This window comes from Plantibacter sp. CFBP 8775 (assembly GCF_014839505.1).
Lineage (GTDB): Bacteria > Actinomycetota > Actinomycetes > Actinomycetales > Microbacteriaceae > Plantibacter > Plantibacter auratus.
Map to the genome: position 1 here is coordinate 798,834 of NZ_JACYNV010000002.1, position 461,373 is coordinate 1,260,206.

The 461,373-nt window shown below is 69.1% G+C and carries 404 protein-coding genes, 7 tRNA genes, 1 other RNA gene, 2 pseudogenes and 1 riboswitch (1 of these 415 cut by a window edge); of the genes and pseudogenes, 162 read left to right on the top strand and 252 right to left on the bottom strand.

Annotated elements, in window-relative coordinates:
- Positions 1-56: 56 nt before the first annotated feature.
- On the top strand, positions 57-722 hold the full coding sequence (locus tag IFR14_RS16225; protein WP_137243694.1) for a hypothetical protein: 666 nt from the start codon (positions 57-59) through the stop codon (positions 720-722).
- An 89-nt stretch (positions 723-811) separates the two neighbouring features.
- Here IFR14_RS16225 and IFR14_RS16230 read toward each other — a convergent pair whose 3' ends face one another.
- From IFR14_RS16230 to IFR14_RS21585, 3 genes are all read right to left on the bottom strand, one after another.
- Positions 812-1,705, bottom strand: coding sequence for a DUF4231 domain-containing protein (locus tag IFR14_RS16230; RefSeq protein ID WP_137243695.1), 894 nt, complete (start codon positions 1,703-1,705; stop codon positions 812-814).
- Positions 1,706-1,796: 91 nt separating this feature from the next.
- Entirely contained in the window at positions 1,797-2,381 is a 585-nt protein-coding gene (locus tag IFR14_RS16235) for a TIR domain-containing protein (RefSeq protein ID WP_137243696.1), read from the bottom strand.
- 280 nt (positions 2,382-2,661) lie between these two features.
- Positions 2,662-2,952 (bottom strand): helix-turn-helix domain-containing protein, encoded by a 291-nt coding sequence (locus IFR14_RS21585; RefSeq protein WP_428844509.1) that lies wholly within the window; start codon positions 2,950-2,952, stop codon positions 2,662-2,664.
- A 283-nt stretch (positions 2,953-3,235) separates the two neighbouring features.
- On the opposite strand from IFR14_RS21585, the gene IFR14_RS16240 reads away from it, so the two are divergent.
- From IFR14_RS16240 to IFR14_RS16260, 5 genes are all read left to right on the top strand, one after another.
- Positions 3,236-5,224 (top strand): serine hydrolase domain-containing protein, encoded by a 1,989-nt coding sequence (locus IFR14_RS16240; protein ID WP_161578649.1) that lies wholly within the window; start codon positions 3,236-3,238, stop codon positions 5,222-5,224.
- Between the two features lie 374 nt (positions 5,225-5,598).
- On the top strand, positions 5,599-6,543 hold the full coding sequence (locus IFR14_RS16245) for an L-threonylcarbamoyladenylate synthase (protein ID WP_240044066.1): 945 nt from the start codon (positions 5,599-5,601) through the stop codon (positions 6,541-6,543).
- A 135-nt stretch (positions 6,544-6,678) separates the two neighbouring features.
- Positions 6,679-7,197, top strand: a complete 519-nt coding sequence (locus tag IFR14_RS16250; RefSeq protein ID WP_124769876.1) for a hypothetical protein — start codon at positions 6,679-6,681, stop codon at positions 7,195-7,197.
- A gap of 533 nt (positions 7,198-7,730) precedes the next feature.
- Positions 7,731-7,937, top strand: a complete 207-nt coding sequence (locus IFR14_RS16255; protein ID WP_197977590.1) for a helix-turn-helix domain-containing protein — start codon at positions 7,731-7,733, stop codon at positions 7,935-7,937.
- Positions 7,938-8,137: 200 nt separating this feature from the next.
- Complete coding sequence (locus tag IFR14_RS16260) at positions 8,138-9,088, top strand: site-specific integrase (protein WP_274598651.1); 951 nt, start codon at positions 8,138-8,140, stop codon at positions 9,086-9,088.
- Positions 9,089-9,275: 187 nt separating this feature from the next.
- On the opposite strand, the gene IFR14_RS16265 is transcribed toward IFR14_RS16260, so the two are convergent.
- The 6 genes from IFR14_RS16265 to topA form a co-directional block, all read right to left on the bottom strand.
- A tRNA-Thr gene (locus IFR14_RS16265) sits at positions 9,276-9,351 on the bottom strand.
- A 35-nt stretch (positions 9,352-9,386) separates the two neighbouring features.
- Positions 9,387-10,022 (bottom strand): TetR/AcrR family transcriptional regulator, encoded by a 636-nt coding sequence (locus IFR14_RS16270; protein ID WP_191941608.1) that lies wholly within the window; start codon positions 10,020-10,022, stop codon positions 9,387-9,389.
- A gap of 19 nt (positions 10,023-10,041) precedes the next feature.
- Complete coding sequence (locus tag IFR14_RS16275) at positions 10,042-11,667, bottom strand: alpha/beta fold hydrolase (protein ID WP_191941609.1); 1,626 nt, start codon at positions 11,665-11,667, stop codon at positions 10,042-10,044.
- A 9-nt stretch (positions 11,668-11,676) separates the two neighbouring features.
- A complete protein-coding gene (locus tag IFR14_RS16280; protein ID WP_137243700.1) occupies positions 11,677-12,810 on the bottom strand; it encodes a DNA polymerase III subunit delta' in 1,134 nt (377 codons plus the stop codon).
- A 179-nt stretch (positions 12,811-12,989) separates the two neighbouring features.
- Positions 12,990-13,625 (bottom strand): dTMP kinase, encoded by a 636-nt coding sequence (gene tmk / locus IFR14_RS16285; protein ID WP_191941610.1) that lies wholly within the window; start codon positions 13,623-13,625, stop codon positions 12,990-12,992.
- Positions 13,622-16,477: a type I DNA topoisomerase gene (gene topA, locus IFR14_RS16290; protein WP_191942116.1), complete on the bottom strand. Its 2,856-nt coding sequence runs from the start codon at positions 16,475-16,477 to the stop codon at positions 13,622-13,624. Before topA ends, tmk begins: the two co-directional genes overlap by 4 nt.
- Before the next feature lie 161 nt (positions 16,478-16,638).
- On the opposite strand from topA, the gene IFR14_RS16295 reads away from it, so the two are divergent.
- Positions 16,639-16,884 carry a hypothetical protein gene (locus IFR14_RS16295; RefSeq protein WP_191941611.1) on the top strand — a complete coding sequence of 82 codons (246 nt, stop codon included), beginning with the start codon at positions 16,639-16,641 and terminating at the stop codon, positions 16,882-16,884.
- Between the two features lie 19 nt (positions 16,885-16,903).
- Here the strand turns inward: IFR14_RS16295 and IFR14_RS16300 are convergent, their stop codons facing one another.
- From IFR14_RS16300 to IFR14_RS16310, 3 genes are read right to left on the bottom strand one after another with little or no spacing between them, the layout of a single operon-like run.
- A complete protein-coding gene (locus IFR14_RS16300; RefSeq protein ID WP_191941612.1) occupies positions 16,904-17,326 on the bottom strand; it encodes an Rv3654c family TadE-like protein in 423 nt (140 codons plus the stop codon).
- On the bottom strand, positions 17,323-17,634 hold the full coding sequence (locus tag IFR14_RS16305) for a TadE family type IV pilus minor pilin (protein ID WP_191941613.1): 312 nt from the start codon (positions 17,632-17,634) through the stop codon (positions 17,323-17,325). The genes IFR14_RS16300 and IFR14_RS16305 overlap by 4 nt, the downstream gene beginning before the upstream one ends.
- 45 nt (positions 17,635-17,679) lie before the next feature.
- Positions 17,680-17,892: a DUF4244 domain-containing protein gene (locus IFR14_RS16310; RefSeq protein WP_191941614.1), complete on the bottom strand. Its 213-nt coding sequence runs from the start codon at positions 17,890-17,892 to the stop codon at positions 17,680-17,682.
- Positions 17,893-18,067: 175 nt separating this feature from the next.
- On the opposite strand from IFR14_RS16310, the gene IFR14_RS16315 reads away from it, so the two are divergent.
- Both IFR14_RS16315 and IFR14_RS16320 read left to right on the top strand, forming a co-directional pair.
- A complete protein-coding gene (locus tag IFR14_RS16315; protein WP_079706884.1) occupies positions 18,068-18,418 on the top strand; it encodes a PadR family transcriptional regulator in 351 nt (116 codons plus the stop codon).
- Positions 18,415-18,978, top strand: a complete 564-nt coding sequence (locus IFR14_RS16320) for a hypothetical protein (RefSeq protein WP_249407031.1) — start codon at positions 18,415-18,417, stop codon at positions 18,976-18,978. Before IFR14_RS16315 ends, IFR14_RS16320 begins: the two co-directional genes overlap by 4 nt.
- A gap of 45 nt (positions 18,979-19,023) precedes the next feature.
- Here the strand turns inward: IFR14_RS16320 and IFR14_RS16325 are convergent, their stop codons facing one another.
- Positions 19,024-20,079: a type II secretion system F family protein gene (locus IFR14_RS16325; protein ID WP_249407082.1), complete on the bottom strand. Its 1,056-nt coding sequence runs from the start codon at positions 20,077-20,079 to the stop codon at positions 19,024-19,026.
- Positions 20,024-20,501: pseudogene (locus tag IFR14_RS16330) on the bottom strand (ATPase, T2SS/T4P/T4SS family); the annotation flags it as partial. The gene IFR14_RS16325 and the pseudogene IFR14_RS16330, both read right to left, overlap by 56 nt.
- Before the next feature lie 73 nt (positions 20,502-20,574).
- Here IFR14_RS16330 and IFR14_RS16335 point away from each other — a divergent pair.
- The 3 genes from IFR14_RS16335 to IFR14_RS16345 all read left to right on the top strand — a co-directional run bounded on the left by IFR14_RS16335 (position 20,575) and on the right by IFR14_RS16345 (position 24,942).
- Positions 20,575-21,768 carry a tyrosine-type recombinase/integrase gene (locus IFR14_RS16335; RefSeq protein ID WP_191941616.1) on the top strand — a complete coding sequence of 398 codons (1,194 nt, stop codon included), beginning with the start codon at positions 20,575-20,577 and terminating at the stop codon, positions 21,766-21,768.
- A 1,118-nt stretch (positions 21,769-22,886) separates the two neighbouring features.
- Positions 22,887-24,359 (top strand): tyrosine-type recombinase/integrase, encoded by a 1,473-nt coding sequence (locus IFR14_RS16340; protein ID WP_191941617.1) that lies wholly within the window; start codon positions 22,887-22,889, stop codon positions 24,357-24,359.
- A complete protein-coding gene (locus tag IFR14_RS16345; protein ID WP_249407032.1) occupies positions 24,352-24,942 on the top strand; it encodes a DUF6262 family protein in 591 nt (196 codons plus the stop codon). The genes IFR14_RS16340 and IFR14_RS16345 overlap by 8 nt, the downstream gene beginning before the upstream one ends.
- Positions 24,943-24,973: 31 nt before the next feature.
- Here IFR14_RS16345 and IFR14_RS16350 read toward each other — a convergent pair whose 3' ends face one another.
- A complete protein-coding gene (locus IFR14_RS16350; RefSeq protein WP_191941619.1) occupies positions 24,974-25,291 on the bottom strand; it encodes a helix-turn-helix transcriptional regulator in 318 nt (105 codons plus the stop codon).
- Positions 25,292-27,099: 1,808 nt separating this feature from the next.
- Here IFR14_RS16350 and IFR14_RS16355 point away from each other — a divergent pair.
- Positions 27,100-29,703 carry a TrlF family AAA-like ATPase gene (locus IFR14_RS16355; RefSeq protein WP_191941620.1) on the top strand — a complete coding sequence of 868 codons (2,604 nt, stop codon included), beginning with the start codon at positions 27,100-27,102 and terminating at the stop codon, positions 29,701-29,703.
- Between the two features lie 259 nt (positions 29,704-29,962).
- Here IFR14_RS16355 and IFR14_RS16360 read toward each other — a convergent pair whose 3' ends face one another.
- Positions 29,963-30,910 (bottom strand): hypothetical protein, encoded by a 948-nt coding sequence (locus IFR14_RS16360; RefSeq protein WP_191941621.1) that lies wholly within the window; start codon positions 30,908-30,910, stop codon positions 29,963-29,965.
- Between the two features lie 199 nt (positions 30,911-31,109).
- A complete protein-coding gene (locus tag IFR14_RS16365; RefSeq protein WP_191941622.1) occupies positions 31,110-32,051 on the bottom strand; it encodes a hypothetical protein in 942 nt (313 codons plus the stop codon).
- Between the two features lie 240 nt (positions 32,052-32,291).
- Here IFR14_RS16365 and IFR14_RS16370 point away from each other — a divergent pair, with 240 nt between their 5' ends.
- The 3 genes from IFR14_RS16370 to IFR14_RS16380 all read left to right on the top strand — a co-directional run bounded on the left by IFR14_RS16370 (position 32,292) and on the right by IFR14_RS16380 (position 34,549).
- The gene (locus IFR14_RS16370; protein WP_191941623.1) at positions 32,292-32,930 is read left to right on the top strand and encodes a hypothetical protein; all 639 of its coding nucleotides are present in this window, start codon (positions 32,292-32,294) and stop codon (positions 32,928-32,930) included.
- Positions 32,931-33,339: 409 nt separating this feature from the next.
- Entirely contained in the window at positions 33,340-34,023 is a 684-nt protein-coding gene (locus IFR14_RS16375) for a hypothetical protein (RefSeq protein ID WP_191941624.1), read from the top strand.
- Between the two features lies 1 nt (position 34,024).
- A complete protein-coding gene (locus tag IFR14_RS16380) occupies positions 34,025-34,549 on the top strand; it encodes a restriction endonuclease (RefSeq protein WP_191941625.1) in 525 nt (174 codons plus the stop codon).
- Positions 34,550-34,836: 287 nt separating this feature from the next.
- Here IFR14_RS16380 and IFR14_RS16385 read toward each other — a convergent pair whose 3' ends face one another.
- The 3 genes from IFR14_RS16385 to IFR14_RS16395 form a co-directional block, all read right to left on the bottom strand.
- Positions 34,837-36,243 carry an ApeA N-terminal domain 1-containing protein gene (locus IFR14_RS16385; protein ID WP_191941626.1) on the bottom strand — a complete coding sequence of 469 codons (1,407 nt, stop codon included), beginning with the start codon at positions 36,241-36,243 and terminating at the stop codon, positions 34,837-34,839.
- A gap of 146 nt (positions 36,244-36,389) precedes the next feature.
- On the bottom strand, positions 36,390-36,983 hold the full coding sequence (locus IFR14_RS16390; RefSeq protein ID WP_191941627.1) for a DUF1643 domain-containing protein: 594 nt from the start codon (positions 36,981-36,983) through the stop codon (positions 36,390-36,392).
- Between the two features lie 91 nt (positions 36,984-37,074).
- Positions 37,075-37,581, bottom strand: coding sequence for a hypothetical protein (locus IFR14_RS16395; protein WP_191941628.1), 507 nt, complete (start codon positions 37,579-37,581; stop codon positions 37,075-37,077).
- A 215-nt stretch (positions 37,582-37,796) separates the two neighbouring features.
- Between IFR14_RS16395 and IFR14_RS16400 the strand changes: the two genes are divergently transcribed.
- Positions 37,797-38,630, top strand: coding sequence for a hypothetical protein (locus IFR14_RS16400; protein WP_191941629.1), 834 nt, complete (start codon positions 37,797-37,799; stop codon positions 38,628-38,630).
- Between the two features lie 214 nt (positions 38,631-38,844).
- Here the strand turns inward: IFR14_RS16400 and IFR14_RS16405 are convergent, their stop codons facing one another.
- Together IFR14_RS16405 and IFR14_RS16410 are read right to left on the bottom strand one after the other, a co-directional pair.
- Positions 38,845-39,594, bottom strand: coding sequence for an ATPase, T2SS/T4P/T4SS family (locus IFR14_RS16405; RefSeq protein ID WP_191941630.1), 750 nt, complete (start codon positions 39,592-39,594; stop codon positions 38,845-38,847).
- Positions 39,595-39,706: 112 nt separating this feature from the next.
- A complete protein-coding gene (locus IFR14_RS16410) occupies positions 39,707-40,786 on the bottom strand; it encodes a LacI family DNA-binding transcriptional regulator (protein WP_342365724.1) in 1,080 nt (359 codons plus the stop codon).
- 151 nt (positions 40,787-40,937) lie between these two features.
- On the opposite strand from IFR14_RS16410, the gene uriH reads away from it, so the two are divergent.
- The 3 genes from uriH to IFR14_RS16425 are packed head-to-tail and all read left to right on the top strand — an operon-like array spanning position 40,938 to position 44,252.
- On the top strand, positions 40,938-41,885 hold the full coding sequence (uriH, locus tag IFR14_RS16415) for a uridine-preferring nucleoside hydrolase UriH (RefSeq protein WP_079003118.1): 948 nt from the start codon (positions 40,938-40,940) through the stop codon (positions 41,883-41,885).
- Entirely contained in the window at positions 41,882-43,318 is a 1,437-nt protein-coding gene (uriT, locus tag IFR14_RS16420) for a uridine transporter UriT (protein WP_446728098.1), read from the top strand. The genes uriH and uriT overlap by 4 nt, the downstream gene beginning before the upstream one ends.
- A 10-nt stretch (positions 43,319-43,328) precedes the next feature.
- On the top strand, positions 43,329-44,252 hold the full coding sequence (locus IFR14_RS16425; RefSeq protein ID WP_191941631.1) for a ribokinase: 924 nt from the start codon (positions 43,329-43,331) through the stop codon (positions 44,250-44,252).
- A gap of 43 nt (positions 44,253-44,295) precedes the next feature.
- On the opposite strand, the gene IFR14_RS16430 is transcribed toward IFR14_RS16425, so the two are convergent.
- On the bottom strand, positions 44,296-45,093 hold the full coding sequence (locus IFR14_RS16430; protein WP_191941632.1) for a hypothetical protein: 798 nt from the start codon (positions 45,091-45,093) through the stop codon (positions 44,296-44,298).
- Positions 45,090-45,734 (bottom strand): SatD family protein, encoded by a 645-nt coding sequence (locus IFR14_RS16435; protein ID WP_191941633.1) that lies wholly within the window; start codon positions 45,732-45,734, stop codon positions 45,090-45,092. The genes IFR14_RS16430 and IFR14_RS16435 overlap by 4 nt, the downstream gene beginning before the upstream one ends.
- A gap of 411 nt (positions 45,735-46,145) precedes the next feature.
- On the opposite strand from IFR14_RS16435, the gene acs reads away from it, so the two are divergent.
- Both acs and IFR14_RS16445 read left to right on the top strand, forming a co-directional pair.
- On the top strand, positions 46,146-48,137 hold the full coding sequence (acs, locus tag IFR14_RS16440) for an acetate--CoA ligase (RefSeq protein ID WP_191941634.1): 1,992 nt from the start codon (positions 46,146-46,148) through the stop codon (positions 48,135-48,137).
- A 170-nt stretch (positions 48,138-48,307) separates the two neighbouring features.
- Positions 48,308-49,138, top strand: a complete 831-nt coding sequence (locus tag IFR14_RS16445) for an endonuclease domain-containing protein (RefSeq protein WP_191941635.1) — start codon at positions 48,308-48,310, stop codon at positions 49,136-49,138.
- Between the two features lie 83 nt (positions 49,139-49,221).
- On the opposite strand, the gene IFR14_RS16450 is transcribed toward IFR14_RS16445, so the two are convergent.
- Positions 49,222-49,692: a RidA family protein gene (locus tag IFR14_RS16450; protein ID WP_175117467.1), complete on the bottom strand. Its 471-nt coding sequence runs from the start codon at positions 49,690-49,692 to the stop codon at positions 49,222-49,224.
- Between the two features lie 23 nt (positions 49,693-49,715).
- Positions 49,716-49,871: a hypothetical protein gene (locus IFR14_RS16455; RefSeq protein WP_162852301.1), complete on the bottom strand. Its 156-nt coding sequence runs from the start codon at positions 49,869-49,871 to the stop codon at positions 49,716-49,718.
- A 108-nt stretch (positions 49,872-49,979) separates the two neighbouring features.
- Between IFR14_RS16455 and IFR14_RS16460 the strand changes: the two genes are divergently transcribed.
- The 3 genes from IFR14_RS16460 to IFR14_RS16470 all read left to right on the top strand — a co-directional run bounded on the left by IFR14_RS16460 (position 49,980) and on the right by IFR14_RS16470 (position 56,128).
- Positions 49,980-52,331, top strand: a complete 2,352-nt coding sequence (locus IFR14_RS16460) for a transglycosylase domain-containing protein (RefSeq protein WP_191941636.1) — start codon at positions 49,980-49,982, stop codon at positions 52,329-52,331.
- A 121-nt stretch (positions 52,332-52,452) separates the two neighbouring features.
- On the top strand, positions 52,453-55,005 hold the full coding sequence (locus IFR14_RS16465) for a transglycosylase domain-containing protein (protein ID WP_191941637.1): 2,553 nt from the start codon (positions 52,453-52,455) through the stop codon (positions 55,003-55,005).
- A gap of 148 nt (positions 55,006-55,153) precedes the next feature.
- Complete coding sequence (locus IFR14_RS16470; RefSeq protein ID WP_249407033.1) at positions 55,154-56,128, top strand: metallophosphoesterase; 975 nt, start codon at positions 55,154-55,156, stop codon at positions 56,126-56,128.
- Between the two features lie 390 nt (positions 56,129-56,518).
- On the opposite strand, the gene IFR14_RS16475 is transcribed toward IFR14_RS16470, so the two are convergent.
- From IFR14_RS16475 to IFR14_RS16490, 4 genes are all read right to left on the bottom strand, one after another.
- Positions 56,519-56,592 (bottom strand) — tRNA-Pro (locus tag IFR14_RS16475).
- 123 nt (positions 56,593-56,715) lie between these two features.
- Positions 56,716-57,255: a hypothetical protein gene (locus tag IFR14_RS16480; protein WP_191941638.1), complete on the bottom strand. Its 540-nt coding sequence runs from the start codon at positions 57,253-57,255 to the stop codon at positions 56,716-56,718.
- Positions 57,256-57,527: 272 nt separating this feature from the next.
- Positions 57,528-58,073: a hypothetical protein gene (locus IFR14_RS16485; RefSeq protein ID WP_064296099.1), complete on the bottom strand. Its 546-nt coding sequence runs from the start codon at positions 58,071-58,073 to the stop codon at positions 57,528-57,530.
- A 123-nt stretch (positions 58,074-58,196) separates the two neighbouring features.
- Positions 58,197-59,996 carry a DUF4012 domain-containing protein gene (locus IFR14_RS16490; protein ID WP_191941639.1) on the bottom strand — a complete coding sequence of 600 codons (1,800 nt, stop codon included), beginning with the start codon at positions 59,994-59,996 and terminating at the stop codon, positions 58,197-58,199.
- A 179-nt stretch (positions 59,997-60,175) separates the two neighbouring features.
- Between IFR14_RS16490 and IFR14_RS16495 the strand changes: the two genes are divergently transcribed.
- On the top strand, positions 60,176-60,613 hold the full coding sequence (locus IFR14_RS16495; protein ID WP_191941640.1) for a VanZ family protein: 438 nt from the start codon (positions 60,176-60,178) through the stop codon (positions 60,611-60,613).
- On the opposite strand, the gene IFR14_RS16500 is transcribed toward IFR14_RS16495, so the two are convergent.
- The 6 genes from IFR14_RS16500 to IFR14_RS16525 all read right to left on the bottom strand — a co-directional run bounded on the left by IFR14_RS16500 (position 60,589) and on the right by IFR14_RS16525 (position 67,430).
- Complete coding sequence (locus IFR14_RS16500) at positions 60,589-61,899, bottom strand: UDP-glucose dehydrogenase family protein (protein WP_079003131.1); 1,311 nt, start codon at positions 61,897-61,899, stop codon at positions 60,589-60,591. The two genes, IFR14_RS16495 and IFR14_RS16500, sit on opposite strands and share 25 nt — an antisense overlap.
- Positions 61,896-62,543, bottom strand: a complete 648-nt coding sequence (locus IFR14_RS16505) for a thymidine kinase (protein ID WP_191941641.1) — start codon at positions 62,541-62,543, stop codon at positions 61,896-61,898. The genes IFR14_RS16500 and IFR14_RS16505 overlap by 4 nt, the downstream gene beginning before the upstream one ends.
- 72 nt (positions 62,544-62,615) lie before the next feature.
- Positions 62,616-64,082, bottom strand: a complete 1,467-nt coding sequence (locus IFR14_RS16510) for a malate:quinone oxidoreductase (RefSeq protein WP_191941642.1) — start codon at positions 64,080-64,082, stop codon at positions 62,616-62,618.
- Between the two features lie 115 nt (positions 64,083-64,197).
- Entirely contained in the window at positions 64,198-64,929 is a 732-nt protein-coding gene (locus IFR14_RS16515) for an SGNH/GDSL hydrolase family protein (protein WP_191941643.1), read from the bottom strand.
- Between the two features lie 34 nt (positions 64,930-64,963).
- Positions 64,964-66,031 carry an aspartate-semialdehyde dehydrogenase gene (locus tag IFR14_RS16520; protein WP_191941644.1) on the bottom strand — a complete coding sequence of 356 codons (1,068 nt, stop codon included), beginning with the start codon at positions 66,029-66,031 and terminating at the stop codon, positions 64,964-64,966.
- A 112-nt stretch (positions 66,032-66,143) separates the two neighbouring features.
- On the bottom strand, positions 66,144-67,430 hold the full coding sequence (locus IFR14_RS16525) for an aspartate kinase (protein ID WP_079706865.1): 1,287 nt from the start codon (positions 67,428-67,430) through the stop codon (positions 66,144-66,146).
- Between the two features lie 212 nt (positions 67,431-67,642).
- Between IFR14_RS16525 and IFR14_RS16530 the strand changes: the two genes are divergently transcribed.
- Positions 67,643-68,395 carry a GNAT family N-acetyltransferase gene (locus IFR14_RS16530; RefSeq protein WP_191941645.1) on the top strand — a complete coding sequence of 251 codons (753 nt, stop codon included), beginning with the start codon at positions 67,643-67,645 and terminating at the stop codon, positions 68,393-68,395.
- 321 nt (positions 68,396-68,716) lie between these two features.
- Here the strand turns inward: IFR14_RS16530 and recR are convergent, their stop codons facing one another.
- The 7 genes from recR to IFR14_RS16565 form a co-directional block, all read right to left on the bottom strand.
- A complete protein-coding gene (recR, locus tag IFR14_RS16535) occupies positions 68,717-69,316 on the bottom strand; it encodes a recombination mediator RecR (protein WP_056014479.1) in 600 nt (199 codons plus the stop codon).
- 3 nt (positions 69,317-69,319) lie between these two features.
- Positions 69,320-72,064, bottom strand: coding sequence for a DNA polymerase III subunit gamma and tau (locus tag IFR14_RS16540; protein ID WP_191941646.1), 2,745 nt, complete (start codon positions 72,062-72,064; stop codon positions 69,320-69,322).
- Between the two features lie 134 nt (positions 72,065-72,198).
- Positions 72,199-76,182 (bottom strand): family 43 glycosylhydrolase, encoded by a 3,984-nt coding sequence (locus tag IFR14_RS16545; protein WP_191941647.1) that lies wholly within the window; start codon positions 76,180-76,182, stop codon positions 72,199-72,201.
- A gap of 283 nt (positions 76,183-76,465) precedes the next feature.
- On the bottom strand, positions 76,466-78,223 hold the full coding sequence (locus IFR14_RS16550; RefSeq protein WP_191941648.1) for a glycoside hydrolase family 35 protein: 1,758 nt from the start codon (positions 78,221-78,223) through the stop codon (positions 76,466-76,468).
- 117 nt (positions 78,224-78,340) lie between these two features.
- Positions 78,341-79,693: an ABC transporter substrate-binding protein gene (locus tag IFR14_RS16555; RefSeq protein ID WP_191941649.1), complete on the bottom strand. Its 1,353-nt coding sequence runs from the start codon at positions 79,691-79,693 to the stop codon at positions 78,341-78,343.
- A gap of 138 nt (positions 79,694-79,831) precedes the next feature.
- The gene (locus IFR14_RS16560) at positions 79,832-80,782 is read right to left on the bottom strand and encodes a carbohydrate ABC transporter permease (protein WP_085512471.1); all 951 of its coding nucleotides are present in this window, start codon (positions 80,780-80,782) and stop codon (positions 79,832-79,834) included.
- Complete coding sequence (locus IFR14_RS16565; protein WP_086475054.1) at positions 80,782-81,705, bottom strand: carbohydrate ABC transporter permease; 924 nt, start codon at positions 81,703-81,705, stop codon at positions 80,782-80,784. The genes IFR14_RS16560 and IFR14_RS16565 overlap by 1 nt, the downstream gene beginning before the upstream one ends.
- A 150-nt stretch (positions 81,706-81,855) precedes the next feature.
- On the opposite strand from IFR14_RS16565, the gene IFR14_RS16570 reads away from it, so the two are divergent.
- On the top strand, positions 81,856-82,896 hold the full coding sequence (locus IFR14_RS16570) for a LacI family DNA-binding transcriptional regulator (RefSeq protein WP_240773772.1): 1,041 nt from the start codon (positions 81,856-81,858) through the stop codon (positions 82,894-82,896).
- Positions 82,897-83,280: 384 nt separating this feature from the next.
- Positions 83,281-87,189 carry a glycoside hydrolase gene (locus tag IFR14_RS16575; RefSeq protein WP_191941650.1) on the top strand — a complete coding sequence of 1,303 codons (3,909 nt, stop codon included), beginning with the start codon at positions 83,281-83,283 and terminating at the stop codon, positions 87,187-87,189.
- Between the two features lie 86 nt (positions 87,190-87,275).
- On the opposite strand, the gene IFR14_RS16580 is transcribed toward IFR14_RS16575, so the two are convergent.
- On the bottom strand, positions 87,276-87,842 hold the full coding sequence (locus IFR14_RS16580) for a GlcG/HbpS family heme-binding protein (RefSeq protein WP_191941651.1): 567 nt from the start codon (positions 87,840-87,842) through the stop codon (positions 87,276-87,278).
- A 192-nt stretch (positions 87,843-88,034) separates the two neighbouring features.
- On the opposite strand from IFR14_RS16580, the gene IFR14_RS16585 reads away from it, so the two are divergent.
- Positions 88,035-89,231 (top strand): sensor histidine kinase, encoded by a 1,197-nt coding sequence (locus IFR14_RS16585; RefSeq protein WP_191941652.1) that lies wholly within the window; start codon positions 88,035-88,037, stop codon positions 89,229-89,231.
- Complete coding sequence (locus IFR14_RS16590; protein ID WP_191941653.1) at positions 89,225-89,860, top strand: response regulator; 636 nt, start codon at positions 89,225-89,227, stop codon at positions 89,858-89,860. The genes IFR14_RS16585 and IFR14_RS16590 overlap by 7 nt, the downstream gene beginning before the upstream one ends.
- A gap of 295 nt (positions 89,861-90,155) precedes the next feature.
- Here the strand turns inward: IFR14_RS16590 and IFR14_RS16595 are convergent, their stop codons facing one another.
- The 7 genes from IFR14_RS16595 to IFR14_RS16625 all read right to left on the bottom strand — a co-directional run bounded on the left by IFR14_RS16595 (position 90,156) and on the right by IFR14_RS16625 (position 105,112).
- Complete coding sequence (locus IFR14_RS16595) at positions 90,156-90,425, bottom strand: HPr family phosphocarrier protein (protein ID WP_056014456.1); 270 nt, start codon at positions 90,423-90,425, stop codon at positions 90,156-90,158.
- A 79-nt stretch (positions 90,426-90,504) separates the two neighbouring features.
- Positions 90,505-92,547 carry a PTS fructose transporter subunit IIABC gene (locus IFR14_RS16600; RefSeq protein WP_191941654.1) on the bottom strand — a complete coding sequence of 681 codons (2,043 nt, stop codon included), beginning with the start codon at positions 92,545-92,547 and terminating at the stop codon, positions 90,505-90,507.
- 102 nt (positions 92,548-92,649) lie between these two features.
- A complete protein-coding gene (locus IFR14_RS16605; RefSeq protein WP_191941655.1) occupies positions 92,650-93,651 on the bottom strand; it encodes a 1-phosphofructokinase family hexose kinase in 1,002 nt (333 codons plus the stop codon).
- Entirely contained in the window at positions 93,648-94,436 is a 789-nt protein-coding gene (locus IFR14_RS16610) for a DeoR/GlpR family DNA-binding transcription regulator (RefSeq protein WP_191941656.1), read from the bottom strand. Before IFR14_RS16610 ends, IFR14_RS16605 begins: the two co-directional genes overlap by 4 nt.
- Before the next feature lie 363 nt (positions 94,437-94,799).
- Positions 94,800-95,825 (bottom strand): HTTM domain-containing protein, encoded by a 1,026-nt coding sequence (locus tag IFR14_RS16615; protein ID WP_191941657.1) that lies wholly within the window; start codon positions 95,823-95,825, stop codon positions 94,800-94,802.
- Entirely contained in the window at positions 95,822-96,811 is a 990-nt protein-coding gene (locus IFR14_RS21005; protein WP_191941658.1) for a DUF5819 family protein, read from the bottom strand. The genes IFR14_RS16615 and IFR14_RS21005 overlap by 4 nt, the downstream gene beginning before the upstream one ends.
- 117 nt (positions 96,812-96,928) lie before the next feature.
- The gene (locus tag IFR14_RS16625; RefSeq protein ID WP_191941659.1) at positions 96,929-105,112 is read right to left on the bottom strand and encodes a choice-of-anchor G family protein; all 8,184 of its coding nucleotides are present in this window, start codon (positions 105,110-105,112) and stop codon (positions 96,929-96,931) included.
- A gap of 649 nt (positions 105,113-105,761) precedes the next feature.
- Between IFR14_RS16625 and IFR14_RS21265 the strand changes: the two genes are divergently transcribed.
- From IFR14_RS21265 to IFR14_RS16650, 5 genes are all read left to right on the top strand, one after another.
- The gene (locus IFR14_RS21265; RefSeq protein ID WP_191941660.1) at positions 105,762-108,515 is read left to right on the top strand and encodes a helix-turn-helix transcriptional regulator; all 2,754 of its coding nucleotides are present in this window, start codon (positions 105,762-105,764) and stop codon (positions 108,513-108,515) included.
- Between the two features lie 197 nt (positions 108,516-108,712).
- Positions 108,713-109,357: a SipW-dependent-type signal peptide-containing protein gene (locus tag IFR14_RS16635; RefSeq protein WP_194719003.1), complete on the top strand. Its 645-nt coding sequence runs from the start codon at positions 108,713-108,715 to the stop codon at positions 109,355-109,357.
- 20 nt (positions 109,358-109,377) lie between these two features.
- Positions 109,378-110,025, top strand: coding sequence for a SipW-dependent-type signal peptide-containing protein (locus IFR14_RS16640; protein WP_191941661.1), 648 nt, complete (start codon positions 109,378-109,380; stop codon positions 110,023-110,025).
- A gap of 10 nt (positions 110,026-110,035) precedes the next feature.
- Complete coding sequence (locus IFR14_RS16645; protein WP_342365725.1) at positions 110,036-111,349, top strand: signal peptidase I; 1,314 nt, start codon at positions 110,036-110,038, stop codon at positions 111,347-111,349.
- On the top strand, positions 111,349-111,927 hold the full coding sequence (locus IFR14_RS16650; RefSeq protein WP_191941662.1) for a hypothetical protein: 579 nt from the start codon (positions 111,349-111,351) through the stop codon (positions 111,925-111,927). Before IFR14_RS16645 ends, IFR14_RS16650 begins: the two co-directional genes overlap by 1 nt.
- On the opposite strand, the gene IFR14_RS16655 is transcribed toward IFR14_RS16650, so the two are convergent.
- Positions 111,917-112,930: a LacI family DNA-binding transcriptional regulator gene (locus IFR14_RS16655; protein WP_191941663.1), complete on the bottom strand. Its 1,014-nt coding sequence runs from the start codon at positions 112,928-112,930 to the stop codon at positions 111,917-111,919. The genes IFR14_RS16650 and IFR14_RS16655 overlap by 11 nt on opposite strands.
- 221 nt (positions 112,931-113,151) lie before the next feature.
- Here IFR14_RS16655 and IFR14_RS16660 point away from each other — a divergent pair, with 221 nt between their 5' ends.
- From IFR14_RS16660 to IFR14_RS16680, 5 genes are all read left to right on the top strand, one after another.
- Positions 113,152-114,093: a carbohydrate ABC transporter permease gene (locus tag IFR14_RS16660; RefSeq protein ID WP_191941664.1), complete on the top strand. Its 942-nt coding sequence runs from the start codon at positions 113,152-113,154 to the stop codon at positions 114,091-114,093.
- Positions 114,086-115,015 carry a carbohydrate ABC transporter permease gene (locus IFR14_RS16665; protein ID WP_191941665.1) on the top strand — a complete coding sequence of 310 codons (930 nt, stop codon included), beginning with the start codon at positions 114,086-114,088 and terminating at the stop codon, positions 115,013-115,015. The genes IFR14_RS16660 and IFR14_RS16665 overlap by 8 nt, the downstream gene beginning before the upstream one ends.
- Positions 115,016-115,189: 174 nt before the next feature.
- Positions 115,190-116,518 carry an ABC transporter substrate-binding protein gene (locus IFR14_RS16670; RefSeq protein WP_191941666.1) on the top strand — a complete coding sequence of 443 codons (1,329 nt, stop codon included), beginning with the start codon at positions 115,190-115,192 and terminating at the stop codon, positions 116,516-116,518.
- A gap of 38 nt (positions 116,519-116,556) precedes the next feature.
- Complete coding sequence (locus IFR14_RS16675) at positions 116,557-117,885, top strand: ABC transporter substrate-binding protein (RefSeq protein ID WP_191941667.1); 1,329 nt, start codon at positions 116,557-116,559, stop codon at positions 117,883-117,885.
- 213 nt (positions 117,886-118,098) lie between these two features.
- On the top strand, positions 118,099-119,961 hold the full coding sequence (locus IFR14_RS16680; protein ID WP_191941668.1) for a glycoside hydrolase family 2 protein: 1,863 nt from the start codon (positions 118,099-118,101) through the stop codon (positions 119,959-119,961).
- 139 nt (positions 119,962-120,100) lie between these two features.
- Here IFR14_RS16680 and IFR14_RS16685 read toward each other — a convergent pair whose 3' ends face one another.
- From IFR14_RS16685 to IFR14_RS16705, 5 genes are all read right to left on the bottom strand, one after another.
- Entirely contained in the window at positions 120,101-120,970 is an 870-nt protein-coding gene (locus IFR14_RS16685; protein WP_191941669.1) for a type II CAAX endopeptidase family protein, read from the bottom strand.
- The gene (locus IFR14_RS16690) at positions 120,967-121,401 is read right to left on the bottom strand and encodes a hypothetical protein (RefSeq protein ID WP_159879719.1); all 435 of its coding nucleotides are present in this window, start codon (positions 121,399-121,401) and stop codon (positions 120,967-120,969) included. Before IFR14_RS16690 ends, IFR14_RS16685 begins: the two co-directional genes overlap by 4 nt.
- A gap of 485 nt (positions 121,402-121,886) precedes the next feature.
- Positions 121,887-122,432 carry a hypothetical protein gene (locus IFR14_RS16695; RefSeq protein ID WP_191941670.1) on the bottom strand — a complete coding sequence of 182 codons (546 nt, stop codon included), beginning with the start codon at positions 122,430-122,432 and terminating at the stop codon, positions 121,887-121,889.
- A 142-nt stretch (positions 122,433-122,574) separates the two neighbouring features.
- The gene (locus IFR14_RS21015; RefSeq protein WP_191941671.1) at positions 122,575-124,335 is read right to left on the bottom strand and encodes a DUF4012 domain-containing protein; all 1,761 of its coding nucleotides are present in this window, start codon (positions 124,333-124,335) and stop codon (positions 122,575-122,577) included.
- A gap of 161 nt (positions 124,336-124,496) precedes the next feature.
- Positions 124,497-125,198, bottom strand: coding sequence for a CPBP family intramembrane glutamic endopeptidase (locus IFR14_RS16705; RefSeq protein WP_191941672.1), 702 nt, complete (start codon positions 125,196-125,198; stop codon positions 124,497-124,499).
- A gap of 202 nt (positions 125,199-125,400) precedes the next feature.
- Between IFR14_RS16705 and IFR14_RS16710 the strand changes: the two genes are divergently transcribed.
- The 4 genes from IFR14_RS16710 to IFR14_RS16725 all read left to right on the top strand — a co-directional run bounded on the left by IFR14_RS16710 (position 125,401) and on the right by IFR14_RS16725 (position 130,097).
- Entirely contained in the window at positions 125,401-126,783 is a 1,383-nt protein-coding gene (locus IFR14_RS16710; protein ID WP_191941673.1) for a polysaccharide biosynthesis tyrosine autokinase, read from the top strand.
- Entirely contained in the window at positions 126,780-127,379 is a 600-nt protein-coding gene (locus IFR14_RS16715) for an arsenate reductase/protein-tyrosine-phosphatase family protein (protein WP_191941674.1), read from the top strand. The genes IFR14_RS16710 and IFR14_RS16715 overlap by 4 nt, the downstream gene beginning before the upstream one ends.
- The gene (locus IFR14_RS16720) at positions 127,376-128,383 is read left to right on the top strand and encodes a hypothetical protein (protein ID WP_191941675.1); all 1,008 of its coding nucleotides are present in this window, start codon (positions 127,376-127,378) and stop codon (positions 128,381-128,383) included. The genes IFR14_RS16715 and IFR14_RS16720 overlap by 4 nt, the downstream gene beginning before the upstream one ends.
- Positions 128,384-128,699: 316 nt before the next feature.
- Positions 128,700-130,097, top strand: coding sequence for a sugar transferase (locus IFR14_RS16725; RefSeq protein ID WP_249407034.1), 1,398 nt, complete (start codon positions 128,700-128,702; stop codon positions 130,095-130,097).
- A gap of 61 nt (positions 130,098-130,158) precedes the next feature.
- Here IFR14_RS16725 and IFR14_RS21485 read toward each other — a convergent pair whose 3' ends face one another.
- Genes IFR14_RS21485 through IFR14_RS16740 form a run of 3 tightly spaced genes read right to left on the bottom strand, consistent with a single transcriptional unit; the run spans position 130,159 to position 133,703 of the window.
- Complete coding sequence (locus tag IFR14_RS21485; RefSeq protein WP_342365726.1) at positions 130,159-131,283, bottom strand: glycosyltransferase; 1,125 nt, start codon at positions 131,281-131,283, stop codon at positions 130,159-130,161.
- 49 nt (positions 131,284-131,332) lie between these two features.
- Positions 131,333-132,661 (bottom strand): oligosaccharide flippase family protein, encoded by a 1,329-nt coding sequence (locus IFR14_RS16735; RefSeq protein ID WP_191941678.1) that lies wholly within the window; start codon positions 132,659-132,661, stop codon positions 131,333-131,335.
- 4 nt (positions 132,662-132,665) lie between these two features.
- Complete coding sequence (locus IFR14_RS16740; RefSeq protein WP_191941679.1) at positions 132,666-133,703, bottom strand: glycosyltransferase; 1,038 nt, start codon at positions 133,701-133,703, stop codon at positions 132,666-132,668.
- 152 nt (positions 133,704-133,855) lie between these two features.
- On the opposite strand from IFR14_RS16740, the gene IFR14_RS16745 reads away from it, so the two are divergent.
- The 4 genes from IFR14_RS16745 to IFR14_RS16760 all read left to right on the top strand — a co-directional run bounded on the left by IFR14_RS16745 (position 133,856) and on the right by IFR14_RS16760 (position 139,262).
- Positions 133,856-135,148, top strand: a complete 1,293-nt coding sequence (locus IFR14_RS16745) for a hypothetical protein (RefSeq protein ID WP_191941680.1) — start codon at positions 133,856-133,858, stop codon at positions 135,146-135,148.
- Between the two features lie 95 nt (positions 135,149-135,243).
- On the top strand, positions 135,244-136,293 hold the full coding sequence (locus tag IFR14_RS16750) for a glycosyltransferase (protein WP_191941681.1): 1,050 nt from the start codon (positions 135,244-135,246) through the stop codon (positions 136,291-136,293).
- Entirely contained in the window at positions 136,283-137,176 is an 894-nt protein-coding gene (locus IFR14_RS16755) for a glycosyltransferase family 2 protein (RefSeq protein WP_191941682.1), read from the top strand. The genes IFR14_RS16750 and IFR14_RS16755 overlap by 11 nt, the downstream gene beginning before the upstream one ends.
- A 319-nt stretch (positions 137,177-137,495) precedes the next feature.
- Positions 137,496-139,262, top strand: a complete 1,767-nt coding sequence (locus tag IFR14_RS16760; RefSeq protein WP_191941683.1) for an alkaline phosphatase family protein — start codon at positions 137,496-137,498, stop codon at positions 139,260-139,262.
- Between the two features lie 190 nt (positions 139,263-139,452).
- Here IFR14_RS16760 and IFR14_RS16765 read toward each other — a convergent pair whose 3' ends face one another.
- A complete protein-coding gene (locus tag IFR14_RS16765) occupies positions 139,453-139,806 on the bottom strand; it encodes a hypothetical protein (protein WP_191941684.1) in 354 nt (117 codons plus the stop codon).
- 152 nt (positions 139,807-139,958) lie between these two features.
- Between IFR14_RS16765 and IFR14_RS16770 the strand changes: the two genes are divergently transcribed.
- Positions 139,959-141,557, top strand: coding sequence for an HNH endonuclease signature motif containing protein (locus tag IFR14_RS16770; RefSeq protein ID WP_191941685.1), 1,599 nt, complete (start codon positions 139,959-139,961; stop codon positions 141,555-141,557).
- Positions 141,558-142,081: 524 nt separating this feature from the next.
- Here the strand turns inward: IFR14_RS16770 and IFR14_RS16775 are convergent.
- The 3 genes from IFR14_RS16775 to pta form a co-directional block, all read right to left on the bottom strand.
- A complete protein-coding gene (locus tag IFR14_RS16775; RefSeq protein WP_191941686.1) occupies positions 142,082-143,188 on the bottom strand; it encodes a hypothetical protein in 1,107 nt (368 codons plus the stop codon).
- A 471-nt stretch (positions 143,189-143,659) separates the two neighbouring features.
- Positions 143,660-144,883, bottom strand: coding sequence for an acetate/propionate family kinase (locus IFR14_RS16780; protein ID WP_191941687.1), 1,224 nt, complete (start codon positions 144,881-144,883; stop codon positions 143,660-143,662).
- Between the two features lie 12 nt (positions 144,884-144,895).
- Positions 144,896-147,064: a phosphate acetyltransferase gene (pta, locus tag IFR14_RS16785; protein ID WP_191941688.1), complete on the bottom strand. Its 2,169-nt coding sequence runs from the start codon at positions 147,062-147,064 to the stop codon at positions 144,896-144,898.
- Positions 147,065-147,282: 218 nt separating this feature from the next.
- On the opposite strand from pta, the gene IFR14_RS16790 reads away from it, so the two are divergent.
- Positions 147,283-148,635: an LPXTG cell wall anchor domain-containing protein gene (locus IFR14_RS16790; RefSeq protein WP_191941689.1), complete on the top strand. Its 1,353-nt coding sequence runs from the start codon at positions 147,283-147,285 to the stop codon at positions 148,633-148,635.
- A gap of 197 nt (positions 148,636-148,832) precedes the next feature.
- On the opposite strand, the gene ffs is transcribed toward IFR14_RS16790, so the two are convergent.
- Positions 148,833-148,929: signal recognition particle sRNA small type (gene ffs / locus IFR14_RS16795), an RNA gene on the bottom strand.
- A 154-nt stretch (positions 148,930-149,083) separates the two neighbouring features.
- On the opposite strand from ffs, the gene IFR14_RS16800 reads away from it, so the two are divergent.
- From IFR14_RS16800 to IFR14_RS16835, 8 genes are all read left to right on the top strand, one after another.
- Positions 149,084-149,734, top strand: coding sequence for an SDR family oxidoreductase (locus tag IFR14_RS16800; RefSeq protein WP_191941690.1), 651 nt, complete (start codon positions 149,084-149,086; stop codon positions 149,732-149,734).
- A gap of 1,459 nt (positions 149,735-151,193) precedes the next feature.
- Complete coding sequence (locus IFR14_RS16805; RefSeq protein ID WP_191941691.1) at positions 151,194-151,820, top strand: hypothetical protein; 627 nt, start codon at positions 151,194-151,196, stop codon at positions 151,818-151,820.
- Positions 151,817-152,860 (top strand): AAA family ATPase, encoded by a 1,044-nt coding sequence (locus IFR14_RS16810; RefSeq protein ID WP_086475010.1) that lies wholly within the window; start codon positions 151,817-151,819, stop codon positions 152,858-152,860. Before IFR14_RS16805 ends, IFR14_RS16810 begins: the two co-directional genes overlap by 4 nt.
- A gap of 62 nt (positions 152,861-152,922) precedes the next feature.
- The gene (locus IFR14_RS16815) at positions 152,923-154,314 is read left to right on the top strand and encodes a DUF58 domain-containing protein (RefSeq protein ID WP_191941692.1); all 1,392 of its coding nucleotides are present in this window, start codon (positions 152,923-152,925) and stop codon (positions 154,312-154,314) included.
- Complete coding sequence (locus IFR14_RS16820; protein WP_191941693.1) at positions 154,301-156,790, top strand: transglutaminase family protein; 2,490 nt, start codon at positions 154,301-154,303, stop codon at positions 156,788-156,790. The genes IFR14_RS16815 and IFR14_RS16820 overlap by 14 nt, the downstream gene beginning before the upstream one ends.
- Positions 156,791-156,933: 143 nt before the next feature.
- A tRNA-Ser gene (locus IFR14_RS16825) sits at positions 156,934-157,021 on the top strand.
- A gap of 299 nt (positions 157,022-157,320) precedes the next feature.
- On the top strand, positions 157,321-157,764 hold the full coding sequence (locus tag IFR14_RS16830; RefSeq protein ID WP_086475007.1) for a MarR family winged helix-turn-helix transcriptional regulator: 444 nt from the start codon (positions 157,321-157,323) through the stop codon (positions 157,762-157,764).
- A gap of 236 nt (positions 157,765-158,000) precedes the next feature.
- Positions 158,001-159,497: an MATE family efflux transporter gene (locus IFR14_RS16835; protein WP_191941694.1), complete on the top strand. Its 1,497-nt coding sequence runs from the start codon at positions 158,001-158,003 to the stop codon at positions 159,495-159,497.
- A gap of 170 nt (positions 159,498-159,667) precedes the next feature.
- Here IFR14_RS16835 and IFR14_RS16840 read toward each other — a convergent pair whose 3' ends face one another.
- Both IFR14_RS16840 and IFR14_RS16845 read right to left on the bottom strand, forming a co-directional pair.
- Entirely contained in the window at positions 159,668-160,168 is a 501-nt protein-coding gene (locus IFR14_RS16840; protein ID WP_191941695.1) for a GNAT family N-acetyltransferase, read from the bottom strand.
- Between the two features lie 46 nt (positions 160,169-160,214).
- A complete protein-coding gene (locus IFR14_RS16845; protein WP_191941696.1) occupies positions 160,215-160,574 on the bottom strand; it encodes a DUF4406 domain-containing protein in 360 nt (119 codons plus the stop codon).
- 56 nt (positions 160,575-160,630) lie between these two features.
- On the opposite strand from IFR14_RS16845, the gene IFR14_RS16850 reads away from it, so the two are divergent.
- Complete coding sequence (locus IFR14_RS16850; RefSeq protein WP_191941697.1) at positions 160,631-161,395, top strand: DeoR/GlpR family DNA-binding transcription regulator; 765 nt, start codon at positions 160,631-160,633, stop codon at positions 161,393-161,395.
- Here IFR14_RS16850 and IFR14_RS16855 read toward each other — a convergent pair.
- From IFR14_RS16855 to IFR14_RS16875, 5 genes are all read right to left on the bottom strand, one after another.
- Positions 161,380-162,084, bottom strand: a complete 705-nt coding sequence (locus IFR14_RS16855; RefSeq protein WP_342365727.1) for a glycosyltransferase — start codon at positions 162,082-162,084, stop codon at positions 161,380-161,382. The genes IFR14_RS16850 and IFR14_RS16855 overlap by 16 nt on opposite strands.
- Before the next feature lie 23 nt (positions 162,085-162,107).
- Positions 162,108-163,544 carry a bifunctional PIG-L family deacetylase/class I SAM-dependent methyltransferase gene (locus IFR14_RS16860; RefSeq protein WP_191941699.1) on the bottom strand — a complete coding sequence of 479 codons (1,437 nt, stop codon included), beginning with the start codon at positions 163,542-163,544 and terminating at the stop codon, positions 162,108-162,110.
- Entirely contained in the window at positions 163,544-164,566 is a 1,023-nt protein-coding gene (locus tag IFR14_RS16865; RefSeq protein WP_191941700.1) for an acyl-CoA dehydrogenase, read from the bottom strand. Before IFR14_RS16865 ends, IFR14_RS16860 begins: the two co-directional genes overlap by 1 nt.
- Before the next feature lie 328 nt (positions 164,567-164,894).
- Positions 164,895-165,905: a 1-aminocyclopropane-1-carboxylate deaminase gene (locus tag IFR14_RS16870; RefSeq protein ID WP_079706802.1), complete on the bottom strand. Its 1,011-nt coding sequence runs from the start codon at positions 165,903-165,905 to the stop codon at positions 164,895-164,897.
- 66 nt (positions 165,906-165,971) lie between these two features.
- Positions 165,972-166,640, bottom strand: coding sequence for a GntR family transcriptional regulator (locus IFR14_RS16875; protein WP_191941701.1), 669 nt, complete (start codon positions 166,638-166,640; stop codon positions 165,972-165,974).
- Between the two features lie 179 nt (positions 166,641-166,819).
- Between IFR14_RS16875 and IFR14_RS16880 the strand changes: the two genes are divergently transcribed.
- Positions 166,820-167,353, top strand: coding sequence for a hypothetical protein (locus tag IFR14_RS16880; protein WP_191941702.1), 534 nt, complete (start codon positions 166,820-166,822; stop codon positions 167,351-167,353).
- A 102-nt stretch (positions 167,354-167,455) separates the two neighbouring features.
- Here the strand turns inward: IFR14_RS16880 and IFR14_RS16885 are convergent, their stop codons facing one another.
- Positions 167,456-168,058, bottom strand: coding sequence for a GNAT family N-acetyltransferase (locus IFR14_RS16885; protein ID WP_191941703.1), 603 nt, complete (start codon positions 168,056-168,058; stop codon positions 167,456-167,458).
- Positions 168,059-168,309: 251 nt separating this feature from the next.
- Here IFR14_RS16885 and IFR14_RS16890 point away from each other — a divergent pair, with 251 nt between their 5' ends.
- The gene (locus IFR14_RS16890; protein ID WP_342365728.1) at positions 168,310-169,185 is read left to right on the top strand and encodes an aminoglycoside phosphotransferase family protein; all 876 of its coding nucleotides are present in this window, start codon (positions 168,310-168,312) and stop codon (positions 169,183-169,185) included.
- Positions 169,186-169,265: 80 nt separating this feature from the next.
- On the opposite strand, the gene IFR14_RS16895 is transcribed toward IFR14_RS16890, so the two are convergent.
- From IFR14_RS16895 to IFR14_RS16960, 14 genes are all read right to left on the bottom strand, one after another.
- Positions 169,266-171,299, bottom strand: coding sequence for a helicase HerA-like domain-containing protein (locus tag IFR14_RS16895; protein WP_191941704.1), 2,034 nt, complete (start codon positions 171,297-171,299; stop codon positions 169,266-169,268).
- A 67-nt stretch (positions 171,300-171,366) separates the two neighbouring features.
- Positions 171,367-172,881: a cryptochrome/photolyase family protein gene (locus IFR14_RS16900; RefSeq protein ID WP_191941705.1), complete on the bottom strand. Its 1,515-nt coding sequence runs from the start codon at positions 172,879-172,881 to the stop codon at positions 171,367-171,369.
- A 102-nt stretch (positions 172,882-172,983) separates the two neighbouring features.
- The gene (locus IFR14_RS16905; protein WP_191941706.1) at positions 172,984-174,171 is read right to left on the bottom strand and encodes a Gfo/Idh/MocA family protein; all 1,188 of its coding nucleotides are present in this window, start codon (positions 174,169-174,171) and stop codon (positions 172,984-172,986) included.
- The gene (locus tag IFR14_RS16910) at positions 174,171-175,013 is read right to left on the bottom strand and encodes a sugar phosphate isomerase/epimerase family protein (protein WP_191941707.1); all 843 of its coding nucleotides are present in this window, start codon (positions 175,011-175,013) and stop codon (positions 174,171-174,173) included. The genes IFR14_RS16905 and IFR14_RS16910 overlap by 1 nt, the downstream gene beginning before the upstream one ends.
- Positions 175,014-175,101: 88 nt before the next feature.
- Positions 175,102-176,463: an MFS transporter gene (locus IFR14_RS16915; protein ID WP_191941708.1), complete on the bottom strand. Its 1,362-nt coding sequence runs from the start codon at positions 176,461-176,463 to the stop codon at positions 175,102-175,104.
- A 304-nt stretch (positions 176,464-176,767) separates the two neighbouring features.
- Entirely contained in the window at positions 176,768-177,361 is a 594-nt protein-coding gene (locus IFR14_RS16920) for a TetR/AcrR family transcriptional regulator (protein WP_191941709.1), read from the bottom strand.
- A 202-nt stretch (positions 177,362-177,563) separates the two neighbouring features.
- On the bottom strand, positions 177,564-179,072 hold the full coding sequence (gene arfA / locus IFR14_RS16925; protein ID WP_191941710.1) for an arabinosylfuranosidase ArfA: 1,509 nt from the start codon (positions 179,070-179,072) through the stop codon (positions 177,564-177,566).
- Positions 179,069-179,221 carry a hypothetical protein gene (locus IFR14_RS16930; RefSeq protein ID WP_191941711.1) on the bottom strand — a complete coding sequence of 51 codons (153 nt, stop codon included), beginning with the start codon at positions 179,219-179,221 and terminating at the stop codon, positions 179,069-179,071. Before IFR14_RS16930 ends, arfA begins: the two co-directional genes overlap by 4 nt.
- On the bottom strand, positions 179,218-180,138 hold the full coding sequence (locus tag IFR14_RS16935; RefSeq protein ID WP_138945098.1) for a carbohydrate ABC transporter permease: 921 nt from the start codon (positions 180,136-180,138) through the stop codon (positions 179,218-179,220). Before IFR14_RS16935 ends, IFR14_RS16930 begins: the two co-directional genes overlap by 4 nt.
- On the bottom strand, positions 180,138-181,094 hold the full coding sequence (locus IFR14_RS16940) for a carbohydrate ABC transporter permease (protein ID WP_191941712.1): 957 nt from the start codon (positions 181,092-181,094) through the stop codon (positions 180,138-180,140). Before IFR14_RS16940 ends, IFR14_RS16935 begins: the two co-directional genes overlap by 1 nt.
- A 96-nt stretch (positions 181,095-181,190) precedes the next feature.
- Positions 181,191-182,528, bottom strand: coding sequence for an extracellular solute-binding protein (locus IFR14_RS16945; RefSeq protein WP_191941713.1), 1,338 nt, complete (start codon positions 182,526-182,528; stop codon positions 181,191-181,193).
- Positions 182,529-182,658: 130 nt separating this feature from the next.
- The gene (locus IFR14_RS16950) at positions 182,659-183,681 is read right to left on the bottom strand and encodes a LacI family DNA-binding transcriptional regulator (RefSeq protein ID WP_191941714.1); all 1,023 of its coding nucleotides are present in this window, start codon (positions 183,679-183,681) and stop codon (positions 182,659-182,661) included.
- Between the two features lie 43 nt (positions 183,682-183,724).
- On the bottom strand, positions 183,725-184,777 hold the full coding sequence (locus tag IFR14_RS16955) for a substrate-binding domain-containing protein (protein ID WP_191941715.1): 1,053 nt from the start codon (positions 184,775-184,777) through the stop codon (positions 183,725-183,727).
- Between the two features lie 262 nt (positions 184,778-185,039).
- A complete protein-coding gene (locus IFR14_RS16960; RefSeq protein ID WP_228501947.1) occupies positions 185,040-185,825 on the bottom strand; it encodes a phosphatase PAP2 family protein in 786 nt (261 codons plus the stop codon).
- Between the two features lie 164 nt (positions 185,826-185,989).
- Here IFR14_RS16960 and IFR14_RS16965 point away from each other — a divergent pair, with 164 nt between their 5' ends.
- A complete protein-coding gene (locus IFR14_RS16965) occupies positions 185,990-186,418 on the top strand; it encodes a YchJ family protein (RefSeq protein WP_086474988.1) in 429 nt (142 codons plus the stop codon).
- A gap of 242 nt (positions 186,419-186,660) precedes the next feature.
- Here the strand turns inward: IFR14_RS16965 and IFR14_RS16970 are convergent, their stop codons facing one another.
- Positions 186,661-187,902: a multidrug effflux MFS transporter gene (locus IFR14_RS16970; RefSeq protein ID WP_205858686.1), complete on the bottom strand. Its 1,242-nt coding sequence runs from the start codon at positions 187,900-187,902 to the stop codon at positions 186,661-186,663.
- Between the two features lie 331 nt (positions 187,903-188,233).
- Here IFR14_RS16970 and IFR14_RS16975 point away from each other — a divergent pair, with 331 nt between their 5' ends.
- Together IFR14_RS16975 and IFR14_RS16980 are read left to right on the top strand one after the other, a co-directional pair.
- Entirely contained in the window at positions 188,234-190,123 is a 1,890-nt protein-coding gene (locus IFR14_RS16975; protein ID WP_191941716.1) for an HSP90 family protein, read from the top strand.
- On the top strand, positions 190,120-193,002 hold the full coding sequence (locus IFR14_RS16980; protein ID WP_191941717.1) for a hypothetical protein: 2,883 nt from the start codon (positions 190,120-190,122) through the stop codon (positions 193,000-193,002). Before IFR14_RS16975 ends, IFR14_RS16980 begins: the two co-directional genes overlap by 4 nt.
- A gap of 55 nt (positions 193,003-193,057) precedes the next feature.
- Here IFR14_RS16980 and IFR14_RS16985 read toward each other — a convergent pair whose 3' ends face one another.
- On the bottom strand, positions 193,058-194,038 hold the full coding sequence (locus IFR14_RS16985) for a cyclase family protein (RefSeq protein WP_191941718.1): 981 nt from the start codon (positions 194,036-194,038) through the stop codon (positions 193,058-193,060).
- A gap of 225 nt (positions 194,039-194,263) precedes the next feature.
- On the opposite strand from IFR14_RS16985, the gene IFR14_RS16990 reads away from it, so the two are divergent.
- From IFR14_RS16990 to IFR14_RS17010, 5 genes are read left to right on the top strand one after another with little or no spacing between them, the layout of a single operon-like run.
- Positions 194,264-195,616 (top strand): extracellular solute-binding protein, encoded by a 1,353-nt coding sequence (locus tag IFR14_RS16990; RefSeq protein WP_191941719.1) that lies wholly within the window; start codon positions 194,264-194,266, stop codon positions 195,614-195,616.
- On the top strand, positions 195,613-196,524 hold the full coding sequence (locus IFR14_RS16995) for a carbohydrate ABC transporter permease (protein WP_124769977.1): 912 nt from the start codon (positions 195,613-195,615) through the stop codon (positions 196,522-196,524). The genes IFR14_RS16990 and IFR14_RS16995 overlap by 4 nt, the downstream gene beginning before the upstream one ends.
- Entirely contained in the window at positions 196,521-197,405 is an 885-nt protein-coding gene (locus IFR14_RS17000; RefSeq protein ID WP_191941720.1) for a carbohydrate ABC transporter permease, read from the top strand. The genes IFR14_RS16995 and IFR14_RS17000 overlap by 4 nt, the downstream gene beginning before the upstream one ends.
- The gene (locus tag IFR14_RS17005; protein ID WP_342365729.1) at positions 197,402-198,718 is read left to right on the top strand and encodes an alpha-L-fucosidase; all 1,317 of its coding nucleotides are present in this window, start codon (positions 197,402-197,404) and stop codon (positions 198,716-198,718) included. The genes IFR14_RS17000 and IFR14_RS17005 overlap by 4 nt, the downstream gene beginning before the upstream one ends.
- Positions 198,719-198,755: 37 nt before the next feature.
- Positions 198,756-199,847, top strand: a complete 1,092-nt coding sequence (locus IFR14_RS17010) for a hypothetical protein (protein WP_191941722.1) — start codon at positions 198,756-198,758, stop codon at positions 199,845-199,847.
- Positions 199,848-199,877: 30 nt separating this feature from the next.
- Here IFR14_RS17010 and IFR14_RS17015 read toward each other — a convergent pair whose 3' ends face one another.
- The 9 genes from IFR14_RS17015 to IFR14_RS17055 all read right to left on the bottom strand — a co-directional run bounded on the left by IFR14_RS17015 (position 199,878) and on the right by IFR14_RS17055 (position 211,989).
- Positions 199,878-200,198 (bottom strand): hypothetical protein, encoded by a 321-nt coding sequence (locus IFR14_RS17015; protein WP_191941723.1) that lies wholly within the window; start codon positions 200,196-200,198, stop codon positions 199,878-199,880.
- A 150-nt stretch (positions 200,199-200,348) separates the two neighbouring features.
- Positions 200,349-201,866, bottom strand: a complete 1,518-nt coding sequence (araA, locus tag IFR14_RS17020) for an L-arabinose isomerase (RefSeq protein ID WP_056014267.1) — start codon at positions 201,864-201,866, stop codon at positions 200,349-200,351.
- Positions 201,867-201,999: 133 nt separating this feature from the next.
- The gene (locus tag IFR14_RS17025; RefSeq protein WP_071258853.1) at positions 202,000-202,707 is read right to left on the bottom strand and encodes an L-ribulose-5-phosphate 4-epimerase; all 708 of its coding nucleotides are present in this window, start codon (positions 202,705-202,707) and stop codon (positions 202,000-202,002) included.
- Positions 202,704-204,401, bottom strand: coding sequence for a ribulokinase (araB, locus tag IFR14_RS17030; protein ID WP_371413698.1), 1,698 nt, complete (start codon positions 204,399-204,401; stop codon positions 202,704-202,706). The genes IFR14_RS17025 and araB overlap by 4 nt, the downstream gene beginning before the upstream one ends.
- A gap of 232 nt (positions 204,402-204,633) precedes the next feature.
- Positions 204,634-206,370 carry a hypothetical protein gene (locus IFR14_RS17035; protein WP_191941724.1) on the bottom strand — a complete coding sequence of 579 codons (1,737 nt, stop codon included), beginning with the start codon at positions 206,368-206,370 and terminating at the stop codon, positions 204,634-204,636.
- A gap of 41 nt (positions 206,371-206,411) precedes the next feature.
- Entirely contained in the window at positions 206,412-207,665 is a 1,254-nt protein-coding gene (mmsB, locus tag IFR14_RS17040; RefSeq protein ID WP_085512640.1) for a multiple monosaccharide ABC transporter permease, read from the bottom strand.
- A gap of 32 nt (positions 207,666-207,697) precedes the next feature.
- Positions 207,698-209,206 carry a multiple monosaccharide ABC transporter ATP-binding protein gene (mmsA, locus tag IFR14_RS17045; RefSeq protein ID WP_064295024.1) on the bottom strand — a complete coding sequence of 503 codons (1,509 nt, stop codon included), beginning with the start codon at positions 209,204-209,206 and terminating at the stop codon, positions 207,698-207,700.
- Positions 209,207-209,343: 137 nt separating this feature from the next.
- Positions 209,344-210,456, bottom strand: a complete 1,113-nt coding sequence (chvE, locus tag IFR14_RS17050) for a multiple monosaccharide ABC transporter substrate-binding protein (RefSeq protein ID WP_079706775.1) — start codon at positions 210,454-210,456, stop codon at positions 209,344-209,346.
- Positions 210,457-210,969: 513 nt separating this feature from the next.
- Positions 210,970-211,989: a serine hydrolase domain-containing protein gene (locus tag IFR14_RS17055; protein ID WP_191941725.1), complete on the bottom strand. Its 1,020-nt coding sequence runs from the start codon at positions 211,987-211,989 to the stop codon at positions 210,970-210,972.
- A 134-nt stretch (positions 211,990-212,123) separates the two neighbouring features.
- Between IFR14_RS17055 and IFR14_RS17060 the strand changes: the two genes are divergently transcribed.
- On the top strand, positions 212,124-213,143 hold the full coding sequence (locus tag IFR14_RS17060) for a LacI family DNA-binding transcriptional regulator (protein WP_064294998.1): 1,020 nt from the start codon (positions 212,124-212,126) through the stop codon (positions 213,141-213,143).
- 229 nt (positions 213,144-213,372) lie between these two features.
- On the opposite strand, the gene IFR14_RS17065 is transcribed toward IFR14_RS17060, so the two are convergent.
- The gene (locus IFR14_RS17065) at positions 213,373-214,569 is read right to left on the bottom strand and encodes an ROK family protein (RefSeq protein ID WP_342365730.1); all 1,197 of its coding nucleotides are present in this window, start codon (positions 214,567-214,569) and stop codon (positions 213,373-213,375) included.
- A 90-nt stretch (positions 214,570-214,659) separates the two neighbouring features.
- Between IFR14_RS17065 and IFR14_RS17070 the strand changes: the two genes are divergently transcribed.
- Positions 214,660-215,097 (top strand): GNAT family N-acetyltransferase, encoded by a 438-nt coding sequence (locus IFR14_RS17070; protein ID WP_191941726.1) that lies wholly within the window; start codon positions 214,660-214,662, stop codon positions 215,095-215,097.
- Between the two features lie 134 nt (positions 215,098-215,231).
- Here IFR14_RS17070 and IFR14_RS17075 read toward each other — a convergent pair whose 3' ends face one another.
- Positions 215,232-215,843 (bottom strand): hypothetical protein, encoded by a 612-nt coding sequence (locus IFR14_RS17075; protein ID WP_079706772.1) that lies wholly within the window; start codon positions 215,841-215,843, stop codon positions 215,232-215,234.
- Between the two features lie 132 nt (positions 215,844-215,975).
- On the opposite strand from IFR14_RS17075, the gene IFR14_RS17080 reads away from it, so the two are divergent.
- Positions 215,976-216,479 (top strand): metallophosphoesterase family protein, encoded by a 504-nt coding sequence (locus IFR14_RS17080; protein WP_191941727.1) that lies wholly within the window; start codon positions 215,976-215,978, stop codon positions 216,477-216,479.
- 32 nt (positions 216,480-216,511) lie between these two features.
- Here IFR14_RS17080 and IFR14_RS17085 read toward each other — a convergent pair whose 3' ends face one another.
- From IFR14_RS17085 to IFR14_RS17115, 7 genes are all read right to left on the bottom strand, one after another.
- Positions 216,512-217,666: a Gfo/Idh/MocA family protein gene (locus tag IFR14_RS17085; protein WP_342365731.1), complete on the bottom strand. Its 1,155-nt coding sequence runs from the start codon at positions 217,664-217,666 to the stop codon at positions 216,512-216,514.
- Complete coding sequence (locus IFR14_RS17090; protein ID WP_064295003.1) at positions 217,651-218,346, bottom strand: ThuA domain-containing protein; 696 nt, start codon at positions 218,344-218,346, stop codon at positions 217,651-217,653. Before IFR14_RS17090 ends, IFR14_RS17085 begins: the two co-directional genes overlap by 16 nt.
- Positions 218,347-218,395: 49 nt before the next feature.
- The gene (locus IFR14_RS17095) at positions 218,396-219,349 is read right to left on the bottom strand and encodes a carbohydrate ABC transporter permease (RefSeq protein ID WP_191941728.1); all 954 of its coding nucleotides are present in this window, start codon (positions 219,347-219,349) and stop codon (positions 218,396-218,398) included.
- Positions 219,349-220,275 carry a carbohydrate ABC transporter permease gene (locus IFR14_RS17100; protein WP_071258845.1) on the bottom strand — a complete coding sequence of 309 codons (927 nt, stop codon included), beginning with the start codon at positions 220,273-220,275 and terminating at the stop codon, positions 219,349-219,351. The genes IFR14_RS17095 and IFR14_RS17100 overlap by 1 nt, the downstream gene beginning before the upstream one ends.
- A 7-nt stretch (positions 220,276-220,282) precedes the next feature.
- Entirely contained in the window at positions 220,283-221,593 is a 1,311-nt protein-coding gene (locus IFR14_RS17105) for an extracellular solute-binding protein (protein WP_137243854.1), read from the bottom strand.
- Positions 221,594-221,643: 50 nt separating this feature from the next.
- Positions 221,644-222,834 carry a Gfo/Idh/MocA family protein gene (locus tag IFR14_RS17110; RefSeq protein ID WP_249407037.1) on the bottom strand — a complete coding sequence of 397 codons (1,191 nt, stop codon included), beginning with the start codon at positions 222,832-222,834 and terminating at the stop codon, positions 221,644-221,646.
- Positions 222,835-223,050: 216 nt separating this feature from the next.
- Complete coding sequence (locus IFR14_RS17115; RefSeq protein WP_137243855.1) at positions 223,051-224,097, bottom strand: LacI family DNA-binding transcriptional regulator; 1,047 nt, start codon at positions 224,095-224,097, stop codon at positions 223,051-223,053.
- 188 nt (positions 224,098-224,285) lie between these two features.
- Between IFR14_RS17115 and xylA the strand changes: the two genes are divergently transcribed.
- From xylA to IFR14_RS17130, 3 genes are all read left to right on the top strand, one after another.
- A complete protein-coding gene (gene xylA / locus IFR14_RS17120; RefSeq protein WP_064295008.1) occupies positions 224,286-225,476 on the top strand; it encodes a xylose isomerase in 1,191 nt (396 codons plus the stop codon).
- Positions 225,477-225,605: 129 nt separating this feature from the next.
- Entirely contained in the window at positions 225,606-227,039 is a 1,434-nt protein-coding gene (gene xylB, locus IFR14_RS17125; RefSeq protein ID WP_191941729.1) for a xylulokinase, read from the top strand.
- Between the two features lie 565 nt (positions 227,040-227,604).
- The gene (locus IFR14_RS17130; protein WP_191941730.1) at positions 227,605-228,648 is read left to right on the top strand and encodes an NADPH:quinone reductase; all 1,044 of its coding nucleotides are present in this window, start codon (positions 227,605-227,607) and stop codon (positions 228,646-228,648) included.
- Positions 228,649-228,673: 25 nt separating this feature from the next.
- Here IFR14_RS17130 and IFR14_RS17135 read toward each other — a convergent pair whose 3' ends face one another.
- The 4 genes from IFR14_RS17135 to IFR14_RS17150 are packed head-to-tail and all read right to left on the bottom strand — an operon-like array spanning position 228,674 to position 234,021.
- Positions 228,674-229,786 carry a glycerate kinase gene (locus IFR14_RS17135; protein WP_191941731.1) on the bottom strand — a complete coding sequence of 371 codons (1,113 nt, stop codon included), beginning with the start codon at positions 229,784-229,786 and terminating at the stop codon, positions 228,674-228,676.
- A gap of 4 nt (positions 229,787-229,790) precedes the next feature.
- A complete protein-coding gene (locus tag IFR14_RS17140; RefSeq protein WP_194719004.1) occupies positions 229,791-230,843 on the bottom strand; it encodes a M24 family metallopeptidase in 1,053 nt (350 codons plus the stop codon).
- Entirely contained in the window at positions 230,840-232,000 is a 1,161-nt protein-coding gene (locus tag IFR14_RS17145) for a Gfo/Idh/MocA family protein (RefSeq protein WP_191941732.1), read from the bottom strand. Before IFR14_RS17145 ends, IFR14_RS17140 begins: the two co-directional genes overlap by 4 nt.
- Positions 231,997-234,021 carry a DUF6807 family protein gene (locus IFR14_RS17150; RefSeq protein ID WP_191941733.1) on the bottom strand — a complete coding sequence of 675 codons (2,025 nt, stop codon included), beginning with the start codon at positions 234,019-234,021 and terminating at the stop codon, positions 231,997-231,999. Before IFR14_RS17150 ends, IFR14_RS17145 begins: the two co-directional genes overlap by 4 nt.
- Before the next feature lie 126 nt (positions 234,022-234,147).
- Between IFR14_RS17150 and IFR14_RS17155 the strand changes: the two genes are divergently transcribed.
- The 4 genes from IFR14_RS17155 (at position 234,148) to IFR14_RS17170 (ending at position 238,943) form a co-directional block, all read left to right on the top strand.
- Positions 234,148-235,116 carry an NAD-dependent epimerase/dehydratase family protein gene (locus IFR14_RS17155; protein ID WP_191941734.1) on the top strand — a complete coding sequence of 323 codons (969 nt, stop codon included), beginning with the start codon at positions 234,148-234,150 and terminating at the stop codon, positions 235,114-235,116.
- A gap of 14 nt (positions 235,117-235,130) precedes the next feature.
- Entirely contained in the window at positions 235,131-236,072 is a 942-nt protein-coding gene (locus IFR14_RS17160; protein ID WP_191941735.1) for a 5-dehydro-4-deoxyglucarate dehydratase, read from the top strand.
- 2 nt (positions 236,073-236,074) lie between these two features.
- On the top strand, positions 236,075-237,169 hold the full coding sequence (locus IFR14_RS17165; protein WP_191941736.1) for a mandelate racemase/muconate lactonizing enzyme family protein: 1,095 nt from the start codon (positions 236,075-236,077) through the stop codon (positions 237,167-237,169).
- 82 nt (positions 237,170-237,251) lie between these two features.
- Positions 237,252-238,943 carry an aldehyde dehydrogenase (NADP(+)) gene (locus IFR14_RS17170; protein WP_191941737.1) on the top strand — a complete coding sequence of 564 codons (1,692 nt, stop codon included), beginning with the start codon at positions 237,252-237,254 and terminating at the stop codon, positions 238,941-238,943.
- Between the two features lie 681 nt (positions 238,944-239,624).
- Here the strand turns inward: IFR14_RS17170 and IFR14_RS17175 are convergent.
- The 6 genes from IFR14_RS17175 to IFR14_RS17200 form a co-directional block, all read right to left on the bottom strand.
- A complete protein-coding gene (locus tag IFR14_RS17175; RefSeq protein WP_191941738.1) occupies positions 239,625-241,082 on the bottom strand; it encodes an acetylesterase in 1,458 nt (485 codons plus the stop codon).
- The gene (locus tag IFR14_RS17180) at positions 241,079-242,440 is read right to left on the bottom strand and encodes a Gfo/Idh/MocA family protein (protein ID WP_191941739.1); all 1,362 of its coding nucleotides are present in this window, start codon (positions 242,438-242,440) and stop codon (positions 241,079-241,081) included. The genes IFR14_RS17175 and IFR14_RS17180 overlap by 4 nt, the downstream gene beginning before the upstream one ends.
- A complete protein-coding gene (locus tag IFR14_RS17185; protein WP_191941740.1) occupies positions 242,437-243,447 on the bottom strand; it encodes a DUF6807 family protein in 1,011 nt (336 codons plus the stop codon). The genes IFR14_RS17180 and IFR14_RS17185 overlap by 4 nt, the downstream gene beginning before the upstream one ends.
- Positions 243,448-243,502: 55 nt before the next feature.
- Positions 243,503-244,816: an ABC transporter substrate-binding protein gene (locus IFR14_RS17190; protein ID WP_191941741.1), complete on the bottom strand. Its 1,314-nt coding sequence runs from the start codon at positions 244,814-244,816 to the stop codon at positions 243,503-243,505.
- Between the two features lie 117 nt (positions 244,817-244,933).
- Entirely contained in the window at positions 244,934-245,860 is a 927-nt protein-coding gene (locus IFR14_RS17195; protein ID WP_079003233.1) for a carbohydrate ABC transporter permease, read from the bottom strand.
- Entirely contained in the window at positions 245,853-246,809 is a 957-nt protein-coding gene (locus tag IFR14_RS17200) for a carbohydrate ABC transporter permease (protein ID WP_079706748.1), read from the bottom strand. Before IFR14_RS17200 ends, IFR14_RS17195 begins: the two co-directional genes overlap by 8 nt.
- Positions 246,810-247,167: 358 nt before the next feature.
- Here IFR14_RS17200 and IFR14_RS17205 point away from each other — a divergent pair, with 358 nt between their 5' ends.
- The 4 genes from IFR14_RS17205 to IFR14_RS17220 are packed head-to-tail and all read left to right on the top strand — an operon-like array spanning position 247,168 to position 251,586.
- Entirely contained in the window at positions 247,168-248,337 is a 1,170-nt protein-coding gene (locus tag IFR14_RS17205) for a Gfo/Idh/MocA family protein (RefSeq protein ID WP_191942129.1), read from the top strand.
- The gene (locus tag IFR14_RS17210) at positions 248,334-249,521 is read left to right on the top strand and encodes a dihydrodipicolinate synthase family protein (RefSeq protein ID WP_191941742.1); all 1,188 of its coding nucleotides are present in this window, start codon (positions 248,334-248,336) and stop codon (positions 249,519-249,521) included. The genes IFR14_RS17205 and IFR14_RS17210 overlap by 4 nt, the downstream gene beginning before the upstream one ends.
- Positions 249,518-250,477, top strand: coding sequence for a sugar phosphate isomerase/epimerase family protein (locus IFR14_RS17215; RefSeq protein ID WP_191941743.1), 960 nt, complete (start codon positions 249,518-249,520; stop codon positions 250,475-250,477). Before IFR14_RS17210 ends, IFR14_RS17215 begins: the two co-directional genes overlap by 4 nt.
- A gap of 59 nt (positions 250,478-250,536) precedes the next feature.
- Positions 250,537-251,586, top strand: coding sequence for a LacI family DNA-binding transcriptional regulator (locus tag IFR14_RS17220; protein WP_085512707.1), 1,050 nt, complete (start codon positions 250,537-250,539; stop codon positions 251,584-251,586).
- A 296-nt stretch (positions 251,587-251,882) separates the two neighbouring features.
- On the opposite strand, the gene IFR14_RS17225 is transcribed toward IFR14_RS17220, so the two are convergent.
- The 6 genes from IFR14_RS17225 to IFR14_RS17250 all read right to left on the bottom strand — a co-directional run bounded on the left by IFR14_RS17225 (position 251,883) and on the right by IFR14_RS17250 (position 258,471).
- The gene (locus IFR14_RS17225; protein WP_191941744.1) at positions 251,883-252,770 is read right to left on the bottom strand and encodes a DarT ssDNA thymidine ADP-ribosyltransferase family protein; all 888 of its coding nucleotides are present in this window, start codon (positions 252,768-252,770) and stop codon (positions 251,883-251,885) included.
- 116 nt (positions 252,771-252,886) lie between these two features.
- A complete protein-coding gene (locus tag IFR14_RS17230) occupies positions 252,887-253,453 on the bottom strand; it encodes a DUF1648 domain-containing protein (RefSeq protein WP_164486837.1) in 567 nt (188 codons plus the stop codon).
- Between the two features lie 171 nt (positions 253,454-253,624).
- Positions 253,625-255,130, bottom strand: coding sequence for an MFS transporter (locus IFR14_RS17235; protein WP_191941745.1), 1,506 nt, complete (start codon positions 255,128-255,130; stop codon positions 253,625-253,627).
- A gap of 160 nt (positions 255,131-255,290) precedes the next feature.
- Entirely contained in the window at positions 255,291-256,469 is a 1,179-nt protein-coding gene (locus IFR14_RS17240) for a cystathionine gamma-synthase (RefSeq protein WP_191941746.1), read from the bottom strand.
- 133 nt (positions 256,470-256,602) lie between these two features.
- Entirely contained in the window at positions 256,603-257,967 is a 1,365-nt protein-coding gene (locus IFR14_RS17245; protein ID WP_064295706.1) for a cystathionine beta-synthase, read from the bottom strand.
- A 195-nt stretch (positions 257,968-258,162) separates the two neighbouring features.
- Positions 258,163-258,471, bottom strand: coding sequence for a hypothetical protein (locus tag IFR14_RS17250; protein WP_191941747.1), 309 nt, complete (start codon positions 258,469-258,471; stop codon positions 258,163-258,165).
- Positions 258,472-258,642: 171 nt separating this feature from the next.
- Between IFR14_RS17250 and IFR14_RS17255 the strand changes: the two genes are divergently transcribed.
- On the top strand, positions 258,643-259,320 hold the full coding sequence (locus IFR14_RS17255; protein WP_079706739.1) for a metal-dependent transcriptional regulator: 678 nt from the start codon (positions 258,643-258,645) through the stop codon (positions 259,318-259,320).
- A 51-nt stretch (positions 259,321-259,371) separates the two neighbouring features.
- Here IFR14_RS17255 and IFR14_RS17260 read toward each other — a convergent pair whose 3' ends face one another.
- A complete protein-coding gene (locus tag IFR14_RS17260) occupies positions 259,372-260,625 on the bottom strand; it encodes an Nramp family divalent metal transporter (protein ID WP_191941748.1) in 1,254 nt (417 codons plus the stop codon).
- A gap of 166 nt (positions 260,626-260,791) precedes the next feature.
- On the opposite strand from IFR14_RS17260, the gene IFR14_RS21490 reads away from it, so the two are divergent.
- The 3 genes from IFR14_RS21490 (at position 260,792) to IFR14_RS17275 (ending at position 262,616) form a co-directional block, all read left to right on the top strand.
- Complete coding sequence (locus IFR14_RS21490; protein ID WP_124767330.1) at positions 260,792-261,496, top strand: DUF3105 domain-containing protein; 705 nt, start codon at positions 260,792-260,794, stop codon at positions 261,494-261,496.
- A gap of 4 nt (positions 261,497-261,500) precedes the next feature.
- Complete coding sequence (locus IFR14_RS17270) at positions 261,501-262,289, top strand: DUF305 domain-containing protein (RefSeq protein ID WP_236555538.1); 789 nt, start codon at positions 261,501-261,503, stop codon at positions 262,287-262,289.
- Positions 262,290-262,406: 117 nt separating this feature from the next.
- Positions 262,407-262,616, top strand: coding sequence for an antitoxin (locus tag IFR14_RS17275; RefSeq protein WP_079706736.1), 210 nt, complete (start codon positions 262,407-262,409; stop codon positions 262,614-262,616).
- A gap of 93 nt (positions 262,617-262,709) precedes the next feature.
- Here IFR14_RS17275 and IFR14_RS17280 read toward each other — a convergent pair whose 3' ends face one another.
- The 6 genes from IFR14_RS17280 to IFR14_RS17305 all read right to left on the bottom strand — a co-directional run bounded on the left by IFR14_RS17280 (position 262,710) and on the right by IFR14_RS17305 (position 270,647).
- Positions 262,710-263,219: a hypothetical protein gene (locus IFR14_RS17280; RefSeq protein ID WP_164486839.1), complete on the bottom strand. Its 510-nt coding sequence runs from the start codon at positions 263,217-263,219 to the stop codon at positions 262,710-262,712.
- Positions 263,220-263,376: 157 nt separating this feature from the next.
- On the bottom strand, positions 263,377-264,168 hold the full coding sequence (locus IFR14_RS17285; protein ID WP_124767332.1) for an aquaporin: 792 nt from the start codon (positions 264,166-264,168) through the stop codon (positions 263,377-263,379).
- 122 nt (positions 264,169-264,290) lie between these two features.
- Complete coding sequence (locus tag IFR14_RS17290) at positions 264,291-264,905, bottom strand: GntR family transcriptional regulator (protein WP_191941749.1); 615 nt, start codon at positions 264,903-264,905, stop codon at positions 264,291-264,293.
- 86 nt (positions 264,906-264,991) lie between these two features.
- Entirely contained in the window at positions 264,992-266,413 is a 1,422-nt protein-coding gene (locus IFR14_RS17295) for a mechanosensitive ion channel domain-containing protein (RefSeq protein WP_124767334.1), read from the bottom strand.
- Positions 266,410-268,647, bottom strand: coding sequence for an adenylate/guanylate cyclase domain-containing protein (locus IFR14_RS17300; protein ID WP_198425066.1), 2,238 nt, complete (start codon positions 268,645-268,647; stop codon positions 266,410-266,412). Before IFR14_RS17300 ends, IFR14_RS17295 begins: the two co-directional genes overlap by 4 nt.
- 110 nt (positions 268,648-268,757) lie before the next feature.
- Positions 268,758-270,647 (bottom strand): ABC transporter ATP-binding protein, encoded by a 1,890-nt coding sequence (locus IFR14_RS17305; RefSeq protein ID WP_191942131.1) that lies wholly within the window; start codon positions 270,645-270,647, stop codon positions 268,758-268,760.
- A gap of 502 nt (positions 270,648-271,149) precedes the next feature.
- Between IFR14_RS17305 and IFR14_RS17310 the strand changes: the two genes are divergently transcribed.
- Positions 271,150-271,767, top strand: a complete 618-nt coding sequence (locus IFR14_RS17310) for an endonuclease domain-containing protein (protein WP_191941750.1) — start codon at positions 271,150-271,152, stop codon at positions 271,765-271,767.
- Positions 271,768-272,110: 343 nt separating this feature from the next.
- Here IFR14_RS17310 and IFR14_RS17315 read toward each other — a convergent pair whose 3' ends face one another.
- The 3 genes from IFR14_RS17315 to IFR14_RS17325 form a co-directional block, all read right to left on the bottom strand.
- Entirely contained in the window at positions 272,111-273,085 is a 975-nt protein-coding gene (locus IFR14_RS17315; protein ID WP_079706730.1) for a carbohydrate ABC transporter permease, read from the bottom strand.
- A complete protein-coding gene (locus IFR14_RS17320; protein WP_137243882.1) occupies positions 273,082-274,215 on the bottom strand; it encodes a carbohydrate ABC transporter permease in 1,134 nt (377 codons plus the stop codon). The genes IFR14_RS17315 and IFR14_RS17320 overlap by 4 nt, the downstream gene beginning before the upstream one ends.
- Positions 274,216-274,342: 127 nt before the next feature.
- A complete protein-coding gene (locus IFR14_RS17325) occupies positions 274,343-275,656 on the bottom strand; it encodes an ABC transporter substrate-binding protein (RefSeq protein WP_137243883.1) in 1,314 nt (437 codons plus the stop codon).
- 298 nt (positions 275,657-275,954) lie between these two features.
- On the opposite strand from IFR14_RS17325, the gene IFR14_RS17330 reads away from it, so the two are divergent.
- Positions 275,955-277,004, top strand: coding sequence for a LacI family DNA-binding transcriptional regulator (locus tag IFR14_RS17330; protein WP_191941751.1), 1,050 nt, complete (start codon positions 275,955-275,957; stop codon positions 277,002-277,004).
- A 113-nt stretch (positions 277,005-277,117) separates the two neighbouring features.
- On the opposite strand, the gene IFR14_RS17335 is transcribed toward IFR14_RS17330, so the two are convergent.
- From IFR14_RS17335 to rplJ, 5 genes are all read right to left on the bottom strand, one after another.
- The gene (locus IFR14_RS17335) at positions 277,118-278,416 is read right to left on the bottom strand and encodes an MFS transporter (protein ID WP_191941752.1); all 1,299 of its coding nucleotides are present in this window, start codon (positions 278,414-278,416) and stop codon (positions 277,118-277,120) included.
- Positions 278,413-278,874 (bottom strand): MarR family winged helix-turn-helix transcriptional regulator, encoded by a 462-nt coding sequence (locus IFR14_RS17340; RefSeq protein WP_064294532.1) that lies wholly within the window; start codon positions 278,872-278,874, stop codon positions 278,413-278,415. Before IFR14_RS17340 ends, IFR14_RS17335 begins: the two co-directional genes overlap by 4 nt.
- A gap of 140 nt (positions 278,875-279,014) precedes the next feature.
- Positions 279,015-279,158, bottom strand: a complete 144-nt coding sequence (locus IFR14_RS17345; RefSeq protein ID WP_153303516.1) for a hypothetical protein — start codon at positions 279,156-279,158, stop codon at positions 279,015-279,017.
- A 329-nt stretch (positions 279,159-279,487) separates the two neighbouring features.
- Positions 279,488-279,871 carry a 50S ribosomal protein L7/L12 gene (gene rplL / locus IFR14_RS17350; protein ID WP_056014124.1) on the bottom strand — a complete coding sequence of 128 codons (384 nt, stop codon included), beginning with the start codon at positions 279,869-279,871 and terminating at the stop codon, positions 279,488-279,490.
- A 78-nt stretch (positions 279,872-279,949) separates the two neighbouring features.
- On the bottom strand, positions 279,950-280,468 hold the full coding sequence (gene rplJ, locus IFR14_RS17355; RefSeq protein WP_079706724.1) for a 50S ribosomal protein L10: 519 nt from the start codon (positions 280,466-280,468) through the stop codon (positions 279,950-279,952).
- Positions 280,469-280,788: 320 nt separating this feature from the next.
- Here rplJ and IFR14_RS17360 point away from each other — a divergent pair, with 320 nt between their 5' ends.
- Positions 280,789-281,946, top strand: a complete 1,158-nt coding sequence (locus tag IFR14_RS17360) for an AAA family ATPase (RefSeq protein WP_191941753.1) — start codon at positions 280,789-280,791, stop codon at positions 281,944-281,946.
- A gap of 24 nt (positions 281,947-281,970) precedes the next feature.
- Here the strand turns inward: IFR14_RS17360 and IFR14_RS17365 are convergent, their stop codons facing one another.
- The 4 genes from IFR14_RS17365 to IFR14_RS17380 all read right to left on the bottom strand — a co-directional run bounded on the left by IFR14_RS17365 (position 281,971) and on the right by IFR14_RS17380 (position 285,481).
- Complete coding sequence (locus tag IFR14_RS17365) at positions 281,971-282,381, bottom strand: DUF5684 domain-containing protein (RefSeq protein WP_079706722.1); 411 nt, start codon at positions 282,379-282,381, stop codon at positions 281,971-281,973.
- Positions 282,382-282,482: 101 nt separating this feature from the next.
- Complete coding sequence (locus IFR14_RS17370; protein WP_124767341.1) at positions 282,483-283,103, bottom strand: phosphoribosylanthranilate isomerase; 621 nt, start codon at positions 283,101-283,103, stop codon at positions 282,483-282,485.
- A 27-nt stretch (positions 283,104-283,130) separates the two neighbouring features.
- Positions 283,131-284,726 (bottom strand): sensor histidine kinase, encoded by a 1,596-nt coding sequence (locus IFR14_RS17375; RefSeq protein WP_274500401.1) that lies wholly within the window; start codon positions 284,724-284,726, stop codon positions 283,131-283,133.
- Positions 284,723-285,481 carry a response regulator transcription factor gene (locus IFR14_RS17380; RefSeq protein WP_124767343.1) on the bottom strand — a complete coding sequence of 253 codons (759 nt, stop codon included), beginning with the start codon at positions 285,479-285,481 and terminating at the stop codon, positions 284,723-284,725. The genes IFR14_RS17375 and IFR14_RS17380 overlap by 4 nt, the downstream gene beginning before the upstream one ends.
- A 235-nt stretch (positions 285,482-285,716) precedes the next feature.
- On the opposite strand from IFR14_RS17380, the gene IFR14_RS17385 reads away from it, so the two are divergent.
- The 4 genes from IFR14_RS17385 (at position 285,717) to IFR14_RS17400 (ending at position 290,499) form a co-directional block, all read left to right on the top strand.
- Positions 285,717-287,240, top strand: a complete 1,524-nt coding sequence (locus IFR14_RS17385) for an ABC transporter permease (RefSeq protein WP_191941754.1) — start codon at positions 285,717-285,719, stop codon at positions 287,238-287,240.
- Positions 287,241-287,329: 89 nt separating this feature from the next.
- Positions 287,330-288,010: an ABC transporter ATP-binding protein gene (locus tag IFR14_RS17390; RefSeq protein WP_191941755.1), complete on the top strand. Its 681-nt coding sequence runs from the start codon at positions 287,330-287,332 to the stop codon at positions 288,008-288,010.
- A gap of 222 nt (positions 288,011-288,232) precedes the next feature.
- Positions 288,233-289,990: an MDR family MFS transporter gene (locus IFR14_RS17395; RefSeq protein ID WP_191941756.1), complete on the top strand. Its 1,758-nt coding sequence runs from the start codon at positions 288,233-288,235 to the stop codon at positions 289,988-289,990.
- A gap of 17 nt (positions 289,991-290,007) precedes the next feature.
- Positions 290,008-290,499, top strand: coding sequence for a MarR family winged helix-turn-helix transcriptional regulator (locus IFR14_RS17400; RefSeq protein WP_191941757.1), 492 nt, complete (start codon positions 290,008-290,010; stop codon positions 290,497-290,499).
- Positions 290,500-290,574: 75 nt separating this feature from the next.
- Here the strand turns inward: IFR14_RS17400 and IFR14_RS17405 are convergent, their stop codons facing one another.
- Positions 290,575-291,414 carry an NAD-dependent epimerase/dehydratase family protein gene (locus IFR14_RS17405; RefSeq protein WP_191941758.1) on the bottom strand — a complete coding sequence of 280 codons (840 nt, stop codon included), beginning with the start codon at positions 291,412-291,414 and terminating at the stop codon, positions 290,575-290,577.
- 109 nt (positions 291,415-291,523) lie between these two features.
- Between IFR14_RS17405 and IFR14_RS21025 the strand changes: the two genes are divergently transcribed.
- A complete protein-coding gene (locus IFR14_RS21025; RefSeq protein WP_159879909.1) occupies positions 291,524-291,784 on the top strand; it encodes a thioredoxin in 261 nt (86 codons plus the stop codon).
- A gap of 86 nt (positions 291,785-291,870) precedes the next feature.
- On the opposite strand, the gene IFR14_RS17415 is transcribed toward IFR14_RS21025, so the two are convergent.
- The 4 genes from IFR14_RS17415 to IFR14_RS17430 are packed head-to-tail and all read right to left on the bottom strand — an operon-like array spanning position 291,871 to position 295,869.
- Positions 291,871-292,905 (bottom strand): sugar phosphate isomerase/epimerase family protein, encoded by a 1,035-nt coding sequence (locus IFR14_RS17415; protein WP_191941759.1) that lies wholly within the window; start codon positions 292,903-292,905, stop codon positions 291,871-291,873.
- A complete protein-coding gene (locus IFR14_RS17420) occupies positions 292,902-294,020 on the bottom strand; it encodes a Gfo/Idh/MocA family protein (protein ID WP_191941760.1) in 1,119 nt (372 codons plus the stop codon). Before IFR14_RS17420 ends, IFR14_RS17415 begins: the two co-directional genes overlap by 4 nt.
- Complete coding sequence (locus tag IFR14_RS17425) at positions 294,017-295,126, bottom strand: Gfo/Idh/MocA family protein (protein WP_191941761.1); 1,110 nt, start codon at positions 295,124-295,126, stop codon at positions 294,017-294,019. The genes IFR14_RS17420 and IFR14_RS17425 overlap by 4 nt, the downstream gene beginning before the upstream one ends.
- A complete protein-coding gene (locus tag IFR14_RS17430) occupies positions 295,123-295,869 on the bottom strand; it encodes a TIM barrel protein (protein ID WP_191941762.1) in 747 nt (248 codons plus the stop codon). The genes IFR14_RS17425 and IFR14_RS17430 overlap by 4 nt, the downstream gene beginning before the upstream one ends.
- Before the next feature lie 154 nt (positions 295,870-296,023).
- Between IFR14_RS17430 and IFR14_RS17435 the strand changes: the two genes are divergently transcribed.
- Both IFR14_RS17435 and IFR14_RS17440 read left to right on the top strand, forming a co-directional pair.
- Positions 296,024-296,686: a YqaJ viral recombinase family protein gene (locus IFR14_RS17435; RefSeq protein ID WP_138945159.1), complete on the top strand. Its 663-nt coding sequence runs from the start codon at positions 296,024-296,026 to the stop codon at positions 296,684-296,686.
- 42 nt (positions 296,687-296,728) lie between these two features.
- A complete protein-coding gene (locus tag IFR14_RS17440; protein ID WP_191941763.1) occupies positions 296,729-297,955 on the top strand; it encodes an ROK family transcriptional regulator in 1,227 nt (408 codons plus the stop codon).
- Here IFR14_RS17440 and IFR14_RS17445 read toward each other — a convergent pair.
- Both IFR14_RS17445 and IFR14_RS17450 read right to left on the bottom strand, forming a co-directional pair.
- On the bottom strand, positions 297,922-298,695 hold the full coding sequence (locus tag IFR14_RS17445) for a DUF998 domain-containing protein (protein WP_191941764.1): 774 nt from the start codon (positions 298,693-298,695) through the stop codon (positions 297,922-297,924). The two genes, IFR14_RS17440 and IFR14_RS17445, sit on opposite strands and share 34 nt — an antisense overlap.
- A complete protein-coding gene (locus tag IFR14_RS17450; RefSeq protein ID WP_159879921.1) occupies positions 298,692-299,321 on the bottom strand; it encodes a Pr6Pr family membrane protein in 630 nt (209 codons plus the stop codon). Before IFR14_RS17450 ends, IFR14_RS17445 begins: the two co-directional genes overlap by 4 nt.
- 301 nt (positions 299,322-299,622) lie before the next feature.
- Between IFR14_RS17450 and IFR14_RS17455 the strand changes: the two genes are divergently transcribed.
- Complete coding sequence (locus IFR14_RS17455; RefSeq protein WP_191942133.1) at positions 299,623-300,579, top strand: NADP-dependent oxidoreductase; 957 nt, start codon at positions 299,623-299,625, stop codon at positions 300,577-300,579.
- A 50-nt stretch (positions 300,580-300,629) separates the two neighbouring features.
- On the opposite strand, the gene IFR14_RS17460 is transcribed toward IFR14_RS17455, so the two are convergent.
- The 9 genes and pseudogenes from IFR14_RS17460 to IFR14_RS17500 all read right to left on the bottom strand — a co-directional run bounded on the left by IFR14_RS17460 (position 300,630) and on the right by IFR14_RS17500 (position 308,442).
- The gene (locus IFR14_RS17460; RefSeq protein ID WP_191941765.1) at positions 300,630-302,681 is read right to left on the bottom strand and encodes a hypothetical protein; all 2,052 of its coding nucleotides are present in this window, start codon (positions 302,679-302,681) and stop codon (positions 300,630-300,632) included.
- Positions 302,682-302,856: 175 nt separating this feature from the next.
- On the bottom strand, positions 302,857-303,408 hold the full coding sequence (locus tag IFR14_RS17465; protein ID WP_191941766.1) for a GNAT family N-acetyltransferase: 552 nt from the start codon (positions 303,406-303,408) through the stop codon (positions 302,857-302,859).
- A 73-nt stretch (positions 303,409-303,481) separates the two neighbouring features.
- Positions 303,482-304,103 (bottom strand): annotated as a pseudogene (gene rplA / locus IFR14_RS17470) (50S ribosomal protein L1); the annotation flags it as partial.
- A 114-nt stretch (positions 304,104-304,217) separates the two neighbouring features.
- Positions 304,218-304,649 carry a 50S ribosomal protein L11 gene (rplK, locus tag IFR14_RS17475; protein ID WP_056014074.1) on the bottom strand — a complete coding sequence of 144 codons (432 nt, stop codon included), beginning with the start codon at positions 304,647-304,649 and terminating at the stop codon, positions 304,218-304,220.
- A 93-nt stretch (positions 304,650-304,742) separates the two neighbouring features.
- Positions 304,743-305,705, bottom strand: coding sequence for a transcription termination/antitermination protein NusG (nusG, locus tag IFR14_RS17480; protein WP_079706703.1), 963 nt, complete (start codon positions 305,703-305,705; stop codon positions 304,743-304,745).
- A gap of 139 nt (positions 305,706-305,844) precedes the next feature.
- Positions 305,845-306,117 (bottom strand): preprotein translocase subunit SecE, encoded by a 273-nt coding sequence (gene secE, locus IFR14_RS17485; RefSeq protein WP_079706702.1) that lies wholly within the window; start codon positions 306,115-306,117, stop codon positions 305,845-305,847.
- Between the two features lie 41 nt (positions 306,118-306,158).
- Positions 306,159-306,231, bottom strand: a tRNA-Trp gene (locus tag IFR14_RS17490).
- Between the two features lie 174 nt (positions 306,232-306,405).
- Positions 306,406-307,761: a signal peptidase I gene (locus IFR14_RS17495; RefSeq protein WP_191941767.1), complete on the bottom strand. Its 1,356-nt coding sequence runs from the start codon at positions 307,759-307,761 to the stop codon at positions 306,406-306,408.
- Positions 307,762-307,842: 81 nt separating this feature from the next.
- Complete coding sequence (locus tag IFR14_RS17500) at positions 307,843-308,442, bottom strand: hypothetical protein (RefSeq protein ID WP_191941768.1); 600 nt, start codon at positions 308,440-308,442, stop codon at positions 307,843-307,845.
- Positions 308,443-308,582: 140 nt separating this feature from the next.
- On the opposite strand from IFR14_RS17500, the gene IFR14_RS17505 reads away from it, so the two are divergent.
- Positions 308,583-309,143 (top strand): DUF805 domain-containing protein, encoded by a 561-nt coding sequence (locus tag IFR14_RS17505; RefSeq protein WP_137243902.1) that lies wholly within the window; start codon positions 308,583-308,585, stop codon positions 309,141-309,143.
- Here IFR14_RS17505 and IFR14_RS17510 read toward each other — a convergent pair.
- Positions 309,118-310,386: a low temperature requirement protein A gene (locus tag IFR14_RS17510; protein WP_191941769.1), complete on the bottom strand. Its 1,269-nt coding sequence runs from the start codon at positions 310,384-310,386 to the stop codon at positions 309,118-309,120. The genes IFR14_RS17505 and IFR14_RS17510 overlap by 26 nt on opposite strands.
- Before the next feature lie 237 nt (positions 310,387-310,623).
- On the opposite strand from IFR14_RS17510, the gene IFR14_RS17515 reads away from it, so the two are divergent.
- The gene (locus tag IFR14_RS17515; RefSeq protein WP_191941770.1) at positions 310,624-311,697 is read left to right on the top strand and encodes an alkene reductase; all 1,074 of its coding nucleotides are present in this window, start codon (positions 310,624-310,626) and stop codon (positions 311,695-311,697) included.
- Positions 311,698-311,757: 60 nt separating this feature from the next.
- On the opposite strand, the gene IFR14_RS17520 is transcribed toward IFR14_RS17515, so the two are convergent.
- Positions 311,758-313,251 (bottom strand): helix-turn-helix transcriptional regulator, encoded by a 1,494-nt coding sequence (locus IFR14_RS17520; protein WP_191941771.1) that lies wholly within the window; start codon positions 313,249-313,251, stop codon positions 311,758-311,760.
- Positions 313,252-313,402: 151 nt separating this feature from the next.
- On the opposite strand from IFR14_RS17520, the gene aceA reads away from it, so the two are divergent.
- The 4 genes from aceA to IFR14_RS17540 all read left to right on the top strand — a co-directional run bounded on the left by aceA (position 313,403) and on the right by IFR14_RS17540 (position 318,565).
- Positions 313,403-314,749 (top strand): isocitrate lyase, encoded by a 1,347-nt coding sequence (gene aceA / locus IFR14_RS17525; protein ID WP_191941772.1) that lies wholly within the window; start codon positions 313,403-313,405, stop codon positions 314,747-314,749.
- Between the two features lie 93 nt (positions 314,750-314,842).
- Positions 314,843-316,498 carry a malate synthase A gene (gene aceB / locus IFR14_RS17530; protein ID WP_191942134.1) on the top strand — a complete coding sequence of 552 codons (1,656 nt, stop codon included), beginning with the start codon at positions 314,843-314,845 and terminating at the stop codon, positions 316,496-316,498.
- 168 nt (positions 316,499-316,666) lie between these two features.
- Complete coding sequence (locus IFR14_RS17535) at positions 316,667-317,293, top strand: hypothetical protein (RefSeq protein ID WP_191941773.1); 627 nt, start codon at positions 316,667-316,669, stop codon at positions 317,291-317,293.
- Positions 317,294-317,353: 60 nt separating this feature from the next.
- Entirely contained in the window at positions 317,354-318,565 is a 1,212-nt protein-coding gene (locus IFR14_RS17540) for an aminotransferase class I/II-fold pyridoxal phosphate-dependent enzyme (RefSeq protein ID WP_191941774.1), read from the top strand.
- A 46-nt stretch (positions 318,566-318,611) separates the two neighbouring features.
- Here the strand turns inward: IFR14_RS17540 and IFR14_RS17545 are convergent, their stop codons facing one another.
- The 8 genes from IFR14_RS17545 to IFR14_RS17580 all read right to left on the bottom strand — a co-directional run bounded on the left by IFR14_RS17545 (position 318,612) and on the right by IFR14_RS17580 (position 323,304).
- Complete coding sequence (locus IFR14_RS17545; RefSeq protein WP_191941775.1) at positions 318,612-319,748, bottom strand: UDP-N-acetylmuramate dehydrogenase; 1,137 nt, start codon at positions 319,746-319,748, stop codon at positions 318,612-318,614.
- An 11-nt stretch (positions 319,749-319,759) separates the two neighbouring features.
- Positions 319,760-320,191, bottom strand: coding sequence for a MaoC family dehydratase (locus tag IFR14_RS17550; protein WP_229940084.1), 432 nt, complete (start codon positions 320,189-320,191; stop codon positions 319,760-319,762).
- Positions 320,188-320,637 carry a MaoC family dehydratase N-terminal domain-containing protein gene (locus tag IFR14_RS17555; RefSeq protein WP_191941776.1) on the bottom strand — a complete coding sequence of 150 codons (450 nt, stop codon included), beginning with the start codon at positions 320,635-320,637 and terminating at the stop codon, positions 320,188-320,190. Before IFR14_RS17555 ends, IFR14_RS17550 begins: the two co-directional genes overlap by 4 nt.
- 63 nt (positions 320,638-320,700) lie before the next feature.
- Positions 320,701-321,498 (bottom strand): sulfite exporter TauE/SafE family protein, encoded by a 798-nt coding sequence (locus IFR14_RS17560; protein ID WP_191941777.1) that lies wholly within the window; start codon positions 321,496-321,498, stop codon positions 320,701-320,703.
- Positions 321,495-322,085: a histidine phosphatase family protein gene (locus IFR14_RS17565; protein WP_079003262.1), complete on the bottom strand. Its 591-nt coding sequence runs from the start codon at positions 322,083-322,085 to the stop codon at positions 321,495-321,497. The genes IFR14_RS17560 and IFR14_RS17565 overlap by 4 nt, the downstream gene beginning before the upstream one ends.
- 9 nt (positions 322,086-322,094) lie before the next feature.
- A complete protein-coding gene (locus tag IFR14_RS17570) occupies positions 322,095-322,448 on the bottom strand; it encodes a DUF3253 domain-containing protein (RefSeq protein ID WP_191941778.1) in 354 nt (117 codons plus the stop codon).
- Between the two features lie 21 nt (positions 322,449-322,469).
- Positions 322,470-322,916, bottom strand: coding sequence for an ImmA/IrrE family metallo-endopeptidase (locus IFR14_RS17575; protein WP_191941779.1), 447 nt, complete (start codon positions 322,914-322,916; stop codon positions 322,470-322,472).
- Positions 322,861-323,304, bottom strand: a complete 444-nt coding sequence (locus IFR14_RS17580) for a helix-turn-helix domain-containing protein (protein WP_085512825.1) — start codon at positions 323,302-323,304, stop codon at positions 322,861-322,863. The genes IFR14_RS17575 and IFR14_RS17580 overlap by 56 nt, the downstream gene beginning before the upstream one ends.
- 157 nt (positions 323,305-323,461) lie before the next feature.
- Here IFR14_RS17580 and IFR14_RS17585 point away from each other — a divergent pair, with 157 nt between their 5' ends.
- From IFR14_RS17585 to IFR14_RS17600, 4 genes are all read left to right on the top strand, one after another.
- The gene (locus IFR14_RS17585) at positions 323,462-323,842 is read left to right on the top strand and encodes a hypothetical protein (RefSeq protein ID WP_191941780.1); all 381 of its coding nucleotides are present in this window, start codon (positions 323,462-323,464) and stop codon (positions 323,840-323,842) included.
- Between the two features lie 109 nt (positions 323,843-323,951).
- The gene (locus tag IFR14_RS17590) at positions 323,952-324,638 is read left to right on the top strand and encodes a M23 family metallopeptidase (RefSeq protein ID WP_191941781.1); all 687 of its coding nucleotides are present in this window, start codon (positions 323,952-323,954) and stop codon (positions 324,636-324,638) included.
- A gap of 125 nt (positions 324,639-324,763) precedes the next feature.
- Positions 324,764-325,537 carry a M23 family metallopeptidase gene (locus IFR14_RS17595; protein WP_191941782.1) on the top strand — a complete coding sequence of 258 codons (774 nt, stop codon included), beginning with the start codon at positions 324,764-324,766 and terminating at the stop codon, positions 325,535-325,537.
- 80 nt (positions 325,538-325,617) lie between these two features.
- Positions 325,618-326,307, top strand: coding sequence for a M23 family metallopeptidase (locus IFR14_RS17600; RefSeq protein ID WP_191941783.1), 690 nt, complete (start codon positions 325,618-325,620; stop codon positions 326,305-326,307).
- Positions 326,308-326,409: 102 nt separating this feature from the next.
- Here the strand turns inward: IFR14_RS17600 and IFR14_RS17605 are convergent, their stop codons facing one another.
- Positions 326,410-327,111, bottom strand: coding sequence for an SDR family oxidoreductase (locus tag IFR14_RS17605; RefSeq protein ID WP_191941784.1), 702 nt, complete (start codon positions 327,109-327,111; stop codon positions 326,410-326,412).
- 92 nt (positions 327,112-327,203) lie between these two features.
- Here IFR14_RS17605 and IFR14_RS17610 point away from each other — a divergent pair, with 92 nt between their 5' ends.
- Positions 327,204-327,602, top strand: coding sequence for a MerR family transcriptional regulator (locus tag IFR14_RS17610; RefSeq protein WP_191941785.1), 399 nt, complete (start codon positions 327,204-327,206; stop codon positions 327,600-327,602).
- Between the two features lie 142 nt (positions 327,603-327,744).
- The gene (locus IFR14_RS17615; RefSeq protein WP_191941786.1) at positions 327,745-328,308 is read left to right on the top strand and encodes a hypothetical protein; all 564 of its coding nucleotides are present in this window, start codon (positions 327,745-327,747) and stop codon (positions 328,306-328,308) included.
- Positions 328,309-328,339: 31 nt separating this feature from the next.
- Here IFR14_RS17615 and IFR14_RS17620 read toward each other — a convergent pair whose 3' ends face one another.
- Positions 328,340-328,711, bottom strand: a complete 372-nt coding sequence (locus IFR14_RS17620) for a PH domain-containing protein (protein ID WP_191941787.1) — start codon at positions 328,709-328,711, stop codon at positions 328,340-328,342.
- Between the two features lie 129 nt (positions 328,712-328,840).
- Here IFR14_RS17620 and IFR14_RS17625 point away from each other — a divergent pair, with 129 nt between their 5' ends.
- Together IFR14_RS17625 and IFR14_RS17630 are read left to right on the top strand one after the other, a co-directional pair.
- Positions 328,841-329,368 (top strand): hypothetical protein, encoded by a 528-nt coding sequence (locus IFR14_RS17625; protein ID WP_191941788.1) that lies wholly within the window; start codon positions 328,841-328,843, stop codon positions 329,366-329,368.
- A gap of 34 nt (positions 329,369-329,402) precedes the next feature.
- On the top strand, positions 329,403-329,903 hold the full coding sequence (locus IFR14_RS17630; protein ID WP_191941789.1) for a DUF3592 domain-containing protein: 501 nt from the start codon (positions 329,403-329,405) through the stop codon (positions 329,901-329,903).
- A 39-nt stretch (positions 329,904-329,942) separates the two neighbouring features.
- On the opposite strand, the gene IFR14_RS17635 is transcribed toward IFR14_RS17630, so the two are convergent.
- Positions 329,943-330,248 carry a nucleotidyltransferase family protein gene (locus IFR14_RS17635; RefSeq protein ID WP_191941790.1) on the bottom strand — a complete coding sequence of 102 codons (306 nt, stop codon included), beginning with the start codon at positions 330,246-330,248 and terminating at the stop codon, positions 329,943-329,945.
- Between the two features lie 113 nt (positions 330,249-330,361).
- Here IFR14_RS17635 and IFR14_RS20635 point away from each other — a divergent pair, with 113 nt between their 5' ends.
- Positions 330,362-330,574 carry a trehalose-phosphatase gene (locus tag IFR14_RS20635; RefSeq protein WP_198425067.1) on the top strand — a complete coding sequence of 71 codons (213 nt, stop codon included), beginning with the start codon at positions 330,362-330,364 and terminating at the stop codon, positions 330,572-330,574.
- Between the two features lie 220 nt (positions 330,575-330,794).
- Here IFR14_RS20635 and IFR14_RS17645 read toward each other — a convergent pair.
- The 4 genes from IFR14_RS17645 to IFR14_RS17660 all read right to left on the bottom strand — a co-directional run bounded on the left by IFR14_RS17645 (position 330,795) and on the right by IFR14_RS17660 (position 332,427).
- Positions 330,795-330,871: transfer RNA gene (locus tag IFR14_RS17645), tRNA-Met, on the bottom strand.
- Positions 330,872-330,913: 42 nt separating this feature from the next.
- Positions 330,914-330,985: transfer RNA gene (locus IFR14_RS17650), tRNA-Thr, on the bottom strand.
- 80 nt (positions 330,986-331,065) lie between these two features.
- Positions 331,066-331,818, bottom strand: a complete 753-nt coding sequence (locus tag IFR14_RS21270) for a lytic transglycosylase domain-containing protein (RefSeq protein ID WP_342365733.1) — start codon at positions 331,816-331,818, stop codon at positions 331,066-331,068.
- A gap of 231 nt (positions 331,819-332,049) precedes the next feature.
- The gene (locus tag IFR14_RS17660) at positions 332,050-332,427 is read right to left on the bottom strand and encodes a PGPGW domain-containing protein (protein WP_191941791.1); all 378 of its coding nucleotides are present in this window, start codon (positions 332,425-332,427) and stop codon (positions 332,050-332,052) included.
- Between the two features lie 218 nt (positions 332,428-332,645).
- Between IFR14_RS17660 and IFR14_RS17665 the strand changes: the two genes are divergently transcribed.
- Positions 332,646-334,430 carry a glycoside hydrolase family 13 protein gene (locus IFR14_RS17665; protein ID WP_191941792.1) on the top strand — a complete coding sequence of 595 codons (1,785 nt, stop codon included), beginning with the start codon at positions 332,646-332,648 and terminating at the stop codon, positions 334,428-334,430.
- A 201-nt stretch (positions 334,431-334,631) separates the two neighbouring features.
- Here IFR14_RS17665 and treZ read toward each other — a convergent pair whose 3' ends face one another.
- The 4 genes from treZ to IFR14_RS17685 all read right to left on the bottom strand — a co-directional run bounded on the left by treZ (position 334,632) and on the right by IFR14_RS17685 (position 341,968).
- Positions 334,632-336,407 (bottom strand): malto-oligosyltrehalose trehalohydrolase, encoded by a 1,776-nt coding sequence (treZ, locus tag IFR14_RS17670; RefSeq protein WP_191941793.1) that lies wholly within the window; start codon positions 336,405-336,407, stop codon positions 334,632-334,634.
- Positions 336,408-336,412: 5 nt separating this feature from the next.
- Complete coding sequence (gene treY / locus IFR14_RS17675; protein WP_191941794.1) at positions 336,413-338,767, bottom strand: malto-oligosyltrehalose synthase; 2,355 nt, start codon at positions 338,765-338,767, stop codon at positions 336,413-336,415.
- Positions 338,764-340,812 (bottom strand): glycogen debranching protein GlgX, encoded by a 2,049-nt coding sequence (glgX, locus tag IFR14_RS17680; RefSeq protein ID WP_191941795.1) that lies wholly within the window; start codon positions 340,810-340,812, stop codon positions 338,764-338,766. Before glgX ends, treY begins: the two co-directional genes overlap by 4 nt.
- A 94-nt stretch (positions 340,813-340,906) precedes the next feature.
- A complete protein-coding gene (locus IFR14_RS17685) occupies positions 340,907-341,968 on the bottom strand; it encodes a serine/threonine-protein kinase (protein WP_159453425.1) in 1,062 nt (353 codons plus the stop codon).
- A gap of 244 nt (positions 341,969-342,212) precedes the next feature.
- Here IFR14_RS17685 and poxB point away from each other — a divergent pair, with 244 nt between their 5' ends.
- Positions 342,213-343,949 carry a ubiquinone-dependent pyruvate dehydrogenase gene (poxB, locus tag IFR14_RS17690; protein WP_191941796.1) on the top strand — a complete coding sequence of 579 codons (1,737 nt, stop codon included), beginning with the start codon at positions 342,213-342,215 and terminating at the stop codon, positions 343,947-343,949.
- A gap of 73 nt (positions 343,950-344,022) precedes the next feature.
- On the top strand, positions 344,023-345,021 hold the full coding sequence (gene rfbB, locus IFR14_RS17695; protein WP_071258697.1) for a dTDP-glucose 4,6-dehydratase: 999 nt from the start codon (positions 344,023-344,025) through the stop codon (positions 345,019-345,021).
- A gap of 383 nt (positions 345,022-345,404) precedes the next feature.
- On the opposite strand, the gene IFR14_RS21495 is transcribed toward rfbB, so the two are convergent.
- From IFR14_RS21495 to IFR14_RS17720, 5 genes are all read right to left on the bottom strand, one after another.
- Positions 345,405-346,607 carry a peptidoglycan DD-metalloendopeptidase family protein gene (locus IFR14_RS21495; protein WP_191941797.1) on the bottom strand — a complete coding sequence of 401 codons (1,203 nt, stop codon included), beginning with the start codon at positions 346,605-346,607 and terminating at the stop codon, positions 345,405-345,407.
- Between the two features lie 260 nt (positions 346,608-346,867).
- Positions 346,868-347,695, bottom strand: a complete 828-nt coding sequence (locus IFR14_RS17705) for an inositol monophosphatase (protein ID WP_191941798.1) — start codon at positions 347,693-347,695, stop codon at positions 346,868-346,870.
- A gap of 567 nt (positions 347,696-348,262) precedes the next feature.
- Entirely contained in the window at positions 348,263-349,534 is a 1,272-nt protein-coding gene (locus IFR14_RS17710) for an HNH endonuclease signature motif containing protein (protein WP_191941799.1), read from the bottom strand.
- A gap of 386 nt (positions 349,535-349,920) precedes the next feature.
- A tRNA-Tyr gene (locus IFR14_RS17715) sits at positions 349,921-350,002 on the bottom strand.
- Between the two features lie 105 nt (positions 350,003-350,107).
- Complete coding sequence (locus IFR14_RS17720) at positions 350,108-350,872, bottom strand: lytic transglycosylase domain-containing protein (protein ID WP_124767385.1); 765 nt, start codon at positions 350,870-350,872, stop codon at positions 350,108-350,110.
- A gap of 53 nt (positions 350,873-350,925) precedes the next feature.
- Here IFR14_RS17720 and IFR14_RS17725 point away from each other — a divergent pair, with 53 nt between their 5' ends.
- Positions 350,926-351,414 carry a YajQ family cyclic di-GMP-binding protein gene (locus IFR14_RS17725; RefSeq protein ID WP_056014685.1) on the top strand — a complete coding sequence of 163 codons (489 nt, stop codon included), beginning with the start codon at positions 350,926-350,928 and terminating at the stop codon, positions 351,412-351,414.
- A gap of 296 nt (positions 351,415-351,710) precedes the next feature.
- Here the strand turns inward: IFR14_RS17725 and IFR14_RS17730 are convergent, their stop codons facing one another.
- From IFR14_RS17730 to IFR14_RS17765, 8 genes are all read right to left on the bottom strand, one after another.
- Positions 351,711-352,748: an alpha/beta hydrolase gene (locus IFR14_RS17730; protein WP_191941800.1), complete on the bottom strand. Its 1,038-nt coding sequence runs from the start codon at positions 352,746-352,748 to the stop codon at positions 351,711-351,713.
- A gap of 72 nt (positions 352,749-352,820) precedes the next feature.
- Entirely contained in the window at positions 352,821-353,897 is a 1,077-nt protein-coding gene (locus IFR14_RS17735; protein WP_191941801.1) for a hypothetical protein, read from the bottom strand.
- Between the two features lie 96 nt (positions 353,898-353,993).
- Positions 353,994-355,379 (bottom strand): FAD-dependent oxidoreductase, encoded by a 1,386-nt coding sequence (locus IFR14_RS17740; RefSeq protein WP_079707009.1) that lies wholly within the window; start codon positions 355,377-355,379, stop codon positions 353,994-353,996.
- 113 nt (positions 355,380-355,492) lie between these two features.
- On the bottom strand, positions 355,493-356,554 hold the full coding sequence (locus tag IFR14_RS17745; protein ID WP_079706663.1) for a polyprenyl synthetase family protein: 1,062 nt from the start codon (positions 356,552-356,554) through the stop codon (positions 355,493-355,495).
- Between the two features lie 102 nt (positions 356,555-356,656).
- The gene (locus IFR14_RS17750; RefSeq protein ID WP_079706662.1) at positions 356,657-357,094 is read right to left on the bottom strand and encodes a hypothetical protein; all 438 of its coding nucleotides are present in this window, start codon (positions 357,092-357,094) and stop codon (positions 356,657-356,659) included.
- A 116-nt stretch (positions 357,095-357,210) separates the two neighbouring features.
- A complete protein-coding gene (locus tag IFR14_RS17755; RefSeq protein ID WP_085514037.1) occupies positions 357,211-358,770 on the bottom strand; it encodes an APC family permease in 1,560 nt (519 codons plus the stop codon).
- 150 nt (positions 358,771-358,920) lie between these two features.
- Positions 358,921-359,625, bottom strand: coding sequence for a demethylmenaquinone methyltransferase (locus tag IFR14_RS17760; protein WP_191941802.1), 705 nt, complete (start codon positions 359,623-359,625; stop codon positions 358,921-358,923).
- Positions 359,626-359,688: 63 nt separating this feature from the next.
- The gene (locus IFR14_RS17765) at positions 359,689-360,369 is read right to left on the bottom strand and encodes an SDR family NAD(P)-dependent oxidoreductase (protein ID WP_191941803.1); all 681 of its coding nucleotides are present in this window, start codon (positions 360,367-360,369) and stop codon (positions 359,689-359,691) included.
- A gap of 101 nt (positions 360,370-360,470) precedes the next feature.
- Between IFR14_RS17765 and IFR14_RS17770 the strand changes: the two genes are divergently transcribed.
- Positions 360,471-361,313 carry a helix-turn-helix transcriptional regulator gene (locus IFR14_RS17770; protein ID WP_079706658.1) on the top strand — a complete coding sequence of 281 codons (843 nt, stop codon included), beginning with the start codon at positions 360,471-360,473 and terminating at the stop codon, positions 361,311-361,313.
- Between the two features lie 88 nt (positions 361,314-361,401).
- Positions 361,402-362,640, top strand: a complete 1,239-nt coding sequence (locus tag IFR14_RS17775) for an isochorismate synthase (protein ID WP_274500354.1) — start codon at positions 361,402-361,404, stop codon at positions 362,638-362,640.
- 16 nt (positions 362,641-362,656) lie between these two features.
- On the opposite strand, the gene IFR14_RS17780 is transcribed toward IFR14_RS17775, so the two are convergent.
- From IFR14_RS17780 to IFR14_RS17790, 3 genes are read right to left on the bottom strand one after another with little or no spacing between them, the layout of a single operon-like run.
- Positions 362,657-363,520, bottom strand: coding sequence for a polyphosphate kinase 2 family protein (locus IFR14_RS17780; RefSeq protein WP_191941804.1), 864 nt, complete (start codon positions 363,518-363,520; stop codon positions 362,657-362,659).
- Between the two features lie 56 nt (positions 363,521-363,576).
- Positions 363,577-365,313 (bottom strand): 2-succinyl-5-enolpyruvyl-6-hydroxy-3-cyclohexene-1-carboxylic-acid synthase, encoded by a 1,737-nt coding sequence (gene menD / locus IFR14_RS17785; RefSeq protein ID WP_191941805.1) that lies wholly within the window; start codon positions 365,311-365,313, stop codon positions 363,577-363,579.
- On the bottom strand, positions 365,310-365,732 hold the full coding sequence (locus tag IFR14_RS17790; protein ID WP_191941806.1) for a PLD nuclease N-terminal domain-containing protein: 423 nt from the start codon (positions 365,730-365,732) through the stop codon (positions 365,310-365,312). Before IFR14_RS17790 ends, menD begins: the two co-directional genes overlap by 4 nt.
- Positions 365,733-365,803: 71 nt before the next feature.
- Here IFR14_RS17790 and IFR14_RS17795 point away from each other — a divergent pair, with 71 nt between their 5' ends.
- Complete coding sequence (locus IFR14_RS17795) at positions 365,804-366,148, top strand: DUF4229 domain-containing protein (protein WP_191941807.1); 345 nt, start codon at positions 365,804-365,806, stop codon at positions 366,146-366,148.
- Here the strand turns inward: IFR14_RS17795 and IFR14_RS17800 are convergent.
- From IFR14_RS17800 to IFR14_RS17820, 5 genes are all read right to left on the bottom strand, one after another.
- Positions 366,089-367,123, bottom strand: coding sequence for a 1,4-dihydroxy-2-naphthoate polyprenyltransferase (locus IFR14_RS17800; RefSeq protein ID WP_191941808.1), 1,035 nt, complete (start codon positions 367,121-367,123; stop codon positions 366,089-366,091). The two genes, IFR14_RS17795 and IFR14_RS17800, sit on opposite strands and share 60 nt — an antisense overlap.
- Positions 367,124-367,162: 39 nt before the next feature.
- On the bottom strand, positions 367,163-369,304 hold the full coding sequence (locus IFR14_RS17805) for an acyltransferase family protein (protein ID WP_342365736.1): 2,142 nt from the start codon (positions 369,302-369,304) through the stop codon (positions 367,163-367,165).
- Positions 369,305-369,410: 106 nt separating this feature from the next.
- On the bottom strand, positions 369,411-370,571 hold the full coding sequence (locus IFR14_RS17810) for an AMP-binding protein (RefSeq protein ID WP_191941810.1): 1,161 nt from the start codon (positions 370,569-370,571) through the stop codon (positions 369,411-369,413).
- A gap of 57 nt (positions 370,572-370,628) precedes the next feature.
- Complete coding sequence (locus tag IFR14_RS17815; RefSeq protein ID WP_064294597.1) at positions 370,629-371,555, bottom strand: 1,4-dihydroxy-2-naphthoyl-CoA synthase; 927 nt, start codon at positions 371,553-371,555, stop codon at positions 370,629-370,631.
- Positions 371,556-371,571: 16 nt separating this feature from the next.
- Complete coding sequence (locus IFR14_RS17820) at positions 371,572-373,059, bottom strand: hypothetical protein (protein WP_191941811.1); 1,488 nt, start codon at positions 373,057-373,059, stop codon at positions 371,572-371,574.
- A 62-nt stretch (positions 373,060-373,121) separates the two neighbouring features.
- Here IFR14_RS17820 and IFR14_RS17825 point away from each other — a divergent pair, with 62 nt between their 5' ends.
- A complete protein-coding gene (locus IFR14_RS17825) occupies positions 373,122-374,099 on the top strand; it encodes an o-succinylbenzoate synthase (protein ID WP_124767396.1) in 978 nt (325 codons plus the stop codon).
- 16 nt (positions 374,100-374,115) lie between these two features.
- Here the strand turns inward: IFR14_RS17825 and ccsB are convergent, their stop codons facing one another.
- The 5 genes from ccsB to IFR14_RS17850 are packed head-to-tail and all read right to left on the bottom strand — an operon-like array spanning position 374,116 to position 378,802.
- The gene (gene ccsB / locus IFR14_RS17830) at positions 374,116-375,171 is read right to left on the bottom strand and encodes a c-type cytochrome biogenesis protein CcsB (protein WP_191941812.1); all 1,056 of its coding nucleotides are present in this window, start codon (positions 375,169-375,171) and stop codon (positions 374,116-374,118) included.
- Positions 375,168-376,832 (bottom strand): cytochrome c biogenesis protein ResB, encoded by a 1,665-nt coding sequence (gene resB / locus IFR14_RS17835; RefSeq protein ID WP_079003290.1) that lies wholly within the window; start codon positions 376,830-376,832, stop codon positions 375,168-375,170. Before resB ends, ccsB begins: the two co-directional genes overlap by 4 nt.
- On the bottom strand, positions 376,816-377,562 hold the full coding sequence (locus IFR14_RS17840) for a cytochrome c biogenesis CcdA family protein (RefSeq protein WP_124767397.1): 747 nt from the start codon (positions 377,560-377,562) through the stop codon (positions 376,816-376,818). Before IFR14_RS17840 ends, resB begins: the two co-directional genes overlap by 17 nt.
- Positions 377,559-378,167 (bottom strand): TlpA family protein disulfide reductase, encoded by a 609-nt coding sequence (locus IFR14_RS17845; RefSeq protein WP_079706646.1) that lies wholly within the window; start codon positions 378,165-378,167, stop codon positions 377,559-377,561. Before IFR14_RS17845 ends, IFR14_RS17840 begins: the two co-directional genes overlap by 4 nt.
- Complete coding sequence (locus IFR14_RS17850) at positions 378,167-378,802, bottom strand: histidine phosphatase family protein (RefSeq protein WP_124767398.1); 636 nt, start codon at positions 378,800-378,802, stop codon at positions 378,167-378,169. Before IFR14_RS17850 ends, IFR14_RS17845 begins: the two co-directional genes overlap by 1 nt.
- Positions 378,803-378,887: 85 nt before the next feature.
- On the opposite strand from IFR14_RS17850, the gene aspS reads away from it, so the two are divergent.
- From aspS to IFR14_RS17865, 3 genes are all read left to right on the top strand, one after another.
- On the top strand, positions 378,888-380,228 hold the full coding sequence (aspS, locus tag IFR14_RS17855) for an aspartate--tRNA(Asn) ligase (RefSeq protein ID WP_124767399.1): 1,341 nt from the start codon (positions 378,888-378,890) through the stop codon (positions 380,226-380,228).
- Positions 380,229-380,246: 18 nt separating this feature from the next.
- The gene (locus tag IFR14_RS17860; protein ID WP_191941813.1) at positions 380,247-380,699 is read left to right on the top strand and encodes a flavodoxin domain-containing protein; all 453 of its coding nucleotides are present in this window, start codon (positions 380,247-380,249) and stop codon (positions 380,697-380,699) included.
- Positions 380,700-380,788: 89 nt separating this feature from the next.
- The gene (locus IFR14_RS17865; RefSeq protein ID WP_191941814.1) at positions 380,789-381,565 is read left to right on the top strand and encodes a putative protein N(5)-glutamine methyltransferase; all 777 of its coding nucleotides are present in this window, start codon (positions 380,789-380,791) and stop codon (positions 381,563-381,565) included.
- An 18-nt stretch (positions 381,566-381,583) separates the two neighbouring features.
- Here IFR14_RS17865 and IFR14_RS17870 read toward each other — a convergent pair whose 3' ends face one another.
- Positions 381,584-381,892 carry a Dabb family protein gene (locus tag IFR14_RS17870; RefSeq protein ID WP_079706641.1) on the bottom strand — a complete coding sequence of 103 codons (309 nt, stop codon included), beginning with the start codon at positions 381,890-381,892 and terminating at the stop codon, positions 381,584-381,586.
- A 40-nt stretch (positions 381,893-381,932) separates the two neighbouring features.
- Positions 381,933-382,193 (bottom strand): glutaredoxin family protein, encoded by a 261-nt coding sequence (locus IFR14_RS17875; protein ID WP_137243972.1) that lies wholly within the window; start codon positions 382,191-382,193, stop codon positions 381,933-381,935.
- Between the two features lie 192 nt (positions 382,194-382,385).
- On the opposite strand from IFR14_RS17875, the gene IFR14_RS17880 reads away from it, so the two are divergent.
- Complete coding sequence (locus IFR14_RS17880; protein ID WP_191941815.1) at positions 382,386-382,685, top strand: helix-turn-helix domain-containing protein; 300 nt, start codon at positions 382,386-382,388, stop codon at positions 382,683-382,685.
- 42 nt (positions 382,686-382,727) lie between these two features.
- Here the strand turns inward: IFR14_RS17880 and IFR14_RS17885 are convergent, their stop codons facing one another.
- From IFR14_RS17885 to IFR14_RS17900, 4 genes are all read right to left on the bottom strand, one after another.
- Complete coding sequence (locus IFR14_RS17885; RefSeq protein ID WP_191941816.1) at positions 382,728-383,036, bottom strand: hypothetical protein; 309 nt, start codon at positions 383,034-383,036, stop codon at positions 382,728-382,730.
- 246 nt (positions 383,037-383,282) lie between these two features.
- Entirely contained in the window at positions 383,283-383,381 is a 99-nt protein-coding gene (locus IFR14_RS17890) for a 30S ribosomal protein bS22 (RefSeq protein ID WP_003792170.1), read from the bottom strand.
- A 139-nt stretch (positions 383,382-383,520) separates the two neighbouring features.
- Entirely contained in the window at positions 383,521-383,715 is a 195-nt protein-coding gene (locus tag IFR14_RS17895; protein WP_079706638.1) for a helix-turn-helix domain-containing protein, read from the bottom strand.
- 127 nt (positions 383,716-383,842) lie between these two features.
- Positions 383,843-384,247, bottom strand: coding sequence for an ArsR/SmtB family transcription factor (locus IFR14_RS17900; protein ID WP_064294613.1), 405 nt, complete (start codon positions 384,245-384,247; stop codon positions 383,843-383,845).
- A gap of 72 nt (positions 384,248-384,319) precedes the next feature.
- On the opposite strand from IFR14_RS17900, the gene IFR14_RS17905 reads away from it, so the two are divergent.
- Positions 384,320-385,762, top strand: a complete 1,443-nt coding sequence (locus IFR14_RS17905; RefSeq protein ID WP_079003294.1) for a TrkH family potassium uptake protein — start codon at positions 384,320-384,322, stop codon at positions 385,760-385,762.
- Entirely contained in the window at positions 385,755-386,426 is a 672-nt protein-coding gene (locus IFR14_RS17910) for a potassium channel family protein (RefSeq protein ID WP_056013885.1), read from the top strand. Before IFR14_RS17905 ends, IFR14_RS17910 begins: the two co-directional genes overlap by 8 nt.
- Before the next feature lie 7 nt (positions 386,427-386,433).
- On the opposite strand, the gene IFR14_RS17915 is transcribed toward IFR14_RS17910, so the two are convergent.
- Complete coding sequence (locus IFR14_RS17915) at positions 386,434-386,892, bottom strand: GNAT family N-acetyltransferase (protein ID WP_191941817.1); 459 nt, start codon at positions 386,890-386,892, stop codon at positions 386,434-386,436.
- Positions 386,893-386,955: 63 nt separating this feature from the next.
- Between IFR14_RS17915 and IFR14_RS17920 the strand changes: the two genes are divergently transcribed.
- Together IFR14_RS17920 and IFR14_RS17925 are read left to right on the top strand one after the other, a co-directional pair.
- Positions 386,956-387,555: a TetR/AcrR family transcriptional regulator gene (locus IFR14_RS17920; RefSeq protein WP_191941818.1), complete on the top strand. Its 600-nt coding sequence runs from the start codon at positions 386,956-386,958 to the stop codon at positions 387,553-387,555.
- Positions 387,552-388,055: a GNAT family N-acetyltransferase gene (locus IFR14_RS17925; protein ID WP_191941819.1), complete on the top strand. Its 504-nt coding sequence runs from the start codon at positions 387,552-387,554 to the stop codon at positions 388,053-388,055. Before IFR14_RS17920 ends, IFR14_RS17925 begins: the two co-directional genes overlap by 4 nt.
- A gap of 16 nt (positions 388,056-388,071) precedes the next feature.
- Here the strand turns inward: IFR14_RS17925 and proC are convergent, their stop codons facing one another.
- The 3 genes from proC to tadA form a co-directional block, all read right to left on the bottom strand.
- Complete coding sequence (gene proC, locus IFR14_RS17930) at positions 388,072-388,914, bottom strand: pyrroline-5-carboxylate reductase (RefSeq protein ID WP_191941820.1); 843 nt, start codon at positions 388,912-388,914, stop codon at positions 388,072-388,074.
- 48 nt (positions 388,915-388,962) lie between these two features.
- Positions 388,963-390,150, bottom strand: a complete 1,188-nt coding sequence (locus tag IFR14_RS17935; protein WP_191941821.1) for a MarP family serine protease — start codon at positions 390,148-390,150, stop codon at positions 388,963-388,965.
- Positions 390,151-390,303: 153 nt separating this feature from the next.
- Complete coding sequence (gene tadA, locus IFR14_RS17940; protein WP_249407040.1) at positions 390,304-390,780, bottom strand: tRNA adenosine(34) deaminase TadA; 477 nt, start codon at positions 390,778-390,780, stop codon at positions 390,304-390,306.
- Positions 390,781-390,831: 51 nt separating this feature from the next.
- Here tadA and upp point away from each other — a divergent pair, with 51 nt between their 5' ends.
- Both upp and IFR14_RS17950 read left to right on the top strand, forming a co-directional pair.
- Positions 390,832-391,464, top strand: coding sequence for a uracil phosphoribosyltransferase (gene upp, locus IFR14_RS17945; RefSeq protein WP_064294620.1), 633 nt, complete (start codon positions 390,832-390,834; stop codon positions 391,462-391,464).
- A 502-nt stretch (positions 391,465-391,966) separates the two neighbouring features.
- A complete protein-coding gene (locus tag IFR14_RS17950; RefSeq protein ID WP_079706629.1) occupies positions 391,967-392,674 on the top strand; it encodes a winged helix-turn-helix domain-containing protein in 708 nt (235 codons plus the stop codon).
- 22 nt (positions 392,675-392,696) lie between these two features.
- Here the strand turns inward: IFR14_RS17950 and IFR14_RS17955 are convergent, their stop codons facing one another.
- The 4 genes from IFR14_RS17955 to IFR14_RS17970 form a co-directional block, all read right to left on the bottom strand.
- A complete protein-coding gene (locus IFR14_RS17955; protein WP_191941822.1) occupies positions 392,697-393,119 on the bottom strand; it encodes a hypothetical protein in 423 nt (140 codons plus the stop codon).
- 52 nt (positions 393,120-393,171) lie between these two features.
- Positions 393,172-393,492 carry a hypothetical protein gene (locus IFR14_RS17960; protein ID WP_191941823.1) on the bottom strand — a complete coding sequence of 107 codons (321 nt, stop codon included), beginning with the start codon at positions 393,490-393,492 and terminating at the stop codon, positions 393,172-393,174.
- A gap of 406 nt (positions 393,493-393,898) precedes the next feature.
- The gene (locus IFR14_RS17965; protein ID WP_124767411.1) at positions 393,899-394,906 is read right to left on the bottom strand and encodes a DMT family transporter; all 1,008 of its coding nucleotides are present in this window, start codon (positions 394,904-394,906) and stop codon (positions 393,899-393,901) included.
- A complete protein-coding gene (locus tag IFR14_RS17970; RefSeq protein ID WP_198425068.1) occupies positions 394,906-396,180 on the bottom strand; it encodes an AI-2E family transporter in 1,275 nt (424 codons plus the stop codon). The genes IFR14_RS17965 and IFR14_RS17970 overlap by 1 nt, the downstream gene beginning before the upstream one ends.
- A gap of 165 nt (positions 396,181-396,345) precedes the next feature.
- On the opposite strand from IFR14_RS17970, the gene IFR14_RS17975 reads away from it, so the two are divergent.
- The 3 genes from IFR14_RS17975 to IFR14_RS17985 are packed head-to-tail and all read left to right on the top strand — an operon-like array spanning position 396,346 to position 397,896.
- Positions 396,346-396,921, top strand: coding sequence for an RNA polymerase sigma factor (locus tag IFR14_RS17975; protein ID WP_229940005.1), 576 nt, complete (start codon positions 396,346-396,348; stop codon positions 396,919-396,921).
- Positions 396,918-397,535 (top strand): Asp23/Gls24 family envelope stress response protein, encoded by a 618-nt coding sequence (locus IFR14_RS17980; RefSeq protein ID WP_191941824.1) that lies wholly within the window; start codon positions 396,918-396,920, stop codon positions 397,533-397,535. Before IFR14_RS17975 ends, IFR14_RS17980 begins: the two co-directional genes overlap by 4 nt.
- Positions 397,528-397,896, top strand: a complete 369-nt coding sequence (locus tag IFR14_RS17985) for a hypothetical protein (protein WP_191941825.1) — start codon at positions 397,528-397,530, stop codon at positions 397,894-397,896. The genes IFR14_RS17980 and IFR14_RS17985 overlap by 8 nt, the downstream gene beginning before the upstream one ends.
- A 61-nt stretch (positions 397,897-397,957) precedes the next feature.
- On the opposite strand, the gene IFR14_RS17990 is transcribed toward IFR14_RS17985, so the two are convergent.
- Positions 397,958-401,635, bottom strand: a complete 3,678-nt coding sequence (locus IFR14_RS17990; RefSeq protein WP_191941826.1) for an SdrD B-like domain-containing protein — start codon at positions 401,633-401,635, stop codon at positions 397,958-397,960.
- A 397-nt stretch (positions 401,636-402,032) separates the two neighbouring features.
- Here IFR14_RS17990 and IFR14_RS17995 point away from each other — a divergent pair, with 397 nt between their 5' ends.
- From IFR14_RS17995 to IFR14_RS18010, 4 genes are all read left to right on the top strand, one after another.
- A complete protein-coding gene (locus IFR14_RS17995) occupies positions 402,033-402,464 on the top strand; it encodes a MarR family winged helix-turn-helix transcriptional regulator (RefSeq protein WP_064294625.1) in 432 nt (143 codons plus the stop codon).
- 88 nt (positions 402,465-402,552) lie between these two features.
- A complete protein-coding gene (locus IFR14_RS18000) occupies positions 402,553-404,055 on the top strand; it encodes a DNA-3-methyladenine glycosylase 2 (protein WP_249407041.1) in 1,503 nt (500 codons plus the stop codon).
- Positions 404,052-404,612 carry a methylated-DNA--[protein]-cysteine S-methyltransferase gene (locus IFR14_RS18005; RefSeq protein ID WP_079706621.1) on the top strand — a complete coding sequence of 187 codons (561 nt, stop codon included), beginning with the start codon at positions 404,052-404,054 and terminating at the stop codon, positions 404,610-404,612. The genes IFR14_RS18000 and IFR14_RS18005 overlap by 4 nt, the downstream gene beginning before the upstream one ends.
- 772 nt (positions 404,613-405,384) lie before the next feature.
- Positions 405,385-406,755 (top strand): cryptochrome/photolyase family protein, encoded by a 1,371-nt coding sequence (locus IFR14_RS18010; protein ID WP_191941827.1) that lies wholly within the window; start codon positions 405,385-405,387, stop codon positions 406,753-406,755.
- 161 nt (positions 406,756-406,916) lie between these two features.
- Here IFR14_RS18010 and IFR14_RS18015 read toward each other — a convergent pair whose 3' ends face one another.
- Together IFR14_RS18015 and IFR14_RS18020 are read right to left on the bottom strand one after the other, a co-directional pair.
- A complete protein-coding gene (locus IFR14_RS18015) occupies positions 406,917-407,573 on the bottom strand; it encodes a LuxR C-terminal-related transcriptional regulator (protein ID WP_191941828.1) in 657 nt (218 codons plus the stop codon).
- On the bottom strand, positions 407,566-408,831 hold the full coding sequence (locus IFR14_RS18020; protein WP_191941829.1) for a sensor histidine kinase: 1,266 nt from the start codon (positions 408,829-408,831) through the stop codon (positions 407,566-407,568). Before IFR14_RS18020 ends, IFR14_RS18015 begins: the two co-directional genes overlap by 8 nt.
- A gap of 176 nt (positions 408,832-409,007) precedes the next feature.
- On the opposite strand from IFR14_RS18020, the gene IFR14_RS18025 reads away from it, so the two are divergent.
- The 3 genes from IFR14_RS18025 to IFR14_RS18035 all read left to right on the top strand — a co-directional run bounded on the left by IFR14_RS18025 (position 409,008) and on the right by IFR14_RS18035 (position 411,312).
- Positions 409,008-410,093: an ABC transporter permease gene (locus IFR14_RS18025; RefSeq protein ID WP_191941830.1), complete on the top strand. Its 1,086-nt coding sequence runs from the start codon at positions 409,008-409,010 to the stop codon at positions 410,091-410,093.
- 61 nt (positions 410,094-410,154) lie between these two features.
- Complete coding sequence (locus IFR14_RS18030; protein WP_191941831.1) at positions 410,155-410,859, top strand: ABC transporter ATP-binding protein; 705 nt, start codon at positions 410,155-410,157, stop codon at positions 410,857-410,859.
- A gap of 51 nt (positions 410,860-410,910) precedes the next feature.
- Positions 410,911-411,312, top strand: a complete 402-nt coding sequence (locus IFR14_RS18035; RefSeq protein WP_191941832.1) for a hypothetical protein — start codon at positions 410,911-410,913, stop codon at positions 411,310-411,312.
- A gap of 680 nt (positions 411,313-411,992) precedes the next feature.
- On the opposite strand, the gene IFR14_RS18040 is transcribed toward IFR14_RS18035, so the two are convergent.
- The 6 genes from IFR14_RS18040 to thiM all read right to left on the bottom strand — a co-directional run bounded on the left by IFR14_RS18040 (position 411,993) and on the right by thiM (position 416,967).
- Complete coding sequence (locus IFR14_RS18040) at positions 411,993-412,685, bottom strand: hypothetical protein (RefSeq protein ID WP_137243988.1); 693 nt, start codon at positions 412,683-412,685, stop codon at positions 411,993-411,995.
- Entirely contained in the window at positions 412,682-413,059 is a 378-nt protein-coding gene (locus IFR14_RS18045) for an ArsR/SmtB family transcription factor (protein ID WP_198425069.1), read from the bottom strand. Before IFR14_RS18045 ends, IFR14_RS18040 begins: the two co-directional genes overlap by 4 nt.
- A 440-nt stretch (positions 413,060-413,499) precedes the next feature.
- A complete protein-coding gene (gene ppnP, locus IFR14_RS18050; protein ID WP_191941833.1) occupies positions 413,500-413,796 on the bottom strand; it encodes a pyrimidine/purine nucleoside phosphorylase in 297 nt (98 codons plus the stop codon).
- A gap of 47 nt (positions 413,797-413,843) precedes the next feature.
- Positions 413,844-415,412 carry a bifunctional hydroxymethylpyrimidine kinase/phosphomethylpyrimidine kinase gene (locus IFR14_RS18055; RefSeq protein ID WP_191941834.1) on the bottom strand — a complete coding sequence of 523 codons (1,569 nt, stop codon included), beginning with the start codon at positions 415,410-415,412 and terminating at the stop codon, positions 413,844-413,846.
- On the bottom strand, positions 415,409-416,119 hold the full coding sequence (thiE, locus tag IFR14_RS18060) for a thiamine phosphate synthase (RefSeq protein ID WP_342365737.1): 711 nt from the start codon (positions 416,117-416,119) through the stop codon (positions 415,409-415,411). Before thiE ends, IFR14_RS18055 begins: the two co-directional genes overlap by 4 nt.
- The gene (thiM, locus tag IFR14_RS18065) at positions 416,116-416,967 is read right to left on the bottom strand and encodes a hydroxyethylthiazole kinase (protein ID WP_191941835.1); all 852 of its coding nucleotides are present in this window, start codon (positions 416,965-416,967) and stop codon (positions 416,116-416,118) included. The genes thiE and thiM overlap by 4 nt, the downstream gene beginning before the upstream one ends.
- Positions 416,959-417,059, bottom strand: a riboswitch (TPP riboswitch). Its footprint overlaps the gene before it by 9 nt.
- A gap of 60 nt (positions 417,060-417,119) precedes the next feature.
- On the opposite strand from thiM, the gene IFR14_RS18070 reads away from it, so the two are divergent.
- Positions 417,120-417,644, top strand: a complete 525-nt coding sequence (locus IFR14_RS18070; RefSeq protein ID WP_191941836.1) for a DUF1622 domain-containing protein — start codon at positions 417,120-417,122, stop codon at positions 417,642-417,644.
- A gap of 66 nt (positions 417,645-417,710) precedes the next feature.
- Complete coding sequence (locus IFR14_RS18075) at positions 417,711-417,917, top strand: hypothetical protein (protein WP_191941837.1); 207 nt, start codon at positions 417,711-417,713, stop codon at positions 417,915-417,917.
- A gap of 40 nt (positions 417,918-417,957) precedes the next feature.
- Here the strand turns inward: IFR14_RS18075 and IFR14_RS18080 are convergent, their stop codons facing one another.
- From IFR14_RS18080 to IFR14_RS18090, 3 genes are all read right to left on the bottom strand, one after another.
- Entirely contained in the window at positions 417,958-418,641 is a 684-nt protein-coding gene (locus IFR14_RS18080) for an HAD family hydrolase (RefSeq protein ID WP_137243990.1), read from the bottom strand.
- 80 nt (positions 418,642-418,721) lie between these two features.
- Positions 418,722-419,999: a CDP-alcohol phosphatidyltransferase family protein gene (locus IFR14_RS18085; protein ID WP_191941838.1), complete on the bottom strand. Its 1,278-nt coding sequence runs from the start codon at positions 419,997-419,999 to the stop codon at positions 418,722-418,724.
- Positions 420,000-420,103: 104 nt separating this feature from the next.
- A complete protein-coding gene (locus IFR14_RS18090; protein ID WP_191941839.1) occupies positions 420,104-422,353 on the bottom strand; it encodes a carboxypeptidase regulatory-like domain-containing protein in 2,250 nt (749 codons plus the stop codon).
- Positions 422,354-422,615: 262 nt separating this feature from the next.
- Between IFR14_RS18090 and IFR14_RS18095 the strand changes: the two genes are divergently transcribed.
- The 3 genes from IFR14_RS18095 (at position 422,616) to IFR14_RS18105 (ending at position 424,787) form a co-directional block, all read left to right on the top strand.
- Positions 422,616-423,065: a stage II sporulation protein M gene (locus tag IFR14_RS18095; protein ID WP_191941840.1), complete on the top strand. Its 450-nt coding sequence runs from the start codon at positions 422,616-422,618 to the stop codon at positions 423,063-423,065.
- A gap of 115 nt (positions 423,066-423,180) precedes the next feature.
- Positions 423,181-424,152 carry a DMT family transporter gene (locus tag IFR14_RS18100; RefSeq protein ID WP_229939939.1) on the top strand — a complete coding sequence of 324 codons (972 nt, stop codon included), beginning with the start codon at positions 423,181-423,183 and terminating at the stop codon, positions 424,150-424,152.
- Positions 424,149-424,787 carry a GntR family transcriptional regulator gene (locus IFR14_RS18105; protein ID WP_191941841.1) on the top strand — a complete coding sequence of 213 codons (639 nt, stop codon included), beginning with the start codon at positions 424,149-424,151 and terminating at the stop codon, positions 424,785-424,787. Before IFR14_RS18100 ends, IFR14_RS18105 begins: the two co-directional genes overlap by 4 nt.
- Positions 424,788-424,973: 186 nt before the next feature.
- Here IFR14_RS18105 and IFR14_RS18110 read toward each other — a convergent pair whose 3' ends face one another.
- Together IFR14_RS18110 and IFR14_RS18115 are read right to left on the bottom strand one after the other, a co-directional pair.
- Complete coding sequence (locus tag IFR14_RS18110) at positions 424,974-426,605, bottom strand: sensor histidine kinase (RefSeq protein WP_191941842.1); 1,632 nt, start codon at positions 426,603-426,605, stop codon at positions 424,974-424,976.
- Positions 426,602-427,393 carry a response regulator transcription factor gene (locus tag IFR14_RS18115; protein ID WP_446728099.1) on the bottom strand — a complete coding sequence of 264 codons (792 nt, stop codon included), beginning with the start codon at positions 427,391-427,393 and terminating at the stop codon, positions 426,602-426,604. Before IFR14_RS18115 ends, IFR14_RS18110 begins: the two co-directional genes overlap by 4 nt.
- Positions 427,394-427,503: 110 nt before the next feature.
- Between IFR14_RS18115 and IFR14_RS18120 the strand changes: the two genes are divergently transcribed.
- The 5 genes from IFR14_RS18120 to IFR14_RS18140 all read left to right on the top strand — a co-directional run bounded on the left by IFR14_RS18120 (position 427,504) and on the right by IFR14_RS18140 (position 432,529).
- The gene (locus IFR14_RS18120; protein WP_191941843.1) at positions 427,504-428,268 is read left to right on the top strand and encodes a GNAT family N-acetyltransferase; all 765 of its coding nucleotides are present in this window, start codon (positions 427,504-427,506) and stop codon (positions 428,266-428,268) included.
- Positions 428,269-428,555: 287 nt separating this feature from the next.
- The gene (locus IFR14_RS18125) at positions 428,556-430,286 is read left to right on the top strand and encodes a dihydroxyacetone kinase family protein (protein WP_191941844.1); all 1,731 of its coding nucleotides are present in this window, start codon (positions 428,556-428,558) and stop codon (positions 430,284-430,286) included.
- A gap of 162 nt (positions 430,287-430,448) precedes the next feature.
- Positions 430,449-430,910 (top strand): ribose-5-phosphate isomerase, encoded by a 462-nt coding sequence (locus IFR14_RS18130; RefSeq protein WP_071258616.1) that lies wholly within the window; start codon positions 430,449-430,451, stop codon positions 430,908-430,910.
- Positions 430,911-430,936: 26 nt separating this feature from the next.
- Positions 430,937-431,713 carry a triose-phosphate isomerase family protein gene (locus IFR14_RS18135; protein ID WP_342365738.1) on the top strand — a complete coding sequence of 259 codons (777 nt, stop codon included), beginning with the start codon at positions 430,937-430,939 and terminating at the stop codon, positions 431,711-431,713.
- A 102-nt stretch (positions 431,714-431,815) separates the two neighbouring features.
- Positions 431,816-432,529: a GntR family transcriptional regulator gene (locus tag IFR14_RS18140; protein WP_236555263.1), complete on the top strand. Its 714-nt coding sequence runs from the start codon at positions 431,816-431,818 to the stop codon at positions 432,527-432,529.
- Between the two features lie 210 nt (positions 432,530-432,739).
- On the opposite strand, the gene IFR14_RS18145 is transcribed toward IFR14_RS18140, so the two are convergent.
- The 6 genes from IFR14_RS18145 to IFR14_RS18170 all read right to left on the bottom strand — a co-directional run bounded on the left by IFR14_RS18145 (position 432,740) and on the right by IFR14_RS18170 (position 438,400).
- The gene (locus tag IFR14_RS18145; RefSeq protein ID WP_228501934.1) at positions 432,740-434,113 is read right to left on the bottom strand and encodes an MFS transporter; all 1,374 of its coding nucleotides are present in this window, start codon (positions 434,111-434,113) and stop codon (positions 432,740-432,742) included.
- Positions 434,114-434,327: 214 nt separating this feature from the next.
- Positions 434,328-435,101, bottom strand: coding sequence for an SDR family NAD(P)-dependent oxidoreductase (locus tag IFR14_RS18150; RefSeq protein WP_124767434.1), 774 nt, complete (start codon positions 435,099-435,101; stop codon positions 434,328-434,330).
- A 75-nt stretch (positions 435,102-435,176) separates the two neighbouring features.
- On the bottom strand, positions 435,177-436,130 hold the full coding sequence (locus IFR14_RS18155; RefSeq protein ID WP_191941845.1) for a 3-hydroxyacyl-CoA dehydrogenase family protein: 954 nt from the start codon (positions 436,128-436,130) through the stop codon (positions 435,177-435,179).
- A 27-nt stretch (positions 436,131-436,157) separates the two neighbouring features.
- Positions 436,158-437,111, bottom strand: a complete 954-nt coding sequence (locus tag IFR14_RS18160; protein ID WP_191941846.1) for a sugar phosphate isomerase/epimerase family protein — start codon at positions 437,109-437,111, stop codon at positions 436,158-436,160.
- A gap of 272 nt (positions 437,112-437,383) precedes the next feature.
- A complete protein-coding gene (locus tag IFR14_RS18165) occupies positions 437,384-438,079 on the bottom strand; it encodes an LON peptidase substrate-binding domain-containing protein (protein WP_249407042.1) in 696 nt (231 codons plus the stop codon).
- 99 nt (positions 438,080-438,178) lie between these two features.
- On the bottom strand, positions 438,179-438,400 hold the full coding sequence (locus IFR14_RS18170) for a hypothetical protein (RefSeq protein WP_191941847.1): 222 nt from the start codon (positions 438,398-438,400) through the stop codon (positions 438,179-438,181).
- 221 nt (positions 438,401-438,621) lie between these two features.
- Here IFR14_RS18170 and IFR14_RS18175 point away from each other — a divergent pair, with 221 nt between their 5' ends.
- The gene (locus IFR14_RS18175; RefSeq protein WP_124767435.1) at positions 438,622-438,831 is read left to right on the top strand and encodes a hypothetical protein; all 210 of its coding nucleotides are present in this window, start codon (positions 438,622-438,624) and stop codon (positions 438,829-438,831) included.
- A 75-nt stretch (positions 438,832-438,906) separates the two neighbouring features.
- Here IFR14_RS18175 and msrA read toward each other — a convergent pair whose 3' ends face one another.
- From msrA to IFR14_RS18190, 3 genes are all read right to left on the bottom strand, one after another.
- Positions 438,907-439,455 (bottom strand): peptide-methionine (S)-S-oxide reductase MsrA, encoded by a 549-nt coding sequence (gene msrA, locus IFR14_RS18180; RefSeq protein ID WP_191941848.1) that lies wholly within the window; start codon positions 439,453-439,455, stop codon positions 438,907-438,909.
- 150 nt (positions 439,456-439,605) lie between these two features.
- On the bottom strand, positions 439,606-440,253 hold the full coding sequence (locus tag IFR14_RS18185) for an MOSC domain-containing protein (protein ID WP_191941849.1): 648 nt from the start codon (positions 440,251-440,253) through the stop codon (positions 439,606-439,608).
- 82 nt (positions 440,254-440,335) lie between these two features.
- Entirely contained in the window at positions 440,336-441,442 is a 1,107-nt protein-coding gene (locus IFR14_RS18190) for a LacI family DNA-binding transcriptional regulator (RefSeq protein ID WP_079706597.1), read from the bottom strand.
- 96 nt (positions 441,443-441,538) lie between these two features.
- Between IFR14_RS18190 and IFR14_RS18195 the strand changes: the two genes are divergently transcribed.
- Positions 441,539-443,530 carry an aldo/keto reductase gene (locus tag IFR14_RS18195; RefSeq protein WP_191941850.1) on the top strand — a complete coding sequence of 664 codons (1,992 nt, stop codon included), beginning with the start codon at positions 441,539-441,541 and terminating at the stop codon, positions 443,528-443,530.
- Between the two features lie 326 nt (positions 443,531-443,856).
- On the opposite strand, the gene IFR14_RS18200 is transcribed toward IFR14_RS18195, so the two are convergent.
- Genes IFR14_RS18200 through IFR14_RS18215 form a run of 4 tightly spaced genes read right to left on the bottom strand, consistent with a single transcriptional unit; the run spans position 443,857 to position 448,812 of the window.
- Positions 443,857-444,948: an ABC transporter permease gene (locus tag IFR14_RS18200; RefSeq protein ID WP_191941851.1), complete on the bottom strand. Its 1,092-nt coding sequence runs from the start codon at positions 444,946-444,948 to the stop codon at positions 443,857-443,859.
- Entirely contained in the window at positions 444,945-445,958 is a 1,014-nt protein-coding gene (locus IFR14_RS18205; protein WP_191941852.1) for an ABC transporter permease, read from the bottom strand. The genes IFR14_RS18200 and IFR14_RS18205 overlap by 4 nt, the downstream gene beginning before the upstream one ends.
- Positions 445,955-447,781, bottom strand: a complete 1,827-nt coding sequence (locus IFR14_RS18210; protein WP_191941853.1) for a sugar ABC transporter ATP-binding protein — start codon at positions 447,779-447,781, stop codon at positions 445,955-445,957. The genes IFR14_RS18205 and IFR14_RS18210 overlap by 4 nt, the downstream gene beginning before the upstream one ends.
- Complete coding sequence (locus IFR14_RS18215; RefSeq protein WP_124767443.1) at positions 447,778-448,812, bottom strand: sugar ABC transporter substrate-binding protein; 1,035 nt, start codon at positions 448,810-448,812, stop codon at positions 447,778-447,780. The genes IFR14_RS18210 and IFR14_RS18215 overlap by 4 nt, the downstream gene beginning before the upstream one ends.
- A gap of 279 nt (positions 448,813-449,091) precedes the next feature.
- Between IFR14_RS18215 and IFR14_RS18220 the strand changes: the two genes are divergently transcribed.
- Positions 449,092-449,763, top strand: a complete 672-nt coding sequence (locus IFR14_RS18220) for a FadR/GntR family transcriptional regulator (RefSeq protein WP_124767444.1) — start codon at positions 449,092-449,094, stop codon at positions 449,761-449,763.
- 34 nt (positions 449,764-449,797) lie between these two features.
- On the opposite strand, the gene IFR14_RS18225 is transcribed toward IFR14_RS18220, so the two are convergent.
- The 3 genes from IFR14_RS18225 to IFR14_RS18235 all read right to left on the bottom strand — a co-directional run bounded on the left by IFR14_RS18225 (position 449,798) and on the right by IFR14_RS18235 (position 452,960).
- A complete protein-coding gene (locus IFR14_RS18225) occupies positions 449,798-450,730 on the bottom strand; it encodes a carbohydrate ABC transporter permease (protein ID WP_082455639.1) in 933 nt (310 codons plus the stop codon).
- A complete protein-coding gene (locus tag IFR14_RS18230) occupies positions 450,723-451,667 on the bottom strand; it encodes a carbohydrate ABC transporter permease (protein WP_082455641.1) in 945 nt (314 codons plus the stop codon). Before IFR14_RS18230 ends, IFR14_RS18225 begins: the two co-directional genes overlap by 8 nt.
- A 72-nt stretch (positions 451,668-451,739) precedes the next feature.
- Complete coding sequence (locus IFR14_RS18235) at positions 451,740-452,960, bottom strand: ABC transporter substrate-binding protein (protein WP_191941854.1); 1,221 nt, start codon at positions 452,958-452,960, stop codon at positions 451,740-451,742.
- 224 nt (positions 452,961-453,184) lie between these two features.
- Here IFR14_RS18235 and IFR14_RS18240 point away from each other — a divergent pair, with 224 nt between their 5' ends.
- From IFR14_RS18240 to IFR14_RS18250, 3 genes are all read left to right on the top strand, one after another.
- A complete protein-coding gene (locus tag IFR14_RS18240) occupies positions 453,185-454,534 on the top strand; it encodes an alpha-L-fucosidase (RefSeq protein ID WP_056777107.1) in 1,350 nt (449 codons plus the stop codon).
- A gap of 44 nt (positions 454,535-454,578) precedes the next feature.
- Positions 454,579-455,646, top strand: a complete 1,068-nt coding sequence (locus IFR14_RS18245) for a hypothetical protein (protein ID WP_124767445.1) — start codon at positions 454,579-454,581, stop codon at positions 455,644-455,646.
- A 118-nt stretch (positions 455,647-455,764) separates the two neighbouring features.
- Positions 455,765-456,220, top strand: coding sequence for a hypothetical protein (locus IFR14_RS18250; protein WP_124767446.1), 456 nt, complete (start codon positions 455,765-455,767; stop codon positions 456,218-456,220).
- Between the two features lie 64 nt (positions 456,221-456,284).
- On the opposite strand, the gene IFR14_RS18255 is transcribed toward IFR14_RS18250, so the two are convergent.
- Positions 456,285-457,457 (bottom strand): sensor histidine kinase, encoded by a 1,173-nt coding sequence (locus tag IFR14_RS18255; protein WP_124767447.1) that lies wholly within the window; start codon positions 457,455-457,457, stop codon positions 456,285-456,287.
- A complete protein-coding gene (locus IFR14_RS18260) occupies positions 457,454-458,149 on the bottom strand; it encodes a response regulator transcription factor (RefSeq protein WP_191941855.1) in 696 nt (231 codons plus the stop codon). Before IFR14_RS18260 ends, IFR14_RS18255 begins: the two co-directional genes overlap by 4 nt.
- A 196-nt stretch (positions 458,150-458,345) precedes the next feature.
- Here IFR14_RS18260 and IFR14_RS18265 point away from each other — a divergent pair, with 196 nt between their 5' ends.
- On the top strand, positions 458,346-459,020 hold the full coding sequence (locus IFR14_RS18265; protein WP_191941856.1) for a M15 family metallopeptidase: 675 nt from the start codon (positions 458,346-458,348) through the stop codon (positions 459,018-459,020).
- A 42-nt stretch (positions 459,021-459,062) separates the two neighbouring features.
- On the opposite strand, the gene IFR14_RS18270 is transcribed toward IFR14_RS18265, so the two are convergent.
- Entirely contained in the window at positions 459,063-459,734 is a 672-nt protein-coding gene (locus tag IFR14_RS18270; protein WP_191941857.1) for a metalloregulator ArsR/SmtB family transcription factor, read from the bottom strand.
- A gap of 108 nt (positions 459,735-459,842) precedes the next feature.
- On the opposite strand from IFR14_RS18270, the gene IFR14_RS18275 reads away from it, so the two are divergent.
- The 3 genes in view from IFR14_RS18275 to IFR14_RS18285 are tightly spaced (at most 23 nt apart) and all read left to right on the top strand, a layout consistent with a single transcriptional unit that may run on beyond the window.
- Positions 459,843-460,103, top strand: coding sequence for a DUF6458 family protein (locus IFR14_RS18275; RefSeq protein ID WP_191941858.1), 261 nt, complete (start codon positions 459,843-459,845; stop codon positions 460,101-460,103).
- Positions 460,104-460,126: 23 nt separating this feature from the next.
- Positions 460,127-461,362 (top strand): serine/threonine-protein kinase, encoded by a 1,236-nt coding sequence (locus IFR14_RS18280; RefSeq protein ID WP_191941859.1) that lies wholly within the window; start codon positions 460,127-460,129, stop codon positions 461,360-461,362.
- Positions 461,359-461,373: the 5' portion of a hypothetical protein gene (locus IFR14_RS18285; RefSeq protein WP_191941860.1), read on the top strand. It continues 459 nt past the right edge of the window; only the first 15 of its 474 coding nucleotides appear in the window; it begins with the start codon at positions 461,359-461,361; its stop codon lies off the right edge, out of view. The genes IFR14_RS18280 and IFR14_RS18285 overlap by 4 nt, the downstream gene beginning before the upstream one ends.

Here is a 461,373-nt window from a genome sequence, read left to right on the forward strand (position 1 = left end):
CCCCCCAGACCGCAGGAGATTGCCCGATGCGGCGTCCAGGGCGACAGAATGGATCCATGGAAACGTTCGTGGCTCTATATGGCGCGGCGCTGGCAACGATTCTTGCGATCGCACAAGGGATCAGCTTCCTCCGACGAAGAGCTCGGATCGGCGTCACCACCGGGTTGCGCTACGAGGGTATGGAGGAGAGCGAGCGTGACACATCTCATGGAACACCAGTACTCACGCGCCGCGGTCGCGATGTCGAGTTGCAGGAGGTCCTTGTCCAAATGACCATCAGAAACGAGGGCGGGGTGCCAGTTCAGGTGGTCGCAGTCGTCATCGAGTCTCTCACGCCTTCCGGCGACCTGACCATAAGCCAATTTTCTCCGGAACCGCTCCCCCACGTCCTCGAGCCGGGCACGCGCATCGAGATAATGATGCAAAAAGAACCGCTCGACATGCTCGACAACGTCACGTTCTTCGGAGTCTCGGACGCTCTCGGACGTCGTTATGCATCGAACTCAGACGACGTCCGGGACGTCGTTCTGCAGAGCTGGAACTTGCCCACCAGGGTGGCTAAGTTTGTCCGTCGGGATGACATATCAGCTCCACCGGTACTCGCCTACCAAAGTCGGGAGGAGAGCGCGCTCGTAGAAACTACACGAGTCAGAAAGGGGGTTCGCCCCCTGGTGCACCGCGCGCCCCTGTTGGACGCGCCTCCACCATCAGCCCAGCATTGAGGCGATCACATCGCCGAGGGTCAACCTGCCCGGCCGTCACGTTCATGCCGAAATAGGCAGGAATGCAGGCTGGTCTATGACGGTGCCCGTCACAAGCGCTCGTTTACCTCACCTCGCGAGGCGAGCCACATCGTGTGTTCACGGCTGATCGCTTCCTCAGCGTCTGCCACCGCCTCGGGCCAGTTCTCCTCCGATGTTCGACCCAAGGCACCGACCTGCTCACCAAGCTCAATCGCCGTTAGAGCGTAAGCGGCTCGAAGCGTGGAGTGCTGCTTGAAACTGAGCCAGGCCGCCCCCGCGCCAATCATCGCTGCGAGAACACCCCCAGCATCGATTTCCCAGCCGGCGAATGCAACGCATCCAGCCAGGATAACTGCCACGACCTCAGCGGCGATGAGAAGCGTCCGCCATACTCGGGCGTATTTCTCATTCTCGTCAGCTTTCTTCACGTACCAATCGCGCTGCTTGCCGGTTCGCTCGGCCAAGTAAACTCGTTTTCGATCGACAAATGGGAGAGCGCGTAAAGCAAGCATCTCAGCGGTCGGAGCACTAGCATCTCCGGCAGGAGTTGCAACAGATGCCGAGATCTGCCTAGCGACGTCAGATATGCGGGAGCGAAATAGATCAACCACGTCGTCGTGAGCGAGGTGAATGAAGAATGGGTCAGCGCCAACCGCAAAACGCCAGGACAAGGTCTTGAATGACTCCGCACCGGCGCGCGCCTGATACCAACGCTTCTCCGGGGCACTCTTCGCAAGATACAACTCGGCCATGAGCGCTACAGCGAACGCAAGAAACGCCGCTAGTGCACACCAGTCCATCGAACCAATGATCACGGTGGTCGCTCCAGCTAGCGCAGCCACCACTGCGGAAACTAGTCGTGCACGAACCGCGAACACAGCACTACGCTGCCCCTTAGCCGACGACTTATCGGAAGCAACAAAAAACTTCACAAGAGCATTGTCTGGCAACATATCAGTCATTCCGGATCCTCAGTGCTCTAACCTTGTGTGCGAGAACCGTACCACCACGATCTAGCGCTTTGACACCAGACGTTTTAATACGGGAGGGGCTTCACGGTCGAACGCGCGTCTTTGAGGCAATCGCTGACCCTCGCTTAGCGAACGCCTTCTCGATGTACACTTCCGGCGTTTCGACAAAGTCAGCCCAACGAACCAGGACACAGTAACGGTCATCTTCGGAGTGCGAGCACTTCGAATTTGGAATGTAGTAGTTGTATCCAAACTCCCGGACTACACGGCTGTCGTCAACTCTGACAACGTTGTGCACGCCTCCACATTGCTGACAAGTGTACGTGCCACCATAAATCGAATCATCCATAGAGGGCAAAACAACCCCCAGGATGCCGCTTTTACCGCTAAGCGACGAGGTGGCCAGCGACGCCTGGAGCTCACGCTTGATGAAACGCTGCTCGACTTCCCCCAGGACCTCAGCGCTATGCGTTCCGATCAAAAAAATGGTCACTGTCGAGTCATGTAAATACTGCTCGCGAATAACCCGCATGATGTAGTCATCATCGCTTGAAGCTATTGGCTCGTTGAGCGACTTGTCAACATAATCCAACCCGGGCATCGCTTGAATGGCCTGTTTGAACTCTATATCTTCTGTCTTGAACGAGATGTATACCTTGCGGCCCATAGGTCCCCCTGGTCTTGGTATCTCCCACTGTAGAGACTCTCGACGGGCGGCGTTGACACCCATTGCGGGGTATAGTGCGCTCCTGAGCAGAACCACGACCGCTGAGCTGTTTCGACCGCTTCGGGGTGAATCGTTCCTCGACGCCATGCCTGCCAACACTTCTTTCCGTACGACGGTGTAGCGGCGGGCAAGAGTCACAGCACCAAAACCGTCAGGCCCAGCACCCACGCTAAGCGGGTCCCGTCACGACGTTCTGAAGAATCTGGACGCGACCTCCTCCTCAACGACCAGGTCGCGGACGGAGCCGCACGCCCTCCGCGATCAGCACCCGATGGACCGCACCAAAACTCGAGCCAAGCCGGTCAGCGACAGGCTTGATCGCCAGGCCAGATGTGTAGAGATCAACCGCCTCGGTCCGCTGCTTCGGCGTGAGCGGTTGCCGGCGCATCTGCACCCCCTGCGCGTGAAGCAGACTGAGCATGCTCGGTTTCGAGATGCCATAGTCCAGGCACAGTTGCGGAGTTCCCCGCCCCAGCGCGGTACTTCGACACGATCTCGGAGCCGAGCTCATCGTTGAGCCGTCGACGCACCAGCCAGGACTTCCCGGCTGCCGCCATATCCACTTGTTCCGGTGCTTCGCGGGCCAGATCTGCCAGCTTTTGCAGCTGCTCCAGGGCAGTTGACCCCTGTAGGACTTATTCGAGTACGAGTCACCATGGCCCTGCCTACCCCGACGTCGGACGCTCTCGTTTTGGTGCTGAGGGATGAATGATGGTCGACTGGCTTCTGTGAACGACACCCATCGCGGATCCGGCCGCCCTGTCCTGACGGCTCCTCGATCCCGGGGATGGCGGATGCTCGCCCTCGCGGTCGCGGGGGCGATCGCCTGCGGTGCCGCACCGGCCGCCGGATCGGCACTGGCGGTGGAACCGGCCGAGGCGACGCCTCAGAGTGCGGCGGCGTCCTTGACCTCGCAGGACACGAACGCGTGGCTCGACGGGATGCTGCCCGCCGCCCTCGAACGCGAGGGGATCGCCGGTGCCGTGGTGTCGGTGGTGAGCGGCGGTGAGATCCTGGCTGAGCGCGGCTACGGCGTGTCGAAGGCCGCCACCGGGACGGCCGAGCCCACGACGGTCGACGTCGACCGGACGCTGTTCAGGATCGGCTCCGTGTCGAAGCTGATCACGGCGACCGCGGTCATGCAGCAGGTCGAAGCGGGTGCCGTCGATCTGGACGAACCCGTCCAGTCCTACCTCGACTTCACCCTGCCGGTGACGTTCGACACCCCCGTCACCCTCCGTCACCTCCTGACGCACACCGCCGGCTTCGAGGACCAGCTGGGCGGCCTCATCGCCTCGGCGCCCGCCGTGCCGAAGCCCCTCCGCGACACGGTGTCCATCGATCCACCCGTGCAGCTGTTCGAGCCGGGCACCACGCCGTCCTACTCCAACTACTCCAACGGGCTCGCCGCCTACGTGGTCGAACGCGTCACCGGACGACCGTTCGAGGAGTACGCCACCGAGCACATCCTCGAGGCAGCCGACATGGACGGCGCGACGTACGAACAGCCGCTTTCACCCGAACGGCAGCAGGACATGTCGGCCGGGTACCGGTTCGCCGGATCACCGGAGGTGCCCTTCGAAGTGGTTAGTCCGTCGCCGGCGGGTGCCGTCACCGGAACCGCCGGAGACCTGGCGAACTTCATGAACGCACAGCTCGGTCACCCCGCCGCCGACGGGCGCACCCTCCTCGCCCCTGAGACGCTCGACGAGATGCATGCCCCGGCGCTCGGCGAGGAACAGTTGGGGAACCTGGCGAACGGTCCACAGATGACCCTCGGTTTCTTCGAGCGGGACCGCAACGGACACCGCGTCCTCAGCCACGCCGGCGACCTGACCGCCTTCCACGCTCAGCTCGAGATTTACCCCGACGACGACGCCGGGATCTTCATCTCCCTCAACAGCACCGGTGTCAACGGTGACTCGACGACGGCGATCCGCGATGCGATCACGACCGGGTTCGCCGATCGGTACTTCCCCGAGGATCGCCCGACCTCCGGGGCCGTCGAGACGGCGGCGGACCACGGCGCCGCACTGGCCGGTACGTATCAGCTGTCGCGACGTGGCGAGTCGACGTTCGTGCGCCTGTTCTACATCCTCTCGAGCGTGGAGGTCACCGCCGAGCAGGACGGGGTGGTCATGATCTCCGCGATCACCGACAGCGCCGGGACGCCGCTCCGCTTCACCGAGGTCGAGCCGTGGGTCTGGCAGGAGATCGGCGGTCAGCGCCGGGTCGCCGTTGCGACGGACGGGGACGTCGTCACGGCAGTCGGGTTCGATCCGGCGTTCACGATGCAGCCCATGCCGACCGAGCGCGCGCTGGTCCCGACCGTCGCCGCCCTGTCGCTGATCATCCTCGTCCTCGCCCTGATCGCGTGGCCGCTCGGAGCCCTGCGTCGCGCGGGCCGCGATCAGCCCATATCCTCCGATCGACGTGGACGCGTGCTCACCTGGTGGACGCGGGGATCGATCCTCGCTCTGATCGCCGCGGCACCGTTCTGGGCCGTCGTCGCGCAGGCGCTCATCTCTGACGGACCGGCGCCGTCGGCGATCGTCATCCGGATCGCGCAGATCCTGACCGTCTTCGCGGTGCTCGGGTGTGTTCCGAGCGCTTGGCGGGCGATCCGGGCGGCGCGCGGCGTCGGGTCGCTCGAGGACCGTCGTCACCGTCGGACGTCGACGCTGCTCCGCGTGATCGGCGCGACGCTCGTCTCGCTCGCCTTCATTGGCCTCGGCTTCGTCGCGATCGTCGGAGGGCTCCTCCTCCCCGACCTCAGCTACTGACCACGGCACTCACCAACGAGGTTGGCCTGCCACTCGATGATCCTGAACCATCGGACGTCTGGACAACCGCCGCTGGTCACCGCTCCGTCCCAGTGATGTGAGGCTTCGTCGACAGCTGAATGAAACCCGTTGCGCGACGGTTGGGAGCGAGTCACCCGGAACGACCGTGCGCGGGGTCGACTGGAGCCTGCGCTCGCTCGACGGGCCAGGGTCTCTTGAACCTCTACGAAACGGCGCTCGGGACACCGGCCTGATCTCTCGTTCATCCGAATGCGTCAGCCGAGATGGATGGACCCTCGAAGCACTCGGGGTCCATCAGGGTGTCGTGGGTCTCCTGTCCGTCACAGCACTCCCGGCGAACCTGGGGCTGTGCCATGAAGGACCTGGAGATCCCCCGGCATCACCCTCGCTCTCAGATTGTTGGGATCGACTCAGCCATACGATCGTCTAGCTCAGACGATCGTCTAAGCAAGCCGTATGAGATCAGGAGCATCCGCTCCTGGCCATCCGACGATTCATTGCATATCGAACGGAGCCTCATGAGCACCACGCCAATCCACTGGGCCGGCGGCACCCCAACCGAAGCGGTCGAGCTTCTGTCGGGAGCAGGCGGTATCGCGGTCGTCCCAACGAAAGTCGGGTACATCATCATGACGAGCGATCGTCGAGGGCTCGACCGCAAGTTCGACGCCAAGGAGCGCCACCGGAACAAGCCGGGCGTCGTCCTGGTGAGCTCACTCGACATGCTTCGCGAACTCGCCCAGCTCACCCCGGAGATCGACTCCCTCTACGAGCGGTGCTGGAACGAGGACGTGCTGCTCGGCTGCATTCTCCCGTGGAGCGACGCCGGGAAGAAGGCCATTCCGTCCGATGGGTCCCACCAGCTCATGATGGACGCCCGCGGCACGTCCTGCTTCGTCATCAAGTTCGGTGTTCCCGCCGAGAACGTGGCCCGCCAACTCTACGAAGACCACGGCAAGATCGCATTCGCCAGCTCCGCGAACCCGTCTGGCCAAGGGAACCGCGGGCTCGTCGAAGGAATCGGTGATCGCATCACGGAAGCTGCCGACGTGATCATCGAAGCCGACGACTACGTCGCCTCGATCCAACCGGACACGAGCGTGGACACTCGCTATGAGCAAGGCGTCATGGTGTCCATGGTCGACCCGTCGGGCGCCCTTGTACCCGAACAGAACGGCCAGCGATCGATCGCTCCCTGCCCGACGCTCATTCGCAAAGGACTCGCCGTCGACCGCATCATGATGCTTCTGGCCGACAGCTTCACCAGCTGGGACTATCGCCAAGGCGAGTACTACTAGGCCTGGAACAACGCGGGCCCTTCCGCTCCAGACGACTTACCCATGCGCAGCACATCCGACCATCCTGAGGAGTTCCATGCGACGCTGCAGCCTGCGATCACGAACCGCCGGGATCACCCCGTTCCGGTGGATGGCATGACCGAACCTCAGGTGCCCTCGGGGCCGAGGCTGTCTCGGGAGGACGCCTCCAGCCGGATCACGGCCTACGTCTACGGCAACATCGTGATCCTCGCCACGATCGCACCCCTCACGGCGGTGAACGCCGAGAACGGCGGCAGCTTCTGGTACGTGCTCGCTACGGCGTTCACCACCTTCCTGGCGCACACGTTCGCCGAATCGATCGGGCGACGCGCCAGGAGCGACGAGCGGTTGACGCCTGCGATCATCCGCGCTGAGCTGCGCGACTCCCTCCCGGTGCTGACGTCGGCCTTCTTCCCGGCGGCGGTGTTGGGCCTGGCCTGGGTGAGCAACGTCTCCGGCTTCGTGGCGGAGGTCACCGCCCTGGCTTACCTGATCGTGCGGCTTGCGCTGATCGGCCCGGTCGTCGCTCGGATCCGGCAGGAGCGCCCGTCGTTCCGCACCTTCGCTGCCGGGATCCTGCTCGCCATGGTGGGTGCCGCGGTGGCGCTCGTCAAGGTCGTTCTCGGGTCCTGACCATCGGCTCCCCGATCACGAGCAAGGTTGGATGCCTCGGTATCGCATGTGGTCATGGACCGGCATCGCCGAAAGGGGGTCGCTGTGAGCCTCGGTGACCATCTGAGACGAACGCCGCGGCGCCCCCAGGGCATATACTGACCCGTTCGGACTGAGAACGCACCTCGGCGGGTCAGTGTCCTGACTCTGCGGCACTCGCGCTGCAGTCAGCGCTCGGATCGGCGCGGACGGAGGCAGCGGGCCCAGTCCGCTTTGTGATCCGCCCGGCCAGGAATCGGAACTGCTGCCGGCGATGCCGTCGGTGCATGAGGTTCCGGCAACCTGCCGGAACCGCTGGCGCGCAGCCGCGCGAAGGGCCGGGCGGAACGGCATTCGGTCGAGCAGTCGACTCGATTTAGGCAGCTTCCCCGGAGAAATCGTCTTCGGAGTGGAAGTGGCGTCTGAACGCTCACTAGCTGACGCAATCCGCTGAAGTCCGCCGCTTCGTTCGCTAGGCAGCAAGAGCAGCCAAAGGGCATCCACTCGGCAGCCCAATGACTGATCGGATCATGATGCCAATCGACAAGCTCTTGCTCACCGCCGAAGAAGCAGCGGAATCGCTCGGAGTGGGACGATCCACCGTCTACGACCTCATGAGGTTGGGTCACCTTTCCAGCGTCAAGATCGGTCGCGCCAGACGCATCCCCGTCGCAGCGCTGCACCGCTTTGCCCAGCACCTCGCAGGTGAAGACCAGGCGTGAGTCAGCGGGCAAACGGCGAGGGGTCGATCTACAAGCGCACCGATGGGAGATGGACAGGTGCCACCTATGTGTTGGCGCCGGACGGATCACAGAAGCGCCGACAGGTCTACGGTCGCACCAAGGCAGAGGTCGCGGCCAAGGTCCGTGACCTCATCACGCAGACAGACAGCGGTGTGCCGACGGCAGTGTCGGGCTGGACGATGCAGACGTACGCGGCGCACTGGATGCAGCACGTCGCTCCGACCGCGCTCCGCCCGACGACACGCGCCAACTACGAATGGATCCTTGGGAAGCACATACTGCCCGCGCTCGGGACAAAGAAGCTCGAGCAGATCACGCCAGCGCACGTGCGCGAGATGCACACCGCCATCGCCCGCACCGGCGTATCAGCGCACACCGTGCGACTCGCCCACGCAGTGCTGAGAAGCATCCTCGCCGAGGCAGCCAGAGAACAACACATTGCTCGGAACGTCGCCTCGCTTGTCCGAGCACCGAAACTCGATGACTCAGAGGTTGAGCCCTGGACTGCCGAGGATGCCTCGACCTTCCTCGAGTCCAGTCGTGAGTCGCAGTTCGCCGAGATCTATACCCTGGCGCTCACCCTCGGTCTGAGGCGAGGCGAGCTCTTGGGCCTGCGCTGGATTGACATCAACGCCGAACGAACAGAGCTCCGGGTTCGTCAGACGGCACATCGCGCCGGCGTCGGCCAGGGCATGAGCATCGGCCCCACCAAGACCAAGCGCTCCCGACGAACACTCCCCCTGCCCGAACGTGCCGCCGATGCACTGAGACGGCGGCACGCGATCCAAGACGGCGACCGCCGAGCCGCAGGACCAGCGTGGGACGACACGGGGCTGGTCTTCACGACGAAGATCGGCACACCGATCGAGCCCAGCAACCTGCGTCGAACCTTCGACAAGGACATCGCGGCCGCGGGCGTCCGCCGCATCCGTTTTCACGACATGCGCCACACCTGCGCATCCCTGCTCCTCTCGCAGGGCGTGCAGATGCGAGTCGTCATGGAGATCCTTGGACACTCGAACATGGCGATCACCTCCGACATCTACTCGCATGTTGCCCCGGCGACACTGAAGAGCGCTTCTGCGGCGATGAACTCCGCGCTCACCGACCGAGGCCCGAGCCTCGACTGACCACTGTCGTGCGCCGCGGTTCGTCGGCGTCCGTGGGCGTTGCTGTCAGCCGTTGCTGTCAGCGTTGCTGTCAATCGGGCCCAAAACCACACCTGCCCGCCAGAATTGCGAGGCGATCGTGGATAGATCGAGGCAAGAAAAAAGCCGCTGACCTGGGTTTTCCAGGACAACGGCCGGGTGATGCTAGTGGAGCCGCCCAAGGGAATCGAACCCTTGACCTTCTCATTACGAGTGAGATGCTCTGCCGACTGAGCTAGGGCGGCGCGTGCGCTGGTCGCCCGGCGCACGAGTATCCATGTTAGCGCAGCTTTTGGACCGTCGTGTACAGCTCGGCGAAAGAACGACGGATCCGCTCGGCGAGGGACCCTGGCGTCGGCGCATCGGCCCAGCAGCGCCAGGCGTGACGCAGGCCGGCGAAGCCCACCATCGTCACCATCCAGCAACGGTCGAACAGTGCCTCGGCGTCCTCCGCGAGCGTCGGGTCGTCGTTCAGAACCCGACGCTCGACGACCTTGTAGAGGCCCTCCTCGAAGCCGCGCATGCTCGCGATCCGCGCGCCGAGCAGGTGCGGATGGTCGCGCAGCACGTCCTTGCGGAGATGGTGGATCTCGACGTCCTCGTCGGCGTCACCGACGGTCCTGGCCAGAAGCTCCCCCAGATCGGTGAGCACGTCGGTGGCGGGGCCGGCGGTGAGGAAGGCGTGCAGGGCGTCGCCGTCGGGGATCAGCGGGATGTCGCCGATCAGCGCCTCCTCCTTCGTCCCGAAGTAGTTGAAGAAGGTCCGCGGCGAGACCTCCGCCCGACGGCTCACCTCCTCGACCGTCACGTTCTCGAGCCCCTGCTCACTCGCGAGCGTCAGCACAGCGTGCTGGATCGCCCGACGCGTCGCGAGCCGCTTCCGCTCGCGGAGCCCGAGTTCAGGCGGCGCCGTCATGGTCATCAGGATCCCGCCGTCAACTGCACATCGGGTCCTTCGACGGCACCGTGCCGTCGATGAGGTACTGATCGACCGCCTGGTTCACACAGTCGCTGCCCTTGTTGTAGCCCGTGTGACCCTCACCCTTGTAGGTGATCAGCTGACCCTTGTCGAGCTGCTCCGCGAGGTTCTGCGCCCAGACGTACGGCGTGGCCGGGTCGTTCGTCGTTCCGACGACGAGGATCGGCGCAGCACCCTTCGCGTGGATCTCCCCACGCTCGGTCCGCGTCTGGTACGGCCAGTTGGCGCAGAACGTGTCGCCGTAGGCCATGTACTCGCCGATCACGGGAGCCGCCTCCTCCAGCTGCTTCGCCTCGTCGGCCATCTTCGTCTTGTCGTCGTCGTAGCTGTAGTCGAGGCAGTTGATCGCGTTGAAGGCCTCGGTCTGGTTGTCGGCGTACTTGCCGGACTCGTTGCGACCGTTGTAGCCGTCGGCGAACTGGAAGGCGATGTCGGTCCCGCCCTGCATGACCTCGTCGAACATCTGGCTGAGGTAGGGCCAGGCATCGGCCTGGTACAGCGGGTAGATGATCGCCGTGAGCAGGGTGTTGCCGCCCAGCTCACGTCCGTCGTCGCCGGGGATCGGGTTCGCGTCGACCTCGTCGAGGAGCGTCTTGATCTCGGTCATCGCGCTGTCGACGGAGCCCTTGAACGGGCAGTCCTTGCCCGTCATGCAGTCCTCGAGGTAGGCGCGCAGAGCACTCTCGAAGCCCTTGGCCTGCTCCTTGACGACCTCGAAGTTCGACGTCGACGGGTCGATCGCACCGTCGAGCACGAGGCGCCCGACGTTCTTCGGGAAGAGCTCCGCGTACGTCGCGCCGAGGAAGGTGCCGTACGAGTAGCCGAGGTAGTAGAGCTGCTTGTCGCCGACGGCGGCGCGCAGCATGTCGAGGTCCTTCGCGGCGCTCTGCGTGTCGACGAATTCGAGCATCTTGCCCGTCTCCTCCGCACACGCGTCTCCGAAGTCCTTCGCGGCCTTCTCGTTCGCGGCGATCCACTCGTCGGAGCCGCGCTTCCCCGGCGTCACGTCGTACAGGTACGCGTCCATCTCGGAGTCGGTCAGGCAGGTCACCGGCGTCGACTTGCCGACACCGCGGGGATCGAAGCCGACGACGTCGAAGTTCTCCTGGAGGTCCTTGTCGACCGCGAAGTCGAGGCTTTCGGCGACGAGGCTGTAGCCGGAACCACCCGGTCCGCCGGGGTTCATGAAGAGCGAGCCGATCGGCTTGCCGTTCGTCGCCTGGTGACGCACGAGCGCCAGGGAGAGTTCGCCGTCCGAGGGGTTGTCCCAATCGATGGGCGCCTTCGCCGTGGCGCACTCGAAGCCGTCGGCACAGCCGCTGGTCTTCCAGTCGAGCTTCTGCTCGTAGAAGGGCTTCAGCTCGGCGTCGACGTCGCTCGTCGCCGGCGAGGAGGACGACGTCGTCGGCTCGGCGGCCTTCGGCGGCAGGAAGGCCGTCACGCACCCGCTCAGGGTGAGCGCCGCGACCGCGAGACCGGCCACCAGGGCGACCCGCGCCGTACGGCGCGCACCGGGACCCCTGCGACGGGGTGCACCGGTCGATCCCGTCGAGTCCGACGGCTGCTGCCTGGGCGAAGTCACAGAGGCTCCCTACCGGACCGCCGACACGAGCATGGCCTCCAAGGCCAGCGCCGGGGCGACGTTCCCTTCGATTCGTGTGCGGGCGACGGAGATCGCCTCCAAGGTTTCGATCGTAACCGCAGGCGTCGTCCGGCGAGCGGCTTCCTCGAGTTCCGGACGCAATTCACGGTTGATGATCGTGGCGTCGTGCCCCAGCTGCAGGAGCACGATGTCGCGGTACAGCGAGAGCAGGTCGACCATGATCCGGTCGAGCCCGTCGCGCAGGCTGCGGGTGGCGCGCCGCTTCTGGTCCTCCTCCATCGCCCGCACCTGCGAGCGGAGGGCCGGCGGGACCGACTGACCGGGCTCGACGCCGAGTGAGCGCAGGGTGCTCTCCCGCTCGGCCTCGTCGCGGAGCGAGGTGTACGCCTTCGCATCGTCGCCCGCCAGCTCCAGGAGGCGACCAGCGGTGACAACAGCCTGCCCCGCACTCCGGATGTCGAGCACGGCACGGAGCGTGGACTCGCGGCGCTGCCGTGCGCCGGGGTCGGTCGCGAGGCGGTGGGCCATGCCGACGTGGCTCTGCGCCTCGCGGGCGGCGCGTTCGGCGAGTTCGGGCGCCACGCCGTCGCGCCGTTCCAGCAGCTCGGCGACGTCGTCGATGGTGGGGACGCCGAGGCGGACCGAGCGGACGCGCGACCGGATGGTGGGCAACAGGTCGGCCTCGCTCGGCGCGCACAGCACCCAGATCGTGCTGCTCGGCGGTTCCTCGAGCGACTTCAACAGCAGGTTGGAGGTGCGCTCGGTCATGCGGTCGGCGTCCTCGACGACCATGACGCGGAAGCGACCGACGGATGGCGCGCGGTAGGCGTTCCGGACGAGGTCGCGGACCTCGTCGATCGTGATGATGACGCGATCGGTGCTCAGCGCGGAGAGGTCGGGGTGGGTGCGCGCCTCCACCTGACGACGGGTGACGTCGTCGCCCCCGGGCTCGCGGCTGAGGAGCGCGGCGGCGAACGCGTAGGCGAGGGTAGACCGGCCCGATCCTGGCGGCCCGGTGATGAGCCAGGCGTGGGTGAGGCCCTTGGGCGTGACCGGGTCCGACGCCGACTGGAGGAGCTCGATCGCGTCGCGTTGACCCGTCAAGTCGGTCCAGGAAGCCATGCGTCCAGGATACCGGGCGGCACCGACCTGAGCCGGCGGGCCCTTCGACAGGCTCAGGGACCGGGAGGATGTGCGCTCAGGGACTGGAACGGTGTGGGCTCAGGGACCCGGGAGGGTGTGCCCTTCGACAGGCTCAGGAACCGGAGTGGGGTGCGCTCAGGGACCGGGAGGGCATGCGCTCAGAGGAGCGGCGCGATGCGGGCCTGGATGTCGGCGGCGAGCTGCTCAGGTGGGAGCGCAGCATCGACGACGAGGAACCGCTCGGGCTCCGCTGCCGCGAGGGCGAGGAACGACTCCCGCACCCGGGTGTGGAAGTCCTGCGCCTCGGCCTCGAGCCGGTCGAACCGCTTGTTGGCGTTGTCGAGACGACCACGGGCGACCGCGACGTCCAGGTCGAGGAGCACGGTCACGTCGGGCAGGAGGTCCTCGGCGGCCCAGAGCGAGATGCTGCGGATCTGCTCGGCGTCGAGCACGCGTCCGCTGCCCTGATAGGCGACCGACGAGTCGAGGTACCGGTCCTGCAGGACGACCTCGCCCCTCGCGAGGGCCGGGCGCACCACGGTGGCGATGTGGTGAGCACGGTCCGCTGCGTAGAGCAGGGCCTCGGCACGCGGGCTGATGTCGCCTCGGTGATGCAACACGATCTCGCGGATCTCGACACCGAGCTCACTGCCGCCCGGCTCACGGGTTCGGACGACCGTCCGCCCCTGCTGCTCGAACCAGTCGCTCAGGAGTCGAGCCTGCGTCGACTTCCCGACACCGTCGCCGCCCTCGAGGGTGATGAACAGGCCCCGAGGGCGTTCTCCCTCGCTCACGTGACGGCGTCGGCCTTCGCCGCAGCCGCCTTGTTCGCGGCGCGGGTCGCGGCAGCCTTCTTCGCCGCTTCCGAACGGGCGGTCGACGTGGCCGTCGCGGACTTCGTGGCCGCCGTCTTGGCGGTCCCCGTCTTCGCCGCGGCGGTCTTCTTGGCCGGAGCCTTCTTCGCAGGGGCCTTCTTCGCGGGAGCCTTACGACCGGCCTTCGGCTTCGCCGGGCCCTTCGCGCGCTTGTCCGCGAGGAGCTGGACCGCTCGCTCGAAGTCGACGTCGTCGACCTCCTCGCCACGCGGGATCGTCGCGTTGGTCACGCCGTCGGTCACGTAGGCGCCGAAGCGGCCGTCCTTGATCTTGATCGGCTTCCCGCTCTCGGGGTCGGCCTCGAACTCCTTGAGGGCGCTCGACGCCTTCCGGGCTCCGTACTTGGGCTGTGCGAACAGCTCGACGGCACCGGCGAGGTCGACCGCGAAGATGTCGTCCTCGGAGGTGAGCGACCGGGTGTCGGTGCCCTTCTTCAGGTACGGACCGTAGCGACCGTTCTGCGCGAGGATCTCCTCGCCCGACTCGGGGTCGGCGCCGACGACGCGAGGCAGGTCGAGGAGCTTGAGCGCGGTCTCGAGGTCGATGGTCGCGAGGTCCATCGACTTGAAGAGCGACGCGGTGCGGGGCTTCTCGGCCGCCGCCTTCTTCTTGGCGGGGGCCTTCTTCTTGGCACCCGCAGCAGGCTCGGTCACCTCGCCGGTCGCCGTGTCGACGGAGAGCTCCGCCTCGGGCTCCGGGTCGACCTCGGTGATGTACGGGCCGAAGCGTCCGTCCTTCGCGACGATCTCCTTGCCGGTCGTCGGGTTCACGCCGATGACGCGATCGCCGACGACGGGTGCGTCGATGAGCTCGTGCGCCTTCGCTGGTGTCAGTTCGTCGGGCGCGAGATCCTCGGGCAGGTTGACCCGACGCGGCGTCGGGGCTTCCTCACCCTCGGCCGGCGGCGGACCGTCGGGCGTGACCTCGAGGTACGGGCCGTACTTGCCGATGCGGAGCGTGACCCCGTCGTCGATGACGATCGAGTTGATGCGGCGGGCGTCGATGTCGCCCAGGTTGTCGATGACCTGACGCAGGCCGCGACCCGAGTCGTCACCGAAGTAGAAGCCCTTGAGCCAGTCGACGCGGTCGACCGAGCCGCCGGCGATCCGGTCGAGGTCGTTCTCCATCTCCGCGGTGAAGTCGTACTCGACGAGCTCCTCGAAGTACTCCTCCAGGAGACGGACGACGCTGAACGCCACCCAGCTGGGGATGAGCGCCTGGCCGCGCTGCGTCACGTAGCCGCGGTCGATGATCGTGGAGATGATCGATGCGAACGTGGATGGTCGCCCGATGCCGAGCTCCTCGAGTCGCTTCACCAGGCTGGCCTCGGTGTACCGCGGGGGCGGCGAGGTCTCGTGCCCCTTCGCCTCCGGGTCCTCGATGCCGAGCTGCTGGCCTTCGGTGAGGGGCGGCAACTTCGCCTCGGACGCGTCGTCCTGCGAGTTGCGGTCCTCGTCCTGGCCCTCTTCGTAAGCGGCGAGGAAACCACGGAAGGTGATGACGGTGCCGGACGCGGTGAACTCGGCGCGGCCCACGTCGGTCTTCGACTCGAGCGTGATCGTCGCGGTGGAACCCTTCGCGTCGGCCATCTGGCTTGCGACGGTGCGCTTCCAGATCAGGTCGTACAGCTTGAAGTCGTTGCCGCGGAGCGTCGAGGCGAGCGAGGACGGCGTGCGGAAGGTGTCGCCCGAGGGACGGATCGCCTCGTGCGCCTCCTGCGCGTTCTTGCTCTTGCCGCTGTAGAGGCGAGGCTTGTCGGGCACCGTCTCGGCACCGTAGAGGGCAGCAGCCTGCATCCGGGCCGCGTCGATCGCCTGCTTGCTCAGCGAGGGCGAGTCGGTACGCATGTACGTGATGTAACCGTTCTCGTACAGCGACTGCGCGACACTCATCGTCTGGCGAGCGGAGAACCGGAGCTTGCGACCGGCCTCCTGCTGGAGCGTGGAGGTCGTGAAGGGAGCCGCCGGCCGGCGGGAGTACGGCTTGGACTCGACGGAGAGGACGGTCGCCTTGGACTGCTCGAGTGCTGCGGCGAGCGCCGTGGCCCGCTGTTCGTCGAGCGGGACGGCACTGCCCTTGAGCTGTCCGAGGTCGTCGAAGTCGCGGCCGGTGGCGACGCGGTCGCCGTCGAGCCGGACGAGACGTGCGGTGAAGGGCGCTCCGGTGGCGTCGGCTTCGGGGAGGAAGCGGGCGATGACGTCCCAGTAGGAGGCTGCGCGGAAGGCGAGGCGCTCGCGCTCCCGGTCGACGACGAGTCGGGTGGCGGCGGACTGCACGCGTCCGGCGCTCAGTCCGGGGCCGACCTTGCGCCAGAGCACGGGCGAGATCTCGTACCCGTACAGACGGTCGAGGATCCGGCGGGTCTCCTGGGCGTCGACGAGGTCGGTGTCGAGGGGCCGCGTCTTGTCCTTCGCGGCGAGGATGGCGTCCTTGGTGATCTCGTGGAAGACCATGCGGCTGACGGGGACCTTGGGCTGCAGGACCTGCAGGAGGTGCCACGCGATGGCCTCGCCTTCGCGGTCCTCATCAGTCGCGAGGAGGAGTTCGTCGGCGTTCTTGAGCGCGCGCTTGAGGTCCGCGACGGTCTTCTTCTTCGCGTCGGAGACGACGTAGTACGGCTCGAAGCCGTTGTCGACGTCGACCGAGAACTTGCCGAGCGAGCCCTTCTTGAGCTCGGCGGGAAGGTTCTTCGGCTCGATGAGGTCGCGGATGTGACCGACCGAGGACAGCACCTCGTAGTCGTCACCGAGATATCCGGCGATCGACTTCATCTTGGTCGGTGACTCTACGATCACGAGTTTCTTGCCTGCCACGAGGCTCCTTCCATCAGGCACACCATACACACGTGCACAGCAGGCTTGTCCAATCGTGGGGCGGCCACGCGCGTGTCCATCCCCTTGCGTTCTGCGGCGTTCGGAGCAGAATGTCTGCCATGAGTACCCAGACGAGTTACACCGTGAAGTTGACCGACGGTCCACTGGAGGGCAAGACGATCAGCGCCCGACTCAGCGACCACGGATCACCGACGCCCACCGTCGACGTGCCGAGCGGCACCGCCGGCAAGGTCTACCGGTACGCCCGGACGACCGGCGAGGAGTACGACGACTCCGGTGCCCCGAGCGCCGTCGACTACCGCTTCCTGGAGGCGGTCTTCACAACCGACTCCGGTCAGGACTGACCGTTCGCGCCGCTACCTCTTAATAGGTGGCGGTCACGGGCACCCCGACGACGGCACCGGACGCCGCCGGAGGAGGTCCGGCTCTCGCGGCGACCGTGATGGCGCCGAAGGCCGTGTCGACAGTGGCGTCGACGAGGACGGTGACGCCCTCCACACTGCAGGTGCCGAGCGACGCGTCATTGCGCGCCGCGACCATGCGAGCAGTTTCGCAGGGGAAGCCTGGGAGGCGGCCGGACGCGGTGTCGGCTGCCGCCAACGCGGCTGCGTCGGCCGCGTTGGCCGCTCGCTGATGAGCGGCGAACAGCGTCACGACGGGCAGAATCGCCAGGAGGACGGCGACCAGGGCGCCGAGGATGCCTACCGCGAGAACCGACCCGGCCCCGGTCTCGTCGCGCACGGCTCGCGCCGCGCGGAGGACCAGGCGGCGCCACCTCACGCTCATCGGCCGCCGCCCATGGCGCACGAGGATGCCGACACCGGGACGACGCCGGCCAGGCCGGACCCGCCGACGGCGTCGACGCGCACGCAGACGAGGTCGCCCTCCACGCCACTCGTCATGGTGGCCCCCGGCAGGACGCGCGCGACCCGACTCGCCGCGGTCCCGGCGTCGTCGCCTCGCCCCAGGCTCCGGGCGGCGTCCGCCGCGGTGTCGGTCGCACGGAGCTGGGTCAGCCCCACCTGCACCGCGGAGAGCCCCATCGCCAGCACGAGGACGACGGCCGGCACGACGACTGCGAACTCCGCCGTCACCGCGCCGTCCTCCGAACGCCATGCCGGCACCTGCAACCGCACGGCTCAGCCGTTCGCTGTCAGGGCTCGTCGGATGAGGTCGGTGAGGATGCCCCGTACCTCGTCTCCGCGGAGGATGGCGACGAGGAGCCCGGCGAACCCGACGGCCGCCATCGTGGCCACCGCGTACTCCGCCGTGGCGGATCCCCGTTCGTCCTGCAGGACGCGCCGAACCTCGCGCCTGACGCTGTGCTCGACTCGTCGACCGATCGTGATCATGGTGTTCCTTCCCCGCACCGGAGTGCTGCGCTCGTGGCACGAACACCTCCATGTTCGGCGAACGCGTCCAGCGACGCGCGAGCGGAGCCGACGTCGGTGACGGGCCGCATCGACCGGCCGGTTGTGGAGCGATCTCGCCTTGCATCCAACCGCTATTCATGCTTGAGTAATAGTCATGGATGAACAGTTGGCGGCGCGCGACTCGCAACTCCTCCGGGGCGTGTTGCCGATGCTCATCCTGTCCACCGTGCACCGCGGTGAGACCTACGGGTATGAGCTCGTCGAACGGCTCCGAGCCCTCGGTCTCGCCGATCTGGCGACCGGAGTCGTGTATCCAGTCCTCAGCCGGTTCGAACGCGACGGACTGGTGACCGCGCGTCGGGTCGCCTCCTCGGGCGGCCCTGCTCGGAAGTACTACGCGATCACCGAACGAGGAGACGCGGCGAGGCTCGACGCCATCGCTCGCTGGAGGGCGATGACCGACATCGCCGAACGAGGAATCGACCCTGAAGGAGCATCAGCATGATCGACCAGAAGCACCCGACGGCAGATGACCTGCTCGCCGAGCGCGCTGCCCGTGGATTGAGCCTCGCGGACCGCTGGCGACGCGACTCGTACCTGCAGCGCCTCGACTGGCACCTCGAAGCTGTGGTCACGGGGCGGGAACGCCGCTCGATCATCCGCTCACTCCGCGACGAACTCTCGGTCGATCGGCGACCGATGACGATCGCCCTGGCCGACCTCGGCTCACCACGCGCCCTGGCCGCCCGTTACGCCGACGACCCGGCCAGGTTGCGACCGACCTGGTCGATCGGGGTCATCTGGGGCGGCGTCGCGATCCTCGCCTACTGGTTCTCGTTCGCCCTGTTCACCCTCGGGATGCTCGCGGTGGTCGAGCAGTCGGCGCTCGATGAGGCGCACGCACGGTTCTTCTTCGTCGATGTGCTCGCCTTCGCGAACGAGGACGGCATCGGCGTCGGCTGGTCCGGTGACGTCGCGTGGATCCTCGTGCCGATCGTGATCATCGCCGTCGCCGTGCTCGTCGGAGCGCGCTGCTGGCGCGCACTGCCACGCTCCCGCGACTGAAGCAGTCCCGCGACGGAAGCAGGCAGGTCGGCGTCGAACAGTTCGTCAGAGGCCGAGCGTCGTCGACGTGACGACGCTGAGGAGGAGCGGAGCGACACCGACGAGGAGGAAGGCCGGCAGGATGCAGACCCCGAGCGGGATCATGAGGCGGGTCGCGAGGATCGCCGCAGCCCGCTCGCCGTCGGACCGCGCCTGATCACGCTGCTGCTCCGCCTCGCTGCGCAGCAGCTCACCGGCGGGGATGCCCGCCCTGGCCGACAGGGCGAGGACGCTCGTGATCGTGGCACCGTCGTAGGGGACGGCGAACCGCTCGCACGCCTCCTCGACGATCGACCGGGCCGCCGGCGCCGCTCCCCCACCAGCCATCGCCACCGCGACGAGGTCGAGCGACAACCCCGGTGCGGGGTCGCGCCTGGCCGCCCGTGCGCTGAGCGCCGAACTCCAGCGCGCACCGACGATGAGGAACGCCACGCCGGCCGCGAGACAGCAGAGCCCAGGAGGCGTCGCGAAGAGCGTCCGCAGCGTGTCGAAGCCGAGGGCCATCCCGAGGAGGACGGCGACGAGCGGCAACCAGAGCACCAGCCTCGCCGTCGCGGACGGTCCGGCGAGCGCCGTGCCGACGTCGCGACCGATGCGGTCCAACTCGCGCAGCGACCCGGCGAGGTCCCGCAGACAGACACCGAGTGGTGCACCGCTGATCGCAGCGACCTGCCAAGCGGCGGCCAGGCCCGCCCAGGCCGTCCGGGCGCCAGCACCCGTCTCCTGATCAGCGATGGCGGCGATCGCCGCCGGCAGGTCGCCCCCGTGCGCTGCAGCGTCGGCCACCGCTGACAGCACCGTCGCGTCGGCCCGCTGATCGCTCGTCGGGCCGCCTTCGTCGTCCGGTTCATCCGTCGCGAGGCCGACGGACACCGTGGCGGATCGGGTCCGCGCATCGGCGTCCGCTTCCAGGGCGAGATGCCTCCAGGCGCTGCCGGGTGCGACGCCGGCACCCAGCAGCACGGCCAGACGACGCGTGGTGCGCGCCACGCGGGCGGGACCGTCGTCATCGGGCGGAGCCGCGCCGGGAAGCGCCGCGATCACCCGCCGCAGGACCCGCAGCCGGCTCACGGCAACTCCTCGACGGAGAGGCGGTCGTGTTCGTCGATCAGGAGACGGCCGACGGCGACCACCTGCCGGCCGACCGGGAGCCGTGCCAGATGCACGACGAGTCCGATCGCGCTCGCCGCCTGACGAGCGACGGCCTCCTGACTCATGCCGGCGAGCGCACCGAGCGCCTCCAATCGGGCGGGCACGTCGGTCACGGAGTTCGCGTGGAGGGTACCGGCACCACCGTCGTGTCCGGTGTTGAGCGCCGACAGCAGCTCGCGCACCTCGGGCCCCCGGCACTCGCCGAGGACGAGCCGGTCGGGACGCATGCGGAGGGCCTCGCGCAGGAGGCGTTCGAGGTCGATGCCGCCGGCCCCCTCCAAGTTGGCCTGGCGCGACTGGAGAGCGACGACATGCGGGTGGAGGATCCGCAGTTATCTTTAGGTCGAGCCTGATCACGAGGCATGGGAGATACAGCCCGCGAAGCCTAGGTGCCTCGGAAGTATCATGACCCAACGAGACACGGAGGTGCAATTGACCAGGTACCGCACCGAGCGAGCAGTGCTGCCCCTCACCGGCCGGTCAGTATGGCTGGTCCTGGATGACGAAACCCTCGAGATCATGCCGGAAGCGCGAGACTTCGCTCTCCACCTCAACGGTGCAGGTAAATCTGAAAACACCATTCGTACCTACCTGCCGCGAGTGGCCGTGTTCCTCAACTGGGCAGACACCTCGCCGGGCTGCGACTGGCGGACCGTGACGGTGAAACAGCTGGCTCGCTTCAAGTGGCATTTGGAGGCGAGGCCCGCCCTGGTCGAGGCTGCGACGATAGGGGGGCGTGGTGAAAGAAGTACGCGATCCGCAGGCACGGTCAATCAGTACTTGACTGCTGTGTTCGAGTTCCTCCGGTACTGCGGGCGAGCTGGGCTCATCGATCAAGCCGTGTCGAAGCGTCTCGTCGAACCGCGCCATCTCCGTCATATGCCTGCATCTTTCGATGCAGGAGAGCGAGGTCAGTTCCGTTTTGCGCGTGTCAAAGAACTTCGAGCACGCGAGACCTCCCGGCCCCCAGAGACGCTCACGGCAGCCCAGGTTGGACACACCATTTCTGCTGCGATCCGAATCCGTGATGCCTTCTTGCTGCTGCTCCTCAGCGAAACGGGCATGCGGATCGGAGAAGCGCTTGGGCTGCGGCGCTCTGACATGCACTTCCTCCCTGACTCGACCACTCTCGGATGTGAATTGGCCGGCGCACACGTGCACGTCGTCCGACGTGAAGACAATGCGAATGGCGCTCTAGCGAAGTCAAGCCACGGCAGGCACGTGCCGGTCGGCGGCGAGGTCGTTCGTGCGTACCGAGACGCTCAGATAGAACGAGAGTCTGTGGCTCATGCCACCGACTCAGATTACGTTTTCGTAAACCTGTGGGCGGGGGAGATCGGCGCACCGATGAAGTACTCTGCAGCGTACGGCTTGGTGCAGCGCGCCGGCCGCAGGGCTGATGTGAACCACTTGCACCCACATTTGTTTCGCCACACTGCTGCCACCCATTGGATAGAGAACGACACGCCGATCGATGTCGCTCAAACTCTCCTCGGACATGCGAGCCCCGCCTCGACGAGCAGATACACGCATACGTCTAACGAACGTATGCGTGCAGCCGTCGAGAGGGGCGCGGCGACCGTGAAGGTTGTCGAATGAACACAGCAGCGCAGCCCTGGCTGCCGAAACCCAATGCTGCCGCATCCTCGGCGCCAACGTGGTTGGGCTATCTGCATGATCGTACCGATCCCAACTGGCGTAGTGGCGAATGGACGGCCGCAACTTGGTTGTTCGTGGGCAACCCCGACGAACCAAGCACACGGATCTATCGCTGCTCGACTCGGGGGTGCAAGCTCTTCACCGATGTTCGGAACGGGGGGAGGTGCGCTGGATGTTCGACGTTCCTCCGGACTCACGGCCGGGACGTCAAGCTGCTAGAGGAAGAGATCGAGAGACGTGCCGCGCTTCCCGATCCAAGGCTTCAAAGACCGCAGGGACTGCACCCGGGGCGCTGCAGCGTCGTGCGAGACGAGAAGCAATGCGAGCGCGAATCGCGGTCGTACGGGCTGTGTCATAACCACTACAGGTGGTGGCTCAGGGACGGTAAACCGTTCGGCACACCTGTCTCTGCCTACTTAGCGACCGCCGACCTCGCCCCTCGCCCAGCGCTCGATAAGTGTGTTGTCCCAGGATGCGACCGCGAGCGGAACACATCGGCAACCGTCCTCTGTTACAGCCACGGCAGCCGTCACAAGACTTCAGACCCGAACGCGGAGCTAACAGAAGAGGACTTTGCATCGCAGGTGCCCTCGCTTCGAGTCCTCGGTACATTCTCTCTGGCACCACTGCCCGAACCACTTCGATCAGAGGTCCTGTTTGCTCTTCAGGTTGAGGACCGCGCAGGCTACGGGATTAATCCACGCTTGGTGACCTGGATGGGGCGCCACCTTGCGCGGTCAGGATCGTCGTCCCTGGAACCTGGGTATGTGGAGCGGGCGCTCGGCTCCCTCCATCCAACACGGCAGACCGTCGCAATATCATTCGTTCGCCGGATCGCCGCCTGGGTCCGATACGGGCACGCAGATTACCTGCAAGTCGACCCCACAGAAGGCGATCTTTGGGACACGTTTCAGATTGGCCTTCAGTCGACCAAGCATCGAAACGGCCAGCGGAATGGAGGCAATGAGGCCAAGTTTTCAACGCAACGACCGCCCGCCGATTTCCGACCGATCCGTCAGAACTGGTTGCGAGAACTAGTGAAACAGTGGGCCAGAGACATGATGCCCACGACGGACGAGCTGTTCGTGCACATCCGTGCCTTCACGGTGCTGAGCCGCGCGCTCTCACTGCGTCGCGATGGCGACGACCCCACCACCGCGAAGGGGCGGGACATTCAGAAAATGCTCGACCTGCTGAACGGCCTCAAGCAGGACAACGGGGAACCCTACAGCGGTGTACAGCGCTCCCGGTACCTGACAGCGATTAGGCGAACCCTCCACTACCTGCGGGATGCGGAGCTCATGGAGGTGGTTCCGCCCAGTTTCACAGTTACGCCGGATCATGCGGTACGACGCTCGTACAAGTTGATCGACGACGAGCCGGGCCGGGCTCTTCCGTATCGTGTCGTTGCTGAACTCTCGCGTGCCGTCGGATCTATGCCTGAGTCAAAAGGCCAGACGGGCGCATTGATCAACGGGTACCAGCTCACGCTGCTGCACAAAGCGGCGTTGAGGGCCCTGATCGACACGGGGCGCCGGCCAAGCGAGATTTGCTCTCTGAAGGTCGGATGTGTGTCGCGCTCTGTTCCCGCCGGTGGCGACGGGACAGTTATCGACTACACACTCGAGTACGACAACCACAAAGCGGGCAGGGAGAGGCGGAAGATACCGATCACACGCGACACCGGTGAGGCCCTCCTCGAGTGGGAAAAGGTGAGGCAGACTCTCGATCTGCCGTCCGCGTTCGACAAGTGGTTGTTCCCGTCTCCGTCAGCAGGCAGAATCGACGCCGACCGTCATCTCACTCCAGGTGGTCTAGCGCGTGCAGTTGACACGTTGGTCGCGAGCGCAAACCGTCTCGACGACGATGTGCCCGACCTCGCAAACGGCGGTTACCTCGTGTACAACGCGAAGATCGAGCCATACTCTTTCCGTCACTCGTACGCGCAACGTCACGCCGACGCCGGAGTGGATCCGGATACCCTCCGCGAACTGATGGACCATCGAAGCCTCATGACAACGATGGGCTACTACGTGGTCTCAGCGAAACGAAAACGTGCGGCTATCGCGAAACTGTCACCCATGTCAGTCGATTGGCATGGAAAGCCGGCTCCCATGCTCTCAACCGCCTCCTACGAGGTGGGCTCCGTCGCCGTCCCTTGGGGGAACTGCACAGATCCGTCTAACGTCAAGGCGGGTGGGCACGCCTGCCCTATTCGGTTCCGCTGCTCGGGTTGCAGCATGTACAGGCCTGACCCGTCCTTTCTTCCAGGGATGCTCGAACACGTCACACAACTTCGCGCTACTCTGTCCATGATTGAGATTGCCGGTTCAGCTGCGCCGTGGGTTCTAGCAAGCATGCGAGAAGAAATAGCTGGCTACGACGAAATCATCCGTGCGATGAAAGCACAGGTGGCGACGCTCCCGGACGACGAACGGGAGGCGGTCAACGAGGCGAGCGTTGCACTACGTAAGGTTCGCGCGAACCGACCCATGATCCCCATGACAGTCGTTCGGAGTCGAGATGTCTAATCGGATCGCCGGTCGGGTTGATCGGATAGACCGCTTGCGCGCAGCACGGGCTCAAGACTCCGAAGTGAAGCGATCCCGCGCGCTGCTCACCATCGCGGATCTCCTCGGGGCAGGAATCCGTGTCTCCGTCGCCCGCGTGGCTAGAGAAGCCAGGGTGTCGACCTGGCTGATCTACAACGTGCCAGACCTTCGGAGTGCGACCGAACGCGCGATAGCTCAACAACAGCGGGATGGGATCGTTCCAGCCAATCCGGTGCAGGCACCCGACCGAACCGCAGCCTCACTCCGCACCGATCTTGCTCTTGCGCGTGAAGAGTTGAGAGAGCTCAGACAAGAACTTGCCAAGCTGAAGGCGCGCCTGCGAGCGAAACTGGGCGCAGAAGCGGAAGGCAGCACGGTTGGCGAGCTGATCCCCAGACTGCGCGAGCTCGAGGAGGTCAACTCGAAACTCCTTACCGGGATGGACGAGCGAGACCGACGCATCGCAGCGCTGGTCGAGACTCGGGACACGCTCGAAGCCGAAGTTGAAGGAAAGACCGAGGCCTTGCGTCGACTGATGTTCTCGAAGAACGTGCAGAGCTGATCACGACCATCCGGACGAACCAGATGCGGGATCAGCGACGGCGCAGATCCGGAGCGTCGTCGGGAATCAGGTCGCTCAGGCTGACATCGAGGGCTTGAGCGAGCCCAAGAAGGGACCGCAAGGAGGGGTTGACGGGAGTGCCCGGCCTCGACTCCCCTTTCTCGTACATCTGATAGGTGTATCGCGTGAGGCCGGCACGGTACGCAACATCCTCCTGAGTGAGGCTCCGGCGCTCGCGAGCTGCACGCAACGACGTCGCAAACTGCTGGGCAAACAGTGCCCAGTCAGCCCTCTGTTCCGTTCGTCGCCGTGCCACCGTCCAAGCGTTTCGAAGAGCACGACCGATCATGGCCTAATCCGTATGGCATAATTCCGTTGGCCATACGAAACAATCGACCCTCCGCCGGATCTCCTCCACTCTGCACGTGTGCTGCCCGCCTCACGACGCCGGTCGCACCGTGGAGCGGGCCCAGCGCGTGCGACCTCGATTGTGACGGCGAGAATGCAGACAACGGCATTTCCTATCTGGTGGGCGGCTACCGCGTGCTCTCCTCCAGGCCCATGGAAGTACATCTTCGAGCAGTTCACCGATGATGACACTGCAGATGAATGGGGTCTCGGAGCTTCGATCTTCGTCGCTCACTATCGGCGTCGCCACGCCCATGGTCCGACTTTTCGAGAGCTCTTTGAGCACCTCCTGCCAGACGCGGGAGGACTCCCGTCGCTCCTCCCGCCAGACTGGGACAAGGCCGAACGACGTGATGCAAGCGGCAGGTTCCGCGGGCACGTGACCATCGAATGGCGTCGACGCGGGTACATCGGTTTCGAAAAGCACGTCACCCGGAGCCTCCGGGTTGGTCCGCGTTTCCGTGAGAGGTCTCGCCAGCTACAGACAGCTCGGAAGACCGAAGCTGGGGCCAATTTGCTCGATCATGCAGGTGCGTTGAGGCCGATCGCGAACCTTCCCCCGGCGCCTGAGCTGCGGCCGCCGAGAGCGCCGGGATCGGGTGAAGACTCACCGACCGCGCTGAGCAGCTCCCAGCTGGTATCTCTAACTGCACAGGAGGTCACTACGAGGCTCGGCCTGACGCCCTCCGCCTTGAAACGATTTAGCAACGCTGGCTACCTGCACAGTGTGGATCACGACGGTGAGTTGCACTTCCCCGACTGGCAATTCTCAACTGAACCAGACAGGCCGGTAGTACCGGGCATTGCAATCGTGCTGGCGGCGATGCCTCACGATTGGTCACTCGAGCGAATCCACCGGTTCATGCGCACGCCACGGGTATTCGCTCCGCATCACGGTGCACCGCTGACTCCTGTGCAATGGCTCACTGACGGTGGCGACCCCGAGCTGGTCGCGGCTGCACTTCGAGCAGCCTGACCGCGATGACGTCAAATCGCTCGCGAGACAGTTCACCTTCTTCAAACCCCGGTTTCGAGTCAGGAAGCGAAGCGGCGCTGGCTGCCGCATTTGTCCGCCTCTTCGAGGCGTCACTCAGGCAAGGTCGGGATGCGAAGCTGATAGTCGCCATACTCCGATCCCTCTCCGCCGCCATCGATGACCCTCTGGTCGGACCCATGTTGATGCGACTCCCTGCTCCGACGAAGAGCGCATCGAAACGGCACCTGCGGAAGGCAGCACCACACGCCGCCCTGACAGCGATTCTGCACGCGGTCGTGGGCTCGATGAGTGACGACGAGTTAGCAGTCTTCCTCGGCGTCGGGCTTCGCCAAGTCCGTCGTCGTGCGCAAGCCGGCGACCTCTACTTCTTCTCAGTTGGAGGGAAACGCAGATATCCGTGTTGGCAGTTCGGTCAGGATCGCAGCACACTGCCGCACCTACGCAGCCTGACCGTCCTGTTTCCGACAGGTTGGAGTGGGGCCGACGTACATACCTTCATGACCACGCCAACGCAGCAGCTCCAGATCAATGGCCACCGACGTTCTCCGCAGATGTGGCTAGCACAGGGTGGGTCGACAGCGCGGGTCCAGCAGTTAGTCGAGAATGGATCAGAGTAGCAGCGGAGATTGCTGGCTCCTCCAGAGTGCACAGCCCTCATTGTCGACACCAGTCAATTCAACTTCTCCAGCGCCAGATATGATCGCCGCAGGTGCACTGCCGCACTCACAGAGCGACATTCAGGGGGAAATGCGATGGCGTCACTAGGTGCTCAGTGGATTCGAGCCGCACTTCAGGTCAACCCGTTCAGCTACCAGGGGCGGAGCAGTCCAAGCGACTACTTTGAGACCGAGGACGCGTATAACACCGCACTCATAGACGAGTGCGAAGTCCTTGGCATAACGGTCATAGCTGTGACGGATCACTGGCGAGTGGACTCGGCTAAGAGCCTCATCGCTGCCGGTGAGGCCCGAGGCCTCGTTGTACTTCCAGGGTTTGAAGCTAACTCTTCCGAGGGCATCCACATCCTCGTGCTATTCGAAGCAGGGACACCGTTCGACGCCATCAATGCATCCATCGGCGGATGCGGTGCTCGCCCGGGGTGCGACAACGGAACGGTTGGCCACTCTTTCGCGGACATCATGGACAAGATGACGGCGGACGGAGCGCTACCGATCCCCGCGCACGTCAACACGAATCCAGCCGGTTTGTTGACGACCAGATCAGGTCAACCGCTCGCGACCATGATCCGAAACGACAATCTTCATGCGATCGGGGTCTCGCCGGGCGCCGACGAGACCCGGGACCAACAAGCTGTGATCGACGGAACCGGGATGTTCGAGCGCGTCCATCCGCTGGCGATACTTCACGCGGACGACGTAATGGGCCCACGCCAATTGCGAACCCCAGGAGCAAGTTCGTGGTTCAAGGTGAGCTCCCCGTCATTGGAGAGCCTGAAATTGGCGGTACGCACACCCCAAACGCGCGTGTCACTCGAAGACCCAGTTGCCGTTCCACGCGCGCGCATCACGGGCGTGTCCTGGGTTGGAGGATACTTGGACGGCGTCACCGTCCCTGTGTCATCCGACCTCACTACGCTCATCGGCGGCAGAGGAGCAGGCAAATCCACGGTGATCGAGAGCATCCGCTACGCGCTCGGCATCAAGCCGCTGTCAAGGCAGATGGCGAAGGACCACCAGAGCATGGTCGACCATGTCCTCAACGCTGGAACCATCGTGCGAGTGGAAGTCGAGAGCGTCTCTCCCACCGTCCAGAGCTTCACCATCGAGCGCGAGGTGCCACATTTGCCCGTTGTTCTTGATGCTTCGGGTCAACGTACGAAACTCACTCCGACCTTCGCGATCGGAGCGGTCGAAGTCTTCGGCCAGCATGAACTGGCAGAGCTCGCGAGCGACTCCCAAAGCATCGCGCAACTCGTGCGACGCTTCGACGGGTCAGAGGTTCAGGACGCCGAGTTGCCTGACCTTCGAGCTCGCCTACAGGAAAATCGCGAAGACCTGCAGCGAGCCGAGAAATTGGCTTCCACACTGGAAGCAGATCTTGACCGCGCGGATCAGCTGGAAGAACAGGTTGGGCACTACGAGCAGACCGACGTCCCAGCCAAGCTAGCGGGCCAGCAACGGCTAGCTGAGGATGAAGCAGTCTTCGTGGAGGGGCACAAGCGACTTGCAGCCGCGCAGGCAAGTCATGACACGTACATCAAGTCATCAGCAGTGGCGGAGCTCACCGCGGCAGTTGACAACATCGACGGGACGCCGCAGAGCGACAAACTGAAGAGAGTCAGCGGCGCCCTCACGAAACTCTCGAAGACGCTCTCCGACCTGCAGAAGGGGGCAGACGCGGCCTTCACCGCGGCGCAGGCCGAAGTGACCGCTGCGAAGGTCGAGTGGGAGGAGTCGACTCGAGAGGAGAAAGCGAGCTACGGGGAGGTCCTGCGCGACCTCACCGAGCGAGGTCTTGATCCTGGTCGGTTTGTGGCGACAAAGTCCGAGCTGGCAACGCTGAAGGCTTCCAAACCGCGACTTCGAACACAGAAGGCAGAAATCAAGAGACTCGCGGCCGAGCGCGACTCGCTGCTCGGGGAGCTTCGCGCGTACGAGACTCGCTCGACGGAGCATCTTCACAGATCGGTGCGCGCCGCAAACGACGCGACCGGCGGTGTCGTAGTCGTAAGCCCCACCCCTTCGTCCGACCGAGACCACATTCTCGATCTGATCAAGGAACACGTCAGCGGCCAACGAACCCAGATCACAGCTGCGATTCAAGCTGCCGGTTTTTCGCCGCGCGTCCTGGCCAACGCCATCCGAAGTGGCACTACAGAATTGTCAAAGCTCGACATCAAAGGCGCTCAAGCCAACAACCTCGCTACCGCAGGAGAGCCGCTCGCGAGGGAGCTTGAGGAGCTATCCGTCGGCCTCGCTGTCGAAGTGCGGTTGAAGGTAGATGAGACGGCTGGCCTCCGCACCATGGACCAGCTCTCGAAGGGCCAGCGCGCAACGGCACTACTGCTGCTCCTGCTGGGAGCCTCGGACGCCCCACTGATCATCGACCAGCCCGAAGACGACCTAGACAATAACTTCGTGTACAAGGGCGTGGTGAAGCATCTCCGAGCGCTGAAGGGCAAGCGGCAAGTCATCGCAAGCACTCACAACGCCAACGTTCCAGTCCTAGGCGATGCCGAGCTGATCGTCGTGCTCGAAAGCGATGGGGCCCACGGCAAACCGGCGGAAGACGGAATCGGTTCGTTGGATGATCGATCAATTCGAGACCTCGCAGAGAACATCCTCGAAGGTGGACCTGCCGCGTTCAACGCACGCCACCACCTTTACGGCTTCTAGAGAGCACATGAAGAGGCTCGTCGACGCTGGGCTCACCACCTCCGAGTCGCGGGGTCGGTGGTCGCGCCCCGCGTCATAGGGGACGGACTAGAACGCGCCTCTCAAGCGATCCGCCCGTAATCCGCACGGCCACGGGCGGATCGCTTGATGCCGCCGGCTGGTCCGCGGTGCTCACGAACGACGCGCGTCCACAGAGGCGGTGACACGCGTCACATCGCAAATGCTTGGCGCATCTCCGCGCGCTGTCTTGAGTCTGTGCTCAGCGATATGGCGTGGAGCTCCGCAGAATCTCCACGTGACCGTAGCCGTGCGCGTCAAGCAGGGCGCGCAATGTCACTTCTGCATCGTCTTCGCCACGGGTGGGGCCAATACGAACAGAGCGAATCGGCAGCAGTCCTACCTCGTCTTGGGTGATACCGCGCCAGAGGTGTAGCGGTTGTGTCCCCCTCTTCGCTGAAACTTCCACGTAGGGGGCGATCCCAAACCGTCCTACGCGGTACAGCACAAACCGCCACCATGGCTCAACTCGCCATGTTGACCGCACTTCATTCTCGTCACTGAAACCGGGTTGCTTGAAGAAGACGGTGGGATCGAGCCCTTGCTGGTAATCCGAGAACATGACGTAGAAGGAGTCCTCATGAGGCTTCTTCAGACCGTCAATGATCTCTTGGAGTTCGTCTTCGACGACGCGGCTAGTGTCGCCCAGATACTCCACCTTCCCCCAGCCGCTTGCGAGAACGGACGCCGCGTCGGGATCGTACAGCTGGGCGAAGTGCCCGGTCTCAACTTCCTCCCGGGCGTCCTCGTAGTAGCCGGGTGGCGGTTCGGGGTGCTGCTCTGCTTCGTTCTGCACCACGGGCCACATGGAGACGATCGGGTCGAAGTCGATGGCGTACTCCGCCTCGCCGCCGGCGCCGTAGCTTCTCCACAGTGTGAGCGAGTCCCCGTCGAGGGCGGCAGAAAGCAAGAAGACTGAGATCGGTGTTGGGTCGCTATCGATCCCGATTTCGGCGAGCTGCTTCAGCTGCCAATCCTCGAGCTGAGGCCTTCGCTTCTCCAGGGCGCGACGTATCGCATCCCGCCCCTCTCGGATCTCATTGCGGTCGTTCATATACGCCGCGGAAGTTGCCCAGATGCGGTGGCGTCTGACGATCTCTAGGAGGCCATGTGCAGTTGTATAGTGCCATGCATGCTCAGGAGTTTCCACGCTGACAGCCTAGGTCGCGAGCTTCGGTCGACCGATACCCCATCATCAAGATTGCGAGCGCCCCTCCGCGCCTTTGCCGCCGCCGGCTCGACCATCGCGCCGTGCCCTCGGGCCAGCCGAGAGCAGCGCATGGTCTAGATCAGACCCAGGAGCACGTCCGGAGGAGTTCGCTGTCGGTCATGACGCGTCAGCCTGGTCGCTACTGGGCGTCGTTGAAAGTAGTGTGCGTCGCTCCAGGGGATGGATAGCCAGCGACATCCTCGAGTCGCTCGGGCGCTCCCGCGACCTTTGGGATGCACTCGTACCAGCGTCGAGATATCGACCGGAGACGCTCAGCGAGTTGCGGCTCATGGCCGGAGTAGTCGATGAACCGGAGCACACCATACTGCGTGATTTTATCCGCGAGCACGAGGATCGCGGACATTGCGTCGGCGTCTGGGAACGAGAAGGGTTGCCCGCCGATCTCGACGGTGACCCGCAGCTCGAGCGATGGCCACATCTTTCCGTGGGCTGACCCAGCAGATGTGCGCCATAGGCGCTCCACCTGCACGGGGTCACCGAGGTCACCGTCAGAGAAGCTAGTCCGCACCTCGTGCGCCGCCGCTGTGACGAGCGTTAGGTAGGACGGATCGTCGACTTTGATGCCGTGGCTTTGAAGAATGTCGAGCAAGTCGAGCCGTTGCTGTTTGAGCGCCGTCTTTCGCGCCGGGTCAACCTCGGCTTTCCGCTGCTCGGCCCAGTCTGCGAGAACTAGCGACATGTGCCGCCGCAGCACCTCACGCGGATCGCGAGATGCCATCACCCATACGGCTTGAGACGCTGACTCGAGCGCCGCGCGTGCGAGCGTCTGAGCCGGACGCGCATCGTGACGTATGACCGCGTCGGGGTGGAAAGTCATCGGCGCGACGAAGTCAGCCCACATGCCGAGGTGTTCGAGTGCTGAGGTTAGATACGAGCGGCACCATGTCTCGCACGACTGCGGCAACCCGTGATCGATCACTCTGAATGGTGATCCGTCGATTGCTGGTGGCGTTTCGGCCAAGAGATCGCGCATCAGTCGAGCAGATTGCGCCACTTCAACCCAAGATCGAGACTGCTCCCGATCGATCTCGATACGTCCGGCAACATCGTCAACATTCACAACGCGAGCGTATCGCCACCCGGCCAACGAACTCCGACCTCTCGCAATCCTCACTTACTTGAGCCCGTCTAGCAGTCGGCGCGAATGCCCGCTTCGAGATCGATGAGGCCTCCGGTCGTCTCTCAAACCGCGGCGCCGAGGATCCTGCATGCAGTCGACCTGAGCCCGAAGCTTCCGCAACCCGATGACGTGCGCATGTCGTGACCGGCTGCTATCTTGCAACAGCATCGAAGGAGAGAAATGAGTCCCCTGATCAACCAGATGTCGTTCAAAACGGAATACTTCCAAGCCCAGGCCGATGGTGCCGTGGAGTACTACGCCGATCAGGAGCAGGCGGAGGCGGCTCTTCGAGATGCTGCACCGCAGACCATCTTGAAGGAGAAAGAGCTCATCGACAGTCTTCTTCAATCTGGTCGGCAGTTCGTGGCAAACCGTGGAAGCGGTGAGTACGGGCCTTACGTCATTCACGCCCCCACGTGCAGCTCAATTCGGCATCAGATCGACCGTGATGAGGCTTGGGCCTATTGGCTCGCTGATCAAAGCGGGCGATCCGAGATCGGTGCGATGCCCAACCTTCTCGATCGACGCGACGTGGAGGCACTGCCTACCTACCGGGCTTGCTTGGTCTGCAACCCCGACGACATTCAGCGCGAAAAGAAGCGCACGCCCTCGAGTCGACCTACTCTCTTGGGGAGCATCACACGACACCATCTTGGGCGCTCGTTCGTAACGATCGAAGAAAAGCTACTCGGCGTCCTGCTCTCGTTCACGGTTGCACCCGACAGGGTCTCCCTGAATTTCGCCGCCGGAGACTTTGCGGGCGGCTATGATCTTCCGGTCATCATGTTGCCGAAGCAAGCACTGCCACCGAGCATCTAGCTCCGAATCCCCGCGAGTAGCTCTTGTTTGCCAGCGGCACGAAATGCCCTACAACCGTCTGTAGGGGTGACGAACACTCTCAGAGAAGCAAATGGGAGCCGAATCTCCGACTCGCAGCCCACTCAAGCGGCGATCTGTGGCTGGCGCCGCGACTCCCTGTCCTGGAGCGTCAGCCAAACGATGCGGCTGGCGGCTTTCGCGCAGTAGTCGCTAGTGCGATAGCTTCCTCGTAGGAGGTAATTCGGTGAGACCACGACACGTATATGTAGCAGCTTCGAGGGGCGCGAATCTCCGACGACTGCTCGATCTACTTCAGGAGGCTGGGCTCCAACCGGTGTTTCCCAGTGACGACGTTGATGCGGGCGAGTCAGGGATCACTGCTGCACGGAGAGCTATCTCCAAGTCGGACGTGTTGCTCCTCGTCCTGACCGAGGGCAATTCCACTGGCGCTGCGTTCGAGGCCGGCCTGGCGGTCGCAATGGACATCCCGATCCTCGTTGCCAAGACGCCACGTGCGACTGTGCCAGCGAACCTTCGTTCGTTTCCCGTGGTCTCGTTCAAGCTCGCAGACCCCTCGCGGATCCTGGATGCGCTCAGGGTACTGTCTCTCACGACGCTTGAGAATATCAAGACCCCGCAGGATACGGCACTGGGCGACAGCGTGAAACACTACCGGAGCAGCGCTGCGAACGCATCGGCAGCAGATCGAATCCGAGCGCTGACGGGCGCGATTGAAGCGACGGGCGCGATTGTCGCGCGCACCGAAGGCGCCGAAGATGAGGGCTTCGACATCGCAGTCTGGTCGAATGATCTCATCAACTCAATTGGCGCACCGGTTCTTATCGAAGTAAAGAAATTTTCAGGCGCCGCCGAACTGAAGCAAATTCGCTCAGCACTGCGGAGTCAACCCAATGGGGCAATCGGCTTACTCGTTTTTCAGGCACGTACAACTAGTAGCAGGGAGCGGACATACGACCCACAAGTGCTTGCGATTCAGGAGGAAGCGCTTCTGCGGGATCTAGAGAAGTACTCGTTTGCCGAGATCGTTATGCGATTGCGGAACTCCGCAGCACACGCGAGGAGTGAGTACTAACGTGTACGACTCGCAGCGGATTCAAGGGTTCTGGCAGCAGAGCGCGGCCGCAACGACGACAAAGGCGAAGGGCGATGCCCTCGAGGACTTGATCGAGTATGTATTCCAAGAGATCCCCGGGTTGATCTTGCCTACACGCAATTCGCGCGGCCCGGGTGGAGTTGCTGAGATCGACATAGCTTTCTGGAATGACGGTCATACCGACGGCCTGCGACAGTTCGACCGGCTCATCGCTATAGAGTGCAAGAACTGGGATGCAGCAGTCGGTTATGTAGAGATTGTCATGTTCAAAGAGAAGTTGCGTACGCGCGGACAGAACTTTGGCGTAATGGTTGCCGTTTCGGGGGTCACCGGCACGTCGCAAGCTCAAACTGCGGCGTATAAGGCACTCTTCGATGCGAAGGGAGAGGGCTTCACAATAATCGTGATCACGCGCAGCGACATCGATGCGCTGACCTCAGCCGATGATCTAGTACGACTCATCAAGGAAAAGTTCCTTCGCCTTTGCCTCTCCGGTCACATTTAGCCGTAGGCCCAGGCGTGCGAGTTCAACGGGTTTCGACACGAAAGCGTCGAGCGCCCACGTCAGCAAGACCTGTAGATGCAGGTCGGTCCGAGCTGCAGTGCGCCCGGTCCAAAAATCCTGACCAGGACGCGCATGATGCCCGCGCTCCTCGCCGCCTTAATGAGAATTGACCGCTCGGTCATCTCGATTATTCTGCACCTGAGATGTGCCGCCCACGCTGTACTAGGCGCGAGGGGACCGCAGAGCCGGAGACGATTTGAACTTCTCCGCAACGCCGAAGCGTCTCGTCAATCCTTGGGCGGCAGGTAGAAGTTTCGAGTCAGAGCGCGCTCGATGACATCATGCGGCACACCGAGCTCGGTAAGCAGGACCGTGTTGAGGATCGCCGTCGTGATGAGCATCAGCGCGAACATGTCGCGTTCACCCCTAGCAGTACCAGCGTGCGCTAGTCCGTTTCGGACGTTCACCAACCGCTTCGCCCAGTCATCGCGGTCCTCAGTGAAAGCTGAAACCGTCCCCGACGCGGGAATGGAGGCGAGCTCGAGGAGTCGTTGGCGGAAGCTTGGCCCGTTGCGAAGCTTCTCGTTCACCCAGGCGCGCTGCCGTTCGTCTGTAGTAGCTGCGAGCAGAGCTTCCTTCAACAACCTGAAATCTGAGGCTGGAAAGTCGGTTGCTGAACCCCGAAGACTCGCGTGGAGTGTCTCGGCGACGATAGCGACTTGCAGCATGTGCATTTCGAGGAATGCAGGTGGGTCGTACTCGAGGCCGAAGAAGACGTTACAGGCCGCTTGAGTCTTCGCTCGCAGTGGGATCCAAGTCTCAATGGTTTCCTTGAAGGAAAGGTCCTGACTCGTGAAACGGAAGTCCGCTGCTGGCACAGCCGACTCTTCCGGTCGCACCTCGTGGATTCGTTGGGCATGCAACGTGACCCATACGTCTCGGTCAATCTGCTCGTCGGAGCGCGGGAAGCGGAATCGGTTTGGCTGCGTGTGTAGGAGTTTCACGCTGATCAGACCCGATGGCTTCCCTGAGGCCAAGGTCATCAGGTCCGACATTGACTGGATGATGGTGTTGAACTCGCTGTAGGAAGCAGGCGCTTGAGGGGTGGCAACGAGGGCCGCGGTGACGTCTCCTGTCAGGGAGATCGAATCACGCCTGTGCAGGTAATGGAAGTGACGATTCTCAACGGCGGCCTCGAACCGCCAACCGTCGAACTCCGCGAGCTTAGGCTCCGCGGAGGTGATTTCTGCTGTCGACGTGCTCCCGTCGACGTGTACCTTCCCCGTCATGTTCACGGGCTGCAACCAGTCGGTAAATTGCTCAAAGCGCATCTCAGCGCGGCTGAACGCTGGCTCATCCGCGTCGCAAAGGTGGGCTCCGATCAGCGCCGTTTGTGCGTGAAGTCGGTGCAGTGTCGGCCGGCTGTGGCCCAGACTGCCGCCACTGGCTGACAGGGTCTGCAAGTTGACCAGCGAGACCTTGCCGCGTTGTGTTTCGCCCAGCACAAGAGGGAACAACCGGTCCATCGAGATCGTTGCGAAGGACTCATCGATCTGTCGCCTCACGCTGGGATCGAAGCCTCCGATGAGAGTGAGGGCGACGACCCCGTTCGCGGTGATCGTGGCAGTACCGTGCTGAGGTTCGTTCTCCTCGCCTGGAAGCCACCAGGTACCGTGCAGTTCCTTGAAATCCATGGCCCAAGTCTGCAGCCTTCTCTCGCGGCCAAGCGCAAGTTTGCTTGCTTAGATGTCAGCGGTGCCGCCGGAGTCACTCTAATCGTGCTGCTGTCTAGGACTACCTCGGTTTGCTCAGCGCCGCGGTGTTTACACCGATCGACGCTTCACTGCGACTTCGGAAGACGTCGCACATAGCTGCCAACGTCGAAGGGTTGCAGATCCAGGTACGGTCCGCGCGACGGATGTCTCGGGTGATGGCTCTTCAAGAGTTCCCCGATCGACTGCCACTCGCACGATGATCGATCCGCAATCTCTACGATCCTCTCCAACAGTCTGGGTAGATATGGTCTCGTCGTGACCAGCTCACCCCAAGCTGCCACAAGCGTGAGCTGACGACTGCCGATGAAGGTGGCGATGCATTGTTCATTTGCGCTTTGTAGGTGAGGCAGGTGTGTGAGATGCATTCCCTCGGGACTGGTCGACCGCTGAGGGTAGATGTTCAGCATCGTCCAGCTGTCGTGCCCGTTCAGTTCTGCATAACGTGAAACTCTGGTGACCGTATGGTCCAGCTTGTCCGGCGTCGCCGTGCTGGGGTTCACACCCACGCAAACCAGAGGATTCATCCCCGACGTACCCAGCAAGAACCGCGCGGAGTTGTCAGCCGTGCGCTCGTAGAGCATCGTCGCCGTCACCGGTTCACCGGCGCCAGGGGTCGCGCTGATGCGCTTGTTTCTTCGAACATGTTCCAATCGTCGCATGAACCCAAACGTCTCGAGCTGCCCCGGGAACGCACGGTGCGCGCGATCACGCTTGGACACTGCCCGAAAGAGAACGATCCAGCTTAGATGGCTAGGGATGTGGCAACGGCCGAGTTGGCAGGAGAGTAAATCCCTGGCCAAGATTGTTGGGCAGCTCTCCGAGCACGCTGCGGCGCACGATTATTGTCCAGGTTCCGAACCTGCTCTCCTTGACGTTCCACGTGAAAGCAAGATCAAACTCGGAATCGAGCAGCTTCTGCTCGAAGTACCTCATCTCCTTCTGTCCGGAGTTTTCGACGTAGACCTTAGGCATCACAGCAAGTCCTCGCCGGAGGCCCACTTCATAGATGCCAGACATGCCCTTGCCGAAGGCCGAGTGAGCATTGGCTCGACTCCGAGCGGCCTCAAGATCTCCTAGGTGAGTCACACCTGGGAGACTTTGCGGCGCATCGTCCTCAGCGAGGTCTGCCGCAGCGTGCCACCATGTGGTCAAATCAGGGTCAGGTGGTGCGGACAGATTGGAAGATGGCACCTCCACGAACGCACCTTGGAGCTTGTTCCACTCGACGTATTTGAACCTCGCGTTCGCTGATCGCATAGGCTCATCATCTCAGAGAAGCTCGGCGTATTTTTCCTGCATGGCTAAGAATTCGTTCCCACCGTCCAGTCCGCACAACTGTGAAGAACATGGCATCTTCACACTTCTCCAAGCGACACGTTGGAGGGCGCATGGGCACTCGATCATCCTGCGTCGGCAAGAAATATGTCACACGACCGCGCGGAAGTGCGTCTGCATGCGTCAAGCTAGGGAGTGTGGATGTAACCCCTGAGCAAGCAGACTATCTGCGCAATCCAGCTGGTCAGTTGTTTCTCTTCCTGGAGCACACACTCGATTCGGCCATGCATAACCAACCCATCCGACAAGTGTGGGCCAGCTACTTCGCCGTTGAACCAGAGGACCAACGTCTTCTGCTACAGCTTGGGCGCGCACTCACCCTGCCCGATGAGGTAGAGCGGGATGTTCGGGCACTGAGGAACACTGCGGCCCCGAAGGAGATGTTGCTCGGCCCCCTGCCGCAAGCAAGAGCCGCGCTTAGCTTCGTCGGACGTCTCGACGTGCCCCTGCATCAGGTGCAATCGCAGTTCGATCGAGGGACGACGAGGTCGTTGTCCTTCGTCAGTCACTTCCTCAACCCCACCGAGCCGCACTTCCCTCCCAATGGGAGCGTAGAGACCATCCGCGCTCTCGCCGAGAAACTTCGAGAAGAAGTCATGAGCGTTGAGGGCATGGACCCATCCGTCGCACGGCTTCTGCTCGAATATGTTCATCGGATGCTTCACGCCTTGGACGACGTTGCCTTGTTTGGCGCTGCGACCGTCGTAGGTGAGACTGATCGTCTCACGGGTCAATTCGTTCGCAGCCCTCAGGTAGTCGTCGAGATTTCCAAGAGCAAGCGAGTGTGGGCGGCGGTTCAGAAGGTGATGGTCGCTTCTGCGGTAGTGAGCGCTGGTGTCTCGGGGCCTTTGCAACTGCTCCCGGACGCGCAGGCGGCTCTCAAGCCTCTGCTGCAACTTGTTTCCGGATCAGAACAGCCGGACACTGACCCCGAAGCTGTCGATGAAGCCGACGCTGATATTGCCGAGTGAGCGAATCGTCAAGAAGCTCGTAGGGTCGCGCCACAAAGCGGCCGCGCTACAACAGCACTTCGCCTTCGCCGGCTGAATAGGTGTTGGGCTCCGTCTCGGTGAGCGGGGCGAAGCGATCCGAGGACATTCCGACCGTCCGAGCCGTCACGTTCCAAGTCTTCGGTGGTGATTCCTGGACCGCCACGAGCTTTGAACTGCCACGTCCCTGAACGGCTCAGAGCACTTCCCGTGTCTCGTGCTCGGCCCCTCCTTTCGCTCTCTGTGCCTTTCGTGCCTCAGCCGTTGGGTGGCGCGGTCTCGCTCGTTTACGAGCAGATCGCTCTTGACAGATATAGATAACGCTGAGCTCCGCGACGTCCTCGATCACGACGAGCCGCTCGGCGGGCGAGGCGAGGCCGAGCAGGGCGCCGAGCAGCGTCGTCTTCCCGGAGCCGCCCGCGCCGGTGATGAGGATGTTCGTCCGGGCGGCGACCGCGTCGCGCAGCAGCTCGGCGACCGCCGCCGGGAACATCCCGGCGGCCTGCAACGCCTCGAACCCCAGCGCTTCGTCCCGCGGCACCCGGATGGACAGGAGCGTCCCCCGCGTCGACACCGGCGGTAACACCACGTGGACCCGCACCCCGTCCTGCAGACGCACGTCGACGCACGGCGTCGCCTCGTCGACATGCCGCCCGCCTCTCGCCACTAGGCGGACCGCGAGCGCACGGATGGTCGCCTCGTCTGAGCGCCACCCCGCCTCGCGGACGAGCCCGGCACCGTGGTCGAGCCAGAGGCCGGACGAGCCGTTGACGAAGAGGTCGGTGACCCCCGGATCGGCGAGGTAGGGAGCAAGAGCCCCGAAGTCGGCGAGCGCCGTGACCCCGCGCGACTCGCCCGCACGCGCGGGTTCGGCGTCGACCGCCGCTTCCGGTGGATCATGCGGAGCGGCGTCGGGCGGGACGGAGACGACGAAGCGATCGGACATGCGGCGAGCGTAGGCGCGCCCATACGAGCACCGCAGCGTGGAGGCGCGGACCACGCAACGTCACGCGAACGGTCCCGGTTGTGGAGCGGCGTCAGGCGGACGTCGACCCGTCTCAGCGGTCGATCGTCGAAGCGCGGATGACGAGGTCCGCACCGATCACCGGGGCGGGTGCCACCGTCCGGCCCTCGATCCGGGCGAGGAGTTGCTCGGCGCCTGCGCGACCGAGCGCCTCGCCGGGCAACCGCACACTCGTCAACGGCGGGTCGCTCACCACCGACGACGCCAGGTCGTCGAACCCGACCACCGCGAGCTCCCCCGGCACCGGCATGCCCATCGCCCGAGCAGACTGCAGCACCCCGTACGCATGCGTGTCGGTCGCGCACACCAGCGCGGTCACCCCAACGTCCCGCCACCGCGGCCAGCTGTCGACGAACGCCGCGGCCGCCGCTTCGAGGTCGATGATGCTCTCCGCGCGATCGTCCGCGTGCACCCGCATCCCGCGTACGGCGGCCTCGCGCTCGAGCAGCAGTCGACGCAGGAGGAACGTGTCCGTCGCCGTCCGCCCACCGAGATACCCGAGCTGCCGGTGACCCAGGACGTGGAGGTGGTCGAGGAGTGCTCGGACACCGCCGAGGAGGTCGAAGTCGACGGAGACGGCGCGTCGGTCGGCGGCGACACCGCCGGACGCGGCCTCCGCCGTCGTCGTCGGGAGGCGGGGTGCGTCGAGCAGCACGAGCGCGGTGTCGAGCCGGAGCTCCTCGAGGAAGGCCTCGCTCGGCGCGTCGACCACGACCCCGGCCGGTCGGAGGGCCGCCAGTCGGCCGAGCGCGGCCGCCGTGGGCACGTCGCCCTCCCCGGTCACCGAGACGAGCAGCTGGTACGCGTCGCCGAGGCCGGTTCTGAGCCCGCGGATCACCGCACCGAAGTAGGGGTTCGACGCGTCCGGCGTCACGAAGACGACCAGGTTGCTCGACCCGCTCGCGAGTGCCCGTGCGGCGTGGTCGGCCACGTAGCCGAGCTCGGCGATCGCCTGGCGCACCCGTTCGGCGTTCTGCGCCGACACGTGACCGGCATCCTTGCCGTTGGCGACGAGCGACACGGTCGCGACCGACGTGCCGGCCCGTTCCGCCACCATCGCCGCCGTCACGCGACGGGCGGCGCGTGGCTGGGGATCGTTCGGTTCGAGGGGCACCCGTCGATCGTATCGGGACCGCTGAACCCTGGGCCGAACGACCCGGTTTGGTGAACCTAAAGCGCTTGACGTATGCTGCTCCCGGCGAACCTGAAGCGCTTTACGTGCCGTGTCGCCCGCTTCCCCCAGCACCCCAACGATGTGGAGAACCATGCCCCGCAAGATCATCCTCGACTGCGACCCAGGCCACGACGACGCGATCGCCATCCTCCTGGCACACGGCAACCCCGAGATCGAGCTGCTCGCCGTCACGACCGTCGTCGGCAACCAGACGCTCCCGAAGGTCACCCGGAACGCCCTCGCCGTCGCCCGCATCGCCGGGATCACCGACGTGCCGTTCGCCGCCGGTGCCGACCGCCCGCTCGTACGCCCGCTCGAGAACGCGCCGGACATCCACGGTGAATCGGGCATGGACGGCCCCGTCCTCCCCGAACCGGCGATCGCCCTCGACGACCGGCACGCCATCGACCTCATCATCGACCTCGTCATGTCGCACGAGCCGGGCGAGATCACCCTCGTCCCGACCGGCGGCCTGACGAACATCGCCCTCGCAGCCCGCAAGGAGCCGCGCATCGTGGAGCGTGTCAAGGAGGTCGTCCTCATGGGCGGCGGCTACCACGTCGGCAACTGGTCGGCGGTGGCCGAGTTCAACATCAAGATCGACCCCGAGGCCGCGCACATCGTCTTCAACGAGAGCTGGCCCGTCGTCATGGTCGGCCTCGACCTCACGCACCAGGCCCTCGCCACCCCGGAGGTCGTCGAGCGGATCGCCGCGATCGGCACCGGCCCGGCACGCTTCGTCGAGGAGCTGCTCGAGTTCTTCGGCACCACCTACAAGGACGCGCAGGGCTTCGACAGCCCGCCCGTGCACGACCCGTGCGCGGTCGCCTACGTGATCGACCCGACGATCGTGCGGACCGTCAAGGTGCCGATCGACATCGAACTCACGGGCACGCTCACCCTCGGCATGACGGTCGCCGACTTCCGCAGCCCGGCGCCGGACGACTGCAGCACCTGGGCCGCGACCGAGCTCGACCACGCACGCTTCTGGGGCCTCGTCACCGACGCCCTCGAGAACATCGGGGAGATCGAGCTGTGAGCGACCTCCTGAACTCCACGAAGCCCGCCGTCCGCATCGGCGCCCTCATGACGGCGTTGCTCGCCGCGTGCGTCGCGTTCCAGCTGAACGCCAGCATGCTGAGCCCCGCACTCGTCAGCATGGCGCGCGAACTGCAGACCGACGACGCCACCATCGGCCTGTCGCAGACCATGTTCTTCACCACGGCGGCGCTGTTCTCCGTCTTCCTCCCCCGTCTCAGCGACATCATCGGCCGGAAGCGTGTCCTGACCGGCATGCTCATCATCATGCTCGTCGGCACCGTCGTCGCGGCCCTCGCCGTGAACGTCGAGATGCTGTTCGTCGGCCGCATCATCCAGGGCGTGTCCGGGCCGGTCGTGCCCATCACCCTGCTCATGCTGCGCGCCGAGGTCACCGACCCGAAGCGGTACGGCGCCATGATGGGCCTCATCACCGCGGTCAACGGCGGCATCGCCGGGATCGATGCCCTCGCCGGCGGATGGCTCGTCACGAACCACGGCTTCCGGTCCGTCTTCTGGACCATGGCCGTCGTCGCAGCCGTCGCGATCGTGTTCGTCGTCCTGTGGGCCGCGAACTCGCAGCCCTCGAAGGGCACGAGGATGGACTGGTGGGGCGTGCTTCCGCTCGTCGTCTCGATCGCCGCCTTGCTCACCGCGTTCAACGAGGCCGGGAAGCTCGCCGCGGCGAACTGGCTGCTCGTCGGCGGGTTCATCGTCGTCGCCCTCGTCGCGTTCGCGATCTTCTGGACCGTCGAGAACCGGGTCGCCGAACCGCTGGTCGCCACGAAGTACCTCCGCCAGCGGAGCACGTGGGCACTCCTGCTCACGACGCTGCTCACGATGACCGGTGTCTTCGCCGTCGCCAACGGCCTCGTCACCTCGATCGCCCAGAACGCCGACGCGGGCTTCAGCATGGAGGCCGACCTCGCCTCCCTCGCGTTCCTGACGCCGTACGCCCTCGTCGGCTGGCTCGTCGGCCCGTTCGCCGGTCGTCTCGCGCCCACGCTCGGCTACCTGAACGTGCTCCGCATCGGTCTCATCGGCAGCATCGTCTCGATCGTCATCATGGCGCTCGTCGGTGTGCACTCGCTCCCCGTGCTCATCGCGACGACCGTCCTCATCGGTGCGACCTACGCGGGCATCGGCAACATCATGCTCAACGGGCTCGGCATCGTCCTGTCACCGAAGGAGAACCCGGGCTTCCTGCCCGGGCTGAACGCGGGCGCCTTCAACCTGGGCGCCGGGCTCAGCTTCGTCGTCCTCCCCGCCGTCCAGATCGCCGTCGCGCCCGCCGGAGGGACGTCGACGGCCGGGTACACGAGTGCCATGCTGGTCGGCGCGGGCATCACCGCGGTCGCCCTGCTGGTGTCGTTCCTCATCCCGAAGCCCGCGAGCGCCGAGGTCCGTCCGGCCGAGACCGCCTCGGCAGCCTAGGAAGGTCACCATGCAGAGTCCACGCATCGTCGTCGTCGGGTCCTTGAACGCCGACCTCGTCGTCCGCACGGCACGCTTCCCACAGCCCGGGGAGACGCTCACGGGATCCGAACTCGCCGTCATCCCCGGCGGCAAGGGCGCCAACCAGGCCGTTGCCGCGGGCAGACTCGGCGGCGACGTCACCATGGTCGGGGCGGTCGGCGACGACGCGCACGGATCCCTCCTGCTCGAGTCGCTCTCGAGCTCCGGAGTGGACGTCTCCCGGATCGCCCGACGTGACGACGTCGCGACGGGCACCGCGGTCATCACCGTCGACGATGCCGGGGAGAACACGATCATCGTGTCGCCCGGGGCGAACGGCACCCTCACGCCGGATCGGATCGGCGAGGCGTGGACGGCGCTCGACGGCGCCGGCGTCGTCTGCCTGTGCCTCGAGGTCCCGATCGACACCGTGCTCGAGACGGCCCGGAGGGGTGCTGCGGCCGGCGCGCTCGTGCTCCTCAACCTCTCCCCCTACGGGCCGGTGCCGGAGGAGCTCCTCCAGGCGACCGGTGTCCTCCTCGTGAACGAGCACGAGGCGGCCGACCTCGCAGGGGTCGACCCGGAGGAGGCCGGGTGGGAGGCGACCGCTACGGCGCTGCGCAGCCACGGCATCCGCCGAGCCGTCGTCACGACCGGGGCCGCGGGCAGTGTCGTGATCGACGGCGAGGCCGCCCCGACGTCGGTGCCGTCGCCGACGGTGGACGCCGTCGACACCACCGGCTGCGGCGACGCGTTCATGGGCGCCCTCGCGCTGCGACTCGCTGCCGGCGACGAGCTCGTCGACGCGGCTCGATTCGCCTCGACCGTCGGCAGCTACGCGGCGACCGGGGCCGGCGCCCAGGCGTCGTACCCCGATCAGGAGCAGCTCGCGGCGTTCCTCGAGCAGCGATGAGACACGGGGTCCCGCGTGAACCGACGCGGGACCCCGTGGCGCCTCACCCGGCCGCGATCACCCAGAGGTAGAGCACCGCGGCAGCGGCGATCGCCCAGCTCGTGAAGCTGCCGACGAGGAACTCCTCCGCCTTGCCGCCGACACCGCGATCCTCGGAGATCTCCGGGAAGCGCACGATGCCCTTGGCCGCGACGAGGGCGGCGATCACCATGCCGGTGCCGCTCAGCGCGAGGACGACGATGAAGACCCGTTCGAGCGGGCCGATGAGTCGGCCGCCGAGCAGCTGCGTCGTCGGACGCAGCGGCGTGCCGCCTTGCTCGACGCTCCCCAACTCTCGACCGCGGATCCTGACCGTCCAGGCGGAGGCGGGTGCCGCGGCCGGTTGCGACTCATCGTCCTCACGCGCGCGGCGCAGCGACGCCCGCACGATGAGGTTGCTGCTCCGGGTGAGGAAGACGAGGGTCGACCCGGCTGCGACGGCGAGGGCCAGGGGCACCTCTTGCAGCACGCCGAGGTCGAAGCCCGCGTAGACCTGCGCTGCGACGCTGTCGGCCGTCCCGCCCGCCCCGAACACGAGCGTGGACCCGACGACGAGGAGACCGAGCAGCAGCACGGGCCAGAGTCCGCGCGGTCGCGAGGTGTCCGAGGACGGCATGGTCACGATCCACCCGAGGGCGACGAGGCCGGTCAGTGTCGGCCACCACCAGTCGAGCCCGAGGCCCAGCACGGCGAGCAGCCAGACCACCACCAGCCCGATGGCCGGGGACCAGCGCGGGCCACGGATCAGACCACGACAGATGTCGGCGACCCCGATCATGAGCAGCAGGACGGCCGTGATCATCGAGTCGGCGCTCCGGCGAGCAGGTCGAGGGCCGAGACGAGCGCGGCACCGCCCGATCGTTGCAGGTTCTGCGACACCGCGGACTGCGAGATGCCGACGTCGGCCGCCATCGACTCCTGCGATCGGCCGAGGAGTGCACCCGCGGCGAGCTGTCGCTGTCTGGGGTTCCGCATCTGATCGATCGTGTGGTCGCGCAGGGTGAGGAGTGCGTTCACGATGGCGTCTCCGTCCTGGGGTGCTTCGCCCTCGAACCACGATCGCAGGTACGGCTGACGTTTGTCCTCCCGCCGATGCGCCTCGTCGATGGCGGCTCGGGCTCGCCACCAGGCGGAACCGTCCTGGATGATGGCGTCCTGGCCGGCATCGATGTCCGTGACCTCGCCCCAGCCGAGGCCGAACCGGCAGTCGACCTCGGCGGGGAACAGGAGCCGCGCGAGCGTGGTGGCCCGCAGCGCGGTCGCGACGTCCGCGTACACGACCTGGAACTCGTCGCCGACCGTGGGACGCAGCGGCTGCTCGGCGGGCCAGATGGCCTCCACCTGGAGGAAGACGTCCTGGATCGCGCGTTGAGCTCGGGTGCGATCGTCGAGACGGCGCGAACCCACGATGTCGACGACGACGGCCAGGAGGAGATCGGTCATCTCAGAAGCATAGAGCTGATAGTGGTAGAACTATAAGCAATATTCGAATACTCACCAGCGGCTTCCTGCAGCCGACGCCGGAGACAGAAGAAGGCGGCACCCATTGGGGGGAATGGGTGCCGCCTCTACAGTGCCGGATTGGGGGGAATCGCTGGCACTGCATGCACGAATGTGTATTCGGCCGGGTCCAAGTGTACGCCAGTGAACGGGGAACACAAGCACTCAGACGACCCCAGATCGAGTGGTTTCCCTACCATGCCCAGATCATTCACAGACTGGGCCGCTGAATTTGTTCGGATGAGTGACAAATCCGCAACCGAGAACGCGCTACGCTCGTGCATGGCACGGACTCGACCCGCCTCGGCAGGTCGAGTCAGGAACGCGGATTCGCAAGGGAGCGAGACACACACGATGAGCACTCAGATCGACAGCCTGCTGCACGAAGACCGACGATTCCCACCGTCGGAGGAGTTCGCCGCGCAGGCGATCGCCAGCGCCGAGCTCTACGAGCGGGCATCGAGTGACCGGCTCGCCTTCTGGGCCGAGCAGTCCCGCGAGCTGCTCACGTGGAGCAAGCCGTTCACGAAGACCCTCGACTGGTCGAACCCTCCCTTCGCGACCTGGTTCGACGACGGCGAGCTGAACGTCGCCTACAACTGCCTCGACCGGCACGTCGAAGCCGGCAACGGCGACCGCGTCGCCCTCCACTGGGAGGGCGAGCCCGGCGACACCCGCACGATCACCTACGCCGAGCTCACGGCAGAGGTCAAGCGCGCGGCCAACCTGTTCACCAGCCTCGGCGTCGAAGCCGGCGACCGGGTCGCCATCTACCTGCCGATGATCCCGGAGGCGATCGTCTCGATGCTCGCCGTCGCGCGCATCGGCGCCGTCCACTCGGTCGTCTTCGGCGGGTTCAGCGCCGACAGCCTGCGCTCCCGCATCGACGACGCGGAGGCCAAGCTCGTCATCACCGCCGACGGCGGCTACCGCAAGGGCAAGGTCTCCGCGCTCAAGCCCGCCGTCGACGCGGCCCTCGCGAGCCGCGGCGAACTGCCCGAGCAGGCGACCGTGGACCATGTGCTCGTCGTCCGCCGCGGCGAGAACGAGGTCGACTGGACGGCCGGGCGCGACCTCTGGTGGCACGAGGCCATCGCCGACGCCGAACCCGAGCACGAGGCGCAGCCCTTCCCCGCCGAACAGCCGCTCTTCATCCTCTACACCTCCGGCACCACCGGGAAGCCGAAGGGCATCCTGCACACCTCGGGTGGCTACCTGACGCAGACGGCGTTCACCCACAAGAACGTCTTCGACCTCCACCCCGAGACCGATGTGTACTGGTGCACGGCCGACATCGGCTGGATCACCGGTCACAGCTACGTCACCTACGGACCCCTCGCGAACGGCGCGACGCAGGTGCTCTACGAGGGCACACCGGACGCCCCGCACCCGGGACGCTGGTGGGAGATCATCGAGAAGTATGGCGTGAGCATCTTCTACACCGCTCCGACGGCGATCCGCTCCTTCATGAAGCTCGGTCGGAAGATCCCGAAGCAGTTCGACCTGTCGTCACTCCGCCTGCTCGGCTCGGTGGGTGAGCCCATCAACCCCGAGGCGTGGATGTGGTACCGCAAGATCATCGGTAACAAGGTCGCGCCGATCGTCGACACCTGGTGGCAGACGGAGACCGGGGCGATCATGGTGTCGGCCCTCCCCGGTGTCACGTCGACCAAGCCCGGCAGCGCGCAGGTCCCGATCCCGGGCATCGCCATCGACGTCGTCGACGACGCGGGTGACGCGGTCGGTGCCGGCGGCGGCGGACTCCTCGTCGTGACCGAGCCCTGGCCGTCGATGCTCCGCGGCATCTGGGGCGACCCCGAGCGGTTCAAGGAGACCTACTGGGAGAAGTTCTGGGACGTCGAGGGCGGTCCGTTCTACTTCGCCGGCGACGGCGCCCGGCTCGACTCGGACCGCGACGTCTGGCTGCTCGGCCGCGTCGACGACGTCATGAACGTCTCCGGGCACCGACTCTCCACCGCTGAGATCGAGTCGGCGCTCGTCGCCAACGAGATGGTGGCCGAGTCCGCCGTGGTCGGTGCCGCCGACGAGACCACCGGGCAGGCGGTCGTCGCGTTCGTCATCATCAAGGAGTCCCACCTCGAGCAGGCGTCCGGACTCGCGGACATCACCGGCGCGCTCCGCAGCTGGGTCGGCGAACAGATCGGTCCGATCGCCCGCCCACGCGAGGTCTACCTCGTGAACGAACTGCCGAAGACGCGCTCGGGCAAGATCATGCGCCGTCTCCTCCGCGACGTGGCCGAGGGTCGCGAGGTGGGCGACACCACGACGCTCGCCGACACCACGGTCATGCAGATCATCACCGACAAGATGGTGAAGAGCACGTAAGTCCTCGCAGCGTCGCAGCAGGAGATCCGCCCCGCAGCAGGAGAACGTAGTCACGTTGGTCCTGCTGCGGGGCGGATCTCCTGTGCTCCACAGGGCAGACTCGCGGGCGCCTCATCCCCAGCACTCCTGAGTGGGGCATGTGGCCGCCCCCGGCCCGCGAAGCTGAGGTGATGGACCTCACCCCGTGGATCGACCGGCGCGACGGGATCGTGCATCGTCTCGACGCGCTCGATGCCGGAGCGACCAAGCACGGTATCGAACAAGCAAAGCAATCAGGCTCGGTCCGAGTCGTGAGACGTAACTGGCTCGTGACCGAGGCGTGTGATCCTCAACTCCTCTTCGCGGCGACGCGCGGAGGACGATTGACGTGTCTGACGATCGCCGGTCGTCGCGGCTGGTGGAACCTGGCTGACGGGTTCGTCCACCTCTCCGTCCCTTCGACGTCTGCAGCGACGACTGAAGCAGGGCTGCGGCTCCATTGGAGCGCGACACCGGCGCCGGTGTCCACCCGCACACTGGTGCAGCCACCGGTGAATGCGCTCGTCCACATCGCCGAGTGCCAACCGTTCGAACGCGCGCTCGCGGTCTTCGAATCGGCTGTCCGCGTCGGCGACGCCGACCTCGACCGACTCAGACTCATACCGATCCGTTCCCGACGGTTCAGAAGAGTGATCGACCGCGTCAGCCACCTCTCCGACTCGGGCATCGAGTCGATACCGCGCATCCGTCTCGCGCGGATCGGCATCCACATGAGCCAGCAGGTCGTGGTCGACGGTCACCGGGTCGACGGACTCATCGGCGAACGCCTCATCCTGCAGTTCGATGGACACGCTCCTCATCAGGATGCGTCACAACGGAGCCGCGATCTCGCGCAGGATCGCCGTCTCGCGCTGTCCGGCCACACCGTCCTGCGGTTCAGTTACCGGCAGGTCATGCACGAGTGGACACTCGTCGAGCGCGAGATCTCAGACGCGATCGCGCAAGGCAGGCATGAGTGGTGAACGCAGGAGATCCGCTCCGCAGCAGGATGAACGTGGTTACGTTCTCCTGCTGCAGAGCGGATCTCCTGTTGTGACGCCGCGCGCTACGCGAACTCGACGATGAGCTCCACCTCGACGGGCGAGTCGAGCGGCAGGACGGCGACGCCGACGGCGGAGCGGGCGTGCACGCCGAGGTCGCCGAAGATCTCGCCGAGGACCTCTGACGCACCGTTGATGACGCCGGGCTGGCCGGTGAACGCCGGGTCGGAGGCGACGAAGCCGACGACCTTCACGATGCGGGTGACACGGTCGAGCGAACCGATCTGGCTCTCCACCGCGGCGAGCGCGTTGAGCGCACACGTCCGGGCGTAGGACTTGGCGTCGGCGGGCGAGACGAGTCCGTCGCCCTCACCGACCTTGCCGGTGGCGGGGAGCTTGCCGTCGGTCATGGGCAGCTGGCCCGAGGTGAAGACGTGCTCGCCGGAGACCACCGCTGGGATGTAGGCGGCGACGGGCGGGACGACGGTGGGCAGGGTGATACCGAGCTCGGCGAGTCGGTCGGCGATCTGGGACATGGGGGTTCCTCCGGGACGTCGGGTCAGTCGGCGATGGGGCGCTTGAGGTAGGCGACGAGCCCACCCTCCGGACCGGTGACGACCTGGACGAGCTCCCAACCCTCCCCGCCCCAGTTGTTCAGGATGGCAGCCGTGTTGTGGATCATCAACGGCGTGGTGAGGTACTCCCAGCGGGTCATGTCTCTCCTCGATCGGGCGCTCCGCACGGAGAGGCGGAGGCGCAGGGGATGTTCATGGCGAGCCCCAAGTGAAGCTCGCTCACAGTTTCCCCGCTTACCTTCGATCCTATGCCTGAACCACGTACCCCCGCGAAGACGGTCGCGCAGAGCGTCCTCGGCTTCGTCGGCTTGAGCGTCGCCGCCGGTGTGCTCGCCACCGCCGCGGTCACCCCTGCCATCGCGATGACCGGTCTCGCCACCTCCACGGGCATCTCCGTCTTCGACGGCCTCCCCGACTACCTCCAGCTCGACTCGCTCGCCCAGAAGTCGAGCATCTACGCCAAGGATTCCGCCGGCAACCCGGTGCTCCTCGCCTCCTTCTACGACCAGAACCGGATCGAGGACAGCTGGGACCAGATCTCCCAGTTCGCGAAGGACGCCGCGGTCTCGGCTGAGGACCCCCGCTTCTTCGAGCACGGTGGCATCGACCTCGCGGGCACCGTCCGCGCGGTCGTCAACAACGCCGCCGGTGGATCGACGCAGGGTGGCTCCTCGATCACCCAGCAGTACGTGAAGAACGTCCTGGTGCAGAAGGCCGAGGCGATCCCAGACAAGAAGGAGAGCGACGCGGCCTACGAGGAGGCGACCGCGACGACCCCGGAGCGCAAGCTCAAGGAGATGCGACTCGCGATCGGTCTCGAGAAGACGTACGGCAAGGAGGACATCCTCCGCGGGTACCTCAACATCTCCGGTTTCGGCGGACGCGTCTACGGGATCGAGGCGGCGTCCAACTACTACTTCAACACCACGGCCGCGAACCTCACGCTGGAGCAGGCGGCGACGCTGCTCGCGATCGTCAACAACCCCGAGAACCTCAGGATCGACAAGCCCGACAGCGCTGACAACGGCGCGGCGAACGGCTACGCCCTGACGAAGACGCGACGGGACTACGTCCTCGACCAGATGCTCAAGGAGCAGAAGATCTCGCAGGAGCAGCATGATGCGGCGGTGGCGATCCCGATCACCCCGACGATCGTGCCTCCCGTCACCGGCTGTTCCGCGGCCGGGTCGTCCGCCTACTTCTGCGACTACGTGACCCAGGTGCTGCAGAACAACGAGATCTTCGGCGCCACCCAGGACGAACGGTGGACGAACTTCAAGCGCGGCGGGTACAGCGTCTTCACGACCCTCGACCTCGACCTGCAGAACGCATCGCAGGCGGCCATCGACGAGTACGTCCCGAAGACGACCACGGAACTCGACCTCGGCGCCGTCTCGGTGAGCGTGCAGCCCGGGAGCGGGCGGATCCTCGCCATGGCCCAGAACAAGGACTACTCGCAGGATCCCGATGTCCTCGCGACGGGCTCCAACTACAGCGCGATCAACTACAACACCGATCAGGCCTACGGTGGATCGGCGGGCTTCCAGCCCGGGTCGACGTACAAGATCTTCACACTGACGGACTGGCTGAAGTCGGGCAAGGGCGTCAACGAGTCGATCAACGCGAACCGCAGATCCGACTGGGGCACCTTCACCAACAGTTGCGTCCCGGGTGGGACGGAGCAGGCGGAGGCCGGGTGGAGTCCGCGGAACGACGAGGGCGAGTCGGGGTCCTACACCGTGAGACGCGCCACGCAGCAGTCGATCAACACCGCGTTCATCGCGATGGCGCAGGAGCTCGACCTCTGCGACATCAGCAAGACCGCTGAGTCGATGGGCGTGCACCGTGCCGACGGCGCGCCACTGAACAACTCCCCCGCGACCGTGCTCGGCACGAACGAGGTCGCTCCGCTGAGCATGGCGACCGCCTTCGCGACGCTCGCCGCCGGCGGCAAGACGTGCGACCCGATCGCGATCGACTCGATCACGAAGCCAGACGGGTCGACTGCCGAGGTCCCCTCCGCGAACTGCCGCCAGTCGGTCGATGCGAAGGTGGCGGCCGCGGCCGACGACGTCCTCCAGGGCGTCGTGTCGAGTGGTACCGCGTCCGCCTCGGGCGCCCGCACCGACGGCGTCGGTGAGTTGATCGGCAAGACCGGCACCACCGACAACGCCGAGGCGACCTGGATGAGCGGTGCGAGCACGACCGTCGCGACGGTCGTCGGCACCTTCAACGTCAGCGGACACGTCAACCTCCGCGACACCTACATCGACGGCACCCAGGTCGCGTCCATGCGGCACTACATCTGGCCGGAGGTCATGTCGGCCGCGCTCGCCAAGTACCCGGGTGGCGACTTCCCCGCGGCCGATCGCGCCACGCTGCAGGGCGACGGTTCCGGCAGCAGCGGCGAGGACTCGACCCCCGCTCCGACGCCGACGAGCGACCCGACGCAGGCACCGAGCGAGGCGCCGACACCAGCGCCGGGCGACGGCGGGGACACCGACGGGACTGGCGAGAACGGCGGCCCAGCAGCCCCGGGGAACGGTAATGGGAATGGCGGCGGTGGCGGGAACGGCAACGGGAACGGCTCACCCGGGTGATCGAATGCGGCTGCCGGTCTGACGCCGACCGGCAGCCACCCCGCGCCGCCCGGCGGCAACGATCGGGTTTCAACGCGGCGCTGAGCGGGCCTTTTTCAGGATTGTCGCTTAGCATCGATCCATGCCTCAACAACATCGCACGGCCACCGGTGTGCTCGGCGGCTTCCTCGGCTTTCTCGGCCTGAGCGTCGCAGCGGGTGTCCTCGTCACCGCCACGGTCACCCCGGCCCTCGCCGTCACGGGGATGGCGACCAACAGCACGATCAACGTGTTCGACGGTCTGCCCGACTACCTGGCGCTCGACGAGCTGGCGCAGAAGTCCAGCATCTACGCGACCGACAGCGCCGGCAACCCGCAGCTGCTCGCGTCCTTCTACCAGCAGAACCGCATCGAGGTCGGCTGGGACCAGATCAACCAGTTCGTCAAGGACGCGGCGGTCTCGGCTGAGGACCCGCGCTTCTACGAGCACGGCGGTGTCGACCTCACGGGTACGATCCGAGCCGTCGCGATCAGCGCGACGGGCCGCGACCTGCAGGGTGGTTCGTCCATCACGCAGCAGTACGTGAAGAACGTGCTCGTCCAGAAGGCCGAGGCCATCACCGACGAGGCCAAGATGAAGGCCGCGTATGAAGAGGCGACGAAGGCGACCCCTGAGCGCAAGCTCAAGGAGATGCGCATGGCCATCGGCCTCGAAAAGCGCTACGGCAAGCAGGACATCCTGCGCGGCTACCTCAACATCGCCGGCTTCGGCGGCCGCACCTACGGCATCGAGGCTGCGGCCAACTACTACTTCGCAACCTCCGCCGCCAATCTCAACCTCGAGCAGGCCGCGGCGCTCATGGCGATCGTCAACAACCCGGAGACCCTACGTCTCGACCGTCCCGAGAGTGAGACCAACGGCGCAGCGAACGGGTACGCGCTCACCCTCGACCGGCGGAACTACGTCCTCGATCAGATGATCAAAGAGGGCAAGATCACGCAGGAGCAGTACGACGTCGCCATCGCGACGGCCATCACGCCCACCATCAACCCGGCGAGCACGGGTTGTCAGACGGCCGTCAACGTCGTCGCGGGCGCCGGGTTCTTCTGCGACTACGTCACCCGCGTGTTCCAGAACAACCCGATCTTCGGCGCGACCGAAGACGAGCGCTGGGCCGCGTTCAACCGTGGCGGTTACAGCGTGTTCACGACGCTCGACATCGAGGTCCAGAGCGCTGCACAGGCGGCGATCGACGAGCTCATCCCGCGGGTGAGCGACCAGCTCGACATCGGCGCGGTCGCCGTGACGGTCGCGCCCGGCTCGGGTCGCATCCTCGCGATGGCGCAGAACAAGGACTATTCCAACGACCCCGACGTCCTGGCGACCGGAGCCAACTACTCCGCGGTCAACTACAACACCGACGTCGATTACGGCGGTTCCACCGGCTTCCAACCCGGATCGACGTACAAGACCTTCACCCTCGCCGAGTGGCTCAAGGAAGGCCACGGGCTGAACGAAGGCGTCGACGGCCGGAAGCGCTCGCCTTGGGGAACCTTCAAGGACTCCTGTGCCGACGGTGGCACCGTGTACGCCGGTTCCGACTGGAACCCCGGCAACGACGAGGGCGGCAACGGTGGCCAGTACACCGCACTGCAATCGACGAAGCAATCCATCAACACCGGGTTCATCGCGATGGCGAAGCAGCTCGACCTCTGCGGCATCCGCAAGACCGCAGAGTCCATGGGAGTGCACCGCGCCGATGGCGGTCCCCTCCTGCAGTCTCCTGCGACGGTCCTCGGTACGAACGAGGTCGCCCCGCTCAGCATGGCGACGGCCTTCGCGACCTTCGCCTCGGGCGGCACCACGTGCGACCCGATCGCGATCGACCGGGTCGTGAAGCCCGACGGCACCGACATCCCCGTTCCCTCGGCGAACTGCCGGGTCGGACTCGAGGCCAATGTCGCCGCCACGGCGAACGTCGCACTTCAGGCGACGTTCAACGGCGGTACGACGAGCTCGTCCCGCATCGGCGACGGCATCCCGCTCATCGGCAAGACGGGTACCACCGACAACAACGAGGCCACCTGGATGAGCGGCGCGAGCACGAAGGCGGCGACCGTCGTCGGCGTGTTCAACGCGACCGGCCACGTCAACCTCCGCCGCACCTACTTCGACGCCGGTCAAGCCGCGACGATCCGACACAAGATCTGGCCGCGGGTGATGGAAGTCGCCAACGCCAAGTTCGGTGGCGAAGCGTTCGGCGACCCCGACCCGTCGCTCATCAACGGTCAGTCGATCCAGGTGCCCGATGTGGCAGGGAAGACGATCGAGGAAGCGCAGAAACTCCTCGAGGACGCGGGCTTCGGCTTCGCGAACGGTGGCGCGGCCGACTCGGTGCTGCCCGCGGGGCAGGCGGCGAGCACCAACCCGGCCGGCACTGTCCCGAAGGGTTCGATCATCACCGTCTACACGAGCAATGGGCTGCTTGCTGCCGTGCCTGACGTGAGTGCTGCTGCGAGCTATGAGGACGCGAGGGCGGCGATACAAGGCGCCGGGTTCGCGAACGTCGGACAGAAGTGTGTGGTCGACCCTGCGGCGGCGACGCCGAAGGTCACCGGGGTCGATCCCCCGGCAGGAACGGCGGCTCGCAAGGACGGCAAGATCACGGTGACGGTCTCCAAGACCAGCTGTTAGCGTCCTGACGCCAGCACGGAGGGCCCGATCGGATTCGATCGGGCCCTCCGTCGTCTTCGCGGAGCCCGCTCCGGGCGTCTTCGGAGGGGCCAGCGGGTACGCTCGTGGGACGGTCGGCACCACTCGACGACCGAGGAGGAGACGATCGATGGCGGCACCCATGAGCACCGGCGGCAGACTCGGAACGGCAGCGGCCGTCGTGGCAGGCCTCGGGGCCCTCACCTTCGGGTACGCGTCGGTGATCGAGCGCAACGCCTTCGCGCTGCGCAGGGTGACCGCTCCGGTCCTCCCGCCCGATGCTGAGCCGATCACCGTGCTGCACCTCTCCGACCTCCACATGGCGCCCTGGCAGCGCCGGAAGCAGGCCTGGCTGCGGTCACTGGCTGATCTCCGGCCGGACGTCGTGATCAACACCGGCGACAACCTGGGACATGAGCAGGGCATCGACGGGATCCGGGCTGCGCTCTCGGTGTTCGCCGGGGTTCCGGGGGCGTTCGTGCACGGCTCGAACGACTACTACGGTCCGACCGCGAAGAATCCGTTCAAGTACTTCACGCAGACCTCCTCGAAGCACGTCTCCCCGACGACGCTCGACACGGGCGCGCTCGAGCGGTTCTTCATGGACGAACTCGGCTGGATCGACCTCAACAACGCGGTCGGTGAGATCTCGGTGGGCAGGACCCGCCTCGACCTGTTCGGCGTCGACGACCCACACAAGCACTTCGACCGCCTGGACACCTTGACGGCGCTCATCGACGAACGGCTGGACGCTGAGACGCTGGAGACCGACGACCCGTCGCTGGCGCACACGGTGACGGTGGGCGTGATGCACGCTCCGTATCGTCGGGTGCTCGACGCGTTCGTGACGCAGGGTGCGCAGTTCATCTTCGCGGGGCACACCCACGGCGGTCAGGTCTGCGTGCCGGGCTACGGTGCGCTCGTGACGAACTGCGACATCCCTCGCAAACAGGTGAAGGGGCTCAGCGTCTGGCGCCACGCCCTCCGCTCGGCGTACCTGAACGTGTCGGCGGGTGTCGGCACGTCCATCTATGCACCCGTGCGCTTCGCCTGCCGGCCGGAAGCGTCGCTCGTGACGCTCCTCCCCCGTCGCACGGTGGTCTGACCGGGCCCGACTGCCCTTCGACAGGCTCAGGGACCAGGACTCTCTGGACCAAGCACCCTCCGCCGGTCGCTGAGTGCCATCCGCCGGTCACTGAGCACCCTCCGCCGGTCACTGAGCTTGTCGAAGTGCGCCCTTCGACAGGCTCAGGGACCAGGACCCTCTGGACCGAGCACCCTCCGCCGGTACCGAGCACCGTCCGCTGGTCCCGAGCGCCCTCCGCCGGTCACTGAGCTTGTCGAAGTGCTGCCCTTCGACAGGCTCAGGGACCGGGAATCTCCGGGCTTTGCTGTCGGGGTAGCGGGATGTGCAACCCGCCAGCCCAGCAGACCGCCAGCCCGGGGAAACAGAGAAGCCCGGCCAGACGACTTCTCGTCTGACCGGGCTTTGCTGTCGGGGTAGCGGGATTTGAACCCACGACCTCTTCGTCCCGAACGAAGCGCGCTACCAAACTGCGCCACACCCCGATGGCCCGAAGGCCTTGTCTAGGATAGCCGATTTTTCAGCGGCTGTTCGCCACTTCCTGGAATCGGTGGATCCCGGACCGGATCAGCCGGGCGCCGCCATCGCCGCCCGGCCGACCCGTGTTCTCACGCCTGCTGGCGGCGACGCACGACCACGGTACCGAGCGCGGCGGCACCGACGGCGAGGAGCCCGCCGGCGACCCACGGGAGGGCGGTTCCGGCGAACCCGGTGTCGGCGAGGGCATTGCCCCCGGCAGACGGGTCGGAGGCCGATGCGGCGGCCGCAGCGGCGTCCGCGGGGTCCAGGACGGTGAAGTCCGACGAGTCGGTCACGGCACCCTGGGTCGCGGTCAGCGTGTACGTGCCTGCGGGGTCCGCAGCCGTGTCGATGGAGACCTGGATGTCGCCGGCCGCGTCGGCGACGGTCGACAGCGTACGAGCGGAGACGCCGGCCGCGGAGGAGTCGATGGTGATCGACACCGTCTGGTTCGCGGCCCAGAAGTCCGAGCACGAGTACGAGACCGCCGCGCCGCGCGCGACGCTCGCCGGCGTGATCGAGTTGCAGCTGCCAGGACCGTAGCTGTCGCCCTCGAGCGCGTTGGCTGCGGTGGGCAGCGCGACGACGGCGAGGAGGACGAGTGCGGCGGCGGAGAGAGTTCGTTTCATGTGCGGGCCCCTAGGTGTGCGGATGGCGCATGCGCTGCGTGATGCGACATGCGGACAGGGCCTGGAGCCGAGCGCTGTTCACTCGTGGCCTCCATGGCCGTCATCATGCTAGGGGAGCCGCCATCTCACCAGGGCTGGAAAACCGCGGAATTCCGCGGATGTGACCACCTTTGGGGGTACGGCCTGTCCGTCTGACGCCAAGCCGGGCGAGGACGGTGTCAGGTCGTGGTCCGAGCGGACGACCGATCGGACCACGCATCCCGAACGACGGATCAGGCCGTCTTGCGGCGACGGATCGCCATCGCTCCGACGACGCCGGCACCGACGACGAGGAGGCCTCCGCCGATCCACGGCAGTGCTCCACCGTCGAAGCCGGTCGAGGCGAACTCGCGCTCCGAGACCTGGAACGAGGCGCTCTCGGTGGTCGCGCCCTGGGTCGCCGTGACCATGCAGGTGCCGGAGGCGGTCTTGCTGGTCTCGATCGTCACCGCGAACGCACGGGCGGCGTCGGCGCTGAACGTGCCGGACGTCGGCACGGCGCTCTGCTCGGCGGCCTGCTCGGTCGCGCCGGCGGTGTTCGGCTTCGCAGCGGGAATGCTGCAGCCGGGCCCGGCGACGGTGACCGTCACCGGAGTGCCGGGGTCGAAGGTGCCGTCGCAGCGGAAGACGGTCGACTCCCCCTGGGTCACCGACACCGGTGTGAGGGTCGCACAGCCGGCAGGGCCGTAGGTGGACGAGTCGGTCGCTGCACTCGCGGCGGTCGGGGCCGCGAAGACTGCCAGGAGGCAGAGCGATGCTAGGGCAAGGGTGCGCTTCATGTTGATATCCCCAAGGAACGTCGAATACCCCCTGCGTCCGCCGATTTCGGGTGGGCGTCCGCGCGAGGTTCCCCAGGGTCACGAATTCGGGTGCGTGGCTTCCTGAGGTGTTGTCATGCTATGTCAGGAGCCGCACCGAGGGAAGGCCGAAATGGTCGTTTTGCCCGTGATTCCGGGGGTTGTGACCAGGTTTGGGGGTACGTCGGAGGCCTTCGGAGCGAGCACCGTGAAGACGAGTTCCGTTGTCGCCCCCGGAGTGAGGGTCACGTCGGTCTGGGCGTAGAGACGACCGTTCGGGTCGGTCACGGCCTTGACCGGCAGGTCCTCGCCGTCGCTCGCTCCGAGCAGGGTCGCGCCGAGCGGACCGTGGATCACGACGCGCGTCGCGATGTCTCCTGCGGGGGTGCCGAAACGCCCGCCTGCGGTCACGTAGTCCGGCAGGGAGGTCGCGGCATCCGCTGGCGCGGTGGACGTCAGGGTGACGGCGACGACGTATTCCGCACCCTGCTTCGTGCACCGGGCGTCGCGGATGTCGACCTTCGTCTCCAGGTAGTAGTCCATCTTGGCGCGGGTGAGGTCTTCGAGGTAGACCCCGGTGTACACGGCCGCGTCGTCGGTCGCCGGTGGGATCCCGGCGAGGCTCGTCTGGGCGATCAACGCCTGTTCGGCGGGGACCGCACTCCACACGTGGAGACGGTTCTCCGCGCCGGACTCGGACAGGGCCTGGACGAGCGCACCGGGGTCGGGCGAGCGGGAGATCATGTCCTCGAACACCGCGCCCGAGACCGCGGCGAAGAACGCGTCCTGTACGAGCCGGTCCGGGAACCGGGCGTAGACGTCGCTCAACAGCGTCTTCGCCGCATTGTCGGCGGTGAGCTCGGTGCCGTCCGGGAGGGCGACGGGTCCGGTCGCCTCCAGCAGGTGTGCGAGGACGTAGGGGTCGACGGCGACCACGGTGTCGATGGGCACGCCGAACACCTGGGTCCCCATGGCTGCGGCAAGCTCCCCGGTGCGACTGAAGTCGACCGTGAGGTTGGTGTCCTGGATGTATCGGCCGAGGTTGTCGGTGTAGACGTTCTGCTCGAACGGGGTGAGCGGCAGCACGGGGGCGGGGAATCCGGAGAAGTCGTCGCTCCCCCGGGTGCCGACGAAGGAGATGACGCCGTTCTCCGCGTGGATGAGGGCCACCGCCCCGGCGATGCCGCCACTCGAGCGCAGCTCCGCGTTGTTCTGGATCATCACCATGATGTTCCGGGGCCCGGCCCCGCCCGCCATGTCCGGCAGGAGCGCCGTGGCCCGCGCCGCGGTGTCGAGCATCGTGGACGCACCGGTGATCGTGCGGGTGAGCTTCTCGACGGCGTCGGCGACCACCGGCAGCGCACCGTCCGTGCCGATCGTGTCAACGCGCCCGGCGATGGTGTCAGCCGCTGCGGCCGCGTCGGCCACAGTCGGCGCGACGGCACGGAGCGGTTCCGTCGCGATCGAGCCGTCCCCGGGGAGCAGGGAGGACAGGTTGACCTGATCGGCGATCTCGACGACCCTCGGCACGACGTCGACCGCGACGTCGTCGGTGGCCGCGGCTGCCTGTCGCACCGCGGAGAAGTTCACGCCGAGGAACGGGACCGCCTCGGCCGCCCGCCAGATGGGATCACTCGTCAGCGACACCGCCTCGCCGGTGTGCTTGGTGAGTGCACGCTGCGTGGCCTCGGTGCCGCTCGCGTCGCCGTCGAGCACGGCCGACTGGAGCGACTTCGCCTCCGACTGGGCGGCTTCGAGCGCGTTCTTCGCCAGGGACGCCCGGACGCCGAGCCATGCTCCGAGCGCGAGGACGACGAGGAGGACGGCGAGCGCGATCCACCACAGACGCGAACGCCGACGGCCGGGCAGGCGGATGCCGGCCGTCGCCGGGCGTGGGTCAGCCAAGAGTGCTCCTTGTTCGGGTAGGCACAGCCTAACCGTCGGATGACGGCCTCTGAGGGTCGCTGCACGCCCCCTTTCAGGGGTGGACGACGCACGCCACAGCAGGGCTCACGGCCGCTCATGGCCTACGATTGCGGGATGCCGTCAGCACGCCCGTCGACCGATCTGGAGCCGCACCGCAGATGACCCGCACGCCGCGCATCGTGATCGGGATCCTGCTGCTGCTCTGCCTGTGCGTCATGCTCGGCATCGCGTTCTGGCCGACGCCCGTCGACGCCGACGGCCGGACGACGCTGCTCGCGATCCTCGACCGGTTGCAGGCCGCGGGCGCCCCGGCCTGGTTCGACTACCGCTTCGTCGAATCGGCCGCGAACGTCGTGCTGTTCATCCCGCTCGGCGCCCTGCTCGCCCTCGAGGTGCCGTTGCGGCTCTGGTGGGTCGCACCGCTGACGACGACCCTGTTCTCGGTCGCGATCGAACTCGGACAGACCCTGCTCCCCGAGCGGGTCGCGACGATCGCCGACGTCTACGCCAATGCGGCCGGAGGGCTGCTCGGCGCGACGATCGTGCTCGTCGTCCGGCTACTCGTCACCGGTCACGGACGACCGAGACCGACGTAACGCCAGCCGGCGCCCCGCCAGGCGTCCACGTCGAGACAGTTGCGTCCGTCCACGATCGTCTTGCCCGCGGTCAACTCGGCGACGGCCGAGGGGTCCAGGGCGCGGAACGCCTTCCACTCGGTCACGACCACGACGATGTCCGCGTCCGTCACGGCCTCTTCCGCCGAGTCAGCGAACGTCAGCTGCGGGTGGAGCCGACGCGCGTTGGGGACGGCTTCCGGATCGAAGGCGAGCACCTTCGCACCCAGTCCGTTGAGGCCGACGGCGACGTCGAGGGCCGGCGAGTCTCGGACGTCGTCGCTGTCGGGCTTGAACGCGAGCCCGAGCACCGCGACCCGCTTCTGGTAGGCGCTCCCGCCGAGCTCCTCGACGACGAGGTCGATGACGCGCTGACGACGACGCAGGTTGATCGCGTCGACCTCCTTGAGGAAGGCCACCGACTCCCCACGACCGAGCTCCTCGGCGCGAGCGGTGAAGGCGCGGATGTCCTTCGGCAGGCAGCCGCCGCCGAACCCGACACCGGCGTTGAGGAAGCGGCGACCGATCCGGGCGTCGTAACCGATCGCGTCGGCGAGCTCCGTGACGTCGGCGTCGGTGACCTCGGCGATCTCCGCCATCGCGTTGATGAAGGAGATCTTCGTGGCGAGGAACGCGTTCGCGGCGACCTTCACGAGCTCCGCGGTCGAGTACCCGGTGGCGACGAGCGGCGTGCCGGTCGAGAGTGCCTGGGCGTAGACCTCGTCGAAGGCGGCTCGCGCGACGGCGGCGTCCTCGGGAGCCGGCGGCAGCCCGTACACGAGTCGGTCGGGCGCGATGGTGTCCTGCACGGCGAAGCCCTCCCGCAGGAACTCGGGGTTCCAGGCGAGCACGGCGCCGGTCGGGGCGACGAGTTCCGCCAGGCGCGCAGCGGTGCCGACGGGGACGGTCGACTTGCCGACGACGACGTCGCCTGCCGACAGGTGCGGCAGGAGGGCCGTCACCGCGGCGTCCACATAGCGCAGGTCGGCCGCGTTGGAACCGGCCTTCTGCGGCGTGCCGACCGCGACGAAGTGCATGGTCGCCCCGGCCGCGTCGGCCATGTCCGTGCTGAACCGCAGGCGGCCCGACTCGACGCCAGCCAGCAGCAGCTCCGGCAGGCCGGGCTCGAAGATCGGCGAGCGTCCGGCGGCGAGCGCCTCGATCTTGGCCGGATCGACGTCGATGCCGACGACCTCGTGCCCGATCGATGCCATGGCGGCCGCGTGCACGGCCCCCAGGTAGCCGCAGCCGATGACGGAGAGCTTCATGCGTGTGATCCTTCGCTGATGGGAGGTGCGGTTGGCGTGCTGGACAGGCGACCGCCGGACTCCTGCAGGTAGCAGACGCCGCAGAGCGATTCATAGGTGACGGTGGTGCCGTCGATGGCGACCTGGTCGCCGTCGAACACGAAGGTGTCGCCGAACCGACGGCCGTTGAAGATCGCCTTCCGACCGCACCGACAGATCGTCTTGAGCTCCTCGAGGCTGTGGGCCACCTCGAGGAGGCGGCGGCTCCCGGGGAACGCGACGGTCTGGAAGTCGGTCCGGATGCCGTAGGCGAGCACCGGGATGCCCTCGAGCAGCGCGATGCGGAGGAGGTCGTCGACCTGTTCCCCGTGGAGGAACTGGGCTTCGTCGACGAGGAGGCAGCTGACGTCCTCGCCGGTCTCCTGCACGACGCGGCGACGGTGCTCAGCGAACACCCGGACGGCGTCGTCGTCAGGACCGAGCAGGAAGTCGGCGTCGCGGGTCACACCGAGGCGACTGACGATGGCGGCGTCGCCCTTCGTGTCGAGGGACGGCTTGGCGAGGAGGACGCGGTGGCCGCGCTCTTCGTAGTTGAACGCCGCCTGGAGCAAGGCGGTGCTCTTGCCGGAGTTCATCGCCCCGTATCGGAAGTACAGTTTCGCCACCAGGCAAGCTTAGGGTTCCCAGGCTGCACCTGTCGCATCCGACGAGGGGCCGGGCGAGCACCCGTGCGGCGGCTACAGCGAGATGTCGAGGGCCTCGGCGGTGCTCTCGAGGACCTTCGCGGCCGTCTCGGGGACGTCGTTCAGCGTCGAGCCGTAGGTCGGGATCATCTCGCGGAGCCTCGGTTCCCACGCGGCCATCCGGTCGGGGAAGCACTTGCGCAGGACGTCGAGCATGATCGGCACGGCCGTCGACGCGCCGGGGGAAGCGCCCAGCAGTCCCGCGATCGTGCCGTCCGCACCCGTGATGACCTCGGTGCCGAACTGCAGGACCCCGCCCTTTGCCTTGTCCTTCTTCATCACTTGGGCGCGCTGCCCGGCCTCGATGAGGTACCAGTCCTCGTCCTTCGCCGTCGGCAGGAACTCGCGGAGGCTGTCCATCTTCTGCTTGCGGGACTGCAGGAGCTGCCCGACGAGGTACGTGATGAGGCTCGGGTTGTCCTTCGCGACCGCCAGCATCGGGAGGAGGTTGTGCGGGCGCACCTGGGTGACGAGGTCGAGCATCGATCCGCGCTTGAGGAACTTCGGGCTGAACGTCGCGTACGGGCCGAAGAGGAGGCTCGCCTGGCCGTCGACGACGCGGGTGTCGAGGTGCGGGACCGACATCGGCGGGGCACCGACCGAGGCCTGGCTGTAGACCTTGGCCTGGTGCTTCGAGACCACCGCGGGGTTGTCGGTGCGGAGGAACTGCCCGCCGATGGGGAACACGCCGTAGCCCTTGATCTCGGGGATCCCGGACTTCTGCAACAGCTTGAGCGCCCATCCGCCGGCACCGACGAAGACGAAGCGGGCGTTGATCTCCATCGGTGAGCGACCGAGGGTCTGGCGGCCACGGATGCGCCACGTGCCGTCCTTCAGCCGCTTGAGCGATCGGACCTCGTGGTTGGTGCGGACGTGGGTGTTCGGCGCTGCGCCGAAGAGCTTGTGCGTGAGCGAACCGAAGTCGACGTCGGTGCCAGCGGTGATCCGGGTGGCCGCGATGCGTTCGCCGACGGCACGACGGTTGATGAGGAGTGGAGCCCACTCGGCGATGACGGCCGGGTCCTCCGAGAACTCGATGCCGGCGAAGAGCGGCTGGTCCTTCAGCGCCTCGTAGCGCTTCCTCAGGTATTCGACGTCCTTCTCGCCGCGCACGAACGTCATGTGCGGGGTCGGGTTGATGAAGGTGTCGGGGGCGCCGAGCAGACCCTCCTCGACGAGGTGCGACCAGAACTGGCGGCTGAGCTGGAACTGCTCGTTGATGCCGATGGCCTTCGCCGGGTCGACGTGGCCGTGGGCGTCCTGCGGCATGTAGTTGAGCTCGCACAGCGCGGCGTGGCCCGTCCCGGCGTTGTTCCACGGGTTGGAGCTTTCGAGTGCGACGTCGCTCAGGCGCTCGTACACCTCGACCTTCCAGTCAGGCTGCACCTGGTGGATGAGGGCGGCGAGCGTGGCGCTCATGATGCCACCACCAATGAGGGCTACGTCGATGGTTTCGGTCACCAGAGCAGTCTAGTCGCGGCGAGGCCCGAGCTCTCCACGCGCGTGCTGTCGCTGATCGCGTGCAGTGAGATCGCTCGATGTCGAGACACTTCGCCCCGACTGTCTGCCCGCCGGCTCAGCGTCCGGGGAGCGCGGGGGTGAGGGCGTCGAGCTCCTCGAGCATGCGCTGCGCGAGGTGCGCGTACCCGGCGTCGCTCGGGTGGAGGCCGTCGGCGGAGATCCACGTCGCCGGGTCCTCGTCCAGCCAGTGCGACGCCCCGGAGATGTAGTCGGCCCCGATGGTGTCGGCGGCGTCGTGCACCCAGCCGATGATCTGTTCGACGGACGCCGGTCGCTCAGCGGTGTACCACCAGGGCTCCACCACGATGATGCGGGTGCCGGGCAGCCCGTCGCGCAGCCGCTGGAACTCCGGCAGGATCGCGTCCTGGATCGCCTGCTCGTTGCCGGTCCACTCGAAGTTGTCGTTGATGCCGAGCGCGACGATGAGGACCTCGGGGTGCTGCGCGATGACGTCGGCCGTGACATCGCCGACCTTGTCGCGCTTGCGGACGAAGCCGAGGCCCGGGTAGCCGGCGTTGTACTCCGTCCAGCCCTCGGCCTGCGCGACGAGCGAGGACCAACGGGCGGCCGGCGACGATGCGGCCGAACCCTTCGTGTACGAGTCGCCGTAGAACGCGACGAGCGGTCCGACGGCGACCTCGGAGCCGGCCGTGTCGGCGCGGGCGACCGTCGTCTGCTGGACGTCGGCACGCAGGCCACTCACGGTGATCACCGCGGTGACGGCAATGGCCGCCGCGATGAACGCGGCCAACCACCGTCGGCGCAGGCGTGGTCGCTGGCGGGCCATGTCGTCGTCCCCGATCGGGTGGAGGGAGGGCCGGTCAGACCGCTGCGGGCTGTGCGAGCAGCTCGGCGGCGACGATCTCGGCGATCTGCACCGCGTTGAGGGCGGCACCCTTGCGGAGGTTGTCGTTCGAGATGAACAGGGCGAGGCCCTTGCCGGCCGGCGCGCTCTGGTCCGGACGGATGCGCCCCACGAACGACGGGTCTGCACCGGCGGCCTCGAGCGGCGTCGGCACCTCCGACAACTGGACGCCCGGTGCGTCGCTGAGCAGCTCGATCGCCCGTTCCGGCGACAGGTCGCGCGAGAACTCGGCGTTGATGGAGAGCGAGTGGCCGGTGAACACGGGCACGCGTACGCAGGTGCCCGACACGAGCAGCTCGGGGAGCTCGAGGATCTTCCGGCTCTCGTTGCGGAGCTTCTTCTCCTCGTCGGTCTCACCCAGGCCGTCGTCGACGATCGAGCCGGCGAGCGGGATGACGTCGAAGGCGATCGGGGCGACGTACTTCTCGGGAGCCGGGAAGTCGATCGCCGAACCGTCGTGGACGAGTCGGGTGAGGTCGCCCTGGGCGACCGCGGCCTCGATCTGGCCGGCGAGTTCAGCCGCACCGGCGAGCCCGGACCCGGAGACCGCCTGGTAGGTGTTGACGATGAGGCGGGTGAGCCCGGCCTCGGCGTCGAGGACCTTGAGGACCGGCATGGCCGCCATGGTCGTGCAGTTCGGGTTCGCGACGATGCCCTTGACCGCGTCCTTGATGGCGTGCGGGTTCACCTCGCTGACGACGAGCGGGACCTCGGGGTCCATCCGCCACGCGCTCGAGTTGTCGATGACGAGCGCACCCGCAGCCGCGAACCGCGGAGCCTGCGTGCGGGAGCCGGTCGCGCCGGCCGAGAACAGGGCGATGTCGATGCCGCTCGGGTCGGCCGTCTCGACGTCCTCGACCACGATGTCCTGGCCAAGGAACGGGAGCGTCGTGCCCGCCGAGCGAGCCGTCGCGAAGAAGCGGATCTCGCTGATCGGGAACTCGCGTTCCTCCAGCAGGCGGCGCATGACCTTGCCGACCTGACCGGTCGCTCCGACGACACCGACACGTACACCGTTGCTCATGGGGATTCCTCTGGTTTCAGGGGTTGTTGTGAACCATCTTGCATCAGGATCGGCGGGATCGCGCCCGTCGGTCCTCGGTCGGCTTGGTTCCTGAGCCTGCCGAAGGGCGGGCTCAGCGGCCGGTGCCGCCGTGGACGACGGCTTCGTCCTCGCCGTCGAGACCGAACGCGGAGTGGACCACGTTGGCGGCCTTGTTGAGGGTGTCGGCGCGGGTCACGACCGAGATGCGGATCTCGCTGGTGGAGATCATCTCGATGTTGATGCCCGCTGCGCTGAGCGCCTCGAAGAGCTTCGCCGAGACGCCGGTGTTCGTGCGCATGCCTGCCCCGACGAGGGCGAGCTTGCCGATCTGGTCGTCGTGCTGGATGGCCGAGAAGCCCACCCGCTCCTGCTCGGCTGCGAGCGCGCGGAGGACCTGCTGCGCCTCGGGCTTCGGCAGGGTGAACGAGATGTCGGTGACGCCGGAGACGGCGGTCGACACGTTCTGGACGATCATGTCGACGTTGCCGCCCGACTTCGCGACGATCGTGAAGATCTCCGCCGCCTTGCCCGGCAGGTCGGGGACACCGACGACGGTGATCTTGGCTTCGCTGAGGTCGGTCGCGACTCCGGCGACGATGGGCTGCTCCATGGGTGCCTCACCTGCTCCTGGGTTGTTGCGGCTCGCGTCGTTCAGGACGAGCGTGCCTTCGTTGTTGTTGAAGGACGACCGGACGTGGAGCGTCACGCCGTGGCGGCGTGCGTACTCGACGGCGCGGATGTAGAGGACCTTGGCGCCCGAGGCCGCGAGCTCCAGCATCTCCTCGCTGGAGATGCGGTCGATCTTCCGGGCTTTCGGGACGACGCGGGGGTCGGAGGTGAAGATGCCGTCGACGTCGGTGTAGATCTCGCAGACGTCGGCGTCGAGGGCTGCGGCGAGCGCGACGGCCGTGGTGTCGGAGCCGCCACGACCGAGCGTGGTGATGTCGCGGGTGTCACGGTTGAAGCCCTGGAAGCCGGCGACGATGACGATCGCGCCGTCGTCGAGGGCCTCGCGCAGGCGCACGGGGGTGACGTCGACGATGCGCGCGGCGCCGTGCTGGGCGTCGGTGATCATGCCGGCCTGGCTGCCGGTGAAGGATCGCGCGACGTAGCCCATGCTGCTGATCGCCATCGCGAGGAGCGCCATCGAGATGCGCTCGCCGCTGGACAGCAGCATGTCGAGTTCGCGGGGCGCCGGGATGGGCGTCACCTCGTGGGCGAGGTCGAGCAGTTCGTCGGTCGTGTCGCCCATCGCCGAGACGGCGACGACGACCTCGTTGCCCGCTTTGCGGGTCTCCACGATGCGCTTCGCCACGCGCTTGATGCTCTCGGCGTCCGCGACGGAGGACCCGCCGAACTTCTGCACGATCAATGCCATCGGATCTCCTGGGGAAGTCGGTGCGGGCACGAGCGGCCCAGCGATCATCCTACCCATCCGGGCATTCCGCGCCGTTCATGTGACGAAGGGCACCCTCACCCGCTCCGGGGCAGGAGATCCGCCCCGCAACAGGACGCTTCGGCCCGTTCGGTCCTGCTGTCGCGCCGATCTCCTGCGGTGGGGAGGCGAGTGGGCCTCGGTAGGGTTGGCCTATGCAGCAGGAAGACGCGCGGGTGCTCGCGACGGTGCGACGCCTCTGGCAGGGGCTCGCCTCGCCGACCGCGCGATTCTCCGCCGGCCGCGTCGCCGTCGTCGTGAACGCCGGCTCGATGGCGTGCCCGCCCGGATGGATCGGCGTCGTCGAGATCGACGGGAGCGCCCTCGCGATCGTGCCCGACGAGGACACCGCCAGGCGACTCGCCATCGAGGACGAATCACCGAGGAGCGTCGGGACGGTCGGGTTCCTCCGCTCGCGCGTGCAGGTCGCCGAGGTCCTCGGGCCGGCGACGCTCGACTACCTGCTGCCCGGGCGGTTCCGACCGGCCGAGGAGATCGACGTGGTGGCGAGTAAGGCGAGTGACCCCGCCATCGAGTCGCTGCTGTCGAAGGTGGGCGACGACGAGGCCTCGGAGAGCGGGATCTTCGGCATCACCTCGCCGCTGTTCTCGGTGCGCGAGCACGGTCGGGTCCTCGCCGTCGCCGGCTACCGGTCGTGGCCGTTGGGCGTCGCGCACGTGACAGCGTTGACCGCCCCGGAGGCTCGCGGGACCGGTCTCGCGACCCGACTGGCCTCGACCGCGGTCGAGCATGCCCTCGCGGGCGGGCTCCTCCCCCAGTGGCGTGCCGCCGACACGAACCCCGGCTCTCGCGCCGTCGCCCGCAAGCTCGGCTTCTCCGCGATCGGCCGGCAGCTGTCGGCCCGCCCGGTGGTCGCCGAGTGGCCGGCGCCCTCCGCCGACGCCTGAGGCGCGCCCGGTAGGACGTTCACAACTCAGGAGCGTCGCCGTGTGTCGGCGCCGGCACCTGCCGGACAGCGGCGCCACGCCGAGGGTCGCCTGAGTTGTGAACACCCCGTCGAGCCCCCGAGACGTTCGCAATTCAGGAGGACGTCCGGGTGTCCCACTCGTGCGACGCCCTCGGACGCGACACACCGGCGAGCGTCCTGAATGGTGAACACACCCGGCGACACCTCAGGAGGTTCGCAACTCAGGAGCGTTCCGGCGTGGCGAGGCTGTTCCGCGCCCGAGGTCGTCGACCCGCCGAAGCACTCCTGAGTTGTGAACGGGTCAGCCGCTGACGACGGTGCGACCCTCGAAGGCACGACCGAGGGTGACCTCGTCGGCGTACTCGAGGTCGCCGCCGACGGGGAGACCGGAGGCGAGGCGCGTGATGCGGATCCCCATCGGGAGGAGCAGCCGGCTGAGGTACGTGGCGGTCGCCTCCCCCTCGAGGTTCGGATCGGTCGCGATGATGACCTCGGTGACGGTGCCGTCGGCGAGGCGCTGCATGAGACGACGGATGTTCAGGTCGTCGGGTCCGACGCCGTCGATCGGGCTGATGGCGCCGCCGAGCACGTGGTAGAAGCCGCGGAACTCACGCGTACGCTCGATGGCGACGACGTCCTTCGGTTCTTCGACGACGCAGATCAGGGCCGGGTTGCGACGCGGGTCGCGGCACACGCTGCAGAGGTTCTGCTCGGAGATGTTGCCGCAGATCTCGCAGAACTTGACCTTCTCGCGGACGACGGTGAGCAGCTCGGCGAGCTTCGACACGTCGAACGACTCCGTCTGGAGGATGTGGAACGCGATGCGCTGCGCCGACTTCGGACCGATGCCGGGCAGCCGCCCGAACTCGTCGATCAGATCTTGGACGATTCCCTCGTACATGGCCTACCGCCCTCCGGAGCGCGGCTCGTGCGGCTGCTCCTCGATGAATGTCGCGCCGAGGAGCTCGCGGACGACGCTCTCGCCGTACCGGTTGTCACCCGCGGGGTGGGACGTCGGCACCGGGGGCGCCTGGCGCATCCGGACCGGGGGCTGCGGGCGCTGCTCGGCGACCGGCGCCGCAGGCGGTGCGGCCTGCGGGGAGCCGGCGGGAGCTGCTGATGGCGCGCCGGCAGCAGGGGATGGAGCAGGGGCCGACGACTCGAACGGGTCGGGGTAGGGCGGCTCGTCGTCCGGCGGCGGTGCGTCGTCGTCGGACGGGATCGAGACGACGTCCCAGGTGACGGTGCGCGAGCCGAGCGCGTCACCGTTGGACGGGCCTCGGGCGGGTGCCTGCTGGCGCGGCGGGGTCGACGGCTGGCGCTGCGCGGGTGAGCCGGCCGGCGTCCCGGGGGCTCCGGATCCGGCGGGTCGCCCGGGCTGCCCTTCGACAGGCTCAGGGACCGGAGACGGCCGGGTCGACGAGGCAGGCGCAGAAGACGGGGTGGGCCCTTCGACAGGCTCAGGGACCGAGGAGGGCTGCGTCGACGAGGCAGGCGTGGGAGACGACGTGGGCCCTTCGACGGGCTCAGGGACCGGAGACAGCCGGGTCGCCGAAGCAGGCTCGGACGCGGACGCGGGCCCTTCGACAGGCTCAGGGACCGGGGACGGCCCTTCGACAGGCTCAGGGACCGGGGACGGCTCGGGCTCGTCGGCCGGCGGCGCGACCGTCGCCCACGAGGAGGCGGAGACGGAGGTCTGCTCCTCGGCCGGGGCGGTGACCGACGACGCGGGTGCCGATGGCGCAGCAGCGGATGGCGCGGCGTCGGCCGGCGCAGCGGAGGCGGGCTCGCCACCGGCTGGTGCGACGGTGGGCCACGAGGAGCGGGATGCCGACCCGCCGCTGCTGTCTGATGACGACGGGGCTGCAGGGGCTGGGACGGTCTGCGGCAGGCTCGGGGTCGACCAGGCGGACGACTCCGACGACGGAGCGCCGGTGGCGGGCGCCGTGGCCCGCGGTGCCGGCGGCTCGTCGGCACCGGCCACCTTGGCGAGGTACTTCACCCGCACGCCGAGGACGTCGAGGACCGCCGTGCGCAGGACCTCCGCGACACCGGTGCCGGGCGCGTGCCGTGCCTTGAAGTCGTTGAGGTCGCTGTTGTTCGCGAAGACGAGCGTGAGGACGTCGTCGTCCGAGTACCCGCCGACCTGGGTGTTGACGACGATCATCCAGGCCTTGCGGTCGGCCTTCTCGACCCGCGCCACGATCTCGGGCCACGCGTCGCGGAGGTGCTGCAGGGTGACCGGGCCGACCCGAGGGGCGGCGGGGGTCGGTGCGGCGGGCTGCGCGTGGTCAGGTTCCTGTGCCGGTCGACGGTCGGGGGCCGCGGATGCTGTCGAGGCAGCGGCCGGGGCGGGAGCCGGGGCGGGAGCCGGGGCGGAGCTCGCCACCGTGCTCGCGGGGACCGCGCCGGCAGGGGCCGGAGCGCGGTCGGCGACCACGGGCTGCGCGGAGACCGCGGGCTGGCCGCCCTCGACGGCGGCACCCTCGACGCCGATGCGACGCTCGAGCCGCTCCACCCGGGCCAATGCACCACGAGCGGAGTCGTCGGCTGCGGGCACGAGGATGCGCGCCATCATGAGCTCGAGGTGGAGCCGGGGCGACGTGGCGCCCGTCATCTGGGTGAGCGCCTCGTTCACGACGTCGGCCGTGCGCGACAGCTCGGCGATGCCGAACGCCCGCGCCTGGGCGAGCATCTTGTCGAGTTCGTCCTGCGGGAGCCCGCGGAGGACCGCCGCCGCGTTCTCGCCCGTGGCGGCAACGACGATGAGGTCGCGGAGTCGCTCGAGCAGGTCGTCGACGAAGCGGCGTGGGTCTTGTCCGGTCTGGATGACGCGGTCGACGGTGCTGAAGGCGGCACCGGAGTCGCGGGCGGCCAGGGCGTCGACCACTTCGTCGAGCAGGGCCGTGTGGGTGTAGCCGAGCAGGGCGACCGCGCGCTCGTAGTCGACGGAGTCGCCCTCGGAGCCGGCCATCAGCTGATCGAGCAGGGACAGCGTGTCGCGGGCGGAACCGCCACCGGCCCGGACGACGAGCGGCAGCACGCCGGCTTCGACACCCACGTGCTCGCTCTCGCACAGCTGCTGGACGTAGTCGAGCATCTGCGCCGGCGGGATGAGCCGGAAGGGGTAGTGGTGGGTGCGGGAGCGGATCGTGCCGATCACCTTGTCGGGCTCGGTCGTCGCGAAGATGAACTTCACGTGCTCCGGCGGCTCCTCGACGATCTTCAGCAGGGCGTTGAAGCCCTGCGGGGTGACCATGTGCGCCTCGTCGAGGATGAAGATCTTGTAGCGGTCGCGCGCGGGCGCGAAGATCGCGCGCTCGCGGAGGTCGCGGGCGTCGTCGACACCGTTGTGGCTGGCCGCGTCGATCTCGACGACGTCGAGCGATCCGGAGCCGTCGCGGGAGAGGTCGACGCAGCTCGCGCAGACGCCGCACGGGGTGTCGGTCGGGCCCTCGGCGCAGTTGAGGCAGCGGGCGAGGATGCGCGCGGACGTCGTCTTGCCGCAGCCACGTGGACCACTGAACAAATACGCGTGGTTGACGCGGTTGGTGCGGAGGGCCGTCATGAGGGGATCGGTCACCTGCGCCTGACCGATCAAGTCGGCGAACGTCTCGGGCCGATACCGGCGATACAGAGCTGTGACCACCCACCAATGGTAGCCGTCGCCCCCGACATCGGAGTCGGGGATCGGACTCCCCCGTCCGTTCGCCCATTCGCGGGCGAACGAACGTTCCCTCGCCCAGGAATGGGCGAGGGAACGTGTGCTTCAGGCGGAAGCCGTCAGCGTCGGACGATCATGATCCAGGAGAGCTGCACGTCGGTGCCGCCACCCGAACCGACGGGATCGAGGGTGATCGACAGACGGCCGTCCGCATCCGGCTGCACGGACGACAGCGTCGCCACGGTCGGGGTGCCGGTGATCGGTTGCGCACTGAGCAGCGTCGCCCCGTTCGCCCCGATGTCCGCGCGCCGGTCGTCGGCCCACTGCGACCACGGGTCGTACAGCCCGACGTACACGTCGTAGCTCCCCGCGTCGAGGGAGTCGAACGCGTACTCCAGCGTGCGGTCGGTCGCGGAACTCGCGACGTAGCGGAGCGACTCCGAGAACGGCCCGTCGGTCGTCCCCGTCTCCGCGCCGACGACGCCCCAGTTCGCGCCGGTGGCCGCGTCGGCCCCGAGCGTCCGGTCGAACGTCGAGTTGAGCAGGGTGCCGTCGGCGTCCGCCACCGAGCGGATCGCGTCGTACTCGGGCGACGCCGATCCCCCGGCGTCGACGAGGTAGACGAGGTCCTTCGGGACGACCGTCACCTGCCGGGTCACCGGGCGGGACACGCCCTCGACCGTGCCGGTCAGCGAGACCGGGCCGGGGACGGCGAGCGCAGCGGTGTCCCACGTGATCGTCCGGGTGGTCGTCGTGCCGCCCTCCGTGACCTGCGCCTCGGTCGGCAGGGTGCTCGCGTCGCCGAGCCGGACGGTCGCCGGCACGTCGACGTCGACCGCGACCTTGCCCTTCCCCTCGAGGTCCGCGAGCGTCCACTCGTCGTACCACTTCAGGGAGAGGGATCCGTCGTCGCCGAACTCGAGCGGGAGCCAGACGGCCGGCGCGTTGCGGAGGTCGGACGGCGTCCAGCGGTCGCCCATGTAGATGAACTTGCCGGCGGCCGCGTCGATGGGGATCACGGACGTGCTCTGGCTGCCGTGGGTCGTCGACGCACCGGAGCCGCTCACCGGGTTGCCGTGGTCGGTCCACTCCCCCAGCATCGAGTCGGCGGTGGCGTACTTGGCCGGGTTGGGGTTCCAGCCGGTCGCGCCCGAGGTGATGAGGTAGTACGTGCCGTCGTAGACGAACACCGCCGGGGCCTCGCGCTGCCCACCGATGTAGGTGCGGGTGAAGTCCTCGCCCTTCACGGCGCGGTCGACGGGTGCCGACAGGAACATGAAGTTCGACGACAGCTTGGAGATGAAGAGGGTCAGGTTCTCCTCGCTCGCGTAGATGATGTAGCCGGTGCCGTCGACGTCGGTGAAGAGGTTCATGTCGCGGGCCATGCCGGGGCTGTCGGGCTGGTAGTTCGGCTCGCCCTCGGGCGCGACGTTCAGGCGGTAGCTGTCCACGTAGCGGAACGGGCCGGTCGGTGAGTCGGAGACCGCGACGCCGGCGGTCGCCTTCGCGTACTGTGCGTCGGAGGTCGCACTCGGGCCGTCGGTGTGGATCCACATGACCCACTGCTCGGTTGCGGCGTTGTATATGACCTTCGGCCGCTCGAGGATCGCCGCCGGGACGGCCGGGTCGCTCGGGACCGTCAGGAGGTCGCGGACGACCGCCGCGCGTTGCCGGGACGTGTAGTCGGCGTACAGCTCGGCTGCGGCCGGATCGGTCGTGAGCTGGTCGGCGGTCGACAGGGCGTGCAGCGCGAGGCCCTCGTCGGTCCAGTTGTAGAGGTCTCGCGAGGAGTACACGTGCACCCCGCGGCTGCTCGCGTAGCCGTTCCACCGGTCTTCGCCGTACCAGTAGTAGATCGGCCGGCCGTCGGCGTCCGTCGACGGCACGACCTGCCCGCCGTGTGCCTGGATCGGGTTGCCCTGGTCGTCCACCCAGGCCTGGCCCGGGCGGAAGGAGTCGTAGGTGACGATCGGCCGGAGTGCGGTGAGTGCGGCACCGAGCGCGTCGTAGGCCGCGGTGAGTGCCGCGGTGTCGGTCGACCCGGCGTCCACGAGCGCCTGGGCGTCGGCGATCGCCGCGTCGAGGACGGCGAGCGAGTCGGCGACGTAGCCGGCGCGCTGCCCCTCGTCGAGCGTGACGGCTCGGATCTTCGCCGCGAGCACCTCGGTGGACGCCGTGTGCGGCGCTCGGATGACGATGTAGTTCACCGCGGGGTCCGTGTAGGTGTTGGTCCGACCAGCCGGGCTGTGGACCTCGAGGTCGAGGGTGCCGTCGTCGACGCTCACCGTGAGCTGCTGCTCGAGGAGCGCACCGGCCGGCGCGGTGACCTGGGCGAGCGTCTCGCCCTCGGCCCTGAGGTCGAGCGATCGTGCCGCCCAGCCGCTCGGCAGGTTGAACCCGAGGGTGACCTCGTAGTCGCCGGCCGGGAGGTCGAAGGCGTAGTCGACCGATCGCGTCGGGAGCGAGCTGCCCGCGGGCGGTGCGTCGTACCGGAGGGAGGCGGTCTTCTCGGTCCCGGAGGAGCTGTTCGCCGTGGGGTTGCTGTTCGCGTCGGCGACGAATCCCCAGGACGCGCCGGTGGCGGCGTCGACCCCGTAGGACTGGTCGGTGCGTGACTGGTACAGCCCGATGTGGTCGCCGGCGGAGACCGCATCGGTCACCGTGCTGCCGGCGTTCGCGAAGTAGAGGACGAAGTCGTTGGCGACGAGCTCGTCGACCGTCGGGCTCGGGTAGCTCGGTGCGGCCTCGGCACGCGGTGCGTCGGCCGTGACGAGGGCGCCGGAGAGCCCGAGGGCGAGGACGACCGCGCCCGCGACGCCACTGCGTCCGACACCGCCGCTGGAGGACGCGTCCTCGGCGGCGCTCGAGGCGGCGACCCGACGACGGCGGAGGATGAGCAGTGTACCCGCGAGCAGGAGTACCGCAGCCACGATCACCGCGGCGGCGATCGAGACACCCGACACGGCGAGGCCGCCGGCACCGCCTGCGTTCGTGCCCGAGCCCGGCTGACCGACACCCGGGTCCGCCCCGGGCTCGCCGCCCGGCCCGGTTCCGGGATCGGTGCCGCCGGGCAGGGAGTCGACGGTGTTTCCCGGGCCGCCGTTCGTGCCTCCGGCGACGGGAACCGCTCCGGCCGCGGCGACGGCACCCGTCTCGCCGAGCGCGACACCGGCCGCGAGCAGACCGTCGGGCAGTGCCGCACGGGCGTCCGCAGCACCCCAGACGGTGACCGATCCATCGGCGGCGATCGCCCCGGACAGGTACGGACCCGCGAAGACGCGGACGACGTCGACCCCGTCGAGGGACGCCGGCACCTCGGTCTGGCCGGAGCCGTCCGCGCCCCAGGCGAGGACGGTGCCGTCGCCGGCGAGGGCGAGCGTGTGGTCGGTGCCGGCGGCGAGCTGCACGACGTCCTCGTCGGCGAGCGCCGTCGGGAGCTCGAGCTGCCCGGCGTCGCTCCGGCCCCAGGGGACGACGTCACCGTCGTCGGTGAGAGCGACGGTGAAGCCGGATCCGATGGCGACGTCGGTCACGCGTGCACCGTCGAGCGCGGTCGGGAGGTCGTTCTGTCCGAATGCGTCGTCACCCCAGAGCGCGAGCGTGCCGTCGGCGCGGACGGCGGCCGAGTTCGGTCCGCCGGCGGCGATGCGGAGGACCCGGTCGAGTCCTGCCGGGACCGTGGCCTGGCCGTCGGCGTCGCGGCCCCAGGCGGTGACGGTGCCGTCGGCGGCGAGCGCGAGCGAGTGGTTCGTGCCGGCCGCGACCTGGGTCATCGTCCCCGTGAGGCTCGGGACGGTCGCCTGACCGAAGCCGTCGGCGCCCCACGCGAGCACGGTGCCGTCCGCACCGAGCGCGACGGCGTGGCCGAGACCGGCGGCGACGCCGGTCACCGGGGTGCCGACGAGGTCCGCGGGAGCCGCGGGGTCGCCCCAGCTGAGCAGGGTCGCCGCGGGCGCCTCGGCAGCGGCCGCACTCCCCGCCGTCAGGGCGGTGGTGCCGACGATGGCGGCCGCCAGGAGCCCGGCGGCGAGACCACCGCGCCGCAGGACGGCGGCACCTCCATCCGGTGTCGGTCGGTCGGGTCGTCTCGTCGCTCGTCGCATGCTGCGGCGTCCTTTCACGTCATCGTGGGGTGCTGCGTTTGGATCGGTCCCTGAGCCTGTCGAAGGGCGGGAAGCGGTTCGGTGGCCCTTCGACAAGCTCAGGGACCGGGGTTGAGGTCAGGGACCGGGGTTGAGGTGCTGGCGTTTGGATCGGTCCCTGAGCCTGTCGAAGGGCGGGGAGCGGACCTGCGACCCTTCGACAAGCTCAGGGACCGGGGTCAGGGACGGGGTGGTGCGGTCGGCGCCGCGTCAGTGCGCGCGACGCCGACCGGATCGTGGGCGGCTAGAACTCGGTCGGGCCGAGCGAAGGGCGGGCGAGGAAGGAGAGCGTCGGCGTCGTGAGCGCATGGAACTCGAACACCGTGAAGCGGTTCTCCCCGGCACGGAGCTGGCCGCCCGGGACGTAGAGCGTGTGCTGCGGCCCCCGCGACCAGTAGCGGCCGAGCAGGAAGCCGTTCACCCAGACGAGCCCCTTGCCCCAGGCCGCGGTGTCGAGGAACAGGTCGGTGGGCGCGTCGAGCGTGACGGTGGCGGTGAGCAGGACCGGCCCGGCACCGCTGATCGTGGCGCCGGACGTGCGCGTGGCTGCGGCGTCCACGACGGAGTCGAGGCGGTCGAGGGCCACGGGGGCGATGCCCCACGACGTGAGTTCCACGCCATCGAGCGACACGGGCCCGATGATCCCCTTCGGCTCCCCCAGGCGCTTGCCGTAGTTGACGCGGCCCTGGTTCTCGAGGAGGAGTTCGAGCGTCTCACCCGCCGGGATCACGATGGACCGCTCCTTGAACTCGCGGGTGAGTGCACCGACCGGAACGCCGTCGACGGAGACGACCACGCGGTCGCGCACCTCGTCGAACCGGAGCACCCCGCCGCGTCCACCGAGCGACGCCCGGTATCGCGCCAGACCGCTGAACGCTCCGAGTTCGTCCATCGTGGGGATCCGGTCGAACGCCTGGAGCGGCGCGATCTCGTCGGCCACGTCCGCGAACGTGACCTCCTGCTCGAAGGACGCGGTGAACGCCGGGGCGTCCGTCGCCGCCGGTGGGATCTCCGTCGGCACCTCGGCGTACCTCGCGATCACGTCGCGGAAGGCGAAGAACTTCTCCGTCGGGTGGCCCGCCTCGTCGAGGGGCGCGTCGTAGTCGTAGGAGGTGACGTGCGAGCGGTACTGCCCCTTGTCGTTCGCGCCACCGGTGAACCCGAAGTTCGTGCCGCCGTGGAACATGTAGATGTTCACGGACGCACCGGCCGCGAGGAGCGCGTCGAGGTCGGCCGCCGTCTCCGCGACGGGCGTCGTGTGGTGGTGCTCGCCCCAGTGGTCGAACCAGCCGTCCCAGAACTCGGAGCACATGAGCGGCCCCGTCGGCTGGTGTTCCCGCAGGGTCGCGAGGCGTTCGAGCGAGCGGCTGCCGAAGGAGCCGGTCTTGTGGAGTTCGGGGATGCTGCCGTCCTCGAGCATCTGGGCCGTGGGCTGGTCGACGGTCGTCAGCGGCACGGTGATGCCGAGCTCGCGGGTCCAGTCGGTCAGCGTGCGGAGGTAGTCGTGGTCGTCGCCGTAGGCGCCGTACTCGTTCTCGACCTGCACGAGGATGACGGGACCACCGCGGTCGATCTGCAGCGGGGCGACGATCGGCAGCAGCGCCTCGAAGTACTCGCGGACGGCGGCCAGGTAGCGAGGCTCGCTGCGACGGAGGCCGAGCTCGGGGTCGTGCAGCAGCCAGCCGGGGAGGCCGCCGTTGTCCCACTCGGCGCAGATGTAGGGGCCGGGGCGCACGATCGCGTACATGCCGGCGTCGGCGACGAGGCCGAGGAAGCGTTCGAGGTCGTTCACGCCCGTGGTGTCGAACACGCCGCGCTCGGGGCTGTGCTGGTTCCACGCGACGTAGGTCTCGATGGTGTTGAGGCCCATGAGCTTCGCCTTCGCGATGCGGTCCGCCCACTGCTCGGGGTGCACCCGGAAGTAGTGGAGGGCTCCGGAGAGGATCCGGAACGGCTGGCCGTCGAGCAGGAAGTCGTCGGCGCCGATGGAGAAGGTGGGCATGCTGGGGCTCCGTGATGAAGGGGTGCGGATGGAGCGACCACGGCCGGCCGGAGCGGATCCCGGAGGACCCTCCGACCGGCCGCGGTCGATGGTGCTGGTGCGACAGGTGCCGGTCGACTACTTCTCGGTGACCGTGAAGCCCTGCGTGTTGCCGTACTCGACGAGCTGCTTCTGCCAGTCGGCTAGGCCGTCGTTGAGGTCGGCCTTGTTCGCGTAGGACTGTCCGACGGTGTCGGCGAAGATGCTGTTCGCGTAGACCTGGTACGGCAGGTACTGCCACCCGGTCGACACGTCCTTCGCGCCCTGCACGAGGACCTCGTTGATCTTCTGGCCACCGAAGTACTCGGGAGCCGCGGAGAGGAACTCGTCGGAGTTCAGGTCGGCGGTCGTCGCCGGGAAGCCACCGTTGTCGAGGAAGACCTTGACGCTGTCCTCGTCATTGTTCAGCCACTTGAGGAAGCCCGCGGCGAGCGCCGGGTTCTTGCTCTGCTTCAGCACGACCTGGCCACCGCCACCGTTCTCGGCGTTGGCGGGCTTGCCGTCGTAGGTCGGGATCGGGGCGACGCGCCACTGGCCGGAGCCCTCGGCGACGGACGACTCGAGCACGCCGGGCATCCAGGCGCCCGCGATGAGCGTCGCGATGCTGCCGTTGCCGAGCGACTTGTACCAGTCGTCGCTCCACCCGGGGACGTCGGAGAGCAGGCCGCCTTCGACGAGCGGGTTCCAGGTGTCGGCCCACTTCTTGGCGCCCTCGTCGGCGAGGTTGACACTCACCTTGGTGCCGTCGGCGGTGAACGGACGTCCACCGGCCTGCCAGATCATGCTGGTCGCGAAGCCGGAGTCACCGGAGTCGTTGGTGATGTACTTCGACGGGTCGGCCGTGTGCAGCTGTGCGGCTGCCGCGACGTACTCGTCCCACGTGGTCGGCACGGCGATGCCGTACTGGTCGAACACCGTCTTGTTGTAGAACATGGCCATGGGGCCGGAGTCCTGCGGGAGGGCGTAGAGGCCGTCGCCGATGTTGACGGAGCTCCACGGGCCGGGGCTGTAGTCGTCCTTCAGGTCGCCGAAGCCGTAGGCGTTGAGGTCGACGAGGGAGTCGCTGAGCGCGAACTGCGGGATGGCGTAGTACTCGACCTGCGCGACGTCGGGGGCACCCTTACCGGCCTTGATCGCGTTCTGCAGCTTCGTGTACTCGGTGGTGTTGGTGCCGGCGTTGACGAGGTTGACCTTGACCTTGGGGTAGGCCTTCTCGAACGCGGCGACCTGCGCCTCGGCCGAGGGCGTCCAGGACCAGTAGGTGATCTCGCCACCGGCTTCGAGGGCGGACTCGATGTCCTTGGCGTCGCCCGAGGCGGTGCTGCCGCCGCCGGACGAGCACGCGACGAGCGAGGCTCCGATCATCGCGGACGCGACGGCCGCCGTGGCCGCGCGGCGCAGAACCGTGCGAGACGGTGAGATGCGCTTCATGGGTGTTTCCTTTCACTGCGTTGGGAGGAGGAGGTGATGCCCCGGTCCCTGAGCCTGTCGAAGGGCGGAGGTGGTGCCCTTCGACAAGCTCAGGGACCGGTTGGTGATGCGGGTGGTGCGGGTTGGGAACGGCGGGGATCAGCCCTTGACGCTGCCGGCGCTCAGGCCCGACTGCCAGAAGCGCTGCAGGAAGAGGAACGCGATGACGATCGGGACGATGGTCAGGAGCGATCCGGTGATCACGAGGTTGAAGATCGGCTGCGCGGCGACACCGGTGGCCTGGGCGCTCCACTGGCTGAGACCGACGGTGAGCGGATACCAGGTGGGCTCCGACAGCATGATGAGCGGCAGGAAGTAGTTGTTCCAGGTCGCGACGATCGCGAAGAGGAGCACCGTGACGATGCCGGGGCCGAGGAGTCGCAGCGAGATCGTGAAGAAGGTGCGGAACTCCCCCGCGCCGTCCATGCGGGCGGCCTCGAGCAGTTCGGTCGGGACCGCGTCCACCGCGTACGTCCAGATGAGGTACAGACCGAACGGGCTGACGAGCGAGGGCAGGATGACCGCCCACGGCGTGTTCGTGAGACCGAGCTGGCTGAACATCAGGAAGGTCGGGACGGCGAGGGCCGTGCCCGGCACCGCGATGGAGCCGAGGATGATCGCGAACACGGCGCGCTTGCCGGGGAACCGGAACTTCGCGAGGCCGTAGCCGCCGATCGTCGCGAGGAGCGTCGCACCACCGGCACCGACCACGACGTAGAGCAGCGTGTTGCCGAACCAGCCGACGAACTGCCCGTCGCGGTAGGTCAGGGTGTCGACGATGTTCTGCCAGAGGTTGAACCCGCCGTCGCCGAACCAGAGACCGAAGGAGGAGAAGAGGTCGGGCTGGGACTTCGTCGCGTTGATGACGAGCCACAGGATCGGGACGACCGAGTAGATGAGGAAGACGGCCATGACGATCGTGAGGACGATCGAGCGCTTGCGACGCGGGTCGTGACGCTTCCGGGTGGGGCGGTCGAAGGCGCGCGGGTTGCGGGCGGTCCGGGTCGACACGGTCTGCGGGCGGACGGTCGGGTTCGAGACGGTGGCCATCAGCTGTTCTCCTGTCGGGAGCCGCGCACCTGCACGACGTAGGCGATGACGGCGGTGATGACGCCCATGATGATCGCGACCGTCGCCGCGAGGTTGAACTGCTGGCCGGCGAAGGACAGGTTGTAGGCGTACATGTTCGGCGTGAAGTTGCTCGTGATCACGTTGGGCGCGAGGTTCTTCAGCAGGTTCGGCTCGTTGAAGAGCTGGAAGGAGCCGATGACGGAGAAGATCGTCGCGATGACGAGCGCTCCGCGGAGGGCGGGGATCTTGATGCTGAAGACGGTGCGGAACTGTCCGGCCCCGTCGATCTCGGCCGCCTCGTAGATCTCACCGGGCACGACGCGGAGGGCGGCGTAGAAGATGAGCATGTTGTAGCCCATGAACTCCCACGTCACGATGTTGCCGATGGAGGCGAGGACGGCCTGGGAGCTGAACGGCTCGAGGATCTGGGCGCCGACGAGGTCGTTGAAGCTGCCGGCGAGACCGAACTGGTCGCCGTAGATGAAGCCCCAGATGAGCGCCGCGACGACCCCCGGGACGGCATACGGCAGGAAGAGCGCGATGCGGAAGAACGCGGCGCCGTGGAGCCTCGCGCTGTCGAGCGCGAGCGCCGCGGTGAGCGACAGGGCGAGCATGATCGGCACCTGCACGACGAAGAACAGTGCGACGCGACCGAACGGCTCCCAGAACTTCGGGTCCTGGAGCACCTGGGCGTAGTTGTCGAAGCCGACGAAGGCGTTGCCTCCGATGAGCTTCTCCTGGAAGAAGCTGAGGTAGAGCGCGTAGACGAGCGGCGCGATGATCATCAGCGCGAAGACGATCATGAAGGGGGCGATGAACGCCCAGCCCTTCCAATCCCGGCGGTCGCGTCGGTGGACACGGACCGCTGGTGGCCGGCCGGTGCGAGCGGTCGTGGTGGTCATGGGCAGCTTCCTTGCTGGGATTCGGGCGGAACCGTCGTGCGGTGGAGCCGTGCGGGGGAGGGATCGCGGTGGATGTTTACGTCAACATCTGATCGGTACCATAGCATGTTCACGTCAACATGCAAGGATGGATGCGACGATAGGGAGACCATGACGGACACCACCCGGAGAGCGCCTGGCCGCGCCAGGCGAGCACCGTCGATGGCGGACGTCGCGGCGCACGCCGGCGTCTCCTCCCAGACCGTCTCCCGCGTCGCGAACGGGCTGACCAACGTCGACGACGGCACCCGCGACCGCGTGCTGGAGGCGATGACCGAGCTCGGCTACCGTCCCAACAAGGCCGCGCGGGCGTTGCGATCGGGTCGCACCCGCAGCATCGGGATCACGATGTTCACGCTCTCCTCCTACGGCAACATGCGCACCCTCGACGCGATCACGGTCCAGGCCGCACGGGCCGGCTATTCAGTCACGGTCGTCCCGGTCGAGTACCCGACGCAACGCGACGTCGCGGTCGCCCTCGACAGCCTGCGCGAGCAGGACGTCGACGGACTCATCATCGTCATCGAGTCGCACATCGTCGACGGCGCAGACGTCGAACTGCCCGCAGGTCTCCCCGTCGTCGTCATCGACTCCGCGGCACGCACCGACTACCCCGTCGTCGACAACGATCAGGCGCAGGGTGCGGCACTCGCCACCCAGCACCTCCTCGACCTCGGGCACCAGGGCGTCTGGCACATCGCCGGCCCCCGCACCTCGTACTCGGCGGCTCGTCGCGAGCAGAGCTGGGCCGACACCCTGCGCGAGGCCGGGATCACGCCGCCGCCCGCGTTCCGTGGCGACTGGTCGACGACCTCGGGGTACGAGATCGGCCTCGAGATCGCCGAGCGCCCGGAGATCACGGCCGTCTTCGCCTCGAACGACCAGATGGCGCTCGGACTCCTGCGCGCCCTGCACGAGCGCGGGCGGGCCGTGCCGGAGTCGATCAGCGTCGTCGGCTTCGACGACACCCCGGAGTCGGACTCGTTCTGGCCGCCGCTCACGACAGTGCACCAGGACTTCGACGAGATCGGACGCCGGGCGATCACCACGCTCCTCCGCGAGATCGAGGAGGGGCCGCAGCTCTCCACCGAGCCCCTCACGCCGACGTCCCTCGTCGTCCGCGCGAGCACGGCTCCCCCGCCCGCGCGCTGAGGCGAGCGAGACACTCCACGCGGTCATTGAGCCTGTCGAAATGCCCACGGCGACACCTCGACCAGCTCGGCGAACGAAGCCCCGGTCATTGAGCCTGTCGAAATGCCAGCTCCGCACTTCGACAGGCTCAGTGACCGGCGTAGGGGCCTCAGTGACCGGCGTAGGGGCCTCAGTGACCGGCGTAGGGGCCTCAGTGACCGGCGTAGGGGCCTCAGTGACCGGAACGGACCGGAACGGGGACCTCAGTGACCGGGCCAGCCTTGACACCCGAGCGAGGGGTCGCCCATACTCGTCGGAAATGTTGACGTGAACACGGTGGTTCGACGCCGCCGAATGTTCACGTGAACATCCCCTGCACCACGGCCTCCAACGAAGGAACCACCGATGACACTGCCGTCACCAGTCCGCCGACGAACGATCGGAGCGACCGTCGCCGTCGCCCTCGGCATCGCCGCGATCGCACCAGCACTCGCCACCGTGGAGGCCGTACCTGCGGCCGCCGCGGAGAGCACTCCCCTCACCATCACCCCCAACCCGGCCTACCAGAACGAGGCGTTCGAAGGCTGGGGCACGAGCCTGGTCTGGTTCGCCAACGCGACCGGGAACTACCCCGCGGACGTCCGCCAGGACCTCTTCGACAAAGTGTTCGGTGAGGACGGCCTCAACCTCAACATCGCGCGCTACAACATCGGTGGCGGCAACGCCAGCGACGTCCCGCCCTACCTGCGGGCCGGCGGCGCGGTCGACGGCTGGTGGAACCCGGACCTCGGCGCGAGCGACGCCGACGGCCCCATCACCTCCGACTACGCCGACCGCGACCGATACGCCGCCGCCTGGGACGCCGACGACCCGGCCTCCTACGACTTCGACGCCGATGAGACCCAGCGCTGGTGGCTCACGGCCCTCAAGGACAAGATCACCAAGTGGGAGGCGTTCAGCAACTCCCCGCCGTACTTCATGACCGAGAGCGGCTACGCCTCGGGCAACTTCAACGCGGCCGACGAGCAGCTGAAGCCCGAGAGCGTCGACGACTTCGTCGCGTACCTCACCACCGTCGTCGACCACCTCGAGGCCGACACCGGTATCGACTTCGACACCATCGACCCCTTCAACGAGCCGAACACGAACTACTGGGGCACCCAGATCGACGAGGCCACCGGTTGGCCGAAGGGCGGACGCCAGGAGGGTGCGCACATCGGCCCGGCCATGCAGGACACCGTCATCAAGGCCCTCGCCGAGCGCCTCGCCGCCGAGGGCACCTCGACCGAAGCCGTCATCGCGGCCATGGACGAGACCAACCCGGGCATCTTCGCGACGAACTGGAACGGCTGGTCGCAGACCGCCAAGGACCTCGTCACGCAGCTCAACGTCCACAGCTACGGCCAGGGCGGCAGCGTCGTCGCGCGCGACATCGCGAAGACCGTCGGCAAGCCGCTGTGGATGAGCGAGGTCGAGGGCAACTGGGACTCCAGCGGCAAGCACAACCTCACGAACATCGACAACGGCATCGGTATGGCGACGCACCTCATCGACGACCTCCGCAACCTGGAGCCGACCGCGTGGGTGCTCTGGCAGCCCGTCGAGGACCTCTACAACATGGAGAAGGTCGAGAAGCTCAACTGGGGCAGCGTCCTCATCGACTTCGACTGCAACGCCGAGGGCGACTCCGAGCGACGCATCGCCGACGGCGACGCCGACCCGAGCTGCTCCGTGAAGACGAACGCGAAGTACAACACGCTCCGCAACTTCACCCACTACGTGCAGCCCGGTGACCACCTCATCCCGTCCACCGACGCGCAGACCACCACGGCGCTCCGTGCCGACGGCACCGGTGCGACCCTCGTGCACGCCAACCCGTCGACCTCGGCTCGGACGATCACCATCGACCTGTCGAAGTTCGCGGACATCGCTCCCGGCGCGACGGTCACGCCGATCGTGACGACGGAGTCCCCCGCGGACGACGTCACCGCCAACGCGCTCGTGCAGGGCGACGCCGTGTCGATCGACCCGGTGACCAAGCAGGCGACGCTCACCGTCCCGGCGAAGTCGGTCACCACCTTCCTCGTCGACGGTGCGACCGGTGTCGCAGCGGACGCGGCACCGTTCCAGGACGGACACGCCTACCAGCTCGTCGGCAAGCAGAGCGCGAAGGCGTTCACCGCCGCAGCCACGACCGGGACCGTCCCGGCCGGCACGATCACCCCGCGTGCCTCCGACGCCACGACCGGTGCCGCACAGGTGTGGACCGCCGAGCTCCTCTCGGGTGGCGGCACGAACACCGACCGCTACGCCGTCCGCAGCTCGTCCGGGGCACTCCTCTCCGCGAACGCCGCCGGCACCTCGCTCGTCGCTGCGACGCGGGAACAGGCTGCGGCCGACCCCTCGCTGCAGTGGATCCCGACGACGACCAACGGCTCCGAATGGAGCCTCGTGAACGTCGGGACGAGCCAGGCCCTCGAGGTCGGCGGGCAGTCCACCACCACGGGTGCCGCCGTCGGCGTCTACCAGTCGAACAACGGCGCGAACCAGACCTGGAGCTTCGTCGACACCGCCCTCACGGGAGTGCAGCCGGTCACGGTGCAGACCGTCGCCGGTGTTCCGGCGGCGCTGCCCGCGACCGTGGTGCCGCTGTACGGCGCGGTCCAGGGCGCTCCGGTGCCGGTCACCTGGGACACCTCGGCCGTGGACTGGAACACGCCGGGCACGATCGTCGTGAACGGTTCCGGCACCGACGGGTGGGGTGCGGCGTTCACCGCGCAGGCCACCGTCGACATCGGCGGCTTCACCACCACCGAACCGGTCTCCCTGACGGTCGCCGCGGGGTCCCCGGCGAGCGCCGTCATCGCTGCGGCGCCGACCACGGTCCCGGCACAGATCGGGGCGAGCACCAACCGCTTCGACACGCCCGTCACGTGGGACTTCAGCACCCTCGACGACGCCGACCTCGCCGACACCGGTGTGGTGCAGGTGCGCGGCGCGGCTACCTCGAACGACCCGGCCGCGGCACCGATCGACGCACTCCTGTCGATCATCGTCACGGCGCCCGGTGAGCGGAACATCGCGCCGGACGCCACGACCGTCGCGAGTGCGACGTCCACCGAGTCCGGCTACCCCGCGAGCAACACGAAGAACGGTGTGCGGAACGACAAGGGCTGGTCGAACTGGCGCTCGTCGAACAAGCCGGCGAGCGACACCCTGAGCTACGAGCTCGGCGGTGAGCACACGATCGAGCACGTCACCTTCTACGCCTACAAGGACGGGAGCACCAACAGCTGGCCGAGTGCACTGACCGTGCAGGTCCGCGACGCCGACGGCGCGTGGATCGACGCTCCGGGTGGGGCGGTCGCCGTGCCGGTCCCGACCGATGGGACGGCTCCGGTCGTCGACGTCGACCTCGGTGGCGTCACGACGAGTGCTGTGCGCATCGTGATGACGGCGTACGCGAACACCCACCTGGTCGTCTCGGAGGTCGAGATCTATGCGCTCGCACCGTCGGTCGCGACCGAGGCGAGCCTCGCCGCGCTGCGGGTGAACGGCACGCCGGTCGAGGGCTTCGACGCAGGCGTCCTCGAGTACGAGGTGCCGCTGGCCGGGTCCGCCGACCCGGTGGTCGACGCCATCCCGGCCGACCGCGACGCGACGGTGACGATCGAGCCGCTCGAAGCAGCGCCGGCGACTGCCGCCCGTGCTGCGGCTGACGCGACCGACGGTGTCGTCATCACGGTGACGGCGGCCGACGGGGTGACCACGCAGTCGACGACCATCACCTTCGCCCGGACGGCGGTCGCGACCGCGACGCTGTCGAGCGTGGCCCGCGAGGGTGTCCCGACGACCGCGGCAGTCGTCGTGGACCCGGAGGACGCCACCGTGGTCTACGCCTGGCTGCTCGACGACGAGGTCGTGGACGGTGCCGACACGGCGACGTTCACGCCGCCCGCCGGCAGTGCGGGTGCCGCGCTCGCGGTGCGGGTCACGGTCTCGGCCGATGGCTTCGCGCCGGTCGAGACGACGTCCACGCCGGTGACGGTGCTCGCCGCCGCGGTGGACCCGGGGACCGATCCCGGCACCGACCCGGGGACGAATCCCGGGACCGGTCCCGGCACGGGCGCCGGCGGTGGCGCGGTCGGCGGTGGTGACGGCACGAGCTCGCCCTCGGGCGGTTCGGCTGCCGGCACCGACTCGCTGTCGCGCACGGGTGTGGACGTGTCGAGCATCGGGCTCGTCGCGCTGCTCCTCGGCCTCGTCGGCTTCGCCTCGGTGCTGCTCGCACGTCGTCGTCGCACAGCGAGCTAGCCCTCCGTTCGCCCATTTTCGGGCGACGCAACGCCCGTTCGCCCAAACGTGGGCGAACGGGCGTTCGCGTTCTGCCGAGCCGACCGTCAGCTCGCCGCGTCCTCCGCCAGCACCGCAGCGCCCGCCGCCGCACAACCCTCGTCGACCATGCCGTCCGGGGCCCCACCGACGCCGATGCCCGCGATCGTCGCCGTACCGACCTTGATCGGCACCCCGCCTGCCAGGAACAGGGTCCCCTCGAGGTCGCGGAGGGTCGCCCCGCCACCCTCCGGCAGGCGCTCCGTCAGCTCGGAGGTGTTCGCTCCGAACGCCGCCGCCGTGTACCCCTTCTCGGCCGACGCCGAGAGGGTGTGCTCCGCAGCGCCGTCACCGCGGACCACGGCCTGCACCTGCCCGAAGCGGTCGACGACGGAGACGGTGACGAACCCGACCCCGCTCGCTCGACACGACTCGAGTGCCGCGGTCGCAGCTTCCATCGCTGCGTCGGCGGACAGTCGCGGAAGTTCGACGGTCCGGGACTCCGCGGCCTCGGCCACCGGCGATGCCGAGGTCGCGGTCGTCGACGAGGCGGGGCCGGTGCAGGCGGTCAGGGTTCCAAGGACGGCGAGCCCGGCGACGATGGTGCCGAGGCGTGCGGTGCGTGACTGTTTCATGGTGTTCCTCTGGGTTGTTCGTGCTTCAGCATCGGACGATGCGCTCCGACAACTCTCGTCCGGCGGCGCTTCCTCCACCTCGTCCGCGCCGCCCGGATCCGGTCGGGCCGACGGCCGACCGGCCCTCATCCCTTCGGATGAGGCCGGCCCTAGGAGGCTCGCCTAGCATGGAGGGATCGCCGGAAGGGTCCCATGTCAGACGATCGAACATCAGTCCACGCGACCCCGCTCTCTCGCCCGTACCGCCGAGCCGCAGCCCTCGGCGCGACGCCCCTCGACGTCGTGCTCAACCTCACCTTCTTCGCACTGCTCGTGACCTCGGCCGTGCGATACGTCATGAGCCACGGGGTCGAGGCGGTGATCTGGACCGTCGCGGCGCTGACCGTCGCGACCGCGGCCGCCTACCTCCTCGCCACGCGGAAGACGGGCGTCCGACACCGGATCCTCGTCGTGATCCTGCTCGCACTGTGGACGCTGCTCGTACTCATCGCCCCGAGCTTCTGGTGGACGGCGTTCTCGGTCTACTTCCTCGCACGCCGCGCCTTCCCGACCGCGTGGGTCGCCGTTGGTCTCGCCGCGGTCTGCGCTCGCTCGCTCCTCGTCCTCACCGGCGGCTTCGACTGGACGATCGTGGTGGGTACAGCGGTGGTGGCTGCGCTCGTGAGCGTCGTCACCTCACGGATCGAGTCGGACAATCGGACGCAGGCGGCGCTCATCGGTCGACTGACGGAAGCCCAGGCGCGACTCGCCGCGACCGAGCGACAAGCCGGGATCGCTCAGGAGCGAGCGCGGGTGTCGAGCGAACTCCACGACTCCGTGACCCAGGGACTCGCGAGTTCGCTCCTCATCATGGAGGCCACCGCGCAGACGATCGACACGTCTCCGGACACCGGCCGCGCCCGTCTGCGCGAGGCGGTCGAGCTGATCCGCTCGACGCTCGGCGAGGCGCGGAACCTCGTCCACGACCTCGGTTCACCCCGGCTCGACGGCATCAGTCTCGCATCAGCGCTCGAACATCTCGTCGCGGAGACCCCCGCCGCCCAGCTGCGCATCGACGGCGAGCCGAGGCCCTACCCGCCTGAGATCGCCCACGCGATCCTGCGCGTCTGTCAGAGTGCCGTGCAGAACGCCGATCGCCATGCCGGCGCATCGGCGATCCATGTCACCCTCAGCTGTCTGGCCGACCAGGTCGTCGTCGACATCGCCGACGACGGGGTCGGATTCGATGCGTCGGCGGTCCCCGAACCGTCGAGCACCGGCGGCTACGGACTGCGGGCGATGCGGCAGCGGATCGAGCAGCTCGGCGGTCGGTTCACGGTGGAGAGTGCCCCCGGTGACGGCACCGTGATCGTCGCCCAGCTCCCGACCGATGCGGGGTCGACGTGCTGAGGCTCGTCCTGGTCGACGATCATGCCGTGGTGCGAGCGGGTCTGCGCCTGATCCTGCAGACCCAACCCGACCTCGAGATCGTGGGTGAGGCGTCGTCCGGAGAGAACGCGGTTCCACTCGTCGCCGAGGCGCAGCCGGACCTCGTGGTCGTCGATCTCGCGATGGGCGACGGGATCGGTGGGATCGAGACGACCAGGCGCCTCCGCGCGCTCAGCCCGGCACCGCAGGTGCTGATCTTCACCACCTACGACACGGATGCCGACATCGTCCGGGCCGTCGATGCGGGAGCCGTCGGGTATGTGCTCAAGACGTCGTCGCCCGAGGAGATCTTCCGCGCGGTGCGAACGGCCGCGATGGGACAGAGCGCGCTGAGCACACCGGTGGCATCACGGCTCATGCATCACCTGCAACATCGCCAGGAAGCCATGACCCCGCGCAAGGCCGAGATCCTGGAGCTGCTCACGGATGGTCTCGGCAACCGCGAACTGGCGCGTCGGCTGTTCATCAGCGAGACGACCGTCAAGACCCACCTCGCGCACATCTACACGAAACTCGGGGTGGACGGTCGCGGCGCCGCCATCGCCGCGGCTCGACAGCGCGGCATCGTCCGACCGCCGGAGCACCGCTGAACCCGCGAAAGCCCGCTCCCTGAGCCTGTCGAAGGGCCCACGAGCAACCACGCACGACACGCCACGGTCCCCGAGGGCACTTCGACAAGCTCAGTGACCGGAACGGTTCCACGCTCCCTGAGCCTGTCGAAGGGCCCACGAGCAACCACGCACGACACGAAACGGTTCCCCGAGGGCACTTCGACAAGCTCAGTGACCGGAACGGTTCCACGCTCCCTGAGCCTGTCGAAGGGCCCACGAGGAAACCCCGCCGTCCGAGATGACTCGGGCGGCGGGGCTTCCTGGTTCGGGGTGACTACTCGGCGTCGAGGTCCGTCTCGAGGAGACCGGCGAGCTCGGCGAGCGCCTCGTCGGCACCCTCGCCCTCAGCGCGGAGGGTGACGACGTCGCCGTTGGTGGCGCCGAGGCTCATGATCGTGAGGATGCTCGAGGCGTCGAGCGGGCCCGAGTCGCCCAGCTCGATCGTGACGGGCACCGGCTGGCGCTTGACCGTCTCGATGAAGAGCTTGGCGGGGCGGGCGTGCAGCCCGACGCGGCTGGCGATGGTGGCTTGGCGTTCGGCCATGATGATGCTCCTTCTGCGGTTCGGTTGGTGCCGGCCGGACCAGTGGATCAGGTCAGGCTGTGGATCGGACGGGTACGGGTCAGACGGTCGCGGGCTCGGTGGTGACCGTCGGGGCTGCCGTGTCGGCACCCTCCACCGGCCGACGACGGGCGAACCGCTTGAGCAGGACGACGGCGACCGCGGTGATGACGGTGCCGATCGCGACCGACAGGACGAACATCCCGATGTTGCCGATGGCGAAGAACACGAAGATGCCACCGTGCGGTGCCTGCGAGGTGACGCCGGTCGCCATGATGAGCGCACCGGTGGCGGCACCACCGAGGATCGACGCCGGGATGACGCGGAACAGGTCGGCCGCGGCGAACGGGATCGCACCCTCGCTGATGAACGCGGCGCCGAGCAGCCAGGCTGCCTTGCCGTTCTCCCGCTCGACCGCGGTGAACGAACGACGGCTGAGGACGGTCGAGGCGAGTGCCATCGCGAGCGGCGGCACCATACCGGCGGCCATCACGGCGGCCATGATCTGCCACGGCGCCTGGTTGGCGAGCGTTCCCGCACCGAGACCGGCGACGGCGAACGAGTACGCGACCTTGTTGACGGGGCCACCGAGGTCGAACGCCATCATCGTGCCGAGGATCACGCCGAGCAGGATCGCGGAGACACCGGTGAGGCCGGAGAGCCAGGAGTTGAGCCCGCCCATGAGTGCGGCGATCGGGCCGCCGAGGACGAGGATCATGAGGCCGGACGCGACGATCGAGCCGATCAGCGGGATGATCACGACGGGCATCAGCCCACGCAGCCACCGCGGCACGTTCAGGCGACCGAGGCCGTAGGCGACACCACCGGCGAGCAGACCACCGACGAGCCCGCCGAGGAAGCCGGCGCTCATGAGGAGGGCGACGGCACCGGCGACGAACCCGGGGGCGATACCCGGGCGGTCGGCGATGGCGTAGGCGATGTAGCCGGCGAGGGCCGGGACGAGGAACGCCATCGAGGCGTTGCCGATGGAGAACGCGACGGCACCGAGGTAGGCGCCGAGTCCGCCGGCCGGCAGGTTCACGAGGCTGTTCTCGACGATGATCTTGCCGGCGTTCTCGGTGATGTCGTAGCCACCGAGGAGGAAGCCGAGGGCGATGAGCAGACCGCCACCCGCGACGAACGGGATCATGTAGCTGACACCGGTGAGCAGCCAACGCTTGATCGACTGACCGACGTTGGCGTCCTTCTTGTCCGACGTCGACACGGAGGCGTCGCCGGCCGCTGCGGCGACCCGCGGGGCGTTCGGGTTCGAGATCGCGGCGACCGCGTCGTTGATGAGCTGTTCCGGGGCGTCGATGCCGCGCTTCACCGGAGCCTTGATGACGGGCTTGCCGGCGAATCGCGTGACGTCGCGGACGTCCACGTCGACGGCGAAGATGACCGCCTGCGCCTTCGCGACGACGTCCGCGGGCAGCGGGGTCGCACCGGAGGCGCCCTGCGTCTCGACGTGCAGCTCGACACCGAGGCGCTTGGCGGTGGCGGCGAGCGAGTCGGCCGCCATGTAGGTGTGGGCGATGCCCGTCGCACACGAGGTGACCGCGATGAGCACGGGCCGTGCGGCCTGGTCGCCGGCCTCGACGGGAGCCGTCGCGGCGCGCTCGGCTGCAGGAGCCGACGCGGGCTTGGGCGCGTCGCTGAGTGCACCATCGACGAGGGCGACCACCGCGGCGGCGTCGGGCGCCTCACGCAGCGAGGTCACGAACTCGGGCTTGATGAGCGAGCGGGCGAGCTTCGACAGGAGGGCGAGGTGCGCCTGGTCGGCGCCGTCCGGGGCCGCGATGAAGAAGAGGAGGTCGGCCGGGCCGTCGTCGGAACCGAAGTCGACGAGCGGCGAGACACGGGCCATCGCGAGCGTCGGCTCGGTGACGGCGGCTGAACGGCAATGCGGGATCGCGATGCCGCCGGGGATGCCGGTGTCGGTCTTGCTCTCCCGCGCCCAGGCGTCGGCGAAGAGCGCCTCGGTGTCGGTGGCACGGCCGGCGCGGACGACGAGCTCGGCGAGCGCGCGGATGACACCCGCGCGATCGGTGCCGAGGTCGGCGTCGAGGGCGACGAGCCCTGGGGTGATGAGTGGGGTGGACATCTGGGTTCTCCTTCGAAACGGATGCTGGTGCTTCGGGTGGTCGGGGCGGCCCTTCGACAAGCTCAGGGACCGGGGTGGGCGGTCAGGGACCGGGGTGGGCGGTCAGGGGGCGGAGGGGATCCGCTGCGGGAGCTGGACGACGTCGATGGCGGCGGCGTCCGTCCCGCTGAGCGCCGGTACGTCGCTGCCGGGGAGTGCCGCGGCTGCGGCTCCGTGGGCGACGGCCTGCGCGAGGCGTGCTGCAGGTGCGAGACCTGCGGTTCGGGCGATCAGGTAGCCGGCGAGGGAGGAGTCCCCCGCACCGACGGTGCTGCGCGCGACGATCTTCGGGGCCCGGGCCGACCAGGCGGTGTCACCCTCCACGAGGACGGCTCCTCGGGAGCCGAGCGTGACGAGGACGGCGGCGACCGGGCCGGGTCGGTCCGTGGTGCCGATGAGCGTGGCGGCGACGGACGCGGCGAGCGCCGGGTCCGCCTCGATCTCGTCGCCGGACGCGGTGCCGGTGAGTTCGGCGAGTTCGGCACCGTTCGGCTTGATGAGGTCGATGCGTTCCCCGGTGGCGGCGAAGGCGGCGAGGAGGGCGGCGAGCGGCTCCCCCGAGCTGTCGACGGCGACGAGCGGGCGGGCGCCGTCGGTGCGGGCGCGACCGGCCCGGACGATCCGTGCGTAGAAGTCGGCGGGCAGACCGGGCGGCAGCGAACCGGCGATGACGAGCCATTCGGCACTCGCGGCGGCACGGGCGGTCGCGTCGACGAGGCGTGCCGCGTCGTCCTCGGTGAGGAGCGGACCCGGCTCGTTGATCTTGGTGGTGGTGCCGTCGGGCTCGGTGAGCGTGATGTTGCGGCGCACGGGCTGCCCGGTCGGGACGGCGAGGACGTCGATGCCCTGCGCGCGGAGCGACTCGATCATCGGGTCGGTCGATTCGCCGGGGAGGACGGCGATGGTCGCCAACTCGGCGGCGGCGATGGCCCGCGAGACGTTGACGCCCTTGCCGCCCGGCTGCTCCCGGCTGGCGAGGGCACGGAGGACCTCGCCGCGCTCGACGACACCGGGGAGCTCCACCGTGTGGTCGAGCGAGGGGTTGGCGGTCAGGGTGATGATCATGCGACGACCACCTCGACACCCGCAGCCTCGAGGGCGTCCCCGAGCGTCGTCGGAACGACCTCGTCGGTGATGACGGTGTCGATCTCGTCGAGGGCGGCGAAGCGGATGAGCGCTTCCTCACCGAGCTTGGCGGCGTCGGCGAGGACGACGGCCCGGCGCGAACCGCGGACGATCGCCGACTTCACGGCACCCTCGAGTTCGTCGGGCGTGCTGAGGCCGAAGTCGGCGCTGACCCCGTTGGCGCCGACGAAGGCGATGTCGGGGCGGAAGCGGCCGAGCTCGTCGACGGTCGTGCTGCCGACCGCCGCGCTGGTGATGCCACGGACGCGGCCACCGAGCAGGTGCAGTTCGACGTGGTCGCAGTGGTGGAGCGTCGCGGCGATCGGGACGGAGTTGGTGATGACCGTGAGCGTCTGGCCAGCGGTGGCAGGGCGCCAGGTGACGAGGAGGTCGGCGAGGTGGGCCGTGGTCGTCCCGGCGTCGATGACGATCGAGCCACTGAACGTGGCCGGGATGAGCCGGAGGGCAGCACGGGCGATCGTGGCCTTCGCGTCGCTCCGCTGGCCCTGGCGATCGGAGAGGCTGGCCTCGGCGACGGAGGCGCGCGCTGCGGAGACGGCACCGCCGTGGACGCGGCGCAGGACGCCCGAGGTTTCGAGCTGGTCGAGGTCGCGACGGATCGTCTCGGCGGTGACGCCCAGCTCACGGGAGACGTCGGCGACGGAGACCCGTCCGCTCGTCTTCACCCGGCTGGTGATGTGCTCGTGCCGCTCCGTCGCGTACATGCGTCGTCCTTGACCTTCGTTTCCGGTGTTGCAGGCTTGCAGTGCGAAGAAAGTATCACACAAACACAGAGAAACACAGATCCACTTCTACGCCGGACCCTGAGCTTGTCGCAGGGCAGCTACCATCCCCGGTCCCTGAGCCTGTCGAAGGGCAGCAACCACCCCCGGTCCCTGAGCCTGTCGAAGGGCGCACTTCGACAGGCTCAGTGGCCGATGAGGTGGGCGGCTCAGTGACCGATCAGCGAGGTCGGTCGGCAGCGGGTCAGGGCGCGAGGGCCGGGACCGGCAAAGGGGTGGCGGTCGGCGCAACCGTGGCGCCGACCGCCGGTTCGTCTCGCACCCGAACGCGCGAGACGGCTGGTGTCACGACGGCGAACCGGCCGACGTCGTGACAGGTCTCTCCGCTGCTTCGCGCTCCGGCAGCAGTTGGCGCAGTACTCCCCCGGCGTGCGCCGCCCACCGGCCGACGGCGATCCAGCTGCGGTCGCGGACGAACAGCAGGTCGAGCGCGATCATCGCGAGCGAGAACGGCCACAGTCCGAGGAACAGGCCGATACCGAGGTGCATGAGGATCGTGAAGCCGAGTGCGAGGATCCGCGTCGGTCGCCACAGGATCAGCACCGGGAACAGCAACTGCACCCAGACCGACAGGAACGTGGCCACCCAGACGAACGGGCCGAGCTGCCAGGCCAGGTCGCTCAGCACGGGGAACGGCCGGAACACGTCGAGGACGAGCGAGTAGTAGAACGCCGTGCCCTCGCGCCACTCGGGGCCCATGAGCTTGTAGATGCCGGAGTTCACGTAGACGAGCATGATCTGGTACGCGCAGAGGAGGACCGCGGTGTTGTTGGCGGCGTTCGCGAGCCAGGCCGGGATCGCGAACCGACCGCGCAGGATCGGCTGCGGCGCTCGACCCCGCCGCTTGGTGAGCCAGGCGTCGACCGACCAGTGACGCGACAGGTCCGCGAACACCAGGAACAGCAGCGTGATGCGGATGATCGTGTCGCCGCCGTTGGTCAGCACCGTGCTGTTGGTCGCGAGCCCCACCCAGAACACGAGCAGGACGGGCGTGACGAACCTGGTCTGCCAGCCGATGAGGAACAGCAGGCCGAGCACGATGAGCACCCCGTAGGCGAGGTCGAAGACGAAGGCGCTGTCCTTCGTGAAGACGAGCTCGAACAGCGGGAACCAGGCGCGGCGGTTCGCCTCCGGGTCGACCCACTTCGATGCGACGCCCCAGAGGTAGTGGCGGTCGGCGAGACTCGTGAGGAGGAAGCTGACGATCGCGACACCGTAGAGGATCCGCAGGGCGGAGAGGCTGTAGCCGGCGTGCTTGGCACCCGTGACCCAGCCGGCGAAACGGTCGAACCACGCGCGGACGGCGTTCATCGTGCACCCCCGTAGCGGGTGATGACGTCCCGGTAGACGGCGAGGGTCTCCGGGTCGATGACGTCGTCGACGTGCCGCCAGCCGAAGGTGACGGCGGTGTCGTCGAACTGCTGCTCCTCGGAGAAGCGGCTCTCGAAGTCATTCGGGCGGGTGCGGTCGATCCGCCACCGGACGCGCTCGACGTCCTGGTCGAAGTACGCCGTGGAGAACGCGGTCGCGTACTCCTTGAGCATGTAGTCGTAGCGGAGGAACCGGACGATGTCGCCCTGCCCTGAGCCCGGCGTCGTGCTGACGGCGTCGAGGTCGGCGATCAGTGACTCGGCCGACTGGGCGCGATACCCGCCACCATCGGCCCGCTGGATGAAGGTGTCGCGCACGATCTCGCGCTGCTGGGCGTCGAGCGCGAGGTACCGGGTGTTGTAGGCGAGCATCGCGTTCCACGAGGACTTCTGGATCCGCGAGGGCTCGGCGTGGCCGGGGACCGCCTGCTGCTCGAGCTTCGTGACGTTGACCCAGTCGGACTTCACGAGGGTCCCGTCGGCGTCACGCCACTGGGCTTGGACGGAGAAGGTGATGTTCGTCTTCATGATGCTCGGCGCGAAGACGTTCCACTTCTGCGTGAAGTACGGGCCCGCCGCGGCGACGACGGCACCACGGACGGGTGTGGTCGGCGAGACGATGACGAGGGTGCCGGCGACGTAGACACCGACGAGGGCGATCGAGACCGCGGCCGCGATGCGCGCGGCCCGCTTCGGCGGGGCGGCGGCTCCATCCCGAGGCGATCCCGCTCCCCGGTCCTGCCGAGCGGCCGCCGGTGCCTGATCGCCGTCCGGAACCTCGGCGCCGTCCGGTCCCTCGGCGCCTTCCGGTCCCTGAGCCCCTTCCGGTCCCTGAGCCCCTTCCGGTCCCTGAGCCCCTTCCGGTCCCTGAGCCTGTCGAAGGGCGTCAGGAAGCCCCCCGACGGGTGTGCGTGTGATCGGAGTCACGGTTCCTCCTTGGTGCTGGGTTGTGATGAACCGCGGGGGCACCCGTTCGGTGGTGCCGTCCGCGGGGGAAGGAGTGGGCCGCGCCGACCCGAATACGGCGCGGCCCACTCGGCGGGGTCACTCCATACGCGCCCGTCGCGTAGCCACGAAGGCACCTCCGAGGAGGAGCATCGTGGCGCCGAGTCCCCCGAGCCACAGGCCGTCGAAGCCGGTGCTCGGCAGACCGGGGCGTGACCCCGGTGCGGCGGCGGCCACCGCGGTGACCGTGAAGGCGGTCGCCTCGCGGTCGAGCGGCAGGTCGCCGGTCACGGATCCGGAGAGCTCCACCCGGTGGGCACCCAGCTCGATCGACGAGTCGACCGGGAAGGTGAGGGTGGCCTTGCCGGAGGCGTCTGCGACGACGGGCGTCAGTGCGAACGGCGTCGAGAAGACGGTCGCCGAGACGGTCTCGCCGGGCTCGAAGCCGGTGGCGTAGACCTCCTGGATCACGCCCGTGTCGCGGACGATCGTCGAGTACTTGACGGTCGCGAGGCGCTCGTCGCCGGCGTCGGTGTCGCCGTCGGCGTCAGCTGCCGTGTCGGCGTCGGTCGCCGAGTCGGCATCGGCGTCGTTCGCGACGTCCGAGTCGGTCGCGGCGTCCACGTCGGCATCGGTCGCCGTGTCAGCGTCCACATCGGCATCGGTGGCCGTGTCAGCGTCGGTCGCGGTGTCAGCGTCCACATCAGCGTCAGTCGCGGTGTCAGCATCAGCGTCCACATCGGCGTCAGTCGCCGTGTCAGCATCCGCGTCCACGTCAGCGTCGGTCGCCGTGTCAGCGTCCACATCGGCATCGGTCGCCGTGTCAGCATCCGCGTCCACGTCAGCGTCAGTGGCGGTGTCAGCGTCCACATCAGCGTCAGTCGCCGTGTCAGCATCCACATCTGCGTCGACGTCCGCATCGGTCGCGGTGTCAGCGTCCACATCAGCGTCAGTCGCCGTGTCAACATCCGCGTCCACGTCAGCGTCAGTCGCCGTGTCAGCATCCACGTCAGCGTCGGTAGCGGTGTCGGCGTCCACATCTGCGTCGACGTCCGCGTCGGTGGCCGTGTCAGCGTCCACATCAGCGTCAGTCGCCGTGTCAGCATCCACATCTGCGTCGACGTCCGCATCGGTCGCGGTGTCAGCGTCCACATCAGCGTCAGTCGCCGTATCAGCGTCAGCGTCCACATCGGCGTCAGTCGCCGTGTCGGCATCCACATCTGCATCCACGTCAGCGTCAGTCGCGGTGTCAGCGTCCACGTCAGCGTCAGTCGCCGTGTCAGCGTCCACGTCAGCGTCAGTCGCGGTGTCAGCGTCCACATCAGCGTCCACGTCAGCGTCGGTCGCCGTGTCGGCGTCCACGTCAGCATCCGTCGCGGTGTCGGCGTCCACATCGGTGTCCACGTCCGTGTCGGTATCCACGTCGACGTCGACGTCGGCATCCGTGTCCACATCGACCGCAGCTGCGTCGGTGTCGACGTCGACCGCTCCGTCCTCGATCGTGACGTCAGCCTCGGCCGGCGTCTCGGAGACATCGCCTTCGGCGGTCACCGTGACCGGTCCGGGCGTGTAGTCGTCCGGGATCGGCAGGTCCACGGTGAAGGAACCGTCAGGGTTCGTCACCACGGTGACGGACGGTGCGCCCGGGATGGACACCGTGACGGTCTCCCCTCCGGCGAAGCCCGTCCCGTCGACCGTGACCGTCTCACCCGGCAGCACCGACGACGGGTCGACCGTGATGGCCGTGTCGTACGCGAGGACCTCGATGATCGTGGTCGCCGGCTCGTTCGATGCAGCACCGAGTGCCGTGACCGTGACGTCGCCGAGCGCGTAGCCGTCGGGGACCGGCAGGGTCACCGTGAAGCCGCCGCCGGCGTTCGTCACCTGCGTGACGGCCGGAGCGCCCGGGATGGACACCGTCACCGTCTCATTGGCCGCGAAGCCCGATCCGGTGATGACCGTCGTGTCGCCGGCGATCAGCGCGTCCGGGGAAGCGGTGATGACGGGCGAGAACACGACGGCGGTGACCGTGACAGTGGTGGTGGCGGGTGTCTGCGACACCGCTCCCTCGGCCGTCACGACGAGCGGGCCGGCGGTGGCAGCCGCAGGGATCGCGATGCCGACCGAGAACTCACCGGCGCCGTTCGTCGTCGCCGGGACAGCGGTGCCGCCCGGGACCGAGACCGTGACGGACTCGTTCGCGGCGAAGCCGGTACCTGTGACGAGCGTCGCTCCACCGGCCGCGACCGTGCTCGGGTCGGCGGTGATCGCCGTCTCGTAGGCCTCGACCGTGAGCTCCGCCTCCGCGGGCGTCGCCGAGGTCTCGCCGACCGCGGTCACCGTGACGGGCCCGGCGGGCGTTCCGGGCGGCACCGGCAGGGTCGCGGTGAAGCCGCCGCCGCCGTCAGCCGTGACCACGACGGGGTCGCCGCCGGGGATCGAGACGCTGACCGACTCGTTCGGCTGGAAGCCGGTACCGGTGACCGTGGTGGTCTGGCCCGGGTTCACCGTGTCCGGTGTGAGGGTGATCGCCGTGTCGTAGACCGTGGCCTCGACCGTGACGGTGGTGGTCGCCTCGGTCGCCGAGACGACGCCGAGTGCGGTGACTGTGACCGGACCGGTCGCGAAGCCCTGCGGGACGGCGAACGTCGTGGTGATCTCACCGTCGGCGTTCGAGGTGACCGTCACCGGCGCGAGACCGGGGAAGGTGACCGTGACGCTCTCGGTCGGAGCGAAGCCGCTCCCCGAGATCTCCGTCGAGGTGCCGCCGGGGACCGTCGCCGGGTCGGCGGTGATCGTCGGCGTGTAGACCACGTCGACCGTGAGGTTCGTCGTCGCAGGGGTGTCGGACGTCGCACCGAGCGCGGTCACGACGACCGTGCCTTCGGCGTAGTCGGCCGGCACGGGCAGCGACACCGAGATGGTGCCGGTCGCCGTCGCCGTGGTGGTCACCGGGTCGGCGCCGGGGAACGAGACCGTGACGCTCTCGTTCGGTGCGAAGCCGGTGCCGGTGACGAGGGTGCTGGCACCCGCGACGACGGTGGTCGGGTCGGCGGTGATGGCCGTGACGTAGGTCGTGGCCTCGACGGTGAGCGTCGCCGTGGCGGGGGTCGCCGAGACGGCCCCGGTGGCGGTGACGGTCACGGGTCCGAGCGGGAAGTCCGCCGGGAGGTCGACGCTCACCGAGATCTCACCGTTGCCGTTCGACGTGGTGGGGATCGGCGTCGCGATGCCCGGGACGGTGACGCCCACCGCCTCGTTCGGCGCGAAGCCGTCACCGGTGACCGTGGTGCTGCCGCCAGGGGCGACCGTCGTCGGGTCGAGGGCGATCGTGGTCTCGTAGGCCTCGACGGTGACCGTCGCGGTCGCGTCCGTCGCCGAGACGGCGCCCGTTGCGGTGACGACCAGCGGTCCGGCCTCCGTGCCCGACGGGATCGGCAGGGCGGCGGTGAAGCCGCCGTCACCGTTCGCCGTCACGACGACCGGCGTGCCACCGGGGATGGAGACCGAGACGGACTCGTTCGGCGCGAACCCGGTACCGGTGATCGTGGTCGAGGTGCCGGGGAGCAGCGTGTCGGGGTCGGCGGTGATCGCGGTCTCGTACGGAACCACGGTCACGTCGGCGTCGGCGGGCGTGTTCGACGTGTCACCGGTCGCGGTGATCGTCAGTGGCCCAGCAGGCGTTCCGGCCGGGATCGTCACGGCCTGGGTGAAGTCGCCGTCACCGTTCGTCGTCACGGTGACGGGGTCGCCGCCCGGGATCGTGATGGTGACGGTCTCGTTCGGTGCGAAGCCGGTGCCCGTGACGGTGGTGGTGCCGCCCGGGTTGACCGTCGTCGGATCAACCGTGATCGCCGTGTCGTACACGACCGCTTCGACGAGGACCGAGGTCTGCGCCGGCGTGAGCGACAGGGCGCCCGTGGCCGTGAACGTCACGGTCGCGGGGACGAAGTCCGCGGGGAAGGCGACCACCTGGCTGATCTCACCGAGCCCGTTCGCCGTGGTCACGACGTCGTCGAAGCCGGGAGCCGAGATGGTCACCGACTCGTTCGCGACGTAGCCGGAGCCGGACAGGATCGTCGAGTCACCGGGGTTGAGGGTGGACGGCGTCGCGGTGAGCGTCGTGTCGAACGCCTCGACGGTGATCGTCGCAGTGGCAGGCGTGGCCGAGACCGCGCCGACGGCCGTCACCACGACGGGGCCGGGGTCCGTGCCGGGCAGGATCGGCAGGATGGCGGTGATGTCGCCGTCCGGGCCGGCCTCCACAATGACGGGCGTGCCGCCGGGGATGGAGACGGAGACGGAGACGGACTCGCCGGGCAGGAAGCCCGTTCCGGTGACGGTGGTGCTGCCGCCGGGAAGGAGCGTGTCGGGGTCGGCGGTGATCGCCGTGTCGTAGACCGTGGCCTCGACCGTGACCGTGGTCGTCGCCTCGGTTGCGGAGACGACGCCGAGGGCGGTGACCGTGACCGGACCGACCGCGAAGTTCTGCGGGACGTCGATGGTGGTCGTGATCTCACCGGCTGCGTTCGACGTGACCGTGATCGGGTCGAGGCCCGGGAAGGTGACCGTGACGCTCTCGCTCGGAGCGAAGCCGGCGCCCGAGATCTCGGTGCTGGTGCCGCCGGGGACCGTGGCCGGGTCGGCGGTGATCGTCGGGGTGTAGACGACGTCGACCGCGAGGTTCGTCGTGGCCGGGGTCTCGGAGACCTCACCGAGGGCGGTCACGACGACCGTGCCCTCCGCGTAGTCCGCCGGGACCGGGAGCGACACGGAGATGGTTCCGGTCGCCGAGGCCTGCGTGGTGACCGCGGGCGCACCGGGGATGGAGACCGTGACGGTCTCGTCGGGCTCGAAGCCGGTACCGGTGACGAGCGTGCTCTCCCCCGCGACGACGGTCGTCGGGTCGACCGTGATGGCCGTGACGTAGGTGGTCGCCTCGACGGTGAGCGTCGCCGTGGCCGGGGTGGCCGAGACGTCGCCGGTGGCGGTGACCGTGACGTCCCCGAGCGGGAAGTCCGCAGGGAGCGTGACACTGACCGTGATCTCACCGTCGCCGTTCGCCGTGGTCGTCACGGGCGTCGCGAGGCCGGGGATGGTGATCGAGACCGACTCGAGCGGAACGAAGCCGGAACCGGTGACGACCGTGCTGCCGCCGGGGGCGATGGTCGCCGGGTCGAGCGCGATGTCGGTGTCGTAGGCCTCGACGGTGATGTCCGTCTCGGCCGGTGTGGCGGAGACGGCGCCGGTGGCGGTGACCGTGAGCTGGCCGGCGGGCGTACCCGACGGGATCGGCAGGACGGCCGTGAAGCCGCCGTCGCCGTCAGCCGTCACGACGACGGGCGTGCCGCCAGTGAAGGAGACGGAGACCGACTCGTTCGCGGCGAAGCCGGTGCCGGTGATGGTGGTCGAGTTGCCGGGGAGGAGCGAGGCCGGGTCGGCGGTGATGGCCGTGTCGTACGGCAGCACCTCGAGGTCGGCGGTCGCCGGGGTGGCCGACGTCTCGCCGGTCGCGGTGACGACGAGCATGCCGGCCGGCGTGCCGTCGGGGACGGGCAGGTCGACGGTGAAGCCGCCGTCGCCGTCCGCCTCGACGGTCACCGGGGTGCCGCCCGGGTAGCCGACGGTGACCGTCTCGCCGGGCAGGTAGCCGGTGCCGGTCACGGTCGTGGTGTTCCCAGGGATGAGCGACGTCGGGTCGAGCGTGATGGCGGTGTCGTAGATCGTCGCGGTGACGGTGACGACGGTGGTCGCTTCGGTCGCGGACACGGCGCCGAGCGCGGTGACCGTGACGTCGCCGACCGCGAAGTTCTGCGGGACCGCGATGGGGGTGCCGATCGCGCCGAGTGCCGTCGCGGTGACGGTGATTGGCTCGAGGCCGGGGAACGTCACGACGACGTCCTCGCCGGGCGCGAAGCCGGCGCCGTTGATGATCGTGGTCGTGCCACCCGCGACCGTGGCCGGGACGGCGACGATCGAGGTCTCGTAGACCACGGTGAGGTTGGTGGTGGCCGGGGTGTCGGATGTCTCGCCGAGCGCGGTCACGACGACCTGGCCTGCGGCGTAGTCCGCCGGGACGTCGAGCTCGACCGAGATCGTGCCGGTTCCGGTGGCCGTCGTGGTGACCGGGTCGACGCCGGGGATCGACACGGTGACGGTCTCACCCGAAGCGAAACCGGTGCCGGTGATCGTCGTAGTCTCACCGGCGACGACACTGGCCGGGTCGGCGGTGATCGCGGTGACGTACTGCGTCGCCTCGACGGTGACCGTCGTGGTCGCGGGGCTGGCCGAGGAGGCGCCGGTCGCCGTGACCGTCACGGGGCCGAGCGGGAAGTCCGCCGGGAGCGTGAGGCTGGTGGAGATCGTGCCGGTGCCCGTCGCGGTGGTGACGATCGGGTCGGTGAGGCCGGGGACGGTGATCGACACCGACTCGCCGGGCAGGAACCCGGTGCCGGTGATCGTGGTGCTGCCACCGGGAGCGATCGTCGCCGGGTCGGCGGTGATGGCGGTCACGAACGGCGCGACGACGAGGTCGGTGGTGGCCGGGGTGTCGGAGGTCGCACCGGTGGCGGTGAACGTCAGCGTCGCCGGGGTGAAGCCGGCGGGGATCGCGACGCTCTGGCTGATCACACCGGCGGCATCCGACGTCGTGGTGACCGGGTCGAGGCCGGGTGCGGTGATGGTGACCTCCTCGTTCGCCGCGAACCCGGTGCCGTCGATCACGGTGGACTGGCCGGGGTTGACCGTCGCCGGTGTGGCGGTGATCGCCGTGTCGTACACGACGAGCGTGCCGCGGACGGAGGACGATGCGAGGTTGACCGTCGCGAGCGAGATCGCCGGGACGAGGGAGATCTGCACAGCGCGGACGGTGGCTGACCCGTCTCCGAGGTCGCCGGTGGCCGGCTGCACGTTCGCGGTCACGTCGGCGACGAGGGTGACGATGTTGAGGATCGGCCCGACGACGTTCGCGGCGAGGCCGCCGGTGATGCCGTCGACCGTCGATTCGGCTGTCTCGAGGACCGTGAACACTCCGCCGACGACCCCGAGCACCAGGTTGAGCAGGTTCGAGATGATCTGGTCGAGGCTGAGACCGAGGACGCCGAGCACCGTGTTCAGCACACCGGTGACGAGTCCGGAGGTGACGAAGGTCGCCGACCCGTCCTCGATGGCGGACAGCGGCGCGTTCAGCGTCAGGGTGACCGCGTTCTGGCCGAGTGCTCGGACCTGGACCACGGCGTTGACGTTGGTGGCCTCGACGGCAGTGCGCAGGCCGGTGACGACCGCCGTCACCTGATCGGTGATGGCCTGCGTGATGCCGTCAGCGATCGCAGCGGCGATCGGACCGGACAGCAGCGAGGTGTTGGGCGGCAGCTCGTTGAGATCCGGCAGGTCAGGGTCAGCTGCGAGCAGTGTCTCGATGTCGACCGTGACGGCACCCGTGGTGAGGTCGACCGTGACGCCGCTCGCGGAGCCGACCGGACCGGTGGGGAGCAGGGCGTTGAGGTTCGGAGGAGTGACGGCCACGGAGGTCGTCGAGGTCACGATGCCCAGGTTGATCGCTCCGGTGAGCGCCTGGTTGAGTGCGGTCTGCAGACCGTTGAGCGAGGTCTGGACACTCCCGACCGTGGTCTGGAGGTTCGTGTAGACGTTCTGCACGAGCGGGCTCTGGAGCGTGAGCGTCGCACCGGAGATCTGGTAGTCGGGAACGGCCGTGGCGCCGCCCGTCTGCGAGATCGTGGAGGCGAGGGCGCCGAGGCTGAGGGAGAGGTCGCTGAGGATGCCACCGGTCGGGGTCCCGACCCGGCCCAGCAGACCGGTCAGGTCGAGTTCGGCGTCCGCCGGCGGGGCGTCTGGCCCGCCGATCGAGACGCCGCCCTGGTCGGTGACCGCGCCTGAGCCGGCGATCGCGTCGCCGTTGGCGGCGGCGGACCCGTACTGGGCGACCGCGCCGAGCTCGATGACGCCATTGGCACCGAACAGTTGGAGCGAGCTGCCGAGATCGACGCCGAGGGTGTTGAGCACTTCGGCCGACAGCGGGTTCGCGGCGACGGGGTGGACACCACTCGGGTTCTCGGCGCGGGCACCGGCGACCGCGGCGAGGGCGTCGAGGTTGATCCCGGCCGCCTGTCCTCCGAGGAACCGGCCGAAGCCGTCGGAGACATCGGTCGGGGCCGCTGTGGCCGCCGTCGTCGATCCCATGGCGATGACCGTGCCGACCACGGCCATAGCCGCGACCTTCCACGCACGGCCTCGGCCGAGGATGCTTCGCTGCTGTTCCCCCACGGTGGAACCCTTTCTTCGGTGCACGGGCGAACCCGCGACTGGCGTCGATCCCGGCCAATCTATGGGCGGGCTTCCCTGTCCCCCAGAGGAGGGACCCCAACCTCCGTAGTGCCGGATCGAAAACCGGTACTGGTCTCGGCAGTGCGAGGCGGCGACGCGGGACGCCGGGTTTCGAACGGTCCCGGAGCGGCGTCGACACGTGTTCAGTGGCGGCGGTCCAGCGCAGTTGATTCCCAGCGCGTCATGTCATCGATGACGGTTGAGAGATAACCCTCACCGGCCGGGGGTTTACCCCCGAGTGGGGTGCGTAGTTTCTACTGAGAACGCTCTCTTAGGGCTGCGGAAGCACTCAGGGATTACGGATAATGGGGCATCCGACGGAGTATTCGCAGCGTCCCTGGTGATGCGGGTCCCGTCGTCCTGACGGAGCTTGAGGGGGCTGCGATATGGAAGAACCGGTTGCGACGGCAGTGGAGCGAAAGCCACATCCGAGGTCGCCCGAGCAGGTCATCCCATGAACCCGGGTGCGCATCGGTTCAGCGGCGGCGCGCGGTGTGCCGCATCGCCCACCCGTCGCTCCGGCGAGTTCCGCCAGTCAGCCACCCGCGCTCCCGCCCAACCGAGCGGTCGATCGGCGGCGATCACCCGGATGACGGCACTCATCGCGAACCGGACCAGCACGCTCCTCGTCGGACCACACGGCTACGGCAAGACCTTCACCGCGGATGCGATCGGGCGGCGGATGCACGAGGACGGACACCCGGTCGTCCACGTGTCGGGTGCGTCACGGGACGCCTCGCACACGCTGAGCGACTGGCGTAGGGCGCCGAGCGGCGCCGTCTTCATCGTCGACGACGGCGCGAACCTCCACCCGGCGAGCCTCGCCGACATCATCGAACTCTCGCGGTCGCGTGAGCAGGTCGCCCTGGTGACGCTGGAGCAGGAGCTCGCCGGGTTGCAGGGCCGCGGCGACGAGTCCGCCGATCGGCTCCTCGCCGTCTGGCGGAGCGGATCGCTCACCCGGATCGACCTCCCGGCGCTCGACGGGTTCGAAGCCTCGGCGATGGTGGACGAGGCCGCCGACGACGCGGTCCTCGACGACATGGCCAAAGCCGTCATCGTGCGGCTGAGCAACGGCTCTCCGCGACTCGTGCACGAGCTCACGAAGGACGCCCTCGAGACGGGCGGGGAGTTCTACCTGCCGCGCAGCATCCTCTCGCTCGGGGTCGCAGGGGTCTCACCGCGCGTCCACGACCTCACGGAACCCCAGCTCTCGCGGCTCGAGGACGAGGGTCGCTACGCGCTGGTCATGCTGGCGAAGCTCGGCCCGGTCCCCTACTCGCGCGCGATCCGCCTGCTCGGCGAGCACCAGTTGCACGCGCTCCTCCGGCTCGGACTCGCGCGGAACGACGGCTCGAACCAGGACCGCATCGTCGCCGACGAACTGCACGCGTGGTCGGCACTCGCGGAGTGGCGCCACAGCGGACGACTGCACCGCCACGACCGCGTCCAACGGACGCTCATCTCGGACCTCCGTGGCGGTGCCCGTCTCACCCCGAACGAGTCCTTCATCCTCGGCCGGTACTGGCTGACGGCCCCGCACACCGAGCTCGACGAGGGGTTCGAGTCGCTCACGATGGCCCGCACCTTCCTCGAGGCGGCGCACGTCGCGAACGTCTCCGGCCTCGCTGAGGACGGTCGTCTGCTCGCGGAACGCGCGTACACCTGGCGCCCGTCCGTGGCAGCGGCACTGCAATGGTCGCGGTCGCTCGCCATGCTGGGCGACGGTGAAGGGGCTCAGCGGGTCCTCGAGGTCGATCCCGCGGCCGACTCCGACGAGGACATGCAGGCGGAGGTCTTGAGTTGGCGGGCGACCCTCGATCGCTGGTCCGAACGCACCTGTGCGCAGGAGCTGACGGAGCAGGAGGAGCACAGCCGCGTGCTGTCCCAGCGCATCCTGATGGTCGAGACCTGGCGAGACCAGGATCGGCAGGAGCCGTCCGAGAGCGATGCCGTCTTCTGGAAGGTCTTGCGCGACGTCGACGCCGCGCAGTCCTCGCGACTCTATGCCGCCGCTGCGCTCGTGACCCGGCTCGGCCTCCGGCTGCCACCGTCCGAGCTGCGGGAGCTGCTCCAGCTGGGTGACGCCGTCTACCGGTCGGTGCCCTACAGCGCAGCGCGGCCGTTGTCACACGCCCTGCGCGACGCGAGCGCCATGTACGTCCTGTCGGCCGGCACCATCCGCCTGCTCACCGGACTCTCCTGGGCCGGCTTCGCGCGCTACATCGACGAGTTCGTCGCTCGCGCCGAGCGCGGGACCGGGCGCCTGGCGACGACGGACCAGTGCATCGTCGGGATCCTCGGAGCCCAGTTGGCGTTCTTCGACGGCCGCCCGGACCGCACCGTGGCCGACCTCCGGGTCGTCGAGCGGCTCCTCGACTCGACCGTTCCGCCCGAGGTGCACACGCAGACCGCGCTGCTCCTCGTCGGCGCTCTCGCCCAGACGGGCGAGCTCGAGGAGGCGACGGAACGGCGAGCCGCCGAGGACGAACGCCTCATCGCCACCTCCACGGTCCTCTCCTATCTGGCGGACATCGCCGACTTCGGTCTGCTGATGGCAGGCGGTCGCATCATGGAGGCCCGGGATCATCTGCGTCGGCTCGCGCAGGACATTCGGAAGCCACTGACCGAGCGGGTCTACTCCGCGAGCCTGGCCGCCGCCGCCGGTGCGGACCTGTCCGAGACCCTGTCCTGGGTCGTAGACGCCCGAACGCAGGAGCTCACGCCACTGCAGGCGTCGCTCATGCTGCTCCTCGAGGCCGGCGCCGCCGGCGACGCGAGCCGCGTCGAAGAGGCCGCCTGTTCGCTCGAGGAGGTCGGAGCGCGGCACCGGGCGATCGGGGCCCATCTGCTCGCAGAACGACTCCACGCGGCCCAGGGGCGACTGCAGCACGCCCGCCGTTGCGCGGAGCGGGCCGCAGAACTCGTGGGTCCCACGCCAGGCGCCGCTGCGGATACGGAGGCCCGATGGACCTCGGTCGTGTCTCCGTCGCCCGTGTTCGCCACCTACCGGGCGGAGACGACCGATGAGACGGTGCCGGTCGAGCGCACCGTCCCCGTGGAGCCGCACTCGACACACGCTCCGCTGGCCTACCTCTCCCGCGGGCAGACGGACACCGGCCAGGAGACCGCCGGGGCCGACCTGAGCGCGCTCACCCGGCGGGAGCTGGAGGTGGCCCTGCTCATCGCGCAAGGACTGAGCAATCAGGAGATCGCGACGCGGCTCTTCCTCAGCGTCCGCACCGTCGAGTCGCACGTGCTCCAAGCACGGACGAAGCTGGGTGCGGGGAGACGGCGCGACCTCGGCCGCCTCGTCGCGCAGTCCTCGCAGCGTCAAGCCTGACCCCCGGATCGGGCGCCACGGCGCGGTTCAGCAGTTTTCTCGGTAGCGTCCGTCGATCCCAGTACCCCACTACTGGTTACAACCGTCAGCCTGCTGCCTATCGTCCTGAGAGTGTCGTGAGACGCGCGGAGGCCGTCTCCGCACGCCCGACACCTGTGGTGACGCCAGCCGTCACCGGCGGACTCCAGGGGGCTTCCATGACCATCGACACCAGCACCGAGGCCCCAGCGGCCACCGGCACCGACGCGCCCGTCCGCGGCCAGCGCAGCAAGCGGGCGAAGGCGATCCTCGCCGGCGGCCTGGTGCTCGGCGTCGGTGCGGCCATCACGCTCGCGGCCTGGAACGACTCCGAGTTCGCGACCGGGATCTTCGCCGGTGGTGGGTTCGGCATCGAGGGCAGCACCGACGGCACCGCGTTCACCGAGCACCCGACTGAGGCTGCGGCCGCCCCGCTCACCTTCGCGGTGGAAGCCGACAACCTGGCACCCGAGGAGCCCGTCTACGCCGGCTTCGCCGTCCAGCTGACCGCCGCGTCGACGTACGCCGGCACGGTCGACATCACCGCCACGAGCGGCGCCGCCATCGCCTCCTCGCTCAGCTACTCCGTCGTGGAGACCACCACCTTCGGCTGCGACGCCGCGAGCTTCGCCGCCGGCGACCCGCTCGTGACGGATGCCGCCACGACGTCGAGCACTGCAGCGGACATCTTCACGCTCGGTGCCGTCACCACGCCCGTGTTCCTCTGCTTCGAGGTCACCCCGGCGGCGAGCCTCCCGCAGTCGTCGCCGAGCGGCACCGTGGTCTGGGAGTTCGCGGCCGAGTCCACCACCCCGCTGCCCTGACCCGCGGCGGGACGGCGATCATGGGACGACACACGCCGGCGGCGGGGAGGCACCACCGCCCCGCTGAACAACGGAGCACGTCGCGCTACACGAAGGCCAGAGCGGCCCTCGCAGCAGCGCTCGTGCTCGGCGTCGGCACCTCGCTCACCCTCGCGGCCTGGAGCGACGACGAGTTCGGAACGGCGACCTTCGCGGCGAGCACCTTCGCCGTGGAATCGCAGACCTCGTCGTCGACCTGGGCGGCCCACGAGGCGGCGAACCCCGCCACGTTGGTCTTCAACGCCACCGCCATGTCGCCAGGGCTCTCCCAGTTCGCCTTCATCGACATCCGCACGACCGCCGCGACGAACATCGGCGGGACGGCGGCGCTGTCAGCGGTCTCGGCGGCGACGGGCACCCTCCTGCCGCAGCTCGAGTACCGCGTGGTCACGACGGCTGCGGGCACAGCATGTAACGCCGCCGCGTTCACCTCCCCGACGGTCCCCGGTTACACCGCGTCGCTCTCGACGGGCACGGCTCCGCCGACCGCGACCGGAGCGCTCACTGCGGCGGGCAACTCCACCGTGCGCTTCTGCTTCGACGTGCGGGTGAAGGCCGGCACCGCCTCCAGCTTCCAGGGCGGGACGGCGTCGGCGACATGGCAGATCACCAGCACCTCCAGTTCCTGATCGGAGCACCGTGACCCGACCCTCCACGGAAGCGATCGACGCCACCGGACGGCAGCAACCCCGCCGCTCGGTGGCGTCGATCGTCGGCAGCACCCTGCTGAACCTCGCCGCCGTCGGTGGGGTGGTCTGCATCGTGCTCGTCATCCTCGCGACCTGCTTCAACATCACCCTCATCATGTTCAAGACCGGTTCCATGAGCCCGACGATCCCCACCGGCTCACTCGCGCTCGTCCGCGAGATCCCGGCATCCGACATCGCGGTCGGCGACGTCGTGACGGTCGACCGCGCCGGCCAGCTGCCCGTCACCCACCGCGTCACCTCGGTGAGCGGCGGCGTCGACACCGCGGGACCGCAGCGCACGATCACCATGCAGGGCGATGCGAACCTGTCGGAGGACCCCGAGCCGTACACGGTCTCGACGGTCCGCCTCGTGCTCGCCTCAGTGCCCGGGCTCGCGTACCTCGTCGTGTGGCTGTCCAGCCCGTGGGTCCTGGCCGGGCTGACGCTCAGCTGTTCGGCCCTCGTCATGTGGGCGTTCTGGCCGCGCTCGGATCGCAAGCGCCCACCGGGTGGCTCGGGAGGAGCTGACGGCGGCCGTCGTGCTGATCCCCGTCGCCGCTCCTCCATGGTCGGCGCCGACGGAACCGGACCACGACCGGCCCGCCACGCCGCGCTTCGATACTCACCGGTCGCCCTGCTCCTCGGTGCCGGCCTCGCGATCAGCGCTGCCGCTCCTGCCCACGCAGAACCGAAGGTCGACGTCATCGCCGGCGAGGCGGTCGTCCTCACCTCGATCGGCGACCCGTCGGCCATGCGGTCCCTCACCCCCGGTCGGTCGACGCCCTGGGAGGTGGGCATCAGCACCAAGCCCGAAGCCACACCGGGCTCCATCGACGTGACCATGGTCGGCTCCGGCTCGCCCGAGCTCGGCCTCGTGATGGTGGTCGACGCCTGTTCCGTCCGGTGGACCGCGGCCGGCTGCGTGGGCACCGTCACCCACCTGTTCGACGAGATGGCGGTGCCCGTCGACGGCGTCGAGCGCGTAGTGCTGTCGATGCGCAGCTCGGAGGCGTGGTGGCTGAAGTTCGACGTCCGGATGCCGTCCGGTGCAGCGGTGGCGAACGCCTCGGTCGCCCTCACGGTCACAGCGGAGGGCATCGGTGACGACGTCTCGGTCTCGCCCGGCCCGATCACCACACTCCCCCGGACCGGCGCGAGCGTCGAGTTCGCCGTCTGGGCGGCTGCGGGCGCGATCCTGATCGGTCTCGTCGGCGCGTGGTTCGGCTCGCTGCGTCAGCACTCGCGCTCGGCGAGGGGCGCTTGATGAAACCAGGTCGGTCGAGACACGTCGCGGCGGTCGTCCTCGCGACCGCTGTCGCGCTCGTCGCGGCTCCTGCTCCGCAACCGGTGGAGGCCGCATGGCAGGACGCCGAGTCGGGTGCCGCGACGTTCGCCGCACTGAGCATCCCCAAGCCCGCCTACCTCGCCGGAGCAAACGGGTGCTCCATCTCGACGACGTCGGTGCTCGGCGTTGGACTGGTCATCAACTCCTACACCCTGACGTTCACCATGCCGGAGGGGTATGGCGCGGCGGACATCCAAGTCGGCGGCGGGAACACGTCGACCACGATCGCCCTCGCCTCGGCGGCGGTCACACCGGCCGCGACCTCGCCGACGCCGAACCCGACGAGGCAGTACTCCGTCACGTTCAACCGCGGTCTCCTCGACGGACTGCTCACCGGGCTACTCGGCGGAACCGGCTATCTCGGCGTCCGCGTAGCTCCATCGAGCCTGATCGTTCCGCCGCTCGCCCGAGACACGATCTGGACGTCGCCGTGGGCCGTCGTGCAGGTGGGGACGGGCCTCCTCGGCACGAACCCGACGTGCGCCGTCATCGGGTGAGTCGCGCCGGACCGGACGATTCTCTGACGATCAGCTCGAACCCTGCGCGCACTCGCCGCCCCGGCCCGACGTGCCCGGCCACACGTTCGACCAGCATCGCGACGGCCTCGCGGGCGATGGCCTCCTTGTCGGGCGCGACCGTCGTCAGTGACCGCATCGCGTACCGGCCGTCCTCGATGTCGTCGAAGCCCACCACCGCCAGGTCGCGCGGGATGTCGACGCCGCGATCCCACGCGGCGCGCATCGCGCCCAGCGCCATGAGGTCGTTGAAACAGAACACGCCGTCGGGAGGATCGCCGGCGTCGAGCATCCCGCCCATGACGGCCGCCCCGCTCGCGCGATCGTATTCCCCTTCGGCCATATACCGGTTCGGGTCGAGTCCGGCCTCCTGCATCGCGCGGGTGAACCCGTCCACGCGCTGCTTCGCGGTGCCCGTGGAATGGGCCTGCCGACCGATGGCGCCGATGCGCGTGCATCCCTGTTCGATCAGGTGCCTGGTCGCCACGTAAGCCGCCTCGGTACCGTCGATGGCGACGTGGTCCGCGCTCGCGCCGTAGTCGCGCTCGCCGAGCAGGACGATGGGCTGGGTCGCGGCGGCTGCCTCGACGTCGGCGGCCGTGAGGTTGAGCGCGTTGAGCAGCACGCCGTCGAAGGTCGAGGACACCGCTCCCCCGGTGAGCACGGCACGCTCGCGTTCCGGGTCGCCGTTCGTCTGATCGACGACGAGGGTGAGCGAGCGCTTCGTGAGTTCAGGGATGAGGCAGCGGGCGAGGTCGGAGAAGTACGGAACGTCGAGCTCGGGGACGACGAGCGCGATGAGTCCACTGCGGTTGTTGCGGAGTCCTCTCGCGTGCGGATTGGGCCGATAGCCGAGCTCGTCGATGACCGCCTGGACGCGTTTGCGGGTCTCGGCGCCGACCCGTCCCGGCAGGTTCACGACGTCCGACACCGTGCGCTGGGAGACGCCGGCCGCCTGCGCGACATCCCGTGCGGTCACTGCCATCCGTGCCTCCCCGTCGGTCGCGCGCGCTCCACCGTGCGTCGGTCCTGACGCAAGCGTACCGACTCCACGCCCGTCGGATACCGGCGGCAACCGATTTCCAAGTCCGTCTTGTGCTACGTAGCACAAGCGGTTAGCGTGTCTCCCTGTCAGCACGGTCGCAGCGAGTCGAAGGAGATGCGCAGCATGTTCGAGAGCCCACCACCCATCACCCGAGCCGCCACATGAGCGCGCTCAACGAGCTGCGCGCGCTGCGGACGCCGAAGGGGGCAGTCAAGCATCGCGACGCCTCCGAGTTCCGCGACAACCGCGCGGCGCTCCTCTTCCTCGGCCCCTGGATCATCGGCTTCCTCGTCATCACGCTCGGGCCGGTGCTCGTCTCGCTGTACCTGTCCTTCACCGACTACAACCTCCTCCAGAACCCGAACTTCACCGGGCTCGAGAACCCACAGCGGATGGTCGAGGATCCCCGCCTGCACCAGTCCCTCGGCGTGACCATCACCTACGTCCTGGTCTCGGTGCCGTTGCAGCTCATGGTCGCCCTGGCGATCGCGGTCCTCCTGGATCGCGGCCTGCGCGGGCTCTCGTTCTACCGGTCGGTGCTGTACCTACCGTCGCTCCTCGGCGGCAGCGTCGCGATCGCCGTCCTGTGGCGCCTCGTCTTCGGTTCGAGCGGCCTCGTCAACGCGCTGCTCGCCGTCTTCGGCATTCAGGGGCCCGGTTGGATCTCGGAACCCGACACCGCGCTGTCGACGCTGATCATCCTGCACGTATGGACGTTCGGCGCGCCGATGGTGATCTTCCTCGCGGGCCTCCGGCAGATCCCGCGGCAGTACTACGAGGCGGCGTCGACGGACGGTGCCGGCCGGTGGACCCAGTTCCGGTCGATCACCCTCCCGCTGCTCAGCCCGATCATCTTCTTCAACCTCGTGCTCGGCATCATCGGCGCGTTCCAGTCGTTCACGCAGGCCTACGTGGTGTCGAACGGATCGGGCGGGCCGTCCGACTCGACGCTGTTCATCACGCTGTACCTGTACCAGAAGGGCTTCGGCAGCTTCCAGATGGGGTACGCGTCGGCGATCGCGTGGCTCCTGCTCATCATCATCGCCGCCGCCACGTCCATCAACTTCTGGGCCTCGAAGTATTGGGTGTTCTACGATGACTGATCTCAAGACCCGCCCCTCGTCCGAGGACGGCCTCTCGCCCGATGCGGCCGCCCGTCGCGAGCGGGGCGACGCACAACGCGCCAAGCTCCTGCGCCGACAGCGGATCTCGAGCATCGGCAAGCACGCGCTGCTGATCCTGCTCGGGCTGCTGATGCTCTACCCCGTGCTGTGGATGGTGGTGTCCTCACTCCGTCCGAACGGGTACATCTTCGACAACCCGGGCCTCGTGCTCGACACCTTCGAGGCGTCGAACTACACGAACGGCTGGAACGCTCTGGCGCAGCCGTTCGGCAGCTACCTGGCGAACTCGGCGATCGTGGTCGTCGGGTCGATCATGGGCAACCTGCTCACCTGCTCACTCGCCGCGTACGGCTTCGCCCGGCTGCGGTTCCGGTTCAAGCGCTTCGCCTTCGCGGCCATGCTGCTCACGATGATGCTGCCGATCCACGTGCTGATCATCCCGCAGTACGTGATCTTCGCCCAGCTCGACTGGATCAACACCTACCTGCCGCTCATCGTGCCGAAGTTCCTCGCGACGGACGCGTTCTTCATCTTCCTCATGGTGCAGTTCATCCGCGGCATCCCCCGCGAGCTCGACGAGGCGGCGCGCATCGACGGCGCCGGGCACCTGCGGATCTTCGTGCAGATCATGCTCCCGCTCATGACGCCTGCACTCGCGACGACGGCGATCTTCACCTTCATCTGGACGTGGAACGACTTCTTCGGCCAGCTGATCTTCGTGACCGACCCCGACAAGTACACCTCGTCGGTCGCCCTCCGCTCGTTCGTCGACACCCAGTCGCAATCGGACTACGGCGCCCTCTTCGCCATGAGCGTCGTCACCCTGCTGCCAGTGTTCCTCGCCTTCCTGTTCGGTCAGCGCTTCCTCCTCCGAGGCATCGCGACCACCGGAGGCAAGTAGCCCGGAGCCGCACTTGGTCCCTGAGCCTGTCGAAGGGCCCGGTCCCCGAGCCGCACTCGGTCCCTGAACCGCACTCGCTCCTCGAGCCACAACCCGGTCCCTGAGCCACAACCCGGTCCCTGAGCTTGTCGAAGGGCCATCCTCATCCCGTTCCATCCCTCCCGAAGGAGAACCATGCGACGCCACCCCCGCCCCCGCTCCCGCATCCTCGGCTTCATGGCCGCCACTGCCGTCTCCGCACTCGCCCTCACCGGCTGTGCCGTGGGCGGAGGGAACGGCGACGCGGCCCTCAGCGACGAGGACGTCACCATCTCGTTCGCGTGGTGGGGAGCGGGTGCGCGCGATGAGCGCACGCGCGCTGCGATCGACCTCTTCGAGGAGCAGTACCCGAACATCACGGTGAAGCCCCAGTCCACCGAGTGGGGTGGATACTGGGACAAGCTCGCCACGACCGCTGCCGGCGGCAACGCACCGGACGTGATGCAGTTCGATCAGACGCACCTCTCCTCCTACGCGCAGCGCGGAGCACTCGCCGACGTCGACGGGTACGCCGACGTCCTCGACACCTCGGAGTTCCCGGAGCCGCTCCTCGATCAGGGCAGGGTCGACGGCAAGCTGCACGGCGTCCCGGCCGGCGTGGGGTCGACGGGCGTCCTCGTGAACACGAGCGTCCTCGCGCAGTACGGCGTCGACCTCCCCGATCCCACGACGTGGACCTGGGACGAGCTGACGGCGACGGCACTCGCCGTGACGGAGGCATCCGGTGGCGCAGTGCACGGCATCACCCCCTTCGGCGGGGACATGCCGACGCTCACCCTGTGGGCCAGGCAGCACGGCAACGACGTCTACGACACCGAGGGCGAGCTCATCCTGGAGGAGTCGGTCCTCACCGACTACTGGGACTACGCGCTCGCGCAGATCGACAGTGGCGCCGCACCGACGGCATCGCAACTGGCTGAGCAGGCCGGTTCCGCGCTCGACCTGTCCGACATCGCGACGGGGAAGACCGCGTTCACCTTCGCACCGTCCGCGCTCGTCACCGCCTACCAGGCCGCCGCACCCGACAGCGCCTTCGACCTCGTCCCCATCCCGGCGGATGCGGACGCGACGGACGGCTACATGTACGTCCGCCCGTCCATGTACTGGACGGTCTCGTCGCAGTCCGAGCACCCTGCTGAGGCGGCGCTGCTCATCGACTTCCTGACGTCGGAGCCGGCCGTCGCCAAGCTGTTCGGCACGGAGCGCGGCATGCCGGCCACGCCCACCTTCCAGGAGGCGGTCGCGCCGGACCTCACGCCCGGCGATCAGATCGTCGCCGACGCGATCGAGTCCGCGACCGCACTGTCGGGCGACGCACCCGGCATCACGCCGGTCGGCGCCGAGGACGCGGAGTCCATGCTCGCCCGCTACAACCAGGACGTCCAGTTCGGCAGGAAGACCACGGCCGAGGCCGCGAAGGCCTACATCGACGAACTCCGCACGGCGATCACCGCCGCTTCCTGAGCCCCTCTCACCCCATCAACCCCATGCAAAGGAGCATCATGCAACGCCAACCACGATCCCGGTCCCGCCTCCTCGGCTTCGCAGCCGCAACCGCCATCTCGGCGCTCGCCCTCAGCGGCTGCGCCGTCGGCGGTGGGAACGGCGATGCCGCGCTGAGCGACGAGGACGTCACCATCACCTTCAACTGGTGGGGCGCCACGGCCCGCGACGAGCGCACCCGCGCGGCCATCGACCTCTTCGAGAAGAAGTACCCCAACATCACCGTGAAGGGCCAGTCCACCGAGTGGGGCGGCTATTGGGACAAGCTCGCCACGACGGTCGCCGGCGGAGACGCCCCCGACGTCATGCAGTTCGACCAGCTCTACCTCGCCTCGTACGCGCAGCGCGGGGCACTCGCCGACCTCGGTGCACTCGACGAGTTCCTCGACACCTCCGACCTCAGCGCCGAGGTGCTCGACCAGGGCAAGGTCAAGGACGAGCTGTACGGCGTGCCGATCGGCGTCGGCACCGTCGGCCTCATGGTCAACCGGTCCATCTTCGAGCAGTACGGGATCCAGCTGCCCGACGCGACGACCTGGACGTGGGACGACCTCAACGAGGTCGCCCTGCAGGTGACCGAGGCCTCGGGCGGCGCCGTCCACGGCATGTCCCCGTTCGGCGGCGACATGCCGACCCTCACGCTCTGGGCGCGTCAGCACGGCAATGACATCTACGACAAGGAGGGCAAGGTCATCCTGAAGCCCGAGGTCGTGGAGAGCTACTGGCAGTACGCGCTCGACCAGATCGAGAGCGGCGCGGCGCCGAGCGCCTCACAGCTGGCCGAGGGCAACGGTGTCGCGATCGACCTCATGGACATGAGCACGGGCAAGGTCGCGATGACCTTCCAGCCGTCATCCGTGCTCACCGCATTCCAGGCCGCTGCACCCGACCACCAGCTCGACCTGCTGCCGTTCCCGGCGGCGAAGGACTCGTCTGAAGGATTCCAATACCTGAAGCCGTCGATGTACTGGTCGGTCTCGTCGAAGTCCGAGCACCCCGCTGAGGCGGCGTTGCTGGTGGACTTCCTCACGACGGACACCGAGGTCGCGAAGCTGTTCGGCACCGAGCGCGGCATGCCCGCGAACCCGGACTTCCAGCAGGCGATCGACCCCGACCTGACGCCGACGGACCGCATCGTGGCCGACGTGGTCGACGCCGCGCGCGAGGAGTCTGGCACCCCGCCGGCGATCACGCCCGTCGGTGGTGGCGACAGTGAGAAGATCCTCGGCCGCTACAACCAGGACGTCCAGTTCGGCAAGACCACCCCCAAGGAGGCCGCTGAAGCCTTCGTCGCCGAGCTGACGAAGGCCGTCGACGACGCCCGGTAGCAATTCCCCCGCCCTTCGACAGGCTCAGGGACCGCCGATGGGACCCCGGTCCCTGATCCCCCGGTCCCTGAGCCTGTCGAAGGGCCAACCCAGGTCCCGAATCGCTCCCGATCCGCGGCCCACCCCCGGTCCCTGAGCCGAACCCCCGGTCCCTGAGCTTGTCGAAGGGCCCGACGACACCTCCACCCACCACGACGCATCGGAACGACACCCATGACGCACCCTCTCCTCTTCCCCGCCCCGCTGCCGAGCGGCCGCGCCGACACCACGCCGCAGCCGCGCCCGGAGTACCCCCGGCCGCAGCTCGTCCGTGACGGCTGGGTCAATCTCAACGGCCTGTGGGAGTTCGAGATCGACGCAGGCGACAGCGGGCTCGAGCGCGGGCTCCTCGGCCGCGAACTGACCGACCGCATCCTCGTCCCGTTCGCGCCGGAGTCGGCCGCGTCAGGCGTGGAGCACACCGACTTCATGGAGGCCGTCTGGTACCGCACGCGGTTCACGGTGCCGGCCGGCTGGCAGGGGAAGCACGGCGTGCTGCACTTCGGTGCCGTCGACCACGACACGACCGTGTGGGTCGACGGGGTCGAGGCGATGCGGCATCGGGGTGGCTTCACGCCGATCCGCGTGCCGCTCGGCGCAGTCGAGCCGGGCCAGGAACTGGAGATCGTGGTGCGCGCCCGCGACACCCGTCACGAGCCGAAGGCCGGTGGGAAGCAGGCGACCTGGTACGGCAACACCGACTGCTACTACACCCGCACGACGGGGATCTGGCAGACGGTCTGGGTGGAGGCCGTCGACGAGCTGCACCTGCGGCGGTTCACCGTGGTTCCCGATGCGGTCGCCGCGCGCTTCGACTGCACGCTCGTCCCCAGTCGCAACGCCGCCCGTGCGACCGCGACGGTGACCCTGTCCGCCGGCGGTGTCGTCGTCGCGAGCGAGACCGCGCAGATCGGCTCGACGATGTCGCCGTCGGTGCGGCTCGAGGTCCCGGCGGACCAGCAGCGGCTCTGGAGTCCCGCCGACCCGTTCCTCTATACCCTCGACATCGAGATCCGCGATGGTGCGGGCGACGTCACCGACCGCGTCTCGAGCTACGCCGGGCTGCGCAGTGTCGCGATCGACGGCACCGCGGTGCTGATCAACGGCGAGCACGTCTTCCAGCGGCTCGTGCTCGACCAGGGCTACTGGCCGTCCTCGCTCATGACCGCGCCGGACGACGACGCACTCGTGGCCGACATCACGCTCGGGATCGACGCCGGGTTCAACGGTGCGCGGCTCCACCAGAAGGTGTTCGAGGAGCGGTACCTCTATCACGCGGACCGGCTCGGGTACCTGGTGTGGGGCGAGTTCGGCGACTGGGGCGTGTCGGGTGCGGGCACGGTCGGTCACAACCAGGGGCCGACGGCGTCGTTCATCACGCAGTGGGTCGAGGCGTTGGAGCGCGACGTCAACCATCCGTCGATCATCGGCTGGTGCCCGTTGAACGAGACGCACCAGACCCTGCACGACCGCGTGACCGTCCTCGACGACGTCACGCGCGGCATGTTCCTCGCGACGAAGCTGATCGACCCGAGTCGCCCGGTGATCGACGCCTCGGGCTACGCGCACCGGGTGCGGGAGACGGACGTGTGGGATGCGCACTCCTACGAGCAGGACCCGGCGGCGTTCGCACTCGAGCAGGGCGGGATCGCGGACGGTGAGCCGTTCACGAACCTCGAGGACGGACGCACCATCTCCTTGCCGTACGAGGGGCAGCCGTTCTTCGTGTCGGAGTTCGGCGGCATCTGGTGGAACGCGGAGCTCGCCGCCGCAGACACCGGCGGTGACTCCTGGGGCTATGGGGCGCGGGTGGCGTCGGTCGAGGAGTTCCACAAGCGCTTCGCGGGGCTCGTCCGGGTCCTGACCGACGACGAGAACATGTTCGGCTACTGCTACACGCAGCTCACCGACACGTTCCAGGAGCAGAACGGCATCTACGACTTCGATCGCAAGCCGAAGTTCGACCTGGCCCGGGTGCGTGCGGTCCTCGCGGCCGACGCCGCCTACGAGCGCCGGGTCCGCCCCGCCACCTCCTGACCCCTCGGTCCCTGAGCTCCCACCCGGTCCCTGAGCCTGTCGAAGGGCCCATATCCCCAACCAGCCGACCCCCGCCGGTCCCTGAGCCTGTCGAAGGGCCCACGGGCTCCTCGTTTCGCCCAGGGACCGGCGCCCGGGTTCAGCTGCCGCTGCGTGCCAGCGTCAGCAGCACCGTGAAGGTGTTGAACCACACGTGCGTCCAGATGCCTGGTCCGAGGCGTCGGGTCGACGCGGCGTAGACACCGTTCACCGTGCCGAGCACGAGGATGGTGAGTCCGAGCGTCACCATGGTGACCGGGCTGCCCCAGCCCTCATAGAGGTGGACGATGGCGAAGATCAGTGCGCTCGCTCCCACCGAGACGATGGCCGCGGTGCGACGTCGGGCGGTCGAGGGCGTCGCCGCACCTCGGCGCACGCCGTTCGTCGTCCGTCCGCGGAGGATCGTGTTCCGGAATCCGCGGAGCAGGAGCCCGCGGAAGAGCGCTTCCTCGCAGAACGGGGCGACGATCGCGGTGACGAACACGGTGTTCACCAGCACCCAGACGAGCTCTGGCGACGGCGGGGCGATGTTCGACTTGGGCGTCTCGCCGGTGAGGGCGATGACGAACTGGCCGATCATGCCGCCGATCAGCTGGATGCCGACGGCGGAACCGAGCCCGATGAACACGTCGAACCAGCGGAAGCGGAGTCCGAAGTCCTTCGCCCAGGACCCGCTTCCCCAGGTGCGGCAGACGATCGCGAGGGCGACGAGGATGCCGCCGTCGAAGATGATCCACATGATCATCGTGCCGACCTCGCCGGACAGGACGCCGAAGGTCCGCGCGAGTTCGACGACGACGAGGAGCGCGATGATCGCGACGAAGGTCACCAGCGCGGTCGGGGTACCCCACCGGGTGTCAGGCGAGGGGGCGTAGGGCAGGCGCGCCTCGGCGCGGCGGGCTTCGGCACGTTCCTGGCGCGAGCCCGGGCGCAGGGCGGTCTCCGCCGGTGCAGCGGAGTGGTCGCTCATCGCTTGTTCGCGGCGAAGTACTCGCGTGCTGCCGGCACGTACATCTGGACGATCGCGACGATGGTCACGATGACGAAGATGAAGGAGAGCGGGTTGAGGGCGATCAGCCCGGTGATCGAGCCGAGGACGGAGAGGATGCCGACCACGGTGAGGACGATCCGAGCCCAGTTGCGACCCCGGAGCATGAAGAAGGCGAACAGCACGTGGAGTGCGCCGACGATGAACGCGCCGACGGCGGTCGAGATCAGGAGCACGCTCGAGGAGAGCACGCCTCCCGAGGCCGACTGTTCGGCTGCGGCCTCGGCGACGGTTCCGGCCGACATCGCGGCGGTGACGCCGGAGATGACGGAGAGGACGGCGGAGACGACCCACAGCCAGAAGGAGATGACGATCGGCGTGGGGGCGGTCTTGGTACCAGCGGTCGTGGCCATGATGCTCGTTTCGGTCGTGGAGGATCCGACGACCGGACCCAGGCTGCTCGAACTGTATTGCCCACCACCTGTCCCCCGGAAGGGAGGTATGTCCCGGACTGTCCATTTTCCGCACGATAGTCGGTCCCCTTGGTCCCTGAGCCTGTCGAAGGGCCCGGTCCCTCAGCCCTCCTCCCGGTCCCTGAGCTTGTCGAAGGGCCCGGTCCCCTTGGTCCCTGAGCCTGTCGAAGGGCTAAGAACCGCCGCCCGCGCACCCTGTCAAGCCTGCTCACGCGCGCTCGCGTACCTCTTAACCTGTCCCCATGACGAACGACACGAACGACACCGACCAGAACAGCAGCGAGGGAACGCCGAAGCCGGGCGGCCTGGGCGAGAACCAGACCATCCCCAACAGCGAGGACGGCCTCGCGGTCGGTCACGACCCCGACGCCTCGAACTTCAACCAGGAGGAAGACCCCGACCACCCGAGCGACGACGCNATGTGCCTAGGCCGCGAGCGAAGCGCGCTGGCGACGAACCATCACGAGGACCGCGATGAGCGCTGCGCCGAGGGCGACTGCGCCGGCTGCACCCCAGACGACGAACGCCGGAGCGCCGAAGCCGGTGTCAGCGAGGTCGTTGTCGTTGTCGCCCGAGCCGCCCGCGCCAGCTGCCGTCACCGTGAGGGTGGCGCTGCCGGGCGTGCCCGAGGTGAGGCCGACTGCCGCAACGGTGTAGGTGCCGCTGGCGTTGCTCGGAAGCGTCACGTTGAGGTTGACGGCACCGGTCCCGGACGCGGTCTTCTCAAGTGACTTCGTCTCGACAGCGGCGAGGGTGGCGCCCGACGCGCTCTCACCGGTCAGGGTGAACGAGACCGTCTCGCCGGGCTGGAAGGAGCCGCCGGTGAAGGCGACCGTGCTGGTGCCGCCCGGCGTGACCGTGCCACTGACCGTGACGGACCCGTCGGGAGCGTAGAAGGCGTTGGCTGCGACAGGCGCGATGAACAGGCCCGCGAGGACCAGCGCGAAGATCGCGGTGATTTTTTTGATCATGAGTGTCCCCTTGAAGGCGTTTCAGGTGTGCTGGTGCAATGACAGTGCTGTAGCCAACCGCCTTGACAAAGTCGTCGTGCGGCGGAAGTAGAGCGTGCCTCCCCGACACCCCCCGAAAACGGGTCAAGAGCGACAACAGTCCTTACTGTAGAGCAAATTCACAGTTAATGGACGCCTGTTGTGTTTCAGAGAGATGAACTTTCGGCGTGGCCACGACTTCCGGGGCTCCTGATGCGTCATATGCCGTCACACCGAGGTCGACGGTCGTGCTTTCGCCGGGCGCGAGTTCGATCGCGAACTGAGTGATCGGAAACTCTCCGTCGGTCGCCAGTTGGGAAGGGAGCACCGCTCCATCGCGCTCGACACCGCCCGGCATGGACCCGGGAGGCGCATAGACGATCACCCGGAACCGGAAGCTGCCCTTGGGCACGCCGTACTGGCCCTGGCCCGTGATGTAGTCGTTGAGCGTCGTCGCCGCGTCAGCAGGTGCGGTGTTGGTCAGGGTCAATCGCAGGCCGAGGAGTTTGCCGTCGGAGCCGCACTGCGCCGACCCGACGGCCGTCCGCACGTCGAGGTAGTAGCCCATCTTGCTGCCGGTGGCGTCGTTGATGTACACGCCGAACGCGTGGGGCGCCTGGGCCGCGGTCGGCAGCAGGTCCGTCAGCGTCGTCCCGTCGAGCAGCTTCTGTTCGGATGCATTCGCATTCCAGATCAGTACGCGTCGCTCCGAGCCTGCCTGCGCGAGCGCTCCGATCAGCTTGGCCGGGTCGAAGGTTCCGGAGGCGATCCGTTCGAAGACCGCTCCGGAGGCCGCGGCGAAGAATGCGTCCTGATCGGGGCCGGCCGGGTACCGCACGTAGACCTCGTTGAGCAGCAGCGCGGCTGCGTTCGCCGAGGTCAGCTCGTCGCCGGTGGCGAGGGCGATCGGGCCGGTCGCGTCGAGCAAGTACCCGAGGGCGACCGGGTCGATGCTGAGCACACCGTCGACCCGGGTTCCGAACCGCTCGAGCCACATCTCGGAGGCAAGTTGGGCGGATTCCTGGAACCGGGGCGTCAGCGTGACGTTCTGCAACCAGCGACCCGTGATGTTCCCGTAGATCCCAGCGGTGTCGCTCGCGAGCGGCAACACCGGTTCCGGGAACCGCGGGAAATCGGCGGTGGACGCCTGCTGCAGCAGCGAGATGCGTCCGCCATCGGTCCCGATGAGCGCGAGCGCGCCGGGGTTCCCGCCGCTCGCGCGCGGCTCGGCCGGGTTCTGGAACATCACGAGGTAGGTGCGCGGCCCGTCGGCGCCGAGCATGGCCGGCATCAGGTCGATCGCCCGCCTCGCCGCGTCCACGGTGTCGGCGGTCTCGGTGAGAACGGGGCGCAGCTGGTCGACCGCGCCGCGGACCTGACTGATGAGCGGGCCCTCATCGATCGTCCGCACGCGTTCGGCGGCATCTTCCAGGGCGTCGTCGGCCTTGCGCACGTCCGCCTGCGCATCGACGATCGGCTCCACCGGCACCGCGCCATCGACCGGCTTGAACAGTTCCGGGCGGAGGGAACCTGCGAGGTTCACCAATGGTGTGATGGCGCCAACCGCGACGTCTTCGGTCGCGCCGGCCAGCTCGCGGACGGCGGTGAGGTTCGGTCCGACCCACGGGACGATCTCGGCGGCTCGCCAGATCGGATCACTCGTGAGGCCGGCGGCCGATCGCGCATGCGCAGCCAGCTCGCGTGCGGTCTTGCCGGCCGCGCCCGGATCGTCGGCGACGACCTGCTCGCGAACGGTCTGCGCCAGCGGAACAGCCGCTTCGAGCTCACCCTTGGCGAGGAACGCGCGCACGCCGATCCAGGCCACAGCCGCGACGACGACGAGGACGAGACCACCGACGATGAGCAGCGTCCTGCGACGGCGCACCTTCAGCCGCTCGTCACGCGCACCCTCCCGGCGACGGGCGCGCGAACTGGCGCTCGACCTGCGGCGAGAACCGTCAGTGCGGCTCGACCCCTCGGACCGTCGGGCGGCGGGGCGATCGCCGGAAGATGAACGACGGTCGTCGGATGGGGACGGCATGGGCGCTATTCAATCACGACGCCTGTTCCACCGGTCACGGCGGTCACACCGAGCACGAGGAGCGAGGCGTTGAAGACGATGTGCGTCACGATGGCCGGACCGAGGCGCCCGGTGAGGACTGCGGCGGTGCCGGTTCCGAGGCCGACGAGGAACGTCCCGACACCGGTGACGAGTGCTTCCGACGGCCCGCTGGCGACCACGAGGTGCAGCGACGCGAACAGCGCTGCCGAGATCACGACGGCGATCCAAGCCGCCCGGCCGGGCATACTGCCGCGCACCGATCGCAACAGCAGCCCTCGGAAGAACAGCTCCTCCACGACGGGGGCGATCACCGTGGCCGCAAGCACGGCGACGATGAACGAGATCACGATGAGTGCGCTCCCGGTCGGCGCTCCGCCGCCGGCCGTCGCCGGCAATGAGCCATAGACGACCACCTCGAGGACACTGATGACGATGCGGAGGAGGAGCCCCGCGGCCAGCCCCCAGAGCAGGTCGATCGGTCGGAAGGCGAGGCCGATTACGGACGCACTTCCGCGAGGCGACGAGACGGCGAACCGGGCGAGCAGCACCGCACCGAGGAGCGGGACCCACACGAGCAGGTAGCCGCCGAGCGCGTCGAACGGCTGCGGGAGCTGCACGCCAACTCGCATGTTCGCGGCAAAGAGCGCGGCGGCCGCGAGCCCGATCAGGGCGATAGTCAGCCGCATTCTGGCGCGTCGTCTGTCCGTGCTCGAAGGGGTTCCTGGGTCGTCCGTCACGGTCGCAAAGCTACGCCACGCGTCGACTCGCTTGATCACGACGCTCGGGAACAGCTGACGGTTTGTGGCACCATGGCTCACAACCCCCTCTTCGGGGCCGCCTCGATCCGAGGCGCCATGCTCTCCCCTCTGACTGATCGGATGCCACCGCGTGGAGCTTCGTGACTATCTCCGTGTCCTTCGCAAGTACTGGGTGCTGATCGTGGCGCTCGCGCTCGTCGGGATCGGTGTGGCTGCGACCTATTCGATCGTCAAGACGCCGGAATACAGCTCGTCGGCCAAGGTGTTCGTCTCGACGCAGTCCAGCGACAACGTGCAGGAGCTCGCCCAAGGCAACACGTTTACTCAGCAGCGGGTGAAGACCTACGCCGACCTCGTCAGCACTCCGATCGTGTTGCTCCCGGTCATCGGCACACTACAGCTCAACATCACGGCCGGGCAGCTCGCCGAGCAGGTGACCGCGTCAGCGCCGCTTGACACCACCCTCATCGAGATCACCGCGACGAGCCCCGATCCGGTCCTTGCCGCCGAGATCGCGAACACCACCGCCGAAAGTCTCACGAATGCAGTGTCCAAGATCGAGACGCCGGAGGATGGCGCTTCCAGTCCGGTCAAGCTCACCCTGGTGCAGCAGGCCGACGTGCCGAACGCTCCGGTGAGCCCGAACGTCCCGCTCAACATCGCCCTCGGCCTCCTTATCGGTCTCGCTCTCGGGGTCGGTTTCGCCGTGTTGAAGGAGACGCTGGACACCCGCATCCGCAACGAGCGCGACGTCGAAGGTGTCACCGACATCCCGCTCATGGGCGGCATCGCCTTCGATCCGAAGGCGAGGCAGCGTCCGCTCATCGTGCAGGCCGATCCCAAGAGCCCCCGCGCCGAGTCGTTCCGCAGTCTGCGGACGAACCTGCAGTTCCTCGACGTCACCGATCAGCCACGCAGCTACGTCATCACCTCGTCGATCCAGAGCGAGGGGAAGAGCACGACGGCGGCGAATCTGGCAATCGCTCTCGCCGACGCCGGCCACAGGGTCGTACTCATCGACGCAGACCTGCGGCGCCCCAAGCTTGCGAATTACTTCGACATCGAGGGCGCGGTCGGGCTCAGCGATGTCTTGATCCGGCGCGCTTCCCTCGACGACACCATGCAGCCGTGGGGCCGCGGGCTGCTCTCGATCCTGCCTGCCGGTGCCGTTCCACCGAACCCCAGCGAGCTTCTCGGCTCCGTGACGATGCAGAAGCTAATCCGCGGCCTCGAGCAGCAGTTCGACTACGTCCTCATCGACGCACCGCCGCTCCTGCCGGTCACCGACGGTGCACTCCTCGCCCGTCACACCGGCGGAGCGCTGGTCGTCGTGGCAGCGGGTCGCACACACAAAAACCAGCTCAAGGGCGCCATCGAGTCGCTTGCTCATGTGAACGCCTCCATCGCGGGGCTCGTCATGACGATGGTGCCGACCAAGGGGCCCGACGCCTACGGGTACGCGCGCTACGGCTACGGAGCCGGGTACGGCTACGCCGAGGACGTGAAGAAGTGACCGGTTCCTCTGGAACCCACGACCGGCCGTTCTCGGTCCTCTTCGTCTGCACCGGGAACATCTGCCGCTCGGCGCTGGGTGCGCAGATCCTCACCGCACGGCTCGCGGCCGCCGGCGTCACCGCGGGTGGGCGGCCCATCGCTGTGTCGAGCGCGGGGACGGGCGTCGGCCAGGGCCTCGAGATGCCGCATGAGGTCGTCGAACAGTCGCGCCGCTTCGGTGGTTCACCGGAGGGCCACGTCCCCACACCGCTCGACCGCGACCTCGTGGCCGCTGCCGACTTGATCCTGACGGCGACCCGCGAACACCGCAGCGTCGTGGCGCGGCTCCTCCCCCGAGCCTCGCGTGTCACGTTCACCGTGCCGCAGTTCGCGAGGCTCGTCGCGGAGGCCCCCGCCGTCTCCGACCCGTGGACGTTCGTCGATGAGGTAGCCGCGCAGCGTGGCTCCGTTCCGCCGCCGGAGGACCCGGAGGACGACGACCTCGAAGACCCCTACCGCCGCAGCGCGGCCATCTACGCGAGGGTCGGCGACCAGATCCATGATCACGTCTCCGTCATCGCGGATCGACTCGCTCAGGCGGGCGACCGAGCGTGACACCGAAGCAGAGCAGGTCGACGTATCGCGCGGGCGATCGCAAGGAGACGTTCCGGGATCGACTCGGTTCCAAGCGCCGGACCTTCGCGATCATCGGGTTGGCGCTCTTCCTCGTCGCCGATGTCGTCCTCGTTGGGCTCGCGCTCACCGCCAACGGTGGAAGCTCCCACCCCGGGACACAACGGCCGATTCCGACGTTCGGTGGTACATCGTCAGCCCCCGCCTCACCAGAGGCGACCGAGGAGCCCGCTGCCGCCGAGCCGACCGAGCGCTTCATCGCCGCGGGGAGCGCCACGGTACTTTGGCGCGCGACGCAAGGGACCTGCGAAGTTCCCGCCGTCGTCGAGCGCAGCGAGGACGCGGGGGTCACCTGGGCGGCGATCCCGACCGCCCAGGCGTTCGACCTCCGCGTCGTCTACGCCCTCACGGCGACGAGCGAGGACGAGGTGCAGCTCGTCGGATCAGCCGGGGCGGACTGCACGGTCGGCGGATTCTCGTCGACCGACGCCGGCGACACCTGGGACTCCTCGCCCGAGCTGCTCTCGACCGCCGCTTACCAGACACCGGCTGCAGCCGATGGCTCGACCGCCGTCGTCATGGCGGGTCAGTCGGTCGCGGCACCGTGCCCGGCCGTCGAGGTGCTCGCGGCAGACGAAACCCGCACGGTGACGGCCTGCTCCGCCGTCCTCGCCGAGTGGGACGCGTCGAACGGTTCATGGACGGCCATCCCGTTCGCCGGCATCCATGCCGTCGAACTCCAGCCGGAACAGATCCTGTTCGCCGCTCGTGGAGTCACCGGTTGCGCGGGCCTCGGGGTCCTCCGCGTGCCCGGTACGACCTTGACCGCCACGTCGGCGCCGGAGAGTGTGGGGTGTGTCGCGGAGGCGGATCTCACCGCTCCGGCCGCGCTCACCTCGGCCGAGGGGGTCAGTTGGCTCTGGGTGGGCGACACGCTCTTCAGCTCGCCTGACGGCGGCGTCTCGTGGGGAGCAGTTCCAGCCTGAGGTGCTGGCCCAACGCCTGGTGCGCAGTAGGGTTTTCCCTACAGTTGTCGCGATTGCGGCCCAAATGGGTTACAACCGCCAAAAAGGGGACAGATGTGGGGCATCTTCACCACTAGTGTCAACAACACCGATACAGTCGCGTATCGAAACGCCCCGTTCACTCCTCGTCATCAGTAGTAATTACGTGTTCCACCACGGAGACCGCATGTTGTCGCAGCCTTCCGTGCCGCTGCCAACGACGCCCGCGAGCACTCCCCCCGACCCCGCAGCTGTCGGCGCGCGCGATTGGCGACGGGTATACGCGAACCGTCTTGCCTTGACGGATGCGCTAGTGCTCATCTGGGTGGTCTTCGGGACGCAGCTCGTGTGGTTCGACTTCGACCAGGAAACGACCTCGGTCAACTTCGATGTAGCCCGCGTCATCGTCAACTACACGGTCATCTCGCTCGTTCTGATCGGCGCTTGGATGATCGTCCTCCGGGTGTTTGGCACCCGTGAGGCGCGCATCGTCGGGAGCGGCAATACCGAGTACAAGCTCATCGCCGACGCCAGCATCCGCCTCTTCGGTCTCGTCGCGATCGTCGCCTTTCTCTTCAAACTGGACCTCGCCCGCGGGTACTTCCTCCTTGCGTTCCCGCTCGGCATCCTCGTGCTCCTCCTCTCGCGCTGGATGTGGCGGCAGTGGCTGTCAGTACAGCGCGCGCGGGGTAACTACTCCTCGCGCGTCCTCCTCGTCGGGTCCGCTGACTCCGCGGAGCACATCGCCGGGGAGTTGGGCCGCTCGACGGATTCGGGGTACCGCGTCGTCGGCGCCTGCGTTCCGACGGGCAAGGTCGGCGGCACACTCGGGTCGACGACGATCCCGGTCTCCGGCACCGTCGACACCGTGCTGCAGGCACTTGAGGCGACGGGTGCGGACACGGTCATCATCACGAGTTCCGACGAGCTCACGCCGGTACGGGTCAGGCAGCTCAGCTGGAGCCTCGAGCCCGGTCGCCAGCACCTCATCGTCGCGCCGAGCCTCACCGACATCGGTGGTCCCCGCATCCACACCCGGCCGGTGGCCGGCCTGCCGCTGATCCACGTGGAGACCCCGCGCTACGAGGGCCGGAAGCGGTTCTCAAAGCGGTTCTTCGACATCCTCGGTTCCGGCGCGATCCTGCTCGTCGCGTCGCCGATCCTGCTCATCGTCGCCCTGCTGGTGAAGTTCACCAGCCCCGGGCCAGTGCTCTACCGCCAGGAGCGGGTCGGACTCAACGGTGAACCCTTCAACATGCTGAAGTTCCGCTCCATGCGGGTGAACGCCGACGCCGAGCTCGCCGCGCTGCTCGCCGAGCAGGGCACCAGCGATCGCCCACTGTTCAAGGTGCAGAACGACCCGCGCCTGACGCGCGTCGGCGCCACCCTGCGGAAGTTCTCGCTCGACGAATTCCCCCAGCTCTTCAACGTCTTCCGCGGCGACATGAGCCTGGTCGGCCCGCGTCCACAGCGTGAGGGCGAGGTCGCACTCTACGACTCTGCAGCCAAGCGCCGCCTCATCGTCCAGCCCGGCATGACGGGCCTCTGGCAAGTCAGCGGTCGCTCGGCGCTCAGCTGGGAGGACGCCATCCGCCTGGATCTGTACTACGTCGAGAACTGGTCGCTCATGGGAGACGTCGTCATCCTGTGGCGCACAATCCGCGCGGTTGTCGCGCCCGGAAAGGAAGCACATTGACCCCGGGGCAATCGCTCCAGCCAGGACTCCCCAGCCACGTGGAAAGCGGCTTGCAGGCTCGCTAGCCTCGACGACGATTCGCGGAGTATAGAGCGATCGAGTCGACGCCGATGGCGTCGTCAATTAAGCCTGTCTGGGCCCACCGAATCGCGGCTTCAGACATTCGCATGCGCGCCTCTCCGTCGAGAATCAATGCCCGAACACGATCGACCATCTCTGTCTCGTCATCGCAGACATAGCCCGTCACCCCGTCGATTATGGTGTCAACATTCCCGATGGCGTTCGATACAACAGCGGGAACGCCACTGGCTTGCGCCTGGATTAGTGACAATGACATGCCCTCCCAAAGAGACGGGAACAGCAGAATGTCAACCGTACCGAGGAAGTCGTGCAGGCCTTCAGGCGATAGCCATTCGATCACCTCGACGCCGGTTCCACCGAGCCACATTTCGACGCTGGTAGCGTCGCCCGTTCCAACCCAAGTGAACCTCGCATCAGAGCGGAGAGCAGTCGCAACAGCGCCGAAACGCCACGGAGCCTTTTGATAGGAAACCCGCCCGATCATCGCGACCTGAACTGGTCGCTGCCCCGGCTTTCTCCGAGGTCGAGGGACTATCGAGGCGGCCGGCACTCCAGTCTGAAGCAGGAATACTCTTGGCGCTTGAAGCACGTCCCGCGCCAAGGCGTACTCGGACCTTGCGGTGAGGATGAGTCCATCCCCCATGCGGCTGAGCAGCCTCTCCGCCAGGCGTGTGCCTGTCAGGATCCAAGCTGGCTGATTGGTCCGGAGGAAGGCGAACCCGTGGGGCGAGTAGAACACCTTGAGCCCTCTCCGCCGAAGCAGAAGGGCCACACGCCCCACACCTCCTGCAACCGAGGAATGCAGGTGCACGACATCTGTTCCGCTCGCCGCACACCGTCGGAGCGCGACTACAAGTCCCCAGAGCCGGCGTACTCCAGCACTGCCTGACTGCACCTCGACTAGCGTGACCGCCGGGTGGAACCAATCTCTGAGTTGATCCAACGACGGCGTCTCCGGTCGCCTAATGAACAAGACACTCACCGAACAGCCCAGCTCAGCTTGCCGACGCGTCAGACTATTGAGCAGAGTCACAACTCCTGCGCTCATCGACTCAGTGACGTGCAGTATTGTCATTCGACTAGACACGCCAGAAAATTCCATCATTGCGAGCGCCCGGTTCGCCCAAATCTGCAGGCATTTATCAGATCAAGCACTAGGCTTTTCCTTCCGATCCAGAAGCCTTGCCAACCAATCGCATGACAAGGCCGACAGATTCTTTGATGTCAGCCCAGCCGAACAGAATGAAACCACGCATCGTTCCCCCGAAGCTTCGCTTTACCCAGAAGACATTCATGTAGCCCGCGATGACGTTTCCCGCAACTGTGGCGACCGCCGCGCCAATGGCACCAAAGACGGGCACGAGAGCTATAACCAGAGCCACGTTCGCGATACAAGCGATGATCAACGAATAGCTACGTAGTTCGGGACGACCCCGTGCCGAAAGACCAGCGCCAGCCACCGATCCTGGATTGCCCAAGACAATGCCAAGCAGTAGGACCAACACAACTCCGGATGCCGCGTCGAACTCGGCCCCGAACAGCGCCGGAAGAAACAGCCAGCTCGCCAGGCCTACAAGCCCGGCCATCAACACAGTGAGCGCCGTTGACACTCGAGCCGCGAGTGCCAGACGTCGGAGGTCAGCACGTGCTGACTCCTGCGAAAAGATGACATCTCTGACCGCACTATTGAAGACGAGGGTCACTTCGCTCACACTCACCGCGACCGCATAGAGCCCGAGCTCGTACGCCGAGGACAGCGGGATCATTAGGGTCTGATCCAGCCGACTCAGGAACACACCAGCAAGAGAACCGATCCAGATCCTGGACCCATAGCCGAGCAGGTCCCGCCCACCGCGGAGTTCGTCGCCTGATGTGAGCACAGCTCCATGAGGCCGGCGAAGCAGCATCAGATAGGCAATGGCTCCGACGAATGCTGAGACCGCAATCGAGACCGATGCTGTGAATACCGTCAAGCTATTGGCCACCGCGAGCCCAGCGACGAGCGCGAGTCGCACGACGGCTCCGATTGCTCGTTCCAGTGCCACCAAGCTCCAGGCAGAGCGCCCGGCAGCATAGCCTCGGAGCCCGCCGAGCAACAACATCGGCACGATGGCGAACGAGATGAGGAATGCAATAGAAGCATTGGGGCCGGAGAACAGGAACTCACCGAGAACGGCGAGGGCGGCCCAACCCAGGGCACCACAACCTAGCAACAGAAGCAGTCCGCGCCCCACGAGTGCCCGATGACGCCCCGCTCCGCGTGCCACGAAGAAGGTGATCGCTTCAGGTAAGCCGAAGGTGATCGCACTAGCCGCCAGGAGAACCGGAGCAGTGATCGCCGCCACTTCGCCTCGGGCATCCACCCCGAGCACCTGGGCGAGAATCGGCGCGCTAACAAAGGCAGCGATTGGCGCTCCGAGATTGCCGACGGCCGCTATCGCGATGTTTCGGCTTCCCCCACCTTCCGCCATCGTCGTCGCCATCGTTTCAGCTCCGGGACGCTCTGAGTCGACGCAAGCGTCCGGAGAGGTGTTGCCAGACATCTTGTATGACCGCTCGAAGCCGTTGTTCTACGGAACCTTCCATGGCAGGTATAGGTGCGGGGCGCGTGCCACGACGAAGGAGGTCGAAAATTCGGTGCGTATGAAGCCGTGCAATCGCGCCGTTCCAATCGCCGTCGTCCAGTACAACGCCGTAGTCATTGAGGAGGCGCAACCGATCACGTTGAGCAGCGCCTGATCTGACATGCGTAATCGAGGCGGCAACGGAATGAACCCGGTGGAACCCGATCGGATCGGAGCATCGTGCAACCACGGACCCTGCAGCCGCGAGCCTCACCCACATTTCCAGATCGACTGCGTGCTCGTAGACAGTTGAAAATCCCCCGACAGAGCGCAGCGCCTCAGCCCGAAGAATGGTGCTGCACGGGTCTCCAAACACGTTGCCGTGTAACAGGGCCATCCGGACAACCGTGTCAGCGGGCACAACGTCGTCAATGAACCCGAGCTTGCTCTCACCCCACGCGGATGCAATCGGGTTGCGCCGACTACCGCCTGCCTCATCAATGAAGCGTTGTGCGCCGAATATGAGGTCGGCACCAGTTCGTTCTGCCACTGCCAGCGCATGCGCCATTCCCGCAGCATCCAGTCGATCATCCTGCCCTGGCAAGATCACAAACTCGCCGCGAGCACGGGCAACCGCTTCATTCCAGTTCTGCGACATGCCAAGAGCCTTCGATGACCACCAGGCCTGCCAAGGAAAGTTCGCGTTGGCGAGGAGGGCTTGGATCTCAGGTACGTTGCCGCTGGCGTCGTCGGAGATGACTACTTCGAGTCGAGGATCACCGACCGCCTCGATACTCTCAAATAGCTCACCTAGGTAGGCGATGTCAGGATTGTGAGTCGGAATGCAGACGCTGATCTGAGGCTCGATACTTGGCCTCGCGACTCCGGCGGTTGGTTGCAAGGTCGTGTCTCCACATCGTTCACAGCGGCCGAGCACGTCGACGGAGACCCGAAGCTGCACGCGACCCTGGGCTCCTACCTGGCCCCGATGCGGGGGCCACGTCGAGGTTATGCGTCAACTGTATACTGAGCCGCAGCTGCCCGGTGGTCATGGCATCTTGGGGTGCGCTGAACACGGCGTGCGTGTGTTGCGAGAGACGCGGAGGCAATGGCATGTTGATCGCATTCGCTACGGCCACGGTCGCAGCGCTGCTCACCGTTCTTGCCCCTCGTGCACATGCCGCGTTCTACGCAGCTGCTGGTGCGGTCTGGCTCAGTGTGATGATCCCGTCTCACACACCGCCTCGCGACGTGCTCCTGGCCTCTGCAATCATGGCGCTCGCGTTGCTCGTTTTCGGAGTGGTTCGATCAGGACCGGAGATTCGTAGATACTCGTCGCCAAATGGCTGGCTCATCGCCTTGATCGTGGTCATGACGATGCGATCAGCCATCGACGCGGAAGGCCCCTACCGCTATTTCGTCATCGCCAGCGGCGCGCTCACATTGGGCATCGCGGTGATTGCGAGTGTCAGCTGGCCGGGTCAAGAGTCACGTCAGCTGATCCCATGGGCAGTCCTCGTAGTCCTCTTCGTTCAGCTCGCGCTGACTGTCACCGAAGAGTTTCTCGGATTGAAGGCAGTGTGGCCGCTGTCCAACGGGTCCGACAATCTGACGAGCCGGGTCAACGGTCTTGCACCCTTCCTCGATGGGCGAGCGCTCGGGTCAATGGGCCATCCCATCCCTCTCGGTGTGCTTGCGGGAGCGGCTGCCGCGACCTCGTGGTGGTTGCTCGTGGAGCGCAGGCAGCGGCTCGCTCTTATTCCTCTCCTGGCGTCAGCAGCCGTGCTTCTGTTCTCGGGCACGCGGAGCGCTGTGTTTGCTCTAGCCCTCGCGGTTGCATATCTCTACATCTCGCGAGCAAAACTCCGGGCTCTTCCAGCGTTCACTCTCGGAGCATTGGCAGTCGTCGTTGTCGCTGCGACAAGCGATTTACCAAGGTTGTTTGGCTTTTCCGCAGTCGCCACCACTGACTCCTTCACTCACAGGTTCGGTGTCTTGCAGCTCATACCTGAGCTATTCAACCGCGATCTCATGGCGTTCTTCCTCGGAAGCGGCTACCAGAGCGTTGCTGCGGAGCTATCCGTCAGTTCGGTGGGCGTGGACGGGATCATGGTCTTCGATCAGGAGTACCTTCGAACTGCGTGGAGCATTGGAGCGCTGGGGCTGCTTCTTCTCGTCGCTTCGATCGTCGCAGGCTGGAGACGAGGCGGCTCGCTCCATCGGATGATCATCATCATCCTTATCGTGATGCTCGCTTCGTGGGATGCGCTCAGTTGGAACTTCGGGCTGACGCTCTTCGTCCTCGCGGTGTCGTGTCCTCGGGCACGACCACCGGCCCAACGCTTGCTCGTAGAGCGCAACACGCGCAAATTGATTTCCTACGAGAGGGAGAGGTCCCCCACGTGACGCGCGTAGCTCATTGGCGCCTCGTCCTCCTGCAAGGCACTGAGACCTTCATTCGCACTCAGTTCGACGCGCTCAAACCTCACGACTCTGGCGTAATGATCGGGTTCAAGCGAGTTGACAGTGCACTGTCGCGCGACTCAGACAGGGTTGCATTCTCTGGCCGCGTGGTGGCTGCTGCTTCGCTGCGACTCTTCCGACTTACCCGACTATCCTGGCGCGTCGCCCGGCTCGTGAGGTCAACCGGCGTCGACGTCGTTCACGCTCATTTCGCGGATGATGCAGCGCTCATCGTTCCCACGCTGCGCCTACTCCGCGTTCCTCTCGTAGTTAGCGTCTACGGTTTTGACGTCTCTCGTCGCGAGCTCGACACCCGGGCTGGGCGGCGCAATGCTCGACGCAAGGCGGACGCGCTCCAATATGCCTCGCAGGTTGTAGCGAACTCGGCTTACATGGCGCGATGCGCAATCGAAGCCGGCGCACCACCCGAAAAGGTCAAGGTCGTTCACCTCGGACTGGTCGACACACACCACGTCAAGCGAGAAGGCGCGGGAGATGGGATTCTGTTCGTGGGACGACTCGTGGAGAAGAAGGGCCTTGATGACCTCCTCGTGGCCATGTCGCTGCTCCCGTCTTCGCTTCGAGAAGTGCCTCTGACCGTCGTCGGAGACGGACCACTAGGCGATGAGATGAAGGTTCGCGCTAGGGAACTCAACCTGCCTGTCATGTTCCTTGGCTCTAGAGGGCCGGACGAAGTCGCAGCGCTGTTACGTTCGTCGCGCCTACTCTGTGTGCCGTCCAAGACTGCGTCTGACGGCGATTCTGAGGGGCTCCCGACGATCATCCTCGACGCCGCGCTGGAGAGCTTGCCATCTGTCGCCACAAGCCACTCCGGCATCCCCGAAGCTATCCGTGATGGTGTAACCGGACGCCTCGTTCCTGAACGAGACCCCCAAGCACTCAGTGGCGCGATTACCCAACTGCTCCAGAATCCGACCGAAGCGCTACGGTTGGGCCGCGCGGCCCGCCAGTTCGTCCGAAGTGAATTCAATATTGCCCGCTGGGCAGATTCGATCAGCGGCATCTACGCGCTGGCAGCGACTGATTCGCCTAAGCACTCGACAGACCGGGGAGCCCATGAGCGCTAATGCCTCACGCGTATCAGTCGTTATTCCAACCATCGGTCGACCTGAGCTCGCCCGCGCAATCAGTTCCGCGCTGAATCAAACGGTGGCGGTCCTAGAGGTGCTTGTGGTGGGTGACACCGCCGGTGAGATCAACGTGCCAAATGACCCGCGCGTACGACTCCTGCGAAGTGGTCCGGGTGCAGGAGGAAATGCAGCCAGACAAATGGGTGTGCTCGAATCACAAGGCGATCTTGTAGCACTACTCGACGACGATGACGAATGGCTGCCGGAGCATATAGCCGGAGTCCTCCAAGCGGTCGCCGACAAAGGTTCGGAACTGGACGATGTTTGGGTCGCAAGTACTCGCGTTCGAGCAAGACGGGCTGATGGATCCGAGTCAATTTGGCCGGAACGGCTGAAGACCAATGAACAGTCTCTTGCTCAGTATATCTTCCGGAAGGAGAGTATCCGCGGTGGCGTGGGGTTCATGCAGGCGTCTTGCCTCATCTTCCCGCGATCATTGGCATTGCATGTTCCTTTCGACGCAACTTTGCGATTCCATCAGGACGTTGGCTGGTTAAATGATCTCTCTTCAGAAGCTGATGGCATTGCGGTGGTGCAATCCCCGGACGCGACAGTTGTGCACCACATCGGAGAAACAGGCGTTGCGAAGTCAATTACCGCGAGACGGTCCATCGCGTGGGCTCTTGAACGGCTCGATAAGCGTGACACTCGTACACTTGGAGACTTTATTTGCGTACATTCCCTCCAGGCCGCGAAAAACAACGGTTCTGTGTGGGAAATGATACGAACCCTTGCTGTTGCGAATAGGGTCGGACGCCCGAGTTTCGCTGCTAACGCGTACGGTGTCGCCCTGACCCTGAAGAGGCTTGTCCGCCGATAAAGCAACTTCTTCACGTCGCCCGCCCCTGTTCCGCGTTGCTCGAGAGCCAGCCAAAACTGGTCCGCCGCGCGACTGCTCACGACGCAAGGTCGCGGACGGCGACCTTCCATTCGGAACTGCACGCCCTGGGCTCTCGCCTCCTGCCTGCCTGCCTGCCTGCCTGCCTGAAAATCGTTCTCAAGTGACTGACGGATCACCAGCAAAACGCGAGGTTCGGGAACACCACGCGGATTCTCGCCAAAGGGCGAGTCGCGCCTTTACGCTGGCTAGTACGAGTGCGGTCCCTGGGCGGGTAGCGCTACGGATCAGGGGGGCTCGAGTGGCACACGACGAGGAACCACGTCCGGATACCGGTCATGAGGCTCAACCCACTCCCCACCCCAAACGCCCAACCTCCCGCCGCGACTTCTTCCGCGCCGCGGGCTTCAGCGTCGCAGGTCTCGCTGCCGGGGGCGCCGTCGCCGGGGGCATCGCAGCCGCCACCGCGTCCAACCCCCAGGAGGACTACGGCTTCACGCCGCTCCCCAAGCGCAGCGAACCGGGCTTCGACCACGTCGTGGTCGTGATGTTCGAGAACCGCTCCTTCGACCACATGCTCGGATGGCTGTACCCCGCGGGAGGCGAACCGGCCGGCCAGACCTTCGACGGCCTCGCCCAGGGCGACTACAGCAACCCCGGCGAGTCCGGCGAAGCCGTCCCCGCCCACGTCTACACGGGCCCCACCGACCAGATCATGGCCCAGCCCGACCCGGATCCCGGCGAGTTCTACCCACACGTCAACACGCAGCTCTTCGGCACCATCGACCCCGAGAGCAACGGGGACCTCCGCAACCCGCTGCAGCCGCCGTGGAACCTCCCCGCCGACACCTCCTCCCCCAAGAACGACGGCTTCGTCAAGGACTACATCGTCAACTCGACGCTCGCCCGCGGACGCAAGCCGACGCCCGAGGAGTACTCCACCGTGATGGGCGGCTTCTCCCCCGAGATGCTGCCGGTGCTGTCCACACTCGCCAAGAACTTCGGCGTCTACGACCACTGGTACGCGGCGGTCCCCTCCCAGACCTTCTGCAACCGCTCCTTCTTCCACGCGAGCACCTCCCACGGATACGTCACCAACATCGAGGGCGACGGCATCGGCAAGTGGCTGAGCGCACCAGCCGTCCCCACCGTGTTCAACCGGCTCCAGGAGGCCGGCAAGACCTGGCGCGTCTACTACGACGCCCAACAGGTCGTCTCCCTCACCGGCCTCCTGAACGCACCGTCGATCGAGGAGTACTGGAAGACCAACTTCCGCAGCATGGAGCAGTTCCACGAGGACGCTGCGAACGGTGACCTGCCCGACTACGCCTTCGTCGAACCACGCATGGTGTTCGACCACAACGACATGCACCCGCCGGTCGTCCGTCCCGACAACCCGAGCCGGGACGACGTCGACCCGGAGCTCGACTCCGCCTACTCCGACATGCGCGCCGGCGAGCAACTCCTCGGCGAGGTCTACACGGCGATCAAGCACGGGGCGTCGACCACTGGCTCGAACGCGATGAACACGGTCATGCTCGTCACCTTCGACGAACACGGCGGCATCTACGACCACGTCGCACCACCCAAGGCGACCCCGCCGTCAGGCAAGCCGGAGGCGGGCGAGATGGACTTCACCTTCGACCGCCTCGGACTGCGGGTGCCGACCATCGTCATCTCCGCGTACACCAAGGCCGGCAGCGTCATCAACGAGGAGATGCACCACGGCTCACTCATGAAGACCCTCGCCGAGCTGCACGGACTCGACCCGCTGACCGAACGCGACCGCACCGCCACGAGCATCTTCAACGCCGTGAACCTCACCTCACCGCGGCAACCGGTGCTGTGGCCGACGGTGACACCCGCCTACGTGCCGCCGAACCCCGAGGCGAACGCCCGCGCCGACAAGGACAAGGACCGCAAGCGACCGCTCACGCCGCCGGCCCTCGGACTCATCGGGATCCTCCTCGCGAAGTACGAGCCAGGAGCGCCGCTGCCGGACAACTACGCCGACGCGTACGAGGTGCTGACGAAGCACGGTGAAGGGCTGTTCGGCACGCGGGACTGAGGGGGCGGGGCTGCCCTTCGACAAGCTCAGGGACCGAAGCGGACCGCGCCGAATGCGAACGCTCCGGTTCTCTCCGCACCACTCCCGGCCCCTGAGCACCACTCCCGGTCCCGGCGCGCCTTTCCCGGTCCCTGAGCCTGTCGAAGGGCGGCGACCCCCCGTCGAGGTGCGAGCCCGTCGGCCGGCGACCTCAGAACTCGACGTCCGCCACCGGCGGGAAGTCGGTGATCGGTTCATCGCCGAACGGGGCGAGTTCCAGGTACGTCGGACGGTCGTCCTCGATGAAGAGGAGGAGGAACGCGTTCGACGTGCTCGCCTCGAGGACCGTCTGACGCGTCGGGGCCGGCCGGCCGCCGCTGTCGCGAATCAGGTCGATCGAGGGACACGTGCCGCACCCGCACGTCCCGTGCACCATAACGCCCGGGAGCTGTCCCGCCCACCGTTCTCGATCGGAGGCGGCGATGGCCCGGTCGGCACCCGGCTCCGTTCCGCGAGCGATCAGGGCGATTATGAGGTCGCGCTCGCGGTCGGACAGTGGGCGCATATGGCGAGTGTACGCGGGCCACACGAGAAGTCCCTCGCCGCTCACAGAGCCCGGCGAGGCATCTGCGCGCAACAAACGTTGGCTAAATATCCCAGATCAGCGTCGGAATCGGTCGGTGTTCGAATGTCAGTGGCTCGTGTTTGGATGTTCCCATGTCCAGCAGCCCACGCGTCCCCCTCGGTCCGGTCTCCGCCGACCCCTTGGGCACGCTGGGCGAGACGGTGTCCGAGTTCCTCCGCACCTGGTCGGGCGCCCTCGACCCGATCCGACCGGGCGACGACGCCATCGAGCAGCTCGCCGGCATGAACGACGCCGGCGTGGTCCGCGTCCTCGACCAGCTGGGTGCGGTGCAGCACGTGGTCGAGGTCTTGGCCACCCGCGTCATGGGTTCGGTGTCGGAGCGCTCCCGAGGCGGCATCGTCGGCCACGACCCGTTGGCCCGCAGCCACGGGTATGCGACGCCGGCCGTCATGCTCTCGGAGCGGTGGCGCATCCCTCGCGGACGCGCCGCCACCATCACCTCGGTCGCCCAGGCGATCACCCCCAAGCGCGCCCTCACCGGCGACGTCATCGAGTGCGACCGCCCCGAGATCGCCGCCGCCATCGAACCCCGGCCCGCTGCCGAAACCCCCTGCCTGCCGCTGACCGAAGGCGACAACCCGACGTGCACGGTCGACCACGACGAGGCGACCACCCCATCCGGCTTCGTCCGGTCAGCACTCAGTGTCGAGGGCGCGGGCATCCTGCTGCGCGAACTGCGACTGGTGGGCTCCGGCGTCGACGACGAACGCGTCCACCGTGCCGTCAGCGCCGGCATCGAGCACTGCGACGGTGCACCGCTCGCCGAGGTCGGCAGCCTCGCCAAGCTCGTCCGCACCAGCCTCGACCAAGACGGCCCCGTGCCGCGCGAGATCGCGCTCCGGAAGCAGCAGCGCTGCACCCTCCGCGAACACCCCGACGGCATGACCGAGCTCCGCGCATTCCTCGCACCAGAGGCGGCGGGATGGGTCCGCGCCACGATGGACGCCGTCGTCGGCAAGCAGCTGCGGCAGGTCCGGTTCGTCGATCCCTCCGATGAAACGGCCGCGGCGGCAGCAACCAGCAGTGAGCTGCCCTCCGCGGATCCCCTCGACGACGCCTACGTTCCGGCCGCAGAGATGCCCGACACCCGCACGATGGACGAGCGTCGAGTGGAAGCCCTCGTCGGGGTCTTCCGTCACGCCGCGGGTTGCGAGTCGGCGGTCATGGAACTGGCGCCCGTCTCCCTCATCATCCGCATAGACGAACCCGATCTGGCCGACGACGGCCAGTGGTCCGACGGCAAGGCCTACATCGACGGCGTCTCCGAACCGATCTCCGCCGGCACCGCACGGTGCATGGCGGCCGACGGACGGATCATCCCCATGGTGCTCGGCGGGCCGTCTCAGGTGCTCGACCTCGGAGTTGGCACACGGTTGTTCACCAAGGGGCAGAAGATGGCCCTCGCCGAGCGCGATGGCGGCTGCGCCTGGACCGGCTGTACCCATCCACCGTCGTATACCGAGGCCCATCACCTCGTCTGGTGGTCACGGGGCGGGCCGACCGACCTGTCCAACGGCATCCTGCTGTGCAGCTTCCATCACCATCGCATCCACAACGACGGATGGGAGGTCATCGTGCGCGACCACGTGCCCTGGTTCATCCCGCCCGCGCACATCGATCCGCATCGCATTCCGCGACGCGGTGGCAAGCCGAGGCTGCGCGCTGCGTGACGTGCTCAGCACGACCGGACGATTATCTCGACGTCAACCCAATCCACGCGGCCGGACGCTCCGAAGCACTGTTTCCGGTCATTTTCGTTACCCGAACGCGCAAATGGCCGGCGCGCATGGCCTGGGCCAAGCGGTCCCGGCACGTGCGACCGGGCGGAGTGCAGCAATGGAGCTGCCGCTCCGCCTTCCTCCCCCGCCGGGCTCGAACGAAGAACTCTCCCGTATGCCCTTCGACAAGCTCAGGGACCGGCGGGGCGGTATCGGTCACTGAGCCTGTCGAAGTGCACACGAGAAACCTTGCCCTTCGACAAGCTCAGGGACCGGGGAAGCGCTCAGAGACCGGGGGAAGCGTTCCGGAACGGAGACCGGTCATTGAGCTTGTCGAAATGCACCACGGACGACCTTCCCGATCGGACCAGTCACCCGGAAGACTCTTCGACAAGCTCAGGCGTGTCAGGGCACCCGGCGGCAGCACGAAGCCCCGCCCTCGACCGGAGTCGAGGACGGGGCTTCGCAGGGTGAGACTAGGCCGTGACCTGCGCGCCCTTGCGGCGAGCAGCTGCGAACAGCATGCCGGCAGCACCGAGGAGCAGCAGCGCGGCAGCGCCACCGACGAGGACACCCGAGTCCAAGCCGGTGTCAGCAAGCGTCGGGACGACCGGGGCGCCAGCGGCGACCGGGTCGGCGATGACGGCGATCGCGTCCTCGGCGAAGACACCCGCGCTGTCAGTCACGCGGAAGGTGTACGTACCGACCTGGATGCCCTCGCCCACGAAGGTGAGGTCAGCTGCGGCGAAACCACCGTCTGCGTCGGCGATGACCGTGTCGCCACCGTCAGCGGACCCGAAGACCTCGCCGTTGGGGTCGATGACACTGATCGTCAGGGTGTCGCCCGGGGTGAAGCCCGTGACGGTCACCGCGAAGCCTGCGCCACCGGGGCGGACGTCGGAGAAGTAGATCGTGTCGGGGTCGACGACCACCAGCGGGTCGAAGACCGGAGCGACGACCGGCGCTGCGAAGTTGTAGTTGTCGCCATTGAACGAGATCGTCTGGACGACGTCGTCGCCATCGGCGATGACGAGCACACCGAAGGCGAGCAGGTCGAAGCTGCCGAGCGCGGCGCTCAGGTCGGCGATGGACGTCGGCGTGTTCGCGGCGATGCCCGCGATGTCATCGCTGCTCGCGACCCAGTTGCCGGTGAGGCCCGCTGCGCCCGGGTTCTCGGGACGAAGCGTGGTGAAGCTCGTGGTCACACCGGTCTCGGCGTAGACCGGGATCTGGAAGTAGGCCAGGTTGTTCGTCGACACGACTCCAGCCGTCGCCGCGATCGTCGCGAAGGTGGCGGTCGTCCCGTTGACGGCCAGCGGAGCTGCGAGGCCGTTGATGATCTGTGACGGACCGGTCATGTCGAGCCCGGCCTCGGTGACGACTGCGTCAGCGCCGGGCGGGGTGGTCGAGCCGGGAAGGCCGTAGCCTTCGTGCCAGCCGGTGTACACCGTCTCGTTGGCAGCGACCTGGTCATCGGTGACCTGGATCTCAGCTGCGGACGCGGGTCCGGCGAGGAGGAGGGTGGATCCGGCGACAACTGCGAGGCCGGTGGTGAGAGCCGCAGCGCGGCGTGACGTCTTCAAATTCACTGAGGTGAGTACTTTCGTCTAGGGGTCCGACAGACGCGACGTACCTGTTGGTTTTCTGAGACTAAGTGGATTCTCAGGGAAAGTTAATAGGGGGAACCACTCATTCTTCTGTCCTCAGGAGGGGGGACATGAGAACGAGAGTTCCTCGACCGCCCTTCGACAAGCTCAGGGACCGGGAGAGGGACTCGCGGAACAGGAGCGGGCGACGAACACCGGTCACTGAGCCTGTCGAAGTGCACACGAGAGACCCTCCCTTCGACAAGCTCAGGGGCCGGCGAGGGTGGCTCAGGGACCGGCGGAAGGACCCAGGGAACAGCTTCGGTCACTGAGCCTGTCGAAGTGCGCGCGCGGAGATTCGCCGATCGGACAGTTCGCCCGTGGGCCCTTCGACAAGCTCAGGGACCAGCGGGGTCGCACAGGGACCGGAGGCGGGACTCAGCGACAGAACGGGTCGGAGCGCCGGGACTACGCCAGGGCGGCGACCGTCTGGCGGGCGATCTCGAGTTCCTCGTTCGTGGGGACGACGAGGACGGTCACCGGGGAGTCGTCCGTCGAGATCACCCGGATGCCACGCGCACGCTCAGCGTTGCGGTCCTCGTCGAGGACGATGCCGAGCACCTCGAGCCCCTGCATCGCACCGGCACGGATCAACGGTGCGTTCTCACCGACACCGGCAGTGAACACCACCACGTCGAGCCCACCGAGGACCGCGAGGTACGCGCCGAGGTAGTGCCGCAAGCGGTGGACGGTCACGTCGAGCGCGAGCTGCGCCGCTTCGTCGCCCTTCGACGCCGACTCGGTGACGTCGCGCATGTCTCCGGTACCCGACAGCCCCAGCAGACCACTGCGGCGGTTGAGCAACGTGTCGAGCTCGTCGAACCCGAGCCCCGCCTTGCGATGCAGGTGGAACAGCACCGCGGGGTCGAGGTCGCCGGAACGCGTCCCCATGACGAGTCCTTCGAGCGGCGTCATGCCCATCGACGTGTCGACCGAGCGGCCACCGTCGATCGCGCACGCCGACGCCCCGTTGCCGAGGTGGAAGACGATCTGCTTCAGCTCACCGAGCGGACGGTCGAGGAACGCCGCAGCCGCCTCCGACACGAACTTGTGCGACGTGCCATGGAAGCCGTACCGACGCACGCGGTGCTTCGCGGCGAGCTCCGCATCGATGGCGTACGTGTACGCCGCTGCCGGGATGGTCTGGTGGAACGCCGTGTCGAACACCGCCACGTGCGGGACGTCAGGGAACGCGACCTGCGCCGCGTTGATGCCCTGCAGGTTCGCCGGGTTGTGCAGCGGCGCCAGCTCGGAGATGTCCTCGATGTTGATCTTCACGAGGTCCGTCACGACCGTCGGCTCGAAGAAGCGTTTCCCACCGTGCACCACCCGGTGGCCGACCGCGATCGGCGCATGCTCGTCGAGTGACGGCCCGTGCTCGGCGAACGCGTCGAGCATGACCCGGAACCCGGCCGTGTGATCGGGGATCTCGCGCTCGATGACCCAACGCTCCTCGATGGGCGGCGTCGTCGCGCCGGCCGCATCCGGGAGGTAGGACCGGTGCTCGGCGGCACCCGTCGCGTCGCCGATGCGCTCGACGAGTCCGCTGGCGAGCGTCCGCTCCGTCTCGACATCGATGAGCTGGTACTTGAACGACGAGGAACCGGAGTTCACCACGAGGACGGTGGGCATGTGTGTCTGGACCTATTCCTGTTCCTGCGCCTGGATGGCGGTGATCGCGACGGTGTTGACGATGTCCTGCACGAGCGCGCCACGCGACAGGTCGTTGATCGGCTTGTTGAGGCCCTGCAGCACCGGACCGATCGCGACGGCGCCAGCCGAACGCTGCACCGCCTTGTACGTGTTGTTGCCGGTGTTGAGGTCGGGGAAGATGAAGACCGTCGCGCGGCCGGCGACCTGCGAGTCGGGCATCTTCGTCGCGGCCACCGCGGCGTCGGCGGCGGCGTCGTACTGGATCGGCCCCTCGACGAGGAGGTCGGGCCGACGCTCGCGCACCTGCCGGGTCGCTGAGCGGACCTTCTCGACGTCGGCACCGGCACCGGAGTCACCGGTGGAGTACGACAGCATCGCGATGCGCTGCTCGATCCCGAACTGATCCGCCGTCTCGGCCGAGGAGATCGCGATGTCGGCGAGCTGGGCGTCGGTGGGGTCGGGGTTCACCGCGCAGTCACCGTAGACGAGCACGCGGTCGGCGAGCGCCATGAGGAACACGCTCGACACCACGGAGACGCCGGGCTTCGTCTTGATGATCTCGAACGACGGCCGGATGGTGTGCGCCGTCGTGTGGGCGGCGCCCGAGACCATGCCGTCGGCGAGCCCGAGGTGCACCATCATCGTGCCGAAGTAGGAGACGTCGGTGACGGCGTCGCTCGCCATGTCGATCGTGACGCCCTTGTGTGCCCGCAACCGGGCGTACTCCTCGGCGAACTTGAGGCGCAGGACCGCGTCGAAGGGGCTGACGATGGTCGCCTTGCTGAGGTCGATGCCGAGCTCGATGGCCCGCGACCGCACCTCGATCTCCTCACCGAGGATGGTGAGGTCGGCGACCTCACGCGCGAGCAGGGTGCCGGCCGCGCGGAGGATGCGGTCGTCGTCGCCCTCCGGCAGCACGATGTGCTTGCGGTTCGACCGCGCACGCTCCAGCAGCCCGTACTCGAACATGAGCGGCGTCACGACGTCGGCGCGCGCCACGTTGAGCAGCTCGAGCAGAAGCGGTGCGTCGACGTTCTGCTCGAACAACGCGAGCGCGGTGTCGTACTTGCGCTGCGAGTCGGCGGCGAGGCGGCCACGGGTGTTCATGACGCGGACCGCGGTGTCGTAGGTGCCGAGGTCGGTGCTGACGATCGGCGGGATCTCGCCGAGACCGGAGATGAGTTCCTCCACGACCTCGGGCAGCGGGAACCCACCGTTGAGCACGATGCCCGCAATCGACGGGAACGTGCCCGAGGCGTTGGCCATGAGCGCGGCGAGCAGGACCTCCGTGCGGTCTGCCGGGATGACGATGACGGATCCCTCGGTGATGCGCGGGAGCACGTTCACCATGGACATGCCCGCCACCACGACGCCGAGCGCCTCGCGGGTGAGCAGCTCCTCGCTGCCTTTCACGAGAGTGCCGTCGACGGCCTCGAGGATGCTGTCCATCGTCGGCGCGATGAGGAAGGTGTCTTCGGGGATGGCCCAGACGGGGACCATCGCGGCACCGGCAGCGTGGCCGGCCGGGGCGACGACGGAACCGTTCGCGGAGCCGTTCGGGTGGATCGCGTCGCTGATCGCGGCGGTGATCTCGAGGAGCTTGTCGGGATCGGCGCGGTTCGCGACCACGGCGAGCAACTGGGCGTGTGCGTCGGCGAGCTCACCGAGGGCGAGTTCGGCGATGTTGCGCATGTCGTCGGGTGTGCGGGCGACGGACTGGCCGAGCTGCTCCCCCGCACCCTGACCGGCGCGACCGCCGAGCACGAGGAGGACGGGCGCGCCGAGGTTGGTGGCGATCCGGGCGTTGTAGCCGAGCTCCGTCGGGCTACCGACGTCGGTGTAGTCGGAGCCGAGGATCACGACCGCGTCGCACTGCGCCTCGATGTGCTTGTACCGCTGGACGATGCGCGAGAGCGCCGCCTCGGGATCGGTGTGCACGTCGTCGTAGCTGACGCCGATGCAGTCTTCGTAGGCGAGGTCGACGCCGTCGTGCTCGAGCAGCAGCTGGAGCACGTAGTCGGGTTTCGTGGTGGACCGTGCGATGGGGCGGAACACCCCGATCCGCTCGATCTGATGGCTCAGGGTGTCGAGGACCCCGAGGGCCACCGTCGACTTCCCGGAGTGTCCTTCGGCAGAGATGATGTAAATGCTTCGCGCCACGGTTTCCAGCCTACGGGGGCGGGCTCTGCGGGGGCTGGGTAAGCGCACAATGTCGTGGTCGCAGGAGATGATCGGTCGGCCTGCGCGAAGGTCTCCAGACCATAGGGAAAACCCCAATGCCAGCTCACAGGAAACTGCTAGGTTCAGAAACAACAGCTGTCACATCCGTCCTGCTGCGGCCTCAGTGCCGCGGCAGGACTTTCTCTGGGGGGAACACCTTGCCACGCACCTCGTCCTGGCGGAAAGCGCTTTCGCTGCCCGTCGTCATCTCACTCGCCCTCGGCGGCGCGCTGCTCACCGCCGGGCCCGCGTCCGCTGCGACCGAGCCGGTCCCGTCGACCTCCGAGACCGCCGCGCCGACCGAATCGCCCGCACCCGCCGAGTCGACCGCGCCGACCGAATCCCCCGCTCCCGAGGAGTCGCCGGCACCCGCGGACGAGGTACCCTCCGAGGACGCGGCCGCCCGCGCGGCAGCTCCGAAATTCGACATGTTGACGCCCACAGCGGGTGAGGTCCTGACGAGCCAGACTGTCACGTTCTCTGGCGTGGGAGAGTCCGGCACGGTCGTCGACATCGCCGCAGACCAGGGCGACGGGTTCTTGACGGTGTACGCCGACGACGTCCCGGTCGTCGATGAGGCCTGGACCACGACCATCACGATCCCCATGGTCGATTCCGTCACGATCGTCGCGATGTCCACCCAACAGGTCGACGGCTCCAACGAGTCGATCGAGCGACAGGTCGTCTTCCCGAGCCAAGCCGAGGTGTGGAACTTCGAGATCCTGTCGCCGACCGCCGGCCAGGTATTCACCGATCGCACCGTCACCTTCTCGGGAACCGGGCGGGACGGGCTGAACGTCTACCTCAACATCTCCGAGGGCGGACGACTCGAGACGACCGTGGTCGACGGGACCTGGAGCATCACCGCGACCTACGGCGATGGGACGCGCGCTCTCGTGAGCCAGCCCATCGTCGCGACGGATGGTCGTCGGGTCGCTTTCGACAGCGTCCCCTTCACCCTTCCGGCGCCCCCGCTGCTGCCGTCACCGGTGATCGAGACGCCGACGCAGGGCCAGGCCCTCACGGGTGATGTCGTGACGTTCTCGGGAACCGCGACACCGGGTACCTACCTCGGTATCGCCCTCCTGCCGACCGCGTTCTACAACGCGCTCAAGGAGGAACTCGAAGACGTGGCGAACGGTGCCGACGCGAACGCCCGTGTGGCCCTGCCCGAGGGCCAGGACGCCGCTCCGGCCGACCCACGCGCCCCGATCCTCGTCGACGACAACGGCCACTGGTCGGTCACGGTGGCCGTGGCACCCGGTGACTACACCGCTGTCGCGACGCTGATCGCCGACCCGAGCGAAGCCGTCCCGGTGCCCACCTCGGCACCGTCGGCTCCGGTGCAGTTCACGCTCGCCGCCGCAGCGGCACCCGCAGCGTCCGGTCACGGCCCGACCCTCGCGGTGACCGGTGCCGACACCGCGGCGCCGCTCGGACTCGCTGCGATGCTGCTCCTCGGCGGCCTCGCGCTGGTCGCCGTCCGGAAGCGTCGCGCCCAGCTCAGCTGACCTGACGTGCTCGCAAGCCCCGGAGTCCTGCCACCGCAGGGCTCCGGGGCTTCGTCGTCGGCGGGCGACGGGAGAACGGCGCTGGAGCAGGAGATCGGCGCGGGAGCAGGAGAAAGCAGCGCCGGATGTCCTGGTGCCGGGCGGATGTCCTGCTGCGGCGCCAGCGGCCAGGGTGCGGGAGCAGGGCACCGCGGGCACGAAAAGACTCCCCGCGCACCCGCCAGAGCCCGGTTACCCTTGCTGCGTTTCCGCCCTGGGGGAGTTGGCCTGGATGGCGCCACGCGGGGAGCCGTCACCTAGTGTACCCGAGCCGCGACCGGGTTGCGTACGCCCCGGTTGAGGCGTTGACTGGCGGATCTGGGACCACTGGTCCCAGATCACCGATCGACCGCCGTCCCCACGAACGGGCGGCGCACCGACCGGGACCGCATCGAACGAGAGGACTCACATGACCGACGTCGTCATCGCCGGAGGACACGGACAGATCGCCCTGCACCTGCAGCGACTGCTCGCCGAAGCAGGACACTCCCCCGCCGGCATCATCCGCAACCCCGAGCAGGTGGGCGAACTCCAGGGCATCGGCTCCCGCGCCATCGTCCTCGACCTCGAGCACTCCTCGGCAGCCGAACTCGCCGACGAACTCGCCGGAGCCGACGTCGTCGTGTTCGCGGCGGGAGCCGGCCCGAACAGCGGCGCCGACCGCAAGCTCACCCTCGACCGCGACGGCGCCATCCTCCTCGCCGAGGCCGCCGAGCTCGCCAAGGTCCCGCGCTACATCATGGTGTCCGCGATGAGCACCGACGACTTCGACCCGGAGTCGGACGACGTGTTCCAGGTCTACCTGCGGGCGAAGTCCGAGGCCGACGCCGACCTCCGCGGGCGCGACCTCGACTGGACGATCGTCCGTCCGGGCGGTCTGACCGACGACGCCCCGACCGGCACGATCACCGCCGCGACGACCACCGACCGCGGCTCGATCCCGCGCGCCGACGTCGCCGCCGTGCTGTTCGCGCTCATCGAGTCGGGCTCGGCGTCCCGCACGCAGTTCGAGGTCATCGGCGGCGAGACCCCGATCCGCGAGGCGCTCGCGTCGCTGTAGGTCCCTGCACCTCGACAGGCTCGGTGAACGGATCCCCGTTCCCGGGCCTGTCGTCGTCTCCGTCAGACCCGGTACCTGAGCCTGTCGAAGTGCACACGGGACACCCCGCCCTTCGACAAGCTCAGGGACCGTGGAGGGCTTCAGGGACCGGAACGGGGACGGGCAACGAACACCGGTCACTGAGCCTGTCGAAGTGCACACGGGACCACCCCGCCCTTCGACAAGCTCAGGGACCGGAGAGGGTTTCAGGGACCGGAACGGAGCCGGGCAACGAACACCGGTCACTGAGCCTGTCGAAGTGCACACGGGACACCCCGCCCTTCGACAAGCTCAGGGACCGTGGAGGGCTTGAGGGACCGGAACGGGACGGGCAACGAACACCGGTCACTGAGCCTGTCGAAGTGCACACGCCACACCCCGCCCTTCGACAAGCTCAGGGACCGGAGAGGGCTTCAGGGACCGGAACGGAGCCGGGCAACGAACACCGGTCACTGAGCCTGTCGAAGTGCACACGCCACACCCCGCCCTTCGACAAGCTCAGGGACCGGAGAGGGTTTCAGGGACCGGACCGGAGCCGGGCAACGAACACCGGTCACTGAGCCTGTCGAAGTGCACACGGGACACCCCGCCCTTCGACAAGCTCAGGGACCGTGGAGGGCTTGAGGGACCGGAACGGGACGGGCAACGAACACCGGTCACTGAGCCTGTCGAAGTGCACACGCCACACCCCGCCCTTCGACAAGCTCAGGGACCGGAGAGGGCTTCAGGGACCGGAACGGAGCCGGGCAACGAACACCGGTCACTGAGCCTGTCGAAGTGCACACGCCACACCCCGCCCTTCGACAAGCTCAGGGACCGGAGAGGGTTTCAGGGACCGGACCGGAGCCGGGCAACGAACACCGGTCACTGAGCCTGTCGAAGTGCACACGGGACACCCCGCCCTTCGACAAGCTCAGGGACCGTGGAGGGCTTGAGGGACCGGAACGGGACGGGCAACGAACACCGGTCACTGAGCCTGTCGAAGTGCACACGCCACACCCCGCCCTTCGACAAGCTCAGGGACCGGAGAGGGCTTCAGGGACCGGAACGGAGCCGGGCAACGAACACCGGTCACTGAGCCTGTCGAAGTGCACACGCCACACCCCGCCCTTCGACAAGCTCAGGGACCGGAGAGGGTTTCAGGGACCGGACAGGGTTTCAGGGACCGGAGAGGGTTTCAGGGACCGGAAGACGTCTCACCGACCGGGTACGTGCTCAGTGCTCGGGCCCACACAACCGATGCGGGTGCGGGCTCCGAAGAGTTCCCTGACCCGCACCGGCACCGTGTGCGCGCGACCTGGCGCACATATGGAGTTCCTGTGGGCGACACGTCCAGGGGTGTTACCTGTTCGTTATCAGTCCTAGGATCGGGCAACGGGTTCCGGCCCGGACGATGTACGAAGCGCGACGGAGGCCGACGATGGACCAACGCTACGACCCCGCGTTCCAGCGCGGACACACCGACGAGCGCACGCGCCCGAACGCCGGTGACACCGGCCGGCGCAGCCACCTCGCCTCGCTCGAGGAGATCGCCCCGCAGCTCATCCAGCCGCCCACCGACGGTCGCCCCGTCCGCCCGCCGACCGACGACCGGTTCGACGACGGCCCGCGCGCCCAGCCGTCCCGCGGCATGCCCTCGCAGACCGACCGTCGCGTCCACCCGTTCGAAGCCCGGACCGGCGACGCCGCCGCGGTCGCCGATCAGCCTGGGGTGGCAGGTCCCGACGCGCAGCAGACCCAGCTCGACCAGCAGCGGTACGAGGAGTACCTCGACGCCGTCGACGCCCATCGCGTCCGCGCCGTCGTCTGGGAACGGGTCCTCTGGATCGTCGGTGTCGTCTTCACGCTCGGCGGCGGCGTGGGGCTGTGGCAGTCGTTCACCCTGCTCTACCGCGGGTTCGTCGGCGACAGCGGCCCGACCGACAACTACCTCTGGATGCAGTTCCTCGGAGCACTCGCCCCGACCCTCATCACGATCGGCCTCGCCACCATCGTCGCGCTGCTGTTCAAGCGCATGCTCGACCACGACCGCAGGAGCCGACCATGACCGAGCAGAGCAACACGAGCCGCGCCCCACGGGACACCGTCGCCGAACTGAAGCCAGCACTGAACGCCGAGGAGTTCCAGGTGCTGGCCGAGCGCATCCTCGACAACGTCGAGCGCGTCCTCGACGGCAAGCCGTTTGCCGCGCGGATGGCGCTCATCGTGATGCTCGCCGAGGGTCACCTGCTCATCGAGGACGTCCCCGGTGTCGGCAAGACGGTCCTGGCGAAGGCCCTCGCCGCGTCCGTCGGCAGCACCGTCCGCCGCATCCAGTTCACGCCCGACCTGCTCCCGTCCGACGTCACCGGCGTCTCGATCTTCAACCAGGTCGACCGCGAGTTCGAGTTCAAGCCCGGAGCGGTGTTCGCGAACATCGTCATCGCCGACGAGATCAACCGCTCCTCGCCGAAGACCCAGTCGGCGCTGCTCGAGTCGATGGAGGAGCGGCAGGTCACGGTCGACGGTGAGACGCACGCCCTGCCGTCGCCGTTCACGGTCGTCGCCACGCAGAACCCGCTCGAGATGGAGGGCACCTACGCTCTGCCGGAGGCCCAGCGCGACCGCTTCATGGCGCGTATCTCGATGGGATACCCCGACGCTTCCGCGGAGCTCGCGATGCTCCGCCAGCGTGACACGGTCAACCCGCTCGACACCATCGGACCGGTCGCCTCACGCGGCGACGTCGAGCGCCTCATCGCCTGGGCCCGCGGTGTCTTCGTGTCGCCGATCGTCGAGCAGTACTGCGTCTCGCTCGTGCAGGCGACCCGCGTGCACCCCGAACTCCGGCTCGGCGCGAGCCCGCGCGCCACCCTGCAGCTCGTCCGCGCGGCCAAGGTGCTCGCGGCGCTCGACGGTCGCGAGTTCGTCCTGCCCGACGACATCGATCAGCTGCTGGCACCGGTCCTCGCCCACCGGCTCATCCCCACCCGCCGAGCGGTGAGCGCCCACGACCGCTCGGGCGTCCAGGCGGTCTCCGAAGTGCTCGTCGAGTTGCTGGAGCGGACGCCCGTGCCGCACTCCGGGCGCACCGAGCTGAGGTCCTGATCCGATGGCCCCGCACCGCGACCGCCGGATCGCCGTGATCCGGCACCGGAGGTCCTGAGCCCATGAAGCGTCGCGTGCCGTTGACGAGACGCGCGGTCGGCGTGCTCATCGCGGCCGGCATGTGCCTGATCTTCGCGCGCGGGATCGGCTCGCCGGAGTTGCTCGCAGCGGCCGGCCTGCTCGTCGCGCTCGTCGCCGCCAGCTTCGGCGCGGTCTACCTCGAGCGACCGTCGCTCCGGGTCGATCGCACCACCCGGCCCGACCTCGTCGCGGTCGGCGGCCGGATCTCCGTCGAGGTCACGATCGCCGAGACGAGCGCGCTCCCCCACGTCCACACGGAGTGGAAGGACCGCGTGCCGGCCGGGCTCGCCGGCAGCGCCGAGGGGACCCTGCCGAGTACCGGCGTCGCGGGCATCGGATCGCGCCGTCGGACGGCCGAGTACACGGTGACGGCGCTGCGTCGCGGGGAGCACGAACTCGGCCCGCTCGGGCTGACCGTGAGCGACCCGTTCGGACTCGTCGTCCGTCGGCGCGACGTCGGCGGGACGCATGCGGTCGTCGTCCTGCCGGAGGTCGTCGTCCTGCCGGAGATCCCCGCACTCACGGCCAGCCGCGACGGTTCCACGCGCCCGTCGTCGCTGCACGTCGGCGCGGGTGAAGACGACATCATCGCGCGCCCCTACCTGCCGGGGGACGCGATCCGCCGACTGCACTGGCGGGCGAGCGCGCACCACGGCGAGCTGATGGTGCGGCAGGAGGAGCAGCGCAACGACCCCGAGGCGACCGTCCTCCTCGACACGGCCGCAGCCCACTGGGCCTGGCCCGACGACGATCCGTCGTACCTGCCGGCGTTCGAGCAGGCCGTGTCGCTCGCTGCCTCGATCACCGCCCACCTCGTCGACGCCGACTACCGCGTCAATCTGGTCGGTGCCGGCACCGAGGAGCTCTCCCGCGAGATCAGTGCGAGATCCGCGTCCGGTGGACTGCGTTCCAGTCCGGTGGGCGACATGGGCGACGCGCTCGCCCGCGGCGGGCAGCATCTCGAGGAGGACGACCTCGACGCCGCCTTGCTCGACCTGGCCCTCCTGCGACCATCGGTGCAGCAGAATCGATTCCTCGACCTCTCACCCGTCATCGCCGCGCGCCGGTCGCAACCGGTCATCGCGATCCTCGGCGACGTCGAGGAGGGCGATCTCGGTGAACTGACCGCGGTCGCGCATCTCTCGCCGCTCCCCGTCGCACTCCTCCCGGCCGGCGCTCGGCGTCGGAGCATCGAGCTCCTGGAGTCCGCGGGGTGGCGCTGCCACGTCGGCGAGCGCGGCGCATCGTTCCAGGCGCTGTGGTCCGGCACGAGCGGTCCGGCCACCACCACGCTGGCGCCGTCGACCGGCCGTGGAGGTCAGGGTGGCCAGGGCGGTCGTCGGGGTGCCGGAGGTGCGTATGTCCGTCGCTGAGGAACGCCGTGCGGCGGCGGCCGCCCGTGGCCGAGTGTCGTCTCGCGGAGGCGCGCCATCGGGTGTCCGTCCTGGTGCCGGCTCGCCGAACCCTCGACACCCGTCCCGTGGCGGAACCAGTGGCGGCTCGTGGTCGGGAACCGCCGGCGGACGCCGCGACGACCCGCGCGACACCGCGAACGTCGGCGACCTGCGTCTGGGCCTCGCCGCCTTCCTCCTCCTCGCGACGGGTGGCCTCGGATTCGGGCGGGTGCTCGACGCGCTCGACTGGTGGTTCGTCACGAACCTCGTCATCGCGATCGTCCTCGCCACGGCGATCCTCCTCCGGCGCACGAGACTGCCGGCGGTGTTCGTGTGGCTCGGCGCCGGCATCGCATGGCTGCTGACGATCACGCTGTTCTTCGCCAGTGAGACGGCGATCATCGGCATCGTCCCGACCCCGACGACGCTCGGCGCCTTCGAACGGTTGCGTGACGCCGGGTTCCAGACCTTCCACGACGGCTCGGCCCCGCTCGACACCGACGCTGGCGTGGTCTTCGTCATGGCCGCCGGCGGCGGGCTCGTCGCGCTGGCGGTCGCCTGGCTCGTGCTCGGTCGGCACGCGCCGGTGCTCGCGGCCGTCCTGGTCTTCGCCGTGTACGCCGGGCCGACCGTCGCCGTGTCGTTCCCCCTGGATCCGTGGGTGTTCGCGTTCGTCGCACTCTCCTTCCTCTGGCTGCTCCGTGAGGACGTCCGGCGCCGCGAGTTGCTGCGAGCCCTCGCCTCGGCCAGGGCCGCCGGCGATGGACGCGGCGCCGGCCCGTCGGCGATGACCGGTGCCGGTCGCTTCGGAGGCCTCGGCCCGGCCGTCCTGGTCAGTGCCGTGGCCGTGGTCGTCGCCCTCCTCACACCGGCCGTGCTGCCCGACCTCGCCGTCCGGGACGTGACCGCCGGCGCCCGTGGCAGCGGTCCGTTCGTGAACGGCATCAACCCGCTCATCTCGCTCGGCCAGAGTCTGCGGCGCCCCGCGAACACGACCGCGCTCGAGTACACGACCACCGCCGACGACGCCCCCTACCTCAAGGTCACCGACCTCAGCGACTTCACGGGTACGGTCTGGGGACCGGACAATTCGGGCTACAACGACGGCAACACGCTCGACGCCTTCCCCGCGCCGGCCGGGCTCAGCGAGGCGATCCCGGTGGAGACCTTCGAAACGACGGTCACGGTGGACTCGCTGTCGAGCCCGTGGCTCCCGCTGCCGTACCCGACGCAGAAGGTCGACGGGCTCCGCGGCGACTGGCGGTTCGAGGCCGCCGGGCTGACGGCGATGGCGGAGCGTGGATCCACCCGCGGGCAGACGTACACGGCGACGAGCACCGCGATCCTGCCGACCGCACAGCAGATGCGCGACGTCCCGCCGGTCGCCGACCCGGCGTCAGCCGCCCCGTATCTCGAGCTGCCCGACGACCTGCCGCAGATCATACGTGACACCGCTGCGGACGTCACGGCGACCGCCTCCACCGACTACGACCGCGCGATCGCCCTGCAGCGCTACTTCCGCAGCACCTTCGAGTACTCGGAGTCGGCGCCGGTCGAGGAGGGCTTCGACGGCAGCGGCGCTGAGGTCATCGCGACGTTCCTGGAGCGCAAGGCCGGCTACTGCATCCACTTCTCGTCCGCGATGGCGGTGATGTCGCGCGTCCTCGGCATCCCCGCGCGCATCGCCATCGGGTACCTGCCGGGCACGACGATCGACAACACCCCGGCGAACCGCGACACCTACATCGTCACCTCGGACCAGTTGCACGCCTGGCCGGAGCTGTACTTCGAGGGTGTGGGCTGGGTGCCGTTCGAGCCGACGGCCAGCCGTGGGGTCGTGACGCAGTTCAGCGACGCGAGCACCGCGACGCCCGGCAGCGGATCGGTGAGTCCCGACAGTCGTCCGGCTCCGACCGCGGCGTCGACGCCCACCCCCACTGCGGACGCGCTCGGCGGACCGACCTCGACCCAGTCCGGCGGGGCGTTCACTGCCGCCCTCGTCCCGCTCGCGATCCTGCTCGGCGTGCTGGTGCTGCTCGCCACCCCGTCGATCGCCCGGGGTCTCCGGCGTGCGGCCGGGCGTCGGCGCGCACTGGCCGAGGGGACCTCGGCGGGCTGGGCCTGGGCGGAGTTCCTCGACACCGCCCGCGACCTCGGCTTCCCCGTGACGTCGGCGGAGTCACCACGCGGGTTCGCGTCGAGGCTGCGCGGGCAGTTCCGGATCGAGTCGCCGGCCGTCGACCGGCTCGTGGCTGCGGTCGAGCGGGAGAGCTATGCGCCGAGCGCTGGTGGTGCGGCGAGCGCCGGTTCCGTCGACGCGGCGTTGGCTGAGGCGAAGGCGGCCCTGCGGTCGGCGAGTCAGCCGCTCGAACGCGTGCTCGCGGCCGTCCTCCCCCGGTCGCTCGTGCTGCGGCGTGACCAACGGGTGGACTGGCGGCCGCCTGCCGCGAGCTGACACGATCGGCGCTCCCTGCCGGTGTCCCCGACCGCGGGCGTTCGGGCTCGGCCGGGCTCGGAGCGCGGTGGCGGGGCCGGGTGGCGCGCGGCGGTCCGGGAACCAGGTATGCTGCTATCTGGCCGTTTTTCACAAACAGCCATGGAGAATTCGCCTAGTGGCCTATGGCGCACGCTTGGAAAGCGTGTTGGGTTAACGCCCTCGGGGGTTCGAATCCCCCATTCTCCGCCAGCTTGACAGAACGCCCTTCGCCCACCGCGAGGGGCGTTCTGCGTTTCCGGAGCACCCCGGCGACGTGTCCTCAGGTTGCCAGCGCGGTGCGCTGGCGTGAGCGCGGGTCACACGCGTGAGCGCGGGTCTCCGGAGGGGCGCGCTCAGGGCTACGACCCGCGCCCACGCCGAACTCGTCGGTTTCGCGCCAGCGCACCGCGCTGGCACCAAGTCCGCACATCTCACGTCAGCGCACCGCGCTGAGTGAGTCGATCATTCGATGGTTGACAGTTAGAAGTCAAAGCGTTAGCGTTCTAACCATGGACGACGAGACACCCACCCTCAGCAGCACACTCGAACTGGTCCGCTGGATCGGGTGGGCACAGCGCAAGGCCGGCGAGGACTGGATCCGAGCCCGCGAACTCAGTCACGAACAGGCCTTCGTCCTCGGCCACCTCGTCCGGCATCCAGGATCGAGCCAACGCGACATCGCCGAGGTGAGCCGGACGAGCGCCGCCAGCGTCTCGAGCCTCCTGCAGGGACTCGAACGTCGAGACCTCGTCGAACGCCGCACGGAGGACGGGAACGCACGCACCAAGCGCGTCTACGCCACCGCGCTCGGCACCGACCTCATCGCCGGGTTCGAGACCGCGATGGCCGAGGCCGACGACATCATCCTGACCCCGTTGGACCAGAGCGAACGCGACACCCTACACGCTCTGCTCACGAAGCTCACGGCGCACCTGCCGCAGCCGACCCGCTGATCACCGCTCGGGGAACCCGAGCTCCCTGACCACGCGCCGAGACCACTCGCCGCGCCCTCCACCGACCGCCGCGCACGATGGCGACCGCGAACGCCACGACGGCGCTGCCCGTCGCACCCGAACGCCCGCTGAGCCCGTCCGCCCAGCCCGCGCCGGACGACCACCCCCCATCACCGAACCCTCGCCGCGCCGGCGCTCATCGTCGCGCCCGGAACCTGCCCGAAACGGAGCCTGCCATGCACCCCGAACACCACACCGATCCCGCAACCGGAACACTCGTCCCGAGTGGCACCGCACCATCGACGGCCACCGCTCCGTCGACCGCAGCCGACACGGTCGGGAGCAACCGCTGGTACCTGTCGACCGCCCCGATCATCCGGGCACTGATCCACCTGTGCGTCCCGATGGCGGCGGCGCTCGTCGTCGGCGCCGTCTACAACCTCATCAACGCGGGCGTCGTCGGCTCGCTGCACGACACCACCCTGCTCGCCGCGATCACGCTCGGAGCCCCGATCCTCGGACTGATCATGGCCATCGGCGACCTGTTCGGCGTCGGTGGCGGCGCGCTCATCTCCAGACTCCTGGGCGCCTCCGAACGCGACCCGGCACAGGCTGGAGACATCAAACGGGCCGCTTCCTTCTCCGTCTGGGGCGCGTTCCTGACAGGTGCCGTCCTGGGCGGGATCGGCCTCGTGTTCCTCGGCCCACTCGTGTCGCTGCTCGGGGCGGACGCGGTCACCGCCCCGGCGACCTCGGCGTTCATCGGCGTCATGCTCGCGTTCGTCCCCGTCATGGCGACCGCGTTCTGTCTGGAACAGCTCGTGCGGGCCGAGGGTGCCGCCCGTCAGGTGATGATCGCCCTCATCGGGTCGGCCGTGGCGAACCTCGTCCTCGATCTCGTCTTCATCCTCGGGTTCGACTGGGGCGTCGCCGGTGCAGCGCTCGCGATGGGTCTGGCGAACCTCGGTGTCCTCGTCTACTTCGTGGCGTGGTTGCAGCGCAACAGCGAGCACGTCAGCCTGGCACCGCGCTGGTTCACGCTGTCGCCGACGATCCTCAAGCCGGTCCTCGGTGTCGGCGTCAGCACCCTCCTGCAGTCGGGGTTCCTCATCGTCACCGCGCTCGTGTTGAACACACTGGCCGCAGCCTACGGGGACGCCCCACTCGCGGCCATGGGCGTCGCGGTCCGGATCGCCCAGGTGCCCGAGTTCCTGGTCATGGGCGTCACCTTCGGCGTGCTCCCGTTGCTCGCCTACGCGTTCGGCAAGGGCGACGGCGCACGCCTCCGGTCGGCTCTCCGCGCCTCGGCACTCGCGGTCGGTGGGATCTCGGTCCTCTTCGCCGGCGTCGTCTTCGTCCTGCGTGAGCCGATCGTCTCCGCGTTCATCGCCGATCCCGCCGTCCTCGGTCTCGGCGTCACGATCCTCGTCGCGCAGCTCACCGCGATGATCGCCAACGGGTTCACCGGGCTCATCACTTCGCTCTTCCAAGCGACCGGTCGAGCACTCCCCGCGGCGGTCATGGCGGTCACCCAGGGCGTGCTGTTCGTCCCGATCGTCCTCCTCGGCAACCTGTGGTTCGGACTCGGTGGCATCGTCTGGTCGCTCACCGTGACGGAGGTCATCGTCTTCCTGGTCGGTGTCCTGCTCTGGTTCGGCTCGCGACGTGCCATCGACCGTGGCCTCGCAGCCGGTTCCCCGGAGCGTGCCGACGCCCAACTCGCCGACGCCTGACGGGCTGCCAGCGCGGTGCGCTGACGTGAGCGCGGGTCACACGCGCGGGCGCGGGTCTCCGGAGGGCCGCGCCCACGTCTATGCCCCGCGCTCACGCCGATTGCAGCGATCTCACGTCGCCGCACCGCGCTGGCGAGACCCCGCCGGGCGCGCGGGACGTCCCGGGAACATCACCCCGCCGGGGCGTCCAGGGGTATCCGCATCACCGCGTTCTCGATGAGCACCCCGCGACGCTCGACCCGCTGCTCGCGGACCACGACGAAGCCGTGACGCGCGAACACCGGCTGCGCCGTCCGACTGGCCTGCACGGTCACCTCCCGGAGCCCCACGACCCGGGCTTCGTCGAGCACCTGACGGATGAGCGCGGACCCGACGCCGTGTCGTCCCGCGTCCGGATCGACGAACAGCATGTCGAGGTAGCCGATGTCGACGTCCAGGTCGGTGAACCCGAGCACCGCGTCGTCGAACTCGGCCACCCACGTCGTCACAGCCGCGCGGCGGGCGGCCCAGTCGTCCAGCGCAGCACTCAGCGAGTCGTCCGGCACCCAGGCGGCGAGCTGCTCGGCCGTGTAGTGGGCGGCAGCGGTCACCCGCACCGCGCGTTCGAAGATCGACCTGGTCGCCCGCGCATCGGTGTCGCGGTAGCGGCGGATCCTGAGGTCGTCGAGCACGCGCGTCAGCCTAGCCGGAGCACGGGGGCTCCGCGGGCAAGCGACCTCAGCGCTCGATGGCCGGGATCTCCGAGAGGTCGGTGTACACGGGGATCCCGCGCTCACGGGCGATCGCGACGTCGGTGTCGGCACCGGACGACTCCCCCGGCAACCGGAGCACGGCGTCGCAGTGCTGGAGCAGCCGCCTCGCCGTCTCGTACATCACGTCGCCATCGCCCGACGCGGTGTCGATCCCACGCAGGATCGGCAGCGCGACCCACTCCCCGATCATCGGGACATGACCGAGCGCGTAGATCGGCGCTGCAGCGGCCTCGAGTCGTTCCAGGTTGCGGGCGATGGCGTCGGGATCACCACCGGTCCCGGAACGGTAGGGGCCGGCGATGAGGATGAGGAGTGGCGTTGTCATGTCCAGCACTGTAGCGTTAACCGTGCACGATCGTGCAACATCACGAAGGAGCACGCATGTTGAGCGCCCAACGCCGATCGCACCTGCTCGATCTCCTCGAACGCGACGGGCGGATCGTCGCGAAGGACGCCGCCGCGGCGCTCGGACTCTCCGAGGACTCGATCCGCCGAGACCTCCGCGAGCTGGCGGAAGCCGGCCTCTGCGTCCGCGTCTACGGCGGTGCACTCCCGGTCGCCGCAGCCGATCGCCCGTTCCAAGATCGGCTGTCCCTCGGGACGGCGAGCAAGGAGCGCGTCGCCCGCATCGCCGCCGAGCGGATCCGTCCGGGCGGCACCGTCATCATCGACGCCGGCACCACGGCGCTCGCGCTCGCGCGACTCCTCCCGGACGATCCGTCCCTCACCGTCATCACCCCGAGCCCGGCGGTCGCCCTCGCCGTGGCGGAGCACTCGCCGGCACGCGTCATCATGATCGGCGGCGAACTCGGACGTCACTCCATGGTCGCGGGCGGCGCCCTCGCCGCGGAAGCCATCCGTCACCTGAGTGCCGACGCCTGCTTCCTCGGCGTCACAGGTTTCCATCCCGAACACGGCCTCACCACCGGCGACCTCGACGATGCCGCGACGAAGCGCGCCCTCGCCGAGCGCAGCACCGACGTCTACATCCTGGCGAGCGAGGAGAAGGTCGGAGCCGTCTCCCGGTACCCGGTGCTCGACCTCGGCGAGGTCACCGAGGTCATCGTCGACCCGCAGTCGGACGGACCTGATCCGTCGACGCGGACCGGAGGTTCAGACGCGCGGGATCGTCAGGATCGCGGGTAGGTCTCGGCGAGGAACGCGGCGTAGCCACCCGGGGTCCGGCCACGTCGCCGACCCGAGGTCTCGACGGGCGCATCGAGCGTCGGTACGACCCGGAGACCCGCCGCCCGGGCGCGCTCGACGAGATCGACGTCCTCATGCTCGGCCAGCTCACGGAAGCCGCCGAGGTCGTCGAGCCGATCGGCCCGGACACCCAGATTGGCCCCGTGCACGTTACCCGGCAGATGTCCGGGCGGATGGGTCTCCATCCAGCGCTCGATATCGTCCTCGGAGAAGTCCGTGAAGTCGGGACGGACGGTCCCCAGGAGGACGTCGACACCGTCGTCGAAGGCATCGGCATGCACGGAGAACCAGTCCTCCGGAACGCGCGAGTCGGCGTCGGTGTTGGCGATCCACCGCTCGGAGACGTCGGCAGCGCCTGATCCCGCAGCACCCGATCCCGCAGCGGCCGCGCCACCGGCCCGCCGGGCCGCCCCGACACTGCGCTCGTCGATGACGACGGTGACCGCCTCCTCGGACTCGAAGCCCGCCAACCGCTCACGGACGATCCGCGCCGTGTCGTCGCGACAGTCGTCGAGCACCACGACGATCCCCACCTGCAGCTCGGGACGACGACGCAGCACGGCGGCACGCGCGACGAGGAGCGCGTCGAGGCATGCCCCGATCAGCTCCTCCTCGTCGTGAACGGGCACGACGGCATCGATCCGTCGCAGCATCAGCCCGTCAGACCGTCCACTGCGGCGACGCTCGCCTCATCGGCGGGCACGAGGACGTCGAGCAGGAAGTCGTCCTCGACGTGCTGGATCGACCGACGGCCGGGCCAGCGTTCGAGCAACCGGCGATGGACGAACTCGGCCGAGGTCGTGGAGTGGTCATCGGGGTGCCGCCAGTGACACGCGACGATGCTCCCGCCGGGCGTGAGTGTGCCGAGGAGGTGGTCGATGACCCGATCGAGGTCGGTCGCCGACAGGTAGTAGCCGACCTCCGACATCACCACGAGGTCGAAGGAGCCGCTCGGCCAGTCGTCCGGAAGCGTGCCCCGTTCGAACCGGGCAGCGGGCACCCGTCGACGGGCGATCTCGAGGGGCGCCTCGGCGATGTCGACCCCGAGCACGTCGTCGCTGCGGTCCGCGAGCCGCTCGGTGAGCACACCCGTCGCGCAGCCGAGTTCGAGCACCGAACCGTAGCGCTGGCGCGGCAGAGCGGCGAGGAGGACCCGACGTTTGCGCTCCTCGTACCAGGAACCGAAGTCCCAGCCCCCGGGGTGGTCGCGATAGTGGTCCTCGAAGGACTCCTTCGACCGTGACGCAGCGTCGGCCGTCGCGGTGTCGTTGGCGGTGTCGGTGTCCGCCGCACGAGCATCCGCGTCGGTACCCGGCGCGAGGTCCAGCGCACGTCCGTTCGGGAACAGGACCTCGAACCGCCGCGCATAGTGCTGCAGGTGGTGGTGGTCGACGATCGCCTCGTCGCCCGGTGCGTCCGAGAGCGGCTCCGTCTGCGAGGGGTAGGCGTCCATCGCGGCGATCTTCGCCCCGTGCGCCGCCGCGTCGAGCGGGACGATCCGCGCCTCGGCCCATGGCAGGGTCGCGTCGTCGGTGTCGGCCCAGTGCCAGAGCCAGATCGGGAACTCCACGAGTGCGAGGTCGAGCTCGGTCGCGAGGGCCGTGGCGAGTTCGCCCGCGATCCGGTGGTCGCGGTGCCCGTCGCCGCGCCAGGGGGCGACGATGAGCGGTCGCGGTCCGGCGGTGGCGACGGCTGCTCGCAGTCGCTCCGCGATGCCCGCGCGTTCGGCGTCGAGGCCGCCGTCCGGGATGTGCAAGACGTCGTACCCGACCGTCGGGTGGAGACGACCGACCGCGTCGACGAACTCCGTTTCCCGGCGCGGGGCGAGTTCCTCGGGCGTGGTGGTCGGTGAGTCGGGGTGCGATCCCTCGCCGAGGGTCACGAGGAGGACCTCGACCGGGATCCCGGCGGCTGCGGCAGCCGCGATCAGCCCGCCGGCTCCGAGCGACTCGTCGTCGGGGTGCGGTGACAGGACGACGACGCCGGTGGCGTGCCGCCAGCTGTCCCAGGCGGGCAGGTCGAGCTCGTGCAAGCGGGTCGCCCAGGCGGCTGCCGACGTGCCGGGGTCGCGGTGGTCGAAGGCGGGCATCAGTCGGCCTCCACCAGCATGCGGCCGTAGCGCGCGAGGTCGCGGTCGCCGTGGTCCTGCTGGACGTAGAGCTCGAGGTCGGACATCCGCGCGAGATACGCGGGTTCGGAGGTGAGCGGGCCGGGGCCGAGCGCTCCGAGCACCCCGGCGCGGATGGCGTCGACCCGACCGCGGACCGTGGACCGCACGCGCTGGGCGAGGCGCGGGCCGGCCGTGTCGTCGGCGTGACCGTGCTCGATGGCCTGGGCCGCGTCGGCGATCGCCTGCTCGGCGATCGAGAGGTCGATGGCCGCGGCGCCGAGCGTGCGGAGGAGGAGGTCGGCGTCGGGTCGCGTGCGTGCCGCGGCGAGCAGGCGGTCGACGAGCGTGACCGCGCCGCCCCACCAGCAGGCGGCGACGCCGATCCCGCCCCAGGAGAAGCCGGGGCGTCGCAGGTACCACCCGTCGTCACCGACCGGGGAGGCGGGGACCCCGTCGAAGCCGACCGGGCCACTCGGGACGAGCGGCAGTCCGCGGGCGAGCCACGCGCTGTCGTCGGTCGTGACCCCGGGGTCGGTGAGTGCGACGGCGAACAGCCGCCGCTCCCCCGGCGCGGTGTGGGCGGTGACGAGGGCGTCGCTCAGGTGGGAGGCGAGGGAGCACCACGGCTTGGTGCCGGTCAACTGCCAGGCGTCGTCGACCAGGGTGGCGTCGAGACGCAGCCCGGGTGCTTCGGCCGCGAAGACGCCCCAGGTGGAGACGGCCGGCGGTTCGAGGTCGGCCTGATGCAGGATGGCGAGAGCGTCGAGGTGCGGTTCGACGACACGTGCGAGCGTGACGTCGACCGCGGCGATCGCGCCGAGTCCCGCGAAGACCCGCCCGGCGGTGTGCTGTTCGAGCGGGCCGACGAGTCGCACGGCTGTGGAGGTGAAGGCCAGGCGCGACTCGATGCTCGCCAACGATCCGGTCGCCGCATCGTGCAGAGCGTCGAGGTCGAGGGAGCTACCGCTGGTTGGCCAGGCGGTCGACTGCAGACGGATCATGCGATCCGTGTCTGGTGTCGGGGTTCCATCGGTGCGCGCATGCGACCTCCTCGCGTCGTGGAGGTCCAAGTCTCGCACCGCCACGCGCCGCCGCCCGCCCCTGGACCGCGACCATCGACCCTGGTAGTGCGTCAGCGCGGTGCGCTGACGCGAGCGCGGGCCATGGACGTGGGCGCGGGTCTCCGGAGGGGCGCGCTCGGTCGCCTGACCCGCGCTCACGCCGGTTCCCTCGGGTTCGCGTCAGCGCACCGCGCTGACGCCAGGTTTCGGCAACTCAGCCCAGCGCACCGCGCCGGCACCCCGCTCGGGCGAGGCGCCGGGCACCGGCTCAGTCGCGGAAGAGGGCGCTGTAGGCGTTGATCGCCGGCTGCCCACCGAGGTGCGCGTAGAGGACGTTGCTGGACGCCGGGATGTCACCGCTCGTCACGAGGTCGATGAGTCCCGCCATCGACTTCCCCTCGTAGACCGGGTCGATGATGACGCCCTCGAGACGACCGGTCAGGCGGATCGCCTCCATCGTCGACTCGACCGGGATCCCGTAGAGGTCGCCGGCCCAACCCTCCAGCACCGTGATCTCGTCGTCGCGGAGCTCGCGTTCGAGCCCGATGAGCTCCGCCGTGTTGCGGGCGATGCGTGCGACCTGGTCGCGGGTCTCCTGGATCTTCGCCGACGCGTCGATGCCGATCACCCGGCGCGGTCGGTCCTGCCCGGCGAACCCGGCGATCATGCCGGCGTGCGTGGACCCGGTGACGCTGCAGACGACGATCGTGTCGAAGAACACCCCGAGTTCACGCTCCTGCTGCTCGACCTCGGCGGCCCAGTTCGCGAATCCGAGACCACCGAGCCGGTGGTCCGACGCCCCGGCCGGGATCGCGTACGGGGTGCCGCCGCGTTCGCGCACGTCGTCGAGGGCACGTTCCCAGCTCGACTTGAAGCCGATACCGAAGCCCGCGGGATCGAGACGGACCTCGGCACCCATGATCCGCGACAGCATGATGTTGCCGACCCGGTCGTTCACGGAGTCGGGCCAGTCCACCCAGTTCTCCTGCACGAGCACCGCCTGCATCCCGAGCTTCGCCGCGACCGCCGCGACCTGCCGCGTGTGGTTGGACTGGTAGCCGCCGATCGACACGAGCGTGTCGGCACCCTGCGCGATCGCGTCGGGGATGAGGTACTCCAGCTTGCGGGTCTTGTTGCCGCCGTAGGCGAGACCGCTGTTGACGTCCTCGCGCTTGGCCCAGATCGTCGCGCCACCGAGGTGGGCGGTGAGGCGGTTGAGTTCGTGGACGGGACTTGGCCCGAAGGTGAGCGGGTAGCGGGAGAAGTCGCTGAGGGACATGTGGTGGCTCCTGGGTCTCGGTGGTGCGGCGGGATGTCGGGGAACGGGTCGGGTGGTGGGCGCTGCTCAGTCCTCGTCGAGGTGGGCGAGGACGAGGTCGGCGAGGGTCGTCCAGTTGCCTCGGACGAGCGCGGCCGCCGCGTCGACGTCCCCCTCCGCACAGCGCTCGATGACGGCGTCGTGCTGCGCGATCGACCCGCGCGCGGCGACCGAGGAGAACCGCAACCGTTCGATCCGGCGCAGCAACGGCGTGACCGCCTCGAGCGCATCACGGATGAACGGGTTCCCGGCGACGTCGACGGCCACGGCATGGAAGGCGTCGTCCGCTGCGAGCGCAGCGTCGGCGTCGTCACGTTGGAGCGCGGCTGCGAAGTCACGGTTCGCCGCGCGCATGCGATCGAGGTCGGCCGCACTCAGATGCGGTACCGCCTCACGGACGGCGAGTTCGTGCATGGCGGCGGCCACCGCCTGTGCCTGCAACGTCGCCCGGCTGTCGAGCGGGGTGACGACGGTCGACCGTCCGGGTTTCGCAATGACGAGCCCACTTCGGGCGAGGCGCAGGACGGCCTCACGGATGGGCGTGCGGCTCACGCCGAGCCAGCGTTCGAGTTCGGTGTCGACGAGTTTCTCGCCCGGGGTGAACGTCCCGTCGACGATCGCGTTGCGGAGCGACTGATAGACGTCGTCGCGGAGCAGCGCTCGGCGCTGCGGGTTGGCTTGAGCGGGAGCGGGCATGCAATATATTGCACATCGCAGGACCGAGAAGTCAAGCGTACCGGCGCAACCGGTCGGACCGGCTCGCAGAGTGGGGTATTCGTCCTACTTGTCCCCCAGATGGCGGATTGTCCACCCACTGAAAGCAGGCCACGATGATCTGCGGGGGTGAGTGCGTGCTGCGACGGGGTGATGAACCGGTGACGGTCAGACCGCATCCGCGCGTGCTCTGGAGCGCCGTCCTGAGCGCCGCAATCGTCGTCCTCCCCGTGTGGGGCGTCTCACTCTGGCTCGTCGGCCCGACCCCGAGCATCGAGCGCACGTGGGTCATCACGCTCGGCATCATCGGCATGGTCGTGCTGCTCGGCGTCGCCGTCCTGTCTCGACGACAACGCATCGTCGTGTGTCGTGACGGGTTCATCGAGCAGCCCATCGTCGGGCGGCAGCGGTTCGTTCCGCGCGAGGCGATCGGCCGCAGCCTGCTCTTCGAGTTCCGAGGTCGGGGGCTGCAAGCGAGCTCGCAGTTCTTCGTCTGTGACTCGGAGAACCGCCCACTCCTGCGCATGCGGAGCAACCGATGGAGCACGGACAGCATCGCGGCCGTCGTCGCCGCTTACGACGGCCCGGTGGAGCGACCCCGCCAGCCGGTCTCGCTCGACGACCTCCGCGAGGACCACCCCGACCTGCTCACCCCGCTCGAGCGTCTGCGCTGGGCGCGCGCCGAACTGCTCTAGCCGAACTGTTCTCGCTGAGTCGGCCTGCCCCGGCCGCCGCGATGGAGCGCGAGGGTACCGGCGTTCCGAGCGGGATCCGGCTCGGGTCGGATACCGGCCGGGTCAGAGCGCCTTCGCGTACCAGTGGGCGCCGGGACCGCCGTCGACCCGCGTGAAGCCCGTCCGCTGGTAGAACTGCTGTGCACCGGTGTTCGAGACGCCGACGCCGAGGTGCACACCCGGGACGCCGCGCTCCGCGAGGAGCTCGCAGAACCCGTCGATGAGCCGTCTGCCGAGGCCCATCCCCTGCGTCTCCGGCAGCAGGTCGATGTGCAGATGGGCCGGGTACTGCGCCAGGAGGTCCGGGGCCAGTCCGCCGCGATCGGTTGCGGATCGGACGATGCCGCGTTCGTCCTCCGAGGCCGCACCGGAGGCCGCGACCGCCGTGTACTTCGCCTCGACGGTCGGCCACCAGCGCTCGACGAACCAGCGGTCGAAGGCGGTCGTGTCCGCGGTGCCCAGGATGTACCCGATCGGGCCCGCACCGGCGTCGACGAGCAGCGCCAACTCGGGCTCGTGCTCGACGTAGGGCAAGGCATAGATGTCGGGCAGGAGGTCGTCCGTGCTGAATTGCCCGGTCGCGTCCGCGCCCGAGTCACCCGTCCGGGTGCAGATCGCCGCCACGGCGGCGCGGTCGGACGGTCGGTACGCGCGGATCTCAGTCACCGCGCCAGCCTAACCGGCGTTCCCCGGTCCCAGAGCCCCACCCTCCAAGTCCCTGAAGCCCATCCTCCCCGGCCTGAAGCCCGCCCTCCCCGGTCCCTGAGCCTGTCGAAGGGCGGTGTCCACCCGTGAGCCCTTCGACAAGCTCAGGGACCGATCGAGGCGCGACCCAGCAACCGCCCCGGGGACCGACCGAGGGACCGCCGAGGCGCGACCGAAGCACCGGTCTGACCGGGTTGCCTAGGCTGAGTCCCGTGACATGGCGACCAGGGGGCATCGACGCGGCCGTCGAGCAGTGGCGGCTCGTGCCCGATGGCGAGCTCATCGTGACGCCGTCGAGCCGGCTGCTCCCCGTGACGCACCACGGACGACCGGCGATGCTCAAGGTTCCGCTCGTCGAGGAAGAAGCACTCGGCGGTCAGCTGCTCGCGGCGTGGGATGGCGCCGGGTGTGCAGCGGTGTTCGCGGGCGATGACCACGCGATCGTCCTGGAACGCGCGACGGGCGGCCGTGATCTCGCCTCACTGACCCGCGCAGGTGACGACCTCGGAGCCGTCGCGATCCTGTGCTCCGTGCTCGCCACCCTGCACGCGGCGATCCCCACCCCGGCGCCGACCGATGCCGGTGATGTCATCGCCGAACTCCCCACGCTCCGCCGGTGGTTCCGCGAGCTGCTCGCCGACGACGCATCCGCCCTCGGCACCCTCCTCGGCGATCCGGCGAGCGCCGCGTTCCTCGAGCGTGGGCGGGAGCTCGCCGGTCGGCTGCTCGACACCACGACGCCCGCCGACGTCGTCGTGCTGCACGGCGACCTCCACCACATGAACGTGCTCGAGTTCGCACCCGGCGACTGGCGGGCGATCGATCCCAAGGGCATCATCGGTCACCGCGCCTTCGACGCCACAGCGTTGTTCAGCAACCCCGATCCCGCGACGGCACGGAACCCGCAGCTGTTCACCGAGCGGGTGGGGCTGGTGAGTCGATCGTTCGGCCTGACGCGAACCGCGCTCCTCGAGTGGGTGGTCGCGCGCTCCGCGCTGTCCGCCGTGTGGTCGCTGCAGGACGGGTTGCTCGACGACGCCCTCGCCACCGTCGAGCTCGGTCGCCTCGCCGAGGACGGCCTCCGGTAGGTTCGCGCCCTTCGACACGCTCAGGGGAACGGGAGACCGCTCAGGGGAACGGGACACCGCTTCAAGACCGGAGCGGCAGCTCAGCGGCGGCGACGCGTCCCGAAGATGCCCTCGACGACGCCGGTGAGGATCGACCGTGTCGCCTTCGACCCGAGGATCTCCTCGAGCGGACTCTTCGACGACGTCGACGACGACCTCGTCGACGTTCGGCGGGTCGTGCCGGCGGTCTTCCGGAGCAACCGTTCGTACTCGGCGTCGGCCTTCTTCTGCGCCGCGGCCTGCGCCTTGTCGGCGGCGGCCTGCTGCTTCGCGAGTTCCGCCGCGATGCGCTGCCGCTCGAGTTCGGCCTCGGCGGCGAGCGCGGCCTGGTTCGCCTCCTCGAGCTTCGCCGTCAGGATCTCCCTCGCCGACTCTCGGTCGACCGGCGTCCCGTACCGCGCGAGCAACGGTGAGGCCGCGATCGCCGCGTCGATCGCGGTGTCGAGACTGGGCGACATGAGTCCCTGCGGCGCCCGCAGTCTCGTCCACGCGACCGGCGACGGCGCCCCCTTCTCGTTCATCACGGTGACGACCGCCTCACCGGTGCCGAGCGAGGTGAGGACCTCGCCGAGCTCGTAGCCGGAGGTCGGGTAGGTCGACACGGTCGCCTTGAGTGCCTTCGCGTCGTCCGGGGTGAACGCACGGAGGGCGTGCTGCACGCGCGAACCGAGCTGCGCGAGCACCTCGCCCGGGACGTCCTTCGGTGTCTGCGTGACGAAGAAGATGCCGACACCCTTCGACCGGATGAGCCGGACCGTCTGCGTGATCTGCGCGAGGAAGTCCTTCGACGCGTCGCGGAACAGCAGGTGCGCCTCGTCGAAGAAGAACACGAGCTTCGGCTTCTCGGGGTCGCCCACCTCGGGGAGGGTGTTGAAGAGGTCGGCGAGCAACCACATGAGGAACGTCGAGTAGAGGGCCGGCTGGTTCTGGACGCCCGGCACCTCGAGCAGGCTGACGATGCCTTTGCCGCTCGGGTCGAGGCGGATGAAGTCGGCGGTGTCGATCTCGGGTTCGCCGAAGAAGACGTCGGCGCCCTGGTCGGCGAAGGTGATGAGCTCCCGCAGGATCACCCCGACGGTGGCGCCCGACAGCCCGCCGAGCTCCTGCAGCTCGCCCTTGCCGTCGTCGCTCGCGAGGTAGGTGAGGACCGCGCGCAGGTCGCTCAGGTCGAGGAGCGGCAGGCCCGCCTGGTCGGCGTAGTGGAAGACGAGACCGAGGCTGGACTCCTGCGTTGCGTTGAGGCCGAGGACCTTGCTCAGCAGCAACGGACCGAAGGCGGCGATGGTGGCGCGGATCGGGACGCCCTTGCCGACGCCGCCGAGCGCGAAGTACTCCGTCGGGGTGGCGGCCGGCGTCCAGTCCTGGCCGATGCCGCGGGTGCGGTCGAGGAGCTTCTCGTTCGACTCCCCCGGGGTCGCGATGCCCGAGAGGTCACCCTTGATGTCCGCGGCGAACACGGGGACACCGGCGGCCGAGAGCTGCTCGACGAGGCCCTGGAGGGTGCGGGTCTTCCCGGTTCCGGTGGCGCCGGCGACGAGCCCGTGCCGGTTCATGACGCTGAGCGGGATGCGGACCTGCACCCCGGGCACCGGTTCCCCGTTGACCAGGGCCCCCATCTCGAGCGCCGGGCCGTGCACGAGGTAGCCGTCGCGGATCTTCAGCACGTCGTCGAGGCCGAGCGGGCCCGGCCCGATGGTGTCGGCGCTGAGCTCGTCGGAGCTGCTGGTGTCGGCAGTGCCAGTGCCGACGGTGCCAGTGCCGGCGGTGCTGGTGTCGGCGGTGCTGGTGTCGGCACCGACTGCGTCGTCGGTTGGGACGTCTGCTGGGGCCTCGGCGGCCGGCGCATCACTCGCGGAACCGGGGTCCACCGGCTCGACCGGTGACGCTGCTCCGGTGGCCCCGCCCGACGCCGTGATCCCGGCCCCGGCGAGCGCCGCTGCCGCCTCGGCCGCCTTCACCTTCGCTGCGGCGAGCGCCGCCTGCGCCTGGGCGGCTTCGAGCTCCGCCTGTGCGTGGGCGGCGGCAGCCTGGAGTGCGGCGATCTGTGGGTCGGATGCTGCATCACTGGGCGTCATGTGCCGAGCCTAGCGACGCGCTCCCCACGGGTCGAGGGGTCGCGCGAGGGCGGGACGACTGCTCTGATCACCACTGTTCGCGGGTGCGCTCCTGGTCGACGACGGCGCGGAGGTCGGACAGTCGTCGCATCCCGGCCAGCGGTCGCGCCATGCGCGTGTTGTGCCGGATGCGCGGTTCCACGCGATCGAGGAAGGCCCAGTATCCGGCGGTGAAGGGGCAGGCGTCCTCGCCCAGCCGCACCTTGGGATTGAAGACGCACCCACCGCAGTAGTCGGACATCTTGTCGATGTACGCACCGCCCGAGGCGTAGGGCTTCGTCGCGACGATGCCGCCGTCCGCGTGCTGCGACATGCCGATGACGTTCGCAGGCATCACCCAGGGGGTGCCGTCGACGAACATGTCGATGAACCAGTCGTTGAGCGCGACGGGGTCGTACCCGTGCTGCAGGGCCCAGTTGCCGAGCACCATGAGCCGCTGGATGTGATGCGCCCACCCGTGGCGACGCATCCCGTCGATCGTCTCACGGAGACAGTTGGACTGGATGGCGGCGGCGTCGAGTTCGCGGAACTGGCGCGGGAGCGGCTCGTGCGCCCCGAGGGCGTTGTGACTCGTCCGGTACGGCTCGCCGAGGTGCCAGTAGAGATGCCAGACGTAGTCCCGCCAGCCGATGATCTGGCGGGTGAAGCCCTCGACGCTCGACAGCGGTGCGCGACCGGCGTGGTACTCGGCGACCACGGTCTCGACGGCGTCGCGCGGGTCGAGCAGGCCGAGGTTGAGGGGCGCGCTCAGCAGGGAGTGCGCCATCGTCCAGTCGCCGCCGAGCATGGCGTCCTCGAACGGGCCGAAGTCGCCGAGCCTGGTCTCGATGAAGTCCGCCAGCGCCGCCTCCGCCTCGGCCGCGGTCGCCGCGAAGCGCCGCGGCCCGTCGTCGCCGACCAGCTGGACCAGCCCGTCGCGCTGCCACCGGTCGAGGTCCTCCCGGACCTCCGCGTCGATGTCGTCCTCCTCGGGCCAGAGCGGCTCGGGCAGACCGAGCCGGGCGGCTCCCTTCGGCGGCGGGTTGCGGTTGTCGTGGTCGTAGTTCCAGCGGCCGCCCTCCGGCTGGTCGCCGCGCATGAGGATCCCGGTCCGCTCCCGCACCGTGCGGTAGAAGTCCTCCAGGAGGAGCCGCTTGCCGTCCCGCGTCGACGCCCAGGCCGCGAAGTCGGGCTCCGAGGTCACGAAGCCGCGGCTCGGGAGCACCCGGAGGCCGCGCTCACGGACGAAGCGCCGAGCCGTCCACGAGGGTGGGTCGATCACCTCGAGGTCGGCGCCGACCTCGACGACCTCCTCGTAGCGGTCGACCTGGTGGAACTCCGCCCGGTCGCCGAGTTCCGCCGCACGATGTCGGATGGCCGAGAGGAAGAGGTGCGCCTTCGCCCGGTGCATCGGTCGCTTCGTGAAGGTGGACTTCGATTCGATGAGCAGGATCGGTCCGCCGTCGTCGAACGCCGGGCCGAGCTGGCCGGTGAGGATCCATCGTCGTCGGCCGGCGGTCGATTCGTCGTCGCGCTCCGCGGCACTCCGTCCGGTGGTGTCCATCGCCTCAGCGTACGTGGGGCGACGGACACCACCGGGGGCTTGCTCAGGCTGCTCCGATGCTGCTCGGTTCTGTTCTGCGGTGCGCTGCCCGGCTCACAGCGCTCAGAGCGTCGCGGCGAACGGGTCCCAGTCCTCCGCGACGAGCGGGACCGGCGCCACCCGGCTCGCCACGTCGACGGTCTGGCCGGACACCACGGACTCGTCGATCGAGACGAGCGTGTCGAGCACGTGGAAGCCGAGCGCGCCCGAAGCGAGCAGCGTGCCGCCGGAACGGATCGCCCGGGCGAGGTCGAGGACCCCGGTGCCGCGGCCGGCGAGGACGCCCTCGGTCGGCACGATCTCCCACTCCGGGTCCTGCTGCATCCGCTCGATGGGCGCCGCGCGAGTGATCCGCACCTCGCCCGTGAACATGTTCGGGTCGGGGATCACGAGCGTCCCCTCGGTGCCGGTGATCTCGACGACGCCCATCTTCGCGAGCGGTGACTCGAAGCTGAAGACGCTCTGGCTCACGCCGCCGTCCACGAAGCGGGCGATGGCGCTGACGTGCGTCGGCACCTCGACGGCGAACTCGGTGCCGACGCGGTCGCCCTGCTGGATCGTCCGCGTCGCACGCCCACGGGAGCCGGCCGCCGACACCGAGGCGACCGAACCGAACACCTGCACGAGCGTCGTCAGGTAGTACGGCCCCATGTCGAACAGCGGCCCGCCGCCTTTTGCGAACAGGAACTCCGGGTTCGGGTGGAAGATGTCCGGCCCGGCGTACTGCATGACGGTCTGGGCGGTGAGCGGCTGACCGATGTCACCGCGGGCGATGGCGCGACGCGCGGACTGGACGCCCGGGCCGAGCACCGTGTCCGGCGCGATGCCGACGAGGAGTCCTGCGGCGTCGGCCTGCTCGAGGAGCGCGAGCCCGCTCGCACGGTCGACGCTGATCGGCTTCTCCGTCCACACGTGCTTGCCGGCGGCGAGCACCTGCGAGGCGACCTGCGCGTGGACGGCGGGGATCGTGAGGTTCACGACGAGCTCGACGTCCGGGTGTGCGAGGACGTCGTCGGCGGTCCCCCACTCGCCGACGCCCCACTTCTCGGCCTGGGCCTTCGCGCGGTCGACGTCGAGGTCGCCGAGGATCACGACGTGGACGTCGGGAAACGCGGTGAGGTGCTCGAGGTAGGTGTCGCTGATCATGCCGGTGCCGATGAACCCGACGCCGACCGGGCCGCTGCCCTGCGGAGCGCGTGCCGTCGTGCCCTGCGCTGCCGCGGGCGCCGTGCCGTGCGCTGCCGCGGGCATCAGCGGACCACCGCTTCGGTCGAGACGAGCTGTTCGGCGACGAGCGCGTCGACGCTCGCCTGCACACCGTCGAAGATGTCGCCGGCGCCGTAGTGGTCGAACTCGATGATCGCGAACCGGGCCGAGGGCGCTGCGGCGATGGACTCGCGCAGCGGGACCTCACCCTGCCCGAACGGGCGCTGGTCGAGACTCGTCGGCACGAAGGGCGCGGCGCCCGGCGCGAACGGGTCGGCGGGCAGCAGGCCGTCCTTGACGTGGAGCGCCTGGACGCGGTCGCCGAGGCGACCGAGCAGCGCGGGGACGTCCTGACCGGCGGTCGCCGCCCAGAACAGGTCGACCTCGAGGGCGACGTCGTCACGCAGCTGATCGGCGAAGACCTCGAACGCGCTGCGTCCGCCGAACGATGCGACGAACTCCTGCGAGTGGTTGTGGTACCCGACGCGGAGGCCGTGGTCGGCCGCGCGCTCCGCCGCGGCGTTCAGGCGGGACGCCGTGTCGGCGACGGCTGCCTCGTCGAGCCAGCGGTCGGGGCTGACGAACGCGTCGATGACGATCTCGAGGCCGAGGGCCTTCGCCGCGGCGAAGACGTCCTCCTGTGGGGCGACCGGCATGACCTGGTCGCCGAAGCGGATCTCGTCGGAGAGGAGGGTCGCGTGCCCGGTGCGGGCGGCGAGCCCGTGACGGTCGAACGCCTCGCGGAGCTCGGGCGCGCGGGAGACGAAGTCGAAGGCTTCGACCTCGCGCAGGCCTATGCCGGCGAGCCGGGCGAGGGCGTCGTCGAGTCCCTGGTCGAGGTGCTCCTTGATGCTGTAGAGCTGCACGGAGAGCGCTGGTGCGGTCATGGTGTTGCCGTCCGTTCTGACGCCGTCCTTGGCGTCGCTGGGTGATGGAGTGGAGCTGGTGATCGGAGTGCTGGAGGCGCGAGCGGGGTCACCCACGGGTCGCGATCGATCCGGTGATCGTCCCGTCGGCGTTCCGGGTCATGCGGTGTCGGACCGGCAGGATCGTCAGCGCGCCGAGCACGGCGATGACCCCGGCGCCCCAGAACAGGGCCGTGTAGTTGTTGCCGACCGCGCCGAGTCCGAGGAGGAACGCGCCCACCGCACCGGCGAGCGACTGCGGCAGGGCGTTCGCGATATTGAGGACACCGAGGTCCTTCGCCGCGTCGTCGGGGTTCGGCAGGACGTCCACGACGAGGGCGGTGTCGACCGCGACGTACACGCCGTACGCCGCCCCCATGATGGCCTCGACCACGTAGAACATGGGCACGGTCGTGGTGTGGGCGAGCAGCACGAGCCCGAGCGCGAAGACCGCCGTCGACCCGATGACGAACACCTTGCGGTTGAGCATCCGGTCCGACAGCCAACCGCCGAGCTTCGCGGTGATGACGAGCGCGATCGTGTAGATCAGCACACCCACGGTCAGGGTGTCGACGGCGCCCTGCTGCGACAGCCCGACCTCCTCCTGCAGGAAGAACAGGCGGAACGCGACGAAGAGGAACGACGCGAGCGTCAGGAGGAACCGTGAGAGCCAGACCCAGCCGAAGTCCGGGTGCTTGAGCGGGTTCACCCAGAAGGTGAAGAGCAGACCCTTCCATCCGCCGACGTCCGGACGGGTGGTGATCGCGCGGTCGGGCAGGACGAAGCAGTACAGCCACACGGTGATCAGCGCGAAGACGGCCGGAGCGACGAAGAGGAGCAGCATGTCGGTGACGAACCAACTGGCCACGAAGGCCGCCGCGAGGATGCCGACGTTCTGCATGACCCCGACGTTCGCGGAGACACTCCCGCGCTGTTCCGGCGGGACCTGGTCGGCGATCGTCGCGAGCAGCGGGCCGAGGATGGCGTTGCCGGTCAGCTGCGCGAGGCACCACCCGGCGATGAGGGCCGGGACGTTCGGAGCGAGGGCGACGATCGTGAGCGAGGCGACGAAGCCGATGGCGCCGAGGAACATCCACGGCCGACGGCGACCGAACCGCGAGAGGGTGAGGTCGGACAGGCGGCCGATCACCGGGTTCGCGACGAGGGCGAACAGGGCGGCGATGGAGAGGACGTTGCCGTTGACGACCGCCGCCTGGTCACCCGGGACGAGCTGCTGCGTCTTGAGGGCCAGGCTCACGGTGACCGGGGCGAGCAGGGCCACGAACAGACCGAACTGGGCGAGCGCCATGGTGGTGACGACCCATTTCGACGCCCGTTCCGTGGGCCCTGACGGGCCGGTGACGAGGCTGACGTAGGGGCCGCTCGAGGCACGCTGACCGGTGGGTTTGGGGCGGCGGGGTGGGTTGGACATCCGAGTTCCTCTCAACGCTGAGCTGCGGACCGGCTCTGGCCCGCGGGTGGTGCTGTCCCGGCAGGACCGGGAAACCGATCACTGCACGGCTTTGAGTATAGGCGCGAAACCCGAGTGGTCAATAGGTTTTCACGAAACCTGTCGGTGTGGTTGTTGCCAGCGCGGTGCGCTGACGCGAGCGCACCCCAGCCGCGTGAGCGCGGGTCTCCGGAGAGTCGCGCTCACGCGCCCGGGGCGCGCCCACGCCGATTCCCCAGCGCTCGCGTCACCGCACCGCGCCGGGCCCCACAGACCCGCGCTCGGGTCAGCGCACCGCGCCGGCGTCGCCGATGAGGAGGGCCCAGGCGCGCTCGAGGTCACCGGCCATGTCGACGGAGGGGTCGAGCGTCCACTGCACCTGCAGGCCGTCGGCGAGGGCGACCATGACGCGCGCCACGTGATCGGGGTCGATGCCCGCGGCGACCCGCCCGGAGGCCTGGCGATCCCGGACGACGTCGGCGATGCTCCGGCGCACCGCTGTGACGTGATCGACGAAGAACCCTCGCACCGGGTGCTCCGCATCACCGGCGGCGGCCGCCATCGTCAGGTACAACTCGACGAGGCCCGGGACGTCGCTGTTGTGGCGCATGACCGCGACCAGACCCTCGATCGCGTCCTGCGACCCGGCCGCGGCGAACTCCTCGTAGTCGACGGCGTCGCGCTCCCGCAGGATCGCCGCGAACAGGTGTTCCTTGGATTCGAAGTAGTGCATGAGCCCCGGCAGACTGACGCCGACCTCACGCGCGACCTCACGGAGCGACGTGCCGCGGTACCCCTCGCGCGCGAACACCGCGAGCGCGACGCGCAGGATCTCCTCCCGGCGCGCAACACCCTTCGCGTAGGAGCCCCGTGCCGTCATGTGCCGATTGTAGGGCCGCACGACGATGGCGGTGGGTGGGATTCCCCACCCACCGCCGACGCCGATACGTGCACAACTCAGGACGGGTCCGGCGCGCCGTCCCGCGATCGCCGCGAGCGCGGCAGACCCGCCGCGATCGTCCTGAGTTGCGAACGTCGAGACCCCTGACTCGCAGACTGGAGCCCGCAGCCCGCAGCCCGACTCAGGCGCCGAGTGCGACCGCCGTCCACGACACGGGCGGGAGCGTGATCGTGAGGGTGCCGTCGGCGAGCGACGCGCTCTCGTTCGCGACGAGGCCGACGCGCTCGCGGTCGTCGATCGTGTTCTTCGCGTAGACGTCCTCGTCGTGGATACCGCTCGCCTCGACGATCGAACCGACGCCGAGCGCCGAGACGTCGACGGTCACCGTGATCGCCTCGTCCTGGTGACGGTTCACGAGGAACACGGCCGCGGTCCCGGCCTCGGTGTCGTACGTCGCGACCGAGTCGACGAGCGGTGCGTCGCCGTGGACCTTCGTGGTGTAGCTGCCGACCTCGATGCGCGGCGCGATCACGACACCCGATGCGAGCCGACTGGTGACCGAGAACGGGAAGAACGTCGTCTGCCGCCAGGCGCCACCGCCCGGCTCGGTCATGATCGGGGCGATGACGTTCACGAGCTGCGCGAGGCTCGCGGAACCGACGCGGTCGCTGTGCTTGAGGAGCGTCATCAGCAGGTTGCCGAACACGACCGCGTCGGCGACCGAGTAGACGTCCTCGATGAGGCGGGGCGCGTAGGCCCACTCCTCGATGGTGCCCTCGATCGCATTCCACTCGTCGAGGTACCAGACGTTCCACTCGTCGAACGAGAGCTGGATCTGCTTGTCGGAGTGACGCTTGTGCTGGACGTGGTCGGCGGCCGCGACGACCGTCCGGATGAAGTACTCCATATTGAGGGACGACGCGAGGAACGACCCGAGGTCGCCGTCGCGCTCCTGGTAGTACGCGTGGCAGGAGATGTAGTCCACCGAGTCGAAGCTGTGCTCGAGGACGGTGCGCTCCCAGTCCCCGAAGGTCGGCATCGAGGAACTCGACGAACCACAGACGACGAGTTCGAGCTTCGGGTCGACCATCTTCATCGCCGACGCGGTCCGGGCGGCCAGCTTGCCGTAGTCGTCGGCCGACATGGCGCCGACCTGCCACGGCCCGTCCATCTCGTTGCCGAGACACCACATGCTGATGCCGTAGGGCTCGGGAGCGCCGTTCGCGATCCGCTGGTCGGACAGCGCCGTTCCGCTCGGGTGGTTCGTGTACTCGAGGAGGTCGAGCGCTTCGAGCACCCCGCGCGTGCCGAGGTTGACGGCCATCATCATCTCGCTGCCGGTGAGCTTGCACCACTTGGCGAACTCATCGACGCCGACCTGGTTGGTCTCGAGCGAGTGCCAGGCCAGGTCGCGGCGCACGGGGCGGTTCTCGCGCGGCCCGACGCCGTCCTCCCAGCGGTAGCCGGAGACGAAGTTGCCGCCCGGGTAGCGGATGGTGCTCGTGCCGAGCTCCGTGACGAGGTCGACGACGTCGCCGCGGAAGCCGTCGGCGTCGGCGGTGGGGTGGCCGGGCTCGTAGATGCCGTCGTAGACGCAGCGGCCCAGGTGCTCCACGAACGAGCCGAAGATCCGGCGGTTGACGGGTGCGACCGTGACGTTCGGGTCGATGGCGATGCGTGCGGTGGTCATGACGGGAGGTGTCCTTCGTTCGGGCCGGAGTCGGCCGTGGCGTGCAGTGCTGGTCGTGCGTGCGTTGCGTGGGCGGTCGTGGTGTCGATGATGTCGTGGAGCTCCCGGTCGGGGCGACGCAACGGCGGCGCGTCTGTGGAGCGGCTCACTTCACGCTGCCGAGGGAGAGCCCGCCCTGCCAGTACCGCTGCAGGGAAAGGAAGGCGATGATGAGCGGCACGATCGAGATGAACGCCCCGGTGACGATGAGGTTCCACACCTGCTCGCCGCCGGCACCCGCGTTCGACAGTGCCGTCCAGTTGTTCAGTCCGACCGTCACGGGAAGCAGGTTCGGGTCGCTGAGCACCGCCAGCGGCAGGAAGAAGTTGTTCCACGTGCCGACGATCGAGAGCAGCAGCACCGTGACGATCGCCGGTCGCAGCAGCGGGAGAGCGACCTGGAAGAAGGTCCGCAGCTCCCCTGCGCCGTCGACCCGCGCGGCGTCGAGGATCTCGTCCGGGATGGCGTCCTGGGTGTAGATGCGCATGAGGTACACGCCGAACGGGCTGAGCAGCGACGGGAGGATCACGGCCCAGATCGTGTTGACGAGGCCGACCTGGCTGAGCAGGACGAAGGTCGGGATGACCAGGGCCGTGAGCGGGACCATGACCGCACCGAGCAGCAGGTTGAAGAACAGCGAGCGACCACGGAACCGGTACTTGGCGAAGCCGTATCCGGCGAGCACCGCGAGGACCGTGGCACCGATCCCACCCGAGAACGCGTACAGGAAGGAGTTCCCGAGCCAGCGCCAGTAGATGCCGCCCTGATGGGTGGAGAGCTCGGCGACGTTGTCGAAGAAGTTGAACTCACCGTCGAACCAGAGCGGCCCGCCGGAGCCGGTGAAGAGCCCGGAGGTGTCTTTCGTGGCCGCGACGATCAACCACCACAGCGGGAGGATGAAGTAGATGACGAGGGCGAGGAGGAAGAGGTGCGAGCCGACGCGTCGGCCGCCGGTGCGGGCCTCAGGGCCCTGACGTCGTCGTCCGGCCTTCGGGTTGACGGCCGGGATGGCGGTGGTGGCGCTCATCATTTGAGTCCGCTCTGCTTGCGCGTGAGGAAGAGGAAGACGTACGAGCCGATGAACACGATGATCCCGAGCGCGAAGGAGATCGCGGAGGCGTAGTTGAACTGGCTGTACGAGAAGGCGAGGGAGTACGCGTACATGTTCGGTGTGTACGAGATGGGGATGGCGCCCTGGGCGACCCCGCGCAACACCTGCGGTTCGGTGAAGAACTGCAGCGTGCCGATCATGGCGAAGATGAGCACCATGACCATCGACGAGGAGATCATCGGCACCTTGATGCGCAGCGCGGTCTGGAACGCGTTCGCGCCGTCGATGCGGGCGGCCTCGTAGATCGACGGGTCGATCCCGCGGAGCGCCGCGTAGATGATGATCATGTAGTAGCCCGACCACTGCCAGGTCACGATGTTGACGAGGCTGCCGAAGATGCTGCTCTGGTCGAGGAAGGACGGCGCCGTGGCCCCGAAGAGCGCGAAGACGTCGGTCGCCGGACCGAAGCGAGGACTGTAGAGGAAGCCCCACATGAGCGCGCCGATGACCACCGGGATGGCGTACGGGACGAAGATCATGAGCCGCGAGAACTTCGACAGGACGGTCGCCAGGTTGTCGAGCACGAGGGCTGCCACGAGCGCGACGAGCATCTGCGCGGGGATCATGACGAGCGCGAACATCGCCACCCGCCCGAGCCCGCTGAGGAAGATCGGGTCGGTGAAGGCCTTCGCGTAGTTCGCGAGGCCGGTGAACTCGGTACCGGTCGCGAGGGTGGAGGTCTGGAGGCTCATCCAGAACGCGTAGCAGAGCGGGAAGATGAGGAAGGCCGCGAAGACCACGGCGAAGGGGGCGACGAAGAGCCAGCCCCAGCGTTGCCGTCGCCGGTCGATCGCGCCGATGCCGCCTCGTCGCGGACGGACGATCCTGGCGGCCGACGCGGCGGTGGAGGCCGATCCGGTGGTGAGTGCCATGATGCTGCTTTCGAGTCGTGTGGACCACCGGGGCGGCGACTGCGCCGCCCCGGTGGTGGAGGACGTGCGGGGCGACGTCGAGGCCGCCCCGGCGGGCTACTTCGAGGTGAAGCCCTGCTCGGTGGCGTACTTCTCGAGGCTCGCCTGGAGGTCGTCGAGCGCCTCGTCGGCGGTCTTCTCCCCCTGGACCATCGCGTACTGCTGCTCGGTCAACTGGTCGAACGCGTAGTTCTGGAACGGACTGAACGTGAAGCCGCTGTAGCCGGCCGCCGCGGCGAGGAAGACGTCCTTGTTGATCTGCTGACCACCGAAGAACGGGTACTCGAGGTTCGTGAAGTAGTCGGACTCCAGGATCGGCTTGTACGTCGGGAACAGCGCGCCCTGCTCGATGCCGATCTTCCACGCCTCATCGGTGCCGAAGATGTCCTTCGCGACCTCCGCGGCGAGTTTCTTGTCCTTCGCCTGCTCGGTCACGGCGAAGGTGGATCCGCCCCAGTTCACCTGGACGGGGTTCGCCGCGTCCCACTGCGGGAGCGGGGCGGCGCGCCACACGGCGGTGTCGTCGGCGTCGGAGAGGCCCTGCAGGTAGCCCGGGCCCCACGCGGCCGCGAGGTAGACGGCGTAGGTGCCGTCGACGAGGCTCGTGTTGTAGTCGGCGGTGAAGGCGTCGTCGGTGGTGACGAGTCCCTCCTTCACGAGGCCGTCCCAGTAGTTGAGGACCTGCTTGGACGCGTCGTCGTTCACGTCGATCGACACCTCGGTGGGCTTCGTCTTGTCGTACTCGAACGGCTTGGAGCCGGCCTGCGCGAACAACGCCTGGTTGAAGGCCCGGCCGTTCGTCGGGAAGTTGGCGAGGACACCCGTGCCGGCGTCCTTCAGCTGCTTCGCAGCGGCGGCGAACTCGTCCCAGGTGGTCGGTACGGCGATGCCGGCCTTGTCGAAGAGGTCCTGGCGGTAGAGCATGCCCATCGGGCCGCTGTCGACCGGGATCGCGTACACCGAATCACCGCTCGTGACGTCGTTCCAGGCGCCCTCGGTGTACTTGTCCTTGACCTCGTTCGCGCCGAACTCGCCGATGTCGACGAGCGCCTTGCGGATCGTGAAGCTGGAGATGACCTCGGACTCGAGCATGATGACGTCGGGCGCGCCGGACTTCGCCTCGATGGCGGTGGAGAACTTCGTGTACTCGTCGTTGCCCTGGCCAGCGTTCGTCCAGCAGACCTGGACGTCGTCGTGCGTCTCGTTGAAGAGGTCGACGACCTGCTCGAAGGCGGGGAACCAAGCCCAGACGGTGACCTGCGGCACGTCCTTCTTGGTGATGGTGTTGGTGCAGGAGGCTTCGCCGCCTCCGCTTGCGCCACCGGTGGAGCATCCGGTGAGGGCCATCGCTGCGACGGCGACCGTGCCGACTGCTGCGAGAACTCGTGACTTCATGTGGGTGCTGTCCTCTCGGAGATGGAACTTCGTTGTCATCGTGCCGGGTTTTACAACGTTGAAGGTAAACGTTGTAAAAGCATGATGCCGGGTGGTTCCAGCGATGTCAAGGACGAATCGGGGCGGCGGATCAGGCGGCTGGGAACGCGGTGGACTCCCGCTGGACGAGCTCGAAGTCGGCGAGCACGAGGCGCGGCGGGAAGGACTCGTCGCGCCGCTCGATGCGCTCCAGCAGCAGATCCACGGCCGTCTCGGCGATCTGGTCGCGCCCCGGCGCGATCGTCGACAGCGACGGCAGGGAGTACCGTCCTTCGTCGATGTCGTCGAAGCCGATGATCGCCACCTGCTCCGGCATCCGGATGCCCCGCTCGCTCAGCACGCGCATCGCGCCGAGGGCGAGGGCGTCATTGAATGCGACGATGCCGTCGAATTGCACTCCCTCGTCGAGCATCGTGCGCATCGCGACCGCGCCGTCCAGGCGATGCCAGATCTCGACTTCGCGCACGAGGGCCTCGTCGTACGGCAGACCCGCGGCGTCGAGCGCTTCGCGGTAGCCGACGAGGCGCAGCCCGGCCGAACCGATCTCCTCCCCCGGGTGTGCGCCGAACGCCACGATCCGTCGGCGCCCCGAAGCGATCAGGTGCTCCGTCGCCGCCCGCACGCCCTCGGTGTTCTGCATGGTGACGTGGTCGTTCGGAGCGTTGAAGATCCGCTCGCCGAGGAGGACCATCGGCGTGCGCACCTCGGCGAGGATGTCGACGTCCTCCTCCCCCAGCTCGAGCGCGGAGTACAGGATGCCGTCGACGAGTTGTGTCCGCGGACCACGGACGAGCGCCGCCTCGCGTTCGCGGTCGCCACCGGTCTGCTCGATCAGCACGTACAGACCACGCTGCGCGGCGGCGTGCATGACGGCGTCGGCGAGTTCGGCGAAGTAGGAGTTCCGGAGGTCGGGGATGATCAGGCTGATGACGCCGGACCGGCCGGAGCGGAGCCCACGCGCGGAGAGGTTCGGGCGGTAGCCGAGCTCGGCGATCGCCGCGAGCACCCGCTCCTTGGTGGCCTGCTTGATGTGGGGGTAGTCGTTGACGACGTTCGAGACGGTCTTGGCGGACACCCCGGCGAGCTTCGCCACGTCGTGCAGGGTGGTCGCCATGATCCTCCTCGGCGGCGGCATGCCCGGCCGCCCTGTACGCACTCTACAACGTTGAAGGAGCGCCCCCAGGGCCTTGCCCCCGGGCGGTCAAGGAACCGGTGGACTCCCTCGGGACGACGCGGAAGCCACTGACGATCGCGCGCGGTGCCTCCGGCTCCCCGTGTGCGGCGATCCGCTCGATGAGCAGCTCGACGGCGCGCTCGGCGATCTCCTCCCGGCCGATGTCGACCGTGGACAGGGTCGGGAGGGCGTAGCGCGTCTCGTCCAGGTCGTCGAAACCGATGATCGCGACGTCCTCGGGGATGCGGAGCCCGGCGTCCTGGAGGACGCGCATGGCTCCGAGGGCCATCGCATCGTTGAAGGCGACGACGCCGTCGAACGGCAGGCCCGCGGCGATGACCTCGCGCATCGCGTTCGCCCCGTCGCTGCGGTGCCAGCTGACGACGGTGCTGACGTAGGCGGGGTCGGCAGGGATCCCGGCGGCTTCGAGCGCCTCCCGGTACCCCTGGAGGCGGAGGGCGGCCGGCCCGAGGGTGTCGTGCGGGTCGGTGCCGAGCGCGACGATGCGGCGCCTGCCCTGCGCGAGCAGGTGTTCGGTCGCCGCGCGGGCTCCGTCGACGTTGGCCATCGTGACGTGATCGCGGTCGCCGTCGAACAGCTGCTCACCGAGGATCACCATGGGCCCGTCCGGGAGCAGCGCACTGTCGTCGCGGTCGAGGCTGAGCGGGCTGTAGAGGATGCCGTCGACGAGCTGCATGCGCGGCCCGCGGAGGATCTCGAGCTCGACGTCGCGACCGCCGGCCACCTGCTCGATGAGCACCGAGAGTCCGCGCGCACGGGCCTGACGCATGACCGCGTCCGCGAGCTCCGCGAAGTAGGCGTTGCGGAGGTCGGGGATGATGAGGCTGATCACGCCGGACCGGCCTGAGCGGAGACTCCGGGCCGAGAGATTGGGGCGGTAGCCGAGCTCGGCGATCGCGCGCTCGACCTTGGAGCGGGTCGCATCGCTCACATACGGGTAGTCGTTGACGACGTTCGAGACGGTCTTGATCGACACGCCCGCGCGTGCGGCGACGTCGTGCATCGTGATCGACACGCGTCTCCTCCCCCGGCCGGCTCCCGGCTGTCAGCAGACTACCGCTCCGCCGGCACGGGGTGTCGTGGCCGCCAGCGCGGTGCGCTGACGCGAGCGCGGGTCTGTGGCGTGAGCGCGGGCCTTCGGAGGGGCGCGCCCACGCGGTGGACCCGCGCTCACGCCGATCCGGGCGGTCTGGGGTCAGCGCACCGCGCTGGCGTCAGGACCGGACACGAACGACGAGCGCCGGACGACGGCCATCAAGCGCCGGGCGTCCACTCGGTCAGCCGTCGGTGAGCGGGACCCGTTTCTTCGGTTCGGTCGACATGCGGTGCAGCAACGGCACGGCGATGATGAGCGCGACACCGGCACCGAGCAGGAGCCCACCGATCGTGTCGCTCACCCAGTGGGCGCCGAGATAGGTCCGCGACAGCATCATCAGCAGCGTGTAGGCGACACCGATCAACCACACCCAGACCCGCGGGAAGATGATCCCGAACGCGACGGCGATGGTCGCCGCGTTCGCGCTGTGCCCGGACGGGAACGAACCGAAGTCCGCGTGGACGAGGATGTCCTCGGGCCGCGATCGACCGACGATGTTCTTGATGATCTGCACCGCTCCTGCACTCAGGGCGGAGACGATCGCGAAGTACAGTGCGGCCCATGGACGGCGCAACAGCAGGAGGACGGCGATCCCGAGCAGCGGTACGACGAAGATCGCGACGACCCCGCCGCCGAGCCAGTTCATCACGAGCGCAGCCTGGACGAGCCACGGTGAACGCTCCTCGAGGACCTCCTGCATCCACTCCTCATCGAACCCGAACGGGGCGTTCGGACCGCGCTGGAAGAGCAGCACGCCGAGCAGGAGGACGAGGACCACGGCGATCGCCCCGCTGATCAACGGCCACCGCCGCGAGACCTTCGCGGCGAGCTTCGGATCGGGCCGAATCGACGCCGGGTCCGGATCCATCGCGAGTGCACCCGACTCGTCGAGGGCTGGCGAGACCGCCTCGTGCACCTCGGGAGCCGGTGCAGCTGCTGGGTCGTCGTGGTCGTCGGGTGCCGTCATCGTCCCATCATGCCGTGTCGGGTATGTCTCGCGCGTGGGCTTGCGTCGGGAGGATGACGCACTGATCGCCGCGCCGATGCGCCTCCGGACGCGCCCGGACGGGCACTGGCGACGGGGACGGCCGACGAGCACGAGCCGCGAGTCTGACGGGCGATACTGGAGCGGTGACGACCGACTCCCGAACCGCCCCGCTCGCCGACGACGCGCGGTGCCCCTGTCTGTCCGGTGAGACGTACGGCGCCTGCTGCGGGCGACTACACCGAGGCGAGTCGGGGGCGGCGACCGCGGAGGCGCTCATGCGGTCGCGGTTCTCGGCCTTCGCGGTCGGCGACGCCGAGTACCTGCTGCGCACGTGGCATCCGTCGACCAAGCCGGCGTCGCTCGAGCTGGACCACTCGCTCCGCTGGTACCGGCTCGACATCGTCGCGACCTCCCGCGGTGGGCTGCTCGACACCGAGGGGATGGTCGAGTTCGTCGCGCACCACAAGGTTCCCGGCGTGCGGGGCTCCGCCGGGAGCCAGCATGAACGGAGTCGGTTCTCGAAGGACACCGGCGCCTGGACCTACGTCGACGGCTTGGACCCCTCCGCCTGACCGGGACCCGCTCGCCCGGCCCGGCCCGAGCCGGTGTCAGCGCGGTGCGCTGGCCCGAACCGCCCCGAACCGGCGTCAGCGCGGTGCGGCCACCCGAGTGAGCCCGAACCGGCGTGACCGCGGGTCGCAGCCCTGAGCGCGCCGCTCCGGAGACCCGCGCTCACGCCACAGGCCCGCGCTCACGTCAGCGCACCGCGCTGGCGCACCGCGCTGGCGCACCGCGCTGGCGCGAGCCCACCAGGTCAGCCGGCGAGGGCCGGGACCTTCTTCGGTTGCACGATGAACCAGAGCGCGCACACCGACACGACCGAGGTCGCGGCCATCACCGCACCCATGGGGATCGCGGTACCGATCCCGAGCACGCCGACGATCGGCGAGATGAGTCCCGCGAGCCCGAAGTTGAGCGCCCCGAGGAGCGACGCCGCCGTCCCGGCCTCGTGCCCGTGGTTCGCGAGTGCGAGCACCTGCACCGCCGGGAAGCCGAAGCCGCACGACAGGATGAAGAAGAACAGCGGCACCAGCACACCGAACAGCCCGACGTCGGCCATCGTCAGCGCGACGATCGTGACCGCCGAGATGAGCTGCACGATGGTCGTGCAGGCCAGGATCCACTGCGGCCCGTACCAGCGCATGAGGCGCGACGAGATCTGCACGCCGGCGACGATGCCGAGCGAGTTCACCGCGAACAGGAGACCGTACTCCTGTGCGTCGAAGTCGTAGACCTCCTGGAAGAGGAACGACGAGCTCGAGAGGTAGGCGAACAGGCCGGAGAAGCTCATGCCACCGATGAGGGCGACACCGACGAACACGCGGTCGCTGAACACCGATCGGTAGCGGTCGCGGACGGTGCTGTGTCCGGCGTCGCGACGCCGCGCCGGAGGCAGGGTCTCGACGATCCAGAGCGACACCGCGATGACGACGAACAGTCCGTAGGCGGCCAGGAACACGAAGAGTCCGCGCCAGTCGAGGACGAGGAGGAGCTGCGACCCGATGACGGGAGCGGCGATCGGCGCGAGGCCGTTGACGAGCGCGAGTCGCGACAGCATCCGCACGAGCGGCTTCCCGCCGAAGAGGTCGCGGACCATCGCCATCGCGACGACACCACCGGCCGCCGCGCCAGCACCCTGCAGCACGCGGAACACCATGAGCCACCCGATGTCGGGCGCGAACGCGGCGCCGACCGAGGCCAGGATGTGGATGCTCGTCGCGAGGATGAGCGGGAGACGCCTGCCGACCTTGTCACTCCAGGGCCCCATGAAGAGCTGGCCCACCGCGAAGCCGATCGTGGTCCCGGTGAGGGTGAGCTGGATGAGGCTGACCGGGACGTCGAGGTCCTGTTCGAGGATCGGGAACGCCGGCAGGTAGAGGTCGATGGTGAACGGCCCGAGCGCGGTGAGCGCGCCGAGCACGAGGATGTAGACGAGGCGCTGCCTGCCCGAGAGCGAGTCCCCGGGGTGGACGACGGTGATTCCTGCGGTGTGCACTGGTGAACGGATTCCTAGCGAGGTGCGGGGGGGATGGGAGGGGTGGTCCGAATCGATGTCGAATCGATTCGAGAAGCGGCGTCAAGGCTAGCAGCCGGGGACGCGTTTTCGCGACACCCCCGGACGACCGATCGGCGTCGACCTCGCTCCACAGGCCCTGGGGAGCGCGGTCGTCTCGACGACTCCCAGGCGACCGCCCAGCATCCGTTTCACGACGTTCGCTAGGCTGATCCGGCTGCAGACGAACCGGTCGCGGTCCGCCTGCCTGGAGCCCGATCCACCCTGCATGTACCCCCGATGCAGGCCCCGTAGCCGCCGACGGAAGAGAGCCATGCCAGACCACTCCCGAGCCCCGCTGCCGTTCCAGGTCGACCTCCGCGGAGTCGTCGACCTGCTCAGCCGCCACATCTACTCGGGACCGCGCGTCTACCTCCGTGAGCTCCTGCAGAACGGACGCGACGCCGTCGCAGCCCGTCGCGCCGACGACCCGACGGCGCCTCCCGGCAGACTCCTCATCACCCCGCACGTGCCACCGTCCGGCTCGGAGGCGGGCTCGCCGTTCCGATTCCGCGACGACGGTGTCGGGCTCACCCGCGACGAAGCCGCCGAGCTGCTGGCGACGGTCGGCCGCAGCTCCAAGCGCGGCGACCTCGACGAGCTCCAGCGCGGCGACTACCTCGGCCGGTTCGGCATCGGGCTGCTGAGCTGCTTCATGGTCGCCGACACCATCACCGTCCGCAGCCGATCGGCTCGTGGCGGTCCGGCCATCGAATGGATCGGCGACGCCGACGGCACGTTCACGATCCGCGAACTCGACGACGCCACGACCGCCGCCATGCCGATCGGCTCGGAGGTCATACTCGACCCACGCATCGACGGTCCACTGCACGACGGCAGTCTGCTCGGGCACGGCACGGTGCTCGGCCTCGCCACCACCTTCGGACGGTTCCTCGACCTCGACGTCGAGGTGGTCGATCCCTCCGCACCCGACCACCCGGTGCGCATCAACGTCGACCCGGTGTTCCGGACGGCTGAGGCGACCACTCGCGAGGCACTCCTGGCGTTCGGGGAGGACCTCCTCGGGACGCGCCCGTTCGACGCCGTCGAGATCGTGGTGCCAGGCACCGGCACCCGCGGCACCGCCTTCGTCCTCCCCTCGCCGCCTCCGCCGGGCGCCCGGCAGGCGAGCCGGGTCTACCTCGGCGGCATGCTGCTGAGCGAACAGATCGACGACCTGCTGCCCGAGTGGGCGTTCTTCGTCCGCTGCATCGTCGACACGACGGGGCTCCGTCCGACGGCGTCGCGCGAGCAGCTCGTGCAGGACGACGCATTGGAGTTCACCCGCGAGGCCATCGGAGCAACCCTGCGACGGTGGATCCTCGACCTCGCCCGCCAGCGGCCGCACCGACTCCAGGAGTTCATCGGCGTCCACCAGCTCGGCATCAAGGCGATCGCCGCTCACGACGACGACCTCGCGAGCGCCGTCGTCCGGTGGCTCCCGATCGAGACCTCCGCCGGCACGATGACCATCGACGAACATCTGTCGCAGACCGGCATCATCCGGTACACGGCATCCCGCGACGAGTTCCGTCAGATCGCCGCGGTCGTCGATCCGGCCTCACCGATCGTCAACGGCGGGTACGTGTACGACCAGGAGATCCTGGAGCGACTGCCCCAGTTGATCGACGGCGTTCGGGTCGAACGGGTGACGGTCGCCGACGAGCTCGACAACCTCGAGCCGCCGCACCTGGACGACCTCGCCGCGACGACGGCACTCGAGGACCGCGCCAGCCGCGTGCTCGCCGAGGTCGAGTGCCGGGTCTCGGTGCGCCGGTACCGGCCGGACGACCTCGCCGCGCTGTACGTCGCCGACCCGTCCGTGCTCCGACGGCTCGAGCGGCACCGGGCCGCCTCGGTCGCGCCGGGTATCTGGTCGCAGGTCGTCGGGGCCGTCGACTCCTTCCTCGCCGACGCCGGCCCGGGAGGCATTGAGGCCGACACCGCAGCCCGGCTCTGCCTCAACTGGAACGCGGCGCTCGTCCGCCGCTTGGCGACCCTCGATGACGACCTCGTGTTCGAGCGCAGCATCCAACTGCTCTACGTCCAGGCGCTCCTCGCCGGGCACCGCCCCCTCGAAGCACGCGACCGCCGCATGCTCGACGCAGCCATGACCGACCTGATCGGCCTCAGTGTCGGTCTCGACGACAAGGAACTCCGATGACCGACACCACCGCCACCCCTGTGAACGACATCGACCCCGACGCGAGCGTCCAGGACCTCCTCGAGGAGGCCGACACCCTGCCGTGTGGTCCCGCCGAGCGCGCCCTGCTCGACGAGGCACTCCGGCGAGCTGAGGCCGCCGGCGACGAGGAGGCCGCGTACGCGACGCGCATGCGGTTGACCCAGTCGGCGCACATGACGGGCGACACCGACGCCATGTTCAGCTCCTTCGGCTGGTGCGTTGGCAAGCACGACGCAGACCCGGAGCGCTTCCCGATCACGGTCGACGGCTGCGACCTGCTGTTCCAGTACAAGTGGATGGCCGGCCGGTTGTCGACGAACCCGACCTTCTCGCTCGCGCAGATCGAGGCCATGCACGAGGACATGCGCGCGCGGTATGCGGCAGCGGGCGCCACGATGAGCGGCGTGGTGCAGTCGCAGTTCCACATCGCGACGGTGACCGGTCGCCTCGACGAGGCCGCCGCGTTCCTGGAACACCGCTCGACCATCGAGGACGACCGCTACAGCCACTGCGAAGCGTGCGTGCGCAATGAGGACGCCTGGTTCCACCAGCTCCGCGGGCACGACGACGACGCGATCCGGATCTACGACGAGATGTTCGAGAACCGCATGAGCTGTGGCGAGGAGCCGGAGACGAGCGAGGCACAGGCGCTCCTCCCCTACCTCCGCACCGGCCGGTTCGACGATGCCAAGGCGGCGCACCAGCGCAGCTACCGGGTCGCCCGTTCCAACGCCGACGGATTCAGTATCATCGCCGACCACCTCGTGTTCTGCGCCGTCACGGGCAACGAGGCGCGCGGCCTGGCGATGCTCGAGCGCCACCTGCCGACCCTCGTCAACGACCCCATCAACCTGTCCGGGCACGCCGACGGGCTCATCGCGGTCGGCGTCCTGCTGGATGCCGTCGCCCGAGCCGGTCACGGCGATCTGCCCGTCCGCGGTGCCGACGCCCCGGACCTCGCCCGGTACCTCGGCACCGAGTCGACCGACGCCGCCGACTGGACCGTCACCGCGGTCGCGGCGCGCGCCTGGGCAGCCGCCGAGCACCTGACCCGTGCCTTCGACGAACGCAACGGCAACGGCTTCCGCACTGAGCGACTCGAGGCCGCGCGGGCACTCGCGACGGAGCACTGGGACCTCCCACTGTCGGTCGAGGGGTTCGCAGCCCCGGTCGCCGAGCCGGAACCGGCGACCACGGCCGCCGAGTGGCGTGAACGGACCTCCGCACTCCTGCAGAGCGCCGACCCACGCGGTGCGATCGTCGCCGCCGAGCAGGGCCTCGCGCTCCTCGCGGACGACGCGGATCCCGACGAGAACCTCCGCGCCGGGCTCCTCGGCGCGATCGCGCAGGCAGCGGTCATCGAGGGTGACGACGACCGTGCGGGGGCGGCCTGGGCCGACCGCGACACGGCGCTCCGTGCAGCAGGACGCATCGCGGTCGCCGACGTCGAGGCCCGCTTCGGCGTGGCCCTCCTCGGCACGGCGACCGAGGACCGGCTCACCCTCCTGCTCGCCGAGCTCGACGACGCCCGTCTCGTCCCCGTCGACGCGGACCGGCTCATCCACACGCTCGTCGTCACCGCACGCCATGCGTTCGAGCTCGCGGGAGCGCAGACCGAGCAGGAGTCCGCGGAACGGTTCATGGGGATCGCCGACCGGCTCGCCGGTGAGGCCGTGCTCGCCGCCGCGATCGACGACCCGGGCGAGGCAGGCCCGCCGGCCCGTCTCCTGCACGCGCACCTCTTCGCCGTGACCGGCCGGATCGAGGAGGCGGCAGAGCTCCTCGACCCACTCCTCGAGCCCGGGCAGCGGGCGTCGGTCCGCCTCCCCGCACTGACGCTCCGCACCCGCATGCTCGGCGGGGCCGGGGCCTTCGCCGAGGGGGTCGCGCTCGCCGACGAACTCGTCGCGCTCCAGACCGTCCTCGGCAACCGACTCGGCATCATCCAGGCGTGCTCCCTCTCGGCAGCCCTCCTGAGCGACGCCGACCGTGATCGCGAGGCCGCGGCCCGCATGCAGCTCGCGATCACCCACGCGAAGCGGGCGGAGTACGCCGACCTCGACTCGCTCACGCTCCAACTCGCGCGGTACCTCCAGTTCGCGGGCGATGCCGCCACGGCGCTCGAGCACTACGACGAGGTCTACCAGGCGAAGCGCGAGCACGCCGCGCCGGGCGAGCTCGCGGACCTGCTCGCCAACATGGGCGAGGCCGCGCGCATGATCGGCGAACACGGCATGGCGTACGGCGTGTGGCGCGCCGCGATCGACGACGCCGCATCCGTCGGGAACGACCAGGTGGTCATCCGCACCGGCTTCGGGTTGAGCACGCTCCTCGTCCAGTTCGAGGACGACGACGCGATCGAGGTCATCGACCAGGCACTCGCCGCCGCTCGCCGTCTGGGCGACCCGCAGCTCCTCGTCCAGGCACTCCAGCGTGCGGCGAGCGCACGGGCGGCCTTCGGCGACGACACCGGGCTGCCGCTCTACTCGGAGGCTCGCGACATCGCCTCGGCGCACGAGGCGGCGTGGCTCGTGGCCGACATCACCGATTCGGAGGCCCGCTCGCTCGGTGCACTCGGACGCGCCGACGACGCGACGGCGACCGCTCGGCTCGCCGCCGCGGGGTTCGTGGCCGCCGGCGACGAGAACGGCGCGGCGGTGGCCGAGGTGTTCGCGGCGAGGTCCCGGGTCGCCGTCGACGACCACGCCGGTTCCGTCGACCTGTTCCGTTCGGCTCGCGGACGCCTCCCTGCCGGCTCGTCCGACTGGACGACGGTCACGGCCGAGCTCGCGGACGCGCACGAGCGCTTGGAGCAGCACACCGATGCGGCACTGCTCCGGGCCGAGATCGAGGAGTGATCGGGACCGTCCTCAGCGCGCCCACGGCACCGCGAGGACGGCCTTCGGACCGCGCCTAGGGCAGTCGCGCGAAGGCACGGACGGGGAAGGTCGCGAAGTCCTCGACGAGTGGCGGCGTCGCGGTGAAGGCGGCGCCGCTCGCGGGGAGCTGCTCGAGGCCGGTGAGGTGCTCGACCACCTGGATCCCGGCTTCGAGGAGCAGCGAGTGGGCCGGACGCGCGCCACCGGATCCCGGCTCGGTGTCGTCGATGTTGATGGAGTCGATGCCGACCAGCACCACGCCCTGCTCGACGAGGTACCGCACCCCGTCCTCGGCGAGGTAGGGAGCGTCCTTCGTGTAGGCCTCGGTCGCGAAGTGGCGGTCCCACCCGGTGTGCAGGAGGACGGCGGTCCCGCGCAGGTCGCGCTCGAGGAAGACGTTCGCGCCGATACCGCGTTCCGCCGAGTCCTGGAGGTGGAACACCTCGGCCGGGAGGTCGACGAGCTGCTCGAGCGCCAGGCTCGCGAGGTCGCCGCCGCCGGCGTAGCGGTGGTACGGGCTGTCGAGGTAGGTGCCGGTGTTGCCGACCATCTCGATGATGTCCATCGCGAACTCGGTGCCCTCGGCGTACTTCGGGCGAGAGTCCTCACGGGTGAGGAACGGACGGATCACGGGTTCCGGCAATCCCGGGTAGGTGCGGAGGCCGGCACGGATCGGGTGGCTGAGTTCGACGAGCGCGCCCTCCGGACGGGGGCGCACGGCGTCCGCCTGCGCTGCGGTGTCCGGGATCTCGAGCCCGGCTGCCGCTGCCGCCGCCAGGATCCCGCGGGAGCCCTTGTGCTGCTCGCGCACGATCTCGAGCTTGGTGATGCGGATCTCGCCGACCATCGCGAGACCGAGGTGCGTGACGAGCAGCCGACCGACCTCCTGCTGCTGCGCCTTCCCCTTCGCCTGCGCGATGGCGGGCGGCAGGTCGAGACGGAAGTCCTCGACGGCGAGACCGCCGCCGTTCAGGAAGCTGACGGTGGCATCGAGGACGGCGCGTTGTTCGGTCATGCCCTCATTCTGACGGGTGCCGCGAACCCTGCCGAGGGATTCCCGGCCATGGGCCACCGATATCCGGCCATGACCGTGGGGTTCCGTCGATTGGACGGCTGAGCGCACTCCACAAGCAGCCCTCATGAGGCTTTTGTACACAGGGCTTGCATATCACATACCTCATGCCTATCCTCGATATGCAAGGACGGCTGACGAACCCGTCCGCGGACGAGGAGAGCCCCCATGAAGCACCAACGAACCCTGTCGATCGCCGCTGCAGCCGCCACGCTGGCCGTGCTCTCCGCGTGCACGGGCGACGCCGGGGGCGAGCGCGTCGGTCGCTGCGCGATCGCAGACGAGTTCGCCGCTGGCACGCCGGTCGACGCGACGCCGTCCGGTGAGATCACCTTCCAGACCACCGCGCTGAAGGCCTCGTTCTCCGAGTACTTCACCGAACTCATCGAGGAGTTCGAGGCCACCTACCCCGGCACGACCGTCACCTGGGAGGACGACCCTGGCGACGGCAGCTTCGCCACCCGGCTCGTCGCGGACGCGCAGGCGTGCTCGCTGGCAGACGTCGTGAACATGCCGCTCGCCACCGCCGGCGGGCTCCGCGAACAGGGCTTCCTCGCCGACCTCGACGCCGCGTCACCGGGCATCGGCGACGACTTCATCCCGAGCCTGTGGGACAGCCTGGTCCTCCCGGGCGACGACCACCACTACGTGCTCCCCTGGTACTGGGGCCTCATCGGCCTCCAGACGTACAACACCGAGCTCATGCAGCGAGCCGGACTCGACTCGGAGCAGCCGCCGACCACCTTCGAGGAACTCTTCGACGCGGCCGATCAGGTCGCCGAACGGTCGAACGGCGAGTTCAGTGCCTTCTCCGCGAGTCTCGGTCTGCGACTCCCGCTCGAGTGGCAGCTGCAGGAGGCCGAGGTCATCGCCGACGACGGTTCGGCGTTCGTCTTCGCCGACGATCCGGCCGTGCAGGAGTGGACCGAGCGCATGACGCGACTCGCGCTGGCCGGCGGCATCCCGAAGGACTCGATCGCGTCCGACGACGAGCCCACCGCCCTGTTCACCCAGGGTGCAACCGTCTGGGGCTCACCGAACGCCTCGTCGCTCCGGTACGTGCAGGAGGGCAACCCGGGCGTCTACGAGCACGTGGGCGTCTCGTCCCTCCTCGACCGCCGCGGCACGGCGATCGCCGAAGTGCAGACCATCGGTGTCCCGAGCACGAGCACCAACCCGGCCACCGCCATCGCCTTCGCGCGATTCCTCCTCGACGCCGAGCAGCAGAACCGCTTCATCAGCGACCCACGCATCCAGAACTTCCCGAGCACCACCGAGTCGCTCGGCATCCCGAAGCTCACGGACATCACCGGTACCGCCCCCATCGACGAGGCGAACCGTCTCGCCGTCGACCTCGCCGACGAAGCAGAGATCGTCACCATCGTGCAGTGGAGCGACGCAGTGGCGAACGCGGTCAACGCCGAGCTCCAGCTGGCGCTCACCGGGAAGAAGGCGCCGCGTGAGGCACTCCAGGCCGCGCAGGACGCGGCCAACCGGGTCATCGGAGCAGACGCTCGATGACGACCGCGATCCACCTCAACGGAGCGGCGCGTTATCGACCGCCCTGGGTGCCGTTGCTGTGGTGCGCACCCGCGCTGCTCATGATCACGATCTGGAGCGTCGGGCCCTTCGTCGGGACCATCGCGCTGTCGTTCACCGACACGTCCCCGCTCGGCATGGGTGGAGCGTTCGTCGGCCTCGACAACTACCGCTCGATCCTGCAGGACCCCGCGTTCTGGTCCGCGACCGGCAACAGCGTCCTGTACGCGATCATCGCCGTCCCGTTGCTGGTCGTCCTCCCGCTACTGCTCGCGCAGCTCGTCCACACCCGGCTCCCCGGGATGGGGTTCTTCCGCTCCGCCTACGCGGCTCCGATCGTGGCGTCCGTCGTCGCGGTCGGACTGGTCTGGCAGAACCTCCTCGGTGAACAGGGGCCCGTGAACACGGTGCTCCAGCGGGTCGGTCTCATCCAGCAGGCGGTGCCGTTCCTCTCCGAGGGGTCACTCATCCTGCTCAGCGCCATCGCCCTCACGGTGTGGCGTGGGCTCGGGTGGTACCTGATCTTCTACCTGGCGGCGCTCTCGAACATCCCCCGTGAGCTGTACGAGGCGGCCGAGCTCGACGGCGCCGGCCCGACGCGACGGTTCCTCACCATCACGGTGCCGGGCACCCGCCTCACGATGCTCCTCGTCGGGCTCCTCGCCGGCATCGGGTCGCTCCGCGTGTTCAGCGAGGTCTACCTGCTCGGCGGCGCCACCGGTGGTCCGGGAGGCGAGGCACGGACACTCCCGTTCTTCATCCGCGACGCAGCGCTCGACCCGATCACCGGCAACGCGGGCTACGGTGCAGCCGCGAGCGTGGCGCTCTTCGCGCTCACCGCCGTGTTCGCCGTGCTGGCTCAGCGCTTCGGCGGGGAGCGGGACGCATGAGCGCGCACATCGAGCAGCCGCCCGCGCGGCCGCTCCTGCGGCGTCGGCGTCGGCGCTGGCGCTGGTCGAGGACGACACCGGTGCGGTACGCGCTCCTGCTCGTCGTGCTCCTCATCTCCGTCGGCCCGTTGCTGTGGCAGTTCCTGTCGTCGCTCAAGGGCTCCGGTGAGGCACTCTTCGGGCGCGATGCCACCCTGTTCCCCCAGTCGCCGACGCTCGACGCCTACGTCACGATCTTCCGGCAGATCCCCATGGACGCCTACCTGACGAACAGCGCGATCGTCTGCGCACTCACCATCGCCTCCCAGGTGGTATTGCCGACCGCCGCCGGGTACATGCTCTCCCGACGCGGCTGGCGCGGGCGGCGGGTCACCTTCACCGTGCTGATCGTGTCGATGGTCGTGCCCTTCGAGTCGATCATGGTGTCGCTCTTCCTCATGACCCAGGAGCTCGGCCTGCTCGACACCCTCGTCGGCGCATGGCTCCCCGGTGCCGTCTCCGCGATGAACGTCCTCATCATGCGGGCCGCGTTCACGGCGGTGCCCGACGAGATCGAGGACGCCGCGTTCCTCGACGGAGCCTCGGAGTGGCAGCGGTTCACCGCCCTGTTCCTGCCGTCGTCCATCGGCGCGATGCTCGTCGTCGTCGTCAACTCGTTCATCACCGCGTGGGACGACTTCCTCTGGCCGCTCCTCGTCCTGCGGAGCGAGTCGTCGTTCACCGTCTCGCTCGGACTCGCACGACTCTCGGCGTCGTCGTTCGGGTTCGACCCCAGGGTCGTGATGGCCGGATCCATCATCGCCGTCGTCCCGGTCCTCGTGGTGTTCATCGTGCTGCAACGATGGTTCCACCGAGGCGTCGCAGCAGGAGGAGTCAAGTGAGTCAGCAGCCGCACCACCACGAGCACCGTCCCGTCCCGACCGAGGGCCAGTTGCGTTGGCAACAGCACGGGTTCGGCGTGTTCTTCCACTTCGGGGTCAACACCTTCGCCGGCAAGGAATGGAGCGACGGCACGCTGCCCGCCTCGAGCTTCGATCCGAGCGACCTCGATGTGCGGCAGTGGGTGCGCGTGGCGGCCTCGATCGGCGCCGGATACGTCATCCTCACCGCGAAGCATCACGACGGGTTCTGTCTCTGGCCGACCTCGACGACCGACTACAGCGTCGCATCCTCACCGTGGCAGGACGGCCACGGCGACGTCGTGGCCGAGCTCGCTGCAGCCTGTCGCGAGGCGGGCCTCGGACTGGGGCTGTACCTCTCGCCCTGGGATCGCCACGCCCCCGAGTACGCCGACGAGGCGCGCTACGCCGAGGTGTACGCCCGGCAGCTCACCGAACTGTGCACGAACTACGGCGAGCTCGTCGAGCTGTGGTTCGACGGCGCCGGGTCCGAGGGGTACACCTACGACTGGCCCGGCATCTCCGCGATCATCGAACGGCTTCAGCCGCAGGCCATGGTGTTCAACATGGGCGCCCCGACGATCCGCTGGGTGGGTAACGAGAACGGTCTCGCCGAAGACCCGGTGCGGTACGTCGTCGACCACACCGACTTCAGCAACTACACCGTCGTCACCAGCCGGTTCGAGGAGGCCCTCTACCTGCCGCCCGAGTGCGACGTCTCGATCCGTCGCGGCTGGTTCTGGCACCCGGACGACGAGCCGAAGTCGGTGGAGCATCTGCTCGCGATCTTCTACCGGTCCGTCGGACTCGGCGCGAACCTGCTCCTCAACCTCCCACCCGACACCCGTGGGCTCCTCCCCGACGCCGATGTGGAACGCGTGACCGCCTGGGCCGCGGAGCGCGACCGACGCTTCGCACAGCCGATCCCGGGAACGCTGACCACCGACGGGTCGACGGCCACCGTCACGTTCGCGGAGCCGGTCACCTTCGATCACCTCCGGCTGCACGAAAACCTCACCGCCGGACAGCTCATCGACCGCCACGAGGTCCGCACACCGGACGGCCGCACGCTCGTCAAAGCCGGTTCCGTCGGCGTCTCGAGGGTGCACGTGTTCGAACCGGTCACGACCGACCGGCTGACGATCGCGCTCGTCCCCGACGTCACCGACGACGCGGGTCGCCCTGCGGAAGCACCGGTACCGATGCTCCTCGCGGTCACCGCGCTCCACACTGGCTCGAGCACCGTCCCCGAGCTGCCGGTCGGATACGAGGCACCGACGGACGCCCCCGACTGAGCGGGCCGCGCCTCGACGCGGAACTAGGCTGGAGGGCGTGCAGGCGCTTCCCGAACCACTCGACACGAGTGCGCTCACCCGGCCGCTTCCCCGTCACGAGGTTCGAGAGCAGTGGCGAGCCTTCGTCGGGGAGGACCCCGGCGCCCGCGATCGCATCGGGCGAATCCGACGGCTCACCACCACCCTCGGCGCGATCGGTGGACTGTTCGGCATCTTCTTCTTCGGCCTGGTCGGCCTGCTCGCCTACGCTCAAGGCGGCAGGAACGCGGGAGGGATCGCCTTCGGCATGGGCACGCTCGTGGTGGTCATGATCCTCCTCGCCGTGATCCTCGTCCGCATGACGATCAGGGTCTGGTCGCGGAGGACCATGCGACGCACACACCTCCGCCTCGCCACCTTCGCCGAGGCCAACGGGTTCGACTACCGCGTCGGTCCCATCGCCCTCCAGCGCGACATGCCCTGGCGGAGCCGCGGGTCGGTGAACCTCCATCGAGTCCTCCGGAGCCGGGAGCCGCGTGGCATCGAGATCGCCGACTACGAGGTCATGGGCAACCGCAAGAACCTCGCGGCCCCCTTCGGCGGCTACTGCGCGCTCCGGATGCCCGTCGCCCTCCCCCACATCCTGCTCCGCGCCCAGGACGGCCGCCGCCGAGGGATGACTGGCGCCGGCGCCCCGGCCGATACGCAGCGGCTCAGCCTCGAGGGCGGCTTCGACCGACACTTCCACCTCTACTGCCCGGTCGGCTACGAGGCCGATGCCCTCTACCTGTTCACGCCCGACGTGATGGCGCGACTGCTCGACCACGTGCGCGGCTTCGACGTGGAGATCGTCGACGACTGGCTCCTGCTCGTGACCAGCGACGACCTCGTCACGACGAAGGTCGACGATTGGCAGGACATCGCCGCCGCTGTCGACGCCGTGGACGACCGCATCGAACGCTGGGCCCGGTGGCGGGAGACCCGAGGTGACCGGCGAAGCGCCAAGGCGGACGAGTCGGCCTCGACCGCGGCGGCCGGGCGCGTCAGCACCCGTGGTCGGCGCCTCAGCGTCCGGATGAGCATCGACGACATCCTCATGTGGAGCGCGCTCGGGCTGTTCGTCGTCGGCACGATCATCGGGCTCCGATAGCGCGCCCGAACGCGCCCGAACCGACCCGGGTCAGTCGCCGTACTCGTCGAGGAAGGTGTCCGACTCGGCATCGAGCGCACATCCCTCGGCGGCGGCCTCGGCCGGGGTGCGGTCGCCGGCGTCGATGATGGTGCTCGCCCGCTCCGCGATGCACCGTTCCATCGCCCGCTCGGCGGCTGCTGGGTCGGCGGCGGTGAACCCGCCGGTCGCTGCGACGATCGCGAGGACCGCTCCGACACCGGCGACGAGGACGGTCCCACCGATCGCGAGCTTCCACCCGAGCCTCGTCGGCTCGGCCGTCCCCTCATCGCCCGGCTCCTGCTGCTCCGTCTGCGTGAACACGTCCGTCATCGGTCGACCCCCGTCGTTCAGCGCGCCACCCCCGGCGCGTCGCCCCAGGCTAGCAAGCGCCGACGTCGCACAGCACGATCGACGACACCTCGACGCGAGACGGCCTCCCGCTGGTGGGCAGGAGGCCGTCTCGGTCGGATCGTCCCGGGGCTAGAACCCCTGGGCGAGGCGGTAGTACGCGTTGTTCCAGCGCACCTCGCGCTGGAAGTCGCGCGTGGTGGTCGACTCGTCGATCACGAGGAGCTCGGTCTTGGCGATCTCCGCGAAGTCGGCGAACACCTCGACCCCGACCGCGGTCGACATGACGGTGTGGTGCGCGGCACCGGCGGTCAGCCAGGCAGCGGCCGAGGTCGCGAAGTCCGGAGCCGGCTTCCATACGGCGCGCCCGACGGGCAGCTTCGGCAGGGCCTCGATGGGCTGGACGACCTCGACGACGTTCGCCGTCAGCCGGAAGCGGTCGCGCATGTCGCTCATCGCGACGACGACGGCGGGGCCGGAGTCGGCCGTGAAGACGAGGCGCACCGGGTCCTCCTTGCCGCCGATGCCGAGCGGGTGCACCTCGAGGGTGGCACGAGCCGAGGAGAGCGTCGGGCTGACCTCGAGCATGTGCGCACCGAGGATGAGCTCGTTGCCGGGCTCCATGTGGTACGTGTAGTCCTCCATGAGCGAGGCGCCGCCGGGGAGGCCGGCACCCATGACGGACGCGGCGCGCACGAGGACGGCGGTCTTCCAGTCGCCCTCCGCACCGAAGCCGTAGCCGTCGGCCATGAGGCGCTGGACGGCGAGGCCCGGCAGCTGACGCAGCTCGCCGAGGTCCTCGAAGCTCGTCGTGAACGCAGCGAAGTCACCGGCCTCGAGGAAGGAGCGCAGGCCCAGCTCGATCGCGGCGCCGTAGCGGAGCGACTCGTGCCGCTCGCCACCCTTCCGCAGCTCGGGGACGACGTCGTACAGCTCCTCGTACTCGGCGACGAGCGCGTCGATGTCGGCGTCCGTCGACGCGTGCACGGCCTCGGCGAGCTCGTTGACGCTCCAGGTGTTGACCTGCACACCGAACCGCAGCTCGGCCTCGGTCTTGTCGCCCTCGGTGACGGCGACGTAACGCATGTTGTCGCCGAAGCGTGCGAGCTTGAGCTCGTGCGTGGCCGCCCAACCGGCGGCGGCGCGCTGCCAGGTGCCGACCTCACGCTGGACGCGCGGGTCGGAGACGTGGCCGACGACCGTCTTGCGGGCGACGCCCAGACGCGTCTGGATGTACCCGAACTCGCGGTCGCCGTGCGCGGCCTGGTTGAGGTTCATGAAGTCGAAGTCGATCTCCGACCACGGCAGCTCGACGTTGGCCTGCGTGTGGAGGTGGAGCAGCGGCTTCTGCAGCGCGTCCAGGCCAGCGATCCACATCTTGGCCGGGCTGAAGGTGTGCATCCAGGTGACGAGACCGATGACACTGTCGTCGGCGTTCGCGTCGAGCATGGCGCGACGGATGGATTCAGAGTCCTTGAGGACGGGCTTCCACTCGATCCGCACGGGGACGTCGGCGGCGGCGCCGAGCTCGGCGGCGATGGCCTGGGACTGCTCGGCGACCTGACGGAGGGTCTCCTCGCCGTACAGGTTCTGGCTGCCGGTGAGGAACCAGACGGTGTAGTGGTCGAGCGTGGTGGTGGGCTTCGGCATTGGTGGGTTCTTTCTTGAGGTCGTTTCGATCCCTGAGCCTGTCGAAGGGCGGGACCGTGGTGGGGTGGCCCTTCGACAAGCTCAGGGACCGGGAGGGTGTCAGGGACCGGGATCGGACCGGAGGTCGTTCTGGCTAGAGCGCGCCCTGCGGCGCCTGGCCGTAGACGTTCTGGTAGCGGTCGAACAGGGCGTCGATCGCTTCGGTCGGCATGGGCTTCGGCTCGCCGAGCTGACGCGAGATGTGCACGGTACGGGCGACGTCCTCGACCATGACCGCGGCCTTCACGGCGTCGCGGGCGTCCTTCCCGATCGTGAACGGCCCGTGGTTCTGCATGAGTACGGCGCGCGAGCGGTGACCGGTGAGCGTCTCGACGATGCCGCGTCCGATCGAGTCGTCGCCGATGATCGAGAACGGACCGATCGGGACCTCCCCGCCGAACTCGTCGGCCATCGCCGTGATGACGCACGGGATGGGCTCGGCGCGTGCCGCCCAGGCCACCGCGTAGGTGGAGTGGGTGTGCACGACGCCGCCGACCTCGGGCATATGCCGGTAGACGTATGCGTGTGCCGCGGTGTCGCTCGACGGCGACCGCTCAGCACCGGGCGTGCCCGGGATGACGTTGCCGTCGAGGTCGCAGAGGATCATGTTCTCGGGCGCGAGGTCGTCGTAGTCGACGCCGGAGGGCTTGATGACGAAGAGGTCGGCTCCCGGCACCCGTCCGGAGACGTTGCCGCCGGTCCAGATGACGAGCCCGTACCGGACGAGCTCGCCGTGCAGCTTGGCGACGTCGGACCGGACGCGCGCGATCGCGACCTCGATCTCGGGTGAGTAGGTGTTCACGCGGTTGCTCCTTCGAGGGCGGTGGTCTCGGTGTCGGTCGGCAGGCTGTCGACGCCGCCACCGAGGGCGGCTCGGCGGATGCGCTTCAGGCGCTTCATGACGTCGTTGGCACCACGACCGAAGTAGTCGTGCAGCGTCGCGTACTCCGCGTAGAGCAGGTCGTACGCGTCGGCCGCGGCCTCGTTCGGCGTGTAGACGGCGCGGTTCACCTTGCCCATGGCGGCGCTGGCGGCCGGGACGTCAGGGTAGGCCCCGGCGGCGACGGCCGCATGGATGGCCGAGCCGAGCGCGGGCCCCTGGTCGCTCGCCGTGATGGAGATCGGCAGGCGGAGGATGTCGGAGTACGTCTGCATGAGGAAGGGGTTCCGCTGCAGACCGCCGGCGACGATGAACTCGGTGACGGGGACGCCCGAGGCGTTGAACGTCTCGACGATCTTCCGGGTGCCGAACGCGGTCGCTTCGAACAATGCGCGGTAGACCTCCTCGGTGCGGGTCGTGAGTGTCAGGCCGAGGACCGTGCCGGAGAGCTCGTGGTCGACGAGGACCGAGCGGTTGCCCGAGTGCCAGTCGAGGGCGACGAGCCCGTGCGCGCCGACGGGCTGGTCCTGGATGAGCGAGGTGAGGTACTCGTGGATGCTGACACCACGCGCCGCGGCCTCCTCGGTGTACCGGGCGGGGACCTGGTTCGCGACGTACCAGGCGAAGATGTCGCCGACGCCCGACTGCCCGGCCTCGTAGCCGTAGAGGCCGGCGATGATGCCGCCGTCGACGACGCCGCACATGCCCGGGACCTCGCGGAGGACGTCGCCGTTCATGACGTGGCAGGTGGAGGTGCCCATGATCGCGACCATCTGGCCGGGCGAGACGGCCTGCGCCGCGGGTGCTGCGACGTGCGCGTCGACGTTCCCGACCGCGACCGCGATGCCCTCGCGGAGACCGGTCCACGCTGCGGCCTCGGCCGACAGGGTGCCGGCGGCGGCGCCCAGTTCACCGATCTCGTGGGCGACCTTGTCGTCGGCGAACCGCTCGAACGCGGGGTTGAGGGCCGCGAGGAACTCGTGGCTCGGGTAGGCACCGTCCTGGTAGATGCCCTTGTAGCCGGCGGTGCAGGCGTTCCGCACGTAGGTGCCGGTGAGCTGCCAGATGATCCAGTCGGCCGCCTCGACCCAGTGGTCCATGCGCTCGTAGAGTTCGGGGTCCTCCTCGAGGAGCTGGAGTCCCTTGGCGAACTCCCACTCGCTCGAGATGAGGCCTCCGTACCGCGGCAGCCAGGACTCGCCCCGCTCGGCGGCGAGCTCGTTGATGCGGTCCGCCTGCGGCTGCGCGGAGTGGTGCTTCCACAGCTTCACGTAGGCGTGCGGGCGGTCGGCGTACTCGGGCAGCTCGTTGAGCGGCGTCCCGTCGGCGATGACGGGGACCATGGTGCAGGCGGTGAAGTCGGTGCCGATGCCGATGACGGCGGCGGGGTCGATCCCGGCGGCCTCGACGGCGCGCGGCACAGCGGATTGCATGACGGCGACGTAGTCGGCCGGCACCTGCAGCGCCCAGTCGGGCGGCAGCGCGGCGCCGGTCGAGGCGAGCTCACGGTCCATGACGGCGTGCGGGTAGTCGAGCACCGCCGACCCGAGTTCGGCACCGTCGGACACACGCACGACGACGGCTCGGCCGGACAGCGTGCCGAAGTCGACACCGATCGTGTAGGTCTCTGCGTGCGTGGCTGTCGCCTGCTCGGGGGCGCTGGCGGCCGGGTTCTGCTCGGTGTTCACCGGTGGGACTCCTTCGTCGATCTGGTGCTCGGTTGATTCGCGATGCTGTGGTGCAAGCGGGTGGGGCGGATGCTCGGCCGGGTGGATCAGGGCTGGGCCGCGCTCCAGTGTACAACGTTGTATATTGCCGTGGCCATGGACAGGGCGATGCGATTTCGACTCATGCGAGACCGCCCATCGCCTCGATGACGGCGCGGGTGTCGAGCGGCTCGGAATCCGGCGCCTCAGCAGCGCCCACGGTCCCCACGATCCGGCCCGCGCGGACGGCGACGACCCGGTCGCAGACGGCCGCGAGCGCCGCAGGGTCCTCGCTCGAGACGACGACCGCCCGGCCGGACGCCGCGAGCGATCGGATCAGGGCGTACCGCTCAGCCCGCCGACGTCCGTCCTCGGAGCCGGGGGCGCCCGCCCGACCGAACGGTTCGGCGAGCAGCACGGCGCGCGCCCGCGTGTCCGCGATGATCCGGAGCGACTCGGTGAACTGGTCGGCGTCCGGCCCGCGGTGCACGCCGGGGAGCGCGGCGACCAGGCCGCTCGGCGCGGTGGTCGCCCGGTAGTCGCGCCGCGGGTCGGCCACACCGAGCCGGACCATCCTCGTGAGGGCGTCCGGGGAGACGCTCGACGGTACCCCGCCGAGGAAGGAGAGGTCGAAGCGGATCGGGTGCTCCGTCGTGTAGAGGACCCCCGCGGCGCGCGCCAGCTCCGTCGTCGAGACGTCGACCGCCGCACCGTCGAGCGCCACCGAACCACGGGTCCGTGCGCCGTACGACCGGCCGAAGACGCTCAACAGCACCTCCCCGGCACCGGAGTCGGGCGGACCGAACAGCCCGAGCACCTCCCCCGGCGCGCAGGCGAAGGACAGGTCGTCGACGACGATCCGCTCAGGGTCCGCCGGGTGGCTCGCGGTCCAGTGTTCGACGGTGAGGCCGGCAGCCGTCACCGACGGTGCGATCACCGAGGCACCGTCCGACGTCGATGATCCGCCGGCAACCGGACGGAACGCGTCGATGCCGCCCACCCCGGCGGCCAACGCCGCGAGCACCTCGCGTTCACCGTTCACGGCCGACAGCCGGATCGGGGGCGACGGGTCACCACCGACGGCGATCACGGTCGCGGCCGATGCGACGCTCGCCAGCCCGGTCACGGCCCCGGTCGCGAGCAGGACACCGGGTGCGGGGTCGGCGGTTCGAGGAGCTCGGGCCACCTCGACCATCGCTTGCTGCCAACGCTCGACCTCGTCCGCTCGGAGTGCGGGGCCGCTGTCGTCGATCACGATGAGCGACGCCTCCGCGGCGACCGCCCTGGCGAGCTCCACGAGCCGACGCTCCACGACCGACAGGACACCGGCGGAGTCCGTGGGTGACCGGTCGAGCCCGACGACGCCCAGGGCGCGGTGGATCCGCTCGGCATCGCTCTGCCTCAAAGACGTCCGGTCGGCGAGCGGTCCTCGGAGGAATCGCGTGACCGTCTCCCGCAGTCCAACCCCACGCTCGGACCCGAGCAGCACGTTCTCACCGATGGTCTGCGACCAGCTGATGGCCTGCCCGGCCGTCACGACGGCCACCCCGGAGGCACTCGACGCGGCCCGTGACGACAACCGCGCCGGCCTGCCGTCGACGAGCACCGTCTCGGAGCCGGACACCCTGGCCGCGCCGCGCGGTCCGGTGGACGTCCCGGACAACCGCGCGATCAGGTGCCGGAGGAGCGGCACCGGTCCGAGCACGGCGTGCACCGTACCGAAGGGCACCTGGAGCAACGGCCGGCCGTCCCGCAGGATCGCGAGCGCCGCCGGCGGGACCCGCGAGGAGTCGGGCTCAGCGGTCGCTTCGCCACCACGCACGGAGGCGAGGGCACCGGCCAGGTCGCCGGTGCTCTCGCCTCCGTGGTGGATGTCCATGCGTCGGATCGATCCAGGTTCCGCGGTCGCGGACCTCGGGATCAGCGTCCGCCGCTGCGGCGCTTGTTGTAGACGTCGAACGCGACGGCCAGCAGCAGCACGAGGCCCTTGACGGCCTGCTGCCACTCGATGCCGAGGCCGATGATCGACATACCGTTGTTCAGCACACCGATGATGAGACCACCGATGATCGCGCCGCCGATGGTACCGACGCCGCCCTGCACCGCGGCTCCACCGATGAAGGCCGCGGAGATCGCCTCGAGTTCGAAGCCGTCACCGGCCTTCGGACCGGCGAGGTTCAGGCGGGCCGTGAAGATGAGGCCGGCGAGCGCCGCGAGGAAGCCCATGTTGACGAACAGGAAGAAGTCGACCTTACGGGTCTTGATGCCGGACAGCTCCGCGGCGTGACGGTTGCCACCGATCGCGTAGATGTGACGGCCGAAGACCGAGCGGTTCATGACGATGCCGTAGACGAGCACGAGGACGGCCAGCACGATGAGCGTGACCGGGATGCCCTTGTACGCGGCGAGGGCGTACACGAAGAAGCCGATGCCCGCGATGATGAGCACGAGCTTGGCGACGAACCACGGGAACGGCTCGGTGTCCTGGCCGTACTTCTGACGGCCGAGGCGCGTGCGGACCTGCTGCACGACGAGGCCGACGACGGCGATGACACCGATACCGAGCGTCAGCGGGTCGATCGGGAAGTCACCGAACACGTCGTTCAGGAAGCCGTTGCCGAGCGCGCGGTACTCCGCTGGGAAGGAACCGATGTTGGCGTTGCCGAGCACCACGAGCGCGAGGCCGCGGAAGATGAGCATGCCGGCCAGCGTCACGATGAACGCCGGGATCCCGACGTAGGCGATCCAGAAGCCCTGCCAGACACCGACGAGCGCGCCGATGGCGAGCGACAGGATGATCGCGATCCACCACGGCATCTGCATCTGCACGGCGAACACACCGGAGACCGCACCGACGAAGGCCGCGACGGAACCGACCGACAGGTCGATGTGGCCGGCGATGATGACCATCACCATGCCGATCGCGAGGACGAGGATGTACCCGTTCTGCACGATCAGGTTGGAGATGTTCTGCGGCCGCAGCAGGATGCCGTCGGTGATGACGGCGAAGAACACGACGACGAGCAGGAGGGCGATGAAGATGCCGTTCTTGCCGAGGTCGCTGAGGATGTGGGTCAGCCAGCTCGTGAAGCGGTTGGTGGCCGGGTTCACGAGGCCGCCGGCGGCGGTGCCGTCGCCTGCCGGGACGGTGGGTTTGGTGTCCAGATCGGACATTGCGGTTCTCCTTCGATCCGTCCGCGCCCGCGTCAGCGGGGCTTCTCCATGGTCATGAGTTTGAGGAGCGCTTCGGGATTCGCTTCCTCGATCGGCAGTTCGCCGGTGATGCGGCCCTCGCTGAGGGCGTAGATGCGGTCGCAGATGCCGATGAGCTCGGGGAGCTCGGAGGAGATGACGATGACGCCCTTCCCCTCGGCGGCGAGGCGGTTGATGATCGTGTAGATCTCGTACTTCGCGCCGACGTCGATGCCGCGGGTGGGCTCATCGAGGATGAGGACGTCGGGGTCGGAGTAGATCCACTTCGAGAGGACGACCTTCTGCTGGTTGCCGCCCGAGAGCTTCCCGGTCTTCGCGAGCACGTTCGGAGCCTTGATGTTCATGCTCTTCCGGTACTCCTCGGCGACCTTGTACTCCTCGTTGTCGTTGACGAGTCCGCCGCGTTCGAGCTTCTTCAGCGAGGCCATCGAGATGTTCCGCTTGATGTCCTCGATGAGGTTGAGGCCGTAGTACTTGCGGTCCTCGGTGGCGTACGCGAGCCCGTTGTCGATCGCCTCCGACACCGTCCGGGTGCGGATCTCGGTGCCGTTCTTGAAGACCTTGCCGCTGATGCGGCTGCCGTACGACTGACCGAACAGGCTCATCGCGAACTCGGTGCGTCCGGCGCCCATGAGGCCGGCGATGCCGACGATCTCACCCGCGCGGACGTTGAGGTTGACGGCGTCCACCATCACGCGGGTCGGGTCCTGCGGGTGGTGGGCGGTCCAGTCCTCGACGCGCAGGATCTCCTCGCCGATGTTCGGCGTGTGGTCCGGGTAGCGGTGCTCGAGGTCGCGGCCGACCATGTCCTTGATGATGCGCTCTTCGGTGACGTCGTTCTTCACGATCGTCTCGATGGTCTTGCCGTCGCGGATGACCGTGACGGTGTCGGCGACCTTCTTGATCTCGTTGAGCTTGTGGCTGATGATGATCGACGTGATCCCCTGCTCCTTGAGGTGCAGGATCAGGTCGAGCAGGTGATCGGAGTCCTCGTCGTTCAGTGCGGCGGTCGGCTCGTCGAGGATGAGGAGCTTCACGCGCTTCGAGAGGGCCTTCGCGATCTCGACGAGCTGCTGCTTGCCGACGCCGATCTCGAGGATCTTGGTCGTCGGGTTCTCCCGCAGGCCGACCCGGGCGAGCAATGCTGCCGCCTCCTGGTTGGTGCGGTTCCAGTCGATGAGGCCGAGCGGCCCCTTCAGCTCGTTGTTGAGGAAGATGTTCTCCGCGATGGAGAGGTAGGGGCTGAGGGCCAGCTCCTGGTGGATGATGACGATGCCCTTGGACTCCGAGTCGCGGATGTCCTTGAACTCCATCGTCTCGCCCTCGAAGACGATGTCGCCCTCGTAGGTGCCGAACGGGTAGACGCCGGACAACACCTTCATGAGCGTCGACTTGCCGGCGCCGTTCTCACCGCAGATGGCGTGCACGGTACCGCGCTGCACATCGAGCGTGACGTTCGAGAGGGCCTTGACGCCGGGGAAGGTCTTGATGATGTTGCGCATCTCGAGGATGCTCGTGGTCTCGCCTGACACCGTGTCTCCTTACAGGTGATCGTCGTTGAACCGGGCCCTCCGACAGGCTCAGGGATCGGAAGTGATTCCGTTCCCTGAGCCTGTCGAAAGGGGTGTTGCAGGACTGACTAGCCCTTGATCTCGTCTTCGGTCCAGTAACCGGAGTCCACGAGGACCTCCTGGATGTTGTCCTTGACGACGATCTGCGACTCGAGGAGGAAGGACGGGACGACCTTCTTGCCGTTGTCGTAGTCCTCGGTGTTGTTGACCTCGGGCTTCTCACCGTTCAGCACGGCGACGGCCATCTTGACGGCTTCGCTCGCCAGCTGGCGGGTGTCCTTGAAGATGGTCGCGTACTGCTCGCCGGACTCGATGGCCTTGACCGAGTCGAGCTCGGCGTCCTGGCCGGAGATGACGGGCCAGCCGTCGCCCACCGAGTAGCCGGCGTCGGTCAGCGCCGAGATGATGCCTCGCGAGATGCCGTCGTAGGGCGACAGGACCGCGTTGACCTTGCTGCCGTCGGAGTAGGTCGACGTGAGGATGTTCTCCATGCGCTTCTGCGCGGTCTCACCGTCCCAACGGAGCGTTGCAGCCTGCTCGAAGGAGGTCTGGCCACTGGCGACCTTGAGGGTGCCCGCGTCGATGAACGGCTTCAGGGTGTCCTGAGCGCCGTCCCAGAAGAACGTGGCGTTGTTGTCGTCGGGCGAGCCGGCGAACATCTCGATGTTGAACGGACCGGCGGGTGCGCCCTCGGTGGGCTTGCCCTCGAGGTCGACGAGGCCGAGGCCGTTGAGGACCGAGTTGGCCTGCTGCACGCCGACCTTGTAGTTGTCGAACGACGCGTAGTAGTCGACGTTCTCGCTGTCGCGGATCAGGCGGTCGTAGGCGATGACGGGGATGTCGCCGTCCTTGGCCTCCTGGAGCACGCTCGTGAGCGTGGTGCCGTCGATCGAGGCGATGATCAGGACGGAGGCGCCCTTGGTGATCATGTTCTCGATCTGCGAGACCTGGGTCGGGATGTCGTCCTCGGCGTACTGCAGGTCGACCTTGAATCCCTCCTTCTCCAGCTGCTCCTTGACGGCGTTGCCGTCCTGGATCCAGCGCTCGGAGCTCTTGGTGGGCATCGCGACGCCGACGAGCTTGCCGTCGCCTTCGCCGCCGCCCGATCCGCCGCTTGCGCCGCCGGAGCAGCCGGCGAGAGACACGACCATCGTGCCTGCGGCCAGCGTGGCGAGGAGCATTCTCTTCTTCACTGTGTGGTTCCTTCCCTAGGGAGTTGCTTGGACGTCATTGTCATGCGCAGGTCTGTCGGCTTCGATGTGTCCAGCTCATCGAGGCCGCTCGTCGACGACGTGGCGTTCGCGGGTGCGGGTGCGGACGCCTCGTCGTGATGCCGGCGAGGGTGCAGGGAGAGGTGGCCGGCGGAGAGCCGGGCCGAGAGGGAGCTGTGGTCGGATCGATCGGTGCCGTGGATCGGGAGGCGGCTCATCGCCGACCTGCTCGCTCCATTGCGCTTCGTTCCCACGTCGACTTCCTCGTCACTCCGAATGTGACCGTTCACATTGTGTGTCACACGATAGCCCCAGACCTCCACCTGATGTCAAGTCGGGATGGGTCTCATTTTCATAACCGGCGACTGTCGGGGCATGGTCGCGCTCTCAGTGAGCCCGTGCGGGCACGTGCCGGGGGCGCAGGTACACCCCGATCGGCGTGGCCGGAACCCGGGGATGTGCCCCGGCGATCCCAGTGGGTGACTAGAGTTCGGCGTCGATGGCGCGGATGACGTCCCACGCGCCGTCCTCGGAGTTCGACAGCACGACGACGTCGATGGCGTCGGCGGCGGTCGGGCCGAAGTAGGTGCGCACGATGCCGCTCGCGCCGGGGTTGACACCGTCGAGGTACATCGATCGCACCTGGTCGTCCTCGTCGACGTCGAACTCGAAGCCGAAGCCGTAGGAGATCTCCTCGTCGACCTCGATCTGCGGGGAGGTGAACTCCTCGGTCAGCTCGGCGGTGAGGATCTTCGCGTCGCGGGCGGCCCGCAGGAAGGTGATGAGGTCGGCCGCGGTGGACTGCGCACCGGCGTCCGGGCCACCGAGCGGCGGGAACGCGTCGGCGTTCGAGTGCCAGACGCCGTCGTCGTCGACGTCGCCGCCCTCGGCCAGGCCGGGCTCGCCCGTCCGGCGGTCGACGAAGCCCGAGTGGTCCATGCCGAGCAGCGCGAACACCTGCTGCTCGATGAGCTGGCGGTAGGGCAGCCCCGTCACGCCCTCGAGGGCGAGCCCGAGCAGGACGTAGCCGGCGTTGACGTAGTTCGCCTCTTCGCCCGGGGCCGCCAGCGGCTCCTTGTCGGCGAAGAGTGGCAGGAGGTCGGCGGTCTCACGGATCGACGAGGCCGGGCGCTCGGCCCAGAGGTCGTCGTAGCTCTCGCCGGCCGTCTCGTCGGCGTCGTCGGCGATGCCGGAGGTGTGGGTGAGCAGGTGGAGCAGCTGGACGTCGCGGCGGATGGTGGTGCCGTCGAGGTCGACGTACTCGTGGATCGACTCGTCGAGGTCGATGTGTCCGGCGTCGACCTGCTGGAGCACGGCGGCGGCGGTGAAGAGCTTCGTGATGGACGCCGTGTCGAAGCGGGTGTCGAGCGTGATGGGCTCGTCGCGCTCCCGCGAGGCGAGGCCTCGGGCGGCCTCGAAGAGCGTCTCGTCACCGCGTTTGACGAGCACGACGCCCGAGAAGTCGGTGGCTTCGATGACGCGGGCGACGCTTTCGGTATCCATCCCCCAACGGTACCGTCGCGGACCCCTCCGTGACTCCACGCACCCTGGGGGACCCGATCCGTCGGGGGCCTGAGGCGTGTGCATAATGGGTGCAGCACGAAATGTGACCGTGCACATCGAGGTCCGAGGAATCCGTGAGCGACGACGCCGAACGGGGGCGAGCCCCCAATATCCGTGATGTCGCGCGCCTGGCCGGGGTCTCCCACCAGACGGTCTCACGAGTGCTCAACAACCACCCGAGCATCCGCGACTCCACCCGCGACCGGGTCCTCGCCGTCATGGACGAGGTCAACTACCGTCCGAACCGGGCGGCCAGGGCGCTCGTGACGAGTCGATCGCGGACCATCGGCGTGCTCGCGAGCCAGCGGTCGCAGTACGGTCCGGCGAGCATGATCCAGGCGATCGAGAACGCGAGCAAGGACGCCGGGTACCTCGTCAGCACGGCGAACCTGCCCGACGTCTCCGACGCGTCGATCGTCGCCGCCGTCGAGCATCTGCTCGCGCAGTCGGTCGACGGCATCGTCGTCATCGCGCCGCAGGTCCGGGTGTTCCGGGCGATCGAGGAGCTGCAGGTGCGGGTGCCGTTCATCGCGGTGCAGTCCGGCGGCGACCTCGACGACCACTCGATCGGTGTCGACCAGGTCGCCGGTGGACGCTTGGCAACGAGGCACCTCATCGAGCTCGGCCACCGGAACATCTACCACCTCGCGGGGCCGCAGGACTGGATCGAGGCGGAGGCGCGCATGCACGGGTTCCTCGCCGAGATGAGTGCGCAGGACGTGCCGACGACCGCGCCGATCCTCGGTGACTGGACCGCAGACTTCGGCTATCGCGCCGGGATCGAACTCATGCGGGTGCGCGACTTCACGGCGATCTTCTCGTCGAACGACCAGATGGCGCTCGGCCTCATCCACGCGATCCGCGACGAGGGGTACGACGTGCCCCGGGACGTGTCGATCGTGGGGTTCGACGACATCCCGGAGGCACCGCACTTCTGGCCACCGCTCACGACCGTGCGGCAGGACTTCGACGAGCTGGGGCGTCGCTGTGTCGCGCGGTTGCTCGGCAACCTCGAAGTCGACGCCGTCGGGTACCGCGGCACGATCGAGCCGGAGCTCATCGTACGGAAGTCGACGGGTCGCCCGGCCTTCTGACCCCTGGTGGTGGTGGCGGTGTGTGGTGGTGGTGCCAGCGCGGTGCGCTGACACGAGCGCGGGTCACACGCGTGAGCGCGCCCCTCCGGAGACCCGCGCCCGAGTCCACGCCCCGCGCCCACGCCGATTCGGGCGAGCTCGCGTCAGCGCACCGCGCCGACGCCGGGTGAGTACGTGTCGCGTCAGCGCACCGCGCTGACCACCAGGCCGACAGCACTCACGGCGACGATCACCAGGCGGCGGGGTCCGCGACGAGTCGATCGAAGGCGAGTTCCGCGGCACCGATGAGCAGGAGGTCCTGGCCGAGTTCCGCGCGCACGATCGAGACGTCCTCGAACGGCGGGACGAGCGCCCGCTCACGGACCGCGTCGTGCAGCTCCTCCGACGCCAGTTCGAGCACGATCCCGAGATGCCCACCGAGGACGACGAGTTCGGGGTCGAGGATGTTCACCGTCCCGGCGAGCGCCCGTCCGAGCGTCCTGGCCTGCCGCACGACCTCCTCCCGCATCGCCCCCGCCGGATCGGCCGCGATGCCCTCGGCGAGCGCCGCTTCGAGGACCGCGTCGTCCCCGGCGGCGAGGCCGGCGACATGGAGCAGCTCACTGCGTCGGACGGCGTCTTCGAGTGCGTTGCCGGCGGCCGTCGCCGAGGTGTGACCGAACTCCCCCGCGTACCCGCGCGCACCACCGACGGGTCGGCCACCGGCGATGATGCCACCACCGATACCGCTCGCGCCACCGTTCAGGTAGACGAGGTCGTCGATGCCGCGTCCAGCCCCGAAGGTCCGCTCCGCCCGAGCGCCGAGACTCGCGTCGTTGGCCGCGAACACCGCACGACCGGTCGCGGCACGCAGCCGTTCGACGAGTGGCTCGTCGACCCACCCGAGGTGCGGTGCGAGCCGGACGACCCCGTCGGCGTCCCGGACGAGACCGGGGATCGCGAGGCCGATCCCACCGCCACCGCGCGCCTCGTCGGGCAGGCGGCCGGCGAGTTCCGCGACCAGCTCCGCGATGATCGCCGTCGCCTCGGCCGCCGTCGGTGTCGTGTCGACCTCGCGACGCACGCGCTCGAGGACCTCGCCGCCGAGTCGCACGGCCGCCACCGTGATCGCGTCGAGTTCCGGGTTCGCCGCGAAGGCGACGGCTCGTGGGCCGGCCGAGACGAGTGGCGACGGCCGGCCGACTCCCTGCCCGCCCACCGGGACCGACTCCGTGACGATGCCGATCGAGGCGAGTTCCGTGACGAGCGCGGCGACCGTGGACCGGTTGAGCCCGGTCGCCTTCGTGAGCGCCGACCGCGACTGCACCCCGCCCTGGTGCACGAGCTCGACGATCCGCCCGAGGTTGCGACGGCGCACCGAGTCGAGTCCGCTCCCCATGCCGGATCCGCCCGCCGGACCCGCCCCGACCGCTGTCGACTCGCTCACACGCACACCCTCTGCTCGATCCCTCCAGTGTTCCCTATCCAGGCACGCGGCGGTTCACCCGCCTCCGGCCGTGGATGGTTGACTGGACGGATGCCCGCCGCCTGGACACTCCGCCCCGCCACCATCGACGACTCGACCTGGATGGCCGAGCTGCGCGCCGTCGTCATGCGGCCCGACCTCGAGCGCCTCGGTCGCTACGACGAGACCCGCGTGCGCCGTCGCTTCCTCGACGGATATCGCCCGGAGCACACCTCGGTGATCGAGGTCGAGGGCATCACGGCCGGGCTGGTCGCCCTCCGTCCGGAACCCGACGAGCGGTGGCTCGAGCACTTCTACCTCGCACCCGAACACCAGGGCGCGGGCCTCGGCACCGCGGTGCTCGCGCGGCTCCTGGCCGACGACGGCGACCCGCGCCCGTTCCGTCTCAACGTGCTGCAGGGCAGCCCGGCCCGCCGCCTCTACGAGCGCCACGGCTTCACGCTCGAACGCGAGGACGAGGTCGACGTCTGGATGGTCCGCCGGGGCTGAACACCCAATGGTGCGGCAGCAGGAGGTCGGCTCGGCAGCAGGACGTCCGGCTGAGGAGCGTCCTGCCACCGCGCGGATCTCCTGCCGCGACGCCGACACGGGCTACATGGTGAGCTGCGCGACCCCGGAGCAGCTCACGCGGGCTGACGGACCGTGGTGACGATGTCGACGAGGTGCGGGTCGGCCGGCGCGGAGCCGAAGCCGAAGCGCACGGGCGGGTCGAGTCTGGCGAGGGTGCCGAGGTCCGCACCGGACCAGCTCGCGGTGGCGGCGGTGATGCGGCGAGCGCCGGTCACGCCGTAGTACTCGCGTCGACCGTTGCCGGCGGAGCCCGCCGTCCGGGCTCCGGGCTGGAGCACGCGGGCGAGGGGGTCGATGGTCTGCAGCCAGACGGGGTTCACGGCCACCGGTTTGGGGACGACCCGGAGCGCACGGCCGAGCGGAGAGCTCCCGCCGATGCGGAGGGTCGTGTCGAGCGGACCGCCCACGAAGCGGAGCCCCGTCGGCAGGCGCGTCCAGCCGACGGTGCCGATCTCGACGTCGTCGAAGGTGTACGTGGTGGAGATGAAGTCGGCGATCTCCTGCGTCGGCGCGAGCAGCAGGCGTTTGCCGCGGGAGTCCTCGATCATCGCGTCGGCGAACGAGCCGAACGGAGACGTGGACCAGAGCCCGAGGACGATGCGGACGCCGCCCGTGGTGCCGTAGCCGGCGATCCTCCCGGAGAAACGAAGGTCGGTTGCGGGCATGGGATCACCCTAGCCGCCCCTCCTGCGGGAGTGTCCGTGAACGGCGGTCCGCGGCCCGGTCGCCGAGCAGGTCGACGGGCGCGGGAGCACCACCCGGTTGACGGCGTCGGCGCGATCCGCTTCCGTGGGAACATGCCGACCTCGCTGCTCCTCCTCGCCGACACCCACCTGCCCAAGCGGGCGAAGGTCCTGCCGGACGCGGTCTGGGCCGCCGTCGACGCAGCGGACGTCGTCGTCCACGCGGGTGACTGGGTCGACGAGGCGACCCTCGACGCCCTCGAGGCCCGCGCCGCCCGCCTCGTCGGCGTCTTCGGCAACAACGACGGCCCCGGACTCCGCGCGCGTCTCCCCGAGGTCGCGCGTTTCGAGGTCGATGGGCTGCGGTTCGCCGTCGTCCATGAGACGGGGGCGGCGACCGGTCGCGAGCGACGGGCCGACGAGGCCTTCCCCGAAACCGACGTCCTCGTCTTCGGACACAGCCACATCCCGTGGGACTCGGTCTCGCCAGCTGGCCTGCGCCTGCTCAACCCCGGCTCGCCGACGGACCGCCGTCGTCAACCGGAGTGCACGATGATGACCGCCCGGGTCACGGACGGCACCCTCACCGACGTCCGCCTCATCCCGGTCGCCCGCTAACCCTCCCCCTGCCCGCGAACTGTCACTCGGCGCTAGTCCGAGCGGCTGGAACTGTGCCGGAGTGACAGTTCGCGGGCCACGGGTGCCGGGCGGGGGACGGTGCTCGTGAGTTCCACGACGCGGTGCTCACGACCGGCGACGATGATCGCCTCCATGATCTCCAACACGTGGAACGCGAGGTCGCCCGAGGCCCGATGCGGTCGGTCCTGCTCGATCGCCTCGGCCAGGTCCGACAGGCCCACCCCGCGCCCGGCGTCGACGAAGCCTGCGCTGTCGGGGACGGCACGCCAGGTGCGGTCGTCGGCCGTCGCGATCTCCACCGGGTCCGAGAACCGGTTCGGGTCGGGCACGGCGACCGTCCCGCCCGTACCGTAGACCTCGAAGAGCGGCACGCGGCTCGCCCACACCTCGAACGAGACCGTCACGGTCGAGACCACCCCGTTCGCGTGCTCGAGGATCGCGGTGACGTGCGTGTCGACCTCCTCGTGCACCGGGATCGGCGTCCCGGCCAGCGCGCCCGTCGCCACAGAGCGCTCGCGATCCGACCGCGCGACCGCCCCCGACACCCGCACGACGGGACCGAAGAACGACACGAGGCTCGTCAGGTAGTACGGTCCCATGTCGAGGAGCGGCCCGCCACCCGGCTGGTAGTAGAACGCGGGAGCCGGGTGCCACAGTTCGTGGCCCGGAGCGCTCCAGGCGACCGCCGCGGCGATCGGCCGACCGATGGCACCGCTGTCGAGCACGGCGAGCGCCGTCTGGACGCCCGACCCGAGGACGGTGTCCGGTGCGCTGCCGACGCGGAGGCCCTTCGCCGCGGCGAGCTCGAGCACCGGTCGCGCCTCGGCGGTCGACAGGGCGAGCGGCTTCTCCCCGTAGACGTGCTTGCCGGCCTGGAGGGCTCGGAGCGCGACCTCGGCGTGCGCGGCCGGGATGGTGAGGTTCAGGACGACGTCGACCTCGGGGTCGGCGAGCAGCTCGTCGACGCTCGACGACCGCACGCCCTGTTCGGCGGCGACCTCCGCGGCGCGGGCGAGGTCGAGGTCCGCGACGACGACGAGCTCGAGGTTCGGCAGCTTCGGGAACTCGGCGAAGTACTGCTTCGAGATGTTGCCGACGCCGATGACGCCGACCCGGAGGACGGATCCCCCGGCGGTCTCCGATGGCCCGTTCAGCGTGCTGCCCACAGCAGGCCCCTTTCGATGATGGTGCGGACGTTCGGGTCCTCGACGATCTCGATGCGGTGGCCGGGAGCGGACACGAAGATCCTGCCCTTCCCCCACTGGCGCGTCCAGATGGCGGGCGCCGTGACGGGACGGTTCCATGCGTCCCAGGGCCGCACCTCCTGTGTCGTGGTCGCGAGGACGTCGTTGTACTCGTCGCTCAGCACCCAGTACTGCTCGGTGACGAGGTCGAAGTCCTCGATCCCCTCCGTGATGGGGTGGGTCCGGCCGTACTCGGTGATGTGGACGGTGTAGGGGATGTAGTTGTCGGACTGCTCCCCCGTCCGCTCGGCCGGGTCCTTGCCGGCGTGGTGCGCGAACTGGCCGCCGATCATGTGGAGGTAGTCGGCGTTGTTGCGGTACGAGTCCGCGATCCCGCCGTGCCAACCGGCCATGCCCGTCCCGTTCAGGACAGCGCGTTGCAGGCCGGCGAACTCCTCCGGCTCGATGGTGTTCATCGTGTTGATCTGCACGATGAGGTCGACCGTGTCGAGGTAGTCGGTGTCCGTGTAGACGGTGGTCCCGTCCTCGACGCGGACGGTGAACCCGTTCGCCTCCAGGAAGGGGATGAAGGCCGCGGTCGTCTCGACGGGCATGTGCCCGTCCCAGCCGCCTCGCACCACGAGCGCCTGCTTGTCAGTCATGTGTTCCTCTCAGGGGATGGTTCGGTCATTGGTCGGCTCGCGATCAGCACTACTTGCTGAAGCCGGCGGTCATGCCACTGATCAACTGGCGTCGGCCGAACAGGTACAGGATGAAGATCGGCAGGGTCGACAACACCACGGCGGCGAGCACCGCCGGCACGTTCACGCTGAACGACCCCTGGAACGTCCACAGCGACAACGGCAGCACCCGGTTGCTCGGCGACTGCGTGAGCACGAGTGGGAACAGGAATCCGTTCCAGACGTTGAGCGCGTTGTACAGCGCGACGGTGACGATCGCCGGCCGGGCGAGCGGGAGTACGAGGGAGACGAGGGTCCGCCAGCTCGACGCCCCGTCCACGGTCATCGACTCGAACAGCTCCTTGGGGATGTCGCGGATGAAGTTCGACAGGATGAGCACGGTGACGGGCACCGCGAAGCCGATCGACGGCAGGATCAGCGCCAGGAGGGTGTCGTAGAGTCCCGCCTTGCTGAGCATGTAGAACAGCGGGATGATCGTCGCCTGCAGCGGGATCGCGAGGCCGAGCAGGAAGAACGAGAACGCTCCCCGCGTGAACCGGGAGTTCGTGCGCACGATCGCGTACGACGCCATGAGGCAGACGAACACGGTGACGGCGACGCTCGCGATGGTGATGATGACGCTGTTGCCGAGGTAGAGGAAGAAGTCGCTCTGCAGGACGAGGGCGTAGCCGTCGAGGGTCGGGTCGGTGGGCGGGATGAGCTGGTTGCTCGAGAAGAACCCGGCCTGCGGGCGCACGCTCGTGATGACGATGTAGTAGATCGGCAGCACGATGATGAGCAGCCAGATCCAGGCGCCGATACCGCCGATGATGTTCGGCTTGCGGCGGGCACCGCGGGGGCGCCTGCCTCGCGTCTCGTGCTCGCCCGGGCGTCCACGCTTCGACCCGGCGGTCGAGACGCTGACCGTGTCGAGGCTCCCGGTCGGCAGCGTGCCGGGCTTCGTGAGTGGGTTCGTCGCTGACATCAGAGGCCCTCCTGCTGACTGTCCATCTTGGCGAAGCCGCTCAGCTTGGTGAGCAGCAGGGCGATGGCGAGACCGATGACGGCCAGGATGATCGCCATGACGCTCGCCTGCCCGAACTGGCTCGCGGAGAAGCCCGTCACGTACATGAGGATCGGGAGGATGCGGGTGCCGGCGCTCGGAACGCCGCCGGTGAGCACGAAGATCACGTCGAAGTAGGTGAGCGAACCGATGATCATGAGCGTGGACGACGTCACGAGCGTGTACCGCAGCTGCGGGAGCGTGATGTGGAAGAACTGCTTGACCGTCCCAGCCCCGTCGATCTCGGCCGCCTCGTAGAGGGACGCCGGGATCTGCCGCACGCCACCCTGGAACAGGAGCGTGTGGAAGGGCACGAACTGCCACGCGATGATGAAGATCACGACGAAGAGCACGAGCTGCTGGTTGCCGAGCCAGTCCTGCTTGAGGAACGGGATGCCGAGCGACGCCGACAGGCCGAAGTTCGGGTCGAGGATCGCCTTGAACGCGATGGCGGTCGCCGCCGACGACAGCAGGAGCGGCAGGAAGAAGATCGCGCCGAGCACGGCCCGGTTGCGCTGCTTGCCGGCGGTCCAGGTCCCGAGCAGCAGGCTGATCGGGGTCTGGACGATCCAGGAGATCACGATGACCTTGAGGGTCAGGACGAGGGCGTCGATCGCGACCGGGTCGACGAGGACGGAAGCCCAGTTGTCGAGGCCGACCCACGCGGGGTCGGTGATCGCGTCCCAGCGGGTGAAGCTCAGGTACAGGGCGACGATGAGCGGGATGATCGCGAAGACGAGGAAGAAGCCCAGCGCCGGCGCGACCATCCAGCCACTGGGGCCGGTGCGGCGGCGCATCGCTGCCGCACCGGCCCCTCGGGCCCCGTTCAATGGACGGGTGACGGTCATCGGGAGATCACTGTCCGATCGTCTTGTTCATGTTGTCGGAGAACTCCTGCGGGGTGATCTGCAGGTTGAACAGCTGGTCGAGGTTCGTCAGGAGCGCGGTCGCCTGTGCCGGCGGGAGCGCCTGGTCCCACGACATCTGGAAGTTCTTGGCGTTCTTCGTCAGGTCGTAGACGGTCGTGCCGAAGTCGCCGCCGGCGTCCGCGATCTCCGCGTCGATGTCGGTGATGGGCGGCACCTGGCCGGCCTTCACCATGCGGTCGATGTAGCCCTTGTCGAACACACCCTCGGTGAGGTACTTCAGCGCGCTGGCTTTCTGCTCCTTCGTCGCCGAGGCGGAGATGGAGAAGTACCCGGACGGGTTGCCGACGATGTTCGACGGGTCGCCCTTGCCACCGGTGACGGCGGGGAAGGTCGTGTAGCCGAGACCCTTCTCGGCGAACTCGGCCGCCTGCTGTTTGAAGGTCGTCATGACCCAGGCGCCCTGGAGCATCATCGCTGCCTTGCCCGTGTAGAGCAGGGCGACGTCGGCGTTGCTGTCGGCCGTGACCGAGGCGTAGCCGTCGACGAACGCGCCGGCCTTCACGAGCTCCTGGATCTTCTCGTTCGCCTCGATGATGCCGGGGTCGCTCCACGCGTCGGCTTCACCGGCCATGATCTTGTTGAAGGCCTCGGGTCCGGCGACGCGGTCGACGAGGTACTCCTCCCACATGAGCGACGGCCACTTGGACGCACCGGCGAGCGAGAACGGGGCCACGCCTGCGGCCTTGAGCTTGGGGATGGCGTCGACGATCTCGTCGAAGTTCGTCGGGACCTCGACCCCCGCGGCCTTCAGGACGTCCTTGTTGTAATAGAACATGATCGGCGTGGTGGCGTTCATCGGCACCGCGTAGACCTTGTCGTCGATGACGCCCTGGTTCCAGACGGACTCGAGGAACTTGCCCTTGGCGTCCGCGGTCTCCGCGGTGATGTCGGCGACCTTGCCGGCGTCCACGTAGGAGTTCAGGGTGCCGCCCGCCCAGCTGTAGATGATGGTCGGAGCACTACCCGCGCCGACTGCGGTGCGGATCTTGGTCTTGTAAGCGTCGTTCTGGAAGTAGGTCGCGGCGATCTGGCCGTCGGCGTTGGCGCCGTTCCACTCCTTGAGCGACGGGCCGAGGACGGTGTCCTCGTCGGTGCCGGTGAGGCCCCAGAGGGTGGCACTGCCACTCGGCGCGCCACCGCCGCTGGAGCAGGCGGTCGCGCCGAGCATGAGGGCCGAGACGCCGAGGGCGACTGCGGCCAGTCGGGTCCGACGACGGGATGAAGTACGAAGCGTCATTGCGTTCTCTCCTTGGTGGGTGCTGCTGCTGATGGTGCGATGGGGACGGATCAGTCGGTGGGCGTCCAGGCGCTGCCGTTCGCGGCGCTCGACTCGACGGCGCGCAGGACCCGCTGGACCTGCAGCCCCTCGGCGAAGGACGGCTCGGGGTCGGTGCCGGCGGTGATGGCCTGGACGAGGTCGCGCACCTGGTGCGAGAACGGGTGCTCGTAGCCGATACCGTGGCCGGTCGGCCACCAGGCGGCCATGTACGGGTGCTCCGGCTCGGTGACGACGATGCGCGTGAAGCCCTGCTTGCCGGCAGGAGCGGTGGCGTCGTAGACCTCGAGCTCGTTCATCCGCTCGAGGTCGAAGGCGATGGCTCCGCGGGAGCCGCTCAGCTCGATGCGGAGCGCGTTCTTCCGGCCGGTCGCGTAGCGGGTCGCCTCGAAGGCGCCGATGGCGCCGTCCGCAAGCCCGCCCGTGAGCTTCGCGGTGAACCAGGCGGCGTCGTCGACGGTGACCGCGCCGCGTTCCTCCGAGGCGGTCCCGCTCAGGCCGACGGTCTCGCCGAGGAGCGGTCGCTCGGTGACGAAGGTGGCGAGCGTCCCGCTGACGGTGTCGAGTCGGGCACCGGTCAGGTGCTGCACGAGGTCGATGGCGTGCGCGCCGATGTCGCCGAGCGAGCCGGAGCCGGCCTGGTCCTTGTCGAGGCGCCAGGTCATCGGCCCCTCGGCGTCACTCAGCCAGTCCTGGAGGTAGAGCGCGCGGATCTGGCGGACGTCCCCGAGCGCGCCCTCCGCGATGAGCTGGCGGGCGTACCCGATGGCGGGCACGCGACGGTAGCTGAAGCCGACCATGGAGCGGACGCCGCGAGCCCTCGCCGCCTCAGCCGCGGCGACCATCAGCTCCGCCTCCTCGACGCTGTTGGCGAGCGGCTTCTCGCAGAGGACGTGCTTGCCGGCTTCGAGGGCGGCGATCGCGATCTCGACGTGCGATGAGCCGGGCGTGCAGACGTCGACGATGTCGATGGACGGGTCGGCGATGACGCTCCGCCAGTCGGTCGAGGCCGACTCCCAGCCGAACTTCACGCGGGCCGCTTCGAGTGCCTCGGGATTGCGGCCGACGATCGTGGCCATGACCGGTTCCGCATCGAGGTCGAAGAAGCGCGGTGCGGTGCGCCAGGCCTGCGAGTGCGCGGCTCCCATGAAGCCGTATCCGATCATCGCGACCCGGAGTTCCGGCCGTCCGCTTCCCGCCATGTGCAACGCTCCCGAGCTGCTCGCGCAGCTGCGGCCCCGGGGTTCCGGATCGCTTCGCTGCGGTGCCCTGAAGCTAGCCCCGCCGCCTGTCTGCCCGCAACTTCCCTCTCCCGCATTGGAAACTTTTCGCGTCCGCCCATCCCCACCCCTGCCCGCGAACTGTCACTCCGACACAGTCCCGTCCGCCGGGACGAGCGGCGAGTGACAGTTCGCGGGCTACGGGGTGGGCGGGGCTGCGGTCGAACCCCGGACGACGAGGGAGGTGGCGAGGTCGAGGCGGATGTTGTCGACCGTCTCGGACCGGAGTTTCAGCACCAGGCGGGTGGCCTCCTCGGCCATCTCGATGAGCGGCTGCCGGATGGTCGTGAGGGCCGGACCGACCCACTTGGCCGGCGGGACGTCGTCGTACCCGACGACCGACAGCTGCTCCGGGATCGATATCCCGAGCGAGCGCGCCGCCTCGTAGACGCCGAACGCCTGCATGTCGTTGCCGGCGAAGATCGCGGTCGGCCGATCCTCGAGTTGCAGCAGTTCGAGCGCCAGGACGCGTCCGGCCTCCGGGATGAACTCCCCGCGGCGCAGGATCGTCTCGTCGAGCGGGATCCCGGCCTCCTCGAGCGCGGACCGGTAGCCCGAGACCCGTGCCCGCGAGCACATGAGGTCCTGCGGGCCCGAGATCAGGCCGATCCTGCGGTGTCCGAGCTCGATGAGGTGGCGCGTCGCGGCCATCCCACCGGACCAGTTCGTGGAGCCGATGGCGGCCACCTCCGGGCCAGGGTCCCCCGCCGGGTCGACCACGACGACCGGGATGTTGCGCGTGTGGAGCTGGCGCCGGTACGCCGGGTCGATGTCCGAGAACACGAGGATGACCCCGACCGGCTTCCTCCCGATGATGCTCTCGACCCAGCCCTCGCCGGTCGAACGCCGGGCGCCCGTCTCGGTGAGGGTGACGCTCATGCCGTGCTGGCGCGCGACCTTCTCGACACCGCGGATGATCTCGAGCGACCAGGAGCTGTCGATGTATTCGAAGACGAGCTCGATGAGCGAGCCCTGCGCGAGCTCGGCACCGCGGCGACTGTAGCCGTGGCGGTCCAGCAGTCGCTCGACGATCTCCCGGGTGTCCGGCGACACCCCCGGTCGCCCGTTGAGCACCTTCGAGGCGGTCGAGACCGACACGGAGGCCTCTCTGGCGATGCGCGACAGGGTGGCCCGCCCGCCGACGCCGCCGGATCCGGCGGCCTGCACCGCGAGGTCGTCGCTCATCCGAGTCCTCCGATCCCTCTCCGTCGGGCCGGACGGCCGTCTCTGCAGCGAGAAGTTCTGCCCATGCTAACGAAATATTTCGCGACACCCGACCGGTGACGCGAGGCCGACGATCTGCTAGTCTCGACTATAAGTTGTTGTTAACAACAAATCATCCGCTCACCAACGACGTTGAAGGACTTGCACGCATGAGCCTCACCCCCACCAAAGCCGACCGGTTCTCCTTCGGCCTCTGGACGATCGGCTACAACGGGACCGACCCGTTCGGTGGCCCCACCCGCCCCGACCTCGACGTGGTCGAGGCCGTCACCCGCCTGAACGACCTCGGCGCCTACGGCCTCACCTTCCACGACGACGACCTCTTCGCCTTCGGCTCGACCGACGCCGAACGCCAGAAGCAGATCGACCGCCTCAAGCAGGCGCTCGCCGACACCGGCGTCATCGTGCCGATGGTGACCACCAACCTGTTCAGCGCGCCCGTCTTCAAGGACGGCGGCTTCACCTCGAACGACCGCGCCGTCCGACGCTTCGCCCTCCGCAAGGTGCTCCGCAACCTCGACCTCGCCGCCGAGCTCGGCGCCAAGACCTTCGTCATGTGGGGCGGCCGCGAGGGCGCCGAGTACGACTCCGCGAAGGACGTGCAGGCGGCGCTCGAGCGCTACCGCGAGGCCGTCAACTTCCTCGGCGACTACGTCACCGACAAGGGCTACGACATCCGCTTCGCGATCGAGCCGAAGCCCAACGAGCCCCGCGGCGACATCCTGCTCCCGACGCTCGGCCACGCGATGGCGTTCATCGAGACCCTCGAGCGCCCGGAGCTCGTCGGCATCAACCCCGAGGTCGGCCACGAGCAGATGGCGGGCCTCAACTTCACCGCCGGTATCGCCCAGGCGCTCTACCAGGGCAAGCTCTACCACATCGACCTCAACGGCCAGCGGGGCATCAAGTACGACCAGGACCTCGTCTTCGGTCACGGCGACCTGCAGAACGCGTTCTCGCTCGTCGACCTCCTCGAGCACGGTGGCGTGAACGGCGGCCCCGCGTACGACGGCCCGCGTCACTTCGACTACAAGCCGAGCCGCACCGAGGACATCACGGGCGTGTGGGACTCCGCAGCCGCCAACATGCGCATGTACCTGCTGCTCAAGGAGCGCGCCGAGGCGTTCCGCGCCGACCCCGAGGTGCAGGAAGCGCTGGCCGCCGCCCGCGTGCCCGAGCTGCGCGAGCCGACGCTCAACCCTGGCGAGACCGTCGAGCAGCTGCTCGCCGACCGCTCGTCGTACGAGGACTTCGACGCCGACGCCTACTTCGGCGGCAAGGGCTTCGGGTTCGTCCGCCTGCAGCAGCTGGCCGTCGACCACCTCATGGGCGCGCGCTAGCCGACACCCGCGAACCTGGCGTTCCGTCTCCTGATCCGAGAGGATCGGGGGCGGAACGCCGTTCCGCGTTCCACCCCACAGCAGACCCGGCGGTCACCCGACCGCCCACCACCGAGAACAGGGAGAGCGATGACGCTCGTCGCCGGCATCGATTCGTCCACCCAGAGCTGCAAGGTCGTCATCCGCGACGCCGAGACCGGAGCGCTCGTCCGCGAAGGACGCGCGGCGCATCCCGCCGGCACCGAGGTCGACCCGACCGCGTGGTGGCAGGCGTTGCAGGAGGCGGCCGCCGCCGCCGGCGGGTTGGCCGATGTCGCCGCGGTGTCGGTCGCGGCCCAGCAGCACGGCATGGTCGCGCTCGACGTCGACGGACGCGTCATCCGTCCGGCACTCCTCTGGAACGACACCCGGAGCGCGCAGGCCGCGACGGACCTCATCGCGGAGTTCGGCGCTGCGGAGCTCGCCCAGCGGACCGGGTGCGTCCCCGTCGCCTCCTTCACGATCACGAAGCTGCGCTGGCTGCGCGACGCCGAACCCGCGAACGCCGCCGAGGTCGCCGCCGTCGCGCTCCCCCACGACTGGCTGAGCTGGCGTCTGCGCGGCTTCGGTCCGGCCGACGAGAGCCCACTGGGCGCGGACCTCGCCGAACTGACGACCGACCGCTCCGACGCCTCCGGTACCGGGTACTGGTCCCCCGCCGACGGCGAGTACGACCGCGAGCTGCTCGTGGCGGCGCTCGGCCACGATGCGATCCTCCCGCGCGTGCTCGCGCCGGAGGAGTCCGCCGGGACCGGTGTCGACGGCGGCCTCATCGGGCCGGACACCGTCATCGGGGCGGGTGCCGGCGACAACGCGGGAGCCGCCCTCGGGCTCGGGGCGACGGCCGGCGATGTCGTCGTGTCGATCGGCACGAGCGGGACGGTGTTCGCCGTGACGCCGGCCGTGGTCCGCGACAGCTCGGGCACCGTCGCCGGGTTCGCCTCGGCCGACGGCGCGTTCCTCCCGCTCATCGCGACGCTCAACGCCGCCCGGATCCTCGACGCGGTGGCCGCGCTGCTCGGCGTCGACCACACGGAACTCGGTCGACTCGCGCTCGAGGCCCCGGCCGGGGCACGGGGACTCGTGCTCCAGCCCTACTTCGAGGGTGAGCGCACGCCGAACCGGCCGGACGCGACGGCGACCCTCTTCGGCATGACCCTGGAGTCGACGACGCGCGAGGGCCTCGCCCGGGCGGCCATCGAGGGGCTGCTCTGCGGACTCGCCGACGGCCTCGACGCGGTGCTCGCGCAGGGCGTCACGGCGGAGCGGGTCCTGCTCATCGGCGGTGCGGCGCAGAACCCGGCGGTGCGGGCGATCGCTCGCGAGGTCTTCGACGTGCCGGTCGTCGTGCCGGCCCCCGGGGAGTACGTCGCCGACGGCGCCGCAGTGCAGGCGGCCTGGGCACTGAGTGGTACTCGCCCGGCGTGGGCTGCGGTGGGGGCCGGCGACGGCGCCGACCAGGCGGACGCGGTCGCTGCGGACGCGTCCGGGATCGCCCGGGAGCAGTACGCCGCCCGAGCCTGAGGCGGCACCGGTCGCCGAGCGAACCTCTCCCGGTCACTGAGCGAACATCCCGCGGTCACTGAGCGAACATCCCCCGGTCACTGAGCCTGTCGAAGTGCCACACGCAGAAGCCTCCCGACCTACAACGCCACCCCGGGGGCCCTTCGACAAGCTCAGGGAACGAGTACCCCCACCCCGGTCACCGAGCGCCACCCTGTCACTGAGCGAACATCCCGCGGTCACTGAGCGAACATCCCCCGGTCACTGAGCCTGTCGAAGTGCCACACGCAGAAGCCTCCCGACCTACAACGCCACCCCGGGGGCCCTTCGACAAGCTCAGGGAACGGGTATCTCCTCCCCGGTCACCGAGCGCCACCCTGTCACTGAGCGAACATCCCCCGGTCACTGAGCGAACATCCCCCGGTCACTGAGCCTGTCGAAGTGCCACACGCCGAAGCCCTCAGACCCGCAACGCCACCCGGGGGCCCTTCGACAAGCTCAGGGAACGGATATCCCCCTCCCGGTCACTGAGCCTGTCGAAGTGCCACCGCGGAATCTTCGGCGGGGCGGAGACGTTGGCCCCGGTATGCGATCGATCGTCTACTCCACCAACGGTGACCCGTCCGTCCTGCACCTCGTCGAGCGCGAGCTCCCCGAGCCCGGCCCCGGCGAGGTCCGCGTCAAGCTCGCGTTCTCCGGTGTCAACCCGACCGATTGGAAGACCAGGCGCGGCGGCGGCCCCTCGGGTGGCATGCCCTTCCCCGAGGTCGTCCCGAACCTCGACGGTGCTGGCGTGATCGACGCGGTCGGCCCCGCCGCCGGCGACGCGGCGTCCACGACCACCTTCGCCGTCGGCGACCGCGTCTGGGTGTACCTCGCGGCGCACGAGAGCCCGCTGGGCACGGCCCAGGAGTTCACGGTGCAGCCCGTCTCCCGTGTGGTCCCCCTGCCCGACGCCGCGTCATTCGAACTCGGCGCCAGCCTCGGCGTCCCCGCGATGACCGCGCACCGCGCCCTCACCGTCGCGCAGGACGGCCCGACCCGGCTCGCCCCCGGAGCCCTCGACGGCCGGACGGTCCTCGTCCAGGGCGGCGCCGGGGCCGTCGGCAACGCCGCGATCCAGCTCGCGCGCTGGGCGGGCGCGACGGTGATCAGCACCATCAGCAGCGACGAGAAGGCCCGCCTCGCGACCGCCGCGGGAGCGCACCACGTCGTGAACTACCGCGAGGGCGACACCGCCGCGGCGATCCGCGAGGTGGCACCCGAGGGCGTCGACCTCGTCGTGGAGGTCGCGATCGCGCAGAACCTCCCCCTCGACCAGGCGGTCCTCGCCCCGCGCGGCACGGTCGTCAGCTACGCGAACAACGGCGGTGACTCGATCACGCTCGACATCCGTCCGCACATGGGGCTCAACACGCGGCTGCAGTTCATGCTGCTCTACACGGTCGGCGACGCCGCGCTCCACGCCGCAGCCGAGGACATCACCGCCGCGATCGAGGACGGCGCGCTCGACGTCGGCGAAGACCACGGTCTGGCGCTGACGGTGTTCCCCCTCGCCGAGACGGCTGCGGCCCACGCCGCCGTCGAGGACGACACGGTCGGGAAGGTCCTCATCGACGTCACCGCATGACGTACGTCACCGCCAGGTGAGGTGATCAGGGGCGGTACCGGGTGGCCAGTGCCGCCCCTGCCGCACGCAGGTGGACGAGCGGTTCGGCCATCGCCGCCTCGACGCCGCCGGCCAGCTCCGTGAGCGATGCCGCCGCGAGGAAGATCCCCTCGGTGGGCGCCTGGATCGCCCCGGCGACGAGCATGGTCCGGTCCGCCGCGAGCCCGGCGACCCAGGAGGCGACCTTGCCGTCGGCCGTCTGGTCGTCGAAGCGGCCCTCGCCCGTGATCACGATCGACGCCGTCGCGGCCGCTTCCGGGAGGGCGATCGCCTCACCGACGCCGCGCGCGCCCGAGGTGGCGGTGGCGCCCCACAGCAGGAGGGCGTAGCCCGCACCGCCCGCGGCACCGGCGCCGGGTTCGACCGCTGCTCGTGTCGCTCGGTCCGACCCGAACGCGTCCGCAGCGCGGCTCACGAACCGGGCCAGGTTGGCGTCGAGGACCGCGACGTCCGCAGTGGTCGCACCCTTCTGCGGACCGAAGACCGCAGCGGCACCGCGGTCGCCGAGCAGCGGGTTGGTCACGTCGCTGAGGATGACCGCGCCGTCCGGCGGCAGCGCACGGAGTCCGGCGGTGTCGATGTCGCGGAGCGTCGCGAGTCCGGCGTTGCCGGGCGCCACCGGTCCACCGTCGGCGTCCATCAGCCGCGCCCCGAGCGCGGTGAGCAGCCCGGCTCCGCCGTCCGTGCTGGAGCTTCCGCCGATCGCGAGCAGCAGCCGTCGGGCACCGTGGTCTAGCGCGGCCGCGATGGCCTCACCGAAGCCGACGGTGTGCGCCGCGAACGGTTGCAGGGGGTCGAGGAGGGTGAGGCCGCTCGTCTGCGCGAGTTCCACGACCGCCGAACCGTCGGGCAACTCGAGCCACTCGGCGTCCACCGGGTCGCCGACCGGGCCGGTGACCGTGATCGGGTGCCGACGAGCGCCGGGAACGGCTGCCGCGAACGCGTCGAGCGTGCCCTCGCCACCGTCGGCCATCGGGAGCGACTGCAGGAGGTCATCGGGCCGGACGGTCCGCCACCCCTCGGCGATCGCCTCGGCGACCTCCGCGGCGGTCGCCGTGCCTTTGAATGAATCCGGTGCGATGACGATGTGCCGGGTCATGCCTTCAGCCTCCCACGGTGGACGGGGTCGGGCGGGTCGAGGCCGCGCTCGTCGTCAGCACCTCGACACCGTCGGGCGTGACCACGACGGTGTCCTCGACCTTCACGCCGGGGGCGGTCGGGTTCCAGGCGAAGGCCTGCCATGGCTGGACGACGTCGGTCGCCTCAGGCGTGGCGCGCGGATCGCGTCCCGCGTAGCCGGCCGCACCGCCCTGATGGTGCTTCGTCCACTCGTCGGCGTCGAAGCCCTGCTCGGCGTAGGCCGCACTCCCCGTCCGGAGGATGTCGGCGAGCGAGGCGCCCGGCACGGTGGCGTCGAGGTAGGCGCGTTCGACGGCACGGATGCGGTGCATGTCGGTGGCGAACGGCTCCGCCGGGGTGCCGCCCTCGTCGAACCACCGCGTGAGGTTCACAATGAGCCCGTCGCGGCGGCCGCAGGCGACGAGCATGGCCCGGGAGCCGAGTCGCCCCTCGGTCGGCAGCGGGTGCCGGTGGGCGAGTCTGCCCTCACCGGCGACAAGAAGGACGAGCGGGTCGATCCCGGCCGCGACGAGGCGCCCGGCGAGGTCCGCCGCGACCGCGCGTTCCGTCCAGGCGGGGTCGAGCTCATCGACGAGCGCCTCGAGCGCCGACGTCGTCTCCCGCCCGAGCGAACGGAAGCGCGCGAGTTCGGCCGGGAGGAGCGACGCACGTGCGGCGCGCAGCTCGGCAGTGACGTCGGCCTCCTGGAGCACCCCGACCCCACTCGGCAGCACCGCGTCGATCGGCGTGTGCCACGGCACCGTCCGAACGCGGATGTCGGGCAGCTCCTCGGCCTGCAGCCGCTCCACCTCGTTGGAGGTCGCGACGAGCCATGCGTCGCTCGGCGAGACCACGACCGCGACGATCGGGTCGGCCGCGAGGCTCACGTGGACGCGCGAACCGTCGAGGTACCAGCTGATCGCGGCGGCGGACCGCAGCACGATCGTGCCGGCTCCGCGGGCCTCCAGGAGCGTCACGAGTCGGGCGTGCTTGCGACGGCGGTCGTCCTCGTCCGGCCCGGGCCGCTCGTCGTTCATCGCCGGGCCCAATCGGTCCCGAGCTCGGCGAAGGTGCTGCCGGTGGCGGCCGCTTCCGCGACCAGCTCCTCGATCCTCGGGATCACCGGCCGGCGCTCATCGCCCGTCCCGAGCCACTCGACGAGATCAGCGGGGATGCGGTGCGGCGCTGGGGCCGACCGGACCGCGTCGAGGACGGCGGTGAAGGCGGACGCGTCGGCCAGGGAGCTGACGAGTGCGGCGTCCTCACCCGCCCGGACCGCCTCGCGCGCGCGGAGGAGGTCGGGGAGCAGGTCGGTCCGGCCCGTCGTCCACCGTCGCAGGGTGACGCCGTCGACGAACACCTCGACCTCGTCGCGCGTGTAGTGGAACCGGATCGAGCCGCGCTCCCCGTGGACCGTGACCACCGGGTCGGTCGTCTCCTGCGCGCACAGGGTGAGCGCCGCGGTCATGATCGGGCCGCGCTGCGGGGTGATGCGGACGACCGAGGTGTCGTCGGCCTCGATGTCGTTCGCCCGGTACTGGTCGAGGTCGATGGTGGCGATCGCCGCGCGGTCGGTCGTGCCGCCGAGTCGGAGCATGGTCTGGACCGCGTGCGCGAAGGGGTTGGTGACGACGCCGTCCACGACGGGTGTGCCGTCGAGCGTGCGCCTGCCAGACCAGGCGGCACGCGTCCAGTACCCGACGGTGCGGACCCAGGTGCCCCTCGCCTCGAGTGCTCTCACGGCCCCGATCTCCCCGCTGGCGACGACGTCGGCGATCTCGCCGATCGCGTGCGATCCGAGGCTCTGGAACCCGACCTGGACGAGCCCGCCGGTCCGGGCGGCGGTGGCCTGCAGCCGGTCGAGTTCGTCGTTCGAGGTGACCGGCGGCTTCTCGAGCAGGACGTCGGCGCCGTGCTCGAGTGCGGCGACGGCGAAGTCCAGGTGCGTGTGGATCGGGGTCGAGAGGATGACCACGTCCACCCGCCCGGCGGCGAAGCACTCCTCCAGCGAGTCGCGGAGCGGTGCGTCCCCGGCTGCGCGGTCCTCCTCGGTGAAGGTCCGGTCGACGAGGCCGACGAGGCGGATCGCGCCGGTCGCGGCGAGCGCCCTGGCTGCCGCCACGTGGCTGGCGCCATGGCCATGGATCCCGACGACCACGACGGTCGGAGCGGTGGTGCGGTCGGTGCTGGTCATGCGTCACTCCCTGTGCTGCGCGGTTCAGTGCTGCGCGGTTCGGTGCCGCGTTCCTCGGCGGTGAGGAGCGCGCGGTGGATGGCGTCCGCCTGCTCCGCGTCCAGGGTGCCGTCGACGACGACCGCCTCCAGACCGGTGACGAGCGGGGTGCCGGCGGTGATGGTGGTGCGGGTGGTGGCGGCGAGCGAGACCCCGACACCCGGGTACTCGGCCGCGCGGAGGAACCAGGGGAAGGCGTTCGCTGCGGGCTGTCGGAACAGGACCGTGGTGGGGCGTCGAGCCGGCGTCGGGGCGGGCTCGGTGGTGTCGCTCGCATCCGGGTCGGCGCTCCCGTCGGCGTCGAGGACGAAGGCGACCCACGCCGCACGCGAGCCGTGCGCGGTCGACTCCCCCGGTCCGTCAGCGCTGAGGACGGACCGGTGGGCGTCCGCGGGCAGCCGCCAGAACCATCCGCCATACCCGGCGCCTTCGCGGCCGTTCGTGGCCGGCGATCCGATCGTCACCGTCGATCCCGTCGTCTGGATGACGCTGGAGACGGCGACGCGGAGCGCCGACCTCCCGCTCCCGACGCCAGGCACGGCGAACTCCTCGACGACCGTGCTGCGCGACTCCCGCAGCTGCGTCGTCCCGTCGCGTCCGATCCAGTCGAGCGACTGACGCAGCACACCCGCGTCCACCTCGGTCTCGGTGATGCGCTGGACACCGTGGTTGTCGAGCATCGTCGACCCCTGCCCGGCGACGTAGGTGCGACCGCCCCAGTAGGAGACGCCGTCGACGTCGGCGACGGCCATCGAGAGGCCGACATGGTGGGGGTGGTCGTCGGGAGCGGATTCCGTGACGACGGTCCCGCCGAGTGAGGTGACGGGGTGTGCGAACGGTCGCGGGGCGTCGGTCGGTTCGACGCCGCTGCCGTCGTGGAGGACGAGGACGTCGCGGTCGCCGAGCCGGGCGGTCAGCTCCGGTGACGAAGGGGCCTGCTCGGTTCCCTGCCAGACCGACGGACTCGCGGCCGGGCGGGCGGCGGTGCTCTCCCGGGCGACGAACCGCGGTCGGAAGACGAGTGGGTGTCCACCCTCTGCGCCGCCGATGGTGTCGCGCAGTCTGATCCACGCCTCGGCACCGAGCTCGCGTCGCGGGACGGACACCGTGCTGAGCGCCGGCACCGCGAACGCCGCGAACGGGATGTCGTCGAAGCCGACCACACTGAGCGCCGAGGGGACGGACACACCGGCACCGCGGAGCGCCGAGACGAGCCCGAGGGCGACGAGGTCGTTGAAGGCGACGACGGCGGTCGCGTCGTGCTGCAGCACCGTGTCGACGACCGCCGCGCCGTCCACCAGCGCTGATCCGGCCGGCAGGATGTCGACGGAGAGGTCGTCGTGGTCCGAGCGTGCGCGGGCGATCCCGACCCGTCGGAGGCGATCACCCTGACTCGCGGCGGGCCCCGCGAGGTACAGGATGTGCCGGTGCCCGAGTGCGTGCAGTTCGGCGAGCACCTGCTCCATGCCGCTGGCGTAGTCGATGGACACCGACGGCACGGGCGAGTCGGCGAGCTCGCGGTTGACGAGCACGACCGGGTGCAGTTCGGCGAGCAGCGCTCGAAGCTCCGGTTCGGCCAGGCGGGGTGAGCAGAGGACGATCGCGTCGCAGCGACGACGGGCTTCGCGGGCCGCCGCAGCCTCGTCTGCCGGGTCCTCCTCAGTGTCGGTCACGAGGACGCGGTAGCCGTCGGCCGCCGCGGCCCGGGTGACCCCGCGCAGGATCTCCTGGAACATCGGGTTCTCGAGGTCGGGCACGACGACCCCGATGGTGTTCGTGCGGCCGAGCGACAGGCTTCGGGCCAGCATGCTCGGCCGGTAGCCGAGGGCGTCGACCGCGGCGAGGACGCGGTCGGCGATCGTCGCGTCGACGGTCGCCTTGCCGTTGAGTACACGCGACACGGTGGCCTTCGAGACGCCCGCCTGCTCGGCGACGTCGGAGATCGTCGGTGTCGGTCCAGCACTGGGGAACCGGTTGCTCATACATCCTCGTTCAACTCGTCACGGGTGGTGCCGTCATCAATCATCCTATAGGCTCACCTTGAGAAACCGGTTTCCCGGTTGGCGCGGTCGGCCTGGTCGACCCGGACGTGGTCAGAGAGGACACCGATGCGCATCATCGTCACCGGCGGCGCAGGACGACTCGGGCGGAGCGTCGCGAGCGCCCTCGCCGAAGCAGGCCACGAGGTCGTCTCCGTCGATCGGACCGACCCCGGACTCCCCGGCGTCGAGGGCAGGACCGCCGACCTCCTCGACCACGACGCCACCCACGAGCTCTTCGCCACCCTGCGGCCCGACGCCGTCGTGCACCTGGCGGCGATCGCCGTGCCCTTCAGCGCGCCGGAGCACGTCATCCTGTCGACCAACCAGACGCTCGCCTTCACCGCCCTCACCGCCGGGATCGCCGCCGGGGCGACCAGGCTGCTGGCCGCCAGCAGCCCGACCGTCATCGGCTACGGCGCCCCGCACGGGTGGACGCCCGAGGCGCTCCCCATCACCGAGGAGCACCGGGTCGCCCCGTGGAACGCCTACGCGCTGTCGAAGGTCGCGATCGAGTCGACGGTCGCGATGCTCGCCCGAGCCCACGGCGACGCCGTCGTGACCGGTGCGTTCCGGCCGTGCTTCGTCGTCTCTCCGGAGGAGTGGGAGGGGGCGCCGACGCAGCAGGGGCACACCATCGTCGACCGGCTCGCCGATCCCGCGCTCGCGGCCGTCTCCCTCTACAACTACGTGGACGCGCGTGACGCCGGCCGGTTCGTCGCCGCCTGGATCGATCGTGCCGAAGCCCGACACTCCGGTGAGGTGTACTTCGTCGGCGCCGACGACGCCCTGGCCCTCGCACCCCTGTTCACCCTGCTGCCCGCGCAGGTCCCGAGCACCGCCGGATTCGCCGACGGACTCGTCGACCGAGCCGCCGCCTTCAGCAGCGCGAAGGCCACCGCCCATCTCGGGTGGCGCCCGGAGCACGACTGGCGATCCGCACTCAGCCCCGCCGAGGCTGCCCGGCTCACCGATCTGCTCGCCGCCGACACCGGCCAGCCGGCCACCACTCCTGTTCCAGCCCCAGCCCCACGATGACGAGGACCTCCACCATGCCAGCACCACTCGCCTTCGACGGCGTCCTGTACTTCCCGATCACCCCCTTCGACGCCGCGGGCGAGGTCGACCTTGGGCTCCTCGGCACCCACCTCGAGTCGCGACTCGAACACCGGCCCGGTGGGGTGTTCCCCGCCTGCGGCACCGGCGAGCTGCACGCGATGTCGCCGTCGGAGGCCGCCCGCGTCGTCCGACGGACCGTCGAGGTCGTCGACGGCGCCGTCCCGGTCATCGGTGGCGCCGGAGGAGGCGTGGCGACCGCCAAGGAACTCGCGGTGGCCGCCGAAGAGGCGGGAGCCGACGCGATCCTGCTCATGCCGCCGTACCTCGTCTCCGGGCCGGCGGCCGGGCTACAGGCGTACGTCGAGGACGTCCTCTCGGCGACGAGCCTCTCGGCGATCGTCTACCACCGGAACAACGCCCGGTACACGACGGCGACGATGCGCCACCTCGCCCGCAACCCGCAGGTCGTCGGTTTCAAGGACGGCGTCGGCGACGTCGCGGCCGCCCAGGACATCGTGCTGGCGGTGCACGAGGAGGGACGCGATGACTTCGCCTTCTTCAACGGCCTCCTCACCGCCGAGCTCACGCAGGCCGCCTACCGCGGCATCGGCATCCCGCTCTACTCCTCGGCCGTCTTCGCCATGCTGCCGGAGCTCGCGACGCTGTTCTACCGCGCGTACACCGAGCACGATGAGCCGCTGCGCGAGCGCCTGCTCCGCGAGTTCTACCGTCCACTGGTCGCCCTCCGCGACGAGACCCCCGGCTTCGCCGTGTCACTCATCAAGGCCGGCGTCCGGCTCGGAGGCCTGCCGGTCGGTTCCGTGCGGTCGCCCTTCGTCGACCCGACGCCCGAGCAGACCGACCGCCTGGAGGCACTCCTCGCGACCGGCGCCGACCTCGTCGCCGAGCACGCGACGCTGGCCGCAGGGCGCTGACGATGCCCGGGATCGCCTCCATCACCACCTCGCTCGGCCGGTTCGCCATGCCACGCCCCTGGGTGCCCGAGGCGCCGTGGCTGCATCTCATCCGCGTGGACGTCGTCGATGACGAGGGGGCGACCGGCTCGGGCTTCACGTGGACGCCGACGATCGGGGCCACGGCCGTCCGGGCGCTGCTCGACGACGACATCACGGCCGCCGCCCTCGGAGCGACGACCGACCCCGAAGCGCTGTGGCCGCGGCTGTGGGCGCATCTGCACGAGGCCGGGGGTGGCGGGATCACCACGATCGCGCTCGCCGGGCTCGACACCGCGCTCTGGGACCTCCGTGGGCGACGGGCCGGTCTCGGTCTCCCCGACCTCCTCGGCCGTCGACGCGACACGGTCCGGGCGTACGGCAGCGGCGTGAACCTCCACCTCGACGCCGCCTCGCTCGCCGCGCAGGTCGAACGGTGGATCGCGGCGGGCTACGACGCCGTCAAGATCAAGGTCGGCAAGCCCGACCTCGCCGAGGACGTCGACCGGGTGACGATGGTGCGCGAACTGCTCGGACCGGACCGCCGGCTCATGATCGATGCGAACCAGCGCTGGGACGTCGACCAAGCGGTCTCGTCCCTGGAACGGCTCGGCGTCGTCGACCCGGCGTGGATCGAGGAGCCGCTGCGCTCCGACGACACCGCGGGGTACGAACGGCTGCGTCAGGCGACCGACATCCCGATCGCTCTGGGCGAGAACGTGCACACGATCCACCGGTTCCGCGACCTCGTCGACCGTGGCGTCGCCGACGTCCTGCAGCCGAACGTGGTGCGCGTCGGCGGCATCACCCCCTTCCTCGCGATCGCCGCGCTCATCGACGACGCCGGGCTGACGCTCGCCCCGCACCTGCTCCCCGACCTCTCCGGTCAGCTCGCCCTCACCCTCCCGCAGGTCACCGAGGTCGAGGACGTCGAGGACGCGGGCTTCGTGGCGATCGGCGCCATCGACCCGCCCGGGCCGGTCACCATCGCCGGGGGCCCGGTGCAGGTCGAGCAGCGACCCGGCCTCGGCTTCGTCATCCGCGACCGGGCCGCGGAGACCACTGCCGTCGCGGGCTGACCCGTCCGCCCGGCCGCCTGCCAGCCGGCCACACGCCCCGACCATCACCAGCCGTACCCGCATCCTTCGAGGAGTCACCACCATGCACGACACCGACCACAGCACTGGCTCGATCGACCGCACCACCCCCGCCAGGGCGCGCACCGACGACTCGGACCGCGTCGGCGGCCGTATCGACCACACCGACGGCAGCGGCAACGGCGGCGGCGGCAGCAGCAGCAGCAGCAGCAGCAGCAGCAGCAGCAGCGTGGGCCTCGGCGGCGACACCGTCACGCCCGCAGGTCACACTGGCGACGCCGCGTCCGGCGCGGGACGTGCCGCCGTTCCGACCGTCGACGAGGTCGCCGCGGCGGCAGCCGCGGCGTCCTCCGAGCTCGCCTCCGCCGCGCCCTCAACGCGCGCCGCCTGGCTCGAGGCCGTCGCCGATGCCCTCGACGGACGGGTCGACGAGCTCGTCGCCCTGGCCGACGAGGAGTCCCACCTCGGGACCGCGCGCCTCACAGGCGAGGTCGCGCGGACGACGGGCCAGCTGCGGCTGTTCGCCGCCGTCCTCCGCGACGGTGCCTTCCTCGAGGTCGTCATCGACCACGCCGAGGCCTCCGCCACCCCGCCCAAGCCGGAGCTGCGACGGATGCTTCGGCCGACGGGGCCGGTGGCGGTCTTCAGCGCGTCGAACTTCCCGTTCGCGTTCTCGGTGGCCGGCGGCGACACGGCGTCGGCGCTGGCGGCCGGATGTCCGGTGGTCGTGAAGGCGCACTCCGCCCACCCGAGGCTCTCACGACTGACCGCGACGATCGTGGTCGAGGCGTTGCGCTCGGCGGGTGCCCCAGAGGGCACGTTCGCGCTCGTCGAGGGTCGTGAGCAGGGCACCGCCCTCGTGCAGCACCCGGCGATCACCGCGGTCGGGTTCACCGGCTCACTCGCCGGCGGGCGCGCACTGTTCGACCTGGCGTCGCAGCGGCCGGCCCCGATCCCCTTCTACGGCGAGCTCGGCAGCACGAACCCGGTCGTCATCACCGAGGCCGCACTGCAGGGCGAAGCGGCGCGTGACCTCGCTCGCGGGCTGGCGGCGTCCTTCACGCTCGGGGTGGGGCAATTCTGCACGAACCCCGGCCTCGTCCTCGTGCCGAGCGGCAGTGGGTTCGCCGAGCTCGTCGCGCAGGCCGCGGCGGACGCCGTCGCCGGGCGCATGCTGACGCCGGGCATCGCCGAGGCGTACGCCGCGGGCACCGCTCGCGCCGCCGGCCATCCCGGGGTGCGGACGCTCCTCGGCGGCGAGACGGCGGCTGCGGATTCCGGCGTTCCGACCGTCCTCGCGACCACCGCCGCGACGGTCCTCGACGCGCCCGACGTCCTGCTCGAGGAGATCTTCGGACCGGCGACGCTCGTCATCGAGGTCGCGGACGACGCCGAGCTGCACGCGGTCCTGGCCGAGGTCGGTGGCGCGCTCACGGCGACCGTGCACGCCGCGCCCGGTGAGGACATCACCGGTCTCGTGTCACGGCTCGAGCCGATCGCCGGCCGGGTGCTCTTCGGGGGCTGGCCGACGGGTGTCGCTGTGGGCTGGGCGCAGCACCACGGCGGACCGTGGCCGGCGACAACCTCGCTCCACACCTCGGTGGGCGCGTCGGCGGTGCGCCGCTTCCAGCGCCCGATCGTCTACCAGGACGCACCCGAGCGCGTGCTCCCCGAGGCCCTGCACGAAGCGAACCCGCTCGGTCTACCCCGCCGCGTCGACGGCGCCCTCGAACTCCCCGTCCCAGCCCGCGCCTGACCAGCGTCCTGTCCGTCCCCAACTCAGGACTCCCCCGGCGTGCCGCCCCAGCCCAGCCCCGACACACCGGACATCTCCTGAGTTGGGGACACCCCACCGCCCACACCCACCCCTGTTCACAACTCAGGACCCACCCGGCGCGCCACCCACCCCAGCGCCCGCCCCACACCCCAACACACCGCACCCGTCCTGAACTGCGAACACCGCGACCACCGTCCCCAACTCAGGACTCCCCCGGCGCGCCGCCCCAGCCCAGCCCCGACACACCCGACATCTCCTGAGTTGGGGACACCCCACCGCCCACGTTCACAACTCAGGACCCACCCGGCGCGCCACCCACCCAGCCCCGTCCCACACCCCAACACACCGCACCCGTCCTGAACTGCGAACACCGCGACCACCGTCCCCAACTCAGGACTCCCCCGGCGCGCCGCCCCAACCCAGCCCCGACACACCGGACTTCTCCTGAGTTGGGGACACCCCACCGCCCACGTTCACAACTCAGGACGCACCCGGCGCGCCACCCACCCCAGCCACGTTCCAGACCCCAACACACCGCAACCATCCTGAATTGCGAACACCGTGACCGCCGTCCCCAACTCAGGACTCCTCCGGCGCGCCGCTTCAGCCCGGGTACGACACACCAAACGTCTCCTGAGTTGGGGACGAAACCAGGGCGAGTCAGGCGAGGGCGGCGGCGAGCCAGGCGCGCAGCTCGGCCTGCATCGGCGCGGACCAGCTGTGCGGTTCGTCGTGGAAGGTGCCCGTGTAGGCCGAGCGCTCGCCACCGGACCGGTACCGCTCCGTGAGGATCGTGTGCGCTTCACGCATACCGGACGGTTCGAAGAGCTCGTCGCGCTCGGCGTACTGGACGAGCAACGGCAAGCGGGGCCGCAGGGATGCAAGCTCCGGCCAGTCGCCGACCCGTGACAGTCCCGGTGAGAGGAATGACCACGAGTGCTGATCGGCGTGCCCGTCGAGCACACCGTCGAACGTCGACATCATCGCGACCACGCCGGCAGCACGGATCCGGTCGTCCATGGCAGCGAGGAGGACGGCCCGGGCACCACCACCGGAGAGGCCGAAGCACGCGAGGGCGCCGGAACGGACCCCGGGCGTGGCCGCCAGCTGGTCGAGCGCGATGAGGTCGTCGCGGAGGACGAGCCCGGCGAACGACGTGCCCAAGACGCCCAGCTCCTTCGCGAGCTGCGGTTCGTTCACAGCCGCGAGGAGCTCGGACCGTTGCCCGGCCGACACCGCCGCGACCTCCATCCCGCGTCGGATCGACTCAGCCCGACGACCGGCGAGCTGCAGGTCGACGGTCCGATGGAAGCGTTCGGCGACGGCCTCGTCCGGGATCCGCCGGGAGCCCCACCCGAACGCATCGTGGACGAGCACCGCGAACCCGTCACGCGCGAGGTCGGACGCGACGGCGCGGCCTCCGTAGTAGCGGTCGCGGAACGCCTGCACCTCCTCGCGCGTGACGGTCGACGTCGCGGGGACGGCATCGGGTCCGTCCGCGAGTTTCTCCCGCCCGACGCGGGTGAACCCACCGTGGTCGTGCAGCGCCAGCGCACCCGGGAGCACGCCGCTCTCGCTGGCCGGACGCAGGAGCCACGCCGACGTCGGTGCGCCGAACCCGGTGAACCAGCGGAGCTCGACCCCGTCGACGCCGTCACGGGTCCAACATCCGAGATCCTCGGCCGGTTCGGGCTGCGCCGGTCGCGGGAGGAGGCCGAGGACCTCGGCGAGGCGCGTGCGCGTGGCGTCGAGCGATCCGTCTGCGGTACTGACGCCCCGGATCGACTCGCGGAAGCGGGCGGCGAGCGCCCGCAGACCGGGGTCGCGCGCAGGTGGCGCTGTGACCGGTCGGGACCGCACCTCGACCGGCTCGGTGACCGGGACCTGGTCCACGACCGGGACGTGGCCGGCGACCGATACGGGATCGTCCCGCACGGCAGCATCCGGGACCGGGACCGACTCTGTCCGGGACCGAACCTCGACAGGCTCGGCGACCGGAACAGACTCACCGGCCGGGACGGACTCGGCGATCTGGGCGGGCTCGGTCACCGGCTCAGTGGCCGGGGTCGACCCGACGTCCGGGTCGGCGCCGGACCCGGCCTCCGAGCCGCTGCTCACGGTGCGATCGTCGCCACCGGACGCCCGGTCAGCAGCGACTCGTTCCCGGCGATGCCGACCGAGATCGCCCGGACGCCGTCGTCGTAGCCGGCGGGCCGTCCCAGTTCGTCCTCGGTGACGCGGTCGAAGAGGTGCCGCAGCAGGAACGCGTCGCCGCCGCCGTGTCCACCGACGCCCTCGGGGATCTCGATCTCGCGGGCCTCCTCCCAGTGGCGTTGCAGCACGAGGCGCTCCCCACGCGAGCGCACCGGCGCGACGGACACGGCGTCGTCCGCGGTCTCGCCGTCGCCGCTCAGACTCGGGTCGAGGACGACGCGCCCGTCGGCCCCCACGAGCACGGAGGCGCGCTCCACGACCTCGAGCTCGACCCTGCCCTCCGTCCCGTTGACGGCGACGCGGTACCCCTCCCACGGCGCGTGGGCGTTCAGGGAGTAGCTGAGCGAGGCGCCGCCGTCGTACTCGACGAGGACGGACAGGTTGTCCTCGATGTCGATCCCGGGCGAGAAGACGTCGCGGTCGCGCAGGTACCCGTCGTGCTGCTCGGCCCGCAGATAGAGCGACTCGAGCCGCGGGTCGTCACGCAGGTCGAGGGCGAACGGGTCGGTCGAGCGACCACGAGCCGCCGCCTCGGCGTCGTCCGGTACCGATCCACGCCCCGGACGCGCCGCGAGCCCGCGCTCGGCCGCGTTGGCGTCACCGTAGAAGCGGAGTCCTCCGGCGGCGTAGACGGAGGCCGGCCGAGCCCCGATCCACCAGTTGACGAGGTCGAAGTGGTGCGACGCCTTGTGGATGAGGAGCCCGCCGGAGTGCTCCTTCTCGCGGTGCCAGCGGCGGAAGTAGTCGGCGCCGTGCACGGTGTCGAGCACCCACTCGAAGTGCACGCTCGTCACCCGTCCGATACCACCGTCCTGCACGATGCGGCGCAGCTCCGAGTTCCGCGGGCTGTAGCGGTAGTTGAAGGTCGTGACGACGTTCCGGCCGCTCTCGGCGACGGCCGCCGCGATGCGCTCGACGCCCTCGCGATCGATGGTGAGCGGCTTCTCGACGACGACGTCGGCGCCTGCGAGGAGCGCGCGCGAGACGACCTCGGCGTGCGTGAAGTCAGGGGTCGTCACGATCACCCGGTCGACGCGCTGCTCCGCGATGAGCCGCTCGACGTCGTCCGGGCCGTATCGAGCCGGCAGCGGGACACCCTGCTCGGCGAGGACAGCCTCGTAGTGGTCGAGCCGGCCGGGGTTGCTGTCGCTCCAGGCGACGAGCTCGGCGACGTCGGCGTGCGGGCCGGTGATGGCGTCGAGGTACATCTGCGAGCGGTGTCCAGTGCCGATGAGAGCGTAGCGTTCGCGGGGCGTGGTCATGCGTGTGGGTCCTTCCGGGTCGGTGCGGCGAGCGCTGTGGTCGGCGCGTTGTCGTGGTGATCGGCGCGGCCCGAACGCGACCGTTCGAGCGCGTCTCGACCGGATGCGGCGAGCGCAGCGGCCCGCCCGTCACCGGCTGCACCGTCGGCGACGACGACGGCGTAGCGGAACGCGAGGGTCTCGTCGGCGCCGAACGGCAGCTCCTCGCTGAAGAACGGGGCCGGACAGAGGCCGGCGAACTCCTCGGTGCGTGCGAACCACTGCGGCGGGTGCGCGGGGTTCCGCACGTCGTCGACGATGACGACGCTCGACGCCGCGGCCGTTCCGTCGTGGAGGCCGGTGAACCCCATCCACGCGTGGCGGGTGCCGCGGAGTTCCTCGCCGCCGCTCCCGTCAGGGGTGTGGACGGTGCCTCCGGTGAAGGATCGTGGGCCGCGCCAGAAGAGCCCGCCGTAGCCGGCGTTCTCCCGCCCCTTCGTCGTGGGCGACCCGATGGACAGGTCCCGGCCGGAGACGTTGCGCATCCGGGTCTCGAAGGTCAGCGTCCAGTCGCCGGCGGCCGGTCGCACCGTGAGCGCTCGCTCCTCGTCGACGACGTGCCGACCGTCCTCCGTGATCCAGGCGAGCGTGTGCGCGAACCGCACCTCGCCCGGGTCGGCACGGACGTCCGTGACCGCGACGTGCTCGGAGCGGCCGTTGTTCGCGAGTTGTTCGTAGGCGGTCCCGGTGAAGGTCGGGCCGCCCCAGAAGTTGTCGTCGCCGACGTGAGGGAGGGCCCACGCGATACCGGTGTGCCAGACGTGGTCGTGCGGTCTGGCCAGGGTGACGAGTGCTCCGCCGGCGGTCCGCACCGGGTGGAGATACGGCTTCGGTGACTCGCGCTGGACCGTGTCCGGACGGTAGGTGTACCGCAGGATGTCGGTCCCGTCGAGGTGGACGGTGATGGCCGAACCGATCTCGTGCGTCAGCGCGAGACCGGTCGGACGGGGGCGGTGTTCGGTCGTCACGGGATCCCCTCGGATGAAGCGGTGATGGAGCTGCCGGTCGAGGGGCTGTGGCGGGTCAGCCGGCTGCGACCGCGGCCTTGAGGTCCTTGATGAACCCTTCGGCGGCCTGGTCGGGCGTGTTCTTCCCGAAGAGGACCTGCTCGGTGTACTGCTTCACGAGCGCCTCGATCGCACTGCCACCGGCGGGCGTGACGGTCGGCGGCTCACCGATGTCGTCGGCGAGCCCGTCGAGGAACTCGACGACCGCCTGGTCGGTCTCCGCCAGCTTCGGCGTGATGTACTCGCGGATCTTCGTGTTGGCCGGGACGCCGCGCTCGGTGAGGAGCGAGTCGGCCGCGGTCTCGCTGTTGGCGAGGAAGTCGATGAACAGCGCCGCCTCGGCAGGGTGCTCGGTCCGGGCGGACGCCGACCAGTACATCGACGGCTTGTAGTACGCGGAACCATCGGCGCCGCCGTCCACCGTCGGCACCCGCAGGAGCTCGAGCGGCGACCCGCTCGCCTCGGTCAGGGCCGTCAGCTGGCTGTTCCACCAGGGGGCGAACGCAGCCGAGTTGGTCGCGGTGAAGGACTCGGCGAGCCCACCGGCCTGCTTCTCGATGATCGCGGAGGGCGACGGCGTCGCTCCCGCGTTCACGAGGTCGAGGAGGTAGGTCCACCAGGAGGACAGGGTCTCCGGCTTGATGGACACCTCGCCCTTGTCGTTGTACAGCTCGTCGCCGTGCTGACGGGCCCAGTTGTTGAGGCCGCCGTCCTCGAAGCCGAAGGGCTGCAAGCCGTAGATCGATCCGCCGCCGGCTGCCGAGACCTGCTCGCTCAGCTCGGTGAAGTCGTCCCACGTCCAGGTCTCGTCGTCGGGCATCTCGATGCCGGCCGAGGCGAGGAGGTCGGGGTTCACGACGAAGGAGTAGCTCGTGATGCCCGAGGGGACGCCGTAGAGCGAGTCGTTGACCGTGCCGGACGTCAGCGTCTCCTTGGGGAAGTCGCCGAGGTCGAGCTGGTCGGTGACCGTGTTGAGGTCGAGGAGCGCGCCCCGGTCGCCGTAGGTGGCGATGTACTTCTCGTCCATCTGGATGATGTCGGGGGTGTCGTTCGCCGCCGTCTCGGTGGCGAGCTTGTCCCAGTAGCCGGCCCAGTCCGTGAACTGCGGCTCGATGGTGATGTTCGGATACTCCTTCTCGAAGGCCGCGATGACCTCCTGGGTGGCCGCCGTGCGGGCGTCGTTGCCCCACCAGGTGAAGCGGAGGGTGACGGGCTCGTCGGACAGTTCGGTGGCGGCGTCGCCCCCGGCGCTGCAGCCGGCGAGGAGGAGGGCTGCGACGGCTCCCGTCGCGATGAAGCCGGCGGCTCTGCCGTGCTTGCTGATGCTCATACTGTTCCCTTTCGAATCGATCGATCCGGATCCGGAGCTGCTGGATCCGGTGGTGCTGGGTCTGGTGCTGGTGGTCTGGTACTGGTGCTTCGGTGGTGCTGATCGGTGGGTCGGGCCTCACTTGCCGCCGGTCGTCGCGATGCCCTTCAACAGGAACCGCTGACCGAACAGGAAGACGAGGAAGATCGGCAGGAGCGAGACGACACTCATCGCGAACATCGGCCCCCACGAGGTGGACGACTGCGCGTCCATGAACGCCCGGAGCGCGAGCGGCACCGTGTACATCTCCGGTTTCGTCAGGTACAGGAGCTGACTGAAGAAGTCGTTCCAGGTCCAGATGAAGGTGAAGATGGCGGTCGTCGCGAGCGCCGGCACCATGAGCGGCAGGATGATGACCCCGAAGATGCGGGGGTGGCCGCAGCCGTCGATGCGTGCCGCCTCGTCGAGTTCCTTCGGGATGCCGCGGATGAACTGCACCATGAGGAAGACGAAGAACGCGTCGGTCGCGAGGATCTTCGGCAGGATCAGCGGCAGGTACGTATTCACGAAGCCGAGCTGGGAGAACATGATGTACTGCGGCACGATGATGACGTGGATCGGCAGCATGAGCGTCATGAGCATCGCCGCGAACCACCAGCGCTTGCCGCTGAACTTCAGCCGGGCGAAGGCGTAGGCGGCCATCGAGCAGGACACGAGGTTGCCGACGATGCACCCGAGGACGATGAGCACGGAGTTCAGCAGGAACACGTGGAACGGCTCGGAAAGGGTGTTCCAGCCCTCGCTGTAGTTGCTCACCTCGAAGCTGTCGAGGACGATGCCGGGGTTCCGGAAGATCTCCTCCGTCGGGCGGAGCGAGGAGACGACGAGCCAGATCACCGGGTAGAGCATGATGAAGCCGACGAGGATGAGGCCGATGTGCTTCAGGACCGACTTCCAGGGCGACCAGCCACGAGCGCGGCGGTACTGGCGTTCGGCCTCCTTGGCCTCGCGACTGCGGTTCTTGCTGTCCGTCGTGATGGACCGTGTGGTCAGCGTGTCAGTCATCGTAGTTCACCCAGTATTTCGAGGCCCAGAAGTTGATCGCGGTGAAGACTCCGATGATGAGGAGCAGGAACCAGGCCATGGCCGAGGCGTAGCCCATGTCGAAGTTCGAGAAGCCGCGGTTGTAGAGGTACAGCGTGTAGAACAGCGTCGAGTCGGCCGGGCCGCCCGTTCCGCCCGACACGATGAAGGCCTGCGTGAAGGCCTGGAACGCGTGGATGATCTGCAGCACGAGGTTGAAGAAGATGATCGGGGTGAGCAGCGGCAGGGTGATCTTGGTGAAGCGCTGCCACTTCGTCGCGCCGTCCATCTGCGCCGCCTCGTGGTACATGACGGGGATCTGGCGGAGACCGGCGAGGAAGATCACCATCGGTGCGCCGAAGGTCCACACGTTGAGCGTGATGAGGGTCGAGAGGGCGGTCGACGGGTCGGCGATCCAGCTGCGGCCTTCGATCCCGAAGATCGCGATGAACTGGTTCACGAGGCCTTCGCCGCCGAACACCTGCTTCCACAGCACCGCGATGGCGACGGAGGAGCCGAGGAGCGACGGCAGGTAGTACACGGACCGGTAGATCGCGAGGCCGCGGAGACCGCGGTCGAGCAGGGCGGCCAGGGCCAGCGCCGCGGCGAGCTGGAGCGGCACCGAGACGAAGACGTACACGAAGGTGACGCCGAGCGAGTTGTGGAGCCGCTCGTCGCCCATCATGCGGATGAAGTTGTCGAGGCCGATGAACTTCGGCGCCTGCAGCAGGTTGTACTTCGTGAAGGACAGCGCGAGCGAGGCGACCATCGGGCCGACGGTGATGACGGCGAGTCCGATGAGCCACGGGAGGAGGAACAGGTAGGCGGCCTTGTTGTCGCGGCGGTTGTCCTTCTTGATGAAGGCCTTCTCGGCCGCCGTCTGCGGGCGTTTGCCGGCGCTGAGCTTGCGGAGCTCGCCGAGCGCGCTCACCGAACACCCCTCGCGAGTGTCGTCCTGGGTGCCCCTGGAGTTGCACGGACCACGTCGGACCTCCTTGTCGATCGTCGTTGATGACTTCCCGGAAAGCGTTTCCCGGCTGAGCTGCATCAAGTTCTATCACGGCCCCGTCGGACGATGCAACGATTCAATCCGCATCCGTGTCCGATCTGTGATCACCTGCGACCGAATCGGTTCGAACGCTTGCCTTGGCCCCGCACGCCGTTCTACAGTGACCCGGTAAACGCTTTCCGGACGGCCTGCAGCCGCCGGGACCGGAACACGAACCAGAGGAAGAGCCACCGTGTCAGAGCAGACCATCGGGATCATCGTCAACGGCGCCACCGGGCGCATGGGCTACCGGCAGCACCTCGTGCGGTCGCTGCTGGCCATCCAGGAGCAGGGCGGCGTGCAGCTGTCCGACGGCACCCGCCGCCAGATCGAGTTGATCCTCGTCGGCCGCAACCAGGCGACCCTCGATGAGCTCGCCACGCGGCACGGCATCGAGCACACCTCGACCGACCTCGACGCGGTCCTCGCCGACCCCCGCTGGGACATCTACGCCGACTTCCTCGTCACGAAGGCCCGCGCCACCGCGCTGCGCAAGGCGATCGCGGCCGGCAAGACCATCTACACCGAGAAGCCGACGGCGGAGACCTTCGAGGAGGCGCTGGAACTCGCACGCCTCGCCGCCGAAGCGGGCGTGAAGAACGGCGTCGTGCACGACAAGCTCTACCTGCCGGGGCTGCGCAAGCTCAAGCGCCTGATCGACTCGGGCTTCTTCGGTCGGATCCTCTCCGTCCGTGGTGAGTTCGGCTACTGGGTGTTCGAGGGCGACTGGCAGCCGGCGCAGCGCCCGAGCTGGAACTACCGCGCCGAGGACGGCGGCGGCATCGTCGTCGACATGTTCCCGCACTGGAGCTACGTGCTCGAGAACCTCTTCGGTCGGGTCGAGTCCGTGTACGCGAAGGCGACGACGCACATCCCCGAGCGCTTCGACGAGCGGGGTGAGGCCTACGCTGCCACCGCCGACGACGCCGCCTACGGGGTCTTCGAGCTCGAGGGCGGCGCCATCGCCCAGCTCAACTCGAGCTGGACGGTGCGCGTCGACCGCGACGAGCTCGTGCAGTTCCAGGTCGACGGTACGCATGGCTCCGCCGTCGCCGGTCTCTTCGGCTGCAAGGTGCAGCCGCGGAACGTGACGCCGAAGCCGGTGTGGAACCCCGACCTCGCCGACGATCACGACTACGCGGGCGACTGGCAGGACGTGCCGACGAACGACGTGTTCGAGAACGGGTTCAAGACGCAGTGGGAGGAGTTCCTCCGCCACGTCGTCGAGGACGGCCCCTACGAATACGACCTCCTCGCCGGCGCGCGCGGCGTCCTGCTCGCGGAGCTCGGCCTCGAGAGCTCGCGCACCGGCCGCCGCCTCGACCTGCCCGAGGTGACGCTCGGAAGCACGGGCGACACCGCCGGCGCGGACGGGGAGCTGGCGTCGCTCGAGGCCTCGGTCGCACGATGACGTCCGTCCCGCTGCTCTCGACCGACGGCACGGTCACCGCGCTGGAGCTCCGCGAGCCCGTCACGGCCGAGCGCCCGACCACTCCCCTGACGAGCCGCACCGCCTACGCCGCGGCACACGTCGTGCCGACGGCCTGGGGCGACAACGTGCCGGGCGCGCCCGCCGAGCTCGACTGGGACGCGACGCTCGCCTACCGCCACCACGTGTGGTCGTACGGCCTCGGCGTCGCGGACGCGATGGACACCGCCCAGCGGAACATGGGGCTCGACACCGCCGCCACGCGCGAGCTGATCACCCGGAGCGCCGCGGAGGCCGCCTCCGTCGGCGGCGCGCTCGTCGTGGGCGTCAACACCGACCACCTCACCGACGAGACCGTCTCGCTCGACGCGGTCGCCGACGCCTACCTCGAACAACTCGCGTTCGCCGAGGACGCGGGTGCCGGGACCGTGCTCATGGCCAGCCGACACCTGGCGAGGGCCGCGCGGTCCGCCGACGACTACCGTCGCGTCTACGGCCGGGTCCTGTCGGCGGCGCAGGCACCCGTGGTCCTGCACTGGCTCGGCACGGCGTTCGACCCGAGCCTCGAGGGCTACTTCGGCGCAAGCGGCGTCGCCGAGGCCTCGGACACCCTGCTGCGCATCATGACCGACCACGTCGACCACGTCGCCGGGGTCAAGATGAGCCTCCTCGACGCCGACGCGGAGATCGCCGTCCGACGTCGCCTCCCGGCCGGCACGACGATGTTCACGGGTGACGACTTCAACTACGTCGACCTCATCGCCGGTGACGCGGTCGGACACTCCGACGCCCTGCTCGGAGCGTTCACCGCGATCGCTCCGGCCGCGTCCGCCGCGATCCAAGCGCTCGACGCCGGCGATCCGGCCTCCTACGAGCGGATCCTCCGACCGACCGAGGCCCTGTCGCGGCAGATCTTCGCCGCACCGACCTACTACTACAAGACGGGTATCGCCTTCCTCAGTTGGTTGAACGGCCACCAGCCGGCGTTCTCGATGGTCGGCGGCCTGCACGCGGCACGGAGCCTGCCGCACCTGTCGGAGATCGTGCGCCTCGCCGACGCGGCCGGCGCACTCGAGCACCCGGACCTCGCCGCCGAGCGCTGGACGGGCCTGCTGCGCACGGCCGGTGTCGTCGGCACGCTGACCACTGAGGGAGGAGCCCGATGAGCGCCACCGCCCTTCGACAGGCTCAGGGACCGGCTGGACAAGGTCAGGGAGCGGCGGGACAGGCCGAGGGACCGGCGGGCGGCAGCACCACCCCGCACCCGCGACTCTCGGTCAACCAGGCCACGATCAAGTACGCCACCCTCCCGGAGGCGGTCGCAGCCGTCACGGCGGCCGGCGTCACGAGCTTCGGCGCCTGGCGCGAGCCCGTGCAGGAGTACGGCGTCGCAGCCTCGGCGAGCCTCCTCACGGACAGCGGCCTGCGCGTCTCGAGCCTGTGCCGTGGTGGCTTCTTCACCATGCCCGAGGGTCCGACTCGCCGGACGTCGATCGACGACAACCGGACCGCGATCGACGAGGCCGCCGCCCTGGGCGCCCCGGCCCTCGTCCTCGTGGTCGGCGGCCTCCCGGCCGGATCCCGCGACCTCCTCGGCGCCCGCGAACTCGTCCGCGACGCGATCGGCGAGCTCACCGACCACGCGCTCGAGTCCGGCGTGCAGCTCGCCATCGAGCCGCTGCATCCGATGTACGCCTCGGACCGCGCGGTCGTCTCGACGCTCGGTCAGGCCCTCGACATCGCCGAGCAGTTCGCTCCGGAGGCCGTCGGGGTGGTCGTCGACACCTTCCACATCTGGTGGGACCCGCAGGTGCTCGAGCAGATCGCCCGCGCGGGTGCGACCGGTCGGATCTCCAGCTACCAGGCGTGCGACTGGGCGACACCACTCGCCGCTGACGTCCTCCTCTCCCGGCACTATCCGGGCGACGGCGTCGTCGACTTCGGTTCGCTCACCCGTGCCGTCGAGGCGGCGGGGTACACCGGCGACATCGAGGTCGAGCTCTTCAACCAGGACATCTGGGACAGCCCGTTCCAGCAGGTGGTCGATCGCACCGTCGACGCGTTCCAGGCGACGGTCGTCCCGCACCTCGACCACGACGACGACGCGATCCACCACCCCTGATCGCCGCGGTCGCCCTGTGGCAGAGTGTGTCTCAGCAGCCGCCAGTACGAAGGAGCGCCATGTCGGTCGACGAGCACCGGGCGACGCCGGTCCCACCGACGCTGCACGACGTCGCCCGTGAGGCGGGGGTCTCCCTCGCCACCGCGTCGCGCGCGCTCAACGGGAGCACCAGGACGGTGAACGAGACGTTCCGTCGGCGGGTGCTCGACGCCGCACTCCGGCTGAACTACACGCCGAACCTGTCGGCCCAGGCGGTCGCGAAAGGGCTGTCGTCGACGATCTCGTTGCTCGTCAGCGACATCGCCGACCCGTACTTCTCGTCCATCGCGGCCGGGGCCATCCGCGCGGCCGACGAGCAGCGCATCGCCACGACCATGGCCGTCACGCACCGCGACCACGAGCGCGAACTCGAACTCGTGCGGGTGCTCCGCGGGCAGCGGCCACGCGCCATCATCCTGACGGGCAGTCGCTGGGACGGGGTGGCATCGGAGCACCGGCTGTCGGATGAGCTCGCGGCCTACGAGTCGACGGGCGGACGCGTCGTCCTCGTCTCGCAGCGGACGCTCCCGTTCGCCACGGTGCAGCTCGGCAACGCGACCGGTGCCCGCGAGCTGGCCCGGGAGCTCGTCGGTGCCGGGTACCGCCGCTTCGCCGTCATCGCCGGAGACGACCGCCTGCTGACCTCCCGCGAGCGGGTGAGCGGGTTCGCGGAGGGTTTGGCCGAGCACGGCATCGCGATCCATCCGTCGAGGATCGTCCGGGCCGAGTTCACCCGCGACGGCGGGCGCCAGGGTGCCGCCGAACTCCTGCAGCTGGGACTCGACGACGTCGACCTGGTCTTCGCCGTCAACGACGTGATGGCGATCGGCGCGATGTCGGCGTTCCGCGCGGCCGGACTCCGCCTTCCCGAGGACCTCGCGGTCGCCGGCTACGACGACATCGCAACCTCCCGCGACGTCACCCCGGCTCTCACCACGGTCGCCGTGCCGCTCGAGGCGGTCGGTGAGCACGCCGTGCGGCTGGCGCTCGACCCGGCGACGGACAGCACGACGACGGAGCCCGTCGGCGCGACGGTCCTCCTCCGCGAGAGCACGCCGCCGCGCGCCTGACTCGCCAGCCGGTCTCCTCCCCCGGCGCGTTCACCGGGGCACAACTCCTGCAGCTCGCCCCGATCGGGGCGTGCAGCGTCCGGCTCAGTGGCCCTGGGGCCATGCAGCAGAAGTTGCGGACAGCAGCACGCCCTGGGCCTGGTGTCCTCGGAAGGGGACGCGTTCGCCTCCGCACAGCCGAGGTGCGCACTCGTTCCCGCGCACAACTCCTGCTGAGGGCGGCAAGGCGGCCTGACACGGTGCCGGCAGCCGGGTTCCGGTGCCGTCCAGCAGGAGTTGTGAACGCAAGACAGCTGCTAGTCGGCGACGTGCGCCTGGAACCACGGCGTGTAGGCGGCGACCTTGGTGCGGTGGCCGGCGCCGGCGACGAGTCGCTTGACGTGCTCGCGGACATTGACCGTCGCGACACCGATCACGGTGACGCGGTCGAACGGCACGGCGTCGGCGACGAGCACCTCCGCGCGTCGGAGGGCCGCGGGGTCCTCATCGGTCGCGAAGCGCTGCACCATGCGGTCGGCGGTCATCGCGTTCGCGCCGATGCTCGTGAGCACGTGGGAGGCGTCACCGTCGGCGACCACGACCCGCGCGCGGGAGGGCCGGCCGGTGTCGGCGTCGAACTCGCCCGGGTGCACGGCTGCGCCGTCGATCGTGGTGACGAGCACGACGTAGTCGTTGACCGATGACGCGAACGCCTCGGCGGACAGACGGACGTCGTGCTCGCCCGCGCGGATGCCCGCCCAGAGGTCGGCGTCCGGGGTCAGGAAGAACGGGACGAAGTCGGCGGGCGTCAGGTCGTCGGTGCCGGCGAGCACCATCGTGCGTCGCGCTTCGCGGTGGCTCGCGGCGGCGATGTCGACGACCGGCCCGTCGGGGAGCGCCGGGGAGGCCACCGGCAGGATGCTACCGGTCTCGAGGATGCGCTCGAGATTGCGGATGTGGGTGACGTGGTACAGCCGCTGCTCGCCGACGCGCACCACGGGCAGCGCTGCCGCCGCCTTCGTCACCGTCTTCGTGGTGGCCGCGGTCCGCACGCGGGTCGGGGCCGGCTCGCGGAGCGAGGGAGCGACCGTCGACCGACGGACCTTGGGAGCGGGTGGTTCAGCGACCGGCACCTCGCGGGGCGGCGGCGGGAAGCAGGTCGCGCAGAGTCCGTTGTCGAAACCGTGTTTGCATTCGTCGCTCAAGAGAGTCCTTCTGCAGTCCGGCTCCGAGACACGAGGAGCGGGTCACTGGGGGGACGAGCCGAGACGTACGCATCAAGGGTACGCGGCTTCGGCACCCCTCGTGGACGCGGGCGCCGTCAGACGAGCCCGCGCTGCGCCCGGAACACCCGGACACAAGACACGGCGAGTGATCCGAAGAACGCCGCCATCAGCACCGGGAGCAGCCAGGGCGCCATCCACGCGGGCACGCCGAGCCAGGTGGTGAGTGCGACGACGGCGATGAGCGCGGCGGTCGCGATCGTCAGATCCCCCAGCAGTCGCCCGGTGGCGTCCAGCGTGGCAGCCGTCACCTCCGGACGAGGCGACAGTTGCGTGGACCACGTCGATGCAGTGGTCGGTGGGTGGGGGTCGACATCCGATCGGGTCGTGCCGGCGAGCGGCAGGCAGGCGGCGACGATCCAGAAGATCGCCACGACCGCGGCCCCGATGATGACCGGGAGCAGGAACCCGCCGAGACGCTTGTCCGACCAGGCGTCCGGCTGGAGTGCGGCGTCGAAGTGCACCGGCATCGGATCAGGAGCAGACGGATACACCACCAGGCCGACGACCAGCGTCGCAGCGACGATGACGAGTGCGACGAGATGCGGCCAGACCGGCGGTCGGCGAGGGGGCCACTCCGGGCGAGTGGTCGTCGGGTCCTGCATCCCACTCCTCATCTGCGCGAGCACCCTGGCGCGCACCCCAGGAATATCTGCATCAATCATACCCGATGCCCTGGTTCTCCACCTCGGGCCCGCCGCCTGGACACTGCAGCGATGCGTGGGCGACGCTACCCCCCACGCACCGCAGCACTATCCAGGCGACGGCGTCTCGGCTCACCCGGTCGCGCCTGGCTCCGCTGGTCGGCTCACCCGACGCGCGACGACGACCGCCACGACACCGGCGACCAGGGCGATAGCGAAGCATCCGGCGAACGCGACCCCGCCGGGAGCGATCCAGCCCAGCCCGGCGAACATACGGGAGCCGTCGAGTGCCGTGAACGCCAGCCCGGTCGCCGCGAGGGCGAGAGCACCGCCGATCGCGTCGCCGATCGACATCGCCGCGCTGTTGAACCCCTGCGAGCGCTCGTCGGAGTAGGCGAGCGTCATGACGCTGAGGCGCGGGAACATGAGGCCCATGCCGCCGCCGCTCACCACCCAGGCGACGATCGGCACCACCGGCGGCAGGCCGACGAGGGCGGCGGACAGGGCGATCGCGACGGCGACCGTGACGAGTGACGACCCGATCTGCACGGCGTTCGCATTCGACAGCCGGTCCCCGAGGCGCCCCTGCAACCAGGACGACAGCGACCACGCGATCGCCCCACCGGTGAGCGCGAGTCCGGCGAGCGCCGGCGTGAGCCCGTGCTCGCGGGTCAGCAGGTACGGCACGTACACCTCGGCGCCGAAGAACGCGGCGGAGGTGAGTCCGCGCACCAGGATGACCGTCGGGAGCCCGCGGCGTGCGGTGAGCGTGCCGAGCGGGATGAGTGGTCGGAGGGCGAGGATCGCGACCACGGCGCCGACGATCGGCAGCGCCCAGGCGGTCCATCCCGAGAACTCCGTCGAGAGGTTGACCGCGAGGACCGCCGCCGCGACGAGCACCGCCCACCCGAGTCGACGCAGTTCCGCGCCCGTCCGCACGACGGTGTCCGCCTCGCCGCCATCCTTCGCCGACTCCTGTTCGGCGGCCTGCCGCTCGGCGCGCTCGGTGGCGGAGGCCCGCAGCATCCGGAGGGCCGGCAGGAGGAGGAGCGTCGCGACGACCACGAGGCCGACGACCCCGAGGAAGACCCAGTGCCAGCTGAACCGCTCGGCGACCACCCCGGCGAGGAACGGCCCGATCAGGGAGGGGACCACCCAGGCGGCCGCGAACCCGGCGAAGATCCGCGGGTGCAGGGCCGGTGGGTAGATGCGGGCGACGAGGACGTACAGGGCGACGGTCATCGCTCCCGAACCGAGGCTCTGGACGAGGCGCCCGGCGACGACGGCCCACATGGTGGTCGCGGTTCCGGCCAGGAGGAGACCGACGAGGAACAGGACGACGGACGCGAGCAGCGGCTGGACCGGACCGATGCGGTCGGCGACCGAGCCCGCGGCGACCATGCCGATGACACTGACCGCGAGCGGGCCGGCGAAGGCGAGCGCGTAGAGCTGCTCGCCGTCGAGTTCCCCGCTCACGAGCGGCATGATCGTCGTGACGGCGAGGGACTCGAAGGCGCCGAGGAACACGAGCGCGCACGCACCGATGGTGACGAGGACGAACCGGCGGCTGAAGATCCCGCGGTCGCGGGGCGTCGGGTCGGCTCCGGTCGTGGGCTCGGGGGTCGTCGCTGTGGTCACGATTCCGAGCCTAGAACCTCAACGTGACTTGAGGTCAAGCGCTGACGAACCCCTGCCCGTTCACCATTCAGGACGTGCCCGGCGCGCCGTCGCCGATCGACGGGTTCGGCGCAGGACGCGCCGCAGCCTTCCTGAGTTGCGAACGAGCCGGGACCGCCCGCTAGTGCTTGGCGCTCGCCTTCAAGACCTTCGCGAGCGCGCGGTCGAGGTCGGCGATGAGGTCGGCGACGTCCTCGATGCCGACCGACAGCCGGACGACGTTCTCGGGGACCGCCAGCTCCGTGCCCTTCACCGAGGCGTGCGTCATCTGCGCTGGCAGGCCGATGAGCGACTCGACGCCGCCGAGCGACTCGGCGAGCGCGAAGAGTTTCGTCTTCTCGACGAGGCGCGTGGCTGCAGCCGGGCCACCGACGAGCGCGAGCGACAGCATGCCGCCGAACCCGGACATCTGGCGGGCGGCGAGCTCGTGACCGGGGTGGCTCTCGAGGCCCGGGTAGTAGACGCGCTCGACGGCGGCGTGGCCGTCGAGGAACTCCGCGATCGCCTGCGCGTTCGCGCTGTGCTGGCGCATGCGCACCGCGAGGGTCTTGATGCCGCGGGTCGTGAGCCACGCGTCGAGCGGGGCCGAGACCGCGCCGGCGGCGAACTGCACGAAGCCGAGCTGCTCGGCGAGCTCGTCGTCGTTCATGATGATGGCGCCACCGAGGACGTCGGAGTGACCGCCGAGGTACTTGGTCGTCGAGTGCACGACGATGTCGGCCCCGAGCGAGAGCGGCTGCTGCAGCGCCGGCGAGGCGAAGGTGTTGTCCACGACGGAGAGCACCTCGTGGCGGTGCGCGAGGGCCGCAAGTGCCGCGATGTCGCTGATCTTCATGAGCGGGTTGCTCGGCGTCTCGACCCACAGCAGCTTCGTGCGGCCCGGGATGATCGCCGCTTCGACGGCCGCGAGGTCGCCGAGGTCCACGACCGTGTGCTCGACGCCCCAGGCGCCGTGCACCCGGTTGATCAGCCGGTAGGTGCCGCCGTAGACGTCGTTGCCGATGACGATGTGGTCGCCGGGGCGGAGTGCCGTGCGGATGAGCGCGTCCTCGGCGGCGAGGCCGGAGGCGAAGGAGAAGCCGTGCTTCGCACCCTCGAGCGCGGCGAGCTGCGTCTCGAGCGCAGTGCGGGTCGGGTTGGCGGAGCGGCTGTACTCGTAGCCGCCGCGGAGCCCGCCGACGCCGTCCTGGACGAAGGTCGACGTCTGGTAGATCGGCGGGATGATCGCCCCGGTGGTGGGGTCGAACTCCTGTCCGGCGTGGATGCTGCGGGTGGCGAAGCCGTGGTCGTGCTTGCTCATGGGTGACTCTTTCGGTTCAGGATTCGGGGAGGTGTCGGGGTGGGCGACCGGTCGGACTGGCCCGGTCACCGGGGTAGGGCGCGGTCGGGACATCGCCCGGACTCCGCCCACACGACCTGCATGCCGCCCACGCTCAACCCGCCAGGTAGGTGAGAAGGTCGTGCCGCGTGATGACGCCGATCGGCTTGCCGCCGTCGGTGACGAGGAACGCCGGGGCGGAACCGAGCGCCGCGCGCGCCGCCGGGATGGACTCACCGAGACCGATGAGCGGCAGCGGGTCACCGACGAACGCGCTCGCGGCGTCGTTCATCTTGGCCGCGCCGCTGAAGACGGCGTCCATGAGGCTGGCCTCGTCGATCGCACCGACGACCTCGCCCATCACCACGGGCGGCTCGGCGCTCAGCACCGGGAGCTGCGAGACGCCGTACTCGGTCATGATGTCGACGACGTCGCGGACGGTGTCGCTCGGGTGCACGTGCACGAGGTCCGGCATCTCCGAGCCCTTGCCACGGAGGATGTCGCCCACCGTGCGGTCGTCGGCGACCTCGCTGAAGCCGTAGGACTGCAGCCAGGAGTCGTTGAAGATCTTGCCGAGGTAGCCGCGCCCGCCGTCGGGCAGGAGGACGACGACCACGGCCGACGCCGGGAGGTCGCGCGCCGCGACGAGGGCCGCCTGGACCGCCATGCCGCTGGAGCCGCCCACGAGCAGTCCTTCTTCGCGGGCGAGGCGACGTGTCATCGCGAACGACTCGGCGTCGGTGACGGCGATGATCTCGTCGGGGATGGAGGGGTCGTACGCGGTCGGCCAGAAGTCCTCGCCGACGCCCTCGACGAGGTATGGACGCCCGGTGCCGCCCGAGTAGACGGAGCCCTCCGGGTCTGCGCCGATGATGCGCACGCCGCCCTCGGAGACCTCCTTGAGGTACTTGCCCGTCCCGGAGATGGTGCCTCCGGTGCCGACGCCCGCGACGAAGTGGGTGATCTCGCCCTCGGTGTCGCGCCAGATCTCGGGACCGGTCGACTCGTAGTGGCTGCGCGGCCCGTTCGGGTTCGCGTACTGGTTGGGCTTGAACGCGCCCGGGATCTCGGCGGTGAGGCGGTCGGACACGCTGTAGTACGAGTCGGGGCTGTCGGGAGCGACGGAGGTGGGCGTGACGACGATCTCCGCACCGTAGGCGGTGAGCACGTTCCGCTTGTCCTCGCCGACCTTGTCGGGCAGGACGAACACGCAGCGGTACCCGCGCTGCTGGGCGACGAGGGCGAGGCCGACGCCGGTGTTGCCGGAGGTGGGCTCGACGATCGTGCCGCCCGGCTTGAGGTCGCCCGACGCCTCGGCGGCGTCGATGATGCGCGTCGCGATGCGGTCCTTCGAGGAGCCGCCCGGGTTGAGGTACTCGACCTTGACGAGCACGGTGGCCGCGATGCCCTCGGTGACCCGGTTGAGCTTGACGAGGGGCGTGTTCCCGATGAGATCGAGGACGGAGTCTGCGTAGTTCATGTCTGCAATCTGTTCCTGTGGTGCGTCACCGCACGACTCTCGCGTGCGTCACCGGATGGCTGGGGCGGCTGAGGCGGCATCCCGGGCAGGGACGGTTCAGCGGGGACAGCAGGAACACGACAGGCGGGGACGCATGCTGACCACCCTACCCGGCGAGTGCAGGGAACGCAGCCGGATGACGGGGCCGATCCGACGTCAGTGGATCGCGACGAGTCGCTGCCGCGGACCGAGTGCCGAGACGGCCGAGAACACCAGCCGGACGGCGAGGGTCAGCACCATGAGGACACCGATGACCGTGAGCACGACCGCGGCGAGCAGCAGCACCGCGACGAGCGCCGGGAGCCGGCGCAACGCGAGCTCGACCGGGCGACGACGGGGTGTCCCGTCCGCCCCGGGCGCGTCCAGGTGGCCTTCGCCCGCCATGGCCGCTGCAACGAGTTCGAGCGTGGCGCGCGCGCCGGATCCGAGCCGTGCGGTCGAGGTGCGCAGCGCCTGGGACATCACGTGGCCCTTCTCGTCGGATGGATCGGTGTTCGCGGGTGCGAGGACTCGACCGTAGCAGTCGGGTGCCCTGTTCGGGGGTGCCGGTGCCCATTCTGCCAGGCGGGCGTGAACACCCGGTGGCCTGCCGACGGACGCATGATGGACGCGCACCGCGCTCCCTAAACTGGAGGCATGACCGTCTCCGGCCTCTCCGCCGTCTCCCAGGACTACCTCAAGACGATCTGGACGACCTCCGAGTGGGCCGACGAGTCGGCCACCGTCAAGCTGCTCGCGGATCGCATGGGCGTCCGTCCCGCGACCGCCTCCGACGCCGTGAAGCGACTCGCGGCCCAGGGACTCGTCGTGCACGAGCCCTACGGCAGCATCGAGCTCACCCCCGCCGGGCAGGCGCACGCGGTCGCGATGGTGCGGCGGCACCGGCTCATCGAGACCTTCCTCGTCGAGATGCTCGGCTACGGCTGGGACGAGGTCCACGACGAGGCGGAGATCCTCGAGCACGCGGCGAGCGACACGATGATCGAGCGCATCGACGCCGCGCTCGGCCACCCGATCCGCGATCCGCACGGCGACCCGATCCCCTCTGCCGACGGCACCCCGCACCGCCCGGACGCGGTCCGGTTGAACGAGGCGCCGTCCGACAGCCCGCTGACGGTGTGCCGCATCTCGGACGCCGACCCGGAGACCCTCCGCCATCTGAGCACCCTCGGCATCGTCCTCGACACCGAACTCAGCGTGGACGACCACCGGGCGTTCGCGGGCGAACTGGAACTCCGGCTCACCGCCACCGGCACCCGCCTCACGCTCGGTCGCCTCGCCGCCGACGCCGTCTGGGTGACGGTCGTCGCCTGATCGCCGGCATCTCCGTTCGCCGATGTTCCGGCGAGCGAACCGCCGGGCTGATCACCCGAAGAACGTCAGCACGATGAGCGCGACGTTCAGCGTGACGATGAGGGCGACCACGATCCAGGCGAACACCCGGGTGGCGAGCTGGTCGACGTGGACACCCATGATCCGCCGGTCGCCCGTGTAGCGCACGAGCGGGATGAGCGCGAAGGGGATGCCGAGGCTGAGGAACACCTGGCTGAGCACGAGCGCCGTGGTCGGGTCGATGCCCGCAGCCAAAATGACGAGTGCCGGGATCAGGGTGATCACGCGTCGGGCGAGCAACGGGATGCGCACCTTGAGGAGCCCGCCCATGATCGCCGCTCCCGCGTAGGCGCCCACCGAGGTCGAGGCGAGCCCCGAGGCCAGCAGGCCGATGGCGAAGATCACGCCGATGACCGGCCCGAGCGCAGCGGTGATCGCCGCGTGCGCGCCCTCGATCGAGTCCGTCCCCTCGACGCCGCCGAGCGACGCGGCCGCGAGCAGCAGCATCGCGATGTTCACCGCTCCGGCGAGGACGAGTGCCGCCGCGACGTCCCAGCGGGTCGCCACGATGAGCCGACGGATGGCACCGTCGCTCGTCTGGACGCCGTGCCGGTCCCGACTGAGCGAGGAGTGGAGGTAGATCGCGTGCGGCATGACCGTCGCGCCGAGCATGCTCGCGGCGAGCAGGACCGTCGCCGTGCCCTCGAACCGCGGCACCAGGCCACCGGCCGCGGCACCCCAGTCGACGGGACTGACGAACAGACCGGCGAGGAAGCCGACGGCGATGACGGCGAGGAGCGTCAGGATCGCGAACTCGAAATGCCGCTGGCCGTACCAGTTCTGCACGGCGAGGAGCGCGATCGAGAAGACCCCGACGATGACGCCGCCGAGCACGAGCGGGATCCCGAACAGCAGGTACAGCGCCACGGCGCCGCCGATCACTTCGGCGAGGTCGGTCGCGGCGGCGACGAGCTCCGCCTGCACCCAGTAGAGCCGACGCGGCCCGGTGCGCAGTCGCGAGCCGAGCAGCTCGGGCAGGCTCTGCCCGGTGACGAGGCCGAGCTTGGCGGAGAGGTACTGGACGAGCACGGCCATCGCGTTCGCGGCGACGAGCACCCAGACGAGCAGGTAGCCGTACTGGGCTCCCGCCGTGAGGTTGGCCGCGACGTTCCCGGGATCGACGTAGGCGATCGCCGCCACGAAGGCGGGCCCGAGGAGGAACAGGAGTCGTGGTCCGCGGGGCGCGCGGGTCGTCGGAGCGGCGAGGTCACTGGTCACGTCGGCCATGTTAGCAAGACCGAGCTACATTTGTTAGACTAGCCTAACTCTTGGATTAACCGGCTGTCTGCTTGGATGAGCCTGAGAATCGACTGCGCATCGTCAGGCACCGGAACGGCCCCCGGAAGCCGATCTGGTTCGATAGTTACGCATACAACTTTTTCGAGAGGCCCCCGTGACCCCTGCAGCAGATCGCCCCAAGAACACCCCCGTCCCGCCCGCCGTCAAGCAGCAGAGCGTGAAGCAGGAGCGCGAAGCCCAGCGTCAGGCCAAGGTAGCCGCGTTCAAGCAGGCGCAGAAGCGGAAGAACCGCAACCGCCGCATCGGGATCTGGGCCGGTGTCGTGGGCGGTGTGGCCGTCATCGCGGTCCTCATCACGAGCGTCGTCCTCACCCTGCCGAAGAACGCCAGCTACCCCGGCGGTGGCACCGGCACCGGCCAGGACATCGCGGGCGTGGAGCTGTTCCAGAACACCTCGGAACACGTCGAGGGCACGGTCGACTACCCGCAGAACCCGCCGGCCGGTGGCCCGCACAACCAGTACTGGCTGAACTGCGGCATCTACACCGAGGAGCAGACCAACGAGAACGCGGTCCACTCCCTCGAGCACGGCGCGATCTGGGTCACCTACGACCCGTCCCTCAGCGACGCGGAGCTCACGAAGCTCAAGGAGCTGCTCCCCACCACGTACGTCGTCCTGTCGCCGAAGTCCGACCTCCCCTCGCCGATCGTGCTGAGCGGCTGGAACTCCCAGCTGCAGGTCAACAACGCGAGTGACGCGCGCATCGCCGACTTCTTCGAGGAGTTCTGGAAGAGCAACAACGTCCCGGAACCCGGCGCGGCCTGCACCGGCGCGATCGACGGTCCCGGCAAGGTCTGATCCGTTGACCCCGGCGAGCACACCCGACGCACCGGCGACCGGTGAACCGGCCGACGGCGGCGTGACCGACGAGGAACTGGCCGCCTGGGAGGCGCAAGGCTCCCCCGACGGCTCCAGCCGGACGCGCATCGTCATCGCCGCGATGGCCGTCATCGCGATCATGGTCGCCGCGGCGATCGGCTTCTCGGTCGGTCGACTCAGCACGCTCGCCGACCCGACACCCACCACGACGAGCGCCGAGGCGGGCTTCTCGCGCGACATGCAGGTGCACCACAACCAGGGCGTGGAGCTCGCCATGATCATCCGCGACCGGACGGACGCGGTCGACGTTCGCACCCTCGCGTACGACATCGCGACCACCCAGGCGCAGCAATCGGGCCAGCTGTACGACTGGCTCGTCCAGTGGAACCTGCCGCAGGGTTCACGGCAGCCGGACATGACGTGGATGACGCTCCCCACGCTCACGGGCGCGAGCGGCCACGCGCACGGCGGTGACACGGCGACCCCGGGGTCCACCCACACCCCGGGCGACCCGATGCCGGGCCTCGCCACCCCTGCCCAGATCGACCAGCTGACGGCGGCGTCCGGACTCCAGGCGGAGCGGGTCTTCCTCACGCTGATGATCGCCCACCACCAGGGCGCGGTCGAGATGGCCGAGGCGCTGCAGCCGCGGACCACGAACGCGACCGCGCTGGCCTTCACGCGCGCGGTCATCGCGAGCCAGCAGGCGGAGATCGAGCTCATGACCCGCATGCTCGACGACCGGGGCGGGCCGGTCGACCTCGCCGGCTGACCCCTCCTGTCGACCGCCCGGGCGACGGGCGGGCTCCGACAAGGGGCTAGCCAGAACCCGGCCGACGGCGAAGAATGATCCCGACGCCCGAACGGGCCCGATGAACAGGAGCGACGAATGGCACTCGACGACATCACCAAGAAGGCTCAGGAATTCCTGAAGGACAACAAGGTCAAGGACGCGCTGAAGAGCGAACAGGCCGAGGACATCAGCGACAAGCTCCTCGGCAGCGTGGCCGACGCGGCCAAGAAGGTCACCGGCGGCAAGTTCGACGAGCAGATCGACGGCGCCCGCGACGCGGCGGACAAGGCCGTCGGCAACGAGTAGTCCCCGGCTCGAAACGCGAGACGGCCGGGTCCCGATGGGCGCCCGGCCGTTCGTGTCTGCGCCGGTCAGCGCTCGATCGTCATTCCGGGTCGATCAGTGCCCGTCGACGCCGGCGTCCACGGGATTGCTCCGGAACCGGTCGAGCGCGATGGCCACGAGTTCGGGAGCGGACAGGTGCGTGTCCTGCATCAGGTCCGAGAGGACTTCTGATGCGCGTCCGCTGAGCGTCAGTTGCACGGTCGCGGAGCGGTCTTCATCGACACCGCTCAGCGCGCGACGACGTTCGCCCAGGCTGAGGATGGCCGACCGCAGATAGGTGCGGCTCGCGACGGTGTCGATCTCCCATCGGCCGGCGCGACGGTTCGCGACGACATTGCCGCGACGGATGTTCGTCATGAGCGATGCTCGGCTCACATGGAGCTTCGCGGCGAGTTCCGCCGTCCGGACCGGACGGGGGAGGTCGTCGATGAAGTCCTCGACGAGCGCCTCCCGGAGGAGCTCCCAGGCGACGTCCGGAGGGAGCGGCGCATCGGGCATGCTGCCGCCGTCCTGCAGCGGACCCACCCACGCGGTCGTGGGGGCGTCGCGTTCGGTCATCGTCATCGCCCCTCCAAGGTTCCGGCGCTCGAACCTCAAGCATGCTCGGTGCCCGTGGAAAGCGCGTCCCCCAATGCGGGTTGCCCGCGTTCGCGGGGTGCCGGCCCGAAACGACGCACCCCGTCCACCAGGGCGGACGGGGTGCGGGCGACGCTCGGACGACTCAGCTGCGGTTCGCGACCGGTCGGGAACCCACCGGGCGGGTCCCCTCGAACAGGATCCGGTAGCTGAATCCGGCGATCAGCGCGCCGATGATCGGGAACACGATGAACACCCAGACCTGCGCGAGCCAGTCGGCCCCGCCGAAGATGGCGGTCGCGATGGAGCGCGCCGGGTTGAGCGAGCCGTTGTCGATCGGGATCGCGATCAACAGGAACAGCGTGAGCGTGCCGCCGATGGCGATCGGCGCGAAGCCCGCGGCGGCCCGCGTGTGCGTGACGCCGAGGATGACGTAGAGGAAGAGTGCGGTGATGACGACCTCGATCACGATCGCCGAGACGAGTCCGAATCCGCCGGGCGAGAGCTCGCCGAAGCCGTTCGAGACGAAGCCGCTCGCGACGGCCTTGTCGAGGAATCCTGCCGGGCCGCCGGCCGCGAGGCCGAACACCGCGAGTGCGCCGAGGAACGCTCCGACGAGCTGCGCGAGGATGAACGTCCACGTCGCACGCCAGGGGAACCGACCGGCGGCGGCGAGCCCGAGCGTCACCGCCGGGTTGAAGTGCCCGCCGGAGATAGGGCCGAACGCGTAGGCGGCGATGGTCACCGAGAGGCCGAGGGCGATCGCCACCCCGAGGAAACCGACGCCCAGGGGGTTGGAGGTCTCCTCGCCGAAGAACGCGGAGAAGGTCGCCGTCCCGACGAGACCGAAGACCAGCAGGAAGGTGCCGGCCAGCTCTGCGAGGAGTTGCGACGCGGTCGTCGGTTCGACGGAGGGTGGGACTTCCGGGGAGGACATCTGGGCTCTTCTCGCTCGAGGTGACGACGTGGACGCGGAGCTCTGGCGAGCACCGCGCCATCAGCAGACTATTGCCCCGCGTCCCACCGGCGACAGCCCCGAGGTCAGCATGTCGCCGTCGCTCAGTGCACCTCCAGGTCGTGGAGCGGGACCTGGAGCCGGAAGACGTGCTCGATCGCGAGCTCCGCGCCGACGGCGTCGCCCGAGGCGATCGCGGAGCGGAGGTGCGGGTACCCGACGCGCAGATCCGACCAGTCCACCGTCTCGGCCGACCGCGTCGCCGCGACGCGGTAGATCAGGGCGCCGATCACGTCCTTCGTCGCCGTGACGAGGACCGGATTCTCGCAGTGCTTCAGGAACCGGTCCACGAGCCCCCAGACGCAGCGGCCGTGCGCATCCGCGTCCTGCGCCGTCACCGTGGTCATCGTGTGCTCGACGAACGCCAGGAGCTCGGCCCGTTGCCCCGCGGTCAGGGTCGGGACGGTGACCCGGACGACGCCGCTGACGAGCGCTCCGAGGGTCTGCAGGACGGCTGTCCGGTCCTCGGCCCGTGGCTGCGCGACCCGGGTGTGCCGCTGCGGTGCCGTCTCGACCAGTCCGACGCGTTCGAGTTCCCGGAGTGCTCCGACGATCGCGTCCGTCGGCGCGCCGAGCCACTCCCGGAGCTCCTCCTCGATGAGCAGCTCGCCCGAGGCGAGCGTCCCGTCGTAGATCGCGTTGCGGATCCGCTCGGTCACGGAATCGCCGACAGGCGACGGCCGCGACCCGGACGGTCCATCGGGGTTCGGCATCGGTTCCTCGCTCGGCTGGGGACGGCTGCTGGCTACCGGCCGATCGTACCGCGGACGATCCCCGCCTCGGCGAGCGCCGCCTGTGCCTGCCGGTGCTTGTTGTCGATCGAGGCACCGATCTCCTGAGCCAGGCGGGGCTTACTGCGAACGAGCTGGTCGATGGTGGACAGCGGCATCCGCAGGACCAGGGTCGTGCCGTCGGCAATCGCGGCGGCCATGGCGACCTCCCTCGTCAGCGCCGTCTGGCCGATGAAGTCGCCGACGCCGAGTCGTTGGAAGGTGATGAGCCCGTCCGTCGTCGGCACGGCGAGATGGACGCCACCCTCGACGAGGAACCGCATCGCGCCGGGGATCGTGCCCGCCTGCTGGATGGTCTCCCCCGGCCCGTACCGCTCGAGTGTGCACGTCCGGGCGAGCTCGTCGTAGTCCTCCTCCCGCGCGTGGAGGGTCGGCGCCAATTCGGCGATGGCACTCCGCAAGCGCTCCGGCGTCGCGACCGGGTCGGAGCCGTCGCCGTCGAGCGCGAGACCGCGGCGCCGCGAGGCGTACCAGAGCCAGGCGCGGAACAGGGCGACGGCGGCGTCGGCGGTGGAAGGCCCGGACACGGGCAGGGTGACGGAGAAACGCGCTGCGCCGAGGTAGGACGCGGACACCACGTCCCCCGGCTCGAGCATCGGCAGGCCCGATCCGACCTCGCGGAGCAGCCGGAGCACGTCGTCCGGCGGGTCATCGGTCGAGAAGGTCACCTCGACGCTCGCGGTGTACGCACCGACCGGTTGGCTGAGGTTCGTGAACGACGCCCCCGCGAGCGAGGAGTTCGGCACGATCTGGATGCCGTTGCCGGTGTCGAGGTGGACCGCACGCCAGTTCACCTCGACCACGCGACCGCGGACGCTTCCCGTGTCGAGCCAGTCGCCGAGACGGAACGGCTGCTCGAACAGCAGCAGCAGTCCCGAGATGACCCCGCCGACCGCGTTCTGCAGGGCGAGGCCGATCACGATCGACGTCACGCCGAGCGCGGTGACGAGCCCGCCGATGTCGGCTCCCCACACCCAGGAGAACAGGATCGCGAGGCTGATGAGGATGAGGGCCAGCCGCGCGAGATCGACGAAGATCGACGGGATCCGGTCACGCCACGACCCCTCCTCGGCGTTCGCGAACAGGGCGACGTTGAAGGCGGAGAGGATGAGCAGGATCACGAGGAACCCGAGGAGGGTGCCGACGATCCGCACCCAGGTGCTGTCGTCCGCCCGCGCTGTGGCGAACACGAGGAGCGCGAACACCGCGCCGACCGGCACCACGTAGTTGCGCAGCAGACGGATCGGTTTCGCCGCCGCATGCTTCCGGCGGTTGAGCGCACCGAGCACCTCGGTCAGGACGATGAGCAGCACGGGGACGCCGACGGCCAGCGCCACGGCCCAGGGGAACCAAGCCTCCTGCCACACCTGCGTCATGACTTCGGCCCCGAGACGACTTGCCAGACGGCCTGCGGACCGCCGCGCGTCTCCACGGTGCCGGCGGCCTCGAAGGCGACGGTGTCCTGCATACGGTCACGTACCCGCTGACTGACGAAGATGCCGGCCGTCCCGGAGACCGACTGCACCTGGTTGGCGAGACTGACCGCGTCACCCCACATGTCGTAGGCGAGGCTCGTCCGGCCGACGAGGCCGCTCGTCACGACACCGGCGTCCACGCCGACCCGCAGGGTGAGGTTCGCCTGGTGCTGCGCATTGAAGCGTTCGACGATCGTGCGCATCTCGAGCGCGAAGTCGAGGGTCCGACGCACGTTGTCGACACGTGGGACGATCAGCCCGCAGCTCGCGAGATACCCCTCCCGCAGCGTCCGCACCTGTTCGATCCCGAGCCGTTCGGCCGCCTCGTCGAAGCTGCGGACCAGCGCGTTGAGCATCGACAGCTCCCGCTCCGGATCGAGGCCGCGGGTCAGGTCGTCGAACCCCACGAGGTCGGCGAAGATGACGGACACGTCCTGGTGGACCTCGGAGATCGTCTCCTCACCGTTCTTGTAGCGCTTGGCGACCGACGCCGGCATGAGGGTGAGCAGCAGCTTCTCGTTCTCCGCTCGCTGCTCCTCGATGAGCTCCTGCTTGAGTCTCAGGCTGCGGCTCATGTCGTTGAAGGCCGTGCCCAGGTCACCGAACTCGTCGCGTCGGGTGTTCGGCACCTCGACGCTGTAGTCGCCACCGGCCACCCGCCGCACCGCGCCGACGAGTGCCCGCACCGGCCGGGCGAACACCTGCGCCAGGAGCAGGGAGAGCAACGACACCACGACCACGATGGCGAGCACCGAGATGACGAGGTTGCGGGTGAAGTCGGTCACCGGCGCGAAGGCCTCGGCGGCGTCGACCCGGGCGACGAGCACCCACTGGAGACCGTCGATGTCGAGCGGTGTGTACGCCGTCAGGTTCTCCTCGCCGAGGTAGCCGCGTCCGATGGTCGTGCCGGTCTCGCCCGCGAGCGCACGCTCGACCGAGACGGTGCGGGTCGGCTGGATCTGGATCGTCCCCGCGACGGCAACGGCACGCGCGGCGGTCTCCGGCGGTGTGCCGGCGGCGACCGCGGCCCGCTCGTACGCCTTCGGATCCTCGATCAGCAGACGGGAGGTCGAGCGCATGAGTTGATCGGGCCCGGCGAGGTACGTCTCACCGGTCTCCCCCAGGCCGTCCTGCTCCCACTGGCCGGAGCCGGTCATGATGTCGTTGATCGCCCCGATCGGGACCTGCAGCGCCATCACCCCGTCGACCCGACCGTTCTCGCCGACCGGTGAGAAGATCCACTGCGTCGGGACGTTGAGCGACGGCTGGTAGCGCTCGAAGTCGGTGATGCCCACGTAGTCGATCGCGTTCGACCGGAGCGCCGCGGTGAAGCCGTCCTCGAGCACCCCGCCCTTGTAGGGGCCGGTCAGGACGTTCGTACCGAGGTCCGGACCCTTGTAGGCACTGTAGACGACGTCGCCCTCGTCGTCGATGAGCAGGGCATCCTCGTACCCGAAGCGGTCGATGATCTCGCGGAAGTAGTCGTGGTACTGCGCGTGCACGGCCGACCAGGCGCTCCCGTCACCGGCGTCGTCGACGGTGATGGCGGTGTCGTAGTCGAGGTCGCCCGGCGTGTACACCGACTGCAGGTAGGTCTCGGCCGGGTTCGTCGGAATGAACGCGGCGGGATCCGCCTCGTCACCGGTGCGTTCGGCGAGCTCCGGCGCGAACGTGTCCTCGTAGAACGACGTCACCGTCGACGCGCGCGCCGGGTCCACCGGCTGCTCCTCCAACTCGTGGAAGGCGTCGTGGAAACCGTTCATCGCGTCGACCACCGTGGTTCCCCGGGTGTAGACGACGAGGGAGTCGCGCGTCTGGTCGTAGTAGTTCGTGATCTCTCGGGCGCGGGACTCCCGGACCTCGGTCAGCCGCTCGAAGGACGCCTGGCGCAGCGAGTCACTGCCGGACAGATAGCCGACGATCCCGGTGACGATCGACGCCCCCACACTGACGAGCAGCAGCATGACGAGCAGCTTCGACTGGATGCTGAAGCCGGGGCGACCGAACCGTCCGCGGCCGAACCTGCGGGATCTGGCGGCCGAGGAGGGTGCCGGTGGAATCGGCGGGCCAGACCGGCCTGTCGGCGCGGCGCCGTCTGGCGAGGGTCCGGATGGTGCGTCCACAGCTGCGGTCATCGACGAGTCCCCTACTCGATCCGGCGGTGCACGGTCACCCCCTCCTTCGGGGGTCACGATGGCGCTCACTCTAGCCACCCGTGCCACACGCGCACAATGGGCTGGACCGCTCAGACGGTGACGGCCTGCTGGGCGTAGAGGGTCGCGTACACGCCGCCGGCGGCGAGCAGGTCCTGGTGGGTGCCGCGCTCCACGATGCGCCCGCGGTCGAGGACGAAGATGACGTCGGCATGCACGATGGTCGACAGGCGGTGGGCGATCGACACCGTGGTGCGTCCGCGGGTCGCATCATCGAGGGCGACCTGGACGACCCGTTCGGAGATCGTGTCGAGGGCGCTCGTCGCCTCGTCGAGGATGAGTACCTCCGGGTCCTTCAGCAGTACGCGCGCGATGGCGATGCGCTGCTTCTCGCCGCCGGACAAGCGGTAGCCGCGTTCCCCGACGAGCGTGTCGTAGCCGTCCTCGAAGCGAGCGATCGTCTCGTGGATGTTCGCCGCGCGGCAGGCGGTCTCGAGCTCGGCGAGGGTCGCGTCTGGCTTCGCGTAGCGGAGGTTCTCCGCGATCGTCGCATGGAAGAGGTAGGTCTCCTGGCTGACGATGCCGATGCGGGAGACGAGGGACTCCTGCGTGACGTCGCGGACATCGGCGCCCGCCACCATGACCCGGCCGCCCGACACCTCCTGGAAGCGCGGGATGAGGTAGGAGATGGTCGTCTTGCCCGCTCCCGACGGTCCGACGAACGCGGCGAACTGTCCGGGTTCGATCGTGAAGGAGACGCCGTCGAGGGTGGGTGTCGAGTCGTCCTGGGCGTCGGCGTACCGGAAGGTGACATCGTCGAAGCGGATCTGCGGTGCGACGCTCGGGAGCGGTGCGGCGCCGGGGCGGTCGGCGATCGCGGGCTTGAGGTCGAGGTACTCGAAGATCCGCGCGAAGAGGGCGCCGGAGGTCTGCAGGTCGAGGGCGACGCGCATGACGCCCATGAGTGGGAACAGCAGGCGGGCCTGGATAGTGGTGAAGGCCACGATCGAGCCGGCGGTGACGTCCACCGCGCCGCCGGTGATGAGCCAGCCGGCCACGAGGTACACGATCGCGGGGATGGACGACAGGAAGATGTTCACCATCGCGAAGAACCATTGACCGCTCATCGCCTGGCTGACCTGGAGGCGGATCTGGGTGCGGTTCTCGGCGCTGTAGCGCTCGACCTCGGTGTCCTGGCGGTTGAAGCTCTTCGCGAGGAGCACGCCGGAGACGCTCAGGGCCTCCTGGGTGATCGCGGTCATCTCCGACAGCGACTCCTGGGTCTTCGTCGCGATCCGTGCGCGGACCTGACCGACACGGCGCTGCGCGATCACGAGGATCGGCATGAGGATGAGGGCGACGATCGTCAGCTGCCAGTTGAGGATGAGCATCGCGACGAGCGCGGAGATGACCGTCACGGTGTTGCCGAGCACGCTCGAGACGGTGTTGGTGAGGACGTTCGCGACGCCACCGACGTCGTTCTGGAGGCGCGACTGGATGATGCCCGTCTTCGTGCGGGTGAAGAAGCTCAGTTCCATCGCCTGCAGTTGCGAGAACAGCTTGATGCGCAGGGCGCCCATGACACTGTTGCCGACGGTCGCGGTGAGGTAGGTCTGCCAGACGCCGAGCAGGGCGGCGATGATGAACAGCGCCACCATCACGCCCACGATCTCCGCGAGGGCGACGAGGTTCGGACTGCCACCGTCGGTCGGGAACAGACCGACGTCGAACGCCTGCTTGACCAGCAGCGGAGGGAGCACCGCGAGGGCGGCACCGATGACGACGAGCACCATCGTGAGGATGATCTTGGCGCGGAAGGGCACGAACAGCGCGACGATGCGCTTGCCGAGGTTCGGGATCCTGGGCGCCTCGGCGTTGAGCGCCTTCTGCGCCGCCATGTCGCCACCGCTGACACGGCTGCCCGCGCGAGGTCCGCCGCCGCCGGGTGCACCACCGCGTGGCCCGCCCCGTCCGCCGTGCATGCTCATCCCGCCACCCTATCCCCGCCCACCGTCCCTCCCGCCCCTCTCCCCGTCCCGCGGTTCACAACTCAGGAGTGGCTCGGCGTTTCGCCTCCGTTTGTGTGCCTGCTGGCCGACACGCCGTCCCCGATCCTGAGTTGTGAACCGACACGAGCGTGCTCCACAACCGGTCGAACCGGTCATCGGTGCACATCGGCGCAGGCGTGCGTCATCGCAGCGGATGCGACACGAGGACGCTGGAGCGATGATCGGACTCGCGACCGCCGTAGAGCACCTGGGACAGGTGGCGACTCGGCGTGAACTGATCGACCACGGTTTCACGGGGCGACAACTGACCTTCGCGGTGGCGACAGGACTCCTCGTCCGACCACGCCGTGGCTGGTACGCGGCACCCGCCGCAGATCCAGCCTTGATCCGGGCCGTACGGGTGGGCGGGCGACTGGGCTGTGTTTCAGCCGCGGAGCGTTACGGCTGGGCCGTTGCTCGGAGGGGTGAGTTGCATGTGAGCCTCACCGAGAACGCCTCACGACTCCGCCATCCCGATGACCGGACGACCTACCCCAGTGGCGAGGAGTTCCGCGACCTGCAAGGTCTCGTTCTGCACTGGCACTCGCCCCTCTCCAGAGATGACCGACCGAAGCTCCTGACCTCGCCGTACGAGACCACCCTGCAGATCGCAGCCTGCCAGCATCCCGACCTCGCCGTCGCCGCATTCGACTCCTTCATCAACGTCGATCCACGCGGCGCAGCTCATCTCGAGGACTGGCTGCGGGAACTCCCCCGCCGGTTCTTCGACGCCCTCCCCCGGCGAGAGAGCGGCTGCCACAGCTTCCTCGAGACCATCGGCCGGATCCGCCTCGAGCGTGCGGGCATCCGCGGAGTCCACCAGGTACTTATCGATGGGGTAGGACGGGTCGACCTCGTCCTGGCGGGACGGATCGTGATCGAGTGGGACGGACGTGAGTTCCACGACACGCCAGATGCTCACGAGCACGACCGCTGGCGGGACGCGATGCTGGTGATCCGCGGGTACCGCGTCCTCCGATTCACCTACCGGATGGTCATGGACGACTGGTACGCCGTCGAAGGAGCCATTCGTTCGGCTCTCGCCGAATCGTGACCTCTACTGGTCGTTCGATGTGCCGTTGCTCTCGGTGCACAACTCAGGATGTCCGCGGAGTGTTGCGTCCACAACCCGGTCAATCGGGCGGGGCACGCCGAGGCTCTCCTGAATTGTGAACACTGCCGTCGAACTCCCACACCTGTCTCCTTGTTCACAATTCAGGACGGATTCGGCGAGCCTGACTGAGTCTCCCGGCGGCAGGTCCGACACGCCGAGGCTCACCTGAATTGTGAACCAGACCAGATGACCCGCAGACGCACGGACGCCCCGGGAGCGTGAGCTCCCGGGGCGTTCGCGCACCGACGACGCTGTCGATCGGAGGATCGAACCGCGTGTCAGGTCAGCCCTTCGTCGAACCGGCCAGGAGCCCGCGGACGAAGTACCGCTGCAGCGCGAAGAACACGACGAGCGGGACGAGGATCGAGATGAACGCGCCGGCCGTGAGCAGGTGCCACTCGTTGCCACGCGTGCCGGTGATCTCCGCCAGTAGCTTCGTGATCGGTGCGACCTCGCCGTCCGCGAAGATGAGCGCGACCAGCAGGTCGTTCCACACCCACAGGAACTGGAAGATCGCGAACGACGCGATGGCGGGCATGGTCAGGGGCAGCACGATCCGGAAGAAGATCTGACCGTGACCCGCGCCGTCCACGCGCGCCGCTTCGATGACCTCGCCGGGGATCTCCGCGACGAAGTTGTGCAGCAGGAAGATCGCCAGCGGCAGCGCGAACATGGTGTGGGCGATCCACACCTGGGCGAAGGTGCCGCTCGCGTCCAGTCCCTCGCCGACCTGCAGACCGAAGATGTTCAGGCCACGGGAGAAGGTCGACAGCAGCGGGACGAGCGCCATCTGGATCGGCACCACCTGCAGCGCGAACACGAGGATGAACAGGAAGTTCTTGCCGCGGAAGTCGATCCACGCGAACGCGTACGCCGCGAGGCTCGCCACCACCAGCGGGATCAGGGTCGCCGGGACCGCGATGGCGATCGAGTTGACCCACGAACCCGCCAGGTTCAGCGTCGAGTTGCCGGCCTGCAGCACCTGTACGTAGTTGTCGATGGTGACCTGGAAGTCGGAGAAGATCGTCCACCAACCGGTGGTCTTCACCTGCTGCTCAGGCCGGAACGAGGAGACGAAGAGACCGAAGGTCGGGATCGTCCACAGCACGGCGATGACGACGGCCGCAATGGTCGCGCCACGGCTCGTGAGCCGCTTCTTCGTCCGTCGGCTCGCAGCCTCGATGCCGCGTTCACCCTTCGCGAGCTGGTCCTTCGTGGACTCGTCGATCGGTAGTTCGATCGGCTGCACAGCACTCATCGGATCTCCCTCTGCTTCTTGATCTGCCGTGCGTTGTAGATGACGATCGGCAGCACGAGGATGAACAGGATCACGGCGAACGCCGCACTCCGGCCGTTCTCGAAGTTCTTGAACTGGGTGTACATCTCGTTCGCGATGACCGAGGTGCCGTTGTTGCCGGCGGTCATGGTGCGGACGATGTCGAAGACCTTCAGCGACGCGATGGAGATCGTCGTGACGACGACGACCAGCGAGGAGCGGATGCCGGGGACGATGACGTTGGTGAAACGCTGCCAGCCGTTCGTGCCGTCGAGCTCGGCGGCCTCGATCTGCTCGGTCGGGACACCCTTGATCGCGGCGGACAGGACGACCATCGCGAACCCGGTCTGCACCCAGATGAGCACGACGATGAGGAACAGCGTGTTCCACGGCTCGTTCTGCAGCCACTGCACCGGGGTGCCGCCGAACCACACGACGATCTGGTTGAGCAGACCGATCTGGGTCGCGCCGGCCTCACGGTAGGCGTAGATGAAGCGCCAGATGATGGATGCGCCGACGAAGGAGATCGCCATCGGCATGAAGACGAGGATCTTGAAGTACTTCTCGCCGCGGGACTTGTCGATGAACACCGCGTAGGCGAGGCCGAAGGCCGTCGACAGCGCCGGGACGAGCAGCACCCAGATGATCGTGTTGATCACGGTGCGGATCGCGCTCGGCTGCGTGAACAGCCAGATGAAGTTGTTCAGGCCGACGAAGTTCTTACCGGACGCCGACATGAACGCGGCGATCGTCGTGTTGATCGACGGCAGGATCAGGCCGATCAGCAGCAGCAGGAACGCCGGTGCGAGGAAGCCGACGAGCTGGACGAGGTACCCGACGCCCTTCTTGGACCGGTAGTCGAGGAGGAAGAGCACGCCACCCAGGACGGCTGCGACGGCCGCGGCCCACAGGAACGAGCCGAAGAAGAGGACGACGACGACGGGCACCAGGACGCAGAACGCCAGACGGATGACCGTGTAGAGGGTGCCCTTGCGTGGCGCGATGTCCACGAAGAAGAGGAGGAGGGCCACCACCGCACCGAAGGCGATGACGACGATCGGGATCTGGGCGAGCGGTGGGAGTCCGCCCAACCAGTTGAGGAAACCTGACATAGCTGGCCTTTCGAGTACGGCGTTGGACCCTGAGTGAACCCTAGGGGGTTCCACTGCCGAGGCGGAAGCGCCGGAGGGTGATCACCCTCCGGCGCTTCCGCTCATGAGCAGCAGTTCCGGATATCGATTACTCGCTGGAGGGCCAGCCGGCTTCGATGTCCTTGAGGACCTGGTCGGTCTCGTCGCCGTTGATCCAGTTCACGAGGCCCTTCCAGAAGGTTCCGGCGCCGACGGCACCGGGCATCAGGTCGGAGGCGTCGAAGCGGAACGTGGTCTTCTCGTCCTGCAGGATCTCGATCGCCTGGCTGAGGATCGGGGTCGAGGCGTTCGCCGGGTCGAGGCCGTTGTTGGCCGAGATGACGCCGCCGAGCTTGACCCGCTTGTTCGCCCACTCAGGGCTCGAGAGGTACTCCTGGACCTTGACGGTGCTCTCGTCGTCGCTGAACGCGCCGACGATCTCGCCACCACCGGTGACAGCGGTCTCGCCCTCCTTGATGCCGGGGGTCACGAAGGCCCACACGTCACCGTCGGGGGCGACGGTCGCGCCGGCGTCCTCGAGGAAGCCGGAGAAGAACGATGCCTGGTGGTGCAGTGCGCAGGCGCCGGAGGCGAGCGCCGGAGCGACGTCACCGAACTCGGTCGAGTTGATCGAGGACACGTCGCCGAAGCTCGCGTTCACGTACTCCGGGTTCTTGAGGATCTCGCCGACCGAGTCGAACGCTTCCTTGATCTTCGGGTCGGTGAACTTGACCTTGTTGGCCACCCAGTCGTCGTAGACGTCCGGGCCCTGCTGGCGCAGGACGAGGTCTTCGATCCAGTCGGTGCCGGGCCAGCCCGAGGCGTCGCCGGAGCCGAAGCCGGCGCACCAGGGTGCGGAACCCGTCTTCTCCTGGATGGTCTTGGTCAGCGTGAGCAGCTCGTCCCAGGTCTTCGGGACCTCGACGCCCCACTCCTTGAACTTGGCCGGCTGGTACCAGACGAGGCCCTTGACGCTCGCCATGAGCGGCGCGCCGTAGACGGTGTCGTTGACGGTGCCGTAGGCGGCCCAGTCCGTCGACCAGTACTTCTCGATGTTCGCCTTGACGCTGTCGGGCGCGGGCTTCAGGTAGTCGCGCTTGGCGAGGTCGGCCAGGAGGCCGGGCTGCGGGAAGATCGCGAGGTCGGGCGGGTTACCACCCTGGGCGCGGATACCGATCTGCGACTCGAACTCCTTGGAGGACTCGTACTTGATCGTGATGCCGCTGTCCTTCTCGAAGTCGGCCCAGCTCTCCTCGAGCAGCTTCGCCTCGGTGTCGGCGATCGTCCCGTAGATGGTGACGGTCTTGTCGTCGTCGCCACCGCCGCTGCTGCCCGATCCGCCTGAACAAGCGGTGAGCGCGACGCCCGCGACGGCCAGGACGGCCAGCGGCAGGGCCGTCCGGCGGGTCCGAATGAAACTCATCTGTGTCCTCCTCATTGAGTGCTGCAGGTTCGAACGTCTCCAGGGTCGAGCCGTTCCGATGATGCACTGGTGCGGAATCGGTCCGGATGCGGAACCGTTTCCATGCGTCAAAGTACTTCACCCGGCGACAGGATGCAAGCACGAGAACATAACGAAATAGACAGTGAGAGCGCTCCCACCGAAATCACACGCCTGGGCGGACCATTCGTGTTCCAGATGTTATGGATCGGTTCCAGTCGACAGTTCCAGGTCTGTTCCAGATTCGCTATGGTGGTGCTACCCAACGGAGGGAGTCGGCATGAGTGGTGCCATCAGTGATGTCGCGGCCCTCGCCGGCGTCTCGAAAGCGACGGCCTCGCGAGCGCTCACCGGGCGCGGATACGTGTCGGCCGAGACCCGGGAACGGGTCGTGCAGGCCGCGGCCACGATCGGGTACGTCGCCTCGCCCATCGCCGCGAGCCTGTCCACCGGACGCACGCTGGCCATCGGCGTCCTCACCTCGTTTCTCAACCGCTGGTACTTCGGCGAGGTCCTGGAAGGCGCCGAGGGAGCCCTCCGTGCGCGGGGATACGACCTGACACTCCACCATCTGCCGCCCGACTCCCCGGAACGCGATCGGATCTTCGACGCCTACCTCACGAACAAGCGCTTCGACGGCATGATCTCGATCGGGATCGAGGCCTCGCAGGACGAGATCGCGCGCCTGCTCGCCAACCCCCGTCCACTGGTGTCGATCGGCGGCAACATCCGCGGGGCCCACTCCATCAACATCGACGACCAGGCACTCGGGCGCGAGGCGACGGAACACCTCATGACACTCGGGCACACGCGCATCGCCCACATCACCGGTCACGACGCCGAGCTCCAGACGGACACCGTGCACGGCAGGCGCCTGGCCGGCTACCTGGCGGCGATGGAGGAGGCAGGGCTCACCTCGGCCGTGCACGTCCTGCCCGCCGTCCATTCGCTGCCGGGCGGATACGAAGCCGCGGCGCAGTTGCTCCGGGATGCGAGGATCCGCCCGACGGCGGTGTTCGCCTCGACGGACGAGGTGGCGATCGGCATCATCATCGCCGCACGACGCCTCGGGATCACCGTTCCGGCGGAGCTGTCGGTCATCGGGATCGACGGGCACTCTTATGCGGAGATGTTCGCGCTCACCACCTTCGAGCAGGAGCCCCGAGCGCAGGGGCGGCATGCCGTCGAGATCCTCCTCCAGGACCTGGAGGACGAGCAACGCGCGCAGGCCCCGGACTCCGAGGAGCCGGGCAGCGCCGTCTCCGAGGTGCGCTGGCCGACGCGTCTGGTGATCCGACAGACCACGACGCGCCCCGAGTCCGCCGAGTAGACACCCCGGCTGCGCTCCCAGCGCGGTGCGCTGACGCGAGCGCGCCCCACCGACGTGAGCGCGGGCCCCCGGAGGGGAGCGCTCGCGTCAGTGGGGCGCGGTGACGGGTCGGATCAGCTCGCGTCGGCTGCGGTGATCGCGATGGCCTCGTCGAGCTCGCTCTCCACCGGGCCGTCGACGCGGGCGAGGTGTTTGCGACCGAGGACGACGATGAGGACCGCGACGATGAGCGAGCCTGCGGCCACGTAGTAGGGCGCGGCGGGCGAGAGGAGCTTCGCGATCTCCGCGGCGGCCGGCGGCGCGATGGCCCCACCGAGGAACCGTACGGACGAGTAGGCCGAGGATGCGACGTTGCTCGGCAGGTCCGTCGCCTCCATGACCGACTCGGTCAGCACCGTGTTCATGACGCCGAGCAGGAGCCCGCCGACGACGATGCAGACGATGAGGCCGGTGGTGGACTGCACGAGGAGTCCGGCCGCGACGAGGTCCAGCGCCAGCAACGGCAGGACCAGCTTGATCACGGAGGTGCGGCGCATCCGAGCCGTGAGCAGCGGTGCGACGAACACGCTCGTGATCGCCAGCGCGACACCCCACCCGAAGAAGGTGAACCCGAGACCCATCGCATCGAGGCCGAGCGGGAACGGCGAGTAGGCGAGCAGGGTGAAGAAGCCGATGTTGTAGAACAGGGCTGCTGCCGCGAGGATGCCCAGCGACGGGATCGCCAGCGCTTTGAACGGCGCGGACAGCTTGAGCGGCGCGGGCTTCGGTCCCTCGGTCTTCAGCAGGGTCACGATCGCGATGAACCCGACGGCCATGAGCGTCGCCGTGCCGAAGAACGGCCACTTCCAGCCGATACCGCCGAGGAGACCACCGAGGAGTGGACCGATCGCGATGCCGAGCCCGAGTGCGGCCTCGTACAGGATGATCGCGTTGGCGCGGCCGCCCGCTGCGGCTCCGACGATGGTGGCGAGTGCCGTCGAGATGAAGAGCGCGTTGCCGAGGCCCCAGCCGGCCCGGAAGCCGATGACGGCACCGACGGAGTCGGACAGGCCCGCGAGGAGCGCGAACAGGACGACGAGTGCGAGTCCGATGAGGAGCGTGCGTTTGGCACCGATCCGGCTCGACAGCCAGCTCGTGAAGAGCATGGCCACGCCGGTGACGAGCAGGTAGCTCGTGAAGAGCATCTCGGCCTGGGTCGGCGTCGCCTGGAGGTCTTCGGCGATCGCGGGGAGGATCGGGTCGACGAGGCCGATGCCCATGAAGGCGATGACGCTCGCGAAGGCGACCGCCCAGACGGCCTTCGGCTGGTGCAGGATGCCGCCGAGGCCTGCACTGTGGCCGGCGCCGTGGCCGTGGCTCGACGCCGTGGGAGTGGGCACGGAGGACGTTCGTGCGCTGGTGTCGGCGCTCATGCCGTCAGCTCCGAGGCGACCTCGACGGCCACGCGGGCCTGGATGATCTCGACCGTCCTGGCGATCGCAGCGAGGTCGTCGTCCTCGAGGTCGGTGAAGGCCGGCTCCAGGGCGTCGGTGAGCTCGTCCCGCCAGGCGAGGAGGGCGGCCGTCCCCTTGGGGGCGATGGCGATGAGCCACGCGCGGTGGTCGTCGACGTCGGCGATCCGCTTGATCCAGTCGCGCTCGTCGAGGCTCTGCACGAGCTTCGTCATCGTGGGTTGGGACACCCGACTCTGGCGGGCCAGTTCGCCGACCCGGACGGGGCCGACCGTGGTGAGCACGGAGAGCGTGCGCCAGACGGCGGGCGATTCGGAGGATCCGGTGGCCTGGGCGGCAAGGCGGGTGAGCCGGTGCGATGCCGTGATGAGGTCGCCGAGGATGGTGTGCAGGGGTGAATGCGTGCGGTTCTCGGTCATGATCCATCCAGTATACATAGCCAGGCTATGCATTTGCACACGCAGTCCGGTGATCACCATTCAGGAGGCTCCCGGCGTGTCGGCACCGGGAGCCTCCCGCAGGGCGGGACTCGCCCAGGCGGACCTGAATTGTGAACCGGTCAGCGCATCCAGGTGGTGAAGGACTGGCTGACCCGCGGATCGGGCGGGTGGGCGTCGCTCGCCCGTTCCGACTCGGTGAAGGCGGATGCGAGCTGGGCTCGGATCCAGGTGATGGTTGCACGCCAGCGTGCGTGGGTGTTCATGGTGGTGGGTTCTCCCGATTCGGGCACCGCACCGACGGCCCGCGCTCACACGGAGCGGGACGACGACGCGGATACCTGCGTGAACCGTCGACGAACGTCGTCGACGGGTGCAGAGCATCCGCGTCCGTGTGGAGTGACGCGACGAATCGCAGGCCCCCCGGTTAACTGACGGAGGGCACCGCTCCCGAACGAATCGGGGGCGATGCCCTCCGATCACGGATGTCTCTGCCGAGTGCGTGCAGCACTCGTCTCAAGAAGATCCGCGATCGTCAGCGGCGACCGACCGGAGTCGGTCGCCAGCCCAGTGGTTGTCCCCCGCAGGGGACCGACTACTTGAGCGTGACGGTGGCGCCGGCAGCCTCGAGGGCTTCCTTCGCCTTGTCAGCGGCTTCCTTGTTGGCGCCTTCGAGGACGGCAGCCGGAGCGCCGTCGACGAGAGCCTTGGCCTCGCCGAGGCCGAGCGAGGTGAGCTCGCGGACCGTCTTGATGACCTGGATCTTCTTGTCGCCAGCAGCCTCGAGGATGACGTCGAAGTCGGTCTTCTCTTCGACCTCTTCGACAGCAGCGCCAGCAGCAGCCGGGCCGGCGACGGCGACGGGAGCAGCAGCGGTGACCTCGAAGGTCTCCTCGAACAGCTTGACGAACTCGCTGAGCTCGATGAGCGTGAGCTCCTTGAACGCGTTGATCAGTTCTTCGTTTGACAGCTTTGCCATGATTGTTCTCCTTGTTTCATGCCCTGCAACCGCATCACGCGGCGGACAGGTACGGGGTTGATTGTTCGCGGAACCGAATTACTCGGCCGCGGACTCCTGCTTCTCGCGCAGCGCCTCGACCGTGCGAACGGCCTTCGAGAGCGGTGCGTTGAAGAGGTAGGCAGCTCCGAACAGCGAGGCCTTGACGGCGCCGGCAAGCTTTGCCAGCAGCACTTCACGGGACTCGAGGTCGGCGAGCTTGCCGACTTCTTCAGCGGTCAGCGGGTTACCGTCGAAGTAACCGCCCTTGACCACGAGGAGAGGGTTTGCCTTGGCGAAGTCACGAAGAGCCTTCGCGACGGTGACCGGGTCACCGTGCACGAATGCGATCGCGGACGGACCGGCGAGCTCGTCGTCGAACGACGAGATGCCGGCGTTGTTCGCCGCGATCTTGGTCAGCGTGTTCTTCACCACGGCGTAGGTTGCGTCCGCACTGATGCTCTTGCGCAGGTTCTTGAGCTGAGCAACAGTGAGGCCGCGGTACTCGGTCAGCAGAACGGCGGTCGAGCTCTGGAACTTCTCCGTGAGTTCGGCAACCGAGGCTTCCTTGTTCGCCATGGCCACTCCTTTTCGAATCTTGAATGCATGCAGCGGAGGCCGCACACACCAACCGCCGGGACGGCGAAGGGTTCGGGCATGAAAAAAGCTCCGGCGCAAGCGCACGGAGCTGGGGAGAGGCGAGCCTCGATCAGATCTTCATACACCTGCGCTGGACGTCTCGTCATGAGAACCTTCGACTGTCTCGTTTGCACGCGACAGTGACCGGCGGTCTTTGGTTTCGACAACCATAACACACCCCCGGCCCCGTTCCGACAGGCGTGCACCGGGCGCTCACGACCGCCCGTCCGGATGTCCGAGGCGACCGGCACCATGGAGCCATGATCCAGACGCTCGCCATCTCCGGCTACCGTTCCATCCGAGACACCGTGCTGCCGCTGCACGGCCTCGACGTCGTGACCGGCGCGAACGGCACCGGCAAGTCCAACCTCTACCGGGCACTCCGACTCCTCGCGAGTGCGGGCGACGGCGATGTCGTCGGATCCCTCGCGCGCGACGGCGGGCTCTCCTCGACGCTCTGGGCCGGCCCCGAGCACGTGAGTCGAGCCATGGTCGACGGTTCCGTCCCGGTCCAGGGCACGCGCCGCACGGGTCCGATCAGCCTGCGACTCGGGTTCGCGACGGACACGCTGGGGTATCTCATCGACCTCGGGATCCCGCAGCCGTCCACGACGCTGTTCGGCCGCGACCCCGAGATCAAGCGGGAGCAGATCTTCGCCGGTGCACTGGCCAAACCGAGCAGCCTGCTCGTCGACCGGCACGGTCCGGCGGTCCGGGTCCGCGACGGGTCGTGGCGTCCGATCGGTCGAACGCTCGGCACCGCGGAGAGCATCCTCACCGAGTTCTCGGACGCCGACGCGACGCCCGAGGTCCTCCGCGTGCGCGGCCAGGTGCGCGGCTGGCGGTTCTACGACCAGTTCCGGACCGACCGCGACGCCCCCGCACGTGCGCCACAGGTCGGCACGAGGACGCCGGTCCTCGGCCACGACGGCGCGGACCTCGCCGCCGCGGTGCAGACGATCATCGAGTCCGGCGGTCGGGACCGGCTCGACACCGCCGTCGACGACGCGTTCCCCGGCAGCGTGCTGCGCGTGCGCGCCGACGACGGGGTGTTCCGACTGGAGCTCGAACAGCCCGGGATGCTCCGTCCGCTCTCGGCCGGCGAGCTGTCCGACGGCACGCTCCGCTACCTGCTGCTCGTCGCGGCGCTCCTCACTCCGCGCCCGCCCGAGCTCATGGTGCTGAACGAACCCGAGACGAGTTTGCACGGCGACCTCCTCCCCCAGCTGGCTCGGCTCATCACCGCGGCGAGCGCCGACACACAGCTCGTGGTCGTCTCCCACGCCCGCCCACTCATCGAGGCCATGCTCGAGGCCGGCGAGGTGCATGAGCACCGGCTGGTGAAGCGACTCGGCGAGACGACCGTCGAGGATCAGGGCCTGCTGTCGACGCCGCCGTGGGCCTGGCCGTCGCGGTGAGCGTCCGGCCCAGGTGACCGCCGGCTAGGCGCGGTCGGCCTGCTTGCCCAGGTAGCGGTCCGAACCGTAGCTGAGGATGAAGAACCCGATCAGCTGGAACAGGACGAGTCCGAAGATCCGGAACACCGTGCTCTTGTCGAACTGCTTGCCGATATGCCATCCGACGATCCACCCGAACACGATGTTCACGAGCGGGATGAAGTAGAGGATGGTCGCCGCACCCGTGAAGCCGGCGAGCTTCACGACGACGTACCAGTTGTAGATCGGGATGATCGCGGTCCAGCCGGAGCGGCCAGACTTCTCGAACATCCCCCAGACGGAGGCGACGAACAGCGCGTAGCCGATGATGCCGCCGAAGACGTTGGCGGGGGCGTTCATGAACTCGATGGCGGCACGACCGTTGTCGTCAGCGGCGAGCAGGATGGTGTCGATCACGGTGGTGGCGCTCCTTGTCGTCATCGCGGTCGACCGACCGCCTCATCCGACGAATGTAGCGCGCGGGTCGCACCCCGGACCAGCGGGTGTCCCGCAGACGCTCAGACGGCCCGGGCGGTGCGGGCGGCGTGCACGAACGAACGGATGAGCTCCGGCGACTTCACCCCGCGCGAGGACTCGACCCCGCTGGACACGTCGACCCCCCAGGGCCGGAGTTCCGCGATGAGGCCCTGGACGTTCTCCGGCGTGAGACCGCCGGCGAGGATCCACGTGCGGGTGGGTGGGTTCGCCACCAGAGCGATCGTGTCGAAGGTCTTCCCGGCTCCCGGGTCAGGTGCATCGAGGAGCAACAGCTCCTCGGCGTAGGCGGCGCGCTCGGCGGCGTTCTCGGAGGCGTAGTGCACCGCCGAGGTCGCCCGGAGCGTCCGCCATCCCATCGCCTGCAGCTCCTGGAACGCCTCGGGTGGTTCGTCACCGTGGAGCTGGACAGCCTGCACCCCGGCAGCACCGGCGATCCGCGAGACCTCCTCGACCGACTGGCGCCGGAAGACGCCGACCGTCAGCACCGACTCGGGGACGTCGGCGAGCAGCGAGGCGACGCGTTCGGGCTCGATGGTCCGGGGCGACCCCGGCGCGAAGACGAATCCGATCGCGTCGACTCCGGCGTCCACCGCCGCAGCGACGTCGGACGCCTCGGACAGACCGCACACCTTGACCCACATGGGGACCACGCTACCCGGCCGCACGGATCACTCCGCCGTCGGGACGAGGACGTCCGGGGTGGCGACGGCCGGTAGCTCCACGCGGAACACCGTCCGTCCTGGTGTGCTCTCGCACCTGACCGTGCCGTGGTGCGCGGCCACGACGGCGTGCACGATCGCGAGCCCGAGGCCGGTGCTCCCGGTGGCCCGGGAGCGGGAGTCGTCACCGCGGACGAAGCGCTCGAAGAGGTTGGGCTGCAGCGCAGGGTCGATGCCGGGGCCGTCGTCCGACACGGTCAGCACGGCGATCTCGCCCGCAGGACCGCTCTCGACCGCCAGCCCCGTCCGCACGGTCGTCCCGGCGGGCGTGTGGGTCCGCGCGTTGGCGAGTAGGTTGACGATCACCTGTTGCAGTCGGGACGCATCACCCGTGACGAGGACGGGCTCCTCGGGGAAGTCCAGTTCGAACACGTGGTCCGGCCCGGCGACATGGGCGTCGCCGACGGTGTGGATGACGAGTTCGGTGAGGTCGACGGGGCGCTTGGCGAGTTCGCGTCCCTCGTCCAACCGCGCCAGCAGCAGCAGGTCCTCGACGATCGTGGTCATGCGACCGGCCTCGGAGCGGATCCGGCCGAGGGAGTGGGTGACGTCCTCCGGCAGCGCGTCCGACTTCCGGGCGGCGAGTTCCGAGTATCCGGCGATGGACGCCAGCGGGGTCCGGAGCTCGTGGCTCGCGTCCGAGACGAACCGGCGCACCTTGTTCTCGCTCGCCTGCCGGGCGTTCAGCGCGGACGAGACGTGCCCGAGCATGCGGTTGATCGCCGATCCGACGCGTCCGACCTCGGTGCGCGGGTCGGTGTCCGACTCCGGTACCCGGACGGCGAGCGCCACCTCACCGCGGTCGAGGGGCAGTTCGGCGACGACCGCGGCCGTCGCGACGACCCGGTCGAGCGGGCGGAGCGAGTACCGCACGATCGCGAACGCGGCCAGCCCGGCGAGCAGCAGGACCACGACGCTCATGATCGCGATGAGGGTGACGAGCTGCATGACCGTCGACGCGACCTCGGCGAGCGGCAGCCCGATGATCCTCGTCGCGCCGCTCGCGTCGGTGACCGCGACGACGCGGTAGTCGCCGAGATGCTCCCCGAGGTTGATGGTCGACGGTCGGTCACCGGCCGACACCGTGAGGATCATGGCGTCCTGACTCTCGGTGCACGGGACCGTGCTGCCGTCGGCGTTGAGGTATCCGGCGCTGACGATGGTGCCGTCGACGACGATCGCCCCGAGTGCGCCGGGCCCGAGGCCCGGAGCGCCGATGAAGGCGGGCGGCTCGCGCGTGCCCGAACCACCGCCGTAGCCGTCGGGGATGCCGGAGTCCGGCAGGGATTCCGGTGCGGGGAGCTGGCCGTTGCGACCGTAGTCGACGATCCGCTCGGCGGCCTTCGTGAGCTGGTTGTCGACGCCCTCGGTGAGGAGGCCGCTCACCGCTACCGCGCTCGCGACACCGACGACGGCGCTGCCGAGGGCGAGGAGCCCGACGACGACGACCATGAGGCGTCGACGGAGCGTCCACGGAGCGCGCTTGGGGTGGGTGGAGTCGGTGGTCGTCGCTGCCGGGTCGGTGACGGGGGCGCTCGTGGTCACGAACCGACCGTCGGGATCTTCAACATGTAGCCGGCGCCGCGCACGGTGTGGATCATGGGCTCGCGCCCGGCGTCGATCTTCTTCCGCAGGTAGGAGATGTAGATCTCGACGACGCTCGCACGACCACCGAAGTCGTAGCTCCACACCCGGTCGAGGATCTGGGCCTTGCTCAGCACCCGGCGCGGGTTCCGCATGAGGAACCGCAGCAACTCGAACTCGGTCGCGGTGAGTTCGATGGGCTCGCCGTCGCGCGTCACCTCGTGGCTGTCCTCGTTCAGCACGAGGTCGCCGACCACGATGTCCGGGCCGGACTCGTCGGCGGCCAGCAGGGTCGAGCGGCGGATGAGCCCGCGCAGCCGGGCGACGACCTCCTCGAGGCTGAAGGGCTTGGTCACGTAGTCGTCGCCGCCGGCGGTGAGGCCCGCGATGCGGTCGTCGAGCGAGTCCTTGGCGGTGAGGAACAGGACGGGGACGTCGCTCCCCGAGGTCCGCAGGCGGTTCAGCACCTGCAGGCCGTCCAGGTCGGGCAGCATGATGTCGAGCACGATGGCGTCCGGGCGGAAGTCGCGGGCGGTCGTGAGGGCCTCGCGGCCGTCGGCGGCGGTCCGGATCTCCCAGCCCTCGTAGCGCAGGGCCATCTGCAGGAGGTCCGTGAGCGTCGCCTCGTCGTCGACGACGAGCACACGGACGGCGGTGCCGTCGGCCCGTTTGAGTGCGCTTCGCGCGGCACCGGGCGCCTGGGTCGGGATGTTCACGCGTTCAGTATTCGCCTCCGCCCTATGAGCTGTCTATGAACCGACCAGACGGATGCTGTGCCCTCCCCGAGCCGGCGAGGCGCCCACATCGACCTGGGCCGATTCATAGCGTCGCCGAGGCGCAGGCCAAGCGGGCCTCCGTAGCGTCCGGTCCAAGTCATCCGCGACGTGCGGATCGTCGGCGTCCCGCAACGGGGACGCCGGCACGTGCACCAGAGCAGAAGGAAACTCAGACATGTTCGGAACCTATCTCCGGCGGGAACTCGTCGGTCGTCGGAAACAGACCATCATCATCGCCATCGGGATGGCGCTCGCCATCGCCCTCGTGATCATCGTCAACTCGGTCGCAGCCGGCGTGAAGACGGCGCAGTCGTCGGTGCTGGAATCCGTCTACGGGGTCGGAACGGACATCACCGTCAGTCAAGCCGCCGAAGCGCCGACGGAGGGCGGTGGCCCCGGCCAGAACTTCGACTTCGGCTCGGGCGACGGATCGACGAGCGACGGCACGACGACCGTCAACCAGTCGCGGCTCGAGGCGGCGCGCGGCACGTCGACCTTCGACGCGACGGCGCTCGGCACGATCACCGACGTCGCCAACGTCGAAGCCGCCGCAGCCACCCTGTCGCTCACGAACACGACCTTCACGGGCGAGCTGCCCGACTTCTCCCAGGCGCAGGGATCCGATGGGACGGCAGGCGTGCCCGGCGATGACGCGACCGGCGCGACCCCGCCGCGGGGTGGTCCGGACGGCGCAGGCGGGAGCTCCTTCGGCGTCGACTCCTTCACGGTCCTCGGTCTCGACCCCTCGGGCGACGCCGTCGGTCCGCTCTCGGCCGTCACCCTCAGCGACGGACGCTCGCTCGCAGCCGACGACGCGGGCACGGACGTCGCCGTCCTCGACGCCTCCTACGCGACGGAGGCGGGGATCGCCACCGGCGACACAATCGACATCGTGGGCACCACGTTCAGCGTGGTCGGCACGGTGACCGCCTCCGGAGCCGACGCCACGACCGCCTCGAACGTCTACATCCCCCTCGACGTCGCGCAGACGCTCGCCGGACTCGACGACCAGGTCAGCGACGTGTACGTGCAGGCCGCCTCGTCGACCGACATCACGCAGGTGCAGACGGACATCGAGACGGCACTGCCCGACGCGACCGTGAGCACCCAGGAGGACCTCGCGTCCACCGTGTCCGGCTCGCTCGCCTCGGCGTCGACGCTCGTGTCCAACCTCGGCACCTGGCTGTCGCTCATCGTGCTCGCAGCCGCGTTCCTCATCGCGATCCTGTTCACGATCTCCGGCGTCACGCGCCGCACCCGCGAGTTCGGCACGCTCAAGGCGATCGGCTGGAGCGACCGGCGCATCGTCGGCCAGGTCGCGGGTGAGTCCGTCGTGCAGTCACTCATCGGCGGCGCCGTCGGTGTCGCGGTCGGCCTCGTCGGCATCCTCGTCGTGAACCTCGTCGCCCCGACGCTCAGCGCGGCGGCGACGACCTCGGCCGGTGGCGGGCTCGGCGGACCCGGCGGCGCCGCGGGCATGCCGGCGGACGCGGCGGCGGGAACGGCCGGTGGGTTCGGCGGCGCCCCGGGCGCTGCGGCCGCGACCACCACCGACATCGTCCTCCAGGCTCCCGTGACCGCGTGGATCATCGTCATCGCCGTCGGGATCGCCGTCATCGGCGGGCTGCTCGCGGGTGCCATCGGCGGGTGGCGCGCCTCACGGCTGCGTCCGGCCGAGGCGCTCCGCTCCGTCGCCTAGGCGACGCACCAGACGCCGCCGGGTGGTCGTCTCTCCTGCACCACCCGGCGGTCCCACTTCTCACTCCGACCAGCAGAACGAAGGACCCCATGTACACGATCACCGGCCTCACCAAGCAGTACCGCCAGGCGAAGCGCTCGGTCACGGCGCTCGACGGCGTCGACCTCGACATCCCCGACGGACAGCTCGTCGCCATCCAAGGTCCGACCGGCGGCGGCAAGTCGACGCTCCTCCAGATGCTCGGCGCGCTGGACCGACCGACCGCCGGCAGCATCTCCCTCGCCGGCGACGACCTCTCGACGCTCAGCGAGACGAAGCTCGGCAGGATCCGCGCCACGGAGATCGGCTTCGTGTTCCAGGGGTTCAACCTCATCCCGACGCTGACGGCACAGGAGAACGTCGAGATGGCCCTGGTCCCGATCGGCACGCCTCGGGCCGAACGCGAGACCAGGGCTCGGGCGGCGCTCGCGTCCGTCGGACTCTCCGAGCGGGGTTCGCACCTCCCCGCCGAGTTGTCCGGCGGGCAGCAGCAGCGGGTCGCGATCGCCCGTGCGCTCGTCAAAGAGCCCGAGGTGCTGCTCGCCGACGAACCGACCGGCAACCTCGACGAGGAGACCCGCGACGAGATCATGGACCTCCTCGAGGGTCTGTGGCGCGACCGCGGGCTCACGGTCGTCGTGGTGACGCACGACACCGCGGTCGCCAAGCGCGCCGAGCGTCGTCTCCACATCGCGAACGGGAAGCTCAAGGACGTCACGATTCGGCGCTGATCGGCCACTCGGCAGGCTCGGGGAGCGGCCCACATCCGCTCCCCGAGCCGCCTACACCCTGTCGAAGGGCCACGGGAATACCCCGCCGTCGTGATTGGTTGACACTGATCAACTACTTCTCATATAGTTGACGCATATCAACTAGCTGACGTCATCACGATCGCGGAGCCCATGTCACACACCACTTCTTCACCAGCCACGCCCGCTCGCGCGGACAACGGCATGACGCATCGCCAGGTGCTCGAGGCCCTCTCCGGCCTCCTCCTCGGCATGTTCGTGTCGATCCTCGCCGGAACCGTCGTCTCGACCTCCCTCCCCCGGATCATCTCCGACCTGAACGGCGACCAGACGGCGTTCACCTGGGTCGTCACGGCCACGTTGCTCGCCACCACCGTCTCGACGCCCATCTGGGGCAAGTTCGCCGACCTCTTCAACCGCAAGCTGCTCATCCAGCTGGCGCTCGGGATCTTCGTCCTCGGCTCGGCGCTCGCGGGCTTCTCGCAGGACACCGGCACGCTCATCGGCTTCCGCGTCCTGCAGGGCCTCGGCGCCGGTGGTCTCACGGCGCTCAGCCAGATCATCATGGCCGACATCATCAGCCCGCGTGAGCGTGGCCGCTACATGGGCCTCTTCGGCGCGGTGATGGCGGTCGGCACGGTCGGCGGCCCGCTCTTCGGCGGCCTCCTCACCGACTCGCTCGGCTGGCGCTGGAACTTCTTCGTCGGTGTCCCCTTCGCGATCGCCGCGATCTTCCTCCTGCAGCGCACGCTCCACCTCCCGAAGCGGAACGTCGGCAAGGTCAAGATCGACTACCTGGGCGCAGCCCTGATCGCCGGCGGGGTCTCGCTGCTGCTCATCTGGGTCACCCTGGCCGGGACGCAGTTCGAGTGGGCGAGCTTCACGACGCTCGTCATGGTGGGCATCTCCGTCCTCCTGCTCGCCGCAGCGGTCATCGTCGAGATCAAGGTCGACGAGCCGATCATCCCGATGTCGCTGTTCAAGAACCGCACCTTCACCCTCGCGGTGATCGCGAGCATCTCGGTGGGTGTGGCGATGTTCGGCACCTCGGTGTTCCTCAGCCAGTACATGCAGCTGGCGCGTGGAGCGACGCCGACGGAGTCGGGTCTGCTGACGCTCCCGATGATCGGCGGCCTCCTGATCGCCTCCATCGTGGTCGGGCAGTTCATCTCCCGCTTCGGCCACTGGAAGCCGTACCTCATCGTGGGTTCGATCCTCCTCACCGTCGGCCTGTTCCTCATGAGCACGATCCACTACGACTCGAACTACCTGCTCGTCTCCGTGTACATGTTCGTCCTCGGCGCCGGTGTCGGCATGGTCATGCAGAACCTCGTGCTCGTGGTCCAGAACGACGTCCTGCCGCAGCAGCTGGGCACGGCGAGCGCGGGTGTCGCGTTCTTCCGCAGCCTCGGCGGCACGATCGGCGTCTCGGTCATGGGCTCGGTGCTCGCGACGAAGGTCACCGACATGCTCTCCGACCGACAGGACGACCTGCAGGCGGCAATCGTCGCCCTCGGTGCTCCCGGCGCCAAGATCGCCGAGACGCTCTCGAGCGGCACGATCCCGAAGGTGAGCACGCTACCCGAGTCGGTGCGGACCATCATCGAATCCGTCTACGGTGACGCGGTCGCCGACATCTTCCTCGTCGCCGCACCACTCGCGATCCTGACGATCATCGCCGTGATCTTCCTGCCGAACAAGAAGCTCGGTTCGAAGAACGCCGTGCAGCGCATGGCCGAGCAGGGCGCCGGGGAGCCGGCCCTCGTCGGCGCGGCCACCGGTTCCGTCACGACGGCCACCGCGTCCACGTCGACCCAGTCGTTCGCGACCGGTGCGCTGGACGTGGCCGAGGCCATGATCGGTGGCGAGGCGGACACCCGACTCGAGCGAGGACGGGACGAGACCGCCGACGCCGACAGCGGCTCGGAGGCCGAGGCACACAGCCCCCGCCACGGCCGCTAGTCCGTACAATGCGAACGATGTCCATCGATCACGACGCCCAGGCCGGGCCGGCCGCTGCCGACGACGCAGCGGCCGGTACCGCGCACGACCTCGCGATCGGTGCCGTGGAGGAGCAGTTCGCGCTGCTCATCAACCGCATCCGCAACGGCATCCGCGACCGGGCCGAGCGGATCTCCCCCGGACTCCAGCCGGCCGGCTACAAGCTGCTCAGCATGGTCTCGCGCTCTGGAGCGATCCGCGCCGGTGCCCTGGCCGAGATGCTCGCGACGGACAAGAGCGCGGTGAGCCGCCTCATCCACCAGCTGGAGGAGCTCGGCCTCGTCACGAGGACCCCGGACCCCGAGGATGGTCGAGCCAGCCTCGTCGTCGCGACCGCCGAGGGCAAACGCCGGATGGAGTCGACGAAGGCGAGCGACCAGGCGATGCTCTACCAGCAGCTCTCGTCCTGGGACGAGGCCGAGGTGCGGCGGCTCGCCGAACTCCTCGCGAAGCTCAACGGCGCCCTCTGAAGTCCCTTTCTCAGGAGTCCCCCGGAGCGCCGGGCTCGCGAGCGAGCGACGCGCCGAGGAACTCCTGAGAACGGGTCAGCGCCAGCTGTGCTTCGGGTCGTACCCGAGGACCTGGCGGGCGTGGTCGATCGAGAGCAGCGTCCCGTTGCCGGCGATGTCGCCGTTGACGGGCACGTCCGGGAAGACCTCCGCGACGAGCTCGACGTTGTCGCGCGACATGACCGTGTCGGCCGCTGCGATGATGAACCGGTCGAACCCGGTGGCCTGGTGCTCGAGCGCGAGCCGCACGGCCTGCGCGCCGTCACGGCCGTCGATGTAGCCCCAGAGGTTCCACTTGCGGATGGTGGCGTCGGCGTCGAACGACGGGAACGCCGCGTAGTCGGCCTCGTCCATCACGTTGGAGAAGCGGAGGGCGATGATCTTGAGCTCGGGGTGCCACCGCGTGAGTTCGATCGCCAGCTGCTCCTCGAGGTGCTTCGAGAGCGAGTACGTCGACTCGGGTCGCGCCGCGTAGGCCTCGTCGACGGGGATGTAGGGCGGCGGGGTGTCGAACGGCAGCCCGAGGACGGTCTCGCTCGACGCCGTGACGATGTTCGTGATGCCGGCCTTGATAGCGGCGTTGAACACGTTGTAGGTGCTGAGGATGTTGTTCTGGAAGGTCGCCGTGTTCGTCGAGAGCCCCGGCGCGGGGATGGCGCTCAGGTGGACGACCGCGTCGAAGCCGTCCGGCGCCTGCTCGTCCACGCCGGTGAGGGCGTCGAACACCTGACCAGCGTCACGCAGGTCGATGCGGACGAAGCCGTCACCGCGCTCTCCCGCCTGGTCGAGGTTGATCACCAGGTGACCGTGCTCCCGAAGATGGCCGACCACTGTTCGCCCGAGCTTGCCCGAGCCTCCCGTCACTGCGATTCTCATGACGCCCATCCTGGTCCATCAACCCGCGATCGCGTGGACGATTGACAACTCCCCCAGGATCGGGCGACCGGAGCGGAATGGTCGACCGCCGGGTCGCGTTGGACGAGACGTGAAGCTCACCCTGTACACCTCCGCGTTCTGCGCTCCCTGCATGCAGGCTCGCGCCGTCCTGGCCGAGGTCCCGGCGCTCGTGGCCGGTGCCGTCGTCGAGGAGCGCGACGTCGCCTTCCGTGCGGCGGAGGCGGAGGCCGACGGCATCCGCTCCACCCCCACGGTCATCATCACGGCCGACGACGGCACCGAGGTGTTCCGTGCGACCGGCGCACCGACGCTCAACCAGGTGCTCGTCGCGGCGGCGAAGGCGTTGTAGCCCTTCGACAGGCTCAGGGACCGAAGAGGCGGCTCAGGGACCGAAGAGCAGCTCAGGATCCGAAGGAGGCAGTTCAGGGTCCGGGGCTACTGGGTGCTGAACGCCGCGTCGAAGGACTGCTCGGGCAGCTTCCAGAGCAGGTTCCGGATGTATCCGACGGCCTCCTCGGCTCCGTGGAGACGGTCCATGCCGGCGTCCTCCCACTCGATCGAGATCGGCCCGGCGTAGCCGATGCTCGAGAGGGCACGGAAGGCGTCCTCCCACGGCACGTCGCCGTGACCGGTCGACACGAAGTCCCAGCCGCGTCGCGGGTCGCCCCAGGGCAGGTGCGAGCCGACGATGCCGGCGTGACCGGTGGCCGGCCGGATCCGGGTGTCCTTGCAGTCGACGTGGTAGATCCGGTTCGCGAACTCGACGATGAACCCGACCGGGTCGACACCCTGCCACATCATGTGCGACGGGTCCCAGTTGAAGCCGAACGCCGGGCGGTGGTCGATCGCCTCGAGGGTCCGGACACTCGTCCAGTAGTCGTACGCGATCTCGGACGGGTGCACCTCGTGTGCGAAGCGGACACCTTCGGCGTCGAAGACGTCGAGGATGGGGTTCCAGCGGGTCGCGAAGTCCTCGTACCCGGCGTCGATGACGGAGGCCGGCACCGGCGGGAACATCGCGGAGTACTGCCAGATCTTCGACCCCGTGAAGCCGACGACCGTGTCGACGCCGAGCTTGCGCGCGACACGTGCGGACCGCTTCATGTCCTCGGCCGCCCGCTGGCGCACCCCCTCCGCTTCGCCGTCGCCCCAGGTGTAGTCGCGCACGATCGCCTGGTGGCGGAAGTCGATCGGGTCGTCGCACACGGCCTGGCCGGTGAGGTGGTTCGAGATCGCGAAGACCTCGAGGCCGTGCCGGTCGAGGATGTCGAGGCGGGACTGCAGGTAGGCGTCGTCCTCATCCGCGCGCTTCAGGTCGAGGTGGTCGCCCGAGGCCGCGATCTCGAGGCCGTCGTAGCCCCAGGAGGCGGCGAGGCGGGCGACCTCTTCGAAGGGGAGATCCGCCCACTGTCCGGTGAACAGGGTCACCGGGAGGCGGCTGGCGTACTGCTTGTCGGTGGTGTCGGTCATGCGGTGATCCTCTGCTCGTCGTCGGTGGAGGTGGCGATCGCTTCCCAGCGACCGGTTTCGGCCGCGTCGAGGACGGCCTCGGTGATGCGCGCGGTGCGGAGTCCGTCGGCGAAGACGGGCAGGCCGTCCGGCGACTGTCCGGCCATCGCCGCGTAGCTGTCGGCCACAAACGCGTTGAAGGCGTCCTGGTAGCCCATCGGGTGCCCCGAGGGGACGATGGACAGGCGTGCGGCGTCCGGGTGCAGTTGGTCGGCGTCGCGAGGCAGCACCTGTGTCCCCGACCGACGGCCGAGCCACAGCGTCTCCGGCGCTTCCTGGTCGAAACCGATGCTGAGTTCCGTCCCGGCGATCTCGAGGTGCAGCCGGTTCTTCCGACCGGGCGCGACCTGCGAGACGAGCAGCGTGCCGATGGCGCCGCCCTCGAGCCGGATGACGACCGCGGCCGCGTCCTCGGTCGTGACCTCCGGGGTGTTCGCGCGTTCGGCGAAGAAGGTGCGGACCGTCGAACTCAGCTCGGTGATGCGCGCGCCCGTGATGAACTCCAAGAGGTCTACGAGGTGCGAACCGATGTCGGCGAAGGCGCGCGAACGGCCACCGGCCGCCGAGTCGACCCGCCAGTTGTCGTCGGCCTGCGCGAGCAACCAGTCCTGGAGGTACGACCCGCTGATCGTGAGCAGGGTCCCGAGGTCACCGGCGGCGACACGCGCCCGGGCCTCCCGGACGAGCGGGTGGAAGCGGTACACGAACGGCACCGTGCCGACGACACCGGCCTCGGCGGCGGCGGCGACGAGACGCTCGGCGGTCGCGGCGTCGGTCGCGAGGGGTTTCTCACAGACGACGTGCTTGCCGGCCGCGATGGCCGCGAGTGCCTGCTCGGCGTGGAGCGCGTTCGGTGTGCAGACGTGCACCACGTCGACCGAGGGGTCGGCCAGCAGCTCGTCGAGCGAGCCGTACCCGCGCTCGAACCCGAGGTTCGCGGCGACCTCCCGCGAGCGCTCGGGCGTCGAGGCGACGACACCGACCAGCCGGGCACCCGCAGCGCGGGCCGCCCGGCTGTGGACGGTGGCCATGAAGCCACCGCCCACCACCGCGATACCGGGGCCGGCCACGGTCATGCTCCGAAGGTGCCGTCCGCCGGCGTCCACGACTCCGGCAGCGCGGGAGCGAGCTCCACGGTGCTGACGACGTCGACCGAGGTACGGCTCAGGCCCGACTCGGCCGTCGAGACCATGACGTCGAGCACGTGGTAGGCGAGCTCACCGGAGGCGCGCTCGGGACGACCAGCGCGGATCGCCTGGGCGAGCTCGACCACCCCGGTTCCGCGACCCTGCGTCGGACCGGTCGACGGGATCGACTCGGGCTCCTCGCCACCGCCGTAGACGAGCAGGTCGCCCTCGAAGGTGTTCGGGTCGGGGACGACGAGCGTGCCGGTCGAGCCTGCGACCTCGAACTGCGTGCGGCCGAGCTTGGAGTCGAAGCTGAAGACACTCTGCGCGAGCTGGCCGCTCTCGAACTCGAAGAGGGCGCTCACGTGCGTCGGCACCGTCACATCGAACGACTGACCGGCGCGCGGGCCGGATCCGATCGTCCGCTGCGGGAAGGCCTGCGAAGCCAGCGCGGTGACGCGGGCGATCGGACCGAACAGCTGCACGAGCGCCGTGATGTAGTACGGGCCGATGTCGAAGAGCGGACCGGCGCCGTCCTGGAACAGGAAGTCGGGGTTCGGGTGCCACGACTCCGGGCCGGGGCTCTGCATGAGGGTCAGCGCGGTGAGGGGCTGGCCGATGCCACCGGCCTCGACGAGCCGGCGGGCGGATTGGATGCCGGCGCCGAGGAAGGTGTCCGGAGCCGTGGCGACGCGGAGCCCCTTCTCCTTCGCGGCGGCCAGCAGAGCCTGCCCGCTTTCACGGTCGAGCGCGAAGGGCTTCTCGCTCCACACGTGCTTGCCGGCGTCGAGGATCTGCATGGCGACCTCGACGTGGACCTTCGGGATGGTCAGGTTGACGACGATCTCGATCTCGGGGTCGGCCAGGAGTTCGGCGACCGAGCCGTGGCCGGGCACCCCGTACTTCTCGGCCTGCGTCTTCGCCCGCTCGAGGTCGAGGTCCGCGACGAACCGGACGTCGAGGTCGGGGAAGGTGACCAGGTTGCTGAGGTACTGGTCGCTGATGACGCCGGCGCCGATGAGGCCGACACCGACCGGTCCGGTGCTGTTGCTCATGCCTGGACTCCGTTCGTGGTGAGGTAGGTGAAGCTCTGCTCGAGCCCCTGGAAGATGTCGCCGTCGAACGCGTCGAACTCGACGACGCGCAGGGCCTGCGGTGCCGCGGCGAGGATGTCGAGCACCGGGACGACCCCGGCACCCGCGGGCAGCTGCTTCAGCGTGTCGCGGGAGGCGTCGCCGTCCTTGACGTGGATGAAGCGCACGCGATCGCCGATCGCACCGAGGACGTCGACCGCGCGGCGTCCGCCGACCTCGACCCAGTAGGTGTCGACCTCGAAGACGACGGCCGGGTCGGTGAGTGCGGCGAGGTGCTCGAGCGGGCTGGTGCCCGCGACGTCGCCCTCGAGCTCCCACCAGTGGTTGTGGTAGCCCACCTGGACCCCGTGACCGGCGGCGACCGCTGCCGCGGCGTTCAGCTCGTCGGCGATCGACGCGACCGTCTCGGCCGTGGCGAAGCGCTCTTCGGCGATGGCGGGATCGATGAGGACCTGCACGCCCTGCTCGGCCGCCGCGCCGAAGGCCGCCGACAGGTCGATGTCGTCGGCGATGACCTTGCCGTGCGCGCTCGGCGTGACGAGGCCGGCATCGTGGATGTCCTGCAGGCTGACACCGGGACCGAAGCCGAACGGCTCGGCCTGGCGGAAACCGATCTCGGTCAGGCGCTGCAGCGCTGCGGCACGATCCGCGGTGAGCGGCTCCCGTACCGAGTAGAGCTGGACAGAGAGTTGGGAAGTCGACACGATGCTCCTCAATGATGATGGTGTCAGGCAGCCGCTGCTGCGAGATCCAGGCTAACCACACTTCTGTCGGTGGTCAAACAAAAGTCTCCCACCGGTCGCCGCTCCCCCGGCGACGAATACCGCAGGAGTCGGAAGCGTGGGGGACAATGGAGAGGTGAACTCAGCTCTGCTCTCCCGGATCGTCGCTGACTCCAGCGACCGCATCTCGTGGTTGCGGGCTCGTTCGCGCGGGATCACCGCGACCGACGTCGCCACGCTCTCGACCCCGGCCTCGATCCAGCGCGCGGCCGACGCGAAGCTCGGCGGGACGGGCTTCTCGGGCAACGCCTTCACCGACCACGGGCGCGCCCGCGAGCCTGAGATCGCCCGGTGGGTCGCCGCGACGCACGGGATCAACCCCTCGTCGGCGCTCTTCCGGGCCGAGGTCGAACACCGTCACCTCGCCACCCCCGACGGCATCGCCGTGACCGAGCGCGGGGCCGTCGTGCTCGCGGAGATCAAGACCACGACGAAGTCCTGGCGCTCGATCCCCCGCAACTACCTGCGTCAGGTGTGGTGGCAGCAGTACGTGATCGGCGCGGAGCGGACACTCGTGGTCTGGGAGGAGCACAAGGACTTCGTCCCCATCGACGACGAACCGCTCTGTCGGTGGGTCGAGCGCGACGACGCCGAGATCGCGAAGCTGGTCGGCCTCGCGAACGCACTCATCGATGAGCTGTACCACCGCACCAATCCAGCCGCCCGGCGCCCGGTCCTCCCGGAGCCCGCACCCGTCACTCGGCAGCTCCGGGAACCGCTACTGAGCCTCGACTTCTGACGACAAGTCGACAGAAGTCGGCCGAGGTGGTTGACTGTCGCCATGACCGAGCCGCAACGCCCCTCCCCCGGAGCACCGGGCGCCGGCGACCTCTTCCAACTCTTCCGCGGCGGTGAGGCACGCACGAAGTCGGAGTTGTGCGCCCTGACCGGCCTGGCCCGCTCCACCGTCTCCCTCCGGATCGACGCCCTCGTGGCCGCAGACCTGCTCCGTCCCGCTGGAGAGGCAGCCTCCTCGGGTGGTCGCCCGCCCGCACGGATCGCATTCAACCCGCTCGCGCGCGTCGTCGTCGCCGTCGACCTGGGGGCGACGCACGGGACGGTGGCCGTCACCGACCTGTCCGGAGCGATCCTCGCGACGAGCCGGTCGGAGCTGCAGATCGCCGCAGGACCCGAGCCCGTCCTCGACTGGGTGGTCGAAGCGGCGTCGGCCCTGTTGGCCGCTCCGCAGACCTGGGCCACACCCCAGCCGGTCGCTCCCCCGGTCATCGGGATCGGGATCGGCCTCCCGGGGCCGGTCGAGCACTCCACCGGACGGCCGACCAACCCGCCGATCATGCCGGGCTGGGACCGCTTCGACGTCCCCGCCTACATCCGACGGACCATCGACGTCCCGGTCCTCGTCGACAACGACGTGAACGTCCTCGCGCTCGGCGAGCACGCGATCTCCTGGCCGGACACCGACGACCTCGTCTACGTGAAGGTGTCCACGGGTATCGGTGCCGGCATCATCGCGGGTGGCGAGCTGCAGCGCGGGGCACTCGGTGCGGCCGGCGACATCGGGCACGTGCAGGTCCCCGTCGGCCGAGACTCCCCGCGCGCAGCGGACGACGAGCGCGACCTCGAGGCCATCGCCAGCGGACCGGCGATCGCGACCGAGCTCCGCGCCCACGGAATCGACGCCGTGAGCAGTCGCGACGTCGCAGCGCTCATCCGCGCGGGCGACCGGACGGCCATCGAGACCACGCGGCAGGCCGGCCGGGAGATCGGTGAAGTGCTCAGTGTCGTGGTGAACCTCCTGAACCCGACGGTGATCGTGCTCGGTGGGACGATGACCCGGGCGGGTGAACATCTCCTCACCGGCGTCCGTGAGGTGGTCTACCGCCGGTCGATGCCGCTCGCCACCGGGCACCTCGGCATCGTCACCTCGACGGCCGGCGAGGAGGCCGGGGTGTTGGGCGCGGCGATCATGGTGCTGCGCGACGCCCTGTCCGCACCGGCGATCGACGCGATGACTCAGCCCCGGGCGCTCGACGCGGCATCGACCTGACGCGCGTCCTCCACTGCGGAACCAGGGCGTCCGGTGTCGTCCGTCTTCCCGACGGCGAGCACCTCCGCCAGGCCGTACCCGACGAGCCAGAGCAGGGCGATGGTCATCGCCGCGAACTCCAACCAACTGCCGACCTGCTGCCCGACCTCGGCGAGCGAGAGCAGGCCGCCGAGCCCCGCGATCACGGCGACGGCGGACCCGGCGAACCAGGACAGCCGCCGGACGGCGCGCAGCCGGGATCCGAGGGCCGACCCGATCATCGCCAGGCAGGCGAGGGCGAAGCCCAGCACCGCGAAGGAGATGTGCACCGCGTCCTGGAGCGTGAACAGCGGATTCGACGGGATCGGGCACTCGTAGGTGCACGTCACCCGGGACGCCACGAGGAAGCACAGACTCGACAGTCCCACGAGCAGCCAGGGGACGAGCAGCAGTCCAACCCTCGTGCGGCGCTGACCGGGCTCGCGGGACGGGACGACTCGCTGCAGCGCTACGGCGATGCTGAGACCACCGACCGCGACCATGAGCAGTGCCGCGTTGAAGACCGGAGCCGTCACCTCGCCGGTGGCACCGAGGCCGCTCACGTAGCTGTTCTTACCGAGGCTGAGACGCGCCGCCCAGATCATGACCGTGGCGACCACGACGAGCACACCACCGGTGATCGCGAACGCGAGGGCGACGGACCGGCGACGGCGGACCGCCGAGGAGCGAGGGACCCGCTGGTCTGATGTGGCCCCCGTCATCCGCGGATGAGCCTCGTCCGGCTCAACGCGATGACGGCGCAGCCCATCAGGCCGATGAACCCGGCGATGGCGATCATGTAGACGACGACGGCTCCCCAGCCGCCGGGCTGCGCCGGGTTGAGGAACGGGTACGGGTACCAGCCGACGATCGATCCGCGGATCATCGTGTAGACGGTCCAGACGAGGGGGAACGCGATGATCGCCCACACCTGACGCCATTCCAGGCGGGACTTGCCGGGCGTCACGATCCAGACGAGCACCAGGTAGATCGGTGCGATGAGGTGTAGCACCTCGTTCGACCAGCCGAGGGTGTGCCCCTGGTCGAGGGCGATGCCGCGGAGCAGCAGGTTGTAGACGACGCCCGTGGTCGCCATGTAGGTCACGACGCAGCCGAGGACCAGGTTGTACCAGGCGGGATCGCGTCGCAGCCGGAAGCAGAACCCGGCGCCGACCAGCAGGACGATCGCACTCAGCGCGTTCGACAGGATCGTGAAGTAGCTGAAGAAGTTGACGAAGAAGTCGTCGGGCGCGTCACCGAAGGACAGGGTGTAGACGAACTGGCCGACGATGGCGGCGATGATCACCCCACCCGCGATGATCCTGATGACTCCGAACAGTGCGCGCATTGCGCCACTGTATCGGAAGCACGCGCCCGAGGATCGGGCGACAGCCGGGCCGCCGTGTCCCCCGAAGAGAGGGAATCGTTTCCAGCCAATTGACACCCCCGTAACAGCGCCGACTCATTCGACGGCTTTGATGAGAACAGAGCCGGACCACGCACCGGAGCGAGACTCGTCGCCGAGCCGACCTCCGCCGGGTGGAGCTTTCGGGGGATGAACGACGAAGGAGTACTCGATGCGTCAAGGAGTCGGACACTCCTGGTCTCTGGCGACAACCGCGGACGCGGTGAAGCCGGCACCGGAGACCATGCGAGCCGCGGTGATCGACGCCGTCGGCAGCCCTGAGGTCCTCCGGATGGAGACCGTACCGACACCGCGTCCGGTCATGGCGGAGTTCCTCGTGAAGGTCGTCGCGGCCGGCGTGAACCCGGTCGACGCCAAGACCCGCGCGGGCCGGGGCGTCTCCTCCTCCATCACGGCGATGCCGGCCGTCCTCGGGTACGACTTCAGCGGCATCGTGGTCGAGTCGCCCTTCGCTGCCGCCGGCCTCCTGCCCGGCGACGAGGTCTACGGCATGACGAGTTTCCCGCGGACGGGCGGCAGCTACGCCGAGTACGTCACGGTGTCGTCCCTGAGCCTGACGCGGAAGCCGACGACCCTGTCGCACGTCGAGGCCGCCGGGGTCCCCCTCGCCGCGCTCACCGCATGGGGCATGGTCGTCGACGTCGCGAAGGCGCACGAGGGGCAGCGCATCCTCATCCACGCCGGAAGCGGCGGTGTCGGGCATTTCGCCGTGCAGTTCGCCACCTACTTCGGCGCGCGGGTGATCGCCACCGGCTCCGGTCGGAACGTCGGTTGGCTGCGCGAACTCGGCGCCCATCAGGCGGTCGACCACGAGTTGCACCGGTTCGAGGACGTCGTCGACCAGGTCGACGTCGTGATCGACCTCGTGGGCAACACCGTGGAGGACACGGGGTCGCGTTCCCTGCGGGTCCTGCGTCCCGGCGGGCTCATCATCAACGCGCCGACCGGTTCCTGGCCGACGCTCGAGGAGGAGGCTCGCGCCGCGGGCGTCCGAGCGACGCGGTTCACCGTGGCACCCGACGGTGCCACGCTCGACACCATCAGCAGGCTGCTGGAGTCCGGGGACGTCCGGGTGTTCGTCGACCAGGTGTTCGACCTCGACGCCGTCCGGCAGGCCCACGTGCTCCTCGAGGGCGGGCACTCACGCGGCAAGATCGTCCTGAAGGTCGCCGACGGCTGACGACCGAGGCCGTCGGGTGACGACGCCGCTACGGCGCCGCCACCCGACGCTCAGCGGACGAGGGTGAAGTCGTAGGGCAGTGTCCTGACCACCGTGCCACCCACGGCTTCCGTCACCGTGCCACCCGAGTACCGAGCAGGCAGGTAGTCCGACGGCCAGGTGATGCTCCAGTCGCCCTGCGGTCCGGCCGTGATGCTCCCGAGGTCCGTGCCCCAGGCCCCGCGGATCTTGATCAGGGCGCCGGGGTTCGCGTGGCCTGAGAACACCGGCCGGGTTCCGGCGATGGTGCCGCCGAGTGCGGGCGACACCACCTCGAGGCGTGGGACGACGACGGTGAAGTCGTAGACGACCGAGTGGGTCTGCTCGCCGTCCACGAACTGCCGGACGGTGCCGCCGACGTACCGTGCGGGCAGCAGGGTCTTGTTCCAGGTGATGGTCCATCGGCCGTCGTCGGCGACGCGGTCGACGGCACCCAGGAGGTCTCCCGACGCACCGCGGATCTCGATCGCCGCACCCGGCTGCGCGGTGCCCGTGAACACGGGGTTGTTCTCCAAGACGATCGCCCCGACCGACGGGGAGGTCACGACGAGGGGCGCCACCCGCCAGTCGACTCGGAAGTCGTACGGGACGCTCGTGAACGGCTTGCCGTCGAGGTACTGCCGGACCGAACCGCCCGAGTAGGTCCCGGGCGTCAGCGCCTTGTTCCAGGTGAGCGTCCAGGTGGCGTCCGTCTCCACGCGGGTCTCACCCAGGAGCGAACCCCACGCTCCGTAGACCTGGATCAGTGCACCGGGCTGACCGGTCCCGGAGAACACCGGGGCGCCGGGCTCGAGGACCCCACCGATCGCCGGTGAGAGCAGGACGACCGGGGCGTCGGGAACCGACGCACCGGCCTCGATCGTCGCGGTCCACACCTGGTCGATCCCTGTGGCGCGCACGGTGCCGTCGAACACGCCGACGGCGGCATCGGCGTTCGCGGTCAGCGCCAGGGTGAACGATCGGTTCGCGGCCGTGATCGTGCCCCGGTAGCTGTTGCTCGCGGGGTACCAGGTGAATCCGGCCGGCGCATCGCCGGTGGGCCTGAGCCCGGCCGGGACGACGATCTCCGCGGATCCGGACACCGATCCGGTGAAGGCGACGGGGACCTCGACGGCGTCCCCCTGTCGTACGGTGACGTTCGGGATGGCGACACCAGGCGCGATGGGTGCCGCGAGGACGTTCGCCGTGAAGTCCGCGAGCTTCACCCGGTTCGTGGACCAGCTGACGCTCCCGCCGGTGGCCAGGCCGAGCCGCGCGTCGGCGTCGGCAGTGAGGGTGAAGGTGACGGCGGTGGTGCCGATCGGCAGGGTACCCCCGGCACCGGTGCCGTCGAGCGCGAATGCCGGGTTCGCCACGGCGGTGATCCTGGTACCGAGCGGCGGCACGATGTCGATCCGTTGACCACCCGCGTCGGTGTTGAAGGTCGCCTGGACCTGGACCGATTCGCCCTGCCGGAGCGACGGGGTCGGCACGGAGGCCGACGGCGACAGGTCCGGCACCAGCTGGCTCATCACCAGCTTGCTGACGTCTGCGTCGTTGTTCGGCCCGAATCCGAGTTGCATGTCCTTCGTGCCGACCCCGAGGACGTTCAGGCGCCGCCCGGACGGATCGGTGAGGAACCCATCGGCGGCCAGCGTGTACTGCGTGCTCGCCGAGGAGCAGCTCGCCACGCGCACGAGATCGGTCCTCGTGCCGCCCCGGTCCGTGGTGAGGCATTGGCCGTTGATCTCGATCCGACCGCTGGTGCCGACGGCAGGGAAGGTCGCGGTGGCGGCGGCCGCCAGCGCTGCCTCGTACGACAAACCGTAGGGCCCGCCGGTGCCGATCGACTGCGGGTGGGTGAGCCACTGCGAGGACCCCCGCGGCGCCCATCCGTGGAATCCGGTGGACCACGCCGGATCGGTCACGAACTTGCCGCGCAACCGCGGCTGCGTGGCGGTCACCGACGTCTCCGCGTCTGATCCGGCCTGACCGACGGGCGCGGCCGATGCCGGACCGGACGCCAGTGCTGTGGCGGCGACGGCCGTCAGGACGACCATCGAGAGGGCTGTGTGGGGCTTCATGGAGGGGCGTCCTTTCGTGATCGGGCCTGTCGGCCCGCGCCGCCTCGGCCTCCACCAGGAGGGAGACGTGCTTGGGAGGATCGAGGGCGCAGCTCACCGAGCGCCGCTCATTTCTTCCACAAACATATCAGTCGAACAGCTTGCTCGTCCGCACTCCTACCGAGGCCTGCCAGGGCTAGCCGATCAGGCCCCGTTCCGACATCCGCTCCATCACGAAGTCGTCGTGCCGCTCGGGCCCGACCAGGAACGTCTTCGTCCCCACCACCTCGAAGCCGCTCTTGCCGTAGAACCGGATCGCCCTGGCGTTCTGCTGGTTCACCCCGAGCCACACCGACGTGACGCCTCGGGACCGGGCGTCGTCGAGCGTCGCCTCCATGAGCAGGCGCGCTCCGCCGGCACCGTGGCTCGCGGGGAGCACGTACAGCTTGCTGAGTTCCGCTGTCGGGCGGTGCGTGACCGCGGCGAGCACGTCGGGGTCGATCGGATCACCGAAGACGAGCATCGTGTAGCCGATGGCCGTGCCGTCATCGTCGTCGACGAGGAGCCGGAGCGCGCGTCCGGGATCTGCCAGGTAGCCGGTGAACCGGTCGAGGGTGAAGTGCTCGGCGATGAACGCGTCGATGTGCTCCTGCGCGGTGCCGGGTGGGCAGGCGAGGGCGAAGGTCGCTGCGGCGAGCGTGGCGAGGGTGGCGGCGTCGTCGGCCTGAGCAGTGCGGGTGGAGACCATCCCTGCATCGTACGACGCCACCCCGGAGAACGACGAAGGCCCGGTCGCGTGACGCGACCGGGCCTTCCTACTNAACGGCCCTTCGAGGAGGACGGCTTGAGGCGGAGGATCTCCTCGAGCGCGGTGTTGATGTTCTCCTCGAGCTGCGATGCGTCGAACGAGGCCTTGCCGACGACGAAGTGCACGTTGGAGTGCTTGTCGACGCGGAACTCGATCTTGCCGCCCTTGATGTCGGACACGGCCTTGGCCACGTCCGGCGTCACGGTGCCGGTCTTGGGGTTCGGCATGAGGCCACGGGGACCGAGGACCTTACCGAGACGACCGACCTTACCCATGAGCTCCGGGGTGGAGACCGCGGAGTCGAACGAGGTGTAGCCCTCGGCGACCTTCGCGATGAGCTCGTCGCCGCCGACCTCGTCAGCACCGGCCGCGATCGCGGCCTCCGCTGCCGGGCCCGTCGCGAAGACGATGACGCGGGCGGTCTTGCCCGTGCCGTGCGGGAGGATGACCGTGCCGCGGACCATCTGGTCCGCCTTGCGCGGGTCGACACCGAGCTTGAGGGCGACCTCGACGGTGCTGTTGAACTTGGCGGAACCGGTCTCCTTGGCGAGGGCGACGGCCTCGTTCGGGGTGTAGAACTTGTCAGCCTCGATCTTCTCGGCTGCGGCCCGGTAGGCCTTCGACTTCTGTGCCATGTGTGTTCTCCTATGAGAAATGTGGTCATCTGCGCCTGGCCGGCGCTGCCACGAGTGAAAAAGAAAGGTGCGAGGGTGTGGCCTGGACGGCTCACCCCGTGCGGTTCGGAAGGACTAGCCCTCGACCGTGATGCCCATGGAGCGGGCGGTGCCGGCGATGATCTTCGCGGCTGCGTCGATGTCGTTCGAGTTCAGGTCGGGAGCCTTCTGCTCGGCGATCTGACGGACCTGCTCCTTGGTGAGCTTCGCGACCTTGACGGTGTGCGGGGTACCGGAGCCCTTGGCGACGCCGGCGGCCTTCTTGATGAGCTCCGCTGCGGGCGGGGTCTTCAGGATGAAGGTGAACGAACGGTCCTCGTAGACGGTGATCTCGACGGGGATGACGTTGCCGCGCTGCGACTCGGTGGCCGCGTTGTACGCCTTGCAGAATTCCATGATGTTGACGCCGTGCTGACCAAGGGCGGGGCCGATGGGGGGAGCGGGGTTTGCGGCGCCGGCCTGGATCTGCAGCTTGATGAGACCCGTGACCTTCTTCTTCGGTGCCATGTTTCTTCCTTCTTCTGGGGTTCGAACGCCATCGGATGATGTGCGCTCTCCCGCGCGCCCGTCGGGCGGCGGTGGACTGTGGAGCCGTGTGGCTTAGAGCTTGGTGACCTGGTCGAAGCTGAGCTCGACCGGAGTCTCGCGCTCGAAGAGGGAGACGAGCACCGTGAGCTTGCCGCTCTCGGGCTTGATCTCGCTGATGGAGCCGGGGAGGCCCGCGAACGAGCCTTCCTTGATCGTGATGGTCTCGCCGATCTCGAAGTCGACCTCGGCGGGGATGACACGCTGCTGCGTGGCGCTGCCCTTGGTGCCGGAGCCCTTGACGGGCGCGGTCTCCTTGACCTCGACGAGCGACTTCAACATGTTGAAGGACTCTTCGAAGCGGAGCGGCGTGGGGTTGTGCGCGTTGCCGACGAAGCCGGTGACGCCAGGCGTGTGGCGGACGACCGACCAGCTGTCCTCGTTGAGGTCCATGCGGACGAGCACGTAGCCGGGGATGCGGACGCGGGTGACCATCTTGCGCTGGCCGTTCTTGATCTCGACCACGTCTTCCATGGGGACCTCGACCTGGTAGATGTAGTCCGCGACCTCGAGCGTCGACTTGCGCTGCTCGATGTTGGCCTTCACCTTGCGCTCGAAACCGGCGTAGGAGTGGATGACGTACCACTTGCCGGGCAGGAAGCGGAGTTCCTTGCGGAACGCGTCGTAAGGGTCTTCCTCGGACTCCTCGGCGGGCTCGGCGTCGGCGTCGGTGGGGTCTGCCTCTTCTTCGGCGATGGCCTCTGCTGCGGCTTCGACCTCGGCTGCCTCGTCGAGTTCGAGGGCGTCGTCGACGACGGCGTCGGCCTCGGGGTCGACGGCCTCGGCCATCGCGTCGAGCACGGCGTCGAGGTCGACCTCGGTGTCGCCGGTCTCCTCGACGTGGACGGCGTTGTGCTCAGCGGGGTCGACGGAGTGCTCGTCGGCCGAGAGCACGTTGCCCTCCTGGGCCTCGTCGTCCTCCGAGGACTGCTCGGCAGCGGTTGCCCAGTCGACGTCGTTCGAGTTTCGCTCAGACACTGATTTCCATTCCGTTTCTGTTGTGCGGATCGTGGGTGATCCCCGACCGCGGCGCCAGATCCTGGCGCGTGACGACTGCGTCGCCGTCTGTGATTGTGGAACCCGGGTGCCGGACCGGAGCACCGGAACCTGAGCGGAACTAGCTCGCGGTACCGAACACCAGCGTGACGACCCAGGCGAAGACGAAGTCGATGCCGTAGACGAGCGCCATCATGATGCAGACGAAGACGAGCACCACAGCCGTGTAGCTGAGGAGTTCCTTCCGCGTCGGCGTGACGACCTTCTTGAGTTCCGCGAAGACCTGCTTCAGGAACAGGACGATGCCCGAGAAGAAGCCGCGCCGTTCGGCACGGTCCGCCTTCGCCTTGACGACGACGTCCTCGCCGGGCGTGTCGGTACTCTTCGGGGCCACTCGTTACACCTTTCGTGTGCCGGTGCATACGCACCGACTCGCAGGGCGGACAGGACTTGAACCTGCAACCTGCGGTTTTGGAGACCGCTGCTCTACCAATTGAGCCACCGCCCTTCAGTGCTGACGCACCGGAGGGGTCGAAGCTACCCTGAACTCCTGAGCGTTGCCTCACCACACGGGTGAAAACAGGCGCAGAAAATCATGGCAGATTTCAACTACCTCCATCCAGTGTACGGCACGGTCGCCCGGCTGTAAAACCGGCGGGACCCTGCAGCCGACCACGGTCGGTCACGGGCGCCCGGCTGCCGCGTGATCGGCGACTTCCTCGACCGACAGCGCGCGCAGATGAACGCCGACGGCGTCGAGGTCGCCCCCGAACCAGGGCGACGTGGGGGCGTTCGGCCAGCCAGCCGTCACGTTGTCGAAACCGATACGCCAGTAGCCGCGGTAGTTCGTGGAACCGGTGCTCGGGTTCGACGCGACCAACTCGCCGTCGAGGTACAGCTCCATTCCTGACGACTCGGACATGACGGCGACCACGTGATGCCACTCGCCGTCCACCACCGGTTCAGGCGACATGACGACCTCAGGCGAACCGGACTGCACGCCGAACACCAGTCGTCCGTCAGGGCCGATGTACAGGTGCCGATCGGCCTTCCAGGACCCGACCGTCTGTGCCACGCCGAAGCCGATCAGCTTGCCCTGCGGGCGCGTGGTGCGGAACCAGGTCTCGAGCGAGAAGGTCCGCGGCGAAGAGACCTGAGGCATCGTCGTGACCTGGGTCCCGACTCCGTCCAGTCGGGCGAAGGGACCGTCGCCACAGACACCGTCGACGCGCGAGGCCTCGTTGCTGATGAAGGCGAACCCGGGGCCGGACCCGGCGTTGACGAGCGCCGTACCGCTCGGCTCGTTGAAGTCGAACCACATCTCCGGAGCACCGAGCGGCTGGCCGAGGCAGGAGAACACCTCGGTTCCGAGGTGGTTGCCCGAGGAGTCCGCGGCGCTCGTCCAGGACGCACCGGCGGTCGGCACGACTGCCGCGATCGCCAGGACACCGGCCAGAGCGACGCCGCCCACCGGGCCCATGGCCTGCAACCGCCCACGCGAGGTCGTGCGGCCACGCTCGTCGACGAGGAACCGCCGCGTCCACACGATGGCGCAGCCGGTCGCCGCCGCCGAAGGGGCGAGCAGGGCCAGCTCCGCCCACCGACCCTCGTGCGCCCAGACGACGGGGAGACCGATGTACGGGACTCGGAGGACGCCGACGCCACGAACGGCGTCGTCTTGGACGAGCTGTCGATCCGGTTGCCGGTTCGCGTCACCCTTCAGGCGGAGTCCCTCCGCCTCCCGCTCGAAGACGCGGTGCAGGAGCAGCGCGTCGTCCTCGCCCGGTCCGTCGACGAGGACCACCTGCCCTGCCGCGGCGTCGGCGCCGTCGATCGGCATCGAGACGACGACGTCGCCGGTCCTGATGCGCGGCTCCATGGAACCTGACGCCACGGTGGTCGGAACCCACCCGACGAGCTTCGGCACAGCGGCCCATGCCAGGAGGCACAGCGCGAGCAACGCGAGGACGCGCGCACCGAGGGCGACGACCACGATGACGGACGACACGATGCGCCGGCGGGCGGATGACGGTTCCATGAGAGCTCCCGGAGGGACGAGGTGGACGGGGACAGGCGGGCCGCGGTGCTCCCGTCAGCGGGACGAGAGCACCGGGATCGCCTAGGAGGTGCGACCCTCCCAGACGAGGTCGACCGCCGCCGTGCCACCCTGGACGGTGTTCGGCGCATCCGGGGACAGCGTGTACGTGACCTTGAAGACGCGCTCCTCGCCGCCGCCGACGGAGGCCCACGAGCCGAGTCCGGACGCGTGGTCGAACGCAGTGTTCGCGAGGCCGGCGAGGGTGCCGCTGTAGACGGACGCGCCCGTGGTCGCGGGGACGAAGTCCTCGCAGGACCCGTAGCCGCCGCCGGCGCCCTGGACGATGTCGAGCTGCAGGTGCTGGTCGAGGTCCTGCGTCTGCGCCGCGTTGTCCGCATAGAGACGGATGTCGGACGACAGCGAGCCGTCCGAGGTGACGGCGATGCAGTTCACGCCGGTCGAGCCGGGCTGCAGGTCGTCCGCGGCGAACATGGCGGCGCCGGAGTCGTCATCGCTCAGCGCGATCGCTCCGGCGCTCCAGGCGTTGCCGGCGTTGTCGGTCGACGAGGTGAAGGCGGCGTAGGAGGCGGTCGAGACGATGACGCCGCTCGCCACGACGGCGACGGGCAGCGCGGCCCAGCGGACGAGGCGGCGGGATCGAGGGGACAGTGCGGTGGTCATGGTGATTCTCCAGGGTCGGGGCCGAAATCGGCACGTGTTGTACAACTAATATTCCATATGTTGCTCTGAAATACAACATGTGCTGGCGATGTCGGTAGGGTGGACGCACGAATGCACGACGATTCGACCCAGGGGGACCGATGAGCAGCGCAGACGAACACGCAGTGACCGCGAACGCGGCGGAGACGGACCGCAAGGACGATCGCCGGATCCCGGCCCGGTTCGCGGATGACAGCCCGCTCCCGGGCGCCGGCCCGATCCAGGCGTTCCTCCGCTTCTGGAAGCGGTATCCGATCTTCACCGGGCGGGCCAGCCGGAGCGAGTTCTGGTGGTGGGTGGTCGTCCACGCCGTCATCGTCACCGCGCTCCTGGTGATCGGACGCGGTGTCGACGTCGCGACCGGGGTGACGGCCGGTTTCTGGGAGGGTCAGGTCACCGAAGGACCCGCATGGGGTGTCCAGAGCGTCCTGTCCGGGATCTGGGGCCTCGCGACGATCATCCCGGGGCTGTCGCTGAACGCCCGTCGCATGCACGACACGGACCACAGCGGCTGGTGGCAGCTCATCAACCTGGTCCCGATCTTCGGCTGGTTCTTCTTCATCTGGCTCGCGGCGCAGCCGAGCGACCGGGGCGGCGCCCGCTACGACACGGGGCCGCACCGCGAGGGCGCCCAGATCAAGCCTGGCGACGCTCCGCAGTGACCCGCCGGTCCGGGAGGACCGTGTCGGCGATCGCGGCGAGGACGAGCACCAGCGTGCAGAGACACCCGAGGACGAGTTCCCCGAGCTGTGGGGCGAGGAACGCGGCGACCGCGCAGCCCGCGAGCATCGCGAGGCCGATGACCGGCGCGAGGGGGACGGCACGGTCGACGACGAACCGGAACAGCGACAGCCCGAGGAGATAGAGGACCGGGCCGCCGAGGATCACGACGCCCCCGGCGAGTTCGACGGCGTCGGCCGGTCGGTCGAGGATCTCCTTGTCCCCCACCGAGACGAGCACGATCCCGGCGACGATCACGACGTGGGCGTAGCTGTATCCGTCGCGCGCGATGCGTCCGAGACGGCCCGGACCCCGTCGGCCGGGACGGCCTTCGTCACGGTCGGCGCGGTCGCCCTCCTCCTCGGCGGCCTCCACCGCTCGTCGTCCCGCCGCCTCCGTGCGGTGGAAGTACAACCACCACAGCGCGACCGCGGAGACGAAGGCGCTCAACATCCCGACGACGGCGGCGACCGACGTCTCGAGCTCGACGAACGCGAACCCGGTGACGAGCAGCGACTCGCCGATCGCGATGATGATGAACAGCGACGCCCGCTCGGAGAGGTGCGCACCGGAGAGCTCCCAGCTCTCGACCTCCGAGGCCCGCACACCCGGCAGCCGGAATCCGAGGGCCCCGCCGCCGTACTCGATGGCGACGGCGCAGATCCAGAACACCAGTTGCCAGTCGGCCGGCACCAGCGCGCCGGCGATCCAGAAGACGGCGGCGAACGCGGTCCAGACGAGGATGCGTGCGAAGCTCAGCGCCACGTCGCGGTCGTGCCGCCAGGTCGCCACGACCATGAACAGCGTCCGGACGAGCTGGAGCACGACGTAGGCGACGGCGAACGCGAGCGCACGGTCGGTGAACGACGCCGACACCGACACCGCCGCGACGAACGCCAACAGGCCGAAGCCGATGAGCGCGAGTCGCACCGCGAGCCGCTCCGGGTCGAGCCAGTTCGTCACCCAGCTCGTGGACACCCACGACCACCAGAGCGCCAGGATGAGGACGATCGACTCGAGCGCGGCGGTGACACTCTGGTCGTCGGCGATGAGCTTGCTCAGCTGGGTGAGCGCGAAGACGAAGACGAGGTCGAAGAACAACTCGACGAACGTGACGCGCTCGGCGCGTTCGCCGGACTCCGGGCGACGGAGATCGGCGACGAGGCCGAATCTGGGGGCGGACATCTTCGTATCCTGGCAGGGTTCCCGGTGCCGACGCCTCCCCCTCGGGTTCGTCGGCACCGGGTCGTGCTCGTCGCGAGCTGCGGGGACAGAGCCCGACGACCACACCGTGAGCCTAGCAAGAAGTATTCCAGATGCACAAGGTTCAGAAGCATCATCGGAATATCGACAGCCGCCGCCGGGTTGCGTCCGGAGGCCGCGTCCTCCGCGTGCCGCACCCCCACGAAAGGCATCACCCGCATGGATCTCTTCGCCCCAGTCCGACTCGGCGACCTCGAACTCGCCAACCGCGTCGTCATGGCCCCGCTCACCCGCATGCGGTCCGGAGCCGACGGCGTCCCCGGCGACCTCGTCGCCGAGCACTACAGCCAGCGCGCAGGGCTCGGGCTCATCATCACGGAGGGCACCTACCCGAGCGCCGAGTCGCGCTCCTACCCGGGCCAGCCCGGCATCGTCACCCCCGAGCAGGTCGAGGGCTGGCGGGGCGTCGCGGAGGCCGTGCACGGAGCAGGCGGGCTCATCGTCATGCAGCTCATGAACGGTGGCCGCGTCTCGCACACCGACATCACGGGCACCGACCGCATCGTCGCGCCGAGCGCGATCGCCATCGCCGGCGAGGTCCGGACACCGGCTGGCGCCCAGCCGTACCCCGTCCCGCACGCGCTGACCACCGAGGAGCTCGACACGGTCCGCGAGGAGTTCGTCCAGGCCGCCCGCAACGCGATCGAGGCAGGACTCGACGGCGTCGAGCTGCACGCCGCGAACGGCTACCTGCTGCACCAGTTCCTCTCCCCCGTCTCCAACGTGCGCGACGACCGCGCCGGAGGCAGCCCGGAGGCTCGCGCGTCGTACGTCGCCGAGGTCGTCAGCGCCGTCGCCGAGGCGGTCGGTGCAGCGCGCGTCGGCATCCGCATCTCCCCGATGAACGGCGCCGGTGACACGGCGGAGACCGACGAGGCCGACGTCCGCGCGACCTACGAGGCACTGCTCGACGCCCTGGCACCGCTCGGCCTCGCCTACCTCAGCATCCTCCACGAGGACCCGGCCGGTGCGCTCGTCCAGGACCTGCGCGGTCACTTCGGCGGCAAGCTCATCGTCAACAGCGGCTTCGGTACCGTCACGACGCGCGACGAGGCGATCGCCCTCGTCGAGCACGCGCACGCCGACGCCGTCGCCGTCGGGCGTCTCGCCATCGCGAACCCCGACCTCGTCGAGCGTTGGGCGGGCGAGCACGAGGAGAACACCCCGAACCCGGCCACCTTCTACGGCCCGGGCGCCGAGGGCTACACGGACTACCCGCGCCTCGCGAGCTGATCACGCTGAGGTGAGGCACCTCGTCGCTCGACACCTCGTCGGGCGACGAGCTGCCTCACCTCAGTCCGCCCGCGGCGCGTGCGACTCGAGGAACTCGTACACCTCGACGGAGTCGACCCCCGGGAAGGATCCGGTCGGCAGCGCGGCCAGCAGACTCGTCGGCGTCCGCGCCGCCGGCCAGGCCTTCCCCTCCCACCGTTCGGCGAGCGCCGGCGACGCCCGACGACAGCATCGCTCGTCGGGGCAGTTCGAGGTCGACCGATGCGGCGTCTCGCGTCCGCGGAACCACTTCACGTGCGCGAACGGGACGCCGACGCTGACCGAGTACTCGCCCTCCTTGGCCTTCTCGATCCGCGAGGTGCACCAGAAGGTGCCGGTGTCCATGTCGGTGTACTGATACCAGGGGCTGAAGCGGTCCTCGACGTCGAAGACGGTCCTGGCCGTCCAGTTGCGGCAGACGAGCGAGCCCTCCACTGCTCCGAGGACGTCGGACGGGAACGTGACCCCGTCGTTCTCGTACGCCTTGATGATCGTCCCCGACTCGTGCACCTTCATGAAGTGCACCGGGAGCCCGAGGTGCCTCGTCGCGAGGTTGGTGAAGCGGTGCGCGGCGGTCTCGTACGACACCGCGAACGCGTCGCGCAGGTCCTCCATCGAGATGCGCCGGAGCTGTTTCGCCTCACCGAGGACGCGCACGGCGTCGCGCTCGGGCAGCAGGATGGCCGCCGTCAGGTAGTTGGTCTCGACGCGCTGCCGCAGAAAGTCCGCGTAGTTTCCCGGCTCCTCGTGTCCGCACAGGTGACTGGCGAACGCCTGGAGGATGGGGGAACGCGAATCACGGGACATCGAAGGTTCGGTCGGCAGGTAGATCCGACCGTTGCGCCGGTCGGTGACCGAGCGCGTCGAGTGCGGCAGGTCGCCGACGTAGTGGAGCGAGAACCCGAGGTGCTGTGCCATCTCCGCGACCGTCTGGTGCGAGACCGGCCCTCCGGTGTAGCCGACGGCGTCGAGCAGTCCTTCCGCGACGGCCTCGAGCTCGGGGAAGTGGTTGTCGGCCGCGCGCATGTCCGCCCGGAGGACCGCGTTGGCCCGGCGCGCCTCCTCGGGTGTCGCCGCTCGCTCCCGATGCAGGCGGGCGACCTCGTCGTGCAGCGCCAGCACGGTGCGCAGCGTCTCGTCCGCTGTCCCTTTCGAGACGCGGATGGGCGCGATCCCGAGGGCGGAGAAGACAGGCCCCCGCTGGGCACGCTCGACGGCGATCTCGAGCGCGGCCCGGTCGCTCGGCGGTTCGTCACGGAGGAGGTCGTCGACGGTGGTGCCGAGGGCCGCGGCGATGACGCGGAGCATCGACAGGCTCGGCTCCCGATGCCCGTTCTCGATCCCCGACGCCTGGGACGGTGCACGGTCGATCGCCTGCGCGAGCTCGTCGAGGGTGAGGCCCGCACGGGATCGGGCATCGCGGATCCGGCGACCGAGGACGAGGGCGTCCGCGTGCGGAGCAGGTCCGTCACCAGGGGTGGCGGAGGCGGGTGGAGCAGCGGCGGTGCTGGTCATGGTGATCATGCTCACACGCGCCGGTTGTTCCGGCAAACAGAAGGTCGGCCGTTCTTCTGTCCACGGATGACGTCCGTCGGGGTTGCGGCGAGCGCAGGATCGTTCCCACAGCACGACCCGCCCCACCGACCTCGACACCACAGGAGTCATCGTGAGCAACGAAGCCACCCGACCGACCGACCACCGCAAGCCCCTCCGCGCCGGCGACCAAACGCAGACGGCCGAGGAACTGCAGCGCGAGTGGGACACCGACCCGCGCTGGGACGGGGTCCGCCGCGACTACACCGCCGAGGACGTCGTCCGCCTGCGCGGCGGTGTCCGGGAGGAACCGACGCTCGCCCGCCGAGGGGCGGAGCGGCTGTGGAACCTCCTCCACACCGAGGAGTGGGTTCCTGCACTCGGCGCGCTGACCGGCAACCAGGCCGTGCAGCAGGTCCGGGCGGGCCTGCAGGCGATCTACCTCTCCGGCTGGCAGGTCGCCGCCGACGCGAACCTCTCCGGGCAGACCTACCCCGATCAGAGCCTCTACCCGGCGAACTCGGTTCCGGCGGTCGTCCGGCGGATCAACAACGCGCTGCTCCGGGCCGAGCAGATCGACTTCGCCGAGCGAGCCGTCGGGGAGACGCCGGGACCCGAGGCGATCGACTGGCTCGCGCCGATCGTCGCCGACGCCGAAGCGGGCTTCGGTGGGCCGCTCAACGCCTACGAACTCATGGCCGGCATGATCCAGGCCGGCGCCGCGGGCGTCCACTGGGAGGACCAGCTCGCGGCTGAGAAGAAGTGCGGCCACATGGGCGGCAAGGTGCTGGTGCCGACGAGCCAGCACATCCGGACCCTCAATGCGGCCCGGCTGGCGGCGGACGTCGCCGGCGTCCCGACCATCGTCATCGCCCGCACCGATGCACTGGCCGCCACGCTCCTCACGAGCGACATCGACGAGCGCGATCTGCCGTTCCTGAACGGGAACCGGACCCCCGAGGGCTTCTACGAGGTGGAGAACGGCTTCGGTCCGGTGCTCGCTCGCGGCCTCGCCTACGCGGAGTACGCCGACCTGCTCTGGGTCGAGTCCGCGGAACCCGACCTCGACCTCGCCCGTCGGTTCGCCGAGGCCGTCCACGAGCGGTTCCCGGGCAAGCTGCTCGCCTACAACTGCTCGCCGTCGTTCAACTGGAAGTCGCACCTCGACGATGCGCAGATCGCGTCCTTCCAGCGCGAGCTCGCCGCCATGGGATACGCGTTCCAGTTCATCACCCTCGCCGGCTTCCACGCGCTGAACCACTCGATGTTCACCCTGGCGAGCGACTACAAGGAACGGGCCATGAGCGCCTACGTCGACCTCCAGGAGGCCGAGTTCGCCGCAGAGGCCAGGGGCTACACCGCCACCAAGCACCAGCGGGAAGTCGGTACCGGCTACTTCGACCTGGTCGCGACCGCCCTCAACCCCGGCAGCGCCACCCTCGCCCTCGCCGGGTCGACCGAGGAACAACAGTTCCACTGAAACAGACCAGCCCCGCCCTTCGACAAGCTCAGGGACCGCTCGAAGGGCCCACCCGACGCACGACCAGCCGAACGGAGTCACCCCATGAACACCATGCTCGCTTCCCCGTCCACACCCACCACCGCGCCGGTGCCCACGCAGCGCACCGGCCCCGCCATCGAGGTCGTCGGTCGTCTCGGTGACCGGTACGAGGAGATCCTCACCCCGGACGCGCTCGCCTTCCTCGCGGACCTGCACCAGCGGTTCGCGGGTGCGCGCCATGACCGCCTCGCCGAGCGCATGCGCCGACGCTTCGAGATCGGGAACGGCCGCGACCCGCGGTTCCGCGATGACACCGCGTCGATCCGGGAGGACAGCTCCTGGCGCGTCGCCGGCGCCGGGCCAGGTCTCGAGGACCGCCGGGTCGAGATCACCGGCCCCACCGATCCGAAGATGACGATCAACGCCCTCAACTCCGGCGCGAACGTCTGGCTCGCCGACCAGGAGGACGCGACGAGCCCGACGTGGGCCAACGTCATCGGTGGTCAGCTCTCGCTGCGCGACGCCGTCCGCGGCGAGCTGACGTTCACGAACGAGACGGGGAAGGTGTACCGCGTCACCGCGACGGAGACGCCGACGATCGTCATGCGCCCGCGCGGCTGGCACCTCGTGGAGAAGCACCTGCGGTTCATCGACCGATCCGGGGCGGCGATGGCGGCCTCCGGGAGCCTCGTCGACTACGGCCTCTATGTCTTCCACAACGCCCGCCCGCTCATCGACGCCGGCCGCGGGCCGTACTTCTACCTCCCGAAGCTGGAGTCGAGCGAGGAGGCGCAGCTCTGGGACGACGTCTTCACGTTCACCGAGGAACGCCTGGGTCTCGACCATGGGACGATCCGCGCCACCGTGCTCATCGAGACGCTGCCGGCGGCGTTCGAGATGGACGAGATCCTGTACGCGCTCCGCGACCACTGCGCCGGTCTCAACGCCGGTCGGTGGGACTACATCTTCTCGATCATCAAGAACTACCGGGGGCGCGGTGCCCGGTTCGTCCTGCCCGACCGCAGCGAGGTGACGATGACGGTGCCGTTCATGCGCGCCTACACGGAACTCCTCGTGCAGACGTGCCACCGCCGCGGTGCGCACGCGATCGGCGGGATGTCCGCGTTCATCCCGAACCGGCGCGATCCGGAGGCGACGGCGCGCGCGATCGAGAAGGTCTCGGCCGACAAGCGCCGCGAGGCGGGCGACGGCTTCGACGGGACCTGGGTGGCGCACCCGGACCTCATCGAGACCGCCAGGGCCGAGTTCGACGCGGTCCTCGGTGATCGTCCGAACCAGCTCGACCGCCTGCGGGAGGACGTGTCGGTGACACCAGCGCAGCTCCTCGACGTCCGCATCGGTCGCGCGGTCACGGACGCCGGTCTCCGCGACAACGTGTCGATCGCCGTCCGCTACCTCGACTCCTGGCTCCGCGGGATCGGCGCCGCGGCCATCGACGGCTTGATGGAGGATGCGGCGACGGCGGAGATCAGTCGATCGCAGGTGTGGCAGTGGATCCACCAGGACGTCGCGACCGACGACGGCCGTCCGATCACCCGTGAGCGGGTCGAGGACCTCCTCGACGAGCTCCTCGCCTCGCTCCCCCGCACCGCGGACGACCGCTTCGACGACGCCGCCGAGCTGTTCCGCGAGGTGGCACTCCGCGACGAGTTCCCGACCTTCCTCACCGTTCCGGCGTACACCCGGTACCTCGTCGACCCCGCGTAGGTGCACCACGTCCACAACTCCTGCTCTCCATGGACCGTCAGCTCCGGCCCGCGCGCCATCCACGCGCGGCGGTCGAGGCCGTCGGTGCTGGAGCAGGAGTTGTGGACCGGCGCACGGCGGTTCCAGCGCCCTTGTCCGATCCGCACGGGCCCCCGTAGAGTCGGGCGTATGACCCAGAACGTGCAGGAAGCATCGACCGTCGGGAACATGTCGCCGGGTGGGCCGTCGTCGGCACTCCAGCAGGCGCATCGATGGAACGCCTCGAGCCGCTACGGCGCCTCGCTCGTCGCGATCATCCTCGGAGCGTACCTCGTCATGCGCGCACCCCTGAACGTCATGTGGCTGCAGCCGGCCAGCGATACGGAGGTGATCGGGAACTTCGTCCTCGAGTTCGTCGTCGCCGGCGCCGTCCTCCTCGGAGGTGTGTCACTCGCCCCGGTGTCGGTTGGTCGTCGGCTGATCGCGGCCGCGGTCGTCGTGGCCTGTCTCGCGTTCCACGTCGTGGGATCCGCGACGGCGAGCATCTCGACGCCGCAGTTCCTGCTGTTCGCGTCGTTCGCCGTGACCCTCGGTGGACTCGCAGGCGCGGCCGCATGGCTGATCGTCCGCGGACGATCCTGGCCGACGCTGATCCTGCTCCTCGCGTTCGCGGTCCTTCCAACACTGGCCGAACGGCTGAGCTACACCGGTTGGTCGGGTGTCGTCCGTGAGGAACTCCTCCTGATCGTCTCGGGACTCATCGGCATCGGCGTCGCCTGGGCCGGCGCCGCCATCGACCGCACCCGATCCGTGTAACCGCCGAGCGACGGCGTCACGCACTGTCCTCGCGACACCGGGTTCGGTACGCTCGGAGTCGTGCCTGAATCGACTCCCACGCCCCGCCTGTCCACGAAGATCTCAGCGATCGCCGAGTCCGCCACGCTGAAGGTGGACGCGAAGGCGAAGGCGCTGCAGGCGCAAGGCCGATCGGTGATCTCCTACGCGGCGGGCGAGCCGGACTTCCCGACACCCGAGCACATCGTCGAAGCGGCGCTCGTCGCCGCCCGCGACCCGAAGGCGCACCGGTACACCCCCGCGGCCGGCCTGCCCGACCTCCGCGCCGCCATCGCGGAGAAGACGCGCCGCGACTCCGGCCTCGAGGTCGACCCGAGCCGCGTCATCGTCACCAACGGCGGTAAGCAGTCGGTGTACGAGGCGTTCCAGGTCCTCTTGAACCCGGGCGACGAGGTCATCGTCCCGACTCCGTTCTGGACCACCTACCCCGAGGCCATCGCCCTCGCCGACGGTGTCGCGGTCGACGTCTTCGCCGACGCCTCGCAGAACTACCAGGTCACGGTCGAACAGCTCGAGGCGGCGCGCACCCCGCGCACCAAGGTCCTGCTGTTCGTCTCCCCCTCGAACCCGACCGGGTCCGTCTACTCCCCGGAGCAGACGAAGGCGATCGGCGAGTGGGCGCTCGAGCACGGCATCTGGGTCATCACCGACGAGATCTACCAGAACCTCACCTACGACGGCGTCCGCGCGACGTCGATCGTCGAAGCGGTGCCCGAGCTCGCCGAGCAGACGCTCCTCGTCAACGGCGTCGCCAAGACGTACGCGATGACGGGCTGGCGCGTCGGGTGGACCGTCGGCCCGGCGGACGCGATCAAGGCGCTCGGCAACCTCCAGTCGCACCTCTCCGGCAACGTGAACAACATCGCGCAGCGCGCGGCGATCGCGGCCCTCACCGGTCCGCAGGACGCCGCTGAGGCGATGCGTGATGCGTTCGACCGCCGCCGCAAGCTCATCGTCGGTGAGCTCAACAAGATCGACGGCTTCGAGACGCCGACCCCGCAGGGCGCCTTCTACGTCTACCCCGACGTCACGGCACTGCTCGGCCGGACGTTCGGCGGTGTCACGCCGACGACATCCCTCGAACTCGCCGACCTCATGCTCGACCAGGCCGAGGTCGCGGCCGTGCCCGGCGAGGCGTTCGGGCCGTCCGGCTACCTGCGCTTCAGCTACGCACTCGGCGACGACCAGCTGCTCGAGGGCGTCCAGCGTCTCCAGCGCCTGTTCGCGTCCTGACCTGTGGTCCGCTCGCTCGTCTCCGGGCGAGCGGACCTCGGCAGCGTCAGATCGTGGCGCCGACCACCACGGGCTCGGGCTGCAGGAGGACGCCGAACTCGGCGTGGACGCGCGCCTGCACGAATCGCGCGAGCTCGGCGACCTCGGTGGCGGTCGCCCCGCCCCGGTTCGTCAAGGCGAGCGTGTGCTTCGTGGAGACCGCGGCGTGCGATCCGGGGAGCGCGAACCCGCGACGGACACCGGCACGCTCGATCAGCCAGGCGGCCGAGAGCTTCGCGAGGCGCTCCACGGGAGCCGGTCGGGGCGGGTTGACGACCTCGCCGAGCGGGAAGACGTACTCGGTGTCGTCGTCGGCCGCCGGGTCCACCGGCCACCACGGGGCGTCTCCCGGCAGCGACCGGGCGACGTGCTCGGACACGATCGGGTTCGTGAAGAACGACCCGGCGCTGGCGGTGTCGGGGTCGTCGGGGTCGAGCACCATGCCCTTCGACGCCCGGAGCGCGAGCACCGTCGTGCGCACCTGGGCCAGGCGGACCTGCTCGCCGACCTCCACGCCGAGCGCGAAGGCGAGCTGCTGATAGGCGATCGGTGCGGCCAGGCCGTCGGCGCCGACATCGTCGAGGTCGATGATGATCGCCACGACCACGCCGGAGCGCTCAGGCTCTCCGCCACCGTGGCGCTTCAAGACCGAGGTCCGGTAGCCGAGCCCGAGCTCCGCGGCGGGAACGCGCTCGACGGTCTGCGACTCCTCGTCGAGCAGGTCGACGGCGACGAGCGACGACACGATCTCCTGCCCGTAGGCGCCGATGTTCTGCACGGGCGCAGCCCCGCAGGATCCCGGGATGCCGGAGAGTGCCTCGATGCCCGCCCAGCCGTGCTCGACGGTGAAGGCGACGAGCGCATCCCAGTCCTCGCCGGCCTGCACCCTCAGGCGGACACGGCCGGACGGGGCGTCGAGGCGTTCGATGCCGCGGTTCGCCGCCCGGATGACGGTCGCGTCGAGGGGCTCGTCGCCGATCAGCAGGTTCGACCCGCCGCCAAGCAGCAGCCACGGCTGGTCGGTGTTCCAGACGTCGAGCACGGCATCGATCAGCTCAGCCTCGCTCGTGCACTCCACGAAGGCGGCGGCGGGCCCGCCCACCCCGAGGGTGGTGAGCTCGCTCAGACGGATGGCGTCGTTCATGATCCTCCGGGTCAGGCGAAGCTGATGACCAGCTGCGCCTTGCCGAGCACCGTCTGCTCGGCGTAGGTGACGGTGAGGTCGACGCGCGCGGTGTTGGCTTCCTCGTCGACCTTGCCGACCTTGGCGACGATCTGGAGGTCGGCACCGGTCTCGGGGTCGACGACGACCGGTCGGGTGAACCGCACCTGGTATTCGAGCACCCGACCGGGGTCGCCGATCCAGTCGACCACCGGCTGGGCCGCGATCCCCATTGTCAGCATGCCGTGGGCGAGCACGCCCGGCAGCCCGACGGATGCGGCGACGTCGTCGCGGTAGTGGATGGGGTTGAAGTCTCCGGAGGCGCCGGCGTACCGCACGAGGGCGTCGCGCGTCAGGTGGACGGTCCGCTCCGCGACGACGTCTCCGACAGCCGGCATGGTCGGGGTCTGCTGCACGTCGCTCATCCTTCGTCTCCTCGCACCACGAGCGTCGAGGTCGCGGTGACCACCGGCTCGCCGGTGGCGTCGGTCATGACCGAGTCGCACGTCACCATCGAGTGGCCGCCCAGGGACTTCACCGCGGTGACGGTCAGCTGCGCGGTGAGCTCGTCGCCGGCGACGATCGGACGGTGGTGCACGAAGCGCTGGTCGCCGTGGACCACCCGGGTGAAGTCGATACCCGCGTCGGGTGCGGCGAGCAGTTGCTGGAGCGTGTGCTCCTGGACGACGACGGCGAAGGTGGGCGGCGCCACGACGTCGGCGTATCCTGCGGCGCGGGCCGCCTCCGGGTCGAGGTTGATCGGGTTCGTCGCGAAGACGGCCCGCGAGAACTCGCGGATCTTCTCGCGTCCGACCAGGTACGGGGCGACGGGCGGGAAGACCCGACCGGCGAGCTCTGGGTTCACTGACACGCCCTCCAGCCTACCCGCTGCCTCGGCTCGACGACCGGGCACGGATGGACCGGCGAGGGTCGGTCAGGAGCGCTTGAGCGCCTGGAACACCATGCGGATGGCGATGACCACGAGGAACGCCGCGAAGAGCAGGTTGCCGACGAACGGCGGGACGACCGACGCGACGATGGCGCCGAGGGCCGTGGTCGTGCAGGCGGCGACACCGATGATCGCTGCGGCCGTCAGGTCGACGTTGCCTCGCCGGACGTTGCCGATGGTGCCGGAGATCGCGGTCGGCACCATCATGAGCAGCGAGGTGCCCTTCGCGATGAGGTCGCTCGCGCCGAACAAGAGAATGAGCATCGGCACGACGACGACCCCGCCGCCGATGCCGAGCAGCCCCGACAGGACGCCGGTCAGGAAGCCGAGCACGATGAGGCCGATGATCGAGCCGACGTGCAGATCGATCTCGGCGGTGCGGGACGGGACGATGAGGAACAGCGAGACCACCACGACGAGCAGGAAGCCGATGAAGCCCCACTGGAGCGCCTTCTTGGGGAGCTTGGAGAGGAGGTAGCTGCCGAGTTGTGCGCCGCCGATCGCGCCGACCGCCAGGAGGATCGCCGCCACCCAGTCGACGGTGCCGTTCACCGCGTAGGACACGACGCCGACGAGCGAGGTCGGGACGATCGCCGCGAGCGACGTTCCGGCGGCGAGCCGCTGGCCGAAGCCGAGCAGGAAGACGACGGCGGGGACGATGAGGATGCCGCCGCCGACCCCGAACAGCCCGGAGAGGAATCCGGCGGTCAGTCCGATGCCGATGAGCCAGGCGATGCCCGACGGGGAGCGGACCGGACGGCCGGTCGGGTCGCTCCCGCTCACTGCGCGCTGGAGCCGGACAGCGCCGTCTCGAGCGAGGGCGTCGTGCGAGCGGTACCGGCGTCCAGGAGCGACCAACCGGAGTCCGTCGCCTCGATGACCGACACGGAGCAGTTCTCCAGCGGCGGGACCGTCGTACCGGAGAGGTGGCTGAGCGTGAGTCGGATGAGCGTGCCGTGGCTCACGACGAGGACGTTCTGCCCGGGGAAGTCGCGTGCGATGGCGTCGATGCCGCGGAGTCCGCGTTCGATGACCGACTCCTCGGTCTCGAGGTTCGGGTACTGGTGGTCTGGCCAGTTCTCGAGGACCATCTGCGCCGTCGCGCCCTCGGCGTCGCCGTAGTGGCGCTCGACGACGTCGGGGTAGGTGGGGCCGAGCTCGAGACCCAGCGCGTCCGCGATGATCTGCGCGGTCTCGCGTGCGCGCCCCAGCGGGGAGCTGACGACGACGTCCCAGGTGCCGGTGAGCCGAGGGGCGACCGTGGCCGCCTGCTCCCGCCCGGTGTCGTTCAGGGGAATGTCCGTCGTGCCCTGCAGCCGTCGTTCGAAGTTCCAGGCGGTCTGTCCGTGACGGATGAGGGCGATGGTCATGTCTCCAGCCTAACCGGCGTCGGACCGAGCGCCTCCGGTCTCAGGACGACAGGGGGCGCACGACTCGACGTCGGCGTCCTTGGCCCATCGGATCCGGATGGGGCCGCGGACCGTCTCGCGGTCGACCGCCTCGTCGCCCTGCGTGATCCGCACCCGTCCTTCTTCGACCAAGCGCCAGGCGACCCGGCGGGTGTCGTCCATCAGCGCTCGCCAGTCGTCGCCACCGACCGCTCGAGCGACGTCGGACGGACAGATGGACGAGGTCGCGGCCCGCTTCCCCAGCAGGTCGAGCATCGTCGACTCCAGGAGGTCGTCGTCTACGGCTGCCGCAGGCGTCGGGTCCGGTGCGGCTTCGTCGGTCATGGTCCCAGTATGCGCGCGCCGCTACGCGAGGTCGGCGTGCCGGGACAGATCCGTATGCTGCGCGACGAACGCCCGGGCCAGACGCTTCGTGACGCCGAGTTCCGCGACGAGATGCTCGAGGTCCGGTGCCCAGCGCGCGATGGCCCGGAACTCGTCGAGGTCGATGAGGTTCGACGCGGCGAAGCGGTCGGCCTGCACCTCGTGCTTCGGTCGGTCGTCCTCGTGGCCGAGCACGCAGTGCGCGATGCCGTGGGCGAGGGCGTTCCGCCGATGGACGGACCGGAGCGACTCCTGGATGACGATCGTGTGCGCGGACGGCAGCCAGCGCTCATGGGACACCCGCAGGGGCCGGAAGATCACGGCGAGACCGAGCTCCTCCGCGTGCGCATACGGGTCGTAGGCCCGTCCACGCTCACGGGGCTTCCGGCTCGGGTTGCTCCAGTTCTCCATCGGTGATTGCCGCCCCACGTTCCCCCTCCAACTGCTCCGTCGTCCACGACGCAGCTTCCCTCTGCCGGCGTCTGCGATCCAGCTCGTCATTCGTAGCAGTGGTGTCCGACACGGGAGCCACTCGTTCGTCGTCGCTCGCCTGCAGTTCGGCCTCGATCCGACTCATCCCCCCGACGGCTTGGAGGGCGTCGGCCAGGAGTCGCACCGGATCGGCACCGGTCGCGGCGCAGAGCGTGACGAAGGTCGGGCCGCTGATCTCGCTGCGACCGGCGAGGACACGTTGCAGTGTCGTCGGACTCATCCCGGTCGCCTCAGCCAGGGCGCGCTGATTCATGCGTCGCCGCTTGTAGGCGGCGACGAGTTCGTCCGCCAACGCCTGATTGACCATCGCCTCTGCTGCGTTCACGTTCCGATCGTAGCCAGAACCCCTGTCGTGAACGGCAGAAAACCTGCCTCATGCGCCCTATAGTGTCACCTCCGACCTGAATGATGCCAGATGGGACAACTTCGGGAAACCATTCGGGTCGTCCATCACCACCACCCACGACGCCTGAGGAGGCACCATGACCGAACACCGGACCTCACCGGAACCACCACCCACACCACCGACACCGCCGCCCGTCCCGTTTCCGGCACAGCGGATCATCCGCACCGTGATCCAGACGACCGCGGCCGTGATCCTGAGCTCGGTGGCCTGCATCACCACCGCGAGCATCATCGCGCCACAGCTCCTGGAGGCGATCCGGGAACTCCTCCCAGACGACGTCTACGCCTGGGCGGCGGCAGCCGTGGCCACGACGGCGGCGATCGCCGCAGCACTGGCCCGGATCATGGCGATCCCGGGCGTGAACGGGTTCCTGACGAGACTGAGCGCAGGATCCACTCCCCGCCACGGACGATTCGATTTAGGCACTGAATCTGCCACTGAAGAAAGAAATTCATGATGAATCGGCAAGATGAACTGGACAAGACGACGAGATCGTCGTAGAGTCTCTTTCGAACACACGTTCGAATGCCGGAGGACACTTCCTCCATCAACAGAAAGGAGGGCTCATGGTTTTGAAGTACCAGCAACCGTTCGCACAGACGGATCAGGCGACAGACGGCTGGGGCTCCTGGGCGGATGGGCGCACACAGGCTCATCGAGGCGTCGACTACCAACCTGGGGCAGGCGCGTCGATTCCCGCAGTGGCAACCGGGACGGTGTCGCACAACGGCTGGAACTCCGCGCTCGGAAACGTCCTCGTGATCGCCCATCCAGATGGCATGTACTCGGGATACTCACACATGCGTGACCGATCGCCGCACGCGCTTGGGACGGGGATCACGCGGGGCCAGCACGTCGGCTACGTCGGGAACACCGGCACGGCGTCACGCGCTGCGCATCTGCACCTCACCATCACCCACACCGCGGACGGGACCTGGAACAACGGCGACATCAACGTCACCGTCGACCCGTACGCATTCATCAACGCTCGCCTCAACGGCGACGACCCCATCACCGCACCACCCAAACCGAAGGAGGACGACATGATTCGTCTCGCAAGGATCCCCATCAACGGCGCCAACGAGAGCGCAGGTGTGCACTGGATCGTCATCGACCACGGCGCCCGCGCCTACTGGAACGTCAAGAGCATGCCGGCGGTGGATCTGCTGCGCGCACAGGGCATCATCGAGATCCCCGACCTGCAGGCGCCGAGCATCGTGGGAACGTACCGCAACATCACGAACCTCACCTGAGCCTGCTCAGTGAACGGCGCCTTCGAGCCGACCGTAACGCCTCGAGGGCGCCCGTCGACCTGATGCACATCAGAACACGCTCGAATGCCGGAGGACATCTCCTCCACGAACAGAAAGGAGGGCTCATGGTCCTGAAGTATCAATACCCATTCGATCTCAGCCACTACGACAGCAGCGACGGGTACAACGCCCCACGAGCCGGCGGCTCAAACCATCGGGGTGCCGACTTCAACGGCTTCCCGGAGGGCACGCCGATTCCCGCGGTCGCTGCCGGAACCGTCGTCGAGAACTACCGGAGCGGAGGGCTCGGATGGCTTGTCGTCCTGGCGCACCCTGACGGCGCGTTCTCGGGGTACTGCCACATGTACCAGCAGTCCCCGCTCGCCATCGGCACCGCCGTCACGCGAGGGCAGATCCTCGGAGGAATCGGTAACACCGGCGAGTACTCCGAAGGCGCCCACCTCCACCTCACCATCGGGCTCAACCAGTCCGGCGCGACGGGCGGAGGCTCCCACTGGATCGATCACACCGATCCGATCCAGTTCATCAACGATCGCCTCAACGGCGACGACCCAGGCAACACCGGCGGACCGACCGCCCCGACTCAGGAAGAAATCGACGAAATGGCAGCTACGAAGAACGCATCGATCGTCCGCGACTACCAGAAGGAGAACGCGGGCACCCTCGCGATCGCCCTCGTGTACCCGGACGGCAAGGCCGTGAAGCTCGCGGGCAACATGGACGTGGACGGGGCGATCACCGCTCACGTGCAGGTCTACGGCATCTCGCCCACCAACCCGAACAACACGGCGCTGCGCGACAAGTACGCGTCCCAGCTCACCACTGCTCAGTGGAACGCGTTCTGGGCCGTCTACCCGGGCACCAAGATCGGCTTCTGAGCCGAGGAGCCCCACCCGATGCCCCCGAGCAGACCGTGCCTGCTCGGGGGCATCCCCATCGGCACCACGAAAGGAGCCTCATGGTTCTCAAGTATCAGCACCCGTTCGCTCAGATCGACCTCGCCGACGGCTGGGGATCGATGGCCGGCGGGCGGACCCAACCGCACCGCGGGCTGGACTACCAGCCCGGCGCCGGAGCCGCGATCCCGGCGGTCGCTGCCGGCGTCGTCTCCGCCAACCGGTGGAACGCGGCCCTGGGCAACGTCCTGGTCATCGCCCACCCCGACGGCATGTACTCGGGCTACTCGCACCTGGCGGCCGCATCACCGCACCAGGTCGGCGCGGCGATCGTCCGCGGTGAACCCGTCGGCGTCGTCGGGAACACCGGATCCGCTTCCAGCGGAGCCCACCTGCACCTCACCATCACCTTCACCGCGGACGGCACCTGGAACAACGCCGACATCGGCGTCACCACCGATCCGTATCCGTTCATCAACGCTCGCCTGAACGGCGAGGACCCCGTCCAACCACTCAAGGAGTCAGACATGCCCAAGATCATCAGCGTGCCAGGCGGCACCATCGCACTCGTCACCGAGACGTTCGGCACGATGTACACGTCCACCAGCGGCGGGCAGGGGTTCTCCATCGCCGCCAACACGAAGGCGTACGGCCAGGTCACCGGCCTGACCCAGGACCAGGTCACGACGCTCGTCGCCGAGGCGAACGCACGAGGCCAGCGCATCGCCGACCTCGTCGCGGCCGCGCGGTAACCCACGCCGGCATGAGGAAGCCCCCGAGCAGACCGTAACTGCTCGGGGGCTTCCTCCATTCTGCACCGTGCACGTCTCCTGCACAGCGCCCAGGCTCCATGCTCAGGCGAACTGCGCGTAGAACGCGTCAGGGTCGTGGGCGAGCGACGCCTTGACCATCGCGCTCCAGTCGTCGACGACGACCTCGGAAGCGCCGGCCGCGACGCCGTCGAGGCTCGCCCGTGCGACGTCCGCAGGGTCGACCATGGGGCCGTCGTAGCCGGCCATGATGTCGGTGTCGGCGGCCCCGAGGTGGAGCCCCTGCACCGTGACACCCTTCGGGGCGAGTTCCAGACGCACCGCGTTCGTCATGTTCCACTCCGCAGCCTTGGCCGCGGCGTATCCGCCGGAGCCGGGGTGGGCGAACCAGCTCAGGGCGGAGAGCACGTTGACGATCGTCCCTCCACCGTTCGCCTCGATCACTGGCGCGAACGCGCGCACCATGGCGAGGTTGCCCCAGTAGTGCGTGTCCATCTCCCGCCGAGCGTCCGCGAGGTCGTCGGTCAGCATCGAGCCCTGCGTCGCGATCCCGGCGTTGTTGACGAGCAACGTGACGTCGGTCGCGATCTCGGCCGCCGCAGCGACGGACGCCTGATCGGTGATGTCGAGCTGCAGCACCTCCACGCCCGGGATGTCGACGAGTTCCGGGCGCCGCGCGGTGGCGTACACCTTCGACGCGCCGCGCTCGAGCAGTTGCACGACGAACCGGCGGCCGATGCCCCTGTTCGAGCCGGTGACGAGTGCGACGGATCCTGCGATGTCCATGATTCCCTTCCGCGTGCGGGGCGATCCCGCAGCAGCCTGGTTAGGCTAAGACCTCACATCAATGTCAGGTGCAAGCCAGGAACGGAAGCTCGATGCGCATCGGAGATCTCGCGGCTCGGACCGGGGTGAGCGTCCGCTCGCTCCGGTACTACGAGGAGCAGGGGCTGCTCACCGCCACCCGCACGACGACTGGCCAACGGACCTATGAACGAGCGGCGGTGGAACGCGTCGAGCTCGTGCAGCAGCTCTTCGCCGCCGGGCTGCCGAGCCGCACGATCGTCCAACTGCTCCCCTGTGTCGATGCCGGAGTCGCGACGCCGGAGTCGCTCGCGCTGCTCCGGACCGAACGCGACCGCATCACCGCGCAGATGGCCGACCTCGAAGCAGCACGCGCCCGTTTGGAAACGGTCATCGACATCACGCTCCACCCGACGCCGGAGCACTGCCCCGCGCTGCGCGAGGAGCTTCCGGCCGAGCTGGACGCCGCCTGACGCCATCCGGCACGGCTCCGACATGGTCGGCTCATCGCCGCTACCATGACCACGTCGGAGGTCGGGGGCGCAATCGGTCGCTCGCCTTCGCGGCAGCCGAGTCGGGCACGCCTGAGCCCGACTCCCGATCCGGGGGTCAGTGATGAGTGAACCAGCGAAGCAGGCACCGGCGAGCACCACCGAGTCGGTCGCCGCCCAGGCGGCGCGCACCCGGCTCGAGGAGCGCGTGGCGGGCATCGAGTCGATCCTGATCTCGGTCCCGATGCTGCTGCTCGAGATCGCGCTCATCCTCTCCCTGTTCGTCCCCTACGCGAGCCAGACGAAGACGGACGAGGACCCCGAGTCCTTCAACCTGTTCTTCTTCCTCGCGGGATTCGCGGATCGTGACGACGACGGCGACCCGGAGGCCGCCTCGATCCTGTTCGCGAGTGCGTTCCTGGTGCTCATCGTGGTGATCATCGGCACGATCTGCACCGCGCCGATGCTCGCGGGCAAGCGGGTCTCGTCGCGAGCGGGAGCGACTGCGGTCACCTTCATCATCGTGCTCATCCTCGGCAACATCGGCGCCTGGATGGTGATGCTGATGGGGGTCTATGCCGACTCGCCCTGGACCATCGGACCTGCCCTGCCACTCCTCAATCTCGGCACCCTGCTCGCGGCGATGATCGCCTTCATGCCCGGTTACCGTCGCATCTGGGAGCGATGAGGCAGTCCCAGTCCCCCGCCGATGCGATCAGCTAGTGCGACTGCAGGACCGCCCAGGCGATGAGGCTGTCCAGACGACGGACGTCCGCGCCCTTCGCGAGCTTCACCTTGATGTGCCCGGCCCGGGTCCAGAGCTCGATCTCGGAATTCCAGTCGAGCGTTCCGGCGTTCTCCGACGACCACATGTTGATCGAGCTGTACGGCAAGGAGTAGATCTCGACCTTCTTGCCGGAGATGCCCTGCGCATCGCGCACGATCAGGCGCTTGGTCGTGAACACCGCGGAGTCGCGGAACGTCTTGAACGCTGCAACGGCTTGCTCACCCTGAACGAGCAGCTGTGTCACATCGGCGGGGATCGGGATCTCGTTCTGCAGGGTCCAGGCCATGATCGGTGCGCTTTCCATGGCCTGAGTGTGGCAGAGGATGGCGGTGGTGCGGTCGCATCGGGATGGGGACCTCTCCCCATCCGTCGATCACGTCGCAGGCCCGCGCCGTTGGCATACTTGCTGCATGCCCGGAACCGACGACACCCGATGAGTGTGCTCGAGGACTATCAGTGGGCCGTCGAGGCAGAGCTGCAGAACACCCCGTTCATCGTCACCCGCCTCCCCGACGGGTTCCAGGTCGGATACGACCTCGCGGACGCCCGCTGGTGGAACGTCCTCCAGCTGAACGAGGTGTCCGACAGCATCACCTACACCGTGCGGGTCGATGAGCGACGTCGGCGGTTCAGCATCACCGACACGGTCAAGCGGATGAGCTGGTCGGCTGGTGTCTCCGGCTTCGTGCCGCGCCTCTCCTGGTCGTTCTCCTGGCAGTCCGGCCGAGTCCGGTACGGCAGGGTCATCATGCTCGGGACCTCCCCCGGCGGGTTCGAGATCGCGTTCAGTCCCGAGAACGAACGCGCGCGCATCAAGGAGATCGGCGAGGAACTCGGTCTGCGTCCTCGCATGAGCCCCCACGTCAGCATCGGGCTCTGGGCGGCGGCCGGTGGCGTCGCGATCGGCCTGATCGTGCCCGCCATCATCATGCTGAGTCTCTCCCTCACTGGGAACCACTGATGCAGGAGCTTCGAATCGGAACGGTGGCGCACTGATGGCAGCAAGCAAGCGCGCGATGGGCGACACACGGGGCTTCCTGCACAGCAGGGTGTTCCAGACGCTGGCGATCGTCTTGATGCTGTTGGCCGGTCCGGTGGCTGTGGTCGTCGGTTCCTTCATGATGGCTGCCGACAGTGACCTGTTGCAGAACGGGGAGCGGACGAGTGGGACGGTCACCGAGGTGGACGACGGAAGGAAGGCGTCGGACCACCGGTTCAGGACCGACTATCTGGCACCCGACGGTACGGAGCAGCGCGTCTGGGCGGACTGGCCCCTCGACGGCAAACCCGCCGTCGGCGACGTCGTCACGGTGATCTACCGCGCGGACGACCCCGGCACGGCGGTGCTCGAGGGCTATGACGGGCCGGGGACCTCGGTCGTCGGTATCGGTATCGTGCTGACCGGCGTGAGTCTCCTGATCGGCACCGCGATGCTCGTCGGCGTCCTGCTCCGTGCGGGACGGGGACCCGAGCCCGGCGAGACTCCGAAGGGCTGACGCCACGCTGTTCGCGCATCCCACAGGAGAGCTGCCGATTCAGGCCGCATACAGACCTTCTGCGACAGCGTCGGCCGAGGCAGCGAAATACGGGTTCCGAACAGCGGAAGCCATCACGAGGTCGACCGGGCGGCCGAACAAGGACTCAAGGTCCTCTCGAAGACCGAAGTACGCGTCGAACGGATCTGCCGACCCCGGCACGAATTCGACGAGCAGGTCGACGTCGCTCCGGCCGTCGTCGAACCGATCGGACAGGGCGGAGCCGAAGATACGCAATCTGGCGACCCCGCGCGCGCGACAGATTGTTCCGAGCGCGCTCGCGTCGACCGAGATCCGTGACGTCATGGAGGGAAGTGTACCGATTCGGCACCAGCCGCGGCAGGCGGAAGGGCCCGAGCTCGTGCTCGTCACGATCTCGGTGGCGCCGTGCACTCGACCGCGCGGCGGCCGAGCCATTGGTGGCGCCGCTCGTCGAGCACATCATCGACGAATTCGGGCTCAGGCGGGAACCCGGCAAGTGCGTCGAAGAGCTGCGGATGCCCTTGGATGAGGACAAAGGCACGGCGCTGCAGAGGATCATCCGGGCTGATGGCTTGGGTGTCGTCGCATACGCCGGTGACGACCGTGGGGACCTGCCTGCGTTCAGAGTGGCGCTGGCCAGCGGCGGGTAGGCACTCGTCGTCGAGGGCCCCGACGCTGCGGAGGAGGTCGCTCGGATGCCCGGAGTCCACTTCTCAGGTCCCGGCGAGTTCCAGCAGTGGCTCCAGCAACTCGACGACGCTCTAAGCTGACCGGATCGCGACTCGCAGTCGTGCGCGATTCAGCGATCGCCGCAGCAAAAGAGAAAAGCACCGAAGAAATCTCCGGTGCTTCTCTCTTGAACAGCTGATCTGGTAGCAGGAGAGAGATTCGAACTCTCGACCTCACGATTATGAGTCGTGCGCTCTCACCAACTGAGCTACCCTGCCACGTCTCTCCGTATGCCGGCGAGAGCAGTGACGGAGAGAACGAGCCCCGAGCGGGACTTGAACCCGCGACCTCTTCCTTACCAAGGAAGTGCTCTACCACTGAGCTATCGGAGCGCGAACCAGACCGCTCACGCGGAAATGGCACCAGTAGAGACTAGCATCCCGCGAGGGGTGCTTCGTACACCGGATCGGGATCAGTTCGCGGCGAAGGTGTCCGCAGCGTGGACGACCTTCTGCAGGTACGACGCGGCCCCGTTGTACGACCCGATCGCCGCAATCCAGTCGGCTTCGATGCGGAGGTCCCGGCCGCCGTGGCACAGGTAGTGCGCTGCGGCGAGCGCCGCGTCGTCGATCTGCTGCGGGTCCGCGACGCCGTCGCCGTTCCCGTCCGCTCCCCACCGCTGCCAGGTGGGCGGGATGAACTGCATCGGGCCGACCGCGCGGTCCCATCTGGCGTCGCCGTCGAAGGCGCCGCGGTCCGTGTCGGTGACGGCGTCGAACTCGGTGCCGGTGAGCGCCGGGCCGACGATGGGTGGAACGGCCCGACCGGTGTCGTCGAGCGCACCACCGAAGATCGTGCCGTGGCCGGACTCGACGCTCCCGAGCGCAGCCAGGGTGTTCCAGGCGATCCCGCAGCCCGGCTGCGTCTCCGCGACGGCGAGCGCCGCACCGGCGTAGGCGACCATCGCCCGCTCGGGGATGCCGAGGCGGAGCGCCGTGGCCGTCGCCCAGGCACGGTCCACGCGGTCGGTGATCGCCGCCGGCGCTGTTCCAGCCGACCCCGCGGCGGGGATGCCCGGTCCCTCGACGGCAGCATGTGGCGCGGTTCCGAGGGTAGAGTCCCGTGCTTCCGCCCGACTGATGAGCTCCGGCCCCCAGACGACCGCTGCCACGATGACGGCGAGACCGACGATCGCGACCGCTCCGCCGGCGACGAGCCATCCCACACGGATGCCCGACCGACGGTTCCGGCGTTTCGGTGCGACGGGGCGCCGGGAGCCGTTGCGCGCGCCGGACGGCCGGGGCCGCGGCTTCCGCGTCGAGCGGGTGGCGCTGGTCGTGCGCCGTCCGGGCGCAGCGGTCTTGCGTTGTGGGGGCCGACGCGCACCATTCCCCTTCGCCGATGTCCCCACCGGTCCACCGTACCCGCGCGTCGGTCGGCGCCGTGCGCCGTGGGGTCAGTGCTCCGGCGCAGCCTTCCCGGCCTGCTTGGCCTGGCGCTTCGCCCGAAGGTCTTTCGCGACGGCGACGCCCTTCTTGGCGGCGGCGTTCGCCTTCGTGCTGGCGCGCTTCGCACCCTCGAACTCCGAGGCGAGGACGGCGAGCCCGCCGACGGCGATCAATGCTCCCGGTCCGGGGAGCGGGATCAGGGCCACGCCGAGGGCCACGGTGCCGCCGCCGACGACTCCGACGCCCGCCCGGTACACCCGGTTCGCGGTCGGATTCCGACGGATGATGCCACGCGTCGTCCGGGCCGCTGATCCGGCGATGCCTCCCGCCTGTGCGGCGACGCGCTTCGCCGTGCTGCGGGCCGAGCCGTCCGATTCCGTGGTCATCTCCCCACTCTACGGAGAGCGCGCAGCTCGGTGGCCGGGAATCCGGTCCGAATCGACGTGACTCCCGTGTGACCGAACCGACGTGAGCGCGGGGTGCCGGCGCGATCGCACCCCTCCGGAGCGCCGCGCTCGCCGCCATGCACCGCACTCGTGTCAGCGCACCGCGCTGGCCAGTCCACGAGCGGCGACAGGCCCCGTGAATGGCCTAGGGTAGCGACATGGACTCCGCCCTCCCGACCACGTCGGCGACCGCAGCTCAGCACGCCTCCCCCGCAGGAGGCTCCACCCCCGGTTCGGAGTGGTGGCGCTCCGCCGTCATCTACCAGATCTACCCGCGATCCTTCGCGGACGCGAACGGCGACGGCCTCGGCGACCTGCCCGGGATCACCTCCCGCCTCGGCGCCCTGCAGGAGCTCGGCGTCGACGCCATCTGGCTGTCCCCGTTCATGACGAGCCCGCAGAAGGACGCCGGCTACGACGTCGCCGACTACTGCGACGTCGACCCCATCTTCGGCACGCTCGCCGACTTCGACGCGATGACCGCCACTGCGCACGCTGCCGGCATCCGCGTCATCGTCGACCTCGTCCCCAACCACTCCTCGAGCGCCCACCGCTGGTTCCAGGAAGCCCTCGCGGCCGGGCCCGGCTCGGCGGAGCGCGCCCGGTACATGTTCCGCGACGGCAAGGGCGAGCACGGCGAGATCGCCCCCAACAACTGGGAGTCCGTCTTCGGCGGTCCGGCCTGGACGCGCGTCACCGAGGCCGACGGCACGCCCGGCCAGTGGTACCTGCACATCTTCGACTCCTCGCAGCCCGACTTCGACTGGACGAACCCGTGGGTCCGCGAGCAGTTCCGCGACATCCTCCGGTTCTGGCTCGACCGCGGCGTCGACGGGTTCCGCGTCGACGTGGCGCACGGCATGATCAAGGCCGATGGCCTGCCCGACTACACCCCACCGGCCGAGGGCGGCAGCATGGGTGGCGCCTCGGCGGGCGTCGCGCTCGAACCCGGCATCAGCACGGGGCCCGCCTCGTGGCCGGAGACCGCGCCCTACTGGGGTCAGGACGGCGTGCACGAGATCTACCGCGACTGGCACGAGCTCCTGGAGACGTACGACGGCGACCGTGTGCTGTGCGCCGAGGCCTGGGTCGACCCGCTCGACAAGATGGCCCTGTGGGTGCGCCCCGACGAGATGCAGCAGGCGTTCAACTTCCCGTACCTCGAGACCCCCTGGAATGCGGCGGACCTCAAGGCGGTCATCGGCGAGTCGCTGCGGGCGTTCGCGCAGGTCGGCGCTCCGAGCACGTGGGTGCTGTCCAACCACGACGTCGTCCGGCACGCGTCCCGCCTCGCGCTCACGGAGGAGAACCCCCAGGGCTACGGCGTCGGTCCGAACACCCCCGGCCAGCCGGATCGGGCGCTCGGGCTGCAGCGGGCCAGGGCGGCGACCGCCCTCATGCTGAGCCTGCCCGGCGGAGCGTACCTCTATCAAGGCGAGGAGCTCGGGCTCCCCGAGGTCATCGACCTGCCGGATGACGCCCGACAGGACCCGACGTGGTTCCGCACGAACCACGAGCGGTACGGCCGCGACGGCTGCCGCGTGCCGATCCCGTGGGAGGCCGGCCACCCGGCCTACGGCTTCAACACGACCGGCGAGTCCTGGCTGCCGCAGCCCGACGACTGGAACGACTACTCGCGCGACGCACAGGCCGGCATCCCCGGTTCGACCCTGGAGCTGTACCGCACGCTGCTCCGTCTGCGCCGCGAGCACACGCTGGGGCTCGGTTCGATCGCTTGGATCGAGGGGGCTCCCGACACCATCCTCGCGCTGACCAACGGCGCGGTCACGGTCGTCGCGAACACCGGTGCCGACGACATCGCCGTCCCCTCGTCGCTCGCGGACTCGTCCGTGCTCGTCGCGAGCGGACCCTTCGACGGCAGCACCATCCACGGCGACACGACGGTCTGGTTCACGACGCCGTCGACCCTGCCCGTCGGCTGAGACACTCCGCGGCCGGTGTGCCAGCGCGGTGCGCCGACGTGACCGCGGGCGTTTCGGCGCCGGCGCGGTGCACTGACGTGAGCGCGCCGGAATCGGCCCCACCGCGGGGCGTGCGCGTGAGCGCGCCCCTCTGGAGGGGCGCGCTCACGCCGTAGACCCGCGCTCGGGTCAGCGCACCGCGCTGGCCCGAGGGCCGTCAGGTCAGTGGTGGAGGATCGCGACCGCGTGGGCGCCGAGCCGGAGTGATCCGTCCGTCGTGACGACCTCACCGAAGCTGTCGAGGAGTTCGCCGACCCGCAGTGCGAGCTCGACCGGTTCCGTCCCGAAGTTGACCGCCAGGGTGGCCGAGCCACGACGCAGGACGAACGAGCCGGTCGCCTCGTCGACGATCGCCGTCGTGTCGGCGAAGGCCGGATCGGTGAACGCCGGGACCGTCCGTCGCAGCTCGATCACCCGTCGGTACCAGGTCAGCAGCGCCGCGTGCCGTCCACCGGATCGCTCCGACCAGTCGAGCACCGACCGACGATAGGTCTCGGGATCCTGCGGATCCGGCACGTCGGCCTCGTTCCAACCCATCCGGGCGAACTCGGCGATCCGGCCCTTCGCCGTCGCCTCACCGAGCTCGGGCTCCGGGTGCGAGGTGAAGAACTGCCAGGGCGTGGAGGCGGCCCACTCCTCCCCCATGAACAGCATCGGGGTGAACGGCCCCAGCAGCGTGACGGCGGCGGCGATGGCGAGTTGCCCGTCGTCGAGCGTCGCGGCCAGCCGGTCGCCTGTCGCCCGGTTCCCGATCTGGTCGTGGTTCTGGTCGGACACGACGAGCCGCCAGCTCGGCGTCCGTTCGAGGTCGATGCGGCGGCCGTGGTGGCGCTTGCGGAAGCTCGACCACGTGCCGTTGTGGAAGAACCCCTCCTCCATGACCTTGCCGAGTGCACCGAGCGGCGCGAAGTCGGCGTAGTAGCCGGACACCTCGCCGGTGAGCGCGACATGGAGCGCGTGGTGGAAGTCGTCGCTCCACTGCGCGTCGAGGCCGTACCCGCCAGCACCGCCGGGGCCCCGGGGCGTGATGAGCTTCGGGTCGTTCAGATCCGACTCGGCGATCAGCGTGAACGGCCGGTCGAGGTCGGCGCTGAGCGCATCGACCGCGGCGTCGAGTTCCTCGAGGAGGTGGATCGCACGGGTGTCGTGCAGGGCGTGAACCGCATCGAGGCGCAGGCCGTCCACCCCGTACTCCTCGAACCACAGCAGCGCGCTGTCGATGATGTACCGACGCACCTCGTCGGAGTCCGGCCCGTCGAGGTTGAGGCTGTCGCCCCAGGTGTTGCCGGCGCCGTCCGCTAGGTAGGGGCCGAAGCGGGGCAGGACGTTGCCGGAGGGACCGAGGTGGTTGTACACGACGTCCTGGATGACGGCGAGCCCGCGCTCATGGCACGCGGCGACGAAGCGACGGTAGCCGTCCGGTCCGCCGTAGGCCTCGTGGACCGCCGACCAGAAGACGCCGTCGTAGCCCCAGTTCCAGACACCGTTGAACGCGTTGACCGGCAGGATCTCGACGGCGTCGACACCGAGCTCGACCAGGTCGTCGAGCCGTTCGATCGCGCCGTCGAAGGTGGCGGCCTCGGTGAAGGTGCCGATGTGGAGTTCGTAGAGCACGGCACCGATGAGCGAGCGACCCCGCCAGCCGGTCCCGTCGCACGGCACGGGGTCGGATGCGACGACGCGGGACGGGCCGTGGACGCCCTCCGGCTGCCGACGCGAGCGCGGATCGGCGAACGGACCCTCACCGTCGACGAGGTAGCGGTAGTCGCTGTCGACGACCGCCGCGCGGGGCTCGGCACCGTCGAGCGCGATCCACCACCCCTCGGCGACGTCGCGGTCCATCGGGTGCTGCTCACCGCCCAGGACGAGGTCGACGCGCTGGGCCTCGGGTGCCCAGACGCGGAACCCGTCGGCCGGACTCGTGGTGCTGGTCGTCATCGTGCTCACTCCTCGCTCGCGGCCTCGGCCGCATCGTCGGGCCGTGTGAGGACGGCGACGGGATACTGCTCCAGCAGCGCCGCGAGGCGGACCTCGCCGCCCTGCAACTCACGGCCGGTCAGCACGTCGACGAGCCGGCCTTCCGGCAGGGTGACCGTGGTCGACTTCCAGCCACCGTGCTCCGCGAGCCGGAGCGAGAGCCGGGTCGCGACCGTGGTCACGCCACCGCGCGAGAACGCGACGACGTGGTCGGCGGCCGGTCCGTCCGCCCCGATGGGCGTGTACTCGGTGAAGCGCGACGGGTGCTCCCGTCGCAGGCGGAGGAGCCGGCTGGTCACGAGGAGCTTCGCCGCTCCGTCCGCGTCGACCGGCGGCAGCCAACCCTCGTCGAGACGGGCGAGCACCGCGCGACGCTCGGCGTAGTCGACCGGGCGACGGTTGTCGGGGTCCACGAGCGATCGGTCCCAGAGCTCACTGCCCTGGTACACGTCCGGCACGCCCGGCATCGTCAGCTGGATCGCCTTGGCGACCAGGCTGTTCGACCATCCGGCCGCCTCGACGTCCGCGACGGCGTCGAGCAGCGCGGCGTTCGCGCGACGGCTGTCGTACAGTCCGTCGACTGCCGCATGCAGAGCGGCCTCGAACGTCTCGTCCGGTGCGGTCCAGGTGGTCGAGTCGCCGGCCTCACGGGCGGCCTTCTCGACGTAGGCGTGCAGTCGTTCGCGCTCGATCGGCCACGCACCGACGGCTGCCTGCCAGACCAGCTGCTCGAGCTGCCGGTCGGGGAAGCCGTTCGAGGTGTGGAGGGCGACGGCGTGCTCAGCCCACCGGTCCGCGACCTCGCTCAGGGCGTCGATGCGGGCACGGACGTCCTCGCTGCGCTTCGTGTCATGCGTGCTGAGCGTCGTCATCGACGACGGCCATTCCGCCTGCCGCCGTGCCTGGCGGTGGTGGAATTCGGCGACGCTGATGTCGGTCTCGGCGGGGTCGCCGCCGACCTCGGTCAGTGAGGTGAGCGCCGTGTAGCGGTAGAACGCGGTGTCCTCGACGCCCTTCGCCATCACCATGCCCGAGGTCTGCTGGAACCGCGCGGCGAGCGGATCGGTCGAGCTGCGCAGGCGGGGAGCCAACGCGGCGAAGGCGTCGGCGAGCTCAGGCCGACGGGTCTCCGCCTCGTCGAGTGCCGCGTCCAGGTACTCGTCGCCGAGCGGCAGGTAGGAACGGTAGACGGGGAACGCGGTCAGGATCTCGGCGAGCGCGTCGACGGCGTCCGGCACCTCGGGGACGAGCCTCGCGAGGCGTCGGACCTCGGAGCCGAGGATCCCGTCGGCGATGCCCCGTTTCGTGGTGTGTACGAGGTCGTCCCAGGCGTCGCGCGTCAGCTCGACCCCAGCGAGCTGACCGAGCGTGGGCAGGCCGTCCGGGTCGACGAGCACGCGGTCGACGTCGCCCAGGGCGTCGTAGCCGGTGGTGCCGAGCGTGGCCCACTCGGCCGGCAGGTCCTCTTCGCCCTCAAGGATCTTCTCCACCCAGATGGGTGCTCCACCGATGCGTTTGGACAGTCGATCGAGGTAGGCACCGGGGTCGAGGAGTCCGTCCGGGTGGTCCACGCGGATCCCGTCGGCGAGGCCGTCGTCGAACCAGCGACCGATCTCGACGTGCGAGCCGTCGAAGACCGCCGGGTCCTCGACCCGGATCGCGGCGAGCGTGTTGACGGCGAAGAACCGTCGGTAGTTCAGCTCGCTGTCGGCGCGGCGCCAGTTGACGAGTTCGTAGTGCTGCCGGTCGTGCACCTCGCGCGGGCTCGCGTCGTCGTCGGCCGTCCCGGGAGCGATGGGCAGTCGGTGGTCGAAGTAGCGCAGTTCGCCGTCCTCGGTGCTGAGGTCGTCGAGCGCACTGCGGCCGTCCTCGTCGTCGCCGAGGATCGGGACGCGGATCCGACCGTCGCCAGCCTCCCAGTCGACGTCGAACGCGGCCGCGTGTTCTGCCTCCCGACCGTGCTGGAGCAGGTCCCACCACCAGGCGTTCTCGACCGGTGTCGCGACGCCCATGTGGTTGGGGACGGTGTCGATGAGGACGCCGAGGCCCGCCGCGTGGGCGGCTTCGGCGAGCGCCGTGAGCCCGTCGGCACCGCCGCGTTCCGGGTCGACCTCGGTGTGGTCGACGACGTCGTAGCCGTGGGTGGATCCGGGTTCCGCGCGGAGGATCGGCGACAGGTAGACCCAGTCGGCGCCGAGGGCCTGGAGGTAGTCGACGAGCGCCGCGGCGTCCTGCAGCCGGAAGTCGGCGGTCAGTTGGAGGCGGTAGGTCGAGACGGGCACAGCGGAACGCTGTGGCCCCCGGCCGGACACGGTGGTCATGATGCGACCCCCGACCGCAGGAGGGTGAAGGAGGTCCCCTGCACGATCACCGTCGTCGACCCCTCGGCGAGCATCTGTTCCGGGTCGCTCGACTCGACGAGCGCCCATGGCAGGCCGGGAGCCTTCGGCAGGCTGAACTCCACGCCGTTCTCGGCCGCGTTGAGCAGCAGGGCGAACGAGGCCGATCCGGCGTGACGGAACACGAAGGTGATCGAGCGGGCGTCGGGGTTGTCCCAGTCCTCGTCGGCGAAGGGTTCGTCGTCGGACCGGGTGATGAAGACCCGGTCGTCGGCTTTGGAGCCCGGCCCCTGGCGGAACCAGTCGGGTCGCAGCGCCGGCTCGGCGAGGCGCAGGGCGATCAGCCGCTTCGTGAAGCCGAGCAGGTCGTGGTCGGCGTGCTCCCAGTCGAACCACGACACCTCGTTGTCCTGGCAGTACGCGTTGTTGTTGCCGCCCTGGGTGCGGGCGATCTCGTCGCCGCCGAGGATCATCGGGACACCGGCCGACAGCAGGACCGTCGCGAGGAAGTTGCGACGCTGGCGATCGCGGCGCGCGTTCACGGCGGGGTCGTCCGTCGGGCCCTCCGCACCGTTGTTGCTGGAGCGGTTGTCACTCTCACCGTCGTTGTTGTCCTCGCCGTTCGCCGCGTTGTGCTTCATCGAGTACGCCGTGAGGTCGGCGAGGGTGAAGCCGTCGTGCGCGGTGACGAAGTTGACGCTGGACAGCGGCGAGCGCCGGGACGCCTCGTAGACGTCGGGGCTGCCGAGGACGCGCTGCGACATGGTGCCGAGCACGCTGTCGGCGCCGTTCCAGAAGTCGCGCACGTCGTCGCGGAACTTCCCGTTCCACTCGGACCAGCTCGCGGGGAAGCCACCGACCTGGTAGCCCGCGGTGTCCCATGGCTCCGCGATCATCTTGATCGGGGCGAGGACCGGGTCCTGCTCGATGAGCGACAGGAACGCGCTGTGGATCTCGGCGGAGCCGTCCTGGCGGGTGAGCGTCGTCGCGAGGTCGAAGCGGAAGCCGTCGACGTGCATCTCGGTCACCCAGTAGCGCAGGGAGTCCATGATGAGGCCGAGCGCCGCAGGGTGTCCGACGTTGACGCTGTTGCCCGTGCCCGTGGTGTCGAAGTAGTGCTCACGGTCTTCGTCGACGAGACGGTAGTAGGCCGCGTTGTCGATGCCCTTGAACGACAGGGTCGGGCCCATGTGGTTGCCCTCGGCCGTGTGGTTGTAGACGACGTCGAGGATGACCTCGAGGCCGGCCGCGTGCATCGCCTTGACCATGGCCTTGAACTCGTCGACCTGCCCACCGGCGTCGCCGGCGGCCGCGTACTCGCCGTGCGGGGCGAAGAAGCCGATGGAGTTGTAGCCCCAGTAGTTGCGCAAGCCCTTCTCCTCGAGGTGGCTGTCCTGCACGAACTGGTGCACCGGGAGGAGTTCGACCGCGGTCACGCCGAGGTCGGTGAGGTAGCGGATGGCAGCCGGGTGGGCGAGGCCGGCGTAGGTGCCGCGGATCTCCTCGGGCACCTCGGCGAGCTGCTTGGTGAAGCCCTTCACGTGGACCTCGTACACGATCGTCTCGGCGAGCGGGATGCGCGGAGCGACGTCCTGGCCGTCGGCGTCCCAGTCGAACGAGGACGGGTCGGTGACCACGCCGAGCGCGACGTGGCCTGCGGAGTCGGTGTCGTCCATCGTCTCCGGTGCGTCCAGCCGGTGGCTGAACTGCGCCTGGCCGAGGTCGTAACGCCCCGTGACCGCCGTCGCGTGCGGGTCGAGCAGCACCTTCGCCGGGTTGTGGCGGAGACCGTTCGCGGGGTCCCACGGACCGTCAACGCGGATGCCGTACCGCGTCCCGGGGACGAGGCCCTCCACCAGCCCGTGGAACACATGTCCGGTGCGCTGTTCGAGGCGCGTCTGCTGCTCCTCGCCGCCCTCGGGGAAGATGCACACGGTGACGGCGTCGGCGGTCTCCGAGTAGATGGCGACGTTCGCACCATCGCCCCGAAGGGTGACGCCGAGCGGATAGGGGGTCGAGAGCGTCATGGCGCCCTTTCACTCGAAGGGATCGATCGTTGTTGAGACGGTACACCGGCCGGATGACTTCCCCGGATCCGGGCGAAACGTGGTAATGGGCCGATCAGAACGCGAAGATGCCGATCGCGACACCGATGGCGAGCCCCGCGGCGGCCGTCGCGGCGGCGAGGAGCAAGGCGATCCGCGGGTCGACGCCCTGGTCGACGACGAGGCCGAGGCGCGCACGCACCCGACGGACCCGGCGGACGCGGGACTCCGACCAGATCTCGCGCAGGCTGGCCGCGACCTCGTGGGCGGCGGGTCGGTCCTCCGGCTTGCGGGCGGTCATCGACCGCAGCAGCGGGTGCCAGGCGGCGGGGAGCTCGGGCGGGATCACCGGGTCACGGTGCAGGCGTGCGATGGCGGCCTCGACGAGACCGCCGTCGAACTCCCGGCGCCCGGTGACGGCCTCGAGCAGGACGAGTCCGAGCGAGTAGATGTCCGTCTCGGTGCCGACGGTGTCGCCGAGCGCCTGCTCGGGCGAGAGGTAGGACGCCGTGCCGGAGATGGCCTCGGTGTTCGTGAGGCGCGACCCGCCCACGAAGTGCGCGATCCCGAAGTCGGACAGCTTCACGAGGTTCGCGTGGCCGAACGCGGCGATGTCGCTGAAGAGCATGTTGTCGGGCTTGATGTCGCGGTGCACGATCGACCGCGTGTGGATGAAGGACAGCGCGTCGGCGACCTGCGCACCGAGGGCGGCTGCGTCACGCGGGAGCATCGGGCCGGCCTGCAGCTTGTCGGTGAGCGTGGCGCCCGGGATGTACTCCATGACGAGGAACCGGTGCTCGACGCCGCGGTGGACGACGGAACCGGAGTCGTAGAGCTCGACGAGGCCCGGGTGGCGGAGTTCCCCGAGCAGACGGATCTCCCGCTCCTGACGCAGCCGGTCGTTCGCGGTCGCGGCCTCGTCGCGGAAGAGCTTCACGGCGACGGGGCGCGAGAGCAGCTCGTCGCGTGCGCGGTAGACGTTGGCGGACCCGCCGGAGCCGAGCTGCTCACCGATGCTGTAACGCCCGTTCGACAGGCTGACGCCGGTGACGACCGTCTCGGTGTGCTCGGTGAACATCGCAGCTGGATCGGTGATCGATCCGGCGTGTGCCGGCGGTCGGTGCAGGGAGTCGCTCACGGCCGCCCCCTTCACGGTGCAGTCGATGTTGGCCGCGCCACCGTGTTCTCGGCAGGCTGTTCCAGCAACCACGTTACAAGGCGTTCGTCGTTCAGGCGGATTCGTGTCGGAGTGTTGAGAACGGCTAGCGCACCTGGTAGGCGTCTGCAAGACCCCGATGCTCCCTTGCGGGCCCCGAACCGCGACGAGGACCATGGAGAGGGCCGGGGAACCCGGGCCGAGTCGTCTGCTGCGAGGAGCACCCATGTCCACTGTCGCTGAAACCGTCGTCGCCACCCTCCAGGCCAGCGGTGTACAACGCGTCTACGGCCTCCCCGGCGACTCCCTGAACGGCTTCACCGATGCTCTCCGCTCCTCCGGCGGCATCGACTGGGTGCACGTGCGCCACGAGGAGGCGGCCGCCTTCGCCGCGGCGGCGGAAGCGGAGCTGACCGGCGAGCTGGCGGTCGTCGCGGCGAGCTGCGGCCCCGGCAACCTCCATCTCATCAACGGTCTCTTCGACGCGAACCGTTCGCGGGTACCGGTGCTCGCGATCGCCGCGCACATCCCGAGTTCGGAGATCGGCAGCACCTACTTCCAGGAGACCCACCCCCAGGAACTGTTCCGGGAGTGCAGCGTCTACGTCGAGCTCGTGTCCGTCCCGGAGCAGCTGCCGCGGGTGCTCGAGATCGCGATGCGCACCGCCGTCGAGCGCCGCGGCGTCGCCGTCGTCGTCGTGCCGGGCGACGTCATGCTGCAGCGGGCCGTGAGCGAGCACGTCTCCGCCATCCGTGCCACGCAGCCTCGGATCCTGCCGTCGGAGCACGAGCTCGACGAGGCCGCACGCATCCTCAACGCCGGCAAGCGCGTGACGATCCTGGCGGGTGCGGGCGTCGCGGGCGCCCACGCGCAGCTCATCGACACGGCCGACGCCCTCGCAGCGCCGATCGTGCACGCCCTCCGGGGCAAGGAGCACGTCGAGTACGACAACCCGTTCGACGTCGGCATGACCGGCCTCCTCGGATTCGCCAGCGGCTACCACGCGATGCTGTCGTGCGACGTCCTCCTCATGCTCGGCACCGACTTCCCCTACCCGCAGTTCTTCCCCGAGGATGCGACCGTCATCCAGGTCGACATCCGTGGTGAGCAGATCGGGCGCCGACACCCGGTGGACCTCCCACTCGTCGGCACCGTCCGCGACACCCTCGACGCGCTGCTGCCGAAGCTCGAGCGCAAGACCCACCGCAAGCACCTCGAGGAGTCCCTCAAGCACTACCGCAGCTCGCGGAAGGGGCTCGACGATCTGGCGACGGCCGACCACGACGGCCAGGCGATCCACCCGCAGTACCTCGCCAAGGTCGTCGACGAACTGGCGACGGACGACGCCGTGTTCATCCCCGACGTCGGCTCCCCCGTCGTCTGGGCCTCGCGCTACCTCACCATGAACGGACGGCGTCGACTCATCGGATCGTTCAGCCACGGCAGCATGGCGAACGCCGTCTCCCACGGGCTCGGCGCGCAAGCCTCGCACCCGGGTCGTCAGGTCGTCGCGCTCGCGGGCGACGGTGGACTCACCATGCTGCTCGGCGAGCTCATCTCACTCACGCAGAACAAGCTGCCCGTGAAGATCATCGTGATCAACAACTCCTCGCTCAACTTCGTGGAGCTCGAGATGAAGGCGGCCGGGTTCGTCAACTACGGTACCGACCTCGAGAACCCCGACTTCGCGCGGGTGGCTGAGGGCATGGGCATCCACGGCGAACGCGTCGAGCGGGCCAGCGAGTTGGAGGCTGCCATCCGTCGGGCCTTCGAACACGACGGTCCGGCGCTCGTCGACGTCGTGACCGCCAGGCAGGAGCTGTCGATCCCGCCGACGATCACGGCCGAGCAGATGAAGGGGTTCACCCTGTACGCGTTGCGCACCGTCATGTCGGGCCGCGGCGATGAACTGCTCGACCTCGCGAACACGAACCTGCTGCGCCGCATCCTGCCCGGTCACTGAGCGACAGCCGGATTCCCCGCGGCCCCCGGATTCCCCCGCGGTATCCAGAGACCGCCGGGTAGACTCGTCTACCGTGTCCAGACTTCTCGTTACCGGCGGCGCCGGATTCATCGGCTCGAACTTCGTCCACTACGTCCTGAACAACACCGATCACTCGGTGACCGTCCTCGACAAGATGACCTATGCGGGCAACCGCGCCTCACTCGACGGCCTCCCGGCCGATCGTTTCGAGCTCGTCGTCGGCGACATCCAGGACGCGACGCTCGTCGACGAGCTCTTCGCACGTCACGACGCCGTCGTGCACTACGCGGCGGAGTCGCACAACGACAACTCCCTCCACGACCCGCGCCCGTTCCTCGACACGAACATCATCGGCACGTACACGCTGCTCGAGGCGGCTCGCAAGCACGGGACGCGGTTCCACCACATCTCGACCGACGAGGTCTACGGCGACCTCGAACTCGACGACCCGGAGCGCTTCACCGAGCAGACGCCGTACAACCCGTCGAGCCCGTACTCCTCGACGAAGGCCGGCAGCGACCTCCTCGTCCGCGCGTGGGTGCGTTCCTTCGGCGTCAAGGCAACGATCTCGAACTGCTCGAACAACTACGGTCCGTACCAGCACGTGGAGAAGTTCATCCCGCGCCAGATCACGAACGTGCTCGGCGGTGAGCGCCCGAAGCTGTACGGCACGGGCGAGAACGTGCGCGACTGGATCCACGCGAACGACCACTCGTCCGCCGTCCTCACGATCCTCGACAAGGGGGTCATCGGCGAGACGTACCTCATCGGTGCCGACGGCGAGAAGAACAACAAGGACGTCGTCGAGCTCATCCTCACCCAGCTCGGTCAGCCGGCGGACGCCTACGACCACGTGAACGACCGTCCCGGCCACGACCTCCGCTACGCGATCGACTCGTCGAAGCTGCGCACGGAGCTCGGCTGGACCCCGGCGTTCAGCGACTTCGAGGCCGGCCTCGCCGACACGATCGCCTGGTACCGCGACAACGAGTCGTGGTGGAAGCCGCAGAAGGCCGCCACCGAGGCGAAGTACCAGGAGCAGGGTCAGTAACCCTCCGACACCGTCACGAAGGCCCGTCCGGCAGCAGCCGGGCGGGCCTTCGTCGTTCCGTGCCCGGCGCCTTGAGCCTCAAGACCCGGCCCCTGAGCTCCCACCACCCGCCCCTCTCAGCCCCATCACCGGCCCCGAGCCCCCGCCCCAGTCCCTGAGCCTGTCGAAGGGCGGCGCACCCCGTGGGTACTTCGACAAGCTCAGTGACCGACGGAAGTACCCCGTACCACGAGGGCCCCATCCCCGCCCCGGAGAACCCTCACGGTCCCTGAAGCCCCAACACCGGTCCCTGAGCCTGTCGAAGGGCACCCGCCCTCGGGGTGACACAAGACTGCCCCGCCCGGAGTCGGGCGAGGCAGTCGAAGCGTTCGGGTTGCGCGGCGTCAGTCGACGTTCGCGTAGAGCCATTCGAGCGGGTCGACCCAGGTGACGCCGTCGAGTCGGATCTCGAAGTGGAGGTGCGGGCCCGTGGACATGCCCGTGCTGCCGGTGAGGCCGAGGATGGTGCCGACCTTGATCGCCTGCCCCTCGACGACGCGGACCGAGCCGTGCTGCATGTGCGCGTAGACGCTCGAGACGAGGCGGCCGTTGATGGTGTGGTCGACGATGACGTTGACGCCGAGCGAGCCTTCACCGTCTTCGACGTGGCGGACGACGCCGTCGGCGATGACCTGGATGGGCGCGCCGTTGCCGGGGTTGAAGTCCTGGCCGTGGTGGTCGCTGGAGCACCCGGCGCAGTCGCGGGCACCGAAGCGGTCGCCGATGGTGACCCCGACCGCGAACGGCCACTGGATGGTCCCGTTCGGGTTGTTGGTGAAGGTGTTCGCCGGGCGGATACCCATCGCGGCGGCGGCTTCCTCGACGGTGCTCGTCGTGTAGTCGTCGCGGGTGAAGGTCAGCTCTGCCGAACCCTCGCTGTCGAGCGACTGCGAGGCCTGGTTGCTCAGCCCGTTGCCGTCGCCGAGCTCGGCCTGCGAGGCCTCGGCCACCGAGGTCGCGACGTCTTCAGCGGTGAGCAGCGCGTTGGCGGGCACCGAGGTGGCCACGGCCATGAGGGCGACGAAGCCCATCGCGGCACCCGCGAAGATCTTGGTGGTGATGCGACGCTTGCGCGCGATCGTCGTCGGGCGGGGCGACGCCGGTGCGGCAGCCGGGCGGGACGATGCGCGGGGCTTCGAGACCGGCTTCGGTGCAGCGGCTCGGCGCGCACGGGGGGCGTCGACCGTGGACGCGTCGACCGCCACGGTGATGGACTCGGTGGCCGGAGCGGAGTCGGAAGCCACGGCCGGTTCGGTGATGAGCGGCTCTGCCTCGACCGGCGCGATGTCGGCGACGTCGGTGGTGTGCACGGCGTCGATCGCCTCCGCGATCATCTGGTCGACCGGATCGATGGCCGCGGCCGTCTCCTCCTGGTCGGTGCTGGCCTCGTGCGTCGGGTCCTGCAGCACGGACTCCTGGTGCTCCAGTGCGGCCGCCGCCTGACGCTCACGTTCGCGGAGTTCACGGCGGCTGAGCGGCGGCGTCTGCGGGGATGCAGCGTCGTGCTCGACAGACGTGTTCTGCGGGTCCTGAGGGTCGGGAAGCACAGGGGTGTCCTCAGGGCTGGCATGGCGTGACAAGGGGGCGGGGGCCTTTCAATGGGGCTGGCAGGAAGGTCTCGACGTCCATCCGCGCGGGGGAACGCGAAGGTAACGAATGCATAAATGCTAGCAACGGGAGGCTGAAAAAGCCATGGCAGTGCTCGGTTTTATCCGAGAAAGTCCTGGTCAGAGGCCATATGAGAGTTCTCTTATGAACGAGTCGTCACCGGAGCGTTACCGCGAGCGGCGGCGGCGCGCATGGAGTTTCAGCCGATCGGCGTCGCGAAGCCCTGCTCGACAAGGAGCCGTTCGAGGACCGCGAGCAGCGGCGCATCGGCGGCCATGATGAGCTGTGTGGTGGCCGGAGCACCGTCGAAGCCGGCGACCGTCGCGCCCGCCTCGGCGGCGATGAGCGCGCCCGCGACCTGGTCCCACGGCTTCAGGCCGCTCTCGTAGTAGGCGTCGAGGCGGCCGGACGCGACGCTGCAGAGGTCGAGTGCAGCGGAGCCGATCCGACGGACGTCGCGGAAGGTCCCGAGGAGGGCGCCGAGCACGGCAGCCTGTTCCATGCGCCGCGAGGCGGTGTAGGAGAAACCGGTGCCGAGGAGAGCCACGTTCGGGGCCACGCCTTGGTTGACCTCGAGGGCGCGGCCGTTCAGTCGTGCTCCCCCGCCGCGGGAGGCGGTGTAGTGCTCGCCCAGGACCGGGTTCACCACGGCTCCGGCGAGGGCGGTCCAGGTGGCCGGGTCCGGTTCGCCTTCGACGACGCCGATGCTGACGGCGTACGCCGGGATGTCGTAGAGGTAGTTGACGGTGCCGTCGATGGGGTCGACGACCCAGGTCAGGCCGGAGGTCCCCGTCGCGCCGCCCTCCGCGCCGGTCTCCTCGCCGAGGAATCCGTCGTCTGGTCGTGCTGCGAGGAGGCGCTCGCGGATGAACTGCTCGGACTCGCGGTCGGCTCGGGTCACGACGTCCTCGACCGACGACTTGCTCGCGGCGATCTCGACGCCCTCACGGCGTCGGCGCAGGATCAGCTCGCCGGCCTCAGCGGCGATGTCGGTGGCGATCTGGAGGAGTTCTTCGTGTCCGGTCACCCCACCACCCTATGGCGACCCCTGCCGCCCTTCGACATGTCGACGGGCTCAGTGCGGTGCAGCTCAGGAACCGAAGCGAACCCGGGCACACCTCCTCCGCAAACCGACCCGGCGCGACCCGAGCACCCTTCGACAAGCTCAGGGACCGAAGCGTTCCAGGCACACCTCTCCCCGCTCACCGAGGCAGCGCAACCCGAGTGCCCTTCGACAAGCTCAGGGACCGGTGTCTCCCGGGCACGCCTCCCCCGGTCACTGAGCCTGTCGAAGTGCCCACAAGGAACCCTCACCGTTCCGGGCACACCTCTCCCGGTCACTGAGGCAGCGCACCCCGAGTGCCCTTCGACAAGCTCAGGGACCGGTGCCTCCCGGGCACGCCTCCCCCGGTCACTGAGCCTGTCGAAGTGCCCCCGAAAAACCCTCATCGTTCCGGGCACACCTCTTCCGGTCACTGAGCCTGTCGAAGTGCGCACGAGGATGCCTCATCGTTCCGGGCACACCTGTCCCGGTCACTGAGCCTGTCGAAGTGCCCACGAGAAACCCTTCGACAGGCTCTGGGACCGGCGGAGGTCAGAACGGCGCGGGGTCCGATTCCGTCCGATGGCGCTTCCCGTCGGGTGTCGTCCACTCGAGGACCCCGCCTGGGCCGTGGTCGAGGTTCCATCCGGGGAGGTGTTTCATACGGTGGTGATGTCGGCAGAGACAGGCGAGATTGCCGACATCCGTCGTGCCGCCGTCTTCCCAGGCGACCGAATGGTCGAGGTCACAAGCCCTGGCGCGTCGACCGCAACCGGGCGCCCGACAGGTGCCGTCTCGGAGGCGCACCGCGCGCTGGAGGTCGGCCGGAACGCGGTACTGGCCGCGCCCGACCGACAAGACCGCGCCGGTTTCCGGTTGGACGAGGATCCGGGTGAAGCTGGGCGCGTTCACCGCGATGCGGGCCGCAGTCTCCGGGTCGATCGGGCCGTAGCCGTCGAGCGTCGCCGGGGCATCGCTCACACCGGCCATACTGAGCGCCGGAACCGTGATCTGCACCGTCGGCTTGATGTGCTCCTGGACCTCGATCGGGTGCGGGAGCACCGGGCTCGACATGACGTCGTCGGGCGTGACACCGGTGAGCGCGACCGCAGCGAGCGCGTCGGCCTGCAGTTGGGCGCACGTGCGGGCGTCGCCAGCGGCGCGCGACTCGGCCGCAGCCGCTTCGACGCGCTCGATGATGCCCTGCGCGATCGGCGCGGCGGTGAACAGGTGCACCCAAGCCATGCCGTCGGCGGCCGGTTCGAACTCGACCCGGCGGTCGGCTTCGGAGCGGACCGCTCGGGCGGTGATCGACTCGGGGTGGAGCCGTTCGCGCAGGACGCGGGCGCGTCTCCGCAGGTTTGCGTTGGTCAGCTGCTCCGCGGCCGGCAGCACAGCCTCGAGGAACGCCGACCGCCCTGCGGTCGGCACGTCGCTGAGTTGGTCGATGATCGTCTGCGCGTGCCGGGCCGAGATGCGCCCGGCTTCGAGCGAGGCCAGCACGGCCGGAGCATCATTCACGAGGCGCTCGGCGTCGTTCGTCGCGCGCTGGACGGTCTGCTCGGGCGTGCGGGTTGCCATGGCGAGGGCTGCGCAGGTGGAGCGGCGGGAGAGCGCCTGCCGCTCAGCGGGCGGGAAGATCGCCGGGACCGTGGCGTCGGCGAACGCGTCGGCGTAGGCGGCAGATCGAGCAAGGAGTCGGGCCTCCTCGGCGTCCAGGTTGGCGCGACGCCGCTGGATGTCCGCGTAGTGATCCGAGAACTCCGCGAGACGCGCGGCGTATTCGTCGCTCGCGCGGATCGCGGTGAGGGTGGCCTCGGTCATGACTCCAGTCCACCATGGACCACTGACATTCCAGCTGCTGAGTTGTGTCGGCTGTGGAAGTCTCCTCGTGTGCCCTTCGACAAGCTCAGGGACCGAAGAAGGCAAGCCGGATTCGTGAGGTTCTCCGCGGGCCCTTCGACAAGCTCAGGGACCGGAGAGGGTTGATCAGGGACCAGAGGAGGCATCCCGGGTCCGTGGGGTTCTCCGTGCACCCTTCGACAAGCTCAGGGATCGAAGAAGGTTGATCAGGGACCGGGAAAGGCATGCCGGATCCGCCAGGCCTTCCGCGCGCCCTTCAACAAGCTCAGAGACGGGGAGGGACGCCCGCCCGACTCTCGCCGGCACGGCGAAAAATCGCCCCATCCGAGGATGAGGCGATTTGTCCGTGGCGAGTGAGGGATTCGAACCCCCGAAGGCTGAGCCGTCTGATTTACAGTCAGATCCCTTTGGCCGCTAGGGTAACTCGCCAAGCGCGCCCGACCGACTTTCGAACAGCCAACCGAAAGCGCTTGACCAATATAGCCGTCAGACCGCCGGACGCGAAATCAGCATCGGCATCCGTCACCGGGCCGCTCAGCGCTCGTCGGACGGCACGGCCTCGGCGTACTCGTTCGCCGCGGCGGCGACCCGGCGAAGGTACTCGGGTGACGAGTTGTACGCCCGGATCCCGCTCAGCCAGCCGTCCTCCGTCCGCATGTCGTAGTCGCTCGCCCGGCAGAGGTAGTTCGCGGCCGCCATCGCCGCGTCGTCGAGGTTCTGCGGGTCGAGCACGCCGTCACCGCTCGCGTCGGTCCCCCAGTTCTCCCACGACTGCGGGATGAACTGGAACGGCCCGACGGCACGGTCATGGACCGGGTCGCCGTCGATGACCCCCTGGTCGGTGTCGGTGATCTCCTCGGTCTCGCCACCCTTCAGCGGCACACCGAAGATCGGCGGCGTCACGACACCGTCCTCGCCGAGCTTCGAGCCGTCGTGGCGACCGTGGTCGCTCTCGGCGAACCCGACGGCCGCGATCGTCGTCCAGCCGATACCGCACTCCGGCGTCAGCTCGGCCTTGCGGATGGCGGCACCGGCATAGGAACGCAGGGCGCGCTCGGGGATGCCACTCGCCTCGGCGACCTCGGTGATCCACTGGGAGTCGGCGAGGTCGACGTTCGCGACACCGCCGTCAGGGGCGTCGCTCTTCGGCGGGAGCTCGACGGGGACCGCATACGGGACGGGGTCCGGCTCGGGAGCGCAACCGCTCAACACGAGCACACCGATCGCCAGGGTCGCTCCGGCGAGCGCCCCTCGTCGTCCGACGATGGTCCGCTGGTCCTGCTTCACCGGGCTGCGCATCGCACCCACCCAACCACACCTGCCTGAGCGACACCGGCGCTACCATGGTCCACATGGCAGATTCATCGTTTGACGTCGTGAGCAAGGTCGACAAGATGGAGGCGGACAACGCCCTCAACCAGGCGCACAAGGAGGTCGAGCAGCGGTACGACTTCAAGAACGTCGGTGCCTCGATCGCCTGGAGCGGCGAGAAGATCCTCATGAAGGCCAACACCGAGGAGCGCGTGAAGGCGATCCTCGACGTCTTCGAGTCCAAGCTCATCAAGCGCGGCATCTCGCTCAAGAGCCTCGAGGTCGGCGACCCGTTCGCGAGCGGCAAGGAGTACCGGATCGAGGCGACCCTCAAGGAGGGCATCAGCCAGGAGATCGCGAAGAAGGCCAACAAGCTCATCCGCGACGAGGGCCCGAAGTCGGTCAAGTCGCAGATCCAGGGCGACGAGCTCCGCGTCTCGTCGAAGAGTCGTGACGATCTCCAGGCCACCATGGCGCTGCTCAAGGGTGCCGACCTCGACATCGACCTCCAGTTCGTCAACTACCGCTAGCGGGCCGGACGCGGTCGATCACCTCGATCGCGTCATGATCGGTCCCCGCACCACTCTCTTCACCGGAGCACCCGCACGAGCGGGCTCGATGGTTGGAGTGGAGCAGTGGATCACCAGAGACCCGCGGACGGGTCGCATCTCGAACTCTTCCGGACCTCGCGCGCGGGCCAGGAGGTCGGTGTCCCGTGTTGGTGCGCGATCGGCGCGAATCACAGCTACGCCGACTGGCTCGCCGCCGGCCGACCGGATCCGCGGCGTCCGATGGGCTCGCGACGGCGCCTCCCGCCCGCTGAACGCTAGCGGTCGACGGCCGGCGGCTTCGTGAGGTAGCCACGTCCCCACGCGACGATCTGCTCGAACGCACGCTGTCGGACGGGCTCCTCGGACAGGAAGACGTCGTGCAGGGCGCCGTCGAGGCGCACGATCGTGACGGTCTCGCCGAGATCGAGTGCGCGTTCCGCGACCGCGTCGACGTCGAGCGCCGTGTCACTGCGCATCATCGCGTCGTTCCACCGCGGCAGCAGGACACTCCGCGCCGACAGCAGCGTGAGTGCCGGCACACGCAGCTGCAGGCCCGCGTCGACGAGCCGATGCCCTCGCAGGATCGCGTTCAACCATCCCGGATGCAACGGGAAGCCGTGGAGCGGACGCCAGGCGAAGTCGTAGTCCCAGGCGCCGTCCATCGTGCTCGACACGGAGCGGGTGTAGAACCCGAGGTCGACGACAGGGAGCTGCGCACGTGGGTCGATCCGCGATCCGGCTTGGACGAGCGGGGCGATCGCGAGCCGCCCGAGCTGCCTCGCCTGGAATTCGAGCCATGGACTGTTCAGCACGAGACCGGCGACGCGATCCTGGTTCCGGGCCGTCCAGAGACTCAGGGTGAGCCCGCCGGTCGAGTGGCCGAGGAGGACGAGTCGGCGGCGGGTCCGACGCCCGGCAGCGTGGTCCTCGGGGCCGTGCCCCATCACCGCGAGCGCGGCCTCGATGTCCTCGTCATAAGTGCGGAGGTCGTCGACGTATCCCGGCGTCTGGTGCGGGCGGAGGCTCCGGCCGTACTTGCGCAGGTCGAGCGCGTAGAACCGCGCGCCGAGCCTGGCCCAGAATCGAGCCAGATGACGTTGGAAGAAGTAGTCGGACCAGCCGTGGACGTACAGGACGTCGATGCCGTCCGCGACGTCGGGCAGCAGGAACTCACCGAGCTGCTCGAGGGGCGGTATGCGGTAGCGGACGAGGGTCGCGACGACGTCGCCCTCGTCATCCGGTTCGAGGGCCAGCGTGCGCTGCTGGAAACCCTCGCCGAGGATGTCGGCGGTCCACCCGCGAGATCCGGCCATACGGCCACGTTACCGTGACGGGTGATCGAGGGCCGGATGGTCGGGCTCATACGCCGACCATCCGGCCTCCGACTACTGCTGGTACGGGTTGTGCTGCTGCGGTGCCTGCGGCTGCTGTCCGTAGGGCTGCTGCGCCTGACCGTGCTGCTGCGAGCCCTGGTCGTGCTGACCGTGCTGCTGCGGCCCCTGCTGCTCGTGCTGACCCTGCAGGAACTGCTGACCGTGCTGCTGACCACTGTGCTGCTCGTGCGGGGCGTCGGCGAGTCCCTCGGGAGCGACGAACCGCGTCACGAGCACGGCGCCGATCGTGAGGAAGCCCGCGAGGGTGACCCCGTAGAGGATCGGCGAGAGGAAGCCCTGATTGACGAAGAACGCCGGCGTGCCGTACTGCTCGACGACGCCGCGCACGATGGTGACGATGAGCACGATGAGCAGCATGACGCCCGTGCCGACGGCCGCGGCGATGCCCACCGACTGGATCAGGTCGCGGGCGGTGCGGACCCGCGTGAGCGGACGGACCATGATGAGGATGAGAGCCGCTCCCGCACCCCAGAGGGCGATGTTCACGAGATTCGCGCCGAAGCTCAACAGGACGTCGCCGACGGGGTAGTACTCCGAGATGCTGAAGAAGGACCCGATGAGGCTCACCAGTGCGACGGCCGCGGCGATACCCGCTGCGATCCCGACCGACACGAGCGCGAGACGCGTCTCGCGTGCACGGGGGTTCGGCGCCTTCGGAGCCTGCGCGTACTGCTGCGGCTGACCGTACTGGCCCTGCTGCGGCTGACCGTACTGACCCTGGGGGGCTCCGTACTGACCGGTCTGCTGCGGCTGGCCGTACTGGCCGGTGTCCTGGCCGTACTGGCCGGTGTGCTGCGGCTGGCCGTACTGGCCCTGCTGCGGCTGACCCCACTGGCCCGCCTGCTCACCCGTCTGCGGCTGACCCCACTGGCCACCCTGCTGCGGAGCCGGGGTCTGCTGGCTCGTCTGGTCCCACTGCTGCTGCACGGGGTCCGGGTGCATCTCGCCGTAGCGCGGCTGCTGTTGTTGCTGCTGCTGGCCGTCGGCGACGAATGCCGGCGGCTCGGACGGCGGTACGGACGTCGGCTGCTCCGACGGGACGTTCTGGGGCGCGTTGGGGTCGGTCATCCGTCCAGCATAGTGACCGACTCGCGCCGAAACCGGGTTCCGTGAAGCGGCTTGACTCGCGGCGATCGGCCGGATTGCGACCGTCGCGGGCGCGGCTCAGGCGGACGGTGTCCCGTCATCAGACGACTGCGCCCGCGAGATCGCCACCATCTCCTCGCGCGGCACCACCTTGATGCGGGCACGACCCTGTGGTTCACCGAGCGCGATCTCGTGCTGGTCGAGGAGGTGCCAGCCCTCGAGGTCCGTGTAGGCGACGCCACGCGACTCGAGCAGCGCGACGACGGCCTCCTCCTCGGGTTCCGCGGGCGCCCACCAGTCCGCCTGATCGTTGATGACGTGACTGATGGTCTCCATCGCGTCCGACTTCGTGTGGCCGATGAGGCCGACCGGACCACGCTTGATCCACCCGGTCGCGTAGACGCCTGGGACGCGCTCGTTGCTCTCGGGGTGGAGGACCTTGCCCTCGTGGTTGGGGATGACGCCGTGCCGCGAGTCGAAGGGCACGCCGGGCAGCGGGCTTCCGAAGTACCCCACCGCGCGATAGAGCGCCTGGATCGGGACCTCGCGGATCTCACCCGTGCCCTCGACCCCGCCCTGTCCGTCTGGTCTCGTCCGCTCGTACCGGAAGGCGGCGACCTTGCCGGAACCGTCGTCGACGACTTCGAGCGGCTTCGCGTAGAAGTGCAGGTGCAGTCGGCGCGAGGCCTGGCCGGTCTCGCGCTTGCGCCACTGCTGCAGGACGCGGTCGATGACCATGACCTGCTTGTTGCTCGCCACCGCCGCCTTCGACGCCTCGTCGTAGTCGAAGTCCTCGTCGGCCAGGATCATGTCGACGTCGTTGAGTTCCCCGAGCTCGCGGAGTTCCAGCGGCGTGAACTTCACCTGCGCGGGCCCGCGACGCCCGAAGACGTGCACGTCGGTCACGGGCGACTGCTGCAGCCCCTCGTGGACGTTGGCCGGGATCTCGGTCGGGAGCAGGTCCTCCGGGTGCTTCGCGAGCATACGTGCGACGTCGAGCGCGACGTTGCCGTTGCCGATCACGGCGATCGACTCCGCCTCGAGCGGCCAGGTGCGGGGGACGTCGGGGTGTCCGTCGAACCAGCTCACGAACTCGGCGGCGCCGTACGACCCGTCGAGGTCGATGCCCGGGATGTCGAGCGGGGCGTCCTCGACGGCGCCCGTGGAGAAGATCACGGCGTTGTAGTGGTGCTTGAGGTCGTCGAGCGTGATGTCGACGCCGAAGCGGACGTTGCCGAAGATCCGGATGTCGCCTCGGTCGAGGACGTCGCGGAGCGCGTTGATGATCCCCTTGATACGCGGGTGGTCGGGCGCGACGCCGTAGCGGACCAGGCCGTACGGGGCCGGCAGCTGCTCGAAGAGGTCGATGGAGACGTCGAACTTCCGTTCCGCCTTCAGGAGGATGTCCGCCGCGTAGATGCCTGCGGGTCCTGCGCCGACGATGGCCAGCCTGAGCTTGGTCACGGTGGTTCCTTTCGTGTCCCCGTGCGGGGTTCCGGGTGCGGCCGGTTGAGCGCTCCGGCCGTCATGCATGCGCGTCTGGGATGCCGTGCCGCTCCGGTGGAGCGGCGCCGCCATCAACTCCTTCGGTCGACGATCGCCTTCGCGAAGTGCACGAGCGCCTTCTTGACCGAGCCGTCGGGCAGCGGTGCCAGTGCCGCGATCGCCTCGTCGGCCCACTGCCGCGCCTCAGCGAAGGTCCGCGCGGTCACGGCGTGGTCGCGCAGGGTGGCGACGAGCGCGGCGAACCGGACGGGGTCGTGGTCCGTCTCCGTGACCTCGGCGTCGAGACGGGCGACGAGGGCCGCGGCTTCGGGGTCGGCGACCGCCTCGCGGCGCAGGTAGAGCATGGGGAGGGTGACGACGCCGGCCCGCAGGTCGGTGCCGGGGACCTTGCCGGTCTCCTCGGGTTGCGGCGACAGGTCGATGACGTCGTCGATGAGCTGGAAGGCGATGCCGACCTTCTCGCCGAACTCGACGACCGCGCTCTCGTACACCTCGGGGGCGTTGGAGAAGATGACGCCGCTCCGGGCCGCGGCGGCGATGAGCGAGCCGGTCTTGTCGGCGAGGACCTGGATGTAGTGCTCGACCTCGTCCTGACCCTCGCGAGGGCCGGTGGTCTCGTGCAGCTGCCCCAGCACGAGGCGCTCGAACGTGGCGGCCTGGATCCGGATCGCCCGCTCGCCGAGGTCGGCCATGATCTGGCTGGCGCGCGCGAACAGGAGGTCGCCGGTGAGGATGGCGGTGTTGTTGCCGAACACCTGGTGGGCGCTGGGGACGCCGCGACGCTTGTCGGCGTCGTCCATGACGTCGTCGTGGTACAGCGAGCCGAGGTGGGTGATCTCGATCGCCTCGGCCGCCCGCAGGACGTTGTCGGTGATGCCGTCGCCGAGCTGGGCGATGAGCATGGTGAGCAGCGGGCGGACCCGCTTGCCGCCGGCCTCGAGCAGATAGCGCGCGGTGACGTCGACGAGGTCGTCGGTGAACCCGAGCTGCTCCTCCAGACCGATCTCGAGGCGGGCCACGCCGTCGTCGATGGTCTTGGCGAGCTTCCGGTCTGCACCGGTCGCGAACATGCGTTCGGCAAGCCCGGCCTGGCTGGCCAGGTTGCTGACACGGCGGGTCGCGCTGGGATTCACAGCTCTAGCCTAGCCGGGGCAGCCCGTCACCTGTGCCGGAGGACCGGAATCCACGGGCGCGATCAGGCGATTGGCAGCTGTGGTCGGACCACATGACTCGGTTCAGCGGAGTCGCACGCCCTCGGCGTCGTAGAACGCCAGATGCGGGAACTCGTGCGCGAGGTCGAGCAGCATCGAGTATCCGTCGGTGTTGAGCGGCGGCCAGGTCCAAGCGTCGACGCCCTGGGCGGTCGGCAACGCGGCGCGGAAGAGGCCCGCTTCGACGCCGGTCCCGAGGTGTTTCGGCGGCACGACGACGAGGGCGATCCTGGCCGACGGCCCGGACGCCACGAACTGGAGCCGCGCACCGGTCGCGTCGTCTCGCACGATGAACTCACGGGTACCCGGGGTGTCCGGCGGGATCTCGGTGGTGTCGTAGCGCTCGTACGGCTTCGCGAACGCGGACTTCGCCCGCCTGGCGTTCAGGAGGATGACGACGAGCACGAGACCGACGATCGCGACGCCCCAGATCCACGGGCCGCCTGGCAGGGTGTCCAACATCCCACCAGTATGCCCGGCCCGCCTGGACGGCCCCGGGAGATGTGCCCTTCGACAGGCTCAGGGACCGGAAGGGGGAGGCTCAGGGACCGGAAGGGGGAGGCTCAGTGGACCGGAGGTCAGGCGAGACCGCCGTCGACGGAGCGGCCGTACTCGATCGGCTCGTCGGGCACGAGGACCTCGGTGTCGCGGTTGAGGCTCTCCCCGCGGAAGAAGGGCCGCGAGGACTTCCGGCTGTACCAGAGCAGCATGAGCACGAAACCGAAGGCCAGCGAACCGACGCCGATGACGAACGTGCCGCCGACGCCGAAGAGGACCGTGTAGCCGTAGTCGACGTCGAACATGTCGATGCAGCTCTGCACGAAGGCGAAGGTGAGCATGAGCGCCCCGAGGAGCGGGAAGAGGCCCTTGAAGAAGAAGTCCTGCGCGGAGCGGAAGAGCACCTTCCGGAAGTACCAGACGCACGCGTACCCGGTGATGCCGTAGTAGAAGGCGATCGCGAGTCCGAGAGAGAGGATCGAGTCCGCGAGGATGTTCTCGCTCACGAGCGTCATGCCGACGTAGTAGACGATCGCCACGATGCCCATGACGAGCGTCGAGAAGGACGGCGTCTTGAAGGTCGGGTGGACGGTCGCGAACCGTTTCGGCAGCGCCTTGTAGGCAGCCATCGCGAGCGTGCCGCGCGCCGTCGGGAGGATCGTCGTCTGCGTCGACGACACCGCCGAGATGAGCACGGCGACGACCAGGATCCACGCCCACGGTCCGAGCACGAGGTCCTTCAGCGCCAGGAAGATGTCGTTCGCGTTGTCCTCGTTGGCGAGGCCGGTGCCCGTGGTCCCGAGTCCGGCGTAGACCATGGCGGCGACCGTGACGGTGACGTAGGTGACCAGCAGGATGACCGTGGAGATGACCGCCGCGCGGCCCGGGATCTTCTGCGGGTCCTTCGTCTCCTCGTTCAGGGCGAGGCAGGTGTCCCAACCCCAGTAGATGAAGAGTGCGAGCAGCACCGCCTCGATGAAGCCGTGGTAATCGGTGAACGCGAACGGGTTGAACCAGTCGAGCGAGATCGGCGTCGCGTCGGGCGCGGTGCCGTTCGACGCTCCGATGAAGGCGAACACGGCGAACAGCACGAGTGCGAGGTACTGGACCGCGAGGAGGATGTTCTGGATCCGCTCCCCCAGCTCGATGCCGCGGTACGACACCCACGTCATGAGGGCGATGAACACGACACCGGTCGCGGTGACGAGCGGGACGTTCGAGGCGAGGGAGCCGTCACCGATGAGCAACCACAGGTACTGCCCCGCGATCTGTGCGAGGTTGGCGAGCACGACGATGCCGGCGAGCGCGACGCCCCACCCGCCGATCCAGCCGGTGACCGGGCCGAAGGCCTTCGTCGCCCAGGTGAAGGTGGTGCCGCAGTCCGGCACGTCGCGGTTCAGCTCGCGGTAGGCGAACGCGATGAACAGCATCGGGATGAAGGCGACGATGAAGGCGATCGGCGCCTGGGCACCCACGGCGAGCACGACGAAGCCGAGTGTCGCGACGAGCGAGTACACCGGCGCGGTCGAGGCCAGGCCGATGATCACGGAGCCGAAGAGGCCGAGGGTGCCGGTGGCGAGACCTTTACCGCCGGTGGGTGATGCCGGCTGCGACCCGCGGGCCGTGTCCTGTGCTGTCATGACGGAACGGTAGGGCCGGGCGCACCCATGTGTCAATGCTCCCGTTCGGGACCGGGCTACGGAATCAGTCGCGCCGACTCGCGGGAAGTGACGGGATCAACAGGTTCCACCCCTCGGGAATGCCGAGACGAACCCCGATGGTGACGGGACTCAGGCCGGCTTGAGCCCGCGGTGCAGGGCGACGATCCCGCCGGTGAGGTTGCGGTAGGCGACGTGCTCGTAGCCAGCTTCGCGCAGCCAGGCGGCCAGCTCCGGCTGGCTCGGCCAGGCGCGGATCGAGTCGTTCAGGTAGGTGTACGCCTCGGCGTTCGAGGAGGCCATTCCGGCGACGAGCGGCATGACCCGCTCGAGGTAGAGGTTGTAGGCGGCGCGCATGGGGGCGAGCGTCGGCGTGGAGAACTCGCAGATGACGATCCGGCCACCGGGCTTCGTGACCCGGAGCATCTCGGCGAGGGCGTCCTTCGGGCGGACGACGTTGCGGAGGCCGAAGGAGATCGTCGTGGCGTCGAACTCCTCGTCGGCGAAGGGCAGTGCGGTCGCGTCGGCCTCAACGAACTGGATGTCGGAGCGGTCGGCGTACTTCTCGCGGCCCACGGCGATCATGCCGGGCGAGAAGTCGGCGGCCACGACCTGCGCACCGTTGCGTGCCAGCGCCGCGGAGGACGTGCCCGTGCCGGCGGCGAGGTCGAGGATGCGCTCACCCGCGGCCGGACCGACCGCACGAGTGGTCGCGATGCGCCACAGGGCGTCGTTCCCGACGGAGAGGACCGCGTTCATGCGGTCGTACTTCGTCGAGACGTCGTCGAACATGGCCGAGACCTGCTCGGGCTGCTTGGAGAGATCGGCGCGGTTCACCCGTCCATCCTACGTCCGCACCGCTGGGAGCCGGCCGTCCGAGCAGGGCTCCCAGGCTCGCGCTCAGTAGTCGATGCGTCCGTGCCGGTTGTGGAACTCGCCGGTGGGACCGTCCGGACCGAGCAGGGCGAGCGCGACGGTCGCGTCCGTCCCCTCGGTCACCGTCTGATGGCCTCCGTGTCCGTTGAAGTCGGTCGCGGTGTAGCCCGGGTCGCTCACGTTCACCCGGAACCCGGGCAGGTTCTTCGCGTACTGCACGGTGAGCGTGATGACGGCCGCCTTCGACGCGGCGTACGGGATCGTCGGCACCGCGAACTCGTCGGCCCCCTCGGAGGTGAGGAAGCGCGGCCATCCGACCCCCGAGGCGACGTTCACGATGACGGGTCGGGGCGAACGCCGCAGGAGGGGCAACGCCGCCTGGGTGACGCGGACGAGACCGACGACGTTGGTGTCGAGGACGTCCTGCATCGACTCCGAGGTGAGGTCGTCCACACCGAAGGACGTGCCGAGCACGCCGGCGTTGTTGACGAGCACGTCGAGCTCCGGAAGCGCTGCGAGCGCCGCGTCGACGCTCGCCTGATCGGTGACGTCGATCTGGACGGGGTGGGCACCGAGTGCGACGACGGCATCGCCGCGGCCCAGGTCGCGCATGCCGGCGTAGACGGTGTGGCCGGCATCGATCAGTCGGCGTGCGGTTTCGAGTCCGAGGCTCTTGTTGGCCCCGGTGATGAGTGTGGTGGTCATGGGTCCATGCTCCGCCCGGCATGGCCGGTCCGCCAGGCCCCGGTCGACAGGGGGACCGGCAGTACCAGGATGCGGACCGACACCGGGGGCACAATTGCCGGATGGACGAATTCGCCGGTGTGCTCCGGGCCTGGCGCGAACGGGTCTCCCCTGCCGAGGTCGGTCTCCCCGCCGGCCCAGGAAGACGGACGGCCGGTCTGCGCCGCGAGGAGCTCTCCGCCCTCGCCGGCATCAGCGTGGACTACATCGTCAGGCTCGAGCAGGGTCGCGCGAAGAACCCGTCGCCGCAGCTGCTGCGGGCCCTCGCGGTCGCACTGCGACTGACGGATCAGGAGCGCGACCACCTCTACCGCGTCGCCGGAGCCGCTCCACCACCGCCCGGGGTCGTCCCGCGGCACATCGGTCCGGGCGTGCAGCGCATCGTCGACCGGCTCGGTGACGTGCCACTGGCGGTCTTCTCCGCCGCCCACGACATCCTGCTCTGGAACCCGCTGTGGGCCGCGGTGAACGGCGATCCCTCCGCCCTCGTCGGCGACGATCGCAACCTGGTGTGGCGGCACTTCACCGCGGGGCACGACGGCACGGACTTCGACGAGCAGCACGAGGAGGAGTTCGCGAGCGACCTCGCCGCAGACCTCCGGGCCGCGGTCGGGCGCTACCCGCGGGACGACGAGCTCGCACGACTCGTGGCCCGGCTGCGATCGGTGTCACCCGAGTTCGAGCGGCGCTGGGCGGAGGCCAGGGTCGCGGAGCACCGGGCGAGCCGGAAGACGGTCACACGGACGCCGGTCGGACCGATCACCGTCGACTGCGACGTCCTATCCACGCCGGGCGGCGACCTGCGCATCGTCGTGTATACGGCGGCACCGGGCACCGAGGACGCGGCGAAACTCGCACTGCTCGGGGTCACCGGGTTGCAGACGATCGGGACGCCCGGCCGGTGAACGGCCCGCCGACGAGGCGGTGACCGACCCTCCGCCAGTCGGGCTGCGGCGGGGAGGGACCCCTCCTGCGCGGGCGTAGGGTTGAACGGTGACCATTCCCCTGACCTCGTCACTGGTCGCCCAGACCGTCGCCATCGACGACCCGCGCCAGCTCCTCCCGTTCGCCGACCAGACCTCGCCGCTCCTCTGGGTGCGGAAGGGACACGGGCTGGTCGGACTTGGTGAGGCGCTCCGCCTGGAGTTCTCGGGCCCCGACCGGTTCACGCGCGCCGCGGCTGCCTGGCGGGACGTCTGCGCCGCAGCAGTGGTGACGGACGAGGTACGACGGCCCGGGACCGGCCTGGTCGCCTTCGGCACGTTCGCCTTCGACGACGAGTCCTCCGCGACGAGCGTCCTCATCGTGCCGCGCACGATCATCGGCCGGTACCCCGACGCGAGCTTCATCACGCGGGTCTCCCTCGGCGACGGCGCCGAGGACGTCGATCCCGTGACCACGGCCTACGGGCCCGAGTACCGCATCCAGCTGACCCCCGGTGTGCAGAGCCGCGACGGCTACCTCGACTCGGCCGAGCGCGCCATCGCCCGCATCCAGGCCGGCGGCCTGAGCAAGGTCGTGCTCGCACGCGACCTGGCCGGGCACCTCCCCGCGGAAGCGGACCGCCGCCGGGTGCTCCACGACCTCGCCCTCGGCTACCCCGACTGCTGGACCTACGCGGTCGACGGCTTCATCGGCTCGAGCCCGGAGACGCTCGTCCGAGTGGATCGGGGTGCCGTCTCGGCACGCGTCCTCGCCGGCACGATCTCGCGTGGTCCCGACGCCGAGAGCGACCATGACCAGGCCGTCGCACTCATGACGAGCGCGAAGGACCAGGGTGAGCACCAGTTCGCCGTGCAGTCGGTGCTGACCGCCCTGCAGGCACACAGCCCCCAGTTGCGCCGCAGCGAGGCCCCGTTCACCCTCAAACTGCCGAACCTCTGGCACCTCGCGACCGACATCGACGGTCGGCTCTCGGACGGCTCGTCCTCGCTCGACCTCATGGACGGCCTGCACCCGACGGCCGCCGTCGCCGGGACCCCGACGCGCGACGCCGTCGCCCTCATCCGCGAGCTAGAACCGTTCGACCGCGGTCGCTACGCCGGTCCGGTCGGGTGGGTGGACGCCTCGGGTGACGGCGAGTGGGCGGTGGCCCTCCGCTGTGCGCAGATCGCGCCGGACGGTGACATCACCGCCTACGCCGGCTGTGGCATCGTCGCCGACTCGGACGCTGCGACGGAGCTCGTCGAGACGAAGATGAAGTTCCGTCCGATCGTGGAAGCCTTCGGCTGAGCCGAGGAACCTCGACTCAGCTCGCCGCGAGTCGTGCCTGCTCGACGGCGATGTCGTAGTCGGCCGCCGGCCACTGCGGATCGATGTCCTCGAGGGCGTCGAGCAGCAGCCGTTGGACCGCGATGCGCGCGTACCACTTGCGGTCCGCCGGCACGACGAACCAGGGGGCGGCCTCGGTACTCGTCCGCTCGAACGCCACCTGATAGGCGTCCTGATAGGCCGGCCACAGCTCGCGTTCGTCCACATCGCCCGGGTTGTACTTCCAGTGCTTGTCCGGACGCGCGAGCCGGTCGGCGAGCCGTTCCTTCTGCTCGTCGGCGCTGATCTGCAGCATCACCTTGACGATGCGGGTCCCGCTCGCGACGATGCCCGCCTCGAAGTCGTTGATCGCCCCGTACCGACGCTCGATCTCGTCCGGCTCGGCGAGCTGACGCACCCGACCGATGAGGACGTCCTCGTAGTGCGAACGGTCGAAGACGCCGATCTGACCGGGCTTCGGCAGGTGCGGCTCAACCCGCCAGAGGAAGTCGTGGGAGCGCTCCTCCTCCGTGGGCTTCTTGAAGGCGTGGTGGTGCACGCCCTGCGGGTCGACCGAGCCGACGACGTGCTTGACGATGCCACCCTTGCCCGCCGTGTCCATCGCCTGCAGGACGAGGAGCACCGCTTCCGGGGCTCCCTGCGTGCTCGCCGCGAAGAGTCGCTCCTGCAGCTCGGACAGCGCGGGCACCCCTGTGTCGAGCTCGACCCGGCCCTGCTGCTTGTCACCGTCGAAGCCCGGCGTCGATGAGGGATCGACGTCGGCGAGGCTGAACCCCTCCCCCACGCGCAGCGTGTCTCGGGGTGGTGCCGTCCAGGTCGATGCGTGCTTCGATGCCGTCATCCGCCCATTCTGGCTGCAGGTCGCTTCGGAAGTCGACCCCTGGCAGGACCGGCGGGTCAGGCTCGCGGCAGCGGGACCTCGATGAGGACGGGACCGGTCACCGGCGCGGTGAACGCCTGGTCGAGTTCCGTGCGCGTGCGGGCCGAGCGATACTCCCACCCGTAGGCGGTCGCGAGCGACTCCAGCCGGACGTGCTGTGGCGTGTACTGGACGCGGTCGAAGAGCGCTCCAGGGGCACTCCGGGCGACCTCGAGCGCGTCGAAGATGGTGCCGCCCCCGTCGTTGCCGACGATCACCTGGAGACGCGGCACGACGCCGTCGTCCAGGAGCATCGCGCCGACGTCGTGGAGGAAGGCGAGGTCGCCGAGGAGCACCCGCGTCACACCTGGGCCTCCGTCGGCCTGGCTCGCCAGCGCGATCCCCGTGGCGGTGGCGATGGTGCCGTCGATACCCGCGAGTCCGCGGTTGGCGTGCACGCTGATCTTGCGGCCGGGAACGAGACCGTCGGCCACGCGGATGAGCCTCGACGCGCCGACGACGAGGCGGTCGTGCGGCCAGGTGGCACGCCAGACCGCGTCGACCAGGACCTCGCGGGTGACCGGGAGGCGGACGGCGTCGAGCTCGGCCCGGACGGAGGCCAGCCGCTCGGCGGGAGTCGTCGAGTGCAGCCCCTCGAGATCGGGGGCTGCAGGCGAGGGGTCCACCACCCGTTCTCGGGATCCGACGACCCAGGCTCCGAGCCAAGCGCGATCCGCGGGCCCCACCTCGACGGAGACGGAGGACACGATCCGGTCGGCCCGTCGTCCGGGGTTGTAGACCTCGGCTCCGGCCGGGGCGACGACGATCGTCTCGACCTGCGGCTGCTGGAGCAGGAGCGGGACCTCGCGACTGAGGGTCGGGTGGCCGAAGACGACGACGCGCTCGACGGCCTCGCGGTAGTCCTCCTCGCGCAGCAGCTCCCGGTAGGCGGCGATGACGTTCCGTCCGAACCGGGATCCGCTCGACACCTCCGCGATGAGCGGCCACCCGCCGTCGGCTGCGAGCTGCTCGGCAGCCGGGCCGGCGTGGTGACCGGCGACGACGAGGGTCCTGGGTCCGCGCTCGAGCACGAGATGCGGTCGCCCCGGGTAGAGCGGTGCTTCCGCGGTGGCGTCCGTCTCGACCGGGAAGTCGGAATCCGCCCCGCTCACGACCGGGTCGAAGCCGCCCGAGAGCGGCTCCCGGAAGGCGAGGTTCAGGTGCACCGGGCCCGGATCGAGGACGTCCGTCGCGGCACGGTACGCCCGCTGGGCGAGATCGCGGGAGGCGTCCTGCTCACCGGCGTCACCGGTCGGGGCCTCGACGACCACGGCGAGGCGCGCGGCGAACCCGTAGAGGTCGTCCTGCTTCGTCGTCTGGTTCGCCCGGATGCCGTGCGCCTCGGCCGGCCGGTCGGCGGTGAGGACGATGAGCGGGACGCGCGAGTGATGCGCCTCGAGGACCGCCGGATGCAGGTTCGCGGTCGCCGTCCCCGAGGTCGTGATCACGACGGCCGGACGGTCGGTCTCGACGCCGAGGCCCAACGCGAGGAAGCCGGCGACCCGCTCGTCGATACGCACGTGCAGGGTGATCCGTCCGGAGGCCGCCAGCTCGGCAGCGGCGAGCGCGAGCGCCTGCGACCGGGAACCGGGGCAGACGACGACGTCGGAGACACCCGCGGCGGCGAGCGCGTCGAGGAGTGCCCACGCGGACGCACTGGCCGGGCTCGACGAGGGAGCCGAGCCGACGGGCTCGGGAGCGGCGGACGGGTTCACGAGGCGCTCGGGGCGCCAGGCGGTCTGCGGCCGGAACCGTCGTCGGGCGTGTCGGATCCCGGGGTGGGGTCGTCGTGCGTCGTCGTGTCCGGGCTGTCGCCCGACTCGTCGTCGAAGCGGTTGAGCTCGTCCTCGAGGTCGCGGATGCGCTTCGTCTGCGCGCGATCGGCGTCGAGCTTCTTGAGGAAGTCGGGGTCGTCGTCCGGCGCTGAGCCGCGGGGCACGGCCTTCGGAGCGCGAACCCGGCCGATGATCCACCAGAGGACTCCGCCGATGACCGGCAGGAGGAGGATGGCGATGATCCACGAGGTCTTGCTGATCCCTCGGACGCGGTCGCGCGGCATCGTGGCGCAGTCAACCACCGAATACACGATGAAGACGACTGCCGCGACGGCGAGGCCGATCCAGAGACGAACCATGTCTCCATCGTAAACGCCAGGTGACGTGATTACCTGGGGTTGCCTTCAGGCGGGACGCCTAGACTTGTCTGGTGAAACGCGTTCCCGCCGCCGTCTGGTACACCATCCTCCGCCTGCTGGCCTTCGTGGTGCCGCTCCTGCTCCTCGTCTTCCTCACGGGTCTGCAGCCCTGGGTCGCCGCGATCATCGCCGCGATCATCGGGCTCTGCGTGTCCTACATCTTCCTGCGCACCCCGCGGGAGACCGTCGCGCAGGAGCTGTACGCCCGTCGGCACGGCGACAAGCCGACGCCGCACGACGACGAGGACTCCGAGGATGCGGCGCTCGATGCGAGCGCGGCGACACCGGAAGCGTCCTCAGCTGGCGATGCCGGGCGTGTAGAAGAACGCCAGACCGAGGACCACCCCGAACGCTAGCTGCACGAGCCCTGTCAGCTTGAGCGCCAGGATCTGCTCCCTGGCCGTCGTGGAGAACAGCACGATGACGCACGCCGGGATGGCGGCGAGCAGCGCGAACATCGCGAACCAGGCGATCGGGTAGAAGAGCGCGAGGAACGCTGCGATGCCGAACGGCACGAGCAGCAGGACGCAGTAGAGCACCTTCGACGCGATCCGGCCGATGAACGTCGACAGGGTGCGCTTCCCGACCGCCTTGTCCTGTTCGAGGTCGCGGAGGTTGTTGACGACGAGCGCCGCGCAGGCGATGAGGCCGGCGCCGATCGCGCCGAACCATGCCTCCTGGTTCACCGTCCCGACCTGGACGAAGGTCGTGCCGAGCGTGGCGACGAGGCCGAAGAACACGAAGACGAAGACCTCGCCGAGCGCGAAGTACCCGTAGGGCCGCTTCCCGCCCGTGTAGAACCAGGCGGCGACGATCGCGACCGCCCCGACGAGGAGCAGCCACCAGAACTGGGTGAGGATCGTGAGGACGATGCCGGCCACCGCCGCGATACCGAAGAACACGAGCGCGACGGCCAGGACCGTCTTGGGCTTCGCCGCGCCGGAACCGGTCAGTCGGCTCGGGCCGACCCGCAGGTCGTCCGTTCCGCGGATGCCGTCGGAGTAGTCATTGGCGTAGTTGACGCCGATCTGCAGCGCGAGCGCGACGACGAGGCAGAGCAGCGCCCGGACCGGGTGGTAGACGCCGGGTCCCGCGATGATCGTCGCGGCGCCGGTGCCGATGAGCACGGGGGCGACGGCCATCGGCAGCGTACGGATCCGCGCCGCCCCGACCCAGTCGCCGAAGGTCGCCGGCTTCGCGAGCGGGACCTTGCGACCACCACCGCGTGCGGGGTTGCCGGATCGTCCACCGTTCGCGCCACGACCCGCCGTGGGGCGCTGTGCGGACGTCTTCTGCTGTTTCGGCGCTGCCGGCCGTGCTCCATGTGCCACGACGGCGAGTCTACCCGCGGAGCCTCGGGGCGGACGGTGTCACAGGGCCCCGGCGGCCTGGAGCGTCTGGAGGATCGCCGGAGCGATGTGCTCGGCGAACGCCGGGGTGAGGTGCACGCTGTCGTACTTCGTCGGCGTCGTCCCCGCGAACGCCGGGCACACGCCCTCCGAACAGCTGAACGGGAGCGACGAGACGAACCGCTCTCCGGCTGCTCCCGCCGCGGACTCGGTCGCTGCGGCGAAGTCGTTCCAGGCGGCGTCGACGCCGACGGCGCAGTCCTGCGGGCTGGACACCCGCGAGTAGCAGGAACCGAGATCCGCACCGAGCGGCGGCGGCGCGAGGAACACGACGCGGCCGGGGACCTGGTACCCGGCCGTCTCGGCGAGCGCCGACGCGACCATGGACGTCGTGTCGAGCGATCGGCCGTCGGATGCGCGGCCCGCGGTGAACGCGTTCGAGACGATCACGAGGTCGGGCTGGTCGGCCGCGATGCGTTCGACGATGTCGTGCTTCCGCGTCGGGCAGTCGTCCATGACGCCGGCGCCGCTGTTCTGGATGAGGTCCTGCGTGAAGCGGCATCCGTAGAGACCGATGGTGGTGATCCGTACCGCACCGCCGCTCTGGTCCGCGATCGCACGGAACGCCGGCGCGTAGGCGAGCGCGGTCGAGTCGCCGACGAGGTAGACGTGCTTCGGCGCAGCGGCATCCCCCCACGTGCACGAGCCGTCGTCGGGCGTCGCACCCAGGTCGAAGCAGGCCCGTGCGGGGTTGGTGCTCGAGGTCGCGCTGATCGCGTCGTCGAGGCTCGGCGAGAGGTTGTCCGGCCACGCCGAGGCCTCATTCGCGAGTTGCAGCTCAGCGGCGATGCCCTGGAGCGGGTCTCCGGCCGGTGTCGCGACGGCCGCGGGCCCACCGGTCGTGACCGGCAGGCGGAGCGCGGGGCCGATGGCGATGACCGCGAGCCCGGCGACGATCACGAGTCCGACCGCCGAGTAGAGGTACTGGGAGGCGAACCGCTCGCGCCAGGCGGTCCAGGCGGCGTCCCTGGCGTCGCGGTCACCGCGGAAGGAACCCACGAGTGGCGTGCGGTGCAACGGCTGCTCGACGAGCAGGAAGGAGAGCACCGAGACCCCGAGGATGAGCCCGAGCATCCCGGGGACCGTGCTGAGGGCGGTGTCGGGGACGAGCATCGGCACGAACACGAGGATCGGGAGGTGCCAGAGGTAGAGCGAGTAGGAGATCGCTCCGACGCCACGGCTCAGCGGATTCGCGAGTGGGAACATCCAGCGCTGGTACGCCGGGCCGGCTCCGGTCCCGGCGGCGATGAGCAGCATCGCGGCGGCGACGGGGGCGACCGCCCAGGGGCCGGGGAACCCGATCGACCGGGTGATGAGCAGCGCGGACGCGACGATGCCGACGAGCCCCGCCCATCCGGCGACCACCCGGAGCGCCAGCGGCAGTCGGCCGAGGAGCGGCGCGAGCACGGCCAGGAATGCGCCGGCCCCCAGCTCCCAGACCCGCGCGCCGGTCGCGAAGTAGGCGGCCTGCGGGGCCGCCCCCGACTGCCACACCGCGACGGCGAAGGAGGCTGCGATGAGGACGACGAGGACGCCACCGACGACGAGGCGCGAGCGCAGCACGGGTCGGGCTCCGCGGGCCGCGACGGCGAGGAGGATGAGGAGCAGCACCGGCCACACGAGGTAGAACTGCTCCTCGATCGAGAGGGACCAGAAGTGCTGCAGCGGTGACGCGGCGTCCGTCGCGTGGAAGTAGTCGGTGCCCGACGCCTCGAAGCGCCAGTTCGAGACGAGCAGCGCGGCCGACACCGCGTCCCACCAGGTTGCGAGCGCCCGCGGGGCGTTGAAGAGCCACGACGCCAGCGCGACGGTCGCGGCCAGGACGACGAGCGACGCGGGCAGGATCCGCTTGATCCGCCGCCCGAAGAAGGCCGGCAGGGAGATGCGCCCGGAACGCTCGTGCTCGCGCAGGAGCAACCCGGTGATGAGGAAGCCGGAGATCACGAAGAACACGTCCACGCCCACGAAGCCGCCGGCCGGCCGGCCGGTCGCGTGGGCGAGGATCACCGCGGTCACGGCGAGCGCCCGCATCCCCTGGATGTCGGCGCGGAACGCCGTCGTCGGCCTCGTGGGCGCAGCGCCCGTGTCGGTCCCCGTTGTCACCTGTCGTCGTCCCCCGGCTACGGTCGCTCGTCGACACGCATGAGAGAGCATGCCCTATGCGACAACCGCCTGCAAACCGGCCCTCGTGGGCACGCGGAGGGCTGGCTCAACCCACTCGTGAGCGGAGTGCGAGGAGGTCGGGTTTGCCGCTCGCGAGCAGCGGGAGCTCCGCCAGACGGACGAGTCGGGCGGGACGCGCCGGGCGGCCGAGCGCCTCGGCGACGGCGTCCCGAGCCGCCTGCAGGAGGACCTCGTCCGCGTGCGGATCCGAAGACGTCCCGGCAACCGTCACGATCGCAGACGCCTGACCGAACCGCTCGTCGGGCACGGCGACGACGACGGCCTCGGCCAGCCCCGGCACCGAGCGGACGACCGCCTGCACGCGGTCGAGGGAGATGTTCACCCCGCCGCTGATGATCACGTTGTCGGCCCGCCCGGTCACGCGGACGACGCCGTCGACGAGCTCGGCGGTGTCGCCGGTGCGGTACCACCGGCGGCCGCCGTCGTCCGGGAAGGCGGTCGCCGTGCGGTCCGGTTCGCCGAGGTAGCCCTCGGCGAGCACCGGTCCGGCGATGAGGAGCTCCCCGTCCACCAGCCGGGGTTCGACACCGGGGAACGGCACGCCGTCGTACAGACAACCGCCGGAGGTCTCGCTTGAGCCGTAACTCCGCACCACGCGGATGCCGAGCGCTGCGGACCGCTCGAGCAGCGGAGCGGGGGTGGCCTGTCCCCCGACGAGCAGCCCGGCGAGTCCTGCGAGCGCGTCGCGCACGGAGGTGCTCGTCTCGGCGGCGTCGACGAGCAGGCGCAGCTGCGCCGGCACGAGGGCGGCGAAGCCGGCATCGGCGTCGAGCCGCTCGACGAGTCCACAGAACGCCCGGGCGTCGAACGACCCTGTCGGCGCCTCGATCGGCCTGGTCCCGGCGACGATCGACCGGAGCAGCACGTTGACGCCGGCGATGTAGTGCGTCGGGAGCGCCAGGATCCACTGCGAGGAACGGCGGTGGGCCTCAAGGCCGCCCAGGGCCACCGCGGAACCCGCCGCGCTGGCCAGGAGGGCGTCGGCCGCGAGGGCGACCCGCTTCGGCACGCCCGTCGAGCCGGACGTCTCGATCACGAGGGCCACCCGGTCGTCGACCGCGGCCGGTGCCGCGGACGATCCGGGTTGCATCGGGAGGACCGCGGGTCCGGAGCCGTCGAGCACCGTCTCTAGGGCTGCGAGCATCGCCGAGGCGGACGCGTCGACGGGGAGCAGCTGACGGGTCATGGATTCAGCGTACGCCGGGTGCGTCGGCGCTCCGCCGACTCCTCGCGGTCAGGCAGCTCAGAACTGCCAGGGGAACGGAGCCCAGTCCGGCTTGCGCTTCTCCAGGAAGGCGTCGCGCCCCTCCACCGCCTCGTCGGTGCCGTAGGCGAGGCGGGTGGCCTCGCCCGCGAAGACCTGCTGGCCGACGAGACCGTCGTCGACGGCGTTGAAGGCGAACTTCAGCATGCGGATGGCGGTCGGTGACTTGCCGAGGATGGTGCGGGCCCAGGCGACGCCCGTCTGCTCGAGCTCGGCGTGCGGGACGACCGCGTTGATCGCGCCCGCCTGCAGCGCGCGCTCCGCGTCGTACTCCTGGGCGAGGAAGAACACCTCGCGGGCGAACTTCTGGCCCACCTGCTTGGCGAAGTACGCGCTCCCGTACCCCGCGTCGAAGGAACCGACGTCGGCGTCGGTCTGCTTGAACCGCGCGTGTTCCCGACTCGCGATCGACAGGTCGCACACGACGCCGAGGGAGTGCCCACCGCCCGCGGACCATCCGGGAACGAGGTTGATGACGACCTTCGGCATGAAGCGGATGAGGCGCTGGACCTCGAGGATGTGCAGGCGACCGTTGCGCGCCGCGTCGATGCCGCTCGCCGTCTCGTCGTCCGCGGCGTCGTCGCTCGCGTACCGGTAGCCGTCGCGACCACGGATGCGCTGGTCGCCGCCCGAGCAGAACGCCCAGCCGCCGTCCTTCGCGCTCGGACCGTTGCCGGTGAGCAGCACCACTCCGACCGTCGGGCTCTGGCGAGCGTGGTCGAGCGCGCGGTACAGCTCGTCGACGGTGTGCGGGCGGAAGGCGTTGCGCACCTCGGGGCGGTCGAACGCGATGCGCACGAAGCCGCCCTCGCGCGCGACGTGGTACGTCAGATCGGTGAGGTCCTCGAACCCCGGTACGACGTCCCAGATCTCCGGGTCGAACAGTTCGGACACTCGATCGCTCATGCGTCCAGCCTAGGCACTACTTCGGCTTGTCGAGGTCCGCATAGGGCTTGAGCGCCGCCAGGTAGTCGGCGCGGTCCGCCTCCTTCAGGAGCGCATACGAGTCGAGGTGCAGCTCGATGCCCTCCGCCGCCATGTCGTAGTAGTCGACGTCGAACTCGCGGTCCTTCGCGACCGTGCCGGCCGAGTCGAGCGTGAGGTCGACGATGCTCGTCCGGAAGTCGCCGCCCCCCGTGATGGCGTTGTAGGTGTGCAGGTCCCACAGTGCCTGAGTGTCGAGGGTCTCACCGCCGTACCGCTCGGTGAGCTCGCCCGGCTCACGCCAGGAGGACGGTGCGTTCTGCATGTCGAGGTTCGCGATGCCGTACCGGAGCAGCACCTGCCGGATCAGCTCGACGACCCGCGACTTCTCCTCGAAGGTGCGCACGGTCGTCGTCGTCTGCCACACCGGTGCCGTGTACTCGAAGAGCATGGAGTCCCCGCCGTACCCGTTCTGATCGACCTCCGTCTCGGCGGGCTGTCGCTCCACCCAGTCGAAGCCGAACTCGGCGGTCAGGGCCGTCCGGATCTCCGCGAGCATCTCGTCGGACGTCCCGACGAAGTCCTCGTAGCTCGGCCCGTCGAGGGTCTCCTTCGCGTCGACGTAGGCGGATCCCGGGTAGGTGTCCCAGATCGGGTCGTGCTCCTCGTCGCCGCTGCCACCGGCGGAGGCACCATTCCCGGCCCGATCCGGGGAGAGACCGCCGACCGCCATCGCCGTGACGGGGTTGACGACGAGGATGAGCACCAGCGCCAGCACACCCCAGCGGCGCCGCACCTTCCGGCGGATGACGATGACACTCCCGATGAGTAGCACGATCTGCACGACGACGACGAGGACGAACGCCACGAGGATGGCCCAGGCCCCCTCGCCGGGCCGGTAGCTCACGGCCAGCAGGACGGTGAAGAGGGTGACGGCCACCACCGCGCCGAGCAGGGCGAGCGGCGAGAAGGAGGCGACGACACCCCGACTCCGCGCGCCGAGCTCGTCCCGCCCGGTCGGGGACGCACCGCCGGCAGGCGGGTGGGCCGCCGGACTCCGCTCGCCGCCGTCGGCCGGGATCGCCGCGGACTCGGGTCGCGAAGCGGCCGCGCGCGCCGCCGCCTTCCGTTGACGGCGCGACGACGGCTTCCGCGATGCGGGCTGCCGTGGCGTCCGTCGTCCTCGGGACCCCGGACGACGGAACCTTGCGGTCTCCGCCTCCAGTTCCTCGGGCGAGCGCTCCGGGGCGGCAGGCGCTGGCGCGCTCGAGGACACGACTGCCGGCGGCGCTCCGGGGATCGGCGGGGCGTTCGGATCGCGCGGCTCGTCGGAGGATCCGCCGGGCGCTTCCTCGATCACCGGGAGCACCTCGGCCTCGGGGCTCGGCTCGAAGATCGGCTCGGGCACCGAGAAGGCGGCGGGTTCGTCCGCGGGCACGCTTCGCCGATCGCCTGGCGTCGGCTTGCGTCGGGAGAACAGCGGCACGGGATCGATTGTGTCACGGGCGTCCCGCGACGGCTTCCGACGTCCGGGTGCAGGATGGGGTCATGCAAGCGAACCTCGACGACGTCCTCGCCACCGCCCGCGTGGTCTCCATCCCCCTCCGCGTCCGGTTCCGGGGCATCGACACCCGCGAGGCCGTCCTCTTCCGCGGGCCCGCCGGGTGGACGGAGTTCTCCCCCTTCGTCGAGTACGACGACCAGGAGTCAGCCGCGTGGCTGCGGGCCGCCATCGACTTCGGCTGGTCGGACCTCCCGCCCCTCCACCGGGATCGCATCCTCGTGAACGCGACGGTCCCGGCGGTGGACGCGGCGGACGTGCCGTCGATCCTCTCCCGCTTCCCGGGCTGCCGGACCGCGAAGGTGAAGGTGGCCGAGCGCGGGCAGGTGCTGGCCGACGACGTCGCGCGCGTCGCCGCCGTCCGGCGGGCCATCGGACCCGAGGGTCGACTCCGCGTGGACGCCAACACCAACTGGAACGTCGACGAGGCCGAACACGCCATCCGCGCTCTCGAACCCTTCGACCTCGAGTACGTCGAGCAACCCTGCGCGACCGTCGCGGAACTCGCCGAGATCCGTGAACGGGTCTCCTCCCTGGACGTCGCCATCGCGGCGGACGAGAGCGTCCGCAAAGCCGAGGACCCCCTCGCCGTGGCTCGCGCCGGCGCCGCCGACCTGCTCGTCGTGAAGGCGCAGCCGCTCGGCGGCGTGCACGCCGCGCTCCGCATCGCGGGCGAGGCCGGCCTGCCGATCGTCGTCTCGAGCGCGCTGGACACCTCCGTCGGCATCTCCATGGGTGCCCACCTCGCGGCGGCCCTGCCGGAACTCGACTACGACTGCGGGCTCGCCACCACCGCGCTCCTCGGCGGCGACGTGACGACCGCACCGCTCGATCCCGTGGACGGCGGCATCGCCGTTCGGCGCGTCGAGGTGGACGTCGATCTCCTCGAGCACTTCACGGCGTCACCGGAGCGGACCGCCTGGTGGCTCGACCGGCTCCGCCGCACGCACGCGTTGCTCGGCTGAGGGCCGGCGCAGGGGCTTACAGGCCGCTGTAGGCGTGCAGACCCTTGAAGAAGACGTTGACCACGACGAAGTTGAACATCACGGCGCTGAAGCCGATGATGGCGAGCGTGGCCGCGCGTGATCCGCGCCAGCCGCGCGTCGCCCTGGCATGGATGTACCCGGCGAAGATCACCCAGATGATGAAGGTCCACACCTCTTTGGTGTCCCAGCCCCAGTACCGACCCCAGGCGCGCTCAGCCCAGATGGCACCGGCCATGAGCGTGAACGTCCAGAAGATGAAGCCGATGATGTTGACGCGGTAGGCGAGGTTCTCGAGGCGCTCCGCGTTCGGGAGGGTGAGCAGGAAGCGGAGACGCCCGGAGCTCTGGGTGGGCTGTACGAGCCCGAGCCGTCGCTCGCGACGCCCCTGCAGGAGCTGCACGACGCTCAACGCGAAGCCGATGGCGAAGAACGCCGTGCCGAGGCTCGCGACGAACACGTGGATGACGAGCCACGCCGACTGCAGCGCCGGCGGCAGCGGGACGACCTCGACGTAGAAGTTCGCGGTCGCGAGGCCGAGGAGCACGGTCACGAGGCCGATCACGAAGCTGCCGAGGAACCGGAGGTCCACGCGCGCGATGACCACGAGGAACACCGCGACGATGAGCAGCGTGCCCGTCATCGCGAACTCGTACATGTTCGCCCACGGGACACGACCGGCGGCGATACCGCGCGTCACGTCCGCGACGAGGTGGAGGAGGAAGGCGATGACGGTGAGCGAGACTCCGACCCGGAGGCTCGGCGACTTGCGCGACGCCTGCTGCTCGGGCTCGTCCGAGGGACGGCGGGTCTTGCGCGGGACACCGTCGCTCGTGACGATCGGTGCGGCGGTCCGCGCCGCGGCGGAGGCGAGTGCACCGACGCGTTCCTCGGCGGCTGCCGACTGTTCCAGCTCAGCCCGCTCGGCCGCGTCGATCGCCGCGGTGACCTCGGCGCTGCGGCGCGCGAGGTCGAACGTGAAGGCGATGAACGCCAGCGCGTAGACGGCGACGGCCGACCAGAGGCAGAGGTTCGAGATTTCGACGAGGGTCACGGGGTGATTCTACCTTCGGGTTCGGACGGGACAGGCGTTGGACTGTGCGCTTCGGCGATCGCCGCGACGGCCGCTTCGAGGCCGGGGTCCTCGCCGCGGGCGAGCCCGGCGTATTCGAGGGAGACGGTGCCGTCGCTCCCGGTCACGGCCTTCACCCAGACGCGGCGTCTGGCGACGAAGAGTGAGGTGATGAGACCGGACAGGGCGAGGATGGCGAACGCGAGCACCCACAGCTGGGTCGGGTCGTGGTGGACGTCGAACGAGGCGAACCGCTTGACGGAGCCGGCGTAGTTCTCGGTCGACGGGTTGGCGGCGACGTTGTCGAAGGACACCGTGCCGAGTCCGTTCGGCAGGTCGGTGATCTGGCCGGGCGTGAGTTCGATCGACTCGACGCCGGTGTCGCCCCCCGTGAGCTGCTTCATGTCGTCGACGTCGAGCGCGTAGACCGACTTCGGAGCACCGGCGTTGATCCCGAGGTCGCCGGAGTAGACGTTGAGCGTCAGCACCGGGTAGGCGAGGTCGGGGTAGGACGAGAAGAACGGCGGCTTGGACGCGGCCTGCGTCGGGTAGAAGAACCCGATCATGCCGAGCTGCTCCGCCAGGCCGTCCGGGACCTTGACGATGCCGAGCGACGTGAGCTGGGCGTCCTGCGGCAGGAACGGGATGGAGTCGCTGAACACGACCTTGCCCTCGGGATCGCGGACGGTGATCGTCGGCGCGTAACCGTTGCCGAGCAGGTAGACGTCGGTGCCCTCGAACCGGAGCGGATCGTTGACCTTGATCGTCGCGTCCTGCGGCTTCCCGCCGGGCGAGGTCGTCGTGACCTTCGCGCGGTAGTCGATCGCCTGCCCGTACGCGTCGAGGTTCTCGGTCTCGTAGGTGACGCCGAACTCGTCGAGCGTCAACTTGTAGGGGGCCAGCTCCGACTCGTTGAAGAAGCGGCCGGGGTTGAACGAGTCGTAGTCGAGCAGGGTGTTGACGAAGGTCTGACCCTCGACGAGCACGCGCTGACCGGAGAAGCCGAAACCGCCGCCGAAACCGACCGTCACGAGGATGCCGACGAGTGCCGAGTGGAAGACGAGGTTGCCGGTCTCGCGGAGGAAGCCGCGCTCGGCGGACACCGATGCGGACCCCTCGGCGTCGTAGCGTTCGACTCGGTAGCCCTGGCGCTTCAACTGCTTCGTCGCGTCGTCGATGAGCTCGGTGGCGGTCGCGCCGCTGTCGTCGCTGCGACGCTCGAACGCGGAGAGCCGCGACAGGCGCGCGGGCGTCCGCGGCGGGCGGGAGCGCAGGGCGAGCCAGTGGTGCTTCGTCCGCGGGATCACGCAGCCGATGAGCGAGATGAACAGCAGCAGGTAGATCGCGGAGAACCAGGCCGAGCTGTAGACGTCGAACGCCTGCACCTTGTCGAGGATGGGCGCGAGGTCCGGGTTGTCGGTGAAGTACTGGGTGACGCCGTTCGGGTCGCTCGACCGTTGCGGGACGAGCGAACCGGGCACCGCGGCGATGGCGAGGAGCAGCAGCAGGAAGAGCGCCGTGCGCATGCTCGTGAGCTGACGCCAGAAGAAGCGGAGCCAACCCACGAACCCGAGCTTCGGCTGGTTGATGCCGTCGGCCGGAGCCGGTGCGGCGGAATCGATGTGATCAGAGGGGCGTGACAAGGCCGCTCATCACCCCCTGCAACGAGTACATCCAAGCGGACCAGAGACCAGACACCATCAACACACCGATCACGATGAGGAGCACGCCGCCGATGATGTTGATCGTGCGGATGTGCCGTTTGAGGAACGCCAACGACCCCGTGACCCAACCGAGTCCGAGCGCGACGAGCAGGAAGGGGATGCCGAGACCGAGGCAGTAGAACAGCCCGAGGAGGGCCCCGCGCCAGGCGGAGCCGCCCGAGAGGGAGAGCGCGCTGATCGCGGTGAGGGTCGGGCCGAGGCAGGGCGTCCAGCCGATGGCGAAGACGAAGCCGAGCAGTGGCGCGCCGGCGAGGCCGGTGGCGGGTGCCCAGTTGGTGCGCACCGTGCGCTGCAGCCGCGAGAACTGTCCGATGAAGATGAGCCCCATGAGGATGACGACGGCGCCGAGGACGCGGGTGATGACGCCTTCCCACTCGACGAACCAGGCGCCGATCGTTCCGACAAACGCCGCGATCGCCACGAACACGACGGTGAAGCCCAGGATGAAGAGGCTGACGCCGAGCAGCACGCGCCGGCGACCCGCACCGGAGCGCCCCTCCTCGACCGTCGTCATGCCGCCGACGTATCCGAGGTAGCCGGGGACGAGTGGCAGGACGCACGGCGAGAGGAAGGACAGCAGACCGGCCGCGATGGCGATCGGGATCGCCACGAGGAGCTGGCCGCCGTAGACGAGCTCGCCGGGGCTCACTCTGGGGCGCTCTCGGCGATCGTGTCGCGGATGAGGGTGTCGAGGATGGTGCGGTCCTGCAGTTGCCCGAGGATGCGTGCGGCGACCCGACCTTCGGCGTCGAGGACGATGGTGGTCGGCACCGCGTTCGGCGGGACACTGCCCGTGAAGGCGAGCTTCGCCTCCCCGCTGTCGACGTCGAGGATGGAGGGGTAGGTGATGCCGAAGGTGCCGTTGAACGCCTTCGCGGTGTCGGCGGTGTCGCGGACGTTGACGCCGATGAAGGTGGCGCCCTTGTCGGTGTAGGCCTCGTTGAGCGCCTGCAGGTCCTTCGCCTCCGCGCGGCAGGGGGCGCAGGCGGCGTACCAGAAGTTCACGACGAGGACCTGGCCCGCGTGGTCGGCGGAGGAGATCTGCTCGCCGTCCTCGCCGACGCCTGAGAAGCTGATCGACTCACCGCGGTCGTCGAGCGCGACCTCGGTCACGCTGCCGTCGCCCGCGACGTACCCCTTGCTGCTTCCCTCGCGGTACTGCTCGGCGAGCGGATCGCTCCCGCACGCCGTGAGCAGGAGCGCCCCGACGGCCAACACGGCGGCGACGGCGAACGTCCTCGATCGGCGGGCCATCAGACGGCCCCGACATCGGTCGCGCCGGACGCCAGACGGGCCGCCGGATCGACGTAGCCGACCTCGAGGAAGCCCTGCTCGGTCCGTTCGAAGGTGGTGATGCTCGACAGGGCGCAGCGTCGCTTCCGCGGGTCGTGACGATAGGGCGCCCCGACGACGGAGCTGTGGAGCATCCAGATCGGCAGCTGGTGGCTGACGATGACGACGTCGCCCGACGGCGTCGCGCGCCAAGCGTCCTCGACGGCCGCGGTCATGCGGTTGACGATCGACGCGTACGGCTCGCCCCAGCTCGGACGGGACGGGTTGCGGAGCTTGGACCAGTTGAGCGGGTTCTTCAGGGCGCGGCTCATGCGCTTGCCCTCGAACTCGTTGAACGGTTCGATCACGCGCGGCTCGGCGACGACGGCGAGCCCGAACGCTGCGGCGACCGGCGCGGCGGACTCCTGCGTGCGCTGCAGCGGAGACGCGTAGAGCGCGCCCACCGTGCGATCACGGCTCACGAGGTCGTCCGCGGCGGCCTGCGCCATGCGCTCGCCGAGCTCCGACAGTCGGAATGCGGGGAGTCGACCGTAGAGCACACGAGAAGGATTGTGCACCTCGCCGTGACGCACGAGATGGATCTGGTCGGCTACCACCCTTCAAGTGTACGTTTCCCCAAGCTGCGGATTCACCGTGACCTCCGTCCAGGTCCGAGCCACGAGCGACGGCTAAGCTGTCGGGGTGAGTGAACGCGTCGTTGTGAAGAACCTGGCCGCCCTGTCCGACGGTCCCGTCACCGTCTCCGGATGGGTCGAGACCGTCCGCGATCAGAAGAAGGTGCAGTTCGTCGTCCTCCGCGACGAGAGCGGCGCCGTCCAGCTGGTGAACCCGGCTGTCCGCGAGGTCGACCCGGAGGTCGAGGGCTCCGCCGAGCGCCTCACCACCACCGAGGCCATCTCCGCCCTCGCGCACGGCTCCTTCATCACCGTCACCGGCGAGCTCAAGCACGACGAGCGCGTCAAGCTCGGCGGCATCGAGGTCAAGGTCGCCACGCTCGAGGTCGTCACCGCCGCCAACCCCGAGACGCCGATCGCTGCGGACTCCTCGCTCGACAAGCGGCTCGACTGGCGCTTCCTCGACCTGCGCCAGCCGAAGCAGGCCCTGATCTTCCGCATCCAGACGACGTTCGAGCACGCACTGCGTCAGTACTGGATCGACAACGACTTCATCGAGATCCACACCCCGAAGCTCATGGCGAGCGCGAGCGAGTCGCGCGCCGAGCTCTTCGAGGTCGACTACTTCGAGGGCAAGGCGTACCTCGCGCAGTCCCCCCAGTTCTTCAAGCAGATGGCGCAGTCCGCCGGCTTCGGCAAGGTGTTCGAGGTCGGACCCGCATTCCGCGCCGACCCGTCGTTCACCAGCCGACACGCGACCGAGTTCACGAGCGTCGACGCCGAGATCAGCTGGATCGAGTCGCACGAGGACGTCATGCAGCTGCACGAGGAGCTCCTCGTCGCCGGCTTCACGGCGGTCAAGGAGAAGCACGGCGAGCAGATCTCCGAGCTCTTCGGCATCGAGCTCGAGGTCCCGTCGCGTCCGTTCCCGCGCATCCCGCTGGCCGAGGCCAAGCGCATCGTCGCCGAGCGCGGCTACGAGATCCCCCGGGCCGACGACGACATGGACCCCGAGGGCGAGCGTCAGATCGCGGCCTACGTCAAGGAGACCTTCGGTCACGACTTCGTCTTCCTGACCGACTACGCGTCGAGCATCCGGCCGTTCTATCACATGCGCAACGCCGAGGACGGCTCGCTCACCAACAGCTACGACCTCATCTACAACGGCGTCGAGATCTCCACGGGCGCACAGCGCGAACACCGCGTCGACGTCCTCGTCGAGCAGGCCAAGGAGAAGGGCCTGGAGCCCGAGGAGCTCGAGTTCTACCTCGACTTCTTCCGCTACGGCGTCCCGGCGCACGGCGGCTTCGGCATGGGCCTCGCCCGCGTGCTCATGCTCATGCTGCACGAGACCTCCATCCGCGAGGTCACCTACCTGTTCCGCGGCCCGACCCGCCTCGCCCCGTAACCCCGCAAGAAGGACGCAATGCAGATCGTCATCCTGTACGGGACCGAATCCGGCAACGCCGAACGCCTCGCCGGCGACATCGGCAAGGCCATCGGCTCACAGCACCAGTGGCGCGTCGCCGACCTCGGCGACGTCGACCCCGCGGAGCTGTCGACCGACGAGATCCACATCTTCATCACCTCGACGTACGGCGACGGCCTCCTCGGTGAGACCGGCCAGATCTTCTACGAGGCGCTCGAGGAGTCCGACGTCGAGCTCGACGGGCTCCGGTACGCCATCTTCGGGCTGGGCGACAGCAGTTACGAGGACACGTACAACCAGGGCAGCTCGCTGCTCGACGCCATCCTCACCGAGCACGGCGCGACCCGGTTCGGTGAGTTCGGTCTGCACGACGACGGCGGGTTCGAGCGCAAGAAGGACGTCGCGCTCGCCTGGCTGCCCGGCGTGCTCGCCGCCGCAGAACAGTTCTGACAACCGCTCTGGTGCGTGCCCGGCCGCGACGGTAGCGTGACTCGCACCGGCCGTGCGGCGTCCTCGCACGTGAGCGAGGGGTGAGCCAGATGAACGCGACCGCCGAATCCGTGGTCCTACGCCTTCGTGCGGCGGGGTGCGTCTTCGCCGAAGACGAGGCGGCGCTGCTCCTCGCCGAGTCGGATGATCCGGATCGACTCGAACGGATGGTCGCGGCACGGGTCGCCGGCCGGCCGCTCGAACACGTCCTCGGCTGGGTCGCGTTCCGAGGCCGCCGGGTGGTCGTCGAGGACGGGGTCTTCGTGCCGAGGCGACGGACCGAGCTCCTGGTCGACTTCGCCCTCCCACGCCTCCGGAACGGTTCGGTGGTCGTCGAGCTCTGCTGCGGTGCCGCAGCCGTCGGGAGTGCGCTCCTCACCGAGGCGCCCGACCCCATCGACGTCTGGGCGTCGGACATCGACCTCGCCGCGGTGGACTGCGCACGGCGCAACGTCGAGCCGCTCGGTGGGCACGCCCTACGCGGAGACCTGTTCGACGGGCTGCCCGGGGTGCTCGCGGGGCGCGTCGACCTCCTGCTTGCGAACGCCCCCTACGTCCCGACGGCGTCGATGGCGACGATGCCCCCGGAGGCTCGGGAGCACGAGGCCGTGATCGCGCTCGACGGCGGTGCCGACGGGCTCGACGTGCAGCGTCGGATCATCGCGCAGGCCCCGGACTGGCTCGCTCCGACCGGCGCCGTCCTGATCGAGACGAGCGAACGTCAGGCCCCCGAGACCGCAACGCTCATGCGGGCGGCGGGCCTCACGGCGTCGATCGTCCGCGACGACGAGCTCGACGGCACCGTGGCCGTCGGCGTCATGGCCTGAGTCCTGCGGGCGCCGGGCTCAGTCGAGCTGGAAGTCGACCGCGGAGCGCTCGACGACGAGCTGACGGACGATCTGCACCACGCGGACGTGCTCCGGGTGGACCTGGTACCGCTCCAGGGCTTCGAGGCTCGGGTAGTCGCCGACCAGCACGACGTCCCAGTTGCTCTCGGGGTAGGCGATGTTGCGTCCGACCTGGAGGTGCTCGATGTCGTCCGGCATGAACCCGGCGAGTGCCTCGAGTTCGGACTGCATCGTCGCGAACGCCGCGTCGCGCTCGGCGTCGTCCGTTGCTGCCAGCTTCCAACTGACGATGTGGCGGATGGTCACTGGGCCCCCAAGGGTCGATGTGGATGGATGGACGTGTGGATCAGCCGGCGAGCAACGCGGACCGCAGGCGGTCGGGGTCGATGCGCCAGTAGTTGTGGACCCTGCCGTCGATGAGGACGACGGGGATCTCCTCCCAGTGGCGGTCGTGGAGCGCCGGATCGTCGAGGATCGAGAGCTCCTCGCGTTCGATCGTGGGGCCGTCGGACGGGAGGCCTGCGACCACCTCGTCGATCACGGCACGGGCGTCGTCGCAGAGGTGACAGCCGGGCTTGCCGATGAGCGTGACGTGCAGAGTGGACACCCCCTCAACTGTACGGGGTGCCCGAGGTCGGAGCACCTCCACGGAGCCGACACATGTGGTGTTTCACCGAGACATCTGACACGATGCCGGAATGATGATGCCGTTGAACCCAGGGTTGAGAACCATGCGTATCGAAACCGCCGGGCTCAGACGCTCTGGCATGCGCCGGTCGAGGTCCGTTGTCATTGAGTGATGCCTACACATTCGGAAGCCGCGACCATCCTCGGCGAGCGGTTGCGGGCCGCTCGCAACGAGCGCCAGCTGACCCTCGAGGACCTGGGCGTGTTGGCCGGGATGCACTGGACGAACATCGGCAAGATCGAGCGGGGCCAGGTGCATCCCAGCGTGGAGACGCTCGTCCGCCTGAGTACCGCACTCGACCTCGACCCCGCCCCGTTCGTCACGGGCCTGAACGCCGACATGTACCCGGGCCGGGCGCACAAGCTGACGGCACGCGATCTGCTGGCCGCGCGCCGCGACCAGGAACGCTGACCCGCGCATCGAAGGCCACTCCCTTCCAGCCGGTGGGGCCCGTCAGAAGGTGACCCGCCACAGGTACTGGTGACCGCCGGGACGGAACCAGGACACCTGCACACTGGTCGCGCGGGCCAGCTCGGTGCCCAACACCTCGAATTCCAGGGCGCTCCCCGGCGTCAGGCGACACGGTTCCAGTGGAGCGAGGAGTCCGGGCCCGATCAGGCGCAGCACGACCCAGTGCACGGCTTCGTCACCGACGTTCCGGAGTCGATAGCGAGGTGCGTCGTCTCGGTCGACGACGAACGGCACCCGGTACGCAAGCTCGCGTCGGTTGCGGTGGACGGTTGGCGGGAGATCGCGGGTCATGCGAAGAACCTACGAAGGACCGCCGACGATCTCGGGGCGACGGACCGCGTGCCGCGACGCGCTGTGGATCAGTCCCGTCCGGCCTCGCCTGTGGAGGAACCTCGACGCCGCTCAACCCGCGGAGACACCACGCTCTGACCGACCAACGAGACGATCACCCCGACAACGCCAGAAAGCGCCGTACCACAATGGGCAGGCGCTTCCGGTGGACGAAGAGTCGTCAGGCGCTCCGAACGGAGCAGCCGGCTACTTCTTGTTGCGGCGCTGGTGACGGGTCTTGCGAAGCAGCTTGCGGTGCTTCTTCTTCGCCATACGCTTGCGGCGCTTCTTGATAACAGAACCCACGGATTTACCTCACAGAATTGGGGGGCTTGGCCGCAGGGATCGCGACCGAAGAGAACAAGTCTTGTTGCCAGTCTAGCCGATTGCAGCGCGCGTCGTTCACACGCCGTACGCCTGCAGGCTGCTAGGAGCGGGAAACGCCTCAGCCGACGTCGGCGACCGGGCGCTGCCGGACGGCGTCGACGGCGGTCTCCGGCACCCGGAACGACTTCCCGAACCGGATGGCCGGGAGTTCCCCCGAATGCACCAGGCGATACACGGTCATCTTGGACACCCGCATCATCTCGGCGACTTCGGCCACGGTGAGGAAGCGGACGTCGGCAGTGTCCTGCGTCATCGAACCCCTCCTTCGCCTCTGGAAACCCGCTTGAACGGCGCCCCGAGGACCGGAACGCCGCATGGCAACTCTAGAGGTCCGACGCCCGCCCTGTACATCCCCTGTGTGAACGGTATGCGAGGCCGGGCTAGGGGCGGAGCTTCTTCGTGACCGACTGCACCGCGTGGGTCACGTCCGCCGCGACCTTGCCGACCGATCCCGCGACCGCCTTGGCCTGGTCCGGCAGCGACAGCGCCGCGAAATCGACACCGTCGTCCTGGTAGTCGACGCTGAGGAATGGGATGAGCCAGTCCTCCACGTCCTCGAGCGGCGCCGAGTCCAGGCTGTAGTAGCGGTGCTGGCCCTCCTCGCGCACCTCGACGAGCTCTGCTTCGCGCAGGACCTTGAGGTGTTTCGACACCGTGGGTTGGCTGAGGCCGAGCTGCGCGACGATCTCGGAGACGCTCGTCCCGGTGCCACCGTGCCGTTCGAGCAGCAGTGCGAGGATGTCCCGCCTGGTGGTGTCAGCGATCACGTCGAAAATGTCGGCCATGGTCCAACGATAGTGATGGAGCGCACGGAGTACCATTGCCTCCGGCGCAGTCCTGAGGTGTTGAGGGGTCAGATGAGCGGCAATGCCATGGGGCGTCGTCCCGAGATCATCGTGCGCCACGGCCTCGCGAGGGTCAGGGAGGCCGTCAGCGACTTCGCCGCGAAGTCGACCTCCCGGTTCGCCATCCTCGTGTTCAGCTTCCTGATCTTCGTCTTCACGATGCTGTTCTCGCTCCCCATCGCGAGCGCCGACCGCCAGGTGACCCCGATCGCCGACGCGCTCTTCACCGCCGTCTCCGTCATCTGCGTCACCGGGCTCTCGACCGTCGACATGGCCACGCACTGGTCCCTCTTCGGTCACGTGCTCGTCTTCATCGGCGTCCAGATCGGCGCGCTCGGCGTCCTGACCCTGGCCTCGATCCTCGGGTTCGTGATCGCCCGACGACTCGGACTCCGCCAGAAGCTCATGGCGGCGAGCGACACGAACCCCCTGCGGTCGCACCACGGCCCCGTCGCCGAGGGTCAGGCGGTCCGGCTCGGGGAGATCGGCAACCTGCTCGTCACCGTCGCCGTCAGCGCCCTCGTGATCGAGGCGGCTCTGGCCGTCCTGCTCTTCCCGCGCATGCTGCTCGACGGCATCAACCCCTGGGACGCCGCCTGGAACAGCGTCTACTACGCGGCCATGGCCTTCACCAACACCGGCTTCACGCCGAACGCCGAGGGGCTCGCGGCCTTCGAGAACGACTACTGGTTCCTCAGCATCCTCATGCTCGGGGTCTTCCTCGGCAGTATCGGCTTCCCGGTCATCTACGCACTGAGCCGGAACTTCCGTCGGCCGAGCCGTTGGTCACTGCACGTCAAGCTCACGCTCGTCACGACGATCATCCTGTTCTTCGCCGGGGCGCTCGCCTTCATCCTGCTCGAGTTCAACAACCCCGAGACCTGGAACAAGTGGAACCTCTGGGACACGATCTTCCAGGGGTTCTTCCTGTCCGCCATGACGAGGTCGGGCGGCTTCTCCACCGTGGACATCGGCGACCTCAACGGCTCGACCCTGCTCGTCGCCGACATGCTCATGTTCATCGGCGGCGGCTCCGCCTCGACCGCCGGCGGGATCAAGGTCACGACGCTCGCCGTCCTGTTCCTGGCGGCGTTCGCGGAGGCCCGGGGCCGCGAGGGCGTGGAGGTCTTCCGCCGGCGCATCCCGCAGGACGTGCTCCGCGTCGCGGTGAGCGTCGTCCTCTGGGGTGCGACGATCGTCGCCCTGTCGACGATCGTCATCCTGCAGATGACCAAGGCTCCGCTCGACCACGTGCTGTTCGACGTCATCTCCGCCTTCGCGACCGTCGGGCTGAGCACCGGCCTCGTCGCGGACCTACCCGACGCCGGGGTGTACGTCCTCGCCGTCACCATGTTCCTGGGCCGCGTTGGTACAGTGACACTCGCCGCAGCCGTGGCCGCGAGTCAAAGCGGCCAGCTGTTCAAACGTCCCGAAGAGAGGCCCATCGTTGGTTGACCGCATCAAGCACGACGCCCCGGTCCTCGTCATCGGACTCGGTCGGTTCGGTGCGGCCTGCGCCGGGGAGCTCGACCGCCTCGATCGCGAGGTGCTGGCGATCGACGACAACTCCGACCTCGTGCAGAAGTGGTCCGACCGGGTCACCCACACCGTGCAGGCCGACGCGAAGAACATCGAGGCACTCCGGCAGATCGGCGCGCAGGACTTCTCGGTCGCGGTCGTCGCGGTCGGCTCCTCGATCGAGGCGAGCGTGCTCATCACCGCCAACCTCGTCGACCTCAAGATCCCGCAGATCTGGGCCAAGGCCGTCTCGCAGTCGCACGGCAAGATCCTCGCCCGGGTGGGGGCGAGCCACGTCATCTACCCCGAGCGCGAGGCCGGCGAACGCGTCGCCCACCTCGTGTCGGGCCGCATGCTCGACTTCATCCAGTTCGACGACGACTTCGCGCTCGTCAAGATGTACCCGCCGAAGCCCATCCGCGGGCTGAACCTGACGGAGTCGGGCGTCCGGACGAAGTACCGGATCACGGTCGTCGGGGTGAAGTCGCCAGGGAAGCCCTTCACCTACGCGACCGCCGACACCGTCGTGTCGAACCACGACCTCATCATCGTCTCCGGCACGTCGGCCGACATCGAACGCTTCGCGTCGCTCGAGGGCTGAATCCTCCTCAGCCGAGGCTGCGCGCGTAGCAGCGCGACTGCGGCTCGTCGACGTACGGCCCGAACGCCTCGATCGGGTGGTACCCCTCGCGCTCGTAGAAGCGCATCGCGTCCGGCTGCTCCGTGCCGGTCTCGAGGAGGAGCTCACCGAGACCCAGCGACCGCGCTTCGTCCTCCAGTGCCCGCAGGAGCGCGGTGGCGACGCCGGTCCCCCGGGCCTGCTGCACGACGAACATGCGTTTGATCTCCGCCTGGTCCTCGCCGAGCATCCGCAGGCCGCCGCAGCCCAGCGGGGTGTCGTCGACGTCGCTGGCCAGCAGGAAGAGCGTGATGTCGGCTGCGGTCGGCGGTGTGCCGGGTTCGTGATCGTCGCTCCCGTAGCGCGCGTCGAGTTCGCGGCGTTGGGCGGCCCGCAGCACGGTTCCCGCCTCATCGTCCCAGGCCACCCGGCTGATCCTGATCGTCATGCGTGTCCTCCAGTCATTCCGTAACACGCATTACGGTAACATCGGTTCCGAGGTGATCACGACATGGTAAGAACCAAGGACCCAACGGCCCAGGCGCGGATCTCGCACGCGGTCTGGGAGGTCCTGGGCGAGCACGGTCCGCACGGGTTGACCCTCCGCGCGGTCGCGGAGCGGGCCGGGTGCACGACGGGCCTCGTCCTCCATCGCTTCCCCGACAAGCGCGCGCTGCTGCTGCACGCTCGCGATCTGCTCCACGAGCGGACGGCTGCGCGGACCGAGGCGCTCGAAGCCACAGCCGAGACCCCGCGTGACGCTCTGCGCGCCGTCCTCCGGCAGGCCCTGTCCCTCACGGACGAGACGCGCCAGGAGGCCCGGGTCTGGCTCGGCTACCTCGCCGCGGCGCTCGATGACGAGGTCCTGGCCGAACGGCACCGTTCGGGTCATGGCGTGTTCGTCGCCCGCACCCGCCGCCTCGTGGCCGAGATCCGCCCCGAGCTCACCGAGGCCGAGGTCGCCGCGACGGCCACCGTCGTCGTCGGATTCATCGAGGGCGTCAGCACCCTGAGCACGGCCGACGACGACCACTACGACGCCGCGGCCCAGCTCGCCGCGCTGGACCGGCTGCTGCTCGTCCTCGGGCTCGACGGGACAAGCCACGCATGATGGTCGTGGAGCGGTGGGCGGATGCTCCGGCTCATCACCGGGAGCGGTTCGCCGAGCTCCTCGAGGAGTACCACCGCCGGACCGAGCACGAGAAGCTCCTCGGCCGAGGACCGCGTCCGGAGGATCCCGCTCCGATGATCACCCTTCCCGACCGCTACCGGGTCGAGATCGCGGACCCGAGCACCGCCTTCGCCTCCGAGGAGATCCTCCTGGCCGTCGAGGACGACCGGGTGCTCGGCTGCGTCGTCCTGACGGACGGCCCGTCGCCGGAGCTCAAGCGACTCTGGGTCGCCCCCGACGCTCGTCGCAGGGGCGTGGCCGGAACCCTGCTCGAGGCCGCCACGACCGTCTCGCGGCTGCGGGGCGACGACGCCGTGCGTCTCTCCGTGTGGCACTGGCGCTCCGCCGCGATCGCGCTCTACCGGCGGTCCGGCTTCGTGGCGGTCGCTTCCTGGGACGACAGACCCGGCCTCGACTGCTTCGTGCGGTCCTTCGACTGATCCGGTCGCCGGCGGGTCAGGACGCCGACAGCTCCTCGGCGCGGGCGATGGCGGCTGCCGCAGCACGGTCGAAGGTCTCGCTGAAGCCCGCCTCGGCGAGCACGGCGAGCGCCCGCTCCGTCGTCCCCTTGGGGCTCGTGACGTTGATGCGCAGCTGCTCGGCGCTCTCGCCCGTCGTCGCGAGGAGTTCCGTCGCGCCACGGAAGGTTCCGTTGACCATGACGGACGCCTGCTCGGGGGTGAACCCGAGGCCGATCGCCGTACGGGTCAGTTCCTCGATGAGGTAGTAGACGTACGCCGGACCGGAACCGGAGATGGCGCTGAGGGCGTCGATCTTCGACTCGGGGATGACGACCACCTGACCGACGGTCTCGAAGAGCGCGGTGACGACGGCGAGGTCGTCCTCGCTCGACCGGGTACTCGGCGCGAGCCCGGTGACGCCGAGCCCGACGTAGGACGGGGTGTTCGGCATGGAGCGGAGGACCGATACCGACTCCGGCAGGGCGGCCTCGAAGGCCGCACCGCGGATGCCGGCGGCGAGGCTCACGACGATCGTGCCCGGCTGCAGCGCGTCGGCGATCTCGGCGAGGAGGTCGGCGACCAGGTAGGGCTTCACGCCGATGAGGACGATCTTCGCCGCGGCTGCCGCCCGACGGTTGCCGTCGGCGTCCTGCTCGAGGGCGATCGAGGTGACGCCGGGCAGCTCGGCGAGAGCCTCCGCCTTGGCGATGGTCCGGTTCGTCACCGTGATGCCACCGTCGACCTCGACACCCGGCTGGACGAGACCGCGGAGGACGGCCCCTCCCATCGAACCGGCTCCGAGGATGGCGATGCTGGGCAGGCTGATCGTTTCACTCACCCTGCGAGTCTAGGCACCTGCATGCTCGGCGGCAGGTACGCGGCCGGGTCAATCGGCGAGGCAGGCGCCCGACGGGACCGCGGACTGCAGTGATCCGGCGAGCGCGACGACGGGCAGGACCTCGTCCATCGCGAGCGCGTAGCCGACCGGCGCGGAGTTCGCGTCGCGGGCGAAGATCACGCCGGCCACCTCACCGGACTCGGTGAGGAGCGGGCCACCGGAGTTGCCCGGCTGCACCGTCCCGGACAGCGTCACGACCTGACGGCTCGTCGGGTTGTTCCCGCTGATGTCGGCGACGAGGCTCGGCCCCACCACGATGACCTGCGCGCCACCGGCCGTGTACGGGCCGCCGAACGGATACCCGGCGACGACGGCGTTCGATCCGGGAGCCGGGTTCGGTGCGAGCGGCAGCGATCGGGCGCCGAGGTCGTCGACGCGAATGACGGCGAGGTCGTCGACCGGGTCGAAGTAGACGATCCGTCCTTCCCTGGGCATGGCCCCCGGGACCTCGACGACCGGGTTCGTCACGCCGGCGAGGACGTGCGCGTTCGTCATGACCAGGTCGTCCGCGAAGACGAAGCCGCTTCCGGTGAGGCTCCGCGAGCAGGACTCGGCCGTGCCGCTGATGCGCACCACGGACGCGGAGGCCGTCTGTAGCGCCGGCGTCGAGGTGTCGAGCTGCGGGGCGGCGGGGACCTCCGCGGTTCCACCGAAGGCCTCGATGACGCGTTGGGCCCCACCGTCGACCACCGTGGAGCGAAGCTGCGCGAGCGTGCTCTTCACCTGCACGGGCGTGACGCGGTCGATCGTGCCGATCACCGCGGACGACCCGACCGCCTGGGCGAGCAGCGGGATGCCGAGGGATCCGACACCGAGTGCCGCGGTCACGAGGACGAGCGCGGTGACGACGAGGTTGAGGGCGGCGCCGAGCAGCCGTTCCAGACCGCGCAACGGGGTCTTGCGCACGACGGAGCCGATGGCCCCGCCGATGAACGCGCCGATCGTGTAGCCGACGGCGAGGACGACCACCGCCGCCGCGACCGCCGCCCAGCCACGCCACGCCGCGTCCGGCACCCACGAGGCGACGAGCGGGATCGCGAAGAAGGCGCCGACCCCACCGGCCGCCAGCCCGACGAGCCCGCCGAGGCTCCCGAGGAGCCCCGCACGCCACCCGCGGATCAGGAAGCCGATCAGGACGACGACGAGGATGATGTCGAGGATCACGCCGGGTTGCATCCTGCGATCCTGCCATCACCCGCCGACAACGGGCTCCGGAAGTGCTGGGAGCAGCCGCATCCGGTCACCGATCCGGTCGAAGCGCGGGGAACAGCCCCACATCCGGTCACTGAGCCTGTCGAAGTGCAGGGAGCTTCGAAGCCGTGACAACCCTCAGAGGGCTCCGACGCCGCCCGTGCCCCGGAAGAAGTCGGTGAGGAGCGTCGAGCAGCGCTCGGCCTCCACGCCCGCGTAGACCTCGACGCGATGCTGCAGTCGCCGGTCGCGCAGGACGTCGTAGACGGAACCGACCGCACCGGCCTTCTCGTCCCAGGCCCCGAAGACGACCCGCGGGATCCGGGCTGCGAGGATCGCGCCGGCGCACATGACGCAGGGTTCGAGCGTGACGACGAGCGTCAGCTCCGTGAGGTGCCAGTCGGCCAGCACGGCCGCGGCGGCGCGGATGGCGACCACCTCGGCGTGGGCGGTCGGATCGGTGTGCAGCTCGCGCTCGTTGCGCCCGACGGAGACGACCGTGCCGTCCGGGGCGACGAGCACCGCGCCCACCGGGACGTCGTCGCTGGCCAGGGCCGCCTCGGCCTCGGCGATGGCGAGGTCCATCCACGCGGCGAACTCGGCCGGTGCGTGCATCCGTCATCTCCCCGAAATCCTGGCCGCTGCGCGAGCGACTAGATTGATCGTATGCGAGTGCACGTAGCCGACCACCCCCTCATCACCCACAAGCTCACGGTGCTCCGCGACAAGACGACACCGTCACCGGTGTTCCGTGCCCTCACCGAGGAGCTCGTCACGCTGCTCGCCTACGAGGCGACGCGCGGCGTCACGGTCGAGGAGATCACGATCCAGACGCCCGTCACCGAGACGGTCGGCGTCAAGATCAGCGAGCCGCGTCCGCTCGTGGTCCCGATCCTGCGGGCCGGCCTCGGCATGCTCGAGGGCATGGTGAAGCTGCTCCCCACCGCGGAGGTCGGCTTCCTCGGCATGGTGCGCAACGAGGAGACCCTCGAACCCACCACGTACGCGGAGCGCCTCCCCGACGACCTGTCCGACCGCCAGTGCTTCGTGCTCGACCCGATGCTCGCGACCGGTGGCTCGCTCGCGGCTGCCATCGACTTCCTCTTCCAGCGTGGCGCGATGCACGTCACCGCCATCTGCCTGCTCGCCGCCCCCGAGGGCCTCGAGCGCCTCGAGGCCGAGACGGCCGGCAAGGACGTCACCATCGTCCTGGGCGCCCTCGACGAGAAGCTCGACGAGAACGGGTACATCGTCCCCGGGCTCGGCGACGCCGGCGACCGCCTCTACGGCGTCGTCTGACCCCTGCTCCCGCCGACATGAGGCGGATCGTCGTCCATCCCCGCGATGGACGACGATCCGCCTCATCTCAGTTGTGCCGCCAGCTGACAATCCCCGAGTAACAGAACGTCATCTTCCGCTCGCACTTGACAGGATCCGGGGGATTCCTGTTGTATTGCGGACTATGACGACCAACGCGCCCACCCCGACCTCCTTCGAGGCCCCTGGGAACGCCGGCATGATGATGCCCGGCCGCGCTGTCATGTGCTGTCGAATGTGTCGCTGATCCGACTCCTCCAGCACCGGTAGCGATCCACACGGATCCGCTCCACTGCTCCCAGCACCTCCGAGTCCGCCGCTCCCCCACCAGGTGAGCCGACTCCCGGACGTACCCCGTCCGCACCCGGCCGACGCGCCACTTCCCGGATCGCGGGACCGCAACTGCCCACCGGCAGGCGGGATCACCCCGAGCGCACCGCGCACGATCCGTCGCAGCATCATCACTCCCGAGGACCTCGCACTCATGTCTCTTGCAGCCGTTCAGACCACCCGCCCCACCCGCCAGCTCACCGCCGTCGAGGACGCACCTCGGGCCGCGACCCCGCACGTCCGCGCCGTTCCGGCCGGCCCTGAAGCCCGAGGCTTCGTCCTCTACGTCGGCCTCGACGAGGCGAAAGCGGCTGCCGCCGGCACGAGCCTCGGTGAGATCGTCGAGGCCATCAAGGCCCTGACGGCCCAGTTCGCTCCGGAGGCCGAGACGCACGCTGCCGTCGCCCTCGCCCCTCGCGGTGCCGGCGGACGCGACCTCGACGTCGTCCGGCTCGCCCTCCAGGACCCGTCGGCACTCGCGGCCCACCGCGACGAGGTCGACGAAGAGGAGCAGGACCGCGCGCACGCCGGTGTCGTCGTCGACATCTCCCGGAAGCGCCTCGTCCTCGACAACGAGGCTGCGCCGCTCACGTACAAGGAGTTCGAACTCCTCCAGTACCTCGTCCTCCGCGAGGGACGCACGATCGAGCGCGCCGAGCTCATCTCCTCGCTGTGGCGCGCCGGCGACGACGAAGAGGTCCCGAACGAGCGGACCATCGACGTCCACGTGCGTCGCCTGCGCGCCAAGCTCGGCCGCTACGAGGACATCGTCCGCACCGTGCGCGGGGTCGGCTACCGCTTCGACCGCCACGCGGACGTCTCCATCCGCTACGCCAGCACCCCGTCGCCCGACCTGTTCTAAGCCGCACTGGTCGACTGCTCGATCAGTGTGCGGGGAGCCCGAGCTTCGAAGCGAGGTCCTCCCAAGACTCACGCGCGAGCGATTGGACGACCGGATCGTGCGCGACCCAAGGGCTCTCGCGGCCGTCGAGGGCGTTGAGAAGTGCACGGATTCTGCGGCGACTTCGCTGACTGAGCCCCACCAACACGTCGGTCACATCAGACAGACACGCCAGCAGCAGGACGCCGTCCTCCGCGTGGCGGTCTCGTTCGCGAGAATCCTCGAGGAACGCCGCACCCTTCAAGACCAATGCGCCGCGGAGCGATGGAAGGCTGATTCGAACAAACCCCGTCGATGTCTCCAAGTCGACGTCCATCGTCTGCTGCAATGCCCGTGTACCTCCAGGAACGCCGAAGAGCGGACGACCGTTGAACTTGGGGCTCCGCCAGATCATGCCACCGGCCACGGCGGCTCCTCCCAGGAACCCATCCGGCCGGCGATCGTGATCAGCGGGCGGGTCACACCGACACCTGTTTGGCGTGCATCCATCGTGACGCCGCTTCGCTCTCACGCGTATCCCCGTAGGCGATGAGCGCAAGCGCTTCCAGGACCTCACGGTGTCGCGCGATCCCCTCGATGGCGACGATGTCGCCCTCGTCGTCCCTTCCCAGTCGAGCGCTCCGCGCCGCTACACCGATGTTCTCGGCGACGAGGACACCCGTCCCTCCGGAGAAGGACAATCCAAGCTCGAGGACGAGCCTGGGCGTGAACTGCCGCTTGATGTCGTCACTCCTCGCCCTCCGAAGCTCAGCCCGTCCGCGGAGGATCTGGCCAGCCAATGCACCGGCCTCCATCTGCCTGATCCGACCCTTCAGCCGACTTCGCGTGGACCCCTCGACCTCGGACGTCATGCGACTCGACAGGAGATCCAATGCCGCGGAGCAGGTCGTGTCGGACCAGTCACGACCATGGTGGGACGTCCTCGCGGCCATACGAACGTGCTTCGCGGAGACCGCATGAGCGGAGCCGTGACGTGCGGCCTCAATGCGGCCGCTGGCAGCAGCTCGGCGGACCTGCCGCGCACTGATGCCGAGCTCGCGGGCGGCTTGTGCGGCCGTCAGTTTCATACATATATGGTCCGCAAATTGACGTTCAATGTCAATTGGCCCCCTGGCACGGGGATAGAGACACTGACGGGCCCGGTGAGTGGGTGTTCCACTCGCCGGGCCCGTCGGACGTCACACGTCAGATGACGCGCGGTTTCTTCGGCTTCTCGCCCGGTGCCGGGACCGGGCGCATCGCGAGCTTCCACACGCCGAAGACGGCGATCGCGCCGGCGACGACGAAGAGCACGAGCGCGAACCAGGGAGCGCTGGCCGCCTCACCGAGCACGACGATGCCGATGCCGACGGCGACGAGCGGGTCGACGACGGTGAGGCCCGCGACCACCAGGTCGGGCTGTCCGCTCTGGTGGGCCTTCTGGACGAAGAACCCTCCGAGTCCCGCCGCGACGAGCAGCGCGATGATGCCGACGACGGTGAGGCCCTCGAAGTTCTGCGTGATGACCCGGTTGATGACGACCTTCGCGAGGGTCACGACGAAACCGTACAGGACGCCGGCCGCGACCACGTAGAACACCGTGTGCAGCTTCCGGCGCCACAGCGCGTACGCGCCGGCGAGCGCCAGCGTCACGACCGCGAGCATGATGAGGATGATGATGAGCTGCGGCTGGCGGATCGGCTCCTCCACCGCGTAGAGCGCGGCGACGATCACGAAGAGGCCGATGCCGGCGACGCAGAGCACCATCGCGCGGGTCTGCTCCTTGGTGATCTTGACCCGGGTGACCCTGGCGTTCAACAGCGCCGTGATCACGAGGGCGATCGCACCGAGCGGCTGCACGACGATGAGCGGTGCGAAGGCCAGCGCGACGAGCTGGAAGACGATGGCCAGGCCGAGCAGCAGGGTGCCGATGAGCCAGGACGGGCGACCGAGCAGCTGCGGGAGCTGCTTCAACCCGAACGCCGACGAGGCCGCCTCGACCTTCCCGACGCCCCGGGACTGGAGCTGGGTCCCCACCGCCAGGAAGAAGGCGCCGACGAGGGCGATCGGGATGCCGATCGCCTGGTACGGCGTGACGCTGATCGTGGGGATGTCGAGGTCGACCGCGGCCCGAGCGGACTGCGCGACGACGCCCGCGGTACCCGACAGCAGCAGGGCGCCGGCCGCGAGGACCGGGAACGACGTCGCCGCCATCACTTCGCCGCCGCGCTCGTGCCGACGGCCGCCGTCTCGGCGTCACCGAGTTTGTTCTCCGGCACCACCTTGGAGTCCTGGCTCGGGAAGACGACCTTCTGCACGATGATGATGATCGACGCGGCGACCGGGATCGCGACGAGGGCGCCGAGGATGCCGCCGAGGGCACCGCCACCGAAGGCCGCGATGACGACGAGGGCGCCGGGGACGGCGACCGCCTTGTTCATGATGCGTGGGCTCAGGACGTACGCCTCGATCTGCATGTAGATCAGGTAGTAGATGATCGCGATGAGCGCGGTGACCGGGGAGACGAAGAGGCAGAGCGCGCTGTTCACGATCGAGGCGCTCAGCGTGCCGACGAGCGGGATCATCGAGCCGATGAACGCCAGCAGGGCGAGCAGCGGCGGGAAGGGCGCTCCGATGATGCTGAGGAAGATGAAGCTCAGCACACCGTTGACGAGCGCGAGCCCGACCTGCCCGACGACGTAGCGTCCGACGGCCTGGGTGATCTCCTCGAGCACCTGCGCGAAGCCCTCACGGCGGTAGGCGGGGAGGAAGCGGTACGTGACGGCCTTCATCGAGCGCAGCGATGCGAGGAAGTACAGGGTCAGGATGAGGACGATGATCGAGCCGGTGACGCCCGATGCGACGCCCGCACCGACCGCGACGATGCCGCCTCCGATGTTCAGCAGGTTGTTGGGGTCCTTGAGGAAGGAGAACGCGTCGTTGAGCGCCGAGTCGATGTCGAGCGTGTTCCCGATCGTGTTCTGCACCCACGCGACGAAGTCGCTGTTCAGGAACTGCTGCGAGATCCGGGGGTAGTCGCTCACGAAGTTCGAGATCTGCGTCACGAGCAGCGGCACGATGGCGAAGATGATGCCGACGAACGCGCCGATCACGGCGAGGAAGACGACGGCGATGGCGAGGCCACGCGGCAGCTTCTGCTCGAGCCAGGAGACGAGCGGGTCGAGGCCGAGCGCGATGAAGAGCGCCACGCCGACGTAGATCAGGGTGGTGCTGAGCTGCGTGACGATGCTGCCGATCACGAGCGCGACGAGCACGCCGATGCCGCCGACGAGGCCGATGCGGAACGCGTTGATACGCACGCTCGGAGCCGAAGGCTGGAGGGCCGCGACCACGGCGGCCGACGGCGGTGAGGAGGCTGCGGCCTTCGCGGCGCGCTCCTGCTTGGCCTCCTGGTGCTTGGCGCGCCTGGCCTCGCGCTCCTCCGGGGTGGAGGAGAACCCGGGCAACCGGAGTTTGGGGGTCTTCATCGTGCGGTCTCCTCGGTGGTGTTGCGATCGTGGTGCTGGGGGCGTTCACATGGATCGCCGCTCTGTGCCTACAGTAGTGAGACGGAGCCCGGCTCGCAGATGTCACGGTCGGGTGTGACGAAACCGCCGGAAGTTGTCTCGGCCGGCACAGAGAGGTGGCAGGCGGTGGGTGTCGATCCAGTGCGCAGGTCGGGCGGCCTCCTCGAGCAGGCGACCGACCGGACCCTCGTCGAACGGTGCGTCGACGGCGACACCCGCGCGTTCCAGGTGCTCATCACGCGCTACGGCCGGATGATGAAGGCGTATGCCGTGCGACTCACGCGCTCCTCGGCGGACGGCGACGACGTCGTCCAGGAGGCGCTCATCTCCGCCTGGAAGCGGATCGACACGCTCGAGGACGGCGCGATGGTGAAGAGCTGGTTGATGCGCATCGTCAGCCGCCGGGCGATCGACCTGATGCGGCAGCGCAAGGACACCGAGTCGACGGACGACGCCATCATCGAGGCCCCGGAGCGCGACGGACCCGAACGGCGAGCCGAAGCGTCGTCGCAGCTGGGAGCACTGTCAGCAGCACTCGACAGACTGCCGCACGGACAGCACCAGGCTTGGGTGCTCCGCGAGATCGGCGGATACTCGTACGAGGAGATCGCCGAACAGCTGGGGCAGAGCGTCGCCAGCGTCCGAGGGAGTCTCGCACGGGCTCGAGCGACACTGGTCAAGGACATGGAGGGGTGGCGATGAACACCGAAATTCCGGGCTCCGGACCGGGCGAACCGGGCGGTTGCGCGCACGGCATCGACGCCCTCACGGACTACCTCGAACGCGACATGCTGCCGGCCGACCCGTCGATCGACGAGTCGCCCGAATGCCAGCGGATCCTCCGGTCCCTGCGACGGGTCCGCTCGCTCGCCGCGCCATTGCGGGAGGCGGACGAAGCGGCGGTCACCGCACTCGACCAGGACTGGATCCGCGGGATCATGGAGAACATCGGCCGTGAGGCGAAGGCCGGACGCGACATCCCGTTCGCCGCGTCCGACGACGACGCGGCGCTCGTCATCACGGAGGGCACGGTCCGCGGGTTGGTCCGCGGTGCCGGCGACCGCACGCCCGGCGTGCTCGTGGGTCGCTGCGTGCTCGAGGGCGACGTCACCGTGGTCGGCGAACCGATCATGCTCCACGTCACCGTGAGCATCGGTTGGGGCAAGTCGGTCGCCGACACGGTTGCGTTGTTCCGCGAGGAGGTCGCCGCCAGCCTCCGGCAACACACGGACCTCGTCGTGGCAGGTCTCGACATCGTCGTCGACGACCTGCACTTCGAGGCCGATGAGATCGGAGAGGTGGGGGACGATGCATGACCTGACGGAGACGGACGACGACCTCGGAACGCTCGCGAGTTCGCTCGACGACGTGATCCTGGCGATACCGGGCGTCGACGGGTTGACCGCCGTCGAGCCCACACTGCTCCGGGCCGCGAAGGAGGGTGTCGGCGCACTGCTCGGCTCGCCCGACCAGCAGGCACGGGTGAGCGTCAAGCGCGTCCGAGGCGTCCTGACCGTCCACGCCAACATCTCCGTGGCAGCTGAGGCGGCCTCCCCTGCCGTCGCGCAGGCGGTCCATCGCGCCATCGCGGAGCGGCTCCCCTCGTCCACCGACGAGGGTGCACCGTCCATCACCGTCCGCGTGATCGACGTCGTCCCGAGCGGCTCCCAGGACTGACACGAGCGCGCACGGTCCCGATTCGGGATCGTGCGCGCTCGATGTGCGGTGGCTGCTCGACTCAGCCGTTCGACTCCTCGGCGTCACTGCGGGCGCGACGCGCACGCACGACGAGGAGTGCCGCCCCGCCGATCACGAGCAGGAGCATCGCGGCGATCATCGCCTGGTCGAGCCAGAGCACGCCGGTCGTGGCCAGCGGACCCTGCGCTCCGGTCGTACGCTCCGGTGTCGCCTGCGGCGCCTCGGACGGCGTCGGCGTCGGCTCCGAGGGAACGGACGGGTCCGTCGGCTCCTGGGGATCGGTCACCGGCGGGGTCACCGGCAGCTCCACCTCGACGATGCCGCCGTTCCAGGTGAGGTCGACCGCGTCCGCGCCGGTCGGCGACGGGTCGACTACGACGATGTCCTCCATGGTGGACGACTGCGGATCGAGCGCCGAGTTGACGAGGCCGTCGTCACCGACGCGGAAGCCGGTGATCTCCGCACCCTCAGGCAGGTCGACACTGATGGTGTACGCACCCGACACGAGCCCGCTGAAGCGGTATCGGCCGTCGGCGTCCGTCTCGGTCTCCTCGGAGACGGTGGCGCCGTGCTTGTCGACGCCGTCCAGCCGGAGCGGCACACCGGCCACGCCGTCGCCGGGCTGTCCGTCGGCACCGTCGTCGTCGAGTCCGTCACCGTCACGGTCCCACCAGAGGCGCTCGCCGATCGACGAGGAGACGACGGTCGTCGCCACGAGCGGGGAGCGCGCTCCGAGGGTCTGCGACGCCGAGCGCACCGTGGCGTCGTTCCGGTACTCCGCCCCGGACACTGCGCCGTCCGTCGTGAGCTCGACGGCGATCTCGTGGCGTTCGAGCGCGTCGAGTTCGGCGACCTCCACACGGAACGCGGTGACGTCGGCGAGCGATGCGGGACACGCCTCCGCGCCGAAGTCGTCGGCGGTGCACCATTCGAAGCCGCCCGGGAGCCCCCGGGAGGTGTCCGTCCCGTCGATGGCGGACGCGGCCTGCACCGCGGCCGGATCGGCGGAGGTGTAGAGCACCCGATCGCCGTCGGCGGCCTCGATCTCGTCGGCCAGGACGCCGGCCGCGGTCGACCCGCGGGTGTCGCCGACGAACGGGAGGACGTCCACCAGTGCGACGTCCTCCTGAGCGCCGGTGGCGTTCATGTTCGCGTAGGCGAGGCGGTAGTCGATCCGGTCGCCGGACTCGACGACGTGCTGTTCGACGCTCTTCTGCACGCGGAGCCCACCGGGCGCACGAAGCGACACGGTCTGGCGCCCGTAGTGCGCATCCTGCATCGTGGCGTCGTCAGGGACCTCCTCAAGCGAACCCGGGTCGTCCGGGCTCGCGACGACCACCTGGTTGACCAGGTCGCCGACGAGCGTCGCATCCGAGGTCGCCCAGTACCGGATGACGGGCTCCGCACCGCGCTCGACCTGTCCGAGCTTCCAGGTGAGGAGGGTGGTGCCGTCTTCGGCGAGCTCGACCGAGTCGGGCACGTGCGACACCTCCGTCGGGTCGTAGACGAGCCCGGCGGGCAGTCGGTCGACGACGACGACGTCACGAGCGGCGTTCCCCTGGCCGGGCACGCTCGTGATCTGCGGTGTCACCTCGAACCGCACGCGGTCACCCGCGAGCAGTTGGGCCGGCGAACCAGGGTCCACGGCCGGCTCGATCGCCCGCTTGCCGATGCCGATCACGGCGTTGGCCGCGATGAGGCGGTCGCCACGGGGGTAGCCCTCGTTCGTCGGTTCGGCAGGGTCGTACTTGCTGTGGTACCAGCCGTCCTTCGCGTACCATGCGCTCGTGTCGCGATCAACGGGATACTGCTCCGGGCTGTAGAGCGAGTAGCTCTCGGCGAGGAGCGTGCCGGCCGCAACGCCCTCGTTCAGCTCGAGGGTGAGCGAGGCCATGACGGACGCGCCGATGGCGATGACCCCGTTCGCACTCCGGTAGCGGATCTTGGTGATGTCTTCAGCATCGATCGACGAGGGGTCGGTCGTCCAGACGTCGTCGCCGTCGTTGCAGGTCGTGTTGTTCATCTGCTTCCACCGGGTCGCGTCGTCCGCCCCCACGTCGACGGTCGGCCGGGTGCCGTACTCGATGACGATGTCCGTGGTGCCGTGCGAGCGCGCGGGCACCCCGTCGCTACCGACGGCCGCATGCTGTGTCTTCGTGTCGAAGGCCTGGCAGAACACCTGGCCGGTGAACTCCGTGCCGCCGCGGTTGTTGAACATCGTCAGCGCACGGTACTGCTGGCCGGGGACGACGACGCCGTCACCCGAGCCCGGGAGGAACTGGCCAGGGACCGGGATGAGCTTCGCGGTCTCGTCGATATAACGGGTGCCGTGGCTGCCGTCGGGCCGACGGACGAGGTTCGCAGTGGCGCTGTTGTCGTCGAGCGGCTCAGCGGCGTTCACGATCGGCCCGCCGGCAGCGTCGATGCCCGTCGCGACGAGGTCGCGGAGCGTGATGCGGGTGTTGAGCGAGCCGTTGGCGGGCACGTCGTCGCGCGGGACGAAGACACCGAAGCGACCGAGCGCGAGGTAGCCACGGAGCGGGATGGCGGCTCCGTTGGCGGTCTTCGTCGGGATGTGGTCGGCGCTGAGGTCGGCGCCCGACACGGTCACGACGATGCGTCGTGCGTCGTCCGGGTCGATCCGGCAGGTCCAACGACCGGAGTCCGTGACGGCGTTCTCGCCACCGCCGCGGACCTTCGGGAACACCCGGCTCTCCGCGGCTCCTGCGGTGCAGGCGGTCTCGTTCGACAGACGGGCGTTCGGGCTCACGTCGTCGAGGTCGATCACGAACGTGACGTCCTCGGTCACGTTCGCCTGACCGCGGGCGCCGAGCCCACCTGCAGCGTTGTAGCCGGCCAGGTCGAGATACGCGTCGTAGTGGACGCGGAACCCGGAGAGGCCGTCCTGCTGGGCGGTCGTCGAGATCAGTTGCGGGCGCACCCCGAGGTTCACCCGCGGGCCGCTGCTCGCGGTCGTCGCGGGGACCTCGGTCGCGTCCTCGGCGAGGGCGCCTGAGGCCACGTCGTTCGCGGCCGCGCTGAGTGCTCCCGCCGGGGAGGTGAGCACGGAACCGTTCGGCATGCTCTCTGCCGTCGCGACGAGGTCGTAGGTGGTGACGGAGTTCGGCAGGACGCCGCGGATGACGCACTCGAGGGCGCTTCGGTCGTCGCTGACGGTCGACCCGGCGCCGCAGTAAGCGGGGAGCCCGCTGACGACCGGCCAGCGCAGGCCGTCGGGGAGGGTCTGTCGAACGGTCACGAGGTCGCCGGCTGCGGCTCCGTCGAGCTGGATCTCGACGCGGTAGGTGACCGTGTCGTGCGTGCGGACGACGTCGTTCGTCGCGCTGCTGTCGTGGCCGGGCGCGTCGTCCGCGTCGAACGGGGCGGTGCCGGTGGCGACGCCCGCGAGCACGATCTGCAGCGCGAGGTCGGCGTTCGGGATCACGGCGTCGGGGGTGGCGGCGGGTTCGGTCGGCGGGGTCGACGGGATCGTCGGCGGGGTGTCGTCGGGGTCGCTGCCCGAGGATGGCTCGTCGGTGTCGACCGGGCCGTTGTCGGTGGGCTCTTCGACGGGCGCGGGGTCCGTCGGTGCCGTTGCAGGGATGCCGGCCGCTGTCGCGGGCGAAGCGACCGTGCCGGTCAGCAACGCGGAGAGCGCGACGATGGCGCCCGCGTGGGCGGTGACGATCCGGCGTCGGGGCCGGTGCGGTGTGGACATGGGGTCTCGTCTCGGTAACGTGTGGTCGGGTGGTATTTCAGAGCGTAACATAATAAACACACGTGGGGAAGTGGGGCATCGGCACCCGTGCACTCGCGCTCCGCCGGGGTAGCGCACTCGGACAACTCCCAGCAAAAATAACGTTCTGATAACTACCGCTCGTTACCGATCCGTTATATGGTTTTGGAACGTTAGTTGTTTTGCTGTGGCAGCTGACGGAATGTGATTGCAGGACACTCTTGGTGCAAGGGAAAGAGAGCCGGTCGTAGCCTCTGCGACCGGCTCTCGTCATGTCCGGAGACGATACGGAGCGCAACCACCCCACCTCGACGCACCGCTCGACGGCCGTCCAGGATAGATTCAGGTGGTGGATCGTCGGACGGCAGCGGGAGCAGGTATGGACGAGAGGCGACTCGCGATCGCCGCGTGGGAGTCACTGTTCCGCGCGCAGGTCGACGTGATGCGCCACATCTCGCACGACTTCCCGAGCCACGGCATCTCGCTCAACGAGTACGACGTCCTGCACACGATGTCGCGGGAGCCCGATCGTCGCATCCGTCTGCGCGACCTCAACTCGAGCGTGCTGCTCTCCCAGCCGAGCATCAGTCGCCTGGTCGATCGGCTCGTCGCGCGCGGACTGGTCGGCAAATGTCCCGACCCGGACGACGGCCGCGGCACCCTCGTCCGCATGACCGACGCGGGCTACGAGGTCTACCGCGCGGTCGCCATCGCCCACGGCGCGACGATCGCCGAACGCGTGACCACCTCGCTCAGCCCGCAGGAGATGGCGACCCTCGCGGCGCTCAGCGACAAGCTCCGCGGAGCGTGACCCGCGTCGGCTGAGTCGCCACCCAGACCTCCACTGTCGTGTCCGATTTCCGCTCGTCCGTCGTTGTGGTGCATGTCAGACTCGGATCATGGACGACACCCGGAGTATGGACTTCGCCGAACGCTACCGCGCGATCCAAGCCCGAGACCAGCGCTTCGACGGGCAGTTCATCACGGCCGTGAGCTCCACGGGGATCTACTGCCGGCCGTCCTGCCCGGCTCGGACTCCGAAGCCGGAGAACGTCACCTTCTACGCGACGAGCGCGGCAGCGCACGAGGCCGGTTTCCGCGCCTGCAAGCGGTGCCTGCCCGAGGCGGTCCCCGGAACCCCGGCCTGGAACCTCGGCAACGACGTCGCCGCGCGCACCATGCGCCTCATCGCCGACGGTGTCGTCGAACGCGAGGGCGTCCCCGGACTCGCCTCGCGCCTCGGGTACTCGAGCCGCCATCTGACACGGATCCTCAGCGCCGAGTTGGGCGCCGGTCCGCTCGCCCTCGCCCGGGCGCATCGGGCGCAGGGCGCACGACAGCTGCTGACCGGCACCGACCTCCCCTTCGGCGACATCGCCTTCGCCGCCGGATTCTCGAGCGTCCGGCAGTTCAACGACACGATGCGGGAGGTGTTCGAACTGACCCCGGGCGAGCTGCGCGCGAAGCACCGGGCGGTCGGCGAACACGCGCCCGGATCGATCACCCTGTCCCTCCCGTTCCGTCGTCCGTTCGACGCTGCGGGCGTCTTCGCCTGGCTCGCTCCGCGCGCCGTCGAGGGTGTCGAGCTCGCCGGCCCGGACCGCTACGCGCGGCTCCTCGCCCTCCCAGGTGGCACCGCCTGGTTCGAGGTCCGGCAGGTCGGTGACGACCTCCGGCTCACCGCCGAGGTGACGGACCTCGCCGACCTGCCGGTGCTCGTCTCGCGGGTCCGACGGCTCTTCGACCTCGACGCCGACCCGACGTCCGCCGACGCCGTCCTCGCGACCGACCCGCGTCTCGCCGCGTCGGTCGCGGCCACCCCCGGCATCCGACTCCCCGGGGCGGTCGACCCGGAGGAGATGCTGGTCCGGGCGATGGTCGGCCAGCAGATCACCGTGGCCGCGGCGCGCACCCAGCTCCGCCGTCTCGCGGACGAGGTGAGCACGACGGTCCCCGAACGACACGGGCTGCACCGGCTCTTCCCGACGGCGACGCAGATCGCGAACGGCGGGGAGGCCGCCCTCGTCGGGCCCCGGGCGCGGATCGACAGCCTGCTCGGCGTCGCGCGGGCACTCGCGTCCGGTGAACTCACGATCGGCTTCGGCGACGACCGTGACGAGCTCCGGACCCGCCTGCTCGCCATGAAGGGGATCGGCCCGTGGACGGCCGACTACGTCAGCATGCGGGTGCTCGGCAACCCCGACGCCTTCCTGCCCGGCGACGTCGCCGTCCGCACCGGTGCCGGCCGGCTCGGCTTGGCGTCCGACGCCCGCAGCCTCACCGCGGAAGCGGAAGCTTTCGCCCCGTGGCGCTCCTACCTCTGCCTCCACCTGTGGAAGGCGACCTCCACTCCGGCGCCGTCCGCCGCACCGTCAGCCCTCGAGAAAGGTCCAGCAGCATGACCACCATCATCTCCAGCACGAGCGCCCGCCGCGGTGACGGCCGGGCGTCCGGCGCGCAGCTCACCGCGACCAGCCAGACCGTCGACACCCCGGACGGCCCCTTCACGATCCTCGCGCGGGAGGACGGGGCGGTGCTCTCCTCAGGGTGGTCCGACGACATCGGCGTCATGCTCGAACGGATCCGGCCCGCCGACCGCCCCGGCGAGACCGTGGCGGGGACGATCGCGGCGATGGACGCCGTCCGCGCGTACTACGACGGCGACCTGGCGGCGATCGACCTCGTACCGGTCGCCCAGTTCGGCGGTCCGTTCCGCACGCACGCCTGGACGGTGCTGCGGACGATCGCCGCGGGGCACCCGGTGACCTACACGGAGTTCGCCGCGGCGAGCGGTCGACCGTCGGCGGTCCGCGCTGCGGCGAGCGCCTGCGCGACGAACGCCCCCGCCCTGTTCGTCCCGTGTCATCGCGTCCTCCGGACCGACGGGACACTCGGCGGGTTCGCCTGGGGACTCGACGTGAAGCGGTCGTTGCTCGACCGCGAGGCCGCGCTGAGCTGAGTGACCCTTCGACAGGCTCAGGGACCGGAGGAGGAAACACCGGAGCACGAGGACACGCGTCCAGACCGGGAGAACCCGCCCGCAGTCCCTGAGCCTGTCGAAGGGCGGCTCCTCGCCGTGGGCACTTCGACAAGCTCAGTGACCGGAGGAAGAGCAATCGGAGCACGAGGGCACCCGTCCAGACCGGGAGAACCCGCCCACGGTCCCTGAGCCTGTCGAAGGGCGGCTCCTCGCCGTGGGCACTTCGACAAGCTCAGTGACCGGAGGAAGAGCAATCGGAGCACGAGGGCACCCGTCCAGACCGGGAGAACCCGCCCACGGTCCCTGAGCCTGTCGAAGGGCTGCGTCACACCGGGGCACTTCTACAAGCTCAGTGACCGGAGAAGGAGACAGCGGAGCACGAGGGCACCCGTCCAGACGGGGAGAACCCTCCCACGGTCCCTGAGCCTGTCGAAGGGCGGCGCCTCCCCGTGGGCACTTCGACAAGCTCAGTGCCCGGAAGAGGGGCTCAGGGACCGGAGGAGGAAACACCGGACCACGAGGACACGCGTCCAGACCGGGAGCACCCGCCCACGGTCCCTGAGCCTGTCGAAGGGCGGCACCTCCCCGTGGGCACTTCGACAAGCTCAGTGACCGGAAGAGGGGCTCAGTGCCCGGAAGAGGGGCTCAGGGACCGGAAGAGGGGCCCAGTGACCGGAAGAGTTCAATGACCGGGACGGGCGGGTCCGGTCAACCCTGCGGACCGAACGGATCGTCCGCGTAGGCTGACGGGATGGCTGCTGCCCCGACGATAGTATGGTTCCGTGACGACCTCCGCCTGGCGGACAACCCCGCGCTGCTCGCAGCGGTCGAGCTCGGCGCCCCGGTCCTCTGCCTGTTCGTCCTCGATGACAGTGAAGAACTGCGACCGCTCGGCGGCGCGTCACGCTGGTGGTTGCACCACAGCCTCGAGGCGCTCGGCGACGACATCCGCGGTCTCGGCGGCGCGCTGCTCCTGCGGTCCGGGAGCGCGGCGACCATCGTGCCCGAACTCGCCCACTCGATCGGTGCCGGCGCCGTCCTGTGGAACCGTCGCTACGGCGCGGCCGAGCGCGAGATCGACGCCGGGATCAAGTCGGAGCTGAAGGACGCCGGGCTCGACACGCGCAGCTTCGCCGCGAACCTCCTCGCTGAGCCGTGGGAGATCGTCACCGGACAGGGACAGCCGTATTCGGTGTTCACCCCGTTCTGGAAGGCCTCGCTGCAGCGGCACGCGGCGAACCCGCCGAGACACCCCCTCCCCGCGCCGACCGCACTGACCGCCCTGGCCGAACCGCCCTCGGGCGACGAGCTCGGCTCCTGGAACCTGCTCCCGACGAAGCCGGACTGGGCGGCCGGACTCCGGGAGCAGTGGACGCCCGGCGAGGCCGGCGCCGACGCGCGGCTCGCCGAGTTCCTCGACGACGGCGTCACGGGCTACGCGGAGGACCGAGACTTCCCGGCCCAGCCGTCGACCTCCGGACTCTCCCCGCACCTCCGCTTCGGCGAGATCAGCTCGCCGCAGATCTGGCACGCCGCCCGCGACGGCCGGCGGCACCTCGGCGACGACGGCGCGACCTTCCTCAAGGAGCTCGGCTGGCGCGAGTTCGCCTACCACTGCCTCTTCGCCTTCCCAGACCTCGCGACGCGCAACTGGCGTCAGGCCTTCGACCGGTTCCCCTGGCCGGACGTCGACCAGGACGCCTTCGACGCCTGGACCGCCGGGAGGACCGGCATCCCGCTCGTCGACGCCGGCATGCGGGAGCTCTGGACGACGGGCACCATGCACAACCGGATCCGGATGGTGACGGCGTCGTTCCTCACCAAGAACCTGCTCATCCACTGGAAGCTCGGCGAGGACTGGTTCTGGGACACGCTCGTCGACGCCGATCCCGCCTCCAACCCCTTCAACTGGCAGTGGGTGGCCGGCAGCGGTTTCGACGCCTCGCCGTACTTCCGGATCTTCAACCCGGAACGGCAGCGCGAACGCTTCGACGCCGACGACGCGTACATCAAGCGGTGGGTGCCCGAGTTCGGGACGCCCGACTACCCCGAGCCGATCGTCGACCTCGGCGAGACGAGACAGGCTGCGCTCGCGGCGTACGAGCAGGTCAAGGGGGCGTAGCTCCGGGCCATCGTCCTTCGACCCTTCGACAGGCTCAGGGACCGGGATTCGGCTCAGTGACCGGGTGGATTGGCCCCTGAGACAGTCGACCCTTCGACAAGCTCAGGGACCGGGGTGGGCGCTCAAGGACCGGGATGGGCGCTCAGGGACCGGGGTGGGACTCAGCGCGTGCGGAAGAGACCGGCGCGCTGGGCCGCGGCGATCGCCGCCGAGCGGTTCGACACGTCGAGCTTCGTGTAGATGTGGGCGAGGTGCGACTTCACCGTCGTCTCCCCGACGTGCAGTCGCCCGGCGATCTCCAGGTTGGTGAGCCCCTCGGCCGCCCGCGCGAGCACCTCGATCTCCCGCGCGCTCAGCGCCTGTTGCGGTGCGCTCACCCGAGCGACCAGCCGGGTCGCCACGGCCGGCCCGAGCACCGAGTTCCCGCGGGCCGCCGAGCGGATGCCGTCGATGAGATCCTCCGGGGCGGCGTCCTTCAACAGATACCCCGCGGCTCCGGCTTCGATCGCGCCGAGGATGTCGGCGTCGGAGTCGTAGTTCGTCAGTACGAGGACCGACGGACCGCCCGGCAGCACCACGATCTCCCTCGTCGCGTCGATCCCCGTCGGACCGTCGCCGAAGCTCAGGTCCATGAGGACGAGGTCCGCGCCGGGTGCGGCGGCCACGGCCTCGGCTGCGGTCGACGCGGTACCGACCACCTCGATGTCGGCGATCGGCGCGAGCACCGCGAGGAGTCCGGCTCGGACGATCGGGTGGTCGTCCGCCACCACGACCCGGATGACCGGCGGCTCGTCGGCATCCGTCGCATCGTCATGCATGGGCGTCCCCTTCCGCTCCTGGTGCCGCGAACCGCACGGTGATGGTCGTGCCGGCGCCCGGCGCGCTGCGCACCTCGACCTCGCCACCCAGTTCGGTGATGCGGCGGCGCATGGACACCATGCCGAACGAACCGCCCGCAGTGCGCTCGGCGACCCTCGCCGGATCGAACCCCGTCCCGTCGTCGTCGATGTCGAGGATGACCTCCTCGTCGAGGTAGGTGAGCGTGACGTCCGCCCGGCTCGCTCCGGCATGCCGGACGACGTTCGCGAGACTGCTCTGCGCGGCCCGGAGGAGCGCGGTCGTCACCGGTGTGCCGAGGACGAACGCATCACCGGTGACCGTCGTGGAGACCGGCGTGCCGCTTTCGGCGGTCGTCGTCTCGGCGAGCCGTCCGAGCGCGTCCGCGATCGTCGCGCCCACCAACGCCGGCGGGCTCAGCTCGTCGATGAGGCTGCGCGTCTCGGCGAGGGCCGTCGCTGCGGCGTCCCTCGCCAGCCCGATGTGCGAGCGCAGCTGCTCCGTGCCCGGCTGCTCGAGCGCGGAGCGTTCGGCCGCGTGCAGGAGCAGTTGGATACTCGACAGAGCCTGGGCGACCGTGTCGTGGAGGTCCGCGGCGAGGCGCTCGCGCTCCGCCAGCTTGCCCGCCTGCCGACCCCGCTCGGCGAGCTCCTCGCGTGCTGCGACGAGCTCGGCGATGAGTCGCTCCCGCTCGGCCGCCTCCCGGGCCAGCGCCTCGTAGCCGAGTCCGATCGCGACGGCCACGGCCGCACCGACGAGCGGCCCGACCACTCCCCCGACGCTGAAGCCGGCGTGCAGACCGATCGCCACGACCGCGGCGATGGTGGCGATCACGACGGCGGGCACCGCGACGGCCCTGGGGAGGAGGTGCAGATAGAGGAAGAACAACGGGAAGACGAGGTAGGCGGCATCCGGGCTGAGCAGGACGAGGACCACCCACTCGATGCTGAGCACCACCAACCAGGCGAGGACGGACAGCCGACCTCGACGGACGCCCGCCGACACGGTGGCGCGGTCGGTCCCTCCGCTGGCGGCCACCGCTCGGCGGACCCGACCGCCGAGGATCGTGCCAGCGGCGTAGGTGAGCAGCATGACGACGGCGAGGACGATCGCCGCGAGGGCCGTTTGGCCACCGACCGAGACGGATCGCGCGATCACGAGCACGATGAGTGCGGTGACGAGGCCGTGGAGGCCGAGCTGCAGGCCGGTGAACACGGGGCTGAGTGCCGAGTGCTTCATCCGCCCAGCGTACGGCGGGGATCGTCCTCGCGAATCATCAGAAAGGTGGAACGTCGCCTCCACCTGACCGCGCCGGAGGACCGTCCCGTCCGACGATGCCCGGCGTCGGCGACGCGACGAGGCTGGAATCCTGCCGCACCACGGAGACGCCGTCGGGCGGCTGACAAGGAGTCCCCATGTTCGTCGCCTGGCGCGACATGCGCTTCGCCACCGGTCGCTTCGTGCTGATCGGGGCGGTCGTCGCCCTCATCACCCTGCTCGTCGGATTCCTCAGCGGCCTCACCGCTGGACTGGCGAACCAGAACATCTCGGCGATCACCGGGCTGGGTGCGTCGAGCCTCGTCCTCGCGGCCCCGGCGGACGGCGAGCAGGCGACGTTCGCGGACTCCGCGATCGACGCGGACGCGGCGACGACGTGGGCTGCGGTCCCCGGGGTGGACGGTGTCCAGGAACTCGGCATCAGCCAGACGCGGATGACCACTGAGGATGCGCGCACCTCCGTGGCACTGTTCGGGATCAGTGGTGACGCCGTCGCGGGTCGCGCCGCCGACGGGACCGCCGACGGGACCGCCCGCCTGAGTCGGACCGCCGCGGAGGCCCTCCACGTCTCCCGAGGCGACACCGTCTCGATCGGTGGCAGCGAACTCGAGGTCGGTTCGGTCGTCGACGACCAGTGGTACAGCCACACCCCGGTCGTCTGGACGAGCCTGTCCGAGTGGCGGTCGCTGCAGGCCGCGCAAGGGTCGCCCGGCGACGGAGCGACCGCGCTCGCCATCTCCGGGAACCCGAGCGCCGATGCGGTGGCGGGAGCGGAGCAGGCCACCGGCACGGTGTCGAAGGACGTCCTGTCGTCCCTGCTCGCAATCGGCTCGTTCCGCTCGGAGATCGGATCGCTCCTCCTCATGGTCGCCATGCTGTTCGGGATCTCCGCGCTCGTCATCGGAGCCTTCTTCACGGTGTGGACCATGCAGCGCGCGGGCGACGTGGCGATCCTCAAAGCGCTGGGGGCGACGACCCGTCGACTCTCGCTGGATGCCCTCGGCCAGGCGCTCGTCCTCCTCGTCCTCGGGGTCGGGCTCGGCATCGGCATCACCGCCGCACTCGGTTCCGCGGCGGGCACAGCGCTGCCCTTCGTGCTCAGCCCACTGACGACGCTCGTGCCCGGGGTGATCATGATCGCCCTCGGCCTGATCGGCGCCGCGTTCGCCCTGCGGTCGATCCTCTCGGCCGACCCGCTGACCGCGCTCGGCGGCAACCGGTGAACGCGTCCGACCTCCCTGCCCCCTTCCTCGCACCCACCCTCGTCACCATCGGAGTCTCCGCATGATCTCGCTCACCGACGTCACCCTCACCTTCCCCGACGGCGACCACCGCGTCACCGCCGTCGACCGCGCGACCCTCACCGTCCCGGCCGGAACCGTCTCCGCGCTCACCGGGCCCTCGGGCTCCGGGAAATCGAGCGTGCTCGCCGTCGCGGCCGGCCTCATCCGGCCCGACAGCGGCCTCGTGGAGGTGGCCGGGGTCGACGTCACCTCCCTCGACCGCCGTGCGGCCACCGACTTCCGCCGTACGAGGCTCGGCATCGTGTTCCAGCAGGCCAACCTGCTGCCGTCGCTCACGGCCCTCGAGCAGCTGTGCGTTCTCGGGACGCTCGGCGGCCGCGCATCGCGGGCCGACCGGACGCGCACCCGCGAGCGGGCCGCGATGCTGCTCGCCGCCGTCGGGCTCGCCGACCAGGCGGGCAAGCGGCCGCACCAGCTCTCGGGTGGTCAGCGGCAGCGGGTCAACATCGCTCGCGCCCTCATGAACGAGCCCGATGCGCTCGTCGTGGATGAACCGACCAGTGCCCTCGACCACGAGCGCGGGTCCGCGATCATCGAGCTCATCCTCGAACTCACCGCGACCTCTGGCGCCGCGACGCTGCTGGTCACCCACGATCGGAGCCACCTCGACCGGATGGACCAGGTGCTCATCATGGAGGACGGTCGACTGAGCGCCGCCGCCGACGCGCTGGCCTTGCGGTCCTGAGGTCCACCGTCGCCCGGCGGTAGGGTGAGGTCACGTCGAGAGAGGACCGTCATGCGCCGTGCGACCCGTGGGCTGACCGTGATCGCGATCGTCGGAGCCGTGCTCGGCACGAGTGCCTGCACCGGTGGCGCGGACTCGCCATCCGGTCAGAGCTCCGCGAGCGAGGCCGGCGTGATCGCACCCGTCATCGTGCAGCTCGTCGATCAGGACGGCCGCACCGTCACCGTCGGTCTCGACAACGTGGTGGACCTCGTCGCCGTCGATCCGACCGTGTGGTCCGCGGAGGTCGAGGATCCGTCGATCGCGGAGTACGTGCCGGGCGGATCCCGCGGCGGCGCGTCGTTCAACCCCGGTCTGCAGCCGCTCGAGGTCGGGAGCACGACGGTGACGCTGACGAACAGCTCCGACGATTCGACCGTCGTCCTCACACTCGAGGTCGTCGAGCGGTCCTGAGCCGGGGACGGTCGGACGACCCGAACCGGTCCCTGAGCCTGTCGAAGGGCGCACTCCAACCGGTCCCTGAGCCTGTCGAAGGGCGCCACGGCTGCATCTCGACAAGCTCGGTGACCGGTCGAACAGCGCTCAGCTGTCGAGGTAGCGGCACAGGTAGGCGAGGCGGGTCACTCGTCGAGACCCAACAATCCGGCAGCGACATCTCCTCAGCTAGCCTGAAACCCAGACGGTGGTGCGTTGACCGGTTCAGACCGCCATCATTTCTGAGCGCAAACGGCCGGGTCAACGACTAGCTTTCCCTCCACGGCCTGCGCTGGCGTTGCAACTCCCGAGACGGCGGTTATGCCAGGACCGGTACGTCACGCCGCACAAACCGCAGCGCTCCCAGACCCAGCGTCGCGATGGCCCAGCCGAGAAGGGCTAGCATCCCGGGGCCTATCCCAACTGAGTAGGACAGTGCTGCGCCCTCGAACATCCCTGGGCCACGCACGGCATCCGCGAGCACACCGAAGGGGAGGTAGTTCACAAACGTCACCCCGCCCGTCAGCACTGCGGAGAGTGGGCGGAGGCTCGATTCCACGATGAGCGCGCCGAAGATGATGATGACGCCACCGAGTACGCGTGGATATCAGCCTGTCTTGGAGTAACTCCCGCGTAATCGCAGCGGTCGACGGCGCGAGTCACGCCCGCCTCATCCGCAGAACGGCGGACACTGCGATACCCCCAAACACCAGCACGACCCCGCCGGATGCGACGAAGACAGCCGCTGCGGGGACAGCCAGTGCGGCCACGAACACAGCGACGCCGACCAGGATCAACGCGACTCCGCCCAGACGAGACGCCGGCCCGAGCGCGGCACGGAAGGATTCTTCGACGGCGCTGAATGTCTCTCCATCCGGCCGCGCAAGAGGCAGGTATACCCCGAGGATCACAAGGAGCACTCCGGCTGCCGCGCCGACGATCGAGGTGACCGCTAGATCCTCGCCGGTCTGGAGGCTGACGAACACGACGTGCAGTGCCGGGAACAGCACACAGAGACCGATGACGAACGCGCCAAGCACGCGGGCGGACGCACGTCGACCGGACGCACTGGTGCGGCGGATGCCCGCCATGAGCTTCGCGTCAAGCGTCGGCGCGACCGCGAGCAGAACGGTCATCACGACGAGCACGATAGGCATCGCGACCGCCGTCACCTCACGGTTCACCACGCTCGTCCCATGACGACCGTCGGACTCCCGCGTCACTATCTGGGCAGCCATGTCTGGCCACCGGACGATGCTCCATGCGAGCATCCCGACGACCGCGATCGCCGCGATCACGAACACTGCGCGTGGGAGCCTCGCGCTCCGATCCTTGGTGACAGCGGTGGTCATCTTCGTTCCTCCTCTCGGCCGGACAGACCGTCCGTGCCGGTTGTCGATTTGTCCTCCACCGACGACGGTCCACGCAGCGCAGTGAGCAGCAGAATGGCCTCGTCGATCGCGGTGAGGTTGATGCGGTACTGGATCTCCGTCCCGCGTCGACGCGACACCACCAGCTCCGCGTCCCGAAGGGTGCGGAGATGGCCGGACAGTGTCGCCCCCGAGACGCCGACGGCCGCGGCAATGTCACCTACACGGACGTAGTCGCGAGAACGGAGGTGCCTGAGGATCGCCTGACGTGTCGGATGCCCCAGAGCGGCGAACCTACCGCCTTCGTTATTTCGCGACATAGCGAAATAATAGCTGTGGGAGGCACCAAGCACCACCCGCCTAAACTACGCTGACGCTCTCCCGCCGATGCTGCGTCAGTGGATAGCGAGTCCTGCAACGACACGATGACGACGCAGTCGCCGTGAGGAACGTCGCACCATGCCGCCACGAAACGGAGATCTCAGAGGGGTTCGAACGAGAACATGAATAGGCTCCCTCGGCAATATCTCGTCAAGGGCGCAGACCTGCGCGAGTTCTCCATGGGTGACGTCGACGGTATCGCCGATCGAATCGACACGCGGCCCCGTCCAGTACTCGCCTGGGCAACATCAGCCGAACTGCTTCTCCCACAGGTGCGCATTGAACGTCTGCACGCCCGAGGTCGTGGACTCCTGAAGCGCGGAGCGGTCCCCGCGTGGGCCGGCCACCGAGCTGCGCCGCGCGGAGCCTGTCGAAGGGCGCACTCACCCCGGTCCCTGAGCCTGTCGAAGGGCGCTCAGATGTTGAGGTAGCGGCAGAGGTACGCGGTGGTGACCTCGACCTCGACCTGGAAGCTGCTGCTGCCCGGGACACTGAACTGCGCGTCGGGCCCGAAGTCCTGCCAGGCACTCGTGTTCGGCAGCAGCACGCGGAGCTTGCCGGAGATCACGGACATCTCCTCGGCCTTGCCCGTGGTGAAGGTGTACTCCCCCGGCTCCATCACTCCGACGCTGGCCGACTCCGCACCGGGCTCATTCGTGGTGAACCCGATCGACTTCACCTTGCCGTCGAAGTACTCGTTGCTGGTCAGCATCAGGGGCCTCTCGTCGTGGTCCGGGATCGCGGCGGCGGATCCGGCCTTCATCGTATCGGCTCGGCGAAGAACGCCTCCTCGTGCGCGGCCGAGGCCAGGAACGCCCGACGCATCGTCTCCCGGCCGGCCTCGTCCGTACGAGCTGCCGCCCCGGCGACGATCTCGATCGCTCGGGCGTTCGCCGTCGCGAAGGCGGGGTCGGCGTAGGTGTCGAGCCACGCGGCGAAGGGGTGCTCCGCGTGCGATGCGTCGACGAGCCGTTCACCGAGATCCTGATAGATCCAGAAGCAGGGCAACACGGCGGCGACCACCCGCCCGTAGTCGCCGTCGACGGTCGCCGCGTGCAGGTGGTCGAGGTACGCCGTGGTCGTCGCCGACGGTTCCACATCCATACCGCCGACGGCATACATGCTGAGCCAGGTGCGGTGCAGCTCCATCTCGGCCTCGATGGAGCCCGCCGCACCGGTCGCCCAGAACACCTGCTCCTCGGCCGTCGGCGCCAAGGCACTCGCTCTCGCGAGGACCCGCGAGTAGGCCCGCAGGTAGATCGCGTCCTGCTGCAGGTACCAGGCGAACCGGGCCGGATCGAGGGTGCCGTCCGCGAGCGTCGTGACGAACGGCAGGTGGTCGATCCGGTCCCGCAGCTCGGCGATGTCCTCCCACCAGCCCGTGAGGATGCCAGCGCCGTCCTGGCGGCCCGATGTCATCCCGGCCGACGCCCAGAGCTCGGCGAAGTGGCTGATCGGGCCGTTGCCCGAGCCGACCGCGAGCGCGTCCGCGTGCCGGAGGCTCGACGTGAGCCAGGCCTTCGCCTCGCCGAGCGCCTCGGTCCAGGACCCCGAACGGACGACGAGGGTGGCCATCGCGCTCGACAGGGAGCATCCGGTTCCGTGGGTGTTCCCTGTGTCGACTCGAAGACCGTCGAACTCGACGAGTGATCGGTCGCCGCCCAGACCACCGGTGGCGTCGACGAGCGCGTCCGGGCACGCGGTCGTCCCCGTCAGGTGCCCGCCCTTCACGAGCACGATCACGCCCGCCTGCGCCGACACCCGCTCCGCCTGGGCGAGCGCGTCAGCCCAGCTCGTCGCCACCGGTTCGTCCGCCAACACGGCGAGCTCCGGCAGGTTCGGGGTCACGAGGTCGACGTGCGGCAGGAGTGTGCGCATGGCCGCTTCGGCGTCGCGGTGGAGGAGGCGGTCCCCGCTCGTCGCCACCATCACCGGGTCGAGGACGACGGGTCCGGTCACGGTCTCCTGCAGCCAGGTCGACACGGTGTCGATGATCGCGACGTCGCCCAGCATCCCGATCTTGACCGCGTCGATCACCACGTCGTCCGCGACCGCGTCCAACTGCTCGCGGAGGAACCCGACGGGCGGGGTGTGCACGGATCGGACGCCCCGGGTGTTCTGTGCGACGAGCGCGGTGACGACCGCCATGCCGTATCCGCCGTTCGCGGCGATGCTCTTGAGGTCGGCCTGGATCCCGGCACCACCGGTCGGGTCGGTCCCGGCGATGCTCAGCACCCGGGGTGTGTCCCGCATGGTGACGGGTCGTCGACCGTGCACCCGGTTCTCGGTCGACGACGCCGGAGTCAGCGTCTGTTCCGCGGCGCTCATGCCGAGACCTCGGTCCAGGCCGCGCGGAACGCCCGTGCGGCCTCGGCCGGATCGTCGGCGGCGCAGATGGCGGAGACGACGGCGAGACCCGCGGCACCCGAGGCGTGGAGCTCGGCCGTGTCCGCCAGCGAGACACCGCCGATCGCGACGCACGGGAGCGGGGTCGCGGCGGCGATCGCGGCGAACCCCTCCACGCCCAGCGGCTCCGGATGGTCCGGCTTGGTCGTCGTCGGGCGGATGACGCCGACGCCCAGGTAGTCGACCGTCCCGAGTGGCAGCGCTGCGACCGCATCGAGGTGCGCCGAGGTGTTCGCCGTCAGTCCCACGACGGCGGCCTGTCCCACGATGCGACGCACGGCGTCGACCGGGAGATCGCTCTGACCGACGTGGACGCCGTGGACGACGGCACCGGCGGAACGGGCGGCGAGGAACACGTCGACCCGGTCGTCGACGAGGAGCAGCGCCCGACCGGCGACGACCTCCGCAGCACGCACGGCCAGGTCGAACAGCGCTCGCGCCGACGCGGTCTTCTCCCGCAGCTGGACCGCGGTCACCCCGCCGTCGACGGCTCGGCGCACGACGTCGAGGACACCGCGATCCCCGCTGGCCGAGGCGTCCGTGACGAGGTAGGTGGCGATACCGCGGCGCACGAGCTCGGCGTGCGAGCGGGCCGCGAGGACCCGGTCCGCGGTGGTCGAGGCGCTCACGCGATCACCGCCAGGCTGCGGACGGTGTCGGCATCGAGGAGGTGGAGGCGGTCGAGGAAGGCGGGAGCGAAGGAGCCGGGGCCACGGCTCTCCGCGGCCGCCAGCTGCGCGGCGACCGTGTACGCGGTGGTGGCCGCGACCGTCGTCAGCAGCCGGTCGTCGTCAAGCGACGCGAAGGCGGCGAGCACGGCACCGAGGGCACAGCCACCGCCCGTCACGAGGGTGAGCCAGGCGTGCCCGTTCGAGCATCGGACGATGCGTTCACCGTCGGTGATGACGTCGGTCGGGCCGGAGATCGCGACGACGGCACCCGAGGTGCGGGCGATCGCGGTGGCCGCCTCGATCGCGCTGTCGACCGAGTCGGTGCTGTCGACCCCGCGACCACCGGCGCCCAGTCCTGCGAGCGCGATGATCTCGCTGGCGTTGCCGCGGACGATCGTCGGCCGGAGGGCGAGGAGTTCGGCGGCGAGCGCCGTCCGCACCGGCAGGAAGCCGACGGCGACGGGGTCGAGCACCCACGGGGTGCCGGCCTCGTTCGCGGCGGTGGCGGCCTCGACCATGGCCTCGCGCTGCTCCGCCTGCGGCGTCCCGAGATTGAGGAGGACCCCGGAGGCGACGCTGGCGAACGGCCCGGCCTCGGTGGGGATGTCGGTCATCGCCGGAGCGGCGCCGATGGCGAGCAGCACGTTCGCGGTGAAGTTCGTCACCACGGCGTTCGTGATCGATTGGACGAGCGGCGTGCGCTCGCGCAGGCGGTCGAGGAGGTCCCCGGACGCGCTCGCGAACTCGCCGACGGACGGCTCGTCGGTGGACGGGTGGGCAGACTGCTGCGGTGTGCGAATGCTCATTCGCGACATCCCTTCGCTCGGACTAACGAGATCAGGTTCGACGGGTGTGTTCTCAGCCGATCGTCGTGGGATCGGCACCCCGTGTCACTCGCGACCACCCTAGCGGGTCGGCCCGGCTTCCGGTCCAGCGGGCGGGCGAGGATGATGGAGGGATGGACTTCTTCGAGCTGGTCACCATCGTCTTCGAGGTCGCCGGTGTCGGGGCGATGGTCGTGGGCTTCGTGATCGCCGTCACCCTCTCGGCCCGCCTGTGGTGGAGCACGCGCGACGGTGCACGGGCCTTCCGGATGCTGCGGGAGACGATCGGCTCGGTCATCCTGCTCGGGCTGGAGATCCTCGTGGCCGCCGACCTCGTGAAGACGGTCACGTCGACGCCCTCGCTGACCGACGCACTCGTCCTGGCGATCATCGTCGTCATCCGCACCCTGCTGAGCTTCTCCCTGCAGATCGAGATCGAGGGCACCCTCCCCTGGAGGCGCTTGGCGACGACCGGACCACAGCTGTTCGACCGGGCCGTCAAGCGCGGCGGCGAACGCACCCGACATCGCGCCAAGGAGCACGACGTGTCGACGTCGCCGGCGGCCGGGCCCGTCGGCACGCAAACGCAGACCGCACCGACCACGTCGACCGTCCGCGAGGACGAGTCCGAATTCCCAGAGCTCCGGAGTCGAGACTGATGGCGGCCAGCTCATCCTGAAATATCAGACCTGGACTTGCGCAATGGCTTGGCCTACAGTCGCCCTATGTGGCTCGCCTTCCTCGTCAAGATCCGATGGGTCGCGGTCACGCTGGCCGCAGTTCTGACTGTGGGCGGCGCCGTGTTGCTCATCCGAGGTGTTGAGCCGGTGAAGGCGTGGTCCATGATCGGCGCCGGGGTCATTTCACTCGTCCTGCAGCACCTTTATGCGCGGGCAGCTCGGGAGACGGACGCACGCGACACGATCGGTTAGCGGTGAGAGAGCGAGAGCGTCTGCCACTCCGCAGGGCGGGCTAGCGTGCCGCGGAGGTCGCCCAGGTGTCGCGGATGAGGTCGGGCAGCAGACGCATGTCGTCGAAGACGTGGGTGCCGTCGCCGACGAGCCGCTCGGCGGGCGTCATGCCACCGGCGTAGGCGTAGACCGTCATGCCGGCCGCGCGGGCAGCCAGCACGCCGACGACGCTGTCCTCGATGACCGCGCACCGCTCGGGGGCCGTGTCGAAGTCGGCGGCGGCGTGCAGGAAGAGGTCGGGTGCGGGCTTGCCGACGGCGACGTCGGTCGCGCTGAAGATGCGCCCGTCGAAGCGGTCGTGGATGCCCACCTGCCCGAGGTTGCGGACGACGTCGTGCAGCATCCCGTTCGAGGCGACGCACAGCGGCACCCCGGTCGCAGCGATACCGTCGAGGGCGTCGACGACCCCGTCGACCGCCTCGAGCTCGCGCTCGCAGATGCCGCGGAACATGTCGCTCCAGCGCTGGATCCAGTCGGCCTCGAGCGGCTTCCCGAGGCGCTGCTCGACGAGCGTCGCGTACGTCTCGAGCGAGGCGCCGACGAAGAGCTCCCGCACCTCGGCCTCGGTGTAGTCGCCGCCGACCTCGTTGAGTAGCTGCAGGTTCACCCGGACGGAGATGCGTTCCGTGTCGACGAGCGTGCCGTCGCAGTCGAAGATGACGAGGTCCGGATAGTCGACTGGCATGCTCCGAGCCTAAACGACACCGCCTGCGCTGTGGCCGTGTGCCCTCCGGCGGCGACCTCCGACGGCGGTCGGCGCGGCGGTCAGCGGGCCGCGCGGACGCCCTGTCGCTGCCAGGTGACGACCATGCGTCGCGCATACTGGGTCGCCGCGACGAAGTGGCCGAGGAGTCCGAGGAGGATCGCGACGAAGCCGACCCCGCCGAAGACCCGGTAGAGCGCCGACGCAGGATCCCCGCCGCCGAGCGCGAGGCCGATGAGCAGCGCGAAGAAGCCGACGAAGAGGAACACCGTCCGGATCTTTCCGGCGATGCTCACCGGCACCTCCGGCGTCCCGCGGAACGCGACGACGGCGACGAACGCGAGCAGGAGGTCGGGGACGATCATGACCACGAACACCTGCCACGGCATGATCTGCGCGATGGCGAACGACGCGGCGACCACGACCACGGTCAGGCGATCGGCCACGCCGTCGAGCCAGGTGCCGAGCGCGGAGACCGTGCCCATGCGGCGCGCGATCTGCCCGTCGGCGACATCGCTCAGGAACACCACCGCACCGACGACGAGCGCAGCCCAGTAGGAGCCGGTGATCACCAGGGCGGCGAACACCGGGAGCAGGACGATGCGTCCTGCCGTGATCGCGTTCGGCAGGTTCTTCCAGTCGTCGTCGGAGAACAGCTGCGTCCGGAGGCGTGCGAGCGGCGTCTTCTCGTGCAGGGTCACCGGGATCATCGCCTCGTCGCCGGGGATCGCGGCACCTCGGCGGAATCGGGCGATCGCGACCACCGTGACCAACACGACGAGCGCGAACAGCAGCACCCAGCCGGTGGCGCCGAGGTACTGGCGGACCGTGTCGAGCGTGGCGCGGACGAGGGAGCCGACCCCGACGTAGACGGCGGACCAGAGGAGGGAACCCAGCAGCGATGCCGCGAGGAACGACCGGTAGGGCACGCGGGCGACCCCGGCGGCGGTCGGTGTCAGGCACCGGAGCACGGGGACGAGCCTCGTGAGGAAGACGGCCTGGGCCCCGCGTCGCTCGAGCGCCTCGACCGCGCGGTCCCAGCCGTCGACGCCGAGACGCCGGACGATGGCCGAGTCACGGAGGCGACCACCGGAACGACGACCGACGAGGTAGCCGAGCTGGTCCCCGAGTGACCCGCCGAGGGCGACCGCGAGGAACAGCACGAGGGCACCGGGGGCGGAGTCGAGCATGGCCGCGAGGAGGAGCACCACCGGTTCACCGGGGACGACGAGGCCGAGCCAGAGGCCGGACTCGGCGGTCGTGAACAGGAGTCCGATGAGCCAGATCACCGGATCGGGCAGCGCCGTCGCGGCGTCGTTCACCCACCCGATGATGTCCACGGATCCCCGTTCAGCAGTGCGACCCGCACTCCAGGGTGGGGCGCGGCTCGCCCAAGTCTACGGACGAGCCGCACCCTCCCATCCCCGAGGGGTCGTTCAAACGGTCATTCGCCGGACAGCTCGTCCCGATTCGCGCGTCGACGACGCAGGACGGCCGCGGTGACGACACCGGCGGCACCGAGCACGAAGAGCGCTCCGGCCGCGACGATCCACGGCATCGCGTCCGCACCGGTCGAGGGCAGACGACCCGGGTTGCTCGGAACGGCGGGGTCGCTCGGGTTCGCCGACGGCACGGGTGCGACGGCGTCGGGAACGAGGACGAAGGCCGGTACCGAGACCACGGAACCGTCTGCGGCGACGACCGCGGTAGCCGTCGTGGCGCCCTCGGCGGTGTAGCCCTCCGGCACCGTCACGGACACCTCGTAGGAACCTGGCGCGAGACCGTCGAGGTCGTAGGCACCGTCGGCGTCCGTCGTGACGGCGACCGGGCCGGCCGGGGTCTCGACGGTCACGGTCACGTCCGCGATCGGTGCACCGGCTTCCGTCTCGACCGTTCCGGCGAGGCCGCCGAGCACGGCGTCGGCGACGAGCACGAACGTGGGCACCGTCTGGACCGCACCGTCCGTGCCGACGACGACGGTGGCCGTCGTGGCACCACCCGCGGGCACCGAATACCCGGCCGGGACGGTCAGCGTGACCTCGTAGCTGCCCGGCGCCAGGTCGGCGAGCCCGTAGAAGCCCTCGGCCGTCGTGATCAGGGCGACCGGGCCGCCCGGCGTCGTCACCGTGACCGTCGCTGCGGGCACCGGGGCGTCGCTGTCCGTCCGGACGTCGCCGATGACGGTGCCGAGCCGAGCGAGCTCGAAGTCGACCGCGTCGAGATCGGTTCCGGCGAGCTCCTCCTCCCGGGTGGCCGCTCCGGAGACGACGTACCCCTCCGGGGCGACGATCGAGACCTCGTAGGAGCCAGCGGGCAGGAGCGGGAAGCGGTAGGAACCGTCGGCGGCCGTGACGGCGCTCTCGACCCCCTTCGGACCGTCGACGCTCACGGTGACACCGGCCACACCGACGCCGCCGGACGTGATCACCCCACCGAGGCTGGGGTTCGCGACGAGCACGAAGTCCTGCTCGGTGATGGGTGTCTCGCTGCCGACCGGGACCGTGAAGGCGTTCGGCGGGCTCTGCACCGCGTAACCATCGGGCGGCGTGATGACCACCGTGTGGTCGCCGACCGGCACGGTGTCGAAGAGGTAGTTCCCGTCGGTGTCGGTGGTGACGCTGCCCGCGCCGTCGATCGTGACCGTGGCTCCGACGATCGGCACACCGTCCGTGTCGAGCGCGGTGCCGGACACGGCGACGGGCACGATGTCACGGACGGCGAAGTCCGCGACGGCGTCGGCGTCTGTGAGGTCCGCGGCGGCTCGTGCGGGACCGACGGCGATCTTGCCGGTCGGCGGAACGAGTTGCACGGTGTAGCCGTCGGTCGCGAAGTAGCCGGCGAAGGTGTAGGCGCCGCCGCCGGCGGTCGTGGTCGACGCCACCACCCGACCGTCGCGGTCGATGAGGCGGACGCCGACACCGTCCAGCGGGCCAGTGGTCTGGTCGGTCACGGTGCCGGTCACGTCACGTGCGATCGACGCGAACCACGCCTGGTAGACGGGCGCACCCGACCGCTGCCGGAACGAGAAGGTGAGGCTGGAGATCGGGGCGGACGGCTCGAACCACCCCGCTGCACCGGCGGTGTCCTGTGCTGCGTCATTGCCGCGGAGCACCTGCGTCGCCGGATCCCAGGTGGGGACGTCCGTTGCGGAACCGGTGCACGACGGCTTGCCGACCAGTCCGGGAGCGCAGTAGTTGAAGCCTCCGTTGAACCCGAGCTCGTCGGGGGTGAGTGCCACACCGTCGGGGCCGATCGCCGTCACGGTGACCTGGTCGGCGTCGATGTCGCCGAGGACGAAGGTCCAGCCGGACGGCGGCGTCGGCGTCGCGAAGGAGTAGGTGGTGGTCGAGGGCGACGCAGCGTTGTTCGCCTTCGGGCGGAGGTTCAGGTAGGGCTGATCGCGGCTGCTGCCGTACTTGGCGCCGACCGGGGTCGACGCCGCCAGCCAGGTCGAGGCGCCCGAGATGACGCCGACGCCACCGCCGCCGACCGAGTCGCTCGTCAACGCCGCCGTGAGGGCGGGTTGCCCAGCAAGGGTCATCGTGCCCTGGTACGACCCCGATGCACCGGAGAACGTGGGCCACGTCGCCCAGCTCGAGGTGGTCGCGGCGGAGGCCGCCGGGACGGCTGCGGTGAGGGCGAGCGCGGAGGCTCCGAGCAGGGCGAGCACAGCGGCTCCGATGCGGCGGGTCATGGGCGTCAGGATAAACGCACAGCTGTCGCCTGCGGAAGCCCGGTGTCCCGTTTCCGAGGGTCAGCCCGAACCGTGCTAGCGACGGCGGCGGTACCGGAGACCCATGGAGCGGACGCGCAGGATCATCCAGCGGGAGGACGGGAGATCGGGCGCACGGGCGACGCGCCCCGGCGGCGATCCGAGGAGGCTGGAACCATCAACCGATCAGCTCCGCACCGTGCGGAGTCAGCTCCGCACACCGCGGAGGAAGGAAACCCACCTCATGTCCGCCTCAGCCACCACCGAGTCCACCACGATCTCGCCCGCCGAGGACGTGACCCTGGCCGACGCCCCGACCGAATCGTTCGGCCCTGCGCCCCTCACCCAGGCGACGCCCGTGCAGGAGGTCGCGCCGACACAGCCGACGACCCCCCTGCCCCTCGCACCCGTGCCTGCTGCGACGGCCGCCGACCGCGAGAGCTCCACCCAGACACTGTCGATCATCGCGTTCGCCCTGTCGATCGCCGCGATCGTCGCGCCGTCGTTCGTGCTCCTGCCGATCGCCTCGCTCGTGCTCGGCATCATCGCGCTCGCCCGCAAGCCGAAGTCGAAGGGCTTCGCCCTCACCGCCGTCATCATCTCCGGCACCATGCTGGCGCTCGCCCTGATCGTCGCCGCCGGCGCAGCCCTGCTGCTCGGGGTGTCGGTGATCAGCAGCGGCTACGCCGGCTGACCCGCTCTCCCACCCGACGCCCGTCCGCTCCTCGAGCGGGCGGGCGTCGTGGCGTGTCCCCCGGGCATCCCGATCCGCCCTTGATTGTTACACAATCCTGCGGCAGGCTGTCCCCGTGACGCGTTCGCCAACAGAAACCCCGACGACCGGCAGCAGCACTGCCGCGGGGCGCCTGTCCGTCGCCGCCGCGATCCTCGCCGCTGTGTGCTTCGGGACGACGGGGACGGCTCACGCGCTCTTGCCGATCGAGGTGGGCTCGGTCGCGTTCGGCGCTGCACGCATCGTCTTCGGCGGAGCGCTCCTCGTCCTCGTGTGGGCGGCCTTCACCCGTCGCTCGAGGTCCACGCCACCTCGGACCCGCGCAGCGGAACTCGGAAGGCCCGCCCTCATCGTCGCCGTCGTCGTCGGCACGATCGGGGTCACCGCGTACCAGCCGTTCTTCTTCCTCGGGGCGGAACGCAACGGTGTCGCGATCGGGACGCTCACCGCGCTCGGCTCCGCACCCGCGATCACCGGCCTCCTCGAATGGGCGATCCACCGTCGACGCCCGAGCGGCCGCTGGTTCCTGGCCACGATCGTCGCCGCAGCCGGCGTCGCCGTCCTGTCCGGGGTGACGGGCGGCGGGATCGGGACCGTCTCGGTGGACGGGTTGCTCGCGTCCGTCGGCGCCGGAGCTTCCTACGCCCTGTACACGCTCTGCAGCAAGGCGCTCATCGAGCACGGGTGGACGCCGCTCGGCACCATGGCGGCGCTCTTCGGCGGGGCGGCGCTCGTCTCGGTGCCGATCCTCCTCACCACTGAGACCGCATGGATCCTCACCGCACCCGGCGCACTCGCGGTCGCGTGGCTCGCGCTCGTGAACACGGTGGCGGGGTACCTGCTGTTCGGCTACGCGCTCGGCGGACTGCCCGCGTCTCGCGTCGCGACCCTCACGCTCTTCGAACCACTGACGGCGACGCTCCTCGGCATCCTGCTCCTCGGAGAGTCCTTCGGGCCGTCCACCGTCGTCGGTGCCGCGCTGCTCGTGACCGGACTCGCGATCCTCGTCGTACCGAAGCGCATCGACCGTCGCGAGGTCGCCCGATGACCGCGGTCGACGCCGTCGCAGACGCGCTGCGGGAGGACATCCTCGACGGACGGCTCGGCGCGGACGAGCCGTTGCGGGAGACCGCCCTCACCGCCCGGTTCGGCGTCAACCGGCACACCGTCCGAGCGGCGCTCCAGGCGCTCGCGGCGGAGCGCCTGGTCACGTTCGAGGCCTACCGCGGCGCACGGGTGCGGTCGTTCAGCGATGCGGACGTGCTCGCCCTCATGGAGTACCGGACGGCGATCGAGGCCGAGGCGGTCCGGCTGCTGCGAACGCGTGTGGAGCCGTCATCGCGCCCACCGGCCTCGATCATCGCGGCGAACGACAGTCTCCGACGCATCTGCATCGAACGACCCGGCGATCACCGTGCCATCGAGGTCGCGCACGCCGAGCTGCACCACGCGATCGTCGCCGCGGCCCGGAGCCCTCGACTGAGCGAGGCGCACGCTGGCCTGCTCGCCGAGCTCGGCCTGTTCATGGTGCAGCTCCGGAGCGTCCTCCCGCCCGAGGAACTCATCGACCAGCACGACCGACTCGTCCACGCGCTCAACGGCGACCACGGCGAGGCGGAGCTCCGCGCGCACCTCGCGCACTCGGCGGAGCAGCTCATCGCCCTCCGCCGGCCGGCCCCCTGAGCCGCTCCTTCCGGTCCCTGAGCCACCCCTTCCGGTCCCTGAGCCACCACTTCCGGTCCCTGAGCCATCCCTTCCGGTCCCTGAGCCACCCCTTCCGGTCCCTGAGCTTGTCGAAGGGCACCTCGACAAGCTCGGTGACCGGGTGGCGCTCGGCGACCGGGTGCGGCTCGACGACCGGACGGGCCGTCAGCCTCGCGTCGAGGTGACCGCCTCCGGGCGCGAGCCGGTGGCGTCGGCCGCCGGCCGGACGGCGGGGTGCTCCTCGGACGGGCCCGACCACGGCAGCGTCACGGTGAACGTGGTGCCGGCGGACGACGAGGCGACCTCGATCGACCCTTCGTGGCCCTCGGCGATCGACAGCGCGATCGCCAGCCCGAGGCCCGTGCTGCCGGCGGCACGCGAGCGCGACGAGTCGGCCCGGGCGAATCGGTCGAAGAGTTCGGGGAGGAAGGCCTCGTCGATGCCGGGTCCGTCGTCGGCGATCGTCAGCGAGGCGCGCTGCGGCTCGTCGAGGCTCTTCGGTGCGCTGATGCGGGTGACCACGGAGGTGCCGGCCGGGGTGTGCACGGCGGCGTTCGACAGCAGGTTCACGACGAGCTGGTGGAGACGCTCGCGGTCGCCGCGCACGATGATCGCACGCTCCGGCACGTCGACCGACCAGTGGTGCGCCGGTGCCGAGACGGCCGCGTCGCTCACGGCGGCGGCGACGAGGTCGCTCAGGTCGACGTCGTCGAGGTGCAGGTCCTGGCCCTCGTCGAGACGCGCCAACAGGAGCAACTCACTGACGAGCGAACTCATCCGGGTAGCCTCCGACTCGATGCGGGCGAGCGCGTGCTCCGTCATGGGCGGGAGGTTCTCGCTGTCCTGGCGGGTGAGCTCGGCGTAGCCCTGGATCGCGGCGAGCGGCGTTCGGAGTTCGTGGCTCGCGTCGGTGACGAACCGGCGCATGCGCTTGTCGGTGGCGGCTCGGACGGCGAGTGCACGGTCGACGTGGTCGATGAGGCCGTTGAGTGCCTCGCCCACCTTGCCGATCTCCGTCCGAGGATCGGTGTCGGCCTGATCGACCCGCACGTCGATCCCGGTGTCGCCGCGCTCGAGCTGCAGCGTGGACACCTCCTCGGCGGCGGCGGCGACGCGGGACAAGGGTCGGAGCCCGAGGCGGACCACGATGATCGCCCCGACGATGGTGACCGCCAGCGCGAGCACGGCGAGGATCGCGATGACGATCGCCTCCTGCTGCACGGCTGCCCGCGGGGTGGCGAGCGAGACGCCGGCCACGAGGGTCTCGCCGTCGCCGTGGTCGAGGAACTCGAGTCGGTACCCGCCGAGCGACCCCAACTCGATGTTCTGTCGCTCGGAGCTGTCGGCCGCGACGGCCTGCTCGATGAGCGCCTTCGTCCGCACGTCGAGCGCCGTCGCGTTGGACTGGGTGAAGCGCGCGGAATCGACGACCCCACCGTCCGCGACGAGCGCGATGAGCGTCCCGGGCCCGTGGCCGACGTAGTCCACGAACGGCTTGACGTAGCCGGGCTCACCGCGCGTGGCATCGGGGTCCACCACGGCTCCCCCGCCCGCCTGCTGATCGTGGAACTTCACCACGGAGTGTTCGAAGGCCTCCATCGATCCGGTGAGCTGCGTGTCGACGACGGCGGTGACTGACCCTTCGACCGTGACGATCGTCAGGATGCCCGACACCGCGAGGACTGCCGCGATGACCGCCGCGATGCCCGTCACCAGCCGTCGCTGCAGCGTCCAGGGGTGCCGCCGGTTCGCCCGAGGCGTCGGCACACCCGCGGTCGGAACCGATGCGGTGCTCATTCGACCGGCCGCAGCACGTACCCGACACCGCGGACGGTGTGGATCATCGGCGCCCGGTCGGCGTCGATCTTCTTGCGGAGGTAGGAGACGTAGAGGTCGACGATGCTGGCCTTACCGGCGAAGTCGTAGTTCCACACGCGGTCGAGGATCTGGGCACGACTCAGCACGCGCTTCGGATTGCGCATGAAGTAGCGCAGCAGTTCAAACTCCGTCGTCGTGAGCGCCACCGGCTCGCCGTCGCGGCTGACCTCGTAGCTGCGCTCGTCGAGGAAGAGCCCGCCGATCGTGATGCGGGAGTCGTCGTCGGACACGACGTGCGCAGTGCGGCGGAGGAGACCACGGAGGCGGGCCACGAGCTCCTCGAGCGAGAACGGCTTGGTCATGTAATCATCGCCGCCGGCGGTGAGGCCCATGATGCGGTCGTCCACCGAGTCGCGTGCGGTGAGGAACAGCGTCGGGGTGCCCGATTCCGGCTCCCCCTGCGAGAAGCTGCGGAGCTGGCGCAGGACGCTCAGCCCGTCCATGTCGGGCAGCATGATGTCGAGGACCACGACGTCCGGACGTTCCGTGCGGTAGCGCTGGACGGCCTCGCGACCGTTGATGGCGACGTCCACGACCCACCCCTCATAGCCGAGGGCCAGGCTCACGAGATCGGTCAGGACCGCTTCGTCGTCGACGAGGAGGACGCGGATGGGTGAACCGTCGGCCCGGTACATCCGCGGTAGCTTGGCGAGGACCGCCCGGCGGCGCCCCGAGTCGACGATCTGCGTTGGCAGGTCGGAGGGCATGGGTCGATTATCCGTCGTCGAGCTGCGAGGCGCGGGAGCGACGGGCGATTCATAGAGGCCTCATATCTTTTCAGGCCGAGCCCATGGGCGCGGTGCCTACCGTGGAGGGCATGACCCGAGCAGAACCCCTGGGCACGTCGTTCGCCCCCCGCCGTCGTCGGACGGCCGGAGCGACGGCCGAGCCCGCGGACCGGATCCGGAGCGGCCTCGCCGCCGCGGTCCGTGCTCTGCGTCCCCTGTTCCCGGCAGGTGTCTCACGTCCCCGGTTCCTCCGCGGGCCGCGGATCGAGGTTCCGGTCGACGCGCACCCGATCAGCACCGACCGTCTCGTCCTGCGTCGCCACCGGTTGGAGGACGCCGAGGCCTGGTACCGCATCCAGTCCACGCCCGAGGTCGTCGAGCACCTGCCGTGGCCCGTCCGCGACCGGGAGGCGTCCCGTGAGCACCTGCGCCACCGCGTCCGGCACAGCCGCCTCTGGCAGTCGGGCGACTTCCTCGCCTTGGCCGTCGAGCACGACGGGCAGCTCGTCGGCGATGTCTCCCTGCATCTCCGGGAGGTCCACCCCGCCGAGCGCTCGGTCGAGATCGGATGGGTCCTCGACCCCGCCGTCGGCGGACGCGGTCTCGCGAGCGAGGCCTCCGAGGCGATGATCGACCTGGCCTTCCGCGAGCTCGGGGCGAAGACGGTGACGGCCGTCATCGAGCCGGAGAACACCAGGTCCATCGCCCTCGCCGAACGGCTCGGCTTCCTCCGGGCGACCGCGCCGCGCCGATCCTCGAGCATCACCTTCGCGATCACGCCCTCGCTCCTCGCCGCACGTCGTGCCGAACACGTCGAAGCCACGCCCACGGAGTCCTCCGCCGCGCGTCCCTGATCGCCGGCGTCCCGATCGCCGAACCTGCCGGGGCTGAGTCTCCCCCACTCCAGCCTCGGCAGGTTCAGCCGTCGGGACGCCGGCCACGTGCGTCCCTCGACTCACACGTTCACAACTCAGGTGCTCCCCGGCGCGTCGCCTCCGGCTGCCGCCCGACGGCGCCGACTCGCCCGTGGCGTCCTGAGTTGTGCGCAGCCCAGGGTTCCGGTCGGTTCCAATATCCTATAGGATTATCGCGATGTGCCGGCTCGCGCCGGATCGACGGACTCGATGACGAGGAGATGCAGATGACCAGGCTCTGGAACCGACCGGCCGACTTCGCGGATGAGATGGTGGACGGCTTCGTCCGCGCCAACGGACGCTGGGTGCGCAAGGTCTCCGGCGGGGTGTCGCGCTCCACGAAGTCCGCGGAACCGGAGGTCGCCCTCGTGATCGGTGGCGGATCCGGGCACTACCCCGCTTTCGCCGGCCTCGTCGGACCGGGACTCGCTCACGGTGCGGCCATGGGCAACCTCTTCGCCTCACCGTCGGCACACCAGGTGGAGAGCGTCGTCCGCGCGAGCGAACAGGGACGGGGTGTCCTCCTCAGCTACGGCAACTACGCCGGCGACGTGTTGCACTTCACCGCCGCCCAGGACGCCGTGCGCGCCGACGGCATCGACTGCCGCACCGTCACCGTGACCGACGACATCTTCAGCGCACCGCCCACCGAACTCGAGAAGCGGCGCGGGATCGCGGGCGACCTCACCGTCTTCAAGGTCGCAGGCGGCGCTGCCTCTGGTGGGTATTCCATCGACGACGTCGAGCGCGTGGCGATCCTCGCCAACGCCCGCACCCGTTCGATGGGCGTCGCGTTCTCCGGGTGCACGCTGCCCGGTGCCGACGAGCCGTTGTTCTCCGTGCCGGAGGGACGGATGGCCGTCGGGCTCGGCATCCACGGCGAGCCCGGTATCGACGAGACCGACATCCCCTCCGCCGACGGCTTGGCGGAGTTGTTCGTGCACCACCTCCTGAACGAGGCCGAGATCCCGGACGGCGTCACGCCGAACGGCGCACGCGTCGTCCCGATCCTCAACGGCCTCGGCTCCGTGAAGTCGGAGGAGTTGTTCGTCGTCTACGACCGCATCGCCTCCCTACTGGAGGACGCCGGGATCACCCTCGTCGATCCGCAGGTCGGTGAGTTCTGCACGAGCTTCGACATGGCCGGCGTCTCGCTCACCCTGCTCTGGGTGGACGAGGAGCTGGAGCGACTGTGGAGTGCCGCTGCGGACACGCCCGCGTTCCGCACGGGCGCCGTCGACTCCGGCGCGCTCGAGACCGTCGCCGCCGACGACACCGAGGACGTCGCCTTCGTCGTGCCGGACGCCTCGCCCGAGTCGCAGGAGTCGGCAGCCGTCGTGGCCGACGCGATCTCCGCGATCCAGGAGCTCCTCGCGGAGCACGCGGACGAGCTGGGACGCCTCGACGCCATCGTCGGCGACGGCGACCACGGCATCGGCATGGACCGCGGGGCGACCGCTGCCGCCGCCGAGGCCGAGCGCCTGCGTGAGGCCGGTGCCGGCGTCGCGACGCTGCTCGACCGCTCGGGCGACGCCTGGTCCGACCGCGCCGGTGGCACCTCGGGCGCGCTGTGGGGCGTCATGCTCCGCACCCTCGGCGAGCGCCTCGGCGACGCCGGGCGCCCGACCGCCACCGCTGTGAGCGAGGGCGTGACCGCCGCCAAGGACGCCGTCATGCAGTACGGCAAGGCCTCCGTCGGCGACAAGACGCTCGTCGACGCCCTGGTCCCGTTCGCCGACACGCTGGCGGAACGCGTCGCCGCCGGCGACGACCTCTCCACCGCGTGGACCACGGCGGCGGCAGCGGCCACCACCGCGGCCCACGACACGGCCGGTCTCATGCCCGGCATGGGTCGCGCCCGCTCGCACGGCTCGAAGGCCGTCGGCGTCGAGGACCCCGGAGCCGTCTCCCTCGCCCTCATCGTCGAGCGTGTCGGCACCCTGCTCGCCGAGCGCTGAACGCCCGCTCCTGACAACCCGCTCCCTGAACACACGCCCCGCTCCCTGAACAAACGCCCCGCTCCCTGAAGCGACACCCCGGTCCCTGAAGCGACACCCCGGTCCCTGAAGCGACACCCCGGTCCCTGAGCTTGTCGAAGGGCCAACCACGAAAGGCACACCATGACCCGCACCTGGCGAATCGTCATCGGCTCCGATGACGCCGGCTACGACTACAAGGAGATCCTCAAGCGTGACCTCGAGGCGAGCGACCTGGTCGCCTCCGTGGTCGACGTCGGGGTCGACGCCGACGGCCACACCAACTACCCGACGGTCGCGGTGACTGCGGCCGAGATCGTCGCCCGCGGCGAGGCCGACCGCGCGCTGCTCATCTGCGGCACGGGCCTCGGCGTCGCGATCGCGGCGAACAAGGTCCAGGGCATCCGAGCCGTCACCGCGCACGACGGCTTCTCCGTCGAACGCGGAGTGCTCTCGAACGACGCCCAGGTGCTGTGCATGGGCCAGCGGGTCGTCGGCATCGAACTCGCCCGCCGCAACGTGCGTGAGTGGCTCACCTACGAGTTCGACGCCTCGAGCGCGTCGAACGACAAGGTGCAGGAGATCAGCGCATACGAAGCGTCCTGATGTCAGGACGTCCCAGACTCGTCGGCGTGAGCCTGAAGATGTACTTCGGGCACGCGCAGACGCTCGACTGGTGCTCGGTCGTCGCGGGGGTGTCGGCCGAGCACCACGCACTCCGATCCGGCGCGGCGGAGCTGTTCGTCATCCCCGGATACCTCTCGGTGACCGGCGCGGTCGAGCGGCTCCGCGGCGTCGCAGCCGTGGGGGCTCAGGACCTCGCGACCGAGGACACCGGGGCGTTCACCGGCGAGGTGAGCGGCGCCGAGCTCCAAGAGGTCGGCTGTGAGGTCGTCGAGGTCGGGCACGCGGAGCGGCGCCGACTGTTCGGTGAGACGCCCGATGTCGTCCGCGCGAAGACGACCGCCGCGCTCCGCAACGGTCTCGCGCCGGTGCTGTGCATCGGCGAGGCCGAGCACCGAGACGCCGAGGTGGCGGCCGCGGAGTGCGTCGCACAGCTCGACGACGCTCTGGCAGGGGCGGTCGCCGCCGGGATCGTGGGCCGCGTCATCGTCGCCTACGAACCACACTGGGCCATCGGCGCCACCGAGGCCGCGAGTCCAGCCCACATCCGCACGGTGTGCCTCCGGCTGCGCGGCCACCTCGACGCGCTCGCCGCGGCCGGGCACATCGACACCTCCTCAGCCGTCATCTACGGCGGGAGCGCCGGACCCGGCCTGCTGACCACGATCGGCGACGCGGTCGACGGGGTCTTCCTCGGCCGCTTCGCCCACGATCCGGCAGCCCTCTCGCTGGTGCTCGACGAGGTGGCCGGCCTCGACCGCGCGGGCTCCGACCTGCCGCGATGACGCCTGGAGGCCCCGTAAACTGGTCCTCGACGATCATCGCGGCCGCTCGACCGGAGGTTCCCCTCCGTGACGACGCCTCGAGCACACCCTTCGGAGGCTGCCGTGGTTGATGCCGTCTTCCCGCTCGGCGCCTCCTCCTCGCTCGAACGCCGCGGTCTGCGCGACCGCGTCTACGAGCTGGTGCTCGACATGCTCCTGAGCTCCGGTATCGAACCGGGTGCCCGCCTGTCGATCGACGCGATCGCCCGCGACCTCGACGTCTCGCCGACGCCGGTCCGCGAGGCGCTCGTCCAGCTCGAGCGCACCGGCCTCGTCACCCGGGTCACCCACAAGGGCTACCGGGTGGCACCGCCGCTCGCCGACGACCAGCTCGAGTCGCTGTTCGACGCCCGCATCGTGCTCGAGAGCGGCGCCACCGCGCTGGCCGCCGCCCACGCCGACGAGCTCGTCCCGGCCCTCGAGGTCGCCCTCGCACAGCACGTCGAGATGACCGCCAGGGTGCGCGCCGCGGCGTCGGCCGGCGAGATCCCCGTCGCACTCCTCCGCGAATACTTCGCGGTCGACTGGAACTTCCACCACCTCATCTTCGAGGGCACCCGCAACCCCTTCCTCCTCGACATGTCCGAGGGCATCTCCACCCGCGTGCACCGCATGCGCCAGACGGTCGAGACGGGCGTCACCGACGCCGACCAGGCGGTCGTCGAGCACCGCGCCATCCTCGACGCGTTCTCCGACGGCCCCGAGGCCGCCGCGGCGGCCATGCGCTCGCACATCGAGCTCGTGCGCACCCGCGCCCGCAGCGACGCCGAGCACTGAGCCGCCCTTCGACAGGCTCAGGGACCGGGATCTGACAGCCGCAGGGCCGGGCACACACCCTTCGACAGGCTCAGGGACCGAGTCCTCCGGTCCCCGAGTCGCCCTGCTCCGGTCCCTGTGCCGCCCCAAACCGGTTCCTGAGCCTGTCGAAGGGCGCAGAACGGGGCCGACCGCCTGAGCGATCGACCCCGTCCGGGTGTTGCGTCGTGACTAGTGCGCCGTGCGGTTCGCCGTCGTCTCGAGCAGCTCGTCCGCCTTCGCCCCACGGAAGAACCGGGTGCAGTAGAGCATCGCGGCCGCAAGGAAGGCGAACACCCCGAGCGAGACCACGCCCCACACGCCGCTGTCGGTCGGCACGCTCTCGTTGATCCCGGTGCGCATGATCGGGGCGACGAAGCCGCCGAGGTTACCGAGCGAGTTGATGAGGCCGATGCCCGCCGCTGCAGCCGTGCCGGTGAGGAACGCCGTCGGGTAGGCCCACGTGATCGGCCCGACCGAGAGGAAGCTCGCCACCGCGATGGTGATGAACAGGATGCCGAGGATCGGCTGGTTGTTCGCGCCTGCCCAAGCGGAGGCCAGGATGAAGACGCCGGTGGAGATGTAGAACATCGTTCCCCAGGTGCGACGACGGACGACCGTGTTCGCGTTCCGACCCACGTAGTAGCAGGCGAACAGACCCACGAGCCACGGGATGGCCGCCACGAGACCGACCTGCCAGCCGACGTCCTGGCCGATGAGGTTCGCCACCTGCTGCGGGAGGTAGAACGTCGTGCCGTACACCGCGATCTGCAGGCAGAAGTAGATGATGGTGAAGTACCACACCTTCCAACTCGTCATCGCCTTCGCGATACCGGTCGGGCCGTCCGACTGCCGCACGGTGTCCTCGCGTTCCATCGCGGCCGTCAACGAGTCCTTCTCCTGTTGATCCAGCCACTTCGCCTGTTGTGGCGAGTTGGTGAGGAAGTAGAGCGCTGCGAAGCCGGCAAGGACCGCGAGCATGCCCTCGGCGAAGAACATCACCTGCCAGCCGTGCCACGGGGTCAGGGCGTCGCCGAAGCTGATGAGGCCACCACTCAGCGGGGCGCCGAGCATCTGCGAGAACGGCTGCGCCAGGTAGAAGATCGAGAACATCTGGACGCGGACCTTGTTCGGGAACCACTCCGACAGGAACATGATGACGCCGGGGAAGAGCCCGGCCTCGGTCACGCCGAGCAGGAACCGCAGGACGATGAACATCGTGTCGTTCGTCGTGAAGGCGAACAGGGCGGCGACGATGCCCCAGGTCACCGCGATGCGGGCGAGCCAGAACCGGGCGCCGAACTTCTTCAGCAGCAGGTTGCTCGGGATCTCGAAGATCGCGTAGCCGATGAAGAAGATGCCGGCCCCGAGGGCGAAGGCACCGTTCGAGATGCCGCGGTCGACGCTGAGCGCCTCCTCGGCGAAGCCGACGTTCGTGCGGTCCAGGAACGCGACGAAGTACAAAATGACGAGCATCGGCATGAGGTGCTTCGACGCCTTGCGGATCGCCGACTTCAGCGCCGGATCGTTGGTCGATCCGATCGCCGGCGGATTGGGTGTGGACAAGACACTCTCCTTTGAGATGACTGGTGCGGGTGGGTGCTGCTGGCGCTACTGCTGCTGCTGCTGCTGGTCAGGAGACCATCGAGGGGACGATCATCCAGAGGCCGATGCCGACGAAGACGACGCCGAGACCGAGGAAGATCAACCGGGATTTGGTCCACTGACCGGTGAGGTGCTGCATGGTGCTGCTCCGTTCGCTCGTGGTGCGTGTGGTGGATCAGTGCATGTAGAGGCCGCCGTCGACGTTCAGCGTCTGACCGGTGACGAAGCCGGCGTCCTCACTGATGAGGTAGGCGATGGCGGCGGCGATGTCGCGTGGGGTGCCGATGCGCGGCAGGACGCCGTCGGCGGCCATGGCCGTCTTGCGCTCCTCGGTGAGGGTGCCGCCCATGATGTCGGTGTCGATGGGTCCGGGCGAGATGGCGTTGACCGTGATGCCGTCGTGGCCGAGCTCGCGGGCGACGCTGCGGGTGAAGCCGATCACGCCGGCCTTCGCCGCCGAGTAGGCCGTCTTGCTGAAGGTGCCGCCGCCACGCTGGGCGGAGACGGACGACAGGCTGACGACGCGACCGACGCCGTTCGACACCATCGACTCGACCGCACGGCGGGTCGTGTAGTGGACGCCGTTGAGGTTGATGTCGATGACGCGCTTCCACTCGTCGGCACTCACCTCGAGGTAGGGCACGGGTGAGGCGACACCCGCGAGGTTCACGAGGGCGACGAGCTGTGGGAGGGCGGCTTCGAGCGCGTCGAACGCGGCACGCACCTGCGCCTCGTCGGCGACGTTCGCGCCGGCGCCGGCCGCCTGCACCCCGTGCTGCTCCGCGATCTCGGCGGCGACCGCTTGCGCCGCAGCCTCGTCGAGGTCGATGATCCCGATGTTCCAGCCGAGTTCGGCGAGGTGGTGGGCGGAGGCGCGACCGATGCCGCGCGGGGAGGCTGCACCGGTGAGGACGACGGTCTTGGATTCGGGGAAGCTGGTGGCGGTCATGGCCGGCCTTTCTGCGTGGGAGTGGTGACGTCGATGTCCGATCGAGCCGGACGGTGCGCTCGGTCGGGGCCGGGCTCAGTTGATGGGCGCGGGGCCGAGCTCGTCCATGAGCTGCTTGATCGCGACGTAGGCCTTGTTGCGGTAGGCGATCAGCTCGGGCGTGCGGTCGGCCGGGACGTCGAGGTAGCCGGCACCCGACTTGGTGCCGAACTTGCCGGCGTCGACGAGCTCCTTGAGGGAGTCCGGCGTGGCGAACCGCTCGGGCCACCGGGTCTGGAGCGAGGCGTAGCAGAACGAGTACACGTCGAGTCCGGCCATGTCGGCGATCGCGAAGGGACCGAAGACGGGGAGCCGGAAGCCGAAGGTGGTGCGGACGATCGTGTCGATGTCCTCGGGCGTCGCGACGCCCTCCTCGACGAGCTGCGTCGCCTCGTGGAACAGCGCGTACTGCAGGCGGTTGAGCACGAAGCCGGTGGCGTCCTTGACGCGGGCGGTCTCCTTGCCGGTCGCCGCGACGATCTCCTCGACGGTGGCGATCGCCGCATCGTCGGTGGTCTCGTGCGGGATGAGTTCGACGCCGGGGATGAACGGGGCCGGGTTCGAGAAGTGGACGCCGAGGAACCGCTCCGGGTTGGTGACGGCCTCGGCGAGCGAACCGATGAGGATGGTCGAGGTGTTCGAGCCGATGATGGCGTCGGGCGAGGCCGCGGCGCTGATGCGACGGAGGGTCTCGTGCTTGATCTCGATCTTCTCGGGGACGGCCTCCTCGATGAAGTCGGCTCCGGTGACGGCCTCCTCGATGGACGCTGCGGGCGAGACATTGGCGCGGATCCGCTCCACGGCGTCGGCGGGGAAGAGTCCGTCGGCGACGAACTGCTCGGCCTCGGCGATGAGGCGGTCGTAGTTCTTGCGCGCGATCTCCTCGGAGATGTCGGCGATGCGGACGGTGGCGCCGGACAGCGCGAGCACCTGGGCGATGCCGCCGCCCATGTACCCCGATCCGACGACGGCGATGGTGTGTGTGGTCATGATGAAGCTCTCCTGTGGTCGTCTGGATCAGGCCTGCGGCAGCAGGGTCCTGATGTACTTCTGGTTGGTGGAGCACATGCCGAGGCTGTCGCCGCCGTAGTGCTCGGCCAGGATGATGCCGTTGAAGCCGAGCTCGACGGCGTCGCGGAAGACCTGGCGGTAGTTGATGAGCCCGGCCTCCATGGTGGAGGGCACGGACGTCGCCCAGCTGCCGTCGGCCGCCTCGTCGCGGGTGTAGTTCTTCACGTGCATGTAGTTGGCGTAGGGCAGGGTCTTGGCGAACAGCTCGCGCCAGTCCTCCACCGGGCGGTGCAGGCGGATGAGGTTCGCGACGTCAGGGTTCAGGCCGACGTTGTCGAGCCCGACCTCCTCCACGAACCGGACCGCGCTGTCAGCCGTGCCGAGGTAGGTGTCCTCGTAGAGCTCGAGTGCGAGCGGCAGGCCCACGTCGGCCGCGTGCTTGCCGAGCTCGCGGATGCGGCTGACGGCGGCCTTCCAGACCTCGGGGTCGTCGGGGTCCTTCGGGCCCTGCGCGGTCCAGAACCACAGCGCCTTGCGCTGTGCGTCGTTGAACGGCTGGTGCAGGCCGGTGGAGAAGACCTGCATCCCCCACTCGGCGGCGGCGTCGATCGTGCGGTGCGCGTACTCGAGGTTGCGCTCCTCGTGGCCCGGCATGATCACGCTCTGGCGCTGCAGGTGGACGGACGGGACGCCGACGCCGTGCGACTTCGCGATGGCGAGGAACTCGTCGCGACGGGACGGTTCGAGGTCGGCGGGTCGGACGTGGCTGTCGGGCAGTTCTGCGAGCGTGAACCCGACGCCGGCGACCTGCGCGAAGAGGTCGTCCCAGGCTTCGGGCTCCGCGTCGTGCAGGGACACGCCGTTGCGATCGACGGGTGGGATGCCGTGCAGGCAGGTGGCGATGGGCCAGGTGTCGGCGGTCCATCGGGGGGTCGACGCGGTCGCGGTCGTATCCGTCATGATGCTCCATTGCGCTCAAGGACTGCTCGGGGCTGGTGCTCCCGGTCAAAAAGATCCTATAGGAAATAGTAAAGCGTTTCCACGAATGCGCAAGGGCACTTCGACAGGCTCAGTGACCGGCGGAGGGGAAGCTCAGTGACCGGCGGAGCGGGAGGGTCGGTGAATGGTGGAGCGGGAGACGAGCTTCCGGGGACCGAACCCAACCGGTCACCGAGCGCTCCCGGTCACGAGCGCACCCGGTCACCGAGCCTGTCGAGGTGCGACGTCGGGGCTCAGCCGCCGAGGATGTCCCAGTCCTCGTCGTCCGCGTCGGCGATGCCGCCCGCGATGAACGCCTCGCCGGCCTCCGTGGCGCGATCGCGCACACCGACCAGCAGTTCCTCGAGCGACCCGGCCGAGAGGAACCGCATCTGGTCGATCTCGCTCACCGGGGCGATGCCCGCCAGCTGCCACGACGACTCCAGCGGATCGTCGGCGAGCTCCACGACCGAGGCCCACTGCTGCTCGCTGAACTCGCTGGCCACGGCGAGCGAGCGCCGCACCGCGGCCTCGGTCTCGGCCCGCAGCTGCTCCCAGCGCTCGTCCCACTCCAGGTCGTCGAGCGTGCGGATCTCGGCGCGCGGGTACGGGTCGTCGGGCAGCCAGTCGGTCACCTCGAAGCGCTGCCCACCCTCGGCGATCACCGCGACGAAGCCCTCGCCGCCGTCGACCTCGACGATCTCGGCCACGGTCCCGGTGCGGAACCGGTGTTCACCGCCGCCCGTCTCGCGCCCGCGCTCGATGAGCACCACCCCGAACGCCGGATCCTCCGCCTCGAGCAGGTGGGCGAGCATGGTGAGGTAGCGCTCCTCGAAGAGCCGCAGGGCGAGCGGCATGTGCGGGAACAGCACGGAGCCGAGCGGGAACATCGGCAGTTCGAGGACCGGGAGGCCGGATGCCCACGGCTCGGCGCTGGAGGAGTCGGTCATGTCAGTCCCCCTCCGCCTCGCAGGCCCGACCGGGTGTCGCCCGGCCGATGGTCCACCCGGATCGTGCTGCGATCATAGCCGCCGGACACCGGAGGCCACTCAGGCGGCGAGGACGGCACGCAGCGCCTGATCGAACCGGATCGCACGATCGACCTCGACCGCCGTCTCGTAGTCGGTCCCGCGCAGGGCGACGTGCAGCGGCCAGTCCACGTCGATGAACCCGACGCGGCTGTCGCCGACGAAGACGCCGAAGCGGTCGGCCGTGAGCTGCTCCACCCAGGCGCGGCGGAGTTCGGACGTCTCGCTGCCGGTGGAGCCCATGGAACGACCTCTCTCGGCAGGTGCAGCGACCGGGTCCGGACAACCCCTCGAAGTATCTCGACTGTCTAGCTATCTCCGCCGTGCTTCATCATGACAGCACCGACGACCGATGGACAACTTTCTATCCGTCAAGCGAATGCGACCGACGGCTGGAGGCATCGTTGCGAGATCGTGGCGCGATGGTCCGCAGATCTTCAGGAACCGTCCGTAGGATGCTGATCGTGGGGTGGAAGTGGCCGTGGGGACGCAAGCGCATCGTCGATGCGCCGGTCGATGCCGGGTCCGACCCCTATCTCCAGTACCTCGAGTGGGTCCGCCTCGGGAAGCCGTCACTGGCGTCACCCGACGATCCACCGCTGCAGTTCGACCCGCGGTTCGCGCCACGACTGGCGTCCGACGCCGTCAACTCCTCGCGCGCCGACGGCGTCTGAGCCTGTCGGCCTGAGCCTGCCGGTCCACGCACAGCACAGCGCCCGACACCGAGGTGCCGGGCGCTGTGGACGTGCTTACGCGGTGGCCTGCTCCGCGACCTCGGCGCGGCGCGGGAGCTTCCAGCCCGGGCGCACGAAGTGGCAGGTGTAGCCCCACGGGATGCGCTCCAGGTAGTCCTGGTGCTCCGGCTCGGCCTCCCAGAACTCGGAGACCGGCTCGACCTCGGTGACGACCTTGCCGGGCCAGAGCCCTGAGGCGTCGACGTCGGCGATCGTGTCGCGTGCCACGCGCTCCTGCTCGGGCGAGGTGAAGAAGATCGCCGAGCGGTAGCTCAGGCCGACGTCGTTGCCCTGACGGTTCTTCGTCGACGGGTCGTGGATCTGGAAGAAGAACTCCAGGAGCTCGCGGAAGGACAGCTTGCTCGGGTCGAAGACGACCTCGAGGGCCTCCGCGTGGGTGCCGTGGTTGCGGTAGCTGGCGTTGGCGACGTCGCCACCGCTGTAGCCCACGCGCGTCGACTTCACGCCCGGCATCTTCCGGACGAGGTCTTCCATGCCCCAGAAGCATCCGCCGGCCAGCACCGCGCGCTCGGTCGTCGTGCTCTGCTCGTCTGCTGCACTCATCGTGACTCCTCCTTCGTGCCGAGCACCGTGCGGGGTCCCCGCGTGCTCCGGTCTTCGGCTCCATGGTATGCAACAGCGTCCGCTTCCGGACTGTTCCGGCCGGGGCTTGCACTCAGCGGTCACACAGGTGTGCGGACGCGACGGCAGCCCTCAGACGGTCCGCTTGCGGCGGAGTTGCTTGATCGACTCATGGATCTCGGGGGCCAGCACCACGGCGCCCGACTGCTCCGACTGCTCGAGGGTGACCGCCTGCGCTTCGTCCGCCGCGGCGAACCAGGAGGCGACCGTCACGCCGTGGCCGGGCTGTCGGACGATCTCGATCGGGTCGCCCGCCTGCACCGTCCCGCTCTTGACCACCTTGAGGTAGGCACCGGGCCGTGCGGCGTCGGCGAAGCGCTTCACCCACCGGGGCTCGCCCAAGCGCCGCTGGAAGGTGCCGCACGGCGTGCGCGGACAGGTCACCTCGACGACGAGGGTGTCGCCGATCCGCCAGCGTTCACCGATCTCGGCACCGTTCACGTCGAGCCCCTGCGTGCGGAGGTTCTCGCCGAACAGCCCCGGCGTGATCTCCCGACCGAGCTCACCCTCCCAGAACCGCGCGTCCTCCTCGGCGTAGGCGTAGAGCGCCTTCGTCACACCGCCGTGGTGTTTGCGATCGGCCTGCACGTCGCCGTACAGCCCCATCGGCCGCACGTGCAGTGGCTCGTCGACCGGGCGCTTGTCGATCGCGGTGACACCGATCGACCCGTCGTCCACCTGGAGGGCTTCGACGCGACAGAGGGCGAGGAGTTCAGACATGGGACCAGTCTGCCGTGTCCTTCGCGCCCGTCCGGACGACGGGGCCGGTGCGGCTCGGGTGGAGTGGCCCAGGCGGAGCGGGTCAGGCGGACTCGCGGATGACTAGTGAGACACCGACCGAGCGTCGGACGGACGGCCCCGAGAGCGGGAGCGTGCCGGACATCATGCCGTCGAGCAGTTCGAGACTGTGCCGTGCGATGTCACCCTTGTCGACGGCCACGCTCGTGAGCTCAGGGGTGACGAAGCGACCGAGGTCGAGTCCGTCGATGCCGATGACGGCGACGTCCTCCGGCACGCCGACCCCGGCACGGGCGAGTCCCTTGAGCACGCCGACGGCCATGACGTCGTTGAAGACGAGCACGGCATCGACGTCGGGCATCGCGGCGCGGCACCGCAGGGCGGCCGAGACCCCGCCCTGGTGGGTGTCCTCCGCCCAGGTCTCCGACGCCTCGGACCACGGCAAGCCGTGCTCCTCGAGGAACGCGCGGTACGCGAGACGTCGTCCGGACGGTTCCGCCGAGGCGTCGATCATCGCGATGGACCGGCGCCCGGTCGCGACGAAGTGTGCGAGCGCCTGTCGGATGCCGTCCTCGAAGTCGATGTCGACGCCCGCCACCTGCAGCGTCGGCTCGGCGCCGGACGGGTTCGATCCTGCCTCGGACTCATCTGACCGATGGTCGCCGAGGGAGACGAACGGGATGGTGGCGAAGGCGCCCTGGAGTGCTCCGTGGTCGGCGCCGTTGCGCCCGACGACCGCGTCGACCTGCCGCGCGAGTTCGGCGAGCTGCGCACGTTCCGCGTCGGGGAGGTCCGGTCCGCGATCCGCGGCGGCGGGTCGGTCGCCCGATGCGTTCGCCGCTCCCCCGACCTCGGCGACCAACACGGTCCATCCGCGCTCTGCCGCCTGCTGCACGAGGGCGGCCGCGAGCTCCGGGTAGTAGGGGTTCCGCAGGTCGTCGACGACCAGTCCGAGCGTCGTGGTCCGGCCGCTCACCAGGTGCTGCGCGGCGCGGTTCGGACGGTAGTTGAGCGAAGCCGCGACCTCGACGACCCGTTGCCTGGTGGCGTCGCTGACGTCGCGCATCCCGTTGAGTGCGCGGGTCACGGTCTGGCGCGAGACACCGGCGACCCGGGCGACGTCGATGATCGTCGCTCGCGCCGGAGCGTGATCGTCGCGGGGCCTGGTCATGGTCACATCGTACTGATACGCTCACACCGTGAACGTTCACGGTGACGTTCACCACAGACCATCGCACCGCCGATCAACGTTGAGGAGCACCACCATATGGAACACGTCGCTTGGGGAATCATCGGCCCAGGAACGATCGCCGAACGGTTCGCGACCGAGCTGCACGCCAGTCGCACCGGTCGACTCACCGCCGTCGCCAGTCGTGACGCGTCGCGTGCCGAAGAGTTCGGCGAGCGCTTCGGCGACGGCACGGCTCCCGTCCGCGGGTACGGCTCGGTCGCCGAGTTGCTGGCCGACCCCGAGGTCGACGCGGTGTACATCGCGACCCCGCACACGGAGCACGTCCGGCTGGTGATCGAAGCGGCCGAGGCCGGCAAGCACATCGTCAGCGAGAAGCCGCTCTCGGTGAACCGGGCGGGCGCGATGCTCGCGATCGAGGCCGCCCGCCGTGCCGGCGTGTACCTCGCCGAGGCGTTCATGTACCGCTTCCACCCGCAGACCGCGAAGCTCGTCGAGCTCGTGTCGTCGGGTGCCATCGGCGACGTCCAGCACATCGAAGCGTCGTTCGCATTCGCCGCAGATCTGCCCGCCGACCACCGACTCATGAACCCGGAGCTGGCGGGCGGCGGCATCCTCGACGTCGGCGGCTACCCCGTCTCCATCTCGCGATTGATCGCCGGGGCGGCCGTCGGTGCGCCCTTCGCCGACCCGACGGACGTCAGCGGCGCCGGGACCGTCGGTGCGACGGGCGTCGACGAGTGGGCGAGCGCTTCGCTCGTCTTCCCGTCGGGCATCACGGCGCACGTCACGAGCGGCGTGCGCGTCCAGGACGACAACCGCGTCGTCGTCACGGGGTCCACCGGGCAGATCATCGTGTCCGACCCGTGGCTGCCGTCGGTCGAGGACGGTTCGACGATCGACGTCCGCACCATCTCGGGCACCGAGTCGATCCACATCCCCGGGGCGCCGCAGTACGCGATCCAGGCCGATGCGGTCGCGACGTTCGCCGACGCGGGCCAGGCGCCGCAGATGCGTTGGGCGGACTCGCTCGGCAACCTCGGGACCCTCGACCGGTGGCGTGAGGCGATCGGCCTCGAGTACCCGTTCGAGTCGATCGACACCGACATCCCGACCGGTTCCGGCCGGCCGCTCGCCGTGCGCGCCGAGCTCCCGATGCCGACCGGTCGCATCGCGGGCATCGACCACGACATCTCGCGCCTCGTCATGGGCGTCGACAACCAGCAGACCCTGTCGCACGCGTCGGCGATGTTCGACGACTTCTTCGAGCGCGGCGGCAACGCCTTCGACACGGCCTGGCTGTACGGCGACGGGCTCCAGGAGCAGCTGCTCGGACGCTGGCTCGCCAACCGGGGTCTCCGCGACGACGTCGTGGTGATCGGCAAGGGTGCGCACACGCCGTACTGCGACCCGGAGTCGATCTCGCGTCAGCTGTTCGAGAGCCTCGACCGTCTCAGCACCGACCACCTCGACCTGTACCTCATGCACCGCGACAACGTCGAGGTGCCGGTGGGCGAGTTCGTCGACGTGCTGAACGAGCACGCCGAGGCCGGTCGCATCCGTGCGTTCGGTGGCTCCAACTGGTCGATCGAGCGGTTCGAGGAGGCGAACGCCTATGCGGCGGCGAACGGGAAGCGGGGCTTCGCGGCGTTGAGCAACCACTTCGGTCTCGCTCGCGCACTCGACGTGCCGTGGGCCGGGTGCGTGGAGGTGACGGATCCGACGAGCCGCGCGTGGCTCGAGGAGACGAAGACGCCGCTGCTGCCGTGGTCGTCGCAAGCGCGCGGCTTCTTCACCGGGCGTGCCGAGCCCGAGGATCTGTCGGACCCGGATCTCGTGCGCTGCTACTACAGCGACGACAACTTCGAGCGGTTGGCCCGCGCCCGTCAGCTGGGCACCGAGCTGGGGGTCGCGCCGACGGCGATCGCCCTGGCGTACGTCCTGGCGCAGGACTTCCCGACCTTCGCCCTCATCGGGCCGCGGTCCGTCGAGGAGACCCGTTCGTCGACCGACGCCCTCTCCCTGAAGCTGACCCCGGAGCAGGTCGCCTGGCTCGACCTCCGGGTCTGATCCGTTCCTTCGGGTGATGCCAGCGCGGTGCGCTGACGTCACCGCGGGGCACACACGTGAGCGCGGGTCTCCAGAGACCCGCGCTCACCCGTGTGAGGCGCGCCCACGCCGAGTCGCTCCTCCTCGCGTCAGCGCACCGCGCTGACGCGAGCGCGGGGTGGCCCGGCCCTGTGGGACCCGATGCCAGCGCGGTGCGCTGGGCCTCGCCGCGGGTCATGAGCGCGAGCGCGGGTCTCCAGAGACCCGCGCTCACGCGTGTGGGGCGCGCTCGCGTCAGCGCACCGCGCTGGCCCGGCCACACCACCACAGCGGGAATCGGATGGGCGTCAGGTGAGGGGTTTGCGGGACCGGTCGCGCGCCAGGAGGACTCCGAGGAGCAGGATCAGGATGAGGACGACACCGCGGGCGAGACCTTGCCAGTAGAAGGACAGCCCGATGAGGTTCATCCCGTTCGTCAGCAGCGCGAAGATGAGCACACCGACGAGCGTCCCGAAGAGGTTCGGCCGCCCCGTCCGACTCAGCGTCGTCCCGATGAACACCGCACCGATGGAGTCGAGCACGTACAGCTGCCCGCTGTTGGCGACGAAGCCCTGGCTCCGCGAGGCCAGGATCAGGCCGGCGATGGCCGCGATCCCGGCGGCGAAGATGAAGGCGGTCGCCATCGACGTCCCCGCCAGCCGACCGGAGATCCGGGTCGCCGTCGGCTGCTCCCCCGCCGCGGTCAGCACGCGACCCCATCGACTCCGTTCGAGCGCAGCCCAGACGACGATCAGGACGAGCACGGCGACGACGATCGGCGCGGCGACCCCGAGCACGGTTCCGGCACCCAGCCACGCGAACTCGTCCGGCACACTGCTGCGCGACAGGTAGATGGGTGACCCACCGTCGGTCGCGACCTGCTGCACGCCACCACCGATGAACCAGACGCTGAGCGTCGCCAGGAACGGCCGGATGCGCAGCACCACGATGAGGAACGCGTTCACGGCCCCGACGAGCAGGCCGACGATCAGACCGCCGACGATCGCCACCCAGGCCACGTAGTCGTCGGCCAGGAGCGCCGACGCGGTGAGTGCCGCGAGGTCGATGGCGACACCGATGGAGAGGTCGATGCCACCGGCGCGGACGACGACCGTCATCGCGACGGCCGCGAGCAGGAGGAGCGCGTTCTGGTTGAGCACCCCGAGCAGGTTGTCGGCGGTGAGGAACGACGGCGACAGCACCGCGAACACGATGAGCAGCACGGCCAGCACGGCGGGGGCGAGCGCCTGCGGGACCGCAGCGCCGAGGCCACGGACCGTCAGGCTCGAGAGCGGGCCGCCGGAACGTTTGTCGTCGCCGCCTCTCGGTCCAGCCGACCCGGCCTTCGGGACGGAGACGCCGCTGGTGGCGGAGGACTGCGTGCGCGTGTCGACACTCATCGCTTGACGCTCCGTTCGCGGATCGCGGCGACCGCGAGGACCAGCAGGATCAGCACGCCCTTGGTGATGCCGATCCACTGGCTCGGGACGCCGAGCTGACTGAAGCCGTTGGTGAGGATCGCGACGAACACGGCACTGAACAGCGTCCCCGTGATCGTGACGACGAGCCGACGGGAGAACGCGATGGACAGGAACGTCGCGAGGAGGATGTCGATGAGCGACTGCTCGCCGATCCCCGGCAGAGCAGCGGACAACCGACTGGTCATGAGGACGCCCGCGATCCCCGCAAGGACCGCCGCGAGGACGTAGCTGACGACGATGTGGCGGTTGACGTCTATCCCGGCCACCCGGGCGGCCGTCGGGTTCTGCCCGACCGCGGCGTTCTTCACGCCCCAGCTGGTGCGCCCGGTGGCGAAGGCGACGACCGCGAAGACGAGCAGGAGCACGACGACCGCGGCTGGGACACCGACGACGTGTCCGCTCCGCAACCAGACCAGCCCGGCGTCGGAGACCGGCACCTTCACGTTGTTCGTGATGACGATCGTGAGACTCGTGACGATGCTCATCATCGCGAGGGTGACGAGGAGCGGGCGGATCCCGGCGACGACGACGAGACCGTTCACGAGCCCGATGACCGCCGTGGCACCGAGCCCGATGAGCAGCGCGAGCGGCAGACCGAGCTCGGCCTGCAGGAGCACCGCGACGAGGGCGCCGGAGAAGCCGAGGACGGCGCCGATCGAGAGGTCGATGCCGCCGCGGACGACGTCCTCACCGCCCGTGACGACGACGATGGACAGGCCGAAGGCCGCGATCGCGTAGACCGCCGACTGGGTGAGGATCGTCGCGAGGTTGGCCGGGTCGAGGAAGCCGGGCGAGGCGACCGCGAAGACGACGACCTCGATGACGACGATCGCGTAGCCGATGAGTCCCAACCGGGAGACCGGGCGACGCTTCGTCGTGGACTCCGCTGCGGCCGAGGGCGCAGCGGGTGGAGCGGAGAGGGCGGTCATGCGGAGGCTCCTCTGGTGGGCAGTGTGCCGCCTCCAGGGCCTGCCGACGGGGCGGACCTCGGGGGATCAGCCTGCGTAGACGACGTGGGCCCTTCGACAAGCTCAGGGACCGGGGCGGTTGATTTGTCAGAATCCGCATCGGTTGACGAGGTGGGCCCGTCGACAAGCGGTTCATGCCCTTCGACAAGCGGTTCATGCCCTTCGACAAGCTCAGGGACCGGCGGGACCGAGGGGGCCGACGGCGTGGAGGCGACCTCGGCGGCACCCGTCGACCAGGCGAGGATCGTGTCGGCGGTCGCCTGCGATCGGGGCAGCTCGGTCCGGATCGTCCCGCGGTACAGCACGAGGACGCGGTCGGCGAGGCCGATCAGTTCCTCGAGGTCGACGCTCACGAGCAGGACGCCGGCGCCCTGCGCGACGAGCGCGTCGATCTCCGCGTAGATCTGTTGACGCGACCCGATGTCGACGCCGGAGGTCGGCTGGTCGAGCACGAACACCGTCGATCCGGCCGCGAGCCATCGACCGAGCACGACCTTCTGCTGGTTGCCGCCGGAGAGGCTCCCGGCCACCGCGGTGTCGTTCGCGGGCCGGACGTCGAGCCTCGCGACGAGGTCGGCGGCGATCTCCCGCTCGCGTCGACCACGCAGGATCCCGCCGAGCCCGGTGATGCGGTCGAGCGCGGCGAGGGTGAGGTTCTCGCGGACGGACTGACGGTTCAGGATGCCGTCGCGGTGGCGGTTGGCCGGGACGTACGCCCCACCCGCCCGGACGAAGGCCCTCGGCGAGCGGATCGTCGCCCGGCCGAGCCGCACGGTTCCGCCGTGCGCGCGCAAGCCGGTGACCGCGTCGGCCAGTTCCTCGAGGCCCGAGCCGACGAGACCCGTGACGCCCACGATCTCGCCCGGACGGACGGCGATCGAGACGCCGTGCAGCCGTTCGGGGACCGTCAGGCCATCGATCGCGAGGACCGGTTCGGCGACGGCGTCGGCGACGATCCGTTCCCGGTCGCCGAACTCCTCGACGCTCCGCCCCACCATGAGCTGGACGATGGCGTCGAGGGTCGCGTCGGGATCGGCGAGGTCGAGGGCACCGACGCGTTCACCGTTCCGGAGGACCACGACGCGGGACGCGATGTCGCGCACCTCCTGCAGGTAGTGGGAGATGTAGATGACGGCGACGCCCTGGCTCTGCAGGGTCCGGACGATGCGGAACAGCCGCTCGACGTCGCCGGCGGCGAGCGGTGCGGTGGGTTCGTCGAGCACGAGGACCCGCGGGCGCGTGATCGTCGCGATCGCGAGCTGCAGGAGTTGCTGCTCGGCGACGCTCAGCTCGTCGACGAGGGTCTTGCCCGGCACGTCGAGCCCGACGAGGTCGAGCAGCTCCCGCTCGGCGCGCCGGTCGAGCTGCCGGCCGGTGAGGAACGCGGAGCGCGAGCCGAGGAACAGCTGCTCCGCGACCGTGAGCCGACCGGCCAGGTGGCGGTCCTGGTGGATGACGCGGACACCGAGGCGTTCGGCGTCGCCCGGGTTGCGGATGACGACCGGTTCACCGTCGATCTCGATGGCGCCCTCGCTCGCCGTGTAGAGGCCGGTGAGGATCTTGATGAGCGTCGACTTGCCCGCGCCGTTCTCGCCCACGAGCGCGACGACCTCGCCGGGGTGCACCTCGAGGTCGACGTCGTCCAGCACCCGGACGCCACCGAAGTCCTTCGCGATGCCCCGCATGCTCACGGCAGGAGCCGAGGGTTCGGTCGTGGCTGCACCGGGCCGACCGCCCAGCGAGCGCTGGGCGGCCTGACCGTCGATCGAGGTGTCGTGCGTCATTCCAGGCCGAGTCGCTTGCGCTCGTCGGCGACGTTCGCCTTGTCGATGAACACGGCGTCGAGGTAGGTGCTCAGCGGCACCTCGTCCTGCTTGCCGCCGAGGTACAGGGCGACGTTGTTCGCGCTCGTCGTCCCGAACAGGGTCGGCTGCTGCGCGACCGTGAACTGGTACACCGAGTCGGGGTCCTGGATGAGGTCGAGCGCTCCGGGCTCGGCGTCGACGCCGTAGACCTTGATCTCGTCGCGGCCCGCCGCGTCGATGGCCTGGGAGGCACCGATCGCCGGGAGGTCCCAGCACGACCACACGGCCGAGATCTCGCCCTTGGGGTAGCGGGTGAGCGCATCGTTCGTCTTCTGCTTGGCGTCCTCGATGGTGCCCTCGTAGATGTCCTGCAGCTCGGGCTCGATGATCTCGATGTTCGGGTAGTTCTTCAGCACGAGCTTGAACTCGTCGTAGCGGATCTGGCAGGGGGTGACGTCGTAGAAGCCGTTGAAGACGAGCACCTTGCCCTTCCCGCCGATGTCCTCGGCGAGGGTGCGGGCGAGGGTGGAGCCGATCTGCCAGTTGTCGGAACCGATGTTGTTCACCGAGTTCTCGCTGGCGTGGTCGATCGTGAAGACCGGGATGTCGGCGTCCTTCGCCTGCTGCAGCGCCGGGGCGAGCGTGGTCGCGTCGCCGAGGATGACGACGATCGCGTCGACCTTCTGTGAGACGAGGTTCTCGACGTTGGCCAGGTGCTTGTCGTCCTGTGCGTCGGCCTGGGTCGCGACCACCTTCGCGCCGAGCTCCTCCAAGCGGTCCTGGACGCCCTGGTAGGTGAGGCGACCGAAGTCGCGCACGACGTCCTTCGCTGCCACGCCGACGGTCTTGCCCTTGAGCGAGGGGACGTCGGCGTCGGAGGCCGCTGAGCTGGCGGCGGGGCCGCTCGTCGACTCGCCGGATGAGGACTGCTTCAGCGAACAGCCGGTGGCGAGGCCGGCCACGACGGCCAGCGAGATGATGGACAGCGCGAGGCGTGATCGACGACGCATGGGGACTCCAGAGGACGGTGGGGCGCGGGAGGGTGCAAGGGTGGTGGGGCGGGCCGGCGTCCGCTGTCGGCGCGTGGGGGCGCACCGGGACGTCGGGTTGCAGTAACAGTAAGGAGTGATCGGACGGGCCGCGAGAGGGCGCTCAACCTGACGTAACACAAGCCGCGCGGCGTCGGAGGTGCGTGCTGACCGGTGCCGGCGCAGCCCACGAAAACGTCGGATGTATCATGGCGCGAGGCGGAGCGACCGGCGACCGTCGTGCACCAACGGGGGGTCTCCATGGCAGTCACCGACGAAGCGATCGCGAGGATCCAGGCGATGATCGTCGCCGGCGATCTCCAGCCCGGGCAGCGGCTCCCTCCGGAGAAGGAACTCAGCGAGACGCTCGGGCTCTCGCGCAGCTCGCTCCGTGAAGCGGTCAAGGCCCTCGAACTCATCCGCGTGCTCGACGTGCGTCGCGGCGACGGCACCTACGTCACGACGCTCGAACCGAGCCTGCTGCACGAGGCGATGTCGTTCGTCATCGACATGCACGCCGACGGTTCCCTCATCGAGATGTTCGAGGTGCGGCGGATCCTCGAGCCGTCCGCCTCGGTGATGGCGATCCGCCACCTGGACGACGAGAAGATCGCCGAACTGCGCGCGATGGTCGACGAGGTGGACGAGTCCACGACCGTCGAGGACCTCGTCGCGCACGACCTGCAGTTCCACGCCCGCGTCATCGAGCTGAGCGGCAACGCCTACCTCGCGAGCCTGCTCGCCGCCCTCGGCAGCAAGACGGTCCGCGCCCGCATCTGGCGCGGCCTCACCGAGGAGAAGGCCGTCGCCCGCACCCTGCAGGAGCACCATGCGATCGTCGACGCCCTCGAGAAGCGCGACACCGAACTGACGCGTGCCCTCGTGACCGTGCACGTGAGCGGCGTCGAGAGCTGGCTGCGCCGGTCCCTCTGACCCCTGCCACGTGCCCGGGTGGGTCGGAGCGGGCTCAGCGTCCGCCGAGCCCGCTCGTCACGATGCCCCGGATGAGATGCTTCTGCAGCAGGATCAGCATGAGGACGGTCGGGAGCATCGAGATGACCGAAGCCGCCATCACCAGATTCCACTGGCTGCCCTGCTGCCCGAAGAACTGCTGGAGCCCGAGCGGGATCGTCCCATAGGTGTTCACGTCGTTGACGATGATGAGCGGCCAGAGGAACGAGTTCCAGTAGGCGATGAACGAGAAGACGGCGAGAACCGCGAGCGTCGGGCGGGCGAGCGGGAGCATGACGTGCGTGAACGTCTTGATCACGCCGGCGCCGTCGACACGAGCGGCGTCGTCCAGTTCCTGCGGCACGGTCAGGAAGAACTGCCGACAGAGGAAGGCGCCGAGCGCGGTGAACGCGAACGGGATGATAAGTGCTTGGAACGAGTCGACCCAGCCGAACCCCTGCATCATCACGTACAGCGGGATGAGGAGCACGTCCTGCGGGATCATCATCGTCGCCAGGAAGAGTACGAACACGAGGTTGCGGCCCCTCCACCGGAGGCGGGAGAAGGCGTAGCCGCTCAGCACGGAGACGGCCATGTTGATCATGGTGCCGACGACAGCGACGAACAGACCGTTCAGGAGGAACCGGCCGAAGGGCAGGTAGCTGAAGGCCTCGGAGTAGTTCTCCCAACGGATCGACGAGCCGATGAGCGTCGGGGGTGTCGTGAACGTCTCGGCCGGAGGCTTCAGCGAGGTCGCCACCATGTAGACGAGCGGTGAGATGAACGCGAGGGCGACGAGACACAGCACCACGTAGGACACGATCGACCGAGCACGGCTGACGGACTTCGTCTGCCCCCGCCGGAGCCCGCGGGGGTTGACGGTGACGAACGACGAGGTCGGCGGATGCTGTCTGGCGGCCGACCTGCCCGCCGAGATCCGATTACTCATAGTGCACCCACTTCTTCTGGCCGAGGAACTGCACGGCGGTGATCGCCAGGATGATGATGAACAGCACCCAGGCGGCGGCGGAGGCCACCCCGAGCTGCTGGAACACGAATCCCTGGTTGTAGATGAATTGCACGAGCGTGGTGGTCGATGAACCCGGACCACCCTTCGTGAGGATGAACGGCTGGGCGAACACTTGGAACGCGGTGATGAGCGTCATCATGGCGGCGAAGAAGATCGACGGCGAGATCATCGGGAACTTGATCCGCCAGAACGAGGTCCATGCCCCGGCACCGTCGAGCTCGGCCGCCTCGAGCTGGCTCTCCGGTACCGAGTCGAGCGCTGCGGAGAAGATGAGCATGTTGTAGCCGAAGCCCTGCCAGACGCTCATCGCGACGATGGCGAGCATGGCCCAGTGCTCATCGGCGAGGAAGTTCGGAGCCGAGACCCCGATGCTCGACTGCATCGTCGCGTCGATCAGCCCGTCGGGCTGGTAGATCATCCGCCAGATGACCGCGTTCGCGACGATGGGGGTGACCGTTGGGATGAAGAAGAGGACCCGGAAGATCTGACGGTGTTTGATCTTCGGGCTGAGCCAGGCTGCGAGTCCCATCGACACGATGAGGTTGAGCGGCACGTACAGGACGACGAACAGGGTCGTGTTGAGGATGACCGTTCGGAAGATCGGGTCTGCGAACAACGCTGCGTAGTTGTCGAAGCCGACGAAGGTCGGCGATCCGAGCATCGGCCAGTTGTTCAGGCTGATGACGAGCGACGCGATGATCGGCACGACGGTGAACAGCGCGAGACCGATCGCGTGCGGACTGGCGAATCCCAGTCCCCACCAGGATCGTCGGGCGTGGACCGCGTCCGGATCGACGCGCGCGGTGCGCTTGGAGGGCCGGACGGCTCGCACCGGGGCCGCTGGGAGGGTAGCCATGCGGGTTCTTCCTTTGCTTCGACGACGATCGGAGCGGCTGGTGGGCGACGTGGGTCGCCCACCAGCCGGAGCTCACTTCGGCAGTTGGCTCGAGATCTGGTCGAGGACCTCGGCGCCGGATTGCTGTCCGTTCATCGCCTGGATCGCGTACTGGGACATCAGTTGGGCGAGCTGATCGCTGTTCTTGTTCCCGGGCAGCGGGACGGATCCGTCCTGGGCTGCTGCGAAGCTCTCCTCGACGCCGTCGATACCGGCGTTGTCGAACCAGGCGCCCTGCGCTGTGGTGCGGGCGGGGAACGCCCGCCCCTCCTTGCCGAGTGTCGAGAGCACGTCCTCACTCGTCATGGTGGTGATCGCCTGATAGGCCTGCTCGGGGTACTTGCACTCCTTCGAGACACCGAAGCCCGATCCCGCGGAGAAGGTCGTCGGGGCGCTACCGGCCGGCAATGTCACGACGCCGACGTCGAACGTCGCCTTGGCTTTCGTGTTGATGAGCGACCAGGGTCCGTCGACATAGGTGGCGGCCTGTCCGTTGATGAAGGCGTTGTCGTCGGCCGAACTGTCGGCGCTCGCAGGCGTCGCGTAGCCGTCCTTCACGAGGCCGGAGATCCACTCGAGACCCGCAGCGAATTTGGCGTTGGTCACGTCGAGCGAACCGTCCTCGCTCACCACCCGACCGCCGTTGTAGGACAGGATCATGGACTCGAGGTAGAGATCCTCTGCGCTCGGCGCGTAGAGCTGCTTCCCCGCCGATTTGAGCGCTTCACCCGCGGCTTCGAAGTCGTCCACGGTCCAGCCGGGCTTCGGTTCGGCGACGCCGGCCTCGGCGAAGAGGTCCTTGTTGTAGAACATGACGAGCGGGCCGGTGTCGTAGGGGAGGGCGTAGAGCTTGCCGTCGACCTTCATCGCGTCGAGCGCGGTCGCGTCGAACTCGTCGAGCGCGGTGCCGCTGCTCTTCGCGAGGTCGTCCAGCGGGAGGAGGACATCGGTGTAGTTGGCCGCCCGAAGGCTCTGCACCGTGACGATGCAGGGGGCAGTACCGGCACTCAACTGGGTGCGGAGCTTCGTCCAGTAGTCGGAGAACGGCGCGCCCTGGATGGTGACGTCGATCTTGTCCGACGACTTCACCTCGTCGGCGACCGTCTGCCACGCTGCCTGGTCCTCCTGACCGGCGATCCACATGGACCAGACGAGCGACTCTGCAGTCTGGGAGCCGGTCGCGCTGCCACCGGAACACGCCGTGAGGGCGAGGACACCGGCCATCGCCGCGCCGGCCATGAGCTGTCGTTTCATCGGATGCTTCTCCACTTCGTTGGGCGTGCAGTACTCAAGGGATCCAGACCCGGTCGGGAAAGACGGCTGAACGTGGTGCGATCTAAACATCGGATGTCTCATCTGTCAACTGTTGATATTTCCGCGAATCTGGGCCACTTTGGAGACATTCGCCCCGCAGAGTACGGATGATTGGCATCCCTGACTCGCATCTCAGCCGCATCATCGACGACGAAGGATCACGCATGGCCATGTTCAAGGACGACTCCGTCCGCCTCCCCGAGTTCGAGAAGTTCGTCCACGAGACACCCGCCTGGTTCTCCGACGCCAAGCTCGGGATCTTCGTCCACTGGGGGGCGTACTCCGTCGCAGCCTGGGCGGAACCGATCGGTGAGCTCGGGGCGACGGACCACGCGCACGACTTCGCCCGGAACCCGTACGCCGAGTGGTACTTCAACACCATCCGCATCGAGGGGAGCCCGGCGCAGCAGCACCACCGGGAGACCTTCGGAGACGTCGACTACGACCACCTGCTCGAGCTGTGGCGCGCCGAGCGCTTCGACGCGGACGAGGTGCTCGCCCTCGTGAAGCACACGGGAGCACGGTATTTCGTGCCGACGACGAAGCACCACGACGGGATCACGCTCTGGGACGCTCCCGAGACGAACGGCCGCAACACCGTCGCCCGAGGCCCGAAGCGCGACCTCATCGGCGAATTCGCTGCAGCGACGGAACGCGCCGGGCTGCGCTTCGGCGTCTACTATTCGGGCGGGCTGGACTGGCACTTCTCCCCGTCCGAACCGGTCGTCGAGACCGACGGGCCGGACGGCTGGACGAACCGGGCCAACGACCGGCCGTACGCCGACTACGCATACGACCAGGTCGCCGACCTCATCGAGCGGTACCGCCCTGACATCCTCTGGAACGACATCGAATGGCCCGACCCGGGCAAGGACGACGGCGCGCGTGGACTCGTCTCCCTCTTCGACCGCTTCTATGCCGCCGCCCCGGACGGACTGATCAACGACCGCTGGGGAGACACCCATTGGGACTACCGGACCACGGAGTACCAGATGGGCGGCATCACCGATGACCCGTGGGAGAACTGCCGCGGCATCGGCTACTCCTTCGGCCACAACACCCTCGAAGACGAGAAGCAGCTGCTGAGCGGCGAGGAGGCGATCCGGTACTTCGTGGACATCGTCGCGCGAGGCGGGAACCTGCTCTTGAACATCGGCCTGCAGGCGGACGGTACCGTCCCTCCGGAACAGCGCGCGACGCTGGAGGCGCTGGGCGATTGGAACGCGGTGAACGGTGCGGTCGTCTTCGGTTCACGACAGCTCGACGACGGGATCGCGAGCGGTTCGGAGTCACCGTGGACGAGGTGGACGCGTACCGGCGACATCGCCAACGCGATCATCGATGCGGACGGCCCGGTGACGCTGACACTCGCTGCCGACGCGATCCTGGTCGACTCCGCTCGACTCGTCGACGGCACGTCGCTCGCCGCGTCCGTCGTCGACGGTGGTGTCAGGGTCGATCTTCCGACGCGCTCGGTGCCCGGCCCGCAGGTGGTCCGCTTCGATCTGAGCTGAGCCCGCTCCCGCTGCCCGCGATGGCGGGCGGGTAGTTTGAGGGGATGAACGGCACGATCGACACCCGAGCGCTCATCGACCCTGTCGACAGCGAGGCCATGGCGAAGGCGCCCGCGTACCACCGGGCGCCTTCCGCGCGGCTGTTCATCGGCCTGATCGCGGGAGTCGTCGTGGTCACCGTCGCCGGGTTCGTCCTGTTGGGGACGCTGTCGTCTTCCTCACGAGGCGGCTCCGGCCCGACGCCGCTGCTCGGGATCGGACTCCTCGCGGCCGCCGCCGTCGCGGTCGTCGCGGTCCTCTCCTGGCGCACGAGGCGCATCAAGCGCTTCCGCCTCTCCCAGTTCGCGGCGACCAACGGGATGACCTACACCTCCGACCTCAGCTACCCACCGTTCCCCGGCATGATCTTCGGGATCGGATCGTCGCGGCAGGCTACCGACGTGCTGCGGGCTGATCGTCCCCGCCCCGTGGAGTTCGGCAACTACCGGTACACGGTCCGCCATGGCAAGAGTTCGACGACGCACCACTGGGGGTACGTCGCGGTGAAGCTGGACGTCCCCCTGCCGAACATCGTGCTCGATGCGATCGGCAACAACGGCTTCGGCTCGAACCTTCCCGCGGCGTTCCAGCGCGCCCAGCGGCTGTCCCTCGAAGGCGACTTCGACCAGCACTTCACGCTCTACTGCCCGGCCGGCTACGAACGCGACGCCCTGTACCTATTCACGCCGGACATCATGGCGCGGTTCATCGACCACGCCGCCCAACTCGACGTCGAGATCATCGACGATTGGATGTTCCTGTACACGAAACGCGAGGTGTCGACCCTCGATCCCGACACCTGGGCCTGGCTGTTCAGCGTCGTCGACGCGCTGATGACGAAGTTGGACCAGTGGGCGCGGTGGCGGGACGACCGCCTCCAGCCGCAGTCACCAGGAGGGCTGGAGCATCCGTCTGCACCAGGCGCTCAGGCCGACTCCCCAGCACTCGGACTGCTCAAGCCGCCGCCGGGGGTCGCTCCGTCCGGCCGCAGGTTGCGACGATCCGGCACGTGGATCCCCATCGTGTTCGTCGTCGGAACGGTGATCCTCTGGATCGTCATGCGCATGAACTGACCACATGGTCCGCACGCATGTCGAGGACGTCTGGTGATCGACAGACGAGGACAGAACAGGCCGGTTGCTGGGATGGCTGGGTGACCGACCCCGGTCACTCGTCAGAAAGGACCATCCCATGCGCAGATCAGCCGCCTTCGGCTTCGCCGTCCCCGTCCTCGCCCTCATGCTGGGGCTCACCGCCTGCTCCGGGACGTCGGACGCCCCGTCCGGCGGTGGCGGGTCGCCGTCGACCGCCGACGGCTACGCCCAGGCGTTCGACGACTACACGATCTCCCTCGCGGGTTGCCTGCGCGACCACGGGGTCGACGTCGTGGACCCGGAACCCGGCACGGCGATCACCCTCGACGGCAGCGATGCGATGAACCAGGCCTACGACGCCTGCAGCACGGAACTCGGCCCACCGCCGGCCAACCCCGATCAGCCCACCAGGGCGGAGATCTCCGACGAACTGCGGCTCCGCGCCCAGTGCCTGCGCGACCAGGGGTTCGACGTCCCGGACCCCGACGCGAACGGCGTGTGGGACCTGCCGGAGGACCTGTTCGACGAGGCCAGGGCCTGCGCCGTGCAGTGACGACCGCTCCGGACGGGACGGCCGACCGATCCGTTGATCGGTCGGCCGTCCCGTCGTTCCGGGGTCAGGCGTCGTCCGGCTCAGGAGCGGGCACGGCGGGCAGCAGCACCGTCACTTCGAGCCCGCCGGCCGGCAGCGGCGCGAGGCCCAGCGAGCCACCGTGCAGCTCGACGATCCGCGCACCGAGCGTCAGCCCGAGCCCGTTGCCACGGTCGGCACCGGCGGCGCGCGCGATCCTGGCGTCGTGGCGATCGAACGGCTCGACGAACCGAGCGACCTCGTCGTCGCCGAGCAGCGGTCCTGAGTTGCTGACGACCACGACCGCGTGGTCGGCCGCGGACGGGTCGGCCTGCGGATCCTCGCCCACCCAGACGGAGACCCATCCGCCCGGACCGCTGTTGTACCGCACGGCGTTCGACAGCAGGTTCGTCAGCAGCTGCTGGAGGAGCACGCGATTGCCGAGCACGGCGGTGCTCCGGAGGGTCGAGGAGATCGTGACGCCGGCGTGGGCGACGTCCGGTGCGACGAGCTGCGACGCGTCGCGGGCCACCGCCGCCAGGTCGACGGGCGAGGTCACGAGCGGTCGGCGGTCGAGCTGGTTCAGCTGCAACAGGGCTTCCACGATCGCGATCCCCCGCTCGTTCGTCTCGTGCAGTCGGCGGAGCGCGCGGTCGACGTCACGGCCCTCCGGGTCGGCCTGCGCCACCTCGATGAGCATCTTCATGGTCGCGAGCGGCGTGCGCAGCTCGTGCGAGGCATTGGCCGCGAAGCGCTTCTGCGTGAGGAACGACTGCTCCAGGCGCGCGAGCATGTCGTCGAAGCGGTCGGCGAGTTCGCGGAACTCGTCGCGCGGACCCGTCATCGCGATGCGGTGGTCGAGCGAGCCCGCCGCTGCAGCCCGCACCGCGTCGTTGAGGTCGCGCAGCGGTCGCAGGACCCGACCGGCGACGATCCAGCCGACACCGGTGCCGATCACGGCCATCGCGATGAGCGCGAGCATCGAGTAGTTGATGAGCGAATCGCGGATCTCGCCACGGGTGATGCCGGACAACTGCTCCGGATCGCCGGCTGGCGCGATCGGGTAGTCGGGGAAGCGCCAGATGATGACGTTGATGACGATCAGCGCGACGAGACCGGTGACGACCGTGAAGGCGGCATAGGTCGCGGTGAGCTTGACGCGGGCCGTGATGCGCGTCGGACGGGACGCGACCGGCCGAGCGGGGGACGCGGTGGTCATTCGGCGTCCACCCTCGTGCGCTCGTCCTCGCCCGGCGGGAGCACCCGGTACCCGACGCCCGGCACGGTGTGGATGATCCACGGCTCGCCGAGCACCTTCCGGAGCGTGGACATCGTCACCCGCACGGCGTTCGTGAACGGGTCGGCGTGCTCGTCCCAGGCGCGCTCGAGGAGCTCTTCGGCACTCACGACGCCGCCCTTCGCCGCGAGCAGGATCTCCAGCACCGCGAACTGCTTCTTCGCCAGACGCACGTACCGGCCGTTGCGGTAGACCTCGCGGCGGAACGGGTCGAGCCGCACACCGGCGTACTCGAGGACGGGTGGGAGCGACGCTTTGGGTCGACGCGCCAGTGAACGGAGCCGGAGGACGAGCTCGCGCAGCTCGAACGGCTTGGTCAGGTAGTCGTCGGCGCCGATCTCGAAGCCGCTCTCCTTGTCGTCGAGGTCGGCGGCAGCGGTGAGCATGAGCACCCGGCAGGGCATTTCCTGGGCGATGATCCAGCGACAGACGTCGTCGCCGTGCGTGCCAGGGAGGTCGCGGTCGAGCACCACGACGTCGTAGGCGTTGACGGCGAGCCGCTCGAGCGCGGTGTCGCCGTCGAACACGAGGTCGGCGGCGAGCCCCTCGTGCTGCAGGCCCTCGAGGATGCTCTCGGCGAGGTACTGCTCGTCCTCGGCGATCAGGACGCGCATGGGACCTCCGGTGTTCGGGACGGATGACGCGTCGAAGGCGTCGCTCCAGCGCCCGCGATGGGCGTCGTGTCGATCGTAGGCGGCACCGTGTTTCGGAACCGTCTGGTGATCGTCCGACGCCCGCGCAACCGCCGTCGAGCTGGACTGGGGCCTGGTCGTCGCGTGCCGAACACCGACGACCGACCGAGGAGGAACCATGCAGCACGGCATCCAGCACCAGCCGCACCGCCACCAGGGTCGACGGAGCACCGTCGCCCGCAGAGGCTCCGACCGAGCCGTCGTCATCCTCGCCGCCACGGCCGTCGCCCTCACCGCCGCGATCGCCCTGGCCGCGTGCACGGGCGTCGCGCCGACCATCACCCGCGGGATCACCGCGCTGGCCGAGCGGCCGTCCGGAGACACGGGTGCCGGAACCACGACCACGACGGATGGCGAGTTCGGGGCCGAGGACGGCGTGTTGGAGGAGAACCGGTACTCGGCCTACGACACCGATCTCCCGGCAATCGCGAACCTCGATGCGGACCTCCTGGAGGCCGTCCGGCAGGCGACCGACGCAGCAGCGCAGGACGACGTCGCGCTGTACGTGAGCTCCGGATGGCGGAGCACGGCGTACCAGCAGCACCTGCTCGACGAGGCGATCCTCCAGTACGGCAGTGAGGCGGCCGCGCGGCAGTACGTCGCGACGCCCGACGGCTCCTCGCACACGCGCGGGGCGGCCGTCGACATCGGTGCGACGGACGCCGACTACTGGCTCATCGAGCACGGCGCCGACTACGGCCTCTGCCAGACCTACGCGAACGAGATCTGGCACTTCGAGTTGGCCACTGTCCCCGGCGGCGAGTGCCCGGAACTCCTGCCCGACGCCGGATGAGGTCGGTGCCGCGACCAGCTGCCACCGCCGGGCGCCCCGGTCCTATCCGGCGACCGGTGCCAGCCGGCTGACGAACTCGTCGACGCGCAGGCGGATGTCCCGGAACGCTTCGTCGAACGCCTCATCGGTCGCGGGTGCGGCCGGGTCGGGGATCGACCAGTGCAGGTCGTCCCGCCCGCCGAGCTCCTCGTGCGCCCGGTTGCACACGGTGATGACGAAGTCGCCGTGCCGGAGGACCTCCGCCGTTGCGCGTGGAACGCTCGGGCTGATCCGGACGCCATGGCGCGCCGCCGCCCGAACGGCGCCCGGGTTGACCTCGCTCGCCGGCCGGCTGCCCGCGGATGCGACGGGGACGTCACTGCGGTCCTGCCAGAGTGCCTCCGCCATCTGCGACCGCGCCGAGTTCGCCGTGCAGACGAAGACGACCCGCGCCGGGGCGCTGATCGGTTCGGGCGCGAGGCGGTCGAACGCCCCCGGGACGAGCCGCACGTAGTTGCGGCGTCCATCGGACTCGGATCGTGAGCGCGAGAGGATCCCCGCTCGCTGGAGGACGCTGAGGTGATGGGAGACGAGGTTCGACCCGATCCCGAGGGCGAGCTGGATCTCGGTCGGTGAGAGGTCGCCGAGCGCGAGAAGGTCCACGATGCGCAGCCGCGCCGGCTCTGAGAGCGCGGCGAACTTGGACGCCCTTACCGCCAGCGACTCCACCGACACAACCCCCGTTGACTCAACCGTGATTGACTCAATAATAGGCTGAGTCGTCCGTGAACACCCCTTGAGCGATCCGCTCGAACTCACGGTCGTCGAGAAGAGGAGCTACTCATGGGTCTCGGAACCGGAATCGCCCTGATCGTCATCGGCGCCATCCTCGCCTTCGCCGTGAACGTCGACGTCCCCGCTGTGGACCTCACGCTCATCGGGTACATCCTCATGGCCGCCGGCGCGGTGGTGTTCCTCATCTCGCTCGTGCTCGTGCTCCGCCGTCGACAGGTCTCCTCGACCACGCGCTCCGCAGTGGACCCCGGTAGCGGCGAACGCGTCATCCGCCGCAGCACGACCGACAACGACGGCCCCGTCCTCTGACGACCGGACCGGCCGCACCACCCATGACCGAACCCGCTACCGCGCCGTCTCAGAGCGGCGAACTGCTGGACGGTCGGTATCGACTCGAGCGACCGATCGGTGCCGGCGGGATGGCGACCGTCCATCTGGCGACCGACGAGGTGCTCGGGCGCAAGGTGGCGGTCAAGCTGTTCCGCCCGGGAACGACCGATGCGACCGACGGTGCCAGGACAGCGTCGGAGACGCGTCTGCTCGCGTCGCTGAACCACCCGGCCCTCGTCACCCTGTTCGACGCCAGGGTCGTGGCCGGCGACGGCTCCTACCTCGTCATGGAGCACGTCGACGGCCCGACGCTGTCCCAGCGCATCGCTCGGTCGCCGCTTCCGTCGTCCGAGGTCGCCGCGATGGCCGTCGACCTCGCGGAGGCACTCCACACGGTGCACGCGGCGCGAGTCGTCCATCGCGACATCAAGCCGTCCAACGTGCTGCTGCGACCGACGATCCTGCCCCACCAGGAGTATCGCGCGAAGCTCGCCGACTTCGGCATCGCCTACCTCATCGACAGCACCCGGATGACCGCGCCCGGCTCGTTGATGGGCACGGTCGCCTACCTCAGTCCCGAGCTCGTCCGTGGTGCGGATCCGGCCCCTCCGGCCGACGTGTACGCCCTCGGACTCGTCCTCCTCGAAGCCCTGACCGGTCGCCGCGCCTACCCGCAGACCACCACGCACGAGTCGCTCATGGCACGCCTCAACGCGTCGCCGACGATCCCCGGCGAGCTCGGCTACCAGTGGAAGTCGCTGCTCACCGCGATGACCGCGTCCGAACCGGCGCAGCGCCCCACCGCCCTGGACGTCGCCACGACGGCCCGCGCGATGGACCCCGTGCTCGACCCGGCGGATGCGACCGTGGCGACCTCGGCACCTGCGATGACGACGACCGCCGACCCGGCGCCGACGGCCGCGACCGAGCCGCTCGTCTCGACGACGCCGTTCGAGCCGATGACAGGCGCGCGCGCCGAGACCGGCCCGACCGCGGTGCTCGACGGCACTCGCCGCTCGGAGCGACGTCTCGACGGTGGTGCACGGCGACAGGCCGCAGCGCACCAGCCGCGGCGCCTTCGACGCTGGCTGATCCTCGCGGCCGTGCTGCTGGTGATCGCGGTCGCCGTCGTCTGGTTCGTCGTGTCCCAGGCACAGCCGCCCGCCCCGACGCTGCCCACCCTGCCCGAGCCGTTGTCGACGCATCTGGATGAACTCCTGCGGGAGGTGACGCCATGAGGAACTCCTGG

Excerpts from the sequence above, each read along its gene's own strand:
- IFR14_RS18120 (WP_191941843.1), top strand. The coding sequence starts at position 427,504 with ATGACCCGAGCAGAACCCCTGGGCACGTCGTTCGCCCCCCGCCGTCGT.
- IFR14_RS18165 (WP_249407042.1), bottom strand. The coding sequence starts at position 438,079 with ATGACCGACTCCTCCAGCGCCGAGCCGTGGGCATCCGGCCTCCCGGTC.
- IFR14_RS18250 (WP_124767446.1), top strand. The coding sequence starts at position 455,765 with ATGCGCAGATCAGCCGCCTTCGGCTTCGCCGTCCCCGTCCTCGCCCTC.
- IFR14_RS17915 (WP_191941817.1), bottom strand. The coding sequence starts at position 386,892 with ATGACGATCAGGATCAGCCGGGTGGCCTGGGACGATGAGGCGGGAACC.
- uriH (WP_079003118.1), top strand. The coding sequence starts at position 40,938 with ATGCCCCGCAAGATCATCCTCGACTGCGACCCAGGCCACGACGACGCG.
- IFR14_RS17165 (WP_191941736.1), top strand. The coding sequence starts at position 236,075 with ATGCCCGGGATCGCCTCCATCACCACCTCGCTCGGCCGGTTCGCCATG.
- IFR14_RS17790 (WP_191941806.1), bottom strand. The coding sequence starts at position 365,732 with ATGGTTCGTCTCTGGATCGGCCTCGCCGTCGCGGCAGTCGTCTTCATC.
- IFR14_RS18205 (WP_191941852.1), bottom strand. The coding sequence starts at position 445,958 with ATGACCGCCCTCTCCGCTCCACCCGCTGCGCCCTCGGCCGCAGCGGAG.
- IFR14_RS17000 (WP_191941720.1), top strand. The coding sequence starts at position 196,521 with ATGAGCGCGCACATCGAGCAGCCGCCCGCGCGGCCGCTCCTGCGGCGT.
- chvE (WP_079706775.1), bottom strand. The coding sequence starts at position 210,456 with ATGCTCCTCGCCACGCTGGCCGCAGGCACGATGGTCGTGTCTCTCGCC.
- IFR14_RS17590 (WP_191941781.1), top strand. The coding sequence starts at position 323,952 with ATGGTTTTGAAGTACCAGCAACCGTTCGCACAGACGGATCAGGCGACA.
- IFR14_RS17445 (WP_191941764.1), bottom strand. The coding sequence starts at position 298,695 with ATGACGGGGGCCACATCAGACCAGCGGGTCCCTCGCTCCTCGGCGGTC.
- IFR14_RS18185 (WP_191941849.1), bottom strand. The coding sequence starts at position 440,253 with ATGTCTGAACTCCTCGCCCTCTGTCGCGTCGAAGCCCTCCAGGTGGAC.
- IFR14_RS17720 (WP_124767385.1), bottom strand. The coding sequence starts at position 350,872 with ATGCGCAGCCCGGTGAAGCAGGACCAGCGGACCATCGTCGGACGACGA.
- IFR14_RS16520 (WP_191941644.1), bottom strand. The coding sequence starts at position 66,031 with ATGAGCAACGGTGTACGTGTCGGTGTCGTCGGAGCGACCGGTCAGGTC.
- IFR14_RS17725 (WP_056014685.1), top strand. The coding sequence starts at position 350,926 with ATGGCAGATTCATCGTTTGACGTCGTGAGCAAGGTCGACAAGATGGAG.
- IFR14_RS17865 (WP_191941814.1), top strand. The coding sequence starts at position 380,789 with ATGAACGCGACCGCCGAATCCGTGGTCCTACGCCTTCGTGCGGCGGGG.
- IFR14_RS17610 (WP_191941785.1), top strand. The coding sequence starts at position 327,204 with ATGCGCATCGGAGATCTCGCGGCTCGGACCGGGGTGAGCGTCCGCTCG.
- IFR14_RS16750 (WP_191941681.1), top strand. The coding sequence starts at position 135,244 with ATGATCGGGTTCAAGCGAGTTGACAGTGCACTGTCGCGCGACTCAGAC.
- IFR14_RS16335 (WP_191941616.1), top strand. The coding sequence starts at position 20,575 with ATGACCCAACGAGACACGGAGGTGCAATTGACCAGGTACCGCACCGAG.
- IFR14_RS17980 (WP_191941824.1), top strand. The coding sequence starts at position 396,918 with ATGAACACCGAAATTCCGGGCTCCGGACCGGGCGAACCGGGCGGTTGC.
- IFR14_RS16635 (WP_194719003.1), top strand. The coding sequence starts at position 108,713 with ATGACCATCGACACCAGCACCGAGGCCCCAGCGGCCACCGGCACCGAC.
- IFR14_RS16900 (WP_191941705.1), bottom strand. The coding sequence starts at position 172,881 with ATGGACACCACCGGACGGAGTGCCGCGGAGCGCGACGACGAATCGACC.
- IFR14_RS18075 (WP_191941837.1), top strand. The coding sequence starts at position 417,711 with ATGTGGCTCGCCTTCCTCGTCAAGATCCGATGGGTCGCGGTCACGCTG.
- IFR14_RS18035 (WP_191941832.1), top strand. The coding sequence starts at position 410,911 with ATGCGCCGTGCGACCCGTGGGCTGACCGTGATCGCGATCGTCGGAGCC.
- upp (WP_064294620.1), top strand. The coding sequence starts at position 390,832 with ATGCGAGTGCACGTAGCCGACCACCCCCTCATCACCCACAAGCTCACG.
- IFR14_RS17965 (WP_124767411.1), bottom strand. The coding sequence starts at position 394,906 with ATGGCGGCGACGTCGTTCCCGGTCCTCGCGGCCGGCGCCCTGCTGCTG.
- IFR14_RS17660 (WP_191941791.1), bottom strand. The coding sequence starts at position 332,427 with ATGACCACGGAATCGGACGGCTCGGCCCGCAGCACGGCGAAGCGCGTC.
- IFR14_RS17300 (WP_198425066.1), bottom strand. The coding sequence starts at position 268,647 with ATGACCGCAGCTGTGGACGCACCATCCGGACCCTCGCCAGACGGCGCC.
- IFR14_RS16935 (WP_138945098.1), bottom strand. The coding sequence starts at position 180,138 with ATGAGCGCCACCACCGCCATCCCGGCCGTCAACCCGAAGGCCGGACGA.
- IFR14_RS16545 (WP_191941647.1), bottom strand. The coding sequence starts at position 76,182 with ATGCGACGAGCGACGAGACGACCCGACCGACCGACACCGGATGGAGGT.
- IFR14_RS16770 (WP_191941685.1), top strand. The coding sequence starts at position 139,959 with ATGTCCAGCAGCCCACGCGTCCCCCTCGGTCCGGTCTCCGCCGACCCC.
- xylA (WP_064295008.1), top strand. The coding sequence starts at position 224,286 with ATGAGCCTCACCCCCACCAAAGCCGACCGGTTCTCCTTCGGCCTCTGG.
- IFR14_RS17305 (WP_191942131.1), bottom strand. The coding sequence starts at position 270,647 with ATGCACGGCGGACGGGGCGGGCCACGCGGTGGTGCACCCGGCGGCGGC.
- IFR14_RS17370 (WP_124767341.1), bottom strand. The coding sequence starts at position 283,103 with ATGTGGGTCAAGGTGTGCGGTCTGTCCGAGGCGTCCGACGTCGCTGCG.
- IFR14_RS18130 (WP_071258616.1), top strand. The coding sequence starts at position 430,449 with ATGACCCGCACCTGGCGAATCGTCATCGGCTCCGATGACGCCGGCTAC.
- IFR14_RS16250 (WP_124769876.1), top strand. The coding sequence starts at position 6,679 with ATGACCGAACCTCAGGTGCCCTCGGGGCCGAGGCTGTCTCGGGAGGAC.
- IFR14_RS16845 (WP_191941696.1), bottom strand. The coding sequence starts at position 160,574 with ATGACAACGCCACTCCTCATCCTCATCGCCGGCCCCTACCGTTCCGGG.
- IFR14_RS17570 (WP_191941778.1), bottom strand. The coding sequence starts at position 322,448 with ATGACCGACGAAGCCGCACCGGACCCGACGCCTGCGGCAGCCGTAGAC.
- IFR14_RS18160 (WP_191941846.1), bottom strand. The coding sequence starts at position 437,111 with ATGACGGATACGACCGCGACCGCGTCGACCCCCCGATGGACCGCCGAC.
- IFR14_RS17520 (WP_191941771.1), bottom strand. The coding sequence starts at position 313,251 with ATGACCAGCACCGCCGCTGCTCCACCCGCCTCCGCCACCCCTGGTGAC.
- aceB (WP_191942134.1), top strand. The coding sequence starts at position 314,843 with ATGCTCGCTTCCCCGTCCACACCCACCACCGCGCCGGTGCCCACGCAG.
- IFR14_RS16340 (WP_191941617.1), top strand. The coding sequence starts at position 22,887 with ATGATGCCCACGACGGACGAGCTGTTCGTGCACATCCGTGCCTTCACG.
- IFR14_RS16560 (WP_085512471.1), bottom strand. The coding sequence starts at position 80,782 with ATGGCCACCGTCTCGAACCCGACCGTCCGCCCGCAGACCGTGTCGACC.
- IFR14_RS17130 (WP_191941730.1), top strand. The coding sequence starts at position 227,605 with ATGCGATCGATCGTCTACTCCACCAACGGTGACCCGTCCGTCCTGCAC.
- IFR14_RS17450 (WP_159879921.1), bottom strand. The coding sequence starts at position 299,321 with ATGCGCGCACTGTTCGGAGTCATCAGGATCATCGCGGGTGGGGTGATC.
- IFR14_RS16445 (WP_191941635.1), top strand. The coding sequence starts at position 48,308 with ATGGACCTCACCCCGTGGATCGACCGGCGCGACGGGATCGTGCATCGT.
- IFR14_RS16940 (WP_191941712.1), bottom strand. The coding sequence starts at position 181,094 with ATGGCACTCACCACCGGATCGGCCTCCACCGCCGCGTCGGCCGCCAGG.
- IFR14_RS16295 (WP_191941611.1), top strand. The coding sequence starts at position 16,639 with ATGAGTACCCAGACGAGTTACACCGTGAAGTTGACCGACGGTCCACTG.
- IFR14_RS17240 (WP_191941746.1), bottom strand. The coding sequence starts at position 256,469 with ATGAGCAAGCACGACCACGGCTTCGCCACCCGCAGCATCCACGCCGGA.
- IFR14_RS18245 (WP_124767445.1), top strand. The coding sequence starts at position 454,579 with ATGAACGGCACGATCGACACCCGAGCGCTCATCGACCCTGTCGACAGC.
- recR (WP_056014479.1), bottom strand. The coding sequence starts at position 69,316 with ATGTACGAGGGAATCGTCCAAGATCTGATCGACGAGTTCGGGCGGCTG.
- IFR14_RS18040 (WP_137243988.1), bottom strand. The coding sequence starts at position 412,685 with ATGACCACCGCTGTCACCAAGGATCGGAGCGCGAGGCTCCCACGCGCA.
- IFR14_RS16430 (WP_191941632.1), bottom strand. The coding sequence starts at position 45,093 with ATGATCACGGCCGTCCTGCTGCTCATGATCGGGGTCGCCGACATCTGT.
- IFR14_RS16665 (WP_191941665.1), top strand. The coding sequence starts at position 114,086 with ATGACTGATCTCAAGACCCGCCCCTCGTCCGAGGACGGCCTCTCGCCC.
- thiM (WP_191941835.1), bottom strand. The coding sequence starts at position 416,967 with ATGAGCATTCGCACACCGCAGCAGTCTGCCCACCCGTCCACCGACGAG.
- IFR14_RS17245 (WP_064295706.1), bottom strand. The coding sequence starts at position 257,967 with ATGAACTACGCAGACTCCGTCCTCGATCTCATCGGGAACACGCCCCTC.
- IFR14_RS16605 (WP_191941655.1), bottom strand. The coding sequence starts at position 93,651 with ATGATCATCACCCTGACCGCCAACCCCTCGCTCGACCACACGGTGGAG.
- rplL (WP_056014124.1), bottom strand. The coding sequence starts at position 279,871 with ATGGCAAAGCTGTCAAACGAAGAACTGATCAACGCGTTCAAGGAGCTC.
- IFR14_RS16990 (WP_191941719.1), top strand. The coding sequence starts at position 194,264 with ATGAAGCACCAACGAACCCTGTCGATCGCCGCTGCAGCCGCCACGCTG.
- IFR14_RS17630 (WP_191941789.1), top strand. The coding sequence starts at position 329,403 with ATGGCAGCAAGCAAGCGCGCGATGGGCGACACACGGGGCTTCCTGCAC.
- IFR14_RS17390 (WP_191941755.1), top strand. The coding sequence starts at position 287,330 with ATGTACACGATCACCGGCCTCACCAAGCAGTACCGCCAGGCGAAGCGC.
- IFR14_RS16225 (WP_137243694.1), top strand. The coding sequence starts at position 57 with ATGGAAACGTTCGTGGCTCTATATGGCGCGGCGCTGGCAACGATTCTT.
- IFR14_RS16235 (WP_137243696.1), bottom strand. The coding sequence starts at position 2,381 with ATGGGCCGCAAGGTATACATCTCGTTCAAGACAGAAGATATAGAGTTC.
- IFR14_RS16745 (WP_191941680.1), top strand. The coding sequence starts at position 133,856 with ATGTTGATCGCATTCGCTACGGCCACGGTCGCAGCGCTGCTCACCGTT.
- IFR14_RS16395 (WP_191941628.1), bottom strand. The coding sequence starts at position 37,581 with ATGCGATCAGCGAACGCGAGGTTCAAATACGTCGAGTGGAACAAGCTC.
- rplJ (WP_079706724.1), bottom strand. The coding sequence starts at position 280,468 with ATGGCGAACAAGGAAGCCTCGGTTGCCGAACTCACGGAGAAGTTCCAG.
- IFR14_RS18225 (WP_082455639.1), bottom strand. The coding sequence starts at position 450,730 with ATGAGTAATCGGATCTCGGCGGGCAGGTCGGCCGCCAGACAGCATCCG.
- IFR14_RS18220 (WP_124767444.1), top strand. The coding sequence starts at position 449,092 with ATGGCAGTCACCGACGAAGCGATCGCGAGGATCCAGGCGATGATCGTC.
- IFR14_RS16310 (WP_191941614.1), bottom strand. The coding sequence starts at position 17,892 with ATGATCACGATCGGTCGACGAGTCGAGCACAGCGTCAGGCGCGAGGTT.
- IFR14_RS17620 (WP_191941787.1), bottom strand. The coding sequence starts at position 328,711 with ATGGAAAGCGCACCGATCATGGCCTGGACCCTGCAGAACGAGATCCCG.
- IFR14_RS17495 (WP_191941767.1), bottom strand. The coding sequence starts at position 307,761 with ATGGAACCGTCATCCGCCCGCCGGCGCATCGTGTCGTCCGTCATCGTG.
- IFR14_RS17735 (WP_191941801.1), bottom strand. The coding sequence starts at position 353,897 with ATGACCGACCCCAACGCGCCCCAGAACGTCCCGTCGGAGCAGCCGACG.
- IFR14_RS16755 (WP_191941682.1), top strand. The coding sequence starts at position 136,283 with ATGAGCGCTAATGCCTCACGCGTATCAGTCGTTATTCCAACCATCGGT.
- IFR14_RS17550 (WP_229940084.1), bottom strand. The coding sequence starts at position 320,191 with ATGAGCGACGTGCAGCAGACCCCGACCATGCCGGCTGTCGGAGACGTC.
- IFR14_RS17845 (WP_079706646.1), bottom strand. The coding sequence starts at position 378,167 with ATGGCCCGCCGATCGAGGACGTTCGCCGTCGCCGCCGTGTTGGCCGTC.
- IFR14_RS16575 (WP_191941650.1), top strand. The coding sequence starts at position 83,281 with ATGACACTGCCGTCACCAGTCCGCCGACGAACGATCGGAGCGACCGTC.
- IFR14_RS18090 (WP_191941839.1), bottom strand. The coding sequence starts at position 422,353 with ATGACCCGCCGCATCGGAGCCGCTGTGCTCGCCCTGCTCGGAGCCTCC.
- IFR14_RS16470 (WP_249407033.1), top strand. The coding sequence starts at position 55,154 with ATGGCGGCACCCATGAGCACCGGCGGCAGACTCGGAACGGCAGCGGCC.
- IFR14_RS16865 (WP_191941700.1), bottom strand. The coding sequence starts at position 164,566 with ATGATCCGTCTGCAGTCGACCGCCTGGCCAACCAGCGGTAGCTCCCTC.
- IFR14_RS17190 (WP_191941741.1), bottom strand. The coding sequence starts at position 244,816 with ATGAGCATCAGCAAGCACGGCAGAGCCGCCGGCTTCATCGCGACGGGA.
- IFR14_RS17995 (WP_064294625.1), top strand. The coding sequence starts at position 402,033 with ATGGACGAGAGGCGACTCGCGATCGCCGCGTGGGAGTCACTGTTCCGC.
- IFR14_RS18215 (WP_124767443.1), bottom strand. The coding sequence starts at position 448,812 with ATGCGTCGTCGATCACGCCTCGCGCTGTCCATCATCTCGCTGGCCGTC.
- IFR14_RS21585 (WP_428844509.1), bottom strand. The coding sequence starts at position 2,952 with ATGAGCTCGGCTCCGAGATCGTGTCGAAGTACCGCGCTGGGGCGGGGA.
- IFR14_RS16870 (WP_079706802.1), bottom strand. The coding sequence starts at position 165,905 with ATGTCCCTCAGCGACTTCTCCCGCTACCCGCTCACCTTCGGGCCAAGT.
- IFR14_RS17080 (WP_191941727.1), top strand. The coding sequence starts at position 215,976 with ATGCCGACCTCGCTGCTCCTCCTCGCCGACACCCACCTGCCCAAGCGG.
- IFR14_RS16820 (WP_191941693.1), top strand. The coding sequence starts at position 154,301 with ATGTCCGTCGCTGAGGAACGCCGTGCGGCGGCGGCCGCCCGTGGCCGA.
- IFR14_RS17880 (WP_191941815.1), top strand. The coding sequence starts at position 382,386 with ATGCCTACACATTCGGAAGCCGCGACCATCCTCGGCGAGCGGTTGCGG.
- IFR14_RS17115 (WP_137243855.1), bottom strand. The coding sequence starts at position 224,097 with ATGAGCGACGACCTCGCGGTGCAGGCCGCCGGATCCGGCGGCGTCGGC.
- IFR14_RS17765 (WP_191941803.1), bottom strand. The coding sequence starts at position 360,369 with ATGACCACCACACTCATCACCGGGGCCAACAAGAGCCTCGGACTCGAA.
- IFR14_RS16655 (WP_191941663.1), bottom strand. The coding sequence starts at position 112,930 with ATGGCAGTGACCGCACGGGATGTCGCGCAGGCGGCCGGCGTCTCCCAG.
- IFR14_RS17510 (WP_191941769.1), bottom strand. The coding sequence starts at position 310,386 with ATGTCCGCCCCCAGATTCGGCCTCGTCGCCGATCTCCGTCGCCCGGAG.
- IFR14_RS17460 (WP_191941765.1), bottom strand. The coding sequence starts at position 302,681 with ATGAAGCCCCACACAGCCCTCTCGATGGTCGTCCTGACGGCCGTCGCC.
- IFR14_RS18155 (WP_191941845.1), bottom strand. The coding sequence starts at position 436,130 with ATGACCACACACACCATCGCCGTCGTCGGATCGGGGTACATGGGCGGC.
- IFR14_RS16350 (WP_191941619.1), bottom strand. The coding sequence starts at position 25,291 with ATGATCGGTCGTGCTCTTCGAAACGCTTGGACGGTGGCACGGCGACGA.
- IFR14_RS16705 (WP_191941672.1), bottom strand. The coding sequence starts at position 125,198 with ATGCGGCTGACTATCGCCCTGATCGGGCTCGCGGCCGCCGCGCTCTTT.
- IFR14_RS17465 (WP_191941766.1), bottom strand. The coding sequence starts at position 303,408 with ATGGTCTCCACCCGCACTGCTCAGGCCGACGACGCCGCCACCCTCGCC.
- IFR14_RS17275 (WP_079706736.1), top strand. The coding sequence starts at position 262,407 with ATGGCACTCGACGACATCACCAAGAAGGCTCAGGAATTCCTGAAGGAC.
- IFR14_RS17395 (WP_191941756.1), top strand. The coding sequence starts at position 288,233 with ATGACGCATCGCCAGGTGCTCGAGGCCCTCTCCGGCCTCCTCCTCGGC.
- IFR14_RS17455 (WP_191942133.1), top strand. The coding sequence starts at position 299,623 with ATGCGAGCCGCGGTGATCGACGCCGTCGGCAGCCCTGAGGTCCTCCGG.
- IFR14_RS18095 (WP_191941840.1), top strand. The coding sequence starts at position 422,616 with ATGTCCGCCTCAGCCACCACCGAGTCCACCACGATCTCGCCCGCCGAG.
- IFR14_RS16260 (WP_274598651.1), top strand. The coding sequence starts at position 8,138 with ATGCAGACGTACGCGGCGCACTGGATGCAGCACGTCGCTCCGACCGCG.
- IFR14_RS16815 (WP_191941692.1), top strand. The coding sequence starts at position 152,923 with ATGAAGCGTCGCGTGCCGTTGACGAGACGCGCGGTCGGCGTGCTCATC.
- IFR14_RS18195 (WP_191941850.1), top strand. The coding sequence starts at position 441,539 with ATGGAACACGTCGCTTGGGGAATCATCGGCCCAGGAACGATCGCCGAA.
- IFR14_RS18020 (WP_191941829.1), bottom strand. The coding sequence starts at position 408,831 with ATGAAGCACTCGGCACTCAGCCCCGTGTTCACCGGCCTGCAGCTCGGC.
- IFR14_RS17215 (WP_191941743.1), top strand. The coding sequence starts at position 249,518 with ATGAGCGCCACCGCCCTTCGACAGGCTCAGGGACCGGCTGGACAAGGT.
- IFR14_RS17160 (WP_191941735.1), top strand. The coding sequence starts at position 235,131 with ATGCCAGCACCACTCGCCTTCGACGGCGTCCTGTACTTCCCGATCACC.
- IFR14_RS17360 (WP_191941753.1), top strand. The coding sequence starts at position 280,789 with ATGATCCAGACGCTCGCCATCTCCGGCTACCGTTCCATCCGAGACACC.
- IFR14_RS17860 (WP_191941813.1), top strand. The coding sequence starts at position 380,247 with ATGCAGATCGTCATCCTGTACGGGACCGAATCCGGCAACGCCGAACGC.
- IFR14_RS16960 (WP_228501947.1), bottom strand. The coding sequence starts at position 185,825 with ATGACGGCACCCGACGACCACGACGACCCAGCAGCTGCACCGGCTCCC.
- IFR14_RS17420 (WP_191941760.1), bottom strand. The coding sequence starts at position 294,020 with ATGACCGTGGCCGGCCCCGGTATCGCGGTGGTGGGCGGTGGCTTCATG.
- IFR14_RS17565 (WP_079003262.1), bottom strand. The coding sequence starts at position 322,085 with ATGACCATCGCCCTCATCCGTCACGGACAGACCGCCTGGAACTTCGAA.
- IFR14_RS16950 (WP_191941714.1), bottom strand. The coding sequence starts at position 183,681 with ATGGCGACCACCCTGCACGACGTGGCGAAGCTCGCCGGGGTGTCCGCC.
- IFR14_RS16895 (WP_191941704.1), bottom strand. The coding sequence starts at position 171,299 with ATGACGCCCAGTGATGCAGCATCCGACCCACAGATCGCCGCACTCCAG.
- IFR14_RS16830 (WP_086475007.1), top strand. The coding sequence starts at position 157,321 with ATGGACGACGAGACACCCACCCTCAGCAGCACACTCGAACTGGTCCGC.
- IFR14_RS16315 (WP_079706884.1), top strand. The coding sequence starts at position 18,068 with ATGGATGAACAGTTGGCGGCGCGCGACTCGCAACTCCTCCGGGGCGTG.
- IFR14_RS18015 (WP_191941828.1), bottom strand. The coding sequence starts at position 407,573 with ATGCATGACGATGCGACGGATGCCGACGAGCCGCCGGTCATCCGGGTC.
- IFR14_RS17100 (WP_071258845.1), bottom strand. The coding sequence starts at position 220,275 with ATGACCGTCACCCGTCCATTGAACGGGGCCCGAGGGGCCGGTGCGGCA.
- IFR14_RS16270 (WP_191941608.1), bottom strand. The coding sequence starts at position 10,022 with ATGACGGCGCCGCCTGAACTCGGGCTCCGCGAGCGGAAGCGGCTCGCG.
- IFR14_RS16230 (WP_137243695.1), bottom strand. The coding sequence starts at position 1,705 with ATGACTGATATGTTGCCAGACAATGCTCTTGTGAAGTTTTTTGTTGCT.
- IFR14_RS17505 (WP_137243902.1), top strand. The coding sequence starts at position 308,583 with ATGAGCAGCGCAGACGAACACGCAGTGACCGCGAACGCGGCGGAGACG.
- IFR14_RS21265 (WP_191941660.1), top strand. The coding sequence starts at position 105,762 with ATGACGGCACTCATCGCGAACCGGACCAGCACGCTCCTCGTCGGACCA.
- IFR14_RS17055 (WP_191941725.1), bottom strand. The coding sequence starts at position 211,989 with ATGGATACCGAAAGCGTCGCCCGCGTCATCGAAGCCACCGACTTCTCG.
- IFR14_RS18265 (WP_191941856.1), top strand. The coding sequence starts at position 458,346 with ATGCAGCACGGCATCCAGCACCAGCCGCACCGCCACCAGGGTCGACGG.
- IFR14_RS18275 (WP_191941858.1), top strand. The coding sequence starts at position 459,843 with ATGGGTCTCGGAACCGGAATCGCCCTGATCGTCATCGGCGCCATCCTC.
- IFR14_RS18235 (WP_191941854.1), bottom strand. The coding sequence starts at position 452,960 with ATGAAACGACAGCTCATGGCCGGCGCGGCGATGGCCGGTGTCCTCGCC.
- IFR14_RS18025 (WP_191941830.1), top strand. The coding sequence starts at position 409,008 with ATGTTCGTCGCCTGGCGCGACATGCGCTTCGCCACCGGTCGCTTCGTG.
- IFR14_RS16565 (WP_086475054.1), bottom strand. The coding sequence starts at position 81,705 with ATGACCACCACGACCGCTCGCACCGGCCGGCCACCAGCGGTCCGTGTC.
- IFR14_RS16980 (WP_191941717.1), top strand. The coding sequence starts at position 190,120 with ATGACCGACACCACCGCCACCCCTGTGAACGACATCGACCCCGACGCG.
- IFR14_RS16800 (WP_191941690.1), top strand. The coding sequence starts at position 149,084 with ATGACCGACGTCGTCATCGCCGGAGGACACGGACAGATCGCCCTGCAC.
- IFR14_RS16390 (WP_191941627.1), bottom strand. The coding sequence starts at position 36,983 with ATGCGACGATTGGAACATGTTCGAAGAAACAAGCGCATCAGCGCGACC.
- treY (WP_191941794.1), bottom strand. The coding sequence starts at position 338,767 with ATGACCACCGTGTCCGGCCGGGGGCCACAGCGTTCCGCTGTGCCCGTC.
- IFR14_RS17905 (WP_079003294.1), top strand. The coding sequence starts at position 384,320 with ATGAGCGGCAATGCCATGGGGCGTCGTCCCGAGATCATCGTGCGCCAC.
- IFR14_RS17730 (WP_191941800.1), bottom strand. The coding sequence starts at position 352,748 with ATGGCCGGATCTCGCGGGTGGACCGCCGACATCCTCGGCGAGGGTTTC.
- poxB (WP_191941796.1), top strand. The coding sequence starts at position 342,213 with ATGTCCACTGTCGCTGAAACCGTCGTCGCCACCCTCCAGGCCAGCGGT.
- IFR14_RS17195 (WP_079003233.1), bottom strand. The coding sequence starts at position 245,860 with ATGACTGACACGCTGACCACACGGTCCATCACGACGGACAGCAAGAAC.
- IFR14_RS16615 (WP_191941657.1), bottom strand. The coding sequence starts at position 95,825 with ATGAACGCCGTCCGCGCGTGGTTCGACCGTTTCGCCGGCTGGGTCACG.
- IFR14_RS17135 (WP_191941731.1), bottom strand. The coding sequence starts at position 229,786 with ATGACCCGGCACATCGTCATCGCACCGGATTCATTCAAAGGCACGGCG.
- IFR14_RS17770 (WP_079706658.1), top strand. The coding sequence starts at position 360,471 with ATGGACGAATTCGCCGGTGTGCTCCGGGCCTGGCGCGAACGGGTCTCC.
- IFR14_RS17615 (WP_191941786.1), top strand. The coding sequence starts at position 327,745 with ATGAGTGAACCAGCGAAGCAGGCACCGGCGAGCACCACCGAGTCGGTC.
- IFR14_RS16735 (WP_191941678.1), bottom strand. The coding sequence starts at position 132,661 with ATGGCGACGACGATGGCGGAAGGTGGGGGAAGCCGAAACATCGCGATA.
- IFR14_RS16585 (WP_191941652.1), top strand. The coding sequence starts at position 88,035 with ATGTCAGACGATCGAACATCAGTCCACGCGACCCCGCTCTCTCGCCCG.
- IFR14_RS17015 (WP_191941723.1), bottom strand. The coding sequence starts at position 200,198 with ATGACGGACGTGTTCACGCAGACGGAGCAGCAGGAGCCGGGCGATGAG.
- IFR14_RS16810 (WP_086475010.1), top strand. The coding sequence starts at position 151,817 with ATGACCGAGCAGAGCAACACGAGCCGCGCCCCACGGGACACCGTCGCC.
- IFR14_RS17090 (WP_064295003.1), bottom strand. The coding sequence starts at position 218,346 with ATGACTGACAAGCAGGCGCTCGTGGTGCGAGGCGGCTGGGACGGGCAC.
- IFR14_RS16485 (WP_064296099.1), bottom strand. The coding sequence starts at position 58,073 with ATGAAGCGCACCCTTGCCCTAGCATCGCTCTGCCTCCTGGCAGTCTTC.
- IFR14_RS17545 (WP_191941775.1), bottom strand. The coding sequence starts at position 319,748 with ATGAACGACGCCATCCGTCTGAGCGAGCTCACCACCCTCGGGGTGGGC.
- IFR14_RS16945 (WP_191941713.1), bottom strand. The coding sequence starts at position 182,528 with ATGAAGTCACGAGTTCTCGCAGCAGTCGGCACGGTCGCCGTCGCAGCG.
- IFR14_RS16460 (WP_191941636.1), top strand. The coding sequence starts at position 49,980 with ATGCCTGAACCACGTACCCCCGCGAAGACGGTCGCGCAGAGCGTCCTC.
- IFR14_RS16255 (WP_197977590.1), top strand. The coding sequence starts at position 7,731 with ATGACTGATCGGATCATGATGCCAATCGACAAGCTCTTGCTCACCGCC.
- IFR14_RS16975 (WP_191941716.1), top strand. The coding sequence starts at position 188,234 with ATGCCAGACCACTCCCGAGCCCCGCTGCCGTTCCAGGTCGACCTCCGC.
- IFR14_RS17625 (WP_191941788.1), top strand. The coding sequence starts at position 328,841 with ATGAGTGTGCTCGAGGACTATCAGTGGGCCGTCGAGGCAGAGCTGCAG.
- IFR14_RS18055 (WP_191941834.1), bottom strand. The coding sequence starts at position 415,412 with ATGAGCGCCGCGGAACAGACGCTGACTCCGGCGTCGTCGACCGAGAAC.
- IFR14_RS17295 (WP_124767334.1), bottom strand. The coding sequence starts at position 266,413 with ATGACGCAGGTGTGGCAGGAGGCTTGGTTCCCCTGGGCCGTGGCGCTG.
- IFR14_RS17935 (WP_191941821.1), bottom strand. The coding sequence starts at position 390,150 with ATGCAACCCGGCGTGATCCTCGACATCATCCTCGTCGTCGTCCTGATC.
- IFR14_RS18080 (WP_137243990.1), bottom strand. The coding sequence starts at position 418,641 with ATGCCAGTCGACTATCCGGACCTCGTCATCTTCGACTGCGACGGCACG.
- IFR14_RS16280 (WP_137243700.1), bottom strand. The coding sequence starts at position 12,810 with ATGGCTTCCTGGACCGACTTGACGGGTCAACGCGACGCGATCGAGCTC.
- IFR14_RS17140 (WP_194719004.1), bottom strand. The coding sequence starts at position 230,843 with ATGAACGACGAGCGGCCCGGGCCGGACGAGGACGACCGCCGTCGCAAG.
- IFR14_RS17105 (WP_137243854.1), bottom strand. The coding sequence starts at position 221,593 with ATGACGCTTCGTACTTCATCCCGTCGTCGGACCCGACTGGCCGCAGTC.
- IFR14_RS16680 (WP_191941668.1), top strand. The coding sequence starts at position 118,099 with ATGACGCACCCTCTCCTCTTCCCCGCCCCGCTGCCGAGCGGCCGCGCC.
- IFR14_RS18200 (WP_191941851.1), bottom strand. The coding sequence starts at position 444,948 with ATGAGTGTCGACACGCGCACGCAGTCCTCCGCCACCAGCGGCGTCTCC.
- IFR14_RS17170 (WP_191941737.1), top strand. The coding sequence starts at position 237,252 with ATGCACGACACCGACCACAGCACTGGCTCGATCGACCGCACCACCCCC.
- rplK (WP_056014074.1), bottom strand. The coding sequence starts at position 304,649 with ATGGCACCGAAGAAGAAGGTCACGGGTCTCATCAAGCTGCAGATCCAG.
- IFR14_RS16300 (WP_191941612.1), bottom strand. The coding sequence starts at position 17,326 with ATGAGCGTGAGGTGGCGCCGCCTGGTCCTCCGCGCGGCGCGAGCCGTG.
- IFR14_RS17415 (WP_191941759.1), bottom strand. The coding sequence starts at position 292,905 with ATGACCGACACCACCGACAAGCAGTACGCCAGCCGCCTCCCGGTGACC.
- IFR14_RS16600 (WP_191941654.1), bottom strand. The coding sequence starts at position 92,547 with ATGTCCACCCCACTCATCACCCCAGGGCTCGTCGCCCTCGACGCCGAC.
- IFR14_RS17210 (WP_191941742.1), top strand. The coding sequence starts at position 248,334 with ATGACGTCCGTCCCGCTGCTCTCGACCGACGGCACGGTCACCGCGCTG.
- glgX (WP_191941795.1), bottom strand. The coding sequence starts at position 340,812 with ATGACGCTCTCGACCCCCTATCCGCTCGGCGTCACCCTTCGGGGCGAT.
- topA (WP_191942116.1), bottom strand. The coding sequence starts at position 16,477 with ATGAAGTCGATCGCCGGATATCTCGGTGACGACTACGAGGTGCTGTCC.
- IFR14_RS16695 (WP_191941670.1), bottom strand. The coding sequence starts at position 122,432 with ATGATCAAAAAAATCACCGCGATCTTCGCGCTGGTCCTCGCGGGCCTG.
- IFR14_RS17950 (WP_079706629.1), top strand. The coding sequence starts at position 391,967 with ATGTCTCTTGCAGCCGTTCAGACCACCCGCCCCACCCGCCAGCTCACC.
- IFR14_RS17110 (WP_249407037.1), bottom strand. The coding sequence starts at position 222,834 with ATGGCGGGAAGCGGACGGCCGGAACTCCGGGTCGCGATGATCGGATAC.
- IFR14_RS16805 (WP_191941691.1), top strand. The coding sequence starts at position 151,194 with ATGGACCAACGCTACGACCCCGCGTTCCAGCGCGGACACACCGACGAG.
- IFR14_RS17385 (WP_191941754.1), top strand. The coding sequence starts at position 285,717 with ATGTTCGGAACCTATCTCCGGCGGGAACTCGTCGGTCGTCGGAAACAG.
- araA (WP_056014267.1), bottom strand. The coding sequence starts at position 201,866 with ATGCCGAAGCCCACCACCACGCTCGACCACTACACCGTCTGGTTCCTC.
- IFR14_RS17755 (WP_085514037.1), bottom strand. The coding sequence starts at position 358,770 with ATGACAGCACAGGACACGGCCCGCGGGTCGCAGCCGGCATCACCCACC.
- IFR14_RS17780 (WP_191941804.1), bottom strand. The coding sequence starts at position 363,520 with ATGACGGCATCGAAGCACGCATCGACCTGGACGGCACCACCCCGAGAC.
- IFR14_RS16455 (WP_162852301.1), bottom strand. The coding sequence starts at position 49,871 with ATGACCCGCTGGGAGTACCTCACCACGCCGTTGATGATCCACAACACG.
- IFR14_RS16495 (WP_191941640.1), top strand. The coding sequence starts at position 60,176 with ATGACCCGCACGCCGCGCATCGTGATCGGGATCCTGCTGCTGCTCTGC.
- IFR14_RS17985 (WP_191941825.1), top strand. The coding sequence starts at position 397,528 with ATGCATGACCTGACGGAGACGGACGACGACCTCGGAACGCTCGCGAGT.
- IFR14_RS16530 (WP_191941645.1), top strand. The coding sequence starts at position 67,643 with ATGCAGCAGGAAGACGCGCGGGTGCTCGCGACGGTGCGACGCCTCTGG.
- IFR14_RS16690 (WP_159879719.1), bottom strand. The coding sequence starts at position 121,401 with ATGGCCACGACCGCTGGTACCAAGACCGCCCCCACGCCGATCGTCATC.
- IFR14_RS17600 (WP_191941783.1), top strand. The coding sequence starts at position 325,618 with ATGGTTCTCAAGTATCAGCACCCGTTCGCTCAGATCGACCTCGCCGAC.
- IFR14_RS17255 (WP_079706739.1), top strand. The coding sequence starts at position 258,643 with ATGACCGTCTCCGGCCTCTCCGCCGTCTCCCAGGACTACCTCAAGACG.
- IFR14_RS16915 (WP_191941708.1), bottom strand. The coding sequence starts at position 176,463 with ATGTCCAACCCACCCCGCCGCCCCAAACCCACCGGTCAGCGTGCCTCG.
- IFR14_RS18210 (WP_191941853.1), bottom strand. The coding sequence starts at position 447,781 with ATGACGCACGACACCTCGATCGACGGTCAGGCCGCCCAGCGCTCGCTG.
- IFR14_RS16920 (WP_191941709.1), bottom strand. The coding sequence starts at position 177,361 with ATGACGGCACGGGGCTCCTACGCGAAGGGTGTTGCGCGCCGGGAGGAG.
- IFR14_RS17900 (WP_064294613.1), bottom strand. The coding sequence starts at position 384,247 with ATGGCCGACATTTTCGACGTGATCGCTGACACCACCAGGCGGGACATC.
- IFR14_RS16765 (WP_191941684.1), bottom strand. The coding sequence starts at position 139,806 with ATGCGCCCACTGTCCGACCGCGAGCGCGACCTCATAATCGCCCTGATC.
- IFR14_RS17500 (WP_191941768.1), bottom strand. The coding sequence starts at position 308,442 with ATGACCACCGCACTGTCCCCTCGATCCCGCCGCCTCGTCCGCTGGGCC.
- msrA (WP_191941848.1), bottom strand. The coding sequence starts at position 439,455 with ATGAGTGCAGCAGACGAGCAGAGCACGACGACCGAGCGCGCGGTGCTG.
- IFR14_RS17220 (WP_085512707.1), top strand. The coding sequence starts at position 250,537 with ATGTCGGTCGACGAGCACCGGGCGACGCCGGTCCCACCGACGCTGCAC.
- IFR14_RS16385 (WP_191941626.1), bottom strand. The coding sequence starts at position 36,243 with ATGGATTTCAAGGAACTGCACGGTACCTGGTGGCTTCCAGGCGAGGAG.
- IFR14_RS16595 (WP_056014456.1), bottom strand. The coding sequence starts at position 90,425 with ATGGCCGAACGCCAAGCCACCATCGCCAGCCGCGTCGGGCTGCACGCC.
- IFR14_RS18260 (WP_191941855.1), bottom strand. The coding sequence starts at position 458,149 with ATGCGCGTCCTGATCGCCGAGGACGAGCAGTACCTCGCCGAGAGCATC.
- IFR14_RS16525 (WP_079706865.1), bottom strand. The coding sequence starts at position 67,430 with ATGGCATTGATCGTGCAGAAGTTCGGCGGGTCCTCCGTCGCGGACGCC.
- xylB (WP_191941729.1), top strand. The coding sequence starts at position 225,606 with ATGACGCTCGTCGCCGGCATCGATTCGTCCACCCAGAGCTGCAAGGTC.
- IFR14_RS18240 (WP_056777107.1), top strand. The coding sequence starts at position 453,185 with ATGGCCATGTTCAAGGACGACTCCGTCCGCCTCCCCGAGTTCGAGAAG.
- IFR14_RS18010 (WP_191941827.1), top strand. The coding sequence starts at position 405,385 with ATGGCTGCTGCCCCGACGATAGTATGGTTCCGTGACGACCTCCGCCTG.
- IFR14_RS18070 (WP_191941836.1), top strand. The coding sequence starts at position 417,120 with ATGGACTTCTTCGAGCTGGTCACCATCGTCTTCGAGGTCGCCGGTGTC.
- IFR14_RS17070 (WP_191941726.1), top strand. The coding sequence starts at position 214,660 with ATGCCCGCCGCCTGGACACTCCGCCCCGCCACCATCGACGACTCGACC.
- IFR14_RS16580 (WP_191941651.1), bottom strand. The coding sequence starts at position 87,842 with ATGAAACAGTCACGCACCGCACGCCTCGGCACCATCGTCGCCGGGCTC.
- IFR14_RS17810 (WP_191941810.1), bottom strand. The coding sequence starts at position 370,571 with ATGACCCGTCAGCTGCTCCCCGTCGACGCGTCCGCCTCGGCGATGCTC.
- IFR14_RS16570 (WP_240773772.1), top strand. The coding sequence starts at position 81,856 with ATGACGGACACCACCCGGAGAGCGCCTGGCCGCGCCAGGCGAGCACCG.
- IFR14_RS17260 (WP_191941748.1), bottom strand. The coding sequence starts at position 260,625 with ATGGCCGACGTGACCAGTGACCTCGCCGCTCCGACGACCCGCGCGCCC.
- IFR14_RS16555 (WP_191941649.1), bottom strand. The coding sequence starts at position 79,693 with ATGAAGCGCATCTCACCGTCTCGCACGGTTCTGCGCCGCGCGGCCACG.
- IFR14_RS16650 (WP_191941662.1), top strand. The coding sequence starts at position 111,349 with ATGAAACCAGGTCGGTCGAGACACGTCGCGGCGGTCGTCCTCGCGACC.
- ppnP (WP_191941833.1), bottom strand. The coding sequence starts at position 413,796 with ATGCTGACCAGCAACGAGTACTTCGACGGCAAGGTGAAGTCGATCGGG.
- IFR14_RS16515 (WP_191941643.1), bottom strand. The coding sequence starts at position 64,929 with ATGGCCCGCCAGCGACCACGCCTGCGCCGACGGTGGTTGGCCGCGTTC.
- IFR14_RS17925 (WP_191941819.1), top strand. The coding sequence starts at position 387,552 with ATGATGGTCGTGGAGCGGTGGGCGGATGCTCCGGCTCATCACCGGGAG.
- IFR14_RS16985 (WP_191941718.1), bottom strand. The coding sequence starts at position 194,038 with ATGACCGAACAACGCGCCGTCCTCGATGCCACCGTCAGCTTCCTGAAC.
- IFR14_RS17335 (WP_191941752.1), bottom strand. The coding sequence starts at position 278,416 with ATGAGCGCCGACACCAGCGCACGAACGTCCTCCGTGCCCACTCCCACG.
- IFR14_RS16860 (WP_191941699.1), bottom strand. The coding sequence starts at position 163,544 with ATGCCCGCCTTCGACCACCGCGACCCCGGCACGTCGGCAGCCGCCTGG.
- IFR14_RS17990 (WP_191941826.1), bottom strand. The coding sequence starts at position 401,635 with ATGTCCACACCGCACCGGCCCCGACGCCGGATCGTCACCGCCCACGCG.
- IFR14_RS16320 (WP_249407031.1), top strand. The coding sequence starts at position 18,415 with ATGATCGACCAGAAGCACCCGACGGCAGATGACCTGCTCGCCGAGCGC.
- IFR14_RS17035 (WP_191941724.1), bottom strand. The coding sequence starts at position 206,370 with ATGGACATCCACCACGGAGGCGAGAGCACCGGCGACCTGGCCGGTGCC.
- IFR14_RS17665 (WP_191941792.1), top strand. The coding sequence starts at position 332,646 with ATGGACTCCGCCCTCCCGACCACGTCGGCGACCGCAGCTCAGCACGCC.
- IFR14_RS16660 (WP_191941664.1), top strand. The coding sequence starts at position 113,152 with ATGAGCGCGCTCAACGAGCTGCGCGCGCTGCGGACGCCGAAGGGGGCA.
- IFR14_RS18110 (WP_191941842.1), bottom strand. The coding sequence starts at position 426,605 with ATGAGCACCGCATCGGTTCCGACCGCGGGTGTGCCGACGCCTCGGGCG.
- IFR14_RS16850 (WP_191941697.1), top strand. The coding sequence starts at position 160,631 with ATGTTGAGCGCCCAACGCCGATCGCACCTGCTCGATCTCCTCGAACGC.
- IFR14_RS16480 (WP_191941638.1), bottom strand. The coding sequence starts at position 57,255 with ATGAAACGAACTCTCTCCGCCGCCGCACTCGTCCTCCTCGCCGTCGTC.
- IFR14_RS16675 (WP_191941667.1), top strand. The coding sequence starts at position 116,557 with ATGCAACGCCAACCACGATCCCGGTCCCGCCTCCTCGGCTTCGCAGCC.
- IFR14_RS18150 (WP_124767434.1), bottom strand. The coding sequence starts at position 435,101 with ATGACCGCCACCAGCTTCCCCGAATCCAAGACCGTCGTCCTCACCGGT.
- IFR14_RS17330 (WP_191941751.1), top strand. The coding sequence starts at position 275,955 with ATGAGTGGTGCCATCAGTGATGTCGCGGCCCTCGCCGGCGTCTCGAAA.
- IFR14_RS17815 (WP_064294597.1), bottom strand. The coding sequence starts at position 371,555 with ATGAGCGATCGAGTGTCCGAACTGTTCGACCCGGAGATCTGGGACGTC.
- IFR14_RS16355 (WP_191941620.1), top strand. The coding sequence starts at position 27,100 with ATGGCGTCACTAGGTGCTCAGTGGATTCGAGCCGCACTTCAGGTCAAC.
- IFR14_RS18125 (WP_191941844.1), top strand. The coding sequence starts at position 428,556 with ATGACCAGGCTCTGGAACCGACCGGCCGACTTCGCGGATGAGATGGTG.
- IFR14_RS16905 (WP_191941706.1), bottom strand. The coding sequence starts at position 174,171 with ATGCCCGCGGCAGCGCACGGCACGGCGCCCGCGGCAGCGCAGGGCACG.
- IFR14_RS17635 (WP_191941790.1), bottom strand. The coding sequence starts at position 330,248 with ATGACGTCACGGATCTCGGTCGACGCGAGCGCGCTCGGAACAATCTGT.
- tadA (WP_249407040.1), bottom strand. The coding sequence starts at position 390,780 with ATGCACGCACCGGCCGAGTTCGCCGCGTGGATGGACCTCGCCATCGCC.
- IFR14_RS17605 (WP_191941784.1), bottom strand. The coding sequence starts at position 327,111 with ATGGACATCGCAGGATCCGTCGCACTCGTCACCGGCTCGAACAGGGGC.
- IFR14_RS17400 (WP_191941757.1), top strand. The coding sequence starts at position 290,008 with ATGTCCATCGATCACGACGCCCAGGCCGGGCCGGCCGCTGCCGACGAC.
- IFR14_RS16640 (WP_191941661.1), top strand. The coding sequence starts at position 109,378 with ATGGGACGACACACGCCGGCGGCGGGGAGGCACCACCGCCCCGCTGAA.
- IFR14_RS18000 (WP_249407041.1), top strand. The coding sequence starts at position 402,553 with ATGGACGACACCCGGAGTATGGACTTCGCCGAACGCTACCGCGCGATC.
- IFR14_RS17710 (WP_191941799.1), bottom strand. The coding sequence starts at position 349,534 with ATGACCGAGGCCACCCTCACCGCGATCCGCGCGAGCGACGAATACGCC.
- IFR14_RS16435 (WP_191941633.1), bottom strand. The coding sequence starts at position 45,734 with ATGACCGATCTCCTCCTGGCCGTCGTCGTCGACATCGTGGGTTCGCGC.
- treZ (WP_191941793.1), bottom strand. The coding sequence starts at position 336,407 with ATGACGACCAGCACCACGAGTCCGGCCGACGGGTTCCGCGTCTGGGCA.
- IFR14_RS16425 (WP_191941631.1), top strand. The coding sequence starts at position 43,329 with ATGCAGAGTCCACGCATCGTCGTCGTCGGGTCCTTGAACGCCGACCTC.
- IFR14_RS18030 (WP_191941831.1), top strand. The coding sequence starts at position 410,155 with ATGATCTCGCTCACCGACGTCACCCTCACCTTCCCCGACGGCGACCAC.
- IFR14_RS17340 (WP_064294532.1), bottom strand. The coding sequence starts at position 278,874 with ATGACCGAGAACCGCACGCATTCACCCCTGCACACCATCCTCGGCGAC.
- IFR14_RS17345 (WP_153303516.1), bottom strand. The coding sequence starts at position 279,158 with ATGAACACCCACGCACGCTGGCGTGCAACCATCACCTGGATCCGAGCC.
- IFR14_RS17155 (WP_191941734.1), top strand. The coding sequence starts at position 234,148 with ATGCGCATCATCGTCACCGGCGGCGCAGGACGACTCGGGCGGAGCGTC.
- mmsA (WP_064295024.1), bottom strand. The coding sequence starts at position 209,206 with ATGCGCAACATCATCAAGACCTTCCCCGGCGTCAAGGCCCTCTCGAAC.
- IFR14_RS18190 (WP_079706597.1), bottom strand. The coding sequence starts at position 441,442 with ATGACCAGGCCCCGCGACGATCACGCTCCGGCGCGAGCGACGATCATC.
- IFR14_RS17750 (WP_079706662.1), bottom strand. The coding sequence starts at position 357,094 with ATGTTGGACACCCTGCCAGGCGGCCCGTGGATCTGGGGCGTCGCGATC.
- IFR14_RS21485 (WP_342365726.1), bottom strand. The coding sequence starts at position 131,283 with ATGATGGAATTTTCTGGCGTGTCTAGTCGAATGACAATACTGCACGTC.
- IFR14_RS18280 (WP_191941859.1), top strand. The coding sequence starts at position 460,127 with ATGACCGAACCCGCTACCGCGCCGTCTCAGAGCGGCGAACTGCTGGAC.
- IFR14_RS17180 (WP_191941739.1), bottom strand. The coding sequence starts at position 242,440 with ATGACCACGCCCCGCGAACGCTACGCTCTCATCGGCACTGGACACCGC.
- mmsB (WP_085512640.1), bottom strand. The coding sequence starts at position 207,665 with ATGTCCGATCTGGACACCAAACCCACCGTCCCGGCAGGCGACGGCACC.
- IFR14_RS16610 (WP_191941656.1), bottom strand. The coding sequence starts at position 94,436 with ATGTACGCGACGGAGCGGCACGAGCACATCACCAGCCGGGTGAAGACG.
- IFR14_RS16405 (WP_191941630.1), bottom strand. The coding sequence starts at position 39,594 with ATGTCCGATCGCTTCGTCGTCTCCGTCCCGCCCGACGCCGCTCCGCAT.
- IFR14_RS16995 (WP_124769977.1), top strand. The coding sequence starts at position 195,613 with ATGACGACCGCGATCCACCTCAACGGAGCGGCGCGTTATCGACCGCCC.
- IFR14_RS17895 (WP_079706638.1), bottom strand. The coding sequence starts at position 383,715 with ATGACGCAGGACACTGCCGACGTCCGCTTCCTCACCGTGGCCGAAGTC.
- IFR14_RS18230 (WP_082455641.1), bottom strand. The coding sequence starts at position 451,667 with ATGGCTACCCTCCCAGCGGCCCCGGTGCGAGCCGTCCGGCCCTCCAAG.
- IFR14_RS17885 (WP_191941816.1), bottom strand. The coding sequence starts at position 383,036 with ATGACCCGCGATCTCCCGCCAACCGTCCACCGCAACCGACGCGAGCTT.
- IFR14_RS17320 (WP_137243882.1), bottom strand. The coding sequence starts at position 274,215 with ATGTCAGGTTTCCTCAACTGGTTGGGCGGACTCCCACCGCTCGCCCAG.
- IFR14_RS16685 (WP_191941669.1), bottom strand. The coding sequence starts at position 120,970 with ATGAGCGACCACTCCGCTGCACCGGCGGAGACCGCCCTGCGCCCGGGC.
- IFR14_RS17230 (WP_164486837.1), bottom strand. The coding sequence starts at position 253,453 with ATGCAGGACCCGACGACCACTCGCCCGGAGTGGCCCCCTCGCCGACCG.
- IFR14_RS17280 (WP_164486839.1), bottom strand. The coding sequence starts at position 263,219 with ATGACGATGACCGAACGCGACGCCCCCACGACCGCGTGGGTGGGTCCG.
- IFR14_RS16835 (WP_191941694.1), top strand. The coding sequence starts at position 158,001 with ATGCACCCCGAACACCACACCGATCCCGCAACCGGAACACTCGTCCCG.
- IFR14_RS17095 (WP_191941728.1), bottom strand. The coding sequence starts at position 219,349 with ATGTCAGCGACGAACCCACTCACGAAGCCCGGCACGCTGCCGACCGGG.
- IFR14_RS18170 (WP_191941847.1), bottom strand. The coding sequence starts at position 438,400 with ATGGGCTCCACCGGCAGCGAGACGTCCGAACTCCGCCGCGCCTGGGTG.
- IFR14_RS17595 (WP_191941782.1), top strand. The coding sequence starts at position 324,764 with ATGGTCCTGAAGTATCAATACCCATTCGATCTCAGCCACTACGACAGC.
- IFR14_RS17825 (WP_124767396.1), top strand. The coding sequence starts at position 373,122 with ATGCAAGCGAACCTCGACGACGTCCTCGCCACCGCCCGCGTGGTCTCC.
- IFR14_RS17325 (WP_137243883.1), bottom strand. The coding sequence starts at position 275,656 with ATGAGTTTCATTCGGACCCGCCGGACGGCCCTGCCGCTGGCCGTCCTG.
- IFR14_RS17405 (WP_191941758.1), bottom strand. The coding sequence starts at position 291,414 with ATGAGAATCGCAGTGACGGGAGGCTCGGGCAAGCTCGGGCGAACAGTG.
- IFR14_RS17285 (WP_124767332.1), bottom strand. The coding sequence starts at position 264,168 with ATGTCCTCCCCGGAAGTCCCACCCTCCGTCGAACCGACGACCGCGTCG.
- IFR14_RS16500 (WP_079003131.1), bottom strand. The coding sequence starts at position 61,899 with ATGAAGCTCTCCGTCATCGGCTGCGGCTACCTGGGGGCCGTGCACGCG.
- IFR14_RS16370 (WP_191941623.1), top strand. The coding sequence starts at position 32,292 with ATGAGTCCCCTGATCAACCAGATGTCGTTCAAAACGGAATACTTCCAA.
- IFR14_RS16345 (WP_249407032.1), top strand. The coding sequence starts at position 24,352 with ATGTCTAATCGGATCGCCGGTCGGGTTGATCGGATAGACCGCTTGCGC.
- IFR14_RS18005 (WP_079706621.1), top strand. The coding sequence starts at position 404,052 with ATGACCACCATCATCTCCAGCACGAGCGCCCGCCGCGGTGACGGCCGG.
- IFR14_RS18115 (WP_446728099.1), bottom strand. The coding sequence starts at position 427,393 with ATGCCCTCCGACCTGCCAACGCAGATCGTCGACTCGGGGCGCCGCCGG.
- IFR14_RS17585 (WP_191941780.1), top strand. The coding sequence starts at position 323,462 with ATGACCGAACACCGGACCTCACCGGAACCACCACCCACACCACCGACA.
- arfA (WP_191941710.1), bottom strand. The coding sequence starts at position 179,072 with ATGACCACCGCACGCATCGCCATCGACCCGAACGTCACGGTCGCACCC.
- IFR14_RS16875 (WP_191941701.1), bottom strand. The coding sequence starts at position 166,640 with ATGCCCGCTCCCGCTCAAGCCAACCCGCAGCGCCGAGCGCTGCTCCGC.
- IFR14_RS18255 (WP_124767447.1), bottom strand. The coding sequence starts at position 457,457 with ATGACCACCGCGTCCCCCGCTCGGCCGGTCGCGTCCCGTCCGACGCGC.
- IFR14_RS18105 (WP_191941841.1), top strand. The coding sequence starts at position 424,149 with ATGACCGCGGTCGACGCCGTCGCAGACGCGCTGCGGGAGGACATCCTC.
- IFR14_RS16450 (WP_175117467.1), bottom strand. The coding sequence starts at position 49,692 with ATGTCCCAGATCGCCGACCGACTCGCCGAGCTCGGTATCACCCTGCCC.
- IFR14_RS16910 (WP_191941707.1), bottom strand. The coding sequence starts at position 175,013 with ATGACCGCACCAGCGCTCTCCGTGCAGCTCTACAGCATCAAGGAGCAC.
- IFR14_RS16550 (WP_191941648.1), bottom strand. The coding sequence starts at position 78,223 with ATGCCCACCTTCTCCATCGGCGCCGACGACTTCCTGCTCGACGGCCAG.
- IFR14_RS16465 (WP_191941637.1), top strand. The coding sequence starts at position 52,453 with ATGCCTCAACAACATCGCACGGCCACCGGTGTGCTCGGCGGCTTCCTC.
- IFR14_RS17315 (WP_079706730.1), bottom strand. The coding sequence starts at position 273,085 with ATGAGTGCTGTGCAGCCGATCGAACTACCGATCGACGAGTCCACGAAG.
- IFR14_RS17440 (WP_191941763.1), top strand. The coding sequence starts at position 296,729 with ATGACCGAGCCGCAACGCCCCTCCCCCGGAGCACCGGGCGCCGGCGAC.
- acs (WP_191941634.1), top strand. The coding sequence starts at position 46,146 with ATGAGCACTCAGATCGACAGCCTGCTGCACGAAGACCGACGATTCCCA.
- IFR14_RS16245 (WP_240044066.1), top strand. The coding sequence starts at position 5,599 with ATGAAGGACCTGGAGATCCCCCGGCATCACCCTCGCTCTCAGATTGTT.
- IFR14_RS17920 (WP_191941818.1), top strand. The coding sequence starts at position 386,956 with ATGGTAAGAACCAAGGACCCAACGGCCCAGGCGCGGATCTCGCACGCG.
- IFR14_RS16240 (WP_161578649.1), top strand. The coding sequence starts at position 3,236 with ATGCTCGCCCTCGCGGTCGCGGGGGCGATCGCCTGCGGTGCCGCACCG.
- IFR14_RS17970 (WP_198425068.1), bottom strand. The coding sequence starts at position 396,180 with ATGAAGACCCCCAAACTCCGGTTGCCCGGGTTCTCCTCCACCCCGGAG.
- IFR14_RS17535 (WP_191941773.1), top strand. The coding sequence starts at position 316,667 with ATGACCCAGAACGTGCAGGAAGCATCGACCGTCGGGAACATGTCGCCG.
- IFR14_RS17075 (WP_079706772.1), bottom strand. The coding sequence starts at position 215,843 with ATGCCCGCAACCGACCTTCGTTTCTCCGGGAGGATCGCCGGCTACGGC.
- IFR14_RS17515 (WP_191941770.1), top strand. The coding sequence starts at position 310,624 with ATGGATCTCTTCGCCCCAGTCCGACTCGGCGACCTCGAACTCGCCAAC.
- IFR14_RS17205 (WP_191942129.1), top strand. The coding sequence starts at position 247,168 with ATGGGCTACCGGCAGCACCTCGTGCGGTCGCTGCTGGCCATCCAGGAG.
- IFR14_RS17150 (WP_191941733.1), bottom strand. The coding sequence starts at position 234,021 with ATGAGCAACCGGTTCCCCAGTGCTGGACCGACACCGACGATCTCCGAC.
- IFR14_RS17145 (WP_191941732.1), bottom strand. The coding sequence starts at position 232,000 with ATGACCAGCACCGACCGCACCACCGCTCCGACCGTCGTGGTCGTCGGG.
- IFR14_RS16780 (WP_191941687.1), bottom strand. The coding sequence starts at position 144,883 with ATGCCCACCGTCCTCGTGGTGAACTCCGGTTCCTCGTCGTTCAAGTAC.
- IFR14_RS16670 (WP_191941666.1), top strand. The coding sequence starts at position 115,190 with ATGCGACGCCACCCCCGCCCCCGCTCCCGCATCCTCGGCTTCATGGCC.
- IFR14_RS17425 (WP_191941761.1), bottom strand. The coding sequence starts at position 295,126 with ATGAGCAACAGCACCGGACCGGTCGGTGTCGGCCTCATCGGCGCCGGC.